Genomic DNA, 461,373 nt, shown 5'->3' with positions numbered 1-461,373 from the left:
AAGGATGATAAGATGGTTCACAAGCTCGGACGCCCCCTCTTTCTGATCGCTATCATAGTGGCCATACCCCTGCTACTCCTGCAAGCAGTTTGGTTGGCCCTTCAGAGCACACCGCTTACCATGGCCATTATTCTGGCAACCACACTGCTCGGCATGATCTTGCTGCTGATGCTGGCCATTCGCACCATGGATGGCATGCTCCAACATCAGGAGCTGAGCTGGGTCAAGGCGATCAGAGCGCGGGACCCGTCACAGCTCGGCGAACCTTCCTCGCAAGAGGTGCTGCAACAGCTGCTGGAGCAGTTTGACAGTGCCGAACAGAGTGCCCATCGCCAACTGACCGAACTGAGCAATCTGGCTACCACCGACGAACTGACCCAGCTACTCAACCGTCACGCATTTCGCCGTGACATGACCGAGCTGCTGCAGCGGGATCAGGATACCCAGACCGCCACCCTGGTGCTGATCCGTGCTACCGAGCTTGGCAAGATCAATGCCCAGCGTGGCTTCCAATCCGGTGATGCCTACATCAAGGACATGGCAACCCTGATCAAACGAGTCGTGAGCCGCTTCCCGGGCAATCAGGTCTATCGCATCTCGGGAGCCGATTTCGCCGTGCTGGTCCAGCCGGTCGCCAATATCCCGCCCCACTTGCTGGGGCAGGATTTGAAGATGGCCTTCGATCACTATCAGGATCAACATGAACTGGAGAGCACCGCCTACTCGGGGCTGACCAAACTCAACAGCGGCCAGAAAATCGAAGCGGTACTGGCCAGAGCAGATCTGGCGCTGGCCCGCGCCCAGACCGAAACCATCAATGGTTGGGCGATTCAGCAAGATGACAACGTCTCTGACCTGCAGGGACAGCATCACTGGCGCGAAGTGCTGACCGAGGTACTGGCACAAGAGCGCCTCAGCTTTACCTACCAGCCGATCCAGCCACTGCATCGCAGCATGCTGGCCTACAACGAGATCTACACCCGCTTCAGCGGCAACGATGGTACTGCCCTGCCCACTGACACCCTGTTTGCCATGGCACAGCGGCTCGATCTGGTGATGCGACTGGAACAACTGGTCATTACCCACATCATGCGTCAGTACCGGGCCTTTGGTGCGAATCAGAGCCGTTGGGGGATCAACCTCTCCCCCAACCTGCTGCAAAACAGTGCCTTTTTGATCTGGCTCGACCGCCAGTTGATCAAGGATCCCAACACCAGTGCCAATCTGGTATTCGAACTGGATGAAGAAAACCTTGAGCGCAACCTGACCGGTGCCAAGCGGGTGTTTGAGCTACTGCGCCGCAACGGCAGTCGCTCGGCCATCGCCAACTTCGGCAAGGGGATCGGCTCCTTCACTCTGTTTCGCGAACTCAAACCTGACTATATCAAGCTGGATCCGGCCCTGATCACCGGGCTGGAGCAAGATCAAACCAATCAGCAGTTCGTGCGGATGATCGTTGATGTGTCTCACCGGATGGGATGCCAGGTGATTGCAGAAGGAGTAGAGCAGCTTGGCCAGAAACAGCTGCTGCAGGGGATGTATGTGGATGGCTTGCAAGGCTATCTGATCGCCCGGCCGCAACCGTTGCGACCGGATATCAGCCAGATCGGACTGTTTACTGAGGATGTTTCAACTTCAACAGGGTCAGAATGATGTCGTTGAGCTGGCGGTAACGTTCCAGCTCCTTCTGATCGTAGCGGGTCGCCAGCGTGGTGGGGTTATGGCGATTTTTGAGGTAACGGTTGATCTGCAACCGGTTGAACCCCGCCACCTGATAGACCTGCCCCAACAGGGTATTGAGCTCATCATGCGCCAGACCTGCTCGGGCCAGATATTGGCTATCGGCCGGACTCTCGGTCTGGTGGCTCCACTTGCCGATACGACCGCTCTCCTGCAAATAGCTCAGCCACTGCTCAAGATACACCGGCTTGCAGCCCGCCAGCAGACTGAAAAATCCCACCGCATCGCAACGGCAGCCGCTCAAGAGTATCACCGCCAATTCATCGTCGTCACACTGGAAGGTCACAGGCCCAGCTTGCGCCCAGTCAAGCGCCTGCAGCCGGATCTCGGCTCGTCCTCCCGCCACTCCTGTTACGTCGAATACAAACATGGCGCGCCCCCTTTGGCAAAAGGTTGATGATGGACCATCCCCCAGGCAGGTGCAAAGGCAAATCGTCGTTTAACGCATCATTGGGCCCAATCGACCATAAAAAAGACCGGTATCTTCGCAGATACCGGTCTTTAACCAAGGATGGGCCGATCTTGTCAGGCCATCAATGGAGGTGCTTTCAGGCGTTCAGTTCAACCAGTGCCTTGGCCAGCTCGATCGGTTCGAGCTCCTGACCTTCCAGATCGGCGTTCCAGTTCGGGCCGACCAGCACATCATCTTCATCCAGATCGTTGATCCAGATATCGAGGAACTCTTCCAGCTCGATCACTTCCGGCTCATAGTCAGCCCACTCGTCCACGCAGTGCAGACGGGCATCTTCTTCGGCAGACCAGAGCGGCATCACGTCGGCATCTTCAAATTCGGCGGAACGGCAGACGACCCAGTCTTCCCCATAGCGCAAACCCCACACCTGACCCGACTCGCGGACTTGTTCGATAAACAGTTGGAAATTGGCGTCAAGGTTGTCGTTAAGCATGCTCATGGGGCTCTCTCTTTCTTTCGGGTGCTGCGGCATTGTCGGGCGACAATACGATGGCCAAATGGTGTCGTAAAAGTGACATGGACTCAAGCATATTGGGGTTATTGATGGAAAAAAGCCGGGATAACCGCCATTTGCCTGCAAAAGCGCCTCCCGGGGGAGGCGCGTGATAACAACCTGGGATCAACGCTCCCAGTAAACCTCTTCCAGGCTGTCCTCTTTTTCCGGCAAGCCGCGCGAAAGACGCGGGCTGCTCTGGGCCAGCACTTCATAGCTGACTCGGTTGGCGTACTTGCACACCTGAGCCAAAGAGGAATAGGTGAGGAACTCGGAGATATGCTTGGCCGAGTTGGGCACATTCATCCGGTGATAGGAGTTGGCTACCATGTCGTGCAGCACGGCAGAGAGGGCGCCATCCCCTGCCCCGTTGGTGTTCTTGATCTTCTCCGGGCCACCCATGTACGGGGAGATGTGGGAGTAGATCCGGGCAGGCTTGCGGCACTTGGCGCGGGCCATCGGGCGGCTGAACTCATACATGTTGAACTCGGGGATAACGCCAGGCAACAGGGTATGGGTGGTTTCGCGCTTGTAATCTTCGTCGGTGTAGCTCGCCATATAGAGGCCAATGGGGCCGGCAGTGCAGAGCACCATGTCGGCCCAGTCGAGCGCCTTGTCGGCAGCACCGAGTGGATCTTTGATCCCGGTAAGGGCCTCACCTTCATCTTCGTTCATCGCCAGCACGGTCACGTTCTCGGCAATGAAGTCACGCCACCACTGGGGGTTTTCGTCGATGACAAAGCGGGTACCCAGGGTCAAGATGACCGGCACCCCGGCCTCGCGAGCATGACGAACGGCAGCCATCGCCGCCTCTTTCATCGGGTCACCATCATCACCACGTACCAGATAGGCAGTGATCACCAGGGCCGAAGCACCTTTGATCACCTCTGCCGGGATATGATTGACATCCAGCTGATTCATCTTGCCCGCGTTGATACCAAAGCTGCGCTCACCGCACTCGGTAATGAAGGTAAAGCAACGACCGATGGGGCCATCGACCGGCTGCAAATAGTCGAGATTGACGCGGGAAGAGGTGTTGCACAGATAGCGGTAGGCGTAGCAGCCGATGCGAATATCCTGACTCATCACACCCAGCAGGATGGAGTGAGAATCCGCCAGCACCGAGTAGTTGTGAACCGTGTTGCCGATGGTGCCACCGGCAAACTCGCTCACCACCATATTGTTGGCTTTGAGCTCATCATAAATCCGTTCAGCCACGTCATCCTTGATCACCACAGAATGACCTTTGCTCAAACCATAACGGGTCAGAAAGTCTTCATCCACATGGGCTTCGATATCTACCAGGGTCTGATCGATCCCGACCACATAGGCTTTGCCCAATTCGGTCAACAGCGGATTGTGCGATACCAGCGGATCACGTCTGTCGACAGGGAAATAGTGTTTGGACTTGCGCTGACCGGGAAATTTCATGGCAATGTTCTGTGCTCTGGGGGAAAGAGGGGCGGGATTTTAACACAATCCGCCGCCCCGAAAAGTCGCCCTGATTAAATTATGGGGTCAGTATAGCCAAGGGCTACCAGAGAAAACGTTTGTCTTTTCACCATAAAAAAACCACCCCGCCCGGGGTGGTTCTCAAGCACAACAAAGCATCAGTTTTCAGGCTGCCGCAACGCCCTGCAACAGGGCCAGCACCGAGAACAGCCCGAGGGCAAGCCAGAACAGCAAGGTCCCCAGAAAACGGGGCACATTGGGCGCTTTCGGGATCTGGATGCCGATGGCATGGAGGATGCGACCGACCAGCAACATGGCACCACCGACATGTAACCAGAGCGCATCGGCACCGGCAAGCTCACACAGCGCCATCAGCAGCAGGGTCAGCGGCACATACTCGGCGAAGTTGCCGTGAGCCCGGATCGCCGCCAGCAGCTCGGGAGCCTGCCCCTGCCCTATCATCACCCCGAACTGGGCGCGGCGTCTGACCACCCAAAAAGAGAGCCCCAAAAACAGCAACCCCAGCAGGCCTGCATAAATCAGCGTGATATGGATCATCTTGTCACTCCTGCTATTGCAAGGTTCACTCAGGCCAGCTCGCGGCAGATAAGAGAGACCATCATCCTGATATGGGCCTGATCGCTGTTGAGTGCCGGAATATATTCAAATTGTTCGCCACCGGCTTCCATGAAGATCTCCCGGTTCTGCACCTGGATCTCTTCCAAGGTTTCCAGGCAATCAGCGGAAAACGCCGGACAGATCACATCGAGCCGCTTGATCCCGCTCGCTGGCAGCCCTGCGATGGTCACGTCGGTGTAAGGCTTGAGCCACTCCTCCTTGCCAAAGCGGGACTGGAAGCTGGCTGTCCATTGCCCCGCCGCCAGCCCGAGCGCCTCGGCCAGCAGGGCTGCGGTACTGCGGCACTGGTGGCCATAGGGATCCCCTTCGTTCTCATAACGCTCGGGAATACCGTGGAATGACATCAGCAGATGCTCGCCCTGGCCGTGTTGCTCCCAGTGACGGCGCACGCTCATGGCCAGCGCCTGAATGTATTCAGGATGGGCGTGATAATCACGGATCAGCCGCACCACCGGCAGATTGCGCTCTTGCTTCATCGCCCGCCCCCAGGCATCAAACACCGACGCCGTGGTGCTGACCGAATATTGCGGATAGAGCGGCAACAGGATCACCCGGTTGACCCCTTTAGCCTTGAGTGCTTGCCAGCCATCGCTCACCGAGGGGGCACCATAGGTCATGGCCAGCTCCACCGGCACCTCGAGCCCTTCCCGCTTGAGCTCCTGCTCCAGCGCGGCGCGCTGCTGCTTGCTGATCACCATCAGCGGTGAGCCCTGCTCGGTCCACACCTGCTGATAGAGCTTGGCCACTTTGGGGGAACGCGTCGGCAAGATGATGAAGTGCAGCAGCGGGCACCAGAGGTAACGGGGCAAGTCCACCACCCGGGGATCGTGCAGGAACTGGCTGAGGAACGCTTTGACGGCGGCAGTGGTCGGCGCGGCTGGGGTACCCAGATTGACCAGCAATATTCCGGTTTTCGTGGTCACATTGGCTTCCTGTCTATCTGTCATGAACCAAAAAAAGGCCCCTAGGGGGCCTTTTCTTCATTTACCTGATGGCACAGAGGCGCTGTACCGACAGCAAAGATCAGCCCAGAATGGTGGCAAGCTGCTTGCTGACCAGATCAACCGGCTGGGTGCCGTCGATCTTGACGTAACGGGTGTGGCCCGCTTCCGCCTCTTTGCCGTAGAAACCGATCAGCGGCGCGGTCTGCTGATGGTATACATCCAGACGCTTGCGTACTGTGGTCTCTTCGTCGTCGGCGCGGATCACCAGATCTTCGCCGGTCACGTCATCCTTGCCTTCCACTTTCGGCGGGTTGAACACCACGTGGTAGGTACGGCCGGAGCCGGAGTGAACGCGACGGCCGCTCATCCGCTTGACGATCTCTTCGTCCGGCACCGCAAACTCCAGCACGAAATCAACCACAACACCGGCATCCTTCATGGCTTGCGCCTGGGGAATGGTGCGCGGGAAACCGTCCAACAGGAAGCCTTTCACGCAATCTGCTTGAGCAATACGCTCTTTGACCAGACCAATGATAATGTCGTCAGAGACCAGCTGACCTGCGTCCATCACAGCTTTGGCTTTCAGACCCAGCTCGGTGCCCGCCTTGATTGCTGCACGCAGCATGTCGCCGGTGGAGATCTGGGGAATACCGTGGTTTTCCATGATGAACTGAGCCTGAGTACCTTTGCCGGCGCCCGGAGCCCCCAACAGAACAATGCGCATACACGCTCCTATTGATTGGTTATTCAAATATTGCGAAGGCAAAAAAGTACACGGTTTCGCCCGTTTCTACAAGCTCGAGCCGCCTGAGTGAGCAGTTTCTCACCATTATTGCCCGCTGACCGAACAGGATTTCACCGTAAGGAAGATGCGCAAAAATAATGAGGGTTTAGGCAGAGTGCGCCAATTGGCTGTCAGCAGGCTAGCGATAAAAAAATCCCGGCTCAGGGCCGGGAATTGCGCTCAAAAATAACTACTTGTCGCTCGTAGTAGGAACAGGGCAATCGTAGTTTGCCCCCTGTGCGTCAACAACTGTCAGATGTGACAGGGAGGCCGCTATGGAACCGGAACTGCGGATCCGGCGAGCAGATAAGCTCGGCTTCCAGTTTGCCAAAGAAGGCCACCCGCTCGCTGATATCCTCCCCTGCATACTGTTCAGCCAGGTTCAGGTAATCCTGATAGTGGCGGGCCTCGGAGCGCAGTAAAGAGACATAGAAGCGGCTCAGCTCTTCGTCCAGATGGGGCGCCAGCTTGGCAAACCGCTCGCAGGAGCGCGCCTCGATGTAGGCGCCGATGATCATCTTGTCGACTATGGTGGCCGGTTCATGGGTGCGCACATGCTGCATCAGTTGGCGAGCGTAACGGGAGGCTGTCACCGGCCCGTATTCGATGCCGCGGGCCTGCATGATCGCCAGCACCTGCTCGAAGTGGTGCAACTCCTCCTGAATGAGCCGCACCATGGGAAACAGCAACGGGTTGCGCTCCAGCTCGGCAAACACGGTGCGATCAGACTCCCCCATGCTGCGCTTGCCAAGGATCTCGGCCTTCTCCGGAATGGCATCCAGCTCGCGATAGAACTCCAGTTTGGGCAGCAGATGACGCTTGCCCTTGGGCAGGCAGTAGCGGCGCACCAGACTGTGGGCGGTGAGCGCGGCCTTGGTCTCGCAGTTGGCGTGATCGATAAGCAGGGTCGGCAAACGGGCAGGATCCCGCGCCATTTCGACCCACTCATCCGGGGTCTCGCACTGCAGAAACTGGCGCACAGGGGCTAGCAGATCGTCCATCACAACTCTCGTCGGTTAAAAGCGTATCGGTCATACAGGTTGGCCCCTATGCTAACGGATCCTGCCAGACATGCCCATATCCAGCAAAATAAGTGCTTAATTTTCAATCTGATGCGCACTACTTTTGCCATCTCCCCCGAGCAGACATAACAATGGGGGCCTTAGCCCCCATCTCATCTCAAGCACCGCCAGCGAAAACGTTTAACTTCCTTCGTTAAAAATTTCCAGATTGCTGGTGCCTTCCTGCCACTCACGCACCGCTTTGGTGTCATCGTTGCGCAGGGCATTGAGGTGATCCAGATAGGATTGGTCCACGTCGGAGGTCACGTAGTGGCCGTTGAACACCGATGTCTCAAAGTGGCGCAGATCCGGGTTGAGCTCCCGCACCGCCTCTTCCAGATCTTCCAGATCCTGGAAAATCAGGCCGTCGGCACCAATCAGCGCACACACCTCTTCCACTTCACGGCCATGGGCGATCAGCTCGTTGGCGGTGGGCATGTCGATACCGTAGACGTTGGGGAAACGGATCTCCGGCGCTGCCGAGGCGAAGTAGACCTTGGCGGCACCCGCTTCACGGGCCATCTGGATGATCTGCTCGGACGTGGTACCACGGACGATGGAGTCATCCACCAGCAATACCTTCTTGCCCTTGAATTCGGAACCAATGGCATTGAGCTTGCGACGTACTGACTTCTTGCGCTGGGTCTGGCCCGGCATGATGAAGGTACGGCCGATGTAGCGGTTCTTCACGAAGCCCTGACGGTATGGCAGGTTGAGGGTGTGGGCTATTTCCAGCGCCACGTCACAGGAGGTCTCGGGGATGGGGATAACCACATCGACGTCGAGATCTTCCCATTCGCGGGCAATCTTCTGACCCAGCTTGCGACCCATGTTGAGACGAGCGGCATACACTGACACCTTGTCGATGCACGAGTCAGGACGGGCAAAGTAGACATATTCGAAGATGCAGGTACTCATCTGCGGATTCTCCGCACACTGCTCGGAGAAGAGCTGGCCCTGCTCGGTGATGTAGATGGCTTCACCCGGTGCAATATCCCGCACCGTCTCGAAACCGATGGCATCGAGTGCCACGCTCTCGGAGGCCAGCATGTACTCCAGATGTCCTTGCTCGTCCTGACGACGACCGAGGATCAGCGGGCGGATGCCGTTGGGATCGCGAAAGCCAATCAGGCCATGACCAATCACCAGCGAGACCACTGCATAAGCGCCGCGGATCTGCTGATGGGTTCGGCGCACCGCAGCGAAGATATCTTCGGGACGCAGGGCCATCTTGTCGCAGAGATCCAGCTCGTGAGCCAGCACATTCAACAACACTTCCGAATCAGAGGTGGTATTGATGTGACGGCGGGCGACCTTGAACTGCTGCTCTTTGAGCTCCTTGGCGTTGGTGAGGTTGCCATTATGGGCCAGCACCATGCCGTAGGGAGAGTTCACATAAAAAGGTTGGGCTTCCGCGGCACTGGAGCTGCCTGCGGTGGGGTATCTGACATGACCTATGCCGATGTTCCCCTGCAGACGCTGCATGTGGCGCACTTCAAACACATCCTTCACCAGGCCATTGGCCTTGCGTTGCCGGAAGTTTCCACTATCAATGGTCACGATCCCGGCGGCATCCTGTCCCCTGTGCTGCAACACCGTCAAGGCGTCGTAGAGGGCCTGATTGACGGGGGTGGTGCCAACTATACCGACAATACCGCACATGTCTTTGCTACCTCGAAGTCACTGTACCTGTTGAAGAAAGCTTGATGAGTTCAACATGAACCCGAAAAACCACTGGATCACCGGTTTGAACTCGGGCACCAGCTTGGACGCCACCCACCAGTCGCTCTGGGAGAGGCTGGTGAAGGTATCCATAAAAAACAACAGGGCACTGACAATCAGTACCCCGCGAATTGCACCGAAGCAGACCCCCAACACCCGATCGGTGCCAGAGAGCCCGGTTTTTTCAACCAGCAACCCCACTACGTAGTTCACCACTCCCCCCAGGATCAGGGTCGCCACGAACAAGGCTGCAATAGCCAGCCCATTGCGCACCATGGCATCGGAGAACGAAGTGAAGTAGACGGCGAGATCGGGATAAAAATGGCTGGCAATAAAGAAGGCGATAAACCAGGTGACAAGAGACATGGCCTCCTTGACGAAGCCGCGCACCAGGCTGATGAGAGCAGAAAAACCGACGATGCCGATGATGGTGTAATCAATCCAGACCATAGAAAAAGATGTCCTGCGAAATTGCGGCGCAGTCTAACAAAAACGATTGCGCATTGCTTGATAAAATTGTGTTAACTGTTCAAAGCAGTGCCGAACAGCCGATTTTCTTGACCACTCAAACAGGTGGCCGGCGCCAAAATGCACAACGCCATGGCAATGCCATGGCGTTGTGGTCAGCAGCGTGAGCTTACCCGATGTGGGTCAGGCCACCCATGTAGGATTGCAGCGCAGCCGGGATGGCGATGCGGCCATCTTCCTGCTGGTAGTTCTCCATCACGGCAACCAGGGTACGACCCACAGCCAGACCGGAACCGTTCAGGGTGTGCAGCAACTGCGGCTTGCCGTCGATGCGCACGCGAGCCTGCATGCGGCGCGCCTGGAAGTCGGTGCAGTTGGAGACAGAGGAGATCTCGCGGTAGGTGTTCTGGGCTGGCAGCCACACTTCCAGATCGTAGGTCTTGGACGCGCAGAAGCCCATGTCACCGGTAGAGAGCGCCATCACGCGATACGGCAGCTCCAGCAGTTGCAGTACCTTCTCGGCGTGACCCACCATCTCTTCCAGCGCTTCCCAGGATTGCTCCGGGTGAACCAGCTGAACCATCTCGACCTTGTCGAACTGGTGCATACGGATGAGGCCACGGGTATCACGACCGTAGGAACCCGCTTCAGAACGGAAGCAGGGGCTGTGGGCGGTCATCTTGATCGGCAGCTCTTGCGCGTCAAAAATCTCGTCACGGGCCATGTTGGTGAGTGGCACTTCAGAGGTCGGGATCAGCGAGAACTTGCGCACCTTGCCCTCTTCTTCCCCTTCGCCCTCGATACCGGTGTTAAACAGGTCTTGAGCAAATTTTGGCAACTGACCGGTACCATAGAGGCTGTCCGGGTTCACCAGATAAGGCACGTAGCACTCGGTGTAGCCGTGCTGCAGGGTGTGCAGGTCCAGCATGAACTGGGCCAGGGCGCGGTGCAGACGGGCAATCTGACCCTTCATCACCACGAAACGGGTACCGGAGAGCTTGACGCCGTTCTTGAAGTCAACGCCCTTGGCCGCTTCGCCCAGATCGATATGGTCGCGTACCGGGAAGCTGAACTCGCGCGGGGTACCCCAGCGACGTGCTTCCACGTTGTCATTCTCGTCACGGCCAACCGGGGTGGTCTCGCTCGGCAGGTTCGGGATCGCATCGGCAATGGCTTTCAGCTGGGCCAGCAGGGCATCCAGCTCGACTTTGCTGGTCTCCAGCTCGTCGTTGATCTTGGTCACGTCGGCCTTGAGCGGGGCAACATCTTCACCACGACGGGCAGCTTCACCGATGGATTTGGAGCGGGCGTTGCGCTCGGCCTGCAGCTCCTGAGTGCGGGACTGCAGATCCTTGCGTTTCTCTTCCAGAGCGTTGACAGCCGCTACGTCCAGAACGTAGCCACGTGTCGCCAGACGAGCGGCAGCCTCTTCGATATCGCTGCGCAGATATTTGGGATCCAGCATGGTTTACCTACTTTTTTTAAAATGGGATCTGGGCCTGAGTCATCATGACGGGCTGGGAAACAGATCCGGAAGTTAACATCGGTTGGCGCACCCCAATCGTCTTCAGGATCGGGCCTTAACAATCAGGCCTTCGAAATCAGGAAGATGGCGCAAGGCCAAGACAAACGGGGTCGGATGGGCAGTGTAGCAGACCGCCCCCCCGCCCGAACAGGGACTATTTGTGTCGTTTTTACCGACGTTGGCACACATACCGTCCTGCATATTCAAACAGCTGACCAATTTTCAGCCACAAGGGGTGACAAAGGGGCTATTGACCCCGTTGCTGCGGACTCTGCCTGTCCAGCTCATGAAGATAATCGAGCTTCTGGCCGATCTGCTTTTCAAGGCCGCGATCGGTGGGCTGGTAGTACTGCTTGCCAGCCAGTTCCGGTGGGAGATACTCCTCGCCCGCGGCATAGGCCCCCGGCTCGTCGTGGGCATAGCGATACTCGGCGCCATAGCCCAGCTCGCTCATCAGCTTGGTGGGCGCATTGCGAAGATGGGGCGGCACCTCGAAGTCCGGCAGGTTTTTGGCATCATAAAGCGCCGCCTTCCAGGCGGTATAGACCGCATTGCTTTTCGGGGCGCAGGCGAGATAGACGATCGCCTGGGCAATGGCACGTTCCCCTTCCGCCGGACCGATCCGATGGAAGCAATCCCAGGCAGACAGGGCGACCTGCATGGCGCGCGGATCGGCATTGCCCACATCTTCCGAGGCAATCGCCAGCAGGCGGCGGGCGATATAGAGCGGATCGCAACCGGCACTCACCATGCGGGCATACCAGTAGAGCGCCGCATCCGGCGCCGAACCACGAATGGATTTGTGCACCGCCGAGATGAGGTCATAGAAGTGATCCCCCCCTTTGTCGAAGCGGGCCACGTGCTCCCCCACCACGGCGGCGAGCAGGGCGCTGTCAATTTGTTTGTGACCGCAGCTATCTTGCTCGGCCATGTCGGCCAACAGCTCCAGATAGTTGAGGGATTTGCGCCCGTCTCCATCCACCGCCTTGGCCAACGCCTCTTTGACGCCGGGGGCAAAGGTGAGCGCCTGATCATTGAGGCCACGGGGGTCCTGCATCGCCTGATCGATCATGGCGAGAATGTCGCGCTCTTCCAGCCGCTTGAGCAGATAGACCCGTGCCCGCGAGAGCAGTGCGTTATTGAGTTCGAACGAGGGATTTTCGGTAGTGGCACCGATAAAGGTGATGGTGCCATCTTCGATGTGGGGCAGGAACACATCCTGCTGGCTCTTGTTGAAGCGGTGCACTTCATCCACGAACAGTATGGTACGCACCCCGCGCCAGCTGTTCTCCTTCGCCTTGTCGATGGCGGCGCGGATCTCCTTGATGCCGGAGGTCACCGCAGAGAGCCGCTCCACTTCCGCCTGGCAGTAGTGCGCCATCAGCTCCGCCAGGGTGGTCTTGCCGGTACCGGGCGGCCCCCACAGGATCATCGAGTGGCAGTGCCCCGCCAGGATCGCTTTGCGCAGGGGCTTGTCAGCCCCCAGAATATGCTGCTGACCTATATACTGGTCGAGGTTTTGCGGCCGCATTCGGGCCGCCAGCGGACGAAAGTCCGATGAGAAATCCAACGACAAGTTGCTCATCTGTATTGACCGTTCAGTATCACGGATACCGCCATGGAAAAACGGTCCGACGAGAAATCCAACAAGAGGTTGCTCATCTGTATTGACCACCCAGCGTCACGCCACTCGCCTTTGACTGGCGCAGTGGCGAGCAATCCAACGACCGGGTGCGCATTAGCGCTGGTCGTCCAGCTCGACCCCCTTCGGGATCTTGAACACAAACTCGTTGCCCTTGAGCAGCGGCTTGCGGTTAAAGCTGCTCAGGGTGAATTCGCTCCACTGCCCCTGCGCCTCTTTTACATCGAAGCGACTGATGTTGTTGGCCCGATCGAAGGTGACGCGGAAGGAGGCGATCAGCTCATCCTTGTTACGGCTGGTGACGGTATAGACATCCCCTTGCTGGGTCACGTCATAGTTCTTCCAGAACTTGTCGTCATTACCGGCAATCAGAATGAAGGGGGTGTTGAGCACCGCATCCTTCAGCTTGAGGGCGGTCACCTGCTCGACGAAGGGATCATAGACCCACACATCCTGACCATCGGCCACGATCAGGCTCTCGTCCGGTGAGGTGGTGTGCCAGTTGAAACGATTGGGGCGCTGCACCAGCAGATCACCGCTGGCCTTTTGCAGCTCCTTGCCCTTGCTGTCATAGACGGTCTGGGCAAACTTGGCGGAGAAGAGGCTGACATCTGCCAGCTTTTGCTTGAGATCGCTGGCCGCATCGGCCCACACCTGGCTGCTGGCCATCAGCAACACGGTACCCATCAACAGTTGTTTTTTCATCACGCTCTTCATAAAGACGCTCTCGATAAAAGGCCACGCCCGTGGAGGGCATGGCCAGGGATTGTATGAAACGGTGAGGCTTAGTCCCGCACCGGCGGCGGTGCCAGCACGTCGCGCTGACCATTGCCACCCGGTGAGCTGACGATGCCCTGATTCTCCATCTGTTCGATGAGACGGGCCGCCCGGTTGTAACCTATTTTGAACTTGCGCTGGACGCTGGAGGTCGAGCCACGGCGGGACTCCACCACAAAGGCGACCGCTTCGTCGAACAAGGGGTCGAGCTCTTCATCGCCACCGCCGCCAAACTCGCTGCTGCCACCCTCGCTGCTTTCACCGGCGAGGATCTCCTCGATATAATTTGGCTCGCCGCGCAGTTTCCAGTCTGCCACCACCTTGTGCACCTCGTGGTCATCGACAAAGGCGCCGTGCACTCGGGTCGGGTTGGAGGTACCGGCCGGCATGTAGAGCATGTCGCCCATACCGAGCAGGGATTCAGCACCACCCTGATCGATAATGGTGCGGGAATCGATCTTGCTCGATACCTGGAACGAGATGCGGGTCGGGATGTTGGCCTTAATAAGACCGGTAATGACATCCACCGACGGGCGCTGGGTCGCCAGAATGAGGTGAATACCGGCCGCTCGTGCCTTCTGGGCGATCCGGGCGATCAGCTCTTCCACCTTCTTGCCGACGATCATCATCATGTCGGCAAATTCGTCCACCACCACCACGATGTGGGGCAGCTTCTCCAGCTCCGGCGCTATCTGATCCATGGAGTCACCCGGACGCCACAGCGGATCACGCAAAGGCTCACCTGCGGCGGCCGCTGCCAACACCTTGTCGTTGTAGCCCTTGAGGTTACGCACCCCGACTGCCGACATCAGCTTGTAACGACGCTCCATCTCGCCCACGCACCAGCGCAGGGCGTTGGCAGCGTCCTTCATATCAGTCACCACCTCGGTCAGCAGATGGGGGATCCCTTCGTAGACCGAGAGTTCCAGCATCTTGGGGTCGATCATGATAAAGCGCAGATCATCGGGGGATGACTTGTAGAGCATCGAGATGATCATGGTGTTGACCCCCACCGACTTACCGGAACCTGTGGTACCGGCCACCAGCAGGTGGGGCATCTTGGCCAGGTTCACCACCACCGGCTCCCCTGCGATGTCCTGACCCAAGCCCATGGAAAGAGGGTGATGGCTATCGCGAAATGCATCGCAGTCGAGGGTTTCCCGCAGATAAACCGTCTGGCGCACCCGGTTGGGCAGTTCGATGCCGACGAAGGTCTTGCCCGGGATCACTTCCACCACCCGCACACTGCTGGCCGAGAGGGAACGGGCAAGATCCCGCGACAGGTTGGTGATCTTGCTCGCCTTCATGCCCGGCGCCAAGTCCAGCTCGAAACGGGTGATGACCGGGCCTGGATAGACGCCGACCACCTTGGCCTGCACGTTGTAATCCGCCAGCTTGGCCTCAACCAGACGAGCCATACGATCCAGCTCGTCCTTGCTCATCATCTGGGTCTTGGCAGGCGGGCGGTCGAGCAGCTCAATGCTTGGCAAAGGAGCCATGGCAGGCTGAGGCCGGCGCTTGGGTTTGCCCGGTGTGACGGCGACGGGTGCCGGGGCATCTTCGTTCCCCTCCGCCCAGGGCAGATCCAGCTCATCCTCATCGTCATCATCGGCCACAGCCAGTACCGGCTGACGGCGCCCATTGGCGGCAGCTACCGCTCGTTTGGGCTTGGCAGCAGGGGCTGGCTCGTCATCTTCATCATCAAATTGCGGATCAAATTCGAAGGTGTCGTCGTCCAGCTCCGGCAGCCACTCTTCACCGGCTGCCTTCTGATCCTTGGCCTTGGGTCGACGAGTCCAGCTGGTGTGAGGCTCATCTTCCTCGTCATCAAACTCAATAGTCCCTACCCCGCCTTCCAGCAAGGGATCTGGCCCCTCGTTGCGAGGTTGACGCCAGCCGCCAGTCAACCAGCGGCCGAGGGTGGTCGGGAAGTGGTAAATTGCGCTGACCGAACCGGTGCAAGTGGCACCGATCCGTTCGACAATGGTGAGCCAGGACCAGCCGGTAAACAGGGTAATGCCGGTTGCCACGAAGCAGAGCAGCATCAGGTTGGCTCCGACGCCGCCAAACAGCGGCACTACCGCAGAGGCGATCACATCCCCCACCAGACCACCCGCGGAGAAGTTCTGCATATCGTTGAAGTTCATGCTGGCAATGGCCGACATGCCAAGCACCGTCAGGATAAAACCGATAATCCGCACCCCCAGGGTGAGGTAATCCACTTCAAGCAAGCGGCTGGGGCGCCAGAACAAGCTCCAGCCCAGCAATACCACCAGCGGCGGCACCAGATAGGAAAAAGCACCGAAGGTGAACATGGTGATGTCGGCGAGCCAGGCTCCGGCGCTGCCGGAGAGGTTCTTCACCTCCCCCTGCCAGGAGGTCTGGGACCAGCCGGGATCGGCAGGATGATAGGACAACAGGGCAAGCAGAAGATACGCGGCCATCAGGGTGATGGCGATCAAGACGGCTTCGAAGATCCGTTGTGTACCTGATAAAGGAGTAAACAGCTTTTTATCGGCCAAACTCCGGCTCCTTTCTGAAAACATGTAATGCAGGAAATAGGGGGCCTAGTATCCCCGAAAAGCCCACCGATTGTCAGCCAATGCCTGATGGGACGGGGCTATATTTGCACTTCTCTTTACAAGAAGAAACGAGCGGACCGGCCGCTCGTTTCTGACTGTCATGGTGCCTCATATGGACAATACACCACGGCATAACCTGCTTTATCGGGTGCTGATCACCAGACGACAGCTCTGCTTGACCTCTTCCATCACCACATAGGTGCGGGTGTCGTTGACACCGGGCAGACGCAGCAGGGTTTCACCCAACAGGCGGCGGTAAGCCGACATGTCGCTGACTCGGGTCTTGAGCAGATAGTCGAAATCACCGGAGACCAGATGACACTCCTGGATCTCTTCGAGCACCTGAACAGCTTTGTTGAACTGTTCAAATACATCGGGCGCCCCACGATTAAGGGTTATCTCGACAAACACCAGCAGAGATGCATCCAGATAATGAGGGTTCAGAATAGCGGCATATCCTTCGATATAACCTTGTCGCTCAAGGCGACGAACCCGTTCCAGACACGGTGTAGGACTTAGGCCAACTCGTTTGGACAACTCAACATTCGAAATCCTGCCATCCTTTTGCAGTTCATTAAGAATGTTGCGGTCAATCCTGTCCAAATCCTTTAGCCGACTCTTAGCTTCCATCATTTTATTCCATCCTTTGGCTATTTTTTGGTAAGAATCACCAGTCATTTTATAATTATGGTCACAAATCCTGTCAATACCTGAATATACTAGGCGCAAATGTTGGTTAACATTTTGGCAACATGAAACACCAATCGATAGACGAGGGATAGCATGATTATCGGTGTACCTAAAGAGATAAAAAACCATGAATACCGCGTAGGCATGGTTCCGGCCAGTGTACGTGAACTGACAGCACGAAACCATACTGTTTTCGTCCAAAGCGGTGCCGGAAACGGCATTGGCTTCAGCGATACAGATTATATTGCTGTTGGTGCCGAAATTTTGGCCTCTGCCACAGAGGTTTTCGCCAAAGCCGAGATGATCGTCAAGGTCAAGGAACCTCAGCCGGTCGAATGTGCCATGCTGCGCCCAGGTCAAACCCTGTTCACCTACCTGCATCTGGCGCCAGACTTGCCCCAGACCGAAGCCCTGCTGCAAAGCGGCGCTATCTGTATCGCCTATGAAACCGTCACCGACAGCCGTGGCGGCCTGCCCCTGCTGGCCCCGATGTCAGAAGTCGCTGGGCGCATGTCTATTCAGGCTGGCGCCCAGGCACTGGAAAAATCCCGCGGCGGAAGCGGCGTGTTACTCGGCGGCGTGCCAGGGGTCGAACCGGCCAAGGTGGTGATCATCGGCGGCGGGGTGGTCGGCTCCAATGCAGCCCGCATGGCCATCGGCCTGCGCGCGGATGTCACCATCCTCGACAACAACATCGATACCCTGCGTCGCCTCGACAACGAGTTTCAGGGGGCCGCCAAGGTGGTCTACTCCAATAGCGAGACCCTGGAGCGCCATCTGCTAGCAGCGGATCTGGTCATCGGCGGCGTGCTGGTACCGGGTGCCACTGCGCCAAAACTTGTCAGCCGTGACCACATTGCGCGCATGAAGCCGGGATCTGCCATCGTCGATGTGGCCATCGATCAGGGCGGCTGTGTGGAGACCTCCCACGCCACCACTCATCAGGATCCCACTTATATCGTCGATGAGGTGGTGCACTACTGTGTGGCGAACATGCCGGGGGCGGTTGCCCGTACCTCGACCGTGGCTCTCAACAATGCCACCCTCCCCTTCATCATTAAACTGGCTCAGCAAGGCTACCGCGATGCGCTGCTGTCAGACGAACATTTGCGCCATGGTCTCAACGTGATGGATGGCAAGCTGACCTGCAAGGAGGTTGCCCTGGCCCATGGCCTTGCCTATACGGATCCCCTGACCCTGCTGAACTGATCTGCTCTGGCCTGTGCCAGTTGGAGATGAGTGAAAATCCGCCCGCGATGGGCGGTTTTTTATCCCTTGAATTTGCCCCTCCTCCCTTCATGTACACGATTAATGCAATCGACTCGCCAGCCTTTGACCCCGGATCACGAATTACCTACAATCGCGCAAACTCATCACATCCCGGAAATTACATCATGAGCCAAGTCACTCACAGCAAATTGCTGATCTTAGGGTCAGGCCCGGCCGGTTACACCGCAGCCGTCTACGCCGCCCGCGCCAACCTCAACCCCCTGCTCATCACCGGCATGCAGCAAGGCGGTCAGCTGACCACCACCACCGAAGTGGAAAACTGGCCCGGCGATCCGGAAGGCCTGACCGGCCCGGCACTGATGGAGCGCATGAAAGCTCATGCAGAGAAGTTCGACACCCGCATTCTGTTTGATCACATCAACAGTGTCGAACTGACCCAGCGCCCGTTTCGCCTCAAAGGGGACAACGGCGAATACACCTGCGATGCCCTGATCATCGCCACCGGCGCCTCCGCCAAGTATTTGGGCCTGCCCTCCGAAGAGGCCTTCAAGGGCCGTGGTGTTTCTGCCTGCGCTACCTGTGACGGTTTCTTCTACCGCAATCAGGAAGTGGCGGTGATCGGCGGTGGCAACACCGCTGTTGAAGAGGCGCTGTATCTGGCCAACATCGCCAAGAAGGTGCACCTCATTCACCGCCGCGACGAGTTCCGCGCCGAGAAGATCCTGATCAAGCGTCTGCACGACAAGGTCGAGAGCGGCAACATAGTGCTGCACACCCACCAGACCCTGGACGAAGTGCTGGGCGATCAGATGGGCGTCACCGGGGTGCGTCTGCGCAGCACTCAGGACAACAGCACCAGCGAGTTACCATTGATGGGGATCTTCATCGCCATCGGCCATCAGCCCAACACCCAGATCTTCGACGGTCAGCTGGAGATGAAAAACGGCTATCTGATCGTTCGTGGCGGACTGGATGGTTTTGCCACCCAGACCAGCATCGAAGGGGTGTTCGCTGCCGGTGATGTGGCCGATCACAACTACCGTCAGGCCATCACCTCTGCCGGTACTGGCTGCATGGCGGCACTCGATGCCGAACGCTACCTCGACGCACAATAACGCACTGTCACAACACGTTAATGACTACACAAAAGGTATACTCTGGTATACCTTTTGCTCTAATTGGCGATTAAGTAACACCTAACCATCGCAGGGAATAAGCGCAATGACCAAGATCCTCCTGGTGGAAGATAGCCAGACCATCAGCCGCATGCTGGCTCAGGCAATTCGAAAGAGCCTTAATCTGGAGCTTGATGCTGTCTATACCCTGGCAGAGTGCTTGGCCAAACCCCATCAAGACTATTTTATTGCGCTCGTCGATTTGACCCTGCCAGATGCCCCCAACGGAGAAGCTGCCAGAGAATTGCTGGCCCGCCATGTTCCGGTCATTATTCTCACCGCCAACCTCAACGAAGAGTCACGCAAGTACTGGTTAGAACAGGGGGCTCTGGATTACATCATCAAGGACTCACGATTCAGCGCGCAATACACTGTTAGTATGGTGCGCCGCCTCTCCAATAACCGTCACCTCGAAGTCATGGTGGTGGATGATTCCATACTCTCCCGCCATTACATTGCAAACCATTTGCGCCGTCAGTTACTCACCGTATGGGAAGCCGAATCGGGTCAACAGGCCCTTGATCTGCTCAAAGAGCACCCGGCCATTCGTCTGATTGTCACCGACTACCTGATGCCACATATGGATGGTATTGAGTTGGTACGCAGGCTGCGAGACCAGTTTGACAAGCAGTCGCTGGCCATTCTTGGTCTCTCCAGTTCAGAAGATAAAACCCTCTCGGCCCGCTTTATTAAACTGGGGGCTAACGACTTTTTAAGTAAACCTTTTACGCCAGAAGAGCTCTACTGCCGTGTTGGGCATAATCTCGAAACCCTGGAGCTGATGGATACCATCCGCGACACCGCCAACCGTGATTACCTGACCAACCTCTACAACCGTCGCTTTCTGTTTGAGAATGGCAATAAATGGTTGCAAGAACAGCCGAAGCTAACGGCATGTCTGCTCGATATTGATCATTTCAAGCGGGTGAACGATCACTATGGTCACCATGTCGGTGACAACGTCCTGAAGCTGGTCGCCCAACAACTCGGCGAGTTCTTTAAAGGGGAGCTGGTTGCCCGCCTGGGGGGGGAAGAGTTCTGTATTTTGAGCAAGCGCCCCGACTTTTATGGCCTCATTAACCAACTAGAACAATTCAGGCTAGCGATATCAGAATTAGCCATCGCATTCGAAGATACCTTTTTTTCCATCACCATCAGCTTTGGTGTCACCAATATGGAGTCGGACGAGCTGGGCGTCTTGCTGAGCCATGCTGACCAGCTGCTCTATAAAGCCAAACATGCTGGCCGTAACTGTATCATGCAATACGAGCATCAGTAGCTCTTGTCGACCCGTACCCCATCATCGAAATAGAGAATACGTACCTTATCGCCATTACTGAAGACCATGGCGGGATCATAATCCTGGATGACGTTGATAAGGGCATTTTGCTCATTGCGGATCAGCAGTTCCACCAGCTTGTTTTCCACGACAGTTCCCCCTGACTGATACTGCTGTGCCGCTGCAGCACCCGCCAGCGCCCCGACTGCGGTGGCGATTTCACGGCCATGACCGCCGCCAAACTGGTTGCCCAGCAGGCCGCCCAACACGGCACCACCCAGCGTCTTCCAGCCAGAGTGCTCGGACTCCAGTATCTGACGCTGGGTAATATTGCGCACCGTTTCGACCTGGCCAAATACCACCTGATTGACCGGCCGCGCGGTATTGCGCTGGTAAACTTCCGCCCCGGCGGGCGCAGTGACAAAGCAGAGCAAGCTGGATATTATCAGGATAATGGCCTTCATCTATGAACCTCGTTGCCTTATGTCTCGCTATCTTACCCAACTGGATGATGAGCTTTGCTGGTTTCCCGACCCCTGCCACGCGCTGGAAGAGCCCAACGGTTTGCTGGCGATCGGCGGTGATCTCTCCCCTGCCAGATTGCTGGCAGCTTACCACAAGGGGATCTTCCCGTGGAATGAACCCCACCAGCCTACCTTGTGGTGGTCGCCGGATCCCCGCGGGGTGATCCGCCCCGACAAATTGCACATGGGGCGCACTCTGCAGAAGATTATCCGCCGCACCCCATTCGATATTTCCGTCAATCGTGCCTTTAATGAGGTGATCACCGCCTGCGCCGCCCCTCGTCGCACCGCTGATGGCACCTGGATCAGCTCACCGATGATCGAGGCCTATCAACAATTGCACCGGCTGGGCCATGCCCACTCCATCGAAATCTGGCAAGAGGGAGTGCTGCAAGCGGGGCTCTATGGCCTCTCTATTGGTCGGCTGTTCTGCGGGGAATCCATGTTCAGCCGGATCGATAACGGTGCCAAGCTGGCGATGGTAGCACTCTGCCGCCACTTTTCCCGTCACCACGGGGCCCTCATCGATTGCCAGATGCAGAATGCGTTTCTGGCCACCCTGGGTATCGAGGAGTGGCCAAGATCGCGCTTTCTGGCCGAACTGACGCGCCTGGGTCGCCAACCATTGTTGGATTCATGCTGGCAAGAGGGAGAGATCAGCTTATGACCGAAGAAGTGATCCTCAAGGTTGGGCTCACCCCCAAGCACCCCTGCAGTTATCTGGATCATGAGCAGGAGCAACTGCTGGTGCTGATGGATCACGAGCTGCTCAACGCCACCGGCTATGAGCGCTTGTTGACCGCGGGCTTTCGCCGCAGTGGCAATGACATCTATCGCCCCCACTGTTCCGCATGTCACGCATGCCAATCTCTGCGCATTCACAGCGAACAATTTCGTCCGAGCCGGGGCCAGAAGCGGATCCGCCAGCTCAACAAGGATATCGAACTGGTCCTGAGCTACGATGACAAGCCCGAGTATTACCAGCTCTACGAACGCTATATCCGCGAACGCCACCATGATGGCAGTATGTATCCCCCCAACCGCAACCAGTACCGCGGTTTTCTCCATTGTGACTGGATGCCACCACTCTATCTGGAGATGCGCACCGAGGGCCGTCTCATTGGCGTTGCCACCACAGATTTGCTGCCCCACTCCATGAGTGCCATGTACACCTTCTTCGATCCGGACTACGCCGATCGTTCGCTGGGCACCTTTGCCATCCTCTGTCAGATCGATCTGGCCAAGCGCACCGGACGGAGCTGGCTCTATCTCGGCTATCTGGTGGAAGCGTGCCGTAAGATGAATTACAAGCGTAATTACCTCCCGCACGAGCTGTTAATTCAGGGGGAATGGAAAAATATCGGCAGCAAGCCCGAGTAAACTTTACACATAGCCTTAAATCCGGCATGATCCAGCGGTTTTTTGTTGTGGCTTATCAAGAGGATTCAATGGCTAAAGAAGACAGTATTGAGATGCAGGGCACTATTCTCGAAACCCTGCCCAATACCATGTTCCGTGTGGAACTGGAGAATGGTCACGTGGTTATCGCTCATATTTCAGGCAAGATGCGCAAAAACTACATTCGTATCCTGACTGGAGACAAAGTAACGGTAGCACTGACACCCTACGATCTCTCCAAGGGACGTATTGTTTTCCGCTCTCGCTAAGCCAGGAATTCAGCAAAAAACCCCAACCTGATCGGTTGGGGTTTTTTGTCGTTTTCTGATCACTGACGCTTAGTGGGAAACAGCTTCAACATTGACCTGAAAATCAAAGCTGAGGCTGTCATTTACCAACTCAACCTTCACAATCCCCCCGTCAACTAATGAACCGAACAGGATCTCGTTGGCCAGGGGTTTTTTGAGGTGCTCCTGGATAACCCGCCCCATCGGTCTGGCGCCCATGGCTCTGTCATATCCCTTCTCTGCCAACCAATGACGGGCTCGCTCAGACACCTCGAGAGATACCCCCTTCGCATCCAGCTGCACCTGCAACTCAACAATGAACTTGTCGACCACTTGGTGGATCACCGCCATATCCAGGTGGTTAAACCAGATAGTGTGATCAAGTCGGTTACGAAACTCCGGACTGAATGTCTTGTTGATCACCGCCATGGCATCGTGGCTCAAATCCTGTTGCTGGAAGCCTATCGATTTGCGCTGGGTCTCCTGCACACCGGCGTTAGTGGTCATCACCAGAATGACGTTACGGAAATCCGCCTTGCGCCCGTTGTTATCGGTCAGGGTACCGTTGTCCATCACCTGCAACAGCAGGTTGAACACATCGGGGTGTGCTTTCTCAATCTCGTCGAGTAACACCACCGAGTGGGGATGCTTGATCACCGCATCGGTCAGCAATCCGCCCTGCTCAAAACCGACGTAGCCGGGTGGCGCACCTATCAATCGTGAAACAGTATGACGCTCCATGTACTCGGACATATCAAAGCGCAGCATCTCGACACCCAATGCCTTACCCAACTGCTGGGTTACCTCCGTTTTACCGACCCCTGTGGGACCTGCAAACAGGAAACAACCTACCGGGCGACGTTCATTGCCAAGACCCGAGCGTGACAAGCGGATCGCGTCAGCCAGCACTTCGATAGCCTTGTCCTGACCAAAGACCACCATTTTGAGGTTACGCTCCAGGTGTTTCAGCACTTCTTTGTCAGAGGAGGAGACTGATTTCTCTGGAATGCGGGCAATCTTGGCCACAATGGACTCAATCTCCTGCACATTGATCACTTTCTTGCGTTTGCTCGCTGGTAGTAACCGTTGGCCAGCACCGGCCTCATCAATCACATCGATCGCTTTGTCAGGCAGGTGGCGATCGTTGATGTACTTGGCGGATAGCTCGGCGGCCGCACGGATCGCCTTGGCGGTGTAACGCACCCCATGGTGTGCTTCATAGCGGCTTTTAAGCCCCATCAGAATGCGGGTGGTGTCATCCACTGTCGGCTCGACAACATCGATCTTCTGGAAGCGACGCGCTAATGCACGATCTTTTTCAAAGACCTGAGCATATTCCTGATAAGTGGTTGACCCCACACAGCGCAGCAAACCATTGGAGAGCAACGGCTTGATCAGGTTAGCCGCATCCAACTGCCCACCGGATGCCGCTCCGGCACCAATGATGGTATGGATCTCATCAATGAAGAGAATGGCCCCTTCCTGACGCTCAATCTGCTTGAGCAGTACCTTGAGGCGCTTCTCGAAGTCGCCGCGATACTTGGTGCCAGCCAGCAAAGAACCCATATCGAGGGAATAGATGGTGCTACCGGCAATCACCTCGGGCACATCGCCCTTGACGATCCGGTAGGCCAACCCCTCGGCAATGGCAGTCTTGCCCACGCCAGCTTCACCCACCAGCAGTGGGTTGTTCTTGCGGCGACGGCAGAGCACCTGGATAGTCCGACTGAGTTCCTGGTCACGACCAATCAGCGGATCAATGCGTCCCTCCAGCACCAGCTGGTTGAGGTTAGTGGCAAAGCTTTCTATCTGGGCAGCCGAGACATCGTCATCAGACTCGGGATTATTGTTACTGCTGATATCCGGTTTGCTATCCTTGCGCACCCCATGGGAGAGGAAATTGACCACATCAAGGCGGCTTATCTCGGATTTTTTCAGAAAATAGGCAGCTTGAGACTCTTGCTCGCTGAAGATGGCGACCAACACGTTGGCGCCGCTGACTTCGGTATTGCCAGACGATTGCACATGGAACACTGCACGTTGCAGCACACGCTGAAAGCCCAGGGTTGGCTGAGTTTCACGATCTTCGTCATCGCGAGGGATAAGCGGGGTAGTTTGGGTGATGAATGCGCGGATCTCCTTACGCATCAGCTCGAGATCGGCACCACAGGAGCTCAGCGCTTCATGAGCTGAACTGTTATCCAGAAGGGCTAACAACAGGTGCTCGACAGTCATGAATTCATGGCGCTCATCACGGGCCAGTTTGAAAGCCTCGTTCAGCGTCTTTTCTAGATCTTTATTCAACATAGGCACCTCCCCTAGTACAGCAGCAATGTGGTGTCACACTCGCCATCAACTCATCGAATTCAAGCCTTTTCCATAGTACATAGCAGTGGATGTTCGTTGTTACGTGAATAGGTGTTGACTTGGACTACCTTGGTTTCAGCTATTTCTGCAGTAAACATGCCACAGACCCCTTTACCACTATAATGCACGCTCAGCATGACCTGAGTCGCCTTGTCCAAATCCATACCAAAGAACTTTTGCAGCACCTCTACCACAAATTCCATTGGCGTATAGTCATCGTTGTTTAACACAACTTTATACATGGATGGCGGCTGCAGTTTGGTTTTCTCTGCCTCTGCTAGTTCTTCATTAGCAAAGAGTTCTTTCTGCTTGCTCATAATCGCGCTTTGGTACCTCTAGATTACTACCGTCTAACACAAGGTTGTCAATAGACTTGTTAACCAGATCACATCAGCTGTTAACAACTCCTTGACTCGCTCAAAACTTAGACTAAATTGATTACTTGCTAATCTGTGCCCGTCTGCTAAGGGCTCATGTCCTTAGTTATAAGGGGCTGGCGCAGGTTACTCAACGACTTCTGGGTAATCAATAAAAGGATGTAGAAGTATGGCAACCGGCACAGTTAAGTGGTTTAACAACGCAAAAGGATTTGGGTTTATCTGTCCGGAAGGAGGCGGTGAAGATATCTTCGCTCACTACTCCACCATTAAGATGGAGGGCTACAAGACCTTGAAAGCAGGTCAGGCCGTCAATTTTGAGCTGCAACAGGGGCCGAAAGGGAATCACGCCTCTCTTATTGTGCCAAACGAAGCACAAAATATGTAAATAACACCCGTTGGATAAATAAAAAACCGGTTCCTCTTTGAGCAACCGGTTTTTTATTGTCAGATTTCTGGCGCATCCTGCATCCTCACGGGATCACAGGGTTATCGCCAGCCATGATCAGTCGTGATATTCGCTGCAGGCAATCAGGGTGTTTTCCATCAGGCTAGCCACTGTCATGGGGCCCACGCCACCGGGTACCGGTGTGATGAAGGAGGCATGGCTGCGGGCCGTCTCAAACTCCACATCGCCAACCAAAGAACCATCCGCCAGACGGTTGATACCCACATCGATCACCAACGCCCCCGGCTTTACCCACTCACCGGGAATGAAGTTGGGCTTGCCTACCGCGACAACCAGCAGATCGGCACGGCGCACCTGATCTTCCAGATCCCGGGTAAAGCGGTGACAAGTCGTGGTGGTACAGCCCGCCAACAACAACTCAAGGGTCATGGGACGCCCAACGATATTGGAAGCGCCCACCACAACCGCATGCAGGCCATGAGTCTTCACGCCAGTCGTCTCAATGAGCGTCATGATCCCTTTCGGGGTACAGGGGCGCAGCGCTGGAATACGCTGAGCCAGCCGACCCACATTATAAGGGTGGAAACCGTCAACATCCTTGTCAGGATTGATCCGCTCCAGCACTTGAGTGGTATCGAAGTGACCCGGTAACGGCAACTGAACCAGAATGCCGTCTACCTGGCTGTCGGCATTCAGCTTATCGATCAACGCCAGCAGATCTTCCTGACTCGCGGCCGCGCTCAGATCATAAGAGCGGGAGAGAAAACCAACCTCTTCACACGCCCGGCGTTTGCTGCCGACATAGACCTGAGAGGCGGGGTCAGCCCCCACCAGAATGACTGCCAGCCCGGGAGCCCGTTTCCCTGCCGCCAGCCGCTGTTGCACTTGCGCCGCGACCTGGCTGCGAATCGTTTGCGCAACCTGTTTTCCATCTATGATTTTGGCAGACATCGTTCTCCACTCACCCTCTGTTCAACTGCCGCGCATTGTCGCATTTTTTTAGCCGGGATGTTAGCGGCAGACGCTCGTCAGGCCTGTAGCGGGCAATAAGTAGGCACTTGAATTTACTAGGGGAAAAAGTCATTGACGCTAGCCGGTACGCTTGGCTATGATGCCCGCCCGTTGTCCAGTACATCTCTTGTGGATATGCTGGTCAGGGTTTTTCGGTGATTAGCGCAGTCCGGTAGCGCATCTGGTTTGGGACCAGAGGGTCAAAGGTTCGAATCCTTTATCACCGACCATGTTCATCGACTTGCTGCTGCAGCGAGTCGATACAGAGCGCCCTTAGCTCAGTCGGATAGAGCAACGGCCTTCTAAGCCGTGGGTCGCAGGTTCGAATCCTGCAGGGCGCACCATTTGAATGGTGTTTGAAATCAGCGCAATAACGACGGATACCGTGACTTATCACGCACTCGTTATTTATTGCCACGATCTCCCTGATAAACACAAATGGTAAAAAAGTTCAGTGGTGGCTGTAGCTCAGTTGGTAGAGTCCCGGATTGTGATTCCGGTTGTCGTGGGTTCGAGCCCCATCAGCCACCCCATTATTTTCTGTTTCGCGGTTAGCCATCCCTTTTCTAACCTCGTTCAGACCGTCAGCCTGACTGACAGCGTGCAGTGATTGCACAATTTGAAACCGGCCTTGTGCCGGTTTTTCTGTATCTGCCTTTTTAACTCCTGCCCTAAATAGGCAACCGGGAGGTATCTTGGCAAATCTCGCAGCAAAAAATGGCGCCTAAGCCGCATGATGGCGCAACAACCCTCATCTGCGCTCAGGCGCCACCCGCATCAGGATGGGACGTTCTCTTCCGGCATCCAGCTCTCGGCGTTTTCCCACACTTCCTGCACCATGGCTTCAGCCAACTCTTTATCTTCTTTGCTGGCACGGCTAACGGTCAGGGCCATGGCACTGCCCGGGGCAACCCGCACGTGGATATCGGGAAACTTCTCACCAAGCTGCTTGAGCAGCTCCTGACGCAGCGCCTCCATGGTCAAGGTCGGGATCTGGTGTTTTCTATCGATGATGATTTCAAGACGCATAGGGTACTTCTCCATGATTTATAACTGTATTTTTATCCAGTATTAAAGAGAAGTAAAGGGGCATCATGATCCAATCAGAAAAGATCCAGCTGCTGGCCGCAGATCCGGTCGAATGACTCACCGATAAAGGGCAGGATGGCGTCGGCGATAGGCCGCAACTGCTTATCGATGTAGTGCTCGTAATCGATGGCGCTGCGCCGGTACTCCAGCGGTTCCGGGCCGCCCAGCGTCATTAGATAGGCGATGGTGCCCCGATGCTGATAGCGCTGGGGCAGACCGCGGCGCAGGTTCTCCTCATCGGCCAGCCGCGCCGCTCGCACATGAGGTGGCACGTTCTTCTGGTACTCTTCGAGCTTCTGGCGCAGCCGCTTGCGGTAGATGAGCAGATCGTCATGGCGACCGGCGCGGGTCTCATCCACCATGGTGCGCACATAGCCGCTGGGATCTTCATCGTGAAACACCAGCTCATAGAGGCGGGTCTGAAACTGCTTGGCCAGCATGGTCCAGTCGGTGCGCACCGTCTCCAGTCCTTTGAACACCAAATGTGCCCTTTCCCCTTCTCCTACCAGCCCGGCATAACGCTTTTTGCTGCCCTTCTCCAGCCCGCGGATGGTGGGCATCAGAAAGCGGCGGTAGTGGGTCTCGTACTCGATCTCCAGATAACAGGGCAGGCTGAACTCACCCTTGATCAACGCCGTCCAGTTGTCGTTGATCATGGCAGCCAGCTCGCGGCCAATCTGCTCGGCCTGCTGCGGGTTGGTCTCCCTGCCCAGATGGACAAAGGTGGAATCAGTATCGCCATAGATCACCTCGAATCCCTTCGCCTCAATCCACTCGCGGGTCTGCTGCATGATGCTGTGGCCGCGTAGGGTGATGGATGAGGCAAGCCTGGGATCATAGAAGCGGCAGCCCCCCGAGCCCAGCACCCCGTAAAAAGAGTTCATGATGATCTTGATGGCCTGGGAGAGCGCCTTGTTGCTGGCCGCCTTGGCCCTATCCCGCGCCGCCCACAGGGTGGCGATGAGATCCGGCAAGAAGTGCCGCTCACGGGAGAACAGGGCGCCGCGAAAGCCGGGAATGGCGTGATCCGGATGCTGCAACCCCTCCACCAGCCCCATGGGGTCGATGCAGAAGGTGCGGATGATGCTGGGATAGAGGCTCTTGAAATCGAGCACCAGCACATGGCGATAGAGGCCGGGTTTGGAGTCCATCACATAGCCGCCAGGGCTCGCCAGCCCCCCGTCAGCAGGCAGATTGGGAGCCACGTAGCCACCGCGGTGGAGCCGCGGCAGATAGAGGTTGGTAAAGGCCGCCACCGAGCCCCCCACCCGGTCGAGCTCCAGGCCGGTGAGGGAGGCGCGTTCGATGGCAAAGGGGATGAGGTGGCAGTAGTCGAAGATCTCCCACACCAGCTTGCAATCTTCCAGGTTGTAGCGGGCCAGCGCCTCCTTGTCGGAGTGGAACAGCTCGGAGATCTTCTCCCCCCGATTGGCCACATCCTCGATATCCTTGCCACGGCCAAGCAGTTCGCTTGCCACCGCATCCAGGCTGTAGCTGGCAAACTGCCAGGTGGCGCTTTTGAGGGTATCGATGCCGTCAAGCACCATGCGCCCGGGGATGATGACGTTGCCGGTCTGGGGATCGCCCCGTGACGAGCGCCAGAAACAGAGCTCGCGCCCTCGCCCGAGCCGCAGTCGCCGCTTGTTGAGTTCGGCGCGGCGCAGCAGCAGACGAAAATCAAAATTGACCACGTTCCAGCCAATCACCAGATCGGGGTCGTGCAGGCTGAACCAGCTCTCCAGCGCGCCGAGCAGGGCGCTTTCATCCGCCACCCACTCGACCTTGGTGCCCCAACTCCCGGCATCAGCTTCCTTGGAGCCGATCATTATGACCCGCGCATCCTGCTCGCTGTAAAGGCCGACCGAGAACAGCGCCCCGTCCATGGCGCACTCCACATCCAGCGACACCCAGGAGAGGGTTGGCGTCACCGCCTGCGGCGCGCAGCGTGCCTCGTTTACTTCCCAATAGCCCTGCTTGCCCCCCTTCTTCACCGCCCGGCCATCGAAGCGCACGCCAGCGGTGATGAAGCGCTCCATCAGAAAACGCTCCGGCAGCCGGATATCCGCCTCGAAGTGCTCCAGCCCGCGAATGAGCAGCAGCTCGATGGCGCGGTGAAAAGCACTCAGGGTAGCAAAATAGCAGCCCACCACAGGGCGACCGTCGAAGGTGTGCATCGGCAGGCGGCGAAATCGCCCGCTCACCCCGGCGCCTTTGAACAGCTCGGCCGCCTCCTGCATATGGCTCTGTGGCAGGAAGAACACCGGCTCCTGCCCCGGCACCACCACCCGCACCGGCCCCTGGGCACTCCAGAGCCACATCACGATTTCGGTGGCGGCGGCGTGCCCGTTGCGGCCGCGCACGTCCCGACCGTGGCGGGTCAGGATAAAACCGTCGAGCGGCGGGGTGGCGGGTACGGTGGGCTGGGTCGCAGTCATGAAGAGTAAGGGGCTGTCCGAGAATGGGACTATTGTACGTTCATACAGTGCCAGCTCGCAATCGTCACGCAGGCTGCGGGACGCGCGTCAAACTGGTAAGCTCGATGCCGTCGTCATTCCCGTCCACCCGGTTATGACCGGGCTATTTCGCTCCATTACTGCGCTTCTTACTTCACTTTTTACTTCACTTTGCCGACGATAGGAGTCTTTGTGGCAATCTATTCCCTGCTGGATCAGCTGGCCATTCCCTACCAGCGTATCGATCACGCCCCTGTATTTACCTGCGAGGAGGCGAGCAAGCTGCTGCCAGATCTGCCCGCCGCCAAGACCAAGAACCTCTTTCTGCGCGACCCGAAGAGTGAGCGGCTGTTTCTGGTGGTAAGTCCGGAAGAGAGCCGGGTCGATCTCAAGGCGCTAGCGGCAAAACTCGGGGTCAAACGGCTGAGCTTTGGCTCCCCCGAGCGGCTCGATGCGGTGCTTGGTCTCACCCCGGGCTCGGTGACCCTGCTTGCCATGGTGCGCGATAGCGAACAGGCTGTGGAGTTGGTGGTGGATGAGACTATCTGGCAAGCCGAGCAGGTGCAGTGCCACCCGCTGGTCAACACCGCCACCCTGATCATCCGCCTCGACGACGTGCGCCGTCTGCTGACCCATTTGGGCCGGGAGGCCCGCGTGATGGCGCTGCCGATCGTGGCAGCTGATTAGATGGCCGACTTCACCATCAAGGCGCCAGACCAGCCAGAGCCGACCCGTTTCGAATGCCGCCCCGCCCGACTGGCGGATGCTCCGGCCTACCATCGCTATGTGGTCGAGTGTGCCGAGGCAGGAATGCCACTCTATCAGGTGGCGCAATTTGACCCGGATGGCTGGCTACAGAGCCTGCTGGATCACGCAGCAGGGCGCAACCTGCCCAGCGGATACCTGGCCACCACCACCTATTTTGCCCTTGATGGAGAGGAGATCCTCGCCACCTTGCGCCTGCGTCACGGTGACAATGAGGCAACCCGGCAATGGCTGGGCCATATCGGTTACGAGACCCGCCCCTCACGCCGTGGCGAAGGTGCCGCCTCCGCCTTGCTGCGCGGGATACAACAAGCGCTGAGCGCGCCGGTGCTGGTCAGCTGTGGCGAAGATAATCTGGCGTCCAAAAAGGTCATTACGGCAGCAGGCGGGGTGTGGCTGGGGCGGCGCTATCATCCGGGGGATCGCCGCTGGCTGGAGATGTACCGGGTAGATCCCCCACCCCGCCCGACAGCCGCAGATCTATTGGCAACTGCAACAAGCGATCAGCTGCAGGGATGACGCTACCACCCGACCACAGCCACCACACCACCACAGCCGACATAGCAATAAAAAGAGCGCCTCGAAGGCGCTCTTTTTATGAGGGAGAGCAGCGGTTAGTAGCTGTCTTCCTGTTCGGCATTCATCCGGGCCTGACGGGCATAGGCTTCTTCTTCGGCACTCTCGATTTCGTGCAGCACGGCATCGATATCGACCGCTTCGGTGCTCTCTTCAAACAGGCCGGTCAACTCGGTTTCAGGGGTGAGATTGCCATCTTCAAACAGCGCCCACATCTCCTTGGCGTAACGGGTTTTCAGCAGCTCGGGGGCATACATGCCGTAGTAGTTGCGCATGTTGTTGACGTCCCGCTCCAGCATCGCCTTGGCCTGGTTGTTGGCGGCAGCATCCACCACCTGAGGCAGGTCGATGATGACGGGGCCATGCTCGTCCACCAGCACGTTGAACTCGGAGAGATCCCCGTGGATCAGACCGGCGCAGAGCATCCGTACCACGTAGCGGATCACCTTGTGGTGATCGATAACCGCCTGCTCGGGGGAGAGTGCCACATCGTTGAGCCGCGGCGCCACATTGCCATCCTCGTCGGTGATGAGCTCCATCAGCAGGACGCCGTCGAGGCAGACATAAGGCTGTGGCACCCGTACACCGGCCGCGGCCAGCTTGAACAGGGCATCGACCTCGGTGTTCTGCCACACCTCTTCATGCTGCTTGCGACCGTACTTGGAGCCCTTCTCCATGGCACGGGCGCTGCGGCTGTTGCGCACCTTGCGCCCCTCCTGATAGACCACCGCCTGTTTGAAGCTGCGCTTGGAGGCCTCTTTATAGACTTTGGCGCAGCGGATCGCATCGCCGCAGCGCACCACATAGACGTCGGCTTCTTTGCCGCTCATCAACCGGCTGACGACCTCATCGACCAGGCCGTCATCAACCAGAGGTTGGATTCGATTTGGAATTTTCATGGCCGCCCTTTTACCCTATTTCCGCTCCGGAAGATAGCTCCGCGCACACTCACCTGCCTATCCCTTTCATATGACACCCTTTTATCCCCTGTTTGCCCTATTTTTGTCCACCGGCGCGCCTAAAAAAACATCACATCGAGACACCTGTGCCAACCCACCATCATCCAACGATCCATCATGTCACGATCAGATTGCAGCCCCTGGCTCACGGCTCAGGAGGAAGCCCCTGGCGGATCCGCTGGATCCCCTCTTCATAGAGACCGTTATCCCCGTGTGAGTGCTCCAGCGTTTCGAAAATTTTCAAAAACCACATGTACTGCTCCGGATGGCGAGCAACCTGTCGCTCCACCATGCGGTTCATTTCATTGATATCAGCCAGCAGATCCGTGGTGGGATAAGGGTCAAATGGCGGCTCTATCTCCAGCAGGTAGCACCCCTCATCCTCATCATAACTGGCAAAAATAGGTACGGCTTTGGCACCGGTCAGCTTCACCAGTTTGGGCAAGGCAGGCAGAGTCGCTTTCGGGCGCGTAAAAAATGGCACAAACACGCTCGCCTCGCGACCATGATCCTGGTCCGGCAGGTAGAAAAAACTGGCGCCACGGCGGATCGCCTTGATCGCCGGCTTGATACCGACACTGCGCTCGTACACCTTGCCGCCCTTGGCCCGTTCGCGGTTGATGTACCAGTCAAACACCTGATCCTTGGGGCTCTTCATCATGGTGCACATCTCTATGCCCATCATGGAAAAATAACGGCCTATCATATCGACCGCCCAGGTGTGAGGCACCACCAAAATCAGGGGACGGCCCGCCTCCTGTTCTGCCTGTATATGCTCCCAGCCGCTCACCTTGATGCGGCGGGTCAGGCGCGCCTTGCTGCGCCAACTCAGCTCGCCAAAGCCCATAAAGGTCTTGAGACCGACCCGGATCGATTTGAGCAGCAATACCTGCCGATCCGCCGCATCCAGCTCGGGAAAACAGATCTTGAGATTGGTATCGATGATATAGGCCTGCTTTTTCGAAAATCGCAGCACAGTCGGTGAGACCAGATCGGCAAAGCGATCCCTTAACCGGGCTGGAGTGAATGCTAACAGGGACAAGAGGCCCAAGGCGCACCAGCTGCCCCACCATTTGGGATGCAGCAGGCGGATATGAAATGAGGTATCAAATAGCGGATCGAATGCAGACATAACGGTCATCACGTCATCAAAAAACAAACGGATATTGTAATTATTCTGACATTTTTTTCTACCCTGAGGAGGCTGGCCGCCGACCTGCAAGGCACTGATCGGATTAGTTATCATAAGAAATGGCCCGCTTGGGGCCATGTCAGATAGCACAGTGCACGGATTAGCCCTGTGGTGGCAACCCCTGGCGGATCCGCCGGATACCCTCTTCGTAACGGCCATCCGACCCCTCTTGATCTTCACGGGTATCAAAGATCTTGAGGAACCACATGTACTGACCCGGATGGCGCGTCAGCTGTTGCTGCACCATGTCATTCATCCGGCAAGTGTCTGCCATCACATCATCGGTGGGATAGTTGTCAAACGGGGGATCAATCTCCAGCCGGTAGCAGTGATGCGCTTCATCGTAGCAAGCGAGCAATGGCACCGCCTTGACACCGCTGACCTGCACCAGACGCGGCAAGGCGGGCAAGGTTGCTTTTTGGCAATCAAAGAAGGGAGCAAAGATGCTCTTCTCGCGGCCGTGGTCCTGATCCGGCAGGTAGAAGAAACTGCGGCCTCGACGGATGGTCTTGATCACCGCTTTGATCCCGGCGCTGCGCTCATAAACGCGGCAACCGTTCTTGGCCCGAGCCCGGTTGAGGTGCCAGTCAAATACCGGATTGCGTGCCCGCTTCATCATGGTGCACATGGGCACCCCGCGCTGGGTGAAGCAGTAACCGGCAGCATCCACTGGCCAGGTGTGGGGCACCACCAGGATCACCGGACGACCGGCTGCCCGCTCCACCTCAATATGTTCCCAACCGCTCACCTGCATCCGGCTCATCAGATAACGCTGGCTACGCATGGTGAACTCACCAAATCCCAGCAGACTCTTGAGGCCAACGCGGATCGAGGTCAACGCTATGGCATCCCGCTCCTCCGGACTCTTCTGTGGGAAGCAGATCTCCAGATTGGTTCTGGCGATGTAGACCTGCTTTTTCGACAGGCGAAACACCAGCGGTGCCAGCACATCTGCCAGACGGTCACGCAACCGGACCGGCACAAACGCCAGCAACATCAGCACGCCGAGGGCCAACCAGCTAAACCAGTAACGGGGATGTAAAAAGCGGGCTTCAAAGGAGGAGTCAAATACGGGGTCTTGGGCAGACATGATTCCGGATCAAGCGAAAAAAGTGGTGCTGTATTGTAGTCGTCCTGACAGGTAATACCAGTTAATTCCAGGACGAGCGACCCAACACCGGCGCCACCTCAAGAAACCACAAAAAAATGCCCCGCACTGCGGGGCATTTTGCTCGTTACACAACCAGAGTGGTGGCTCTTTGTCCATCCATCATATGACTGGTCGCTTATCCCGTCGCTCTCTGAGCGCACTGCTTAACCATTTCCCGGTTTCACCATTTCAGATTTAACGGTGAGCACCCTGGCGGGCCATGCCGTTGTTCATTGCGCTGTCGCGCTGGGGCAGAAAAAACATCAGGTAACGCAGCGCCACATAACCGACGATGACGGTAGCAACCCCCAGCTCGAAGTGAGCCAACAGTCTGATCTGCTCCACATAGTGGGCAGCTTGCTCGAAGCCTTCAACCAGATGGGCCACTTTGAACAGGGCGGTGGCACCAATCACCAGCGGGAAGGTAAAGGCGGCATAACCCGGTGAAAAGGGCAGACGCAGCAGCTTGATGAAGGCCAGATAGATAATACCGGTCATCAGCAGAGCGATCCCCAGCAGCACGGCCACCAGCAGCAGTGACGGCTCATGGCTGACGGTCAGGTAACCGGCCAGTGAGAGACTGGCAGGGGCCGCCAGAATGGCGATGGTCGGTTTGGCCGCATCCGGCACTTCATGGCTGAAGATCAGGCGATAGAGCATCAGCGGCAGCATCAGGCCGTAACAGATGATCCCGAACCAGAGCAGGCCGTTGGCCAGCGGGGCAAACTGACCGCCCGGGAAGGCAACATCAGCCACTATGATCCCCACCGGCGGTACGAACCAGCTCGGCACCATGTGGTGGATTTCAAACTCTTTGGCGCGATGCCAGATAAAGGTGGCCAGGAACAGCAGGTGAACCACCACGGCAAACAGCCAGAGGGCCTCGCCCGCTTGCGGCGCAATCATACCCAACGCTTTTGAGACCACCATGGTGCCCATGGCATAGGTCGGCACCACGCTGCCCACCACGGGGTGCGCAAGATCTTGCAGCAACAGACGGGGGTGCAGCAAAAACTTGAAGGTCAGGATCACCAGCAACACGGCAGCGACAGCGGCACCCAGTAGTTGCATCCGGCCATCGAAGTGACCGGCATTCTCCCAACACCAACCGAGACTGGCGATGCCCAGCGCCAGACCCGCCATGGGAGTCGGAGCGGCAGCCAGAGATTTACGGGTTCTTGCGATCATGATGACACCTTTCTATTGATGACTATGGCGATAGGATAATGGCCCCTTATCGTTTACGATATCTAAATGAATTAAATCAATCATTCAGGAATACCAAACACCATGAAGCTGACCCTGCAGCAGTTAAAAGTGTTCGCCACCATCGCCCGCTACGGCAACCTCGGTCTTGCCGCCAACGAGCTATTCCTGAGTAAAGGGGCCGTCTCCCAGTCATTGCAGGAGCTGGAGCGCCAGCTCGCCACCCCGCTGTTTGACCGCATCCACCCCAGATTGCAGCTCAACAACGAAGGGCGGCTGCTACAGCCTGCAGCCGAAGAGCTGCTGACCCGGATCCAGGATATCGAGAACCTGTTTAGCCCCGATGCCGAGCCAAGCGGTCAACTGCGCCTGGGGGCCAGTCAGACCATTGGCAACTATCTGCTGCCGACCCTGCTCGCCAGCAGCAAGCAGGAGCTGGGGCTGCCCCCCAAGGTGACCATCACCAACACCCACCTGCTTTGCCATGCGCTGGCCAACTTCGAACTGGATCTGGCACTGATCGAAGGGGAGAACCACCACCCCGACCTCATCAGCGAGCACTGGCTGCAAGATGAGATGCTGGTGGTGGCCCAGCCCGGCCATCCCCTCGCCAATCAGGTGGCGATCCCCCTCGCCCGACTGGGGGGCGAAACCTGGGTACTGCGTGAACCCCAATCGGGTAGCCGCGAGCAGTTTATCCAGCAGGTGCAGCCCGAGCTGCCCAACTGGCAGGCGGGGCTTGAGCTCAATACTCTGGAGGCGGTGATGCTGGCCGTGGAGAAGGGGCTGGGGATCTCCTTCATCTCCCGGCTAGCGGTCTCTGATCGGCTCAAGGATGGTCGACTGGTGGCCCTACCCCTCACCCGCCGCTTTCCGCGCCAGCTCTCCCTGATTTGGCACAAACAGAAGTACCACTCCGCCTCCCTGCGCCACTTTATTCACTTCTGCCGGGCTCAGGTGAACGATGCCGAGGTGATCAGTACGGAGTAACCTATGGCCAGAACGCCGCTGGCAGACCAACATGCCAATGGCGGAAAAGCAAAACGCAGAGAGGGAGCCATGGCTCCCTCTCTTTGACTCGCTCGCTGGCTATCACTTCGCCAGACTGCGCAACCAGCTGATCTCCTCGCCCCAGATGGACTCGTCAATGGTCTCGAGGATCAGCGGAATACGATCGAAGCGAACATCGTTCATGATGTGGTGGAATACCGCCTCCCCCAGATTGCCCTCCCGCAGGCTGTGGTGGCGATCGACCCGGCTGCCGAAGGTGCACTTGGCGCCGTTGATATGCATCCCCTTGAGATACTGGAAACCCACAGTGCGGTCGAACTCGGCAAACACGGCGGCGCAGCTCTCGGCGCTGCGCAGATCGTAGCCAGCGGCAAAGGCGTGGCAGGTATCGAAACAGATCCCGACCCGACTCTTGTCCTCCACTCCCTCGATGAGGGTGGCGAGCTGCTCGAACGACCAGCCGAGGTTGGTCCCCTGCCCGGCGGTGTTCTCGATCACCGCCGTCACCCCGGCACTGCGCTCCAGCGCCCAGTTGATCGACTCGCTCACCAGTTTGAGGCTGGCCGCTTCGGGAATTTGCTTGAGATGACTGCCAGGGTGGAAGTTGAGATAACAGAGCCCCAACTGCTCGCAGCGCTTCATCTCATCAAGGAACGCATCGCGGGATTTGGCCAGACCATCAGGGTCAGGATGGCCCAGATTGATCAGGTAACTGTCGTGGGGCAGGATCTGCTGTGGCAGAAAACCGGCCTTGTCACAGGCCGCCTTGAAGGCACTAATAGTGGCATCCGACAAAGGGGCCGCCTGCCACTGACGCTGATTTTTGGTAAAGAGGGCAAACGCGTTGGCCCCGATGGCCTGGGCGCGGGCGATGGTATTCTCCACCCCGCCGGCCGCACTGACGTGGGCTCCGATATATTTCATACAATCTCCTCAATACGGCAAGCCGCCATTATGCCGATCCTGCCCGCCCACGCCAAACCGGGATATCCGATAGCGGGTATCGACAAATAGCGGCGGCCTTCCCCGAGGTGCAGCGGGCCATGGCGCTATTTGCCCACCCGGTGGCGACAGCGACCCACAAGAGTGCGGATCAATCCCGGCAACGTCAGCAAGCCCCCCAGGGCTACAAACAGAAAACCGATGGGGATCAATCCGAAAGGTTCATGCAAGGTGCCATTCTCATCGACCGTCGAGCCAATCAGCTCGAAGGCCACAAAACAGGCCAATCCCATGGCGGCCAGCACGGCCCCGATACGCATCATCATGGTCATCATTATCGCGCACACCTTTGTTTCACCTTGAACGAGTCACCCATTCTCCACCCCGATGTGAAGAGAACATGAAGTGGATAGGTTTTCCGGCAAGGTCGCCGGTATGTGATGCAAAGCAGGCCGATCAGACAGATAACGATCCACAAATAAAAACGCAGCTGCATCGCCTGGGCGATAGCAACTGCGTTTTTTGTCTCTCTGCCATCCCTCTTAAGTTGGCCCGAACGGCCTGCATAAAGGGATCAAGAATGCGCGAAGAGAGGCGCCTTAGAACGGCATCTTGAAGCCAGGTGGCAACTGCATGCCGCCGGTCAATTCACCCATCTTGGTCTTGTTCTGCTCTTCCACACGACGTACGGCATCGTTGCAAGCGGCGGCAACCAGATCTTCCAGCAGCTCCTTGTCATCTTCCATCAGCGAAGGATCGATCTCGATACGACGGACGCTGTGGCTGCCGGTCATGGTGACCTTGACCATACCTGCGCCAGCTTCACCGGTCACTTCCATCTGAGCCAGTTGCTCTTGCGCCTTCTGCATGCGCTCTTGCATCTGTTGGGCCTGTTTCATCAGGTTCCCCATTCCACCTTTACCAAACATATGTCGTCTCTCGTCTTGAAATCCGGCATCCAGCGCCGGGCTGTGGGCTTGTCTGTCCTAGATGGGGACAGCCAAACTGCTTTTCAACCGGGAGCGAGCTCCCGGCCACGGAATTTAGCGGTTGAGGGGCTCGATGCTCTCGTGATGAAGCACGGCACCAAACCGCTGAACTAAAAACTGTACGTTAGGATCCTGATCCAGATCCCGCGCGACCTGCTCGCGCACCCCAATATAGAGGCGGTGTTCGATCTCAAGGGGGGTCTCCTGATCTGGCACCACACCGAGGGTTACCTCCACCTGCACCGGTTGCCCCAACGCTGGCCCAATGATCTCCGCCAGATCGGCCCGCGCCTTATCACTCACCAGATGGCGCTGCTCAGGTTTGAGGGTCAGCAACACCCGATCCCCTTCCTGTTTCATCACCGAATTGATGGCAAGCTGGCGCAGTCGCCCACCCACCTGGGTATGAGCAATCAGTTCGGACCAGGCATCACCACAGTTGTTGAGCAGGGATGAGGGCATCAGACGGCTCACTTCACCCTCTTGCGGTTCCTCGTCGCTCTCAATCTCATCCCAATCGATAGTCTCCAGCACCGGTTGAGATGGGAGGCTCTCCGCTACCGGGGCGCTCACCACAGCGGCTACCGGCACAGCAGCAACCGACTGCGGCGCTGACGCTGGCGCAACAGCAGGAGCCACGGCGGCGCGCTCACCGGGCCGATAGCTCGGCTGACCCTCGAGATCCCAGGGGGGCAGATCGGTTGGCTGGGCCGGTGCCGTGACCGGGGCGTGGCTCATGGCCGGAGCATGCTCCGCAAAGCCCTGATTGAGGTACTCTTCGTATTCCCCGTTGTCACCCTGCAGCTCACCACCGTCGCCATAGAGATCCAGCGGCGGCAGATCATCATAGTGACCCATCGCCGCCATCCCCTGCCCGACCGGTTGGCTGACAGGGGCAGGCGGCTGGGTGACAACCGGTGCGGCGGTGGGCGCGACAGGGCGCGCTGGCGCAACCGGTACTGCGCGCGGCGCGGGCGCCGCCGGGGCATCCTGACCACGCTGGCGGCTGCGCAGCATGTTTCGTTTGCCAAGCAGGCTCTGCATGCTCGACACCGCCGAAACGGCTTCAGCAGCGGCAACCGGCTCGGCTGTCGGTTCGGCTATCGGTTCGGCTATCGGTTCGGCTATCGGTTCGAGCGCGGGCTCGGCTGCAGACTCAAAGGCGGCGGTCAGCGGCTCGCCACCAGAATAGTCGGCATCGACTGCAGCAGGCGCGCCATCATCTGCGGCTTGCACGGCAGAGTGCGCAGGCACAGCGGGCTGCGCATTTGGCAGAGCCGGCTCGGGTTGATACCCCATGCCAGCAGCTTCACGCAGCAGCTCATCCTGCTGGCTAAACAGCTCGGCGGTTTGTACCGCCTCCTCGCTGTCGGCGGGGTTGTCGGTCTCATCCACCATCGCGGGTGCCATCGCAGGCAGGGCGGCATCAGCCGCTGGTGCAGCCGTGTTGGCAACAGGCATGTTGGCAACGGGAGGACTGGCTAGCGGTGCGGGCACGGCGCCGCTGATCGGTGCCAGTGCGGCCGATTCAGCGGCCGGGCGCTTTCCCGGCAAGGAGGCTACCGGCGTGGCGCTGCTCGCCGCACTGCTCGTCATGGACGGGGGCAGTGCGGTGAGGCTGGCCGGATGCAGGGCATCACGGCGGGGCGAGAAGGCGAGCATCCGCAGGCAGGTCATCTCCAGCGCGGTGCGGCCATCAGGGGCCCAGGGCAGATCTTTACGGCCCCCCAGCACGATCTGGTAGCAGAGCTGCACCTCTTCCGGGCTCATCGCCTTGGCCAGTTGCAGCAGGGAATCGGCATCCGCCCCCTGCTCCTGCACGCTGGCAGGCAGCAACTGCGCCATGGCGATGCGATGGAGCAACCCCTCCAACTCGGCATGGAGCTGATCAAAATCGGGGCCTAGCGTGGCAATCTCGGTGATCTTGGCCATGGTCGCGGGAGCATCCTGGCGCAAAATGGCTTCCAGCAGCTGGTGCAGGTGGCGGTGATCGAGCGTCCCCAGCATCGCCAGCACGCTCTCAAGACGCACGCTGCCGTTGCCGTGGGCCAGCGCCTGATCGGTCAGGCTCAGGGCATCGCGCATACTGCCGTCGGCGGCCTTGGCCAGTGCCAGCAGGGCGCGCGGCTCAAACGGCTGCCCCTCCTGATCCAGCACCCATTCGAGCTGCTTGGCGATCTGGGTCTGATCCAGACTCTTCAGATGAAACTGCAGGCAGCGCGAGAGGATGGTAATCGGCAGTTTCTGTGGATCCGTGGTGGCCAGCAGAAACTTCACATAGGGGGGCGGCTCTTCCAGGGTTTTCAGCAGCGCGTTGAAGCTGTGGCGCGACAACATGTGCACTTCATCGATGAGGTAGACCTTGAAGCGGCCACGGGCCGGCCGGTACTGCACGTTGTCGAGCAGTTCGCGGGTATCTTCCACCTTGGTGCGGGACGCCGCGTCAATCTCCAGCAGGTCGACAAAGTTGCCCTGATCGATCTCGCGGCAGGTATCGCAGACGCCACACGGGTGGCTGCTGATCCCCTGCTCGCAGTTGAGGCTCTTGGCCAGAATGCGGGCGATGGTGGTTTTGCCGACCCCGCGGGTACCGCTCAGCAGATAGGCGTGATGCAGCCGTCCCTGATCCAGGGCGTTGGTCAAGGCGGTCAGCACATGGTGCTGGCCTACCACTTGTTCAAACGTATGGGGGCGCCATTTACGCGCCAGAACCTGATAGCTCATAAATCCATCATGCTGGGAAGACAGGGCATTGAGGCCGGATGCTAACACAAATGGCGAGCGGGCTGTATCGGCTATCGGTCAGGGTCGGAGGGATCGCTTGATTTTCAAACCGATGCCCGCAAGGGCACCGGTTCAACGCAGGCCCGATGCAGAGGATCGGGCCGAAGAGGTATTACTCGCCAGCCAATTCGACCAGTGAGAGCACCTTGATGCCTGCAGCGGTCAAACGAGCATCACCACCCAGAGACGGCAGGGAGATAATGAACGCAGCGTCAGCCACGTCACCACCGGCACGGCGGATCAGCTTGACGGTCGCATCGACGGTGCCGCCGGTCGCCAGCAGATCGTCAACCACCAGCACCTTGTCACCGGGCACGATGGCATCGGTGTGCAGTTGCAGGGTGTCGGTGCCGTATTCGAGGGCATAGGACTCCTCGATCACTGCGCGCGGCAGCTTGCCCGGTTTGCGTACTGGCACGAAGCCCAGTCCCATGGCGAAGGCAACTGGTGCACCGAAAATGAAGCCACGGGCCTCGGTGCCGACAATTTTGGTGATCCCTTGACCACGGTAATGCTCTGCCAGCAGATCGATGGTGGCTTTGAAAGCCTCTGCATTCTCGATCAGGCTGGTGATGTCGCGAAACAAAATGCCCGGCTTCGGATAGTCGGGAATGGTCTTGATGCTCGCTTCAATAAACTTCAGGGTTTCCGGATTCATGTGTTGACCGCTTATTTTTTTGACCCAGGGGTGGCCATTTTTCTCAATTCCCTTCTGCGGGAAATAAAAAAGCCTGTCACGCAAAAATGACAGGCCGACTCCATAGCATTATTGCAGCAATAGCTTAGGGACTTCACTTCTCCATTGCAACCGGCTCCAGCACCGGCAGACGCATTAACCAGGTGAGCAGGATCACCATTATGACCACCAGCAGCCCCTTGACCCACAGCAGGGGTACCACCGCCAGCGATACCGAAAAGGTGAGCAAAATGAAGATAATGGCGCGTCGCCGGGCATGGCGCCGAATGCCGCGATATTGCTGCCAATCCACAATGGGCGGACCGAACCAGCGGTGGGTCAGCAACCAGCGATGAAAACGCGGGGATGAGCGGGCAAACAGGGCGGCAGCCAGCAACATAAAGGGGGTGGTCGGCAGTAGCGGCAACACAATACCAACGATACCGGTGGCAAATGCCAACCACCCGAGTGCCATCAAAAACCAACGCTTCACTGCCGATCCTCGCTTTATGGGTCTTCTCATAGCGTAACAGCATTTGGGTGATAGCTGACAGCGGGCATCAATCCCACTACAATCTGCGCTCTTTTTTACCCTTCTCTTCGGAAGCAGTTATGCGCGTAATTTTGGCCCCCATGCAGGGGGTGCTGGATCACCTGATGAGGGAGGTACTCACCTCCGTCAATGAGTACGATCTCTGCGTGAGCGAGTTTATTCGGGTGGTCGATCAACTGCTGCCTGCCAAGGTGTTCTACCGCCTCTGCCCCGAGCTCAAGCAGGATGGCAAGACCCGTGTAGGCACCCCGGTAAGGGTTCAACTGCTGGGTCAGCACCCCGAGTGGCTGGCCGAGAACGCGGTGCGCGCCATTGAGCTGGGCTCCCCCGGCGTCGATCTCAACTTCGGCTGCCCCGCCCCCACGGTCAATAAAAGCAAGGGGGGCGCCGTGCTGCTCAAAGAGCCCGAGACCATCTACCGCATCGTCAAAGCGGTGCGCGAGGCGGTGCCCGCCCACCTGCCGGTAAGCGCCAAAATTCGCCTCGGTTACGATGACAAGGAGCTCTATCTGGAGAACGCCCAGGCGGTCTTTCAGGGGGGCGCCAACGAGCTGGCCGTCCATGCCCGCACCAAGCGTGAAGGGTACAAGGCTCCTGCTCACTGGGAGTATGTAGACGCCATCCGCCGCGCCCTGCCCATTCCCGTCACCGCCAACGGCGAGATCTGGGATCATAAAGATGCCCTCGCCTGCGCCAGCGTCTCCGGTTGCGATGCCCTGATGGTCGGGCGTGGTGCTATCTCTTTGCCCAATCTGGCCAACGTGATGAAAACCGGCTGCCCGCACATGAGCTGGGCCGAAGTGCTGCAGCTGATGGTGAGCTACACCGAGCAAGATCTCGCCAGCGAGAAAGCGGACTATTACCCCAGCCGCATCAAGCAGTGGTTTAGCTATCTCAAACGGGAATATCCCGAAGCGGATCTGTTATTTCAGGATCTGCGGGTACTCAAAGAGACGGCGCCCATCCGTGATGCCCTGCTGCAAGCAGCCAAAAGCCATGGCTAACCACGTTTAACTTGACGCATATCATCCTGATAGAGTTATCGGATCCCTATACTGCCTCGCATCTGTGGTTTGTCTCTGGGGGATAATGTGTGTGAAATGACGCAAGCACAGTTGGCTGTCTGGCGTAATCGCCTGCTGTTCGACTGGGCACAAGTACGAGAAACGCTGATCGGTCAGCTCAAAGCCTCTCGCCGTGACGATTGGGCAGAAAAGGTGGATCACTGCGAACCCGATCAGCTGGTTGAACTCACCAGTCGGCTGGATCTGCCCAAGGTCGAGTTGAGCGTGGTACGGCTCAAGCGGATCGACGCGGCACTCTGCCAGATGGATCTCGGCCTCTATGGCCTCTGCTCCGATTGTGAAGAGCAACTGGCCATCGAACAGCTGGAGCAGGATCCAACCCTGCAACGCTGCCCACGCTGCGAAGCCCGCTATCGCAAGGGATTCCACGCCCACGAACTCTAAAGAGCGCCATGCTCTGCTGTCAGCCTTCATCGAATCTGCTGCTCTGGCAAAAAAGTGCGTCCCCCTAACGCAGGCCATGGCCGGTCACCCCGAACACCAAGAAAAAGCCCGTGTCATCACTCACATGACACGGGCCAAATTCACGCCGCCGGACCATCAGGCCTGCACGGCAATCTCGTACTTCTTTATCTTGCGATAGAGGGTGGCAATGCCAATCCCCAGCGCCTGGGCGGCCAGCTTCTTGTTGCCAAGCCGCTGCAGGGTCTCTTCAATCATCTGTTTCTCCATGCTCTCAAGGCCGCTCTCACCCGGAACAGGGTCAGGCAGCTTCTCCGGCATGGCAACTAGCGGGGCGGCAGCAGGCACATTGAATGCCGCATCCAGATTGGTTAGCGGGATCGACTGAGCGGTGACGCGATGGGGCTCCTGATTGCGGATGATATTGGGGGGCAGCAAACTGGCGTCAATCACCTCGCCCGCCTGACTGACGTTGACCAGATATTCGATGAGGTTGCTGAGTTCACGCACGTTACCCGGCCAGCGATACCCCTTGAGCAGTGCCATTACCTCGGGCGCCAAACCGGGATAAACGATGCCGATCCGGCTGGTGTGGCGGTTGAGGAAGTAGTGGGTCAGCAGCTCCACGTCCCCTTCCCGCTCCCGCAGCGGCGGCAGATTGAGAGGGATGACGTTGATGCGATAAAACAGGTCTTCGCGAAACTTCCCTTCGGCAATGCACTGCTCAAGATGCTGATGGGTGGCGGCAATGATGCGAATATCCACCGGCACCGGTCGGCTGGCCCCGATGGGGGTCACCTCCCGCAGTTCCAGCACCCGCAGCAGCTTGGCCTGCATGGTGAGCGGCATGTCGCCGATCTCGTCGAGGAACAGGGTGCCCTGATGAGCCGCCTGAATAAGGCCCTGCTTGCCGCCACTGGAGGCGCCGGTAAAGGAGCCCTTCACATAGCCAAACAGCTCGCTCTCCAGCAGTTGCTCGGGAATGGCGGCGCAGTTGATGGCGATGAACGGCTTGTCCTGACGCGGACTCAGACGATGGACCGCACGGGCCACCACCTCTTTACCGGTGCCGCTCTCACCGCAAATAAGCACGCTGGAGGGACTCTGGGCGATGCGGTGCAGCAATCGCTTGAGGGTGCGGATCGCCTTGCTTTCGCCGATGAGCTGATCAATCCGCGTGTCCGGATCAGGCTCCTGAACCAGACCGGAGTGGGACTGGTGAAACGCCATCAGAAACAGCTGCTGACCCTGCACATGGTGCAGTTGGCCGATGATCAGCTCCTGACGATCTTCAAAGGTGATGATGTGCTGCAGGTGGCCGCTCAGTCCCTGCTGGGAAAAAGTGAGTGGGCGGATCCCCAGCTCGCGCCCCTGCAGTTGCTCCTGCTGGCAACCCAGGTGATGGAGCGCCGCCTCGTTGGCGTAGAGCAGCTGACTCTTGTCATCGAGCAGCAGGCAACCCTGATCCATGTTGGTCATCAGGTTGAGGAACACCTTGTTGACCCCGTCCGACAGCCCGCGCGAATCGAGCAGCTTGGCCACAAAGATGGTGGAGATGTGGCGCACATAGTCGCACACATCCTGCAAATTATTGTTAAGGCGGGCCTGCTGCTCGGCGTTGAACGCCACCAAACTGATCACCCCGATGCAGCGCTCGTCCACCATGATCGGCACCCCGAGAAAGGCGCGCTCACGGCAGCTCTCCTTGCAGGTACAGCCGTCACACACAGGGTCATCGCTGGTGTGGGTAACGATCTTCTCCCGCTGGTTATCAATCACATAGCGCAGCAGGCGGGAATCCCCCTCCAGCTGACGCCCGAAGAACTTGCCATAGGGCCCGGTGCCAGCCACCCGCACCATATCGGCATCCACAATCTCGACCTCAAGCTGCAGCACACTCGCCAGCATCTTGGCAAAACGCAAGATGGTCGGCTGGATCTGCATCAACAGACATTGGTTGCTCACGGAGCTCATCCATCATTCCTTTTTGTTCTTGTTATCATCCCCCTAAAGGGAGTCATGCTGGCCAGATACTAAGGGATATCAGCCGCTACAACTTCGGGAAGGATCACGAAAAGAAGAAATGGAGTGCCGTTGATAGAAGCACTCTGGACTGGCTAGGTGGCGGGGAAGGATATGACGGGTTGAAATCGGCAATGGCCTGCAGGGAATTCGGCAAACCATTGCCGCCAATAGCAATTTTTCAACTGAGTGAGCCTGAGTCAGGATTGGATTGCCGCTCCTCATCTCCACGCGCCTGACGCCGCTCGATTGCTTCCTTGATGAGCTCCTCCTTTTGCTTGTCGAGATCCGCCAATAACTGCTGCTTCTTTTCATCGGACAGCTCGCTATTATGCTCAATCTCTTTCTTCTTCTGCTCGAGCTCATCGAGCTTTTCCCGGCTCAGCCCGATACGCTGTGCCAGCAAATTATCCCAGGCGATCTGGGTCAGACTTCGATCCGGATCCTTGCGAGCTAGCGCGGGGCGTTCATAGGTCGCAGAAAAATCATCACGACTCGAATTCAACGTCACCTTGTCGTCCGCAAGCTGGATACTTTTCTGCTGCGGTTCGGCATATTCGCTCGTCCGGGTCGCACCCAGCGCAGGTTGCACTAATTGATATCGGGCTGCACCAATGATCATTGTTCGCTCTCCATTCTCATCTCAACGGCGAACACAGCAATATCTGCGCCATTAATGCATTTATGGAATAGCGAAAACACGGGAGAAGGCTCCCCGAGCCAAGGTTGTTCAGCTCGGCAAATGGAGCGCTAGCCAGACCGCCAGCGGGATCACCAGCACCGAGAGAGCATTGCCGCCGAGTACGATACTGGCCACCTTGTCCGGCTGACAGTGGTACTGCTCGCAGAGCATGTAATTCAGCACGGCTGGCGGCAGCGAGACCGACAACATCAACAGCGGGATCCACTCTGTTTTGAGCGGCAACAGCCAGATCGCCAGCAGCAGCGACAATCCCCCCGCCAGCAGATAGAGCAGGTTGCATTTGAGTGCAAGACCAAGGTGATCAAGCTTCCCTTCCATCAGCCGAATGCCTAACGCAAACAGCATCAAGGGCACCGAGATCTGGCCAAGCAAGGAGGCCGTGGTCACCACATACTCCGGCAGCGCGATGTGCAGGTTGGCCACCAGCAAGCCGGCCAGCGCGGCCCACAGCACAGGGCTGCGCAACCAGAGCCAGCGGGAGGTATTGGCAGAGAGAATGAACATGCCAACCGAGAAGTGGAGCAGGTTGGAGAGCACAAACAGGATCACGATGGCCCCCAACTGCTGCTCACCAAAGGCAAGCACCATCAGGGGAATACCGAGGTTGCCGGTATTGCGGAACATGGCGGGCAGGATCAGCGCCGCCCGCGCAATCCCCTTGAACCTGAGCAGGGAAAGCAGCAGACCGGGCAACAAAATAACCAGCGCCCCCGCCGCAATCAGCGGCAGATGAGCCCCCAACGCCAGCGGATACTTGACCAGCGCCGAGAAGACCAGCGCCGGGGTAAACAGTTCGATATTGGCCAGATTGACGTAACCGAGCGCCGCCCCCGGTCGCCATCGCCCATACAGCGCCCCGAGCATCACGACACCGAACACCGGAATGACGATATTGAGCAGGGCGCTGAACATGACCAGACTCCGTTATAGCTCGTGAGCCGGCTTGCCCATCAGCACGACCGGATCCAGCGTCACATCCAGTGTGCCATTGCTGACCCACAGTTGGCCTTCAGAGATGGTGCAGGTCAGGTGCATGGTGCGCTCAACCATGGCGGTCAACGGCAAGGTCTGGCTATCTGACAGCTCGATGATGCTGAGGTTGTCGTGCTGGCTCAGTTTGCCCTGGTTCTGCTTCCACCAGACGGCGGTACCACGGCCGCCGTAGAGATAGAGCACCACGTGGCGGGCCCGGTTGCAGGCCTTTTTGAGGCGCTTCTCGTCGGGCTGCCCCAGCTCGATCCACAGTTCAATTTCGTCGGTGTAGTTCTTGTGCCAGAGCTCGGGCTCATCATCGGCACTCAGCCCTTTGGTAAACTCCAGCCGTTCGGCCGCATGCCAGGCAAAGGCAGCGAGGCGGATCATCATCCGCTCATCGGTTTCGGAAGGGTGGCGGGCCAGCGTGAGAGAAAAATCCTGATACACATTGCGGTCCATATCAGACAAGCTGATTTGGGCCTTGAATACGGTAGCCTTGAGCGCCATAGATAACCTTGAACACCTGAGTAAAAACGTGTGAATGGAAAATACGGCCGCCAGTGTAATCAAAATAGCGGTCAGGTTCGACCATCTCAGCCAAAGTTTCCCCCACGTCAGCGCAGATAAGTGCTTTAAAAGACTCAAAAAACAAATGCCAGTCCGAAGACTGGCATTTGGCGGTCATGAGAAGCGACTCACTTCTCGGCGGACTGTACCCCGAACGCATTGAGCAGCACACAGCAGGTTACTGCCACCGCCACAAATCCGCTCAGAAAGATAAAGGGCATCACCCCATATCCCAGTACTGTCCAGATGGTGTGTTCAAGAAAACTCATTTTCTGTCCTTCATCCGGTGAAAGGTGTGTTCCTTTTGGCGGATAGGGGCTCCGCTCTTGATGCCACTATTTGAACTCAATAAGCGGTTGGGTCCTATGCCACCAAAGTGATAAATGCAGGGTTCATTTGCGCTGGATCAACGTTTCGCCCTCTCTTTGCACCATTCAATCCATTACCCGCACTTGCCAAAGATGATCCGCCGTGTCCCCTTTCAGGCTAGCCGCCATCTTCACCGTCTGGCAAAGCATGTGCATCCGGGGATAGTTCGATACGCATAAAAAATCCGAAACCCATTACTGGGTTTCGGATTTTCACACATCACAAGGCTTGGTCAATGGCGCCTTACCTGCTCGGCATTAGCCGATATGGCGCCCCTTTCTGTGTTCAGGCGGCAGTGACGATCAGTTGCAGCAGCGTCCTTTCACCAGATTTCCTATGGCTACCACGGTAAACACCAACAGGTAGGCGGCAAAGATGATCACGAGCCACTGGGGCATGGAGAGCGTCATGAATTGCCAGGTCACTTCAGCGCAATCCCCTTGTGGCATAAACAACCAGGGGATCCACTGATCAAGCGGTGCCCAACTCGGAAAGTCAGCATAAGGGCTGCACACATTAAAGGGTGAGGGATTAACCTGATAATCCACATGCTGTAGCGCCAGCTGCAGGCCACGGAATGCGCTATAACCCCACAGCAGCAGGGCACTCCAGCGAACATACCACTTCTCTGGCGCCACCATGCCGAGCAGACCGGCCGCCAGCACACCCAGTGTTGCCAGCCGCTCGTACACGCACATCACGCAAGGATGCAAGCCTAATACATGCTGGAAAAAGAGGGCGCACAACTCAAGGAACAGGGCTGAGGCAGCCAGCAGCCCCCAGGCCAGTCGATTGGCTGCTAAACGGCGGAGAAACTCGATCATCTGATTGATCTCACAGAAAAAATAGTGGCTGAATTAGAGCAGAGCATGACCGAAAAGAAAAGAGCCCCAACGGGGCATCAGCTTGCTGACCCCCCTGGATCGGCGGCCAGGGGGTTGTCATCAGTAAAAAGGGCCCTGAGGGCCCTTGAGCTGTGTTGCCCGGGATTAATGGAGCGCTGACTGCACCGCTGGCAGGGCACTTTCCATCACCAGCCATCCGTGCTGATAGAACCACTCGGTGGTTGGGGCAAGCAGCAATTCTACGGCGAAGAACCCGACCAGCCCCAGTACCAAGGTGTAGGGAAGCGCCATCCAGACCATGCGACCATAGGAGAGACGTAGCAGCGGTGCCAGTGCCGAGGTGAGCATGAACAGGAACGCCGCTTGGCCATTGGGAGTGGCGACGGACGGCAAGTTGGTACCTGTATTGATGGCGACCGCCAGCAAATCGAACTGGGCACGGTCGATGGCGCCATTGAGCAGCGCTGTTTTCACTTCGTTGATATAGACGGTGCCGACGAAGACGTTGTCACTGACCATGGAGAGCAGACCGTTCGCCACATAGAAGAGCGCCAATTGTTGATCCTGCTCGGCAGACAGTACCCAGTGGATCACCGGTTTGAATAACTGCTGATCGATAATGACTGCCACTATGCTAAAAAACACCGCCAACAGTGCCGTAAAGGGGAGCGCCTCTTCAAAGGCCTTACCCAGGGCATGCTCTTCGGTAATACCGGTGAACGAGGTCGCCAGCACTATTACGGATAAGCCAATCAGGCCCACAGCAGCAAGATGGAGCGCCAGACCGACGATCAGCCAGACCGCGATCAAGGCTTGTACCATCAACTTGGCTTTGTCTTGCGGTGTGCGTTTGGCATTCTCATGGCGGTTGTACTCCTCCATGATCTTGCGTACCGAGTCAGGCAATTTGGCGCCATAGCCGAACCACTGCATCTTCTCAAGAAGTACGCAGGTCAGCAGGCCACAGATAAAGACAGGCACAGAAACGGGGGCCATGCGAATGGCAAACTCACCAAAGTGCCAGCCAGCCTGTTCGCCGATGATCAGGTTCTGCGGCTCACCGACCAGGGTGCAGACGCCACCCAGTGCGGTACCAATGGCAGCATGCATCATCAGACTGCGCAGAAACGCACGAAATTGCTCGAGGGTCTGATACTGATCCTCTGCCACCTCCTGGTCATGGCTATGGTCATGTTCATGACCAAAACCCTTGCCGGATGACACCCTGTGGTAAATGGCGTAGAAGCCGGTCGCAACGCTGATCACCACGGCAATGACCGTCAGGGCATCAAGGAAGGCTGACAGAAAGGCAGATACCAGACAAAAAGAGAGGGAGAGCAGGATTTTTGAACGCACTCCGACCAGCAGCTTGGTAAAGACATAAAGCAGCAGCTGCTTCATGAAGTAGATACCAGCCACCATGAAGACCAGCAGCAGTAGCACTTCTATGTTGGCCACCAGTTCATGTTTGACTTGCTCTGCCGAGGTCATGCCGATCAGCACGGCTTCAATCGCCAGCAGACCACCGGGTTGCAAAGGGTAACATTTCAGGGCCATGGCCAGAGTGAAGATAAATTCAACAACCAGCAGCCAGCCGGCCATGAAAGGATCGAGGTGAAAAGCGATCGGATTGATCACCAGAAATAGCAAAATGGCGTTTTTATACCACTGTGGTGCATTGCCCAAGAAGTTCTTGGCGAATGCCTGCCCTAGGCTTATTGGCATGATGATGGGTCTCAACTCTGTTGTTAGGATCTGCTTCTATGCAGTGAAGGATAGTGTCGCCTGTTCCGCTCGATATTGGCTTTTATCTATCTGATTCCTCGTGATTTTAATCAAAAAAGGGGCTGTTTATAAATAATAGTGGATGAATATTTCTTCATGTGGTTGTTTTGCGACCACCGCTGGGCGGCGTCATCTGGCTTCTTTCATGGGGTAAACAGCACGGCCATCACACTATATTTGGCATATGTGAGCAGAGGACTGACCTTATACTTGCCACACTTCCTTGCTTTGATATGATTCAGCCGCCTTTTTGCGTACTACAACAGAGTTAATCCATGGTCATAAAAGCGCAGAGCCCAGCAGGGTTTGCCGAGGAATACATCATCGAGTCCATCTGGAACAATCGCTTTCCTCCCGGATCAATTCTGCCCGCCGAGCGTGAATTATCCGAGTTGATCGGGGTGACTCGCACTACGTTGCGTGAAGTGTTGCAGCGGCTGGCCCGTGATGGCTGGTTGACCATCCAGCATGGCAAACCAACCAAGGTAAACAATTTTTGGGAAACCTCTGGTCTCAATATTCTGGAGACCCTTGCCCGTCTGGATCAAGACAAGGTACCTGAGCTGGTCGCACAGTTGCTCTCTGCCCGTACCCATATCTGCACGATCTTCATTCGGGGGGCGATCCGTCATAACCCGGAGCAGGCAGCAGAGATCCTGCGTGGTGCAGGCTCGGTTGATAAAAATGCGCAAGCCTATGCCGAGTTCGATTATCGTCTGCATCACCAGCTGGCATTTGCTTCCGGTAACCCGATCTACGCCTTGATCCTCAATGGTTTCAAGGGATTGTATAGCCGGGTCGGCAGTTACTACTTCTCTGACAAGCAGACCAGAGAAACCGCAGATGCCTATTATAAGGCGCTACTGAATCTGGCCGAGACCAAAGATCACGATGCCGTGTTCATGACGGTGCGTCAGTACGGTATCGAATCTGGCAAGCTGTGGACCCGCTTGCGGCAGGATATGCCCAGTGATTTGTGTGACAACTGATCCTGTGCTCCCCCAATCGAGTAGGAGGCGGGATCACTCCCGCCGTCCTCTCACATATTTCCCCTTGCCAGGTATGTAGAGGACTTGCTCCTCCAAGTCACCGGTTGCTCACCACAACAGCAGTACAGAGTGACAAAAGCCCATAAAAACAATGCCAGTCAGGCTTAACTGACTGGCATTGTTTTTATGGGTTAACTCTTTATGGGTTAACTCTTTATGGGTTAACTATTGCTATATCGCGGTGGTTTGGCAGGAACAGCGCCTCGAAACACGGCTCACTTGGGCCAATGTACCCCTAGCTGTTCGCCGTAGTCCGTCTGACGCTGGAATCCGTCGAGCCGTCCCTTGACCTTGTTCAGCTCGCCACTGCCCGCAACCCACGCCGCATAGCGCAGCGCCTGACAATCTGCATGGCCCGGTAACGCCGCAATCGCACCGCCCACCTGATTGGCCCCTTGCAGCACCATCTCCTTGAAGCGGGATTCGTAGTCAAACATGCTGGAAAGCAGCCGTCCCCAGCGCTGACGGGCAGGATCGTTACTGTCCGCGCTCTGACGCCAGCGGGGCAGCAACACGGTAGCGTTGGTGGTCACCGTCACCCGGTTGAGCTGGCAGCGTCCCGGCAACTGCTCGGTATCCAGCTGCCAATCCACCTGATAACTCGCCTTACCGAGCACAGGTTTGCCATTCACCTTGGGAGCACTCTGGGCAATCGCACGGGCAAGTTGATCAGGGCTGGTTGCATTGACCTCATAAAAACGGACATTGATGCGGGACTCTGGCACCACTTGCGGTCGGCTCGGCTGAGCCTGACTCATCAGGGGCAACAGCAACAACCCGACCCCCACTACTCCATAAACCTTGCTGACCATGCCAGACTACCTTCCTTGATTGCACGGGCGGAGTACCAACCTTGGTGAAACCCACCGCCACACAGATGACGGCTATAGCCTATGTGTGGCGACGAGGCGGCGCAATACCGTGATGCGCCCAGAAATCAGAGCACGCTCACAGGTTGCGTGAGCAGAGTATGGCACAAGGCCAAAACTGTATTTTTATTGAGCCTGGCGGCTGATGCGCTGCCAGTCGAGATGGTAGTTTTTCACATTGATGTCGTGACCATCTATCTGAATAAAATGATCATTTTTAAGGCGGTTGGCAAAAAAGTCCTGATCTGCCCCCTCATTGAGCCACAGCTCGCAAAGACCCCGTTTTCCCTCTTTGGCATAGAATCGCGGGGTAGCCAGCAGCGCGACCCCATCCACCCGGATGGCGTGACGGGCCAGGCAGTTTGCTGCGGTGGTTTTGGATGCCAGCGCGGCAAAACGGGGTTTGCTCCCCTCGGCGACCACCAGCACCCCGTAAGAGTGGGGCGCCATCAGACGCCGCATGGCGACCGCCTGATGGGGGCCGGTTTGATGAAAACCATCATTGGTCACCGCAAACACGCAAGTAGGTGAAAATAGCAGCGTGAGTAGGAAAAGACAGCGTTTAACGCCTATAAAATCACCAATTGCCATATAAAAGCCTCAAAAGACAACCAAGGCTGGCAAGGGTAGGTAGCCAAACCCGCTGGGTAAAGTGCCTTTACCTTTCTTTAATGCTGTTCACGGGGTTAAACGTTGATTTAGCTCACACAACATCCGGTTTCCAGTCGCCAGTCTACCCCTATCGGAATAGACTCCCTCCACTCTCATCCAATCAGAAGGCAACGTATGCTGGAACTCATCGTTGGCACCCTGGTCACCCTGGTGGTGGGCCGTGCCATTTTCAAAGGATACTCCGCGACCGGGGTGCTGCTGAGCGGCGGCTTGCTGCTGCTGGTCATCACCGCCATGATGGGCAAGCCGGTACTGCCGAGCAAGGTGGTCAGCACCGGTTACATCGCGACCGATATCTTCGAATACATCCGCTTCCTGCTCAATGACCGTGGCGGTGGACTGGGGATGCTGATCATGGTGCTGTGCGGCTTCGCCGGCTACATGAGCCATATCGGCGCCAACACCATTCTGGTCAAACTGGCCAGCAAACCGCTCGGCATCATCAAGTCTCCCTACATCCTGCTGGTGGCCGCTTATCTGGTTGCCTGCGCCATGTCGCTGGCGGTGAGCTCCGCCACCGGCCTCGGCGTCCTGTTGATGGCCACCCTGTTCCCGCTGATGGTCAACATGGGGATCTCCCGTGGCGCCGCGGCCGCCGTGTGCGCCTCGCCAGCCGCCATCATCCTGGCACCGACCTCCGGTGACGTGGTGATGGCTGCCCAGGCCGCCAACATGCCGCTGCTGGACTTCGCCTTCAAGCTGACCCTGCCCATCTCGCTGATTGCCATCGCCTGCATGGCGGTGACCCATTTCTTCTGGCAGCGCTACCTGGACCAGAAGTCTGGCGAGCACAATGAGCCGGTTGCGCCGGGTGATCTGGTCACCACAGCCCCCGCCTTCTACGCCATCCTGCCGTTCACCCCCATCATCGGGGTGCTGGTATTTGACGGTAAATGGGGCCCGCAACTGGATATCGTCACCATTATCGTGATGTGCATGGTGCTGGCCAGCCTGCTGGAGCTGGTGCGGATCCGCAACGGCAAGGAGCTGCTGGACGGGCTGCAAGTCTGCTGGCGTCACATGGCGGATGCCTTCGCCGGTGTGGTCATGCTGCTGGTCGGTGCCGGTGTCTTTGCCCAGGGTCTGATGACCATCGGCTTTATCGACACCCTGCTGACCCACGCGCAGGATCTCGGCTCGGGCGGCACGATCATGATGCTGTCTCTGGTGGTGATCACCACCCTGGCCGCCTTCACCACTGGCTCGGGCAATGCCCCCTTCTACGCCTTCGTGGAGCTGATCCCCAATCTGGCCAGCAGCCTTGGCATCAACCCGGCCTATCTGGTGATCCCGATGCTGCAAGCCTCCAACCTGGGTCGTACCATTTCGCCGGTCTCCGGGGTGGTGGTCGCCTGTGCGGGGATGGGTAAGCTCTCGCCGTTCGAAGTGGTCAAACGCACCAGTATGCCGGTCGCGGTCGGCCTGTTGGTGGTGATCATCGCCACCCAGATCATGGTGCCCGCCTGATCGTCTACCAGCCCGGCATCCTGCCGGGCTGGTATCATCCCCCCCCTTTGCAGTAGACTCGGTGCTCATTTTCCCCCTAAGGAGGACCGAGATGAGTATTACGGTTCAACTTGCCCATTTCAGTGATTGTCACTCCCATTTCGATGGCGCGCCGATGAGCTTCTCCCCTGTCGGTGAAACCCAGTGGCGCACCCAGTGCGGCGGTTATGCCCGGATCCTGACCCGACTGACCCAACTGCGCGCCCAAGCGGCGGCGGCCGGTCAGAGCTTTCTGTTTCTGCACGGTGGTGACTCCTTTCAGGGCTCGCTCTATTTCAACCGTTTCAAAGGGCGTGCCAACGCCGACCTGCTCGCCATGTTGGCACCCGATGCCATGGTGCTCGGCAACCACGAGTTCGATCTGGGCAACGGCCCGCTGGTGGAGTTTTTGCGTCAGCTCGATTTTCCGGTGCTGGCTGCCAATCTGGACAACAGCCAGGAGCCAGCCGACACGCCGCTGGGGCTGTGGGATATCCCCCATCTCTACGACGCCCATCAGCCCTGGCATCGCCGAGTGATCGACGGGGTGCCCTTTGCACTGCTCGGCATCACCCTCGCCCAGATGGCCGCCATCGCCAACCCGGATCCCCACACCCGTTTCCACGCAGTGGCCGACACCCTCACCCGAGTGCTGCGGGAGATAAAGAGCGAAGGGATCCAGCATATCGTGCTGCTGAGCCACCTCGGGCTGGATCAGGACAAGCTGCTGGCCGAGCGCTTCCCCGAGCTCAGCCTCATCATCGGCGGCCATACCCACAGCCTGCTCGGCGATCTCGCCCCCCTCGGTCTGCCAAGCGAAGGCACTTATCCCCTGATGAACAACGGGGTAGCGATTCTGCACGCAGGCCACAGTGCCCTCTGCCTCGGCGTATGCGAGCTCACCTTCGATGAGGCGGGCCGCGTAGTGCAAAGTCAGGGCCAGCTGGAGTGGCTCCCTTGGCAGCCCTGGCCGTTCGCTGCCACGCCGCCCGCCGGGCTCAGCTTCTGCGAGCCGGATGCCGGGCTGGAGCAACATCTGGCCAAACGCTACCGGCCGGAGATCGAGACCATGAGCCAGCGCATCGTCACCCGACTGGAGGCGCCACTGCCCCATCAGCGGCTGCCGGATGCCACCCTGCCCCACGGCAGCCAACTCGCCCCGCTGGTGGCACACGCCATGCTGACCGCCGCTCGTGAGCAGGTGGGCGAGGTGGACTTTGCCCTGCACAACGCCGGTGGCGTGCGCTGCTCGCTGGAGCCGGGCCCCTTGAGCGAAGCGGATATTGCCGGTCGCCTGCTGCCGTTTGCCATTCCCCTCACCCTCTATCGGGTGCACGGTCATGAGCTGGCGGAAGCAATGGAAAATGCCATCGACAACGCCACCAACAACGGCGTGGTCGGCAATGGCAACGGCAGCTTCCCCTACACCGCGGGGGTGCGCTTCACCTATCAAGCCGATCGGCCCAAGGGTCAGCGCATCACCCGACTAGAGTGGGAGTCAGCCCCCGGTCAGTGGCAGTCTGTCGATGCACAACAAATCTATCGCGGGGTATCGAGCGCCTATACTGCCTCCGGCAAGGAGGGCTACACAGCGCTGACCAGAACCCTGACCCAGCACAATCAGGAGCTCGGCATCACGCTAGCCGACGCCTTTATCCGCTGGGCTCGCCATCTGCCCACCCTGGAAGCGCAGCCACCCCTGATTGAGTACATCGGCTGATGTAGGAGGGGGATGGCGGTTACCACATGCCCCTGACGGCCAATATTGCCGCAGCAAGCGCCCGGTTCCCTTCAGGAACCGGGCTTTTTCGACAATATTTGCCCCACACGGGCCCGCCCCATTGCATCGCACTCACTAGCTCGGCAAGATAGGCCCGCTTTCAAGACCAGCTGCAGGAACAGGCGACTTCATGAATCACTCCATCCGTTTCACCCCTCCTCGCGTCAACCCGGGTATCAAGCCAGCCATCGTGCTGCTGACCGCCCTGCTGGCGCTGCTCTTCTGTCTGCGCAACCCGCTCTTCCATGCCATGGCGCCGGGCTTTGATGCCTCGCTGTTCGCGGTGATGGGCAAGATGTGGAGCGAAGGGGGTGTGCTCTATCGCGACATGATCGACATCAAGGGGCCGATGATCTTCGCCCTCGATGCGCTGGGCTATAGCCTGGGGGGATTTGTCGGGATCTGGGCGCTGGAGTGGGCGCTCTGCTGGCTCGGACTGCTGGCCAGCTGGCAAGCCTTTGCCCAACTTGGGCTCTCGTTCAAGGCCCGTCTCGGTGCCATGCTGGCGGTGCTGGCCCTCTACGGCACCCGTTACTACTACGGCAACATGACCGAGGACTGGACCTTCCACCTCGCCCTCATCGCCCAGTGGGCCTTTATCACCCTGCTGCTGGACAAGGGATTTCGCTGGTGGCCGGCGCTGGTGGCGGCCCTCACCTTCGCCATCGTCGCCTGGATGCGCGCCAACAACGGCGCCTTCTGGGGCGCCTGGTATCTGGTACTGTTCTGCCACTGGTGTCTGCACGAGAAGTGGCGCGATGCCATCTTGCTGCTCATCTCCAGCCTATTGGGGCTAGCGCTGATTGGCGGCCCGCTTTATGCCTACTTCCAGCAGCATGATCTGCTGGCGGCCTTCAAATACTACGCCTTCGACATCTTCTTCGAGGGGAGCTACGGCAACGGCTTCTCCCCCATGGTCGGCGCCGTCGGTCTGCTGCGCACCGGCCTGGTCATGCTGCTGCCCGCCTTCATCATTCTGATGCTGAGCCGCCGTCAGGAGTGGTATCTGCCCGCCCTGCTGGCGACCCTGTTTGGGGTACTGTTTACCCTGATCGCCAACTCGGTCTCCGGCCATGTGTTCGATCACTACGACGTGCTCTATCTGCAACTGGCGGTGCTGCCACTGGCGGTATTGCTGGATCGCAGCGAACAGCAGGCAGATGCCATCGGCCTGCTCTGCATCTCGCTGGTGGTGTTCACCGCCAGCTGGCTGCTGGCTCAGCAGCTCGCCTTTGGCTGGAGCACCAAGGAGTGGTCCCTCGAGCGGGTCAACGAGGTGCTTGGCACTAGCCTGCTGTGGGCGCTGCCGGTGCTGATCCTCATCCCCCTCTGGCGCGCCTGGGATGTGCGCAGTGCCACCCCCTGGCTGGCCACGCTGGCCATGCTGCTGCTGATGATCAACAACGCCTGGGAAGGGACCCTCAAGGGCCGCCCCTTCAATCCGGCGGCGCAGGTACGGGTCGATAGGATCAAGGCCGAGACCACTCCGAGCGACAAGATCTGGGTCGATGGCATCCAGCCGCAATATTATCTCTGGACCGATCGCCAGCCGGCATCCGCCTACCTCTTCTTTGCCAACGTCAATCCGCCCTATGATGTGCGCGAGCGAGTGCTGGCCGATATCCAGCGCCAGAGCCCCAAGTTCATCATCGCCAAGCCGGATCGGGTGAGCGAGGAGCTGAAAAAACCCAGCTCTCCTTCCCATCTCGCCTTCTATCAATACCTGACCAGCCACTATGAAGAGGTGGAGCCGGGTCTCTATCGCCGACGCTGAGAAGCGCGGGGATAAAGCTGGGGAACGGGCATCCTGATCAGGCAGCGAGATCAGCCACAGGATGCCAATACCCTACACGCCCAGCGGCAACGTTGGTCATACCAAGACCCCGTCATGCTGCACTTGGTACATGGTGCATCTGGGACATAGCGCACCCAGTGCATGGCCACGCACCTTAACCCCCGCCCCTGTTTCAGGTTAAGATAACGACCATTGTTTCCCCCACGGCGACCCGCCGCGGCAGACCACAGGTACGCCATTGAACCGATTTACCCCATCCAGTGCGGCAAGCGGCCGCGAGCAGCAGGTCTTTACCGTCACCCGCCTCAACAGCGCCGTGCGCATGATCCTGGAGCAGGATCTGGGGCTGGTATGGCTGACCGGCGAGCTCTCCAATCTGGCGATGCCAAGCTCCGGCCACTGGTACTTTTCGCTCAAAGATCTGGGGGCGCAGGTGCGCTGCGCCATGTTCAAGGGCAACAACCGGCGGGTGGCGTTTCGCCCGCAGGATGGCATGCAGGTATTGGTGCAGGCGCGAGTCTCCCTCTATGAGCCGCGCGGCGACTATCAGCTGATCATCGAATCGATGCAGCCCGCAGGCGATGGCGTGCTGGCCCTGCGCTTTGAAGAGCTCAAACGCCGTCTCGGCGCCGAGGGGCTGTTTGACGAGAGTCGCAAGCGGCCGCTGCCCCGCGAACCGCGTGCGGTGGGACTGGTCACCTCCTCTACCGGCGCCGCCCTGCACGACATGCTGACCGTGCTCAAACGCCGCGCGCCGGATCTGCCGGTCTTTATCTATCCGACTCAAGTGCAAGGCAGTGCCGCCATCAGCCAAATCGTCGCGGCGATCGCCAAAGCGAACCAGCGCGCCGAGGTGGATGTGCTGATCGTTGGCCGCGGTGGCGGTTCTCTCGAAGATCTCTGGTGCTTTAACGAAGAGGCGGTGGCGCGCGCCATTGCCCACTCCGCCATCCCGATTATCAGCGCGGTGGGCCACGAAGTGGATGTCACCATCAGCGACTTTGCCGCCGACTTGCGCGCTCCTACCCCGTCGGCCGCCGCCGAGCTGGTGGCGCCAGACAATCAGGCCCGCATCCAGCGCCTCGCCCACCTCCGGCAGCGACTGCTGCAGGCGATGAGTCGCCAGCAGACCGCTGCCCGCCACGATTTCATCCTGCTGCAAAAGCGGCTCGACCATCAGGATCCGCAGCGGCGACTGGAGCAGCAGTCCCAGCGCCTCGACGAGCTCTCCACCCGTTTGCAACAACTGCTGCGCCAGCGGTTGCATCAGGGTGAGCGGCGCCTCACCAATCTTGAGCTGCGCCTGCAGGGCAAGAGCCCGGAGCGCTTGCTGGCTGCCGGCAAGCGCCGCCACCAGTTGGCTGAGGAGCGGCTCTATGCCCTGATTGCCAAACGGCAAGACCTTGCTAGCCACCGCCTCGCCATGCTCACCGCCCGCCTCGACGGTGTAAGCCCGCTCGCCACCCTGGGACGGGGTTACTCCATCACCCGCACCCCGCGCGGCGAAGTCATTAGCCGCGCCGATCAGGTCAGCAGTGGCGACCAGCTCGTCACCACCCTGGCACAAGGGTGCCTGCAGGTGCGGGTCGAAGGGATCGTCAAGGAGTCCGCGCCGTAACCGATACAAGCCTTGAACGGCATCGTTTCCCAAATCGATGCCGCTTTAATGGAACTCGGAGTCGGTGATCTGATCACCACCCTCTCCTTCAAATCTGCATCATGGGCAAATCGTGTCCCCCCATCACCGAAGATGCGGTCGTAGCCAGCGCTACGCAGACCATCTGATGCTCAGAGGGATTTTTTGCCTCACTCTGCGAGCCACTACAAGCCAAGAAATATGGTCATGCTGGTGAAGCGCAAGGAAGGGAGGGAGCGAAACAGAGGGCTCCTGCATATTCCGACACGCCGAGGAAAAGGGATGCGGGGCTTATCTGGGGCTGCACGGGAAAAGCAAGATTGGAAACGCGGCTACTCCGCTGGGCAGGCACTATGGTGGCAGACAATATAGTTCGCGATTGCCCGCATCGGGTCATCTTGCGACTTGCCTCAATGTCGTTGATGTCCCTCGATACTCAGGGCGCCACGACTTGATACCTTTTGCTCACCCCCTATTTGGAGTAGATCATGGATCCCTCAAAACCGTTAAGTCTGACGACCCGCTTGCTGCACTGGTCGGTCGCCTTGCTGATGATCGCCTTGACCCTGCTGGGTTATCTGATGATGAAATTTGAAATATGGGATCTCTACGCCCTGCATAAATCTCTGGGGGTCATTGCACTGGTCTTGATCCTGCCACGCGCCATGATCCGCCTTGGCAAAGGGTGGCCAGCGCCGGTGCGCCAATACCCCGTTTACGAGGCGTTGGTAGCCAAGGCGATCCACTGGGGATTGCTTATTTCAACCCTGCTGATCCCGATTTCCGGTCTCTGTTATTCCGCGGCGGCTGGACGAGGTGTTGCGATATTTGGCTGGTTTATTATTCCGATGAATCCAGATCTCAATGATCCAGACAATGTGATCCCATACAGTGAGTCCATCAGGGATATTGCTCACACCCTTCATGTTTATTTGCCATATATCATGCTGGCATTGTTGCTGGTGCATGTTGTCGGGGCGTTAAAACATCACCTGCTGGATAGAGATAACACCTTGCTGCGAATGGTAGGTCGAAAATAATAAAAAATGGTAATCCCTGTTGCGACTGAAAATATCCATTGGTAGAGCTTCACCCCTATTGAGCCTGTAAATAATTCTGTGTAACTGCCCACTCCATTACAGGTGACCGTTCAGGCGATCACCGGACTCGATAATAAAGCGATTCAGGGCCGGCTTCCAATTCTGGATCGGCATGGTCCATTTCTTGGAGGCCTGCTGTATCGCGAGAAACGCCACTTTGAGCGCCGACTCATCGGTCGGGAAGAGCTTCCGTTGTTTGGTCGCTTTGCGCAGCACGCTGTTCAGTGACTCGATCGCATTGGTGGTGTAGATCACCTTCCGGATCGCGGGGGGATAATCGAACAGCGTGATCAGATTAACCCAGTGACTCTGCCAGGAACGCGCTATCTGCGGGTACTGGCTATCCCAGCGTTCGCCGAAGGCCGCCAGCGCCTGCTTAGCCTCACGCTCCGTCGCAGACTGGTAGATCTGCTTCAGTTCAGCCGTCACCGCCTTGTAGTCCTTCCAGGAGACGTAGCGCAACGAGTTGCGGACCATGTGGACGATACACAGTTGCACCTTGGTTTGAGGATATTCCACGGCAATGGCATCAGGGAAGCCCTTGAGACCATCCACACACGCGATCAGGATGTCTTCCAGGCCGCGGTTCTTCAGCTCGGTCAGGACCGACAGCCAGAACTTTGCCCCTTCGGTCTCGGCCAGCCACAGGCCCAACAGCTCCTTGTGCCCCTCCATATTGATGCCCAGTGCCAGATAGAGCGACTTGTTGATCACCCGCTGGTTCGCGCGGATCTTCAGCACAATGCAGTCCAGATAGACGATGGGATAGAGCGGATCCAGCGGCCGGTTTTGCCATTCGTGGACCTGCTCGATGACGCGTTCGGTCACCTTCGATACCAGCCCCGCCGAGATGTCGGCGTCATACATCTCTTTGAACGCGTCCACTATATCCCGCGTACTCAAGCCCTTGGCGTAGAGGGCGAGGATCTGGTCGTCCATCTGGGTCAGGCGTGACTGCCCCTTGCGGACAAACTGAGGCTCGAAGGAGGCGTTACGGTCACGAGGCGCCTGGATGGTGACCTCTCCATGGTGGCCTTTTAGGCGCTTGGTGGAATAGCCATTGCGATTGTTGCCGGTCCCGCGGCCTTGTGGGGCGTGTTTCTCGTAGCCCAGATGCTCGTCCATCTCGGCATTGAGCGCGGTCTCCACGGTGAGCTTGATCAGCTGTTGGGTGAGTGTGCCGAGATCTTTTTCAGATTTGATGTCTTTGGCCAGCTCAGCGGCCAGTGCTTTGAGTTTGTCTTGGTCCATTTGCTTACCCACGAAGGTATCCTTTTGAAAAAGTTACTTATTCGTGGGCGGTTACACAATTGGATTTACAGGCTCCCCCTATTTTCCAGAAATCCGAATTGGGACGCCCGCCTTTCAGACAGAGCACCCGCCATAGCTATCAATGGGCAACATATCGATTTACCTGATCGAGAGCAACGAGTCAGAGAAGGCGTTGTTGCCCAAATCAGGCAGCAAGTCATTACTTCCCCAGCCCCAGGTGACCGCTACACTCGGGGCTTTCTGACAGGCAGACCAAGGGTGTTCAGTTTGTTGATTGCACCAACATACGCCATCACTTCCCCTACCTGACCGTTGTATGTTCGCAGACTGATTTTACCCGTCATCAACTGCTTGAACCGATACATCGCCGTCTCTGCCAGCGAGCGCCGGTGATATCCCGACATCTTCTTCCAGTGCGCCAGCCCCTCCTTGCGCATCACCAGCACAGCGTCATTTCTTGGGTGTCCCTTTTTCCATAACCCCGCGTTCTTGCGAGGCTGGATACACGCCGTCGCCCCTTTACGCGCAATCAACCGATGGCTGGCTTTGCTGTCATAGGCGCCATCCGCATAAACACGCCCCAGCTTGCGCCGCAGAGGATTGAGCAAGGTCGGCAACACCTCTGCGTCATGCACATTCTCCAGCGACACTTCTGCCGCCACGATATCGTGAGTCACCGGATCTACCGCCAGATGCAACTTGCGCCAGACTCGACGTTTCTCAGCGCCGTGTTTTCTGACTTTCCACTCGCCTTCACCAAACACCTTCAGCCCGGTTGAGTCGATAACCAAGTCGGTAATGCGCCCCTTTGGGGGCTGTCGATAAGCCACCGTCACCGTGCGTGCTCGCTTGCTGACACAGCTATAGTCCGGTGCGCACAACGGCACATTCATCAACTCGAACAGGGAGTCGAGTAGTCCCTGAGTGGCCCGCAGAGTGAGGTTGAAAATCCCCTTGAGCATCAGGAAGGTACAGATGGTCTGGTCAGTGTAAAGCTGGCTGCGCCCCCGCCGCCCATGATGGTCGTGGTGAAACCAGTTGCTCATGGCCTCGGCATCAACCCAGAAGGTGAGTGAACCACGGTTAATCAAAGACTTGTTGTATTGAGGCCAGTTGGTGATGGGGTGAAGCGACGTGCCCATGATGTAGACTTGAAGAGGATGGTGGTGATCAGATCACCGCGCCCTCAGTTAGTTCCATTCAAGTTGCATCGATTTGGGCAACAACGCCGTCAGAGAAGAGATCAAGCCCTCACTGTTAAACGTAAATTTTCACGCAAACGATTGAACACAAAAAAGTGTCAGTAATGGCGTATTTTTACATTTTTTGCACAAGTGACAGCCCCTGGCGTGCGCCACGTATGTCGATTGGTGGGTTATGGGGAGATGGCTGCAACGCTGATGGCACCGGCTTGCCAGACCCTTGATCTGGTTGATGATGTGCCTGACGGCAAATGCACTGTCCGTATCACGGAACCACCACTGAACCCAAAAAATGCTATCGGTCACCGGTCAGAGGTGCTTTGGTGGTATGACCACCTGAAAGCGGTCGTTTTATGGTCAATTCACGGGTTGAAAATGTGATCTGGGCACACTCATCCAGCCACGATGGCAAGCTGTATCTGTGTGGCCCGGATCCGTGCCAACCCGGCGCAGTTGGGGCGATGGCGCCATGTCGATGGTCGGGGATGTGATGACGCAAACCTCGGGGCGAGACACGTTGAGTGGATGTCTGCTGACGATATGGATGTTGTATAAAACAGCAACTGCTTCACTCTTTTTCATCAAAACGGCCATTTCAGGAGGGATAATCTTGGGTTTTTAGCCTGTTGGCGACCTAAAGTGCGGCTAGACCATAAAAAATCAAAAAAATTTCTTTACCAACACCCGATCGGTCAGTAAACTTCGTCGGCAATATTTTACACCCCCACTTCCTCAACGGTGAGATATTGCCATGCTCAGGATTACCAAAGAAGCGTTGACCTTCGATGATGTATTGTTGGTTCCCGCCCACTCCGATGTTCTTCCCAATACTGCCGATCTGCGTACCCAGCTGACCTCCTCTATCAGCTTGAATATCCCTATGATTTCCGCTGCCATGGACACAGTAACCGATGCCCGTCTGGCTATCGCACTGGCCCAGGAAGGCGGTATCGGCTTTATCCACAAGAACATGTCCATCGAGCAGCAGGCTGCCGAAGTGCGCAAGGTCAAGAAGTACGAAAGTGGCGTGGTCTCTGACCCCGTCACCGTACGCCCTGACATGACCATCGCCCAGGTCAAGGAGCTGAGCCACAAGAACGGCTTCGCCGGTTACCCTGTGGTGACCGAAGGCAACTTGCTGGTCGGTATCATCACCGGTCGTGACGTGCGCTTCGTGATTGATCTCTCCCAGACCGTCGAACAGATCATGACCCAGAAAGATCGCCTGGTGACCGTGCGTGAAGGAGCCCCTCGCGAAGAGGTGGTCGCCCTGATGCAAAAGCACCGTATCGAAAAAGTGCTGGTAGTCAACGCGGACTTCAAACTCAAGGGCATGATCACCGTTAAAGACTTCCAAAAAGCCGAGCGCAAGCCGCACGCCTGTAAAGACGACAAGGGTCGTCTGCGGGTGGGCGCTGCTGTGGGTGCCGGTGCCGGTAACGAAGAGCGCGTTGCTGCGCTGGTGGAAGCCGGTGTGGATGTGCTGCTGATTGACTCCTCTCATGGCCACTCCCAGGGTGTACTGGATCGCATCAAGGCAACCCGCGATGCCTATCCTGAGCTGCAGATCATCGGTGGCAACGTCGCCACTGCCTCTGGCGCACTGGCGCTGGTCGCGGCTGGCGTCAATGCGGTCAAGGTCGGTATCGGCCCTGGCTCCATCTGTACTACCCGTATCGTGACCGGTGTGGGTGTGCCGCAGATCACCGCTATCTCCGACGCCGTTGAAGCGTTGGAAGGCACCGGTATTCCAGTGATTGCCGATGGTGGCATCCGTTTCTCCGGTGACGTGGCCAAGGCCATCGCAGCTGGCGCCAGCTGCGTCATGGTCGGCTCCATGTTTGCCGGTACTGAAGAAGCGCCGGGTGAAATCGAGCTCTATCAGGGTCGCTCCTTCAAATCCTACCGTGGCATGGGCTCCCTGGGCGCCATGTCCAAGGGCTCCAGCGACCGCTACTTCCAGACCGATAACGCCGCTGACAAGCTGGTGCCGGAAGGGATCGAAGGTCGCGTGCCGTACAAGGGCCGCCTCAAAGAGATCATCCACCAGCAGATGGGCGGCCTGCGCTCCTCCATGGGTTTGACCGGCTGCGCCACCATCGACGACATGCGCACCAAGGCCGAGTTCGTGCGCATCTCCGGCGCCGGGATGAAAGAGTCCCACGTCCACGATGTGACCATTACCAAAGAAGCCCCCAACTATCGGATGGGCTGATCAAGACGGGGCTACGGCCCCGTTTTGTCACCGTTTTTATCCCCGTGATTTTTGTTAAACATCCGCCTGATGCAGGAATAACATGATTAAAAATATTCACGAACACCGTATCCTTATCCTGGATTTCGGTTCTCAGTACACCCAGCTTATCGCCCGCCGTGTCCGTGAAATCGGCGTTTACTGCGAACTGTGGGCCTGGGATGTTACCGAAGCGCAGATCCGCGAATTCAATCCCAACGGCATCATCCTCTCCGGCGGTCCGGAATCCGTGACCGAAGCAGGCAGCCCGCGCGCCCCCGAGTATGTGTTCAACGCCGGTGTACCTGTATTTGGCATCTGCTACGGCATGCAGACCATGGCCGAGCAGCTGGGTGGCAAGGTGCAATCCTCCACCGAGCGTGAGTTCGGTTACGCCAAGGTGGAAGTGCTGGGCGACTCTGGCAAGACCAGCGCCCTGCTGCGCAACATCGAAGATGCCATCGCTGACAACGGCAACGCGCTGCTGGATGTGTGGATGAGCCACGGTGACAAGGTCACCGACATTCCGGCCGATTTCAGCACCATCGCCAGCACCCCGACCTGCCCCCATGCGGCCATGGCCAATGAAGCCAAGCGCTTCTACGGCGTGCAGTTCCACCCGGAAGTGACCCACACCCGTCAGGGTGCCCGCATGCTGGAGCACTTCGTCAAAGATATCTGCGGTTGTGAATGCCTCTGGACCCCGGCCACCATCATCGACGACGCCGTTGCCCGCATCCGCGAGCAGGTGGGTGACGATGAGGTGATCCTCGGCCTCTCTGGTGGTGTCGACTCCTCCGTGGTCGCTATGCTGGTGCATCGTGCCATCGGTGATCGCCTCACCTGTGTGTTCGTTGACAACGGTCTGCTGCGTCTGAACGAAGGTGAGCAAGTGATGGAGATGTTCGGTGATCACTTCGGTCTCAACATCATCAAGGTTGCCGCTGAAGAGCGCTTCCTCTCTGCCCTGGCCGGTGAAGCCGAGCCGGAAGCCAAGCGCAAGATCATCGGCCGCGTGTTCGTGGAAGTGTTCGACGACGAAGCCAAGAAGCTGAAAAACGCCCGCTGGCTGGCACAAGGCACCATCTACCCGGATGTGATCGAATCTGCCGCCAGCGCCACTGGCAAGGCCCACGTCATCAAGTCTCACCACAACGTCGGCGGCCTGCCGGCAGAGATGAAGATGGGTCTGGTCGAGCCGCTGCGCGAACTGTTCAAAGATGAAGTACGCCGCGTTGGTCTGGAGCTGGGCCTGCCCTACGACATGCTCTACCGTCATCCGTTCCCGGGCCCGGGTCTGGGTGTTCGCGTACTGGGTGAAGTGAAGAAAGAGTACTGCGATATCCTGCGCCGTGCCGATGCCGTCTTCATCGAAGAGCTGCGCAAGGCCGACCTGTACAATCAGGTCAGCCAGGCATTTGCGGTGTTCCTGCCAGTGCGCTCCGTTGGCGTGATGGGCGATGGCCGCAAATATGACTGGGTGATTGCCCTGCGCGCCGTTGAGACCATCGACTTTATGACCGCTCACTGGGCCCATCTGCCCTATGACTTCCTCGGTCACGTGTCAAACCGCATCATCAACGAGATCAGCGGTATCTCCCGGGTGGTGTACGACATCTCCGGCAAGCCGCCAGCAACCATCGAATGGGAATAAGCCTCTTACTCTGATGCAGGTCAGTTAAGAACATGTGAGTCCCCTAGCGGGATCAGGACTCAACAGGGAGGGAGGCATTATGCCTCCCTCTTTTTATTGGTAACCCGTTTACTTTTTATGGGCGCAAGCAGGATGCTACCGCCATAATGAGCCGCCACAGGCGTGATCCCTCGCTGGCTGTTCACGTCATACTCACACTATTTTCAACATCGGAGTTCTCATGCGTCGATTCAATTTCATGCTCAATGGCAGCCGGTTGATGATGTTCCCCTTCTACGTCTGCATTCTGGTGTGCGTGGCCCTGCTGATGGTGAAGTTTGCCATGCAGCTCTATCTGCTCTGCATCAACATCATCGAGATCCACTATATGGACCTCATCACCGGCGTGCTGACCCTGGTGGACTTCGTGCTGGTGGCCCAGATGCTGATCCTGGTGGCGGTCTGCGGCTATGTGCAATTTATCCAGACCCAGGAGCAGCGCGAGGCCATCGGCGACAACTGGCTCAGCAAGATCAACTTTGCCTCCCTCAAGCTCATCGTCATCAACTCGCTGGTCACCATCGCCGGGGTCGAGGTGCTCAAAGCCTTCCTCGAAGATGGCATCACCAATGAAGTGGAGATGAAGTGGTCAGTCATCGTCTTTCTCGCCTTCTCGGTCGCCGCACTCATCTATGCCGTAACCGAGCGGATGGCAGATCATAAATAGTCGGGCTTGATCACTGTGCTTGTTCAGCCTTGATTCACCAGCAATACAATTGATAACTCTTTTCATTACCCTTACTGCGTTATAAACTTGCTCCCCCCGGGCGGCACCGCCCGGGCGTTGGAGCATTTATGACAAGCCTTTCCCTCTCACCCCGACAGTTCTGGCAGTGGCTGGCCTATCACCATCAGGCCGCCGAGGGCTCCCTCTATCTGATGTTCTTCTCCGGCCTGCTGTTGTGGGAGCCACTGACCCCGATCTGGTCACTGGCGCGCTGGAGTCTGTTTCTCCATGTGATGCTCTCGCTCACCCTGTTTCCGCTGCTGTTTGGCGCCTTCTGGCTCTCCCATCGCGCATTACTGAACCGCAGCAACAAACCCTTTTTGCGCACCACGGGGCGAATTATCGAAGCCCTGCTGCTGGTCTGTCTGGCCAGCGGCCTGCTGCTGGTGCTGCACGGCACCCCGGGCGATGGCATGGGCAGCCTCGCCAGCTGGGCCCACTGGCTGAGCGCGTTAGCGTTAACTCCTCTGGTGCTGCGCCACGCCTGGCGCTGGACCATCTTGAAATGGCGCTCCTGATCCCATGTTGAAGTCATCTCTTTGTGCATGTTTGTCACCCCTGCTGGCCCTCGTCCTGCTGCTGACCAGCCCCTTTACCACTGCCCAACAGATGGGCGCCGGGATGATCGCCTATGAGGAGGGGCAAAGCCCGCACCTCGTCACCGCCAACCTGAGCGCAGGCTCGGTCACCCTGCTTGAGCGCGATAGCGGCAAGCGACTCAAAGAAGTGCAGCTGGGGGGCGATCTGCGCCAGCTTGCCCGCTCCGATGACGGCACCCTACTGGTCACCGACTACCGCGGTGATCGCCTGCTGCTGCTGGATGATGATCTCGACCTTGAGAAAGTGATTCCCACCGGCCATCGCCCATATGGCGTCATCTTCGATGCCAAGCGGCAGTGGTTCTGGGTCACGCTGTTCGAATCGGCTCGCCTGCAGGCTTACGACACCGCGGGCAACCTCCAGCTGGATGCAGAAACCGCCGAGACACCGCGCGGAGTGGCCCTGACCGACGATGATCGCCTGCTGCTGACCCACGCCATGACCGGCCAGCTCGCCATCTATGATCTCGCCAAGCTGGGGAACGGGAGCACGGGGGCCACCCTGCCCAAGCCGCGCCTGATAACCCTGGCTGAAACCCACAGCAACACGCCGAGCGACTCCCAAGGCTTGCCGCGCCTGCTCGATGGCATCGCCCTCTCCCCCGATGGCAGCGAAGCCTGGCTGCCCCACGTGCTGTGGAGCTTTGATCACCCCTTCCAGTTTCAAAGCACCGTCTTTCCGGCGGTCTCCATCATCGATCTCGATGAGGAGAGTGAGCGCATCACTGAACGAATAGACGAACGCAAGCAGCTCTTTTTGCAGATCAATCTGCCAAGCGTCGGCAACCGCAGCCAGATCGTCTCCAACCCGTTCGCGGCGCGCTTCGCCGCCGATGGCAAGCGGGTCTATCTGACCCTGGCGGGCTCGGAAGATCTGCTGGTGTTTGATCTGTCGCGCAGCGGCAAGTCCAACAACAACCGTCACCGCCGCAAGAAGTTTCAGGGGGGCGCCAAGGCGACCCAGCTCTTGCGTCACCTGCCGGGCCAGAATCCGCGGGATCTGCTGATCGATGGCTACCATATTCTGGTGCACAACGCCATGGGGCAGGATCTCACCCGCCTCAATAGCGGCGGCAGCGGTCCGTTTGCCCGGGTCACCGTCGATGTGCCCCACTTCGCCAAGCTGGTAGAGACGGATCCCCGCCCCGAACCGCTCCAGCGCGGCGAGCGGCTGTTCCATCTTGGTAACACGCTCGGCAACAACGGCGCCAATGCACGCTTCCCCATGGCGGGGGACAACTGGATGAGCTGTAACTCCTGCCATCTGGATGGGTTCAACTTCACCAACCGCTATCTGATGGCAGCCCATCGCCAGAAGAGCGGCGACAACGCCATCAACGGCCACGCCAACCTCACCAACATGGTGGCGGGGGATTTTGTCGGCGAATACCTGCGCATGACCCAGCAGACCCAGGGCGGCATGGGCCATGACACCCGCGATGGCGCCGAGGCGGTTGACCCCGCCAAGCCTCAGCCCGAGGTGAAGGCGATGATGGAGGATCTGCATGCTTTCGTGACCGCCGATGGCAACCTCCCCTATCTCGCCAACTGGCTGCGACTCGATGCCCCGCGCACGGATCCCGCCAAGGCACCGACCACCCACCCGAAAGAGTGGCTCAACTCCGCCTCCTGCCAGAACTGCCACCAACAGGCGTTTGCGGACTGGAGCGAGAGCAACCACCGGCTGATGGGCAACTCCCACCCCTACTACAAGGTGGTGCAGGCGCTGGCCCGCGAAACCGAAGGGGAAGCGTTCGGCCAGTGGTGTCAGGGCTGCCACATGCCCCAGCAGGTGATGACCGGCCAGATGGATCTGCCCAAGGGCTCCCACATGTTCGAGCAGGGCGGCGCCTCGCTGATTGCCGCCCACAAGGCTGGCGAACCTGTGGTGGAGGAAGGGACTGGCTGCGTGCTCTGCCATCGCATCACCAAAGTGGAAGACGCGGGCGGCAACAGTGCCTTTACGGTCAATTTGAAAGACCGCGAGAGCTATGTGTTCGAGGATGCCCCGGGTGGCAGCCTCCAGCACTGGCTGGCCGAGCGGCAGATCAACGCCCGTCCGGCGGCCCACAAAGCCTCCTATCAGAAGGATTTCTACCGCGACGCAGCCCTGTGCAAGTCGTGCCACAACGAGTTTGCCCCGGGCACCGGCGCCAATATTGTCAACACCTGGGACGAGTGGGAAAAATCCAGCTTTGCGAACGCGGAGGATCCTGCCAAGCGGCGCACCTGCATCGACTGCCATATGAACCCGGAGCCGGGCAATGGCGGCGCGCCGGTGGCGGGCCAATCCACCGAAAACGGCACCATGAAGGCGCGGCTCTATCGCCACAACTTTACCGGCGCCCAGCACCAGCTGGTGGGGCTGCGCAATCCCGACCTTGAGCAGGAGAGTCTGGCCCTGTTGCGCTCCAGCGCCACGCTCTCGGTCCGGATCGAACCCCTCTCTGCCCGTATCGGCCAAGCAGCCGATAGCCAGCAACTGGTGGTGCGGGTCGCCAATACCGGCGCGGGCCACGCCCTGCCCACCGGGGTGGCCGATTTTCGTGAACTCTGGCTGGAGCTGACCGTCATCGACGCTACCGGCAAGCTGGTGCTTGCCAGCGGCCAGCCGGTGGATGGTGCCGTTCCTGAGGATGCGCGACTGTTTCGCAAAGTGTTCGGCGATGCCGAGGGCAAGCCGGTGGGGCTCAAGTTCTGGCGTTACGCCAAGCTCTTGGAAGATACCCGCATTCCGGCCGATGGCTGGCGCGATGAAGCCTGGCCGCTGCCCGCGGATACCCGGGGGCCCTTCAAGACCGATATCAAACTCAATTTCCGCACCTACCCCAAGTGGGTCAATGATGCGGTGCGCGCCGCCGAGCCCAGCTTGCCGGAGCCACCCATAGTGCAGCTAAATCGGTTGCAACTTACCCTGCAACCTCTCCCCGTCACGCCCGCTACGGAGCCTCAATCCTGATGTTTGCAAGTTTTCTCATTACCCTGCGCGAGGGGCTGGAAGCCTTCCTGCTGGTCGGCATCTGCCTCTCCTACCTCGCCAAGCTGGGGGCGAGCCGCTACAACAAGTTCATCTATCTGGGGGTGGGGCTTGGCCTTATCGCTTCCCTTGTGGTCGCCTTCCTGTTCCAGGTGGTGGTGAGCCAGTTCGAGAGCGAGCGCTACAACCACCTCTTGATGGCGGGGATCCTGATCTTCGCCACCTTGGTGCTCACCTATATGGCGATCTGGATGCAAAAGCAGGCCAAATCCCAGGTGGGAGCCATGACGGCACGCATCGATGCGGCTATCGATGGCGGCAACCTGTTTGGTCTGGTGCTGCTCGCCTTCCTTGCTGTGATGCGCGAAGGGTTTGAAACCGTGCTCTTCTTCTCCGCCCTGCTCTACTCCGGGCAAGGGGTGGATCTGCAATCCGGCCTGATGGGCGCGCTGGCGGGGCTGCTGGTCTCCATCGCGCTGGTGTGGGGGCTGCTGCGCTCCACCCGCAAGGTGGCGCTGGCCCCCTTCTTCCGCTGGACCGGTCTGCTCATCATCATCATCGCCGCAGGCTTGCTCTCGTCCGCCGTCAACATGTTGCAGGCGGCAGACATCATCACCTTCTGGACCACACCGGTGTTCGACATCAGCCACATTCTCGACGATCAGGGGGTATTTGGTACCTTCCTGCGCGCCCTGTTTGGCTACAATGCCTCACCCGCTGGCTTGCAGCTGCTGACCTGGGCTCTCTATCTGGCGATCTTCGTTACCCTCTGGCAGCGCAGCTATCGACCGCAGGTGAACGCCGCATCCAGCAAGGGCTGAGCCCGCACGCCCTGTGGCAACAAGGCCACGGGGTAACAACACTATTCGGGAGCCGCGCCTTGGCGCGGTTCCCTTATCTATCAAGCAGTTTCGGAATAAGTCATGAGCGATAACAACAAGAAAAGCATTGCAGTGCTGGGCGCTGGCCCCGCCGGTTTGATGGCCGCCTGGCGCCTCTGTCAGGCCGGTTTTGCGGTCACCCTGTTCGAGCAGGAGCCGGTGGTCGGCGGCATGTGCGCCACCCAGACCTTCAAGGGGCGCGATGGGGAGTATCGCTTTGACTACGGCGGCCACCGCTTTATCACCAAGAACCCCGAGCTGCTCGCCTTTATCGACGAGCTGATGGGGGACGATCTGCTCCACGCCGAACGCAAGAGTGTGATCCGCTTTGGCGGGCGCACCTATGACTACCCCTTGAACCTGCCCAACCTGCTCAAAACGGCGCCGCTCGCCCTGATGGCCGGTGCGGTAAAAGACTTGCTGCTGTTGCCTTTTGCCAAGAAGCCCACCGATTTTGCCAAGGCGAGCTTTGCCGAGTGGATCCAGAGCCACTTTGGCCGCACCCTCTATCGCCAGTTCTTCGAGGGTTACACCGGCAAACTGTGGGGCATCAACCCGGACCAGCTCTCCGCCGACTGGGCCGGTCAGCGCATCAGCCTGATCGATCTCAAAGACGTGGCGCGCCGCCTGCTGCCAAGACGCAACGGCAGCCTCTCGGTGCGCACCTATGCCCGCAAATACCGCTACCCCAAATATGGTTTTGGCCAGATCTTTACCACTCTGGGCGAGCGGTTGGTGACAGAGGGGGTTGAGCTCAAAACCGGCGCCACCATCACCCGCCTTGAGCAGGCTGATGGCCGCATCGAACGGGTATATTGGAAACAAGATGACGTTGAGCAGAGCGAGCGTTTTGATCAGGTGATCTCCACCCTGCCGCTGCCGCTCACCTGCCAGCATCTAGGCTTGCCGTGCGATCTGCACTACCGGTCGCTTCGCTTCGTCAATATGCCCCTCAAACAGGAAAACCTGTCGGACAACACCTGGCAGTACCTCTCCGACCCTCATATTCTGGCGACCCGCCTGCAAGAGCCGCGCCGCCGCAGCCCCTTTATGGCGCCCCAGGGCCAGACCTCGGTGATGCTGGAGATCCCCTGCAACCCGGGGGATGCCACCTGGCAGGCACCGCTCGCCGATCTGCGTGGTCGGGTCACCGCTGATCTGGCGAGCCTCGGCGTCGATACCGCCAAGCTTGGCGATGAGACCTTTGAGGCCCGCAGCGAGTACGCTTATCCGCTGATGGATCTCGGCTATCAGGCCCGCCGCAACGACGCCATCAAGGCGCTGATGCCGATCAATAACCTCATCATGACTGGCCGTCAGGGGACATTCCGCTACATCTTCACCGACACCGCCATGGAGATGGGGATGATGGCCGCCGACATGGTGATCGACGGGGTGGACAGACGCCACGCCATCTTTAACCATCGCAACGAAAATACCGTGATCGAGACCCAGAGCGTGGCCTGAGGATTGTCGGTGTCCAACAGGTAGACAGACGCCGCAACACCTTCAACCATCGCAACGAGAACACCGTGATTGAAACCCAGAGCGTGGCCTGATGGCCGCGCCATTGGCATAACCTCTTGGCATAAGTAAGGAGAACAGGATGACCATACGCCCGGTTTTACTCGCCCTCACCCTGCTGTTGACGCTCAGCGGACTGACCCTCAGCGAACAAGCACAGGCATACTCCTATGCCGCCGCCGGCAAGGAGCCACTGATCGACGCCCGCGAAGCGCTGCTGGGCGCCGCCACTGATGGCAAGGATGCCAGCGCCACCTTGAGCGAGATTGCCGACGAGCTGGCCTATCTGGAACAGCACCACAAGGTGGATCTGCAAGCGCCGCTGGCGGCCGCCATCAAGGGGAAAGACGCCGCCGCCACCGCTGCCCTGCTCAACTGCGCCTACAAGGCGGAGATCGAACGCCGCCTCGAAGGGGCCAGTCAGAATCTTGGCGACTACCAGACCGCCAAGGTGCTGGTGGTCAAGAGCAAGCGCTTCCTCGATTTGATCCTCCCCTCCCTCAGTGAAGGGGATCGCAAGGCGGCCGAACAGGCGCTGGCCAAGGTGCTGGATGCCATCGGCAACCCGGGGGTATTCGGGGTGGGCGCCAAGCCTGCCGATGCCGCCGCCTTTAGCGATGCAGAAAAAGCGCTGATGGCCGTGCTGGCGCCACTTTGATGACCACCAGCCAATCACTGCGCCATCTCGCTGTGACAAACGGTGGGTTTCACTTCGCGCTACCCACCCTACGCACAGCCTGCCGATAGATGCACCCGGACGCCGGTTTGCCCCCTTCTCCCCTTGCGGTAGAAGGGTTGGGGATGAGGGGGAAGGCAAGGTCCCGGCGTTGGGCTTACCCCTGCTCAACCACCATTTTGCTGCTCATTCTGCTGCAACTGGCCTGGCTCGGCTGGCTGCTGGCCTTCCCGGTGGCGCTCGATTCCGACGATGCCCTCAATTTCGCCCACGGGGTGACGCGCTTTAGTGTGCTGGAGTTCTCCCCCCACTTTCCGGGCTACCCCGCCTTTATCTGGCTGGCGCGGCTGATCAATCTGGTGGTAGACGATCCAGCCCGCGCAGTGCAATGGGCAAGCCTGCTGGGCACAGCACTGCTGGCGCCGCTCGCCGCCTTGCTGGCGGTCAAGGTGTGGCAGCGGCCCAGCCTGCTCGCCCCCGTCTGGCTGCTGGTGCTGGCCCTGCCACTTACACCTACGCTGGCCCTCTCCGGCCTTTCGGATGGGTCCGCGCTCGCCGCCTGGCTCGGGGCGCTGCTGGCCTTGCAGCATCGCAGGATGACGCTGACAGGCCTCATGCTTGGGTTGCTGCTGGCCCTGCGCCCTTCCTATTTCGTGCTGGCGCTGCTGCCCCTTTGGCTGGGGATGGCACAGAAGGGAACGCGCGTCAGGTTTGTGCTCCCCATCGCGCTGGTGGGGCTCACCAGCCTGCTCTTTGTCTGGCAGGCCGATGGCTGGGCCTATTTCAGCGAGGGGCGACGCTTTACCGACGGCCACTTTACCCTGTGGGGCAACACGGCGGCGGCCCACGGCGATCGGCTGCTGAGCTGGGCGAGTACTTTCAACGATCAGCTCACCCCGCTTTGGCCCCTGTTGATGGGGGCCTTGCTGATGCTGCCACTTTGGCAGCGCTCAAAAGGCCACCCAGCTGCCCTCTCCACCCTTTGGTCGATCTACTGGCTCGCCCTGCAGCTCTGGACCCTGTTTGGCCAGAATCCCGATAATCCTCGCCATCTGGCCCCCATCACCCTGCTCGGTATCGTGCTGCTGGCAGGCTGGCTGCCACGCCGTGGCGAGAGACTGGCAGTGGTGGCCGGATTGCTGCTGCTCGGCGCAACCTTCACCCTGCCCCGTCCGCCCGCCATGGTGCAGGCGGCCAGAGTGGCAGAAAAAAGCTGCCCGGCGCTGGTGACCCAGTGGGGGGTGAGGCTGCTGCGGGAGACCACGGCACTGCCGGTGACGGACGGCTGGTACAAGGGGGATGCGAGCCTCGCGCTGGCACAAGGGGCCTGCCGCCTCAGTCGCCGCCCGATAGCCGCGAGCGAGATGCCCACTGCGGTGCGCCAGCACTGGTTTGCCCCGCGCTTTGCCGCCGAGCCCGGACTCTGGCTCGCCATCCCTTCGCAGCAAGCAATAGCACCAATGACAAACAACATAAAAAGAGCACAAAACGCACTCAAATGACTCAAAAAGAGAGTTGCAACTCGGTTACACTCACTGCGCATCCATAACAAGTGAGTCTCCTTATGCGTATGACCAGAGAGTGGCTATGGGTTCCACTGGCACTGATGACAGCAACCGCCCTGCTATTGCTGCCGTTTTGGCTACGTGGGGGCAGTCAGGGCCATGACCTGTTTCACCACCTGCTCTCCGGTCACTTCTTTGCGGTGCAACTGTGGCAAGGGGAGCTCTATCCCCGCTGGCTGATGGAGATGAACGGCGCCTTCGGCAGCCCGGCATTCTTCTTTTATCCCCCACTCCCCTACTATGTGAGTGCCCTGTTCGCTGGCCCCGAGCCCCTCGCCCATCACGCCATGATCCCCCTGCTCTGGAGCAACACTCTGGCACTCGGTTTATCCGGGCTGTTTGCTTATCTCTGGCTGCGCCCCTTTGCCACGCCGGGGCGCGCGCTGGCCGCCAGCCTGCTCTACATGGCACTGCCCTATCATCTGGCGATCGACATCTATGCCCGCTTTGCGCTGGCCGAGAGCTGGGCCTTTGTCTGGGCACCGCTGGCGCTGCTGGCCCAGGATCGCCTCTGCCGCCGAGCCCCTTTTGCTCTGCTGCTGCTCGCACTGGCTGTCGCCTTGCTGACCCTCTCCCATCTGCCGAGCACCCTGCTCATTCTGGGGTTGCTCACCGTGCGCAGCCTGCTGTTGGCCTGGCGTAGCAAGATAACCCTGCACCTCTGGCCCACCCTGCTGGGCCAACTCTGGGGATTGGCAATGGCCAGCCTGTTGCTGCTGCCAGCCTTGTTGGATCAGGGGGGGATCTCCATGGATCAGATGCGCATTGGCATGTTCGAGTTTCACCGCAACTTCCTTGACCGTCTGCCCGAAACCAGTAGTGACTGGCGTTTTCGCGGCCATCTGGCCTGGCTGACCCTGCTCACCCTCGTCCTGCTACTGGTGGCATGGGCTGCCGCCCGCGAACCACGCCATCCGGAACTGCTGATCTGGGGCACCCTGGGCACCCTCAGCTTTTTAATGATGCTCCCCTTGAGCGAGCCACTCTGGCACCTGCTACCTCCACTACAGCTGGTGCAGTTTCCCTGGCGGCTCAATCTGCTGCTGGTGATCGCTACCGTGGCGGTGGTGGCGCTGGGTGTCCCCGCCTATCGACCATGGCAATGGCTCTGGTGGACGGTGCTGGCCCTCACCCTGCTTTCGCAGGCGGTCTATGTGCATGAATCGCCGCTCACCCAGGCGCCGCAAAAGAGCGCGCTGGACGGGGAGTTTGACAGCAAACGCAGCGCCCGCGAATACCGGCCAAAGCAGGTGCCAAAAGGCATGTTTGCCCCGACCCTGCTGGCCTGGAAAGATGAATTTCAACCCGCGGTCACCACAGAGCAGCAAGGGATCTCATGGCAGATCCTCAACTGGCAGCCACGGCAGATCGTCCTGACCGTCGATGCGCCAGCCCCTGCCAAACTGATCCTGCACCAATTTGACTACCCGGGCTGGCAAGCCAAGCTAGATGACACCTTGCCACTGACCATCAGCAGCACCCGCAATGGGCTGATACAGGTGTGGGTGCCTGCAGGTCGCCATCAGGTTACTTTCACCCTGACCGCCCGCTGGCCGGAGCGGCTCGGTTACGGCCTCTCTCTCATCGCCTGGTTGATCTGGAGCCTGCTGCTGGCCAGTCAGATCCGCACCCTGCGGCGCCAGCGCCAAGGCTAACACCTGCCCCCTCCGGTGAGGGGGCAGGAACGCCATGCCCGACGACGCTAAAGCTGATAGAATTCCCGCTCTTCTTCTGCCGCCATAGTTCACGACCGGATAACTTATGCCCCACAGACATACCCTCCCTCTCTCACCCCGCTTTCTCTTTATTCTGCTTGGCGCGTTGGCAGGCCTGACTCCGCTGGCGGTGGACATGTACCTGCCCGCCATTCCGGCCATTGCCCGGGACTTGGCTACCAGCATTGATGGGGCCCAGCTCACCATCAGCGCCTTTTTGGGCGGCTTTGCCATCGGCCAACTCTTTTACGGCCCGCTGGCCGACAGCTATGGCCGCAAGCCGGTGATCCTGATCGGGCTCACCATGTTTGCCATCGCGTCTGTGGGTTGCGCCATGGCAGACTCCCTGCCGGAACTGCTGGCTTATCGGATGTTGCAGGCGGCTGGCGGCGCAGCAGGATCTGTGGTGGTGAATGCCTTGCTGCGCGACCTTTTCGAGAAGGATGCGTTTTCCCGCGCCATGTCATTCGTCATTCTGGTGATGACGCTGGCACCGCTGGTGGCCCCCGTGATTGGCGGCTATATCAGCGCCCATACCAGCTGGCGAGTGATCTTCTGGCTGCTGGTGGGGATCAGCCTGTTGGTGTCCTTGGTGATGCAGTGGAAAATTCAGGAGACCCTCAAACCGGAACACCGCCAACCCCTTAATCTCGGCCAGATCCTCAAGAACTACTGGGGGGTGCTCTCCCATCGCGGCGCCATGGGTTACGTGCTGTGCGGTGCCCTCTCCAGCTCCGGCATGTTCGCTTTTCTCAGCGCCTCACCCTACGTCTATATCGAGTATTTCAAGGTGCCGACCGAGCACTACGGCTGGCTGTTTGGCCTCAATATCCTGCTGATGATGGTGGTCACCTTCGTCAATAGCCGACTGGTGAAAGGGGTGGGCTCAGAGCGGATGCTACAATACGGCCTGCTGGTGCTGCCCTGTGCGGGCGCCCTGCTGATCTACAACGCCTGGAGCCAGACCGGCGGCCTGTGGGGCATAGTGATTCCGGTGGTGCTCTTTATCGGCCACATCAGTCTGGTGGGGGCCAATGCCATGACCGGCCTGATGGGGCAGTTCCCCCAGTCAGCGGGCACAGCGTCCGCACTGGCGGGCACCTTGCGCTTTGGCATCGGCGCCCTGGTCGGCATTCTGGTTAACCTCAATCCCCCCCAATCGCCACTGCCCATGGCCATCGCCATCGCCTGCTGTGGCGTGGGATCGGCCCTGAGCTACTGGGTATTGAAAACGCCCAGTGAATAACCCGACTGGCCCGGAACATCTCCGGGCCAACCTCCCAATTACTTAGACCCCTCCCTGATTGATCCACACATGGGCACCGATACTGCTCAGGTAACCTAGCGTGATAGCTGGCATCCATGTCAGCTGCCCCACAAAGGTATGGATGCCGTGCGCTTGCCCCACCCCGTCAAAGGAGGGTTGCCGAGCTGTCGAACTCCTGCCCTCGTTGGGGGTGAAAGCATCTTTAATGTGATTGGTATTATCCCCCCCTTCTTGCCGTGGGGAGTGCTCCTGCGGGTTGGCTACGGCTCCCCGTTGCGACTCACGCGGCATGCTGTTGTCTAACAGACAGCATGGCCACACAATTTCGAATTCAATCCCGAATTCAATTTCGAATTTTGTATATAACTAAGAATAATTTGTTGTTTCCGTCTTTCTAAACCGCACAGTAGCATCCCCCTCATCCAAATGGCGCAATCACCTGGGCTCACTATGCCACGCTGTCGCGCCACCCCGTTTGCCGCTCATCCGTCCTGCCAACCGTGGTGGCAGGGCAAGAGATGGCGCCAGAGATAACGAAAGAGTGAGGAGGTGCACATGGAACATTCACCACTGCCGATCATCGATCTGGCCGCCCTCAAGGGGGCGCCCGACACGCGTCTCAGGATGCTGGCCAAGTTGGCCACAGCTGCCCGCGAGGTGGGCTTTTTCTATCTGACAGGACATGGTCTGAGTAACGCCGAGCAGCGGGAAACCCTGGCGCTGGCAGAGCGCTTCTTTGCCCTGCCGGAGCAGGAGAAGCTGGCGGTGCAGATGGTCAACAGCCCCCAGTTTCGCGGCTACAACCGGGTCGGTGCCGAGCTGACCCGCCAACGGCCTGATCTGCGGGAGCAGTTCGATATCATGAACGAAGCACAGGCCCTGCCTTCGGCGCAGATCCGTGCACCCTGGCAGCGGCTGATCGGCCCCAACCAGTGGCCGACCGCCCTGCCAGAAATGAAAACCCACCTACTGGCGCGGCAGGAGCGGCTGAGCAAGATCACCCTCACCCTGCTCGCCGCCTTTGCCGAGGTACTGGAGCAACAGGCCGGAGTGTTCGACGGAAGCATTCGCGGCGCCCCCTACCAGCACATGAAGCTCATTCACTACCCGGGGCAAGAGGCTGGCAGCAGCAGTCAGGGGGTCGGCGCCCACAAGGATCCCGGTTACCTGACCCTGGTAATGCAAGATGAACAATCCGGGCTTGAGGTAGAAACAGCCGACGGCTGGATCTCGGCGCCGCCCCTGCCGGGGGCGCTGGTGGTCAATATCGGCGAGCTGCTGGAGCTTGCCTCCAACGGTTATCTCAAGGCGACCCTGCATCGGGTGATGAGCCCGCCACCCGGCATCTCGCGCCTCTCTTGCGCCCTCTTTATGGCGGCGCGGCTCGATGCCACCGTGCCGCTGCTCACCCTCTCCCCCGCGCTGGCGGCGCAGGCACAAGGGCCCGAGAGCGACCCGGCCAACCAGCTCTTTTATCAGGTGGGGGAGAATGTGCTCAAGGGGCGGCTGCGCTCCCACCCGGATGTGGCGGCGCGTCACTATACCGCTCAGGATGCCAGCAACTATGCTGCGCCATCGCAGCCGAGGGAGCGGTCGAAGGAGCAGCGGGAGCGGGAACTGGCCTGATCCAGCGGAATGATGGCAATCATCCGAGCGAATATGTCACCAGAAGGGACGCCAGTTGCGCCCCTTCATATCGATTTTAAACGCGGAACATCAGGGCCAGCAGCTGGCCCGAACGGAGTAATACGATGAAATTCAAGACCATGAGCGTACACAGCGGCCAACGGATCGATCCCCAGACCGGCGCCCTCACTACCCCGCTCTACCAGAGCAGCACCTTCAGCTACTTCAATGCGCAGGCGGGCAAGGAGCGTTTCGCCGGTCAAGCACCCGGCTTTATCTACAGTCGCTTTGGCAACCCCACCACCGCCGAGCTGGAGCAGAAACTGGCCGCCCTCGAAGGGGCCGACGAGGCGCTGGTAGTGGCGAGCGGCATGGCGGCGGTGAGCGCCATTATGTATGCGCTGGCCGACAGCGGCGATGAAGTGGCCTATATCGGCCCGCTCTACGGCGGCACCGATGCCTTCCTCAAGCAGACCTTCAGCCGCGCCGGTATCAAGGTCACCGCCTACGAGAGCGATCGGGATCTGCTGGCCAATATCCGCCCCGCCACCAAGGTGGTACTGTTCGAAACCCTGACCAACCCCACCCTCAAGGTGGTGGATCCGCGAGTAGTGGTGGAAGCGGCCCGCAAGGTGGGCGCCATTACGGTGTGTGACAACACCTTCCTTACCCCCTACCTGCTGCGCCCGCTGGAGCTTGGCATCGACATCGTGATGCACAGCGGCACCAAGTATCTGGGCGGCCACGGCGACATCATTGCCGGGGTGGTTGCGGGCTCCCACGCGCTGATGAAATCTATCCGCACCGTGGCCCTCAAGCATATCGGCTCTCCCATAGGCCCACAGGAGGCCTACCTGCTGCAGCGCGGGGTCAAGACCCTGCCGCTGCGGATGGATGCCCACCTGCACAATGCGCAAAAGGTAGCCGAGTTTCTGGCAGCCCAGCCGGCGGTGAAGAAGGTGATCTATCCGGGGCTTGCCAACCATCCGGGCCACGATGCCCTCGGCGCCTTCGCCAGCGGCTTTGGCGGCATGGTAAGCATCGAGCTGGAAGGCGGCTTTGCCCGCTGCGCGACCCTGCTCGACAACCTGCAGCTGTTCGTGCAGGCGGTGAGTCTGGGTGATCTCGAGAGTCTGGCTTGCCATCCGGCCAGCACCACTCACGCCGCCATGGACGAGGCGAGCCGTCTCGCCGCCGGGGTCAATGACGATCTGATCCGCTTCAGTATCGGGGTGGAAGATGCCGACGATCTGATCGCCGATCTGGCCGCCGCGCTGGCACTGATCTAGCCCAAGGGGCACTTTTCACACGCCCGCAAAACAGGGGCGAGTGACAATCCCCAAAAACAACCGCGGCTCATAACGGGCCGCGGTTGTTTGATGCTGTGATGGGCAATAAAGGAAGCCTTACTCCTCCCAGACCACCGAGTGGGAGGATGACCAGTCATCCCCCAGTCGAGCATATTTATGCTCCAGCAGGTGACGCTTGATCTTCATGGTGGGAGTCAGCACACCATTCTCGATATTCCACGGGGTCTTCACCACCAGGATTCCGCGAATTTTGGCATGGGATTCCAGCTGATCGTTGACCCGTACCCGCGCCGCCTCCAACTTGGCATTCACCTCTTCCCGATTGCCCTTCATGGCGCTCTCGGCCAGCTGCACCAGTGCGATGGGCTGGGGCATGCCATAACCAATCACGCAAAGCTGTTCGATGATGGGCTCTTGCCCCAGCAGTCCCTCAATGGGTACCGGCGCCACATATTTGCCCTTGGCTGTCTTGAACACATCCTTCATCCGGCCAGTGATGGTGAGGTAACCCTCCCGGTCCAGCTTGCCCATGTCACCGGTGTGCAGCCACCCCTCGGCATCGATGGCCTCGGCGCTGTGCTCGGGATCCTTGTAGTAACCCAGCATCATCCCTTCACAGCGACAGAGGATCTCCCCCTCGTCGGAGATCTTGATGGTCACCCCCGGGCCCGCCTTGCCGACGGTGCCGATCTTGTCGGCGCGGAACGGGTAGTTAATGGTGGAGTAAGCGTGGTTCTCGGTCATGCCCCAAGCTTCGGTCACCTTGAGGCCGATGCTCAGATACCACTGCAACAGCGCAGGGGAGACCGGTGCAGAACCGCAGCCGAGCACCCGGGCCTGATCCAGCCCCAACCCCTTCTGCAGCTTGCGTTTGATGAGGCCCGAAATGAACGGGATCTTGAGCAGCAACTCCAGTTTCTGCTGGGGCAGCTTCTCGTGGATCTTGATGCGAAACATCGCCCACAGCCGCGGCACCGAGATAAAGACGGTGGGACGGCAGCGTTTAACGTCTTCGATAAAGGTGTCGAGGGATTCGGGGAAGGCGATTTCGGCGCAACCATACAAGCTGCCGCCGTAGACATAGACCCGCTCGGTAATGTGGGCCAGCGGCAGGTAGGAGAAGCCGCGATCAGTGGCGCACAATCCCACCGTTTCCACCAGCTTCTCGCAAGACCAGGCGTAGCGCTCGACGCTCAGCATGGCCCCTTTCGGCTTGCCGGTACTGCCGGAGGTGTAGACCAGACTCAGCAGGGAGTCAGGGGCCTGTACCGGGCTGTCAGAAATTGGTTCGTGCGCTTCCAGCAGGTCATCCCACTGATGGCTGGCTGGCATGGTGTCGTAGGGGAAAGCGATGCGCAGCAGATCGGCGGGGACGCCTGCCTCCTGACTCTTCCAGTCGTCCAGCTTGCCAATGAAAATGGCCTTGGCCTCGCTGTGGCGCAGCACGTACTCGATGGTGTCGACGTTGGCGGTCGGATAGATGGGCACGCTCACATACTGCCCCATCTGCATCGCCAGATCGGCGATAAACCACTGGGCGCAGTTTTTGGAGAGCAGCGCCACCTTGTCACCGGCCACCAGACCTAAATGACGCAAGGCCGTCACCATCCGCCGCGCTTCATCGGCCACTTCACCCCAGGTGAAGTCGACGTATTCGCGGTTGATAGTTTGACGCAGATAGGTTCGATCAGGACACTGCCGCTCCCAGTGATAGAGCATCTCGAGCGGCAGTTTTTGAGCAATACGGGGGGTGGAAGCCATAGTTTAATCCCTGAAACAAAAGGCGAAACTTATTATTAACCTTTCACTAACTTCAGGGAAGAATAAACTCAAACTTCAGTTTGAAATGTGTATCTGATCAAGCTTCTGCATCTTGTTGCAAACGAATCCACATTGCTTGCACCAATTTCTCATCCTCTTCGGATAGCTCCCCTTGCAAAATCGCCTCGTTGAGGCTGCGCAATACATAGCTTTTGATATCTCGTACCAGCGTCTTGCCTTCCAGTTCGGCCCGGGCAACCGCCAACGAGATATGACCTCGCAAGTAACCACCGGCAAACAGCTCATCTTCGGTTGCGGTGGCAACCATGCTGTCGATCAGTCCCAACAACTTGTGCTCAAAATCGTGAATTGTCATGTAACGCAGCCTCATTTCCAGAGTGGCTGGCAAAAAATTGCCGGCAAATAATTCGGGGAGTGGAACCGCAATTCGGGTGACTGCGGCTCTCTGGCGCCAGGCCAGCAGCGTCCTTGGCGTCCTATTCCGGGTTGGCCACCGGGTAGATGACCTGATCCTTGTATCCCGTGGTTATTTGCAGATAACCACGCAACGCCCGGTTCAATTGCGGATCATCGGTGTCCACCAGCAACGGCCTGCCCGCGAGGGCGGTCAGCTTGGCTTTGGTTGCCAGCACCTGGATATTCTCCAGCCCGACACACCGAATCACCTCAGGACTCAATTGCTGATTTCCGCGCCCGAACAGATGTCCCTGTCCGCCGATCAGGGTCATGATCAGTCGGCAACGACGGCCACGGATCCGGGTCAGGATCTCGACGGCGCTGAGATCCTGCCCGATAAGTCGGCCATTTTCCACCAGATCCACACCGAGCAAGCTATTTTCCAGACCCAGCTCGGCCATACAGGCCGCCACCGTGCTGCCGGAGCCCATCAGATAGAGGGTATCGGGCTCCATCTGCTCCACCACACCGGCGGCCAAGTCAGCCAGCACCAGCTCTTCGGACTCCCTACCCCCCTGTTTGACCGCCTGCACATAGCGCAGATCGCCGGGCACCTTCAGCTGGCCGTAGTGGCGGGCCCGCACCTTGCCAGCGCGAAACGCCTCCTCGTCGATATCCCGCACCTCACCATCCACCAGGCTGAGCAATTCACCGGCGATCATCCGTGCCACCACCCGCCCGCTGGCGGCCGGGGTCACCCCGTAGACCCCGGAGTGGATCTTGCAGCCAGCCGGAATACCAAGCACATGGCAGGACTCCCCGACCGCCGCGCAGATATCCCGCGCAGTGCCATCGCCACCGGCAAACAACAGCAGGTCGACCCCGGCTTCGCGCATCAGCTCAGCCGCATGGCGGGTATCGTCGGCAGAGGTACTCTCCCCTTCGGGGTGATAGATAACCCGACAGGGCAAGTCGAGGGCACGCGCAACAGCCTCCCCCATCGCCCCTGCCACCGTCAGCAGTTCAAACGGGGTGGTCAACTCACACAGCGGCAATAACGCTTGCCGCGCCCGCTCCTGCGCTTTGGGCACAGCGCCACGGGCCAGCGCCTCGGCGACCATGCCATCACTGCCCTTGAGGCCCACTGCGCCGCCGATCCCGGCGACCGGATTAATGATGAACCCTAATCGAAACATGCCAGCCTCCCTTGCGATAGCGCCCATTTTTATCTTTTCCCCACGCGGGGACAAGCACTGGTTCCTCCTGCTAAAATGCCCCGTTTCACTTTCTTCAACCAAGGTTCAATCATGCTGGAATGGGTTCTTGATCCCTCTGCCTGGGTCGCACTCGCCACCCTTACCCTGCTCGAAATCGTGCTGGGCATCGACAACATCATCTTTATCTCCATCCTGGTGGGTCGCCTGCCGGAGGCACAGCGCCAAAAAGCGCGGGTCCTGGGTCTGGGGCTCGCCATGGGTACCCGGATCCTGCTGCTGCTCTCGCTGGCCTGGGTGATGCGCCTCACCGCGCCGCTCTTCACCGTACTGGGTGAAGCCATCTCCGGCCGCGACCTGATCCTGCTGCTGGGGGGCCTGTTCCTCATCGGCAAGAGCGCCCACGAGATCCACGTCACCCTGGAAGGGGCTGCCGAGCCGGAGAGTGTCAATAAAGCGGCCTCAGGCTTTATCAGCACCCTGATCCAGATCGCCATTCTGGATATCGTATTCAGCCTCGACTCGGTGATCACCGCCGTCGGCATGGCCGATCACGTCCCCGTCATGGTGCTGGCCATCATGATCGCCGTCTTCATCATGATGTTTGCCGCCAAGTCCATCGGCGATTTTGTGGATACTCACCCCACCATCAAGATGCTGGCCCTCTCATTCCTGACGCTGGTGGGCTTTGCCCTGATGGCTGAGGGGATGGATCTGCATATTCCGAAGGGCTACATCTACTTCGCCATGGCCTTCTCACTGCTGGTGGAGATGATCAACATCCGTCTGCGCAGCCATCACGACAATAACGGGCAAAATAGCGCGCAGTGATCTCGCGCCGGATGCCCCGCGACCCCAGCTGTCACGATCAAAAAGAGCGCCTATTCAGGCGCTCTTTTGTCATGGTTGATTGCATAGCACTGTGTTTATTGATCGCTGATCACGATAGCAACCCGGCGATTGGCAGCGCGGCCATCTCTGGTGTGGTTATCGGCGATCGGCATGGTCGCCCCGCGGCCATGGATCTCCAGATTGGCGGGCTTCATGCCCACAGAAATCAGCACATCCGCCACTGACTGAGCCCGCGTCAGGGAGAGCTGCTGGTTGTAGCTGCTCTCGCCGGTGTTGTCGGTGTGGCCATCCACTCTTGCCTTGTCCAGTCCCACCCCCAGCAGGGTGTTGCCCAACTTCTCGACCACCTGACGAGTCTGAGGGGTCAGCTCACCCATGTTGTTGGCAAACAGCACCCGGTTGGCCAGATCCAGCGTCCAGCCAGCATCGCTCAGATAAAAACCTTGCTCCTTCAAAACCGCCACCTGCTCCGGGGTCAATCCCTTGGGAGGGCTCTGGCACGCCGCCAGCATAGTCAGCACCAAGCCCGTCAGTATGACTTTCAGGGAGAGAGACATGTTCATTGTTATTACTCCTGTAACACCGATTGCTGCACCCCGGCAGGGGTTGCCTGAACGTCACCACGACGATCTCGTTTTGCCAGATACATGGCTTGATCTGCCTGCGCGCACAACGCGCTGGCACTGATCCCGGCTTGATAAAGCGCAAAGCCTATGCTGACTCCCGCTATCAATGTCTGACCATCTTGTAGCACCACAGGATCACTCATCGCCTGTTGAATACGCTTAATCACCTCTTCGACATCCTGTTGCGCAAAAACCGGACTCAGCAAGATGGCAAACTCATCGCCCCCAGGCGACACACCAGATCGAGCGGACGCAACTGATGTTCTACCCGCCTGGAGAGGGTCACCAATACCTCGTCACCGGCGTTATGCCCCAGATTGTCATTAATTTGCTTGAACCGGTCGCAATCGAGGTAGAGCAAGGCGAATCCCTCCCCCGCGGTTTCGGCAAGCATGATCGCCTGACCTAACCGCGCATCAAACAGCGCCCGATTGGGTAAGCCGGTCAGGTTATCGTGGGTCGCCTGATGCAGCAGGCTGGCATTTTCGCGGGCCTGCTGAGCTTGCCAGGCTTGCAACTCATCGAGCAGGGCGTTGAAGTCATCCCCCAACTCATTGAGCTCGACGATATCGGCCGGTGCCAAGGTGCGCTGACGGCGCACCGAGTGTGCCACTTGCGCCAGTTGCCGCAACGGTGAGGTGATGGTGAACTGCATCCGCCCGGCCACATGGAGTGCCAACATGGCACTCAGGGCAAGACAGACCGCCATCACCAGCACCACCGAGAGCAAGAACAGCAACAGATACTCGCCATGACCGCGCAACTCGATGGTGGCGATCTGCTCGCCCCCTCGCAACATGGGGATCTTGACCGGCCCCGGCATCAGCAGTTGGGCCAGATAGTCCTCCAGTGTCACCAACGGGTTGCTTCTCGGGCGCGCCCAGTTGGCAAACGGCTGACCATTGTTCAGAAAGATGGTGGCCTCGGCCACCTCTTCATGGGCAACAATGCCGATCAGCGCCTCGCTCGCCGCCTCCTCATCGCGGAACACGACCGCCGCTTCGGCGCTGTAGCTGATGGCGCGAGCCACCAGTTCCAGGTTGTGATCGGCGTACAAACGCACCACCAGCAAGGTAACAAGAGTCAAAAACAGTCCCGCTACGCTGACGGCGGTGATGGCCGCCACCAGATGGGTACGCCCCAGGCTTTGACGCAGGGTCAGACGGCGGGGAGCCACATTCGGCGGTCGACTCATGGGGTCTCCTTGTCGGCATGGGCCAACTTGAGCACAGCCGGGTGCACCTTCACACCACTTAACGCCAACGCATCAAGATTAACTTTAAAACGTATCCGCTCGTGGTCCTGAGCGGTCTGCAGGCAGAACACCGAACTGCTGGTGCAGTCGTGGTTGTATTCGCTGATGCTGAGCACGGGGTGACCCTGCAGGCGGGCAAACAGCGCAATCCGGGTTGGCTCATCGAGCACGCCAAGATAGAGCACATCGCAGTTACCGCTGATGGCCGGATCGGTCGCCTCGTAGCGATTGACCTGTACCCGGCGGCCATTAGCCTGATGAGTGATGGTAAAGAGGTGGCCAGCATATTCGGTCGGGGCCGCCACGCACATGCGCAGCACCGCAGGCTCAGTGGGCCAGCGGGTGTAGCTCAGCAGATCGAGCACTAACCCCCTGACCGCCATTGCCCGGCTCTCCGCTGCGGTTTCCGACTGCACTGTTTCCGGCCGCACTGTTTCCGCCAACCCGCCACGGGGCAGCAGCAGCCCGAGTGCGACCAGCACGGGCACCAGACGGGCAATGATTCGGGGGAAAGAGCGCAACAACATGATCAGAAACTGGCCGCCTTAACAACACCGCTGCAGCTGCACTGCGGTTCGGATATATAGACGCTGATAGTAAGTGGGCCAGTGATAGTCTGACAAGGCTTCCTCTGTGGTCATTGCTCACCGCCGTATAAATAAACCAAAGAGCCCGTCTGGCGACGGGCTCTTTGGTGGCGGGCATCAAGGCACAGATCACTTCTTGCTGATACCGTATTCTCGCAGTTTATTGGCGATGGCGGTGTGCGACACACCCAGGCGCTTGGCCAGCTGACGGGTTGACGGAAAGGAGGGGTAGAGTCTTGCCAGCAACTGGCTCTCGAAGCGCTTGACCGCATCATCCAGGTCCCCCTCGAACCACTCGTCAATCAGCGGCACCGAGTCGGCGGTGACCGGCAGGTCAATCTGCTCCGGCCCCAGCTCATCCCCTTCCAGCAGCGTCATGGCGCGATAGAGACAGTTGCGCAGCTGGCGCACGTTGCCCGGCCAGCGGTAGGCGCTCAGGTAGTCGGCCATGTTGCGGGTAAAGCGCGGACGAGGCCGCTGCAATTCACTGGCAAAGCGGGAGACAAACTGCTGGGCCAGCACCATGATGTCCGCCTTGCGCTCGCGCAGGGGAGGCAGCGCCAGACTCAGCACGTTGAGGCGGTAGTAGAGATCCTCGCGGAAGGTCCCCTCGTGCACCAGATCCAGCAACTGCTTCTGGGTGGTACAAATGAAACGCACGTTGACCTTCACCTCCTGCTCGTCACCGACCCGGCGGAATACACCATCCTGCAACACCCGCAAAAACTTGGTCTGCAGATGAGGGGACATGTCGCCGATCTCGTCCAGCATCAGGGTGCCGCCACTGGCCAGCTCCAGCACGCCGCGCTTGCCCTCGGTGTTGTTGCCAAAGGCGCCGGGGGCATAGCCAAACAACTCACTCTCGGCCACGTTATCCGGCATAGCTGCGCAGTTAAGGGCCATAAAGGGGTGACTGGAACGCAGACTGGCAGCATGGCAGGCGCGGGCCAGCAGCTCCTTGCCGGTGCCGGTCTCGCCGACGATCAGCAGCGGCGCGTCCTGCATCGCCAGTTTGCGAGCCTGACCTAGCACCTCTTTCATCTTGGGACTCTCGGCCTGCAGGTGCTCGAAGCCCTCCACTTCCACCGCATGGAGCGCGCTGAAGTGCATGCCAACCCGGCGAGCCGACTTGAGTACCACCACGGCACCCGCCAGTGCCTGTTTGCCGCGCGCTTCCGCCACGAACAGCGGCATCAGATCTGCCAGATACTCTTCGCCATTGAAGCTGAGCTTGCAGGTCTGCGGCTTGATCTCGCTCGCTTCCAGCCAGCGGGCGAAAGAGAAGCCCTTGACCAGCGAACCGAGCGCCACGCCGCGCACCTCCTCCACCGGCAAGCCGAGGGTGGTAAGGGCCGACTGGTTGGCCTGAGTCACCTTGCCTTTGCTGTCGAGGGAGAAGACCAGATCCGGCAGCGCCTTGAGCAGCGCCTCGATTTCATGGTGCTCTCGCTCGGAGGGCATGTAGGGGATGGTCTTGACGTCGTAGACACCGGGAATGCGGCGGATCTCCGGCATCAGGTGCTGAAAATCGCTGAACTCCAGCTCGGGAAAGTTGAGATAGATGATGCCTGAGGTATCGATTTCGATGCCGCGCAGATCGATATTGTGCTCCACCAGACGGTCGAGCAGTTCCCGGGTCAGGCCCAGGCGGTCTTCACAGCTGACTTCAAGACGCATTCGGGACACACTTCCTAGCTAACTCTATGAATGAGCGGATAATACAGTCTCGATCCCCCCAGTGCGAGTGCCAGCCCATAAAAATGCGGGCCTACGCTGCTTTCGCAGGCAGGCCCGAGCCAGTATGTGTCACGGTTTGCGCACACCGTCAGTTGATTAATTGATCGGTACGGGCCGCCATAATGAAGTCGTTACGATGTAACCCGCCGATCTTGTGGGTCCACCAGCTGACGGTCACCTTTCCCCACTCGGTCAGAGATGCAGGAAGGGGGATACTCAGCCTCAACCTGCTCTCAACTTATCTGGACAATTGGTCGGTACGGGCAGCCATGATGAAGTCGTTGCGGTGCAAGCCGCCGATCTTGTGGGTCCACCAGCTGACGGTCACTATATCGCCCACTCGGTGCGTGGTGGCGTCTTCACTTCAGCAGCTCATCCGTACGCGCCGCCATGATGAAGTCGTTGCGATGCAAGCCGCCGATCTTGTGTGTCCACCAGCTGACGGTCACCTTACCCCACTCGGTCAAAATGGCGGGATGGTGAAACTCCGCCTCCGCCAGTTCGCCGAGACGGTTGGTAAAGGCCAGCGCCTCCTTGAAGTTGCGAAAAGTAAATTCCCGCCGCAGTTGCAGCGCCCCCTCCACCACCAGCGGCTGCCAGTCGGGGATACGCTGCATCAGCTCGCGCAGCTCCTCATCGCTCACCTTGGGGGCATCGGCGCGGCACGCTTCACACTGCTGACTGGCCAGTTCGGACATGGGTTACTCCTGCTTGGATTAATGCATATGAAATAGGGTTGTTTGCTTTTGGTTAGCTCGCCTGCTTGCCGCTGGCAACCTCAAAGCGCGGCGGATAGAGACCAAGCCGACTGGCCTCGGCCAGAGCAGCCATGATCTCCTCTCCGGTCAGCTGGTAGAGATGATCGAGACTCGGCAGCACAAAATAGGTGGGCTGCATGATGTCGATACGATACGGGGTGCGCAGCACGGTCAGCAGATCGAAGGGTTGCAGCAGCGGCTTGCCGGAAAGGGCATAGGCGGTCTCACCGATGGAGGAGAGTATGCCGCCGCCGTAGATGCGCAGCCCATCCGGCGTTGCCAACAAGCCAAACTCCACGGTGAACCAGTAGAGCCGCGCCAGAAAGACCCGTTGCTCCTTGCTCGCCTGCAGCCCCAACTGACCGTAGAGGTGGGTAAAGTGGGCAAAGGCCGGATTGGTCAACATGGCGCAGTGGCCGAAGATCTCGTGAAAGATATCGGGCTCTTGCAGGTAGTCGAGCTCGTCCCGCCGCCGGATAAAGGTCGCCACCGGAAACTGGCGATTGGCCAGCAGGGCGAAGAAGCGATCGAACGAAATCAGCGCCGGCACCGCCGCCACCGACCAGCCGGTGGCAGGCAGCAAGACGGCGTTGATCTCGGCCTGCTGGGGGATGCGATCACGGGGCAGCCCCAGCCTGTCAAGACCGGCCAGATACTCATCACACCCCTTGCCCTCAAGCGCCGCCAACTGGCGCTCGATCAGGATCTGCCAGGTGCCGTGCTCTTCGCTGCTGTAGTGGATCACCCCGTCAACATCCGGCTGGTGAGCGGTGTAAAAGGTTGCCATAGCGGTTCCATCCTCTGGCGCCACATCAAGGCGCCTTGCCGTTTCATCACGGCTTCACTGTAACGAAATGGCAACAAAAAAAGCAGCCGACCCATGAGTCGGCTGCCTGAAACAGTTGTAAACAAATTGTGACAACCAGCTATTGATGTGGAACAACCATCAAGGCTTGTTGAGATACCCCGCCAGCTGGCCGATCAGCCGCTTGCGCAGCTCCCCGAGTTTGGGTTTCTCGTCCGCACACCAGGGTAGCGGGCGGCATGCCTCTATGGTACGCAGACCCAGGCGGGCGGTGAGCAGGCCAGCTCCCACCCCCTGTGCGGCGCGGGCAGAGAGCTTGGCGGCAAACTCGGCCCCCAGCAGATCCATCCCCACCTCGGTCACCAGCTCGGTGGCACCGGCGTAGAGCATGTTGCGAAACACCTGACGGATGAGGCGTATGCGGCTCCAGTAGCCAAGCTCGATGGCGTAGACATCGGCGATGTCCTCGATCATCCGCAGGTTGCGCCACAGCATCAGCATCATGTCGACGGTGGCGAGCGGGCTGAGCGCCACCAGAACAGCGGCCTCCCCCGACCATTTGGCCACCCGCGCCTGGGCCAGCTTGTCGCGCTCGCTCAGTACCAGCTGACTATAGAGGGTGAGCACTTCCCGATCGCTGTGGCTCTCGTCGAGCTGGGCCAACCAGGTTTGATACCCCTCGCGCCCCTTGTCGCCACTTTTGACCGCCAACCCTTCGCAAAAGGTCTGCCCCTGCCCAACTCCCTGATGGGCCAGCAGATCTTCTGCCCGCGAGCGCACATCCTGGCGCCGCTTGAGGGTGCGCAGGCGCAGCCACTCGCGCCCCACTACGCTGGCGGTACCCGCCGCCACCAGCGCCGAGGCCGCCAGCCAGGCACTACCCCAGAGCGGAGTGGTGAGAAATTGCTCGTAAAGAAAGGCGCCGTACTGGCCCAAGGAGAGCAGACCGACTGCCCCCAGCCCCCACGCCAACAGCCGATGGCGGCGGTGCGGTTTGATGACGAGGGCGCTCTCCACCTCGGTGAAATCGTCCAGCTCGTCGAGGCGCTCGAAACTCGCCTCCTCCAACCGCTGGGCGGGTGCGGGTGGTCGCTCGTCACTGGCCACCGTCAAGGCAGGCTCAAGGATCACCTTGCCCTGCAGCGGCGGCCGCTCTTTTATCTGATCGTTCATCGCCTTGTTCTCCTGAAAACAGTCTCCTGCGGGCGGCGCCGGAAACAACCCCGGGCCGCACGCCACTATTCGAGGTGATCCCCGAGCAGAAACTCCAGCGCCGCATCGAGCCGGATATGGGGCAGCGCCTGATGGGCGCTCATCGCTAAGGGGCGAAACGCCTGAAAATCAAAGCCCTGATTGTTCCCCCCCTGTTTATTCCACCATTGCGCAGGGGGAATATGGGGCGGCACTTCCCCCGGGAACAGCAGCAACGGCTCACCCGCGAGGCTGGTGCCACGGATGGCGGGGAACTCACGGCCATTGGCCACCCCCTTGCCCACTTCGGTCGCCTTGATGGCAGCGAGCGCCAGACACTCGGTGGTGATCCCCTCAAAACGAGCCTGCCCGCGGCCGCTGCGCACCAGATGCTGGAGCAGGGAAACCATGGGCGCGTGCTGTTCGGGGGTGACGTGATCGGCCTTGCTCGCCACAAACAGCAGCTTGTCGATACGGGGCGAGAAGAGTCGCCGCCACCAGTTGCTCTTGCCGTAGGCAAAGCTCTCCATGATGCGGGCGATGGCCTGCTGCATGTCGCCAAAGCTGGCCGCCCCGGCGTTGAGGGGCTGCAGACAGTCCACCAGCACTATCTGGCGATCAAAACCAGCAAAGTGCTGCTCATAAAAACCCTGCACCAGATGCTGTTTGTACTGCTCGAAACGCTGTTTGAGGGTGGCGTAGAGGGTGCCATCGGCAGGCTCGCCAGCGGGCATCTCCCACACCCAGGGGACAAATTGCAGCATGGGGGCACCGGCATACTCCCCCGGCAAGACGAAGCGGCCGGGCTGGATCAGATGCAATCCCAACTCTTGTTTGCAGGCGTGCAGGTAGGCGGTGTAGCGCTCGGCAAGCTCAGCCACCGGCCGCTCTGCAAAAGGTTGCGTCGCTTGCCATTCGGGTGTCAGCCAGCTGGCGGCGAGCGCTTGCAGCTCGGGGCGACGCAGCTGATCGCGCACCTGTTCGCTCCACTGCTCGTAACTCATCTCAAGCAGCGGCAAGTCAAGCAGCCACTCCCCGGGATAGTCCACCAGATCCACGTAGAGGGTGGAGATCTCCCCCAGATGCTTGCGCAGAGGATGGCGGGTGCGATAGCGAATTTCGAGACGCACCTCGGCCACGCCGCGGGTGGGTTCGGGCCAGGCCGGTGGATCGCCAAACAGGGAGTCGAGGCCGCGCTCGTAGGCAAAGGTGGGAATGTGAGCATTGAGCTGCGGCACCCGGCGCGCACCGAGAATGCGCCCCTGACGCAGGGCATCCCACAACGGCAAACGGCCATCGATGGCCGCGTGTTCCAGCTGGTTGACCAGCGCTGTGATAAAAGCGGTTTTGCCGCTGCGAGAGAGGCCGGTCACCGCCAGCCGGATATGGCGATCCCGCACCCGGTTCACCACGTCGTTCGCCTTGTGTTGCAGGCGAGTCAACTTCTGTTCCAGTTTATTGAGTATCAAGGCTTGACCCGTTCTCCCTTGGTGTTGCATCTGGCGTGATCTGCCGTGCGATAAGGCAAACTGGCTATCCGCAGCCGGATGGTCAATCTGCCTGAGTGGCGTCGATGATGGAGTATCACAGGAGGCTCCATCATCGACATTGGGTGCTTCAGCAGGCACTACAGCTTGCTAAATTCCCGCTGCAGGGTGAACTCCCTGGAGGTCACCAACTTCTCGATCCGCTGAACTCTGGGCTCCAGCGCGTCAAGTTCCTGCGCAATACGGCCCAGCGCCTGATGAGGGGTGACCCCCGCCTGCCAGCTGCGAGCCTTCATCCGCACCTCGGCAAAATCAGCCTCCTCGCGCTGATAAAGCGTGACCGGCTTCTTGTCGAGCAGCAGCCAGGCCGCAATATAAGCGGTGAAGGTGATGAAACCGGCGAAGATCAGGCCACTGATGGCCAGGAGCCGCACGATCCAGGTCTCCACCCCGAAGTACTCTGCCAAACCGGCACAAACCCCGGCTATCTTGCCGCGCTGGGGATCCCGATACAGGTTACGCCCATCACGATTGATGCTGCTCATACCTTGTTCCTCCAACCGGGCACTTCCGCATCCAGAATCGACTCCAGCGCGCCGACTCGCTCCTGCATTTTCTCGGCACGGCCGAGCAACCCTTGCAGTTGTTCGCGTTCGCTATCGGCGAGACCGGCGCCGATGCGCCCCTTGGCTCGGTAGTGCAGCACCAGCCAGATGGGGGCCACCACCACCATGAAGACCACCATGGGAACCATCAATACACCCAGCAGATCTTCCATCTGTTACTCCCCCTGTTTGCCTTCACTTTTGCCTTCACTTTTGTGTTCACTCTGACCCAGCTTCTGGCGCATCGCTTCCAGCTCGCGGCTGATCTGATCGTCCACTTCCAGCTCGGCGAACTGCTGCGCCAACGCCTTGTCGGATTGTCCCAGATCGGCGCGCGCTTCCATTTCGTCGATGCGACGCTCCATCCGCTCGAACTTGCTCACCACCGCCTGACTCTCGCCACGGGCCACCTGGCTCTGCACGTTGAGACGGCTGCTGGCCGCTTCGGTGCGGATCGCCATCGCCTTTTGACGGGCGCGGGCATCTTCCAGCTTGGCTTCGAGCTGGCGGATCTCCTCACCCAGCTTCTCGATGCCACTGTCGACCGCTTGCTGCTCGCGATAGAGGGTCTCTGACAACTCGGTCTGTTTCTTCTTCTCGATCAGGGCGGCGCGGGCCAGATCTTCACGACCCTTGGTCAGGGCCAGTTCGGCCTTGGCCTGCCACTCGTCGACCCGCTCCTGATGACGGGTGACCTGACGGCCAATCTCTTTCTGGCTGGCGAGGAAGCGGGCCAGATTGGAGCGCTCCTTGACCAGCTCATCTTCCATCTCCTGGATGATCAGGCGCACCATCTTCTGGGGATCTTCGGCCTTGTCGAGCAGGGATGTCAGGTTGGAATTGATGATGTCGGCCAGACGGGAAAAAATACTCATGGTTGCACTCCTGTTGTTGGCATGGCGTTGTTTCTCCATTGACAATGGCAACTTGTGTGCCAATCTGGAATGAAATTTAACTTGTTGATTTATATGGGGCTGAAAGAGCGAATTACAAGATGCCTGGTGCAAGTGATGATAAGATTCACCAACTTTTGGTAAGATTGACCAGCTTTAACAACCGACAGGGATCACTATGACCACGGCCACGGAAAGCCTGCTGGGGGAATCCAACGCATTTCTCGAGATCATTGAGCAGACCTCACGGCTCGCCCCGCTGCGCAAACCTGTGCTGATCATCGGTGAGCGGGGGACGGGCAAGGAGCTGATCGCCCACCGCCTACATTATCTCTCGGCGCGCTGGGATCAAAGCTTTGTCACCATCAACTGCGCCACCTTGAGCGAGAGCCTGCTGGAGACCGAGCTGTTTGGTCACGAGGCGGGCTCCTTTACCGGCGCAGCCAAGCGCCATCAGGGCCGCTTCGAGCGGGCCGATGGTGGCACCCTGTTCCTTGATGAGCTGGCCACCACCAGCGCCCGGGTGCAGGAGAAGCTGCTGCGGGTCATCGAGTATGGCGAGTTCGAACGGGTGGGCGGGGCCAAGCCCCTCAAGGTGGATGTGCGGCTGGTCTGCGCCACCAACGAAGATCTGCCAGCGCTGGCCGACAAGGGGCAATTTCGCCACGATCTGCTCGACCGGCTCGCGTTTGATGTGATCACCCTCCCCCCCTTGCGGGAGCGGCGGGAAGATATCCTGATGCTGGCGGAGCACTTCGCCCACAGCATGACCCGGGAGCTGGGTTATCCGCTGTTTGCCGGTTTCTCCCGCAAGGCGACCCAGCTGCTGCAGGATTACCACTGGCCGGGCAACGTGCGGGAGCTGAAAAACGTGGTGGAGCGCAGTATCTACCGTCAGGGCAACCCGCAACTGCCGCTCTCGACCCTGGTGATCAACCCGTTTGATTCCCCCTGGCGCCCCGGTGTCAAGAGTAACCCGCAGCTGCCAGAGGGGCCCGCTGAGGCGCCACTCGCCACGGCGATGAGCTTGCCGCTCGAGCTGAAACAGGCGGTGGCGGAGTTCGAGATTAATTTACTCAAGCAAGCGATGCAGCAATCCCAGTATAATCAGCGCAAAGCCGCTCAACTGCTGGCCCTAAGCTATCACCAGTTCCGTGGCATGCTACGCAAGTATCAGCTGCTCAATGATGATAACGAGGCAGAACAAGAGCAAAAGGAGTCCGATTTATGACGACTCCCGCAACACGCCAGCCTTCGCGCTGGCACATTTGTATCAAAACGTGCGTACCCACATCGTATAAGAACATGGTTCAACAATGAGAATGCTCACCCCCTTGCTACTCGGCCTGCTGGTGCTGGTCACCGGCTGCCAGAAGCAACCCGAGGCCTCCAAAACCGGACTCATCTATTGTGCTGAGGGATCTCCCCTCACCTTCAATCCCCATGTTTCCAACTCCGGGGTGACGCTGGATGCCACTGCCCGTCCGCTCTACGACCGCCTGCTGGAGGTGAACCCCAACACCCTGGCGCTGGAACCGGCACTGGCCACCGATTGGCGTATCAGCGAGGATGGGCTCACCTACACCCTGACCCTGCGCAAGGGGGTGACCTTTCACCATACCCCCTGGTTCAAGCCCACTCGCACCTTCAATGCCGATGATGTGGTCTTTACCTATGCCCGCCAGCTTGACGAGCAGCACCCCTATCACAATGTCTCCGGTGGCGATTACCCCTACTTCTACAGTCTGGGGCAGGATCTGCTGATCAAGCGGGTGAGCAAGAAGGGATCGCAGACGGTGGTGTTCGAGCTGAACCAACCGAACGCCTCCTTCCTCGCCACCCTGGCCAGCGACTATGCGGTGATCCTCTCCGCCGAATACGCCGAACAGATGCTCAAGGCCGGCACGCCAGCCCTGCTGGACACCCGCCCCATCGGCACCGGCCCGTTCAGTTTCAAGGAGTATCGCCACAACGAGCTCATTCGCTATCTGCGCCATCCGGGTTACTGGGGCGGCGATGCCAAGATTGAACAGCTGGTCTACGACATAGCCCCAAAATCCTCCAAGCGGTTGGCCAAGCTGTTGACCGGTGAGTGTGACGTGATGAGCACCCCGTCTGCCAGCCAGCTCTCGGTGATCAAGCAGCACCCGGCCCTCAGCCTCTCGGTTCAGTCGGGGATGAACGTCGCCTTTTTAGCCCTCAATACCCGCAAGCCGCCGTTCAACAACATCAAGGTGCGTCAGGCCATTGCCAGCGCCATCAATATCGACAACCTGTTGCAGGCGGTCTATTTCGATACCGGTCTACCTGCCAACAGCCTGCTGCCGCCCCTCTCATGGGGTTACAACCCCAGCCTGCCCGAGCGCAAGCCTGATCTGAAACGGGCGCGCCAGCTGCTCAAGGAGGCGGGACTGGAGAATGGGTTCGAGATGCAGGTGCTGGTGCAACCGGACGCCCGCCCCTACAACCCGGATGCGGTCAAGACCGCCCAGCTGATCCGCAGTGATCTGGCCAAGGTCGGCATCAAGCTCAAAATTGTGCAACGGGAGTGGCAGGTGATCGAAGGTCGCCTTACTCAGGGGCAGTACGACAGCCTGCTCTCCGGCTGGATTGCCGACAACGCCGATCCTGATAACTTCTTCCGCCAGCTGCTGAGCTGCTCTGCGGTAGAGCGCGGCAACAACTACAGCCGCTGGTGCAGCCCGGCCTTCGATCAGCTGCTGGATGATGCGGTCACCACGCCCCAGCTCGCCTTCCGGCTGCGCAACTACTATTACGCCCAGACCCTGCTCAACGAACAGCTGCCCCTTATTCCGCTGGCCCACGCCTTGCGCACTCAGGTCAGCCGCAGCGACATCGAGGGGCTGATGCTGATGCCCTTCGGTGGTACCTCCTTCAACCAGGCTCACAGGGAGTAAGCATGCTTTTATACACCTTGCGCCGTCTCAACCTGCTGCTCATCACCCTGCTGGCGCTGACCTTCGTCGCCTATCTGCTGGACTATCGGCTGATCGGCAATCAGCTCAGCTTCTGGAGCGGTTATCCCGACTTCCTGCGCCGTATTTTCGCCGGTGATCTGGGGCTCTCCAGCGTCTCCGGCATGCCAGTGCTGGACGAGATCCGCCACTACTTCCCGGCGACCCTGATCCTCTGTCTGGCCGCCTTTGCCATCTCGCTGCTGGTGGGCATTCCGCTCGGCACCCTGGCCGCGCTCTCGCAAGGCAAGACGCTGGATATCTCCATCATGACGGCCGGCCTCATCGGCTATGCGGTGCCGGTGTTCTGGCTGGCGCTACTGGCGGTGATGCTCTTCTCCCTCGATCTCGGCTGGTTGCCGTCCTCGGGGCAACTCAGCCTGCTCTACGATGTCCCGTCGATCACCGGTATCGCGGTGATCGATGTACTACTGAGCAACGAGCCCTGGCGGCAAGCGGCGCTGCATGATGCCCTGCGCCACCTCATTCTCCCGTCACTGGTGTTGGCGGTGGTGCCCACCACCGAGGTGATCCGCCATGTGCGCAGTTCACTCATCGATGTGATGAAGCAAAACTACATCAAGGCAGCGGCGAGCCGTGGCCTCTCCAAGTGGCAGATCGTCTGGCGCCATGGTCTCAAGAACGCCCTGCCACCGGTGCTGCCGCTGCTGGGTCTGCAACTGGGCAGCGTGCTCACCTCCGCCATGATCACCGAGGTGGTGTTCGAGTGGCACGGGATCGGCCGCTGGCTCATCAGCAGCATCGCCCTGCAGGATTACGCCGCCATTCGCGGTGCAACCCTGGTGGTCGCCAGTTTTGTGATCCTGATCAGCGTCAGTACCGAGTTGCTGACCACCCTTATCTATCCGGCACGGCGCAAAGATTTATATGCCAAACAAGATTGAACGCGCTCATGGCGTGACCAAGAGCCAGGTATCCTATGCAAGATAAATCGAACATCTATCCCGAGCTCAAGATCCTCTCACCCCTTGAGCAGACGTGGGCTTCCTACAGCCGCAACCCGCTCGCCATGGCAGGGCTCTGGTGCTTTTTACTGCTGCTGCTTATCACCCTGGTAGGGCCGCTGGTGGTCCCTTACGGTATCGATGAGCAACATACAGGGCACTTGTTGCTTGCCCCCTCCTGGGCGGCAACCGGCAATATCGACTACTTTCTCGGCACCGATGATCTCGGGCGCGACATGCTCTCCCGGCTGGTGGTCGGGGCTCGCCTCACCTTTGGCTATGCGCTGGTGGTGGTGGTGATTGCCATGGTGGTGGGCTCTGCTATCGGCATCCTCGGCGGCATGAGCAAGGGGCTCAAATCGAGCGTGCTACACCACCTGCTCGATACCCTGCTCTCCATCCCCTCCCTGCTGATGGCCATCATCATGGTCGCTATCCTGGGACCGGGCCTTGGCAATACTCTGATTGCCATTACCCTGGCGTTGATCCCGCCCTTTATTCGCGCCACCTATAATGCGGTGCACACCGAAATGCAGAAGGAGTACATCACCGCCAGCCGCCTCGATGGCTCGCCTCCCTTCAGGATCATGCGCCTGGCTATTTTGCCCAATATCGTCGAGACCCTGGTGGCCCAGACCACCCGCACCCTGTCGGCGGCCATCCTCGATATCTCGGCGGTAGGCTTTCTTGGCCTCGGCGCTCAGTCACCCCAGCCGGAATGGGGCGCCATGCTGGCCGATTCGAGTGATCTGATCTACCTCGCCCCCTGGACCGTGACTCTGCCGGGCATCGCCATCCTGTTTAGTGTGTTGGTCACCAACGTGGTGGGTGAAGGGATCCGTGAAGCACTCAAAGAGGGCAATGATTGATGAGGCCCTTGTTCGAAACCCACTCTATCGGCATCGTGCTGATGCAACCCCCTGTGCCACACCGCAATGAGGAGCGCCACTGATGCCCTTGCTCGATATTCGTAATCTCACCATCGAGATAGATACCCCGCAAGGCAAGGTCAAGGCGGTAGACAAGGTGAGCCTGACCCTGACCGAGGGGGAGATCCGTGGCCTGGTGGGTGAGTCAGGCTCAGGCAAGAGTCTGATCGCCAAGGTGATCGTCGGCATCGAGAAGGACAACTGGACGGTACGCGCCGATCGGATGCGCTTCAACGACATGGATCTGCTGACCATGGCGCCCAAGGAACGGCGCCGTATCATGGGCCGCGAAATCGCCATGATCTTTCAAGACCCCATCAGTTGCCTCGACCCTTCCGAAGAGATTGGCACCCAGCTGGAAGAGGCGATCCCGACCGATTCGTACGAAGGGAAGTTCTGGCAGCGCTTCCAGTGGCGCAAGAAAAAAGCCATCGCCCTGCTGCACCGGGTCGGGGTCAAGGATCATCGCAAAGTGATGAGCGCTTATCCCCACGAGCTCTCTGACGGTATGTGCCAAAAGGTGATGATCGCCATGGCCATTGCCAACAAACCGCGCTTGCTGGTGGCCGACGAGCCCACCAGCGCCATGGAATCGACCACTCACTCCCAGATCCTGCGACTGCTGGACAAGATGAACAAGCTGGGTAACACCACCATCCTGATCATCAGTAACGACATCGCCGCCATCGCCAACCTGACCGATACCATCAACATCATGTATTGCGGCCAAATGGTCGAGGTGGGCACCCGGGAGCAGATCCTGGAAAGCCCGCGCCACCCCTATACCGACGCCCTGCTCAAATCGATCCCGGACTTTGACAAGCTGGTGCGTCACAAGTCACGACTCGACACCCTGCCCGGGATTATTCCCCCGCTGCAACACCTGCCCATCGGCTGCCGACTGGGGCCACGTTGTCCCTATGCCCAGAAGCAGTGCGTGCAGACCCCGCTGATGCAAAAGCTCAAAGGTCATCAGTTCAGCTGCCACTTCCCGCTGAATATGGAGGAGCCGAAAAAATGATGATCGTTAACGCCCCCATGAAGGAGCCCCGCTTGTGATCGAGCCATCCCTGTTGCAGGTCAGAGGCCTTAGCAAAACCTACCAGAACCGCACCGGTCTGTTCCGTCGTCAGGCAGTGGAGGCGATCAAGCCCCTGTCATTCGATCTCGAAGTGGGCCAGACCCTCGCCATCGTCGGCGAAGCGGGCTCCGGCAAGAGCACCCTCGCCCGGATTTTGGCCGGAATGATCGAGCCCACCAGCGGTGATATCGCCATCGACGGCCAGCTGATGGTGCATGGCGACTACCAGACCCGCTGCAAACTGCTGCGGATGATTTTTCAGGACCCCAATACCTCGCTCAACCGCAAGATCCGGGTTGGCCAGATCCTGGAGACCCCGCTGCGTCTCAATACCGGGATGAGTAATGAGGAGCGCAATGAGAAAGTGATCCAGACCCTGCGCATGGTCGGCATGCTGCCGGATCACGCCCTGTTCTATCCCCAGATGCTCTCTGCGGGCCAACAGCAACGGGTGGCACTGGCTCGCGCGCTGATCCTCAATCCGAAAATTGTGGTGGCTGACGAAGCGCTCTCTACCCTCGATATCTCGGTGCGCTCCCAGATCATCAATCTGCTGCTGGAGATGCAGGAGACCATGGGGCTGAGCTATGTGCTGGTGGCCAACGATCTGGGCATCGTCAGCCATATCAGTGACGAAGTACTGGTGATGCACGAGGGGCGGATCGTCGAGCGCGGCAAAACCTTGCGGGTGTTTGCCGATCCCCAGCACGACATCACCCGCCGGCTGATCCAGAACTACAACAACGAATACCGCAGATAAGCGTGACGGCTGCGCCCAAGCGAGCGCGGGACCACCGCAGATCAAAAAAGGCCACTGCAGATGCAGTGGCCTTTTGCTGTTAGCACCACGGGTTATCAGGCTTGCAGCAGCAACCGGTTAATGCGGGAGACAAAGCTCGCCGGATCATTAAGACCACCCTGATCGGCCAGTTGAGCCTGTTCGTGCAGCAGGGTGACCCACTCGCCAAACAGCGCCTCATCCTGGATGGTGTCGAGCTTCTTCACCAGCGCATGGTCGGGGTTGAGCTCCAGAATGTACTTCTGCTCCGGTACCGGCTGGCCAGCCGCACGCATCAGCTTGATCATCTGGGTGCTCATGCCATAGGCATCAGTGACGATGCAAGAGGGTGAGTCGGTCAGACGGTGCGTCACACGCACCTCTTTCACCGCTTCGCCCAAACTCTGCTTGGCGCGCTCCACCAGACCGGCATTGGCTTTTTCAGCCTCTTCTTGCGCCTGCTTGGATGCCTCATCTTCCAGCTCACCCAGATCCAGTTCGCCACGGGTGACGGAGACCAGCTGCTTGCCGTCGAACTCGGTCAGGTGGCTCATCAGCCACTCATCGACCCGCTCGGACATCAGCAGCACTTCGACACCCTTCTTGCGGAAGATCTCGAGGTGCGGGCTGTTTTTGGCGGCAGCGAAGCTGTCGGCGGTGATGAAATAAATCTTCTGCTGGCCTTCCTTCATCCGGCCAACATAATCCTCAAGGGAGACAGTCTGGGCTTCGCCCTCGCCCGCCGTGCTGGCAAAACGCAACAGCTTGGCAATCTCTTCGCGGTTGGCGTGATCTTCCGCCGGCCCCTCTTTGAGCACGTTACCGAACTCGTTCCAGAAGGTCGCGTACTTCTCGCTGTCATCCTTGGCCAGTTTGGCCAGCATGGTCAGCACCCGCTTGGAGCATGCCTTGCGCAGGGAGACAGTCACCTTGTTGTCTTGCAAAATTTCGCGGCTGACGTTAAGCGGCAGATCGTTGGAGTCCAGCACCCCTTTGACGAAGCGCAGGTAGGTCGGCATAAACTGCTCGGCATCGTCCATGATAAAGACGCGCTGCACGTAGAGCTTCAGACCATGCTTCTGTTCGCGGTTGTAGAGATCAAACGGCGCCCGGGCCGGGATATAGAGCAGGCTGGTATACTCTTGCGCCCCTTCTACCCGGTTGTGGCCCCACAGCATGGGATCTTCAAAATCGTGGGCGACGTGCTTGTAGAACTCCTGATACTCCTCATCCTTGATCTCTTTCGGGCTGCGGGTCCACAGTGCGGTGGCACGGTTGACCTGCTCCCACTCGCCAGGGGTGCCGACTATGGTCTCACCCTCTTCTTCGCGATCCGGGGTGCCCTCTTTGTACATCTCGACCGGCACACTGATGTGGTCGGAATACTTGGCAACCACGCTGCGCAGACGCCAGTCATCGAGGAACTCGCCCTCTTCTTCACGCAGATGCAGGATCACGTCAGTACCGCGACCCTCTTTGGTCACATCAGCCACGGTGAAGGAGCCTTCACCTTGTGATTCCCACTGCACGCCCTGACCTTGTTCGGTACCCGCAGCGCGGGACACCACGGTCACCTTGTCAGCAACGATAAACGCGGAGTAGAAACCGACCCCGAACTGACCGATCAGCTGGGAGTCGCGGCCCTGATCACCGGACAAGTTTTTGAAAAAGTCGGCGGTGCCGGACTTGGCAATGGTACCCAGATGCTCAATCACCTGATCCCGGCTCATACCAATGCCGTTATCAGAGATGGTCAGGGTCCGTTGTTCTTTATCAACCACCAGGCGAACGCGCAACTGGCCGTCGTTTTCAAACAAAGAGGCATCGGAAAGCGCCTTGAAACGCAGCTTGTCTGCCGCATCGGAGGCGTTGGAGATCAGCTCGCGCAGGAACACTTCTTTGTTGGAGTAGAGGCTGTGGGCCATCAGGCTCAGCAGTTGTTTGACTTCAGTCTGAAAACCGTGGGTTTCGGCATGAACGCTTTGGGTCATCGACACTATCCTCAGGCAATTCGGGTTGAACATATTCCTGATACAAGATGGGGCCGTGACTCCCCATTTCAAGGGGGAAAAAAATCTTGGCAGTGCAGATGGCGTTTTTTGCGCCAAAAAACACCATCTGCCACCTACTTCAGTCAAAAAAAACCCGCCTTGGCGGGTTAAGTGGTGATGACGAATACCGTTCAGAGGGAGCCGAGGCGGACTCAATTCAGCGGCTGTCGCCCCATCAGCGAATGAGAAAGCGTGGTGCCATCTACCAGCTCCAGCTCGCCACCCACCGGCACGCCGTGAGCAATGCGGCTCACCTTGATACCGGCTGCGCGGGCCATATCGGCGATATACCAGGCTGTTGCATCCCCTTCGATGGTGGGGTTAGTGGCCAAAATCAGCTCACCGATCGACTCTGTTTGCAAACGTCGCTCCAGGATCTCCAGCCCCAACTCTTCCGGGCCAATGCCATCAAGGGGTGACAGGTGCCCCATCAGCACGAAGTAACGACCCGAGAACTGACCGGTATGCTCGATGGCCGCCACATCTGCCGGGCTCTCAACGACGCAGAGCAGGCCACTCTCTTCACGCTTGGGATTGGCGCAGATCTCGCAAAGATCATTCTCGGTAAAGGTGCGGCAGTGGCTGCAGTGACCAATCTCGATCAGTGCCCGGCTAAGCAACTGAGCCAGCCGCAAGCCGCCACTGCGCTCGCGCTCCAGCAGGGTAAACGCCATCCGTTGGGCAGACTTGGGCCCCACCCCAGGCAATACCTGCAGGGCTTTCATCATCTCATCGAGCAGGGGACTGAACTTCATAACACTCCTTACACCGGGCCTATCTGTCGCCCCCCTCAGGGCCGCGACAGGTCAGCTGAACTGGATCACGCTATTGGCGCAGGACTATACCCGAGCAGGCGCGTCGCTGCCATCAGCTTTCCGGCCCGCCAACACCCATCCATCAACCGGGGTGGCTGGCTTTCAAAAAAGGGCGCCCCTTATACTTGGCCACAGATGGCCATTTGCATCATTGCCGCGCCAACCGTCAGGAGAGGAGCTAACCGATGAAAACACGCCACGTGAAGCCCTTGAACCGCCGTAACGGATTGACCCTGCTCTGCTCCGGTGTGCTCATCACCAGCCTGATGTTATTGCTGATCTGGCGACTTGCCAGCGATCCCCTGATCCCGGCTTATGCGCTACTACTGACCGGCCTGATGATGACCTTTATCGGCTGGCTCAAGCTCAACGAGCCTGCGGTCAGCCTCTCCCTGTGCCGGGATTATCTGCACTACCACCACAGGTATGGTGGCTGGGCGATTAAATGGAACAACATTGTGCGAGTTGATCAACCGCGCATTCATGTGGGTTGGGATCTGCATCCCCTTCCCTACATTGGCTTCAAAATCAAACGGTATGACGAGTTTTTACCCCTGATCACCCCGCGGCTGGCGGTTCATCTGCTGACCGAGCAGCGCAGTGTGCTGTTGCACGCAATGCAAAGCGAACAGCCTGGCTGCCTGAGCGGCAGTTGCGGCGATCCCCTGCTGGGAGGCGATCTGCTGGAAGAGGGACGATTTCGCTCCCACGAAGGGCAACACTATGACGGGGCCATTGCCATGCTGGCGCAGCGGATGAGTCGTTTGCGCCAGTTGCTCGGCTATGACCTGCTGATCCCCATCGACAGCCTGGACCGGCAACCAGAGGCCTTTCTAACCCTGCTACGCCACTATCAACAAGAGGCAACAGTGCTGATGCAGAGCGAGTCGCCCCCAACCTAGCCCCCATGACCGACGCAAGTGGCCATTCGGCGCGACAAGATTGCCACAGCCGGTTATTGGCTGATTAGTATTGACCGAGGGAATTGGGATGCAGGAAGGGATATTGTTTAAATTCAGATTGTCGGCAAATAACCCGGTAAAGGGTTTCACTCTCCCGCATCCATAGCCATAGCCATAGTGCGGTTTCCGGGTTTCCAAGTTTGCCAGAAAGCAAAAAACCGACCCTGAGGTCGGTTTTTTTAATTTGGCGGTGAGGGAGGGATTCGAACCCTCATTCTCGTACATCACAGCACAAATATAACCTTCAATTTCAATAGCTTACGCATTTTTTACCGAAATAAAAGCTACATAATTGTCTCAGGTAATTGCTATGAGACTTATCGTACTTTTATATAGGAAATTAATTAAATGTCAACCACATAGGTTGTGGCAATTGACTGCGTTGTTGATCACGACCATTTAAGTTGGATACCGTGACATTGAAGTTGGAAACCGACCATTTAAGTTGGAAACTAAAAGGCCCTGCAATAGCAGGGCCTTTTTTATGCTTGGTTTGATAAAACGTAATTAAATTACAAATTAAGAATTTATTAGACCGTCGTTAGTAGATCAGTAGCATTCATATATCAAGGGCGCGGTATACTTTATACAAAAGTTTGCGTTATTACTCAAATTTCCCTATCGGGCTAAGCACCGGCATGGTGCCAAAGGATAATCTGGGTACCGAAGGAGGGCCAACGATAGGCACATGAAGGGGTAAAGCAACTCACCAACACATAATGGTAACAACATCAGCCATTCACAACACTAAGTATGCGATGTTCCGTCGTGGGCATTGCACCTAAACATTGAGCTAACGCAAGCATAGCTTAGATAATCTAAAAAATCCTAACTTGAAAATTCACTTCGATACCTCATTTTTGGTATAGTTGAAGAGTTCTTTGTTTTCCTCATATGTATTTCCTGAGTGTAATCATGATCGTAATTATCGACCCTTTTTTCAGTAAAGATGCCATATTGCGAACTTGTTACGGGTTTGCAGGTAATTTTAATTTCGAAATTCAAATGAAAAGTGGAATGTATTTCATTACTGTTGCGGCATTGGATACCACTCCGATAGCCAGCGACTTTGAGGCTGAATTTAAAAATGCGCTGATTGACCACGAGTTGCGGGTAGTGATTGAGGAAAAAACGAAGGTAGTGAAAGAGGCGTTGGTGTGTGCTGCGCTGCGTGAAGCATGGAGCGAACCGGTTGATGCGAAATAAATTTAAGAATAAAGCCTATTTTGCTGACAAAGATAAAGACTATACACTGTTTCCTTTTAACTTTGAACGCTTGAGTCAAGATGAAGTACTCATCGTCAATGCAGTTGGTGAATTTTCATTTATTCAGGATCGAGAATTGCAAGAATTGGTGGCTGGCGAACTGCCAACTGACACTGAGTTATATCAAGAGTTAAAACGAAAGAGTTTCTTGGCAGGTTCTGAGGATTCGTATGCACTGCGCTGTTTATCAGCCAAATACAGGCAGCGCAAATCTTTCCTCAGTGGCGGGCCGGGACTGCATATCTTTGTGATCACATTGCGTTGTGGAAATTCTTGCGAGTATTGTCAGGCGAGCCGCAAATCAGTGACATCGTCACAGCACGACATGTCACAAGAGACGGCCAGAAATGCGGTAGATCGGGTGTTCGAATCACCCAACCAGCGCATCACCATTGAGTTTCAGGGAGGTGAGCCTTTGCTCGCCTTCGATTTAATTAAATTTATCGTGGACTACGCTCACGAAAAAAACAGTGTGCATGGCAAGAGCCTCGTGTTTGTCATTGCCACTAGCCTGCAATACATTACCGATGAGATGCTGGATTTTATCAAGCTCCACAGTATTCAGATCTCAACGTCGCTGGATGGCCCAGAAGCGCTACACAACAAAAATCGGCCATCCTCATGTGGTAATAGCTATCAAAGTACCCTTGCGGGTATTCGAAAGGTGAGAGAGGCCATTGGCGATGAGGCCATCGCCGCCATGACCACCATCACCAAAGACAGTCTACCTTTTCACCAGGAGATCGTAGATGAGTATGTGAAGCATGGCTTCCATTCGATATTCTTGCGGCCGCTCAACATGTATGGCTTTGCCGTCAAAAGGGAAAGCAAGGTCAGCTATACCTCTGCCGAGTATTTCGCGTTTTATCAAAAGAGCCTGCAATACATCATCGATATCAATAAAGCAGGCTACTACCTAGATGAAGTCACGGCGTCCTTGGCACTGAACAACATGCTGACCGGACGTGCGGTGGGCTATGTGGATCTGCGCTCGCCCTGTGGCGATGGCACCGGGGTGCTGGTCTATCACTACAACAGCTATGTATACCCGTCCGATGAAGCCCGAATGCTCTATGACATGGGCGATAACAAATTCTGTTTGGGCTCAGTAGAGGCGCCCTATGTGGAGCTGATTTCGTCGGATGTGATGGGTGAGATATTGATGAGCGGGGTGGCCGAATCCCTTCCGGCTTGCGCCTATTGCGCCTATTTACCCTACTGTGGTGCCAACCCCATCCAGAACTATTCCCGTACTGGCGACTTGGGTGGACACAGGGCTAAGAATGACTTCTGCAATAAGCAGAAACCGTTGTATCGCCACTTGTTCAGCCTCCTTGAAGAGAACAAGGATGTATTCACTTCATGGGTCACAAGGGGTAAGTGAGCGATGAGCTTCAAACTGAAATTAAGAGCGGTCATTCATTATCCCTCTACAACTCGCCGCCCGTTGCGGGTAACGACAGTTGATAGCTACATCGCCACAGGAAGATCACCGGACGAGTTATGCCTGATCTACCCCGACGGGCAATATAGAGGCGAAACCCTGCTTTCCATCAAGTGGGGGGCTATTGTCATTTATGACCATGCAACCCCGCTTTTTGACGGTCAAATCATTCACGTCACCGAGGAAGGTGAGCGCCTTGACGATGGCGACATCATTGTGACGTTAACGGATGCCGTGTATATCGCCTACAAGCAGCGCAGTGACTCCAACTCACTGTTCTTGACAGAGCGGTGCGATAACTTCTGCATCATGTGCTCGCAGCCGCCGAAAAATGTGGATGACGCGTGGCGGGTGAATGATGCACTGGACATCATTGATTTGTTGGACGATGAGCCGCGCACTTTGGGGATCAGCGGCGGTGAACCGACGACGTTAGGGGCGGATTTTTTGAAAATTCTGACCCATTGCCACCAGAAATTGCCGCAAACCCAGCTTCATATTTTGACCAATGGAAAAAACCTGAGTAATAGGGAGCTGATCGATGAGATTCAGCAGATTGGGCATGAGCGGGTGCTATGGGGTGTCCCATTGTATGGGGCAATGGCCCGCGATCACGATTACCATGTGCAGTCTCGCGGGGCATTCAATCAGACCATCAACGGCCTCTATCACCTAAAAACGATTGAACAGTCCATCGAACTGCGGATCGTCTTGACGAAAGATGTACTCAGAAATATCGAAGCGCTGTGTGAGTTTATTGTCAGAAATTTATCGTTTGTCTCTTTTGTTGCCCTTATGGGGATCGAATTTACGGGCTTTGCCAAGCAAAATTACGCTACGGTGTACTCTCCCATTGCTGAGCATTTGCCCGCGTTAAGCTCTGCCATGAATACCCTGAAAATGAATAATGTGCAGTACTGCCTTTACAATATTCCGCATTGTCACTTGCCGCTGAGTTTGCGCGATTTTGCCGCGCAAAGTATTTCCGACTGGAAAAATGGATTCCCGCAAGGTTGTGACGATTGTGCTTCGAAGGCAGTCTGCTGTGGCTTCTTTGCGTCGAACCTTGATCACAAGTCGGGTGTTTTAACTAAATCATTATGTAGTGTTGATGATGACTCTTATATTGGAGTAATAAATTTGTTATGAAAAAACTAATGTCCACGTTGCAGCGTTGGGGTGTACTGGGTCTGGGTGTGCTAAGTGGGCATGGGGTCACGGCTAGCGAAGCGCATCTCTCCGATGACGCCTTCAATCAGTTGAACTTAGACAACTTGCCCAACATGGAAGCCTCGTTGAACATGGATGTGAACAACCTCTATGCAGGCCACCGTTCACATCGCTCGCACAGTTCACATCGCTCGCACTCCAGTCATCGTTCTCACTACTCAGGCTACGGCACCTCGACCTATTCGGCCCCTGTCGCTGTGCCTTCGCGAGCATATGGCAGCAGTGTAAACAGCCTTAACCAAAGCTTGCAGGCCCCTCTCGAAGTCACTTCACCAGCCAGACGGCTGACAGCCAATGATAGCGCCATGATGGATCTGGTCATGCGGGTGCAATTAGCACTGTTCACCAAAGGCTATGATGTAGGTATTATCGATGGCAAGATTGGCCCGAAAACCCGCGCCCAGATAAAACGCTATCAGAGTGATAACAGGTTAAGTAGTACGGGAACACTGACGACCTCCTTACTCACAAGTTTGGGTATTCAAATTCAGTGAGTCATCCGGGCATTCTTAACTTAATTTAAAAAGGATTACAGATGAAAAAAATAACAATCACTCTAGCTTTCTTTGCTGCAATAATGTCTTCTAATATTTATGCATGGGAAGGTGTTGACAATGATTCTGGGAGTGACATTGAGATTGAAAGCGGTAATTTAGTAAGAGCTGGGGAGGAAATTGAATATTATGACCATGATTATGGAGAGTATCGTTCAGCGGATGTTGAGAGCGTAGAGTCTAGTGGTAGTGGTGCAGAGGTAGAAGTATATGATCATGAATCAGGTGAATATCGGACATTTGAAATGGAATGACTTCGCAGTTTCACTTGGGTAATACCTCTAATCGGTTGAGCACCGTGCCCTGACCAGCTAAGGAGGGTGCGAATAAGTGTCCTCTACAATAAAATTGAAATTTTTAGTCCTTAAAATTCAACTTGTTATAAAGGCATGGCATTGTGTTTGGTGGCTTATTCGCATCATCCCCCTGTGGGGGCGCTGTTCCCCCCATGGCCGGATCACGCTTAACCCACACCTCGTCAAAGCGTCTCGCGAGTGTATCGATTACGTCATCCTGCACGAGCTCTGCTACATTGCCGAGCACAACCACAGCGAGTCGTTTCGGCTGATGAGCCAAGTGATGCCAGGCTGGGAAAAGACAAAAGAGCGATTGGATGGGATGGCGGCTCGATTGTTGGCGTGAGTTATCTGATCGTCAGTCACTCCCACAGCCCGGCAGGTTACCCTTGCCGGGCTGTTTCTTTGGTACTGATGCCTTCTACTGATCCTCAAAGGATCCCTCTCATGGCCGAAAAGGCCATTTTTTCTGTGCAGAACAATCGATAGCCTCAGAATCATGCTCTATATCAGTTGTCCTCTTATATCTAAATTGGAATAAAAAACTTGTACTTATTATTTATAAAAATAAATATGCACTGTTGTGTGTATTTATGCGCATATAGGTAAGTTTTTGTTTTTAAAGGGGAAATATAAAAATTCAATACGTGTGGAGTTTTCACCACAGCAGCATCATCAGTTAATATTTATAAAAATAAATAAGATAAAACAACATCTTACGTTCATTCTTGTTGTTGACGATCCCCTGCCTGCTGACTAGGTTGTATGCAAGTCAGATAGGAGCGGTCATGAAACAAAAGATGGTTAAGCAGCCAATTATCACAGATGCGGAAATCGCCAAAACGGAGCGATACAACCGAGACATCCAGGCTTGGGGGTATCGGCCCTGGGTCACAGTGCGACAGTCCCATACCCATGGGCAGGGTCAGATTGTGTATAGTCACAAGACCAAACGTGAGCATCATCTGCTCAGCCGTGGTGAGCGACGCCCATTTTTTTACTTCGAACATGACCCAACGGTTATCGATATTCTGGAGCAGTACCCGCTGCCCCTGCATAAAACTCTAGAAATTGCTGCCTCTCTGAACATTGTCCATCCAGGTAATTACAAAGAGAGGGGCAATCATGGTGGTCGTATTCCAGCCAAAACCATGACTCAGGATTTTTTAGTGTTGAGGCAATCCGATAGTGGCAACGCGCGATTGACAGCGTACAGCTATAAATATTCCGATGCTCTGGATCCTGCCATCACCAATCCTCGAGTCGTTAATCGAACACGAGCAAAAGAGAAAATTGCCCTTGAATATTGGCGTGCTGAAAATATCGATTTTGTGATGGTAACTGAGAAAGATTTTGATGCTACATTTATCTACAATGTAGAGTTCTTGCGGGAGTGTTTTGATTCAAAAAATCTTCTCCAAGTTTCAGCAGATCTTTATGATCATGTAGTTTTAAAATTTAAAAATCACATGATTATGGCACCCTTATCCACACTTAGGATGTTAGCCTTGCTGGTCGCTCAAGAGATGAACATTGATGAGAGGCATGCTGTTTGCTTATTCCAACATGCAGTATATACCGGTCGTATTGATATGGATTTGACACAGCGTATTGAGTTATACCACCCTCTTCCCGCATTGCGAGGGTCTCATGAGAATTAACCAAAAAATTGTATCTAACACAAAAAATAAATCCGAGTTGCTTATTGTTGATATCTGTCTGGATAACAGGTTAATAGCTGTATCAGATTTGTTGACTGACTCACCTAAGCGCCCATTTTTTATTTCTTTGGAACATGTCGAGTCTGATATAAATTCTGCTAGGGTTTCTATTGCAGATCATGATTTTCCAGAGATATTCTATCAACCAGATTCAGCTTTTGATCCTAGATGGATTGATAAAAGAGATCAATGTCTTGCTACTATCAAACCACTGATAGTAGATCCAGATCTTAAACATCGTTATCTATATGGTGAATCAAACGGCATATTGAAACAACTCATAATTCAGTCAGGTCGTAGTAAAAAATATGTAAGCAGTTGTTTGAATCGCTATTTCAAATGTGGAGGGATGAAAAATTCACTATTGCCACGATATTACGAGTGTGGTTTGAATCATCAACTACCAACTAAAACTATTAAGTTGGACGATGGGAAAATCTGTCTGGCCTCAAAAAGAGGACGTGAAACTAATTACGGCAATCCTTATCGAGGTATTACCCAGCAGGACATTAAAAACATTGATTTATTCTCAAAGTCGATTCGCTCTGGAGAGGAAGTCGTTCTCTCTAAATTATATTTAGACTATTGTATGACCTATGCATCTGTCGAATTGAGTCCAAAAAGTGTTGGAGATGGTGAAGTATCAGAATCAGTGAAAGTATTACTTCCAAAAGATCACTTGATTTCTCCCCGTTCATTCAAACGACAATTAATGAAATGTATCGATAAACTAACATTTATCAAAAAGCGAGTTGGTAGCATTAATTATGCGCGAGATCATGCGGCTAAACCTGGTGTGGCTAAAAAAGGGCTGCGCGGACCAACTTATCGGTATGAAATAGATAGTACCATTGCCGACATTTATATTCGTGATGAATATTCACAAGATGAATTAGTGAGTATTGGACGACCTACAATATATTTGGTTGTTGATACGTATAGTACCATGATTGTTGGAATTCATGTGGGATTTGGCAATCCCTGCTGGCATGGTGCCAGTCAGGCTCTTTTTAATGCCATGAGTAATAAAATTGATTTCTGTCGGGAGTATGGCGTTGATATAAAGGAGTCTGAATGGCCCTGCCAAGAAGTATGTCGTGAGTTAACGATGGATCGGGGATCTGAAAATTCGGATAACAATATTACTGCAATATTGCAAGGCCAAATCGGCATCAAGGCCGCAAATTTAAATGCACTCCACCGTGGCGATATGAAAGGCACGGTCGAAAAAAGCTTCCATTTACTGCAAGAAATGGCAATACCACCTCATGCAGGAAAAGTGATGAAAGTGCCGAAAAAAGAGGACCAACATCCGTCTCGTAAACCATTGTATAGTTACAGCGACTTTATGAACCGCTTGATAAATACTATTCTCTTTTTGAATAATAATCGCGCTAGTATTAATTCTCAAAACTTTGAAATGTCACGAGATGGTGTTGGTTTTACTCCTCGTGATGTCTGGAATTGGGGGCTAAAGCAAGCTGTCATAGGTTCCAGAGTGTCCGCAGATAAGCTGCGTTTTGCATTATTGCCCGAGGCTGAGGCAACGGTTATGTCACAGGGCATTTATTTTAGAGGCTTGTACTATAGTTGCAATGAAATTGTTCGTAGGAACTATCTGGATAAAGCCAGGAATCTTGGTAGGTTTAAGATTAAAATTCGCTACTCAGATGTCACCACCAATTATATATGGCTTAAAGATGCGGTATTGGGCGATGTTATCCAGTTGGATATTAATGACCGGAGTGAGGCCTATAAAAATCATAATTGGGAGAATGTCATGCGACAGCAGGAAATCACTAAGGAACGTCTCGCAAATATGAAGGAGCGCGAGTTCAGTGAGCGAGTCGCACTTGTACAAAAGTTCGATAAACAGGATAAACAAATACAGGCCAGTATCAGGCGGCATATAAAAAGCAATGCCAAAAGCATTCAAGGCGGCATGAAAGATCGCAAAATGATAGATGCTGCCATGCAACGACATCGGGAGGGGCAGTCCATTGTTGCCGAATTGGTTCCTGTCGCTCAGCTAGATACAAATCCTCGACCATTATCGGCGATAGGCCAGCAAGATCTCACTGATCCAACAATATTCACAGTTCAGGAAAAGTAACCATGGCGGAACCGAAATATTTTGCACACCCCAATGTGAGTTATCGTGGTAATCCCTATATTGAGGGGTTAGGTATGCCACTCTCTTCGGCACAGTTTTATGCGAACTGTGAGATTCCTTTTCACTATGAATTAGATCTTAGCGGGGTAGATGAATCGCTACATTCATATTTTATCCGTACTGCCATTGACCAACTGGCGGCGGTTTATACATCTCCAGATGAGGCGTACCGTTTATACGACCAGATGCGACGGATGATCGAGGCCGGGTATGTTCGACGCAACCCAGTTGGGGCTGATGTACGTCGGATATTAGCTGCGATTGATCGTGATAAGGCTGAACCGTGGAAGGCTGCACATGTATTGGAACTGGAGTTGTCGGTTCAATACAGCCTGTTACTGCTGGGACTGAGTGGACGTGGAAAGTCCACGATGGTAAAGCAGATTTGCAGGCAGATCCCACAGACGATAGAGCATGGTGATTATACGGATCACCATGGCAACGAGTTTGTTATTAACAGAATACAGGTGACCTATCTGTATATCGAGGTACATGATCGCCGTGGCCAAAAGGCATTACTACTGAACTTGTTGGAATCGCTGGATGCAGTCACTGGCGAGGATTACAGTCATGCGCATCGAGGTAGATCTGTCAATGAATTGATTTCGGTGGTGCAAAAGGCGTTTATCAGCCATGGGGTTGGTTTGTTGATCCTCGACGAAGCACAGAATCTGGCCAAGTCGGCCAAGAGTGAGGTGATCAGCAACAACGAAAAAACCACCATGAAATTTCTGGAGGAATTATTCAATCGAGTTGGTATACCACTGATGTTTGTCGGGACGCTGGCCACGATGAAATTATTTGAAAGCGAGATGACGCTCACTCGCCGAGCGACCAAAAATGGTTCTATGCAATTGGTGAGTTGTGACCTCGAAAGCTCATTTTGGCACCGCTTTATTCGCCTGATCTGCCAGACTAGATTGCTGAAAAACCAGACAACCTCGGAAGACGTGTTGCGCCAGCACATTCATTATTTAAGCGCAGGTATTCCAGCTATTGCGACTAGCCTAGTGCGGGTCACGCTTTCGTATCTGACCCATTTGAAACCTCAAGATCAAGATCTCTCGATAGCTGCATTGGATCGCTGCTTTAATCGCGATTTTAGAATACTCAATCCTGCGCTGACCGCATTGCGTAATGGTGCCTATTACCAATTTGAGGATCTCTCACCGATGCTCATACTGGAATCGGTGGCGAGTGGTCATGAGGTCGCTCAGCAGGTGCAACCACAGTCTGGAACTCATCTGCTGCAAGGTGATGTTAAGCTCAGCAATAAGTCGCAGAAAATAGATGTAAAACAACAGAAAACATTGGAACAGTTATCGCCGGAATTATTGTTAGGCCAGCTTGGGTATCACCTGGATACAGGTAAGCCGAAATGATCCTGCATCGATTGGAGTTGCTACCGGGCGAACATCTGGGGGCGGTGGTAGGCCGGATGCATGTGTTGAGCACGCACGGAACGTTTACAGCAACGGCCCGGGCGTTGGGGCTGAGCAGCCCACAAATCCGCCCTCACCGTTTATGTCACCCCGACGATCCTACCCTCGATACCCAGTTTCGGGCACGAGACGTTCAACGTGCGTGGCAGGATCACTCTGTCGGCAATTATTTAGCCCCCTTCCTGACTCCGCACGAGCAAGGGAGCGTGGTGGCAGCGTTGGCGGGTCATACGCCGCTCCGGCTGAGGGTGACCGGCCAACATAATATACAGCACCGACACTGGCGCTGGTGCGCAGGCTGTATCGCAGAAGATCACGAGATCCATGGCATGCCGTATTACCACCGGGATCATCAGTTGCCAGGGGTGTTTCATTGTCATCGACATCAACTCGGCTTGTCCGGGTGCTGCGCAGGCTGTGGTTTTACCGCCACGCTGTTGTCGGAACAACCCATCCCTCCCTACGATAACCTCTGCTCACAGTGCGGCCACTGGGTGGGGGGATATGATGGTCATTTTACCGAGCCGATGCGCGAGATCGAGTTAGCGTCGCTGGTATTGGCCCATTCCGCCAGCGCACTTACCCTACGCTCGCTGACCCAGTTGGTGAGTGATTCGATGGGGATATCGGGCGAGGCGATGCGCACGGTCAAGAGTATTAAAGCGATCAATATGTGGTTCAAGCAGATGGATGCGCAGAGCGATCCCCAGACATTGGCTGCGTATTTCATCAACTCTGGACGGATCGGTCAGGGCTGGCAGTTACCCCCCCAACTGCGTAATGCACGGGGCTATCATGAGCAGTCAGCCCGAGATCCGTTGCATCCTCTGGCCCACCTTCTGCTATTGCAGCATGCAGGTATCGATCTGGTAGGGCTCCTGGGATCTGAGGGGTGAGCGGTGTTGACCTCAGTGAGCCCAACCTATATTCCTGGCGAATCAGCCTACAGCTGGGTTAGCCAGTGTTTCGTACATTCTGCCTACAGTGACCGAAACCGCTTCTGTGAACGATTGTTCCATCGTCCTGCCATTCGGTTGCATCCGGTATTGCCAGGCCATATTGAGGTTACTGCCCAGGCTGCTGGAGTGGATCCGCAATACCTGCTGCACTATGGCACGGGCTTCCCGCTCTATGCCTTCGCGCTGGACGAGCAATCCCAAGTCCACGCCCTAGCGGCCGCCATGCTGGGTGAGGGGAGGGGGATCATCGCCCTGTCAGGGCAGGCCGCCAGCAAACTACATTTTGGCGGTGTCTGCCTTAAATGGTGTCCCGCCTGCCTGCGGGGGGATGAACAGGTCGTGGGTTGCGGCTACTGGCATACGGCGCACCAACTGTACGGGGTCACCGCCTGTGAAACGCACCAGCTGCGTCTGCATACCCTGGTGGCCGGTGCAGGCGGCATCGACCGCCGATTGTTCCTGCCGGATCCCGCGATACCCTGTGAACCATCACGACCATCCGCACATGAAATCTATCTCTCTGCATATATCACCGCTCTGCATCGGCATCTGTGCGTCCAGTCACCAACGGAGTCGCTAGCGGAGCTGTACCAGCGATGGCTCGGGCAACAGGGCTATCTGACGGCCCGAGGCCATCTGCGCAGCCAGGCCCTGTTGCAGGCCATGACGGAGTTCTGGCAGGGGTTGTTTGCCGATATAACGCCGATAGTGCCGCCGGGACTGGCCAACTATCGATACGTCTCGGGGCTGGTGCACGGTGACCGCAGTCACCACTACCTGAAACATGTGATGCTGATGGCGTTTGTGAGTCGCAGCCCAGCGGAGTTCTTCTCCATCGAGGCGCAGCAGGTGTTGCCTGTGCCGCCAGCGCGTGACGCGCAAGCCGCCGAGCGAGCAGTGCTAAGGTGGTTGGCAGAGCCGCTCTCCATGCGCCAGATCGCCCGCCACACCGGTTACAGTGTCGGTTATATCAAGCAACTCGCGTTGCGACACAACCACCCCGTCGAACACCGAATCCAGCGCATCACTGCGGCAGTGGCGCAGGGGATATGGCGGCAGGCGTTCATGGGGGTAAGCCGACAGCAGATCGCCCATTGCCATGGCGTCTCAGTCGGTGCGGTCGAAGCCATCATTCAGAGCCATCAGGGGTTGTCTGATTGGCGGCGGCATTTGGGCAGAGTGCGCAAGCTGCGTGAGCACCGCGATACATTGACGACATATCTGGCACAGCATGTCCATGCCAGTCGCGGTGTCATCGAGCAGGCGTGCCGAACGGCATTCAGCTGGCTCTATCAGCATGATCGCGTCTGGCTGTATCAGCAGTTGCCCGCTCCCAAACGGGCTGTTCACCATCCCAGCGTGGATTGGGCACAACGGGATCTGGAACTGGCTGCACGACTTGGGCAGCTGGCCGCACAGGCAAGATCATTGTCAGCCCTGGAGCGTGCGCTTGGCAAACCGGATTGGCTCAGGAAATACAAAGCTAGATTACCGCTCAGCTATGCGCTGGCTGTGCGACTTGTCGCTGCTTACGCAGCCCAGCATGCCAAACCCTGATGGTTGCCGTCGATATAGGCACGGCTGTCAGGGGTCAACACGAGGAGTATTGCCATGAAAGTCGAAGCCATCGTCCCCACCACGCAGGTCGTCGATATTCTCTGCGATGTCTGTGGCAGTAGCACGACAACCACCATTGGTACGCAGGAGTTCGGCACGCTGGCAGCGCGCTGGGGGTATGGTTCGCAGCACGATGGTGCGCAATATCAGGTGCATCTTTGCGAAACCTGTTTTTTCGAAGCGTTGGCAAACCTGAGGCAGGCTCATCGGTTGCAAAACCTGTTCGCGGAAGACTATCAACCCGCCGATCCGGACCACTTTGGGCGAGTTGAAGGAAATCAGGAGCTTATCTAACGATGAAGCGATTGAGACCCGTCGGCTCACGCAGGAGCGTGCCAGCCTGCGCCCAACGGCAATCAGACAACAGATACTCTCGTGTTGCATGGGAATAATTGCATTCTGCCCGTCACAGCAGGTTGTCCAAGAACCTAATTTATCCTGCGCTATGAAAGGAGCCGTGGTATGAAAGTTACACCAGAGGGGTGGGTGGTATTGCGTATCCCACCAGATGAAAAGGAGGAGCGAGTTGGCGTATTCAAAATATTTGCATCTTGGCGACAAGATGACAGATGGCGACTTTCCAGCGGAACTGGAACCCTATCAACGATAGCAAGACAGGGTGACTTTCTAGTATGGAAACAGTCATCTGGTAATGATTACTGGCTGCCATTTGATGGGGAAAATGGCATGACTTTTTATACCTGCGGGGTCCTTGAGAACATGTTAAATGCGCTTGAACTAGATCAAGGCGAGGTCATCATTCATCTCCTCAGGGATGGGCAGTTTGACTACGAAGAGCTTCGTCACCTTGAGTTTTGATTGCGTCAAAATAGCTTCGGAAATACTGGCCATTCATGTTAATGGATTCGTTTGGGCTTAAGCGGGCGATTCGACACGCTGCAAGCGGTTGAAAGGGGTCGTTCTGGTATAAACGATGACATGTACGGGTGAATCAATAAGGGACGCCGTGTTCAATTCCTCCTGCAAGGTCGATAACCGCCTGAGCGCCCATCGGTGAGGTGAGCACCTCAGCGGGCCTTTCACCCCCAAATCCCCAGGCTGGTCGAGTGAGCCATCGTAATGACTTGGTAATATCGCCGTTGTACAGGGATATGACAGCCTCCAGCGCTAGTACAACCCAGTAGAGGCGATCTCCCTGAGCGGGAGATAGGTGAACTCCCCGCCTGATTTGGCGACTCAACTCATCACGGTGAATGCCGATCATCGCACAAACAGTACGAGTGTCCGACCCTAGCAGGGCAACCAACTTGATGACGACCTCAGGGGAGACTCCGGCAACAATGTGCTGATGAGCCGCCAGCCTATTGCGAGGCATATCGAGGGATGCAAGAACATCGGTCACAGATGAACTGCTAGCGGTGAGAGCGTGGTTAGCACGATTCATGTAGCCAGTTGTCTCCATATGGGCTCTGTTGATGATGGTCGTGAACGTTGTCGGGCCCAATGTAATCCATCACTCAAGAGTTCATTGGGATCTCACCTAGTTTGGCGCACTTCGTTGGCCGTCGACGAAAGCGTTGGCGCTTTTGTGACGAATCAGGACCTGATTTGGCGATGAGCCGATTAGTGACGTTAATCGGCTCATTATCTAGGCCTTTTTGAGCCGATTAGGTTCTGGCATCGGCAACGCAGGCGTGTGTCAACCGGTGAGAGGTGTCATCTGATGACGAAAGCTTTCGCTCAGTCTCCGCTTTGCCGTCTGGCATCTCGCCCGAGCAGGGCTATCAACTGGCGTTCGCGTCTGCCGGTAGCGGGTGGGTCATTGAGTTAAACCGATCAAAATACCCGCTTGATGGCTTTTCTTGGAGTAAATCAGAGTGGCCTCCTCGCTGAGTCAAACTCACCAGCGATTTGTCATAAACTTTCACGCTAATCAGGCCCAGACTAGCTTCGGCTGAGGGTGTAAAACTGGCGCTAATTTACTATTTGGCTGCGAAGTGACCATTTTGCTAAGCAAACACTGCAATTAAACATAATGGGCATTATGCGCTGACAGATTGGCATGGTGGCTTGCAATTGTGGAGGACAGTTCTTTATTCTGTTTACCATACTTTCAGTATGGCGACAGTCGTTATGGAGTAGCGTTAATACTACTCAAATAATATGGCTTGCATTGTAGGTTCTCGTAGTAGTCCAATGTGTTACATTCACAATTTCTGATGCTGTGCAACGGTCGGTTTCACGTCTAGGAATTGGGGGCATTCAGTTACCATTACCATTTAAAGAAATGGCTGTGAATTGCTCTGATTTTTCGGGTGGACTGCCCTGCCGGGATAGAAAAACCTCAGTATAGTCAGTGCAACTACATACAATCCGCATCCAACTATCCACACCCAACCATTCCAAGATTCGTGGGTTGCACTATACAAAAATGCAAAAATAAGTGGACCGATTACACCCGTGAGGTGTGTCAAACTGGTCAGCAACCCTTGCAATTGTCCCTGTGCTACCTGACCGACACGAACAGATATAATTCCCTGCAAAGCGGGAAGAGTTATGCCACCACAAGCGAGTAACAGCACAACTGGCCAAACCATCCAGCTTTGCGTAATGACTGCCAATAAAAGTAGGCCACAGCCATCAGCCAAGATGCCAACCACGATAGCTCTCTGTTCTCCCAAATGTTTAGCGATAAAACCAGCAGCAAGTCCTTGAAACAGAGCGTGTGTAAGCCCAAACACAGCCAATGAAACACCGACCATTACGCCATCCCATGCGAAGCGCTCTTCTCCGAATAAAACCCATAATGTTGCAGGGATTTGGCCAATCAATTGAATGATGAAAAAGACAACTAGCAATCCCGATAATGGGGAGATCATCTCGCGTATGGAGGATGTGGTTTCATTGATTGTTTCATTCTTTATCTCGTCACTAACCTGATTAGCATTATGGGTCTCATGTAAAATGAATAGGGAGACCAGAAATGCCAGCCCGTTAATGGCAGCAGCGAACATAAACGGTGCCTGTACCGAAAGTTGACCTGCAAAACCACCAATGACTGGTCCAGCAATCATACCGCCACCAAAACAGGCACCCATCATACCAAACCAATGTGTCCTGGATTCCTCAGGTGTGACATCGGCAATTGTTGAGGCTGCAACAGCTCCAGTCGCACCGGTAATACCAGCAATTAAGCGTCCCAGATACAACACCCACACTACGCTGGCTGTTGCCATTAATGCGTAGTCCAGTGTTGCACCTAAAAGTGAAAGTAATAATACAGGGCGACGACCTATGCGATCTGACCAGCGGCCGAGAAGAGGGGCAAAAATCACTTGCATCATTGCATACAGCGCCAATAAAACACCGTAGTTCTCCGCAACATTAGCCTTTCCAACAAACTCCCGTAATAACGCCGGTAAGACAGGCATAATTATGCCAATCCCTATGGCATCTAAAAAAATGATGACCAGTGCCATCATCACAGTGCGGTTCATAGTTAACGCTCTCTATCGGTGATAGGGTTTGAAAAGTAACTCTATCAGTGATAGATTGTCAACAGCGAAAGGAGATAGTGATGGCACGACTAAGCTTGGACGACGTAATTTCAATGGCGCTCACCCTGCTGGACAGAGAAGGGCTAGAGGGCCTGACTACGCGTAAGCTGGCGCAGTCCCTCAAAATTGAGCAACCGACTCTGTATTGGCACGTGCGCAACAAGCAGACCCTTATGAACATGCTTTCAGAGGCAATACTGGCGAAGCATCACACCCGTTCAGTACCGTTACCGACTGAGAGTTGGCAGCAGTTTCTCCAGGAAAATGCTCTGAGTTTCCGTAAAGCATTATTGGTCCATCGTGATGGAGCCCGATTGCACATAGGGACCTCTCCTACGCCCCCCCAGTTTGAACAAGCAGAGGCGCAACTACGCTGTCTATGCGATGCAGGGTTTTCGGTCGAGGAGGCTCTTTTCATTCTGCAATCTATCAGCCATTTTACGCTGGGTGCAGTATTGGAAGAGCAAGCCACAAACCCGACAGAATACAATACAGTGATGGACGCTGTGCCACCATTATTACAGGAGGCATTTAATGTTCAGACGAGAACCACTGCTGAAACGGCCTTCCATTTCGGGCTGAAATCATTAATAGTTGGATTCTCTGCACAATTAGATGAAAAATATATGTCCATCCAGGGTAATAATAAATGATGCTGTCTATGGGGCAGTGCTAACGGTAGTAATTTTAAATCTATCGCCAGTGATTTTTATTTTTCACGCGACAAGTATTCTTGAAAATGTGTATGTGCATAGCCTTTGATAAATTAGGGAGATCCGAACAAAAGGGGGATTTCTTTGCGGGTCTGGCGGTGTTTGCCATTGAACTCGTAGTCAGCGAAGGTCAGTTGATGGCTCACGTTGGTTCTCATCCATGGTACTAAGAAAATCTGATGATCTCGTGTCAAGGATTTGTTCGCACCCTCCCCATCACGTCAAATAGAGCCTGTTTTCCAACTTAAATGTCCTGTTTGCTCACGGAGCAGATGTAGTATTACTTTTGAGTTTCCAACTTAAATGTCACATTTGGTATCGTTAACTCATTGAATACTTTGATCTGCCAGTTTCCAACTTAAATGGTTGTGATCAGTTGTAGCTCCTATCTGACCGATGCAAAGGCACTTGGAGAAACTGCTTAACACAAAAATCTGTCTTGTATGGGGTCAGATAAGCTCTAAATAGCTGTTCCGAATAGTAGATCACCGGAGGAAGGGAACTCAGTCCAGTTTGTGCGATCTGATTAGTCGCTAAACAAAACAAGCCACACCCAAAGGACTGAGTTGATGCCTATCCTACCACCTCTGCCACGACCACAACGGCGCCGCATTCACAAAGCTCTCGCACAAGCCAACATGGAGCGCGACATCATAAAAAAGGCCGCCGCGTACTTTGCTCAGGAGTCACTGCCAAGTACGCGTGGATAGCCAACCAACAGGACATCTATCCCATTTCCGTTATCTGTCGTGTGCTGGAGGTCTCTCGTGCGGGCTTCTACCACTGGCGCCAGCGTCCACCGTCACAGCGCCAACAAGAAGATGAACGACTCAAGGTCGCCATTCGGGCTGCTCACAGCAAGACGCGCCAGACCTATGGCGCATCGCGTTTACAAGCTGAGTTGGCCGCCGAAGGATTTTACGCTGGGCGGGACCGGATTGGGCGATTGCGCCGTGAAATGGGGTTGTCTTGCAAACAAAAGCGCAAATTCAAGGCGACAACCCATTCTGCTCATTCCCTGCCCGTGGCGGAGAATCTCCTTGGTCAGGTCTTTGCGCCGACGAAGCCCAACGAAGTCTGGACCGGTGATATCACCTATATCGCCACCGACGAAGGCTGGCTTTATCTGGCTGGTCTCAAGGATGTGTTTACCTGTGAGATAGTGGGTTATGCGATGGGAGAGCGAATGACCACCGGGTTGGTCAGTCAGGCGCTGTTTCAGGCTGTGCAGCAGAAGAGGCCACCCGTTGGGCTTATTCATCACACAGACCGGGGCAGTCAGTACTGTGCCAAGGCTTACCGGGCTCTCCAGGTACAATTTGGCATGCAGACCTCCATGTCACGCAAGGGGAACTGCTTCGACAATGCCCCGATAGAAAGCTTCTGGGGGTCTCTTAAAAATGAACTGGTTCACCACCATAGATTCGAGACGAGAGCGGAGGCCAAGGCAGCGATTCAGGAATACATAGAGATTTTTTACAACCGCCAGCGTCGGCATTCACGACTTGGCAATGTCAGCCCGGCGGAGTTTAACAAGAGGTATTGGAGAACTGCTCAGGCTGCTTGATCCGGGACTGTCCGATCTTGTCAGGACACCTCAGAACAGCTATTTAGTATTCGGCAGACAGATACTGCCGCTCGCCTTGGCGGGGATGAATTCACTGTAATATTGGAAAACATTAAGCACGGTATTCCCGATGCCAATATGTTGGCACAAAAAATACTGGAGACCCTTCAGCACCCGATACAACTCGATTCAGTAACCGCCACCATCAGCGCGAGTATCGGAATTTCGATGCATCACCCTTATGATGAAAGATCTGCCGACCAACTGGTAAATACCGCTGATTCGGCGATGTATACCGCCAAGCATGCGGGTAAAAATCAGGTTTGTGTCCATAAGTAACTAGATGATCACAGATCAATCCTCCACGGACCAACGGCACCTCGCTCCCCAGTGAGATGCCGATTCTCACTATTCAAGCCAAATTAAATCTTTTTATGCGATACATACACGATTTCTACCTTCGTTTTTTGCATGATATAAAGCACTATCCGCTTCTAGTAGTAATGTTTCTTCAGTCTTTATATGTGAGGTATTATCTGAACAGGCAATACCAAAGCTCATGGTGACAGAAAAATTGCCTTCATTCCTTTCAAACTTTAGATCAGAAATTGCTTGACGGATACGCTCTATAATTAACAGAGCATCTGTGGCATTGGTTTCACCCAGTATAATTAAAAACTCCTCACCACCATAACGCCCAACACAATCATGACTCCTTAAGTGGTTAGTTAAACTTTTACTGACCTCCTTCAGCGCTGTATCACCAGCAACATGACCATATGTGTCGTTGACATGTTTGAAATGATCTATATCAGCAAGTATTACAGTAGTAGGCTGTTTTTTTCTTGTGTCTTTTTCGATGGTGTTTTTTAGGAATTCCATTATAGCGCCCCGATGAAAAACACCAGTAAGTGCATCCCGAGAAGACTGCTCTTTGAGTTGCGCCAATGCATTTACCAACTGATTGTTTATGTCATAGATGCGTTGATAAAGACGGCTTTTTTCGACTAAAAATGATATTTGCCTTGCAAGGTTAATAAATATTTTTTGGTGGGCATCAATGTATGTGTTTTTTTCTTTGCTAGAGAAGAAAATGAAACCGATAGGCTTACCATCTGCAATGAGCGGGCAGGTTAAACTTGATTGAATGCCTTCAGCAACTATTAATTTAGTTGATAATGAGTTAGGGTTTTCAGCTAAATATAGTTGCAGGTCGTTAAGAATGCGGGGTTGTTGCGTGGTTAGTATCCCCTCTAAACTACTACCACTTAAAAAAGCAGTATATCCCTTTTTGATCATTACTTTTTCTGGGTAATTGCTTTTTGTCCAATGAGCGAAAACCCGCTCATAATCATCAGATATTAATGCGCAGCCGATCCTATCGTAAGGTATTATTTCATGAAATGTGTCATATATGCGATTTAAAACCTCATCAAGAACACTGCCTTTACTGATTTCAGTGGATATTTCTTGAATTTTATTAAACCCATCAAGTCGGGCATCAAGCCAGGCAGCCAACTGAACAAAATCAGATTCAAAATCGAGAATGGATTCTATGTTGGTATCCTGCGGGAAAGATAAGGAACATTTGCCTTGTTTAATTTTTTTTATGGCTTCTCTGTATGAAGCTAACCGTTGAACTGATAGTGTTACATCGTTCATATCTTGTCCTTATCGGTACTGCGTTGACTTTTTGTAGCATAACATCTGTTTAATCGATGATGCGAATAATACCTTGAGATCGTGATCTCCATCTAGATCTCTATCGCAGCGTGACATAATGGGTCATCAAATCATCTTCGCCGACAGTAAATTCAGCAGCAAGCGCCATCAGACCCGTAAAGCGATTTTTGCCCCTTCATGATCCCAGAAAAAGATCGTGAATTTAATCAATTAGCTACCTGATTACCCATGACCCTCAGCCAGCTTCAAGAGCCGATATGGCATCGGAGGGCTTGCCACGACTGCATGCCCCAATTCAACCAACATGCTCTTGAGGTCAAAACGATGATTAAACCGGAAGCAGTATTCCGCAAGATGCCTTGGTAAATGCTTCGCTCCGAGCGTATGGCAACTGCCCCGCAGCGAGTTTTTCACATTTCCTATCATCGTGTTTACCCAGTTGAATGCCGGATGATCCAGCCAGTCCAGGTTGCCCCCGGTGACAACACCCAGGTGCTCACAATTGGCCTCCTTGACCGCTTTGAAACAGGCCAATCCATCGGATATCACCGCGCTACCACTGGCAATATGCCGTTTTGCCCAATCAGCAACGGACTTGGTTTTGAAACCATCGACCACCGTCATCCGCATCTTGATTGGATGTCCTTCCTTGTGCAGGGCCACTGCTGCCACAAACGGCGTCTTGCCTGCCGCGCCCCGACCCCGTTTGCCACCACGGCGCTCGCCACCCCAGTAGACATCATCGAGCTGAATGATGCCGCTGATGGGCTGCTTGTCATCGGACTCTTTCATGGCTTGCAGCAGCTTGTGCTTGAGCATCCAGGCGGTGTCATATTTGACGCCCAACTGGCGCTTTAGCTCCATCGCTGACAAGCCTGTTTTGGTTTGTGACAACAGGTGCATTGCCAGAAACCACTTGGTCAGTGGGAGCTTGGTGTTTGCGAAAATCGTGTTTCCAGTCAATGACATCTGGTGACGGCAGTGATTGCATTGCCACACACGTGGCCGCCTTCTCAGGCGACAACAGGTCTTGTTGGCACATTCAGGGCAGACAAAGCCGTTAGGAAAACGCCAAGTGAACAGCGCGTTTTCGCACTGAGCCTCAGTGCCATAGTCCTTGAGAAACTCAAACAGGCTGTAGCCTTTCTGGAATTGGGCTTTGCTTTTGGCCATGATCTCGCACCTCGATAACTGTACGTAAGATCAGTATAGTTCGTGGTGACTGCTAATCATGGATAATCAGGTCTACATATGATATATAAAAACAAGTTCTGTAAGAAGAGCTATACTTAAGCCATACAACAAAAATAAGTATTTTATGATGAAAATGACACTATCAGGAAATATAATCATCATACTAACATTATTAGTTGGCATGTTAAAATCTGCCAATGCCAATGCCAATGCCAATGCCAATGCCAATGCCAATGCCAATGCCAATGCCAATGCCAATGCCAATGCCAATGCCAATGCCAATGCCAATGCCAATGCCAATAATATTACTCTCGTTAGTTCTGAGGATACGTATAACTCGATGTATGGATGTTGGCTTCATCGAATATATAGCGAAGCATTTTCAAGGCTTGGATATAAATTATCATATCTAGCAGTCCCTGGTGGAAGAGCGCCACTAATGGCTGAACGTGGTGAAGTAGACGGAGAAATTCATAGATCGTCTGAATACCAATCACAAACAACAAATTTAATCCGAGTTAATGAACCACATTTTTTAGTAACTTATGAAACATACGTTACTAAAAAAACGCTAAAGTTTCATCATTGGAATGAACTTGGTTTATATGGCCTGAGAGTTGAATTTAGACGTGGAGCGAAGAGGGCTGAAAAAGAACTAACTAAAGTAGTACCCTCCTCATTGCTAAGTGACATAACATCCACTGAACAAGGATTAAAAAAATTAATTCGAGGCCGTACTGATGTGTTCGTAGAGCAAACTTTAGTTTTCAAAGGAGTATATGAGACTTTACAAAAAAACAACAAAGAATTCGGTTTGGTTTATTCTGCCGGAATAGTCGACACATTGCAAAATTATGTATATTTAAACAAGCGCCACAAAACTTTAGGAGAAAAACTGGCGCTAATAATAAAAGACATGAAAAGTGATGGTTCCATTAGCACCTATATGAGCGAAGACTGTACTATGAACAAATAAACATTGTGGGTGTATAGCTCTAGTTATCACCTGACACCGACCTCAAATCGGTGTCTTGTTTACGCTACTTTCGTGCGCCCTTCCTTTGGTATCAATTTCAGAGCCTTCCACCATACTGTATCCATCACCCCTCCCTGATTACCAGCCCATTCCCACGCATCCTCTAAAGCCCAATGAGCTCACCTGGGGAGTGGTCATACGTCTAAATCCAATTGGAATTTGATGAAGTTCAAAACAATTAAATGTAAGTGTATGATTTTTCATGGAAGTGTTGTAAGTACTTATGTAGTTAAAGCATCCAATTTAACTGAATAAACTGATGCGCTTTTATACATAGATCCACTTGTGGGTAGGATAGAGATGGCAAGAATCCTGATGACTCGCGCCCTTGATGACAAAGGTCATATTGTTGATGTCAAAGACGTTGTTAGTGGTAAAGGATGCAATTGCACATGCATCGGTTGTCAGGGCGCTGTCTGGGCAATGAAAGGGCAAATTAAAGCCCATTATTTTGCTCATGAGCCTAATTCAATCGAACAGAACTCCTGTACCTGGAAGCCGGAAACGGAAATACATATCCTAGCTAAAGAGGTTTTAGCAACTGACAGGCAGTTGCTACTGCCTATTGGAACTATAAATCCAATACATCAAAATATATCCTTTGATGAGATGGCATGTGAGGTTTATGAGGGTAGAGTAATCCCTGATGTAATTGGGTTCATCGAGGGAGAGAAGGTTCTCATCGAAGTTGCAGTTACGCACTTTTGTGATCGAGGGAAAATTAAAGAATTAAAAAGGATTAATGCAACCTGCGTTGAACTTGACCTTAGTGGATTTCGTGTGAAAGGAGAGATAATCTCAAAAGAAGAGATAAGAGATTATCTAAAAAAATGCCCAAAAAAATGGGTGTCTGTGGCCCCTGTTGGCAGCTTCTCCGAAATTATGTATACGCACAATAGACAGCAGTTACTATCTTTACAGAATCAGTATTCATCTTTGAGTGCAAAGCATCATGCAGAGGTTAAAAGGCTTAATGCAGAATACAACGCGATAAAAAATACGAGTCAATCTGAGCTAAGTGATATGCAGCGAGTAATTCAACAGTCTCGGCATGCAGAAGGCAAGGCTAACGCAATTTTAAAAAGATGGGAGAGAGTATTAAAAGAAAAAGAGTCGTCCATTTTAGAGGCGCAGGAAAAGATAATCCTATTGGAAGACCAATACAGAATCTTTGAAATGGAATTGAAAGACCGTCTCTATCATATACAAGATGAAATTGATAAAAAGCAAGCTTTACTAAGCGACCTTCTTAATTTAGATGAACTTAAGGCTGAGTTTTATTTACAGGTTGATGATATAAATAGAACAATTAAAGCCAAAGAGGCTCAACTTGATGCTGGTGAAGCCGAAATATGCAGGCGTTCATCTTCCTTAGATCTAATACAGAAAAATCTAAATGATAGCCTCATCTCATTACAAGAACGAGAAGATGCTCTAACAGAAAGATCTAAAGACTTGGCAAACATCGTGGATATTAAATCAAGAGAGTAGGCTAAAGTAATGTTTGAGCAGTTGTTGAAAGAAAAATCAAATGAGATAAAAGCACTAGAGGAAAAAGAAAGGAAAGCAAAAAAAGATATTGATGATTTAAGGCGAAAATATAGTTCATATATCAAAATTCCATGATTTTCAAATACTGATTGTGTAGGTGTGGTTCTCACCTGAAAACCATTTTTTATCTAACCATTGACTGACAGCACTTGATCTCAAGAGCACGCCACATAGCGTACAAGCTCTATGGGCTCTATGGGCTCTATGGGCTCTATGGGCTCTATGGGACAGCAACAATCAAGCCTCATGCTGCCGTGTATGGCGACAAGCGGGAGAGTTCGGCGTATCAACGTTCAGCACCATCCTTGACGATACAGAAAACCAGAAATTTCTGCGTTATTAGTAGGTTTACAAAAGCGCATACGTATGTCAATATTTTCTTGTGAAGATGTTAGTGTTGCTGACTAATCGCCGCACTATGGTTTATATCAATATAATAGAGAGGTGAAATTGCCATGAAAAGGATTCTTCTAATACTCATCTCTTTTATTATATCTGTCGATGTAACTGCAAAAGAGACCATACATTGGGCTCAGTATGACATTCCTCCACTTTATATAAAAGATGGCAGCTATTCAGGTAGAGGTGTGGTTGATGTTACTGACGCAATGATAAGAGCTGAATTACCTCAGTATAACCATGTAATAATATGGTCGAATATTGCCAGAATTCAACGGATGATGCAGCAAGGGAAAAAAGTTGTCTGTGGCAACATGCTAAAAACGCCTGAAAGAGAGAAGTATCAAACATTTTCTACTTTTCATAAAACACTATCAACTGCACCACATGTAATCATACCATCCAGTGAGCTTAACACTTATAAGCAGTATATAATTGATGGAGACGGTGTTGATTTGCTTCGGTTGATTCAATCGAAGGATAAACTTGGCTATTTCATAGCATCTCGTTCTTATGGAAGTAAATTTGACCTCGCAATTAAAGATAAAACAAATAAGAGAGTTAACTACTCGCTCAATGCTCCGATGGGTAATGTCCTGGATATGCTATTAAAAGATGTAAATGGTTTTACCATTGCATACCCAGAGGAAATTATCTATTACACAGAACGTAAGTTTGGGTATGGCTCATCAACAGTATCTGATTTAAATAAAAAGGCTTATCTAGGGAAGTTCAAAGTTCTTCCGATAGCTGGACAGCCAAAAGAAATATCAACTTATGTTGCCGCACCGAAAACCGAGTGGGGTGATAAAGTCATATCTGATATCAATGAAGCACTATCAAAACTAAAATCAAATCCAGCATATATTAACGAGAACTATATGTGGCGTAACTTACCTAACCATGATATGCGTTAGGTATATAGTGATTCTATCCATTGAATACATATACCCTAACGCTATCTAAGTTCATATACCAACTATCGCAACCTAACCTGGATACACCTTATTTCATCAATGTTGATTATTTATGCTTTTGTGAGATAAGACATCAACTCTAATGTGAAAGACTCGGCAGAATATCCAATAGATAACGGCGTTGTTCTAATGGTGTGTTGCTTGTCCAAAAATCGAAAACAATATGAGCAAACAATGGCATTAAGAGAAGTAAAACACACAACATTGTAAGCAGATTTTTTGCTGAAACCATTTTATTCGCAGTACCAAAATGAATCGCATTAGCTTGTTTTGGGCATGCAGAGATACAAGTTAAACAGTTTGTACACTCAATATTTCTGACTGATATAAGTTCATGAACCTGTATCCTTGATGGACATGCTCTACTGCATTTATCACAATCGTATCCCTTGCTTCGTAAACAGCTGCTGGAAGACCTGCGAATACGTAATGGTGTCAGAAGCCCCAACAAGGAAAGCCATCCACCATAAGGGCATAGGTATCTACAGAAACCTTGCTTGAAAAGCATCGTGACACTTAATACCCAGACAACAAAAATACCTGATATGAAGTTCAAGTTGAAAAAGAAGGCTCCCATTTTCATGTCAGCAGCTTGGTGAAACTGACTCATCAAGTACCCTGGCAGTGCGACATTTGGAACAGCAAGAATAACTATGAACATCAGAAATGATAGAACTAGAAATTTCTGAGACTTGAGCAGTAGGTCTAACCATTTTGGCGGAGTCCACTCACCAGGTAGCAGCAAATTTCGAAAATGATGCAGCCATTCACCGACAACCCCAAGAGGGCAAAACCATGAGCAGAAGGCACGACCTAAAATGAGTCCAGATAAGGAAATAACCAAGACTGTGATTGTTGCCGCTGGGTGGTGGTAATCAGTAATGCCCAAACTCAACAACGCCCGCAAGCCAAGACCGCCCGCTATAGGTAGAAAGCCATCTACGATATCAGGTCTAGACAGCCAAGGTAGGTCACCCTGGTGGAGTTGAAAAATATAAACACCATACTGTATTGTTACAAATCCCCACGATATAACTAAGAAATATCTAACTAAACTACGAAGTTGTTGATCACTTGAATCATAAAATGCGGATATTAATTTATATCTATAAAGCATGCCAATAGCGACAGCAAGCACGATTAAACTACTTAGTGGTGGCTTGGCTGCTACCGTCAACCATACAGCAGCGGTTAGCATCATGAACAGCTGCCAAGACCAGCCTGAACGCTCATGCCACTGGAACAACAACAGATACACCAAGCCACTCAGCATGGTTATGGTTTCAATCCCACTCATCTAGCCAACCCCCATCGAAAAAACAGCCAATCATAAACAACATTCCAGTTGTTTATTTTGATCTGGATGGGCAGTTGGCCTGGTTTGTGGCGATGACCAGATTGTAGTCTATTCTCTCGTCTTAATGAGCGGGCTATCTGAGCTTACGTTTTCAGCCCAAAAGTGGATATTGAATCTAGCATCTTCAGATAGTTCAACCCTGTGCCAATACTGAGGTGGGCTGGTTGCAAACTCTCCGGCTCGGATTACAAGCGTAATTTCAGGTGTCTCTGCTGTTTCATCAGCAAAACCGTAATATGTTACCGTCCCTTCCATTACACATAACTGACCGAATACGCCAGCAGCTGTATTGTGATGGGTTAATAGAGCCTGTGGTACGTTTTCATTTGTAAAAAATGGGGTTGAACGGCGAACAACCCAATGAGCGGGTATACTATGCAGTAGCGACATGTTTTATCCTTAATAACCTATGAAATTAAGTAAGGCTGAGCATATGCTCAGCCAGCAATTATTCATCTAGAAAGAAGGCGTAAAAGTGGGAATGCAGCGCCCATTTGGTCTCCACCTACGACAAAGCCGCACATTTCACCATCCTCGCTGCGAGCTTCTGCGACCATTCCATTTTTATTCCACTTAAACTGCCATGAAAGGTCTGCACCTTTGGTTCTACCAGCTAACTGCAAAGGATATTGAAGTGTTTTTACCTTCACTAGCATTGGAGGAAGCGTTAGTGGTGTTGGCTTACCAATCAGAGTTTTAGATAATGCATTGGCACCGAGAACAATTGGCTGCAAAAAGGGTCGCAATTCACCTTTCCACTCAACGCAATCACCAAGAGCATAAATGTGCTCACTCGATGTTCTCAGGTAATCATCTACTACAATTCCGCGTTTAACAGCCAGTCCTGCATTCATCGCTAAGGATAGATTCGGTTGTAGACCTATAGCTGAAATGACAAGATCCTGTTCACTGAAACTGCTGTCAGTGAGCTCTATCATAAAGGATTCGTTGGCATCTCTTCTTTGTATCGACTTGATACCTCGGGAAGGTGCGAATAAGTACCCTATGTGCCAAAACTAAAAAGTTTAGCCATTTAATATCAATAATTTAGAATGGTGTGTTTTTGTGCCAAGTGACTTGTTAGCACCTTCCCTAACTGTGTATAAAAGTATCGATCCATGTGACTATCATTAATGGGTAATCAGGATCCTCACTCAGTCGATAAAACCGAGAGCACGTAGCTTATCAAGGGCCCGGTCCTGGTCGGCATTGGAGAAATCGGGCTCCTGAGCAATCCGAACCAGGCGGTCAAACACCTCTTTACTCTGAGAATCCAAAACTGCACAGACCGACGCTAATGAGACAGTGTAGCGATCGCTGCAAGCAGATGCCATCGCTTGAGCAAGCAAAGCGCTTGAACGAGTGCCGTTGTGCTTTTCAATACTCCTAAAAAGATCGTCAAAAATTTTCATTATTTACTCCATTTCCCTTCAAGGGAAGATGTGAATAGGCTCCAGACGTAAAAATAGAAACGCCTGTGTGTTTAATTAAATAAATTAAAACTTCGTGTGTGGCAGGTGACACTTATTCCCTGTTAGCACCTCCTTTGAGCTGGGTTAGTTTTATGTTCTTGCGGCGATTAATTTTCCTAAACTCACTCTCAAAATCAATTAACTCAATACGAAATAGGGCTGCTATGTGTCTTTTTGAGCAGGCATGCTTCTTTGAGCTCAACGAGAACCGCTGGTTTCCAGGCACTATGTCACGGCAGCAGGCTCGCCGTTCTGTAGGGCTAAGGATAAATATCCTGTCTGAATTCATTTCACCATCCGGCAGTGCTTTCCCTGATGCCCTATCTTTAAATGATTGAGTGGCCATCATTAGTTTTTTATTATATCCCTCATCCATAAAACACCCTGCAATCTATTTCAGCAACAGGCTATCAGGCTTATTGAGATGATTCAACAGATAATTGAAGATGAACCTAATAATAATTTTTCTAATATTTTCATATATACCTGCACGCGGTATTAATCTCCGCATTATGGACTACTCTCTTGCCGACTGACGTTGATGTTATTGCAATGAAATAGGTAGGTAGGCTTGAACTAATGGAATAGATGCCGCATGCAATTGCATGCGGCAACGCACGCTGGCTAACCTTTAACTTAAGGTGCTACCGACTATGCTGTGCCTGCATAAAGTCGATTATTGAGCCACCTGCGGCGCTATAACAACACCTCAACGGGTAGGTCCGCAAAATGCATAGGAGAAAGATATTTGTGCGCTTGACGATTGCTGCTGACAAAATAGCTTTTATCGAGCATGCTTGATGACGCTACATGAAGTAGTTGAAATGAAACTTAGAATAGTCAATCTCTCTTAAATACCTTATAAAATCCTTTCACATCAAATAATTCGCTATAATATAAAAGCTCCCACTCAGGGTTGTTTTGTAGTTTCTGTGAGAATACCTCGTTAGTCACGCATGAGATACAGACGCACTCAACACTAGGCTCAGCACCTAGTGCATTAACTAATTTTGTGAAAAATCCACACCCCTGCCATTCATATGGTATTCCGATCAACTCTATTGATGGACACGCCCTGAATCCATCCCTAAACCGTGGGTATTTTTTCATTATAAAATCAGGGAGTGTTGGTGGCACTCGGATCTCCAAGGTGATCCCCCCTTCTGAGTAATACAACGGTCTGACTGGATAGCCGACCGAACGAAACATCACAATAAAAGCATTGACAAGTGCATCAACGGCTTTATCCATGAGTTCTTCATCCGTCATTTGAACATCCATAAGATTTCTCCGCAGTAGGACGCTAGTGAATTACGAGGAATGAGCCCACGGTAAACCGAGAGATTGCCACTGTCAAGGCGGACATCAAGATCATGTCATTGATTTCTAAGGGATTATTTATTGAAAAAATAATTGTACAAATTTTGCCCTTGGTTGCTTTTTGCTCTTTTTGAGTGTTGGCTGAACGACATTTAACCTATAACATGCCCATAAACAGAATGGATGTGGATGGGATGGTAAATATCGCTAATGCGGTAGTCATTACATGTGGATAATATGCTCGCAGAGCAATATAAATAAAAACATTTTTGCCGTTCGATTTAATAGACACGAGGCTTAAACAGAACATAAACAGACGAATTCCTGCATATAGAATGACATCAATGCTTGAATGACATGTTCTAGTTGTTTTCAATGTGATTCATATTTTATTTTGAAAACAAAGGCTCAATTGTTTATTTTAGCATCATAATGCATTTTAAATGCAATGTCTAAAATCAGCACTAGGCGCTCTTGTGCATGAAAGGGGGATATGTAAGGGGGGTAATTCTGGATGCAATCTATTTATAGATAGAGGTTCATTGCATGCTTGCATCCAGATGGTAGATATTGTGTGCTTAGGCTGACACATCAGTGAGTAAATCTGTGGCGATATACTCATACGTTTTATCCGGCCTCCTCTCCCGCCGAACCCAAGCATTTGCGACGCATTTTCTGATATAGTTTTTTGCCTGCCGTTCCTGTATGGAAAATTCCGCACAAAAGGAGTTCACTAACTCGGCTGCTGATACTGAGGTATGCCCACTCAGAGCTTTTTTCAGGGAAGTTAATAATGTGTTGTTATCACTATCATTCGCGCTGACGAATATCAGATGTTCTGTTCGGTTTAATAAAATCTCATCAGGAGTTTCAACCGCTCTCGAACTAAACCTGAGGCTGAATCTAGCCCCCTGCCCATCCCGTAATGCTAGTGACATAACGCCATCAGCCTCACCATGAATGGATGATGCCCCCCTGATACCAGCAGCGCCTGCGTTGTAACCCTCCGCTCCTGGCGAGGATTTTCTTGCATGATGCACAACAATGTGGGCTGCGGGCTGACTTATTTTTCTGATGGACCGCATCACCTGGCCCATCATGCTATTATCATTTTCCGCCGCCGTATGCATCCTGGCTAGTACATCCCAAATAATCAGGTCAGGCTGGATCTCATTCACGATGGAGATCATTTTTTTCGCCTCTACAGGATCCAATACATCCGTTGTCTGGAAATCACCACACCGGAAAAAATTCCGCTCAATTGTTTGGTCAGTCACATTATTATGTGCTGTCATGGTTAAAAAGCGTTTCCAAAACAACCGATCTTTTAGCTCAAAATCCATATACAACACTCGTGCTGGATTTCGATTCCTCCAGTTGAGGAACTGTCCTCCACTGGCGATAGCCAATGCGAGCTGCGTTGCGACCAGCGATTTACCAGATTTGGGGGCGCCATTGATGATCCACTGATCACCCTGCTCAATCAGTTCGTCCAACAACCAAATCGGTTTTTGCTCACTGGCAATCCGCCCCTCACTAACCCCCCAAGCTAACATTCTATTCTGGAGCATACATACTCCTCCCAAAAAAAGTTATTATTATTTGTTGTTTTTATAAATCAATGGTAGATATTCATTATTGCTATTTATAAAGATAAACATTGCAAGTAATCTTGTATTGATGATGTTCCGCAAATATAAAAAACAAACGCCATTCAGAATATTTTACAAAGAAAGATCTGAATCCATTTCATGACGTGCAGTCCTCTGGCCAGAGTGCTCGTGCTGAGATTTTAATGCATACGCTCCAGGCCTCATCCTGAAACGTGCAATTTTTTTGGCTGCTAATATAGGGTTATCCATTATGATTCTAAGACCTCGAGTAGCAATCTCACCGACCTCTGCGTACTCTCTACGGAGCCGCTCAAGGTCTGAACCTGCTCCTGCAACTGTTCGAGCGAAACGCTCATCTGATGAATGGAGTTCTCGGCAGAGACGTTGCTGTCGCTGGTATGCGTGTTCAAATGCTGCACCATGGTCAGCAAGACCTGATGGTCGTTCATTATCTGCTGCTGTGTGACATGCAGCGATTGAACCTGCTCCCTGAGTGTTGCTATCGAGCTCATCTGCTCGGTGTTGATAAAACTGAGCAACTCTAATAATTGTTTCTCTAAATTCATGATTCACTCCTAATAATGCTAAAATAGCGCTCAAAATTTTCATCAGCAGTTGAATTAATGCCTTTTCGGTGTCTACTGTTAGGGTTCCCTCAGGGTTAATTGGGGTCAGTGTGTAACCTGCATATAGCTGCATCTGCTGTTGCCAAAAAAGAGCATTTGTTGGCTGTTTGCGATGTCTCTGGGTTATCACTGCGGCCATACCTGTCGGTCGTCTCACAGGCCTCGGAGAGGGCATTGGGTGCAGCGTCTCAGTGACGTTATAGCGGCTCTGATTGAAGGCCCGGCGTTTGGCTATCCGCTCCTCAATCTGCTGCCAGAGTGCATCCAACGACGGTTGTGGAGGCGTTGTTATCGTCAACGTCGGTCTCACCACATCAATACTGGTAAACGCACGGCTAAATAAAGGTCCTTTCAGCCGAAAAGCCTTGATCTTTCCCTCTGGCACAATCCGTATGTAATCCTTTTTAGCCTCGACTTCGCTAATACCATACATTTGTCGAGTCTGAGGTTGCTCCAGCCAATCAATCACAGCTTGTCGGTTACATAACTGACCCTGAGTTACCCGTAACTGCACCGCATCAGATAACGCTGCAATCAAGTCCGCATTTTTACTGTACCGTGGTATTGTTCCTGTCAGCCTCTGGCGTCGCGGATCATCTGGACGTGCGAGGTTATATTTCAGGTTGAGGTAATCACGGATCGCATTAAAATCACCTTCCGCACCTGGTGGGTGAGGGTTGAAATATTTTCCAGTGCGCAGATTAATCCGTGGGATTAAAAAATGATTCTCCAGATTTTGTTCATGCGTATGTTGTACCCACAAGATCATCCTGTCCTCTATGGGTAATCCCGCAAAAACCAGCTCCTCCATCAATGCACGAAATTCCTGAGCAATATCAGGATTGGAACTCAGCGTCTGGTTGTCCTCAATTGCATGTGCAATGACACCGCTGGTGTATTTATATTTATGTGGCGATATCTCGATTGCATAAGCAATGTCTCGTGGATTTCCAGCCAACAGCTCAGGTGGTGGAGTCCGTTGTACACCATGGATCAGTCTCAGTTGTTGGTTCAACCGATGAACCAATGGAGCGTCATTTTTATCACGAGCAACCCTAATCGCATCAGCGATTGTACTACGCTCATTTTTTTGTTGCGGCGTCAGAGCGCTGTAGATACCCAGTAGGTAATCTATTGGGGCGCTGGACTTAGTCTGGCGATGCCCATTGGTTGCAAAAAATCTAATCACCGCCATAGCTCATGCTCCTCATACTCACTCTCGATTAATGCTGGATTTACCTCCACTGCATCCTCGTCATCCTCACCTGAGTGTGACCATGTAGTGTCTGGGGTCGCAGTATCGCTTTTGTCATGGCGTATAACCCGAGATGGCTGTGTTAATTGTGGTGATAACATCTCGTTGATTTTATCAACCTGCTCTTTATGTTGTTTTTCTAGTTCCCTGAGTTCGCATAAAATAAAAAGTAGATTTACATCGCCCTTATGGGAATTACACCATTTTACCAGCTGATTGAAATTGTTATAAAACCCGGTCTGTTGCGCAATAAGATTATTTATTGTGTCGCGTAATGTTTCTGCTGGAGAAATGACGATTTTCAATTTTGTGAGAGATTGAGATGCTAACCTCGATACAGTGATGCTTGCATTTTTAGCCTTTTTCTCCCAACGACGTTTTTCCTCATATGTGCAGCGTAGCTCGATTCGATGATCACGGATCTCTGTAAAACTCGGCAGCATTTGTCGAACGATGTCTGTATCCATATTTACATCTCTAGCTATACCGTTAATAGTGACAGCGACATCGTCATTGATGCACCTGATAACGGCCCTTTCAATGAGCAGCATGAGATCAGGATCTCTTGTAAGCTCCTCACGTAAAGTGTTATTTTTGCTATTCCTTAATTTTTTATTTTCTTTTCCCACGTATTGTCTCCTGGCTGCTGAACAGCTCTAATTTATATATTTATTTAGCGGGTCTGGGCGGCAGCCCAGGTAGGTCCAGGGCGACAGCCATGGCAAGGCTCCGTACACCGTACATTGCGGAACGCAATTTGTACGGTGTAGGAGTGACCTTGCTCTTATTACTTTTCGCCAAAAAACGATTTGTCAAAAACACACTTTTTATCCATGTGCTTTTGCCTGATACGATGCCGTACAAATTCTGCCTACAACTATCCGTACAACCAATATTCTGGCTGCTGGAAATTCTGTTTATTTTGCTAAATTCTGTTGCCCGTCACTACCGTATTGCTCAGTGCCTGTTGTAGCCACGTCATTAATTGCTGGTGCATCTGTGGGTTAGCCATCAGTGCATTCAAATCAACAGGTGGTAATATGGCTGGCACGGATTTGGATGCCTCAACCAGTCCGGGATCATCACCATGAATACAATCGTGTAGGGCCACTTCTGCTTTGGCACCAAAGTCAGCCGCATCCTCGGTCAACCATCGACCATAGTGGCGCTCGATCATCGCAGTCCCGTTGTGCCCCATTTGCCGGGCAATCCACTCTACGTTCACGCCAGCAGACAACAGTTGGCTCGCGTAGGTGTGGCGCAGCTGAGATGGTCCACGGTAATTGACACCCACCAGGTCACAATGCGGCTGAAAAAATGTTTCCCTGTACTCGTCAACCGAGGCGTAGGGTCGCCTTGCTGGGCGGTTATAGGCTACCAAGGTACGGCTAATTATCTTTTTAGTGCGATTATCTGTCTGGGTTACCGTGATCGATCTGGGCCTACGATGGCTAGCCTGTGCTATCAAGATACGTGCGGCTATTATTCCCTGTTCAGTCAGCTCAATCTTCCGCAGCGATCCTTTGGTTTTTGGCGTCTTATAAGCACCATCAACCAACGCGAGATCTACCGTCAAGATCCGTTTGTCTAGATCAAATGCTTCAACGCTCACAGCCAGTAATTCACTGATCCGCAATCCGGTTGCAAGCCCTAATTGGATTAATGCCACTTCAATCGGATTGCTTTCTTGCCGTTGCAGCAAGAGTTTTATCTCTTTTTTTAGAAAGGGTTGCGGCTCTTCAATCTCAAACCGGCATTTCTTGATGCTATCCATCGGGCTCAATGCTATCAGGCCATCACTCTTGGCTCTGGCAAACACCTGCCTGAGAATATCGAGGTAATGATTAACGGTATTACCCTTATACCTCTTAAGGAGTTTGGCAATCATTAACTCTAATTTGGTCGTGGTGACCGTAACCAATAGCTCTTTTCCAATCAGCGTCTGAAGTTGCTTTGTCTTTCGATAATAGGCCTTAAATGTTGATTGGGCGTACTGGTTTTTCTTGATCGTCAGGTTTTCAGTCAATGCATCTGCAACAGTTTTTCGATCTAGTTCTGTGGCCTGCGGGTTCTTGTCATAGGTCATTTGCTCTCATTCCAGCTAACTCTTGCCAGCAGGTTACGAGCGTTCAAGCACCATGTCAACACCTTTCGATCACACATATTTATGGATGTCAATATTTATATTTACAAATATTTATAGGGGCTAATATTGACATGGGCGCATGATATTGATTGGCACTGCAACGACCCACCGTATTGAGATGGGTTGGCTCCTGCGCCCTGGCTATGGCACCAGATGTCATGCTGTCTGGGAGGGGCGCTAACCGCTACATACAGCGCTTAGCGACATATCCAGAGCTCAGGTGGCCTCTCTTCAAATGACGGTCACTAGATCCGCCGGTATCAACTCGATCTTCGCTTTCAACAGGGCAATGCTCACCCGTTTGCCGTAGCGGCCAAAGGTCAGCCCCTCCTTGCTGTGTCCTACCAGCTCCGCCACGATGTGCTCTGCCACATCCGCCTGCTGCAACTCATCAACAAAGGTGTGGCGCATGCCATAGATCGTCGGCCGCCCCTTACCGACAATGCCTGCATTGGTGAGATGGCGCTGGAACCGACACACCAGGTTGTGTGACCAGTCGGCGTCCTGGCCCGAGGGTTTATCGTCAAACAGGTACTGGTTGCCCTGGCTACGGCAGTGGCCGACATACTCTAAGAAGTGATGTCCGATCAGTGCACTGTGCAGCGGAACATCACGGTAGGCGTTGGCCGTCTTGAGCTGCTGATCTTCTTCGCCCGCCTCGACCACCAGACACCAGATCCCCTCGATCTGTTTGACGTTCCGGGTCTTGAGTTGACATGCCTCAGACGGGCGCAGTCCGGCGTAGAGGCAGAGCAGCGGCACCCAGAAGTCCTGGGGCTTGAGTTTTTTGCCTTTTTGGGATTGTTTGGCTCGCAGGCTCGCAAACAGGGTGTCCAGTTGCGGGCGATGCCAGCGTACCCTGGCTTCATCTGCCCGCTTTTTCACTGGCTTCTTGCCCGCCGTTAAGCTGTCGAACGGGTTGCGGCTGCAATAGCCCAGGATCATGCACCAGCGGAAGAACTGCTTGGTGGCGGCAAGGTAATCTGATTTGGTTTTGAAGCTGATACTGTCGTTACGGAGCAGAGTGTTACGGAAGGCTTGAGCTAGGGCAGGCGTTATCTCATCGACCTTGTGCCCCTTGGCCCAAGTGACGAACGCCTGAACCCGCAGTTGGAGTTGTCCGACGGATTTATGCTGGATCCCCTCACTGGCCTTACTCTCAATAAACTTCGTCAGCGCCTGTCTGAGGGGGACCCCTGTAGTAGGTGGAGAGGTATCGACGGGTTGCTTGATGGTCTGGGGAACGGACGAAAGCGCAACAGAAAGAGCATGATATTGCGGTACGGTAAAGCCCGCCGCTTTGAATGCATCGATCTCAGCTCTGATCCAGGCATGAAAACTATGGGTCGTGGCATCGGCAGGTGTCGCCGCAATGAGGGTGCGGACACGCGCCGCCAGCACCAGATTACGGTCTACGGCAACTTGACGTTCTTTGGTAAGGAGGGAAGTGCGGATAGCAAACGGCAAGCCTCGGTCACGCAAATTCTTGGGCAAGGGAAGCCGAGTGTAGTAGGTGCCGGAGGCATTTTTACTCAGATACATGATTGTTCCACCCAGTTGATCCAGGAAAAAAATCACGTAAGTCTAGAAATGAAAAAACCCGTTGAAATTCAACGGGTTATATTTGGCGGTGAGGGAGGGATTCGAACCCTCGATACGTTGCCGTATACACACTTTCCAGGCGTGCTCCTTCAGCCACTCGGACACCTCACCAAATTTTCACTTCTTTGAAGTGGCTTTCGGATCACGCTACGCGTGCTTTCTTGCCGACTTCGTCGGTGGGCAGCCACTGGAGCCGCTCACCAAATTTTGGTCTGTAGTTTTACGTGTTCAGCCAACACGGAGTTCACTGCGCTGTTGCGCTGGAACGGGGCGTAATGTAGGAGAAAGCCCCTCCTTCGTCAACGGCTTTTTTCAATTACCGGTTCGTTTGCACGCTTAATGCACAGATTCCGGTGATACCTGAATGTCTGCGAGGTTGAGGAAACCTGAGCGCTCGCACTCTGCAACCAGTTCATGGGTCGCGGCTATGGTGCTCTGCACGAACAGCAGGAACTGTTCAACCGTCAGTCCGGCATTGGTAAAGATGGTATGACCAACCACCAGTCGCGGCAGGTTGTCATCGATAATGTCGAGGAACACCTTGAGCGAGGGGTACTGCATATTGAGTCGACCCAGATCCGCCACCAGCGGCAGCATAGCGGAAGGGCGTACTTCCAGCTCGGAGGAGAACAGCAGTCCCTCCTCTTCGACAAAAATTCGACTCTCCTGAATACCATCTACCGATTGCAAAGAGACAATGTGGATACCATGACACTGGTCGCAGACATAGTGTTCGATACGAGCCTGTTGTAACCAACGCATTACCATTTCGGAGCTGGGGATATTCATCATTTCCACGACAAGATTTGGATCAAGGGGCGCAGTCTAAACCAATTCTCTATCAACCAAAAGCACACCAGCCCGATAACCCTGCCGCCTGCTTCTTTTTGGCAAGCACTATGCATATACTCAGCCCAATCCACGGCTACGCTTGCCCCACAGGGGGCCCCATGACCATCCAAGAAAAGTACCGCCTGCATCTGAAGTCTCTCTCGGATGAGCTGCTTGCCCTGCAAAAACCGATCCGCATTCTGGATGCCATCAAGTGGCCACGCCACCTGCAGGCTGATTTTCTGGCCAAAGGGGGGCGAGAACTACCCGCTATTGATCACCATTTCTACGATACCCTCTCCCTTGGTTTCGACCCGCGCAACAAGTATCTGGAGCTAAAGGAACTGCGCGACAGGATCCGCAGAAAGCTGGGGCCACAGGATGATTTGGGTCGCATTTTGCAAGAAACCGTCGACCAGTACATGGTGGTGAGCGAGATGCTGCGCCAGCGCGGGCAACCGGATTTTTTGCGCTATAGCCAACTACTGTATGGCTCTGCCAGCGATCACCTGCGCGGGGATCGCAAAACCCTCAAGGAGTTGGGCTCCCGCCTGTGCGATATCTTCTCCCTGCCTGGCGCCCGTCATCTGGTGCGCCCCTACCCCAAGGCATTTTCAGGGGACGCGGCCGTTGCCAAGTTGCAAAACAAGCTATCGACCTATTTCAGCGATGGCACAGTGCAGGTGAAGCTGAGCGACGGGATTGTCTCAGATGCGGCTGCCGGTGGGGATTACATCAAGCTCAACTCCCACGCCAGCTTCTCCGAGCTGGATCTACAGGTGCTGGAGGTACACGAGGGGTGGGTGCATGTCGGCACCACCCTCAATGGCCGTCAGCAGCCCTATGCCACCTGGCTGAGCGCTGGCTCGCCGCGCATCACCGCCTGTCAGGAAGGGCTGGCGGTATTGATTGAGACGCTCACCTTCAGCTCCTTTCCGGACCGGGCCAAGCGCATCTCCGATCGGGTGATGGCCATCGACATGGCCGAGCGCGGTGCCAACTTTATCGAGGTGTTTCGCCACTTCGTCGAGCAAGGCACCAGCGAGCACGATGCCTACAAGATCACCCAACGGGTGTTTCGGGGTGGCATGGTGGGCGGCGGCGCCTGCTTTACCAAGGATCTCTCCTACGTGCGTGGCTATGTGGAGACGGTCAACTTCATCCGCAGCGCGGTGCTGGAGGGAGTACCGGAGATCCTGCCGATGCTGTTTGTCGGTAAGGTGACGCTGGATGACATTCCAGTGCTCTATCAGCACTATCTGGAAGGACTGATTGCGGCCCCCCGCTACCTGCCGCCGATGTTTCGCGATCTCACCGGGCTCTACGTCTGGTTCGGTTTTTCGTCCGGCATGTCGCTGATCGACATAGGGCGAGTTCAGCGCCATTTCCGTCAACTGTTTCACCACCTGCCGGTCGCAAATCCCATCATAGCGCCAGTGGATATCGAGATAGACTGAGCAACAGATAAAGAAGGGGCACCCTAATCGGTGCCCCTGCAGATAACGAAAGCCCCCTAGTGCAACGAGGGGGCTTTTTTGGCAACGCTTTAGCTCAGACCAACCATCACGGATTGTAAGCGACCACTGAACCGCTCAGCCCGGTCATCTGGGAAACCCGACCCTGTATGCCTTGCAGCTTGTCCTTGGAGACATCAGGACCGATAAAGACCCGGTTGATCTGCCCCTGCACCGGCGTGCGTGGCGAGGTGTGGGCCGAATAACCGGCTGCCCGCAGCTTGCCCACCAGCGCATTGACGCTGTCGACGTTCTTGAACGCACCGAGCTGCAGGATCCAGCTGCCCTGAGCTGGCGCTGCAGCAGCTGGCGCAGGCTTGGTCGGCTGCGTCATCTTGCTCTCAATCAGATCGTCGAGGGATTTGATCTGACCCGCCTGCGACTTGGCTGGCGCAGGTGCTTTGGCGACCTCAACCGGTTTGGCTGGCACAGGCTTGGGCACCGGCTTAGGAGCAGGCTTCGGTTGCTCAACCGGTTTCTTGGCAACCACGTCCGGTTTGGGCTGGGGCTTGACCGTTGGGGTAACCAGCTGCGCGGCAGAATTGCCCTGCCCTTGACCCGCCAGAGTCATGGGATCGGCCACCTCTTCCACTTGCCACTGTTGGGCCGCCGAGGCCTGTTGCTGACTAGCCAGATGCTCGGCGGGCAAGCTGGTCGCCGCCGACACCTGCAATGCAGGCTTGGCAGGCTCCAGATCAGGGCGCAGCGGGATCTTGGCAAAGGCCTCCTCCTTTTGCGCCAGCTTGTGACCATCCAGCAAGTCCGGCAGGAAAATAACAACCAGGGCCACCAGGATGACGGTGCCCACCAGACGGTTTTGAAACTTCGAGGCCAAGTTGAATCCTACCTTTACTTAACTCAATACGCGGTTTAACTCCCCTGCAGTGGGCAGGAAAGCGGCAGTGTGGCCTAGGAGGCGACACCCGCCAGAATGTCGGCGACAGTGTAAAACGAACCAAACACAATGACCATATCGTCCGGACTCGAGGCGGCCAACGCGGCCTGATAAGCGCCGCTCACCTCATCAAAGCAGTGCACTGGCCCCTTGCCTGCCCCCAGCGCCGCAGCAAGCTGCTCGGCAGTGGCGGCGCGCGGGCCGGTGAGGCTGGCCAGATACCACTGGCCAATCAGGCCATCGAGCTCGGCCAGCGACCCCGCCATGTCCTTGTCTTTGAGCATGCCGACCACGGCGCGGCGCACACCTGCACAGGGCATTTGGCGCAGCTGGGTGGCAAGGTAAGCGGCCGAATGGGGATTGTGGGCCACATCAACGATGACCAACGGCGCGCTTTGCAGCCGCTGCATCCGGCCAGCCAGCTGGGCATTGGCCAGCCCGTCACGAATGGCGGACTCCGGCAGCGGCAAGCCCAGCGACTCCAGCGCTGCCAGCACAGTCACCGCGTTCATCAGCGGCAACACCGGCTTGGGCAGATCCCGCCACCGGTTGAGGCCGTGGTAATCCCAGCAGCTCTCATGCTCTTTACCAGAGAAGTCGACCCCGACCTGACGCAGGGAGGCACCGAGGCGCAGCGCCTCGCTGGCGATGGTCGCTGGCGGGTTGGGCTCGCCGCTAATGGCGGGTTTGCCAGCGCGATAGACGCCTGCTTTCTCCACCGCCACGGCTTCACGGGTATCCCCCAGCCAGTCGCAGTGATCGAGGGCAATGGAGGTGATCATCGCCACATCGGACTCCACCACATTGGTGGCGTCGAGCCGACCGCCCAACCCCACTTCCAGCAGCAGCACGTCCGGTGCGGCGCGGCGAAAGAGCCACAAGCCAGCCAGGGTGGCGAACTCGAAGAAGGTAAGGGCGATCTCGCCACGAGCGGCTTCCACTTCGGCAAACGCCGCGCAGTGCTCGTTATCGGCCAGCTCTTGCCCATTGACCCGCACCCGCTCGGTAAAACGCAGCAAATGGGGGGAGGAGTAGACCCCGACCTGGTAGCCAGCCGCCATCAGAATGCTGGCCGCCATGGCACAGCTGGAGCCCTTGCCGTTAGTGCCGGCCACAGTGATCACCTTGAACGGCAGCTGGGTGAGACCCATACGCCGGGCAACGGCACCGACCCGATCCAGCCCCATGTCGATATTGACCGGGTGGATCTGCTCCAAATAAGAAAGCCAGTCGACAAGCGACCGGCTTTGGGATTGTTGCATGTTTGAACTCATCTTCACTCTTCGATGATGTGAGTATTCAGCATTTTGGCGAGCAAGCTGGCCAGACGATTACGCATCTCGCGGCGATCGATAATCAGATCGATAGCGCCCTTCTCCAGCAAGAACTCGGAGCGCTGGAAGCCTTCTGGCAGCTTCTCGCGCACGGTCTGCTCGATGACGCGCGGGCCGGCAAAGCCGATCAGCGCCTTGGGCTCGCCCACGTTGATGTCACCCAGCATCGCCAGGCTGGCGGAAACACCACCCATGGTGGGGTCGGTCAGCACAGAGATATAGGGCAGACCCGCCTTGGTAAGGCGATCCAGCGCGGCGCTGGTCTTGGCCATCTGCATCAGGGAGAACAAGGCTTCCTGCATGCGGGCACCACCGGAGGTGGAGAAGCAGACCAGACCGCGGCCATCCTTGATGCACTCCTCGACGGCGCGCACGAAACGGGCACCGACCACGGAGGCCATAGAGCCACCCATGAAGGAGAATTCGAACGAACAGGCGACGACTGGCACCCCTTTGAGGGTCCCTTTCATCACCACCAGCGCATCTTTTTCAGCCGTCTCTTTCTGAGCGGCAGACAAACGATCCTTGTAGCGCTTGGAATCCTTGAATTTCAATACATCCTGCGGCTCCAGCTCGGCACCGATCTCGGTACGACCCTGCTCATCGAGGAAACTCTCGAGACGGGCACGGGCGCTGATGCGCATATGATGATCACACTTGGGGCACACTTCGAGATTGCGCTCCAACTCTGCCCGGTAGAGCACCTGTTCACAAGCACTGCATTTGGTCCACACTCCTTCCGGAATGTTGTGACGACGGGGCGCAGTGATCTTGCTCTTGGGAAGAATCTTCTCAAGCCAGCTCATGGAATTCCTTAATGCTTTTGTGCCTGACAACACGCATCGAGACTAGATTGTTCAATGACTTACTAGCTCGATGGCAACAAATGACGGGTCATTAAACCACAATTTTTTGGGCGCAGTTACTAAAAACTGGTCGTACCCGGTGCCGAGTCCGGCAGCCACAGCGGGCCAAGCGGCAGCTGGGGCAGGGCAAACTCGGCCGGGTAATCGACATCCACCAGATAGAGGCCACCGGCCTTGGCAGTCGGCCCGGCCAGGTTGCGATCCTTGGCCGCCAGCACCTCGGCAATCCACTCCACCGGTTTGAGCCCCTGCCCCACCAGCAGCAGGGAGCCGGTGATGTTGCGCACCATGTGGTGCAAAAAGGCGTTGGCACAGATATCCAGCACGATATAGGGCCCCTGACGACTGACGCAGAGGTGAGTCACATTGCGCCACGGGGTGTTGGACTGACAGGCAATGGCCCTGAATGTGGTGAAGTCATGCTCCCCAATCAGGCTCTGGCCCGCCTGATGCATCAATTCAGCATCGATGGTCTCATGGTAGTGGCTAACCCCACTGCCGAGGATCGCCGGACGGTAGTTATGGTTGTAGATGACATAACGGTAGCGACGGGCGGTGGCGCTGAAACGGGCGTGGAACGACTCATCCACCTCCTTGACCCAGCGCACCGCGATATCCGGTGGCAGGTTAGAGTTCAGCCCCAGGGTCCAGGCCCCTTCGGCGCGGTTTGCATCGGTATCAAAGTGGATCACCTGACCGGTTGCATGGACCCCGGCATCGGTGCGTCCGGCGCACTGGATGGAGACAGGGTGGTTGGCAATCCGGCTCAGGGCCTTTTCCAGTTCAGCCTGTACGCTGATCACTTCTCGTTGACGCTGCCAACCGAAATACCGGCTGCCGTCATATTCAATGCCAAGGGCAATTCGCATGGATAAACTTGTCTTGTAGTGAAAGTAAGCGATGAAAGAAACGGGGCGGATTATACGCGCTCAGCCCGAAAAGTCCCACAAACCGCGAAATGGGTTCAAATGCTCGCCTTGCATTGTCGGGCACCATCGCAATAAGGCATCACCATAAACAAGGGCAGCCTGCTGGCTGCCCTCATGGTGTTAATCGGTGACTGGAAAGTGACTCACGCCAAGCGCTTGAGCAGCTTCTCCGCCTCAGCGCGCTGGTGATCACTACCCTGCTCTGCCGCCTCCTGCAGCAGCTCGCGGGCACTATCCTTGTCATCGATTTCCAGGTAAGCCCGGGCCAGATCCAGCTTGGCCCCCACGCCACCGTCATCGGCATCGACGTCAAAGCCGGTGGATTCGGGCAGCACCTCGGGGAAGCCATCCAGCCCCACATCCAGCGAGAAGCCCTGATAAGGCTCCGGCTCCGACGCAGTGGCATCCGCTTCAGCCAGCAGCTTGTCGATCTCGACATAACCGCCTTCGTTAGCCTGTGCACGCGGCTTCACATCCCCCTGATGGGACTCCACCTCAGCAAAGGCATCCTCAAAATCAGAGAGCGCCAACTCGTTAGGATCCCACTCCAGATCCAGCTCGGCCTCCTTGACCTTGGTGGGCTCGAGACCCAGCTCGGCCAGCATCGCATCCGCGCTCTCGTCCGCGGCACTGAGATCAATGGCGTGATCATCGCCTTTTTTGCCAGTGGTCGGCTCATCGAGGGCATTTTCGAAATCGCTGAGATCGAAGCTGGCCAGATCGTCGTCAGCAACGCCAACCTCGTCAATGGAGCTCAAATCGGGGTCGAGATCGGCAGAGAGGTCCGCATCAAGCTCGGCAAACAGGGCCGCCTGTAGCTCCTCTTCGCTCATTACCTCATTGCTCGCCTTGGGCTTGTACTCGCTGGCCAAGTCCATGGCCGGTTGCTTGAGCTGCACCTTGGGTTCGTCATGGATAAGATCCAGATCAGGCACCAAATCCGGATCCCGGCTGGCGGACTGGGCGGGCATCCGCTCGGGCTCGAAACCCTCCAGCTCCACCTCACCATCATCGCTGAACACCAGATCCACATCTGGCCGCTGCGGTGCATCAGGCTCAATCGGCATAAAGCCATCAGGGGTATTGAGATCCGCGACCGGACGCACAGGCTCGTTATCGGTCACATCGATGCTGAGCAGATCATCAAACTCGCTCTGCTCCTGATCCATCATCATGGCGGTGGATTCGGAGAGACTCTTCTCTTGCTCTTCCAGCTCGCGACGGGCACGGGCACGCAACCACAGGGTCACCAGTGCCAATACCAGCAGCACTGGCAGCAAGATGATCATGGCGAGGTTGAGCGGTGAGGCGAGCAGATCCATCAACCAGTTTTTTTCTGGTTCAGGCGCGGCCGCCACCGGCGCGACTGGCTGTGTTTTGAGCTCGGCAATCTCTTTTTGCAGCGAGGTTTGGTCCTGCAGTTGGGCCTTGAGGGTTTCCACCTCTTCGGTCAGGGATTGCAGACGCAGCTTGAGCCTGTGGTTCATCTCGGTGACCTGACCGAGCTGGGCATTGGCATCTTCCAGCGCCAGCGCCATCTCTGTGGCCGGTTTGCCAATCGGCTTATCCAGGTCAGATGGCAGCGGTGCTGGCGTGGTGCTCTGCGCTGCACTGGGCACAGCTGCGGGAGCCACCGCCTCTTTTGGCGCCGGTTCGCTGACCTTGGCCACTTCTTTGGTTTCAGCTGCCGGTTGCGGTGTCACCACCGGGGCTGGAATGGGTGCAGCTTTCGCCACTGGCAGCGGTGCCGGGGCGGCTTTCACCGGCTCGGTCTTGGCAGCTTCAACCTTCGCCGGTTTGGCGGCAACCGGTTTGGCGGTGTGGGCCTGCTTGTCAGCCAGATATTTGGGGCTCAGCCCCTTCCAGCTGGCGTTGTCACTGTTGAAACGCTGACGGGCCTGAGCATCGGTTATCACACTCGCTTCTGCTGCACTGGGCAGCAAAATCCGAGATCCCACCAGAATGTGGTTGATATTGCCATCGGCAAAACTGCGGGGATTTTTCTCGTAAATCGCCACCATGGTCTGGTAAACGCTGACACCGCTGGCGGGGCGATATTTGCTCGCCAGACTCCAGAGAGTGTCGGTAGGACGAACAGGGCCATAGCTACCGGCATTGGCAGTGGCCTGACGCACCACCGGCTGGGCGGTTGCGCGCACCGGTTGCGCCACGGGTCTTGCTTGTGGCTGGACCAGCGGCTGACGATTAACGGCAGGAGGTGCCGGCTCGTCAGGGCCTTTTAGCTCGACAAAAAAAGGCTCTCGCGCCGAGTCTTCAGCCTGGACGGTGCCCAGCAGACCCAATGCGAGTAGTGTTGCCAATGTTATGCGGGAATGTCCCATATTCGTTCCTTCGTATGACGGCCCTATCACATTGAAAAATCTGGATAGTTACCCCAAAACAGTCGGTTCAATATAAATCAGGCTCGCCTGGCAAGCCAGCTGTCCGACACATTTAGCACCCAATGTGTCACTGAATGTGCCACTGAGTGTAGGAAAAAACTTAATCAGTTGATATCCCAACAGAATCTGGATGCAGTAGAGTGCGGCTCAGGTCACAGACGCCCCGCTGTTACTGTGAGAGCGCAGCACTCCTTGCTGCGCCTTTGCCAAGGCTATCTGGCCTTACAGATAGTCGCGAACCAGCAACTCGGCAATCTGCACGCTGTTGGTTGCCGCGCCCTTACGAACGTTATCGGCCACGATCCACATATTGATACCACTCGGGTGAGAAATATCCTGACGCACCCGTCCCACCAGCACCTCATCCTTGCCAGTCCCATCGCGTACCGGGGTCGGATAATCCCCTTCGTCATCAAACAGGGTCACACCTGGCGCATTGCGCAGCAGATCTTTGGCCTGTTCGGCATCAAGCGGCTGGTGCAACTCGACGTGTACCGCCTCGGCGTGACCATAAAAGACCGGCACCCGCACACAGGTAGGATTCACGGCAATGCTGGCATCCCCCAGAATCTTCTGGGTTTCCCACACCATCTTCATCTCTTCACGGGTGTAACCGTTGTCGGTAAAGCTGTCGATCTGCGGGATCAGGTTGAAGGCAATCTGATGCGGATAGATGGTCGGCTCTACCGGACGGCCGTTGAGCAGATGGGCGGTCTGGCCTGCCAGCTCGCTGACCCCCTCTTTACCGGAGCCTGACACGGACTGATAAGTCGCCACGTTGATGCGGGCAATACCCACCTCGTCGTGCAGCGGCTTCAGGGCCACCAGCATCTGGATGGTGGAGCAGTTCGGGTTGGCGATGATGTTGCGATTGCGAAAATCGGCCAGGGCGCCCGGGTTCACTTCCGGGATCACCAGCGGGATATCTTCGTCGTAACGGAAGCAGGAGGTGTTGTCGATGACGATGCAGCCGTGCTCGGCAGCAATCGGCGCCCACTTGGCAGAGACCTCGGCACCGGCGGAGAACAGCGCGATCTGCACCTGGCTCCAGTCAAACTCCTCGACATCGAGGATCTCGAGGTTCTTGCCGCCAAAACGCACGGTATCACCGGCGCTGCGGCTGGAAGCCAGCGGATAGAGGGTCGCTACCGGAAATTCGCGCTCTTCCAGGATCTCGATCATCGCCTGACCCACGGCGCCGCTGGCACCCAATACCGCTACGTTAAACTGCTGGCTCATTCTGTTCTCCTCTGATAATGCTGCAATGGCACCGGCTGGCGCCATAGTCGGCAGGGCCTCCTGGATCGAGACGCCCTCGCCTGAGATGGCTGTTCCGGCGCAGAAGACGCTGCGCCGGAACAGTAAAAATGGCGGCGATGTGGCACGAACGGCTCACACCTGCCGGTTATCTTTCAAATCATAAGAGCCCCGACTCAGGGGCGTGACAGCGCAAATCCCAGTGCACCCAGCGCCTTGTCGGCAAACGCCCCCTCAACCTGCAGGGAGGATAGTTCACGGCGCTCGGGATAGTGTTTGCGCTGCTCATCAAAGCTGCCAGGCAGGCCGAGTCGGGCCCGAAAACGGGCATCATCGCGGCGCACGTCATAGACCAGATGCACCAGCTGCTTGATCAGCGCCTGATCCGGCGCGCGGCCCGGCACCACCGCCTGCACATCGGGGGCAGGCAACAGCTGACCCAGATCCTGACGCGGCAGGCGCCCCAACTGCTGGCAGAGCGCCTGATAGAGCATCCAGGTGCCACGTGCCTTCCCCTCCAGGCTGTAACCGGCGATATGGGGGGTGGCAAGCTCGGTATGGGGCACCAGATCTACCAATGGCTCGGGCTCGTTCTCCCACACATCCATCACCAGTCGAAGTGGCTTATCGTCTAACTGCCGCGCCAGCAGAGCGCTGTTATCCCATACCTCGCCTCGTGAGGCGTTGATCAGGATCTGCCCGGCAGGACGGGCGGCAATCTGTTCGGCATCCAGCAGATGGTAGGTGGCATCCGCCCCTTCACGGGTGATGGGCACATGAAAGCTGACGATATGGGCCTTAAGCGCGGTGTGATAGTCGACAAAGCCGCCGGCGGGATTATCCCGCGCCTTGGGCGGATCGCAGCGCAGTACCCGCATGCCGAGCGCTTGGGCCTTGCTCGCCACGCACTCGCCGGTATTGCCCGCGCCAATCACCGCCAGGGACATGGCCGAGAGGTCGAGTTCGTAGCGCTCCGCCAGCACCAGCAGGGCGGAGAGCACATAATCCCCTACCGAATACTTGTTGCAACCGGGGGCGCTGAAGAAGGGAATATTGCGGCTCGCCAGCAAAGCCTTGTCCACATGGTCGGTCCCTATGGTGGCGGTGCCGACAAACCCGAGTTTAGGGCTGGTCGCCAGCAAATCGCCGTTGACGCAGGTGACCGAACGCACCAGCAGCACATCGGCATCCTGCAGATCGCTGGCCTGCATCTGCCGTCCGGGCAAGGCAACCACCTCGCCAAATTCGGCAAACAGCTCCACAGCATGGGGCATATTCTCATCAACGACTATCTTCATCGGGCTCTCTTTGGTCACAACCGCCACGGGGGCGCCATTCTAGCGCAAAGCCGCCCGAGATTTCAGCCTGTGATGCAATCTGGTGCGAAAGGGCGCGACATTCCCTTATCGCAGAGCCACAAGCCGCAGATAACCCGCTCAGGGCGCGGGATCGGGTCGCAAATATGTAAGCAGAGGTAACAAATCATCCGCCCGACTTTGCCCGCAGATCGGCTAATGGCACAATGCGCCACTTTCTCACTACCGCCCAACGACCATGCCTCCTTGCACCACGTCACTCTCTCGCAGCCAGGTCCTCGGCTTCACTGCCCTACTAACCCTGCCCCTGCTGCTGCTCGCCACGCTACCCTGGCAGCCCTTTCTGACCGGCTCCCTGCAATCTGGCTGGCTATGGTGGTCATACGCCCTGACCCGCATGGTCGATATTCCCGGGATCGGGGTCAGTGGCGCCCTCTTGCTGCTGCTGACCCGCTACAAACTCAAACTGGAGCTGGCGCCCTTTATTGCGCTGGGGTGCGCACTGGCGGCCCTGCTTGCCAGCGACTGGGTGCTCAAGAGCCTGATCAAGCACCTGACCGAAGAGCCCAGACCCTACCTGCTCTGGCTGGAGAGTCAGGCGCTGATCCCGGCAATCAAGAGCTTCTACGCTAGTAGCGTCGATGTGCGCAGCGAACAGGTTCACGCCGCCAGCCAGTTGCTGGCCCTGCCCGAGTGGCTCGGCCACCATTGGCAAAAGGAGGTGAATTACGCCTTCCCCTCTGGCCACAGCATCGCCGCCATCAGCCTGGCCCAGTTTTTCGGCCTGATCTGGCTGGCCCGCGCCCCCACCGGTGTCTGGCTGTTGCCACTGTGGGCCTTAGGGGTTGGCATGTCGCGCATGGTGATGGGGATGCACTGGCCGGTGGATGTGCTGGCCAGCGCTCTGCTGGGCACGCTCACGGCGCTGATCGCCGCCCGCTGGTGGCTGCACAGATATTAAATCCTGCGGCATGTTGCCGCGGTCTCCTGCATGGGATGGGGGGACAAGCCTGTGCTTTTTTGCCATAATGCCGCCTCATTTTATCCCGACCGAGATCCCATGACCGACGCAGTTCATACCCTCAAGGGCCGTTTCCGTGGTTTTTACCCCGTCGTCATCGATGTTGAAACAGCCGGGTTCAATGCCAAGACCGATGCCCTGCTCGAAATCGCCGCTTACACCCTGAAAATGGATGAGCAGGGCTGGCTCGTTCCCGATCAGGTGTTCCACTTTCATGTCGAGCCCTTCGAAGGGGCCAACCTGGAAAAGGCCGCGCTGGAGTTCACCGGCATCGATCCCTACAACCCGTTGCGTGGCGCAGTCTCGGAAAAAGAGGCCCTGACCGAGATCTTCAAGGGGATCCGCAAAGGGATGAAGGAGCAGGATTGCGGTCGCGCCATCATAGTGGCCCACAACGCCACCTTCGATCACGGCTTTGTGATAGCCGCTGCCGAACGGGCTGGCCTCAAGCGCAATCCGTTCCACCCGTTTGCCACCTTCGACACCGCCGCCCTCTCCGGGCTGGCACTGGGTCAGACCGTGCTGGCCAAGGCGTGCCAGAGCGCTCGCATCCCGTTTGACAATAAAGAGGCCCACTCTGCCCTCTATGACACCGAGCGCACCACCGAGCTGTTCTGTCATATCGTCAACCGCTGGAAGAGCATGGGGGGCTGGCCGCCCGCCCATCCGGATGACAACACGCCGGATACCCCTGCCGACCATGAAGGGCAGGAATAAGCGCAAGAAGGCTGCCACTGGCAGCCTTCGTTTTTTGGGAAGTGATTGATTGCACGGCGCACCAGAAATCACCATCACCTCACTATCAACCGCTGTGCGCGCGATGCACGGAGACAAACAGGTCACAAACCCTCATGTTGATCACCCTTGTGCTACCTGCTGCTGTGATATGAGGGGTTTGACTGATTTTTTTCTCGACATTTGTCACATTTTTCGCAAACTAACTCCCCTTCACATGACAGACAGCAATAACAAACTATAAGGAAATCAAATGAATCCAGTTGTTATCGCAGTCGGACTGATGCTGGTGCTCAGTCTGCTGCGGATCAATGTGGTGGTCTCACTGGCGCTGGGCGCCATTGCGGGCGGCCTGGTCGGTGGGCTGTCGTTGACAGAGACCCTCACCACCTTCAGCGGTGGCCTGGGCGGTGGCGCCGAGATTGCGCTCTCCTACGCCATGCTGGGTGCCTTTGCGGTTGCCATCTCCCGCTCCGGGATCACCGACCTGCTGGCCCGCAAGGTGATCAGCCAATTGGGCAAAGATGCCAGCTCGACCCGCATCATGTGGGTCAAAACCCTGCTGCTCTCTTCCGTGCTAGCCGTGGCGATCTCGTCCCAAAACCTGATCCCGGTTCATATCGCCTTTATCCCCATTCTGATCCCGCCGCTGTTGCATGTGATGGCACAGATGCAGATCGACCGTCGTCAGGTCGCCTGTGTCCTCACCTTTGGCCTGACCGCCACCTATATGGTGTTGCCGGTCGGCTTTGGCGGCATCTTCCTGAACAATATTCTGGCCAAAAACCTGATCGATAACGGCGTGCCGATCACCTCCGGTCAGATCCCGCTGGCCATGGCCATTCCGGTCTGTGGCATGGTGCTGGGTCTGCTCATCGCGGTGTTCATCAGCTATCGCAAACCGCGCCAATATGATCTGGCCAAGATCCTGGAAGCCGAACCAGAGACAGTTGAACTCAATCTCACCCATATCTGGGTGGCCCTGCTGGCCATTGGCGTTGCACTCGGGTTGCAGCTGATGACCAACAGCATCGTACTGGGTGCGCTGGCCGGTTTTGTCATCTTCACCTGTGGCGGTGTCATCAAGTTTCGCGAAAGCCAGGATGCCTTCACCCAGGGGGTGCGCATGATGTCGCTGATCGGCTTCATCATGATCTCCGCCGCCGGTTTTGCTGCCGTGATGAAGGCGACCCACGGGGTCGATAGTCTGGTCGAGGTGGTCGCCTCCGGCATCGGCCAGCACAAGGGCATCGCCGCCTTCCTGATGCTGCTGGTGGGCCTGCTGATCACCATGGGGATCGGTTCTTCCTTCTCCACCGTGCCCATCATCGCCACCATCTATGTGCCGCTCTGTCTGCAGCTCGGCTTCTCCCCGATGGCAATCATCGCACTGGTCGGCACCGCAGGCGCGCTGGGGGATGCCGGTTCACCGGCCTCCGACTCGACCCTGGGCCCTACCTCCGGCCTCAACGCCGATGGTCAGCACGACCATATCTGGGACAGCGTGGTGCCCACCTTTATTCACTACAATATCCCGCTCATCCTGTTCGGCTGGGTGGCAGCCATGGTGCTCTGACCCACATATCTGGCTAAGGCACTATGCATAAAACGAAGGCGACCTCAGGGTCGCCTTCTTCATTCGCGCTAACAATGGCCAAGCTCAACCCTGCTCAGAGCCGTCAGTCAGATATGACATCGAAGCCATCAGCGCACCGCCACGTATCCCGGTATCCTAAGTTACCCTGCGCCCTGTTCGGCAATCGCTTGAACAAGGAATGCCACAGCCTGAGCTGAAAACCATAGATATTGCACATCTCTTCTCTTTCTTCTCTTCTGACTGCCCACACGACAGATATCGCAGCTCTTCGCACACATGGCTCCCGCCACTCTCAGGACTCTCGGTAATAAGCACAACCGCAGCCCAGCGGCCTCGGTAGCAGAGCGACGGTTGACGTCAGATAGCACCATAACCGCCCTGGAACAGGGTTATATAGAGCGACACAACACCTCCGAACGCTGTCGCCATGTGATCAAGCCATGGCCCGCTTGATGGTGTTGTGCTGACCGGGGGCAAACTGCAGCCATAAAAAAAAGCCGCTCGATGAGCGGCCTTTTTATCACTGGGTCAGCAATTAACCTTCGCGGCGCTTGCCACCGAATTTACGCTTGTCAGCACCACCTTCACGGCGATCCCCACCCTTATTGAACGGGCGGTCACCACTCGGACGACGATCCTTGTTGAAAGGACGATCACTGCGCGGCGGACGGCTGGCAGTGTTGCTACCAGCAGGCACTTCGGTGTAGCGGCTGATCTGCAGCGGACGCTGGCAAACACGAGCTTTCTTGATCACTTCCAGCACGTCGCCGGTCATGCCCTTCGGCAGATCAACGGTGGAGAAGTCATCAGCGATGTCGATGTTACCGATGAAACGGCTCTCGATGTTCGCTTCGTTAGCGATAGCGCCAACGATCTGGCCCGGCTTGACGCCGTGGTTAGCACCCACGTCTACGCGGTAGCGCTCCATCTCTACATCCGGGTTGTCTTTCAACGGACGCGGCTCGAGGGAAGGCATACGACGGGCAGGACGATCACCACGGTCAGCGAAGTCACGACCACCGAAATCACGGCCACCATCGCGACGTTCAAAGTCACGACCACCGCGATCATTGCTGGCGTTCAGCAGCGGATCAGGGATGGAGTCATCCAGCAGCAGCGGTTGGTCACCCTGAACCAGCTTGGCCAGTGCGGCAGCCAGTTCCAGCGGATCGGCAGAATCTTCTTCGATCAGCTCGTTCACCAGGTTGTGATAGATCTCAAGCTCTTCGCCCATCATGGTTTCACGAATGCGCTCTTTGAACTTGGTCATACGGTGCTGGTTGATGTCTTCGGTGCTCGGCATCTTCATCGGCTCGATGGCCTGACGAGTTGCTTGCTCGATGGCACGCAGCATACGACGCTCACGGGGAGCCACAAACAGAATGGCCTCGCCCTTACGGCCAGCACGACCGGTACGGCCGATACGGTGAACGTAGGATTCGGTATCGTAAGGGATGTCGTAGTTCACCACGTGGGTGATACGCTCAACGTCCAGACCACGGGCAACTACGTCGGTCGCGATCAGGATGTCCAGTTGACCTTGACGCAGCTTGTCAACGGTACGCTCACGCAACTTCTGCGGGATGTCACCGTGCAGCGCTTCACAAGCGTGGCCGCGGGCGGCCAGTTTGCCAGCCAGCTCTTCGGCAGCATTCTTGGTACGCACAAAGACCAGTACTGCTTCGTACGGCTCTACTTCAAGCAGACGGGTCATGGCGTCCAGCTTGTGCAGACCGGTTACCTGCCAGTAGCGCTGACGAATGGTCGGTGCAGTGGAGGTTTTGGAGACAATCTTGATCTCTTTCGGCTGCTTCAGGTGCTTCTGGGCAACACGACGGATCTGGTCCGGCATGGTGGCAGAGAACAGGGCAACCTGACGGGTGCTAGGGCACTGATCCATGATCCAGTCAACGTCGTCGATGAAGCCCATACGCAGCATTTCATCAGCTTCGTCCAGAACCAGGGCTTTCAGGCCGGAGAGGTCCAGGTTCTTGCGACGGATCAGATCCATCACACGGCCAGGAGTACCTACAACAACCTGAGCGCCACGACGCAGTGCGCGGGTCTGGGTTTCGTAAGAGGAACCGCCGTAGATAGGCAGAACGTGGAAATCAGGCATGTGCTTGGCGTAACGTTGGCACGCCTCAGCAACTTGCAGCGCCAGTTCACGGGTAGGTGCCAACACCAAAACCTGGGTGTTGCGGTTACCAGCTTCCAGACGAGATAAAAGAGGCAAGGCAAAAGCAGCGGTCTTCCCTGTACCGGTTTGCGCCTGCCCCAGCAGATCGTGTCCCGCCATCAGGTGGGGAATTGCTGCGGCCTGGATCGGTGACGGGCGCTCATAGCCCACGTCCTGCAGCGCTTTCAATACAGGCGCGGCCAGTCCAAGCTCACTAAAAAGGGGCAGTTGTTCGGTATCAGACATAGATTCTTCCAGATTAAGGCAGGCGGCTAAACACCGCGGAATAGCAAAAAGGCGGCGATTATAGCGCCACTTTGTTCTGCTGTCTTGAAAAATGTGATAAGCCTCTCAAGACGTTGGCAATTATAGAGGGATCTGGCGACTATAGCTTGCTTATTTTGCACCCTTAGGGCGTTATTGCAGATCACTCCTCGCTGGAGTCCTTGCCCCGCTTGTGTTTGAGCACCGCCATGGTCAGTCGGCTGGTGCACAATAAACGCTCACGTTCATCCCGAATTTCAATTTGCCACACCTGAGTCGTCGCCCCCAGATGCAACGGTGAGCAACGCCCGCTGACCACCCCTTCCCGTTTGGCCCGCAGGTGATTGGCATTCACCTCCAGTCCCACGCAATAGCTATCTGGCCCCACCGCCATGTTGGCGGCAATCGATCCCAAGGTTTCCGCCAATACCACGGACGCGCCGCCATGCAGCATGCCAAGGGGCTGGTGGGTGCGATGATCCACCGGCATGGTTGCTTCCAGCCAATCGGGGCCAAAGGCGGTATAGACGATGTCGAGATGGGCCATCAGGGTGTTGCGAGAGGTGGCATTGAGCCCATCCAGACTCATGGGTTTACGCCAGATGGGGGCAATATCGTGACTCATGGCAAGCAACTCCTTAAATCAATAATGGATTGGTGCCGATGGGGTGACACACCCCGCATCGGCAAACCGGGTCAGAAAACAAGCGGCCCCGAGCAAGGGGCCGCTTGATAAGTGATAACAGCAACCGGGATGTCACCAGGGATAAGTCACCCCTGGCCACTCGTCCCAAGGCTCTTCCCGCCCCGGCAGCCGGGGTTCAGGCCACTGCCAGACGTTGGCGAGCCAGTCGCGCAGCAGCGCCTCCAGATCCTCATCGGTGATGGGCGCCTCGGCCACCTTCCAGAAGAAGAGCTCCACCTCTACCTCCGGCAACACCGAGGGGTAGAGATAAACCCCGCCCCAGAATTGCGGCTCTCGAGCTGAGCTCCATAGACCATAGGCAAAGGAGCGCTTGGCAAGAAACTCCGACTGCTGCCACTCCAGATCCCCTTGGTGCTGACTCAGGCTGAAATTGGCGGAGGGCCAGATATCGTTCGGGCGAAACAGCTGATGAAGCTGCTCGCGCTCGCGCAACATGGCGACAAACTCCACCACCGCCTGAGCGGGGGTAGCAGGCAACAACAAGAAATGCGGGTGCCGATAGGCCTTCGGCACCCTAAACCGCTTGGGAAAACGCAGCATCAGAGCAGCTCCAGCAGCGCTTGCAATGGATGTTTGAGCTTCTCCCCCTCCATCCGCTTGACCTGACTGCGGCACGAATAACCGGTGGCCAGACAGCGCCCTTTGGGCAGGCGGGCGAGCGGTTCGGCCCAGCTCAGCCCGTAGATCCCCTTGGAGTTCTCCACCTGTTTGACGTCGTGACCATAGGTGCCCGCCATGCCGCAACACCCCACAGAGACCGGCTGCAAGCTGGCCCCGAAGCGGCCAAACAGGGTGCTCCAGTCGCCGTGGGTCGAGGGTTTGGCGGTCTTCTCGGTGCAGTGGGCAAACAGATACCAAGGTTCGGATTCGCTCCCCTCCTCGTTCTTTGCCTTGTTGGCGCTAACGGGCAGTTGATCTGTCGGCAGCGAGAGCAGCCACTCCTGTGGCAGCAGCACCTGAAAATCGCCGCGGGCCGAACCCAACGCCTTGGCATACTCGTCGCGATAGCAGAGCACCATGGCCGGATCCACCCCCACCATGGGGATGCCGAGCGCCGCCACCTTGTTGAGGAACTGGGCGCTGTTGGCGGCGGTGCGGGCAAAGGCGCGCAGGAACCCCTTGATATGCTGGGGTTTGCCGTTGGGTTTGAAGGGCAGCAGGTAGGGCTGGAACCCGAGCTTGCTGGCCAGTTTCACCAGGTCGCGCACCACAGGGGCATCGTAATAGCTGGTGAAGGGATCCTGCACAATCAGCACCACCTGCTGGCGCTGCTCGGCGCTCATCCGCTCCAACCCCGGCAAATCAAAATAGCGGGCGCGGTTGTCGTGCAGGCTCTCGGCCAGGGTCGGCACCGAGAGCAGCGGCACATCAACCATGCCAATGCTCTTCTCGGTCGCCTTCTGGGCCCACTCTTTTTCCAGGAAGAAGTTGACCAGCTTCGGCGCTTTGGCGAGTAGCGGCGCATAGCTTTCGACGGTACCGACGAAGTAATCCTTGGGCGCGCGCAGGTAGCGGCCATGGTAAAGCTGCATAAAGCGGGCGCGAAAATCGGGCACATCCACCTTGATCGGACACTGGCTGGTGCACGCCTTGCAGGCCAGACAGCCAGCCATCGCCTCCATCACCTCGTGGGAGAAGTCATATTCGCCGCGCTGTTTGGCCCAGCTGTTGCGCACCTTGTCCACCAGCTGTTTGAAGCGCACGCCACCGGATTGCAGCGCCACCTCTTCCGCCAGCGGATCGAAGCCCTGCTCTGCCAGCTGGCGCAGCCATTCGCGCATCAGGCCCGCCCGTCCCTTGGGGGAGTGGCGGCGATCGCGGCTGATCTTGACCGAGGGGCACATGGGAGAATCGGTCTCGAAGGTGAAACAGAGACCGTTGCCGTTGCAATCCATGGCGCGGGTGTAGCTGGTGCGCACAGCGAGCGGGATCTGGCGGTCATACTTGCCGCGTTTGGGGCCATCCACCGACACCAGCTCGGCACCGCTGCCATAGGGGATGCAGATCTTGCCCGGGTTGATACGGTTGGCCGGATCGAACGCCCCCTTGACCCGCTGCAGCTCTTCCCACAGCTCGCCAAAGAAGGCGGGGCTGTATTCGGAGCGAAAACCCTTGCCGTGCTCCCCCCACATCAAGCCGCCATATTTGGCGGTGAGCGCCACCACCTGATCGGAGATCCGGCGCAGTAGCACCTCCTGCTCCGGGTCACAGAGATCCAGCGCCGGGCGCACGTGCAGCACACCGGCATCGACGTGGCCAAACATGCCGTAGTCGAGGCCGTGGGCGTCCAGCAGGGCGCGAAACTCCATGATGAAATCGGCCAGGGATTCTGGCGGCACCGCGGTATCTTCGGTGAAGGCCACCGGCTTCTTGCGCCCTTCGGCGTTGCCCAGCAGCCCCACCGACTTCTTGCGCATGGTGTAGATGGTCTCGATGCTCGGCAGGTGGTCACACAGCTGATAGCCGATGATCCCGGCTTCACCCTTGGCCAGCAGCGCGTCGATGCGGCGGCACAGCTCCGCCACCTTGGCGTGGTGCTCTGCTTCATCGGTATCGGCAAACTCGACGATGTTGAGCCCCTGCAGATCCTTGCCGGGCACATCCTGGATCAGGTTTTTCACCGAATGCCAGATGATGTCGGCACGGGCCAACCCCAGTACCCGGGAGTCCACGGTTTCCACCGACAGGGCCTCTGCCGCCACCATAAAGGGGGCATTGCGCAGGGCCGAGGGGAAGCTGTCGTACTTGACGTTGACCAGGGTGCGGTAGCGCGGGATGAGGGTGATGTTGAGCTTGGCTTCGGTGATGAATCCCAAGGATCCTTCCGAGCCGCACAGCACCCGGCTCACATCCAGGGTGTCGCTATCAGGTTGATAGAGGTGCTTGAGATCGTAGCCAGTCAGAAAGCGGTTGAGCTTGGGGAAGGTGGCTTCGATGTCGGCGCGCCGCTCCTTGCCGATGCGATAGAGGGTGCGATAGATCTCCCCTTCGCGATTCTCCAGCGCCAGCTTGTCCGCCAGCCGTGGGCCAGTCAGCGGCTCGGTGGCCATGATCTCGCCGTTCTCCAACACCGCTTTGAGCCCCAGCACATGATCCGAGGTTTTGCCGTAGACCAGTGACCCCTGCCCCGAGGCATCGGTGTTGATCATGCCGCCCAGGGTGGCGCGGTTGGAGGTGGAGAGATCTGGCGAGAAGAAGTAACCGTGAGGCTTGAGATAGGCGTTGAGCTGGTCTTTCACCACCCCGGCCTGGGCGCGCACCCACCCCTGTTCCAGATTAATTTCCATGATCTGGTTCATATAACGGGAGAGATCGACGATAATGCCGCCGCCCAATGACTGACCATTGGTGCCGGTACCGCCACCACGAGGGAAAAAACTCAAGGAAGCGAACGCCGGTTCCGCGGCCAGCTTGAGCATTGCTGCTATGTCGTCCGCACTGCGCGGATAGAGAACCGCCTGGGGTACTACCTGATAGACGCTGTTATCCGTCGCCATCGCCAACCGGCTTGCATAAGACTTTTCGATATCACCACGAAATGCGCTGCGCTCTAGCAACTCAAGATACTGCAGGGTTGCGGGTGACAAACTGTCCTGGTAATCGAGTCTCGGGATCATGAATCCTTGTTCCCATCCTTTGCTTGATGCCGGCACGCCGGCGACAACGACTGGCCAGCCGCCTATCAATGGCAATCAGACCAGTCCGCTCACATGTGAGCGGGCAGTATATCAGCAAGAAAACCGCTTGCCCTTGGCAATATTCACCATTTGAATGGAGGACTTTTATGGCTCACTACCGCCATGTTATCAGTACGTTTATCACCACCGAAAAGCAGGCGTTGACCCTGTCGCTGTTCGGCAGCATAGGGTTTGCCATCTTCGGCATCGGCTATGGCCTGCTGGTGGGATCCCACGCCATCATGCTCGATGGTATTTTTAGCCTGTTCAGTATGGGCATGACCGGCCTTGGCCTCATCACCGCCTACCTCGTTACCCGCCCCTCCGATGCCCGCTTCCAGTACGGCTACGCCCATTTCGAACCCATTGCCAATGTGATCAACGGGGTCATCATTCTACTGCTCTGTCTGGGGGCACTTTATAGCGGCATCACTACCCTGCTGGCGGGTGGCCGTGACATTGACCTCGGCCACGCGCTGATCTGCGCCGCCATCTCCACCTTTTTATGCTCCCTGTTTTATCTGGTCGAAACGCGGTTGGCCAAGCAGTTCAACTCCGAACTGGTGCGGGTCGATTCAGAGGAGTGGCTGGTTGATACCATACTGAGTGCCACCCTGCTGGTAGGTTTTTTGGTCGCGATGGGGCTAGATACCATCGGCTATGGCCAATACAACCGTTACATAGACCCGGTGCTGGTCTCCTTGCTGGCCCTGTGTGCCACCCTCATTCCCATCAAGGTGCTCAGTCGCAACCTGCGGGAAGTGTTGAAGATCGCCCCCAAGGGGGATGTGCCCCGCCAAGTCGAGCGGGAAATCGAGGCGCTGCGCCAACGCCACGGCATCGAGTGCTACAGCCATCTGGCCAAGAGCGGTCGGCGCTTTGATCTCGAGCTCAATATCCTGATTGCACCGGATCAAGAGTGGTCGGTGGATCGCCAGGATGCCTTGCGCCATGAGCTCTGGTCTCGCCTCGGCGATACCCTGGGCGATGCCTGGCTCTCGGTCTGTTTCACCCGCGAAAAGCGCTGGTTGTAACAACCGCACGGGGAGTGCGGCTTGGCCGCCTCCCCCAGTCTTGCTATTCGCCCATCACCTCCCGCTGACGCTGTGCTTGCCAAATTGGCGCCAACCGTTATCATCAGGGCTCATTTTTCACCCGAGGTTTTATTGCCCATCATGGACAATCCCCGAAGTTGCTCTTCGTTCATTCCCTTCACGCACTCTCTTTATCTGCTTAATCCGCGCCTCTGAATAACGCCATTGCCTTGCTGTTACTGCGGCCACCACGCGCCGTGATCACTGTTTGCTCTGTCTGTTTTTATCGAGGTCGTCATAATGGAATTGCTGCTGGATCCCCACATCTGGGTTGGTCTGTTTACCCTGATCATTCTGGAAATCGTGCTGGGGATCGACAATCTGGTCTTTATCGCCATCTTGGTGAAAAAACTGCCCCCCGCCCAACGGGACAAAGCCCGCGTCATCGGTCTCTCACTCGCCTTGCTGATGCGACTCGCGCTGCTGAGCGTCATGTCATGGCTGGTTACCCTGACCACCCCGATTTTACATCTGTGGGATCACCCCTTCTCCGGTCGGGACCTGATCCTGATGGGCGGTGGCCTGTTCCTGCTGTTCAAGGCCACCTCCGAGCTGCACGAGCGGCTGGAAGCCAAACCCCAGGATGACGGCCCAGTCGGCGCCTACGCCAGCTTTGGCGTGGTGATCGCCCAGATCCTGGTGCTCGATGCGGTCTTCTCGCTCGACTCCATCATCACCGCCGTCGGCATGGTGGAACACCTTGGCGTCATGATGGCTGCCGTGACCATCGCCATGGTGGTGATGGTACTCGCCTCCAAGCCACTGACTCGCTTCGTCAATGCCCACCCGACCGTGGTGGTGCTCTGCCTGAGCTTCCTGCTGATGATCGGTTTTAGCCTGGTGGCGGAAGGCTTCGGCTTCCACATTCCCAAGGGTTACCTCTACGCGGCCATCGGCTTCTCGGTGCTGATCGAGTTTTTCAACCAACTGTCCCAGCGCAGCGCCGAACGTCATGAATTGAAACAGCCCCTGCGCGAGCGCACTACCGCCGCCATCTTCAAGCTGATGGGCAGCAAGGCCTACCAGGATCAGCCGGACGACGATCTGGATGCGCCAGCGCCTGCGCCACTGAGCTTTGGGGAAGAGGAGCGTTATATGGTGACCGGTGTGCTGTCGCTGGCCGAGCGTTCCATTCGCACCATCATGACGCCACGTTCAGACATGGCCTGGATCGATATCAACGACTCCAACGACGAGATCCGCGCCCTGCTGCAGCGCGAACCCCACAGCCTGTTTCCTATCTGCGACGGGGATCTCGATGAGGTGATCGGGGTACTTAAAGCCCGCGATCTGCTGTTTGCCCTCAACGAGGGGCAATCCTTAAGCGAATTGGCCAAGCAGAACGACCCCATTATCGTGCCGCAGACCATCAACGTGATCCGCCTGCTGGCAGAGCTGCGCAAAGCCAAGGGGAGCCTGATCCTGGTCTCCGATGAGTTTGGCGTGATTCAGGGGCTGGTCACCACCCACGATCTGCTGGAGGCCATCGTCGGCGAACTGCCGGACGAGGACGAAACCCCGGATATAGTGCGCGATGGCGAAGGCTGGCTGATCAACGGCAGCACCAACATCCACCATGTGGAGCAGGTACTGGAGCACGAGGGTCTGGTGAGCGACAACGACGAGTATGTGACCCTGGCGGGCATGCTGCTTTCCCACTTTGGCATCCTGCCCAGCCCGGGCCAGCAGTTGCAACTGCAGCAACTCAGCTTCGAGGTGGTCGAGGTGAGCGAGCGGCGCATCGAGCGGGTGCGGGTGATCCCGCAGGCAGTGTAAGCTGCCCACTATCATGACAAGAGGGCCACACGGCCCTCTTTTTTGCCTCTGGATCCGGCACGGGTATGGCTAGCCTCCCCTGTTTAAGAGCCGGTTGGCCTGATTGCTGCATTTTTCGCAATTCAATTATGCAATTACCCCTCTTTTTCACAACAAGATGCAGGCATAGAGTGGCGTCACTCCCACATTCAGGAACTCAAGATGAGCCACGATCACCTGTTCTGCCCGCTGCGCCTCGGCCAGCTGCACCTTGCCAACCGCATCGTCATGCCCCCCATGACCCGCTCCCGTGCCAGTCAGCCCGGTGACGTGGCCAACGCCATGATGGCCAGCTACTACGCCCAGCGCGCCGACGCGGGGCTGATCATCAGCGAAGGCACCCAAATCGACCCCATGGGCAAGGGCTATGCCTGGACGCCGGGGATCTACAGCGCCGAGCAGATTGCAGGCTGGAAGTTGGTGACCGATGCCGTCCACGCCAAGGGGGGCACCATCTTCGCCCAGCTCTGGCACGTCGGCCGGGTCACCCACCCAGACAACATCGGCGGCACCCAGCCCATCTCCTCGTCAGCCATTGCTGCCGTGGGGGTCAAGGTGTTCGTCGATAACGGCAGCAGCGATGGGCCGGGTTTTGTCGAGACCGTCACCCCGCGCGCCATGACTCAAGCCGATATCGATGCGGTAGTGGGCCAGTTCCGTCAGGCGGCTCGCAACGCCATCAGCGCCGGTTTTGACGGCATCGAGCTGCACGCCGCCAACGGTTATCTGATCAACCAGTTCCTCGACTCCGAATCCAATGCCCGCACCGACAGTTACGGCGGTTCGCTGGAGAATCGGCTGCGCTTCCTCAAAGAGGTGACCGAGGCAGTCAATAGCGAAATCGGCGCCGATCGGGTTGGGGTGCGCCTCGCGCCGCTCACCACCCTCAACGGCACCGTCGATGCCAACCCGCAGCAGACCTATCTGGCGGCTGCCCGCCTGCTAGGCCAGCTCAATGTCACCTACCTGCACATTGCCGAAGCGGACTGGGATGATGCCCCCCTGATGCCGGAGAACTTCAAGCAGGGGCTGCGGGATGCCTTCCCCAACACCCTGATCTATGCCGGTAAATATGATGGGGCCCGTGCCCGCGCCGCCCTTGAGGCGGGTTGGGCCGACATGATTGGCTTTGGCCGCCCCTTCGTCGCCAACCCGGATCTGCCGAACCGGCTGCGCCACGGCTATCCGCTGGCCGCCCACGATCCAGCCACCCTGTTTGGCGGCGCGGAGAAAGGGCTGACCGACTACCCCGTCTATCAGACCGATGACGCAACCACCGACCGTTGATTACCGATGGCCAACCGGCCACTTAAAGCAGGCCCCACAGCTTGGGGCCTGCGGTATTGTTGCGCAATCGCAACAGTGATATGTCTGACCGCATCCCTGTTGCAATCATCTTGTTGTTCTCTCCCCCACAGTTTTGCAAGGAGTCCCCATGAATCACACCCAAGCCTGGTGCTGGCATGCCCCCGGTGAACCGACCCAGCTTACCCTCGCCGAGCTGCCTCTGGCGCCGCTCGCCCCAGATGAGGTACTGGTAGCCAACCGGGTCATCGCCTTCAATCCGGTGGACTGGAAGCTGATCGAATATGGCCACTCCAACTGGCAGGACGGTCAGGTGCCCGGCGTCGATGGCATGGGCACCATAGTGGCGCTCGGCGCCAACGTCAGCCATCTGCGTCTCGGCGCCCGGGTCGCCTACCACACCGACCTGCGCCACCACGGCAGCTTTGCCCGCCACACCCGGGTACCGGCGCGCGCCCTGCTGCCGGTGCCCGATGCCCTGAGTGACGAGGCGGCGGCCGCTCTGCCCTGTCCCGGCCTCACCGCCTGGCAGGCACTGGCCAAGCTGCCGCGCCTGCACGGGGAAGCGCTGCTCATCACAGGTACCGGCAGCAGCGTCGGCCGCGTTGCGGTGCAACTGGCCCTTAAACAGGGAGCGCGGGTCTTTGCCAGCGCCAGCCCACGCCACCATCAGTGGCTCAAACAGATCGGCGTGCAGGGGGTAGCCGATTATCGGGCTCCCGACTGGCTGGCCGCCCTGCAGGCCGCCAACGGCAACGAGCCGTTTGAGGGGATCATCGATCTGGTCTCCAGCCAGCAGGCAGAAAGCTTGTTGTCTACTCTGGGCTACTACGGCCATATGGTGACTGTGCTCGGGCGTATCCCGCACAACCCGCAGCCCGCCTTTAGCCATTGCCTCTCATTGCACGAGATTGCGCTGGGTGCCCAACACGCCTTTGGCACCGGCAAGCAGTGGAGCCGACTGGTCGCTGCCGGAGTGGCGATGATGGATCAAATGGCGAGCGGCGAGCTGACCCTGCCGCCGCTGGTGGTCGGCAATTTCGAGGAGCTGCCTACCCTGCTCGACCGCTTCAAGCGCGAAGGACAGGGCGAGAAGTTTCTGGTGCGAGTGGCGTAACGGTGCCCTCCCCCGACAACCACACCAGCCATTGAAACGAAACAGGCCCGCCAGTGATGGCGGGCCTCTTTTTATATCGACTGCTTTTCATATCGACGGCATTAGCGCCTGACTCAGTGCAGGATCACCCCGTGGGTCTCGGCATAACTGCGGATCTCCCGGGTCAGCCGCGCCTTGTCGGCCAAAGAGAGCCAGCTCGCCTCAACGGCATTGAGCGACAAGCGGCAGAGCTGACTCATGGTTGCGCCGAGGCCATCGGCCAGCGCCGCAAAGTTGGCCACCATGTAGCCGCCAAAATAGGCGGGATCGTCCGAGTTGATGGTGACGCAGAGCCCCTGCTCCAGCAGCCGTAACACATTGTGCTGGGCCATATTGCCAAACACCTTGAGTCGGGTGTTGGAAAGGGGGCAGACGGTGAGCGGCAACCGGGTATCGGCCAGATAGCGCAGCAGCGCGAGATCCTCTGCCGAGCGCACTCCGTGATCGATACGGCACACCTGCAGCTCGTTGATCGCCTGCCAGATGTAGTCGGCAGGCCCCTCTTCGCCGGCGTGGGCCACCACCGGCAGCCCCAGCTCGCGGCAGCGGGCAAAGACCCGGGCAAACTTGCTGGGCGGATTGCCCTGCTCCCCCGAGTCGAGGCCGATACCGTGAATGCGGGCAAGGAACGGCTCCGCCTGCGCCAGCGTAGCAAAGGCATCCTCCTCACTCAGGTGGCGCAAAAAGCTCATGATCAGCCGCCAGCTGATGCCAAACGCCTTCTCCCCGGTCTGCAGCGCCCGCTCGATGCCGCCGAGCACAGTGGCAAAGGGGACGCCGCGGGCGGTGTGGGTCTGCGGGTCGAAGAAGATCTCCACATGCACCACCTTGTCAGCGGCGCAGCGTTCCAGATAGGCCCAGGTGAGGTCGAAAAAATCCTGCTCGGTCACCAGCACGCTGGCACCGCGGTAGTAGAGGTCGAGAAAGGATTGCAGGCAGTCAAAGTCATAGGCGGCGCGCACGCTGGCCACATCGGGCCAAGGCAGTGGCACACCGTTGCGGCAGCCCAGCTCAAACATCAGCTCGGGCTCTAGGCTGCCCTCGATATGCAGGTGCAGCTCCAGCTTCGGCAGTCCGGCGATAAATTGCGCGGCGGTGAGCTGTTCGGTTGTGACTGGCTTGGGAATTGGGGTGTCCATGGTGACGGCTCCATCAGCAAAGTGATCCGGCGCCAGCCCCTCCACCAGACTGACCCGACGGCAGCTTTATTGTGCACCTAAGTGGCGCGACAGGGGAGACTTGTCATCAAACAGACTTATAATGGCGTCACAAAAATCATAAATGATTGAACATCTTAACGATTGGCGGCTCGCCTGCGCCCTGACAAGGAGTTTTCATGAAGAAGAACGTCATCTGCGATATCGACGGTGTCATCCTGCACAACAACGATCTCATCCCCGGTGCCGACCGTTTCGTCCACCGCCTGCTGGAGCAGGGTAGTAAGCTGCTGTTCCTCACCAACTACCCGGCCCAGACCCAGAAAGATCTGCAAAACCGCTTCCGCTCCGCCGGGATCGAGGTGCCGGAGGAGAGCTTCTACACCTCCGCCATGGGCACCGCCGATTTTCTCAAGCGCCAGGATGGCAAGAAGGCCTATGTGATCGGTGAAGGGGCCCTGACCCACGAGCTCTACAAGGCCGGTTTCACCATCACCGACATCGACCCCGACTTCGTGGTGGTGGGGGAGACCCGCAACTACAACTGGACCATGATGCAGCTGGGCGCCAAGTTCGTCGATCAGGGGGCCCGCTTTATCGCCACCAACCCCGATACCCACGGCCCCATGATGCACCCAGCCTGCGGCGCCCTGTGCGCTCCCATCGAGCGGATGACCGGCAAGAAGCCGTTCTATGTCGGCAAGCCGAGCGCCTGGATCATCCGTGCGGCACTGAACCGGATGGAGGCCCACTCCGACGACACCATCATCATCGGCGACAACCTGCGCACCGACATTCTGGCGGGCTTTCAGGCCGGTCTCGAGACGGTGCTGGTGCTCTCCGGGGTGAGCAAGGTGGCGGATATCGACCGCATGCCGTTCAGGCCGAACCATATTTTCGACTCCGTGGTCGACATCAATATCGTCTAATCACCACCCAAGCGTTAAACAGGGCAGGCCTCTCCTGCCCTTGCAGGATCTGTTATGGAACCCATTATGATCGCCGTGGCCTTTGGCTGCGGCATGCTGGTCAATCTCATCGGATTGCCCCCTCTGCTCGGCTTTCTGGCCGCCGGTTTTATCCTCAACGGCATGGGATATGAAAACACCCCCGCCCTGAGCGAGGTGGCCGATCTCGGCGTCACCCTGCTGCTGTTCACCATCGGCCTAAAGCTCAATATCAAGACCCTGATGCGGCGCGATGTGTGGGGCACCACCAGCCTGCACCTGCTGCTCTCCACCCTGCTTTTCACCGTGGTGTTGCTGGTCTGCAAGGGGCTGGGGCTCCACCTCGCCCTGTCGCTGGACTGGAAGCTGGCGCTGCTGCTTGGCTTTGCCCTCTCCTTCTCCAGCACCGTCTTCGCGGTCAAGGTATTGGAAGATCGCAGCGACATGAACGCCCTCTACGCCCGCATCGCCATCGGGGTACTGGTCATGCAGGATGTGTTCGCCGTGGCATTCCTGGCCTTCTCCAGTGGCAAGTGGCCCAGCATCTGGGCGCTCTGGGTGCTGGGGTTGCCACTGCTGCGCCCGCTGCTGTTCAAGCTGCTGGAGCGGGCCGGGCACGGTGAGTTGCAGGTGCTGTTCGGGGTGTTTCTGGCGCTGGTCGTCGGAGCCGCCGGTTTTGAAGTGGTTGGGCTCAAGCCAGATCTCGGGGCGCTGATCATCGGCATGCTGCTCGCCTCCCATCCGGCGGCGACGGGATTGGCCAAGGCGCTCTTTAACCTCAAAGACCTCTTTCTGGTCTGCTTCTTTCTCACCATCGGCCTCAACGGCCTGCCGACCCACGACACCATGTTGCTGGCACTGGCGCTGGTGCTGGCCCTGCCGCTGAAAAGCGCCCTCTACTATCTGGTCTACAGCGGCGCCCACCTGCGGGTGCGCACCGCCCTGCTCTCCACCCTGGCGCTCAGCAACTTCTCGGAGTTTGGCCTGATCGTCGCCGCCATCGCCGCCAAGGCGGGCTGGATCTCCCACGAGTGGCTGGTGGCGGTCTCGCTGGCGCTGGCGGCAAGCTTTATGATCTCGGCTCCGCTCAATGCCCAGAGCGAGCGGATCTACCATCGCATCGGTCACTGGCTCAAGGGACTGCAGGCGAGCAACCTCCATCCGGAAGACAGGCCCATCGAGCTTGGCGATGCGGAGGTGATCATCCTCGGCATGGGGCGGATTGGTCAGGGGGCCTACTTCGAGCTGGAGAACAAATACGGCAACGTCATCCTCGGGGTGGAGAACGACAGTGAGAAGCTACCCACCCTGCGCGATCAGGGGATGAACGTCATCGAAGGGGATGCCACCGATACCGACTTTTGGGACAAGGTGCTGCTCTCCAATCAGGTCAAGCTGGTGCTGCTGGCGATGCCCCACCACTCGGGTAACCTCTACGCCATCGAGAAGCTGCGCAGCCACGGATTCAACGGCAAGATCGCCGCCATCGTCCGCTTCGAGGATGATATCGCCTCCCTGCAGGAGCAGGGGGTGGATGCGGTGTTCAACGTCTACAATGAGGCGGGCAGCGGCTTTGCCCGCCATGTGATCCACCGCTTGCAGCCGCGCTAGCGCGCGGGCATCGGGTGCTTGGCCAGGGCTCTTGGCAAGGAGATGTGCATCGTTTAAGTTATGCACAACCTCGTTTAATAAAACGAACAAACGCGGGGCCGGGATGGCCCCGCTTTCATATCTCAACTGCCAGGGAGGCACCATGAAGACCCTCAACGACTGGATCCTGCTCGATCGCCACGAGGCGGCCCCTACCCCGCTGATGCCCGCCCCCGAGCGCATTAAAGGGGGCAACCCGACGCAAAATATCTGGAATCACTACTCCGACCCCAGCCAGCAGTTTCATGTGGGCCTCTGGGCTTGCGAACCCGGCCGCTGGGCCATCCACTACACCGAGCACGAGTATTGCCAGCTGCTGGAAGGGGATGTGGTGATCCACGACAGTCAGGGTGGCCAGCTTGCCCTCAAACCCGGCGATCAATTTGTCATTCCGGCAGGCTTTGTCGGCGAGTGGGAGACCCTCACCCCCTGTCGCAAGGTCTATGTGATCTTCGAACCCGCCTCGGCTTGACGCTCACGTCACCCTACCCCGTTGCGGCAGCCCGTATCCTGTTGATCTGCTTGACGCTTACGGCATGATTTTCTGCGGTTTTCCCGCTTGCAAAAGGTTTTTCCGCTAGGCATTGTGTCTGACGAGGAATGTAAATGGAATTTCGAGCCCGGACGTGGGGGGCTCATATAAAAATCAAGAGGATTACCGCCAATGTGTTCTATTTTCGGCATTCTGGACATCAAAACCGACCCGGCTCTATTGCGTAAATCGGCGCTGGAGATGTCCAAGCGATTGCGTCACCGCGGGCCTGACTGGTCCGGTGTCTACAGCTGTGACAAAGCGATCCTGGTGCACGAGCGCCTGGCCATCGTCGATCCGGGCAATGGCGCCCAGCCGCTCTACAACCCCGAGCGCACTCACGTCTTGGCCGTCAACGGCGAGATCTACAACCACAAAGAGCTGGAGACAAACCTCAAGGTCGACTTCCAGTTCCAGACCCAATCCGACTGTGAAGTGCTGCTGGCCCTCTACAAGGAGAAAGGCCCGGCGTTTCTCGACGATCTCAACGGCATCTTCGCCTTTATCCTCTATGACGCCGAGCAGGATGCCTACCTGATTGGTCGTGACCATATGGGGATCATCCCCCTCTATACCGGTCGCGATGAACACGGCAACTTCTATGTCGCCTCCGAGATGAAAGCGCTGGTGCCTGTGTGCAAGAGCGTTGAAACCTTCCCACCAGGACACTACCTGTGGAGCAAGGATGGCGAGCTTAAACAGTGGTACCAGCGTGACTGGATGGAGTACGGCGCGGTCGAACACAACGTCAGTGACAAAGCCGAGCTGAAAGCGGCGCTGGAAGCAGCGGTCAGACGCCAGCTGATGTGCGACGTCCCTTATGGCGTGCTGCTCTCCGGCGGGCTCGATTCATCGGTGATCTCCGCCATCACCAAGATCTACGCCGCCCGTCGGGTGGAAGACGATGGCAACAGCGAAGCCTGGTGGCCGCAGTTGCACTCCTTCGCCGTCGGCCTGGAAGGCTCGCCTGACTTGGCTGCCGCCCGTAAGGTGGCCGACCATCTGGGCACCATCCACCACCAGATCCACTTCACCGTGCAAGAGGGGCTGGATGCCCTGCGGGATGTCATCTATCACCTCGAGACCTATGACGTCACCACCATCCGCGCCTCCACGCCGATGTACCTGATGGCCCGTTATATCAAGGCGATGGGGATCAAGATGGTACTCTCCGGTGAAGGCTCCGACGAGCTGTTCGGTGGCTACCTCTACTTCCACAAGGCGCCCAACGCCCGCGAGTTCCACGAAGAGAACGTGCGCAAGCTCGCATCACTGCACCTCTATGACTGCCTGCGCGCCAACAAATCGATGGCCGCCTGGGGAGTGGAAGGTCGCGTGCCCTTCCTCGACAAAGAGTTCATGGACGTGGCGATGCGCCTGCAGCCTGCCGACAAGATGTGTGGCAACGGCAAGATCGAGAAGCATATTCTGCGCGAAGCCTTCGAGGAGCTGCTGCCCCATGAAGTGGCATGGCGCCAGAAGGAGCAGTTCTCCGATGGCGTGGGCTACTCCTGGATTGACAGCCTGAAAGCCATGGTCGAGACCGAAGTGACGGATCAGATGTTCGAGGCGGCGGCGTTCCGCTTCCCCGTCAACACCCCGCTCACCAAGGAGGCCTACTTCTATCGCGCCATCTTCGACGAGCACTTCCCGCTGGAATCTGCCGCCCGTACCGTGCCCTATGGCAAGTCGGTCGCCTGCTCCACCCCCACCGCGCTGGAGTGGGATGCCAAGTTCAAAGAGATGGCCGACCCGTCAGGTCGCGCCGTAATGGACGTCCACCAGCAAGGCTACTAAGCCCGAACGGGTTCACCCGAGCGGATAACGCCAGATAGCAAAAAGCCCTTCACCATGGTGAAGGGCTTTTTCATGTCCCCGCATCCTCGCCAGCCAAACCACATCAGACCACCGCAGATAGTTGATTTTTCATAAATATTTAATTTTTTTACCTGCTAACCATTCATTGACAGGGCGCGCTCCGATTGACTATGCCTGAAGGGTGATCAACAGGATCACCACGATGACAACAAGGATCGGGAGAAAGCATGGACGCTAACACTCTTTCAAGGATTGGCCTGCTGGCAGCACTGCTCACCAGCCCGGCGGCGATGGCCAACGACAACATCGTGGTACTGCAGCTTGGCAACGCCTTCAGCAATGAAAAGCTCGACATAAAAATTGCTGATGCCAAGTTCCACCATATGTTTTGGCGTTGGGGAGACTCAGGCTGCCAATTTGGGCTGGGGGTGCGTGGCGGCATGCTCAAGGTAGAAGAGGAAGAGACAGCCAGACTGGGGGGCGGGGGACGTATCGAATGCCAATGGGGTAACTGGGTGACCTGGCTCCCCGGCGAAATGGTCTGGCTCGATCAGCATCAATTTGGTACTCGCGGCCACGGCTACAAGGATTACGGCGGCCCTTTCCAGTTCACACTGGGTATCGGCCTCGGTTACGCCATCACCAAAAATTGGCTGATCGGCTATCAATACGAACACATGTCCAACGCCTATATGTATGACAAGAACCCGGGGCTCGACAGCCATACCCTCCATATCGAATACCGTTTTTAGCAAACCAGGCTCCGCCAATATCAATACTACGAGATGCAAAAAGCCTTCACTCTCGTGAAGGCTTTTTTGCTATTTCATCGCCTCATCACTGTGGCGGTAACTACAGATAGAAGATCCCCACGATCAGGGTATGGAAAACAAAGCCCACCATCAGCGGCACCGAGGTGCGCTTGATCACCGCAAACGGCGTCAGCTTGGCGCCGCTGGCGACGGCAATGATCACCCCGGAGACCGGCGACATGGCCCGCCCCATATGAGAGGCCTGCTGCATTGGCAGGATCATAGCGGCAGTATTGACCCCCATGCTGGCCGCGATCTGCGGGATCAGCTCGACAAAGGCGAGGAAGGGGGCATTGCCGGAGCCCATGATGATCGCTGCTGCCAGGGTCACCAGCGCAAACAAGATCGCCATGGCGAACGCGGGCAACCCCACATGCTCGGCGCCGACAATCATGATATCGATTACCCCCAGCACCTTGATGCCGTGGGCGAAGATCCCCGCGGCTACCAGCAGTCCCACCACGTTGCTGAACGCTGACCCCATGCCGTTGAGGAAGTGGCTAAAACCGCCGCACACTTCCTTCATGTCGCGGGTTCTGGCCGCCTCCACCACCATGCTGATAAACATCGAGATCATCACTATGGTGATGACATTGAGCTTGATGTGATCAACAAACAGAGAGGAGAACCCCACCGCCATGATGATCGGCAACATCGGCAAAATGGCATAAAAGCCGGGAACCCCCGCCTCTTTTGCCTTGTCATCGACCATAGCGGCGCCCTGATGTTGGTGCCCATCGAGCCGATCGCAGCGACGCTGCCAGACGATATGCATCAAGCCCACCACCAGCACGGTCGCCAACGCGGCAGGACCCTGATAGGTATAGACATACTCGATCACGTTATGCCCCATGCCCACTGCCTCGGTCGCCCGAATGGCATCGATGGCGGTTGGGGTATAGGCAACCCCTAGAGAAGTGGCAATCACCCCGGCCGACGAAGCGGCAGAGAGCCCCAGCCCCACCATGATGGGGAACAGGGTCGCCATCAACAGCACCGCCAGACCGGTCGCCGAGGGGATCGCCAGTTGCAGCGCGCTGGCCAGCAGATAGGAGAAAAAGAGCAACACATAGGGGGAGCGCAACCGGCGCAGCGGGCGGATGGCGATGCGCACCACCGCATCATTGGCCCCTATATGATCCATGTAATGGGCAAAGCCCATCAGCGCCATGATCATCAGGCCCAGATCCGCCGCCCGCGAGCTGAACAGATCCCGCATTACTTCAAAGGGATCAAACAGGGCAACCCCGGTGCTCTCGACCCCTTTGGGCAACACACTGCCCCACCCTGCCAGCTGGCTGGCCACCATCAGCACCAGACCGGCGGCAAACAGCACCGGCTCGGCCCGATAGCCCTTCAGGATCAATCTGGCCACCAGCACTATGACCAGTACTGCAATAACTACCTGAAACATGACGACTCCTTAGCGGCTGAAACGGGCGTGGGTGAGCTTGACTATCTCGATCACCACGGCACTGGCCGCTTCCAGAGATTTGACCGGTAGGTACTCGTAGATGGAGTGGAAGTTGTGGGCACCGGTGAAGAGGTTCGGACAGGGCAACCCCTTCTGGGAGAGCACGGCGCCGTCATAACCGCCGCGCATCGGGATGGGCTTGGCGGTGATCCCCAGCGTCTCGTAAGCGGCCAGCGCCAGCTCGATGGGATAGCGGTTCTCCCCCTGCAGGCTGTTGAATACATTGCTGTAGCGATCGCTTAAACTGTAACTCACGCTCTGCTCGCCCCAGAGGGCCTGACAGCTCTTGCCGAGGGTATCGAGCAAGGCCATTCGCTGCTGATAACCTTCTTGAGTGAAGTCGCGCACATCCAGCTTGAGCACTGTGTTGGCGCTGTTGCCCTGCATCTGCTTGACCCAGTAGTAACCCTCACGCCCTTCGGTATATTCAGGTGCTTCGCCCCCCGGTAGCATGGCGATGAACTTGTGGGCCATCAGCAGGGAGTTCTTCAGCTTGCCCTTGGCCGACATGGGGTGAGCCGAAGCGCCGTGAAAGACAAACTCCGCATCCCCCGCATTCCAGTTCTCATAGACCAGCTCGCCAATGCCGCAGCAGTCGAGGGTGTAGGCAAAATCGGCGCCAAAGCTCTCGGTATCAAACGCCTTGGCTCCCCGCAGCCCCTGCTCCTCATCAGGCACCAGACCAATTTTGATGGTGCCGTGGGGGATCTCCGGGTGCGCCTGCAGGTAAGCCACTGCATTGACGATGGCGGCGATGGCCGCCTTGTCATCGGCCCCCAGCAGGCTGGTGCCATCGGTCACGATGATCTGATCACCGACGTAATTGGCAAGCTCCGGGAACTCGCTCTGGCGCAAGGTGATCTGCAGCTCTGGATTGAGGCAGATATCCCCCCCTTCATAGCTCACCACCTGGGCATGGGTATCGGCGGTGTGCTCGGCACTGGTATCGAGATGGGCAAAGAAGGCCACGGTGGGCAGATCCCCTGCCACATTGGCGGGCAGAGTGGCGGTCAGGATGGCGTTATCCGCCACCGCCACGGTCAGCCCCAAGGCGATCAGCTCCTGCGCCACCTTGTCAGCCAGCACCCGCTGCCCCGGTGAAGAGGGCATCACCCCGGCGGCGCCCGCTTCACGGTTGGTGGTGGTATTGATGGCGGTGTATCCCAAAAATCGGTCGACAATATGCATTGCGGTAGTCCTGTGAGTAGTGACGGATATGATGCAGTGACGAGATCCGGCGGCGCGGTCACCTTATTCAGAAAGCAGCCGCCTTTTTCTGCAAACAGCCGTCTGATGAAGCGATAACGCCTTGGATTAACGAGAAAAAATGAGCTGGATAAAGAGAGTGCCCATCACAGTCGAATCAATGGGTAGTGATAAATAACACAGGAAAGATGCATAAAACCCACCAAATAGCCAAAAATGGGTAGCTGATCACATGACTGATATACCGAAAGGCGAAATAAAAACCTGAATGAAAGCATCCACTTTCGTATTTGGTAGCGCAATCCACTGCCCATGCCAGACACATTGACGGGATCTCATAGAGAAAAAATGCCGGAGCACAGGCTCCGGCATCGATAGAGGAAACGTGAGCAGGGGAGTCGGTCAGCCCGGCGGCTGCTCAAACCGACCATCGCCCCCCTTCTGCATCATGAGTGCGTCGCGGTTAATCCTTCTTCGCCTTGTTGGCGAAGAAGATATCGGCCTGAATATCCTGGGTGCGTACCGTAAAGATCTGGTTGGTCAGATCGTCGGTCAGCGTTTCGGCCTCCTGCATCACCCGCAGATTGAAGTCGTTGAGCATGCTGTTGGCGGCAACCTTGTCGGTCTTGACCGTTTTCAGATAGTTGGCCTCCATCTCTTTCTGCTCTTTGGCGATCTTCGCCTCCCAGCTCTGGTAAGCCTGCTTCACCATGGGGGCCAATTTGGGGTAATCGGTCATCACCAGGGTCTGCAGCTTGCGATATTTCCAGTAAATAGAGTCGCTGTCGGCCTTGTCGCTACCCATGGCATAGTGGGCCGGATAGGCTTCCAGCCCGCTGTAGTAGGGAACGAAAGCGGTCAAGTCCGCCATGCCGAGGCCCACATAGGTCACCTCCCCTACTTCGCGCGGCATCCAGGGGCGCACCTGCATCACGTGGGACTCGTAGGTGCGAAACACACTGACAGGGCGCCACGGCTCCTGACCGTTCAACCCCTTGCTGTAGGGATCGTGCTCGCTGCCGTCATAGTGATTGCGCAGCACCGCCTTGACCTCCTCCAGCGTCATCTTCTTCTCGGGGGAGAGGGTGACCGGGAACTGGCGACCGGCATCCACCGCCTGCTTGAGCGAGGGGTTGAACATCTGCTGGATGGTCCAGACTCGCGGATCGTTATAGCTGCGATCCCGCTCGTCATCGCGGGTATAGGCTTTCGAGAAGTTGAATGCCCCCTCCTTCTGCGGATGGTAAAGCCCCTTCTCGGTGGCAAATTCGATCAGATTTTTTGAGCCCATCATGTCGGCACTGGCCGGATCGTACTGCTGCAGGCGGCCCTGATTGCCGGTGGCAAAATAGTGATTTTTCGGCAGGCGCTGCGCCATCCAGTGATGACCGGTGGCTGTCTCCAGATACCAGAGCTCGTTATCATCCACCACCGCGACGCCAAATCCCTCTCCCGCGCCGATAGTCTCGATGATGTTGCCAAGCAATGCGATCGCCTCGCGGGCCGACGTAGACCGGGAGAGCAGCACATCGGGAATGTCATCCTCGGTGATCCCCTTGTCCTCGACATAAGGGTCGACGGCGAGCGCTTCGGGTGAGGCGAAAATCGACTCGGTGCCGCTCACCCCTACCCCCTTCTCATTAAACCCGGTGGCGCCGTGCAGCTGGGTCTTCCAGTTCGGCACTGTGGTATAGCGCAGGGAATTTTTCGGCAAGGGATAGCTGAAATCATTGGCGCCGTTGTGGGCCTTGGAACTGTGCACACCGCTCTGCCCCTGCTTGGCCGGATGGATCACAAAATGCTGGGCTTTCATGGCATCGCTGTCGGCGCTGCGGGCCACCATCATGGAGCCATCGGCGCTGGCCTCACTGCCAACCAGCAAGGTGGTACAGGCGAATGCCGACGAGAAGAGGGCAAGGTTGATGGAGAGCGCGACGACGCACTTTTTGAAGGAATGCATGAGATCTCCTTGTTACCAATAAACGGTGACGTGCCCGTGTGGGCAGAACGGGACAAAAAAGAGTGGATAACGCATGAAGAGAGGTGCAGGCAGCGCGGTTGAGCAGTCACGCCCCCAAACACCTGATTTGCGACCTGTTCGTATCTCCCCAGGGCGTGGCGATACTAGGCCCAATTAACTGGCACAAATGTGATTAACAACTCAAAACACCTATTAAATAGGCAGAAGCGATGCTAAATGTCAGTAAATGTGACAAATGCGGCACTTCTAACCATATCTTACAAGAGCCGTAGAGTGCAGCGCGCACCAACCCGCCAGAGTTCAGCGAACAACCGGAAAACCCGCAGCAAAATAGACCTGCAGCGCAGGGCAACGCTGAGATAACGGGAGAAGGTGATGCCATCTGCTGGCAAAGATGTGAACGAGCGGTAACAACAAAACTCGCCGGGAAGGCGGGCTGATCCACTGGGTCGAGACGGGCTTATCAGCCAGCTATAGCGTGTGTTGCAAGCGGGATGACGTGCTCATCCATCCCGTTACTGTTGATATATCAGCCGATCACTGCGCGTCTGGCTGACTGGCGGGGGCCGCCTTGATAAAGGCTTGCAACTGCTCGCAGTTGGCGACAATGCGGCGGATGGTGGGGTAATCGTCGAGGGTCATGTCGTAGCGACGGGCATTGTAGACCTGAGGCACCAGCATGCAGTCGGCCAGGGTCACTTCGTTGCCGACGCAGTAGACACCGGCGGTAGTCATCAACAGCTGCTCAAGCGCGGTGAAGGTCTCGTCAATCCAGTGGCGATACCAGTCCGCTTGCTGTGCTTTGCTGGCCCTGACCTGCTCTTCCAGATAGTTGAGCACCCGCAGATTGTTGAGGGGATGAGTATCACAGGCGATCATGTTGACGATCTGGCGCACCCGGGCCCGCGCCTCGGGGGCCGAGGGCATCAGGGAGTAGGCGGGATAGGTCTCGTCGAGGTACTCCATGATGGCAACCGACTGACCCAGCTGCACATCGCCATCCACCAGAAATGGCACCAACCCTTGCGGGTTGACTCGGCGATAGGCCTTCTCGCGCTGCTCGCCCTGTCGCAAATTGATCGGATGCTGCTCATAAGTGAGCCCCTTGAGCTGCAACACGATCCGCACCCGAAAACTTGCCGACGAACGCCAATAGCCAAACAACTGCAACATAATCTGTCCCTGCTTTTTATCTGGGCCCGAAGCCCGACAGGTGCTCGCCACCTGCCTCCTTGTGTATCCGGCACCGGTTGACGGCTTGTCGTTATCCAGAAAAATCGGGATATCCTTACCGCCAACCGGCGCTGGCCATCAACCTCCCTGACCGTTCGCTGGCACCACTTGTTGAGAGATGGTGCCAAACAGGTTTTGGCCAGAGCGATCCTCCATCGCGATCGACACTCTATCACCAAACTGCAAATAGGAGGTTGTAGCTTGATCACAATCAAGAATTTCCAACATGCGGCGCTCGGCGATGCAGGATGAACCGGCGCTGCGATCGTAGTTGGAGACGGTGCCCGAGCCGATGATGCAGCCAGCGCCAAGGGGACGGGTCTTGGCGGCGTGGGCAATCAGCTCGAAAAAGCTGAAGGTCATGTCCACCCCGGCATCCGGTGCACCGAACAGGGCGCCATTCAGATGGGTGCGCAGGGGCAGCAGCACCTTGCCATCGCGCCACTCATCCCCCAGCTCGTCCGGGGTGATGGCCACCGGCGAGAAGGTGCTGGACGGCTTGGACTGGAAGAAGCCAAAGCCCTTGGCCAGCTCCCCCGGGATCAGGTTGCGCAGGCTCACGTCGTTGACCAGCATCAGCAGCTTGACGTGGCTGGCGGCACCCTGCGGGCTCACCCCCATCGGCACGTCGTCGGTGATGATGGCCACTTCCGACTCGAAATCGATCCCCCACTCTTCCGAGCCCATCACGATGGGGCCACGGGGAGCGAGGAAGCTGTCGGAGCCCCCCTGATACATCAGGGGATCGTGCCAGAAGCTCTCGGGCATCTCGGCGCCGCGCGCCTTGCGCACCAGCTCCACATGGTTGACGTAGGCGCTGCCATCGGCCCACTGGTAGGCGCGCGGCAAGGGAGAGAGGCAAGACGCTTCGTCAAAGGGGAACGCCTCGGCGGCGTGGCCCTCGTTAAGCTGCTGATAGACAGCCTCAAGCTTGGAGGCGACCTCAACCCACTCGTCGAGGGCGGCCTGCAAGGTCGGAGCAATCTCGCTCACCCGCACCGTCCTAGTCAGATCCCGGCTCACCACCACCAAAGCGCCATCGCGCTTGCCATTGTTCAATGTTGCCAATTTCATAAGCGATTCCTTATTTGCTGGCAGCAGCGTCCGGGCGCTGCCAGCTGGAGACATAACGGGGGTTCTCGATCCCTTCGCACAGGCTGCCGACATGGAGCGCATCGCGGGTATCGAGCATCACCGCTACCTCGTCGGTGAACTTCTTGGCATAGGCCTGCCCCGCCGCAAACGCCTTGGGATGGGGGCCGTGGGTAAAACCGGCGGGGTGGAAGGTGACCATGCCCCGCTCGATATTGTCCCGACTGAAGAAGTCCCCCGCGTGGTAGAAGAGCACCTCGTCGTAATCGTCATTGCTGTGGTAGAAGGGCACCTTGAGGGCGCCGGGATCGCTCTCGATGGGGCGCGGCACGAAGGTACAAATCACGAAGCGGCTTGCCACAAAGGTGGAGTGGGCCGATGGCGGCAGATGGTAGCGGTGGCTCATCAGCGGCCGGATATCCCGCCAGTTGAGGCGCACCACGCACAAGTCCCCGTGCCACCCTTGCGCATCCAGCGGATTGAAGGGCCAGGTGATGACCGACACCTGATCGTGGCGCTTCACCTGCAGCGACCAGGGGTTCTCATCCTGCTGGGCCAGAAAGCGCGCGTTGATGGCGGGCACATCCAGCGCCGCCGGGTCGAAGATGGCGTGATTGCCCACCAGCCCCTTGTCCGGCAACTGATAGCTGTCGTTGGTTGCCTCGATCATCAGGATGAACATGGGCGAGCTAGGTTCGATGCGCCACATGGTGCCACGGGGGATCACCACGTAGTCGCCGTCCCGCAGGGTCAGGTGGCCGTAATCGCAGAAGAACTCGCCGCCCCCCTCGTGGATAAAGAGCAGCTCGTCGCCGTCGGCGTTGCGTACCAGAAACGGCATCGCCTCTTGCAGGCGCCAGATCCGGTAGCGACAGTGGGGGTTGCTGAGAATGTCGGGAGCCACCCAGGGGGAGAGTGAACTCACTTCTTCTTGCAGGGCATTTAGGTCAAACAGCCGTGGTCGCAGCGGCCCCTCCCAGTTGCTCCACTCGGTGGGGGCATGCTTGTGGTGCATGTGGGTAGCGGGGCCGAAAAAACCGCTGCGCCCCAGCTCGCGCTCATAGATGGCCTGCTCGGGCAGGTCGGCATGGGCCTGGCGGGAGTGGGTTCCCTCCCGATGGGGGAAGTTAATCCAGTTACGCATCGCTCGCTCCCTCTTTGCGGGCACCCTTCTCATCCTCGCCGCCATCCAGCACGCCACGGCGGATCTGGTCCAGCTCGATCGATTCAAACAGCGCCTTGAAATTGCCCTCGCCAAACCCTTCGTTGCCCTTGCGCTGGATGATCTCGAAGAACACCGGGCCAATCACGGTATCGGTAAAGATCTGCAGCAGGATGCCATCCTTGGTGGGGGAACCATCGATGAGGATGCGCAGATCTTTCAGGGCCGCCAGATCCTCCTGATGCCCCTCGACCCGGCTGTTCACCTGCTCATAGTAGGTATCTGGCGTCGGCATAAAGCCGGTACCGCGGCTGCGCAGGGTACGGATGGTCTGGTAGATATCGCTGGAGGCCATGGCGATGTGCTGGATCCCCTCCCCCTTGTACTGGCGCAGATACTCCTCGATCTGGGACTTGTCATCCGCCGACTCGTTGATGGGGATGCGGATCTTGCCGCAGGGAGCGGTCATGGCGCGTGAATGCAGCCCGGTCAGCTTGCCTTCGATATCGAAGTAGCGAATTTCACGGAAGTTGCCGATCCGCTCATAGAAATTGGACCAGACATCCATGTTGCCGCGATGGACGTTGTGGGTCAGGTGATCGATCTCGATAAGGCTGGCATCCACCGCGGCCATCCGAGCCTGCCAGTCGGGATAAAACACAAAATCCACGTCATAGATGGAGCCCTTGGCGCCATAGCGGTCAACAAAGGAGAGGGTGCTCTCGCCGATACCGTAGATGGCGGGAATGTTGAGCTCCATCGGGCCAATCTTGCCGACGAACGGCTTGGACCCCTTGGCGATGGCGAACTGCTGGGCCTTGCCCGCATCGCTCACCCGAAATGCCATGCCGCAAACGCTCGGCCCGTGCAGGCTGGCAAACTGCTCCGCCTGGGAGTGGGGCTCGGCATTGACCACAAAGTTGATATCCCCCTGCCGATAGAGCCAGCACTGCTTGTGTTTGTGCTTGGCGACCTCGGCAAACCCGAGCGACACGAACAGGCTCTTGAGAGCGGCAATCCCTTTGGCATCGGGGGCCGTGTACTCGACAAACTCGAAGCCGTCCGTCCCTAATGGATTAAGGCCTAGCGGATTGATGGTATGAGTGGCGGAAGAGGTGGCATTCATCGGGCGCTCCTTGCTCTAAGCAGGTTAAAACGAATTGCCGGGCGACTTGGTCGCGGCAAGTGTTAACAACTTGTTTCATTAGAGGCAGGGCGTAGCAGGAAGAGAAGAGGCGGGCTGCAGATAGTTTTTCGCAGCTGGCAGCAAAAAGATGTAAATGAATTGTGACATTCAAGCCACAACCTTGCGGATCAACCCATGACGACCCACATGGCTGTCAGCTTTGCCTTACAGCTGCCAGTTTTTGACTATCAGCTGGGGCAAGCGGGCCCGGGCTTTTTCCAGTCGAGCCGGAGTGGGATTGATCAACCATGCCTGCTCCCCCAACCCCAGCAACGGCAGATCGTGCAGACTGTCGCTCAGGGCCAACTCGGTATCGAGGGCGCAGAGCTCCGGCAGCAGCTTGTGCTGACCATGGCAATAGAAGCGCGGCATCAGGCCGCCAAAACGGTAGTGCATCTGCGAGCCAATGATCCGGTGGGGCAGCTGGCCGGGCAGTTGCTGATAAAGCTGGGCTCGCACCAGCGCGCAGGGGCTGGCGGAGATCACCCAGCAGCGCGCCCCCTCCCTTTGCAACAGATCGCGAGCCTGACGAAACAGTCCCGGCCTGGTGCGGCAATAGGCGCGCACCAGCTTGCGCCACTCCAAGGGGGAGAGCCCCAGGGTGATGGCCCACCAGATAAGGGAGATACCGCGCCGCCGCTGGCTGGGAACAAGATAGACCAAACCGCCCAACGCAATCACCGGCAGCAACAGCAGCGGCCAGATCCGGCGGCGCAGAATATAGCGCAGCAGACCGGCGTGGCTGTCGCCGGGGGCCAGGGTGTCGTCAAAGTCGGCCAGGATCCAGCGTGGAGTGCCCCCGTCAGGATCACGATCTATCAATGAATGGATCATAGTGTCAGGCGCTGGGCGCATAAGCATCAGGGCGCAAGGGTCGCGATGGCTGCCGTGAGCTCGGGGGTGACAAATTCACTCCCCACATCGGGCGGGCAGACAAAATCGAACGGCTCCCCCGCCAGCGTGAAGCTGAGCCGCCAGGCGTGCAGATAACCGCGCTCGGCTGGCGTGCCGCCATAGCGTTCATCCCCGAGAATAGGAGCGCCGATGCTTTTGAGGGCAACCCGGATCTGGTGGGTCTTGCCGGTCTGCGGCTTGATGCGATAGAGCCGCAGCCCCTCGCGCACCGACACCGAATCAAACCAGCTGATGGCGGGGTTTTCCAGCGTCCGCGCCAGCATCCAGCTGCCACCGCGCCCCTTTTGCATATCCCCTTTCACCCAGCCCTGCTTCTTCTTCGGTTTGCGATCGGAGAGCGCCAGATACTGCTTGCTCACTTCGCGGGCCGCAAAGGCCATGCTCAGCTCACGGTTCGCCTCTGTGGTGCGGGCCAGCAGCAGCAACCCGGAGGTCATCTTGTCGAGGCGGTGCACCGGATAGAGGGTCAGCCCGGTATCGGCCTTCACGCGATTAACCAGCCCCGGATTGACCGCCTCACCGTCGCCCTTCTCGTCATGCATGCCGATGCCGGGCTGCTTGTCGATAACCAGGAAAGCGGGATGCTCAAACAATATCCGGTACATAAAACCTCGGGAACTGGGGGATAAGACACGCAGCCAACGGCTGGCTGCGCTCGGGAGTGCTGCATTCTCCCTGCTCCGCCGCCATTTGGCAAACCGGGCGGACAGACGAAGAAGATGAAAAAAGCCGATAAGGATGAAAATGGCCCCGCCTGCAACAGACGGGGCCATTTTCGGTCATCTTGGCAACTCAACCCTCACACATTGCGCGGGCGCAGGTGGGCGTGCCAACGCGCCTCCCACTTCTTGAACAGCCAGACGATGACAAAGGTGAGCAGCATATAGAGCAGTCCGGCGGTCAAAAACGCCTCGAACGGACTGTAGTAGCGGGAGTTGATGATCCGCGCCGCGCCGGTCAAATCCACGATGGTGATGATGCCCGCCACCGCCGAGCCTTGCAGCATAAAGATCACCTCGTTGCTGTAAGCCGGCAGTGCCCGGCGAAACGAGTTGGGCAAAATGATCCGGGTCAGGGTCTGCCAGCGGCTCATGCCAAAGGCGTTGGCCGCTTCAATCTGGCCACGCGGCATATTCTGTACCGCCCCGCGCACAATCTCGGCAGTGTAGGCGCCGGTGTTGAGGGTAAAGGCCAGCAGGGCGCAGAACCACGCCTCCGCAAACAGCGACCAGGCAGCACTGTTCTTCAGCCACTCCCACTGGGCGGCGCCGTAGTAGATGATAAAGAGCTGCACCAGCAGCGGGGTGCCACGAAAGAAGTAGATATAAGCCCAGATCGGCCCCTTGATCAGCCAGTTGCGACTGTTGCGCAGGATGCCCATGGGCACCGCCAGCATCAGCCCAAGGATCAGCGAGACCGCCACCAGCCAGACGGTGGTATAGAGCCCCTCCCAGTAGGTGGGCCACTCTTGGATAATGATTGAGAAATCCATGGCTTACCTCATCTTCATCGTGATGTAGTGACGCTCGGCACTGGCACCGCGACGATCACTGTAAACGGATGACCGCATTGAGTACGACATGGCTTACCTCGTCTTGATGGCATAGTGACGCTCGGCCCACTTGAGCGCCGAGGTGGAGACTGCGGTGAAGATCAGGAAGATCAGCGCCACCGCCATGTAGAAGGTGAAGGGTTGCTGGGTCGAGCCCGCCGCCAAGGAGGCTTTGCGCACCATGTCATCGAGGCCGATGATGGAGACCAGCGCGGTGGTTTTCAGCAGTACCAGCCAGTTGTTGCCAAACCCCGGCAAAGCGTGGCGCATCATCTGGGGGAAGAGGATCCGCACAAACACCTGGGTTGCCCGCATGCCAAAGGCCCGTGCGGCCTCAAGTTCGCCTTTGTCCACTGCCAGAATGGCGCCGCGAAAGGTCTCGGTCATGTAGGCGCCGAAGATAAAGCCGATGGTCGCGACACCGGCCACAAAGGGGCTGATGTCGATATAGTCCGGAAGCAGGGAGACCCACTCCTGATTGGGATTACTCTCCAGTAACCAGCTGTTGTAAGTCTCGTTGACCCAACTGCAGATGCCGTTGATCAGCACCTGGCCGCCAAAGAAGAGCAGCATCATCAGCACCAGATCGGGGATGCCGCGAATGATGGTGGTGTAGCCGGTGGCGATGGCCCGGGCCCACTTGTAGGGAGAGAGTTTGGCCAGCGCCCCCAGCATCCCCAGCAGCAACGCCAGCAGCAGGGAGGCCAGCGCCACTTCCAGGGTGACCCAGGCACCCTCCAGCAGCGAGGCTTCGTATCCTTTCAAATCAAACATGGGCAGCTCCATTGCAATTAATAGGGCCCATTGCTTCACACAGAAAGCACGGGCCCCAGGACTACTGGCGAGGTGAGCCGATCGGCCTGTTACTTGTCGTTGAGCAACACGTCACAAGTCCCCTCACCCAGCCCTCTCCCAAAGGGAGAGGGCACTGCCTTTACTCGCCGTAAACGTCCTCTGGTTTTATTCGCCGTACACGTCGAACTCGAAGTACTTGTCGTTGATCGCCTTGTACTTGCCGTTGGCACGCAGCGCCAGAATGGCGGCGTTGAATTTCTCTTTCAGATCCTTGTCAGCCTTGCGCACCGCAATACCGGCACCCTCGCCAAACCACTTGGGGTCGGTCAGTTTCGGGCCGACGAATTCGAAGGCCTCACCGCCCTCTTTCTTCAGCAGACCGTCGGTGATGGCGGCAGAGTCGGCCAACACATAGTCCACACGACCGGATTTCAGATCGAGATAAGCCTCATCGGCAGTGCCGTAACGCTTGATGCTGGCGTTGGGGAAGTTGTCGGTAATAAAGGTATCCATGGAGGTCGCACGCTGCACCGCGACGGACTTGCCTTCCATAAAGGCTTTGTCGAGCTGTACGTCAGTGCCCTTCTTGGCGGCGAAACGGGCCGGAATGTGCTGGTACTTCTGGGAGAAGTCCACCTTCTTCTTGCGCTCGGCGGTGATGTCCATGGTGGCGATGATGGCGTCAAACTTGCGCGACAGCAGCGCCGGAATGATGCCGTCCCAGTCCTGTTTGACCAGGGTGCACTTCACCTTCATCTCTTCGCACAGGGCGTTGGCGATGTCGATATCAAAGCCTTTCACCTCACCACTGGGCTCGGTCCAGGAGAAGGGGGGATAGGCACCCTCAACCCCGATCCGTACCTCTTTCCACTCCTTGGCCATCAGGCTACCGGACGCGAGGGCAGTGACTACGGCAGTGGCCAGCATCAGCTTGTTCATGTATCTCTCCTTGATAAAACAGTTGATTGGATAAGTCGGCATCCCGCCATCAGTAGATGGAGGAGATAAATTGCTTGAACCGTTCAGACTTGGGATGGGCAAAAATCTCCTTGGGGTTGCCCTCCTCTTCCACTCGCCCCTGATGCAGAAACATCACCTTGTTCGATACATCACGGGCAAACGACATCTCGTGGGTCACCACCAGCATAGTGCGCCCCTCTTCGGCCAGCTCACGCATCAGGCCGAGCACCTCCCCCACCAGCTCGGGATCCAGCGCCGAGGTGGGTTCATCAAACAGCATCACCTCGGGCTCCACCGCCAGCGCACGGGCAATAGCCGCCCGCTGCTGCTGACCACCGGAAAGGTGGCCGGGATAGTAGTCGCGCCGCTCCCACAACCCGACCCGGTTGAGCAGATGCTCGGCTCTGGCGATCGCCTCGGCACGGGGCACCTTGAGCACCTGGATCGGCACTTCGATGATGTTCTGCATGATGGTCATGTGTGACCAGAGGTTGAAACTTTGAAACACCATGGCCAGCCGGCTGCGGATCCGCTCCACCTGACGCATGTCTTGTGGCTGCCGCTCACCGGCCCGGTTGGTTTTCATGGCGATCAGCTCGCCATGGAGCGAGACGGTGCCGGATGAGGGGGTTTCGAGCAGATTGATGCAGCGAAGAAAGGTCGATTTCCCCGAACCGGAGGAGCCGATAAGGGAGATCACATCCCCCTTGTGGGCGGTCATGTCGATGCCCTTGAGCACTTCGTGGGTGCCAAAATATTTGTGCAGATCACGTACTTCCAGTGCGGCAACGTCGCTCATCCATTACAACCTTGTCTGTCCCTAGACGCCGCAGGGGCGTGCCTCAACCATCGTCCATTTAACAAAAAGTTAACCGATGGCAACCTTCAGCGAAAATATCACCCGGATAGTGAAAAAACAATACAGAACGAGGGTCTGCAGGGGATTCGCTCTATTTTTATTCGCTCTTTGCGTATTTTTCAGCACTTTGTTTGCATAAACAGCCGTTTCAATGGCCGCTTCGATACCGCATTTTTATACCCCAATCATCTCAGTGGCAAGATAAAAGCGTGATGTGTGCCAAACCGCCACCAAAATGGCTTTATGCACACCCTTGCAGAGCGAAATATCAGCCCCCCAGCCGGATCAACTTGATTTCATTGGTTCACTCGGGCTCGCACAGAACCTTAACAAACAGCCGGGTTGTGGCAAAAAAGTAACAATCCCCTCAAAAAAGGGCTGTTTTCAGCCATGAAAGCGAGAGATATGTGACACAGAGCCAATAAGTAATGATAAGGTGGTATTTTTATCAGTTTTTGTGATCGAGGCCTCGATGTTGCTCAATGTGTTGCTGATCCTGTTGCCACTGGCAATCGGCTATCTGGTTCCCCTCTCCTCTGCCCGACTGATCAAGCTGGTCAACCAGAGTCTGGGCAAGATGGTCTACCTCATCCTGTTTCTGATGGGGCTCGGGCTTGCCTATGTGGAGAACCTAGGCAGCAATCTGGCGGTGATCTTCAAGGTCGCCGGGGTGATGCTGGCGGCGATCACGGTCTGCAACCTGCTGGCTCTCTGGTGGCTCGACCAGCGCACGCCGCCGACCCACGAGGCGAACGATGCCAAGATGCCGAGCAAGCTGCACCTGTTGTGGGAGTCGCTGCAGCTCTGCTTTGTGGTGCTCGGCGGCGTGCTGCTCGGGCTGCTGGTGGATCTGCGCGCCCTGCCCATCGACAAGTGGAGCGAATGGTCACTGATGCTGCTGCTGTTTCTGATCGGGGTGCAGATGCGCAACTCCGGCATGCGGCTGCGCCAGATCCTGCTCAATCCGTGGGGGATGAAGATCGCCTTCACCGTCATCATCAGCAGCTGGATCGGCAGCCTGCTGGCCGCCCAGCTATTGGGCATGCCACTGAGCCACGGGTTGGCCCTCAGTTCCAGCTTCGGCTGGTACTCCCTGTCGGGCATTCTGGTGGCCGACAAACTGGGGCCTGTGCTGGGCTCGGCCGCCTTTATCAACGATCTGGGCCGTGAGCTTATCGCCATCCTGATCATCCCGGTGTTGATGCGTCGCCACCCCTCGGCCGCCATCGGTTACGGCGGCGCCACCGCCCTCGACTTCACCCTGCCGGTCATCCAGAAATCGGGGGGTATTCAAGTGGTGCCAGTGGCCATTGTCTCCGGCTTTATCCTGAGCCTGCTCGGCCCGATCCTGATCCTCGGGTTTCTGGCGATCTAAGCGCCGCCGATACATTGAACCACCTGAAATAGAACCATCATGAAATAGAACCACCATTAAATAGAACGAACCACCATGGCATAAAACCACCATGAATTTTCTGGCTCATCTCCATTTAGCGGCCCATACCCGCAGCTCTCTCACCGGCAACCTGCTGGGGGATTTCGTCAAGGGGCCGCTGCCCACTGGTCTTGCAGCCCACTTCGATGAGGGGATCTGGCTGCACCGCAAAATCGACGCTTTCACCGACAGCCACCCCGAGCACAAGGCGGCCGTCGCCTGTTTCGAGGCTCCCTGGCGCCGCTTTGGCGGGATTGTGGTGGATATGATCTACGACCACTGGCTGAGCCAGCACTGGGGGCTGTTCAGTACAGAACCCCTGCCCCGCTTCCTGCAACACAGTTATGGCCAGCTATTGGCGGATCACCCACGCCTGCCTGACGGACTGCCGCTCCCCCTCACGCGAATGGCCGAGCAGAACTGGATCGCCTCCTACCGCCACAGGGAGGGGCTGGAGCAAGCGCTTAACGGCATCGGCCGCCGACTGCGCCGCCCGGTACTGCTGGGAGAGGCGCTGCTGACCCTCGATGAGCCGCAGTGGCAAACATGCGAAGCGGGGTTTCTGCGCTTCTATCCCGCGCTGATGGCGTTTAGCGAGCAGCAACTGGCCCACTTTCGGGCAGGACAAGAGGCCGAACAATTCCCTCCGAATAGCGCCTCTTCGCCATAAAAAACGCCCCTTGCGGGGCGTTTGCCATCAGTTGGCTTCATCTTTCTTCTTGCGAATGCTGAGGCCAAGTTCCCGGCCACGCAGTCGGGCGTAGTAGATGGTGCCGACAAAGGCGAGGGTAGTGAACAGCAGCTCCACCACCGCCAACCAGCGCTCCCCCTCATCCGTGGTAATAAGGGTGAGGGCGTGCAGGAAATAGGGCATCAACACGAAGTTGCCCCAGGCGTGGGTGTAGGGTTTGCCCTGCACAATGCCCTTGAGGGGGAACAGCAGCGGCACCGTCCAGATCACCGGCAGCAGCCAGGGATTGAGGTCCGGGTGGGGAGAGAGCCACAGGTGCCACAGCAGCACCCAACCCAGCAGACCGAAGAAGCCGACCAGAGTCAGCCAACGCGCGAAGCGGGTACTCACGGGAGGATCTCCAGCACCTGCTCAGGCGGGCGACCAATGCGAGCCTGGCCATCCTTGATGACGATGGGGCGCTCGATCAGCTTGGGATGCTGGTGCATAGCGCGAATGAGGGCATCACCGCTGACATCGGCCAATCCCAACTCCTTGTAGAGATCCTCCTTGGTGCGCATCAGCTGGCGCGGATCGCTAAAACCGAGCAGAGAGAGCAGGTTGCGGATCTCATCTTCGCTCGGGGCCTGCTCCAGATAGAGCACCACATCAGGGGCGATCCCGTGCTGTTCCAGCAGGGCCAGGGTTTCGCGACTCTTGGAGCAGCGCGGATTGTGGTAGATTTGGGTCTCGCTCATGGTAACTCCCTGATTAATCGCAAGATGGGACTAGAAACGGCGCTATTGTAGGGGAAAGTGATGGTCAGGGTAAGCGGCAGTGGAAAGGAATTGAAACGAATTTGTTGGCTGATTGTGGCTGGCCTGCTGGGTGCCTGCACACCCGCCGCCGAATTTACCGCTGCCACAGGGCAGCCGGTCAGCTTGCGCCACTTTGTCGGCAAGCCGCTGCTGGTCAACTACTTCGCCCCCTGGTGCGCCCCCTGCCTGCGGGAGATGCCCCACCTCAACGCGCTGGCGGCGCAGGGCCAGATCGCCGTGGTGGCCATCAACTACGACCCGACCACCCCGGCAGAGCTGGGCCAGCTGGCAACCCGATATCAGATCAAGGTGCCGCTGCTGATCGCCAATGCGGATGCCAGCCTCCCCTTCCCGCGCCCGGGCGCCCTGCCCACCAGCTATCTGCTCGACAGTGAGGGCAAACTCAAACAGACGCTGGTCGGTGAGCTGGACCCGTCGAAAATCGAGATGCTCAAGGCGACCGCCAGCAGCGTGAGTCACTAGCGCATCGCGCTATCAACCTCATCCAACCTCACCGCCATAAACAACAAGGGCGCACCGTGGTGCGCCCTTGTTTGCTTGGCCAATGCCCGGGGTCGTTAGCCCTTGAGGCTGTCGAGATCCTTCTTGGCCCGCTCCAGCTCGGTGATCCGTGCCTCCAGACGAGCCAGGGTCATCCGGTCGCTGGTGGTGCCGCGCGCCACGATCAGCTCGTCGATGGCCGCCTGGTAATCCCCACGCAGCGCGAGCATCTCGGCCCGCGCCATATGCAGATCGGTCATCCGGCCCGCCTTGCGATAGGCATCGGCCAGCAGGTTCCAGGCCAGATTGTTCTCTTCATTGGCACGGGCATAGGGGTCGAGGATAGCGATGGACTTCTTGTAGTTACCGCTCTCGAGATAGGCGTTGCCAAGGTTGACCACCACCACTTCGTTATCCGGCATCCGGCTGCGGAACTTCTCGAGGCGAGCGATGGCCTGAGCGCTGCGCCCCTTGGCCAGATCGATGTCGGTCAGGGCATCGACGATAAAGAGATCTTCCGGATGACGGGCAGCCAGCTCCTGCATCAGGGTGTCAGCTTCATCGGTGCGTTTGAGCTGCAGCAACGCCAACGCCTTGCCATAGATGGCCGCATCCTTGAGCGGGTAATCCCCCTTCTGGATCCGGGTATCGAAGTAGCTCAGCAACCCCTGCGGGGTATCGGTGCCGTAGCGCACCTGAATGCGCACCTTGGCCAGCCAGAAATCGAGGCTGGGCGGCAAATCGCGGCGGCCGTAGCTGCCGGCACGGGCGCGGGCCTCGCTGATCCGGGTCTCCGGCAGCGGGTGAGTCAGCAGCATTTCCGGCGGCTTGCTGGCGTAACGGTACTCGGCAGCCAGCTTCTGGAAGAAGTTGGCCATCCCCATGGGGTCGAAACCGGCATCATAGAGGGTCTTCATGCCGATGCGATCCGCTTCGTATTCGTTGTCGCGGGTGTAGTTGATGGCCGACTGCATCGACAACCCGAGGGTGGTCTGCAGCGCGGCGATACCGGCGGTCGGGTTGATCACCGCCAGTGCGATGGAGCCCACCAGACCGGCCAGTGTTATCGCCGAGCTGCTCGCCTGCGCTTCCATGTAGCGGGCAATGTGGCGCTGGGTCACGTGGGTAATTTCGTGCGCCAGTACCGACGCCAGCTCGCTCTCGCTGTCGGCGTAGAGGAACAGGCCGGTGTGTACCTTGACCCGCCCGCCGAGGAAAGCGGCCGCGTTGATGGTGGGATCGTTGATGAGGAAGAAGGTAAACGGAAAACGCACCCCATCGGCGTTGGTCAGCAGTCGCTGGCCCAGATCGTCGACGTATTGGCTCAGTACCGGATCATCGATGATCGGCAGGCCCGCCCGGGCAAAGCGCATAAAGGCGTTGCCGTAACGCACTTCCTGCTCGATAGGCAGGGCAGAGACCCCGGCCGTGCCGATATCGGGAAGCTGGTTGTTAGCCTCGGCATGAAAGGTGGCACCCATCAGGGAAGCCAGCAGGGGAAGCGATGCCATCAGGGGGGAAAAGCGTGCCACGTTATCTCTATCTCCATCAGAAAGGGCTTCGGCAGAATACCCTTGCCCATCAAGGGCTACAAGCGTTGTTTCACGCTCTTATCACGGCCATAATAGCGGCCACCTGCCTGATGGAGTCCCCATGGAAGTTCTCGACCTGACCCCCTGGCGCTGCCCCGAGCCGCTGATCCGGCTCAAGCTCTGGTTAAAGGATGCCAAAAGCGGTCAAACCGTCACCATCCGGCTGGCCGATGCGGGCTCCCGGCAGGATATTCCGGTCTATCTGCAGCGTCAGGGCCACCATGTCGAGCTGCAGCAACAATCGGACAATACCCTCTCTTTGCAGTTGGTTGTCGGGGCAAAACAGCCATCTTGAGCCCCAGTGATGTAAGGATGCAGTCATGTTAGAAGTATTGAAGCATTGGTATCAGACCCGTTTCTCCGATCCCGATGCCGTTACCCTTTTCCTGTTGCTGGTGTTCTGCTTTGCCATCATCTGGCTGTTTGGCGATCTGCTGGCCCCCCTGCTGGTGGCGCTGGTGATGGCCTATCTGCTGGAGTGGCCGGTCGCCCGGCTGCAAAAAGCGGGGTTGTCGCGCACTCCAGCCACCAGTCTGGTGCTGCTGCTCTTTATTGCGGTGGCGGTAGCCTCCTTGCTTGGTCTTATTCCGACGCTGGTCAGTCAGGGGATCAATCTGGCCAAAGAGGCGCCGGCCATGCTGACCCATGCCCAGGATTATGTGCGCACCCTGCCGGACAAATATCCCGAACTGATTGATGTCAGTCTGGTAGAGACCGTCATCGACAATATCCGCCAACGCATTCTCAGTGGTGGCGAGCATCTGGTGAGCGCCTCCCTCAGCTCGCTGGTCAATGTGGTGGCCATCATGATCTACCTGATCCTGGTGCCGCTGATGGTCTTCTTTATGCTCAAGGACAAGCGGGTACTGATGGGCAGCCTGCGCCGCTTCCTGCCACGCAACCGCACTCTGGTCAACCGGGTCTGGGTGGAGATGAACAACCAGATCATCAACTACATCCGTGGCAAGGTGATCGAGATCCTCATCGTCGGGATTGCCACTTATATCCCCTTCGCCCTGATGGGGCTGCGCTACTCAGTGCTGCTGGCAGTGGCCGTCGGCTTCTCGGTGTTGATCCCCTATATCGGCGCCGCGGTGGTGACCGTGCCGGTGGCCATGGTGGCCCTGTTCCAGTGGGGGCTCACCCCCGAGTTTGCCTGGCTGATGGTGGCCTATCTGGTGATCCAGGCCCTCGACGGCAACCTGCTGGTACCGGTGCTCTTCTCGGAAGCGGTAAACCTCCATCCGGTGGCCATCATCATCGCCGTGCTGGTGTTTGGCGGCTTGTGGGGATTCTGGGGGGTCTTCTTTGCCATCCCCCTCGCCACCCTGGTCAAGGCGGTGATCAACGCCTGGCCAAAGCGGGAAGATAGCGCCCATGCCGTTAAATGATCGACGATACAAACCACTGACTCACTACTGATACGAGATCGCTCATGACCCTTTCACGCCACATCACCCTTGGCGGGCTTATGGCCCTGCTGCTCGCCACCGTGACCCCGGCACAGGCCGAGATCAACCTCGGCTCGGTCGATATGCTGGCCAGTGACAGCCCAACCAGTCCGGTGCCGCAGGGGCTGGTGGTGGGGGCTACCGTGCTCGGGGGCCAGGCCCGCTACGAGGCGCAGGACAACGCCATCTATGCCATCCCCGGCTTTATCTACTTCGGCGACGACTTCATGTTTCTGGGAGATCGGGCCCGCTACTACTTCCACAAAGACGAGAATATCGCCCTCTATGGCTATGGCCGGGTGCGTTTTGGCAATCTAGATCCCGAGGATTCTCCCGCCTTCAGCGGTATGGAGCAGCGCAAGTGGCAGCTGGAAGGGGGGATTGGCGGCAATATCGTCACCCCTTACGCCCTGCTGACCATCCGCGCCAACAGTGACGTCACCGGCCGCAGCAAGGGGCAGGAGCTGCTGCTGTGGGCCGATTTCCCGATCCTGCGTGACAATCTGCTGATCATGCCGGGCATGGGGCTGATGCTGCGCAGCGACAAGATGGCCAACTACTACTTCGGCGGCATCTCCGGGAGCGAAGCGACCGCCCAGCGACCCGCTTGGGATACCGGCACCACCCTCTCCCCGATGGCGGCGCTCATCACCAGCTATCGCTTCAGCCCCAACTGGATTGGCATGTTTGCCATGAACTATGAATTGTATGATCGGGACATCAAAAACAGCCCCATCGTCCAGCACGATGGCGAGCTCTATGCCGGTTTTGCGCTGGGCTATATCTGGTAACGTCCTGTCAGATAACAAGCTGTGCCGATAGGTTCCGGCCTACTCACTAAACGCAAAAGAGCAAAAAGGGAGCCAATGGCTCCCTTTTTCATCCCTTGCGTCTGGCTTACTGCGCAGCCAGAAACTCAGCCAGCGCCTGATTGACGAAGGCGGGATTTTCCAGGGTCGAGATATGACCGGCCGCCGGGATCTCTTTAAACAGGCAAGCCAGCACCTCGGCCATCAGATAGCCCTCCAGCACCGGACGGGCCTTGTCCTCGCAGCCGGTCATCACCAACGCAGGCACAGTGATCTCTTCCAGCCACTCGATGCGATCCTCACGGGTGACAAAACTGCGACCCACCGCCACCATGGCGGCAATCTTCTCAGCAGGCCAGGCGGCCAGCCGCGCCTTGAAATCAGCCAGCAAGGTCGCATCGGGCTGGTTGGCAAAGAAGATCGGGGCCACCTGTTCGATGATGGGGGCCGGCACTGTGCCCTGCTGCTCGATCATCGCCAGCATAGCAAGGTAGCGTTCGCAGGTGATCTGGGGCTCGAGGCCGACAAAGCTGTCCATCAGCACCAGACCTTTGATGCGGTTTGGCGCCATTCTGGCCAGCTCCACACCCCACATGCCGCCAATGGAGAGGCCCACCAGCACGCACTCCTCAATGCCGAGGGCATCGAGCAGCGCCAGGTGATCGCGCGCCAGGGTTGCCAGGGTGCAAGCACCTTCCGGAAGCACATCGGAATCACCGTGGCCCCACAGCTCGGGCACAATACAGCGGTACTGACCTTTGAGCGCGGCAATCTGCGGCGCCCACATGGCGCTGTCCCACAGGTAACTGTGGCCAAACAGCAGCACCGGGCCCTGTCCTTCGTCCAGATAGGCCATCTGGCGGCCCGCTATCTCCATAAAATGCTTCATGTTATCTCCTGTTGCCAGCTGCTGATGATGAGACGGCAGTGCAAATTGCCATAAATGGCGTCATGTTTTTCTATTGCCAGCGGCTGATGAGGCGGCAGGATAAATCGCCATCATTGCCCCATGTTTTCTTCTGTTTCTGTTGCCAGCAGTTGATGGGGCGGCAGTGTATCACGTCCCCCTTGGCAGTGGCGCCTCCCTGGTGCAAGCTGGAAGTGACTCAAAGAAGTCACCCATGAAAGGATGCCAAAAGGAGAAGCGCATGACGAAGGAGAAGAGCAAGAAGCGGCCGCGTCTGGACAAGAAGTGTTACGAGCACCACCTCGCCCATCTGCAGGAGGAGCTGGTCAAGCTGCAGGAGTGGGTCAAGCAAGAAGGGCTAAAAGTGGTGGTGCTGTTCGAAGGTCGGGACGCAGCAGGTAAAGGGGGCGTCATCAAGGCGATCACCGAGCCCCTCAACCCCCGGGTCTGCCGGATCAGTGCGCTGCCCGCGCCGTCGGATCGGGAGCGTTCCCAGTGGTATTTTCAGCGCTATGCGGCCCAGTTACCTGCCGCTGGCGAGATGGTGCTGTTTGATCGCTCCTGGTACAACCGGGCCGGGGTCGAGCGGGTGATGGGGTTTTGCAGTGACGCGGAATATCGCGAGTTTCTGCGCGCCTGCCCCGAGTTCGAGCGGATGCTGATCCGCTCGGGCATTACGTTGATCAAATACTGGTTCTCGGTCAGTGACGAGGAGCAGGAGAAGCGCTTCAAGGAACGCATTAATACCCCGATCAAACGCTGGAAGTTCAGCCCGATGGACTTGCAATCCCGCTCGCGCTGGGTCGAGTACTCCCGTGCCAAGGATGACATGTTCACTTATACCGACACCGAGGATTGCCCCTGGTTTGTGGTGGAGGCGGACGACAAACGCCGTTCCCGCCTCAACTGCATCGCCCACCTGCTCGGCAAGGTGCCCTATCAGGCGCTCCACTATGAGCCCATCAAGCTCCCCCCCATCCATACCGAAGGCTACGAGCGACCGCCGCTGACCAGCCAGACCTTTGTGCCCGATATTACTGCCGAGCTCGAGGCCTGAACCCTGCCGGTTTTACCGCACGGCAGGCACTGAATATCAGACAATAAAAAGCCGGTCTGACGACCGGCAAAAAGGCATTGAATACTAGGAAAACCAGCACAACAAAACGATCAGGTACGGATATATTTGGCGGTACGGGGGAACGCCTGCTCCTTGGCATCGAACAGGTAGCAGGCCTCTGCCGGGATACCCACGCTGTAGGTCTGGCCGGTGACCACATCCACATCCGAGGTGGCCTTGACGGTAAAGTCGTGACCATCCACATCCATATAGACGAAGGACTCGGCGCCCAGGTGTTCTGCCACCTGCACTATGCCGCTGACCTTGCTGTGCGCATGGGGGTGATCAAGCGGGAACAGATGCTCGGGACGGATCCCCAGCTCCACCTTGTCACCCACCGCGCCGCTGCGGGCATCGACCCGGGCACGCACGGTATCACCGGAAGTCAGCTTGACCACGCACTCCTGCTCGCCAATCTCCAGCAACTCGCCGGTCAGGAAGTTCATCTTGGGTGAGCCGATGAAGCCCGCCACGAACTTGTTGTCCGGGTTGTGGTAGAGATCCAGCGGTGAACCGAACTGCTCCAGGTTAGTGGTGGCGTCGGCCTTGAGCGGGCTGAGCACCACGATCTTGTCCGCCAGGGTCATCGCTTCCACCTGATCGTGGGTCACGTAGATGATGGTGGAGTTCAGCTCTTTGTGCAGTTTGGCGATCTCGATCCGCATCTTGACCCGCAGGGCGGCATCCAGGTTGGAAAGCGGTTCGTCAAACAGGAACACCTGCGGCTGCTGCACTATGGAGCGACCGATGGCGACCCGCTGACGCTGACCACCGGAGAGCGCCTTGGGCTTGCGGTCCAGCAGCGGCTCGAGACCGAGGATCTCGGCAGCACGCATCACCCGCTTGTGGATGTTCTCTTTGTCCATCTTCTTGAGCTTGAGGCCAAAGGCCATGTTCTCGTAGATGTTCATGTGGGGATAGAGGGCGTAGGACTGGAACACCATGCCGACGTTGCGCTCTACCGGCGGCACATCGTTCATGTAACGGCCGCCGATGGTCAGCTCACCGCTGGTGATGTCTTCCAGACCGGCGATCATCCGCAGCAGGGTGGATTTACCGCAGCCGGACGGGCCGACGAAGACGATGAACTCCCCTTCCTTGATGGAGAGGTTGATATTGCGCAGGGTGTCCTTGTGAACAGCCGGATCGTAATTTTTGCGAACGTTGTTGAGTACTACTTCAGCCATGACGAGCTCCGCTCTTGAATCTTTGCAAATCGTGATAGCGGGGGGAGTCAGCTCCCCCGGCCATAAACCTTAACTTTTATATCTCACCCGCAGGGTGCCGCGAGCCAACCGCTCACGGCACGCCCATTTAGCCTTTCACCCCGCCGGCAGTGAGACCACCGACTAACCAGCCCTGTGATAGACCATCAGGAACACCTTGGTGCTGGCTGCGTGGCACCACCTAACCTTTCACCCCGCCAGCGGTGAGACCACCGACCAGCCAGCCCTGTGATAGACCATCAGGAACACCTTGGTGCTGGCTGCGTGGCACCACCTAACCTTTCACCCCGCCGGCAGTGAGACCACCGACCAGCCAGCCCTGTGATAGACCATCAGGAACACCTTGGTGCTGGCTGCGTGGTGCCACCTAACCTTTCACCCCGCCAGCGGTCAGGCCACCGACTAACCAGCGTTGCGCCATGAGGAACACCACTGTAATGGGGAAGCCGGAGAGCACGGCTGCCGCAGCAAAATCACCCCACAGGTAGTTCTGCGGATAGAGGTACTGCTGGGCCCCGACCGCCAGGGTCAGATTATTCACATCCTGCAGCAGGATGGAGGCCATGGGCACCTCGGTGATGGTGCCGATAAAGGCCAGAATGAACACCACCGCCAGAATGGGCACCGACAGGGGCAGCAGGATCAGCCGGAATGCCTGCCATGGGGTGGCTCCGTCGATGGCTGCAGCCTCCTCCAGAGAGGAGTCGATGGTCTCGAAGTAGCCCTTGATGGTCCAGACATGCAGGGCAATACCGCCCATGTACGCCAGGATCAAGCCACCGTGGGTATTGAGACCCAGCCAGGGGATGTAGTCACCAATCTTGTTAAAGAGCGCGTAGATAGCCACCAGCGCCAGTACCGCCGGGAACATCTGGAAAATCAGCATCCCTTGCAAGATGGTGGACTTGCCACGAAAACGCAGGCGGGCAAAGGCGTAGGCACAGGTGGTGGAGAGCACCACGATCATCAGGGCTGTGATGCCGGCGATCTTGATGGAGTTCCACAACCAGGTCAGCACCGGGAACGGCGGCGGCGTCAGGCTGCCATCGGCGTTGGTGACCGTCATGCCCAAGGCAAGGCGCCAGTGATCCAGGGTCGGATTGGTGGGAATGATCTCCCCGACCGAGAAATTACCGCTGCGCAGTGAAATGGCGATAACCATGATCAACGGGAAGATGATCAGCGCCAGAAAGCCCCACATGACCAGGTGGGTTGCCCACACCCGGTATTTGACTGATTTGGGTTGTACGATTGCCATAATGACGCCTCCTTACAGTTGCTTGTCGGCTTTGGACAATTTCAGGTTGAGCAGCGCCAGCGCACCGACGATGAGGAAGATGGCAGTAGCGATGGCACTGGCCAGACCGTAGTCCTGACCGCCCGATCCCTGGAACGCAATCCGGTAGGTGTAGCTCACCAGCAAGTCGGTGGTACCGGCCGGGGTGGTGGCACCTATGATGTCCGGTGCGCCGTTGGTCAACAACTGGATAAGCACGAAGTTGTTGAAGTTAAAGGCAAACGAGGCAATCAACAGCGGTGTCAGCGGCTTCATCAACAGCGGTACTGTGATCTTGAAGAAGTTCTGCACCGGACCGGCACCGTCCATGGCGGACGCTTCATAGAGATCTTCCGGAATGGCTTTGAGCAAGCCCATGCAGAGGATCAACATGTAGGGATAGCCGAGCCAGGTATTGACGATCAGGATCATCACCTTGGCCAGGAAGGGGTTGGTATACCAGTCCGGCTTGATGCCAAACGCCGCCTCCAGGAACATGTTGATCTCACCGAAGTTCTGGTTGAACAACCCCTTGAACACCAGGATGGAGATAAACGCCGGAATCGCATAGGGCAGGATCAGCATGACCCGATAGAAACCGCGCCCCTTGAGGGATTCCCACTGCACCAGACTGGCCAACACCATGCCGATTGCCAGTGTCAGCGCCACAGAGCAGCTGGAGAAGATCACGGTCCAGATGAAGATCTGCAGGAACGGCGACTGGATGCCCGGATCGTTGACGATGCGCGCGAAGTTCTTCCAGCCCACGCTCACCACAAAGCCAGGTGCAACGCCCTTGCCGACAAACTCACCCTGTTCGTCGATGTACTGATAGAAGCCGGTCTCACCGTTAGGCAGCATCAGCTCGCCATTCTGGGTATCACGCAGCAGGTTGCTGTCTTTGATCACCACGCCGGACTTGAGCACAGCGCCATCCATCAGACGGGTGTACTGCTGCTTCTGGGCGGCAAACTTGCGCAGGCTGCTCAGGGTAAGATGAGTGCCGCCATCCGGTAGCACCAGATCCAGGTCACTCAGGTGGGTACGATGCTCAACAATGGCGCGGATCGGCGCGGCCTTGCTGGCGGCTTCGCCAGTGAAGGGCTGCAGTTCGACCACTTGTTGGGTGTTCTGCACCCGGCCCTCGCGGGACGCCAGCTCACGAGCCTTGTTGGTCATCAGGGAAACAGGTTGGCTGATAAAGGAGTGATCATCCTGGGTCAGCAGCAGCTGGAACTGGCCATTGTCACCACCCAGCAGGGTAAAATCGAATTCACCGCCCGCCACCTTGTAGCTTTTCTTCAGATGGTAATCTCGCGCCTGCTCCACGGAGAGCAAGTTGGCCCCCGAATAGTTGGTGAAGGCGATACCAATCGTGTAGGCGAGAGGAAAGATGATAAATACAACCATGCCCGCAACACCCGGAAAGATGTAGCGATGGGCATAGGTCTTCTTGTTCATGAAGACATACAGACCGACGGATACCACCACCAGATCCAGCAGCGCGAATACCCACTCGCCACTGGCGTACATCATCACGGCAGCGTAGCCGTTGAGGATGGCGACCAGGGCCGCTATGGTCCACTTAAGCCAGGTGTGCTTATCCTTCGGACCGGCATAGGACTCAACAGAAGGTACTACTTCCATGCCAATTAACCTTTATAACGCCAAGAGAAATTTGAGAGAGTGGGAGGCCATGGCGGCCTCCCGGGTAGTGCGTGCTTACTGAACGATACGCTTGGCAGCGGTATCCAGTGCTTCGTCAACACCCTGACGACCAGAGGTCACGTTCTTGAGGGCAGTTTCGAAGGAAGACCAGAAACGGCTCATCTCGGGAACGGACGGCATCGGCTCACCGGCCTGGGCGTTTTGCATGGTGGCCTTGATGTTCGCATCGGATTCCAGGGTTTTCTGGAACGATTTCAGCGCAACGGCGCCCAGCGGCTTGTCGGCGTTAACCGGTGCCAGACCGGCATCGGTCAGCAGGTAGTTTTCCAGGAACTCGATGGCCAGATCCTTGTTCGGGCTGGCAGCGTTGATGGTGGCACCCAGTACGCCAACGAAGGCTTTGGCCGGCTTGCCATTCAGGGTCGGCAGCGGCGCTACGCCGTACTTGATGCCGCTCTTGTCCAGGTTGCTCCAGGCCCAGGGACCGTTGATCATCATGGCCACTTCGCCCTTGTTGAACTTGGCGTCCATCACACCGTAGTCGATGCCTTTTTCCAGGTGACCTGACTTGATCATCTCGGAGATATAGCCCACGCCCATCTTGGCACCCGCGTTGTTCACGCCGGTATCTTTGACGTCATAACCGGTCGCGGTTTTCTTGAAGGCGTAACCACCGTTGGCAGCCACCAGCGGATAGCTGAAGTAGGGAGTGTCATAAGCCCACATGATGGCGCGCTTGCCATTTTTCTTCAGAGTCTCGTCAATTTTGGCGATCTCTTCGAAGGTTTTCGGCGGCTCAGGCAACAGATCCTTGTTATAGATCAGGCTGACCGCTTCCATGGCAACCGGGTAGCCATAGGTTTTGCCATCAACAGTCATGGCATCCCATGCCAGCTGTTCAAATTTACCTTTGGTCTCGGCATTCGGACTAACCGGAACCAGCAAACCGGCTTTGACCCACTCACCGTAACGGTCGTGAGCCCAGAAGAAGATGTCCGGACCGTTGCCAGTGGCAGCGGCTTGCTGGAATTTCACTTCAACCTGATCCGGGTGAGCCACAGTTACCTTGATGCCAGTTTCTGCTTCGAATTTTTTGCCCACTTCGGCCAGACCGTTGTATCCCTTGTCACCGTTGATCCAGATGGTCAGCTGGCCTTCATCGATGGCCGCAGTAGCAGAGCAAGCGACGCCAAGAGTGGCCAGACCGATCAGGGATGACAGCAATTTCTTTTTCATGAGCCTTTCCTTGTATTAGTTCCGCGCTGTAAGAGCATTGTGTGCGAGATGGATATTATCCCAAGCGGCAAACGGCTCACATGACGCAACTCGCATTTTTGAAATGCAATTACGTATTTCCTTCCAGAAAGTTCTGAAAACATTTTCTTAAAATGGGTAATTAGCCCCAATTATTGGCTTATTTCAGTACAAGCAAGGAAATATAATTACCAAAATGAAAATTTATTACCGCAATGAAAGGGTTTTCACTTCAATGAAAACCCTTTCAGGTGATTTATTTTGTTTGATTTGTTAACAAAGTACCGCGCCAGTTTCGAGGCCTGCCGTGGCGCAATAAAAAAAGAGACTCCGCCGGGGCGGAGTCTCTTTTTGCCAGAAATCACGACTTGATCACACTACAGGCCCCACTACGACTGGCGCAGCAGCTGATCCTTGAGATTGGGCGGCACTCCCTTGATGGTCAGGGTGTCGGTCTGGGGATCGTAAAAGATCCGGCTGTTCAACAGTTTCTGTTCAAAGCTCAGGGTCAGGCCGCCGCCGGAGCCGACAAACTTGGTCAGACCGCGCAGGGTAGAACGATCGGCCGGGAAGCGCTCTTCCAGCTGATACTCCTGACCGATAAAGCTGTAAAAATCGAGGTCGCCATCCCCCGGCAATTCGGCAGAGAGCTCCTTGATTTCGATCTCTTCACCGGCACTGGCCTGTTCGGTGCAATATTTGAAGACCTGTTTTTTGTAATCGTTGCGCTCGGTCGCTTCGAGCTGCTGACTGTCGCAATAATCTTCCACCGCCTGCAGCAAGCCTTTATTTTGCACCTTGGCATCCATGCCCTCACGGGCACCGAGCAGATCCATAAAAAAGTCGCCCAGTTTACGACCGATACGCCCCTTGCTGAAGGTGATATAGCGGCGTGAATCGGCTTGGGTTTTCCATTCAGTCAAATCAATGCGGGCCACCAGATTGAGTTTGCCGATATCCAGATACTGGATATGGCGCAATTCCAGTGCTTCGCTGACGGTAACGCTCTCCTTGCCCTCCAGCAGGGCAATCAGCAGATAGTCGACCCCGACGTAGTTGTATTTGGCAAACAGCAGCACCCCTTGCTCATCGAGGGCGTGTTCCACCAGCTGCTTCACCAGCATCTGGGTCACAGTGATCGAAAAAGGGACAAATTCCGTCTGTTCGGCCAGCAGTTGCTCAAGGGCGATACGAAATGCAGGTGAAGGCTGCTTGGCAGCCTCTTCACCGTCAGCCAGCTCGGCGACGGCCGTTTCAGGGTCAGCAAAGAAGCCAAAGCCCTTGCCCCCCTTGCCGTTGTAGATACGATGCAGTTCCGCCATCAGCCCCTGTACTGCCTCATCAGCAGGGAGGGTCTGACTGCGAGTGTCGGCGTGGGGTTGACCATCGCCGCCCTGGCGCAAGGAGTGAAGAATGATCTTGTCGATATCGAGACTCATGTCACAAAGCCATAGTGTTAGCCGAAAGGGTGAAGTATTATAAGGCGCTTTGAACCGAGATGAACTGAAGATTATGCCCATCGTATCAAAGTACAAGAACGAGCAGTTTGACGCCCTGATGAACGACCTGATCACCGTGCTGGAAAAACATAAAGCACCGGTGGATCTCAGCCTGATGGTGCTTGGCAACCTGACCACCAATATCATCAACGGTATGGCCCCGGCTCAGCGCCACGCCATCACTGAAAAATTTGTCCAGGCCCTGACCGCATCGGTCGATAATCGCCACGACGCACACTGAGTCCCCGACTCTGTTGATTTGACGTTTCTCAACGCAGATGGATCACTATGGTCGAAACCGGTAACCCCTATCGTGATAATGTCTCTCGCCTGATCACCTGGGGGCATTGGTTCTCCTTCTTCAACATTATCCTGGCCATGCTTATTGCCACCCGTTATCTGGGTGCCATCAGCTGGCCATCGACCACGCTTGGCGTGATCTATCTCGTTGTAAGCTGGATTGGCCACTTCTCGTTCCTGAGTTTTGTCACCTACCTGTTGACGATCTTCCCGCTCAGCTTCGTGCTGCCCAAGGAAAAATCGTTGCGGTTCATCTCGGCCATTATCGCCACCCTGGCGCTGGTGTTGCTGCTGATCGACACCCAGGTATTCCGGCTGTTCAAGTTCCACCTCAACAGTCAGGTATGGCAGTTGCTGCTGGATCAGGCACAAACCGAGGAGGGCTCAATCTGGAGCATCATCTTCGTCGCCGTGCCTACCATCTTCCTGCTGCAACTGCTGCTGTCGGCCTATGTCTGGCGCAAGATCAACAAGCGCAAGCGCCGCCAGTACGGCAATCAGGTAGGGCTGGCCCTGCTGGTCTGCTTTATTCTGACCCACGTGGTCAACAGCTGGGCGGATGCCACCCTCTATCAGCCCATCACCATGCAGAGAGCCAACTTCCCACTCTCCTACCCGATGACGGCCCGCTCCTTCCTGGCCAAACATGGTTGGCTGGATCTGGATCAGTACCAAAAACAAGCGGCATCCCAGCACGAAAGTAGCGACAGCCGGATGATCTACCCGCTACGCCCGCTAAACGTCAATGCGCCCGCCAGCCACAATAATCTGTTGATCGTGGTACTCGACTCCCTGCGCTTTGACATGCTCAACAACATCAACATGCCCAATTTGCAGCGTTATGCCGATCAGCACATCACGTTTCGCAATCACTTGAGTGGTGGCAACGACGATCTGATGGGGATGTTCAGCCTGTTCTACGGGTTGCCGGGTCACTATTACAAGGACATCAGCAGCGACAAGCGTCCGCCGGTGCTGTTCGACGAGATGCTGCGCCAGGATTACCAGTTCGGGCTGTTTGGCGCGATGGAAGATGCCCAGAAGTATCGCAAGAGCATTCTGGCGGGCCTGCGCAAACAAGTGTTTGTCTCCGAGCAAATCGACGATGGCCAACTGCTGAGCGACTGGCAGTTGTGGCTAGAAAAACGCACAGCGGAGCGCCCCTGGTTCTCGCTGGTCTATCTCTCGAGCCCGGGTGATTATCAGTTACCAGCCTCGATGAAAGGGCCATTCCAACCGGAGCTCGCCCACTTCAATCCGGCGACCGCCTATCGGGCGGAGAATCTGCAAAAACTGGAGAACCGCTACAAAAACTCGGTCTTCTATACCGACCAGTTGCTTGAGCAGATGCTGACCAAATTGCAGTCGCAGGGGATGGATAGCAACACCATAGTCGTGATCACCGCCAACCACGGTCAGGAGTTCAACGATACCCAGAGCAACAGCTGGGGCGCCGGCAGCAACTACTCACCCTATCAGGTCCAGGTGCCACTGGTGCTGGCCTGGCCAGGCCGTGACAGTCAGCTCCTGGATCAACCCAGTAGCCATCTTGATCTGGCCCCGACTCTGATGCAAGGGATGCTGGGGGTGCGCAATCAGGCTCGGGATTACAGCATTGGTCGCAATCTGTTTGATAGCGCGCCACGCCCCTGGCGGCTGGCGGGGGATCAGAACGACTTTGCCATCTATCAGGGCGACACCATTACCCACTTCAACAAGCAGGGTGACTTCGAGCTGCTGGAGCGTAACAGTTACCGCCCGATCAAGCACGGCACCCCCGATATGGGCGCCATGATCCAGGTAATGAACGAGCTCAATCGCTTCTATCGCCACCCCTGATCAGAGCCACTCCCCTATAAAAACGCCCCCGAATTCGGGGGCGTTTTACGTTATATGAATCAACCATCTGCTGCGGGAGGTGAGTTAACTCCCCCACCCTTGGGGATACTTGTACCCGGCGAAACGCTTGGCCGCATAGGCCTTGAAGGCCGCCGAGTTGTAGGCCGCCGCCACATCTCTGGCAAACTGCTGATCCGCATCCGCGCTTTTCACCACCACCCAGTTGATGAAGTCGTAGCTGCGCTCCAGAAACAGCCCTTCGCTAAACGGGATACCGCTGGAGGCGGCAAAATTACCGTTGATCACCGAAAAGTCCACATCCTCCCGCGAGCGGGGCAGCTGCGCGGCTTCCAGCAGCACCAACTTGAGACGGTGCGGGTTGTTCACCACATCAAACTCGCTCGCCTTGAGCGGGTTGATCCCCTCCTTGAGGGTGAGCCAACCGAGATCCTGCAGCATCAACAGCGCCCGCGCCTGATTGCTGGGATCGTTGGGGATAGCCACCGTACCCCCCTCTTTCACCTGGTCGAGTGCCGCCAGCTTGCCGGAATAGAGCCCCATCGGACCGGTTGGTACCTGGGTAATCGGCGCCAGCGACAAGCCTCGGTCTTTGGCAAAACTTTCAAGATAGGGTTTGTGCTGGAAACAGTTCACATCCAGTGACCCGTCGGCCAGGGCGATATTGGGAGTCACGTAGTCGGTAAACTCCACCAGCTTGACATTGTACCCCCTGGCCTCCAGCTGCGGCTTGATGGAGTCGGTCACCATGTCGGCAAAATCCCCCACAGTAGTGCCAATCACTATCTCCTGTTTGGTGGGCAAGGGGGTATCGGCGGCAACCGCGGAAAAAGAGATACTCCCGACGGCCATCGCGGCAATAAAGGTGCTGGCGCCAGCAGTTGCGCACAAGGAAGCAGTAAAAGAAGAAGGTAAGAAGGAACGAAACGGCATAGGGACTCCCTGTCAGGTACGCATCAAGATCTGGGCCTGCGGCGGGGTTGCCCCCAGAGGCAACGCCCTTCACACTACAGCAATCTAGCCATCCAAACGGCTAATTTAATTACCATAACAGAGCCATCCACCACAGCCAAGCAATAAAGCGGTGGCACAAACCCCACCTCATCGCCCTTGCTCTGACTCCCCCACACATACCTTCGCTCATGGCTACATGCCGTGCACTTTACAGGATGCACGATGCCCCCTCGGGATTGCCCCGTATCGAGATTGATGCTGCGAAAGAGAGTAACAAGAGGGTGAATTACAGACAAAAAGATCCGTAACAAAAAATGAGATCCATTATCAATAGAACACATAATAGGCGCCATTGGAATACCTACAAAAAACCAGATCGGATTTCTTTGAACCTCGTAGATGTTTTTGAAAAAGGCTCTTTTTGAATCTCAATTACCCGAGTATAGATTTCCGTCGCACCCAGGATGGTGCGATCCAAGATGGAGTTTAAAAATAATGAAGCAAACATCGTTAGCACTGGCGATCACAGCACTGCTGTCGACCCTGCCCAGTGCGCTCGTTCAGGCAAATGAAGGTTGTGCGCCGCTCACCGGCAAGGAGAGTGGCGTGGATATCGGACGCAGCAGCACCGAACGCTGTCTGCCAGGTACCAATCCGCTGCAGGATCAGCAATGGTATCTGCTCAACAGCGGGCAGGATGGGTTCAGTGCCCGTGGCGGGGTAGCGGGCAATGATCTCAACCTCTGGTGGGCTCATCGCAGCGGGATATTGGGACAGGGAGTCAACGTCGCAGTCGTCGACGATGGCTTGGCCATCGCCCACCCGGATCTGGCGGACAACGTGCGCCCGGGCTCGAAAAACGTGGTGACCGGCAGCGATGACCCGACCCCGACCGATCCGGATACGGCGCACGGCACCTCGGTCTCCGGCATTATTGCGGCGGTGGACAACGTCATCGGCACCAAGGGGATCGCCCCGCAAGCCCAACTGCAGGGGTTCAACCTGCTGGATGACAACAGCCAACAGTTGCAGAAGGATTGGCTCTACGCCCTTGGCGACAGCGATGCCAGCCGCGACAACCGAGTGTTCAACCAGAGCTACGGCATGAGTGTGGTGGATCCCCGCCCCGCCAACGATCTCGATCAATCCCAGCTTGACCGCCTGTTCGAACAGCAGACCCTCAAGGTACAGGGCGCGGCCTATATCAAGGCGGCGGGTAACGGCTTCAACAGAATAGCGGCAGGTGGTTATATCCTGAACCGCACCGGCAACGGCCCCAAATTGCCGTTTGAGAACAGCAACCTCGACCCCTCCAACAGCAACTTCTGGAACCTGGTGGTGAGCGCCCTCAACGCCGACGGAGTCAGATCGTCTTACTCCAGCGTCGGCAGCAACGTCTTCCTGAGCGCCACCGGTGGCGAATATGGCACTGACTCACCGGCGATGGTCACCACGGATCTGCCCAGCTGCGACATGGGCTACAACCGCACCAATGATCCCAGCACCAACCGGCTGCACGGCAACCAACAACTGGATGCCAGCTGCGACTACAACGGCGTGATGAACGGCACCTCCTCCGCCACCCCCAGTACCTCCGGCGCCATGGCGCTGCTGATGTCCACCTACCCGGACTTGCCGGTGCGGGACCTGCGGGATCTGCTGGCGCGCAGCGCAACCCGGGTCGATGCCACACATAAACCTGTGATGGTCAGCTACACCAGCAGCACCGGCAAGGTGCGCGATGTGAAAGGGCTGGAAGGGTGGGAGCGCAATGCCGCTGGCATGTGGTTCAGCCCCACTTACGGCTTTGGCCTGATCGACGTCAACAAGGCCCTTGAGCTGGCAGCCAATCACCAGCCGCTGCCACCGCTGGTGCAGCTGCCGTGGCAGAAGATCAATGTCACCGGCAGTACCGCCGCCATTGCGGATGCAGGCAACAGCCCGACCAGCTCGACAACCCGCATCGCCACACCATTGACGGTGGAAGCGGTTCAGGTGATGGTGAGTCTGGATCATCAGCGCCTGCCCGATCTGCTGATCGAACTGGTCTCCCCCGCCGGCACCCGCAGCATCCTGCTGAACCCGTTCAACAGCCTGGTCGGCCAATCCCTTGATCAGCAAAAACTGGGATATGTGCGCACCAAAGGGCTGCGTGACATGCGCCTGCTCTCCCACAAGTTCTACGGTGAAGCAGCCGAGGGCGACTGGCGACTGGAAGTAACCGATGTTGCCAACGGTACCCGTCAGGTCTCGCTGCTCAATCGCGAAACCGGGGAGCGTACCACCCTGATCGAGCGCAACAATCGCCAACCGGGCAAGCTGATCTCATGGTCCCTGCGGGTCCTGGGTCACGATGCCAACCACAGCTAACACGCTAGGAGTATTACCATGAACAAACCTGTTACCTTGCTTCTGGCAACCCTGCTGGCCCCCCTCTCGGGACAGCTCTGCGCCGAGGAGTCCGTCACCATGGATGGCAAACAATACAGCACCATAGAGGTGAATGGCCAGACCTACCTCATTCCTGACAACGGCAGCAAGAAGCGGGTCGCCCGCAGCCTTGACAGCAAGGTCCCGCAACAGACCCTGCGCCGCGGTGACGTGTTGATGCAAGGGGCCGCCAGCCCGGAGCTGACTGTAAGCGGCACCCTGCTGGTGGAAGCTGACGATGCCAGCGCCAAGGCACTGGCGACTCGCTACGGCCTGAACTTCAAACAGAGCAGCGGCGGTATCGCCCTGCTGGAGGCCAAACCGGGCACCGATCTCAACGCCATCGCCACCAAGCTCAAGAGCGAAGGGGTGAAGGTGCAGATCGAGCTGTCGGGAGCCGAGCAGCAACCGAAATAAGCCACGCCACACAGATAACAAAGGGGGCCATCATGGCTAATGCCAGTCAGTTAAGCCTGACTGGCATTGTTTTTATTGGCTTTTTTAACTCCATACTTCTGTGGCCTTGGCTTCACGCAGCGGGGATAACTTCGCTCCCTTCGGGCCGGCAACACAAACTGGCCCGCCTGTTTCTCCAGCTCCGCAACGCGTCCCGGGATATTCCCCGGCGACACATACGGCATGCAGCTCAACTCATGGATGAGGTAGACCGAGGCCATGTGAAAACTCAGCTGACTCGCCGTGTATCCCTTCAGGCTCGCCGCCATCTTTACCATCTGGCTGCGCAGCAGGTTGTACGCCAGCAACACACCCCATAGCTCTTGCCGTATCCCCGCCGCCTTCTTGCTGCGCAGCGTCAGCCGGTGTTGTTGCAGGCTGTGCTTCATCTCCCGATAGCCCAACTCGATTTCCCAGCGGTGGCCATACAGTTCGACGATATCGGCGCCAGGGAAGCGCATCGGGTCGACCATTGAGGTCAGCACCTGCCGCTCTTTGCCGTTGATAGTGCGAGTCAGCAAGCGGGCTTCTAGCGTCTCTGGCAGTTGCGGCCACTTCTTCCTCGCCTGTGGGCTGGTTTTGAGACGCACCAGGGCATCCTGACGCCCCAGCTTGCGCACCACCTCGTATTGCGTGCCCTTTTTGAGTGGCAGCAACCAGTGACGCTCGCTGCCAGTGGTCTGCCATGCATGGAGCAAGCCGAGGGAGTAAAACCCCTTGTCGAACAGGGTGAGCGAGTGGTCTGGCGTACGCGCGACAAGCTGTTCGGCCAGCACCATCTCGTTGACGGCGCAGCTCTCCATGACCGCCTGAACAAGCAGGTGACTGGTCAGCTCCATCTGGCAGAGCATGCGTACCTGCGGATAAGCGGTCTCCCCATGCTGGGTACCGGGCTTGGCAAACGCGGCGGCATTGTCCGGGGTATCGGGCGTGCGCCACATCACGCCATCGACGGCGAGCAGTTGCAGCCCGGCCCAGCCGGGGTGATTGGCCTGCTGGTGCCAGCCTGCGGCGGTCTCGTGAAACAGCCGTTCGATGCTCTTGTGGCCAAGCTTTTGGCGAGCTTGCAGGAAGGCGCTGGGGGCGACGAAGGGGCGGTCACCGGGCAAGAGGATATCGAGCTGATTGACCAGCTGGGTCATGGGGACGTTGCGGAAGATGGCCATGCCGATGATGGCCCAGACCAGTCGCTCCATGGGCATGCGGCGACGGCGGAGGGTAGCAACGCCCTCTTCGCCGAGCAGGGTGGTGATGAGCTCGGTGGGAATGAGGTCGGAGAGTGACGCAAACTGAGCGGCCTTGCTGGCGTGTAGGAAGTCGAGAGCTTGAGCGATACGCATAAAAAATCCGAAACCAATCAACAGGTTTCGGATTTTCACACATCAGAAGGATCGGTCAATGGATCCTTAACTGATCGGCATTAGGCCATCACGGCCCCCTTTCTGTGCTGCTTATTGTGGCAGTGGCTTACTTGGCGCCATGCTGCTGCGCCAGATAGAGCCAGGTGTCGACCACTGTATCCGGGTTCAGCGACACCGAATCAATCCCCTGCTCTACCAGCCAGGCGGCGAAATCCGGATGATCGGATGGCCCCTGACCGCAGATCCCCACGTACTTGCCCGCCTTGCGCGCAGCCTGAATGGCCATCGACAGCAGCGCCTTGACCGCCTCGTCGCGCTCGTCGAACAGGTGGGCAATCAGCCCGGAATCCCGATCCAGCCCAAGGGTCAGCTGGGTCATGTCGTTGGAGCCGATGGAGAAGCCGTCCACGTGCTCGAGGAATTTGTCCGCCAGCAGGGCGTTGCTCGGGATCTCGCACATCATGATCACCTTGAGCCCCCGCTCGCCCCGGCGCAGGCCGTTTTCGGCCAGAATGTCGATCACCTGCTCCACCTCGCCCACGGTGCGCACGAAGGGGATCATCACCTCGACGTTGGTCAACCCCATCACATCGCGCACCCTTTTTATCGCCTCGCATTCGAGGGCAAAGCAGGGGCGGAAGCTGTCGGCTATGTAGCGGGATGCGCCACGAAAACCGATCATCGGGTTCTCCTCGTGGGGCTCGTAGCCACGACCGCCCACCAGATTGGCGTACTCGTTGGACTTGAAGTCCGACATCCGCACGATCACCCGCTCCGGCCAGAACGCCGCCCCCAGGGTGGCGATGCCCTCGGTCAGCTTGGCCACGTAGAACTCCCGCGGGCTGTCGTAACCGGCGATCATCTTGGCGATGGTGGCCTTGAGCTCTGGCGTTTGCTGGTCAAACTCCAGCAGCGCCTTGGGGTGCACCCCAATCATCCGGTTGATGATGAACTCCAGGCGCGCCAGCCCTACCCCGGCATTGGGCAACTGGGCAAAGTCGAAGGCCCGATCCGGGTTGCCGACGTTCATCATGATCTTGATGGGCAGGCGCGGCATGTTGCCCACCTCGGTCACCGCCACGTCGAAGTCCAGCTCGCCGTCATAGATAAAACCGGTATCCCCTTCTGCGCAGGAAGCGGTGATCAGCTGACCCGGCTGGATATGGTCGGTGGCGTTGCCACAGCCCACCACCGCCGGAATACCCAGCTCGCGGGCGATGATGGCGGCGTGACAGGTGCGGCCGCCACGATTGGTGACGATGGCGGAGGCCCGCTTCATGATGGGCTCCCAATCCGGGTCGGTCATGTCGGTCACCAGCACATCGCCGGGCTGCACCTCGTCCATCTGGCTGATGGAGGAGATAACCCGTGCCGGACCGGCACCAATCTTGTGGCCGATGGCCCGCCCCTCGATCAGCACCTTGCCGGCTTGTTTGAGTGCAAAACGCTCGAGGGTGTTGGCCTCCTGCCGGCTGCGCACGGTTTCCGGGCGCGCCTGCACGATATAGAGCTGGCCATCCTGACCATCCTTAGCCCACTCGATATCCATCGGGCGGCCGTAGTGTTGCTCTATGATGAGGGCCTGTTTCGCCAGCGCCATCACCTCCTCATCGGTGATGCAGAAGCGGCTGCGCTCGGCCTCATCGGTATCGACAATCTTCACCTGACGGCCGTGACCGGCATCGTCCGAGTAGGTCATCTTGATTAACTTGGAGCCAAGGGTCTTGCGCACCACCGCCGGGCGGCCGCCCCTGAGGGTCGGCTTGTGCACGTAGAACTCGTCCGGGTTGACGGCCCCCTGCACCACCATCTCCCCCAGCCCCTGACTGCCAGTGATAAAGACCACATCGTTGAAGCCGGACTCGGTATCCAGGGTAAACATCACGCCGGAGGCGGCGAGATCCGAGCGCACCATCCGCTGCACCCCGGCCGAGAGGGCAACACCTTTGTGGTCATAGCCCTGATGCACCCGATAGGAGATGGCGCGATCGTTGAACAGAGAAGCAAACACATGCTTGACCGCCGTCATGACGGCATCAATGCCACGTACGTTGAGGAAGGTCTCCTGCTGACCAGCAAAGGAGGCGTCCGGCATATCCTCGGCAGTGGCGGAGGAGCGCACCGCAAAAGACGCACTCATGCCATCACCCAAGCCCCCACTCAGCTTGTCATAGGCCACCTGAATGGCCTGCTCCAGCGCCGGCTGGAACGGGGCGTCCACCACCCAGTCGCGGATCTGCTGACCGGCCCGGTTGAGGGCGGCGATATCGTCCACATCCAGATTGTCGAGCAGATGGTGGATCTTACCGTTGAGGCCGCTTGACTCCAGAAACTCGTTAAACGCAAAGGCGGTGGTGGCAAAGCCCCCCGGCACGGATACTCCGGCGCCGGAGAGGTTGCTGATCATCTCGCCAAGGGATGCGTTCTTGCCGCCAACGCGTTCTACGTCCTGCATTCCGAGCTGTTCGTACCAGAGCACGTACTGTTGCACTTGGATGTCTCCAGGTTGGTGGACGCCGATGCCATGGCACCACGTGCGCCCGATTTTATCGATGTGGTTATGGGTAAGTCAGGTGCGTTATTGTCTGTTTTTCTGTTGCCAACGACCATGAAAACGTTTTCTACTTGTTTTCAAAAAAATCCCCGAACAAGGGTTGGGGATGGTCGAACGACCGGAACATTCTACAATGGCGACACACAAAGATAGCGATTCAGGTTTGCAAGCCACGTCACAACTTGGGCAGAGCAGACCGGTTGACAAAACTGGTATGGTTTCGAGAGATACTTATCACCCTTTACCCCATGCAGCCCCACCCGCCGGTATCACAGGAGCCCCACGTGCACACCGTATTTTATGTTTCAGACGGCACCGCCATCACCGCCGAAGTGTTCGGCCACGCGGTACTGAGCCAGTTTCCACTGGCCTTCGAGCAGATCACTATCCCCTTTGTGGAGACCCAGGAGAAGGCCCGTCAGGTACGGATGCGGATCGACGAACAGTTCCGCCAAACCGGGGTGCGCCCCATCCTGTTTCACACCATCGTCGACCCGCAGGTAAGGGAAGAGGTGCTCAAATCAGAAGCGTGCGGCCACGATTTTCTCAACACCTTCGTCAGCCCGCTGGAGCAGGAGTTGGGGGTAAAAGCCGAGCCCCGCCTCCACCGCACCCACGGTATGGAGAATCGCAAGCTCTATGACGATCGCATCGAAGCGGTCAACTTCGCGCTGGCCAACGACGATGGCATCACCACCAAAGAGTACGACGAGGCGGACATCATCCTGATCGGGGTCTCCCGCTGCGGCAAAACCCCCACCAGCCTCTATCTGGCGCTGCAGTTCGGCATTCGTGCCGCCAACTACCCCTTTATCGAACAGGATATGGGCATGCTGGAGCTGCCTGCTCCCCTCAAGGCCAACCGTCACAAGCTGTTTGGCCTCACCATAGCGCCGCAGCGGCTGCACGAGATCCGCAACCAGCGCCGCGCCAACAGCCGCTACTCCTCCATCGAGCAGTGCGAGCAGGAGCTGGCCTGCGTGGAGCGGCTGTTTCGCCAGGAGGCGATCCGCTTCCTCGATACCAGTTCCCACTCGGTGGAGGAGATCAGCGCCAAAGTCCTCGAGGCGACCGGTCTGCGCCGCCAGCTCTGTTAAGCCAGCTTGACAGCTACCGGCATCAACAGCAGATAAAAATCACACCTACACTGTAAAAGTCAGGCACTGTGAGCTGTGATTTGGATAGATGACAGTGAAAAGCGTGGATGAAAAAGGGATAAGCACCACAAATGCTTATCCCTATTCTTGCCAACCTTGTCATTGCACTCTTGTCACCTGCCGCCAGTTAGCCGTCGTTCTGTTCCGCTCTGCTCTGCTCTGCTCTGCTCTGCTCTGCTCTGCTCTACTGTGCTCTGCTCTGCGCACAGCCAGAGTTAACTAACGATTGAGCTCAGGGTTGTTCATCAACCGGGCATAGAAGGCCAGCAAGCCGTGGCGCAGACGAACCCGCTCCGCCAGCCAGCCGCCAGCAACAGCCCCCGTCACCCCGCCGACCAGCAACAGCAGCTGCCAGTAGTGCAGCAACCCCTGATCACCGAGCAACAACCAGCCCAGCAGTATGGTGGCGGCCACCAGCAACAACAGCGGACTTGCGGCTATTGCCAACCAGAGCGCTACCAGCAGACCCCGGGCCACCCCTTGTTGCAGCACGCTTTCACTCTCTCGGTACTCCAACTCCCCGCACTCTTCCCTGCACTCTTTCCTGCACTCTCGCTTGCCTGGCATCATTTGCATCCATTTATGGCCCAGCACAACAAAAGCCCACCAATCAGACAAGATGTCAACGAAATCGAATTCGATTGCACAAACATCAACCAAAAACTACCAACAAGCCTCTCCAGATCATAAAAACGCTGCCACTGGTACAAAATACGACCATTCAACATGGAAAACAGGTGCATTCATGGCGGATTATCACTATTCTGCTTCGGTTGCCAGCCAACACCAAAAATTGAAAACGGCATGGCGTAACGAAATAAATACGGCTTTCGTCAGGTTTTGGCTACGCACTGCGGCCTGCTCAGGATGAGCCCAACACCGACAAGAGACAACAGAGACGTAAGGACAGACCCATGGATTTGAAACAAGACGGTGAGGAGCTGAAGCGCGGCCTTAAAAACCGCCACATTCAGTTGATTGCTTTGGGCGGCGCCATCGGCACCGGCCTCTTTCTGGGCATTGCCCAAACCATCAAGATGGCAGGCCCCTCGGTATTGCTGGGCTACGCCATCGGCGGCTTTATCGCCTTCCTGATCATGCGCCAGCTCGGTGAAATGGTGGTGGAAGAGCCGGTAGCCGGTTCATTCAGCCACTTTGCCTACAAATACTGGGGTGAGTTTGCCGGTTTTGCGTCCGGCTGGAACTACTGGGTGCTCTACGTGCTGGTGAGCATGGCCGAGCTGACTGCGGTGGGCATCTATGTCCAGTACTGGTGGCCCGAGATCCCGACCTGGATGTCGGCGGCCGTCTTCTTCGTGCTGATCAACGCCATCAACCTCTCCAACGTCAAAGCGTTTGGCGAGATGGAGTTCTGGTTCGCCATCATCAAGGTGGTCGCCATCATCGGCATGATTGGCTTCGGTGGCTATCTGCTCATCTCTGGCACCGGCGGCCCCGAGGCGAGCGTCACCAACCTGTGGGCACAAGGGGGCTTCTTCCCCAACGGCATCAGCGGTCTGGTGATGGCGATGGCGGTGATCATGTTCTCCTTCGGCGGTCTGGAGCTGGTGGGCATTACCGCCGCCGAAGCAGACAACCCCGAGAAGAGCATTCCCAAAGCCACCAATCAGGTGATCTACCGCATCCTGATCTTCTACATCGGTGCCCTGGCTATCCTGATGTCCCTCTACCCCTGGGGTAAAGTGGTGGAAGGCGGCAGCCCGTTCGTGATGATCTTCCACGCACTGGACAGCAATCTGGTCGCCACCGTGCTCAATATCGTGGTACTGACGGCAGCACTGTCGGTCTACAACAGCTGCGTCTACTGCAACAGCCGGATGCTGTTCGGTCTGGCCAAGCAGGGCAACGGCCCGAAAGCCCTGCTCAAGACCAACAAGAGCGGCGTACCGCTGGTTGCCCTCTCGGTCTCGGCCATCGCCACCCTGCTCTGCGTGCTGATCAACTACCTGATGCCGGGCAAGGCGTTCGGTCTGCTGATGGCGCTGGTGGTCTCCGCACTGGTGATCAACTGGGCGATGATCAGCCTGGCGCACCTCAAGTTCCGCAAAGCCAAGGTCGCAGAAGGTGTCCAGCCCAAGTTCAAGGCGTTCTGGTACCCCTTCGGCAACTACCTCTGCCTCGCCTTTATGGCTGGCATCCTGGTGATCATGTATATGACCCCTGATTTTCGGATCTCGGTCGAGCTGATCCCCGCTTGGCTGGTGGTACTGGGCATTGGCTTTGTCATCAAGCGCAAAGGGCAAGCCCAAAGCAAGGTCGCCGCCAATCTGGGTTAATGCCCGCAGCTGACGACATCAATGCAAAACGCCGATCGGATGATCGGCGTTTTTTTATCTGGCGACTTCAGCTGCTCTTGCCATCACTCATAAACCACACGATAGTGCAGATCACTTGATCCGTTTTCCTTGTGCATCCACTACCGGCTCCCCATCTTCCTTGCTGAAGGCACCTTGCTGAGGGCTCGGCAGAATATCCAGCACTACTTCGGATGGACGACACAGTTTGGTGCCAAGGGGCGTCACCACTATGGGGCGGTTGATCAAAATGGGATGCGCCAGCATGGCATCGACAAGTTCATCGTCGCTGAAGCGCTCCTCCGCCAGCCCAAGTTCCTCAAAAGGCGGCACATTCTTGCGCAGCAGATCCCGCACCGGCATCCCCATGGCCGCAATCAGCGCGACCAGCGTCGCGCGGCTCGGCGGGGTTTCCAGATAGTGGATGACGGTCGGCTCAACACCGGCGTTGCGGATGATCTCCAGGGTATTGCGCGAGGTGCCACACCCCGGGTTGTGATAAATGGTGATCCGGGTGTCATTCATGATTAAGCCTCTGCGTTGAGATAGTTGCGTTTCATTCTAAGGGCTACGTTGACCAGGGCGATCAGCACCGGAACCTCCACCAGCGGGCCTATCACCCCGGCGAATGCTTGATCCGAGTTCAGGCCAAATACCGCGATAGAGACCGCAATGGCCAGCTCGAAATTATTACCGGTGGCAGTAAACGCGATAGACGCATTCTTGTCATAGGGGATCCCGAGCTTCTTGCCGACCAGAAAGCTGGTGAAAAACATCAGCACAAAGTAGACCACCAGCGGAATGGCGACCCGCACCACATCCATCGGCAGTTCGACGATCATCTCCCCCTTGAGGCTGAACATCAGCACGATAGTGGCCAGCAGGGCGATCAGGGTGATGGGGGAAATCGCCGGAATGAAGCGCTCGGTGTACCACTGCTCCCCCTTGGCCTTGACCAGATAGTGACGGCTCAAAAAGCCAGCCAGGAAGGGAATGCCCAGATAGATCAGCACGCTTTGGGCGATATCCAGCATGGTGATATCCACTGCAAACCCCTGCAAACCGAACAGGGGCGGCAGGACGGTAATAAACAACCAGGCCATAAAGCTGTAGGTGAGGATCTGAAATCCGCTATTGAGCGCCACCAGACCGGCACCGTACTCCTTGTTGCCACCGCCAAGGTCGTTCCACACCAGCACCATGGCGATGCAGCGCGCTAAACCTATCAGGATCAGGCCCACCATGTAGTCCGGGTGGTCATGCAAAAACAGCAGGGCAATAACGAACATCAGGACGGGCCCGACCAGCCAGTTCATCACCAAAGAGAGGGTGATCGCCTGCCGATCGCGGGTCATGGTGCCCATGGTGGCGTAATTCACTTTGGCCAGCGGCGGATACATCATCAGGATCAGGCCGATGGCCAGCGGGATATTGGTGGTGCCGACCGACATCGCCTCGTTCCACTGGGCCACTTGCGGGAACAGATAGCCAATCCCCACCCCGATGGCCATGGCGACAAAGATCCAGAGGGTGAGATTACGGTCGAGAAAACTCATTTTTTTGCTGACGGGCAGATCGCAGCAATCGTTGGTACTCATCAAAAGACTCCAAACGCATTGGGGGAGATGAAAGGCTCAACGCGAACAGAGGCCGCGCTTGATGGTGCCTTCCATGGAATATGGTGGGGCGCTATCTCACGCCTCCTGATGGATCGGGTGACATAACCCTTGTAATGCGGCCACTCCCACCGGCTCGACGGCCTGCAAGGGCACCACCGCATAACGCTTCGCATGGCGCTCTTTGACCGCAGCGATATGGGGCTGCTGGCAACCGGCGCGCTGGGCCAGCAGCGGGGATCGCACAGTGGCCGGAGAGAGCAGGTGATTCACCACCCAGGCCCAGGGCTCGATACCGGCACGGCGCAGATCCGCTTGCAAGTTGGCCGCCTCCTGCACCGGAGTCGGCTCTGGCAGGGTGACGATCATCACCTTGGTCTGCTTCGGGTCTTGCAACTGCATCATGGGGGTAGTGAAGTGCAGGCCTTTGTTGCCCATCTGGCGGGCAATCACCCTGTGATAGGCGCCGGTCGCATCGAGCAGCAGCAGGGTATGGCCAGTGGGGGCGGTATCCATCACCACGAAGCGCTTGCCAGCCTCGCGAATGATCCGTGAGAAGGCCTGAAACACGGCGATCTCTTCGGTGCAGGGGGAACGCAAATCTTCTTCCAACAGGGCGCGACCCTGTGCATCGAGACTCGCCCCCTTGGTGGCCAGCACCTGGGCGCGGTAACGCTCGGTCTCGGCGTGGGGATCGATGCGGCTCACCTCCAGACTGGGCAAGGCCCCGGCCAGGGTCTCCCCCAGATGGGCGGCGGGATCTGAGGTAGTGAGATGAACAGGTAGCCCGCGACTGGCGAGCTCCACCGCCACGGCCGCCGCCAGAGTCGTTTTCCCCACCCCGCCCTTGCCCATCAGCATGATGAGCCCGTGGCCATCGCTGGCCAGCTCATCGACCAGTTGCTGCAACCCCGGGTGCTGCGGGGGCGGCTCGGCGGTGGTGCGTTCGACCGCATCAGCACCATCAACGCCAGCGGCAGACACTGCGCCCAGTAACTGACGCAGGCTCTCTACCCCCACCAGATTGGTCGCCAGCAGCGGTACTCTCTCTTGTGGCAAGCGTGCCAGCAGCGCGGGCATCTGTGCCAGCGCCTGCTGCTCTCGCTGCCAGACGGCAGTCGCTAGGGGGTCATCCGACAGCTCGCTTTGGGGGAAGATGCCATTGATGACCAGTTGCTGATTGGCAAGACCTATGGTCGCCAGTTCATCATGGGTGCGCGCCACTTCCCGCAAGGTGGAGGCTTGTGGCCGGGCCACCAGAATAAGCCGGGTTTTCAACCCATCCGACAAGGCTGCGACCGCCTCGGCATATTGGCTGCGCTGTTTTTCCAGCCCGGCCAATGGCCCCAGACAAGAGGCATCGCCCTTGCCTTGCTCCAGAAACTCGCTCCATGCACCCGGCAGTTGCAGCAGACGGATGGTGTGACCGGTGGGGGCCGTGTCAAATACGATATGGTCATACTGATCCACCAGCTGGCGGTCTGTCAGCAGGGCGGTGAACTCGTCAAAGGCGGCAATCTCTGTGGTGCAGGCGCCGGAGAGCTGCTCTTCAATGCTGCGCACCACGCTCTCGGGCAACTTGCCACGCACCGGGCCGACGATCCGCTCCCGATACGCTTGCGCCGCCGCTTGCGGGTCAATCTCCAGTGCTGACAAGCCGCTGACGGCCGCGATGGCGGTGATCGTGTTGCCGATGGTTGTGTCAAATACCTGACCGACGTTTGAAGCCGGATCCGTGCTGACCAGCAGCACCCGTTTGCCACTGTCACACAAGGCGACCGCACTGGCGCAGGCTAGCGAAGTTTTACCCACGCCCCCCTTGCCGGTGAAAAAGAGAAACGGCGGGGCATCTGTTACAAACGAATAGCTCAGCAACGCGTTACTCAAAGACGAGGACATAAGCGGCTCCAATCAGGCAAAACAAGGCAATTCACCGCACAGGCGGCAGGGATGTGGTCAGCAACACTCAGGGGTTAGCAGCAACCACTGTTGCCGCAACAGCCGCCGCTCTTGGCGATCCCTTTGATGACGGATTGCGGCGCGGGCAAACCGGCATAACGGGCCAGCTCACTGCGGTCGGGATAACGGCCGGTGAGCACCACCTGACCATCCACCAACACCAGCGGCAACCCCGCCTCCCCTGCGTGCATCAAGAAAGCGCTGACCGCAGCGGTCTCGGCAAACACCATCGGCTGCTGAGCCAGATTGAAGCGCTCGATAGCAACCCCCTGCCCCTTGGCCCACGCCACATCGGCCGCAAAGTTCACCAACCGCTGCTCTACCTCGGTACCGCATACGCCGCTGGCACAGCACAGTGCCGGATCAAAAATCTGGATAACAGACATGGCATTACTCCTTATTGCAGCAAGATTGCTCGGGCAACACATGGGGCGAACAGCTCGACTCGGCGCGCATCATCCCGCACGCTTCGGGATGCCCGGCGCAACACTCTTCCGTGAGGTAGCCGATAAGATCCAGCATCAGGGGAATGTTGGCCCGATAACGTAAAAAACGACCTTCTTGCTCCACCGACAACAGGTCGGCATGCAGCATGGCTTTCAGATGAAATGACAGTGTGTTCGGGGCGATATCCAGTTCACTGGCCAACTGGCCAGCAACCCTGCCTTCCAACCCGGCCTTGACCAGCAGCCGCCAGACATCGAGACGGATCCCGGATGCAAGAGACTCGAACACTTTAGTGGCTGTATCTTTATTCATGGGAACCTCTTCATCTCATTTCATAGTTACAACTATACAAGAACTATTGAAATGATCAAACGGTAATCCCCCCATTTTTAGGGGCATTCAAAAGTAGAGGTCATGCAGCCTTTGCCAGATGCTGCTTCGGGGGGTAATCCCCCCATTTTTAGGGGCATTCAAAAGTAGAGGTCATGCAGCCTTTGCCAGATGCTGCTTCGGGGTATAACCATCCAGCGCCATATTGGGCCGCTCATGGTTATAAACCCACAGCCATTGGGTTGCAAACTCTTGGAGCTCCTCCAGCGTGCCAAACAGATGATGAGCCAACCAATCGTAACGTACCGTTCTGTTAAACCGCTCTATGTACGCGTTCTGCTGAGGATTGCCTGGTTGGATATACCCCAAGGTGATCTCCTGTTTCGCCGCCCACGCCTTGAGCACTTCGCTGATATATTCTGGTCCATTATCGCACCGGATCATCGCCGGTTTGCCACGCCACTCAATCACCTGTTCCAGTGCGCGCTTGATCCGTGAAGCGGGCAATGAAAAATCGACCTCAATGCACAGCGCCTCGCGGTTAAAATCATCGATCACATTAAACAGTCGCACTGACCGGCCATCGCTCAGTTGATCGTGCATAAAATCCATCGACCAGCAGTGGTTAGGCTGGGCAGGCACGGCCAGAGCCTGTGGCTTTTCACGTACCAGTCGCTTCTTGGGCTTGATGCGCAAGTTCAGTTCAAGCTCCCGATAGATCCGGTAGACCCGCTTGTGGTTCCAAGCAAACCCTTTGACGTTACGCAGGTAGAGGAAGCAGAGGCCAAAGCCCCAGTTCCGCTGGCTGTTGGTGATACGCAGCAACCAATCCGCAATAAGCTGGTTTTCATCGGCGAGCATGGGTTGATAGCGATAACAGCCTTCGCTGACCTTGAAGATGTTGCAGGCTAGCCGGATAGAAATGGCAAAGAGCGACACGGCTTTGATAGCCATCTCCCTGCGGGCAGATGGCGTCACCACTTTTTTGCTATGGCCTCGGCGATAATCTCGGCTTTGAGGCGCTCCTCGGCATACATCTTCTTGAGGCGGCGGTTTTCCTCCTCCAGCTCTTTGAGGCGAGCCATGAGAGAGGCATCCATGCCACCGAATTTGGCGCGCCACTTGTAAAAGGTCGCGGAACTGATGCCATGCTCGCGGCAGAGTTCAGGGACGGGTGAGCCAGACTCGGCCTGTTTGAGGATGGCGATGATTTGGGCATCGCTAAAGCGTGATGTTTTCATGTTAGAACCTCCTGCGTTCAAGATACGAGAAAATTCTACTTATGAGCACCCCAGGTTTTCGGGGGGATTACCAAACCACCGCCATTGCCTCTCTCCTCTGGTAATCCCCCACCAAAAATGACACAAGGGTAAAACGTAGACTCTTTATCCTGATTCGTTAATGCCCCAGACGATGCAGCATTGCCATCTCGCGAAAACCGCTAGGTCAACAAGCGGTTAGCCATGCCATCCAGCCGCTCTTTGGTTTTTTCCCAACCAGGCATCACCTGACTCATCAGCCGGTAAAAGTGCTCGCGGTGGTAATATGGCAGAGCCCGTGCAGGATCACCTAATCGATGCACTCGCGGGGCACTTTGACCAGATGTGGGTTAAGCGTGATCCGGCCATGGGGGGAACAACTGCCCCACTGGGTCTGCAGGGTCAGGGCCGGGATCTTGGCGCTGTACTCTTCTTGAAATTTCGGCAAGGCCTTCATAACGGGGATGCCTCAAACTGGTTGTCAATTTTTTGCTGAAAGCCGATCAACTCATGAATGGTACTCGTCGTCGGGTTATACACCCACTCATGGTCAAAGAGGCGCTTTAGCCGCTGAACCATATAAGCAGAGCCGACCACCAGAGAGTAAAAGCGGTTACCCTTACCACGCTGTTGCTCGATATTTGCCAGGGTCTCCGGTGGCAGATCCGCCATGATGAAGTCAGAAATCATCAACAGGTCGGCCTTTTGGTAGGTCTCTGCGGCCATGGTTTTCAACGCATGGCCAAGGGCTGGTGTCGCATCAGTACCACCATGAAACGACATTTTCAGAAAGTCGATTATCGACGCAAGGCCCCATTTTCCACTCAACTCCAAGGTCCTGATACCCGTAGAGAAGTTAATCAGGTAACAGGGGCGTTGCTCCTCTCTCGCTTTGGTTGCCAGAAATAGCGTCATCGCTTTGGCGATCGTCTCGGGCGCACCGCTCATTGAGCCACTGGTATCAACGCAGAGGATCATGGGGCCGCGCTTCTCCTCTTCGTTGACCTGCCTCTCCTCTTCTCGTTCAACATGCAGATGTTGAGTCTGCATACCTGCCATATCAAAGCTCATCAGTCGTGACTCGACGAACTTCAAATCAAACAGCAATGCGGTCTCGTCATCAGCCAACAGGGCTTTCTCGCTGGGCAATACATGCTCCAGATCTCGTCCCAACCGAATACCCACTATCTCCTCTCGGGAGTTGATATCGGGCAGACAGAGATCCAGAACGTGGTTGACCTTCACCCGCTCAATCTTTTCGGAGAGTTCAATCTGCCGGATCTTGCCGAGCAAGTCGCATAACGCATGCAACCCCTTGTCGTTTGCCAGATAGCTTGCCCACTTCTGGAACTGGGCCAGATCTTGGGCAGAGAGCTGGCCACTGGAGAGATCAACCAGTCGCCCCGGATCCAGCCCCAACGCTTCAAGCAGCGGTTGCAACTGCTGCAACAGCTTGAGCATGCTCTCCAATTGTTCCATTAACTGGCGACGCAGCTGCTCGATCCTGGCCAGCTCCCAACTATTGCGGGCTTTATCCAGCACCTTTTGCCATTCAGTGGCCAGCAGTTGGCAACTGACGACCTTATCCGCACTCGGCGGCTCTACGTCCTGACAGAAACTATCGGCAACCTGCTTTTGCCAAAATGGCGGGTCCACCGGGTGCTGGCTGGCTTTACAGAGCGCGAGATAATCCTTCACCGCCCCTTGAAAAGAGGCTTTGGATATATCGCCAAGCGCACTCTCTCTTCGCCAATGGTTCAGCTTGTGGGCATGCTCAGCGAATGGACACTCGTTGGTCAACGCTGCCTCAGTATCTCTCCTCCACTCCTCAATGTGCTGCCTGACCTGGCTGGTCAGCGAGCTGGAGTGAGCCAGCAATCCACCATAGCTGTCGCGGAGTTCTCTGTGAGTGAGAAGCGAAGCACTCTCCACCTGGCTTATTTGCATAAGGCTTCCAGCCGTTCACAATCTTTGATACGCAATTTGAGCCGCGCAATCTGCTCGGTAATGCCATCAATAGCCAATGCGCTCTGCTGGGCAGGAACGAAAATGGATGCCAATTTTTTCTCATAGCCTTGGCACTGTTTTTCTATCTTATTCAGAGTGGCTATAAGCTGTTCTCTGGTTTTTGCCACCGACTCAGCCAATGAGGTGATAAGCCGCTTGTTAATATTTGGTTTCTTGTCACCTTTATGGAAGAGAACTTCTGGTTTGAAATTAAAACTGCCATATCGGCTCTTCATTGATATCCGACAAGTACCCTGGCCATCAAATTGACAGACAATATAATTTAGTTCATTACCCGTTTCACTTGTCGGGTGGAATTCATGTGTGTTCTTAAGGTTATCCAATGGAATAAAAATGTAAGAACCAATCCTAGTATTATCAAAGTCGTTCTTCACTTTGAAAAAAGCGTGCCCATTAATAATCTGTGTATCGTAAATATCAGTGGCACTGAAAAGTTCATTATGGATCTCTTTCTCCAATGATTCTTTTTCGGCATCAATCTGCGCGAGATTAATACCACTGTCAAAACCGGTATCCTTGACGGCTTGCTCGACGATATCGTTAACGGCAAGACGGTTCTCTCCATGGGTCCACAAGCAGTGCCGCAATAGCAAGGCATCACTGTGATTGGTTTCGCTGCGGCCATTAAAGAGGGCGGCGGCCTTGATCAATTGGGTCGCCCGCTGCCAGCGGCGGTCGGAAACATAGACCTTCAGTTCGTCATATCTGGTAGAGAGTTCACTGCGGATCAGGCGAATAATGGTCAGGGTTTCCGGTGACAAGCTCACCTCATGCAGTTGCTCTCGCCATTTAGCCCACTCATCAGCCTTCACAATAAGCGAGTCATCAACCCTGATGGCCGCCTCAGTCGGTTTGCACGCCAGCAATCGTTCAAAATTATCAGACTGCTCAATGGGCCCGACCATCAGGCGGATGATAAAGCGATCATACAGCGCATCCAGCCCCTGATTGGCATCGGGCGTTTCATTCGATGCTGCCACCAAGGCTTTCAGTGGGGCCTGTTCGATCTGTTCGCCGTTGCGAAAGGTGTGCTCATTGATAAGTGTCAGCAGGGTATTGAGGATCGCCGGGCTCGATTTCCATATCTCGTCCAGAAACGCGAAATCGGCCTGGGGCAGATAATGCTCGGTTTTACGAACATACCTATCCTCTTTGAGTGCCTTGATCGAGATGGGGCCAAAGACCTCCTCGGGGGTACTGAACCGGTTCATCAGGTACTCGAAGTAGGCCGGATTGGCAAAGGCACAGGCGATGCGACGGGAGATCAGGCTTTTGGCCGTGCCGGGTGGGCCGTAAAGAAAGGTATTCTGACCACATAAGGCACCCAGCAGCGCCACCGAGATCACCTCCTCCCGCTCGAACATCCCCTCACATACCGCGTTTACCAGCCGTTCCATCCGTTGTTGTAATTTCATGTTTATCCCTAACTGACTGACTGTTTGTTTTATTAAATTTTTTTATGGCAATGCGGATGCTGCCAATGCTTGCCATTCGCCGCGGCCATCACCTCTCTGAGGTGACGGCCCAAGGGCCGAGCGCCTGATCAGTGCAGACAGCACTGCTTGTACTTCTTGCCGCTGCCACAGGGGCATGGCTCATTGCGCCCGACCTTGGCGGGGGTGTTGACCGGTTTCACCGATGACACCGCGACAGGCGCCCTGTTTGGCCCCCGTTGGGCGAGAAAATAGGCGTGCAGCCGCAGCGCGGCGGGGGCCACCTCGGCCACGCTCTGTTGGTATTGCGTCAGCGAGAGACGGGTCAACTGCGCCAGTTGCTCATCGCTGCCATGCAGGCGAATAAGCGCCAGCGCCTCTTGCTGTGGATGGGGGAGCACGGGCCAGTTGCCCAATGCTACGCCGCGCAGATAACCCGCACACCACCATTTAGCGATCTCGACGGGGGGTTCCATATTGGGGGCAAGGGTAAAAATGGGCTCGAACTCGTCGTGCTGCTCGGTAAGGGCATAGGAGAGGAATGCCAGCTGGATCATCACCTGTTGCATCACGCGATCCCGCTCGGCCCGATCACGCCATGCGGGCTCGACCCCGCCCCAGATGGCGGGCCACCAGCGATCAATGGGCGGCTGCTGTGGGCCGGAGATAACGGCGGTCAGAAAGCCATCCAGCTCGGAGAGGTTGCGAATGGCATTGGGGTTGCCATATTCGCGCAAGCGCGCTTCCAGCCAGAGGTTCTCCGCCTCATCGGCGGCATCGATCGTGAGTAGGTTCATCTTAAGCGGCCTCCTCGACCTTGACTTGCCGGTCAGCAGTTGTTGCATCAGGTTTTTTTTCTCTTGTTTTAGGGCTGACAGTGCCTCGGAAGGTATCGCAGGCAGACCAGAGGGCCTTGTTGATATCGTCCTGGTTTATCGAGGTAGTCATAAGTCACAATTCCTTGGGCAGTTGCCGGATAAACGGGAAAGCGCTGGCGCTTGAGCTGGGTGCAGGATGAATAGTTCAAGCCAGCGGGCCGCGCGGGAGAGGCCCGGCACTTAGGGTGGCAAGCGGCGGCACGTTCACAACATTTCGCGTTATCGCCAATGATGCGGCGGCAGTCTGTCGCAACTGGCGCAGGTGCGTCAAGCGTGCCAGCTCGCATTTTGCCTCTATCGTTATGATCGCGATAAAGATCCGACGGTGAGCGGAGCATCGACGCGGGTCACGTCACTTATATTGCTCAATCAACGCCCGGCTGTTGCGCAATTCATGCCCGCGCAAATAGAAAGACCCTGCGATGCAGGGTCTTTCAGTTTCCAACTTAAATGTCCGTGCTCACCAACCGAGATCATTTTTGTAATTTAATTACAGATAATCACCGCACAAAATAAAAAGGCCCTGCTGTTGCAGGGCCTTTGAGTTTCCAACTCAATTGTCGGTTTCCAACTTCAATGTCACGGTTTCCAACTTAAATGTCCGTGATCAGTAACCGCGCTTACTTGGCGTAATCCTCGGTGGGGATACAGGCACAGAACAGGTTGCGATCGCCGTAGACGTCGTCGATGCGGTTGACCGAGGGCCACAGTTTGGCAGCGCGCACGGCGTCGGACGGGAACACCGCCTCGGCGCGGCTGTAGCCACGGGACCACTCTGCATCCATCACGTCATCCTGGGTGTGCGGGGCGTGCACCAGCGGGTTGTCGGTCAGGCTCCACTGCCCCTCCTGCACCTTGGCAATCTCGGCGCGGATGGACGTCATCGCCTCGACGAAGCGATCCAGCTCGCGCTTGGATTCGGATTCGGTCGGTTCGACCATCAGGGTACCCGCTACCGGGAAGCTCATGGTCGGCGCGTGGAAGCCGTAATCCATCAACCGCTTGGCCACGTCCATCTCGCTGATGCCGGAGGCCTCTTTGAGCGGGCGGATATCCAGGATGCACTCGTGAGCCACCCGACCGTTGCGACCGGAGTAGAGCACCGGGAAGGATTCACCCAGCTTCTTGGCCAGATAGTTGGCGTTGAGGATGGCCACCTGAGTGGATTTTTTGAGTCCCTCGTCACCCAGCATGGCGATGTACATCCAGCTGATGGGCAGGATGCTGGCCGAACCGAACGGAGCCGCGGACACGGCGCCGTTGTTGCGGCTCTCCTTGTCGGTCTTGACTACAGCGTGACCGGCCACGAACGGTGCCAGATGTTGCTTCACGCCGATGGGGCCCATGCCCGGGCCGCCACCGCCATGAGGGATGGCGAAGGTCTTGTGCAGGTTGAGGTGAGAGACATCCGCCCCGATAAAGCCCGGCGCCGTCAACCCAACTTGCGCGTTCATATTGGCGCCGTCGAGGTAGACCTGACCACCGTGCTGGTGAACGATGTCGCACACCTCCTTGATGGTCTCCTCATACACCCCGTGGGTGGAGGGGTAGGTCACCATCAAACAGGAGAGCTGATCTCCCGCCTCGGCCGCCTTGGCGCGCAGGTCATCCAGATCCACGTTGCCGGACTTGTCACAGGCGGTGACGATCACCTTGAGCCCCGCCATCTGGGCAGAGGCCGGGTTGGTGCCGTGGGCAGAAGCAGGAATGAGGCAGATATCGCGATGCCCCTCACCGCGGAACTCGTGATACTTCTTAATGGCCAAGAGACCAGCGTACTCGCCCTGAGCACCGGAGTTAGGCTGCATGCAGACCGCATCGTAACCGGTCACCTTCACCAGCCAGTTCTCGAGGTCGGCCAGCAGCAGCTGGTAGCCCTTGGCCTGCGCCAGCGGGGCAAACGGGTGCAGCTTGCCAAACTCGGGCCAGGTCACCGGGATCATCTCGGCGGTGGCGTTGAGCTTCATGGTGCAGGAGCCCAAGGAGATCATGGCGTAGTTGAGGGCCAGATCTTTGGCTTCGAGACGGTGGATGTAACGCAGCATCTCGGTTTCGGAGTGGTACTTGTTGAACACCTCGTGGGTCAGCACAGCATCGCTGCGCAGCAGATCCTGCGGGATGGCGTGATGGGCCTGAGCCGCCTTGTCGAGGGCCTCGATATCGAGCCCATGACCTTGACCGATGAACAGCTCAAACAGCTCGGCCACATCGCCGCGAGTGGTGGTTTCAGAGAGCGACACCCCCACCGCGCCGTCAAGATCCGCACGCAGGTTGATGCCATGGGCTTCAGCCTTGGCAATCAGCGCCGCCTTGTCAGCAGTTTGCACGGTGATCGTATCGAACCAGCTGGCATGCTTGAGGGCGACCCCCTTGGCCTTGAGGCCGAGCGCCAGAATGGTGGTGAGACGGTGCACGCGGGAGGCGATGGTTTTCAGCCCCACCGGGCCGTGGTAGACGGCGTAGAAGCTCGCCATGTTGGCCAACAGCACCTGTGCGGTACAGATGTTGGAGTTGGCCTTCTCGCGGCGGATGTGCTGCTCGCGGGTCTGCATCGCCATGCGCAGGGCACTCTTGCCACGGGCATCCTTGGAGACACCGATGATGCGACCCGGCATGGAGCGCTTGTAGGCATCGCGGGTGGCAAAGAAGGCAGCGTGGGGGCCACCGTAACCCATGGGCACGCCAAAGCGCTGGGCGGAGCCCAACACCACGTCGGCGCCCAGCTCACCCGGGGATTTGAGCAGCAGCAGGGAGAGCAGATCGGCGCTGACGCAGGCCAGCCCTTTCTGGGCCTGTACCGCGGCGACAAGCGCCCGCAGATCTTTCACCTCACCTGTGGTGGTGGGGTACTGGAACAGGGCACCAAACACCTCTTCACTCACCGCATCGCTGGCGGCGCCGACTGCCACGTCGAAACCGAAGTGAACGGCGCGCTCCTTGACCACGTCGATCACCTGCGGATGCACATCATCGGCCACGAAGAAGAGGTTGGATTTGGACTTGGCCATCCGCTTGGCCAGCGCCATCGCCTCGGCAGCGGCGGTCGCTTCATCCAGCAGGGAGGCGCTCGCCAGATCCATGCCGGTGAGATCCAGCGTCAGCTGCTGGAAGTTGAGCAGGGCTTCGAGACGGCCCTGCGCCAGCTCGGGCTGGTACGGGGTGTAGGCGGTATACCAGCCCGGGTTTTCCAGCACGTTGCGCAAAATGACGTGGGGCACATGGGTATCGTGATAACCCATGCCGATATAGCTCTTGGCAATCTTGTTCTGGGCGGCATAGCCCCTGAGCTTGGCCAGCGCCTCCACTTCGGTCATGCCCGCACCGATCCCCAGCGGGCCCGGCAGGCGAATGGCGGCGGGCACGGTCTGGGCAATCAGATCGTCCAGGCTCTCGGCCCCGACGGTGGCCAGCAGCTGGCGCAGCTCTTCCTCGCCCGGGCCGATATGGCGGCGGACAAAATCGGTTTTTTGCTCGAGTTCAAACAGTGACTGGGTCATTTCCCTATTTCCTGGTAAATAAGTCCTGGTATGAAATCCTGATAACCAAGACCTGATGTTCCTGATGGTCGGCTGATACCGACTCCACTCATGTTCGCTATGCCGCAGCCAAGAGAGCACGGCACCGGATGCTCGCTGGCACCCCGGGGATCACCCTGTAAACCGCGCGCTGGCTAAACCCCAACACGCCGGATACGGGTGACTTCTCCCTGCTGTCGACCCTGTCGGCAGCCATACAAAAGGGCCCCGCACGTTGGTGCAGGGCCCGGGGCATTACTATTCGTCCACCACGTTCTGGTAGCCTTCGGCATCCAGCAGGTTGGCCAGCTCGCTTTCGTCATCGAGCTTGATGCGGAACAACCAACCGGCATCGTAAGGATCTGAGTTGACCAGCTCGGGGCTCCCTTCCAGCTCTTCGTTGACGGCGATGATCTCGCCGCTCACCGGGCTGTAGATGTCAGAGGCGGCCTTGACCGACTCGGCCACGGCGCAGTCGTCACCGGCACTGACCTGCTTGCCCACTTCCGGCAGCTCGACAAACACCATGTCACCCAGCAGCTCCTGGGCGTGCTCGGTGATACCGACCACGGCCTCGCCGTTGGCTTCAACACGGATCCACTCGTGGGAAGTGGCATATTTCAGTTCGCTCGGGATATGGCTCATTTGTGCTTCCTTTGATCTTTGAGTCGCGTTTAAAAACGAATATGAAAAGCGGCGGGGAAGGCACTGCCCTCCACCGACATTCTGTTAAACCAGCTTCTGGCCGTTACGGACGAAAGCGGGCTTGCTGACCTTCACGGTGACCAGTTTCTTGCGGATCTCCACCTCGGCCTGTTCACCGATATCACGGGGCACCCGCGCCAGGGCAATACTGTATCCCAGAGTGGGAGAGAAAGAGCCGGAGGTGATCACACCTTCCCGCTTCTCACCGTTTACCGCGGTGAAGGTGACCGGCATGCCGGCACGCAGCACTCCTTTCTCTTCCATCACCAGCCCCACCAGCTTGGGCTGATTGCCCGCCGCTTTCTGCGCTTCCAGCACGTCGCGGCCGATGAAGTTGCGATCGCTAGGCTCCCAGGCGATGGTCCAGGCCATGTTGGCGGCGAGCGGAGAGATTGACTCGTCCATGTCCTGACCGTAGAGGTTCATCCCCGCTTCGAGGCGCAGGGTATCGCGGGCACCAAGACCACACGGGGCTACGCCGTTATCCAGCAGCGCTTGCCACAGCTCGCAGGCTTTCTCTTGCGGCACCACGATCTCGTAGCCATCCTCGCCGGTGTAGCCGGTGGTGGCGATAAAGAGATCGCCAGCCTGCACGCCGAAGAAGGGCTTCATCCCTACCACGGCAGTGCGCTGGGCGGCGCTCAGCACGGCAGCCGCCTTGAGCTTGGCGTTGGGGCCTTGCACCGCGATCATCGCCAGCTCCGGACGCTCGGTGACGGCGATATCGAAATCGATGGCGTGATGGCGGATCCAGGCCAGATCTTTTTCGCGGGTGGCGGAGTTGACCACCAGCCGGTAGAAGGTATCGGTCAGGTAATAGGTGATGAGGTCATCGATCACGCCGCCGTCCGGATTGAGCATGCCGCTGTAGAGCGCCTTGCCGGAGACGGTGAGTTTGGCCACGTCGTTGGCCAGCAGGTGTTGCAAAAAGGCTTTGACCCGTTCGCCGGTCAAATCGACGATGGTCATGTGGGAGACATCGAACATACCGGCATCGCTGCGCACCGCGTGGTGCTCTTCCAACTGGGAGCCGTAGTTGATGGGCATTTCCCAACCGTGGAAGTCCACCATCTTGGCGCCGGCTTCCAGGTGTTTGGGATGCAGTACAGTAGTCTGGATCATCGCATTCTTTCCTTAGCAAAAAGCCTTTTCGCTGTAGCGACCACCCTTGCGACCCGCGCCACCGCTCTGACTGCACTGCGCGCAGCAAAAAGCGACCGGATCCCAGAGTGTGTGCTCGCTCCTGCCCTTGCCAGGCAAGAGGGATTCCTTGAACGGAGCGGATTATATGACAAGCAGGCGAGCGCGCCGCTCAAAAAAAACTAATCCCCTCCCGTAAAACTGACTCCAGACACTAAGATAAATGCAGTGATAAAAACAGCTGTAAGCCGGATCAGGCGAGATTAAATTTTGATTTTTACCGTTTCGTCACAATTTACAGAAAAACGTTTCGCGCCAGAGCAAAATTAAAGGCTGACACCCAAAACGGGTCATCAGCCTTGTCGGATTACTTTTGTTGCCAAAAACAGCGGGTAATATTAGTTTTTTTCACCCTTGGCCTGCATGGCACCGCCCTTGGTCGCCGTAACAGCCCAGTCAGGACGGGCCAGCTCGGGCAACTCCCCCTCCAGCCCCATGGCGGCGCGGATCACCCCCTCCTTGAAGGGCGTCAGCAGGTTGGCGGCCCGCAATCCGACGCCCCGCACCAGCTTCTTGAGCGGGTTGGCGCCGCTAAACAGCCGTTTGAGCCCCTCCATCGCCGCCAACATGCGGGCCGCCTCGCTCTTGCGCCAGCGCTCGTAGCTGCGCAGGTTGGCGAGCAGGCCGATATCCTTGCCCGCGGCATGATTGTGCAAAATCTGCTCCGCCAGCGCGGCGGCATCCAGCAGGCCGAGGTTGACCCCCTGCCCCGCCAGCGGGTGGATGGTATGGGCCGCATCTCCCACCAGCACCAGCCGCTCGCGGGCAAAGTCACGGGCATAGCGGGCGGTGAGTGGAATGGCGCTGCGCGCCCCCTCCACCTTGCACAGACCGAGGCGGGCATCGAAGGCGGCGGTGAGCTGGCGGTTGAACTGCTCGTCGTCGCAAGCACAGAGCGCCTCGGCACGGGCTGCTGGCAGCGACCAGACGATGGAGCAGAGGTTCTCCTGCCACAGCGGCAAAAAGGCGAGCGGGCCATCCGGGGTGAAGATCTGGCGAGCAACAGCTTCATGGGGTTCGGCGCAGCGCACCGTCGCCACCAGCGCGTGGTGGCCATAATCCCAGCTGGTGAGCGGGATATCGGCCTGACGGCGCACCCAGGAGTGGGCACCATCGGCGGCCACCACCAGTTTGGCCGAGATGGCCTGCCCATCTTCAAGCAGCAGCAGGGCACCCGCCGGGCCGCTCTGCAGGCTCTTGGCTCTGGCGGGGGTCAACAACTGGATATTGCTGGCCCCCCGTGTCCCGTCAGCGAGAATAGCTTCGAGCAGCGCCAGCTGGATCACCCGATTCTCGACGATATGGCCGAGGCTGGCCTGACGCAGGCTGGCGGCATCGAAGTCGATGTGGCCGAAACTGTCCTGCTCCCACACCGCCATCTTGTCATAGGCCTGCAGGCGGCGCGCTGCCATGCCGTCCCAGGCGCCGACATGGCGCAGGATCTGCTGGCTGGCCAGGCTCAGGGCGCTGACCCGGTTGTCGGCCACCTCCCCCAGCTGCGGATCGGGCAGTTGCCCCTCCACCACCAGCACCTTGAGGGCGCTATGTTTAAGGGCCGCAGCGAGCCCCAGCCCCACCATGCCGCCACCGACAATCACCACATCCACATTTTGCATCTGCATCATCTCATCCTTTCAGGGCTGACCGGCTGGCCAGCGAGGGGACGCCTGCTGGCATCCCCTCTTTTTCAACACGTTCTGATCAACGAATGTTGGTCAACAGGTCCCAGTCAACAAACGCTGGCTAGTTGCCGCACACATCGGCGACAAAACCCAGGGTGCGCGAGGCAAGCGGCGCCTTGAGGCACGGGAGCCGCCCCATCAGGGTAAGCGCCAGATTGCGCCCAGCCACCAACGGATCGTGACCATTGGAGAAGAGCTGGGCCAGCGAGGAGGTGAGCCAGACGGTCTGCGCCTGATCGCGCTTGCGCTGCTGCCAGTAGCCGCTCAGCACCTTGAAGCTGCCGATATCCTCCCCCTCTGCCAGCGCCTTGGCCACCGCCCCGGTGAGCAGGTCGAGATCCCGCATCCCGAGGTTGAAGCCCTGTCCGGCAATAGGGTGCAGGGCGTGGGCAGCATTGCCCACCAGCACGGTACGCTGGGCCAGCGGATAGCCGCAGGCAGTCAGGATCAAGGGATAAACGTTACGCACGCCGCATCGCTCGAAGCGGCCGAGCCGCCAACCGAAGGCCTGCTGCAGCCGGGCGAGAAACGCCCCTTCATCGAGGGCCATCAGCTCATCCACCTCATGCTGCCCGACGCTCCACACCAGCGAGGAGAGCCCATCCTGCATCGGCAGCAGCGCCAGCGGGCCCCCTTCGGTAAAGCGCTCGAAGGCACGCCCCTCAGGGTCCTGCGCCGTTTTGACCGTGGCGATGATGGCGTGCTGCTCAAAGTCGTGGCGGGTCACCGGCAACTTGAAGTGCTGACGCACAAAGGAGTTGCCCCCGTCTGCCGCCACCAGCAGGCGGGTCTCAATCTGTTCACCGCTCTCGAGGGTGAGGGTCACCTTCTCCTCATCGGGCGCAATCTGGCTCACCCGGGCCGGACAACAGACCCGGATATTGGTAGCGGCGGCCATCGCCCGTTGCAGCTCGTTACCGGCGGACGCCAGCTCGATCACCTGACCCAGCGCGGGCAGACCATATTCGGCGGCCGAGAGGCGAGCCTGACCGCAGTGGCCTCGATCCGAGACATGGATATGGGTAATGGGGGCGCAGTGGGGGGCAAACAGCGGCCAGAGTCCACGCCGCAATAATGCATCGCAGGTACCGGCCGAGAGCGCAATGGCGCGGGCGTCAAATCCTGAATGGGTATGCTGTTCGGGGACGCTCGCCTCCAGCAGCAGGATCTCGAGGGGGGAGCCATCGGATCGAAGCAGGGCCGCCAGCGAGAGCGCCAGCACGGCACCGCTCATTCCACCGCCGACCAGGGTGACATCGACCTGTCGCACATCAGATTGAGACATAAGCTGAGAAGAAGAAGTGAAAAAGGTGGCCTCATGCTATCACAAAGCCGCAAGCTGAATGCGAGGCCAGCGGCAAAAAACCGGTTGCGTCTCACAGGGTTAGCCACCACAAGGGGATAAAAAAGAGCGCCATCAGGCGCTCTTGCAGATCAGTGATGGCCGCAGTGGTCCGATCCTCAATGGAGGGTCGGCGGCGTGCTCGGGGTCTCGGGGCGCTTGCCAAACTCTTCGAAGGTCATCATCACCCCCAGCTTGACGTGTTCATAGAGCACCAGGAAAGAGGCTTCGTTCTCGTCATCTTCCTGATCGAACTCGGCAGAGACCTGAGTGATGCTGGCGATATCCTGGATCATCTCCTGCAGCTCTTCCGACGCGCGGGAGAGCTCCTGCTGCACCACGCCAAAACCGGCCAGAAATGCCTGTGACCAATCCACCAGCGAATCGATGCGCTCGTCCAGCGGCGCATCGTCACTTGGCAGCAGCAGCTCGACCCCTTTCTGGGCCATCAGGCTCTCGACCACATTGTGATAAAGATCGGTCATCACCTGGCGCACCGGGGCCGGCAGGCCGAAACCGTCGTTCACCAGGTCGTTAAAAGGAGGCAGCCAGCTCTTGTCATCCAGGGCCACACCACCACATACCAGACCACAGATCACGCCGTGGGCTTCTACTGCCGTTGCCATCAACTCATGTTGCTCCATGAGGTCAGATACGGCGGTATATTCAAGGGGGTTCGTTTTGCTCATCGAGGATCCGCTCAAAGTTCAGTCAAATTTGCAGAATTAATGGTCAGGATCCTAGCATTCTCCCTCTTCCAGAGCCAGCAAGGCCTTGAAACTTATGCATCTGCGCTATATAGTCCCGCCCAGTTGTCCACGTGGATAAAGGCGGAAATCAGCTCCGCCGTATTGAGGAAGGCATGAGCACAGAGGCCGTAGAAATCGTCATTTTGGGACGTCCCTACAAGGTATCCTGTCCCTTGGGACAGCAGGATGCCCTGCGCCAGGCCGCCGAGCAGCTGACCGACAAGCTGATCGACCTGCGTCAACGCTCCAAAGTTTCGAGCAATGAGCAATTGGCGATCATGGCGGCGCTTAACTTCTGTCATGAGCTCTGCCTTGAAAAAGATAAGAATCACCAATACTCTGAAACCATGGACAAGCGGATCAAGATGCTGCAACGCACCATCGAAGCTGCCTTGATCGAGCATGGTCAGTATGGTGATTCCAGCGAAGAGGGGCAGCAGCCCTAATCGCAAACCGTTTTAAAATTCCCTGGGATGTTTGTCAGCCGGTTCAAGTCCCCGAGCCGATAATCATACCCAACAGGGGATCGGCCTTCTGGCTATTGCGCATGCTCGGCACGACCGAGAAGCCTGCGGTCAGATTCGATTCCCGCCTTGAACCTACGGTTCAAGGGCCCAAACCGGCAACGGCATCTCGGGGTACCAATAGCAAAAAGCCCGTCACCAAGGTGACGGGCTTTTTCTTTTTCCTCGCATAAACGGTCATGGAGCCCCGCTCTATCAAGCTGCAGTAGCGCAGTGATCTGTGCTCTTTCTGGCAAACAAAAGCCCACCAGTAACGGTGGGCTTATCGAGGTTGATCCCGTAGATCAGATCGCCATCTGCTCGTGGGAGGAGCCATGGTGGCGCAACCAGGCAAAGCTCAGGGCAACCAGCAAGACCATCAGGGTCATGATAGCGCCCAAGGTCACCTGCCCTGTCATCGGGAAGCCAGCCGCCAGCAGCGTCACTATGCCCGCCCCCAGATTTTGCATCCCGCCGAGAATAGCACCGGCCGTGCCAGCCTGACCGGGGAACGGCTCAATGGCGCAGGAGGTGGCGGTCGGATAGAGAATGCCGCTACCGATGAAGTAAACCGCCGCGCCGCCAACCAGCGAGGCGGCACTCACGATACCGAACAACCCTGGCAGCAGAATGATCAGAGAACCGAGCGCCAAAAAAACAATGCCCAGACGCATCAACTTACCCTGGCTCAGGCGAAAACTGAGCTTGGCAGAGAGCCAGGCGCCAAACAGATAGCCGGGCAGTGGCAATACGAACAATACGCTCACGGTGCGGGCGCTCAGCTTGAGCACATCGCCCAGCAGCACCCCGGCGGCCGCTTCAAACACCGCCAGACCGGCGAAGGTTGCCATCAGGCAGAGCAGATTGCCCTGAAAGCGTGGATTACTCAGCACATGACGATAAGCCGCGCTAACCCGCAGTGGCTGTTGACGTGCCGCCACCGGCAGCGTTTCACCAAACCAGGCCAGCAGCGCCAGGGTCGTTACCGCACCAAAGCCGAACAGAAACCAGTAACCGGCACGCCAGTTGAACAACTCGGTCAGCCAACCACCGAGCACCGGTGCCAGCAGCGGGGAGAAGATCACCCCCATGCTCACCAGACTGTTGGCACGATTGAGCTCGGCCCCGTTATAGCGATCGCGCATTACGGTGCGGCTCATTGCGCCGCCAGAACCGGTCCCCAGCCCTTGAATGAAGCTTCCCACCAGCAGGGCGGTGAAGTGTGGAATGAGCTGAATGATCAGGGTCCCCACCAGAAACACCATCATGCCGACGATCAGCACCGGACGACGGCCAATGCGATCCGACAACGGCCCGTAGACAAATTGGGAGAGACCATAGGGGATCAGGTAACAAGCCATCACCGCCTGCAACTGACTCGAGGCAACATTAAAATCCCCCGCCATCATGGGAATCGACGGTACATACAGGGTCTGGGTCATCTGGCCCACAGCGACCATCAGTATGGTCAATAAAAACAACGGATAAAAACTGTGCCGATCCATATCAGTCCCACTAAATCGTAAAAATGCGGCCGCCCCTCCGGGGTAATATGCCCAGAGGGATCTGATCACAAACACTGTGATGCCATCATAAAAAAATGCTGGAAACAGGAGGCGGGGAGCCCGCCAGACCACCGCACAGAACGTACGGTGGGATGGGGGCATCATAGTGATTCAGCTCACAAAAAACGAGCCAATCTTTATAATCAGCTTGCCTTAGTTTTTCTAATATTATGGGGCGTAGTGCCCCGTCTGCAGTTAAAAATCAACGCGTTACCATCTGTTGAGCCTGCTTGATCAGCTCATCTGGCTGCTCTTTGCGTGGCGGTATAGTGATCCCCTTCTGGCAAGCAGGCTTCTCTGCCATGCGGGCCATCCAGGCTTGCAGATGGGTCAGCCCTTCGATGGAGATACCGCTCCAGTCATAAATACGCACCCAGGGCCAGGTGGCAATGTCGGCGATGCTGTATTCATCCGCCAGATATTCATGGTGGGCCAGATGGCTATCGAGCACCTCGAATAGACGGCGCCCTTCCTTCTGATAACGCTCGATGGCGGCGGGGATCTTCTCGGGGAAGTAACGGTAGAAGACGTTGGCCTGCCCCATCATGGGGCCCACGCCCCCCATCTGAAACATCAACCACTGGAGAGCCTGGGAGCGGCGTTTGGGATCGGCCGGCAGCAACTTGCCAGCTTTCTCCGCCAGATAGATGAGGATGGCACCTGATTCGAATACCGCGAAATCGTCGTTATCCCGGTCGACAATGGCCGGAATGCGACCATTGGGGTTGATGGCAAGAAATTCGGGCTGTTTCTGATCCAGCGCCGACAAGTCGAGGGGAATGACCCGATAGGGCAAGCCCAGCTCTTCGAGGGCTATCGCTACCTTGAAACCATTGGGGGTCGCGGCTGTGTAAAAGTCGATCATGATTTACTCCTTGTTACTCATAACCAGATTGTACGGTTCGATGTAGTTGAAAAATGGTTGCCGCTTCATCTTGCAACAAGTGGCCGGCTCCAGACCATTAAAAAGCGGCGCACCGCTGGCCAAAAAAGGCACACGGTGAGCCGCTGGTGCGCTCTGACAATGGTAAATGCTAGTTGAGCATGGCGACCGGCTTGCGCTGGCGCAGCATGATCAGGCGGGAAAGCAGCGGGAAGTAAGACTCCAGCTTGCGTAGCAACACCCGGCTGCAGGCAGGCTCGGCCAGCTCCGACTCATCCAGCACGATGCCGTTTGAGACAAAATAGAAACGGGGGTCACGCACATCCGGCCCGCAGACCGTCAGCTCTTTGTCCCCCTTGCGGATCAGCAGCGGCAAGACCGGCAAGCCGATCGTCTCGTCCTCTCCCCGGGTAAATCCGGCATCCTGCCAGGAAGCATCGCCGTCGATCAACAGGATCGCCGCCTCCGTCTTGGCCGGTTGCCACTGGGCAAGGGGGGTCACGGTGATGTGGGCAAAGTGATCACCATACTCGGGTGATGACCGCAAGATGGCCAACAGTCCCTCGCTGGCCGCTGACACGTTCTGACTCACTAATGACAAATTCATGGCTCATATCCCTATGCTCATGACAGCCTGTATCCGGCTGCTGGGATAAGACTAGCGCAGATCTGGTCTATATTGGAGCCGTCAAATCTGGCAGTGGTAATCAATTGGTCGTAGGGGGATTACAGTTGCCATCGATAAAAATACTGGTATTATACGCCGTCCTTTTATCCCCCGTTCTTTAACATCCAGTGGTGAACCTATGCATCCGATGCTGAATATCGCCGTGCGCGCTGCGCGCAACGCCGGTCAAGTTGTAGTAAAAGCCTTCTCCCAGCCCGAGAACATTGAGGCTATCCAAAAAGGCAGCAATGACTTCGTGACCAACGTTGACCGTGAAGCCGAAGCGGCCATCATTCATACCATCAAAAAATCTTACCCAGAGCACAGCATTATTGCTGAAGAATCTGGTGAGATTGCCGGTACCAATCCGGACTACCAATGGATCATTGACCCACTGGATGGCACGACCAACCTTGTTAAAGGCATTCCACACTTTGCTGTTTCCATCGCCCTGCGCGTGAAAGGCAAAACTGAACAAGCTGTCGTTTATGATCCCATCCGTGATGAGCTGTTTACCTCTACCCGTGGTAACGGCGCACAGCTGAACGGCTACCGCATCCGTGTGGGCAAAGCCCGAGAGATGGCTGGTACCGTACTGGCAACTGGTTTCCCATATAAGCAGAAGCACCACATTGCCCCCTACCTGAAAATGTTCCAGAGCATGTTTATCGAGTGTGCTGACATTCGTCGCTCTGGTTCTGTCGCGCTGGATCTGGCCTACGTTGCCGCCGGTCGCATCGACGGTTTCTGGGAAATCGGCCTTAAGCCTTGGGAAACTGCGGCAGGTGAGCTGCTGGCCAAAGAAGCCGGTGCCATCATGACCGATTTCGTGGGTGGTCATAACTACGAGAACTCAGGTAACACTGTCGTGGCTAACCCGCGCGTACTGAAAGAGATGCTCGCCAAAATTCGTGACGAACTGCCGGAGTCTCTGGCTAAATAAGCCAGCTTACTCAGCAACCAAAAAAACCGGCGCAAGCCGGTTTTTTTGTATCAGCCAAGCGAAGTTACGTTAGTCATCTACTCCCTCTATCCTGTCTCTCTATACACCCCTTTGGCCATCTCGCTCACCATCCCTCGCTTTCACGTCTACCCCTCGGCGCCGACGCCATCTTTTGTTATGATCTACAGCAACTTAAACTCAGCCATACGGCTAGCAAGACGAGGTCAGCAATGAAAGTAGGTATTATCGGCGCCATGGAGCAAGAAGTAGCCCTGCTGCGCAGCCAGATGAGCAACCCCACAACTCTGCAACTGGGCGGCTGCGAGTTCTATCAAGGGATGCTGGCAGGCAAAGAGGTGATCCTGACCCGCTCCGGCATCGGTAAAGTCGCCGCCAGCGTGGCCACCAGCCTGCTGCTGGAAAAATTCGCCCCCGACTGCGTCATCAATACCGGCTCTGCGGGCGGCTTTGCCCAGGATCTGCACATTGGTGACGTGGTGATTGCCAGCGAGATGCGCTTCCACGATGTCGACGTAACAGCCTTTGGTTACGAGATGGGCCAGATGGCACAGCAACCCGCCACCTTCCCCTGCGACGAGAAGCTCATCGCGGTAGCTCAGGATTGCATAGCCGAGCAGGGCAAGCATCAGACCAAGATCGGCCTCATCTGCACCGGTGATCAGTTCATGTGCAAACCGGACGCCATCGCCAAAGCCCGCACCGACTTCCCGCAGATGCTGGCAGTCGAGATGGAAGGTGCCGCCATCGGCCAGGTGTGCCACATGTTCAAGGTGCCCTATCTGGTAGTGCGCGCCATGTCCGACATCGCGGGCAAGGAACAGGTTGAATCCTTCGACGCCTTTATCGAAGTGGCTGGAAAGCACTCCGCCGAAATGATCATCAAGATGCTCGGCAAGCTGTGATCGAAACCGGCTCGCTCGAACTGATGGCCGACGCCCTCCTCTCGACGACGGCGGCCATTCTGGTGGGTGCTGCCCTGCTTGAGGCGGTGATCCCCTGGCCATCCCATCTGCGGCTCTCGGCCATTGCGCCTCTGCTGACCCGACTGGGTCACAAGGTGCACAGAGCCGATGGCACGCCACGCCAGCAGCTGCAAGCGGGTATGCTGGCAATGCTGGTGGTCTGGGTACCCTGCGCAGCCGGGCTCTGGTCGTTGCGCAATCTGGCTCTGAGCGAGCCGCTGTTTGACCTGCTGTTTCTGCTGCTGATGCTCGAATCCCGTCCGCTACGCGAACTTGCCCATGCCACCCGCTCGCTCGCCACGCAGGAGACCCTGCCGCTGGCAAGATTGCAGGCGGCTCCTTGGCTCAAACGTGAGACCGGCAAGCTCTCGGCCATGGGCATTGCCAAAGCGGTGACCGAAAGCTGCTCCCTGCGTCTGGTGGGCCAATGGGCTGGCCCGCTGCTGGGGTACGCTCTCGCCGGGGTACAGGGCGCCCTGCTCTGGCGGCTGACCCAGTTGATGAGTCAAGGCTGGAGCATGAAGGATCCCGCCTTTAGCTATTTTGGCCGTGCTGCCAGCGCCCTCTATCAGGGGCTCAATGCCCCCACCATCCTGCTGCTAGGGCTGCCGCTCCTGTTGCCCCGTATCAGGCAGGCTACTCAGCTGCTGCGAAGTGGTGCGATCTGGCCCTACCCTGCTATCGGGATGCTGCTGACGCTACTTGCTGACAAGTGCCGGATCCGCCTTGGCGGCCCCCGCTACTATCAGGGAGCTCTGCAACGCTGGCCGGTACTCGGCAGTGGTGATGACCCCAGTGGCGAGTCACCGCGCAAGGTACTCAATATTTTGCAAGCAATTGGCTGGGGCTGGTTGATACTGGCGCTGCTTGTCACGGTGGCGGGGTTACTTCATGGCTAGATGGCTGCGATTGCCAATCTGGCTGCCCTGCGTACTGCTGGCCTGGTTACCCGATGCGCTGCTGGCCGCGACCCCGAGCCGGGTGGTGAGCGTGGTTCCCCATCTTACCGAGCTGCTTTATGACATCGGTGCCGGTGACAAGTTAGTCGCTATCGACGATGCCTCCGACTATCCCGCCGAAGTGAAAACCAAGCCCAAGGTGGCCAATTATCGCAGCATCAATGTCGAGGCGCTGCTGGCGCAACAACCGGATCTGATCCTGGGCTGGCGATCGGCCCAGTCACGAATGCTGGCACCGCTGGAGCAGCTGGGTATCCCGGTTTTCTACTCGGAGCCTACCGATTTTGCCTCGCTGGCCAGCGAGATGCGGGCGCTCGGCAAATTGCTGGGGGTGGAGAAGAGTGCCAACGAAGCCGCCGATCGCTATCTCGCACGTCTGCATGACCTGCAACAGCATTATGGCCAGCCAACCGGCGTCAAGGTGTTCTACCAGCTCTGGTACCCACCGCTCACCAGCGTCAGTGGCCATGCTTGGCCTGCTCAAGCCATCGAACTCTGCGGGGGGATCAACATCATGGCGAATGCCAAGACCCCCTACCCTCAAGTGGACATGGAACAGGTGATCAGAGCCAACCCCGCGCTGATCCTGGCGGGGAGTCAAGATCCTGACGCCCTGCGTCACTGGCAGAAGTGGCCCAATCTGGACGCCGTGCAACATCAGCGACTCGATTTGATCAACTCGGATGAGCTGCACCGCTTCACCCCCAGAGCCCTCAATGCGGTGGAACAGGTATGCCAAGCCATTGCCCAACGCGACAGCAAGTAGCCAAAAAACAGCCATTCAGATCACACCTGCCAATATACGTCTGCAAATGGCATAAAAAGTGCTTTAGAATTCTATAGATACCAATCTTCATCATGGGACACCGTCATGTTTAATGGAAAAACAATCCTGGTTACCGGTGGCACTGGGTCATTTGGCAAGAAATTCATTGCAACCGTGCTATCCCGCTACCAACCCGCACGACTGATCGTCTACTCCCGTGATGAGCTCAAGCAGTTTGAAATGCAGCAGCGTTTCAACCATCCCTGCATGCGCTACTTTATCGGCGATGTTCGCGATGCCGAGCGCCTCGACATGGCGATGCGCGATGTTGACTTCGTGGTGCATGCTGCGGCGCTCAAGCAAGTGCCAGCAGCCGAATACAACCCGATGGAGTGCATCAAGACCAACGTCGGGGGGGCCGAAAACGTTATCAAGGCCGCCCTCAACAATGGCGTACAGAAGGTCATTGCACTCTCGACCGACAAGGCGGCCAATCCAATCAACCTTTACGGGGCTACCAAGCTCTGCTCCGACAAGCTCTTTGTCGCCGCCAACAATATGGCGGGCAAAAACCCGACCATCTTCTCGGTGGTGCGTTATGGCAACGTGGTGGGATCCCGTGGATCTGTGGTGCCCTTCTTCGATCGGCTGATCAAGGAAGGCGCCAGCCGCCTGCCCATCACCCATGGGGAGATGACCCGCTTCTGGCTCACCCTGCAACAGGGGGTGGAATTCGTGCTTACCAACTTTGTCCGCATGAAGGGGGGGGAAGTGTTCGTTCCCAAGATCCCGTCGGTGCGCATCACGGACCTCGCCAACGCCATGGCCCCCGAGCTGCCCCAGGAGATCATCGGCATCCGCCCGGGCGAGAAGCTGCACGAGGTGATGTGCCCGGCCGATGACTCCTACCATACCTATGAGTTCAAGGACTATTACGTCATCGCCCCAAGCATCACCTTCAATCACCGTAGTGATGACTTCTCTGTCAGTGCCATAGGAGAGCAAGGTTGCAGCGTGCCTATAGGATTTGAATACAACTCTCTCAATAATCCCATCTTCATGTCTCAGGTTGAGTTGCAACAGCTCAACCAGGAGGTATTGGCGGAATGATCCCCTATGGTAAACAGGACATTTCAGCGGCAGATATAGCCGCAGTCAATGCAGTGCTAAGCTCCGACTTCTTGACTCAAGGCCCGAAAGTTGCCGAATTCGAACAGGCACTTTGTGCCTACACAGGGGCTAGGTACTGTCTGGTGGTCGCAAGCGGCACAGCGGCCTTGCATCTGGCAGTCGCAGCGATGGAATTACCCGAAGGTAGCGAAGGGATCACTACACCCAATACCTTTGCTGCCACGGCCAACAGTATGGCTTACTGTGGTATCAAGCCTGTATTCGCCGATATAGACCCAATCAGCTATAACCTATCCCCCAGCTCAGTATCGGCCCGTATTACTCCAGCTACTCGGTTACTCAGCCCCGTCCATTTTGCAGGCCAACCTGCGGACATGCCGGCTCTTTCCCTCATCGCAAAAAAGCATGGTCTAAAGATCATCGAAGATGCGGCCCATGCAATTGGTTCCCGCTATTCCGACGGCAGTCCGGTGGGCAATTGCCTGTTTTCGGATGCAACAGTGTTCTCATTCCATCCAGTCAAAACGATCACCAGTGGTGAGGGAGGGGCCGTGATGACCAATGATCCTGTGTTGTATCAGCGCATGTTGTTGCTACGCAGCCATGGCATTACCAAAGATTCTGCTCTCCTCAGCCAACAATCGGGGCCCTGGTATCACGAGATGCAGAGGCTTGGCTGGCATTACCGCATGACTGACATGCAGGCGGCTTTGGGCTTAAGCCAGTTACAACGCCTAGACCTGTTCAAGGCGCGCCGTCGTACCTTGGTAGCGCAATATAACCAGGCACTGGCAGAACTTCCCTGGCTGAAGACCCCCCAGGAAATGGAGGGGTTCTCCTCTTGTTTCCATCTCTATGTGGTAGAGATAGATTATGCAGCTATTGGTAAGAGTCGCAGCCAGGTCATGGATTCATTGATGGCTGACGGCATTGGCACTCAAGTTCACTATATTCCTGTTTATCATCATCCTTGGTATCGTGAGCAATATGGAGACAAAACAGGATCATGTCCGGTAGCAGAGCGTTATTATCAGCATTGTCTCTCTTTGCCTCTCTATTTCACTCTGAGTGACGAAGAGCAGAGCCACGTGATCCAAGCTATACAACGCTTGGCCCGCTAGTCATAAAATAGTGTGTATCACTCTCGACAGCCCGACCTCGATGACATGGAAACTCCTATGACCACATCACAGATCCTGGCCATCATCCCCGCGCGGGGAGGCAGCAAACGCATTCCGGGTAAGAATATCCGTCCTTTTGCTGGTGTCCCTATGATTGTGCATTCAATTAGGGCTGCACAGGACGCGGGCTGTTTTGATCAAATCATCGTCTCAACCGATGATGAGCAGATCGCAGACGTGGCCCACAAACATGGGGCCAGTGTGCCATTTATCCGTCCTCCGGAATTGGCAGATGACCATGCTGGAACCCAAGAAGTGATCGCACACGCCATCAACTGGGCCATCTCACAAGGATGGCAACTCGGTTCTGTGTGCTGTCTTTATGCAACAGCACCTTTCGTGCGTGCAGATGATCTACGCACTGGCCTAAAGATGCTTGAGGAGAGCCATCAGCATTTTGTTTTTAGTGCCGGTACATTTGATTACTCTCCTTACAGAGGATTTGTACGATCTGGTGATGGTGTCGAAATGCTTTTCCCCGAACACTTTCCCACCCGCTCTCAGGACCTCCCCTTGGTTTTACATGACGCAGGGCAATTTTATTGGGGTACCCAATATGCTTGGCTTGAGAGTAATATTTTGTTCGGCAGTCTAGCTACACCACTGATATTACCACGTCATCTGGTTATAGATATCGATACACTTGAGGATTGGCATCAGGCTGAACTTATGTGGCAACTTCAAAAACAGCAAGGTCTTATCGTATGACAACATCCTCTCGAAAAGTGCTTGTCGTTGCCGCACACCCTGATGATGAAGTTTTGGGATGCGGAGCAACAATTGCTAACCATAGCGAGCGAGGTGACCAAGTATCGGTTCTTATCATGGCTGAAGGTGCAACTTCTAGACTCTCCAAACGGGAACGCTCGGTGGTAATGACGGAGTTAACTGAGCTAAATAGCGCTGCACAGATGGCAAATAGCATTCTAGGTGTAAAGAGACTCAACTTACTAGACTTCCCAGATAACAGGATGGATAGTGTCGATCTGCTTGATGTCATTAAAGTTGTCGAAACCGAGATAAATGAATGGCAACCAGATATTGTTTATACCCATCATGTTGGTGATGTTAACATAGATCATAGAGTAATACATGATGCCGTTATCGCAGCAACCCGCCCCTTGCCCGGAAGAAAACTCCAAACAGTTCTCTTTTTTGAAATTGCATCAAGTACAGAATGGCGCCCTGCGGCATCTGCTTATCCCTTCTCACCCAATTGGTTCGTCGACATTACGTCACACTGGCAGAAAAAAAAGCTGGCTCTCGAAGCATATGCTTCAGAGATGCGCTCCTACCCGCATCCTCGATCACTTGAAGCTGTAGAATACTTAGCAAAATGGCGAGGGGCCTCTGTAGGATATCATTATGCTGAGGCCTTCATGCTTGGCCGACACATATTAGGTGCCTAATGATTATATTTCGTACCGACGCATCAATGAGCTTAGGATATGGGCATGTTATGCGCTGCCTTGCACTTGCTGACGCATTTAAGAAATTAGGTAAAAAATCTGTCTTTATTTTTTCACCTAATGGGGATGCACTCTATAAGGAGGTGGTTAGAAAGGGGCATGAATATAGAATATTGACCTCCTCACCTCTACATCCTCTTGGTGAAAGCGAGCAAGCTGATGCTTATGCTACGCTATCTAACCTATCGACCTCCACGAAACTTGTGGTAGTCGATCATTACCAGCTGGGCATGGATTGGGAAGAAGTAATTATTTCATCCGACATTTCGTTACTGGCAATAGATGATATTTTCCGTTCCCATTGCAGCCAGTTTCTTCTAGACCAGAATGTCATTAAAAGTGAAAATTTCTATGTGGATAATATCTCTAAAGAGTGTGTCTGCTTCTTCGGACCTCGCTATGCCCTATTGTCTGAATCCTTCCAACACCTCAGACATCGTGTAAAGACAAGAAGCAAGCTGGAAAAAATAATTATTTTCTTTGGTGGCACAGATCCAGATAATGAAACGGAAAAAGCTCTGCTAGGGGTATTGGCTGCAAATAAAAACTTTAAAATAGATGTCGTTATTGGTGGCAACAATCCACATCGAAGCCGGTTATTAAAGTTATGTAGTTCAACACACTCTACTCTGCATATACAGACTCCACATATGGCTAGGCTGATGCTCGATGCAGACCTTGCTATAGGTGCTGGAGGGAGTGCGTCCTGGGAACGTTGCTGTATGGGGCTACCTGCATTAATCAGCACTCAGGCGGATAACCAGGTCCCTATTGCAGCAACACTACATGAATTGGGTGCAGTAATTAATTTAGGTATGGTAGATAACCTTACTGCCACAGATTATCGTACCGCAGTTGAGCGCCTTGACCCCAACCTAATAAATAATATGTCCATAGCGGCTATGTCGATTACCGATGGTAACGGAGCAAGCTATGTTGCGTCATCTATTATATCTACTCTGGAGAAGATGAAATGACAGTTGATATCAACACTCTATTTTCTAACAAACCGGTAGAGAATAGGGAGCCGTATATCATACTTGAGGCAGGGATTAATCATAATGGTGATATAAATATCGCAAAAAAAATGATATCTGTCGCTAAATCGGCGGGTGCCAATGCTATTAAATTTCAAACCTTCAAAGCTGATGAATTTGTCGGCGATCCGGAGTTACTCTTTACCTACAGCTCACAAGGTAAAAAAGTGACTGAGTCGATGCGGGATATGTTCCGTCGCTACGAGTTTTCAGTAGCAGAATGGCATAGCATAAAAAATTTCTGCGACGAGAAAAAGATAACTTTTTTATCTACACCGCAAAATGTTACTGATATGGAGTTGCTACTTCAACTAGGTGTTTCTGCGCTAAAAGTAGGTTCTGATGACTTTACCAATATTCCCTTACTTAAGCAGTATAGTGCCACTGGATTACCACTTCTCATCTCTTGTGGAATGGCTAATCTTGGGGAAGTTTATCAGGCTCTTGATGTTACAGGTGCAATGGAAGGTAAACCTGTCGTATTGATGCTATGTACATCTCAATACCCGACACCAGTAGCTGATGTAAATCTGAGTAAATTAAAAACTCTAGCGGCAGCGTTCCCAAATTTAGTATTGGGATTTTCAGATCATACCCAAGGGCCCTTGGCTGCAGCAATTGCATATGGTTTAGGCGCTGTGGTATTCGAGAAGCACTTCACACTCGATCATCAATTACCTGGTCCAGACCATTGGTTTTCAGAAGATCCCAACGGGGCTCGAGAATGGATATCTGCGATCAGAGACGCACACCTGATGCTTGGCTCTCCTCTTATAAGACCTACGATTGCAGAGCAAGATATGAAAGTATTGGCTCGCCGAAGTATCACTGCATTAAAAGACATTACGCCAGGTGAGATACTCAGTAATATAAACATTGGATTGCGTAGACCTGGTAATGGGCTACCACCAATTCATCTCGACGATGTGCTGGGGAGAGTGGCAAAACACAGTCTTCAGAAGGGCACATTACTTTCTTGGGAAGACATATCATGATGAAGCAAGATGAATACAAGCAGCATTTTTATGATTTGACTACTTTCAAAGAAAATCCTTACCATCCCTTAGTATGGATATTAGGCGCTCCTGATATTGGAGAAAATGTTTATATTGGTGCCTTTAGCGAAGTTAATGCTACAGGTGCTAACGTTGTCATTGGTGCTCACTGCGATATTGCATCCTTTGTTACTATTAACTGCGCAGATTCTCACTTGAAGTGCATTGAGCTAGCAAAGTCTATTGATAGAAAAGATATTATATTGGAAAATAATGTCTTTGTGGGATCCCATTGCGTAATAAAAGGTGGTGTCTATATAGGGCATCATTCTGTTATTGCTGCTGGCACTATTGTTGACGCTGGCCATATACCACCATATTCATTAGTAATTGGTAATCCCATGATTGTAAAGGAAGGCTACTATTTGGAGGAGATCATAAAAAATGATCCCACATAATAGGCCGACACTTGGTCATGAGGAGTCTCAAGCAGCCGCTAGAGTAATAGCATCCGGGTGGGTTGCACAAGGCGAAGAGGTCTTATCCCTAGAGCGTGAGTTTGGTAACCATATAAACTTACCAGCAGAAAATATTGTCGCTGTCAGTAGTGGCTCTGCAGCACTTTATATTTCATTGGCGATAGCAAGCGCAAAAAATAGATGTGTATCTGCCTCTGCCTACTCATGCCGCTCCATATTTAATGCGATACAGTTATCTGGTGGTATACCCAATTTTTTGGATATAGAAGAGGTATCAGTAAATGCCTCATTAAAAAAAAGCAATGCGGATATTTACATCATAGCCCATATGTTTGGTCTGCCAGATTTGAACGTGGAAAAAAAACGAAGCTATTTTTTAGTTGAAGATGCTGCACAAGCCCTTGGCGCTACGATAAAAAATATACAAGTAGGTCTTTTCGGAGATATCGGTGTGTTTTCTCTCAGCGCAACTAAAATAATAACAAGTGGTGGGCAAGGTGGAATTATAATATCGAGGAATAGTGATATCTCCGATATGGCAAGAAAAATGAGAGATTATGACTCAATTGTCGATGCCATACCAAGATTTAATTTTCAAATGACCGACATTCAGGCTGCAATTGCCAGAGAGCAATTAAAAAAACTACCTGAATTTATTTTTCGTCGCGCTAGTATATTTAAAAAATATCAGGAAGCAGGCCTACCTGTCATTGACAACATAAGCCAAGATGTGAAACCGGTTAGGTTTAGAGCCGTGATGTTCACTGATAGTACAAAGGTCATATCCTGTCAAAATGCTTTGCTTGAAAGTGGTATCAGATCCATAGTACCAGTCACAGAGGATGAACTGCTTACTACAAATACATTGGTACCTAATGCAGCCGATTTAAGTAAAAAAACACTCTCAATACCTATCTACCCTTCCCTTTCAGATAATGACGTCAATAAAATCATTTCTGTCTGTACGAGGGCACTAAAATTATGATCATCAGCATCCATCAACCCGCATATCTACCTTGGCTAGGATACATAGAGCGTATCAAGAAGAGCGACTTATTTATATTTCTCGACACGGTACAATTTGAAAAGAATAGTTTTACCAACCGAAATTTAATTAAGGGGGCCAATGGCCCATACTGGCTAACTATACCTGTCAAAAAAAAGGGCCACTTAAGCAAGAGTCTCTTAGAGACTGAAATCGCAAGAGATATAGACTGGCGAAAAAATCATTTAATGTCTATCAAAAGCAGCTACTCGAACACCGCTTCATTTCATGAAAAATATGAAAAGATATATAAAGTCTATGACAATAATGAGACTCTCCTTGCCGAACTGTGTTTTAACCATCTGTTATTTTGGCTAGGTGAACTAAATATTAAAACAAAAATAATCAGGTCTTCATCACTGAATATTTCATCAAAAAAGTCAGATCTTATCTTAGATATCTGCCAAGAAGTAGGTGCAACGACCTATCTTTCTGGTCCTATGGGAAAAAACTATCTGGAGGAAAATAATTTCATCTCAAATGGGGTAAAGCTGGATTACGATTACTTCGAACCAACGCCCTACCCGCAATTGTTTGGTTCGTTCATCCCTTTCATGGGCATTGTTGACTACTGGTTCAACGTTAAATAAAGGCTTGTTCAATGGAATATTCTAATGAATGGAATGAAGCATACAAAAACAACTCTCATATGAGCATCTGGCCATGGAGTGATCTTGTATCGTGCATATATAGATATGCAAATCCTAAAGATGGCTATCAACGCGTATTGGAACTAGGCTGTGGTGCCGGCGCTAATATTCCATTGTTTCTTGCACTAGATTGTAGTTATTATGGCGTTGATGGTAGTCAGATTATTACAACCAAGCTCGTTGAAACCTATCCACAGCTGAAGGGAAAAATTATAACGAGCGATTTTTCAAAAGTACATCACTCCAAATTTGATAACTATTTTGATCTTGTAATCGACAGGGCATCTATTACCCATAACGACACCTTCGCTATAAAACGAATTCTTGAATCTGTCATTATATATCTAAGACCAGGAGGAAAATTCATTGGAATAGACTGGTTTTCCACACAACATAGTGACTTTGAAAAAGGTCGTGCTATCGATAGCTACACAAAAATCGACCTTCCTCACAAGAGTCAATTTTCAGGAGTAGGTCAAGTACATTTTAGTGATAAAGAACATATAATTGAATTATTTACAGATGCTGGCTTTATTATTGAGCGACTGGAACATAAAGAAAGAGTATCTATATTGCCAGACAATGACCACCATTTTGCAAGCTGGGATATTATTGCATATAAGTCAACCTAAATTAAAAGACCCAGTTTGTATTTTTCTGGGTCATTTTTTATTGCTCTTCAAATTTTATTTCCAAAGACGATATTCTATTTCTCAAGCAAGAACCAAGTAATATCATCTTGAGGGAAATTCGTGTCCCCATGATATATAAAGCCATAATCAACCAATGACAAATCAGGAAATTTTTTCAACATTTCCCCTGCAAAATCTCTTTTAAAGAGCTTTCCGGAATGCCCTCGATAACTAACTTCAGTTGGTGTTTGATTGTAGTACTCGGCAATGAGTATATAGCGCGATGATTTCTGATACATTAACTCATACACTTTAGGTAGTTGATCTGGATTTATATGGATCAATACCCCTTTTGTAAAAATAAAATCCCAGACTTCATTAGAAGTGAAATCAACTATTGATTTTTGGTATATGTCAATATCTGGAACATTACGTTTTAATGCCAATGCAGCCTTCTCATTTATCTCAACTGCCGAAAATTCCACATTTGGTAATAAGTGCTTCAGAGCCATTAAATTAAGGCCTACATTAGCACCGAGCTCAAGAATTTTATTAACCCTCTGTGTGCGTGCTATAACTTTGCTAAAAAATGCTAAATTATCGGCCACATAATGTTCATTTTTATTACGTTCAACGTACGCATTGCCAAATTCACCGGCCCAGAAGTCTTCCTGCTCCGTACTCGGCGTGTTTATATTTTGTAAATCAGAATGATATTCCATCACGACCTCTTACCGTTAAGGCATTCTAAGTATAATTATTAAACTTCCAGAAATTAATATTGTTAGTTACAGATATAAAGAAATAAAAATTTCATTTCTTGAATAAATCCATAGTCTGATGATCATCAATCATATCTACACTGTCGAGCGCTCGTGGATACATATCCCTTACTTTTGACAAGAATTCCAGCCATAAACCGATAGCTGGCTCCATCAACGCCAGCGTTTTCTCCTCTCCTTCAAATGAATAAAGAAGGGTACTTAACAGACTGAAAACATAATTCATTGAGCCAATCATAACTTGTGCGATATGCTGCTGCTTTGTCGCAGCAATCTGCGCAAGATAACCAAAATTACGCAACATAAGCTGATTCAGTTCATTTCTAGACGAAAATGAGCACTGCCAATCATCAGTCATCTTGTCTATAAATACGTTAAAGAAATCAATATCTAATAGTGGGTATAAGTCCTGCTTTGACAAGACAATAGGTGCTCCTAACCCGGTGATTTCTTCAATCAAGGCTGACTTATTGATCAACTGAGAAAGATGTATTTCCGTACTAAGTAGAGGCCTAGCCATTTCAATTTTGGCGCCATCACTACAGTTGAAGCATTGGACATCGCTATTTGCGGCCAATACCTCCTCTGTCACACGGCGAGAAGTATCAAACATGATGTTACTGATAACTACACCACCAAAGTTTCCCTCACATGTTCTCTGGCTATCACCATAAACTTTCTCTCCAAAAACCTCGGCCTTATCATTATTATTATAATATGCACTAAATCTAGAATGATGATGCCCTCTCTGCCGGTAGCCATTATCCATACCAAATAAATATATGTTCTTAAAACCAAGATTAATGGGTAGACTTACACCAATATTGCCAACCAATGGGTTCATACCACTAAACGCGGCACAATGCTGCAAGTGAGGAAAATAATTCTTATAAAGAGTAACACCTGGCTCACCGAGTTTAAACGTGAGCATGGACTTGTTGAAAAGTGTAGAACAATCAGGATGGATAACATCACTACTCAAGAACAAAATTTCACGCTGATAATCAGGGTCGTTCAAATTGGCTAGGAAATCGTAAACTATCTTGGTTCTCTCAGTTTCAACATGGATATCCGGTTTTATGCCCACTTTGTGCAAAGCGGTCATGGCACTGCCGCAAGAAATCAAAATGGCCCTATCTTTATGTGCCTTGATAACCGCAATAGATTCATCTAATGAAGGTCCATTGGCAATAATAAAGACAGGGGTCTGTTGATATACTGATGAGATTTTTTTATTGTGCTGCAAAAATGGCACTGCACGCTCGATGTTATTGATGGTATGAGACAGTGCGATCAGATTGTCATCAAAGAAACCCCATCCCATCACCAGTAGGTAATATTCCTGCTGCACTATCTCTATCAATTTCCTGATTTTCTCGTTCTGATAGCCCCACATGATGAAGGCATTGGCAACCAAGAAGGAACCTCGGCGCTGAATGGCTGATGCGAAATCCTTAACGATAGTGTTTTCATCCTGCCCCAGCAGAATATGCAGGCCGAGGTTTTCCTGATGCAAATAGCCGAGCAGCGGCGCCCAGTCGAAGCAATACAAAGAGGCATAGAAGAGATCCAGGTCCGGCTCGAACAGAAAGAGAGTACCGATCTTGCACCTTTCATAGAGATAACCGAGGTGATACCCCAGACCCACCCCAAAGATCAGGGCACTAGGAACCTCATGGGGCACTTGGCCCAGCCTCTCTTCCCGCGCGGAAATGTCGTCAAGATAGGCATTCAGCTTGTTGAGGTACTCGACATGCATGAAGCCGAGGGGATTGGCCTCCTTGCTGAAGGAGAACCTGGACAATCCCCCCTTATCCATGAACTCCTTCACCAGCGTCTCACAGATGAGATAAGGTTCGGCACCGTACACGGCGACATCATCATCCAACCATGCCAGATTGGGTTGACCGTTTTCACTGCAGAAGAACTTGAATGGACGGGCGGGCTGATAATCCTCATAGATGTCGGCAATATGGGGAATATATTGGCGAAACGCCGCCATATTTTGTGCAAAGCGAAAGGGCAACGCCACCTTCATGGCTGCTTCCTGCTCTGCTTGTTGTTGAAGTCTCAGCATTTCCTGCTCAGCTTTTACCAGCACCGCATCTATATTGACCGACATCAGAACTCCTTGCTATTCAGGTTATAGGCCTGTCCAGCCTTGTTACCTTTCCCGACTTGAATCAGCTTTTTAAAAACAATTTTATGATGACTGATAGTTAATACTTTCAACCTTTCTTCTTGAATGGACAGCGTTGCAGCCAATTCCGCCACCGCCTGCTGTTGCAGCGGGCACTCTTTGGCCAGTTGTGTCAACTGATCTATTAAAGCCAATCGGTTATCCATGCACAGTACAGCCTCATCATATTGCTGCTGTTGCAATAGACCCTCTATCAAGTGGAGATTATCCTGTAATGCCTCATTGAGGGAGGTAAGAGTGACTCTCACAGCTCACCCAACTTTTGTCGCATCTGATAGCCACGCTGCTTTTCGGCTTCCGGCAATTGATCCCAAGCAGACTTGATCGTCACCATTAGTGCCATAACCTCGTCAAGGGGTGTGACATCTCGTGCCAGACTGGCATCCCGAATCCGCTCATCCATATATGCATAGAGTTTGTACAAATCTTCAGCAATCGCGCCCTGGCTCATATCAAGCGCATCCTGTAATCCATGTAATAGCCCTTGAGCTTTAGAAACTGCAATAGACTTTGCTTCCATGTCACCACGTTCTATCGCGCCTTTAGATTGCGCCAACCGCTCTAAAAAGCCTTGCATCATGAGTTGAATAACACGATGAGGATCTGCAACAGCAAGATCAGCTGCGATACTGGTTGCTTTATATGCTTTTAGATTACGTTGGTACATTATATGTGACCTCTAATAATAATTATCAGTTATTTTTACTGTTAATCTTTAATGACTGCAACGCTAATGCAGAGTTATTCATTTTTGCTATTAACACATCCAGGCTGCCATATTGTGCACGCAGTGATGCTTCATATTTTACCAGCTGAGCATTTGATGTTGCCTGCTTTTGATTCAAACTACGTAAGTCTGCATTCAGTGTATCGGTACGCTCAGCCAACATGCCACCTGACTTGGTATACTCTTTAAGTCCTTTATTCAACGTACCAGCAAGGCCATTCTCACCCCCGAATAGAGCCACAACCTGATCGAAATTCTTATCCACTGCTTGGCCAAATTTCTCTTTATCTAGAGATAACTTGCCCTTATTATCCATTTTTATGCCAATTTCGAAAATACTTGAATATGTTGTACTCGAACCCGTTTTTCCTGTGACGGTATTATCCATAAAGTTGCTAATTGTTCGCGTACTGGCATCACCGGCGAGAGCACCACCATCATCTTGTCTAACTCCACCGACAATACTGTTACGCTTGCCCAGCTCGTCCATCTTATCCTGAAGTGCGTTATAGCCATCGATGAACTGTTTCACCATACTTTCAATTGAAGATTTATCGGTAGATATATCCACTTTGTTAGGTTTGAGATCACCGCTGCTATCTTTATCAGATACTCGTAATACCGTAAGTTTCAAATCTTGAATAGAATCATCAAAAACATTGGTATCACTTTTTAGTGTATTGCCATCAACTATAATTTCGGCACTGCTCGCGGCATGTTTTTGATTCATCACGCTGCCAGGAGCACCGATGGAGAACATCCCAAGTTCTGACGTATTTCCAGTGATGGTCAGATCCTTGCCGTCTCCAGAGATACCCGAATCAATAATTAGTTTTGCCTTACCATCTGAAGTGTTAACAATGTTTGCACTTAACCCAAAGTTATCACTATTGCCGTTAATACTCTTGCGAATATCTTGCAGGGTATCCCCAGCTTTAACATCAACTTTGAACTCTTTAGCACCAGCTTTGAACGTCAGTTGGCCATCTTGAGTAATAAGTGCAGTCGTTGAGCTATCAAAGATACCCTCTTGGCGACTGGTGGTCGCCAATTTACTGACTGTGACGTTGTACTGGCCATTGGAACCGCCGCTTTTACTTTCTACTTTCATCACTGGGTTATCTTTATCTTGGGTGATATTGATAGCCCGTTTGTTGAAAGCGCCAGGTTTGCTCAATGTATCGAGAATATCAGTGAAGGTGGTGAGAGATGATTTTAGCTGACCAATACCAGAGATCGCGATCTGGGTACTGTTTTGTTTTTTGATGATCGGTTGTTGTAACTGTGCTTTTTTAGCCGCCACACTGGCCGCAATCACACTCTCTAGATCAAGCCCAGAACCCGCACCGGCAGAGGTAATTGCCATGTTATCGTCTCCTCATTTGTTCGATTTAAATCTCACTATCTAGCAACAGGCCAAGCTTCGGGTTAGCGCCCGCATCACCTTGACGCAGAGCCTGGATCCGCTTGTGAATTGCGAGCAGCTCTTCACTCGGAATTTGCCGTATAACGGATCGGGTATCAGAGTCCATCACCTTGATCACCACCTGCCCCAAGTCTTGCTCCATGCTGAAATTAACCGTCCAGCCTTGTTGCAAGCCAAATTCTTGCAAATTTTGTACCTGTTTTTCAATCTCTGCTTGGCTTTGTACCGGCTGGAGATCAGTTTTTGTCACATCCTGATTTTTCCGCAGTGCAACACCAGGTTCTTCCACTAAACCAGAAAGCAGTTGAGCGGCCACTTGGCCGCTCTTGTCACTTAGCTGTAAGGAAGCGCCATTGGCAGATGACAGATTACCGAGTTCAGTTGTCATCTTATCTCTCCCATTTCAATCAGCCACTGTCCATCGTTAGCCAAGCAGAGATAGAGCCGACTGAGGACGTTGATTGGCTTGTGCCAATACGCTTGAGGCCGCTTGCTGCAGAATGTTCTGCTTGGTCATATTGGCAGTCTCGGTGGCAAAGTCAGCATCACGAATACGGGAGCGGGCTGCGCTGACGTTTTCCGAAATGTTGGCTTGGTTGCGGATGGTTGAATCCAATCGGTTTTGTACCGCACCCAACTCTGCTCGCTTACCATCAACGACTTCCAACATGGAATCAACTGCACCCAACACATCTTGTGCTGTACTCTGAGTGCTGATATCGATAGCACCAGCTGAACCGCTGACAAAAATAGAGTCAGCCGTTCCCGCGGTCACCGCAGCAGAAATCCCGGAGATGCTGAAGCCACCGGACTGACTCAGGCTGAAGCCTATGGTCTGGTTGGCATCAGCACCAACTTGGAAACTACCACCAAATGTTCCATCAAGCAGCTTGGTACCGGCGAAAGTAGTATCTTTCGAGATCCGGTTTATTTCAGACCCCAGTTGATCCACTTCCTTCTGCAACGCTGCACGATCCTTGGCTGAGTTGGATCCGTTGGCAGATTGTTGAGCCAAGGTGCGCATACGTTGCAGCATGCCGGTCACTTCGTCCATAGCACCTTCCGCTGTTTGCGCTAGGGAGATGCCATCGTTGGCGTTACGGTTACCCTGATCCAGACCGTTGATTTGAGAGGTCAAACGGTTGGAGATCTGCAGACCGGCCGCATCGTCCTTTGCGCTATTGATGCGCAGGCCTGATGCTAAGCGGGTATATGAAGTATCCAAGGATTTACTGGTATTCATCAAATTACGCTGGGCGTTCAGTGATGACGTATTGGTGTTAATGAACATGGCCATAATAAATTCTCCCGAAGAACATACGACTGCGGGTTGCGCCGCCAAAGCGACGTCCCACCGTTAGAAGAGCAGGTTGAACATGCCTCTCTCTTCTGGCGGGTGGTTGTTTGAACGAACAGGCCACCCGCAGTAGTGCAAACGTTGGATTCCGAACACCCCTCGATTGCTTCACTTTATGTAACGGCCGCAGGAGGACAAGCTTTAGGAAAATCCTTGCCGAAAGCGGCAATTTTTATCCGGCTGGTGGCAAATCACAGATATCAGAAGAGCCGCCACACTATCCCAGGTCGGCAAGTGGCGTAAACGCAGGATTAAGGTAGTGTTGGCACGTTTTGTGCTATGTCATAGACGAGAGTGACGCCAATTTGGCGACACAATAAAAAATGGCCGGCGAACCGGCCTAACGTTGAGCATATGCTCAGGAGAATATGACCAAGAGTGACAGAACTGAACATCTGGACAACACTTGGCATTACTAGTAGAGAATTGATTTTCTCCCGATAGAACAGAGTGCTAACCCGAACACCCCTTTGTTCCATCTCTTGACCAGGGCGGCCTGAACAACCGCCCTGTTTTCTTTTGTTAGCCTTGCAACAGTTGGAGTGCGGCCTGCGGGCGCTGGTTGGCTTGCGACAGAACGCTGGATGCCGCCTGCTGCAAAATATTTTGTTTGGTCATATTGGCTGTCTCGGTGGCAAAGTCCGCATCGCGAATACGAGAGCGGGCTGCGCTGACGTTTTCCGAAATGTTGGCTTGGTTGCGGATGGTCGAGTCCATCCGGTTTTGTACCGCACCCAACTCTGCTCGCTTACCATCAACGACTTCCAACATGGAATCAACTGCACCCAACACAGCTTGTGCTGTACTCTGACTGCTGATATCGATAGCACCAGCTGAACCGCTGACAAAAATAGCGCCAACCCCTCCAGCGGTCACCGCAGCAGCAATCCCGGAGATGCTGAAGCCACCGGACTGACTCAGGCTGAAGCCTATGGTCTGGTTGGCATCCGCACCGACCTGGAAGGTGCCACCGAAGGAACCATCGAGCAGCTTGGTACCCGCAAAGGTGGTCGCGCTGGAGATACGATTAACCTCAGCCCCCAGTTGATCCACCTCTTTTTGCAGGGCTTGACGATCCTTGGCGGAGTTGGAGCCGTTGGCCGACTGCTGAGCCAGAGTACGCATCCGCTGCAGCATACCGGTCACTTCATCCATGGCCCCTTCGGCAGTTTGCGCCAGAGAGATACCATCGTTGGCATTACGGTTACCTTGATCCAGCCCGTTTATCTGAGAGGTCAGACGGTTGGATATTTGCAGACCCGCCGCATCATCCTTGGCGCTGTTGATGCGCAGGCCAGATGCCAAGCGAGTATACGAAGTATCCAATGATTTGGTCGAGTTTGTCATATTACGCTGAGCGTTGAGTGACGAAACGTTAGTGTTGATATACATGGCCATGACTATTCTCCTAAGCTATTAAAATTACTCTTCTATTTGCTCAGGCTTTATTATTTTCTGTGCCCGATGCGTCTTATTTAACGGCTCGTTTTTGGATGTCTTTAGCATTTTTTTCAACGCTTCATCGCATTAACGCCGCTTACCTTATGTATCGGCGGGTCAGGGGGAAACTTAAGGAAAAAAACGGGCCAAAACACACGATAGCAGCAACGTCATGAGCCCCGCCAACGGCAGGGTCAAGCAGGCGCACACGAGACTCTCCCGGTTCATGCCGCAAGAAAAAATTCGTGTCGACTCGCAATTTTGTCGAGCTCAGTTGGCGATTGGGCTCGCCAGCCCCTAAAATCGCGGCCCCATCAACAATTTGGCGTGAGTTGTTCTCCATGCAGACACTGGTTGAGCAGATTGTTTACATCAGCGACATGTTTGGTACTGCGGTATTCGCGTTTTCAGGGGTATTGGTGGCTGGCCGGCTCAGAATGGACGGGTTTGGCGTCATGGTTTTGGCGGCGGTCACCGCCATCGGCGGCGGCACCATCCGTGACATGATCCTGGGGGCAACCCCCGTGTTCTGGGTACGCGATCCGCTCTATATCTGGGTCGTCATCGCGACGGCGCTGATCGGCATGTGGATGGTTAAACTGCCCCGCAGGATGCCCTGGTATGTGCTGCCAGTAGCAGATGCCTTCGGACTGGCCCTCTTTACCGTGATTGGTGCCCAAAAGGCCCTCAACTTTGGCACCCCAGGGCTGATTGCCGTGATCATGGGCACCATGACCGGCGTTGCCGGCGGCATGATCCGCGATGTGCTAGCGCGAGAAGTGCCCATGGTGCTGCAAAAAGAGATCTATGCCACCGCCTGTATCCTCGGCGGCATTCTCTATACCCTGGCGCTGGAGGCGAACATGGACAGGGTAACCGCCATGCTCATCTGCATGACGGCGGTGTTTGGCCTGCGGGTTGCCGCTATCTACTGGCACTTGTCGCTGCCAACCTTCTCGCTGCAACGCAATTGAGAGCGGGCCCACAGCGCCATCATGTCGCTGTGGGCCTTGCGTTGAACCAAATCGGCTTTTCTGTTGTCATAGAAGCAGTCGTTGTTAGCCGGAACTTCTCATGCGCAAAATCGGTATGCTTACCACTCTCATCCTGGCGAACGTGACGGCAGCCCACGCCGAAGCACAAGCTGTATTTGGACGCCTGGCCTCGGCGCCGGTGCAGCAGTTCAACCAGCAGATACGTCAGGCAAGCCATCAACAGCAGCACTGGGTCAATGACTACCGTGAGGTAGCACTACGATTCGTTGGCCATGGCGACATACCCAGTCGCATCCACGCCCAGCAGCTGGACAATGATCTGGTGCTCTCGGTCGCCCTCAATGGCAGCAAGAGCGACATGATCTACATCCTGACCCTCTATCGCAACGACAACCTGTGGCAGATGCGGGAGGCGGAAATGGGCTGGCGTTGCCAGGGGCAAGACTCCTTCACCCCGGTTCCCTGCCCCTGATGGTCATGGCTGACTCTGTGAAATAAAAAAATCCGGCACAGTGGCCGGATTTTTTGTGGGCAGTGAAAACCGTGATTACGGGCGGTACACCTTGACGTTGTCAAAGCCCTTCTCTTTCAGATAGAGCGCCTGCAGCTTGCTCATCACGCCGCGATCGCAGTAGAGCAGATAGGTCTTCTCTTTGGGCAGATCGCCAAAGGCGGTGGCCAGCTTGAAGAAGGGAAGGTGCAGCACGTCACGGCCTTCCACCACCAGCGGCTTCTCGTCGTGCTCGTCGGCAGAGCGGATATCCAGGATCACCTCGTCAGCGCCCAGCACCTGAGTCGTTTCCACCTCTTGTACTTCAGCAGCGGTCTCTTCACCGATACGGCGAATATCAAGATAACGGGCCTCGGAGACCACCTTGTCCAGAATGGAGAAGTCGAAGTTGGCCTCTTCCGCTTCAATGCGAGAAAGCTCAGCTTTCACGGTCGGCTTCTTGGAGATGACGCCGCAATACTCCGGCATGGTCTCGGCAAACTCCAGGGTGCCGATGCGGCGCGCTTCGCTGATGATATCCGGCTTGTCCCAGGTGATGAGCGGGCGCAGGATCACCTTGTCGATCACCCGATCGATGACGTTGAGGTTGGTCAGCGTCTGGCTGGATACCTGGCCCACACACTCACCGGTCACCAGTGCCGGGATCTGGAAGTAGTCGGCAACCTGACCGGCGGCACGCATCATCATCCGCTTGAGCACCACGCCCATCTGGCCGTTGTCGACCTTTTCGAGGATCTCGGCCACCACGGGTTCAAAGTCGATGGCGGTGAAGCGCACCTTGTGGGAGGCGCCAAACTTGTTCCACAGGTAATAGGCGACCTGCTTGACCCCAATCTCGTGGGCAGCGCCACCCAGATTGAAGAAGCAGTAATGGACGCGGCAACCGCGCTTGATGAACTGGTAGGAGGCGACACCGGAGTCAAAACCACCGGAGAGCAGGCTCAGTACATCTTCCTGGGTGGCCATGGGGAAACCGCCCATGCCGTGGTGCACCGCACTGATGATATAGAGCTCGTCATTTTCCACTTCCAGATTGACCTGAATGTCCGGCTTTTTCAGGCGCACCCCAGCGGTTTCACAATGCTGGTTGAGGCCACCGCCCACATAACGCTCCAGCTCCAGCGAGCTGAAGTCGTGTTTACCGACGCGACGGGCACGGACGCAGAAGGTCTTTCCTTTCAGCCGATCGCCCCAGACGGCGCGGGTCTGTTCGAAGATGTCGTGCAGGTCGGTAAAGTTGCTCAGTTTCACTTCGAGGAAGTACTGAATGCCCGGGATACAGGCCAGGGTCTCGAGATACTGGGCGTGGAACTGATCGTTGCGGGAGCTCACTACCAGCTTGTCCCAATCCATCCGTACCCGGGCATCTTCGTCGAAGCGACGCAACACGTTGCGAATGTTGCCCTGCAACATCTTGGTGAAGCGCTGGCGAACTGATTTGCTCTTGATGGTGATTTCCGGGAACAGCTTGATAATGAACTTCATGGTTTTGACTCGGGTGGCCTTGATTTAAGGGCGCGGATTATATCAGAACTTTGTGGCAAGCGGCTACTGAATGAGCGCTTGCTCACATTACGCCATGCTATGTTTGCCGCACGCCCGCAATCTTGCGTATATTCCCGAGCCTGCGCCTCGCCAGATTTTTGACAACAGACTGATCCGATGAAGACCCACATCTACTATCCCGGCATGGAGGTACGCGACGAGCGCTGGCTCAAGTTTGCCCTGCTCTATCTGGAGCGACTCGCCTTCGTCTTCACCGTCAGTGAAAAAAGTGGCCTCACCGCCTTGTTGGACACGCTTGAAGATCAGACAGATCTGCTGGCCGCACGTCCAGACCCCGCCTTCTTCGCAACCATCACCCCGCAACTGGAGAGCCAGATCAGCGGCCTTATCGCCCCCGATTTCGTGCGCCACAAGGTGTTTGGCAACAAGGAGCTGATTGGTCGCTGGCGCCAGCCTACCAACCATGACTGCTTCTGCCCGGCTCAGGCGGGGCTGGAGCAACTGCACGGTTTTTGTCTGACTCACGGCTTTGCTACGCAAGATGAAGGGGGGATCAAAATGGCACGACGCTTTGCCAACCTGCTCTCCATGCGCCTCGCCCGTGAGTGGGCACTCGCCAATGACGGCGCCCTCATCACCGATCACGACTATCTCGACCGGCTGCTCCACCTGCTGGAATCCCGCTACCACAACCGGGGTGGGCAGGATTGCTTCCACCTCGAGATCCCGTTGCAAGTGCCCACTCACCTCGCCGACATTCCGTTTGCAGCGCTGATTGCCCTGCGCGGGCGCAGCGGCTTTCGCCAGCAGCTGGCCGAATTTCATCAGGCCCTCGACCACCTGCTCGCCATGCTGGGTAGCGGCTATGCCGACCCGGCGGTTCTGACCCGCTTTGAGCAGGCACAGCAGGGGCTCAATCAACTGCTGGGGCCCGAGACCATCAGCATGCCACTCACCACGCTAGTCAGCACCAGCCTGCCCGCCATGGCGATGATCCATCAGTTAAAGGCAAGCCATCCCGAGAGCCACCTCATCTTCCATCCCATCAAGAAGAGCCACTTTCACCAGCGCAAGAGTCAGCACTTATTCACCCGGCTCGGCCATCTGCGCCAACCGGGCTGAATCGGCGGAATGAAAAAGGGGTTGGCATCTGCCAACCCCTCTCGTTATCTGCGGCCTACCAGTCATCACCTCGGTGATTGGCCTGCTCTTGCGCCTGCCTACGGGCCTCCATCGCCCTGTCACGGCGGATATTGGAAGGGGTACAGGCAAACTGTTTCTCGTAACAGCGTACAAAGCTTTCTGAGCCAGGCTCGAAAGGTGAATAGAACCCGGTACGTTCGGGAGAAACATGGTGATCACCATGATTTGTAGTGGCACAGCCCGAACTCATCAGCACCAGCAAGGGACAAAGAACACGCAGCAAAAGAGAACTCCCGATTGGATTTGAATGAACTCGTAATTATTCATGAATTAATTTAGCCAATCAAATATTGATGCATTTCAAATGTTTAATTACATCCACCTCAATAATTGCCGACAAAACGCTCAACGGGTGATGGTGCCAGTCTCACTGTCAGGATGCACCACGCGAAACTCGATGCGATCGCTGTTGCCTGCTTCATCCACCACCACCAACTGGTAACGCCCCGCCACGCTCAGCACCTGATCCCCGTCCCAGCGCAGCCGCTGGCCGTTGAGAAACCAGAACGGCTTGCCAACGCCACCCAGCACCTTGGGTTGCAGCCGATAGCGCTGACTGCGAATGAGGTTGCCCTCCCCCAGCGCCACGATACGAATGGGGGCCTGCAGCTCGGCGCTTTGCTCCTCCCCCGCACAACTGCTGGCCAGCAGCGCCTGTCGCCGCTCGCCGGGTAACCGCCACGGCTCCAGCGACAGCGGCCACAGGGCCCGAAAACCGGACTGCGCCGCATCCTGGCAGCGGGCCAGAGTCGGCTTGCCCTCCTTGGTCAACGCCACTTGCCGCAGCGGCGAGGGCCAATCCATGGGATCCGGCAAGGTGGGAGGATCACGCCCCTCCAGCAACCAGGCGCTCTGGCGCTGCAAACAGCCCTCTGGCAGGGTCGCGCTGGCCTTGCGCCCCAGCGGCCAGCAAACTTCGGCCTCGCTCACCGTGTTGGGCTGTGCCGGCAAGGGGCTGTTGTCGGCAAGTCGCGAATAGACCGAGAGCAACAGCGGCACCGCTGCGCTCTGGCCGTAAAAACCGGGCATGGGGGTGCCGTCGGGGCGCCCCAGCCAGACGCCGATGGTCCAGCGACCGGAGACCCCCATCGCCCAGCTGTCGCGATAGCCGTAGCTGGTGCCGGTCTTCCAGGCCAGCCGGTTGACCCGACCGGTCGCCTCGCTGGCAAAGGGCTGATCCGCCCGTCCCTGGGCGCTCAGGATTTGCCAGATGATCCAGGCCGCCCCCGGGCTCAGCAAGGGGCGGGGCACCGCCTGCTGCCCAGCCAGCCAGACCGGCATCGCCACCTGTCCCTGCCGAGTGAGCGAGCTGTAGAGCGCCACCAGCTGCTCGAGCCGAATACCTGCCGCCCCCAGCGCAATGGCCGGATTGGGTTTATCGGAGAGCGCCAGCCGCACTCCAGCGTTGTCGAGGCGATTAACCAGTTTGTCAGGCCCGAGCGCCTCCAGCACCTGCACCGCCGGCACGTTGAGGGATTGCTGCAGCGCTTGAGCGAGCGTCACCGGCCCCTGAAAGGCGCCGGAAAAGTTGGCGGGTCTATAATCCGAGCCCAGCCTTGGCGCGTCGGAGAGCAGGGAGGCCGAATGAACCAGCCCCTCATCCATCGCCAGACCGTAGATAAAGGGCTTGAGGGTGGAGCCGGGGGAGCGGATCGCCTGCACCATGTCGAGATAACCGTGGCGGCGCAAATTGCCATACTCGGCGCTGCCCACATAGGCGCGCACCGCCATGGTTTTGTTGTCCACCAGCAGCAGCGCAGCAGAGGTCTGCTCGGGGAAGCGGCGAATGTAGCTTGCCACCCGCGTCTCCAGCCAGCGCTGCAGATCGCCGTCTATGGTGGTGTGCACCAGTGCCCCCGCCTGATGATCAGCGACGAGGCGGGCGAAGAGCGGCGCCTCCATCGGCGTGAAGTGACCGCGGGCCAACACAGGTTCGATGCGTCCCTCCTGCCACACCTGCTCGGGCCAGACGCCCTGCGCTACCAGTCGTAGCATCACCTTGTCGCGGGCGGCGCGGGCTCGCTCGGGATGGCGATCTGGCCGGTTGCGGCTGGGGGCCTGCGGCAGCACCGCCAACAGCGCCGCCTCGGCGTAGGTCAGCTTGGCCGCGCTCTTGCCAAGATAGGCAAAACTTGCCGCCTGCACCCCCTCCAGATTGCCGCCAAAGGGAGCACGGTTGAGGTAGACGGTGAGCAGGGTGCGCTTGTCGTAGTGCCACTCCAGCTGCAGCGCGCGGGCCATCTGGCGCAGCTTGCCGGGTATCGACCTCTGATAGGGCTCGATCAGACGCGCCACCTGCATGGTGAGGGTCGAGCCGCCCGAGACGGCCCGCCCGTAGCGTAGCCATTGCCAGACCCCGCGCACCATGGCCAGCGGATTGACCCCGGGATGGCGCCAGAAATAGCGATCCTCGTAGCCCAGCAGCGCCTCGATATAACGTGGGGAGACCTGATCCAACGTCACGGGGTAGCGCCATACGCCGCTGGTATCGGCAAAGGCGCGCAGCGGCCTCCCCTTCATGTCGAGCACTACCCGCGCATAGGCAGGATCGAGCGGCGGCGGCGGGAAGATACGATCCAGCGCGAGTAGCGACAGGCATAGGGTGATGATCCCCAATACCGAGAAACGCAGCCAGCGCGGTAACCGACCCAGCCTGCTCCAACAAGCGCGGCCACAGCGACCCAATTTCAGCCAGCCGCGCTGCCAGCGAGTGAGCGGGCGAACCCGCTCAAGGGAGGGGACGTTACTCAGAGATGCTCACCTCATGAATATCCTCCCCCACAGCCCGCAGTTCAGGCCGATACATATCCTCCACCTGGGTCGGCGGCACCTGATAGCGACCCGGCGTCACCGCCCGCATCAGGTAGACCAGCTGCTGGTTGCTCCCCTCGCTCAGGTCCAGCGCCGCCGTATAGCGGTCATCGCGAAACGCCTGATGTTTGAGGTAGTCGTTCCACTCGCTCTGCCACGCCGGTTTCCCCTCAATGGAGAGCTCTTCCAGCTTGATGCTATTGCCAAGGGCCAGGTTCTCCAGCTCGAAGCCAGCGGGCACCATCTCCACCAGCAGAGCATCGGGCACCGCCGATTCGCTGCTGACATTGAGCCGCACCACCACCAGATCGCCGACCTTTACCTTGGCGGGATCAAGCGGCTGACCGTCACTGTTGAACCAGCTACGGGCCACACTCATCCCTTTGCTGATCCGTGCTGGCGCTTGTTCGGGGTAGCCGATCAGGGTGCGCTGCACATAGAGGGATCCCTTGCCCTCGTTGCTGACGGCACTGGCAGCCAGCGCCTCGTGGGTGCCCAGCTGCAACGGGGCCGAACCGCTCAGGGATTCGCTGCCAAGGGATGAGGCGACCCTGGCCTGCCAGTCGACAGCAGGGTCAACGCGGGCGAGTCGCAACAGGGCGAGCCGCTCTTGGGTACTGAGCCACTGACGGTGGGCCAGGGTGTCGGCCACCTTGGCACTGAGAGCAGACCAGCTATCCGCAGCCAACTTGTGCCGGCGCAGCAAGGAGAGCTCAAGGGCCTGATCGCGAAGCGGCGAACCGTAATCCCCCAAATAGTCGTCACCGCGCTCGGTCGCCAATGCCCGGCTGAGGGCCTTGGCGGCGTTCTGCTCATCCCCCATGGCCGAGAGTGCCAGCGAGAGGTGCAAGAGCGGCAAGCCAGATCTTGCGTGATCGGCCTGCTGCTCCCAGATAAGGCGCAGGGTAGCGAGCGGCGCCTTGCCCACACGAGCCAGCACATAGGCGCTGTAAGCCTGATAGGCCAGCCGGCTGTGCTCGGGGGCACTGCTCCAGCGCTCGCCGTACTGGCTGTCGGTGAGATAGCTCTGCAGCCGGTTCAGGGCCTGATTGAGCATCGCCTCCGGCACCGCATCGCCTGCCTCCTTGCGGGCCAGCAGGTAGTCGGCGGCATAGGCGGTGAGCCACTGCTCCTCGTCGGAGCGGCCATCCCAGAGGCCAAAACCGCCGCTTGGCAGTTGTAACCGCTGTAGCCGTTGCAGCAGGGCGCGCTGCACATCCGCCTCGCTCGCAGGTGTCTTGCCCTCTGCGGGTTTGCTCCAGGCGATGCGCTCATCTGCCGTGGTCAGCAGATAGGGCCAGGCGCGCGACAAGGTCTGCTCCAGACAGGCGTAGGGGTAGTCAGCCAGCGCCTGCCACTGGGCTGCCGGATCCCAGGGCGGGGTGCCGGAGAGGCTGAGCAGCCCCTGCAGATTGGTGGGATCCAGCCCGGCCAGCTCACCTGGCGCAAAGCTCATCTGCTGGCCGGGAGCCAGCATCTGGTAGCGCTGGCGAGTCTGGGCAGGCCAGGGGGAGCGCAGCGGCAGAGACCAGTCGCGGCTGATGGCAAAATCCTTGCCGCTGGCCGCCAACTGCAGGCTTGCCACACCGCTCGCCCCGGTCACGGTGAGCGGCAGGGTCAGCCACTGCTCCTCGCCGTTTTTGAGGGAAAGGGTGCTAGGCAGCTCGCCGCTTGCCTTGAGCCCGCCATTGAGGGTCCACACTAGGGAGAGGGCCTGATCCTCGCCACTCATGTTGCGCAGCTGCACCAGCGCCCGGGTCTCATCCCCTCTGGCGCCAAAGCGCGGCCAGCCAATCTCGGCCACCAAGGGGGCCACCACCTTGACGGCGCGCTCGGCCTCGCCGACTTGCTGTTCGTTCCAGGCCAGCGCCATCAGTGCCAGCTCACCGTTGAAGTTGGGCAGATCGAGCGGGATCACCGCCTTGCCCTGCTCGTCAAAAGTCACCTCGCCACTCCAGAGCGCCGCTACTTCGACCCGGCTCTCCAGCGCGCCGCCCTTTTTCAGCGGCGCCCGATCGCCCCCATAGTTGAGGCGGGCCAGCTTACCATCCTGCGGCGGGATCACCTGGCCGTAGTTGTCGAACAAATCTTGGGCGAAGCGCTTGCGGCCAAAGAAGATCTCGAACGGGTCGAGGGGCTGGTAGTCGCTGATGTTGAGCACGCCCCGATCCACCGCGGCCAGCACCACGCGCCCCTGACTGTTGGGGATGGAGGTGGCGGTCACTTCCAGTCGGGTGAGTGGCACCGCTTTATCAGGCGCGCTCAGGGTCAGCGGCAGACGGCGCGCTTCTCGATCGAGGGTGAGCGGCACCAGACCGACCGAACGCAGGCTCTGCACACTCTTTTGGTTCACCGGCTTGGAGTCGCTGTCTGGCGCGGCGATCTGGGCCGAGATATGTAGATCGTGACGCTGCCACTCGGGGCTGATCGGGATCTCGAACTCGCCGCGGGCATCCTTGGCATCACCATCGGCCCCCTTGAGCTCGATACGCTGCCACCAGCGCAGACCGTCGCCATCCTCCACCAGCAACAACCCCTTGCCGGGGCGCGGGGCCACCAGCGTCACTTTGGCCTTGTCACCCGCCAGATAGGCACGCTTGTCGAGGGTGATGGCAATCTTGTCGGGCCGTGCCTGCTCGCCACCGCCGCCCCAGGCGTAACTGCCGATCTCTACCCGCAGGCTCGATTGATGGCCCTGACTGTTCTCCACCTCCAACCGATACCAGCCCGCCGCCAGCTGCAAACTGAGGGGGGTCGGCCCCTTGCCGTCCAGCATCAGGGTCTGCTCCTGTTCCAGATAGGGCTGACTGTTGAACTCGTACTTCCACCCCTCCCCATCGGCGTAGTGCCAGTAGTAGTCGCGGTACTCGTTGATGAGGCGCACCTTCACCGCCCCCGCCACCGGCTGACCTTGCTCATCGAAGTTGAGGATCTGGAAGGGGAGCGGTTTGCCTCCGTCCACCCGATCAGCAACGAAATCGGCCCTGAGCGCTGGCCACTGGCTGCCCGCGGGCCAGCCAAACTGGGTGCGACTGCGATTGACGGCACGGCCACCGGGCTCGGACAAGGAAACCCGATAGGCCACCTCCAGCGGCCCGAGGGCACGCACACCATCGAGTTCATCTTGCAGCGAGAAGGTCCCCTGCCCCTGCGCATTGAGGGTGAGACTCCGCGGCTCGAGATCCTTGGCCTGCTCGGCCAGCAGCACGTCACCCAGAGTGAACTCCTGCCATTGGGTAAAAGGCATGGTGGCGCGGCTGATTTTCACCTCCGCCTTCGCCTTGGTGGCGCTCGCTGGCGCGCCGTAGAGATAGTCCCCTTGCAGCGGCAGGGTGAGCGCCTGTTGCGGGGTCAGCAATTCCCCATCCGGCCCCTTGCCAAGCTGCAGTTTCAAGCGCTCTGGCAGAAACTCCTCCACCAGAAAGGGCCACTCGAAGCGGCTGCCAGCAGCGGTCTTGAGGTTGATGGTCCAGCGCCCCAGCGGCGCATCGTCCGGCAAGCGCAGACCGTAGTGGGCGGCGCCAAGATTGTCCGGTAGCAGTCGTTTCTGTTCGAGCAGCTGACCGTCCGGCTGTTTCACCTCCAGCTCCACCGCCATCCCCGGCAACAGCTGGCCATCTTGGCCCTTGAGCAGGATCTCGCTATCGAGCCGCTCACCGGGGCGATAGAGATCGCGCCCGCTGAACAGATAGAGCTGCTGGGCCTGCCAAGGCTGGGTGCCGAGATCGAAGGTGGAGAGATCGAGCGCAGCACCATCGAGGCGCAGCACCGCCAGATGCTTGCCCTGCTCGGCCAGCAGCAGGCGGGCCCCCTGCACCTGATCGAAACGACGATGACCCTGCAGATCCGTAGTTTGCACCTGCAGCCGGTTGCCCTTCTCGTCGAGCAGGGAGAGCTGCACATCCTTGAGCGAATCTGCGCTGGCCAGCGAGCTGACGAACACCTCCAGCTGATCGCGGTAACGGCGGGCACTGAGCCCCATGTCGCTCACCGCGAAATAGGTGGTCTCCTTGCGCCAGTCGTAGTTGCCAAGGGGCGACATCACCGCAAAGTAGACACCAGCCTCGGCCAGCTGCGGCTCCTTCACATTGATAAGGCGGGTCTCACGCCGGTTGGCATCGAGCTCAAGGGCGTAGCGGCCACTGAACACCCGCTTGGCGCGCTGGGTGATCTGCTCAAGCTCCCAGTTGCCCATGCCGGCGCCGGGGCGATACTCCGCCAGGAAACGGGGCAGGTATTCGGCATCGACCCGGAAGAAGTCGATATTGACCTCATCCACGTTGACTGCGCTGATGGGCAGGCGAAGTTCCTGCCGCAGCGGCAATACCATGCCGCTGGCGGTAAAGGAGGCCCCCGCCTCCAGCGGCCGGGTCTTGAGGGTCCAGCTCTGGGGCCCAGGGCCCAACCCCGACTTGAGGCTCACCTCGTAGCTTTTATCGGGCTGAACGTTCGGAAAATAGAGGGTGCGGCCATCGTCGGCGAGGATCCACTCCCCCTGCACCTGCTTGCCCCCTTCACTGACAGAGAGCCAGCTCTGCCAGTTTGCCTTGGGCGCCAATGGGCCGGAGAAGACCAGCGCCAGCGCCGGGGCATCCCGATATTGGCGGGCATTGGCTTGTACCACAGAATCCGGTGTGCCCGCCTCTTGCTGCGCGGCAGGTTGCGTGATCGGCCCATTAGTTGTGACATGAGTGACAGGCTTGTCAGGGCCGCAACCGGCCAGCAGCAAACCGGCCAGCCCACAGAGCAGCAGGGCCGACCAGCGCTGGCGCAGGGAGCCGGTTACAGCAGTAGATCTGTGAGAAGCAGGGGGAGAGTCGAAGAGGCGCATAGGTTCCATCCCGAGTTGGAGCGCTGCAAGCACAGCGTGGCAGGAAACAGGATAAGGCATCCTGCTCACCCGACACAAAGCTCATTACCCGGATGGGCACAATTCAGCACCCCGGCTGCACCATAACCCCCTTGCACACTCATTTAGTGCGGCAAGGGTTGTCATCTAGTCGTGGGTGGTCTGGTTTTTTGCCCCGCCTTTGAACCAGCGGAACAGGATGGCCATGACGGCAGCCAGAAACAGCACCAGCGAAGTAATCAGCAGGGCGCGGGTCAACAGCTCGCTGTGGTGGAGGAAGAAGGGGGTATTCATCGCCAGCTTGCCCACCAAACTCAGACACAGTGACCAGAGCACGGCACTGGCAAAGCTGGCCACGCACATGCGCACTATGCTCAGGCGGCTAATCCCCATCAGCATGGGGGTCAGCACCCGCACGAACGGGATAAAGCGGGAGGAGAACATCGCCAGAAAACCGTACTTTTTCAGCAGCCGGGTCGCCTTGGGCAGGCTGTCGGGGGGCAACATCCGCTCGATATGATCCATAAAGCAGGTGCGCTGCAGTGCCCGTCCCTGCCAGTACGCCAGCACGGATCCCAGACCCGCCGCCAGCGGCAGATAGATGAGCGTGACCTCAGTGCCAAATACTCCCATGCCCACCAACCCACCGGCCAGCAGTACCAGGCTGTCCCCCGGCAGGGGCAGGAAGACGAATGCGGACTCCAGCAGCAGTACCAGCATCAGGCAACTGATCAGCAGGGGTACCGCCTGCATCTGAACCAGGGCGTCAAAATCCTGATGCCAAATGGCCATCAGCATATCCAGCATGTCACTCTCCCTACTACACGGTTCATCATGAACGAGGCAGGGGTTATAACACCCATCCCCTGAACAAAACGTTAATTTTGTCCGGCACAGGAAAAAAAGTGTGTCGAAATATTGCCGCAACAAGGGGGGATGCAAGGAGGGCAAACTGCAGAGACAAAAAGCCCCTCATCTTGCACGCACAAGGGAGAGGGGCAAACAGGCACAGAAATAAAACGGTTACTCGGCGGTGGCCATCTGCCAGGTTTTGAAACCGCCGGAGAGATTCTTCACTTTAAAGCCGTGCTGGCTCAGCAGGCGGCAAGCGACGTGACCGCGCAACCCAACCTGACAGCTGATCAGCAGCTCTTTGTCCTTGGGCAGCTCATGGAGGCGACCACGCAACTCGTCGAGGGGGATATGCAGGGCACCGGGGATGCGGCCCAGCTTGTCGAGCTCGGGGCCGTTGCGCACATCCACCACCAGTTGATGGGGGTTGCGGGCCTGCACCTCGGCCACGTGGCAGAGCAGGGTGTCCCCCTTCAGGTGGTTGCTCGCCACAAAGCCCGCCATGTTGATCACATCCTTGGCCGAGCCAAAGGGCGGCGCATAGGTGAGCTCCAGATCCTGCAGGTCAAACACGGTGAGACCGGCACGCTGGGCCACCGCCAGTACGTCGATGCGCTTGTCGATGCCATCCTTGCCGATGGCCTGTGCGCCATAAATCTTGCCATCCGGGGCAAACAGCAGCTTGAGGCTGACCGGATGGGCCCCCGGGTAGTAACCGGCGTGGCTGCCCGGGTGGACATAGACCTTCTCGAACGGCAGCCCCAGCTGTACCAGTCGCTTCTCGTTGAGGCCCGTGCTGGCCACCGCCAGATCGAACAGCTTGCAGATGGCCGTGCCCTGGGTCTTCTTATAGGTTTCGCTGCGGCCCAGCATGTTGTCGGCGGCGATGCGTCCCTGCCGGTTGGCCGGGCCCGCCAGCGGGATCAGCACAGACTCGCCGGTGACAAAATCAGTCTCTTCCACCGCATCCCCCACCGCATAGATAAAGGGATCCGAGGTGCGCATCCCGGCATCCACCTTGATGCCACCACGCGGGCCCAGCTCCAGCCCCGCCTTGGCGGCGAGCAGGGTTTCCGGTTTGACGCCGATGGCGAGGATCAGCAGACCGGTATCAAGGTGTGAACCGTCATTGAGGGTCAGACGCAGGCCACCGCTGTTGGCGGTCGGCACGGCGGAGGTCTTCTCGGCAGGCAGATCCAGACTCTCGATGGCGGAGAGGCCGGTGCGCAGCCGCAGATCGATCCCCTCTTCGCGGATGCGGGCATGGAGCATGTTGGCCATCTCCTTGTCCACCGGTGCCATCACCTGATCGGCCAGCTCCAGCAGGGTGACATCCAGCTTGCGCTGGTGCAGCGCCTCCATCATCTCCAGCCCGATAAAGCCGCCTCCCACCACGGTGACGTGGCGCGGCTGATCGTGGTGCAGGCCCGCCAGAATGCGATCCATGTCCGGGATATTGCGCAGGGTATAGACATGGGGGCTGTCGATGCCGGGGAAAGGAGGACGGATCGGCGCCGCCCCCGGGCTCAACAACAGCACATCGTAATGCTCGCGCTGCTCTTCACCGGTTTGCAGGTTGCGCACCAGCAAGGTCTTGCCCGCCTTGTCGATCTCGATCACATCGTGGAACACCCGCACATCGACGTTGAAACGGCGCTTGAAACTCTGGGGAGTCTGCAGCAACAAGGCATCCCGATTGGGGATATCGCCCCCGATGTGGTAGGGCAGACCGCAGTTGGCGAAGCTGACAAATTCGCCCCGCTCGAACATTACTATCTCAGCCTCTTCACTCAAACGACGAGCGCGAGCCGCTGCCGATGCGCCCCCCGCGACACCACCGATAATCAGGATCCGTTTCATCTGCAAGACTCCTCATACGTGATAATTGGCAATAAATTAGACTTTTCTAATTTAGAATTCAATGAAATTTTGTTTCACACAATTTTGCAGTATTCTTGCAACCCCGACAGTTGTTTAACAGGATGTTGTTTGTTCATGTCGTCTACCGCACTGAGTCATCTTCCTCCTGCCCTCCAGACGCCGCTCTTTTTCCGGCTGGATCTGCGCAGTCAACGGCTGGTCGCCCTGACCGACGTGATGCAAACCCCGCTCTACTGGCTCGACGAGCCGCGCGCCCCCTGGCCTGCCCAGCTGCCCGATGCCCTGCGACTGCCCATTGAACAACTGTTGGCCAATGGCCAGGGCGGCAAGATCACAGTGCGCTTTGCCAACCAGCTGTGGCACATCGCCCTTGCCCACGAGCAGGATGGCTTTTGGCTCATCTGCCTGCAAAACCTGCGACAAGCGCCGGTTGCCGATCTGGGCTTGCAGTTGCCACGGCTCAGCCAGATGGCGAGCCAGCAGCAGTATGCGCTGCTGCTTGAGGCCCTTAAAGAGAGTTTGGGGGCCGATCGGCTCATCCTTTGGCACTATCAGGCCAATGGCGATCTGGGCTGCGAGCAGCTCACCCCGGTGTTCACCTTGGGGGTCGAGGCGCTCTACCCCATTCGCGGGGACAGCCGCTATATTCGCGCCCTGCGCACCCGCAAATCGTTGAGCTTCTCGGAAGCGGCCCACCAGCCGATGCTGAGCAACCATCTCTATCTGACCAGTGCCGGTGTTCGCTCGCGCCTCGATGGCGCCCTGCTGGAGCAGGACAAGCTGTTCGGGGTGCTGAGTCTGGAATATCTCGACCCCACGCCATTCAGTGACGATATGTTGCTGCTGGTTCGCCACTGTGCCCAGTTGCTCGGCAACTGGCAGCCCAGCCAGCAGGAGCCTGAACTGGCATTGCCTGCCGAGCTCAATCACCTGACCGGGATCCGTTATTGCGAAACCCTGGTTCACTGGGCCATGGCCACCAGCGGTGCTCGCATTGGCTGGGTCGGCGAGTTTCAGCCCCGCGGCCAGGAACTCTGGATTATTCCCCGCTACGTCTGTAACGAAGAGGCATTATGCCCCCGTAAACCTATCCAGCTAGATCCCGGTCCTGCCCTGGAGCTGTTCCAGCATGGCAAGGCTATCTATGTGGAAGATCTGCCATTGCGCTACCCCAAAGCGCCGCGCTTACTGGCCCTCAATGCCAGCGCTTATATAGGCATTCCACTACATGGCCCGGATAGTACCCCGATCGGGCAGCTCACTCTGCTGCTAGACACGCCGTTGAGCGATCCTGACACCTTGCTCGACTTGCTGAGCAGCCAGCACGAGCGGGCCGCTATCGAGCTGCAGCGTCTGGCTGCCGACGACGCCCTGCGGCTGGCGGAAGTGGCCTTCAATACCCATGATGGTCTGCTGGTGATGGATCAGAGCGGCATCGTTCTCAAGGTTAACCACTCCTTCAGCCGGATCACCGGATTCAGTGACGTTGAGGTGATCGGTCACTCCATTCGTAAACTGCGCCCCACCTACTACGGGGATAACCTGAGGGTGGATGTCACCCGCACCGTCACCGAGCAGGCATTCTGGCTCGGAGAAGAGCGCTGCCTGCACCGGGATGGCCACCTGTTGCCAATCCGGTTGATGGTCAGTGGCGTCAACAATGATCTGGGGGAGCTGAGCCATTTCATCTGCAGCTTCTACGACATCACTCAAGAGAAAGAGGCGGCCAGGCACATCGAGCAGCTTGCCTACTATGACGAGCTTTGTGGCCTGCGTAATCGGCGCAGCCTCAACACGATTTTGCAGCAAACCCTGAGCGAACCCAGTGGTCAGTGGGGCGCCCTGCTGCTGCTGGATCTCGATAACTTCAAGTCGATCAACGACTCCCTCGGCCACGCCTGTGGCGATCAACTGCTGCAGGCAGTGGTGCTGCGTTTCCAGGATCTTCCCCAGGACAATCTGGTGCAGGCGCGCATTTCAGGGGATGAGTTTGCCCTGCTCTTTACCCAGCTTGGACAGGGGGCAGTCACCGCCAAAATTTTGGCCGAGCACTTTGCCCGCGAGCTGATGGGGCTGTTTCGCACCCCGTTCGACATCGGCGATCACAAGCTGCACTGCAGCGCCTCGGTGGGGATCAGCCTCTTCTCCAGCAACGAGACGGATCATCTGATCCTGATGCAACAGGCCGACACCGCGACCCACATGGCCAAGCGAGCCGGTCAGGGCAACTATGTCTTCTTCACCGAGGCGATGGCCCAGCACGAGAAGAACCGGCTGACCCTCACCAATGAGCTGCGCGATGCCCTGCGTCATCACGAGCTGCACCTGCACTACCAGCCGCAATACCGGGTCGATAATGGCTCGCTGTCGGGCATAGAGGCGCTGCTGCGCTGGCAGCGTAGCGATGGCACCATGGTGCCGCCCGCCGAGTTTATCCCCATCGCCGAGGAGACCAGCCTGATCCTCGAGATTGGCTACTGGGTGATGAAAACCGCCTGCGCCCAATACAGCTTCTGGCTCAACCGTGGCTTGCAGATCCCCCATCTGTCGGTCAACGTCAGTGCCCGCCAGTTCCACACCCAGGGCTTCGTGCAACAGGTGGAGTACATACTGCGCGATACCGGCGTGCCCCCCTCCCGCCTGCTGCTGGAGGTGACCGAATCGGTGGTGCTGGAAAATCGGCGCGAGAGCATAGCCCGAATGCGCCAATTGAAGGAGCTGGGTATCCTCATCTCCATCGATGATTTTGGCACCGGCTACTCGTCACTGGCCTATTTGCGGGATCTGCCCGCCGATGAGGTGAAGCTGGACAGAAGCTTCATTCAGACCCTGGTGCACAGCGAACAGGACAGGGCCATCGTCAAGGCGATCCTCGACCTGGCTCAGGTATTCCGCTTTACCGTCACCGCCGAAGGGGTGGAAGAGGAGGCGCAGCTGGCCATCCTCAAAGGGCTGGGATGCCAGCATTATCAGGGATACCTCACCAGCCGCCCGCTCACCGTCAAGGCCCTTGAGCAGCTGCTCGGCAGCCGGGCGCCAGACTAAAGGTGTAGGATCAATAGGGGTTTATGTAATAAAATAACGTCCTGCTCGAATCGTTGGAGTTGTCTATGACTGTCATTAATCGGATCCCAGCCGTTGAAATCAGCCAACCGGCCGCATCTCAAGGCACCCTTGGCCGGATCCATTCCGTTGAAACCTGCGGCACTGTCGATGGTCCGGGAATACGCTTTATCGTATTCATGCAAGGCTGCCTGATGCGCTGCAAGTACTGCCATAATCGCGATACCTGGGATACCCAGGGTGGTCGTGAAGTGACAGTGCCGGAGTTGATGAAGGACATCACCAGCTATCGTCACTTCATGAACGCTTCTGGCGGCGGGGTGACCGCCTCCGGCGGTGAAGCCATGCTGCAACCGGCCTTCATCACCGAACTGTTTGCCGCCTGTAAAGAGCAGGGTATTCACACCTGCCTCGACACCAACGGCTTCGTCCGTCATCTCGATGAACAGGTCGACAAGCTGCTTGAACATACCGATCTGGTCTTGCTCGACATCAAGCAGATCAATGACGATAAACACATTCCGCTGACCCACGTCAGCAACCGCTATACCCTGGAGTTTGCCCGCTATCTGGCCGCCAAAGGCAAGACTATCTGGATCCGCTACGTGGTGGTGCCAACCTGGAGCGACGATGAAGAGAGCGCCGAAGGGCTCGGCCAGTTTATCGCCGAACTGGGCGACAGCGTCGAGAAGATCGAACTGCTCCCCTACCATGAACTGGGCAAACACAAGTGGGATGTGTTGGGCGACCCTTACGAGCTGAGCGGGATCAAGCCCCCCAGCAAAGAGGTCATGGAACGGGTCAAGGGCATCCTCGGCAAGTACCATCACAACGTCAAATATTGATGGTGAAAGCAGGCTGACTCGTCAGCCTGCTTTGCTATGGGCAGGTCAGGAAGGCCGCCCGGAGTCACCCCTTACTGCATGAATGGACGACAAGATGAGTGAAGGACAACTCGCCGCCCTCCTGATCTGGCTGGTACTACTGGCCTTTAGCCTGCGCCGCTCTTTGTGGCAAACCCTCCATGGCACCCCACTCTATCAGCACCTGTTGCTCGGCAGTGCCATCGCTCTCGTTCCTCTCTGGTATTTGCGGGCCGGTTTGCATGAGGGGCTGGAAGTGCATTTTCTCGGGCTCACCACCCTCACCCTGCTGCTGGGCTGGCGACTGGCGTTGCTCGCCCCTTGTCTGACCCTGCTGGTGCTCGGTTACTTCGGGGTCACCAATCTGGCTGACTTTGGCTGGCAAGCGCTGCTTGGTATCGCCCTGCCGGTGGCTACCAGCTGGCTGCTGTTTCTGGCCAGCTGGGCCTGGCTGCCACGCCATCTCTTTGTCTATATCTTCGTGGCGGCGTTTCTCGGCGGCGCCATCACCATCTCGGTCAAGGTGGCGGCCAGCGCGTTGCTGATGGGGCTGAGCGACAGCTACCCCTGGCACACCATCACGGCGGATTACCTCTCCATCTGGCCACTGCTGCTGTTCCCCGAAGCCCTGCTCAACGGCATGGCGATGACGGTGCTGGCCATCTACCGTCCCCACTGGGTCAACACCTTCTTCGATCGCACCTATCTGGGCCAATAGCTCCCTTTTTCCCTGACAAGCGCCGATAAAAAAGGAGAGACCATAGTCTCTCCTTTTTCCATTCTGAATTCTGCTTAGTGCAGCTTCAGGGTCGGGCGCAGTACGCGGTTGATGCGGCCCACCAGCATGATAAGGCCGGTCTTGACGTAGCCGTGCAGGGCGACCTGGTGCATCCGGTACAGCGAGATGTAGACCATACGCGCCATGTAGCCTTCCACCATCATGGAGCCACGCATCAGGTTACCCATCAGGCTGCCCACGGTGGAGAAGCGGCTCAGGGACACCAGCGAACCGTGGTCGTGGTAGAGGTAAGGCTTCATCTCGCCACCGTTCATCTTGGCCAGAATGTTCTTGAACGCCTGGCTGGCCATCTGGTGGGCAGACTGGGCACGCGGCGGCACAAACTTGCCATCCGGCTGCGGGCAGGCGGCGCAGTCACCGATCACGAAGATGTTCTCGTCACGGGTGGTCTGCAGAGTCTCTTTCACCACCAGCTGATTGATGCGGTTGCTCTCAAGGCCAGCGATATCCTTCATGAAGTCCGGCGCCTTGATACCGGCGGCCCACACCATCAGATCCGCTTCAATCAGCTCGCCATCCTTGGTGTGCAGACCTTCGCTGGTCGCTTCGGTGATCATGGTGGCGGTACGCACGTCCACCCCCAGCTTGACCAGCTCCTGATGGGCGGCGCCGCTGATACGCTCCGGCAGGGCAGGCAGGATGCGGGGGCCCGCTTCCACCAGTGTCACTTTCAAACTATCGGCCGTGAGGTTTTTGAAGCCGTAGGCATAAAGCTGCTCAACCGCGTTGTAGAGCTCGGCAGAGAGTTCAACACCGGTGGCGCCGCCGCCGACGATGGCGATCTTCACCTTGTCACCCGGCTGGTATTCAGTGGCGAACTGCAGGAAGCGGTTCATCATGCTGTTGTGGAAACGGTGCGCCTGGGAGGGGCTATCGAGGAAGATGCAGTGATCCTTGATCCCCTTGGTGTTGAAATCGTTGGAAACAGAGCCGATGGCCATCACCAGCATGTCATAAGGCACGGCGCGCTCATTGACCACGATCTCGCCATTTTCGTCATGGATCGGTGCCAGCACGATGCGCTTTTCGTCGCGCTGGATGTCGGTCAGGGTGCCGAGCTGGAAATCAAACCCGTGGTTCTTGGCATGGGACTGGTAGCTCAGGGCATCGATGCCCGCGTCCATGGAGCCGGTGGCCACTTCGTGCAGCAACGGCTTCCACAAGTGGGTACGGTTACGATCAACCAGGGTGATCTTGGCCTTGTTCTTCTTGCCCAGCTTGCGACCCAGACTGGTGGCCAGCTCCAGACCACCGGCGCCGCCGCCGACAACGACAATATTCATCATGATGATTTTTCCTTGGTTCCTCAAAACGAAAGGGAGCCAGTGGCTCCCTAAAACGAAATCGGTCGACGTGATGATTCAAGCTTCTTTGAAGGCCTTCATCCGCTGCAGATGGTGCGAGATATTCTTGAATTTATGGGTCTCGCGCTCATCCCACACAATGTCGTAATAGTTCTTCAATTCACGTTCAGTGTCCCGATTATCGCGCACTTCATCCTGAACGGAAAGGATGCACAGGCAGTTTCCTGAATTTTTCTTACGAAATTCAGTTACACACTTGGTGCCTATATCGTCATATTCCTCTGGCCGGTCGATCTTGCCCTGCATGGTCTCTGCCGGATGGAGGTTGGGGTTGAAAATCACCTGGCGAATGCCGCACAGAAAGCCGATCCGCTCACTCCAGTAGCCACCGAGCCCCACACCGCAGATCAGCGGCTTGGGATCGGTACTCATGTCGAGCTGCTTCTTCACTTCCTTGAGCAGGTGGCTCATGTCATGACGGGGATGAACCGTGCTGTAGTGCACGAAACGCACATCATCATCAATAAACTGCAACTGCAGCACTTTTTCGTGATTGCCGTGGCTGGTGGCATCAAAGCCATGCAGATAGATGATCATGGATAAGACCTCAGGATCTGTGTCGGTTTTATCGAAACTACCCCAGCGGCGGCCCCGTGCGCCACCAAAACATCGCACTTTCTTGCTTTGGATCACGCCCTGCCCCCTGATTACATCGTGGGGCAAGGGGGCGCCATCAGGCTCTTGCCCGGCCGCAGCTATCAAAGTGAGATCGCCAGACCGATAATGATAAAACGCTTACCAATCTGAGATGCCGCTGCGCACTCCCGCCCCCTGACCAGAACATTTATTAGGCCGGGATGTGGCTCACCCCACAAAAACAAGGCGTTACAGCCAAACGTTTTCGCTCATGACCGGAGTTGTGCATGTTTTGTGCACTGACCAAGGCCAGCACCAGATCCCCTCATCACACCTGCGGATGGATCGGGTACGTCAGACCATGCTCGCTATCAATGACCGGGAAAGCTGCGGCTTTCACTATCTTGCCTGTGGCGGTTGCGCGGGCTTCAAGGAGTGCTGTGTTCATGAACGAGACCAATCCCCCCTCCCCCCGACCGGGTACGCGCAAGTGCCCGGTGGATGAAGTGGAGCGCATGCTCCCCATGGGCCAGCTCTTTACCCTGGGCCTGCAACATGTGTTGGTGATGTATGCCGGTGCCGTGGCGGTGCCACTGGTGATTGGCGGCAGTCTGGGGCTGCCCAAGGATCAAATATCCTATCTGATCAGTTCTGATCTCTTCTGCTGTGGCATCGTCACCCTGCTGCAATGTGTCGGGATTGGCCGCTTTGCCGGGATCCGGCTGCCGGTCATCATGTCGGTCACCTTTGCCGCCGTGATGCCAATGCTGGCCATCGGTGCCAACCCGGATCTGGGGCTGACCGGCATCTTTGGCGCCACCATCGCCGCCGGTATCATCTCCACCCTGCTGGTGCCGCTGATCGGCCGACTGATGCCACTCTTCCCCACCGTCGTGACCGGGGTGGTCATCACCTCCATCGGGATCAGCATCATGCAGGTGGGGATCGACTGGATGGCGGGGGGCAAGGGCAATCCGGAATATGGCAGCCTGCGCTATATCGGCACCAGCTTTGCGGTGCTCGCCTTCATCTTGCTGGTGACCCGTTTCACCAAGGGTTTTTTCAGCAATATCTCGGTGCTGCTGGGGATCATCTTCGGCTTCGTGGTGGCCATCGGTATGGGCGAAGTGAGCCTTGATGGCCTTGGCGACGCGGCCTGGTTTGCTCCCATAGTGCCGTTCGCCTTTGGTTGGCCCACCTTCGACCCTATCTCCATCGCCACCCTAACGGTGATCATGCTCATCACCTTTATCGAATCGATGGGAATGTTTCTGGCCCTTGGCGACATCGTCGGCCATCCGGCCAGTCGCGGCGACATAGTGCGCGGGCTACGGGTTGATGCCATCGGCACCATTATCGGCGGGGTCTTCAACAGCTTTCCCCACACCTCCTTTTCCCAAAATATCGGGCTGGTAAGCGTGACCGGTGTGTCGAGTCGCTGGGTCTGCGTGATGTCGGGAGGGATCTTGCTCGCCTTTGGCCTGATCCCAAAAATGTCATTGATGGTTGCCTCCATCCCTCCTTTCGTACTGGGGGGCGCTGGCATAGTGATGTTTGGCATGGTGCTGGCGACCGGCATTCGCATCCTGGCCCGTGCTGATTACAACGGCAATCGCCACAACCTTTACATTGTCGCTATCAGCCTCGGTCTTGGCATGATCCCGACTGTCTCGGGGAACTTCTTCCAGCACTTTCCGGCAGCGCTGCAACCACTGGTCCATAGCGGCATCCTGCTGGCTACCATCAGCTCGGTGGTGCTCAACCTCTTCTTCAACGGCTACCAACCGGATCTGACCCACCAGACCAAGCCATTGCTGGTCGGCCCGGTCCAACCAAAGCAGGAGCAGGCATAACCAACAGGCCCCCGGACAGCAAAACTGTCCGGGGGCCTGTGACTCACATCACCACTCAGCCAATCAGGCGGGCAGCTGTGCGAAGCGCTCTACCGCCTGCGCTACCTGTGCCAGACTCCCCTGCCAGAAGGCAGCCTCACGGATATCCTGCCCCAGATGTTTGGCCACCAGATCTTCGGCGCTCATCCGGCCGGTATCGCGCAGCAAGGCGCGGTAGGCCTCTGCCACGTTCTCTTCCCCTGCCGCTTTGCGGCTCATCAACTGCTGATAGACCCCGAGGCTGAACAGATAGCCAAACAGATAGGGGTAGTTGTAAAAGCCGAGCCCCGCGATGGAGAAGTGCGCCTTGGCGGCCCAAAACATCGGGTGATAGCGGGTCAGGCTCCCCTCATACCAGCGCCCCCACGCCTCATCGGTCAATACCTTGAGCCGCTCGGCAGACACGTAGCCATCAGCACGCTCCGCTACCAGCGTCTGCTCGAAATCGAAGCGGGCCGGGATATTGACCAGGAAGGTGGCGGCGCCGTCGGCTTCCGCCCAGGCGATGGCCAGCTGCTCTTGCGGGCTTTGCGCCAGTTCAAACAGAGCGCTGCGCACCAATGTTTCGGCGAAGATGGAGGCGGTTTCGGCCAGCGTCATGGGGTAGCTGCGCTGGCTCATCGGCAGGTCGCGAATGACCCAGTTGTGCCAGGCGTGACCCAGCTCGTGTGCCAGGGTGATGACGTTATCCATGGTACCGGCATAGGTGACAAACACCCGCGGCTCCACCGGCGCGGCAAACTTGGTGCAATAGGCGCCGGTGCGGCGATTTGGCGTGGGGGCCGCATCAATCCACCCCTTCTCGGCCATCATGCGGGCAAATTCCCCCATTTCGGGATCGAAACGGCTAAAGGCATCGGCAATCAGCGCGATCGCCTCATCAAAAGGAATGTCGCGGCTGCTAGCAGCCGGAGGCGGCGCAAAGAGATCCTCCGGCCCCAGCTCGTCAAGGCCGAGCCGCGAGGCCATCAGCCCCAAGGCGCGCTGACCCAGCCCACGGGCCCGGTATGTTTCGCTCATCAGGGCATCGAGGGTGGTGCGCTCGATGTGGCTCTGGTGGCAAGAGAGATCCAGCGCATCGAGCAAACGGGTTTTGCCGCGCTGGCGGGCCAGCTCCAGCCGCCAGCCGTTGAGGGCATTGAGGATGGCGGCGACCGTCTCCTGCTCCCCTTGCCAACCGGCACTGATGGCATCAAACGCCTCAAGACGCAACGCGCGCACCGGGCTGGAGAGCTGATTGCTCGCCTCGGCCAGCCCCATCTCGCGGCCATCAATGGTTAAGCGGATCTTGCCCACCAGATCGTTGTAGAGGTTGCCCCAGCCGTGCAGGCCATCGGTGCCCAGACCAATCACCAGCTGCTCCGCCTCCACCGGCAGGCGCTGATCCTGCAAGCGACGCTCATGGCGCAAGCGGTACGCCTCCTCACCGAGCAGCGGCTCTCTCATCAGTTCGACGAATTCCTCTTCCGGCAGCGCCAGCATCAGATCTTCCACCGGCGCCAGGGTCTTGAACAGATCGGCATTGAGGGCGCGGGCACGGGACGCCAGCTGTTTGGCCTGCGGATCCCGCGCATCTTGGCTACCGCGACACGCAGCCAGAATGGCGACGTTCCAGCCGATATGGCGGATATCACGGGCGCGCAGCCGCACTTCCCGCAAAAAATCCTGTAGCGCGGCATCATCACCGCGCACCTCGTCCAGACCCGTCATATAGCTGGCAAGCTGCTCCAGCGCGCCGCGGGCGGCACTCATGTCCGCTTCCAGCTCGGGGCTGTCGAGGCCCGGGTAGATATGGTCGTTATTCCACTGTTGTTGATACATAGCTTCTCGCAAAGGCCTTTATCGGGAGGCGCAACAGGCCTGCGGGCACCGGGCCCGAGGCCCCGCGTCCCGCAGACAGAACAAGCCCGAAGGCAGAAAAATGAAAAGAGAAAAAGAGACAATGGCCTGCAAGCTCATTTATCCCTTGGCCGGGGCAAGGCGGCTCACCAGGGTCATCACCGCAACCAGCAGCAGACCAGCCACCACACCGGCCACGGCGTTGAGCAGGGTCGGTGTCACCGCTGCCAGCACGGCCCCCACGGTGGGCAGAGTGGCAACAACGGCGGCAGCGCCTTCAATCAGGTGATGGGCAAAAGGCCAGCCATGCACCAGAATGCCACCCCCCACCATAAACATGGCGATGGTGCCGACCAGTGCCAGCAGGTGCATCAGACGTGGCGCCGTCACCAGCAGCCCCTGCCCCACCGCGCGGCGCAGGGCGCTGCCATCGGGCTTTTGCAACAGATGCAGACCAATGTCGTCGAGCTTGACGATCAGCCCCACCAACCCGTAGACCCCCACCGTCATCAGCAAGGCGATGCCCGCCACCACCGAGAGTTGCAGGGCGAGGCTTGCCCCTTGTACCGTGCCAAGGGCGATGACGATGATCTCGGCAGAGAGAATAAAATCGGTGCGGATCGCCCCTTTCACCTTCTGCTGCTCAAAAGCGACCAGATCGTCGGGAATGGGGTCGGCGTGTGCCTCACCCTCGCTCGCTTCATGGGGCAGGAACTTGTGGGCCAGCTTCTCGGCCCCCTCAAAGCAGAGGTAGGCGCCCCCCAGCATCAACAGCGGGGTGATAAGCCAGGGCACCAGCGCACTGATGGCGATGGCGGCGGGCACCAGAATAAGCTTGTTGCGAAATGAGCCCTTGGCCACCGCCCACACCACCGGCAGCTCCCGCTCGGCCCGCACCCCGGAGACCTGCTCCGCGTTGAGGGCGAGATCGTCCCCCAGCACCCCTGCGGTCTTTTTGGCCGCCACCTTGGTCATCAGCGCCACGTCATCGAGCACGCTGGCGATATCATCGAGCAGGGCCAACAAACTGGTTCCGGCCATATCAAAGATTCCTTATATCAGTGGTAACCCCCCTTGGCATCGCCACCCGCCACCGTCATCCCGAACCGCAGGAGTCAGGGTGCCGGCGGGCTATCGTCACAGGCTGCGCCGATAAACGGGCGCCTGCCATCAAAGGGTCATTATTTGCGGCAAAAGATGGCACAGTGTAACGAGAAGCCGCCGCTTCGGCAGCATCCCAGAGCCATTTGATCTTGGTTTCCTCTTGATCTCGGTTCCCTCTGCATCACATCCAAGGAGTTCCCATGCAACCCTGGCAACCTCTGCTCGATCTCTGGTTTGGCGACGAGGCCAATGACGCCATCCGGGCCAAACGGCAAGCCCCCCTCTGGTGGGGAAAAAGCAGCGAAACGGATGCTCTGCTGGCCAGCCGCTTCGGCGAGCTGACACAGGCCGCAGCCGAGGGCTCCCTCGCCCACTGGGCCGATCTACCGGACGGCAGGCTGGCGCTGATCCTGCTGCTCGACCAGCTGCCCCGCAATATCCATCGCGGCACGCCAGCAGCCTTTGCCCAGGATCCGCTGGCACGGGATCTCTGCCTGAAAGGGGTGTCTATCGGGGCAGATACATCCCTCTCGCCACTGGCGCGGGTCTTCTTCTATCTGCCGCTGGAGCATGCCGAATCCCGCGAACAACAGACCAGAAGCGTGGCCCTGTTCGAGGCACTGGCGGCAGAGCAGGCCGGTACACCAGCGCAAGCGACCTTCGCAGGATTTGCCGACTTTGCCCGCCGCCATCAGGTGATCATCGAGCGCTTTGGCCGCTTCCCCCATCGCAACGACATACTGGGTCGCACCAGCACGCCGGAAGAGGCGGCATTTTTGCAGCAACCGGGCTCGGGATTCTAAAACCCGCCATATAAAAAAATCCCCGTCATGGTGATGACGGGGATTTTTCGTGCAACCAACCAACCTTGTGGTCAGCTCAAGCCATGGTTATGCCTTGGCCGGTTCACCGTCACCCAGCGCGTCGGTTTCGCCCAGACTGTCTTCGGTCTTGGCAACCACGCTGGCGGCGATGGCGTTACCCAGCACGTTGGTGGCAGAGCGGCCCATGTCGAGGAAGTGGTCGATACCCAGCAGCAGCAGGATGCCCGCTTCCGGAATATGGAACTGGTTGAGGGTGGCGGCAATCACCACCAGGGAGGCGCGCGGTACCCCGGCCATCCCCTTGGAGGTGACCATCAGCAGCAGCAGCATGGTGATCTGTTGGGCCATGGAGAGTTCGATGCCATACGCCTGGGCGATGAACATCACCGCGAAGGTGCAGTACATCATGGAGCCGTCGAGGTTGAAGGAGTAACCCATAGGCAGCACGAAGCTGGCGATGCGCTTGTCACAACCAAACTTCTCCAGACGATCCAGGGTCTTCGGATAGGCAGCTTCAGAGCTGGCGGTAGAGAAGGCCAACAGGATGGGTTCGCGGATCATCGCCAGCAGCTTGATGACGCGACCACGCAGGAAAATGCTGCCCATGGCGATCAGCAGCAGCCAGAGGCAGGCCAGCGCGATGTAGAACTGGGCCATAAAGCTGCCGTAAGTGACCAGAATACCCAGCCCCTCTTTGGCGACCATGGCGGCGATGGCACCGAATACCGCGAACGGCGCAAAGTTCATCACGTAACCGGTCACTTTCAGCATGATCTCGGCGGCGCTGGCCATCAGCACCACCACCGGCTTGGCCAGATCGCCGAGCGCGGCGGCAGCCAGACCGAAGAACAGCGAGAACACCACGATCTGCAGGATCTCGTTGGTGGCCATCGCCTCGACCACGCTCTTGGGAATGGCGTGAGTCACGAAATCTTTCAGGCTAATGGCACCGGCCGCAATCCCTGAACTGGCGGTGTCATTGGGCAGGGAGAGGGAGAGACCCACACCCGGCTGCATCCAGGTCACCATCACCAGACCCAGGCTCAGGGACATCAGGGAGGCCAGCATGAACCAGCCGAGGGTTTTTGCGCCGATACGGCCGACAGTGCGGGTATCGCCCATCTTGGCGATGCCGACCACCAGCGTGGTGAACACCAGCGGGGCGATGATCATCTTGATCAGTCGCAGGAAGATATCGGTGAGGATGGTGATGTTATTGGCAAAATCCGCAGCCTGATCTGCGGCAAACATGCGATAGCCCTGGCCGGTTAGGATGCCAAACATCATGGCGATGAGAATGGCAACCGTCAGTTTATTCATTTTCATGGGGGAGTCCCGGGTTTGATTGGTGCAAGCCGTAAACAATGGCGTGGGAGCCACTACAGTCCGTTTTTGTGATCCGGGCCGTTGATTCCTGGCGGCCGGTATGCTGGGAGAATGCCTAAAAGCAGGGGCTAAATCCAGAGGCTTGACTAGAATTTTATGCTGTCATTAGGTGTATGTGATATGGATCTTGCAAAAAGGCACTATTAATCACTGCTTGTTTTTATTTCTGCCAGATATTTAGCAGACAGACTCTGCTGATCGACAGCCTGTCGCAACAAACGGAAAGTGAGCAGCGCCGAGATACGGTGCTGCACCTGCATCTGGGCCATAAAGAGATCCGGCTCATCTTCGTCAAAACCGAAGACCGGCCGTGATGGGGTCACGCTGACGGCATCGCGGGTAATGGTCAGCTCATCGACCTTGAGCCAGGAGTAGCCCTCTGCCAGCGCCAACTCCCCTGCCCGCTTGAGCACATATTTGCGGGCGGTCTCTCTGTCCACCAGGTCGTTGCCGACAAACTCCAGCTGCCACTTGTCAGGGCTAAGCCGGGTCTGGGAGAAACCGGTCTGGCCGTTCCAGAACGACTTTTGACTCTCGTAGGGAGTGGCGCAGCCCACCAGCAGCAGGGTGAGCATCAGCAGGCAACAGGGTTTAGATACGGATGCAGACACGAGGGGCCTCTACAGGCAAATGAGCAACAGAGTTGTTACTACACCACAAAGCGCGGTGACTGCACAATCTGCTCGCGCTAACAGCGACCAGCGCGCACCACCACTGGCTTCGCACCTGTGCGTCGAATTGCGCGCAAAAGAAAAGGCCTTGTCGTTTGACAAGGCCTTTACCGGGGAATTTGGTCGGTGTGAGAGGATTCGAACCTCCGACCCTCTACACCCCATGCAGATGCGCTACCTGGCTGCGCTACACACCGACGGAGTCAGCTCGGCTGACGGGGGCAGAGTTTATGGAGATGACCCCGCCCTGTCAACAAGGAAAAGAGAGCAAAACCCCGTCTATGGTGCGTTCGCTTGCTTTACGAACGATCAGCGGTTAAAGGTCAGCCGCTTGCCCAAAATCCCGTCACTGACCTGACCGTTCTGCCAGGCGATCTGGCCGTTCACCAGAGTCATCTCCACCGTGCTATGGAAGCGGTAGCCATTGAAGGGCGACCAACCACAGTGGTAGAGAATGTTGTCATCGTTGACCACAAATGGCTTGCCCAGATCCAGCAGCACCAGATCGGCGAAGTAACCCTCGCGGATATAACCGCGATCCTCGACCTGGAAGCGCTCGGCCACCGCGTGGGAGGTTTTCTTGACGATGGTCTCCAGACTGAACACGCCGTTGTGATAGAGCTCCAGCAGTGCCTGCAGGGAGTGCTGCACCAACGGAATGCCAGACGGCGCCTTGAAGTAGCTGTTCTGCTTCTCCTCCCAGGTGTGGGGGGCGTGGTCGGTGGCGATGATATCAAGCACGTCGTTGCGCACCGCATCGAGCAGCGCATGTTGATCGGCGGTACTCTTCACCGCCGGGTTGCACTTGATCTGGCTGCCAAGGGTGTCGTAATCGGTGTCGTTAAAGAACAGATGATGGACACACACCTCGGCGGTGATGTTCTTGTCTTTCAGCTCGCTCAGATCGTGGCTGGCGGTAAACAGCGACAGCTCCTTGGCGGAGGTCAGATGCAGCACGTGCAGCTTGGCGCCGTACTGCTTGGCCAATGCCACCGCCATGCTGGAGGATTTGTAGCACGCTTCGTCACTGCGAATGCGGCCATGCTCGCCCATCGGCACATCCTCACCCCACTTGGCCCGCGCCGCCTCTTCCGCCTTGGCGATGGTCGGGGTGTCTTCGCAATGGGTGACGATCATCACCGGACAGTCGCGGAAGATAGCCGCCAGGGTCTCCTGGTTATCCACCAGCATGTTGCCGGTCGAGGAGCCCATGAACACCTTGACCCCGCAGGACTGCTTGGGATCGAGCCGTTTGATCTCTTCAAGGTTGTCGTTGGTGGCGCCGAGATAGAAGCTGTAGTTGGCCGCGGAGGAGTTGGCGGCGATCTGGTATTTGGCTTCGAGGGCATCGAGGGTAGTGGTCTGGGGATTAACGTTGGGCATTTCCATGAAACTGGTGGTGCCACCGGCGACGGCGGCCCGGGATTCACTGGCGATGGTGCCCTTGTGGGTCAACCCCGGCTCCCGGAAGTGGACCTGATCATCGATCATTCCGGGGATCAGGTGACGACCTGCGGCATCGATGACCAGTGCATCCGGCGCCTCGATATCGGGTGCAATGCGGGCAATCCGTTCCCCCTCAATCAATACGTCGGAAGCATAGATACGGCCTTCGTTGACCAGGGTGGCATTCTTGATAAGCAGTTTGTTCATGGGGGGTTCCAGTTCCTTTGCCGATAATCGCGAGTCATAATATCGCAAACTGCCCTTTCGCTATAGCAAGGCCTGACTGATGAAGTTATTTGTAAGAGATTTGACCGTGATCGACTCCAGCTACCTGTGCGAACGCCGCGGCATGGTGGGCGAGAGCTGGCTGGTAGATATCGAAATGAGCGGTGAGCTCAACGAAATGAGCATGCTGCTGGACTTTGGCCGGGTAAAGAAGCTGATCAAATCGATCATCGATGAAGAGGTGGATCACAAGCTGCTGGTGCCGACCGGCTGCCCGCTGATCCACATCGAGACCCTGGACGGTGACGAGAGCACGGTGGATCTGCTGCGCCCGGAGCGCTCCATCCACCTGCGCTGCCCGACCCAGGGCTTTGCCTTTATCCCTGCCCCCCATGTCGATAAAGAGTCGGTGACCCGCTACCTGCTGGCGGTACTGGCCAAACGGCTGCCGGACAATATCAAGGATCTCTCCCTGACCCTGCGTCAGGAGGCGATCACCGGTGCCTTCTACCACTACAGCCACGGCCTGAAAAAGCACGATGGCAACTGCCAGCGCATCGCCCACGGCCACCGCTCTCCCATCGAGATCCACGTGGATGGTGAGCGCGATGATGAACTGGAACTCAACTGGGCCGAACGCTGGGGCGATATCTACCTCGGCACCGAAGAGGACAAGGTGGCGCTGACCGAGCTCTCCTTGAGCTCTCGCGCCAATGCCCAGCTGGGTGATCACCATCTGGGTTTCAAATATGTGGCACCGCAAGGGCTGTTCCAGCTGGCCATTCCCGCCGCCGAGGTGGAGATGATCGACACCGATACCACGGTCGAGCTGCTGGCCTGCTACATCGCCCGCGAAGTGAAGCAGATGGTGGGCGATAAATTCGTCAAGATTGTCGCCTATGAAGGTGTGGGCAAGGGCGCGATCGCCTACGCCTAAGCGCTCAGCTAACCCCATTAACAACAAGGCCCCGCATCTGCAGGGCCTTGTTGTTTTAAGTGCCGACTCATCAGGCGATGAGACGGAAGCGCTTGACCAGGCTCTCCTGCTGCTCGGCAAGGGAGTCCAGCTGCTGGCTGGTCTCGGCCACCCGCTCGATCCCCTGATAGTTGAGATCCGAGATATCGGAGATGCGGTTGAGGTTGCTGGCGATATCGGCGCTGGTGGCCTGCTGCTGCTCGGCGGCAGAGGCGATCTGGCTCGACATGTCGCTGATCAGCACCACGATCCCCTGCACCTCCTCCATGGCGTTGTTGGCATGAGAGCTCTGATCGACACAGCTGTCCATCTCGCGGGAGCACTCCTGCATCACGGTCACCGCCTTGGCGACCCCCTGCTGCAGGTTCTCGATCATGGTCTGGATCTCGCTGGTGGACTGGGCGGTGCGGCCCGCCAGACTGCGCACCTCATCCGCCACCACCGCAAAGCCGCGCCCCTGCTCGCCGGCCCGCGCCGCTTCGATGGCGGCGTTGAGGGCCAGCAGATTGGTCTGCTCGGCGATGCCGCGAATAACATCGAGGATATTGCCGATCTGGCTGCTCATGGCGCTCACATCGCCAATCACCTTGCCGGTCTGTTGCAACTTGCCCGCCAGCTGGTGGGTGGTGGTGATGTTACCCGCCATCACCTTGCGCCCCATTTCGGAGGCCTTCTCCACATCCTGCACCCGCTCCAGGGTCTGGTTGGCCGCCTGCGCCACTTCACGCACCGAGGCTTCCATCTGGGTCATGGCCGCGGCGACCGAGGCGGTCTCCTGGCGCTGTTTCTCCAGATCTGCCCGCACCGCTTCGGTGGTGTGGCGGTTGCCGTGAGCGGCATCGTTAAGCTGGGTCGATGCCTGTGAAAGCTGGGCCAGCACCTCCCCCATCTGGGCGATCAGCAGGTTGATCTGGCTAGCCAACTGACCAAATTCGTTGTTGCTGCGAAAGCCGATGCGCTGGGTCATGTCGCCCCGGGTCACACAGGTCAGTACCTGCAGCAGCTCTTTGAGCGGACGGCGAATGGCCTTGCCCAGGGTGTAGGCCACCAGCATGGCGATCAGGATGGCGACCACAATGCTGGCCCCCTGGGTCAGGGTGCTCTGGCTCTGCACCGCTCTGGCGTGCGCAATGCTCTGGCCCATCAACTGCTGGCTCTGGCCGGTGATCTGCTCAAGCCGATGCTGGATCTCGACGATCAAGGCACTGGCCTGCTTGCTCTTCTCCCGCATCTGCTCTTGCTGCTTCATCAGCGCCAGATATTGGGAGAGCACCCCCTCGCTGGCGGTGGTATCACGCACAAAGCCGTGAACATAGTGGCCCATGTCGTTGTCGAAATTCTTCAGCTCCCCCTGCAGATCCTTGATGGTGCTGTTGAACCCTTCGATCTGCATCTTGTTGCGCTTGAGCGCCCCTTCGATGGGTGCCGGAATGGTCTGGTTGAGGGCATCCATGGTGGAGAGTTCGATGGCGGAGAGTTTGGTGGTCAGGGTCTCGGAGAGCATCTTGATGAAGCTATCGTCGATGGTGATCATCATGTCACCCAGACTCTTCTTGAACTGGGGCAGGCTGACCTGAAACTGCCCCTTGGCCAGATTGACCTTGTGCAGTCGGGCCAGCAACGCCTCGTGTTCACCAGGCAGGGTGTCGGTCAGTTGCAGATAGCGGTCGACCTGTTGGCCAAGGGCACCCATCTCACCCTGCAACTCAGGATGATGAGCCAGCTGCTGGCGCAGGGTGCCCAGCGTCTTGTCGACCTCGGCCTTGGCCTGCTTTAACTCCGCCACCTCGGCGGGCAACAGCTTGGGATCTTGCTCGGTGAGCACATCCCCCAGCCATTTGTTGGCGCTGAGCAGGGTGATCTGGGTCTGGCTGCTGGCGATCACCAGCGGCATCGACTGCTGGGTGACCTGATCCAGCGCATTCCCCAGGGTCTGCTGACTGCGAAATGTGAGCAGTGAACTGGCCACCATCACGGCCACTAAAATAGCGAAGCCCAGATAGACGCGCTGCAAAATGGAGAGATTTGACATTGTTTGTTTCATTATTGTCCCGCTGTATATGCAAAAGTCCCTTGCCTGAGTACCCCGTCCTTTTGATACCCTGCAGACCACCCTGAACAGGCAGTGCAGATGACGTCCCTCCGGCTATCGGTCTTTTTAACAGTAACTGAAGGGAATTGGGCATTGGCGGTGTCAAATGTCGGCTTGTGTCACACTTGCGGAGCGGCTCGCCTCCTGTCGGGAGCCTCTCGGGGCTAAAATTCAATTTTCTTTTTCATATAAGGGAGTTAGCAATGGCGAATGAAACCATTTTCAGCAAAATTATCCGCAAAGAGATCCCCGCCGACATCCTTTATCAAGACGATCTGGTCACCGCATTCCGGGATATCCAGCCCAAGGCCAAGACCCATATTCTGATCATCCCCAACATCCTGATCCCCACCGTCAACGATGTGGAAGCCGAACATGAGCTGGCCCTGGGCCGGATGTTCACCGTGGCCCGCAAGCTGGCCGCCGAGGCGGGGATCGCCGAAGATGGCTACCGCCTCATCATGAACTGCAACCGCCACGGCGGGCAGGAGGTCTACCACATCCACATGCATCTGGTCGGCGGCGAGCCGCTGGGGCCGCTGCTCAGCCTGTAATGAATCGCCACCTCGCAACCTGCCGCAGCGCCCTGCTGCTCTGCGGCTCTCTGCTGTTGCTGGGGGGCTGTGCCTCCCGCTGGCAGGATATGTTCGTCTCTTACTCCGATCAGATGGTGCCCCTGCGCAACCAGCTGCTGCTCGGCCATGCCGCCGAGGCGCTGCCCGAGGTGCGTGACTCCACCCTCGGGGATGACACCTTTGTGCTGGATCGCCTGGAACAGGGGCGCATCGCCTGGCTGGCGGGCCAGGATGCCGGCAGCAAGCAGGCGCTCGCCGCCGCCGACAGCCGCCTTCAGTGGGAAGACAATCAGGCCGAATATCGGCTGAGCCAGGGGTTGGATCAAGTGGGCAGCCTGCTTACCAACGATCAGTCAATGGCCTACCGTACTCCCGATTACGAACGCACCATGCTGCACCACTATCTGGCACTCAACTACCTGCAACGGGGTGATGCCGATGGCGCCTTGGTGGAGGTGCGCCGCGCCAATCAGGTGCAGGAGCAGGCCCTGAAACGACGAGCCGACGAGGTGCGCAAGGCGAAGGATGAGAGCGAAGAGGCCGTGACAGAAGGCGAGATGCGCCAGCTGATGTCGCGCGGCGCACCGGATCTCGACCGGTTGATCGGCAAGGTCAAGAACGGTTTTCAGAACGCCTACACCTTCTATTTTTCCGCCGTGCTCTATGAAGCGGCCGGGGATCTCAACGACGCCTGGGTCGACTATCAGCGCGGCTACCAGATAGCGCCGGACAACCGCAGCCTGCAAGATGCCTTGCTGCGACTGGCGCGGCTACGTGGCTCGCCGGACGAGATCCGCGCGACCGAAAAAAAGGTGGGCCGCAAGGCGCCGCCGCTGGCCAAGGATCAAGGCCAGCTAGTGGTGCTGTTTGAAGATGGTTTGATCCCGGCGCGGCGGGAACTGTTCCTGCCGCTGCCCATCTCCACCTCCCGCGGCGATTTTCGCACCTTTACCGTCGCCATCCCTTATTACGATAATCGGGCCAGCGACACAGGCCCGCTGACGGTAGAGGTCGGCAAGCGGGTCGAGCAGACCAGCGAGCTGGTGCGACTGGAAGCGCTGGCCGCCAAAGATCTGCAAGAGCGGCTGCCGGGCATGCTGACCCGTCAGGCGCTGCGGCTGGTGGCCAAGGAGCAGATGCGCCACACCGCCGCCAAAGAGGGGGGCGATGTGGGCAATATTCTGGTGGGGATCTTCAACACCCTCTCCGAGCGGGCCGATACCCGCAGCTGGCTGACACTGCCGGCGCAGGCCGCCAGCTGGCAGGGGATGTTGCCGGCAGGCAACGTTCAGCTCACCTTGGGCGCCGGTGCCGCCCAGCGGCAATTGCCGCTCACCATCCACAAGGGACGCACCACCCTAGTGTGGGTACAACGCCTCGGCGCCGGTCTGACCACCCGGGTGATGCCGCTTTGAACACATGTTTGAACACATGGCCAACGCAGATGAACGAGACGATTAACGGGCAGGCCCACGCGCTGCCCCACTCACCCCGATTTAAGGAGAGCAAGATGAAAGCATACGGGTTGGCCCTCGGGCTCGCGCTACTGCTCAGCGGCTGCGCCACCAATACCTCCGGCATTGCGCTCTATGGCCCGGCGGGCAGCGCACCCACGCTGGAGCAGCACCAGAATGTCAACGTCACCCTGACTGAGCTCAGCCGCCGCCAGCAAAACGGCCTGCTGCAGGTCAATGTGGCCGCCGCCAGCACCCAGCGCGGCGATAACAAGCTGCAATATATGTTCTATTGGTATGATGAGGCCGGTCAGGAGGTCGCCAGCGATGGCCGCGGCTGGACCCCCATCAAGCTGCATGGCTATCAGACCCGTACCCTCTCTGCCCTGGCACCCAGCCCAGCGGCGCAGGGTTACCGGATTTACGTACGTGAAGTGATTGAGGAATCCAACTGATGAAAATGAATCACGCCCTGCTGATCCTGACCGGCACCCTGCTGCTGGGGGGCTGCTCCAGCACCACCGTCAGTTATGGCGATCCCACTGAAACCGAAACCGTCACCGTCGATTACGGTTCAAGCGATCTGCAGGCCATCGCCGACAAAATGGCAGACTCCATGCTCGCCTCTCCGGCCACCCGCGAGATCACCGCAGGCGGTCGTCCGGTGATGTTTATGGACTCCATCCGTAACAAGACCTCCGAGCACATCGATACCGAGGCCATCACCGACACCATCCGCACCAAGTTGCTGCGCTCTGGCACCTTCCGCTTCGTCGACATGAGCAAGGTCGCAGCCGTCAAACAGCAGCTCGAATACCAGCAGAGCAGCGGCATGGTGGACCCGGCCTCCATGGTGCGGCTGGGCAAGCAGACCGGTGCCCGCTACATGGTCTATGGCAACCTCTCCAGCATCGTCAAGGACAATGGCAAGGTGAAGGATGTCTACTACCAGATGACCATGAACCTGATGGATCTGCAAAACGGCGAACTGCTGTGGGCCGATCAGAAAGAGATCCGCAAACAGGCGAAGAAATCCACCTTTGGCTGGTAACAGGCTACCGGTGAAGGGCAGCTGTGATGCGCTGCTGGCCAGCCTGCCCGCCCCCTGGCGGAACGGGCAGCTGGAACCGCTGGGCACAGGTCTCACCAACAGCAACTATCGACTGCGCCTCCCCTCGGGGCGCAGTTACTTTTTGCGCCAGGGCCACCCTGATCCGCTGCGCCTTGGCATCGATCGTGTCACCGAGTGGCAGCTTTATCAGGGGGCGATGGCCGAAGGGCTGGCGCTGCCCTGCCACTATGGTGATCCCGCTAGCGGTCTGATGCTGCTGGCGTGGTGCGATGAGCCCAACTGGGCCCACGCGGCGCCAGCGGAAGCCGAGCAGCCCCGCCTGCTGGCAGAGGTGCTGCGCAAGCTGCACCGCCTGCCGCTGCCCACGGTGGTGATGGCGGTGCGGGCTCATGCGGCGGGCTATCGCGCTCGACTGGCCCACATTCCCTCCTGGCTGCCCGGGCTGGAGCGGAGCTTGCTCGCCAGCCGTGAACCCCATGATTGCTGGCGCCCTTGCCACCACGATCTCAATCCGGCTAACTTGTTGGGAAGCAAACCCTGGGTCATCGACTGGGAGTATGGCGCGGCAGGGCATCCCGGCTTTGAGCTCGCCAGCATCCAGCGTACCCATGAGTGGCCCACCGAGCGGCGCGAAGCGCTGGAGGAGCACTATCTGCGCTCGCTCCCGCGTCATGAGCGGCCCGATTTTCAGAGCGAGGCTTTTTTACCCTGGGTTGACTACATCGGCCTGCTCTGGGCCCTGCTGATGGCCGAGCAACAGGCCTCACCCGACGATTCACCTGACTATGACACCCTGATCGCCATCAACCGGCAACGACTGGAGTAACAGATGATAAACAAGGTGCGCTGGCACAAGCCGAAAACCTGGGGTCTGCTGCTGATCGGCCTGCTGCTGACCGGCTGCTCCACCCGGGTGATCTACTACTGGCTCGATACCGCCATCATCTGGCAGCTGGATGACTACTTTGCCCTCTCCTACTCGCAAAAGGATTTGCTCAGCCGCGAAGTGAAGGGGCTGATGGCCTGGCACCGCCAGCATGAGCTGCCCCGCTACGCCAGGGATCTCGACGCGCTGGCCAAAGCCATTGCCAGCCCCATGACCCCGGCGCAGATCTCGACCAACCTCGATGCGGTGCAGCAGAGCCTGACCCGCACCCTTGAAAACACCATTCCCCGCGCGGTCAGGCTGGCGCGCACCCTGACCGACGATCAGGTGGCCCGCTTCATGACCGATCGGGTCAAGCGGCAACAAGAGCGGCAACACGACTTTGCCACCCAGCGCAAAGAGCAGATGCTGGCGGAGTTTAGCGACAAGATGAACAAACGGCTGGTGTTCTGGATTGGCGAGGTAAAACCGGCTCAGGCACCGCTGGTGGCCCAGTGGGCCGAGTGGCAATACGAGCTGATGCCCCCCTGGCTCGATTTTCAGGAGTCCTGGACCCGGGAGCTGGAGAGGTTGATGAAGCAGCGCCAGAGTCCCGACTTTACCCGTGAGCTGACTGATCTACTGGCCGAGGGGGATGGCCTGATGGATGGCCGCTTTACCGGCTATACCGAGCAGTCGCGTCAACGCACCGTCAACTGGTTGAGCGCCATGAGTCAGTCACTGGATCTCGCCCAGCGAACTCATCTTTACACTCTGCTCAAGGGCTACGCCCGCGATTTTGACCAGATGACCGGCCGCTGAACCCCCTCATCCATCAAGGACTCATCGGGCCACAACCTTGTTCTGGCCCGATGAGTGTGGTAGCTTGCCTGCTCTCTTTTTGTGGAATTCACTGCTTGCGCCTTATCGACAAAGCCAAACTGGTGCTGGTAACCCTGGTTATCGCCCTCACCCTGCTTTGTTCCATCACCCGGATGGAAGGCTCACTGCTGCCCACTTTTTCGCACAGTGAACCGCAACAAACGCTGGTGTTCAATCAGGCTAGTGATAGCGATGAGGGCATCATCAAGTTTGTCGCCAGCCATCAGAATCACCTGCTGCGGCTGGAACAATCCCTGCGCAGTGACGACCTGCCCAAAGAGGTGGTTTACGAGCTGATCCAAAGCTGGTCTACCCAGGCCATCCTGTTGCTGCTACTCGGCTGGCTGATACTGGCCGCCCAGATTTATCACCAGCGCAGCTTTCGCGATCGCTTTTGCACCATCCATCGACACCGGCTGCAACGCCAACATCTGCAATACCGCTTCAGTCAGAGCGTTCTGACCGCCTGACCCCGAGGGGTTTGGCAGCTATTTCTCGCACACCTCCTCTTCTGTTACGGGCTGCACTTCGGTGCCATCCCGCCCTGAACGCATCTATTTTTTGCGCCCGGCCGAGCCGTTATGACACTGGCCTGCGCTCCATTCTCCTGACAGAGGTTATTTGGCATGAGAAAAACCAATCGCACCGTTCTCAATCGCATGAGCAAGTGGCAGTACGCGCTGCTGCTGTTAATGCTGTTGACCTTTACCTTTTACTCCCTGCCCACCTTCTTCGGTGAGCAGCCCTCCCTCGGCCTGCACGGACAGCAGAGCCTGACGCCACAACAACAGATGCTGCTGGCCGACAAACACCTGACACCGATCAAGATGATCGAGCAATCCGAGCGAGTCGAGCTGGTCTTTGCCAGCCAGGGCGAACAACAGCGCGCCAAACAGTTACTGGAGCAGCAAGGGGTCGACAGTGCGGCCCTTACCCTGGAGTTTCACTCCAACGCCCCAGGCTGGATCACCGGTCTCGGCGCCGACCCCATCAAGCTGGGGCTGGATTTACGCGGTGGCTCCCAACTGCTGATCGGCGTCGATCTCGATTTTGTTATCGACTCCCAGACCAAGAATCTGGTGGATACCCTGCGTACCCGCTTTCGCGAAGCCAACCTGCGCGGCGCCAGCGTCCTGCGCAGCGCACAGGGCGCAGTGGCCGTGACCCTGCCGGATGTCGCCGAGCAGGAGAGCTGGCTCTCTATCATCAAGGAGAGTGCCGGTACCCGTCAGGATCAGTGGAAGCTGACCCGCTCCGGCAATGACCTGAAACTGGTGCTGAGCGACGCTGAGCGCACCCTGCTGGTCAACAACGCCGTCACCCAAAACCTGTCGATCCTCAAGAAACGGATCAACGAGCTCGGTATCGTCGAAGCCTCGGTGGTCCGTCAGGGCCAGGATGGTATCCGTATCGAACTGCCCGGGGTCCACAACCCCAAGCAGGCGAAAGAGGTGATCGGTGCCACCGCATCGCTGGCCTTCTATGAAGCCAAAGCAGACAGCCACTTCTATATCGCCGATCGCAGCGGCCAGGCCATTGGCATGGCCCGCAAGCCAGTGCTGACCGGCGAGCACATCGTCGATGCCCGCGCCAACATGGGGGAGATGGGCCAGCCTCAGGTCAATATCGTGCTCGACACCCTGGGTGGCAGCAAGATGAACCAGTTCAGCCGCCAGCATGTGGGCAAGCCGATGGCGACCGTCTTCACCGAATACAAGACCAATACCCAGGGCAAGCTGCGGGCCCAGAGCGAAGTGATCAACGTCGCCACCATCCAGACCGCCCTTGGCAACCAGTTCCGCATCACAGGTATTGGCAGTCTGCCAGAAGCACAAGAGCTGGCCATGCTGCTGCGCGCCGGCGCCCTCACTGCTCCCCTCAAGATCCTGGAGGAGCGCAGCATAGGCCCCACGTTGGGGATGCAGAATATCGAGGCGGGTTTCACCGCGCTGGCCTTTGGCATGGCGGGCATGATGCTGTTCATGATGGCCTGGTACCGCAAGTTCGGCTGGGTTGCCATCACGGCGCTGGTCGCCAACCTGTTGATGCAGGTGGGAATGCTGGCTGTGCTGCCCGGCGCCGTGCTGACCCTGCCGGGGATCGCCGGTCTGGTACTGACGGTGGGCATGGCGGTGGATACCCATGTGCTGATCTTCGAGCGGATCAAGGATCGCCTGCGTGAAGGGGGCTCACTGGCTAATGCCATCGACTTTGGCTATCGCTCGGCCTTCCACACCATCTTCGATGCCAACATCACCACCCTCATCTGCGCCGTGGTGCTCTACTCCATCGGCTCCGGTCCGCTGCAGGGCTTCTCGGTCACCCTTATTCTGGGTCTGCTCTCCAGCATGATCACCGGGATCTGGGGGACGCGCGCCATCATCAACCCCCTGTGGGGACGCAGCAGCGAACGCACCCTGAAGGTGTAACGGGACAGCTGTCCCTCTGATGAGCGGCTTTGGCAGCGCCATCGGCCATGGATATGGCCGGGGTGTGCCAAAGCAGAACCATGTTCCCCGACGTGTTGCGACACGTCGTGATAGGCCAACAGCCTCATGCTGGGTGGCCAAGGAGAGAATTATGTTGAGAATGATCGTTGCAATGGGATTGACTCGTTGGCGTTATATCGGCCTGTGGGCCTCTATCGCCCTGACTGTGGCCAGCATCGCCATCTTGCTGGTGAATGGCCTGACTCTGGGGCTCGACTTTACCGGCGGGATCCTGCTGGAGTTCAATATCCAGACCCTGAAAGAGGCCCATGATCTCAATGCCATGCTGGTCTCCCCGCTGGCGGGTGCCGTGGAACTCAGCTCTGCAGGTGTACCAGGCGAATGGCTGATCAAGTTGCCCCCCCATGAACTGCCCTGGCCCGCAGCGGATCTCGCCACCATGCTGACCCAGCAGTTGGGTATGCCAGTTGAGTTGCTGCGCACCACCATCGTCGGCCCGCAGGTGGGTGCCGAGCTGTTCCAACAGGGGATGCTGGCAGTGCTGGTGGCCTCTATCTCAATGTCAGCCTATCTGGCGTTTCGCTTCGAGTGGCGTCAGGCCATCGGCATTCTGCTCTCGGTAGTGCATGACGCCATCGTGGCGCTGGGGCTGCTCTCCCTGTGCCAGATCGAGTTTGACCTCAACATCATCGCCGGTTTGATGGCGGTGATCGGCTACTCCCTCAACGACAGCATCGTCATCTCGGACCGACTGCGGGATCTGCTGAGCTCGCGCACCCAGATGGGGATCCACGAGTGCTCCGATGTGGCGATCAAGGCAACCTTCAGTCGCACCATGATCACCTCGGGCACCACTCTGTTTACCGTGGGTGCCCTGCTGTTGTTTGGTGGTGACGCCCTCTACGGTTTCTCCTTCACCCTGTTTGCCGGCATTCTGGTGGGTACCGTCTCCTCCATCACCGTCGCCTCGACCGTGCAGGAGCTGCTGGGCCTCACCCCGCAGGCCTACCAGAAGAAGAGTGAGGAGCCACTGGCCAACGCAGCCTGATCCTGGCTAATCAGGCCCGGCTCACCGGGCCTCAACTAACAGAGCCCCTGCCAACTATTGGCAGGGGCTTTTTTCCATCTCGCCCGCCAATCTCTAGCCGCCCCTTTACCGCTCGGCTCGCCTCAATTGACAACTGACCATATTGAAAGCAATTACAGTTCAACCCGTCATTTTTAATAACAAAAAGGTCATTTTATTACGGAGAGAGCCGCAATTTTGTGACTGAAAGCACTTTCTTGAGGGCTCAAAAGAGGCAACATTGTAGTGATTTATCTACAAAGGGATATGAGATGTTGTTACAACCTGCCAATACAGCAAAATCAAGACAGTTGCTGAACGAGACCATGGCTTTGGTTCTCGCCGGAGGGCGGGGCAGTCGCCTCAAGCAATTGACCGATAACCGCGCGAAGCCTGCTGTTCATTTCGGAGGTAAATTCCGCATCATCGATTTCGTACTCTCCAATTGCATCAACTCCGGCATTCGTCGCGTTGGCGTCGTGACCCAGTACAAATCCCACAGCCTGCTGCGCCACCTGCAATCTGGCTGGTCTTTTTTGCGCTATCAGATGAACGAGTTTATTGACCTGTTGCCTGCCCAGCAGCGGGTTGACGAAGTGAGCTGGTACCGTGGTACTGCCGATGCGGTCTACCAGAATCTGGATATCATCCGCGATCACGCCCCCAAATATGTGGTAGTGCTGGCTGGCGATCACATCTACAAGATGGATTACGCCGCCATGTTGCTGGATCACGTCAACATGGGTGCCAAGGTGACCGTCGCCTGTATCGAGGTGCCACGCAGTGAAGCAAGCGCCTTCGGGGTGATGGCGGTAGACACTGATCGCAAGATCAATGCTTTCGTCGAAAAACCGGCCAACCCACCGGCAATGCCGGATAAAGCTGACACCGCGCTGGCTTCCATGGGCGTCTATATCTTCGATGCCGAGTATCTCTACCAACTGCTGGAAGAAGACATTGCCAACGCGCAATCTCATCACGATTTCGGCATGGATGTGATCCCGCGGGTAGTCAGTGAAGGCACCGCCTACGCCCATCCGTTCGGGATGTCTTGCGTTGGCTGCAGCCCGGATCGCAAACCCTACTGGCGCGATGTGGGCACCGTTGACTCCTTCTGGGAAGCCAACATGGATCTCGCTTCCGTCACCCCGGAGCTGGATATCTACGATCAGGATTGGCCCATCTGGACCAGTCAGAACATGACCCCTTCCGCCAAGTTCGTGCAGGACAAAAACGGCCAGCACGGCATGACCATCAACTCCATGTTCTCGGGCGGCACCATCGTCTGCGGCTCCTTTATCTTGAGTTCGGTGCTCTTTACCAATGTGCGGGTCGAGTCCTTCTGCACCCTGGATCAGGCGGTGATCTTCCCGGGAGTCGAGATCGGTGCCGGTTGCCGACTGCGCCGGGTGGTGATCGACAAGGGATGCAAACTGCCGGAAGGCATGGTGATCGGTGAAAATGCCGATGAAGACGCCCGTCGCTTCCACCGCTCCGAGCAGGGGATCGTGCTGGTCACTAAACCCATGCTGGATGCATTGGCTAAACAGGAGCAGGCCAGCGACAGCGTTACCGATGCCAGGCAGCCGGTATCGGCATAACGCCAACCAACCTTTCTCATCACACTGCGGGAGCCAGATGCTGGCTCCCGCATTTTTTTGCCCATAGCGCGGCCCCCCATACCGACCTCCCCCATAGCCGCTCACCGACGACGCGGCTGACACAGGCACCAATTCGTAAACAAAACAATACATAACATGTTCATAGAAAGGTAAATATCGCTCTATCTACTCTCTGAATGATGGGTAAACCCTATGGGAATGGCTGAAAATGATTACATATCAACATTTATACTTGAATATCGAGGGTGAGTTGGTATCTTGTGGCCTCATGCAACGAATTCGCACCACCGTAAACATTTAATTACAAACACTGACCAGCCGCACCGCTGGCGAGGTACCCAGCAATGCAACGAGATCCCCTGAACAACATCCATATCCAGTCTGAACAAGTGATGATCACCCCTGCCCAGCTCAAGGAGAAATTACCCATCTCCGACCAGGCGCTGGCCTTCGTGCAAGGGGCACGAGCGACGATCGCCGACATCATTCACCGCCGTGATCACCGCTTGCTGGTGATCTGTGGCCCCTGCTCGATCCACGACATGGACACCGCCAAAGAGTACGCAACCAGACTCAAAGCGCTGCATGACGCTTACCAGGACTCGCTCTACATTGTCATGCGGGTCTACTTTGAGAAGCCACGCACCACGGTCGGCTGGAAAGGCTTTATCAACGACCCGAATCTGGATGGCACCTTCGATGTCGAGCTGGGGCTGCACCGGGCCCGCGAACTGCTCTGCTGGCTGGCGGAGCTGGAGTTGCCGCTGGCGACCGAAGCGCTCGATCCCATCAGCCCGCAATACCTGGCGGAGCTCTTCTCCTGGTCTGCCATCGGCGCCCGAACCACCGAATCCCAGACCCATCGGGAGATGGCCTCCGGTCTCTCCATGCCGGTCGGTTTCAAGAACGGCACCGACGGCAACCTGAGTACCGCCATCAACGCGCTGCAATCCGCCTCTTCTCCTCACGCCTTTATGGGGATCAACCAGCAGGGTCAGGTCGCGCTGCTGCAGACCCAGGGTAACCCGGATGGCCACGTGATCCTGCGCGGCGGCAAGCACCCCAACTACGACTCGGTCAATGTGTCGCTGGCGGAAGAGGCGCTGGAAAAAGCGGGCCTGCTGCCCGGTCTGGTGGTGGATTGCAGCCACGGCAACTCCAGCAAGGATCACCGTTTGCAGCCCAAAGTGGCCGACAACGTCATCCACCAGATCCAGGAGGGCAATCGCTCCATTATCGGGGTGATGCTCGAATCCAACCTGTTCGAGGGTAGCCAGTCAAGCGAGCAGCCCAAAGCGCAGATGCGCTACGGGGTCTCCATCACCGATGCCTGCATCGACTGGGACACCACAGCCGCGCTGCTGGATCGATGCCATCGGGAGCTGGCCACCCCGCTCAACAGCAGAACTGCACGATAAGTCGTGCTATCTTGTCGTAACCTATTGAACAACCTGGGTATCACTGGCTGTAACACGCAGTGATACGCAGGTTGCATCTTGAATCACCAGGTGCCACTACCCGCGGTACCAGCAGGGACTGGATATGGCTGAAGAGTTGAATGCCCTCAGGGACAAAATTGATGTGGTGGACAAGCAGCTGATTGATCTGCTGGCCGCCCGTCTGGCGCTGGTGGGAGAAGTGGGTGAGGTGAAGAGCCGCCACGGTCTGCCCATCTATGCACCGGATCGGGAGGCGACCATGCTGGCACGCCGTCGCGCCGAGGCCGAGATGCTGGGAGTCCCCGGCGATCTCATCGAGGATGTGCTGCGCCGGGTGATGCGCGAATCCTACATTCTCGAATCGGCCAGCGAAAAAGAACACCACTTCAAATGCATGAAGCCGGACCTTGGCAAGATTGTCATCATCGGCGGTCAGGGTCAGCTTGGCCGGCTGTTCGGCCAGATGTTCGGCCTCTCCGGCTATCGGGTCGAGACGCTGGAGCAAGCCGACTGGCCGCGCGCTGACGAGATCCTCGCCGATGCCGGTCTGGTGATGGTGGCGGTGCCCATCGATATCACCTGCCAGATCATCGACCGGCTCGACAACTTGCCAGCCCACTGCCTGCTGGTGGATGTCACCAGCGTGAAGGCGGTGCCGCTCGAACACATGTTGGCGGTGCATCAAGGGCCAGTGCTGGGGCTGCACCCCATGTTCGGACCGGATGTGGCGAGCCTCGCCAAGCAGGTCATTGTCTGCTGTCAAGGTCGTGACCCCGCCGCCAGCCAGTGGTTGCTGGATCAGATGACCATCTGGGGCGCCCGGTTGCAACAGGTGGAAGCCAAGGCCCACGATGAGGCGATGACCCTTATTCAAGCACTGCGCCACTTCGCCACCTTTGCCTACGGTTGGCACCTGTCGCGGGAGCAGGCCAATCTGGATCGCCTGCTGAGCCTGAGCTCCCCCATCTACCGGCTGGAGCTGGCCATGGTTGGGCGGCTGTTTGCCCAGGATCCCCACCTCTATGCCGACATCATTTTGTCGTCACCGCAGAATCTGGCGATGATCCGCCGCTACTACCAAAACTTTGGCGAAGCACTGGGGCTGCTGGAGCGGGGGGACAGAGCCGGCTTTATCGATGCCTTCTCACAGGTCTCCGGTTTCTTTGGCGAACACGCCGACCAGTTCCTGCGTGAAAGCCGCATGCTGCTGGCCCAGGCCAACGACCGCCGCCAGCACGGCTGATCCGCCAAGAGGGGCATCGGAGCCCAAACAAACGATAAAAGGGAAGAGGCCTGAGCATCTTCCCTTTTTATTTGTTACTGATTTAAACACTGGCTGCCACCGCGCTCGGCTGCACGTCGAGTGTCCAACTCTGACTGGCTTCAATTCACTCCCCCCAGCTTTCCATACACAACCATCCAGCATGGTGCTCCCGCCAATATCAGCGCTGATAGGCTGTATCCCCTAACAAGGGGTGCCTGATCCCACGGGTCAAACCAAGCTACACATAGCCGTTCACTTCACTTCGCAAAAGAGAACAATAACCTAACCAATCACAGAGATAAGCAGGAAGCAGGAAGCAGGAAGCAGGAAGCAGGAAGCAGGAAGCAGGAAGCAGGAAGCAGGAAGCAGGAAGCAGGAAGCAGGAAGCAGGAAGCAGGAAGCAGGAAGCAGGATAGATTAGCCGGAACAAACGGTTTGCCAAATATCACCATAAAACAGCAATCCGGCAATTCACCATGGCGCCAATATGCAGCAGCGATTCCGCCAAAAAGAAAAATGGCCGAGAGATCATCTCGGCCATTCGTAGCTCGGTCAAAGACTCAAGCCAGGATATTACTCTTGTTCAACTTATTAGAAGTTGTACTGCAGAGCAACAGTCCACTCGTCGTCTTTGTCATCCAGACCAACGATTTTGTACTCGGTGTAAGCTTTCAGCTTGGAAGTGAAAGCATACTGAACACCCAGATAGGTGTAATCAGCAACGTCTGCAGGCTTGACAGTAGAGTTACTAACGCTGTCAATTTCAGAGAAGTTATAACCGGTCAGGAAAGTCCAAGCATCAACGTTATAGGTCGCTGCCAGTTCATAACCGTTGTAGTTAACTTCTTCGTTGCCACGAGTGACCTTGCTTTCGTTGTACAGACCAGCGAAGTAGAAACCGTTGATGGAGTAAGATGCAGCCAGAGCCCAATCTTCCTTATCACTGCTAACGTTAGCTACAGACTTATAGTCATTCTTGGCATAACCAGCAGCCAGACCCAGACCGAAGTCAAAATCATAACCGATGCTGGTGGCGTAGCCTTTATCCAGCTTGGAAGCCAAATCAACTGTCTTGCCACTGTTATCTGAACCGAAGGTCAGCTTGGCATTATCATCGTTGGTCTGGTAAGAAGCGTTAGCAAAGAAGCCGTTCCATTTACCCATGTAAATGATCTGACCTTCCTGACGGCCACCGTAAGCGTTGGCTTCAGAGCCCCACTCGTTGAAAATATCGGTCTTTTCAATCAAGCCGGTGTAGTAGGCAGTGTCGGTCTGGCCGAACAGCACTTTACCGTACTGGGAACCATCGAAACCAACATAGATATGACGCGGATCAATATCGCTGGTTTTGTAACCTGAATCTTCTGCAGCAACTTGCCACTCGGTTTTAGCAAAAGCAGACCAGGTGTTGTTCAGGGCGATTTTGCCTGACCAACCCAGACGGGTTTGTGCTTTCAGCTCACCATCAACATCGTTGAAGTAGCCCGCTGCAGCATCTTTCGGTTCAACCCATTTATTGGTGTCACCGTAGTAGTTAGCCTGTACACGGCCGTATACGTCGAAAGTGGTACCGTCTTTGTCATAGATCACTGCGGCGTTAGCGGCGGATGCAAACAGAGCCGGGATAGCAATAGCCAGAATTGTCTTTTTCATAGTTTCCAATGCCTACTGTAATTAAACACTAAGTTGTTGTTATTCCCTGTGTTAGCGATGTTCTTTGCATCACTATGCCGCCGAGACTAGCACCGGATTTTTTGAACCGCAATGAAAAAACTTGGAACTTTTTACGGAAACCATAGTCATGGAGGCAAAAATGTGAGCCAAGTCTCACCTGGCGGCAAGGTCAAAGGAAAACGTTTACAATGAATCCTGCTGATTATTTGGACTCAAATAGTTTGTTTTGCATGCAAATAACGCTAACCACCTGATAAACAACCAAAGTGGTCTGAGCAGCGTAAAACTGCCGTGATAATGGCAGTTGCCTCGACCTCACCAAGGGGTTGCGGGTATCCTTATCCTTCGATTAACCCCTAACTGGCCTTCTCTTCATGCTCTCGACTCGCCTCAAAGCTACCATTCGTCAAACCTATCGCCAGATTTCGGATGGACTGCCCGGTTTTGTGCCACGTAAAGAGCAGAACTTTCTGGTGGCCGAGATAGCCAAAACCCTGACTGGTGAGTACGACAAGCAGCGCCGGATCCTGGTTGCTGAAGCGGGTACCGGGATCGGCAAATCCCTCTCCTATGCTCAGGGAGCTATCCCGGTGGCCCGATTGACCCAGAAAAAGCTGGTGATCTCCACTGCCACAGTGGCCCTGCAAGAGCAGCTGATCCACAAGGACCTCCCTTTTTATCATCGCCACAGCGAGCTGCCGTTTCGCTTTATGCTGGTCAAGGGGCGCCAGCGCTATTGCTGCGAGCATCTGCTGGAGCAAGCGGCCAGTGGCGTCGAGATGGCCAACTTCGAAATCGACTTTGGTACCTTGAGCAAGCACAAGCCGTCAGATAGCGACAAGGATCGCTTTGCCCGCCTGTGGCAGGCCTACACCGATGGCAAGTGGGACGGGGATAGAGATAACTGGCCAGAACCCATATCAGACGCCTGCTGGCAGCATATCGCCGCCGACCGCCACACCTGCAACAAGGCCCTCAGCCACCATCAACACTGCCCCTTTCATCGGGCCCGCAACGACATGGACAGTGCCGATGTGCTGGTGGTCAACCATGCGCTGCTGCTCTCCGATCTCACCATGGGCGGTGGCATCATACTGCCGCCCCCCGATGAGTGTATCTATGTACTCGATGAGGCCCATCACCTGCCCACCATAGCCCGGGATCACGGCGCAGCCTCGGCCAGCGTCAAAGGCTCCCGTCGCTGGCTGGAGAAGCTGGTGCAGAGTGCAGGAAAACTGGCGCGAGCGCTCAATAAAGAGAGCCTGATCGACCCCCAACTCAAACTGCAGGATGCGCTGGCCTCCATCCAGCCTGATCTGAAGGCAGTCGAACACTGGCTCAGCGCCAACGACCAGCTGTTTGGCAGTGAGCCCCACTACCGCTTCGCCGAAGGGGTGCTGCCGGATCCCCTGCCAATGCTGGCGGAAAACCTCAAGGAGTCGAGCAAGAAGGCGTTGCGGGCACTGGATCGGATGCAGAGCGCCATCGGCGAAGCGCTGAAAGATGGCGAGATCCGTCGTAAAGAGGCCGAACCCCTGCTGGCCGAGAGTGGTTTTCACTTGCAACGGCTGGAGAGTTTCTGCACCTTGTGGGAGATGTTGGGACGCCATGTCCCGACCGGCAAGACCCCGCTCGCCCGCTGGATGGCCAAGAGTGACGATGGCGATATCTGGTTGCACGCCTCCCCCATCGAGGTGGGTTATCTGCTGGAAGAGTGGCTGTGGTCCAAGTGTCTGGGTGCCGTGCTGGTCTCCGCGACCCTCACCGCCCTCTCTTCCTTTAGCTATTTTCGCCATCAGGTGGGACTCAAGGAGCACGACGGCACCCGTTACCTGCGCCTGCGTTCCCCCTTTGAATACCAGAAGGCCGAACTCTACCTGCCCAAGATGGAACACGAACCCAACTCGCCCGCCTTTACCCAAGAGCTGATCAGCGTGCTACCTCGTATTCTGGCGGGCAAGGAGGCGAGCCTGGTGCTCTTCTCCTCCTATCGACAGATGAATGAAGTGGTGGCGGGACTGCGCGCCAAGGGGCTCTCTCTGCTGGTGCAGGGGGAAGCCTCTCGCAACGCCCTGCTCACCCTGCATAAGCAAAAATGCGATGGCGGCCAGGCCAGCATTCTGTTTGGTACCGGCAGCTTCTCGGAGGGACTGGATCTGCCGGGCCACTACCTTACCAATCTGGTGATCACCAAACTCCCCTTCGCGGTGCCCAACTCACCGGTCGAAGAGGCTACCGCCGAGTGGGTCGAGCAGCGGGGGGGCAACCCTTTCCTGCAACTGACGGTGCCGGAAGCCTCCCGCAAACTCATTCAGGCCTGTGGCCGCCTCATTCGCAAAGAGGCCGATCGGGGCCGGGTCACCATTCTCGACCGGCGGCTGTTGACCAAACGCTATGGCAAAGGATTGCTCGACGCACTCCCCCCCTTCACTCGGCGGATCGAGTGAGATCTGCCCCTCCTTTATTGATATAAAAGCAGACAACAGCGTGAACGATGCGCACCAGAAAGAGCCATTGCCGCAGTGGGCCAAACCTGCAAAAATGAGCCCCTGTTTTCAGTGGGCAATCGCCTGACTGTTCAAGGAGATGAAATGAAACTGACTGTTCTGGTACCGGCGCTGGCTGGTCTGTTGTGGGCGGGTAGCGCCCTGGCTAATGCTCAATTGGAAGTGTCCAATCCCTATGTCGTCCAGCTGATCGATGGCCAATCCATCAACCCCAAGCTGCTCGACAAAACCAGTACCTTCCCCCTCACTGCCGGCAAACACCAGTTGGTCATCGCCTTTGAAGGCAACTTCTCCAACCGCAGCGATATCAAACTGGTGACCGCCGAGCCGCTGGTGCTCAACTTCACTGCCGCCGACAACCAGAAGCTGGTGCTTGACTACAAAAAGCCCCGCAACGAAACCGAGGCCAAGCAGTTTGTCAAAGAGCAGCAAGTGGCGCTGAAAGACAAGGTCACTGGCCAGCAAGTGAGCAGCGAACAGTTTGTGATGCCGAAAGTTGAAGGCTTCCAGCTGACCCGTGACTATCAGCAAGAGCTGATCAACATGGGCAAGGCTTTCAACCAGCCGACCACAGTAGCCGTCTCTACCGCTGCCGTGATGGCTGCTGCCAGCGCGCCAGTTGCTGCTGCCCCGAGCAAGGCCCAGAGCAATCCACAAGCCCTGACCCAGCTGCAAAACTGGTACAACAAGGCCGATGCAGAGACCCGCAAAGCCTTCCAGATCTGGGTTATCCAGCAGCAATAAGCTGGGCTGATATCTCTCCACAGGGGTGTCAGTACTGAGATGTTTGTATAGCAAAAGGGGAGCCGAGCTCCCCTTTTCCATATCCAGCAGTGTGATCACGCCTCACCTTGTTTGCGCACTTTACTGTACGAATTTCATCTACAAACAGTGCTGCTTGGCGCACAAGGGCAGCGCCATCTCGCTGCACATTTTCAATCCCCCCCTCTGCTACCCGAGGCGGCGTGCCAGCGCGGTGGCAAAGACCCTTCTTGCCAGACACACCAACATGGCCACCGCGCAATACCATAAAAAAATGCCATAAAACAAATACCACAAAACAGAAGAGGCGACCCTTGGGGTCGCCTCTTCCAGTTTCGTCAATGTGCTAACGCTGACTCGTCCAGCTTTTGCCGACGGTTAGCGGGCAAAACGGGATACGGGGGCGCTCACTACTTTTGACGCTTGCGGGCGTACTTGCGACGGGCTCTGGCCTGGCGCTCCTCTTCCCGTTCTGCTTTCTCACTGGCTTTTTGCGCCGCTTCTTCCGCTGCGCTAACGATCTCGACGCTCACCATCTCCGGGGTTTCCAGCGAGATGCGGCCCAGCAGACCGGAGCGGAACTCGTTAATCAGGATCTCGGACGCCTTGTGCAGATCGGCCAGACCGCCTTTGCGCACGAAGGCCCGTTGACGGGCGATCATCTCCAGCAGTTCGATCTCGGTCTCGGGCAGATCGGTGATCTGGTAGCGCGCCTTGATCCGCTCCGGATAGGCCTTGATAAAGTAATCAGCGGCAAACATGGCAATATCGGCATAGTCGAACACCGTATCCTTGATGGCGGCGGTGATCGCCAGACGATAACCGCAGGAGGGCGGGTTGAGCTTGGGCCACAGAAACCCCGGGGTATCGGTCAGGATGACGTTGTTTTCCAGCTTGATCCGCTGTTGGGACTTGGTCACCCCCGCCTCGTTGCCGGTGCGGGCTATGATGCGCCCCGCCAGGGTATTGATCAGGGTGGATTTGCCCACGTTGGGGATCCCCATGATCATCGCCCGCACGCCACGCAGGTCGAAGTTGCGTTCCGGTAGCATCTCGTGACAGAGGCTCAGCAGTTGCTTGATCTTCTCCGGCTCTTGTTGGGTCAGCGGCAGCGCCTTGATCCCCTTCTCTTTTTCCATGTGCGCCACCCACAGTTCGGTGATCGCCGGATCGGCGAGGTCCGCCTTGTTCAGCACCTTGATCACCGGGGTATCACCACGCAGCTCGGGCACCAGCGGGTTTTCGCTGGAGAAGGGGATGCGGGCATCGAGCATCTCGATGATGACATCGACCTGGGGCATGACCTCGGCAATCTCTTTGCGGGCCTTGTGCATGTGACCGGGGAACCAGTTGATGGACATTCGCGTTACTCTCTGTGGACTATGGGGGCGCGTAAGGAACTACGGCCGCTCGGTGGCAGGCATCGAACGAAGGGGGCGCATTTTACCTGCTGCAGCCGCATTTTGACAGGTCATTCTAACCATCACGCCATCAAATCAGCAAACCGCCATGACGGGCCCCCCCCAGCCGAAAAAGAGCCGTTCAGTCAAGGCAACTGATAGATAACACATTGATATGATGTAACATTTTTATCATCTTTTCACACAACCGTCACCGATAGTCAGTAAAAGTGTCATCTGCGACCTCTAGGCTGCGCTCAGGTTTTACAAGGAGCGAACCCCAATGAGAAAAATGGCAGGACTTGCAGTGATGATCGGCGCCGCCCTGGCCGCCGGCTGCAAATCAGACAATGACACTGTGGCGACCAAGCCCGACGCCCAGCCCACCAACGTTATTTTCTTCCTCGGTGACGGCATGGGACTCAACACCCTGACCGCAGCCCGCATCTACGGTGTCGGCGAAGAGGGCGATCTGACCATAGATACCCTGCCAGAGACGGCCTTTATCAAGACCTTCTCCCACGATGCCCAGGTCACTGACTCGGCCCCCTCCATGGCGGCCTACATGACCGGGGTCAAGAGCAACAATGGCGTCATCAGCATGGATGGCGATGCCACCTACGAGAGCGACTGCAGCAAGAGTGCCGGCAAACCGGTGACCACCCTGCTGGAGCTGGCCAAGGCCGATGGTCGCGGTACCGGCGTGGTGACCAGCACCCGGGTGACCCACGCCACCCCGGCCGCCACCTATGCCCATATCTGCAACCGGGATCTGGAGGCGGATATCGCCACCCAGCTGGTACCGGGCGGCAAAGGCTACAACAGCGCCCTCAAAGAGGGGCTGGATGTGGTGCTCGGTGGTGGCAGCAGCTTCTTCCTGCCCAAAGCCGACAAGGGCAAGCGGGAGGATGGCCGCAACCTCATCAGCGAAATGCAGGCCAAAGGCTACCAGTTTGCCAGCAATCTGGACGAGCTGAACAAGGCCGACGCGGGCAAGCCGCTGCTTGGGCTGTTTGGTTCCAGCCACATGAAATATGACCTCGACCGCCCCGCCAGCGAGCCGTCGCTGAGCCAGATGACCCTGGCCGCCATCAAGCAGCTCAAGGGCAAGGAGAAGGGTTACTTCCTGATGGTGGAAGGGGGTCGCATCGATCACGCCCTGCATGACACCAACGCCAAGCGGGCACTGCAAGATACCCTCGCCTTCGACAACGCCATCAAGGCTGCCATCGACGAGGTGAAAAAGAGCGACCCCGAGCTGAAAAACACCCTGATCGTGGTCACCGCCGACCATGACCATACCCTGGTGCTGAACGGCTATGCCAAGCGCACCGGCAAAACCACGGCCAATAATCCGGGGGTTCTGGGGTTGGTGAAAAACTACGAGACAGGGGATGCCAGCAAGGATAGCGAGGGTATGCCCTACACCATCATAGGTTTTGGCAACGGCTACAACCGGGTGGATGGCCCGCGCAGCAGTGTCGCTCCGCTCGACGATGCCACCGTCTCTGCCAATGACTATCGCCAGGAAGTCGTGGTCAAGGTGGGGGAGATCGGCAACGAGACCCACGGCGGCACCGATGTTTTCCTTGGCGCCATCGGCAAGGGGGCTGACAGCTTCCATGGCTCACTCGATAACACCGCCGTGTTCGGCAAGATCAAGGCTGCGGCCAAGCTGTAAGGAGCACTTTTATGAGCAAACAGATGAACACATCCATCAAGCACACGCTGGTCTGCGCCGCCCTGTTCAGTGCGCTGGGCACAACCACCCAGGCACAGGCCGGTGACGCCAAAAACGTCATCCTCTTTATCGGTGATGGCATGGGCCCCACAGTGCTCACCGCCACCCGCCTGTTCAAGGTGGGGGAAGAGGGCAATCTGGAGATGATGAAGCTGTCGCGCAGTGCCCGCATCAAGACCTTCTCCAACGATGCCCAGACCACCGACTCGGCCCCCTCGATGGCGGCCTACACCACCGGGGTCAAGATGAACAACGAGGTGATCGCCATGAGCAGCGACACCAAGGCGGTCGCCCCCGGCAAAGACAGCAACGGCAACAAAACTGACAACAAATGCAGCAGCGATAACGGCAAGCCGGTGCCCACCATCCTCGAGCTGGCCAAGGCGGCAGGCAAATCGGTTGGCGCCGTCACCACCACCGAGCTAACCCACGCCACCCCGGCGGCTACCTACTCCCATATCTGCCATCGGGATGCCGCCTATGATATCGCCGCGCAGGCCGTCCCGGGAGGCGCTGGCTTCAACCAGGCGCTGGGGGATGGGGTCGATGTGCTGATGGGGGGCGGTGCCAACCACTGGACACCTTACAGCGCAACCAACAAGGGGGGTCGCAATGATAACCGCGACCTGACCGCCGAGATGAAGGCGCAGGGATACAGCTATGTCACCACCCAAAGTGAACTGACCAAGGTCACCAGTGGCAAGGTGCTCGGTCTGTTCAGCGCCAAGTCTCACCTCGACTACGAGCTGGATCGGGTCGCCAAAGGGGCGGCCAATACCCAGCCGTCACTCTCCGAGATGACCGCCAAGGCGATCGATCTGCTGAGCCAGAACAGCCAGGGCTACTTCCTGATGGTAGAGGGTGGCCGGATCGATCACGCCCTGCACGCAACCAATGCCAAGCGCTCCCTCACCGATGCGGTGGCGCTGGATGAAGCGGTCAAGACGGCGCTCGGTAAAGTGGACCTCAGCAATACCCTGATCGTGGTCACCGCTGACCATGACCACACCATGACCATCAACGGCTACTCCGCCAAGGGAAACCCTGTGCTGGATCTGGTGAAAAATGGCGACGGCTCGACCCAGAACGATGTGGATGGCAAGCCCTTCACTACTCTGGTGTTCGGTAACGGCCCCAACCGTGCGGCCGTGCGCCCCGACCTCACCAGCGATCAGGTGATGGCCGATGATTACCTGCAGGAGACCGGCGTCAAACTGGCATCGGAAACCCACGGCGGCGGCGATGTGATGCTGTTTGCCGATGGCGCCGGCAGCAACCGCTTCAAGGGCACGCTAGATAACACCAAGGTGTTTGGCAAACTGCGGGAGGCGCTCGGCCTGTAAGCAGCGGGGGCCCGGCTGCACCCTGAGCAATATGCTCATGGCATCCGGGCCCCGGCTCTTTCGAGCGACAGATGATGATGCGACTTTTGCTTTCGATATGGCTGCTTGGCAGCACCCTCGCCTTCCCCCTTCATGCCGACGATACTCCCCCGGATCTCGCCGCCCGGATCAGCTATCACGACCGGGTCACTGGCAGCGATGGCATCGCCAGAGAGAGCGTCTGGCAGGAGAAGTGGCTGCGCGTGGGCAATCAGGTGTGGAGCCAGCGGCTCATTCCCCTCCCCCTTGCCCGTGCCTATCACGCCACTCACGACGCCACCCCCGGCCACAAGCACTTTACCCACCAGATGGCCGCCCGCTGGGTCAGTCGCAGTGAGGAGGGTGGGCTGCAACTGCGTTATGCCGACAGCTGGCACAACCAACTGGTGGAGGTGCCGGTGGAAGAGTATGGCCAAGTGGCCTTCAAACCTGACTGGCCACGGATCCGCCATCTCGTCAACCCGGCGCTGCTGGAGGGGATGACACCGCTGGATGAGGCCGCCCCCGAGCAGGCCCGCTGGTATGAAAAACGCGAAGGTCGGCAACGAACCCGCATCCTCTGGTCGAGTCAGTGGCAGATCCCGCTGGTGGTCGAGTCGGCCAGCCTCGATGGCTATCGCAGCTACCGGATGGCGGTGACCCTGCGCAAGCTGCCTGCTCAGCTCCCCTGGCTGCAACTCGCTGATTACGAAGTGCGCGATCTGCGGGATTTCTTCGACTGAGATCCCAACCCCTCTGCAGGCGGACAGACATCGCTGACAGGAATGTTACACTCTGAACATTCAACTCTGGCTAATGACCTTGATGCGCGCTCTCTGCCTGCCCTTGCTGACCCTACTGCTAATGCTGGTGAACACCGGAGTCCAGGCTATTGTGCTGGTAGCTGCCGACCTGCCCCCCTACGTCATTCAGTCCGCCCATGGTAAGCCTGGCGGCATCGCCATCGAGATCATGGAAGAAGCCGCCCGCCGACTGGGGGAGCCGCTCACTATCGAGCTGATGCCATTGCCACGAGCCCTGACCCAAACCATTCATCGCCAGGATGTGTTGATGATACCGCCCGTTCGCAGCAGTCAACGAGAACACCTCTACCAGTGGATCACCCCCATCCTGGATGAGCAGTTTCTTATCGTCAGCGATCGCCGGTTTCACCCAACGCAGCTGAAGAGCAGCGATTTACGCACCCTTGATGTGGGTGTGCTGCGCTACTCATTTGGTCAACATCTGCTCAAGCAGCGCGTCGGGATCCAGGGAAAAACGGTGGCAGACGAGCAACTGAACGCTCATAAACTCCATCGTGGTCGCATTGATGCCTGGGTCGCCGCGTGGAATGTCATCCTGTATGCCCAACAACAGGACAAGCTATCGCCACAACAGCTGGTTCGCGGGGAAGTGCTGATGAACACCCAGCTGTATCTGGCCGCAAACAAGGCGTTCCCCTTCAAGGAGGCGCAGCGCTGGCAAGCCACCATCGAGGGGATGCGCCGTGATGGCTCGCTGGCGCGGATCATCCGCCAGTACAACTATCAGCTTCCTGAGTAGTCACTCAATCGCGGTTGCCAATGCTGGCCAGAATGGTTATGGTAGCCCCATGAAAATACTCGCTATTTCTTCGCATTTGCTCACACCCTGCTGAGCCCCCGCCTCGCTCCTTCGGCCGCGAGTCGTTTGGGGGCATGGCATTTTCACTTTATTGACCCTGTAACATCCATTTTTTGACATCCAGTGTGATGGTCAGTCTGCCCAAGTCAGCCTGGCCCTTTGCGCTATTGATAAGGAATATCTTATGAAGCAACCTCATCTGGTTATCTCCAGCCTTGATCTGGACCGTATCGAACAACTGCTCGGCAACCATCCCCAGCACCTGGCCTTGCAAGAGGAGCTGAACCGCGCCGAGATCCGCGAACCGGCCGACATGCCGCCGGACGTAGTCACCATGAACAGCAAGGTGCGTTTCAAGATGCCAAGCAGCGGCAACGAGTTCTGCCTCACCCTGGTCTACCCGCGCGATGCCAAGGGTGACGATAGCAACATCTCGGTACTGGCGCCGGTGGGCAGCGCCCTGCTTGGCCTGAAAGTGGGCGACGGCATCGCCTGGCCGGGCCCGGCCGGTCGCACCATAGAGGTGGAGATCCTGGAAGTGGTCTATCAGCCGGAGCGCGCCGGCGAGCTGCACCGCTGAATACCCAAGGCCGGTCATCCCCCTGTTGACCGGCCCGCTTGGCCGCCCTTGCCAGCTGATCCCGATCAAGCTTTGCTCACCTTGCCCCCCGGTTTTTAGCCCCTTTTCCTGCTGCTGCTTGAGCCTGACTCGGGGGGCAGGTATCTTGTTGGCCGCGTCATGGTCATGACGCACCGAATTTCAGGCTGACATCATGATAAAAATTGCCCTTATCGACGATCACCAGATCGTCCGATCCGGTTTTGCCCAACTGCTCAATCTGGAGCCCGATCTGCAGGTGGTCGCCGAATTCGGCTCCGCCAGTGACGCCCTTGCCGGTCTGCCCGGCAGCGGTGCGCGGGTTTGCGTCTGTGACATTTCGATGCCAGACCAATCGGGGCTGGAGCTGCTCAAGCTGCTCCCCTCCGGTCTGGCGGTAGTGATGCTCTCGGTTCACGACAGCCCGGCGCTGATCGAGCAGGCACTGCAAACCGGTGCCAAAGGATTTCTCTCCAAGCGCTGCAGCCCGGACGAGCTGATCGCCGCCGTGCGTACCGCGGCTCTGGGTGGCTGCTACCTGACGCCGGACATCGCCCAAAAGCTTGCCAGCAGCAGCCGGGATCCCCTCACCAATCGGGAGCGGGAGATTGCCCAGTTGCTGGCACAGGGACTGGAAGTGAAGGCCATCGCCGAGCAGCTTGGCCTCTCCCCCAAGACGGTGCATGTCCATCGCGCCAACCTGATGGACAAGCTCAAGGTCAGCAACAACGTCGAGCTGGCCCACCGCATGCTGGATAGCTGGTGATCTCCCGTCTGGCCAGCTATGTCGCCATCGCCCTGGCGGCCAGCTTCATCTTTGCCGCCGGCTGGTTTTGCCTGTGGAGCATCAGCCTGCATCTGGCGGGTGGCCCGGCGCTGGCGGTGCTGCTGTTCCCCTTTGGCCTGCGCCTCGGGTTGCTGCTGCAAAGCCCCGGCCACTACTGGCCGCCGCTGCTATTGTGCGAAGGGCTGCTGCTCTACTGGCTCAATCTGGAGGTGGGGCTGCCCCACTGGCAGTGGCTGATCGTGGGCAGTGTGCTCACTCTGCTGCCCCTGTGGATTGCCCGCCGCCAACAGGTATACAACGACTGGCAGCAACTGTTGCTGCTGCTGGCCACCGTCACGGCGGCGGCGCTGCTGCAAGCCCTGCTCTGGTATCTGGTGGGGGAAGATGGCCTCTCGGCCCTGCTGCTCACCCTCACCGGTGGCCTGACCCTCACTACGACCTGCATGTTGATCTGGCACTACCTCACCCGCGCCACCTGGGTGCCGCTGGGCCCTGCGCTGGTGGATCAGCCGGTGGACTGGCGCTTTCGCCATCTGGTCTGGTATCTGCTGCTCTTTATCCTGAGCCTTGGCTTGCAACTGGGCTTGCCCAACTCGCTGGTACGCTTCACCCCGTTTTGTCTGGCCATCCCCATCATCGCCATGGCGTGGCGCTACGGCTGGCAGGGGGCGCTGCTCGCCACCCTGATGAACACCATCGCCCTGCTGGCGAGCCAAGCCTGGCACGATCACCCCCTCGATCTGCTGCTCTCCCTGCTGGCCCAGAGCCTCACCGGCCTGCTGCTCGGCGCCGGGATCCAGCGCCAGCGCGAACTCAATCAGGCGCTAACCCGCCAGCTCGCCCACAATCGCCAGCTCACCGAGCGGCTGCTGGAGACCGAAGAGAGCATCCGCAAGGAGGTGGCCCGCGAGCTGCACGATGATATCGGCCAGACCATCACCGCCATTCGTACCCAGGCGGGCATAGTGCGCCGCCTCGCTCCCGATAACGCAGGTGTGGGCCAGAGCAGCGCCCTGATCGATACCCTGTCGCTCGGGATCTATGACGCGGTACGCGGCCTGCTCGGTCGCCTGCGCCCGCGCCAGCTCGACGACATGACCCTGGAGCAGGCGGTGCGCGCCCTGCTGCGGGAGCTGGAGCTGGAGCGCCACGGCATCGTCACCCGGCTGGAGTGGCAGCTGGCGGATGGGGATCTCTCTGATGCGCAGCGGGTCACCCTGTTTCGGGTCTGTCAGGAGGGGCTCAACAACGTGGTCAAACATGCCAATGCCAACTCGGTCACCATTCGTGCCCGGGCCAGTGGCGAGCAGTTGCAACTGGTGCTGGAAGATGATGGCCGCGGCCTGCCACAGAGTCGCCCGCAACAGGGCTATGGCCTGCTCGGCATTCGCGAGCGGGTGCAGGCGCTCGGCGGCAGCTTGCAGCTCTCCTGCATCCACGGCACCCAGCTGACGGTCAACCTGCCCAGTCGCAAACGGGAGGAGAGTCATGGCTGATCACCACCATCACCAAAGGGCAAGCCTGTGCTGAGTTTTATGAGAAGCGCACCGCCCCAGCCGCTCATTCGTGAGCAGGCCGAGATCGACGCCACCTATCGCCACTGGCGACTGCATCTGCTGCTGACCATGTATCTGGGCTACGCGGTGTTCTACTTCACCCGCAAGAGCTTCAACTTCGCCATGCCGGACATGCTGGCGAGCGGCATGCTGGACAAGTCCGACATCGGCATGCTGTGGACCCTGTTCTATCTCACCTACGGCTGCTCCAAGTTTTTCTCCGGCATCATCAGTGACCGCGCCAATCCGCGCTACTTCATGGGAATTGGCTTGATGGCGACCGGGGTCATCAATATCCTGTTCGGCCTCTCGTCAGCCCTCTGGATGTTTGCCGCTCTCTGGGTCGCCAACGCCTTCTTCCAGGGCTGGGGCTGGCCCCCCTGCTCCAAGCTGCTCACCAGCTGGTATTCGCGCACCGAGCGCGGGGTCTGGTGGTCGGCCTGGAACACCGCCCACAACGTGGGCGGGGCGCTCATCCCCCTCATCGTCAGCACCATAGCCCTGCAACATGGCTGGCGCTACGGCATGATAGTGCCCGGCCTTATCGCCATCCTTGCGGGGTTGTTCCTCTGCTGGCGGCTGCGGGATACCCCGAGCGCCATGGGGCTGCCGACAGTGGGCGTGTGGCGCAATGATGCCATGGAGCTGGCCCAGCAGACCCAGGATGCGGGGCTCTCCCACCGCCAGATCCTGCGCAAATATGTGCTGGGTAACCCCTATATCTGGCTGCTGGCCTGCTGCTACGTGCTGGTCTATGTGGTGCGCACCGCCATCAATGACTGGGGCAATCTCTACATGACCGAGCAGCGCGGCTTCAATCTGATGAGCGCCAACTCCGCCATCTCCATGTTCGAGGTGGGGGGCTTTATCGGCGCGCTGGTGGCAGGCTGGGGATCGGACAAGCTATTCAACGGCAACCGTGGCCCGATGAACCTCATTTTTGCGGTGGGGATCCTGCTGGCGGTGGGATCGCTGTGGCTGATGCCCTTCTTCAGCTACGTGATGCAGGCGGCCTGCTTCTTTACCATCGGCTTCTTCGTGTTCGGCCCCCAGATGCTGATCGGCATGGCGGCGGCGGAGTGCTCCCACAAAAACTCGGCGGGGGCAGCTACCGGTTTTGTCGGCCTGTTTGCCTACATGGGGGCGGCGCTGTCGGGCTATCCGCTGGCCAAGGTGATGGAGATCTGGCACTGGAACGGCTTCTTTGTGGTGATCTCGGTGGCGGCGGGCGTCTCGGCCCTGCTGCTGCTGCCTTTTCTCAAGGCGCAGGCACCGAGAACCGCCCAAGCGGCGTCAAAGTAACGGATGGCATCTGGCAAGCCACATCCGACAAGCGGAAACAGCCAGGGCGCGGATCACCGCGCCCTGCTTTTATCCTTGAATCCATCCCAGCATCAGGCTGCCTGACAGACTCGGTTCTTCCCTTCCCGCTTGGCCCGATAGAGGGCGTCATCCGCGCGGCGAAACAGGCGGTCAAAGTGCCACTCCCCCTGCCAGTGGGCGACCCCCATGCTGACGGTGATATGGATCCCCTCGACCTCGCTGGCCGCGAGCTGAACCAGCAGTGACTGGCACCGGGCGCTCGCCTCGTCTGCGGTGGCATGGCGAAACAGCAGCACAAACTCCTCGCCACCAAAGCGACCGGCCAACACGCCCTCCCGCTCGCGCAGCACCAGCCCGACCCGCTCCAGCACCCGATCGCCCACCTCATGACCATGCCGATCGTTGATCTGCTTGAAATCATCCAGATCGAGCACCACCAGCGCCCCCTGTGGTGCAGGCCGTCCCCGGGCCAGACGTTCCATAAAACCACGGCGATTGAACAACCCGGTCAGCAGGTCATGACTGGCCTGATAGCGCAACTCTAGCGCCCGGTGCTGGTTGCAGAGCAGCAGCACCCCGAAGGTGAGCATGGAGCTACCCACCAACATGGAGACATAGGGCAACACGTTGAACAACTGGCGCTGGAACGGGCTTTCGATCACCTCGCCCCACACGGCAAACATCCGCATCAGGGTCATGGCAATCAGCACCAGATGGAGGCCAATCAGCACCCAGACTGCCACCTGATAATCGGGTCGGCCGTGACGCCAGAGCTGCCAAATGATCAGCGTACTGAGCACGAGGAAGGTGGCGCTGCTGATCATCACCCGCACCGCAATCCGGCCATCGATGGCGACCGACCAGGTCATGATGATGGCAAACAGCAGGATGAATCCCCAGCAGGCACGCCAGCCGGGCGGTTGACGGAAGAAGCAGCGCTGGGAGACCAGCAGCAACAACACATGAAAAATCAGAAAAACATTGCCAACCCAGGAGCCATAGGGGGTGGGGGTCAGCAGCAGACTGGCGAATCCCGCCTGACCCAGCATGGCAAACAGGCTGGACCACCACCAGACCCCGATGCCGGGAATATCATGGTGAGTCACGCGAATAATGGTGAGAGTGAGGAAACCGAGACAATAGCCACATAAGGCCATGATCATCAAAGTAAAAATATCCAGCTTGAGCAGTAGTGAGGCGTCCATACCAAAGCCATGCAGAGAGGGTAACTGAGTATATGAGAAGCGTTTGCCAAGACCCAGAGGGCCCTGACCGTTTTCACAATAAAAACATCCAGTTCACCTGTTTTCGCGCTGCCATATCACTATCGCCATGCCGTCACCAGATGCTCGATGCATACCCGCTGACGAGATCCACCAGACTAAAGCTACATGCGAGCCCCTCGCTGTGTAACAAAATGTCTTAAGCATAATTTGGGCTTGAACCCACCCCATTAGATAGATATGTTGTTTTCGTGTGATTTTATGAATGAAGCCATGGGCAATAAATGTCTCTAACCTGTTGAGTCTTCTGACACAATCTGTTTTTGGTACATTTTTCACTCAACCACTATTCATAGCATCTCATATGGGGCTTTTGTCCCGCTCAAGACATTCATCCTGTCTTGCCTGTTGCCGGATGCAGCAGTCTCTTGTGCCACGGAGTCGCACGGGATCAGGTTCAAGGCCGAACACACCACCGACAGAGACGTCACTTATGATCAAAAAACTGATTCTTTCTACCCTGCTGTTTTGCGGGATCGCCACGGCGGCCCCGACCCCGGCCCCCACTTCCACCCTGGATGCCGTGCTCGAACGCGGCGTGCTGCGGGTCGGCTTCGATGCGGGCTATCAACCCTTCGAGATGACCAACAAGCAGGGCCAATACATCGGCTTTGACGTGGATCTGGCCAAGATGGTCGCCAAAGAGATGGGCGTGAAGGTCGAGTTCGTCAATACCGCCTGGGATGGCATCATTCCGGCGCTGCTGACCAACAAGTTCGACGTCATCATGGGCGGCATGACCGTCACCCCCCAGCGCAACCTACGGGTCAACTTCGCCGATCCTTACATCGTGGTCGGCCAGACCATCGTCCTGCGCAAAGAGAAGGTGGGCGAAATCAAATCCTTCACCGATCTCAACGATCCCAAGTACAAGATCGCGGTCAAGCTCGGCACCACCGGCGAGCAGGCGGTCAAGCGCCTGATCCCAAAAGCCACCCTGCTGCAGTTTGAAACCCAGGATGACGCCAAGCTGGAAGTGATCAACGGCAAGGTCGATGCCTTCGTCTATGACTTGCCCTACAACGCCATCTTCGCCTCTCAAAATCAGGGCGCCGTGGTACACCTCGACAAGCCGTTCACCTTCGAGCCGCTGGCCTGGGCCATCCGCAAAGGGGATCAGGACACCCTCAACTGGTTCAACAACTATCTGCGCCAGATCAAGGGCGATGGCAGCTACGACCGTCTCTACAAGAAGTGGTTCGAATCCAATACCTGGCTGAACCAGCTCAAATAACCTCCGAGGGGCGGCACCTTGCCGCCCCTGCACCACGCAGCTCCCCACACAATAACGAGAAGAGGTTGTGACTGTGCACACACCCAAAGCGACAAGACAGATGGAAAAACAGCCCAATCAGCTGCTCTGGCATGGGGTCTTCCTGCTGATGCTGCTGGTTGCCGTCTTCGGCATCTACAAGGCTGTCCAGTCCGTGGATTACACCTGGCGCTGGGAACGTATTCCCCAATATATCGCCTATCAGGCGGAGCAGAATAATCTGGCCGAATTTGACGGCACAGTGATTGCCGGCACCACCAGCGCAGAACAAGGCAAGCTGTTCCTGCAAGACGATCTCGACCCCAATGTGCGGCAAGCCATCGCCAGCACCGGCGTACAAGTCGCTGAAGGGGATACCATCTTTCGGGGCGATACCCTCGACACCCAGCTGAGCTGGACCGCTGGCCCCATCGCCTGGGGCGTCTGGGTCACCGTCAAGCTCTCGCTGGTGGCGGGCATCTTCGCCATCCTGCTCGGCACCCTGGCCGGGCTGGCGCGCCTCTCCCCCAACCCCGCCCTGCGCAATCTGGCGGTCACCTATGTGGAGCTGATCCGCGGCACGCCGCTGCTGGTGCAGATCTTCATCGTCTACTTCTTTATCGGCACAGTGCTGAACCTCGATCGCTTCACCGCTGGGGTCGCCGCGCTGGCGGTCTTTACCGGCGCCTATGTGGCGGAGATCGTCCGCGCCGGTATCAGCTCCATCCACAAGGGGCAGATGGAGGCGGGTCGCAGCCTTGGCCTGACCTCGGCCCAGACCATGCGCTACGTCATTCTGCCGCAGGCATTCAAGCGGGTGCTGCCGCCGCTGGCGGGCCAGTTCATCAACCTGATCAAGGACTCCTCGCTGGTCTCGGTCATCTCCATCACCGATCTGACCAAGGCAGGACGCGAGGTGGTCAGCTCCACTTTCAGCCCGTTCGAGGTGTGGTTTACCGTCGCCCTGCTCTATCTGGTGCTCACCGGCACCCTCTCTTTCCTGGTACGCCGTCTGGAGGTGAAATATGCGCGCAGCAACTGATCCAATCATAAAAGCGACCGGAGTAGAGAAATTCTACGGCACCGAAGTGCACGCCCTGAAAAACGTCAGCACCGAGGTGGCCGAAGGGGAAGTGGTGGTGATCGTCGGCCCCAGCGGCTCGGGTAAATCCACCTTCCTGCGCACCCTCAACCAGCTGGAGACCATCAACGACGGCAACATAGTGGTCGACGGCATCTGCCTGACCGAGCCGGGCGACGTCAACAAGCTGCGGGAAGAGGTGGGCATGGTGTTTCAGTCCTTCAACCTCTTCCCCCACCTCAATGTGCTGGACAACATCAGTCTCGCGCCGCAAAAGGTGCGCGGCCTGTCGCGCCGTGATGCCGAAGACAGGGCCAAGGCGCTGCTGCTGAAAGTTGGGTTGTCGGTGAAAGCTGCCAGCTATCCCTCCCAGCTCTCCGGTGGTCAGCAGCAGCGGGTGGCCATCGCCCGGGCGCTCGCCATGCAGCCGCGCATCATGCTGTTTGACGAGCCGACCAGTGCACTGGACCCCGAGATGGTGGGAGAGGTGCTGGATGTGATGAAGGGGCTGGCCCGCGAGGGGATGACCATGGTGGTGGTGACTCACGAGATGGGCTTTGCCCGGGAAGTGGCGGATCGGGTGCTCTTTATGGAGAGTGGCGAACTGCTGGTGGATGAAAAACCGGCCGACTTCTTCGACAATCCCCCCTCCCCGCGCCTGCGCCAGTTCCTGAGTCAGGTGCTGTAACAAACACTCACTGCTGGATAAATGAAGAGGGACCGCAAGGTCCCTCTTGTTATGCGTCACGCTGGAGCAGACTCAACCCAGCTGAACCCGAGTCCCCATCTCATCGGCTCAGCGCGGGGACTTTCCCAGATAGCGCTCCACGATCACTTTCACCCCGTCACGTTTTTTGAGCTGATAGAGCTCCTTGTCAAACTGTTCGATAAAGGCCTGTTTGTAGGGATACTCCCCCTTGCGGCTATAGCCGAGAAACCCCTGCTCCTTGCTGAGCACCGGCCCCTGTTTGAGCAGGGACATATCGGCCACCGCCAGCTGATCCCCCTTGATCATGTTGAGCAGTTCATAGAGCAGGGAGAGGCGATCATTGACGGTGCAATCGACCCGGCCACGGACAATCTTGAGCAGGTTCTCCCGGTTGCTTTTCACCTCCTCCACGTCGATCTGCTTCTCCTTCACCGCCTGCCAGAAGGCATCGCCGCCAATGGAAAATCCGGCGTTCATGCCAAAGCGCAAGCCGTGATAGTCGAGCGGAAATTTGGCCTGCGGGGTATTGGCCGCCACACTGGCGCCACACATCACCACCAGCTCTTCATCGAGCATCGGCTGGGAGTAGGGCCAGATATAGGGTCGAGCATCAGGCAGGTAGTAGGGCGGAAAGATGGCAAAGGCGGCCCCCTGCTCGATCATGCTGAGGCCCCGCCGCCAGGGCATGGGTTTGAGCACCACCTCATAGTCACTCATGGAGGCGGTCACTTCGCGAATGATGTCGGCATAAATGCCTTTCACATCATCCTCCTCCTGCCAGGAGTAGGGGGGATAGGCGGCATCCGCCAGGATCTCGACCCGGGTCTTGGCGTGAATGCCGCTACAAAATACCAGCAATAAACAAATCCATAAGCGCATAAGCCCGATACTCCCGCAACACAGCCTGCATCAAGCATAGCCAGCCCATGTCATTTCCTGAGCACCTGTTGCAACTTTCAGTCACGGTGAACCCGACATCAAGCGTGCCGACATGTACCAGCTCCCGCGCCGATAAAATGTTAATGAAATATTAAAGCCATCCTTTATGCTGGAGAGCAATTGCTCTGAATGGATGGCCGCTTATGGATGTGCAACTGCTCCTGCTCTATCTCTCCCCGATTTTTCTGGCCTTTATCGGCTGGGAGATGCTCTACCTGCGCAAACATGGCGCCGCCTTTCCCACTGCCACCTACCAGTGGCGAGACTTGTTCGCCAACGCCGCGCTGGCCCTGATGCATCAAGGAGGGGATGCGCTGGCGGCCATCGCCATCGTTTACCTGTATGACACCCTCTGGGGCTGGCGGCTGTTCGATATCGAGCTCACCTTCTGGAGCGTGCTACTGCTGTTCTTGCTGCAGGATCTCTGCTACTGGCTGTTCCACTTCACCAGCCACCATATGCGCTGGTTGTGGGCCTCCCACGTGGTGCATCACAGCTCCGAGCGGCTCAACCTCTCCACCGCCTTTCGCCAGAGCCTGATGTATCCGGTCTCCGGTATGTGGCTGTTCTGGATCCCGATGATTGTCATCGGCTTCCCGCCCGAAGCGGTGGTCGCCACTGTGCTGCTGAGCCTGGGCTTCCAGTTCTTTGTCCACACCCAGGTGGTGGGCAAGCTTGGCCGGCTTGAGTGGATCTTCAACACCCCCTCCCACCACAGGGTGCACCACGCCAGCAATGCCAAATACATAGACCGCAACTTCGCCGGGGTGCTGGTCATCTGGGATCGGCTGTTTGGTACCTTCGTGGAAGAAGACCCGGCCGAGCCGTGCCGCTTTGGCATCACCAAACCGATCCACAGCTTCAATCCCCTCACCCTCACCTTCCACGAGTGGCGCGACATGCTGCGCGATGCCCGTGGCCTGCCGTGGCGACAAAAACTCGCCGTGCTGTTTGGCAAACCGGCCGGGCCAGCCAGCCGTTGAGCCCTCGTCCTGAATAGCAACTCCCGGATAGCAAGTTCCTGATAACAAGCCCCTGATAACAAGCCCCTGATAACCAGTCCCTGATAACAAGAGAGCGCCACTGTGGCGCTCTCTTTTATGGTCAGTCACATCTTCGATATCAGAGATGGGTAAACGACCAGACGGCGGGGATCAGGCTCAGCAAGGTCACTCCGGCCAGCCATCGCTCGCGGCCGCTCAGGCGCAGATCCGCCCCCAGCTGACGGCGGCTGTAGAGAAACAGCAGCAGGCCCGGCCCGTAGAGCAGCAAGGAGAGCAGCAGATACTCCACCCCGGCGGCATAGAGCAGCCAGAAGCCATAACCGCTCGCCACCAGCGCCACCGCCCGCATCAGGACCCTGCCCTGCCCGCCCTCACTCTTGCCACTGAAGGAGAGCTTGAGCAGGAACAGGCCGATCAGCAGGTAGGGCACCAGGATCATCGAGGTCGAGATAAGCAGCAGGCTGGTGTAGCCCTTGCCGAGCAGCCACACCAGCAGCAGGCATACCTGCACCGTCAGACTGGTGAGCCAGAGCGATGCGATGGGGGTGCCGCTGCGGTTCTGGCGCCGGAAAATGGCGGGAAACGCACCGTGACGGGCCGCGCTGAACGGCACCTCGGCCGAGAACAGGGTCCAGCTCACGTAGGAGGCGAGCACCGAGACGATCAGGCCGACGCTGATCAGCAGCTTGCCCCAGGAGCCGGTCATCTGGGCCATCAGCCCTGCCATGGAGGGGTTGGGCAGGGCTGCCAGTTCGGGTCTGCTCAATATCCCCAGCGCCAGCACCGAGATGAGCACATAGAGTAGCAGGGCCAATACCACCCCCAGCACGGTGGCCGTGCCCACATCCCGCCGGTTTCTGGCGCGGGCCGACAGCACAGCCGCCCCCTCGATACCGGTAAAGACCCAGAGGGTGATCAGCATGGTGTTGCGCACCTGCTCGGAGACCGGCACCGCCAACGTGCTGCCCTGCTGATCCGCCGCGAAGGTGACCGGGTCGAACCAGTAGCAGGCGAACAGGATAAACAGCAGCAGCGGCAGGCTCTTGGCTAGGGTCGCCACCAGATTGAACAGCGCCGCCTGCTGCACGCCACGGGCCACCAGCAGATGTACCGCCCAAAGGATGCAGGACTCGCCGACAAAAGCCGCCAGGGTATTGCCATCACCAAACCAGATCTGTTCCGGGGTATCGATAAAGCTGCCCAGCGCCGCAAAGGCGATTACCAGATAGCCCACCACGCCGATGGTGGCACAGAGCCAATAGCCCCAGGCGGAGAAGAAGCCCACCAGATCGCCAAAACCGGCGCGCGCATAGCTGTAGATGCCGCCGTCAAGATCCGGCCTGAGCCGCGACAGATAGAGAAAACTCATGGCGAGCGCCACTATGCCCACCCCGGTCACGCCCCAGCCGATCAGCACGGCGCGCGCTCCTGCGACCTCGGCCATGTTCTGGGGCAGGCTGAAAATCCCCGCCCCCACCATGGAGCTGAACACCAGCGCGGTGAGGGACCAGAGCCCAATCTTGCTCTCTTTCATGGGGACTCCTTAGCGCAACCGGCTGCTCAGCGCCTGAATATGCTCGGGGCCGATGCCACAGCAACCGCCGATCAAATTCGCCCCGGCTGCGCGCCAGCGCTCGGCCCAGCCAAGGTAATCCAGCGGCCCCAGATCGGTGCGGATCTCGTCCAGCCCGTCGTTGGCAGTGGCCTCTTTGGGTTGTGGCGGGAAGGCGTTGGCATAGGCACCGAGGCGAATATCGGTACGACCCAGCGCCTGCAATCGGGCGCGGGCAACCTCGAGGGCCCCCTCAATCACCTCGGGCTGACAGCAGTTGAACAGGATGGCATCAACCCCGACCGCCACCAGCGCGGTAACCGCATCGGCCACCCGCTCACCGGAACGTAGTCGCGGCTCGTTGCCCGGCGCCTCATCTTCCAGGGTGAAAGAGACCCAGAACGGCTTGCCATCTTCCGGCAGCAGCGCTTTCAGGGCCAGTGGCTCGGCAATCAGGCTCATGGTCTCGGCCAGCCAGATATCCACATGAGGTGACAGCGCCCGGATAAGCGGCGTTGCCAGCTCGCTCACCTTGTCCGCCTTGAACAGGTCGGCGCGGTAAGAGCCAAACAGCGGTGGCAGGGAGCCCGCCACCTGCACGGCGCCATTCTGCGCGTCAGCCACCTCACGGGCCAGTTGGCCAGCCAGCGCTGCCAGCGCCTCCCCTTCGGCAAAAAAACGCTCATCGCCGATATGAAATGGCACCAGCGCATAGCTGTTGGTGGTGATGACCCGGGCTCCGCTCGCCACATAGGCCTGATGCACTTCGCGCACCGTCTCTGGCGCCTCCATCAAGGCCAGCGCCGACCACTCGGGCTGACGAAACGGAGCCCCCCGCCGTGCCAGCTCGCGCCCCATGCCCCCATCCAGCACCCACAATTCCCTGGTTTCCATCTGTCGTGTCTCTTTGTTATGTGCGTTGTTTATTTGCGTATTTATCTGTTTGTCTTGTTGAACTGCGGTTCCGCGCTGAATCGCTGCAGATCGTCCGGCTCCATTCTGGTGAAGCACCCTTACAATTCAGCCATAAAAACATACGGATGTTTAGATGGCCAAAATAAGATAAAACAAAGCGCCACTGGCGGCAATCTGTATCAGCAGAAATCAGCATACAAACGGCGAGACAAACGCAGAAATGCAAGAGGCCACCCGAAGGTGGCCTCATCACTATCTTGATCCGCTGGCGGCTTAACGTCCGGCCAGCACTCGCTTGATCTGTTTGACCCAGTCGGAGACCCGTCCCTGTTGCGGCAAGCCACGCCAAATCTGCTCCCACTGGGCAGGACTGAGCGGACGACCGAGACGACGCTGCACACCGGCGTAGAGGTAGTCATGAGCCGTCATGGCCGCATGCTCGGAGGTGAGGAATTTGGAGACCGGATCGGTCAACCGCACATCCCGCATACCGAGCAGCGGATAGTCGTTGTGCACCGCGGCCAGCATGGTCTCGCGCATGGCGGACTCGATGTAACCGCGGGCAAATAGCGCGGTCACTGACTCCAGCGAGCCCTGATCCGGGCCGTGGTACTCCTCGTCAAAGACCGGGCTTGGCTCTGCCATGCCGCTTTGCACCACCGCATCGGGATCCGGCTGCGGCACCACCACAGCAGGCTGGGGGGCAATCGGCTTGGCTGCTACTGTGGCTTTGCGCGGGGCACTCTGGCTACAGGCACCCAGCGCCAGGGCGAGCGCGACACAGGCCAACGCACGGGAATGAGACTGCATCTTCATGACTCTTATGTTGCTCCTTTACGATTCCTGAGCTGGCTTCTCGGCCACCACCGGCTCAACCCGGGTAACCAGCAGCTGATCAATCTTGTAGCTGTCGATATCCACTACTTCAAACTTGTAACCGGCGTAGGTGACCGAGTCGGTACGCTTGGGGATCTTGCGCAGCATAAACATAATAAAACCGGCGATGGTTTCGTAGTTCTGGCTTTCCGGGAATGCCTCTATGTCGAACGATCGCATCACATCCGAGATCGGGGTCACCCCGTCCACCAGCCAGGAGTTTTCGTCGCGCTGCACAATCTGCTCTTCCACCACGTGGGTCGCCCACTCGCCCATCACGGTGCTCATCAGGTCGTTCATGGTGACAATCCCCACCACCAGCGCGTACTCGTTCATCACCACGGCAAAATCACCTCTGTGATTTTTGAAGTACTCCATCGCCTCGTAGAGGTTCAGGGTGTCGGGGATGATGATGACGTTCTGCACCAGATTGCCGCCGATGAGATCGATGCTCTGGCCACTGATGACGCGGATCAGCAGCTCTTTGGCGTCGACAAAGCCCTTGATGCTGTCGAGGTTGTGGTCACAGACCAGAAACTTGTTGTGGGGATGCTCGGCAATCTTCGCCTTGATGCTCTCTTCGCCCTCTTGCAGGGTGAAGTAGATCAGGCTCTCGCGGGCCGTCATGGCGGAGGTCACGCCAAGGGACTGCAGCTCGAACACGTTCTCGATCAGCTGATGCTCCTCGCGCTGGATAACCCCAGCCTCGGCACCGGCATCCATCACCGCATAAATATCGTCGGAGGTGATCTCGTCGTTGCGGATCATGGAGACCCGCAGCAGGCGGAACAGCCCGTTCGCCATGCCGTTGAAGAACCACACCAGCGGCATCAGCAGGGTCACGCACAGCAGCATGGGGCGTACCACCACCACGGCAACCCGCTCCGGCATACTCATGGCAAGGCGTTTGGGCATCAGGTCGGCGATCAGGATAAACAGGCTGGTAACGACGACGAAAGAGACGATCGAGCTTATCTCGGAGAGCCAGGGGCCTTGATAGAAGCGAGCGACAAACAGCTTGATAGCGGGGTTCAGGGCAGACTCGCCCAGAATACCGCCCAAAATGGCGACAGTATTGAGGCCAATCTGTACCACGGTAAAAAAGTTGCCCGGCTGGGCTTGCAGCGCCAGCACCTTTTCGGCCTGGCGATTACCTTCGTCCGCCATTACCTGCAACTTGATCTTGCGAGAGGCGGCGAGAGAGATCTCGGAGAGGGAGAAAAACACACTACCGCCAACCAGCAGCATTAAAAAAAACACACTATCGGCAAAACTCATGATGAACCTATTGCTACACCCGCCTTAGCACAAGACGGTAAACTGGGCCTGGGAGACCAGACCGTGAGCCCATCCGGGACCCACACAGGGGCGCTATTCTACCAGAAAACAGCGTATTGGGTGCTTTATCTTACTCTGTGGACAGGTGCAACAAAAAAAGGCGCTTGGCGCTAATGCCGATCAGTTAAGGATCCATTGACCGATCCTTCTGATGTGTGAAAATCCGAAACCTGTTGATTGGTTTCGGATTTTTTATGCGTATCGCTCAAGCTCTCGACTTCCTCCACGCCAGCAATGCCGCTCAGTTTGAGTCACTCTCCGACCTCATTCCCAACGAGCTCATCACCACTCTGCTCGCCGAAGAGGATGTCGTGACCCTGCGCCGTCGCCGTATGCCCATGGAGCGACTGGTCTGGGCCATCATCGGCATGGCCATCTTCCGCCACGTCCCCATGACCCAGCTGGTCAATCAGCTCGATATCCTGTTGCCCGGTGACCGCCCCTTCGTCGCCCCCAGCGCCTTCCTGCAAGCTCGCCAAAAGCTTGGCCACAAGAGCATCGAACGGCTGTTTCACGAGACCGCCGCAGGCTGGCACCAGCAGGCCAATCACCCCGGCTGGGCCGGGCTGCAACTGCTCGCCGTCGATGGCGTGATGTGGCGCACGCCCGATACCCCGGACAATGCCGCCGCGTTTGCCAAGCCCGGTACCCAGCATGGGGAGACCGCTTATCCGCAGGTACGCATGCTCTGCCAGATGGAGCTGACCAGTCACCTGCTTGTTCAGGCGGTCATGGAGAGCTGCGCCGTCAACGAGATGGTGCTGGCCGAACAGCTTGTCGCACGCACGCCGGACCACTCGCTGACCCTGTTCGACAAGGGGTTTTACTCCCTCGGTTTGCTCCATGCCTGGCAGACCACTGGCAGCGAGCGGCACTGGTTGCTGCCACTCAAAAAGGGCACGCAATACGAGGTGGTGCGCAAGCTGGGGCGTCAGGATGTGCTGGTGCATCTCAAGACCAGTCCACAGGCGAGGAAGAAGTGGCCGCAACTTCCGGACACGCTAGAAGCCCGCTTGCTGACTCGCACTATCAACGGTAAAGAGCGGCAGGTGCTGACCTCGATGGTAGACCCGATGCGCTTCCCCGGTGCCGACATCGTCGAGCTCTACGGCCATCGCTGGGAAATCGAGTTGGGCTATCGGGAGATGAAGCACAGCTTACAGCAGCACCGGCTGACCCTGCGCAGCAAGAAGGCGGCGGGGATACGGCAAGAGCTATGGGGCGTGCTGCTGGCGTACAACCTGCTGCGCAGCCAGATGGTAAAAATGGCGGCGAGCCTGAAGGGATACACGGCGAGTCAGTTAAGTTTTCACATGGCATCGGTCTATCTCATCCATGAGTTGAGCTGCATGCCGTATGTGTCGCCGGGGAATATCCCGGGACGCGTTGCGGAGCTGGAGAAACAGGCGGGACAGTTTGTATTGCCGGCCCGAAGGGAGCGAAGTTATCCCCGCTGCGTGAAGCCAAGGCCACAGAAGTATGGAGTTAAAAAAGCCAATAAAAACAATGCCAATCAGGCTTAACTGACTGGCATTAGCGCTTGGCGCGCCTTTTTATTCACTTCAGCTTAGTCCTTACCCAACAGGGCACCCAAGTCATCCCCCTTGGTATGACGCACATCCTTGCCTTTCACGTAGTAAACGATGTATTCGCAGATATGCTGGCAACGATCGCCAACCCGCTCGATGGCCCGTGCCGCCCACAGTACGTTGAGAACCTGAGGGATGGTGCGGGGATCTTCCATCATATAGGTCATCAGTTCACGAATGATCGATTCGTACTCCCGATCAACCTTGTCATCTTCCTTGTAGACCGCCAGCGCCGCATCCAGATCCATGCGGGCGAAGGCATCCAGCACATCGTGCAGCATCTTGATGGTGCGACGGCCCATGTTCTCCAAAGAGACCAGGGGTGGCTGGGGCTTGTTGGCGTTATCGGTCAGCATGCGGGCAATTTTGTCAGCCACATCGCCGATCCGCTCCAGATCTGTGATGGTTTTGATGATCGCCATCACCAGCCGCAGATCGGAGGCGGTCGGTTGACGCTTGGCGATGATGCGGGTGCACTCCTCATCGATCGCCACTTCCATCGCATTGACCGCATGGTCTTTGGCTACGATTTTGCGCGCTGCATCCAGATCTTGGTCGTGGATGGCGGCGATGGCATCGGTGAGTTGTTGCTCTACCAGCCCTCCCATCACCAACACCTGATTGCGCACGCTCTCTAGCTCGGCATTGAACTGACCGGAGATGTGTTTATTGAGGTTCATATTGTCCATACAAATAATCCTTGATGCTCCGATTATGCCTTAGCCGTTGAACTGGCTGGTAATCTGTTTATTGATGCTCATGTTACTGATACCCCTCATTACGCCACCAGTGACTTAGCCGTAACGACCGGTAATGTAATCTTCGGTCTTTTTCTTGGCCGGGGTAGTAAAAATGGTGTTGGTATTCGAGTACTCGATAAGCTCGCCCATATACATAAAGGCGGTCTGATCCGACACCCGTGCCGCCTGCTGCATGTTGTGGGTCACGATCACCACGGTGAACTGGCTTTTCAGCTCGTTGATCAGCTCCTCGATGGTGAGGGTTGAAATCGGGTCAAGTGCCGAGGTCGGCTCATCAAGTAACAATACTTCCGGCTCGATGGCGATGGCGCGGGCAATCACCAGACGCTGCTGCTGACCACCAGAAAGACCAAAGGCGTTGTCGTGCAGACGATCCTTTACCTCCTCCCACAAGGCCGCGCCGCGCAACGAACGCTCGGCGGCTTCATCCAGCGTACGGCGATCGTTGATCCCTTGCAGGCGCAAGCCATAGACCACGTTCTCATAGATGGACTTGGGGAAGGGGTTGGGGCGCTGGAACACCATGCCCACCTGACGGCGCAGGGCGGAGACATCCACGCTCTTGTCATAGATGTTGTGACCGTGCAGTTGGATTTCCCCCTCGATGCGGCAGATATCCACCAGATCATTCATCCGGTTGATGCAGCGCAGCAGGGTCGATTTGCCACAACCGGATGGCCCGATAAAGGCGGTTACCTGGCCTTTGGGGATCTTCATGTTGACGTTGAACAGCGCCTGCTTGTTGCCGTAGTACAGGTTGAGATCCTTTACCTCCAGCGCAGTCTGCTGGGGGCTCAGGTTAAGCAAGTCCAGTGCGGTATGCTGGGTGGCCGTGGTCGTTACGTTGATCATCTGTTACCTCAAATCAGTCTGGGGTGGCTGGCACAGCTCGATGCCAACGACCTGAATACCTACTTGGTAACGATGGCGGCAGGCACATTTGCCGCCAATCGATTACCGCTATATCAATCTGGGGTGGCTGGATTAATGCTCCAGCGACCGGAATTTTTCACGCAGATGGTTACGAATACCGATAGCCGTCAAGTTCAGGCCAACGATCACCGTCACCAGCAGGAAGGAAGTGGCATACACCAGCGGCCGCGCGGCTTCGACGTTAGGGCTCTGGAATCCGACATCATAGATGTGGAAGCCAAGGTGCATGAACTTACGCTCCACATGCAGGTACGGGAAGTTGCCATCCATCGGCAGGGTCGGCGCCAATTTCACCACACCGACCAGCATCAAGGGGGCCACTTCTCCCGCCGCACGGGCAATCGCCAGGATAAGACCGGTCATGATGGCCGGGCTCGCCATCGGCAACACAATGCGCCACAGGGTCTCGGCCTGGGTGGCACCGAGCGCCAGTGACCCCTGACGAATGGTACTGGGTATACGGGACAGTCCCTCTTCAGTGGAGACAATCACCACCGGCAGGGTCAGGATCGCCAGGGTCAGTGCCGACCAGATAACACCGGGTGAACCAAAGGTCGGGCTCGGCAGCGCTTCCGGGTAGAACAGCTGATCCAGTGAACCGCCTAGCGTGTAGACAAAGAAACCCAGACCAAACACGCCGTAAACGATGGAGGGCACCCCCGCCAGGTTGATCACCGCAATCCGGATAATCTTGGTCAAACTGTTCTTGCCCGCGTACTCGTGCAGGTAGACCGCAGCAACCACTCCCAGCGGCGTGACAATGATCGCCATCAGGATCACCATGAACACGGTGCCGAAGATGGCCGGGAACACGCCACCCTCGGTATTGGCCTCACGGGGATCGTCCGAGACGAATTTACCGATCTGGTGGAACCAGTAACCCACTTTGGCTATCAGGTTCATATCGTTGGGCCAGACCACATCCAGCACCTTGGACATCGGCATGGTCACCAGCTCGCCGCGCATATCCTTGACGGTAATCGAGTCGCGGTCGGCCTGGCTGCGCAGAGAGAAGAGCTCCTTCTCGAGCACCTGATAACGGTCGTTAAGCGTCTTTCTCTCGCTGGCCAGTTCGGCTTTGAGCTGATCGGTCAGCTTGTCATCCAGCTCGGCCTTGCGCTCTTTCAACCGCAGCCGCTCCAACTGATAGTTGATACTGCCAATGTCCCCTTTTTGCAGGTCGTTGGCCTGCTCGGAAAGCGAATTGGCACGGGCCAGCATCCGCAACAACGCAGGATGGAGATCCTCGGTAAACTCGCGCCCATCTTCTTTCACTGAGGCGATGTAACCATAAAAGTTACCATTGGTAGCACGCTCCACCATGGTCAGCTCAGCGGGCTGGCTTTGGGACTTGATGTCAGTCTCCAGCACCCAGCGAAAATCGAGGTCGACGAACTCGCGGTTGCCGGTCTTGACCAGATAGCGGGTCAACACCTCACGCTCTTCCCCTTCCAGCGGCAGACCTGCGGCGCGCAGTCGCTCCACGGGTACCAGCTCGCGATCGTTGATCTCGCCGATCAATACACTTTTATTGCCACTGGCATCTTCAAGTTGCCATTCATAGATGGGGTGAGGCCAGAAGTAGACCAGACCACGCCAGCCGATTAGCAGTAGCAGACCCAGCACCGCCACCAGACTCAGGCTGACGGCACCGCCGGTCATCCAGATCCAGGGGGCCCCTGATTTAAACCACTTACCCATTGTCGATTCCTTGTCCATTACAGAGTCGCCCCTTACATCGAGCTGTATTTTTCACGCAACCGCTGACGGACAAACTCGGCCAGGGTGTTGAAGAAAAAGGTGAACACAAACAGGACGAAGGCCGCGAGGAACAGCACCCGATAGTGAGAACTGCCCACTTCCGATTCAGGCATCTCCACCGCGATGTTGGCAGCCAACGTACGCAAGCCCTGGAACATGGAGAAGTCCATGATGGGGGTGTTGCCGGTCGCCATCAGTACGATCATGGTCTCGCCCACCGCGCGGCCAAGGCCCATCATCACCGCCGAGAAGATACCGGGGCTGGCGGTGAGGATCACCACCCTGCTCAAGGTCTGCCACGGGGTCGCACCGAGGGCCAGCGAGCCCTGAGTGAGATGCTTGGGCACCGAGAAGACCGCATCTTCAGCAATCGAGAAGATGGTGGGGATGACCGCAAAGCCCATGGCGATACCGACCACCAGCGAGTTGCGCTGGTCAAACTTGATGCCCATTTCGTGGGTCAGCCAGATGCGCGAATCACCGTTCATAAAGACATTCTCGATGAGCGGGCTCAAGGCAAAGGCACCCCAGCCAATCAGCAGCAGCACCGGAATAAGCAGGATGGCGTGCCACCCTTCCGGCAGCCAGGTCTTGCCGCGCTCCGGCAGATAGTTCCAGAGAAGCGCAGTCAACAGCATTCCCATCGGCAGCAATATCAGCAACAAGATGACGCCAGGCAAAGCCCCTTCAATGATGGGGGCTAACCACAGCCCGGCCAGGAAGCCGAGAATAACGGTCGGCAGCGCCGCCATGATCTCGACGGTCGGCTTGACATACTTGCGCAATCCAGCAGACATGAAGTAAGCGGTGTAGATGGCACCGGCAACGCCGAGCGGTACCGCAAACATCATGGCGTAGAACGAGGCTTTCAGGGTGCCAAACACCAGCGGCACCAGGCTCAGCTTGGCTTCGAAGTCGTTGCTGGCAGACGTGGATTGCCACACATATTGCGGCTCCGGATACCCTTCATACCACACCTCTTGCCACAGGGCAGACCAGGTGACCTCGGGGTGATCGTTCTCGACCGCAAACACGGTGAAGGTATTGCCCTGTTGCATCAGCAGCGTGTTGTGACGAGGAGAGATCGCCAACGCAGACAGCTCACCGCCCGCCACCTTTTCACTCAGCAACTTGGTCTCGCCAGTGGCATGGAAAAAGCTGATGGCGCCATCCTTGTCGGCACTGACGAAGCCTTTGCGGTAATGCTCTGGCGTCAGCAGATCCACTGCGCCATCGCCTTTAAAGTCACGGATTTGGGTAAACTGACGTTTGCCATCTTTCGCCACTTCAAACCACTGGGAGATAATGCCATTGTCGTTGCCCACTAGCAGGGAGGAGGCGCCAGAAAGCAGCTCAACCCGGGTCACGTTGGCATTGGGGGCGTTAATCTCCATCACATTACGCAACGATATTTCGCTGAGATTATGGATGTCATAGACAGAGAGGCGATTGCCTTCGCGCACCAGCAAGATGCGAAGGTTCGGGGTCAGCAGCAGCTGATCCACATGGCGCGGCAAAGCAGGAATGCTGTAGTTTTGGGCGCTCCACTCCACCTCGCCGGAGATGAAGTTCTCCTCACCGCTCATCACCGTCATCACGCCACGACCATCTTCGGTCACGGCGGCAGTGGCCATCTTGTCCTTGGTGGCTTCAAACACCAGCAGCTGCAACGGCTTGCCTTGCGGGTCGATCACCACGGGTTCTTCGCCGAAAGGATATTGCAGGCTGGGCTCGATCACCCGAACATCGTTGGGATAAGAGACCTTGAACGCCGGTTGGACCACTTGCGCCTTGCCATCGGCAAAGCCATAGGCGATAAGCTTCTGGCCCGGCGCCGGACTGGTCACGGTGGTGATGTCGCCCGTGACCTGGCCATTACCCAGAGACTGCCCGATCTTGACCTTGCCCTCTCCCTGAAGGGCGAAGAAGTTGACCAGCCCTTTATCGCTGAAGCGATAGCCGATCTCGTTCTGCTCCTCCATTCCGAGCCAGGCGGTCTTGCCTGCAACGGGCAGCGTAAATGACGCAGTCGGTTCCATGGTGGCGCCATTGAAGATGGGTTTCACCACATAGAGCAGGTAGAAGAAGATAAGCAACAGAGCCACCAGTACCAGGGCTCCGCCTGTGGTGACGCCATATTTGGCTAATTTGTCCTTGATCCGGCGTTTTCTACTACCCGCCATAACCAAATTTAACGATTCCGATGACATGCAAAACCTCAATGTAAGCTAGGCTTGGCGGGATTATATGGCAGTAACATGACAGTTTTGTTACATGAGCGCCTGTTTGAAAGAGGTTATTGCAGGGTACAAAAAGCGGGGTTTATCTCAGGAAGGGCACACTTAACCGACTGTTTATATACAGATATTTTAAATCTCCATCAGCGGGCAGTGAACACTGCCCGCTGAGTCATTCAGGAAAGAACATCGTTTGATTGTTGCAGCACCAACTTGGCTGCCTTCTTCTCGGCCCGGCGGCGTTTGAAAAACGCAGAAAGCTGGGCCGAGCAAGCCTCGGCCAGCACCCCGCCGGTTAGCTCAATCCTGTGGTTATGGCGCGGATCCTGCAAAATCTCGAACACTGACCCCGCAGCTCCGGTCTTGAGATCCTGGGCGCCATAAACCACCCGCTTGACCCGACTATGGATCAGCGCACCGGCACACATGCAGCAAGGCTCCAGGGTCACATAGAGCACGGTGTCGAGCAGCCGGTAGTTTGCCAGCTGCTTGCCCGCCGCCCGGATCGCCATAACCTCGGCATGGGCACAGGCATCGTGTTCGCTGATGGAGCGGTTCCACCCCTCCCCCACCACCTGACCATCCAGCACCAGCACGGCGCCGACCGGGATCTCGCCAATCCCTTCAGCTTGAGCTGCCAAGGCCATGGCATGGCGCATCCACTGTTCATCCTGTGCTGTGTAACTGAGTATCTCTGTGACCGCTGCTGGTTTCACGCCCATGCCTCTCTATAGATATCGATTCGCTGATCCCTCGCCCATGCCATGCGGTTATCTGAACCGGTACATGACGCCACTATCATAGGGCGGCGACGGGTCGGCGATTATGCCAAATCTCCCCTTCATGCCCAAGCCACATCTTCTCTGCACAATAAAGTAGCAGTTGGCATCTCACTGATAAAAAAGGAGTTGCACCAACAGATTCATATCATTAGACTCCCTTCCGTCAGCTCGAACTGACTCCGTCGGTGTGTAGCGCAGCCAGGTAGCGCATCTGCATGGGGTGTAGAGGGTCGGAGGTTCGAATCCTCTCACACCGACCATTTTCCCCGAGAATAGCCCAGTCAAACGACTGGGCTATTTTTATGCCTCCGATTTCTCCTCCTGACGATGCCAGCCTACCAAGAACAAAAAACAGCCAGAACCACTTGAATCTTTTTGATAAACTCATTAAGATGCGCACCTTTCCGCCGGTAGACAAAACAGGGAGGGGGAAACACCAGTGAAAGGATCACTGACCGGCTTGCGTTCAACACAGGACCAGGCATGCACCAGACCACCGATTTCACACCCGCAACTCCGCTCTATTCCGTTCCTCACGACACCCCTTGCAACAGCGAAAACGAAGATGAATATGTCATCCAGCTGGATGTGATCGACTTGGCCGAGCCGGATGATGACTATTGAGCCCGGCCAGGTGGCCGCTCAATCTTCCACGACTCCCTCCGTTTAACGTCTCTTTTTCCACCACTTGGCGACGCCCCAGCAAAAAACGACAAACTGCTAATTCTATCAAGGATGGCAGTATTATTGACTGACATTCATCCCCCTCACCTCCCTGCCATTACCCCCGACAACTGATACAAACCTACGTTATTGCGCTTCACTTTCCATCACTGCAGCAGCTGGTGCCAACAGAGCCCATCCCACCTCTACAAGTTTAAAACAGGCGTTCATTCACCAGTATCAGTAAAGGCAGAACCCTAAATGGCATATTCAAACGCGCTTTATACGGCTGTTTTGGCAAAGCCTGGAGTAAGGTCGGGATTTGTTTTTGCATTTGTAATTTTATTACGTAATAAGTTACGAAATAAGGGGCAGGGTCACAGCCCAAATTAGCCGTTGTCCGATGGGAAAAAGCAGGAGCATAACCATCTATGTAGAGCTTTTATACCAACTACATAAGTCGATAAAAAACATCGACTTAACTATATGTCAAAAACGAGCGTTTAAAAAAAACTGTTGACGTAATCAACAATATTTCGCACCTTATCAATCGTGTTATCCCGGTGTTACGGGAAGTTTGCAAGAACAGGGATCGACTTTAGTCGTAGTTAGTAAGTTCAAAATGTAATTCTCAAAGGAGTGAACCTTATGTCGGCACCGGCTCAGACCCACTGCAGCGCCCGCCTTCGCATCCAGGGCGAAATGCTGCCCGAATACGCGCAAATTCTGACGCCGGACGCGGTGGCTCTGGTCTCCGAACTGGTGGAACGTTTTGCTCCCCAAAGAGGGGAATTACTGAAACAACGTGTGGCACGCCAGGCCCGTATCGATGGCGGCGAGCTGCCGGACTTCCTGCCAGAAACCGCCCACATCCGTGACGGTGACTGGACCATTCGCGGCATTCCCGCCGACCTGCAAGACCGCCGTGTGGAGATCACCGGCCCGGTCGAGCGCAAGATGGTGATCAACGCCCTCAACGCCAACGTCAAAGTGTTCATGGCGGACTTCGAGGATTCACTGGCCCCCGCTTGGAATAAAGTGATCGAGGGGCAAATCAACCTGCGCGATGCGGTCAACGGCACCGTCTCTTACACCAGTCCGGAAGGCAAGGCCTATACCCTGAACCCCAATCCGGCCGTGCTCATCTGCCGTGTTCGTGGTCTGCACCTGCCGGAAAAACATGTCACCTTCGATGGCCAGCCGATCCCCGGCGGCCTGTTCGATTTCGCCCTCTATTTCCTGCACAACTATCAGGCGCTGCTGGCCAAAGGCTCGGGCCCCTACTTCTACGTGCCCAAGTTGCAGAGCAATCTGGAAGGACGCTGGTGGAGCGAGGTGTTTGCCTGGACCGAGGACAAGTTCGGTCTGCCCCGTGGCACCATCAAGGCCACCGTGCTGATCGAAACCCTGCCAGCAGTGTTCGAGATGGATGAGCTGCTCTATCAGATGAAGGATCACATCGTCGCCCTCAACTGCGGCCGCTGGGACTACATCTTCAGCTACATCAAGACCTTGAAGAACCACCCGGATCGGGTACTGCCTGATCGTCAGGTGGTGACCATGGACAAACCGTTCCTCTCCGCCTACTCACGGCTGCTGATCAAGACCTGCCACAAGCGCGGCGCGCTGGCGATGGGGGGCATGGCCGCCTTTATTCCCGCCAAGGATGCCGCCGTCAACGAGCAGGTGTTTGCCAAGGTCAAAGCCGACAAGGAGCGCGAAGCCAACAACGGCCACGATGGTACTTGGGTCGCCCACCCCGGCCTCGCCGATACTGCGATGGCGGTGTTCAATGCCACCATTGCGGCTGGCACCAAGAACCAGATCGGCGTGCTGCGCGAGCAGGATGCCCCCATCACCGCCGCCGACCTGCTGGCCCCCTGTGAGGGCGAGCGCACCGAGGCGGGCATGCGCACCAATATTCGGGTCGCGCTGCAATATCTGGAGGCCTGGATCAATGGCAATGGCTGTGTGCCCATCTACGGTCTGATGGAAGATGCCGCCACCGCCGAGATCTCCCGCACCTCCATCTGGCAGTGGATCCGCCACGGCAAGAGCCTCGCCAACGGCAAGGTGGTGACCAAGGAGCTGTTCCGCCAATTGCTGGCCGAAGAGCAGGAGGTGGTCAAAGCCGAGGTGGGGACCGAGCGCTGGCAGGCAGGACGCTTTGCCGAGGCAAGCGAGCTGATGGAGCAGATCACTTGCGCTGATACCCTGATCGATTTTCTGACGCTGCCCGGTTACGAGCGGCTCTGAATCACGGGCCCCGGGCGGGGCTCGCCAATAACAAGTCAATGGAAACGTGAAATCAATGAAAGAGGGAACTGATATGGCACTGACCCGTGAACAACAGATCCAGGCTATCGAGAAAGACTGGGCAGAAAACCCCCGCTGGAAAGGGATCAAGCGCGGCTACAGCGCCGAAGATGTGGTGAACCTGCGTGGCAGCTTGCAGCCTGCACATACCCTGGCCCAACGTGGCGCCGACAAACTGTGGGAGCTGATCCACGGCAGCGCCAAAAAGGGCTACGTCAACTGTCTCGGCGCCCTGACTGGCGGCCAGGCGGTGCAGCAGGCCAAGGCTGGAATCGAGGCGATCTACCTCTCGGGCTGGCAGGTGGCGGCGGACAATAACTTGTCCTCCACCATGTACCCGGATCAGTCCCTCTACCCGGCCAACTCGGTACCGTCCGTCGTTGATCGCATCAACAACTCCTTCGCCCGTGCCGACCAGATCCAGTGGGCCAACAAGGTCGGTCCGCAAGATGCCGGCTTTATCGACTACTTCCTGCCGATCGTGGCCGATGCCGAAGCCGGTTTCGGTGGCGTGCTGAACGCCTTCGAACTGATGAAGGGGATGATTGAAGCGGGCGCCGCTGGCGTGCACTTCGAAGATCAGCTGGCGTCCGTCAAGAAGTGCGGCCATATGGGCGGCAAAGTGCTGGTGCCGACCCAGGAAGCGGTACAAAAGCTGGTTGCCGCCCGTCTGGCAGCCGATGTGTGCGGCACCACCACCCTGGTGATCGCCCGTACCGACGCTAACGCTGCGGATCTGCTGACCACCGACGCCGACCCTTATGATGCAGGCTTCCTGACCGGTGAGCGCACTGCCGAAGGCTTCTACAAGGTGCAGGCAGGCATCGAGCAAGCTATCTCCCGCGGTCTGGCTTACGCTCCTTACGCCGACATGGTGTGGTGCGAAACCGCCAAGCCGGATCTGGACGAGGCGCGCAAGTTTGCCGAAGCGATCAAGGCGCAGTACCCGGATACCATCCTGGCCTATAACTGTTCACCCAGCTTCAACTGGAAAAAGAATCTGGACGATGCCACCATCGCCCGCTTCCAACAGGCGCTCTCCGACATGGGCTACAAGTACCAGTTCATTACCTTGGCGGGTATCCACAACATGTGGTTCCACATGTATGAACTGGCCTACCAGTACGCCCGTGGCGAAGGGATGAAGCACTACGTCGAAATGGTGCAGGAGCCGGAATTTGCCGCCGCCAGCCGTGGCTACACCTTCGTGGCGCACCAGCAAGAGGTCGGTACCGGATACTTCGACAAGGTGACCACCGTCATCCAGGGTGGCCAATCCTCGGTCACCGCGCTGACCGGATCCACCGAAGAAGATCAGTTCCACTGATAGGCAGAACTCTTTGAGAGAGTCCTTGAGATAGCAAAACCCCGGCCTGAAGCCGGGGTTTCTTTTTATCTACCATTTAAACGTAGGTCAGACGCGCAACAGCACACCATCGACAGGATCAGAGCTCGAGGATCTCTTTGACAAAGGGGATTGTGAGTTTGCGCTTGGCGCGAAATGAGGCGTTGTCGAGCTGATTGAGGGTGGTGAGCAGAGTGCGCATGTCGCGGGAAAGTCGGTTGAGCAGGAAACGACCCACATCAATCGGCAATTTGAAGCCCCGCAGCTCGGCACGCAGTTGCAGGGCGCTGAGCTTGCCTTCATCATCCAGTTCGTCGAGATGAAAGCTTACCCCCCAGTCGAGACGAGAGGCGAGATCCGGCAACTGTAGTCCCAGCTTGCGCGGTGCACTGCAGCCAGTGACCACCAGCGTCCCCTCGCCCTTCTCCTGCCAGCGATTGTAGAAGTCGAACAGCGCTCGCTCCCACACCGCATTCCCGGCGATCGCTTCGAGGCTGTCGAGACAGACCAGCGGCAGGCTTTCGAGGGCATCGAGCATGCTGGGATCGAGCTGTTCGAACTGATCGAGAGAGAGATAGGCCGCCGCCGCATCGCGGGCATTGACCTCGGCACAGGTGGCATGGAGCAGATGAGAGCGCCCGGATCCCTTGGCCCCCCAAAAATAGAGGAAAGGCGATCCCTGACCGATGGCCGCATTCTTGAGGGCGGTGATCAGATGAGCATTGTTGCCGGGATAAAAACTGACGAAGGTTTCATCATCCGGTAGTTGTACGGCTAAAGACAGTTGGGCCGGTTGCTTCACTCGTTAGGCTTTGACTGTGACATTTGTGGCTAAGTGTATCATCGCAAAGGCAGATAGAGAACCGCCCGGACAAGCCGGGCGGTATGGAAAAGCCTTATAAAATCAGGGCTGCGACCATTGGTAACGCAAACCGCTGCCATTATCGTCAACCTTGCGCAGTCGACTCTCGAGTTGCAACGCTCGCCCCAGCTCTGCCGGATCGCCTTGCAGGGTGAAGTTGAAGGTCACCTGATCCCCCTCCAGCTGGCCGATCGCCACCTTGCTGACGCTGGCCATCCCCTGCAGCATTTTCTGCACCGCGATCATGCTGTCCACCTCTGAGAGCCCATCCACCACCAGAGTCTGGCTGGTTGCCGGGCCCGAGATACGGGCGCCATAATTTTTCACCAGCCAGGCTGCCAAAGTATCGGCAAACCCTTGTGCCACCTCGGCCTGGGTGCCACTGCTGTTACCACGGGTCAGTTCGGCCACTTCGCCAGCTGCTTTGGCCCCGTAGAGTCCCCAGTCGATGCTCCACTTGTCACCTTCCGGAGTCAGCTTGCCCAGCACCACCATCTCGGCGCCATAGCGCTCGCTCGCCTGCAGAATCGGATCGGCAAAACGACCCCACACATCGGTGGTACTGACCGCCATGTTGTCGTCAAGATCCATCAGCGGAATACTGATAGGCAGCCCCAAGGTCTGGGCCTGCTCACGCAAGGCTTGCGCCCAGCCATCGCTCGATTGATCCGCCAACAGGCGACGTTCACCCTGATCCATCACCAACCAAATCGCCATCTGGGGTCGCGCCGCGCCCAGCAGGGCAAACTGGCTCTCGGAGACCAGACTGTTGATCTTGTCACTGTTGAACTCGGCTTTCAGATACTTGACCGCGTCCAGATCCTGATAGCCATAGCTCTTTACATAGTCACCCGGCGCAGCCAACGCCTTGACGACCACCGGCTGGGTGAGGATATCCCGTTTACCGGTCACCTTGATCAATACCTGCCCCAGCGCCTGAGACTGAGCGGTAACCATGTCGCCGCTGGTCGGTGCCTTGCCCTGATAAAGGTCGGCGACCTGAGCGGCCGAGGCCATGAATGACAAGCCGCAGCAGAGGGCGGTCACAACACGTTTGAACATCAACAGAGTCTCGAAATGGGGGCGTGTGCTTATGGTAGCGGCAAGGCACCTCTTGCGGCAAGGCGGGCACAAGCAGCCACAAACAACAGAGCCGGCACAACGCCGGCTCAGATCACCACTCCCGATGAGGAAGCAGGTTAAAGCATCAACTTATTTGGTACCGAAGATCTTGTCGCCGGCATCGCCCAGACCCGGCACTATGTAGCCTTTCTCGTTCAGGCCCTGATCGACAGAGGCACAGTAGAGTTCTACATCGGGGTGAGCCGCTTCAAGCGCCTTGATCCCTTCCGGCGCGGCAACCAGTACCAGCACCTTTATGGATTGGCAGCCCTTCTTCTTCAACAGATCGATGGTGGCGATCATAGAGCCACCGGTGGCCAGCATGGGATCGATAACCAGTGCCAGACGCTCTTCGATATTGCTGACAATCTTCTCGAAATAGGGAACCGGTTGCAGGGTCTCTTCATCGCGATAGATACCGACCACGCTGACGCGGGCGCTCGGCATGTGCTCCAGCACGCCATCCATCATGCCAAGACCGGCACGCAGGATCGGCACGACAGTTACCTTCTTGCCCTTGATCTGGTCAACTTCCACTGGCCCGTTCCAGCCGTCGATGGTAACCTTCTCGGTTTCGAAGTCAGAGGTGGCTTCATAGGTCAACAAACTGCCCACTTCTTTGGCCAGTTCACGGAAACGCTTGGTGCTGATATCGCCTTCACGCATTAGCCCGATCTTGTGTTTGACTAGGGGGTGTTTGACTTCAACCACTTTCATTATTGTCTCCTCTAACTCGCCGCAAAAAAATCGCGGAATCATACAATAAAAGCCCGCACTTGTAGAGCCTTTCCGCGCAAAAACGCGCAAACGATTTCCTTTCTGATTTATCACTGCCGCTGGTAGTATATGCCCCGAATTTTACCCTCCACTTCGATACATGACGGGGAATACGCGTGACTGACAAAACCTCACTGAGCTACAAAGATGCTGGCGTAGATATTGATGCTGGCAATGCACTGGTTGAACGGATCAAGGGCGTCTCCAAGCGCACTCGTCGTCCTGAAGTGCTGGGTGGTCTTGGCGGCTTTGGGGCCCTGTGTCAAATCCCTGCGGGCTACAAGGAGCCGGTACTGGTCTCCGGTACCGACGGTGTGGGCACCAAGCTGCGGCTGGCCATCGACCTGAAGAAGCACGACACGGTCGGCATCGATCTGGTGGCCATGTGCGTCAATGACCTGATCGTACAGGGTGCCGAGCCGCTGTTTTTCCTCGACTACTATGCCACCGGCAAGCTGGACGTGGACACCGCGGCTGCTGTGGTCACCGGGATCGGTGTTGGTTGCGAGCAATCGGGCTGTGCCCTGGTGGGCGGTGAGACCGCCGAGATGCCGGGCATGTATGAAGGGGAAGACTACGACATCGCCGGTTTCTGCGTTGGTGTGGTTGAGAAGAGCGAAATCATTGACGGCTCCAAGGTCGGTGAAGGGGATGCCCTGATCGCGCTGGCCGCCAGCGGCCCTCACTCCAACGGCTTCTCGCTGGTGCGCAAGATCCTGGAAGTCTCCAAGGCCGACGTGCATCAGCCGCTGGGTGACACCACCCTGGCCAACGCCCTGCTGGAGCCGACCCGCATCTACGTCAAGCCGGTGCTCAAACTCATCAAGGAGTGCGAGATCCACGCCCTGTCCCACATCACTGGTGGCGGCTTCTGGGAGAACATCCCCCGCGTACTGCCCGCCAACACCCAAGCGGTGATCGACGAGCAGAGCTGGCAGTGGCCGGCAGTATTCAGCTGGCTGCAGCAGGCTGGCAACGTCACCCGCTTTGAGATGTATCGCACCTTCAACTGCGGCGTCGGCATGATCATCGCCCTGCCTGCCAACCAGCTGGAGAAGGCGCTGACCCTGCTCAAGGCGGAAGGGGAGAACGCATGGCACATCGGTCATATCGCCAAGGCCGCCGATGGTGAGGAGCAGGTCATCATCAAATGATGCGGATCATCGTCCTTATCTCCGGCAACGGCAGTAATCTGCAGGCGATCCTCGACCACTGCGCCAGCGGCAAGATTGCCGGTGAGGTGGTCGGCGTCATCAGCAACAAGGCTGACGCCTATGGTCTGGTTCGCGCCAAAGAGGCCGGGGTGGCGACCGCTATCCTGACCCAGCAGCAGTTTGCCAGCCGGGAGGAGTATGACACCGCCCTGCTGGCGCTGATGGCGGACTATCAGCCGGATCTGGTGGTGTTGGCGGGGTTTATGCGGATCCTGAGCGCCCAACTGGTGCACCACTTCGCCGGGCGGATGCTCAATATCCACCCCTCCCTGCTGCCCAAGTATCAGGGTTTGCACACCCACCAGCGCGCTATCGACGCCGGTGACAGCGAGCATGGCACCAGCGTCCACTTCGTCACCGAAGAGCTGGACGGTGGCCCGATGATCCTGCAGGCCCGCGTCCCCATCTTCGAAGGAGATGAGGCCGATGAGGTAGCAGCCCGGGTACAGGCGCAGGAGCACAGCATCTACCCACTGGTGGTGCGCTGGTTCTGCGAAGGCAGGCTGCAGATGGTGGATGGCGCCGTGCAACTGGATGGCGCCCTGCTGGGCCCCGCGGGTTATGCCAGCGAGTAACCGCTAACGACTGCATGTAAGAGGTAACAAGGGAGGCCTCGGCCTCCCTTGTCATTTCTACCTATCCGCACGATCTATCCGCACGCTATCCACGCGATGGCTGCGGTCAGGTCCGATTACGCCGCTACGCGGCCAAGCGACCCTACACCGGATTGTCGATATCGATAAAGGTGACATCCAACCCGTGCACCGTCGCCAGCCACTCTCCCAACGCCTTGACGCCGTAACGCTCGGTGGCGTGATGGCCAGCGGCGTAGAAGTGCATCCCCATCTCGCGGGCGGTGTGAATGGTCTGCTCGGAGGCTTCACCGGAGATAAAGGCATCGATACCCTGCTCCGCCGCCAGATTGATGTAGCTCTGACCGCCGCCGGTGCACCAGGCCACCGAGCGGATAAGCTCGGGGCCGCTATCACCACAGTGCAGTGGTTCACGACCAAGTCGCTCGGCAATCAGCTGGGCAAAGTCACTGCCGCTCATCGGCTGCTCCAGCTTGCCCACCATGGCGACGCTCTTGCTGTTCCAGGGCTCCAGACCGCGGCGCACCTTGATGTCGAGCAGCTTGGCGAGCTGGGCGTTGTTGCCCACCTCGGGGTGCACATCCAGCGGCAAATGGTAGGCAAACAGATTGATATCGTGGGTCAGCAGGGTCTTGAGCCGACGCTGCTTCATACCGATGATCTGGGCCGGTTCACCGCTCCAGAAATAACCGTGATGGACCAGAATGGCATCGGCCTCGGCAGCCACCGCCGCATCGATGAGTGCCTGACTGGCGGTGACACCGGTCACCACCTTGCGAATGCGCTCGCGCCCCTCTACCTGCAAGCCATTGGGGCAGTAATCCTTGATGGCGTGGGGTTCGAGCAGATGGTTCAGTACAGTTTCGAGTTTTCGATGAGAGATCATAGGGGTCCCTTTTTAAGGCTCGGTCCCCTGCTTTAGCAATAAAAACAGGGCTCAGGCGCCAAACGCCAAGAGCCCCATGATAATCGAGCGGGGCCGCCAAGACCATGACGCCCCCCACATGATGACAGTTATCCGCCACCGGATTCAGGCAGGCAGGTCGATCCCCGCTTCCCGCATCTGGGCCAGCTTGTAGCGCAAGGTGCGTGGACTGATACCAAGCCGATCCGCGACATCTTTACGGCTGCCGTTACAATCTTGCAGGGTGTCGAGGATGATCTGGTGCTCCTGCTGCTTGAGCTCACTGCCGAGGCGATCGCCACCATAGCTGCGATCCACACTGACCAACTCCATCTCCTGCTCGTCCAGCTCCTCCAAAATCAGGTGGCCACTATCAATGACCCCATCCGGGCTCAGGATCAGCGCGCGCTGCACCACGTTGTCCAGCTCCCGCACGTTGCCGGGCCAGGGGTGGGCCAGCAGTCGCTCCCGCGAGGCGTCCGTCAACTGTGGGGTCGGCAACCCCTGCTGACTGGCATGGAGCGCCAACAGGTGCTCCGCCAGCGGCAGAATGTCGCCGGGTCGCTCACACAAGGCGGACCAACGCAGCGGGAAAACATTGAGGCGATAGTAGAGATCTTCGCGAAACAGCCCATCCTGCACCGCCTTTTTCACATCCCGGTTGCTGGTGGCGATGACCCGCACATCCAGCGGGATCATCTTGCGGCTGCCGAGCCGCTCCACCTCTTTCTCCTGTAACACCCGCAGCAACTTGGCTTGCAGCCCCTGATCCATTTCGGTGATCTCGTCGAGCAGCAAAGTGCCGCCCTGCGCCTGCTCGAACTTGCCGGGGCACCCCTGCACCGCGCCGGTAAACGCCCCCTTCTCATAGCCAAACAGGGTCGCCTCCAGCATGTTTTCCGGAATGGCGGCGCAGTTGATGGCGACGAAGGTCTGCTCGGCGCGATTGGAGTTATCGTGGATATAACGAGCCAGTACCTCTTTGCCCGTCCCGCTCGGGCCGGTCACCATCACGGTCGCTTCGCTTCTGGCCACCCGGGTCGCCAGCTGGAACAGCTCGGCGGTTTTGGGATCCCCGTAGACCACGGCGCGCTTCTCCACCTTCTGGGCGGGCACGTAGCGGCTGACCTGATTGAGCAGCACCTCCGGCGAGAACGGCTTGGCCAGATAGTCGATGGCCCCTTCGCGCATGGCGCGCACCGCGCCGTCGATATTGGCGTAGGCAGTCATCAGCAGCACGGGAATTTGCGGATATTGCTGACGGATGGTGGCCAGCAAGGTGAGGCCATCCATCCCCCCCATCTGGATATCGGAGATCACCATGTCAAATGGCTGACGGGAGAGGATCAGCAGAGCCCGCTCGCCGCTGTCTGCTTCACGGCACTCATAACCGCCCAGCAACAGGGTGTCCACCAGCGCTTCGCGCAGGCCATTGTCATCCTCAACTACCAGAATTCTGGCCTGTGTCATGCTACACCTCCAAGCTGCACCGGTTGCTGATGCAGGGGGAACGACAGAGTAAAGCAGGTGCCCTCACCGGGCACCGAGGCCACGCCGACCTCCCCCTGATGGGCACGTACTACTGATTGCACCACCGCCAGACCGAGGCCAGTGCCTTGGGAACGGGTGGTAAAAAAGGGTTCGAATACCTGACCAAGCTGGTGAGAGGGGATCCCCTTGCCATTGTCGATAATACGCATCTCCACCCGGGCGCCGCTGCGCACCGCACTGACCAAGAGTGAAGTGGCCCCCGCCTGCTGGGCATTGGCGATCAGGTTGTTGATGGCGCCCGCCAGCGCGCTGCTGTTGGCCAGCAGGCAGAGATCGGGCTCCGGCGCTTCCATGTGCAGCTCGCAGCCTTGCTGGGCACAAAATGCCTCGGCACCGGCCTGCACTTCGGCCAGCAGCCCTTGTACCGAGATGGGGGTGACCACCTGATTGTCGCCGTTGCGGGCAAACAGCAGGATGTCGTTGATCTGCTTCTCCAGATCCTGCAAACGGGCCATCAGCTTTTGCTGAAACTGGCTGCGGGATTCCGGCTTGAGGGTACGGTTGGCCAGGTTGGCGGCATAGAGCATGGCGGCAGAGAGCGGGGTGCGGATCTGGTGGGCGAGCGAGGCCGCCATATTACCCAGCGCCGACAGCCGCTTCATATGGTTAATACGGTCTTGCAGCTTGCGGGTTTCGGTCAGGTCGTTGATAAAGACCAGCTGGCCCGGCTGATCCGGCAGCGGCTGGGTCGAGAGTTGCACCCGGCGCCCGTCGCGCAGGGAGATCTCGTGGCCATCATCTTCACGCGGCTCAAAGCAGCGGGCGATGATATGGCGCCAGAGCTCCCCTTCCAGCGGCTCACCCAGCAGGGAGATGGCCGCCGGATTCGCGCGGGTGACCACCCCTGCCCCATCAAGCAGCAATACCCCGGTGGGGAGCGCCTTGAAAATGGCATAGAGCTGGCTCACTTCATGGGACTGGAGTGGCATGTCCTGCTGCTGGATTGTCATAAAGCTGACCTCAAACTGGCTATTGGGTCAGGTTATTCAATTTCCATGCCACTAAAATATTCAAATTAAAACAAAGACTTACACGCTAGCGTCAAGGCTTTGACCCTTATGCGTCTTTGCTCATACCGTATTTTTTCATCTTCTCCACCAGGGTGGTACGGCGCATGCCAAGCAGGTCCGCCGCGCGGGCAACTACCCCGTCCTGCGACTCCAGCGCCTGGCGGATCAGCTCCACTTCGAGGTCGGCCAGCATCTCTTTGAGGTTGACCCCCTCCTCCGGCAACTGCATGGTGCGGGGCGAGGTCATTGCGTGATCCAGTTCGATCGGCTGTTGGAATACCGCCGCCAGCGCATCCCGTTCATCCATCTCGGTCAACCGCTCATCCCGTGGCTCGCAAGGCAGCAGCCGATAACGGCTCGGCAAGTCTGCCACATCGACAATCTGGTGCGGATAGAGGATCAGCAGCCGCTCCAGCAGGTTGGAGAGCTCGCGCACGTTGCCAGGCCAGGGGTACTGCATCAGCGACTCCATCGCCCGCTGGGTCAGCCGGATAAAACCGTGATGCTGCTCGGCATGGCGGTTGAGCAGCTCTTGCAACAACAGCGGAATATCGTTGATGCGATCCCGCAGTGGCGGCGTCTCAATGGGAAATACGTTGAGGCGATAGTAGAGATCTTCACGAAATCCCTGGGTGCGGATCATCGCCTCCAGATCCCGGTGGGTCGCCGCAATAATGCGCACATCGGCCTGAATGGGCTTGCTGCCCCCCACCCGATCGAACAGCCGCTCCTGCAGCACCCGCAGCAGTTTGACCTGCATCGGCATCGGCATGTCGCCTATTTCGTCCAGAAACAGGGTGCCGCCCTGAGCTAACTCGAAGCGGCCACGACGGGCAGCCACAGCACCGGTAAACGATCCCTTCTCATGACCAAACAGTTCGCTCTCCAGCAGCTCGGCGGGGATGGCACCGCAGTTGATGGGCACGAAAGGACCGGCACTGCGGGGAGAGAGTTCATGAATGGCACGGGCCACCACCTCTTTGCCGGTGCCGGATTCGCCGAGGATCAGCACGTTGGCATCGGTCTCGGCCACCTGGCTGATGAGGCGGCGCACCTCCTGGATCCCCTTCCCTTTGCCCACCAGCAGACGTAGCAGGGCCTGCCCCTTGTCATGGGTCTGCTGGCGAGGATGTAAGGAGACAAAAGCCTGGCAAAAATGCAGATGGCGGGTAAGGGACTCATAGGTAAAAGGAGAGAGCGCTACCCCGATGAAATTGTTGTTGGGCAGCTCCGCCGCGACCAGCGAGAGGAAGGGGGTTCGCGGGAAGGCTGTCAGCAGTTCCGGCAACTCCCGACCAGCCAGATCGCCCACCAGCACCCCTTGCAGCGGACCTGAGGATTCGATGGCCACATCCAGATCGCTTTGCGCCACCTCTTGCCACGGGATCCCCATAAACGAGAGCACAGTTCCCAATTGCTGACGTCGTTGCCCATCGGCATCAACAATCAACACGCCCATCTCCACCATATCCATCCCTCTCGATAGCCTGAACTAATTTATTGTTTTTTCTCATCAAACAGTTTTTGACTGTTTTGTTGCTGGTGCACAAAGTGCCAAAATTCCGACGCATTGTCAAAAACTGTCGCGTCAGGCTAAGTGTATCGACAGAAACGGGAGACTAGTTGAATTTTGTCGACGATTCTTCTGCGGCCAAGGCAGCCAGAGGCAGCAAGCAAACTGCCCTCGTCAGAGGGCAGCATACAGCACAGTGAGACAAACTCAGTGGGGATGACGGTGGTGGGGCGCCGCATAGCGGCAATCGGGAAAACGACTACACGCCAAAAATAGCTGACCTGCATGTGGCCCTTTCTTTGCTTCCCGCTCCAGCAGGGGCGCATCACAACGGGGGCAGTGGTGAACTTCTTGCTCTTCATCATCCTCCGTATCGATGAATAAGCCCTCAGCCAGATCCCCTTCCATCGCAGGTAATTCAGCCGTCAACTTATTGTACCTGAATGACTCGCTCGCTGATTGAACGGCGGTCGTAGCATTCGACTCGGGCTCTGAACGACCATGGGGACGGGAGCCGACATCAACTCCATCGAGCAACAATGAATTGAAGGTTGGCTCGCGGCGCTGCCCCGCTATCGGCGCATCCACCACAGGCTCGCTACGTTTGATCAGTAACGGCAAAATCAGCTCACGCAGCTCTTGCTCAAGACCGTGGCCACGGTCTGCGATCTGCAGCAGGGGCAGGCCCGCGCTATCGCAGGCGGTTTGCAGCACCGAGTCGCGAACCTTGCGTTTCTGATGACGGTGGGTGTTGTCACCGAGCTCGATGGCACAAATAAAAGAGAGGTCGGCGGGATGACACAGCAGATAGTCGAAATGCTTGCCGCTGATCTTGCCGAGGTGTTGTTGCCATTTACTTTTGCCAAGCCCCGCCTCGGGGGTCAGCACTGCCGCTACCTGCACCTTGGCAAATACCCGAACCTTGTCGCCAACCGCCATTTCTAGCACGCCGAGGAAAGCGTGCTCTTCAGGGCTGAGCAAGGTCTCCCGAAGATCGTAGGGAAGACGTTTTTTCGGCCGGAATCGCAGCCAGAAAATCGCCATCACCAGCAGTGCAAACAACAGCAATCCCGATACGACAAAGGTATTCATCAGAGCACGTTCCAGTTCACAACACGAAAGGGGCACCACTTTACCACAGCCGCAACAGGGCAAGGCAGCAGTCAAGCACCTGGAGAATGTCAAAGCACCGGATTTTTATCTATTGGTCAGTCTGCGGGGCTTCATATGACCAGCCACTGCAGGCACAATGGCAACAGGCATAACATCCCATATCAAGGAGAGCAGGATGCAAAAGCAATTGGTGGTCACCGTGATCGGTGCAGACAAACCCGGTATCGTCGAAAGTCTGGCTGCCGTCATCAGCCGCGAACAGGGCAACTGGCTGGGCAGTGCCATGAGCGAGCTGGCGGGCCAATTTGCCGGTATCCTCCATGTCTCGGTCCCCGATGATCACTATCGCAGCCTGTGCGAAGCGCTGGCCCTGTTACCTGGGCTCACCATCAGCTTTGCCGAAGGGACGCCCACCGCGGAACCGGCTCATCAGGTGATGATGACGGTGACCGGCAACGACCGCCCCGGTATCGTCCACGAAGTGGCCAGCATCCTGCGCCAGCTCGAGATCAATGTGGCCGACCTGACCACTGGCTGCGAACCGGCCCCTCACTCCGGCGCCCCACTCTTCTATGCCCACGCGCTGGTTGCCCTGCCTGACGGACTGGCAATGGAGACCCTGATCACCGCGCTGGAGTCCCTCTCCGACGATCTGGTGGTTGATATCGATGAGGCGTTGCACGAGTAACTCGCTTGTCATCAATCTGACATATTCTCACGCCATAACTGCCGCGCAGACGCGACCTGATACAGAGGCATAACATGAGCACCGACAAGCAGTATGAAGAGAAAGAGCTGAGCTGGCTCTCATTCAATGAACGGGTGTTGCAAGAGGCAATGGACAAAACAGTGCCCCTCATCGAGCGGGTCCGTTTTTTGGGGATCTTCTCCTCCAACCAGGATGAGTTTTTCAAGGTGCGGGTCTCCGACGTCAAGCGCCGCATCCTCATCAGTGAAGTTCACGGTGGCGGGGACGATGCCAAGGTGCTGCTGCGCGCCATCCAGCAGAAGGTAATGGCCCTTGGCGAAGCGTTCGACAACACCTACAAGGAGCTGTTGATCGCGCTGGCCCGTCACAACATTTTTCTGGTCAATGAGAGCCAGATCTCCGAATCGATCCAGCAGTGGCTGCGGGTCTTTTTCCGGGAGAAGGTGCTGCGCCACATCATCCCGATCCTGCTCAACAAGGAGGTCAATCCGGTCAAGTTTCTCAAGGATGAACACACTTATCTGGCCGTCGAAATGAAAAAAGATGGTCAGGTGATCCAGTACGCGCTGGTGGAAGTGCCGACCGACGATCTGCCCCGCTTCTTCCAGTTGCCGCCGGAAGGGACCCGCCGCAAGAAACAGATCATCATTCTGGATAACGTCATCCGCTTCTGTCTCGACGAGATCTTCAAGGGCTTCTTCGACTACGACGAGATTGCCGCCTATGCGGTGAAGCTGACCCGGGATGCCGAATATGATCTCTCAGACCAGCTGGACTTGAGCCTGGTAGACAAGATGAGTGACGGCTTGAAGCAGCGCCTCACCGCCATGCCGGTGCGCTTCGTCTACGAGCGGGAGATGCCCGCCGCCATGATCAGCTTCCTCAAGCTCAAGCTGCAGATCAGCTCCTACGACGCCATCATGCCGGGTGGGCGCTACCACAACTTCAAGGATTTCATCGGCTTCCCCAACGTGGGCCGAGATTATCTGGAAAACCCCAAGCTGCCAGCGCTCGATTGCCGCGATTTTGACGGCTTCGTCAACGCCTTCGATGCGATTACCAAGCAGGATATTCTGCTCTACTACCCGTACCACAAGTTCCACCACTTCACCGAGCTGGTACGCCAGGCAGCGTTCGATCCGGCGGTGAGCGCCATTCGCATCAATATCTACCGGGTAGCCAAGAAGTCGCGGATCATCCACTCCCTCATCGATGCCGCCAACAACGGCAAGAAGGTGACCGTGGTGGTCGAACTGCGCGCCCGTTTCGACGAAGCGGCCAACATCGACTGGGCCAACATTCTCACCGATGCCGGGGTCAAGGTGGTGTTTGGGGTGCCGAGCCTCAAGATCCACTCCAAGCTCTGCCTCATCACTCGCCATGAACATGGCGAGGCGGTGCGCTACGCCCATATCGGCACCGGCAACTTCAACGAGAAGACCGCCAAGATCTACACCGACTTCTCGTTGCTGACCCGCCACCCTGATATCACCGCCGAGGTGGAGGGGGTATTTGAATACATCGAATACCCCTATAAGCGTTACAAATTCAACCACCTGCTAGTCTCCCCCATCAACAGCCGCCGTCAGCTCTACCGCCTCATCGACAACGAGCTCTCCAACGCCAAGGCGGGCCAACCGAGCGGCATCATCCTCAAGATCAACAATCTGGTGGATAAGGATCTCATCAACCGCCTCTATGCCGCCGGTCAGGCGGGGGTGCCGATCCAGATGATCATCCGTGGCATGTGCGCCCTGCGTCCGGGCGTACCGGGCCTCAGTGACAACATCAAGGTGATCAGCATCATCGACCGCTTCCTCGAGCACCCGCGGGTGATGGTGTTCCACAACAAGGGCAACCCCCAGCTCTATATCTCCAGCGCCGACTGGATGAGCCGCAACATCGACGGCCGGATCGAGGTGGGTACCCCCATTTATGATGAGCGCCTCAAGCAGCGCATCATGGACATTCTCGAACTACAACTGAGTGATACCTGCAAGGCGCGGGTGATCGATGCCGACCAGCAGAACGAGTATGTGAAGCGGGGCAACCGCCGCAAGATCCGCTCTCAGGTGGCGATTTACGACTATCTCAAACGTATCGAGTCAAACAATGGACAATAGTCTCTATGCCGCCGTGGATCTCGGCTCCAACAGTTTTCACATGGTGATCGCCCACCTGAGCGAAGGGCGTTTTCGCATCGTCGATCGCATCAAGGAGCGAGTCCGTCTGGCCGAGGGGATGGATGAACAGAAGCGGATGAGCCCCGAGGCGATGGCCCGTGGCCTCGCCTGCCTGTCGCTGTTTGCCGAGCGCCTCACCAATATCAAGCCGGATCAGATCCGTATTGCCGGTACCTATACCCTGCGCCGCGCCAGCAACGCCCGCGAATTCGTGAGCGAGGCAGCCATGGTGCTCAACCACCCCATCGAAATCATCAGCGGTCAGGAGGAGGCGCGCCTCATCTATCAGGGGGTCGCCCATACCCAGCACATCGAAGGTCAGGTGCTGGTGGTGGATATCGGTGGTGGCAGCACCGAGCTCATCATCGGTGAGGGGTTTGACCACAAAGCCCTCACCAGCCGCAAGATGGGTTGCGTCAGCTTTACCCAGAGCTTCTTTGCCAGCGGCAAACTGAGCGACAAACACTTCAGCAATGCGGTGCTGGAGGCGCAGCACCAGCTCGCCCCCATCATCAACCAGTATCGCAAGCTAGGCTGGCAGAGCTGCCTTGGCAGCTCCGGCTCGATCCGCACCGTGCGCGACGTGCTGCAAGGGGAAGGGCTGACTGATGGCAGCATTACCCTGGAGGGGCTGGAGCGACTCAAGGCAATGATGATCGAGCGCAAACGGGTCGACAACCTCAAGCTGGCGGGGCTCACCGAAGAGCGACAAGAGGTGTTTGCCGCTGCCGTGGCTATCCTGCTCGGGCTGTTTACCTCGCTGCCCATCGAGCGCCTGGACTACTCTGACGGCGCCCTGCGCGAAGGGCTCCTTTACGAGTTCGAGGAGCGCTTGCAGCACCACGATATTCGCGAGCGCACCGCACAAGCCCTCGGCACTCACTACCGGATGGACCGCAAGCAGGCAGCCCGGGTGGAACAGAGCGTATTGACCCTGTTCGATGCCTTGCAAGAGCCGTGGCAGATGGCGATAGAGCCCTATCGCGCCATCCTCGGCTGGGCGGCGCGGCTACACGAGATTGGCCTTGCCATCAACTACAGCGGCATTCATCGCCACTCCGCCTATATCCTGCAACACACCGACCTGCCCGGCTTCAACCAGGACGATCAGGCGTTGCTCGCCGCGCTGGCACGCTTTCAGCGCAAGGGGCTCAAGCTCTCCGAACTGCCTGCCTTGCCCAACCACGACCTGCAGACAGTGCTGCGCTGCATCCGTATTCTGCGCCTCGCGGTCGCCGCCCATCACAAGCGGCAGGATCACTTGCTGCCTGAGTGGAAAGTCGCAGTGCAAGGCGATGAGCTGGTAGTGACCCTGCCGATCGACTGGTGCGAGGATAACCGTCTCTTGATGCAGAATCTGGAGAAGGAGCATCGCTATTGCCAGGAGCAGGGCTGGCCACTGTTGTTCCAGCTCGGCTAAACCGCGTTTTTTGGCAAAACAGCCCAAAAGCAGCTGAGGCCTGTCTCTTATAAAAAACGCCCCAAGCATCGCTTGGGGAGTTTGTTGAGCTTTGTTCCCCTTCCGGGATCTGAACCTTTCATCACCCCATCAAGGTGCTAATACCAATGGTATTAAGGATGCTCTTCACCGAGCAGGGTGATAATGAACGCGGAGGGAATGGGGTCGGATTGTAGTGGTCTAGATAGTGACTCAAACTGGGCAGCATGCGTGGCATGAAGGAAGTCGAGAGCCTGTTCGATACCCATAAAAAATCCGAAACCAGTCAACTGGTTTCGGATTTTCACGCCTAAGAAGGATCGGTCAATAGATCCTTAACTGATCGGCATTACGCCATGTGTGCCGGTTTTTTGTGAGTGAAGAGCTAGTGGGCCTTATTGCGCCTGCTCTATGTGTTGCTGGTAGCGCTGCTGCCACTTACTGGTTTCAGCTTCATCTCCCTGATCCTTCCAGAAGGCACAGATGGAGTTGGCAAGTTCGGAGGCCATGGCGTGGTCCCCGTCACGGCGACTCATTAAATAATCAGCCAGCCAGCTTTGATATTGCTTCATTACCCGATCTCCTTATCTCATGAGCTCTTGATGGTGTCGTTGCTAACAGTATCTTGTTAGCTCGCTATCCGAGGTGACATCATCAGGCATGATGGTGCAAAGTCACGACCCGTGCAGACAGCCCGATGGGCAATCTGGCGGCGAACGTGGAGTGAGATGTCAAAAAACGAGCGCTATGGTAGCACAAACTGACCAACTTGGGGGGATTGTCGCCACACTTGGCTGCTGTTCGGCCCCATCTCCTTGTTCTCAAAACAGAAAAACCGCCGTGATGACAGGATTATTTGCTGATCAAGGCGCTGAAATTGACTAGCGCTGGCCAGGCACTTGGCCATCCCATCCAGTGGCCCCTCCCCGCTGCGTGCAGCCAAGGCCATAGCTGTACAGTGTGAAAAAAACCAATAAAAATGCCAGTCAGGCTTAACTGACTGGCATCAGGGCCTCGGCCCCTCTCATGATACTAAATTGCGCTATTAGCGAATTTGCAAGATGGTCTGCTGCAGCGAACTATTGACCTCCAGGGAACGGGAGTTTGCCTGGAAGTTACGCTGGGCGGTGATCAAATCAACCAGTTCGGAGGTCAAATCCACGTTGGACTGCTCCAGCGAGGATGACTTGATGGTGCCAAAAGTTCCTGAGTTGGGCGTCCCTGGCAAGGCATCGCCAGAGAGCAGGGATTGTCGCCAGGAGGTATCGCCAACCTGAGTCAATCCTTGCGAGTTGGCAAACTTTGCCATGGCAACCATCGCCACCTTGATGGTGGTGGCGTTACTGTAAGTCGCGGACACAATGCCATCCGGGGTGATCTCCACCTTGGTCAAACGGCCGACAGTGGAACCATCCTGAGTCAACTTGTTGACTTCAAACGGTGAGGCATACTGGGTCACAGTTCCGAAGCTGATATCCACCTGCTGGGTGGGATCTGCACCGTTAGTGATAATGCCAGCGCCTGCCGGGGGCGCGGCTCCCAATTGCTCTGTCTTGATGGTCGCCGGTGTGGTCGGGGTAATCATCTTGCCATCTGCCCCGAAGGTGATTCGGGCACCAGAAGGTGCAGGGGTCAAACCTGCGGCCATGGTTGGCGTTACACCACCGACAATATCAATGGGCTTATCGCCTTGGTAGAGATACATACGCCAAGCGGTCGGATTGGCAGGCTTGGTCAAATCTGCCGGATCAGCCTCTTTGACAAAATATTGCGTGATGGTGTGGGGCTCCCCCAGTGAGTCATAAATCACCACAGAGGTAGAAGAGGAGTACGTTTTTGAATCCTTTATATTAAATGTAGAGGCATCCCCGGCACCTGTACCGGCAGGCAAAGGCGACGCTGTCGACGGCAAGTTGAAACTGGCGTCAATCTTGGAGGTCTTAATTGGTTCTCCAGCACGGTCAGGGATCTGGATCGGCTTGGTCGCATTGATACTGACCGCCTTAGGCGTACCATCGGCGTTAATTTCATACCCCTGCAGATAATGCCCCTGATTGTTGACCATATAGCTGTTTTCATTGAGCTTGAAGGCACCGGCACGGGTGTAAGTACGGTCCAGGTTGGTCAGACCGTCGGAGGTCACAAAGAAGCCATTACCCTGAATCGCCAGATCCAGTGCGTTATTGGTAAATTGCAGCGCCCCTTGATGAAACTGTTGAGCCACCGCCCCCGTTGCCACACCATTACCGACCTGGGTCTTGGCATTAACAAAGATGGAGTTGGCATACACATCCGCAAACTCCGCACGAGACTCTTTAAAGCCCATGGTGTTGACGTTGGCAATGTTGTTAGCGGTAACGTTCAAATCTTTTTGTGCCGCGTTGACACCGCTCAAGGCATTGTTAAATGACATATCCAGCTCCTTAGATCGATGCTGTCGACGTGGTTTTTGACTGAGTAGTTGGTTTGTTTTGATTAGATCCTGAAATTTGCAGGATACTGTTAAGCGTTGTGGTGCCGAGACCTCTCAGGTTGAGCTGGGTCGGATTGGTTCCATTACCGAGAACCACACTATCGACCTTGCCATACGTCAGGGCCGAGATGCTCTCAGACTTTCCATCCATGGTGCCGTTGGCTTTAATCACATATTTTCCAGACTTGGCTGGATTGCCAGACTTGTCTTTCCCATCCCAAGAGAATTCAACGTTGCCCCGCAAATCACCTTCCAGAGGGAACTCCTGAATAACCTGACCTTTTTCATCTTCCACTGTTATCTTGACGTTCGAGTACTTGTTCTCGACACCGACTGCCACAACACCGTTGACGGAGCCATCCTTTTCCAGATAACCGATATTGCTAGGTAGCAACACATTCTGTCCTACCAAAGCAGAGGCTTGCAGCGCCTGGCTAGAGGTCATCAGGGTATTGAGGTTACCCATCTGGGTCGACAAACTGTTGATCCCCTCCGAAGTTGACATTGACGTCATCTGGGAGAGCATCTGAGCGTTATCAACCGGCTTAAAGGGGTCCTGATACGACAGTTGCATAGTGAGAAGTTTCAAAAAGGAAGCCTGGTCCAGCTCTTTTTTGGGGGCTGTCGTCGTCTGAGGTGTGGTACGGCTGATACCGTTCACACTGTTGGTTGTATCGACCATATTGCATCCCTCCTATCAGGACTTGCCAAGCTGGAGCGTCTGCTGCAACATTTTCTTGGCCGAGTCAGCAACCTGAACGTTAGTCTGGTAACTGCGGGACGCGTTGATCATGTCAGCCATCTCTTCCACCATGTTGACGTTCGGTTTGAAGATGAAGCCATCTTTGTCCGCCATCGGGTGGTTCGGGTTAAATTCCTTAAGCAGAGGGGCCTTACTCTCAACAATGCCCTTCACCTCAACCCCGACTGCCCCCTGTTTATCAGACATTGCCTGGTCAAGCTGAGCGGCAAATATTGGCCGCCGGGCATGGTAAGTATTTTCCACACTGGAGCTGACACTGTCTGCGTTGGCCATATTGCTGGCAACCGTGTTGAGCCGCACAGACTGTGCACTCATAGCCGAGCCTGCTATGTCAAAGACCTTGAACAAACTCATCACTGTTCTCCTTTCAGGGCCTTGAGCAGGCCGCTGATCTTGCCATTCATAAATTCCAGGGAGGTTTGATACTCAAGACTGTTACGCAAGAAATCGCTACGTTCCTGCTGCACGTCAACGGTATTGCCATCGCCGGTGTCCGGTTGTAACGGATTGCGATATTGCACAGTACCTGAGGCGTCCATATTCAAGGCAAAGTGCTTCTCGCTGGTGGTTGCCAGTCCAAAACCCTGCTGATGTTGGGCATCCTGCAGCGCCTGAGCAAAATTGATATCCCTGGCTTTGAACCCCGGGGTATCAGCATTGGCAATATTGCTTGCAAGCACCTCAGCACGCTTGGCGCGAACGCTGATCGTGTGTTGATGCACACCAAATACCTTGTCAAATGAAAGAGCCATAGCACACCTCCTGCTTGGTATTTGTATTGCAAGAGGTATGCCAGAAGAGAGTACACGGCAGCGTGGTTCGAAATAGCGGCACCTGACATAGCAAAAAGATCACAGGATCCTGCCCATAACGGGGAGAGCCGATCCTATTTTTCCACCTGTATCGACGTGATTTTGAAGTCAAACATAAAGAAAGAGGGAAGCAGAATGCTTCCCTCGGGTATCACAGTAAGAGTCGATACAACCCTCAGATTGCGCGGTTACCGAGCCTATTTGACCTTATAAACGATCCCAGGATTACAACGGATCATCTCGAATCTGTCGGTCAGGCCGGCCAATGATTCTGACGCGCCCAGCATCAGATAACCACCAGGGTTAAGGCTGCTGGCAAACTGGTTGAGGATCTTCGACTTCACATCCGGAGCAAAGTAGATAAGCACATTACGACAAAAAATAATGTCAAATTTTCCGAGCAAGCTGTAACTTTCCAGCAGATTTATTGGCCGGAAAGTGGTCAATTTTCTGACTCGCTCAACTACGCGCATCTTGCTATCACCATAGGGCTCAAAAAACATTTTTTTGCGCTCTGGTGACAACCCCCGAGCCAAGGCCAGGCTGTCATAGACACCCTCCTTGCACTGGTTCAACATAGTTGTCGAAATATCCGTTCCCACAATCTGCACGCCACCAGGCAAGGTGCCGGGTTTTTTCATCTGTTGCTCAATGGCTGTCATGGCAATTGAGTAGGGCTCCTGCCCGGATGATGACGCAGCAGACCAGATCTTGATGGGACGACCACTTTTTCCCAACTCTGGGAAAATTTTATCGGTCAGTAACTGAAACGGATAGGTATCACGAAACCAAAGGGTCTCGTTGGTGGTCATGGCATCAACCACCGCCATTTTCAGGTCACGCTCTCGTACACTCATTGCACGAGTGACCAGATCAGACAAACTCTCGATGCCAAACTGCGCCATCAACGGTGAAAGACGGCTCTTCACCAGATACTGTTTGTTATCACCCAGCACAATCCCGCTCTGTACCGCCAGAAAGTTGCTGAACTGTTTGTATAAGTCGTCCGAAAGTGTCTTCATGCAGCGATTCTTCTTTATTAGAGTGCGTTTTGTACGGCTTTGGCCAACTCATCCGGTTGAAACTTGGCGATGAAGTTGTTCGCACCGACTTTCTGCACCATTGCCTGGTTAAATACCCCACTGAGGGATGTATGCAGAATAACATGCAAATCCTTAAGATTTGGATTATTCCGGATCTCGGCAGTAAAGGTATAGCCATCCATTTCCGGCATTTCGATATCTGAAATCACCAGCGCAATCTGATCCTTGATAGGACCATTCTTGGCCATTTCCAGCAGCATGTTTAACGCTTCTCGGCCATCTTTTGCCAGCACACACTCAACCCCAATCGCTGCAAGTGCACGTTGCACCTGTTTACGCGCGACAGACGAGTCATCTGCAACCAGCACAGGGCGCCCCAACGTCGGATGATCGGAACTGGCTTCCACCAACTCTTGGCTTACTTCAGTAGATACCGGAGAAATTTCGTTGAGGATCCGCTCAACGTCCAGGATCTCTACCAGCTCACCATCGACCTCAGTGACTGCGGTCATGTAGTTGATACGGCCAGCCCCCTTAGGAGGCGGCAAGATGGATTCCCAGTTCATATTGATGATGCGCTCGACCGAGTGCACCAGAAAACCCTGAACAGATCGGTTGTACTCGGAGATAATGATGAAGCACTTGCTCAAATCTTCAATCGGACGCTTACCCACCGCCATGCTGAGGTCGATGACAGAAATAGTCTGGCCACGAATATGGGCAACCCCGCGAATGCAGGAGTTCAACTTGGGCATCACGGTCAAATGCGGACATTGCAACACCTCACGTACTTTAAATACGTTAATGCCAAATCTTTGACGTCCATTGAGACGAAATAACAATAACTCCAGCCGGTTTTGCCCCACTAGCTGGGTACGTTGGTTGACCGAGTCCAGGATACTGGCCATAAACACTCCCTAAAAGACGCTTGGCATTAATCATGCATGTGTAATGGATTGCATCAGACTATCGATGTGACCACAAACAGATTCTGAAGCAATCATAGTTAAATATGGTGATATGCGTGAACAACTTATCGACCAACGAGCGAAAATGATTAACCGTCTTTTACTCATCAGCCTCTTTTTAGGTAGCATCTCTTCCAGCTATGCCTCGGACGTCACCACCTATCTGCAAGAAAAAGCGCAAGAGTTCGTTTATGGCCAGCTAGAAGTGCCCTTGGATGCCAGGGCTGATGTCACCTCGGCAACGCTGGATGAACGGCTCCCACTGACCCGCTGCGAAGACCGATTAACCATCAGCTTACCCGCTAAAATGGAAATTCGTCGAAATACAACTGTTTACCTTAAGTGTGAAGAAGACAAACCTTGGGATGTCTATTTGCCTGTACGGGTTAGCATTCAAAAACCCTATGTCACCGTCGCCAACCCTATTGCCAAAGGGGATCTGCTGACCGAGCCGCAACTTATACTTGCCTATCAGGATCAAACCCTGATCCGTGGCGACTATCTGACCGACCCCACCCCACTCATAGGGGTACGTAGCAAACGCGAAATCAAACCGGGGCAGCCCATCCGTTTGAGCCAGGTGTGTGTGGTATGCAAAGGGGATCAAGTCACCCTGACAGCAGAAAACAACAACTTCCAGATCAAAACCATGGCCCGAGCCTTGCAAGATGGCAGCTTCGGAGAGATCATCAAACTCGTCAATATTCGATCCGGCAAAACTGTTGAGGGTAAAGTAAGTGGTGTAGGTGCTGTATCGATCACTTTCTAATGCCAGATGTTCGATAATTTTTCTAAAGTTCTGACCTGCTGCACCGATAAACAGGTAAGCAAACCTTAAAGCAGACGAAGGTAACTAAAATGGCCATCAACAATATCAACAACTTGGCGAACAATCGGTTGCAAAATACCGGTAACAGCCAGGGGACAGGCAGCAAGTCAGTCACCTCATCGCCCGAAAACAAAGCGGCTACTGTCAAGCTGGACTCAGTCTCCTTGACCAGTGAGGCGCAACAATTGCAAAAGATGCAACAGACCCTCAATACCGCGTCTACCGGTAATGAAAGCAAGGTCGAACAGCTGAAAAAAGCCGTCGCAAGTGGCGAATATCAGGTCAATAGCGATGCAGTAGCCAAGAAGATGTTCAGTTTCGAAGCTAATCTGGACAAAGTTCTTAGATGATGGACTTACCTTCGTTACTGCACACCCAAGATGATTATCTCACCCAGATGCAAGGCATTCTGGAAGAGGAGTTCCGCTTGCTCGAGCAGCATCAGGCACTGGCCCTGCCTGCACTGACCGAGCGCAAACAGCAGTTGCTTGCTGCGATAGAAACCCTGGACAAGACGCTGGCAGAGATGCCGGAACTGGCACTACAGCTGGCAGCCTATCCCGATGAGATGGCACGGCTGAGTGCAAAACTGGATGCCTGCCAGGCACAAAATGATATCAACGGTCGGCTGCTTGAATTGAGCATCGTCTCCAACCGTCGTCTGGCAACCTTTCTGAGTCAGCTGCGCGATCGCAACAGCCTGACCTATGACGCCAAAGGCAACACGCGCTCTGGCACCCGCTCCTACGGTATCAAGGCCTGACATCTCTTATCAGGCCTTGCATTTTTTCTGTCCGTTTTTTATAGCGCCAGTCGCAGCAACTCTCGTCCATCCTCACAAGCATTCACTCGCAGCACCCCGGCCTCATAGCTACCGTAACTGGCAGGCAATTCACCGCGCGGAAAACAGATTGAGCCCGGATTCATCAATACTCGCTCCCCCTGCCATTCCAATACCGGCACATGGGTATGGCCGCTCAGGAACAGACTGCCTGGCGGCAGTTGTACCTCGTCAGGATGATAAAGATGGCCATGGCTGACAAACCAGCGCCGTTCATCGACCAGCAGCTGGTTGTAGGGGGCGGTGATGGGGAAACGCAATAACATCTGATCCACTTCAGAATCACAGTTGCCACGCACAGCGATGATCTGCGAGGCCAACTCGTTGAGCCGATCGGCCACGGCTGGCGGGTTATACCCGTCAGGCAGAGGGTTGCGCGGCCCATGATTGAGCAGATCACCGAGCAGCAGGTAGTGATCGGGCTGCCATGGCTCAAGCAGGGTCAGCACCCGCTCCAGCGCAATGATGCTGCCGTGGATATCGGAAATAATAGCAAGTTTCATGAAATGCTCCTCACTGCTGGCTGAAATAGAGATCCTTGGTGGCAATCGTCCCTCTCAAACTCTCGCTGGGCAGCCCACGCAGGGTGGGATCGACCAGCCTCATCTGATTGTAATGATACACGGGAAGGATCGGCGCCTCCTCAAGCAGCAACTGCTCGGCATGTCGATAGAGTTCGACTCGACTCGCGCTGTCCAGCGTGTTGCCAGCCTGCTCCAGCAACAGATCAAAATCGGCATTGCAGTAGCCACTCTCGTTGCGCAGATCCTGACAACGGAAACTCCCCAGCATGGCTGACGGCTCCACGTAATCGCCGAACAGGAAGCTTCTGGCTATCTGGAAATCACCACTATCCTTGGCCATCTGATAGCCCCCCCACTCCAGATGGTTGAGGGTGACCTGCACCCCCAGCTTCTGCCACATGGCCGCGATAGCCAGCGCCATCTGCTTGTGGGTCTCGGCGGTGTTGTAGGTAATGCTCAGCTTGAGTGGATTCGCGCTGTTATACCCGGCCGCTGACAGCAGTGCTGCCGCTTTGGCCTGCCGAGTCGGCATATCCTCCAGCGCAACAGGCAATACCACCTGGGGATAACCCGGCATCTCCGGCAACAGCGACCATGCCGCCGGCTCATCCTGCCCGCTCACCGCTCCAATAAGCTGCTGCCGATCAACCGCCATGGAGAGCGCCTGACGCACCCGCACATCCTGCAGTTCGGGACGTTTCAGATTGAAGGCGTAGAGATAGGTACCAAACAGCGGCAAGCCCCACAGCCGCTCCGGGGATTCGCGCTTCATCTTCTGGTAATAGCCGAGAGACACCTTGTTGGTGAGCTGTATTTCTCCGGCCTCATAGCGCAGCCGTTCTGCATGCTGCGAGGCGATAGGCAGATAGGTGACCCGGGCAATCCGGGTATGGAGATCGTCCCAGTATTGGATATTACGCTCTGCTTCAAGCCGCTCATGGGGTACCCAGTCTACTAACCGGTAAGCACCATTGCTCACCAGTTTGCCTGGCGCCGTCCACTGCTTGCCAAACTTGGCTATCGCCTTCTGGCTAACCGGCACGAAGGGGCGCTGGCTGATAAGCTGCAGGAAATAGGGGGAGGGTCGTTCCAGAGTAATTTTCAGGATCTGATCGCTTTGCGCTTCAATCCCCAGGTTGTCGAGTTCCAGTGCCCCCGCATAAATGGATTGGCCGTTGTTGATGCCAGTCGCCAGCAACAGCTCAGCGGAAGGGGAACCCATTGCCGGATCAAGCAAACGGCGCCAGGCATAGACAAAATCAGCGGCAACCAAGGGGTCGCCATTGGACCACTTCAGTTGGGGACGCAGGAAGAATCGCCACTCCAGTCCATCTTGACTCACCTCCCAGCGCTGCGCCTGCGCCGGAACGATATGCCCTTGCCCATCGTCGCTGACCAGCCCTTCAAACAGATCGACCAGTACCGCCTCCCCCGGGAAACCGGATCGCACCAGCGCAGGATCCAGCGACTCTGGCTCACCACCATTACCTTTGACCAGGGTTTGTCGATCGGCAAGCAGAGGCTGTTGCTCGACTGTGGTTGCATGGGCCAAGGGCCCTGCCAGCACGGCAAGCAATAGCGGGGAGAGCCAGCGTTGCGCCAGCTTGGGGAAGAAACCATAGCTCATGATAAAACCTCGAATAAAACCACTGCCGGAGGGGAAGGCCGAGGGCGCGCCTGATGAATGCCTGATGCCGCTCTTGTTATCCCCGAAAACGCCCCGTATTGTATCGAGCTTGCCCGAGAGATGGAGTCTTTCGGGCTATTTTTTTCAGGAGTATTTATGAGGTATGAGTGGCTGGCACTGGGTTCGGCCAGTTTATGGGCAGTTGCGGCACTAATTTCGGTCAAACCGGCCCGTCATCTGGGGGCATTTGCCTACAGCCGCTGGCGTATGTTTCTGGTCAGCCTGATGCTCGGCAGCGTGAGTCTGCTCACTGGTGGCTGGCAAACACTCACTGCCAGTGCACTGCCCTTGCTTGCCATCTCGGGGCTGATCGGCATTTTTGTTGGCGATACAGCGCTATTTGCCTGCATGAACCGGCTGGGGCCAAGACGCAGTGCCCTGCTCTTCTCCTGTCATGCGCTGTTTTCTGCCCTGCTCGGGCTCTGGCTGTTTAACGAAACACTCACTGATTGGCGACTGCTGGGGGCCATGCTGGTGTTTGCCGGCGTAATGCTGGCGATCCTGTTTGGCAGACGCAGTAGCAGTAACGAGTGGGAGCAGATCCGGGGCAATCTGGCGCTGGGGATTGGCCTTGGCCTGACCGCCGCGCTTTGTCAGAGCCTGGGGGCCATTATCGCCAAACCGGTGATGATGAGTGGTGAGGTGGATGCGGTGAGCGCATCGGGTATCCGGATGGGCAGTGCCCTGCTGGCCCACTGCGTCCTGCGACTGGGGCGCTTGCCGCTGGCCATGCCGCTCAAACCGGTCAATCGCCAGATCCTTGCCATGATCGCCACCAACGGTTTTCTGGCGATGGGGCTGGGCATGACCCTGATCCTGATGGCCTTGCGTAAGGGCGAAGTGGGCATGGTGGCCATACTCTCCTCCTCCACTCCCGTGCTACTGCTGCCGCTGTTGTGGTGGCACTCGGGGGAGCGGCCATCCGTTGCCGCTTGGGCTGGTGCCCTGATTGCCACACTCGGCACCGCACTGGTACTGGGTTTCAGCGGTCACTGAAACCGGATAAGGCAGGCGCAATCAGAACAGCGCGATCTCCTCAGCTGTGAGTTCGCGATAGTCACCCGGCGCCAGCGCATCATCCAGCACCAGGCTACCAATTTGCTCACGATGCAGGCCCACCACCTTGTTGCCGATCGAGGCAAACATTCGCTTGACCTGATGGTACTTGCCTTCATGGATGGTCAGGCGGGCCTCGCACTCGTCGAGGATTTCAAGCTGGGCAGGACGCGTTTTGTCATCCTCATTGCGCAGGAATACACCTTCGGCAAACAGCTCGATGGCATCCGGGCTTACCGGGTCGGCAAGCCAGACGTGATACGTCTTGGCACACTCGTGGCGCGGCGATGTGATGCGGTGGGACCATTTACCATCATCGGTCACCAGCACCAGACCTGTGGTATCGAGGTCAAGGCGACCCACCACATGCAGTTTGCCCATCGCAGGCTCATCCATCAGGAAAAACACTGTCGGGTGATCAGGGTCTTCGTTTGAGCAGACGTAACCGACCGGTTTGTGCAGCATGAAATAGCGGTTGCGCTGCTCTAGCATCAAGGTGACACCGTCAAATTCGATCTGGCTCTGCTCATTGATATGAAAAGCGGGTTGCTTGACCACAATGCCATCCACCATGACCTCACCCTGACGGATCAGTTTGCCGGCCAGCGAGCGGGTCAAATCAGAACAATCGCAAAGAAATTTATCAAGCCGCATTCACAACCTCAGGTCCAACAAGTAAAGGGGCGTCATTATATCGGGCGGGGGCCACAACGCCACTGTTAAGGGGCTACCAATCATGACGAGCTGGTCTTCCAATGTTACACTTATCACTAATACCTCATCCGCACGATGCTCATAATAATAAACGCCAGGAAAAATCCATGAAGTCCCAAGCATCCTATCCCGTGATCCCCGTCAACCAGCTGAAACCCGGCATGTATGTCATTGCTATCGCCAGCCAGACCGGTGGAATGGAGATCGCCCAGATGGGAATGGTGACGAATGTGGCGCAAATTGCCAATCTGGTGCGACAGGGGGTGCTGACGGTGCGTATCGATCTGGCCCGCAGCAAACTGGGCAGTGCCGAGAGCGAAGCGATAACCTCTCCCGACCTCAATGCCAATAGCGCGCAAGTGGGACGCAGGGCCAGTGCCAACGGCGAAGGACGGGAGCTGAAGATCCGCCGTCTTTATCAGGAGGCACGCGAGCTACAGAGCAAATTCATTAGCCACCTCAAGGCGGGTGAACCCATCGACATCACCCCGCTGGCCGCAGTGGCCGAGGAGATGGTGGACACCATGTTCACCCATGGCGATGCCATGCTCTGTCTGGCCCGTATCCGTGCCAAGGATGCCTACCTGATGGAGCACTCCATGAACGTGGCCATTCTGCTGGCCAACTTCGGGCGCTATCTGGGGCTGGAGCGCAGCGTGCTCAAAGAGTTGACCCTGGGAGGCCTGCTGCACGACGTGGGCAAGATCATGACCCCGGACGAGGTGCTCAACAAACCGGGCAAACTGACCGACGAGGAGTTCGTCATCATGCGCCAGCATGTGGTGCACAGTTACGAGATCCTCAGCAATACCCAGGGCATCACCCCCACCATGCTGGAGGTAGCCGCCAACCATCACGAGCGGCTCGATGGCACCGGCTACCCGCAGCGGCTCAAGGGTGATCAACTCTCCCTCTATACCCGCATGAGCGGCATCGTCGATGTCTATGATGCCATCACCGCGGATCGGGTCTACAAAGCGGGGATGCAACCCACCCAGGCATTTCGTATCTTGCTCAAGGGGGCAAACCAGCATTTTGATGCCGAACTGGTCACCAAATTCATCAAGTGCATGGGGGTCTATCCGGTAGGAACGCTGGTGCAACTTTCCAACCAGCGGTTGGCCATCGTAATGCAGCGCAACGAACAGCAGCCACTCAAGCCGCTGGTCAAGGTGATCTACCACGCAACCCAGCGCCACTACCTCGATGTGCAATGGCTGGACTTGGCAAAATCTGGCGTGCAGGAGAACATCGAAAACACCGTCGACCCCAAAGAATTTGGCATCAGCCTCGCCAACTTCGTCTAGGGGCAGCCGTCCATTTCACCACCCTATCTGCCTCGTCAACGGAACTATGTACAGCGACATGACAGCACCTGTACTCACTGCCACGATATCTCTGGCCGAGTATGGACCTTACTCGATGCTCATATATTGGGGAAGAAGGCTGGCTGGCGCCGTTGATATAGGCAACGCATTGTTTATTAACTGATTTATTCTGGCGCCCCTCTCTGGCGAGACTTGCCATCTGATTGTGGCTGGGCCGTTAGGGTAGAAGGGTTCTGGGCGTATCACCGCTGTTGCTTGAGCTGCTTGCAAGAATCAATCTGTAGGAGACGCCACTCTTTCTATCTTTCCTTACATCCGAAATCCCCCTGAACCCACTTATTACACTCCTCCCCTCATCTGTTGGCATTCTAATTGCTTTCTTCCGGTCAGAGTCATCTGTTTGACGGAGAATGCCATGGATCACCTGCTTTATATCGCCATGTCCGGGGCCAAAGAGACCATGAACAGCCTGGCTGTTCGGGGTAACAACCTCGCCAATGCCAATACCACGGGTTTCAAGTCTGACTTTGAGCAGGCCAGAAGCATGCAGGCGTTTGGCGAGGGCTTACCGACTCGTGTGTTCGCCATGGCGGAACGTCCGGGTCAGAATCTGCAGCATGGCATGCTGATGACCACCGGACGGGATCTGGACGTGGCAGTTGATGGCCCGGGCTGGATTGCGGTGCAAGACCCCAAAGGAGGCGAAGCCTATACCCGCATGGGGAATTTACAGGTCAATGCGACCGGCAATTTGCAAACGTCGACCGGGTTGAACCTGGTGGATGACGGTGGCCAGCCTATCGTGCTGCCGATGCCGATGGAAAAACTCGAGATCAATCGTGACGGTACCATCAGTGGCCGCCCAGAAGGGGCTGCCGCCAATTTGCCGGAAGATTTTCAGCGGATCAAACTGGTCAATCCGGCTGCCGATGCCGTGGAAAAGGGACAGGATGGTCTGTTTCGCCGCAAGGATGGTCAAAATGAGGCCGCCTCAGCCAATGTTGGCTTGATTGCCGGCTCTCTTGAAGGGAGCAACGTCAATGTGGTGGACGAAATGACCAACCTGATCCGGTTGCAACGCCAGTTCGAAACCCAGGTCAAAATAATGAAGACGGCCGAAGAGAATGATGAAGCCCAAACCCAGCTGCTGCGTATCAGCTAATCAAGGAGTTACACCATGAATCCTGCACTCTGGATCAGCAAGACCGGGTTGGATGCACAGCAGACCAATATTTCGGTCACCTCCAACAACCTGGCGAACGCCAGCACCGTGGGCTTCAAAAAGTCGCGGGCCATCTTCGAAGATTTGCTTTATCAGAACATCAATCAGCCCGGTGGCCGTTCCTCTGCCGATACCGAACTCCCCTCCGGCTTGATGCTGGGAGCTGGCGCCAAAGTTGTGGCGACCCAGAAAAACCACAGCCAGGGTAATGTGCAAACCACCGACAACTCGCTGGATCTGATGATCAGTGGCCGCGGCTACTTTGAAATTCAGCTGCCCGATGGCAGCGCGGCTTATACCCGTAATGGCCAGTTTACCCTCAATGATGAAGGCACCATTGTCACCCCTGGTAATGGTTACCCTCTGCAGCCGGAAATCCAGATCCCGGAAAACGCCCAGAGCGTCACTGTGGGTGAAGATGGTCAGGTCTCGGTGCAGCTCAAAGGAGACGGCGCCTCACAGGTGGTGGGGCAGGTCAATATCTCCGACTTTGTCAACGCCAGCGGCTTGCAGCCGATGGGGGAGAACATGTTTGTCGAGACCCAATCCAGTGGCGCCGCGATTCAGGGGGTTGCCGGGGCGGATGGTCTGGGGGTGATCAAGCAGGGGATGCTGGAGACCTCCAACGTCAACGTGACCGAAGAGCTGGTGAACCTGATCCAGGCCCAGCGGGTGTACGAGATGAACTCCAAGGTTCTCTCGGCAGTGGATGGCATGATGTCCTTCCTGATCCAGCGTACCTAATTAGGAGGCGCATGATGAAAGCCGTATGGATGCTGGGATTGCTGGTGCTGGGAGGGTGTAGCAGTACCCCCAATACGCCCAGGCCGGATGATCCCGAGTTCTCCCCCGTCTACGGGGAGTCGGATCCTGTCTCGGTGCGACCGACAGGGGCCATTTTTCAGCCGGATCAGGTCAATGGCATCTATTCGGATATCAAGGCGCACAAGGTAGGCGACATCATCACCATTGAACTGTCGGAATCGACCTCCGCCTCGAAAAAGGCCAATACCCAGAGTGGCAAGGACAACAAGTTCAATCTGGATCCAGTCAAGTTGGGCGGCGTGCCAGTCACCGCCAGCCCCTACGACCTCTCTGCCTCTATTGGTCAAAACAGCGCGTTCAAGGGCCAAGCCAAGGCGGATCAGAGCAATAGCCTGCAGGGTAATATTTCGGTCAGCGTGGCCAAGGTGCTGCCCAACGGCAATCTGGTGGTGCGTGGTGAGAAGTGGATCATGCTCAACAATGGTAATGAGTACATCCGTATTACCGGCCTCATCCGTCCTGGTGATGTGACCTCGGATAATAGTGTCTCGTCACAGAAGGTGGCCAATGCCCGAATTTACTATGGTGGTACCGGCGATCTGGCCAATAGCCAGGAGCAAGGGTGGCTTACCAGCTTTTTCAATGGCCCCTGGTGGCCGCTCTAGGAGATGTTATGAAGTCACTCCGTCTCGTTACCCTGCTCTGCTGTCTGCTGCCCTTGGGGGCGGCGAACGCGGCCCGGATCAAGGACATCAGTTCGGTTGATGGGGTGCGCAACAACCAGTTGATTGGCTATGGTCTGGTGGTCGGTCTGCCCGGTACTGGCGAGAAGAACAACGCCTTTACCGAACAAACGTTCCGCACCATGCTCAATAACTTTGGTATCAAGGTGCCGGATAACATCAAACCCAAGATCAAGGATGTGGCACCGGTGGCGATCCACGCTGACTTGCCCCCCTTCTCCAAGCCGGGCCAGACCATCGATGTGACGGTTTCCGCCATCGGGGAAGCCAAGAGCCTGCGCGGCGGTACCTTGCTGCAAAGCTTTTTGAAGGGGCTTGATGGGCGGGTATATGCAGTGGCACAAGGCAGTCTGGTGGTCGGTGGCTTGGGGGCGGAAGGGGCTGACGGTTCCAAGGTGGTCGTCAATACGCCGACCGTGGGACGTATCGCCAATGGCGCGACGGTAGAGCGGGAGGTGCCCAACTCCTTCAGCCAGGGCGACACCATTACCTTCAACCTCAATCGTCCCGATTTTACCACTGCCCGTCGCCTGGCTGATGTGGTCAATGACCTGGTCGGCCCCAACATGGCGCAGGCACTCGACGCCACCTCGATCAAGGTTTACGCCCCGCGCGATCCGAGCCAGCGGGTGGCTTATCTGGCCACTATCGAGAATCTGGAAGTCGATCCGGCCAATGAAGCAGCCAAGATCATCGTCAACTCCCGTACCGGCACCATCGTCATCGGCAGTCAGGTCAAGCTCAAACCGGCGGCCATCAGCCATGGTGGGCTGACGGTGACCATCGCCGAAAACCAGCAGGTCTCCCAGCCCAACCCATTGGCGGGAGGAGAGACAACGGTCACCAACAACTCGACTATCAATGTGCAACAGGAGCCGGGGCGGATGTTCAAGTTTGATACCGGTGCGACCCTGGATGATCTGGTGCGGGCGGTGAATCAGGTCGGGGTGGCCCCCGGAGATTTGATGGCGATCCTTGAGGCGTTGCAGCAGGCCGGAGCCATCGAAGGACAACTGGTCATATTGTAACAAGCGGCAAGTGATTGCCATGGGTGGCAATGAGGTAAGCAAAATGGCGGAGTTTGACACCAACAGCGGCATGAATCTCGGGATGGTGCAGGACATCAAGAACCTGGATCGTCTGCGCCAGATGAGCCAAAGCAAAGAGGGACAGGCCGAAGCACTCCAGAGTGCGTCGCGTCAGTTCGAGTCAATCTTTACCCAGATGCTGTTTCAGGGCATGCGTCAGGCCAATGCGGTACTGACCCAGGACAACCCGATGAACAGCAGTTATACCCAGTTTTATGAAGGAATGCTGGATGAACAACGGGTAGCCGACCTATCCAGCAAGGGCGGATTGGGGTTGGCCCAGATGGTCGTCAAGCAATTCTCCCCGGAGGCGTTTACTCACCAGGATGGTCGGGTGCTCAAGATGCCGCAGCGCACCGAGCGGGTCTATAAACCCTACGAACCACCCAAGGCCGCCGCAGATGAATTGATCACTGCGTCAAAAGTTGGCAAAGATTTTGCTGAGAAAGAGATGGCTGTGCCCCATGGGCTCGCCATGCCCAGTCGGCCACATCGCAGCGTACCGCCAATGGGACACCCCACCAGCGAAGCGGGCACGGCCCCTGGCAGTGGTAGCAAAGAGTTTGAAACCCCGGAAGAGTTCGTCAATCGCCTGATGCCGCTGGCCAAGAAAGCGGCCGACAAGTTGGGATTGAGCCCGGCGGTACTGGTCGCCCAAGCGGCATTAGAAAGTGGCTGGGGCAAGCGAGTGATCAAGGATGGTGACGGCCAGATGACCCATAACCTGTTTGGCATCAAGGCAGATCCTCGCTGGGAAGGGCCCAAAGCAGTGGTCAGCACCCTGGAGTATGAAGAGGGCGTCGCCTCCCGTCAGAAAGCAGCATTTCGCTCCTATGAGTCGTTTGAAGAGAGCTTCAATGACTACGTGGACTTCCTCACCTGCGGCTCTCGCTACAAGGGGGCCCTGACAAAAGTGGATAGTCCGGACCGCTACTTCGAGGCGCTGCAACAGGCGGGTTATGCCACCGACCCGCAGTACGCCAGTAAACTGAAACAGGTATTGCGCAGTGATGCCATTGCCCAATACAACGAGATGGAGCTGTAACATATGGCAAGCGACCTGCTTGGGATTGGTTCATCGGGCGTGCTGGCGCAGCAACGTCTGCTGCAGACCACCAGTAACAACATAGTGAACGTCAATAGCCAGGGCTATGTGCGTGAGCGTACGCTGGTGTTTACCAATTCCATCGGTCTTGGTACCGGTGACATCAAGACCCAGCGGGTGATCAACGACTATATGCAGGGGGAGGTGCGCCGTGATACCTCCGCCTATCACGCTTCTATGACCCATTACGAACAGCTGGCGGGTGTTGACAGCTTGCTGGGGGATACCAGCAACAGTGTGGGGGCGGCCATCACCTCCTATTTCAAGTCATTTCACTCTGCCAATGAATCGCCCGCCGAGATTGGGGGTCGCAAGGTGGCGATGACGGAGTTGAGCGGCATGGTCAACCGTTTCCATACCCTCTCGGCGCAGCTCGACAAGCAGAGCGTTACCCTCAACACCCGTATCGAAGATGAAGCCAAGCAGGTCAACAGCCTGCTCACCAGCATCAATGATCTCAATCAGGCCATACTCCGCACTCAGGGCTCTCCCGAAGAGAACCTGATGCTATTTGATCAGCGGGATGAAGCGATCCGCCAACTGTCTGAGAAGATGGATATTCGCACCGTTGCTCAACCCAACGGCAGCATGCTGGTCAATATGAGCACCGGCCATTCGTTGATCCTCGATGGTGGCGTCGCCCAGTTCAAGCTGATTGCGGGAGATCCTGACTCACGGGATCAGGAGTTGCAGCTGACGTTGGGGGATAATCAGGCCACTATCGATCACGATACATTTGGTGGGGCCATGGGCGGGCTGTTCAAGGCGCGAACCGACCTTGAGCCCACCAAGCGTGAGCTGGGGCAGTTGGCTGTCGCGATGGCTGATGCGATGAATCAGCAGAACCGCCTCGGGATGGATCTGGATAACGAGATTGGCGGCGATATCTTCACCCTACCTACCAACAAGGGATTGCCATACGGCAGTAATACCGGGACGGTCGGGGCCAATGTCAGTTTCGTGCCGGGCAAGGGGACGTCAGTCACGCCATTTGATTACGAAGTGCGCTTTAGCAGCGCAACCGGTTATGAGGTGTTTTCGCTGGACAAGTCGGGCAATCGCACCTCTGTGGCGACCGGCATAACGCCTCCGCCTCCTGCAACGTTTGAACTCACCGGTCACGGTATTTCAATCGAGCTCACCGGTAATCCGGCTGCCGGTGACAAATTGTTGTTGCAACCTACCAAGAGTGCTGCGGCGGGCCTTGGCCAGCTGATCACCCGGCCGGAAGATCTTGCTCTGGCTTCTCCGCTTAAAGCCGAGAAGACGACCAATAACATCGGCAGTGCTGATATCAAGCTGGGGGGGGTGTTCAATACAGGGGCGGGATCTGGCTTTGGCACCAATACGCTTGATCCCGCGGCTCCTCAGGTGGTCAAGATTGACGCCAACGGCAACTATCAGGTTTTTCAAGCCGATGGTACCACACTGAAAGGTACGGCGCCTGCGAGCAGCAAGGGGCAAAACCTGATGTCGGCTATCGTCGACCCCTTTCCCGGCGGGTCTCCCGTTTACGTAAATCCTAAAGAGGATCCCGGTTACGAATTCAGCATTACCGGCACAGTGCAAGCCAAGGACAGCTTCAAGCTCAGTTACAACAGCAACGGCTTTGCCGATAACAGCAATGGTCTGGCATTGGCCGAACTGCAAAACAAGGATCTGGTGCGCAAGAGCACCAATGGTGGTACCACCAATGACAAGATGACCTTTAATCAGGCTTATTCCGGATTGGTGATGGAGGTAGGCAACAATACCAGTCAGGCAAAAACCTTGCTCAAGGCCAATGAATCCAAGCTGATCCAGAGCACCGGCATCTTTGAAAGCGTGTCAGGGGTCAATCTGGAGGAGGAGGCAGCCAATCTGATCCGCTTCCAGCAATCCTATGCCGCTTCGGCGCAAATCGTCAGTACCGCCAAAACCATTTTCGATACACTGCTCTCGTCCGTGAGGTAACGTCATGCGCATTACCACCAACATGATCTACGACCGGAATATCTATTCCCTCAACAGTGCCAATGAGCGGTTGAGTACCGCCTATCAACAGCTGCAGACCGGTAATAAATTTCAGACTGCTGGCGAAGATCCCGCAGGGATGAGCCAGAAGATGGCACTGACCAAGGAGATCGACCTGTTCAAGCAGTATGGGGTCAATGGCAGCTTGCTGGAAAACAGTCTGGGGCATGAGGAGACGGTATTAACGTCGATTAATAATGCGATGCTCAGTGCCCAGACCCTGATCCAGAAGTCAAATAACGGCTCTATCAGCATGGATGATCGCAAGGCTATTGCCAGCGAGCTGGAAGGGTTACAGCAGCAGATGTTCGACCTGATGAATAGCAAAAACTCGTCCGGTGAGTTTATCTTTGGCGGCAATCAGAGCAAGACCCAGCCATATATCAAAGATGCCAACGGAAAATATATTTATCAGGGTGATCCTGGTCAGCGAAATATTCAGGTGTCACCCACAGTACAAATTGCTGCCAATGATTCTGGGCAGGATCTGTTTGAAATTGTGGCGACCAGAAGAACAGCTAGTGCGTTGACTCCTGACATCAAGGTGGATGTATCTGATCAGGATAATTTCGATAATTTTTATAGAGCAAATTACAATTCATCCTTGGCAATTAATTCATATACAGTGTCGACAACTGCCGGAACACCCGACACCTATGAGATTAAGGATGCTGCTGGTAATTCTGTTGCAAACGGTAATTATATTTCAGGTAATGGTATTCCGTTTAATGGGCTGGAGTTAACTCTTAATGTACCTGTCGGAGGCACTCCACAGCAATTTGAGCTAAAAAAACCAGAAAATGATAACATTCTCAACGGGATGTCAGATTTTATTACCGCTTTACGTAACCCCAGTATTACCGCTGATAACTTTGCGCTGGAAGTGGCTGATGCCACCGTCCATATGAAAAATGCTCGCCTGAATATCGATCATGGGTTGGGTGAGCTGGGTGGCCGGATGAACAGTCTCGAGGCGGTCATGGGCTCCAATGAAGGGCTCAGCACCCTCAACTCAGAGGCGAGAGCCAAGGTGTCAGAAGCAGACCTCTATGAGGTTATTTCGACACTGTCAAAAGAGGATGCGGCACTGAGTGCTTCGCAACTCTCTTTCAGCAAAATAAGTCGCTTGACGCTATTTGACTATATCCGCTAATAAAAGGCCCGCTTGGGGCCTTTTATTTTAGCTTCGATCTGCAAACAGGTTCTGTGCCATCACCAGCCAATTGTAACAAGCTGTTGCCATTTTCCATTTAATGGTTGCTGCGGGGTTGACCTCCCCACGGGATTGGATAATCATGCCGCCGGCACAACCCAGAGTTGTGCAGATTATTTGCAGCATCTCGTTAGGCGAGGCTCCTGTATAAACACAGGCCACTGATCTCACGACGTCCAGAGACGCCCAAGATCAGGACAGTTTTCATCGGATTAAGGTGTAAACCCAAGTGGCTTCCGGCATGCCGGATACGTTATACAGTGCTAAAGCTGGTACGTGGGGATGATGACACGCCGAACGGCGTCATTTCCTGCCTATTACTCGTCAATCAAATTGCTGTTTTCTTTCAGACTGCGATCGGATATTCGATCGTGTTCAGGCCTAGCCTGAAATCACATAAGGTCATTTGTGATGAAGAAAACACATACCATTCTTAACCGTCATCAACTGCTCGATCTGGCTGCCCTGCAGGGTTGGCTGGAACATAATCTGGATCCGGTTCAGCGCGCCGATCAACTGCTAACCCTGCGTCCGGAAGAGCTCAACTGCATCTTTGATACCCTGCCCGTTTCGCAAGGGGCCGAACTACTTGGCTCGCTCTCGGCCGAGAGTGCGGCCCGCTTGCTACAGCGACTGCATGGCAGCATTGTCAGCGTGTTGCAGGAGGCCATTCCCCGTCGCGAGATGGTGGCCATCCTGCGCAAACTGGGCCGTCAGGATCGCACTATCTTGCTGGCTCGATTCCCGACCCAAGCGCAGGCCATGTACTACTCCCTGCTGGATTGGCCCACCGAATCGGTCGGGGCCAACATGCGCCACGAGTATCTGGCAGTAAGGGAAGAGGACTCCATCGGTCATGCCAAACAGCTGATCCACGATGCCTGGGACAATGCCCAGCTGTTTCGCCACATCTATGTGATCAATGGGGATGGTCGTCTGCAGGGGAGTATCTCTCTCAAGACGCTGCTGATCGCCGATCCGCTGGCTAAAGTGGCCAACCTGATGGATCGGGAGACGGTACGGATCAACGCCCGGGCAGATCAGGAGTTGGCCGCGCGCCTGCTGATCGACCGCGACCTCTCGGTCCTGCCGGTCGAGGAGCAGGGGCGCCTGGTCGGTATTTTCCACGTCGATGACGCGGCGGATATTCTGGAGCTCGAATCCACCGAGGATGCCGAGATGCAGGGGGGCTCATCGCCGCTCGATACCCCCTACCTGCAAGCGACACCGTGGCAGCTGTGGCGCAAGCGGGTGGGCTGGCTGCTTATCCTGTTTGTGGCGGAAGCCTACACCGGCACTGTGCTGCGGGCATTTGAGGAGCAGCTGGAGGCCGCCATCGCGCTGGCCTTCTTTATCCCCCTGTTGATCGGCACCGGTGGTAACAGTGGTACCCAGATCACCACCACCATAGTCCGCGCCATGGCGGTCGGAGAGGTGAGCCTGCGCAATCTCGGCACAGTGCTGAAAAAGGAGCTTTCCACTGGCCTCTTGATCTCGGGGGCCATTGCCATGGCCGCCTGGGTGCGCGCCTGGAGCTTAGGGGTTGGCCCCGAAATAGGCATGGTGGTGACCTTTACCATCATCGCCATCGTGCTGTGGAGTGCCACGGTCGCCTCTATCATCCCCATGGTGCTGCGTCGTTTCCGCATCGATCCGGCGGTGGTCTCTGCGCCGTTTATTGCGACCCTGGTGGATGGTACCGGTCTTATCATCTACTTCGAGATGGCCAAATGGTTATTGCCTGAGTTGCAGTAACGAAAGGTGAAACCCTGTTGATGAGGCCTGGATAAATAAGCGGGGCAGTTTGTATTGCCGGAACCTTGTATTGCCGAAAAGAAGGGAGCGAAGCTATCCCCGCAGCGTGAAGCCAAGGCCACAGAAGAACAGAGTGAAAAAAGCCAATAAAAAATGCCAGTCAGGCTTAACTGACTGGCATTTTTCTCATGACACAGGTCTTCGTTTCAGACCATCAACCCATCATTACATCTGGTCGATCATGTCCTGGGCGAACTGGGAGCAGGAACGCAGAGTGGCCCCTTCCATCAGACGCTCGAAGTCATAGGTGACGGTCTTGTTGGCGATGGCCGCTTCCATCCCCTTGATGATGAGATCGGCCGCTTCGACCCAGCCCATGTGGCGCAGCATCATCTCGGCAGAGAGGATCAGGGAGCCCGGGTTGACCTTGTCCTGACCGGCATATTTCGGCGCAGTACCGTGGGTCGCTTCGAACAGCGCCACGCCGTCACCGATGTTGGCACCCGGCGCGATGCCGATACCGCCAACCTGAGCGGCCAGCGCATCGGAGATGTAGTCGCCGTTGAGGTTCATACAGGCGATGACATCATACTCGGCCGGACGCAGCAGGATCTGCTGCAGGAAGGCGTCAGCGATGACATCCTTGATAACGATGGTCTTGCCGGTTTTCGGGTTCTTGAAGGAGCACCAGGGGCCACCGTCAATCAGCTGAGCACCGTACTCGCTTTGGGCCAGAGCATAACCCCAATCCTTGAAGGCACCTTCGGTGAACTTCATGATGTTGCCCTTGTGCACCAGGGTCACGGAGTCGCGATCGTTGTCGATGGCATACTCGATGGCGGCACGCACCAGACGCTCGGTACCGGCCTTGGACATCGGCTTGATGCCGATACCGCAAGACTCGGGGAAGCGAATTTTCTTCACGCCCATCTCGTTTTGCAGGAAGGCGATCACCTTCTTGGCTTCTTCGCTATCCGCCTTCCACTCGATACCGGCGTAGATGTCTTCGGCGTTCTCGCGGAAGATCACCATGTCGGTCAGGTCAGGGCGCTTGACCGGGCTCGGGGTCCCTTCGTAGTAACGAACCGGGCGCAGGCAGATGTAGAGATCCAGCTCCTGACGCAGGGCCACGTTGAGGGAGCGAATACCGCCGCCGACCGGCGTGGTCAGCGGGCCCTTGATGGCCACGCAATATTCACGAATGAAATCCAGGGTTTCGGCCGGCAGCCAGGCACCTTCGCCATAGATATGAGTCGACTTCTCGCCGGTATAGATCTCCATCCAGGCGATCTTGCGCTCGCCCTTGTAGGCTTTCTCGACCGCAGCATTCACCACATTCAACATGGCCGGGGTTACGTCAACACCGATGCCATCCCCTTCGATAAACGGAATGATCGGATGGTTGGGAACCTGCAGCTTGCCGTTGGCATCGACTGTGATTTTCTGACCCTGGGTCGGGATTACTACTTTGCTTTCCATCGGCATCTCCTAACTTCCGTTTGTTATCAACTTGTTTGTTGCGCGCGGCCATCTTAGCCCATTCATTTTCATAATAAAATGGCGAGCAAGCATGTCAGACCAAAGAGGTAGCCACCCGCCAGTGCGCCGTCACCACCCCTTCCCGACCCCGCCCCGTTACCCCTCCTGCTCGCTGGTTACGGCCTGGGGCTGACTTAACGATCGATACTGGGAAGGGGTCAGCCCGGTCTTCAGCTTGAACACCCGACAGAAATAGTTCACATCGGTAAAACCGCAGCGATTGGCCACCTCTTCCAGACGAAAGCGATATTTTTTGAGCATGAACTTGGCCCGCTCCAGCCGTACCCAGCTGATGTAATCCGCCAGCCGCATATGCCCCTGCTGGCGGAACAAACGGGAGAGGTGGCTGGGGGAGAGATTGAAGCGGGCGGCGATGCATTCGCGGCTGATGGGGCGGTGGAAGTTTTCCTGAATGTAGATACAGATGCCGTGGAAGAGATCGGAGCCGCGAGGGCGGCCGCTCTCCGACTCCACCAGCAGTTGCCGTGAATAGCTGAGCAGCGCCTGCAGCAGGTAATTGTCCATCGGCGCCCTCACCTGCTCCTGCGCCAGAGTATTAAGAGAGAGCAGGATATGATCGAGTGCCCGTCCCGCTCCGGCCTGAATGCTGTGCTTTTGCACATCGAAAAAACCGGTGTCCCCCTTGTGCTTACTCACCAGACTGAAGCCTATCTGGCGCTTGCCAAACAACAGACTCAGAACGGAGCAGTCGTTGTCCCAATCCGGCTTGTTCCAGCCGTTAGGGGGGATGTACATCGCCTCGCGCTGACCCATCTGCACCGACTGCACATCCCCCTCCGGGGACCAGATCTGGTTGAGATAGTGGCCACTGAACACCAGCTCGAGACGCGGGAAGTTGACCTGATAACTGAAGCAGGGAGGCACCCCTTTGTCAGAGGCAAACAACACCTTCTCAAAGCCCTCTCCTTCACTTAGGAAACCGTCCAACAGTTGGGTAAAGATGATACTCATGAATGATCCTGATCAAGATGCAGAGAGCAACCGATTGCGGTGCGCTGCCCCTGCCATGCTATAGTCCGCGCCAGACTGAAATTCCCAAAAAATCGTTCTGATACAAGGAGCCATCCATGAGCTACCCACCGTTTTTTCTAATGTGCAACCCGATCCAGGATTATGTCTGGGGCAGTCATGACTCTCTGACCACGCTGTTTGGCATCAAAAATCCCGAGGGCAAACCACAAGCTGAACTGTGGATGGGCGCTCACCCCAATGGCTGCTCCGAAGTGACCCTGAGCGGCGAGAAACTGAAGCTTTCCCGCCTGATTGACGCCAACCCCGTTGCCATGTTGGGCGAAGCCACCCAGGCTCGCTTCGGCTCACTCCCCTTCCTGTTCAAGGTGCTCTGCGCCGAGCAAGCGCTCTCCATTCAGGTACACCCGAGCAAGGCACAGGCAGAGGCCGGTTTTGCCAAAGAAGAGGCCGCAGGCATCGATATCAAGGCGAGCAACCGCAACTACAGGGATCCGAACCACAAGCCGGAGCTGGTCTTTGCCCTCACCCGCTATCAGGCGATGAACGGCTTTCGCGCCATCCCGGCCATCCTGGCCCTGTTCGATCGGATGGCGCTGCCAGCGCTGGCCGACCTGACCGCGGCACTGCGCCAGTCACAGGATGAAGCTGGCCTGCAGCACTTCTTCCACCAGTTGCTGATCCTCAGCGGTGATCGCAAGGATGAGGCGCTGGCTGGCCTGCTGGCCTATGCCGCCGCCCATCAGGATGAAGAGACCTTCGCCACCATCAGTAATCTGGCCAACCAGTACCCGGGGGATGTGGGGCTCTTCTCGCCGCTGCTGCTCAACGTGGTGACGCTTGAGCCAGGTCAGGCGATGTTCCTCGATGCCCAGACCCCCCACGCCTACATTCACGGCACCGGCCTCGAGATCATGGCCAACTCCGACAACGTGCTGCGTGCCGGTCTGACCCCCAAATACATGGATGTGCCGGAGCTGCTGGCCTGTACCCGCTGCATCGCCAAGCCGGACGACCAGATCCTGCTCAGCCCGCGCATGGAAGGCACTGTACAGCACTTCGACGTACCGGTACCGGACTTCACCTTCAGCGTCTATGGCGCAGGGGAACATGCCCTGACCACCGGCAATGCCGAGATCCTGTTCGCCATCGATGGGCCCATCACCCTGATTGGCCAAAATGGCGAGCATCTGACACTGACCATCGGGCAATCTGCATTTGTACCCGCCAGCACCGGCGATTATCGCGTGACGGCTGAAGGGCGTTTTGCCCGCGCCAGCAACCGCTGATCCTTGTGCGCCATCGGCTCACCACCGTCTGTTCAAAGGGCCTTTCAGGGCCCTTTTTTCCAGCTCATCTGACCACATGGGTGCCGGTATTGCTCACAAAGTTGGTCATTAAACCCAACGCCGAAGAGTAACACGTTGACTTATAATGATTAATATCAGAGTGTCAGTTAACAAACAGTTCACACTCTCAGCCTGTGCTGAAACGCTGATAGCGCCTCCACCGTCACCAAACTCAAATCACTCCCCTTGGACACATACTGCCGCAGCAGACCATTACTGCTCCCATTCTGCCCTCGCTCCCATAAGCAACAAGAGTGAGCAAACTACACCTACCCGATCATGATCTCCCACGGTCTGGAAACGCCTTCTACGACCGGGCCATCGCCCGGATCGCCAAGGCGGCCGGCAACCATCAATGGCAAACCGCTCAAGGATGGCCTCTTCTTCGAGCACAAGGAGTTTGTACCCGGTGGCAACCTCCACTTCGTGATGGGCAATACCCCGCCACAACAGTAACGAGCCATAGCATTGAAGTGACATTCAGCACGCAACCCAAAAATGTCACTTTGTGATACCCGACGGCCCACGCCAGATGGATTGATAAAATCCAATCAGCGCCGGGCCGTTTTATTTTCCAGTGGGGAGCGTCGGTGCAGCCATAAACCCGTTATTTCTCAAATCAGCCTTAAATCGGGTAATAAACCGCAAAAAATGGCCTGAAAGCTCGTTGCAAGGGTTTTTCTGCCATACCTTGACCGCTGTCACATCCCGCCATCAATTAAACAAAAACAGCTATTGAGTTGCTACTCAACACTTTGCGAGCTGGATCACACCGGCAGCACCATGCAACAAAAATCCAGTTATTGCTACATTCATCGCCTGTCCAACCCTACCTGTGAGGGCAATAATGAGCCCAATTCGCAACGCATGACTTAGCCCTGACGGGAAAGGAGAGTGAGATGTTACCCACCATGACCAACGGCAGACTCATCTGCCTGGAGTTGAAGGCCACCAGCAAGGAGGCCCTGTTCGACGAGATGGCACAGATGCTGGCGCGCGATGGCGCTGTGTCTGATCAACAGCAATTCGTCAAAGATGTCTGGGCCCGCGAGCAGCTGGACTGCACCGGCTTCGAGCAAGGTGTCGCCCTGCCCCATGCCAAGAGCAAGGCCGTCAGCCGCCCTGCCATTGCCATCGGTGTCAGCCGCCAAGGTATCGAGTACGGCGCCGAAGATGGCAAGCCGACCCAGCTGATCTTCATGATCGCCTCCCCGGATGGCGGCGCCAACCACCACATCGAAGTGCTGGCCGAGCTCTCTACCCGCCTGCTGGAACCCGGTTTTATCGAGCAGATGAAAGCGGCCGCCACCGTTGAGCAAGCGCTGACCCTGCTCAAACAAGGCCCGAAAGTGGCAAAGCCTGCCCCTGCCGCCAAACCGGCTGCCACTGCACCGGTTGAACCCATCGATCGCACCTTCAAGGATCGCCTCAATACCATGAAGCAGCACCTGCTGTTTGGTACTTCCCACATGATCCCCTTCATCGTGGCGGGCGGTGTGTTGCTGTCCCTGTCGGTGATGATGAGCGGCAAGGGCGCCGTGCCGGAAGCGGGCTTCCTCAAAGACATGGCTACCATGGGTATCGCCGGTCTGACTCTGTTTACCGCCGTGCTGGGTGGCTATATCGCCTACTCGCTGGCTGACAAACCGGGCCTGGCTCCGGGCATGATCGGCTCCTGGATTGCCGTTCAGCACTATCAAACCGGTTTCCTCGGCGCCATTCTGGTGGGCTTTATCGCAGGTGCAGTGGTCAATCAGCTCAAGCGGATCAAGTTGCCTGACTCCATGACCTCGCTCGGTTCCATCTTCATCTATCCACTGGTCGGCACCTTCCTGGTGTGCGGCATAGTGATGTGGGGGATCGGTGCCCCGATCGCCGCCATGATGGAAGGGATGAACCACTGGCTCTCCAGCATGGCAGGCTCAGGTAAAGTGATGCTGGGTGCCATTTTGGGTGGTATGACTGCCTTCGATATGGGCGGCCCGGTCAACAAGGTTGCTACCCTGTTTGCCCAGACTCAGGTCAACACCCAGCCCTGGCTGATGGGCGGTGTCGGTATCGCCATCTGTGTGCCGCCGCTGGGCATGGCACTGGCCACCTTCATGTCTCCGAAGCGTTACAAGAAAGAAGAGCGTGAATCCGGTAAAGCGGCCGCCATCATGGGCATGATCGGTATCAGTGAAGGTGCCATCCCGTTCGCCGCAGCTGACCCCATGCGTGTTATCCCGGCCATCGTTGCTGGTGGTATCGTCGGCAACATCACCGGTTTCATGATGCACAGTATCAACCACGCCCCTTGGGGTGGCTGGATTGTACTGCCGGTGGTAGAAGGCAAGATGGGTTACATCCTGGGTACCGTACTCGGCGCCCTGACCACCGCCGTTATCGTCAACCTGCTGAAGAAGCCGGTGAGCGAAGAAGATGACGTGACCACCACCCAAACCAGCTTCGAGATCATCGAAGCCGAAGGTGAAGCAGACGTGCTGGCCATCACCGCCTGCCCGTCCGGTGTGGCCCACACCTTCCTGGCCGCCAAGAGCCTGCAGAAGGCCGCTGCCAAGCAGGGGATCAAGATCAAGGTCGAGACCCAGGGCGCCAACGGCATCATCAACCGCATCACCGCCAAGGATGTCGCCAACGCTCGCTACGTTATCTTCGCTCACGATGTGGCGATCAAATACCGCGAACGCTTCACCGATATCGAAGTCATCGATGTGAAGACCAAAGAGGCGATTCACAATCCGGAAGGTCTGCTGGCCCGCACCCAGGGCAACAAGGCCAACGCCGCCTGATAACCGCCAGACCCGACTCATCACAAGGGGCCCATCGCGGGCCCCTTTTCATTGCCTGCCGCGCAACCGCACATCATCGCACCGACCAAGCTACTGATTTAAAACATATTAACCAGTCACATCACGGATCTTGGCGAGCCGTCACAGAACGGTGACCTGTAAAAAACAGCCATTGAAGCGCTGGTCAGATCTCATGTCAAATGGCTCCGCCTACTAAACTGGAGCATCACAAAAATGATAAAAATCAATAGATTGGTTCTGGCTGTTACCCTCACTCTCACTGCTACCCCCTTGCTGGCCGCCCACTGGGCGTGCGGCGAGCACGTACGCTTCGGCCTCCCCTCCGAATCGGATCAGAAGCTCTGCCGTGAAGGGTATGCCGTCGGCTACAACTACGACTACAAGGTGGCGGACTGGGTCTCCTACCGGATGACCGCCCAGAGCGCACAGGGCACAGTGCCACGCAAGGATGCCTTCGCCGAGGACAGGGAGATCCCGGTTGCCTACCGCGCCACCCTCTCCGACTACAAGGGTTCGGGTTATGACCGTGGCCATCAGGCCCCGGCGGGGGACATGAAATCGAACAAGAACACCATGAAAGAGAGCTTCCTGCTGAGCAACATGACACCGCAGATCGGGGTGCTCAACCAGAAGGCGTGGCGTGTGCTGGAGGACAAGGTGAACAAGTGGGCGGTCTCCCGCAAGGATGTGCAGGTGATCACCGGCCCCATTTTTACCGGCTCTGAAGAGTCCATCGGTCAGGGGGTGGCAATCCCGAGCGCCTACTACAAGATCGTGATGGACCCGGCCAAACTGCAGGCCATCGCCTTTATCATGCCGCAGGAAGAGGTGCCCATCAGCCAGATCGCCGACTACCGGGTCTCGGTGCGTCAGGTGGAGGAGCAGACCCACCTCAACTTCTTCAGCGATATGCCCGAAGAGCAGCAGGAGACGCTGGAAGCCCGCGTCTCCCAGATGTGGAACTGACCGCGAACACTCACAAACCGATGGATTGACACCCCATCTATCTTGAATCGCGATAAAGAGAGGGGGAAGCCGGTTCCCCCTGCCTCTTTTAGATCCCTGCTGGCCCTTTGTTGCCACAGGGATACATCCCTGACAGTGGCAACCCTGCAACCCGCCCCGACTCACAGTTTGCCGCGCCGTTAGCTGATATATTGCCCCCTCTTTGGCACTAACAGACTGAATTGACGCACTTTTGCCTTATCCCATCGGCCCGCAAGCCGGTACATCACAGCGCGATTCAGCCCGACAGAGGACCTTTTGATGAAACAGACCCTTCTTGCCCTGACCCTCGGTGGCCTGCTGGCGCTCTCTCCCCTCGCCCTGCAGGCGGCCGAGAGCTCGATGCAGATGGAGCGCGATCTCAATACCCTGGTCAGCAAACGCCAGACGGTGGACATGCTGCTCAGCGAGGCACTGCAGATCTACAAGTCGCCAGCCAAGATCTCCCACGCCGGTTTTACCGCCAAGATGCCAAGCAATATGGAGCTGGTGACCGAGCGGCTGCTGGCCGCCTACCAGCTTGAACCCTACCGCACCGACCTGCTGATCTCGGCGGCCAACGCCCAGATCTACAACGGCAACCTGAGCCGCGCCATCACCTTGCTGGAGCAGGCGCAGGCCGTCGCCCCCGATGATCTCGACATCAACAGCTATCTCGCCATCTGGCAACTGGTGAAGGGCAACAAGGAGGCCTCCCGCAGCTATCTGGCGAAAGTGGCGGATCGCAACAGCGGCCGCGCCGCCGATCTGGAGGAGATCATCGCCCGGGTGCAGCGGATCACCGCCGCCCCGCTGCAGACCGAACTGACCGGGGATCAGCTCAAGGCCACCAAGGAGGGCAAACGCGCCATCGTCACCCTGGGCTATGCCCTTAATCCCGACGGCAGCATGGACAAGATCCTGCTGGGCCGTCTGCAAACCACTCTGGCGCTGGCCAAGGCCGACCCGGAGGCGCTGCTCATCCTGACCGGCGGCGTACCGCAGAACCGTCAGACCGAGGGCAAGCTGATGGCAGACTGGCTGGCCAACCACGGCATCGACCGCAGCCGCCTGATTGAAGAGAACTACGCCACCAGCACGGTGGATAACGCCCTCTACAGCGCCTATGCCCTCGCCCGCCACCAGATTGACTATGCGCTGCTGGTGAGCTCCGCCAGCCATGTGCGCCGTGGCCAGACGGTGCTGGAAGTAGCCTGCGACCAGATTGGTCCGGCCAACCTCAAGGTGGCGAGCGTCAGCTACCCCGACAAGCCCCTCGAGGAGCTGGCCACCCCGAGCGAAAGCGAGCTGCTCGGCATCTACCGCGACGCCCTGCGCACCTACGGCATGTGGAGCTACCGCTCCGCCCCGCTGCTGGAGCGTTGATCGAGCATCAAAATGAAAAAGAGAGGGAGGCATCATGCCTCCCTCTCTTTTTATTGGCCCAGCAGCTCCCCTTAACTGACCATAAAGCCCTGCGAGGGTAGCGCCTTGGGATCGTCACCGAAACGGTTCGGCCCCTGCTGGCCGTTGCAGACCATAAAGTAGATAAGCACCAGAGTACCGATAATGGGGATGAGCCCGAGCAGCAGCCACCAAGCGCTGCGGTCGGTGTCGTGCAGGCGACGGGCCGCCACCGCCAGCGATGGCAGCAGCACAGCCAGCGAATAGATCGAGCTGATCAGCTCCTTGTCGCCGCCAATAAGCTTGTCCACCATGCCCAGCAGCAGCATGACGATGACGTTGCACAGCACGAACATCCAGTATTCGGTGCGACGGGCCCGCCCGCTGAATACCGCATATTGCTTGAGGACCGAGATATACCAGTTCATTGCGCCTCCAGAGTGGCTATCACGCCAGTGAGTAAAAAGAGAGTCGATAAAACAAGTAGTTAAGATCTTAGCGCGATCACTCCCCCGAGTCGACAGGGATGCCCGAACGCCTCCCAAACTAATCAGCTGCGGCAATCATTGACCGGCCCAAGCCGGGAGATCTGCGCCCCTGCAACAGGGCAAATCATCCCCATCAGCGCATCACTCTCGTCACAAGCAGGAAAATGGTGCTTAATAATCCATTAGCAATCGTATGGACTCAGCGTGAGGATAACGGTAGATTCTGCGCCCAATCCTGAACAGGATCTGTGTCTCCCTCCCATAATGAATCCACTTATTCATTACTTCTCCTAACACAGGGATTGCCATGAGTATTACACGCAGAGATTTTCTCAATGGCGTTGCCATCACCATTGCGGCAGGCATCGCCCCCATCAATCTGCTCAAGGCTGCCGAAGGTGGCAGCGCGCTGGCAGATAAAACCCTGGCCTACCCGCCCGCCCTCACCGGCCTGCGCGGCAACCACCCGGGCTCTTTCGAACCGGCCCACAGCATCGCCCGCGATGGCAAGCAGTATGACTTCGCCAGTATTCCCCTTGAGGGAGAGGTCGATCTGGTGATCGTCGGCGCCGGGATCAGCGGTCTGGCCGCCGCCTGCTTCTATCAGCAGTTGCTCGGCGCGGATAAAAAGATCCTGCTGCTCGACAACCACGACGACTTTGGCGGTCACGCCAAGCGCAATGAGTTCACCACTCCCGATGGCCTGCGACTGGGTTATGGCGGCAGCGAATCCCTGCAATCGCCGCGTTCGGTCTACAGCCCGGTGGCGCTGGGGCTGCTCAAGGCGCTGGAGGTCAACATCGACGAGCTGGCCAAAGGGTTCCAGCAGACCTTCTATCCGGATCTGGGGCTCAGCCGCGGCGTCTATTTCGACGAGAAGCACTTTGGCGTCAACAAGATAGTGAACGGGGATCCGGGCCACAACGTGGCGGACGACATCCCCCGCGATCGCCTGAACGGCCGCCCGCTGGCAGAGTTTATCGGCGACTTCCCCCTCGATGATGCCGACAAGGCCGCCCTGCTGGCGCTGCACGAATCGAAGATCGACTACCTGAGCGGCATGACCCGCGAGCAGCAGGATCTGTGGGTGACCCGCAACAGCTACACCAGCTTCCTGCGCGATAAAGTGGGCCTCAGCGAGCGGGCGATCACTTACTTCCAGCAGCGCACCAACGACTTCCAGGCGGTCGGCATCGACGCCACCGCCTGCGCCGATGCGCGTCTGTGCGCCTTGCCGGGTTTCGATGGCCTCAATCTGACGCCCCTCGATGCCGAGGAGCAGGCGGAGCTGGACGACCCCTACATCTTCCACTTCCCCGATGGCAACGCCGGTCTCACCCGCCTGATGGTCCGCAAGCTCATTCCGCAAGTGGCACCGGGCCACACCATGCAGGATGTGGTGCTGGCCAAGTTTGACTACAGCAAGCTCGACCTGCCGGAGCACAAGGTGCAGCTGCGCCTTGGCAGCACGGCGCTGCAGGCCAAAAACGTGCGCCTCGCCGATGGCAAGCTGGCAGTGGATGTCACCTACATCAAGGAGGGGAAACTGCATCGGGTACGGGCCAAGCAGTCAGTCATGGCCGGCTACAACATGATGATCCCCTACATGGTGCCCGAGATGCCGGAGCCCCAGAAGGAGGCGCTGCGCCAGAACGCCAAGGCGCCGCTGGTCTACACCAAGGTGGTGATCAAGAACTGGCAAGCCTTCGTCAAGCTGGGGGTGCACGAGGTCTACTCCCCTGCCGCCCCCTACAGCCGGGTCAAGCTCGACTATCCGGTCAACCTGGGGGGCTACGAGCATCCCAAGAGCCCGGATCAGCCGATGTGCCTGCACATGGTCTATGTGCCGACCCTGCCGGGCAGCGGCCTGTCGGCCCGCGAGCAGTCCCGCAAGGGGCGCGCCATGATCCTCGGCATGCCGTTCGAGCAGCATGAGCAGATGATCCGCGAACAGCTGCAGGGGATGCTGGGCAGCGCCGGTTTCAACCATGAGCAGGATATCCTCGCCATCACGGTCAACCGCTGGTCTCACGGCTACTCCTATGTCACCAACACCCTGTTTGATGACGAAGCGCAGTGCGAAAAATGGATTGAACTGGGTCGCCAGCCAATCGGCAACATCACCATCGCCAACTCGGATGCAGGCTGGAGCCCCTACGCCCACGCCGCCATCGACGAAGCATGGCGCGCCGTCAACGAGCTGGTGGCCATCAGCAAGGGAGGTGCCCAATGAGCCGCGTCCTGTCACTGACGGCCAGCGCCCTGCTGCTGGCTCTGCCCGCCCTTGCCGCCAGCGCAGCCCCCGCCATGTCGGCCGGTGAATACGTGGCCAAGCTCGGCGATTGCGCCGCCTGTCACACCAGCGAGACCAGCAAGCCGCTGGCGGGCGGCAAAGGGTTCCCGACCCCCATCGGCACCGTATTTGCCACCAACATCACCCCCGACAAGACCCACGGCATCGGCAACTACAGCCTGCCGGAGTTCATCAAGGTGATGCGAGAAGGGGTGGCCCGCGACGGGCATCAGCTCTATCCGGCCATGCCCTACACCGCCTACGCCAAGATGAGCGATAAGGATCTCGAAGATCTCTATCACCATCTGATGAAGGAGGTGCAGCCGCTGGCCATCGCCAACAAGGAGAGCGACATCCCCTGGCCGCTCAATATGCGCTGGCCGCTGATGGGCTGGAACTGGCTCTACCACGATGACAGCCGCTTCACCCCGGTGGCTGGCAAGAGTGAAGAGTGGAATCGCGGCGCCTATCTGGTGCAGGGTGCCGGTCACTGCGGCAGCTGCCACACCCCGCGCGGGTTTGGCATGCAGGAGAAAGCGCTGACCGAGGCGGACCCCGTCTACCTGAGCGGTGCCGCCCTCGATGGCTGGTATGCCCCCGATATTCGCGGCAGCCGTTACAGCAAGCAGGCGCTGATCGACCTGCTGAAAACCGGCCGCAGCCAGCGTGAAGCAGTCGCGGGCCCCATGGCGGAAGTGATCACTCACAGCAGCCAGTATTTCAGCGACGCCGATCTGGCCAGCATCGCCACCTACCTCACCGACCTGAAAGATGAGCCGGTCACTGAGCAAGGGGCCCGCGCCTACGCCAGTGCCAGCGGCAAGGCGGACTACGCCATGTACTGCTCCACCTGTCACGGGGTCAACGGTCAGGGCAATGACCACGTCATCCCCTCGCTGGTGAACAACCGCACCGTGCTGGCGAGCGATCCGTCGAGCCTGATCAACGTGCTGCTGCACGGCGCCGAGACCCCGGTCACCCACGGCCATCTGGGTTACCACATGCCGGGTTATGGCTGGACCCTGGATAACGAGCGGCTCGCCGAGCTGGTCAACACCCTGCGCGCCTCCTGGGGCAATGAAGGCACCGCCGTCAAGGCGGCGGCGGTCAAGGCGGCGGCGGTCAAGGCGGCGGCGGTCAAGGCCCAGCGCGAGCTGCACGGCAAGGAGTAAGGGCAAGCAGCTCTCTCTTGGCCAAGCGCCATAAAAAACGGGCCTCCACTGGAGGCCCGTTTGCTATTGATGAACCGCGCTCAGCTGCTTATCCCTTGCGGGATTTGGGACCCGGCAGCGGCGCCGTTGGCTGGCGGTAATCGCCATAGGGGAAGATATTGCGAAAACGCTGAGCCACCGGCTCGGGGATGGAGCGAGAGAAGACCAGCTTCACGCCATCGCCATCGCGATGTCCCACAATGCGACCGCGCACCGTGTCGTGGCGCAGGATCTGCTTGGCATGCTCAATAAAGGCGGGCGACACCTTGCCCTGCTTGACCACCACCTTGCCGGGGGCAAGGCGGATCTCGAACAGGGCGCCACGTCCCAGCTTCATCAACCACCAGATCAGCGCAATCGCCACTATCAAGGAAATCCAGGCCATCTCCATCCCTCCCAAGGTCTTGATATCAGGCAGTATAAGCGGCGGTGCGCCCCGATTGTTTGGCGCCGATCACAGCCCCCGCGTTACCGCGATACAAGGTCACCCTCAGCAATCCTTGCCCCAGGCTACCAGCGTCTCGCGATAGAGCGCCAGCAGCGCCTCATCGCGCACCGCCACCCCGACCTGCTGGGCACGATAGTCGGCCCAGCCGTCGTGGGGGTGGGACCTGCCATCAAATTTTTGCAGGGTATGACCGATGGCGGGCCCCTCGTTGATGACCCGCACCGGCCCTTCCCGCAGAGTAAACAGGGTCGGATCTATCACGTAGGCGATGGCGGAGGGATCGTGCACGTGGCAACCATCCAGACCGATACGCTCCGAATAGAAGCGCAGGTAGAAGCGGCTGACATCCCACAGGAAGCGGCCCGGCTCCCCCGCCTTATCCTTGAGATCATCCAGATAGGCGCTGCTGAAGAAGCTCTGCTGGGTCACATCCAGCCCGATGATCACCACCGGCCAGTCTGCGGTAAAGACCCGGTCGGCGGCTTCGGGATCATCGTGAATATTGGCCTCGGCATAGGGAGTCACGTTGCCGCGATGGCCGTTGACGCCAAAGGCGCCCCCCATCACCACCACCTGTTTTACCAGCGAGACAATCTCGGGCGCCTGTTGCAGCGCCAGCGCCAGATTGGTGAGCGGGCCGATAGTGACGAGGGTGATCTCCCCCGGCGCCGCTTTCAGCGCGTCAACCATGTATTGCCAGGCGGGACGGGGATCCGGGGCTATGGTGACTGCCCCTGCCTCTATATCGCCAAAGCCGCTCATGCCGTGGACTATGGTGGTGGGGCCGACCGGTTCACGCAGCAGCGGCGCGGCCGCCCCCTTGGCCACATCCGCTTTCATACCATATTTCTGCTTGAGCCAGAGGGCGTTGTGGGTGCCATTGTCGATGGTGGCGTTGCCAAAAACGGTGGTGATGGCGAGCAGCTCGATGGCGGGGTGCGCCTCGGCAAACAGAATGGCCATGGCATCGTCGATACCCGGGTCGGTATCGAGAATAATTTTATGGGTCATGAGAAATTCCTACGGCGACAAGCCCAGCGATAAAAGGGAGAGTCTACCCGGCTGACGGCCCCGTATCCCGGCATGGGATCACAGACCGGGCCTTTGCTCCCGGCTGCGAGGGCGCGACTGGCGACAATCAGCACAAAAAACGGCGCGGCCCTGTTGCCAGCGCCGCGCCATTTATCGTTGTTCGTTATCTGCTATCTGGCACTGATCTACCTGACTGCGCCCTCAGTGCTTGCGATGCCAGCGCGGTGAGGTCGCCTTCTCCCCCCAGGGGGTAATGCAGGGCAGCAGCGCTCCTTCAATCACCACCTCGCTGCCCGCCAGCGCCTCGGCGATCTTCTGGTGCAGCACCCGCAGCACCTTGCCCTCATGCTCGGCCAGAGAGTGACCGGCAGCAAAAAACTCCGGCTGATATTGCAGTGCCAGCTTCTGGGCAAATTCATAGGTGTTGAAGCAATCCGGCATCCGCTCAACCACATCGTCAAGCCGGGTCAACAAGCTGTTCAATTCCCTGGTCATCATGATCTCTCCTTGTCGGTTAATAACCAAAACCTACCCCTTATTGGATAAGTCACCAATGAGCAAACCACAAAAATGTGGTGGGGCACACAGTTCTCTCTTGCGTCCTCCTCGTGGTGAGCGGGAAACAGCTTGCCAGCTTTACATTCTTGCAACAAAGCGCTAGATTCAGACCGACTAATCAGTCGGTTACTTTTCATGCGGAGAACAACATGGGTGCGGCGCAGCGTCAACACAATCCAGAGGATATCCTCGCCATCAAATTATCCTTACCGAACCATCTGGCTCGGCTAAAGCGGGCGAGTCTGGCCCACCCCATGCCGACACTGGCCGAGCGAAAAGCACAACTGAACAAACTCAAACAGGCGCTGCTCGCCAACAAGGGGCAGCTGTGCAAGGCCTTGGCCGAGGACTATGGCCAGCGCAGTGAATACGACAGCCTGATCGCCGATGTACTGCCCTGCATCATGCAGATCAACTACACCCAGAAGCGGCTCAAGCGCTGGATGCAACCTCACCGCCGTCATGCGGGTCTGCTGCTGGCCCCCGCCAAAGTAGAAGTACACTTTCAGCCGCTGGGGGTGGTCGGCATCATAGTGCCGTGGAATTTCCCGGTGATGCTGAGCCTAGGCCCCCTTATCACCGCCATCGCGGCCGGTAACCGGGCGATGCTGAAGCTCTCCGAGTTCACTCCCCAGACCAACACCGTATTGCGGAGCCTGCTCACCAGCGTCTTTGACGAGCACGAAATCGCCATCATCGAGGGGGATGCCCAGATGGCAGCAGCGTTCAGCTCGCTTCCGTTCGATCACCTGCTCTTTACCGGCTCCACCATGGTGGGCAAGCTGGTGATGGCTGCCGCCGCGCCCCAGCTCACCCCGCTGACCCTGGAGTTAGGTGGCAAGAGCCCCTGCCTTATCGCCCCCGACATGCCGGTGGCCACCGCGGTCGAGCGAATGATCTTCGGCAAGAGCCTCAACGCCGGGCAGATCTGCGTCGCCCCCGACTATGTGCTGCTGCCCCGCAGCGAGGTGGATAACTTTATCGCCGCTTATCGCAGCCACTTCAGCAAGCTCTACCCGCAAGGGCTCGCCAGTACCGACTACGGCGCCATCATCAACGACCGTCAGTATCAGCGCCTCGTCAGCTGGCTGGAGGAGGCCGAGCAGGCAGGGGCCCAGATCCACCCCTGTGCCAGCCCGGCCCGTGACGATCAGCGCCGCCTGCTGATCCCGCACCTGCTCACTGGAGTACCCGAGCGCTGCCAGGTGATGCAGCAGGAGATCTTCGGCCCGCTGTTGCCGCTTATTCCCTACGACACCCTGGAAGAGGCGCTCACTTATGTGGCCGAGCGGCCCCGCCCGCTGGCGCTCTATCTGATGAGTTTCGACTCCGAGCTGCAGGCACAGGTAACCCGGGAGACCCACTCCGGCGGCATGGCGATCAACGAAAGTCTGTTTCAGGTGGCTGCCGATGATGTGCCGTTTGGCGGCATCGGCGCCTCCGGCATGGGCCACTACCACGGCCACGAGGGGTTTCTCACCTTCTCCAAGGCGAAAACCGTGCTGACCCGCGGCAAGTTCACCACCGGCTCGCTGATCCACCCGCCCTACAAAGGCTGGATCCAGAAGCTGATGATGGCCTTTTTCCTGCGCTGATGGAGAACCACGCCATGAGTCAGCCCGCACAGCAGAAACCGCTGTCACCGCCGATGACCGACAAACGTCGCCAGATCCTCGATGCCGCCCTCGCCTTGTGTGCCGAGGATGGCCTGCAAGGGGCGGCCACGGCGCGGATCGCCAAGGCGGCTGGGGTCGCCAATGGCACCCTGTTCCATCACTTCCCCAGCAAGGAGGCACTGATCCTCCAGCTCTATCAGGATGTGAAAACCCGGATGGGGGCCGCTATCCATGAAGCAGACCCGGCCCTGCCGCTGTACGACCAGACCCGCCACTATTGGCAACTGGCGATGGGGTGGATGCAGGCCCACCCCAACGAGCTCAAATTTGTGTTGGGTTTCTTTCACTCCCCGCTGCTGGCCAGACCGGCTCGCAGCCAGATCTTGCACGAGGCTTTGCGTTTTCTGCCCGCCCTGCTGGCAAAAGGACAGGCCAGCGGCGAGCTGATGAACGCCCCCGCCCCACTACTGCTGGAAGTGTGTCAGGGGCAATTTCTTGCCTGTGCCTCACTGTTTGTCGATCAACCCCACCTTGGGCAGGATGCCTACTGGCAAGCCAGTGCGTTCGCCCTGTTCTGGTCAGCCATCTCAGGAGCCAATCCCTATGCAAACAAGGATGTTTGAATCTGCGGCCGCCCTTGGCCGCCGCCTCTGGATCACCACCCTGCTGTGGGTGGTGGGTCGCACCCTCTGCCGCGCCGCCCGCACCGACGCGGCGGTACGACGGGAGCTGGCGCCGCTGCAAGACGGGCAGGCAATCCGCCTTGAAGTCTGCGGTATCCCTTACGCCATGAACATGCACAAGCAGGGTGGCCGCTGGTATCCCGGTGCACCGGTCGCCCCTCATGCCACCCTCCATCCGCTGCGGGTGCGCTTCAAGCATCCCAATATCGCTTTTCGCACCCTCAGTTTTCGGCTCGGGGTCAATCAGGCATTCAGTGAAAACCGGCTGCTGGTGGAGGGGGACTTAACCGTCGCCATGCATCTGGTGCGGGGGCTGGAACAGTTGCAAGCGCTGATCCTGCCCGCCTTTATCGCGCGCACTTTGCTGCGTGACTATCCCGCCCCGACCAACAAACTCGGTCGGGCATGCAACATCTATCTGGGTCTGGTGACCGGCTAACGTGCAAGGAGCCTTTAAATGAGCCGCTACTACGATTTTTTCTGCCCGGTCAAACTGTTGGCCGGTGAACAGGCGCTGGAGCAGTTGGCCAGTGAACTGGCCAGCCTCGGGGCACGCCGCCCGCTGCTGCTGACCGACAAGGGGGTCAATGCCACCGGTCTTGCTACTCTGCTGGCCAATGTGCTGGCCGAGGGGGAGCTGCCAGTCGCCGCCATCTGGGACGAGATCCCGGCCGACTCCTCCACCGCCGTGGTGGAGCGGATCGCCAAGCGCTACCGCGAACTTGCCTGCGACAGCCTGGTGGCACTGGGGGGCGGCTCGGTCATCGACACCGCCAAAGCGGTCAATATTCTGGCATCCATGGGGGGCGAACATCTACTCGACTACTCTGGCGCAGGCTGCCTGACTCATGCACTCAAGCCGCTGGCAGTGGTGCCCACCACGGCGGGCACCGGATCAGAAGTGACACTGGTTGCCGTGATCAAGGATGAGGCCAGTGGCCGCAAGGTGCCCTTTACCTCCCCCTTCCTGCTACCCCAGCTGGCAGTGCTCGACCCGCGCCTGACCCAGGGGCTGCCGCTCAATATCACCGCCGCTACCGCCATGGATGCCATGACCCATGCCATCGAGGCCTTTCTCGGCACCGCCAAGAACCCGGTGAGCGATGCACTGGCACTGATGGCGGTGGAGAAGATAGCGAATGCCCTGCCGCAAATTCTCACCGATCCGCAGAACAAACAGCTGCGGCTGCAGCTGGCGGAAGGCTCCACCCTGGCCGGCATGGCCTTCTCCAACTCCATGGTGGGGCTGGTGCACGCCCTCGGCCACAGTCTGGGGGCCCGCTGCCATCTGCCCCACGGGCTGTGCATGAACCTCTTTTTGCCCACCGTGCTCGACTACAACCGCCCCGAGGTGGATAACGAGTTGGCCCGGCTGCTGTTGCCGCTGGTAGGGGCGGAGCGCTTTGCCGCCACCCCGGCCCACCAGCGGGCAGAGGCGACCATCACCGCCATCCGCACCCTGCGCGATACCTTGTGGCAAGCGGTCAAGCTGCCACGTACTCTCAACGAAGCAGGTGTGAGCGATCGCTCGCTGCTGGGGGAGATCCGCGATCTGGCGATCAACGACGGCGCCATGCTGTTCAATCGCAAAGATGCCGATCGTGAGCAGTTACTTACCCTGCTGGAGCGGGCCTGGGCCTGATCCCGGCACTGAACCTGTGCCCGGCGGTCAGTCGGGCACCTTTAATCAGCATCGCGATAGCAACCCTCCCGCAAACCGGATAAACCAATGCCAAACCGGATGATATTGGCCACGGGCTCTCATTATCTGTTCTATACCTTGGCTAACCGTTATCTTGTGCCAACAGACTTATCTTCATGCCAGAGGTGCCCACCATGAGCGAGATCATTCATCAGGCCAACCAGCAGCAGTTCATCTGTATGGTGGAGGGGAAAGAGTCGAGACTGCGCTACCGGCGGCTCGATGCCAAGACTATCGACGCCTACAGCACCTTCGTGCCCCCCGAGCTGCGGGTACAGGGGATTGCCGATCAGCTGGCGCGCGCCTTCTTCAACTGGACTCAGGCGGAGGGGCTCACTATAGTGCCGAGCTGCCGTTACATTGATGTCTGGTTACGCCGCAATGCCAACAACTGAACCTCTGAACACCGCCCTCGAACAGCAATTCCAAGCCAAAACCGAAGCCCTGCTGCGGACCGATCCGCAGCGGATGGCCTGCCTGCAAGCCGCCGCCGAGCTCAATCTGCCCGATTGGGCGCTGGGGGCCGGCTTTATCCGCAACCTCATCTGGGATCACCTTCACCACAAGGCGGTGCCCACCCCGCTCAACGATATCGACCTGATCTATCTCGATAACAGTGACCCGCAAGGACTGGCCGAGGTAGAGCATGAAGCCTGGCTGGCAAAGCGGCTGCCGGGCCAACTGTGGGAGGTGCGCAATCAGGCTCGCATGCACACGCGCCAACTGGTCGCGCCGTTTGCCAGCAGTCTGGAGGCGCTGAGCCACTGGGTCGAAGTGCCCACCTGCATCGGCGTGCGCCTGAACCAGGATGGTGAGTTCGAGTGGCTCGCCCCCTACGGCTTTGCCATCAACTGGTCGCTGCAAGTGAGTGCCAACCCCAGATGTCGCCAGGACAAACAGATTTTCACCCAGCGTATCAAGGAGAAACGCTGGCAGGCTATCTGGCCTGACCTTCAGGTAAACTGGCCATAACCTGATTGCAATCTTTCGATAACCTTGGGCACACTAGGGGAAAAGCTGGTTGTAACTCAATGGGTTAAATAATGCGCGACTTCTTCTCTCTCGAACGCTGGCTACCGGGCCTCGCTGCCCTGCTGCAATACCAGCGCGCCTGGTTGATGCCAGACCTTCGCGCCGGACTCTCGGTGGCGGCCGTGGCACTGCCCGTCGCCATCGCTTATGCCGAACTCGCCGGGGTGGGGGCCATCGTCGGTCTCTACTCCTGCATCCTGCCCATGTTGGTCTACGCCCTGTTTGGCACCTCCCGCCAGCTGATTGTCGGCCCCGATGCCGCCACCTGCGCGGTCATTGCCGCCGTAGTGACGCCGCTGGCCGCAGGCGACCCGACCCGTCACTGGCAGCTGGTGATGACCATGACCGCCATGACCGGCTTCTGGTGCCTGATTGCCAGCCGCTTCAAGCTGGGGGTGCTGGCGGACTTTCTCTCCCGCCCGATCCTGATGGGGCTGCTCAACGGGGTGGCCATCACCATCATGGTGGGCCAGCTCTCCAAGATCTTCGGCTTCACCTTCAGCGAGCGTTACCTCATCGAGCGGATCGCCAGCGGCGCCAGCTATATCACCCAGACCCATTTGCCGACCCTGGCCATGAGTCTGGTGGCCCTGCTCACCCTGCTGCTTGCCAAGCGCTACAAACCGGCATGGCCCTCCTCCATGGTGGCTATGGTGGTGACCGCGGCGCTGGTGTGGGGGTTCAATCTGGGCCAGTTTGATATCGCTACTCTGGGGGCGGTGGGCTCAGGTCTGCCCGCTTTCCAGATGCCGGAGTTCCCCCCAGGTCTGATGCGGGAGCTAGTGCTGCCTGCCCTTAACCTGGCCATGGTGAGCTTCGTCTCCATGATGCTGACCGCCCGCAGCTTTGCCGCCAAAAACGGTTACGAGATAGACGCGGACAAGGAGTTCCGGGCCCTCGGTATGGCCAACCTCGCCTCCGCCATCTCCCAGGGCTTTGCCATCAGCGGGGCGGATTCGCGCACCGCGGTCAACGATGCCAACGGCGGCAAGAGCCAGCTGGTCTCCATCATCGCCGCGGCGGTGATCGCCCTCATCACCTTCTACCTGACGGCGCCGCTCAAATACATTCCCACCGCCGCCCTCGGGGTGGTGCTGGTGATGGCGTCCCTATCGCTCACCGATTTTCGCGGCCTCTGGGCCCTGCGCCACTCGGATCGCTCCGCCTTCTGGCTGGCGCTGATCACCTTTATCAGCGTGCTCACCATGGGGGTGATCCCGGGGATCACCCTTGCGGTATTGCTGGGGCTGTTCCAGTTCCTGCGCAATGTGATGCGCCCCACCGATCAGCTGCTCGGCATGGATGACGAAGGGGTGGTGCGCACTCTGGGGGACAACGAGCAAGCCAAGGCAATCCCGGGCATTCTGGTCTATCGCTTCAACTCGCCGCTGACCTACTTCAACGCCCCCTACTTCAAGCGGCGGGTGCTGGCCTTGCTGGTGCAGGATCCCCGCAATCCCAAGTGTCTGGTGATCGATGCGGTGGCCTGCTTCACCCATCAGGACATCAGCGTGATGAGCATGGTGGGGGAGCTGCACAAGGATCTGAAACGGCGTGGCATCCACATGGTGATGGCGGGCCGCCACGGCCAGATGACCCACTGGCTCAAACAGGCGGGCGTGCGGGTGGGCGACGAGGGGATTATCCTCTGCCCCGATATGTATCAGGCGCTGCGCCTGACCCGCTGCTATCGCGAGCCGGTGTTCAAGGATGATGCAGTAGTGGAGAGCACCACAGATGCTATCCGCGCAAATTGGCCACAGGATGATGCCCTGCCCGACTCGGCGCGCCTCACCCTGCCGAGCGAACAGGAGGCTGGCGCTACTCCTGCCTGATCCCTTGGCCTGATCCCCGGGCCGGGCAATCCTGCACAAGGATTGCACCGGCCTCGGCCTTGGTGTTAAATGCGCCCCCAGAGGGCACTTCCCCGTGCCCGTACAGCTGTTGGACACGCCATGCAATCTCAATCCCACGCAGGCCCGGGCACGCTCTTTGCGCTGACCTGGCCGCTCTTTATCGATCTCGCCCTGCACTTTCTGACCGGCGCCCTCAACACCTTCATGGTGGGTCACGTCTCCTATCAGGGGGTAGCCGCGCTGGCGGTCGGCAATCAGGTGTTCGATCTCGCCATCACGCTGTTCAGCTTCGTCAGCATAGGTACTAGCGTGGTGATCACCCAGTATCTGGGGGCGGGCGATCGGGAGAAGAGCCGGGTGGTGATCCACACCGCCATCGGGTTCAACCTGCTGATCGGTCTGGTGGCCGCCATCGGCGTAATGGCGGGGGCCAGTACCATGCTGACACTGATGAACCTGCCCGCCCACCTGATGAGCGACGCCACGCTTTACTTACAGATCATCGGTCTCTGCCTGTTGCCTGAAGCGGCAGCCCTCTGTCTGGCCGCGACCCTGCGCGCCCACGGCCACACCCGGCAGGCGATGTATGTGACGCTCATCGTCAACCTCATCACCTTCGTCGGCAACCTGCTGCTGCTCTACGGCTGGTTCGGCCTGCCCCAGCTTGGTGTCGCCGGTGTCGCCATCAGCACGGTCGCGGGCCGACTGGTGGGCGTGGTGCTGCTGGTGTGGCTGGTGGCCCGCAAGACCGGCATTCGACTGGTGGTGCGCGATATCGTCCACCCCAGCCGGGAGATGCTGGGCAAGGTACTCCATATCGGCCTGCCGGCGGCAGGGGAGAACCTCTCCTGGATGCTGCAGTTCATGGTGGTGACCGCCTTTGTCGGACTGCTGGGTGACAAGGCGCTGGCAACCCAGTCCTACTTCTTCCAGATCTGCCTGTTTATCCTGCTGTTTGGTCTCTCCATCGGCCTTGGCAACGAGATCATCATCGGCCATCTGGCAGGCGCCCGGCGTTTCGAACAGGCCTACAAACAGCTGATGAAGAGCCTGAAGCTGGGCCTCATCGTCACCACAGTGATCGCCATCGCGGCAGCGCTCAACGGCCGCACCATCATCAGTCTGTTTACCGACGATGCGGACATCATCACCCAAGTGGCGCAGCTGTTTCTCATCAGCCTCATCCTCGAACCCGGCCGCACCTTCAATCTGGTGGTGATCAACGCCCTGCGGGCCACCGGGGATGCCCGTTTCCCCCTCTACATGGCGTTGCTCTCCATGTGGGGAATTGCCGTGCCACTCTCCTATTTCCTCGGTATCATGCAGGGCTATGGACTGGTCGGTATCTGGCTGGCGCTGGCCTGCGACGAGTGGGTGCGCGGTCTGGCCATGTTCTGGCGCTGGCGCAGTCGTCGCTGGCAAAACAAAATTCTTGTTGAAACAAAAGCGGAATCACAATGAAGAAGATAGGACTCTTGCTGGCTGCCATCCTGCTCAGCCCCCTGGCCATGGCGCAAACTGCCCCTGCCGCACCCAAGGCTCAAGCCACCCAGACCTGGTATGTGGCCCCCATCGCCATCGATGAAACCAGCGACGCCCAGAAGGCGCTGACCAAGGACTTCATGGCCCAGATGATCAAGACCATCAAGATCAACGAGTACCAGACCGGCAAGGCGGTGGGCAACACCAAGAAGCCCAAGTGGCTGATCCGTACCAAGCTGATGCCCGCCAGCAACGAGCCGCTGGTCGGCAAGAAGCACCCTCAGGGTCTCACCTACGGCAAGGGCAACCCGGCCCAGGAGATCGTCGGCGAGCTGCTGATGAACGGCACCCTGGTGGCCCACATCGGTCAGGGCTGGCGTGAGCCTATCGTCCCGGGCACCCCGGTGGCCGACAAGCTGACCATCGCCAACTATCGCTACGCCATCGGGGATCAGGCCAAGTCAGCAGATCTGGAAGAGCTGGCCGCCCAGATTGGCTTTGAAGCGGGCAAGGTGATCCACCGCGATGGCAAGCCGCTGCCCGAGAAGAAAAAGAAAAAAGAGCAGGCGGACGAAGAGAAAGAGTAACGTCGCCAGCACCCAGACAAAGGGCCATAGGGCTGTCTCTTATACAGAAATCCCCAAGCATTGCTTGGGGATTTTTTTACTTTGTCCCCCTTGCGTGATCTGAACCTGTCATAGCCCCATCCAGGTTCTAACATGCCCCTCACTCAACCGGCACAATGGGCTCGGGCTCAGTTTGGCCACGCGAACCTATAACACTCCGTACGGCTGTTCGCGCCGCGCGAGCGCAAGGTCGTTGGCATTGCCGACCAATGTATCTGGCCCCGTGATGTCAGCACCCGAGGGCTGTGCATTCGATACTGTGACTGGCTGGCGTGGCACCTGCTGACCACTGAAGTCGTGACGACATCAGAGCAGGCCAGCGAGATTATCGGCGACGACGAGCGGCGCTGGCTCATCGAGGATTATCACAAGACCTGGAAGAGTGCGGGCACCCGGGTCGAGGGGTTAAAGAGGCAGAGCAGGGAGAATCTGACTCGGATGTGCGTCATTCTGGCGTTTATCGCGGCGCGATTGCTGCCGTTGCGATGTATCAAAAAGGAACCATCCGCAGCGGTAGAAAAATGCGAAGCACTGCTTGGAACGTAAAGCTGGAAGCTGCTGTGGTTGCAGATGGATGAAGAAGCCACTGCCGGGTAAGGCTGTTTTCAGTCAATCTTCCTCCAGCCTTTATACAGCGTGGCTTGCAATAGAAAGAGGGAGGCATCATGCCTCCCTCGCTTTTTAGCCCTGATACTAGGTGGACTGGCACTCAAATTCACTTAAGTGAATAGCATTGCGCCTTTAAGCCGCCTTTTTACGGGTCACAAACAGGCTTAGCCCCATGGACGCCAGCAGGATAAGCGCAACTACACCAAGCGCAATGCCGGTCGGGATCTTGAAGATATCCAGCAGCAGCATCTTGACCCCGATAAACATCAGGATCAGCGCCAGACCATACTTGAGCAGGACGAAGCGATCAGCCACGCCAGCCAGCAGGAAGTACATGGCGCGCAGGCCCATGATGGCGAAGATGTTGGAGGTCAACACGATGAAGGGATCCGTGGTCACCGCGAAGATGGCCGGGATACTGTCCACCGCGAAGATGAGATCGCTCACCTCCACCAGCACCAGAATGAGCAGCAGCGGGGTGGCATAGCGCACACCGTCACGCCAGACGAAGAAGTTCTCCCCTTCCAGGGTCTCGGTCACCTTGAAGCGACGGCGCATCCAGCCCAGCAGCGGGTTGTTGGCCAGATCTGGCTCCTTGTCGGCCGCCCACAGCATCTTGGCACCGGTCAGCAGCAAGAAAGCGCCAAACAGATAGAGGATCCAGTGGAACTGCTCGATCAGCCAGCTGCCCGCGAACACCATACCGGCACGCATCACGATGGCACCCAGTACCCCGTAGAGCAGCACGCGACGCTGCAGCTCGGCCGGAATGGCAAAGTAGCTAAACAGCATCAGCCAGACGAAGACGTTGTCCACCGCCAGCGCTTTCTCGATAAGGTAGCCGGTGAGGAACTCCAGCCCCTTCTGGTTGGCAATTTCACGGCCTGCACTGTGATCCAGCCAGAACCAGATAGCCAGGTTGAAGAGCAGCGCCACGCTGATCCAGATCAGAGACCAGATACCGGCCTCTTTGAGAGATACCTTGTGTGACTTGCCGCCACCGACAAAGCGTATGTCTACCCATAGCAGGACCAGCACTATGCTGAAGAAACCGGTCCACATCCACCATTCACCCATGTTCACCTCTCCCAAAAACGAAAAAACCCACATCCGAGAGGCGTGGGTTTGCGTTTAGAGCAGATACACCTTGCCTCTCGGCAAGGTCTCACTTACAGCCAATTTTCATCGACTGCCCAGCTGCCGGGTTCACCTCAATGGATGCACCGTAATGACGACAAACCGGCGAGAAGTTACTCCCCTTGTTGCGCGGATATTAACAGCGGTAAAAGATAACGCCAAGGGACATCTTCATCTGTGGCCAAAATTAAGCGGGGTGCCACCTGAGCACCCCGCAAATCGGTTCAATAAATCGCCATCAGAGCGGATCAACCTTGAGGCAGGAGACCGCGTGATCGAAGTTCCCTTCCAGCTGGGGCCGGGTCTTGGCGCACTCGGGGCCTGCCACCGGGCAGCGGGTGCGGAACACGCAGCCGGATGGCGGGTTCATCGGTGAAGGCAAGTCCCCTTCCAAAATCTGAATCACCTTGTTGCGCTCCAGCTCCGGATCCGGGATCGGTACCGCTGACATCAGCGCCTTGGTATAGGGGTGTAACGGATTGGCGAAGATCTCCTTGCGGGTCCCCAGCTCAACGGCATTGCCCAGATACATCACCAGCACCCGATCGGAGATGTGTTTGACCACCGACAGATCGTGGGCGATGAAGATGAGCGACAGCCCCATCTCCTTTTGCAGGGCTTTGAGCAGGTTGACCACCTGCGCCTGAATGGAGACATCCAGCGCCGAGACCGGCTCGTCACAGATGATCATCTTGGGTTCCAGGATCAACGCACGGGCAATGCCGATCCGTTGACACTGACCGCCAGAGAACTCGTGGGGGTAACGGTTGACCAAGTTGGGCAGCAGCCCCACCTTGCTCATCATGGCGCGCACCTTCTCTTTTACCTCTTCCCGCGACAACTTGGGATAAAAGGTAATGAGCGGTTCAGCGATGATGTCACCTATGGTCATCCGCGGGTTGAGGGAAGCTAGCGGGTCCTGGAAGATCATCTGGATCTCTTTGCGTTTCTCCCGCAGCGCATTGGGGTCGAGCTTGGTCAAGTCATCCCCGAGCCACACAACCTTGCCCGCCGTAGCAGGCACCAGCCCGATGATGGCACGGGCAAAGGTAGACTTGCCGCAGCCAGACTCCCCCACTACCCCCAGGGTCTCCCCTTCGTAGAGACGCATGGTGACACCATCAACCGCTTTAAGATCAGATGGCTTGGCCCAGGGCCAAGCCTTGCCACTCTTGATACTGAAGTGGACCTTGAGATCAGACACTTCCAACAGCAATTTTTTGTCGGCACCCATTTAGTTGGCCCCCTTGTTGATGGCATCCGAAACCCAGTGACAAGCCCGCTCCCGACCGTCATTGAACGGTGTCAGGATCGGTGACTGTTGGCCGCAAATTTCGCTGACCCGGTGGCAACGCTCCTGGAAGGGGCAGCCGGTCGGCAGACGCAGCAGGTTGGGCGGATTACCCGGGATGGTGGGCAGCTCTTCTCCTTCGGTATCGAGGCGGGGAATGGCGCGCAGCAAGCCTTCGGTATAGGGGTGGCTCGGACGATAGAAGATATCGTCGACCTTGCCGTACTCCATGGTACGACCGGCATACATCACCAGTACCTTGTTGCAGATACCGGCGACCACGCCAAGGTCGTGGGTGATCATGATGATGGCGGTGTTGAACTCGCGCTTGAGCTCGTTCATCAGGGTCATGATCTGGGCCTGTACGGTCACGTCGAGGGCGGTAGTCGGCTCATCGGCGATCAGCAGCTGCGGCCTACACAGCAGTGCCATGGCGATCATCACCCGCTGGCGCATACCGCCAGAAAACTCGTGGGGATACATGGCGATCCGCTTGCGCGCTTCGGGGATCTTGACCGCGTCGAGCATCCGCACCGACTCTTCAAACGCTTCCGCCTTGCTCACCCCTTTGTGCAACATCAGCACTTCCATCAGCTGATCCTTCACCTTCATGTAGGGGTTCAGCGAGGTCATGGGGTCCTGGAAAATCATGGCGATCTTCTCGGCGCGGATCTTGTTGAGCTTGTGTTCCGGCAGGTTGAGAATTTCGTCGCCCTGAAACTTGGCAGACCCGGTGATGATGCCGTTTTTGGCCAGCAGCCCCATGATGGCAAATGCGGTCTGGGATTTGCCGGATCCCGATTCACCCACAATGCCGAGGGTCTCGCCCGCCGCGAGGGAGAAGTTGAGGTCGTTGACCGCCACCACATTGCCGTCCGGGGTCTTGAACTCGACCCGCAGATCTTTCACATCCAGTAACTTCATATAAAAACTCCTTATCGATCTTTCGTGATGCTTTCCTGTCGATCCGATGCTCGATTAACGATCCTTCGGATCGAGGGCGTCACGCAGACCATCCCCGAGGAAGTTGAAGCAAAACAGGGTCACCACCATAAAGCAGGCGGGGAACAGCAGTTGCCAGATGGCCACTTCCATCGACTTGGAGCCTTCATCCAGCAGGGCACCCCAGCTGGTCATCGGTTCCTGAACCCCAAGGCCCAGGAAACTGAGGAAGGATTCAAACATGATCATCCCCGGCACCAGCAAAGTGGCATAAACGGCCACGATACCAAGCACGTTAGGGACTATGTGACGGGTGATGATCTTCCACTTGGAGACGCCACAGACGTGGGCCGCCTCGATAAACTCCTTGCTCTTGAGGCTGAGGGTCTGACCTCGCACAATCCGCGCCATGTCGAGCCAGCTCACCGCCCCGATGGCGATAAAGATCAGCGCCAGATTACGGCCGAAGAAGGTGACCAGCATGATCACGAAGAACATGAAGGGGAAGGCGTTGAGGATCTCAAGAATGCGCATCATCAGGCTATCGACCCGCCCACCGATAAAGCCGGAAGCCGCGCCATACAAGGTGCCAATGATGACCGCCACCACAGCGCCCATGATGCCAACCATCAGCGAAATACGGCCACCGAGCAGGGTGCGCACGAACAGATCGCGCCCCAGACTGTCGGTACCGAAGTAGTGACCCGCCTCCATATCTGGCGGTGACTGCATCGCGTTCCAGTCAGGATCGTCAAAGGTGTACTGCGACAGATAGGGCCCGAAGATGACGGCCAGCCCGATGATGGTCAATATAATCAGGCTGGTCAGTGCCGCCCTGTTACGCAGAAAACGGCGGCGGGCATCCTTCCACAGGGAGCGCCCCTCCACCACTTCCACTTTTTGCGCGAACGCGTCAACGGCATCGCGTTTTTCAGTTGAAACAACCATGATGAACTCCCGAATTAGTAACGGATCTTGGGATCGATAAAGGCATAGAGAATATCGACCACAGCGTTAAAGGTGATGGTGAGGGCGCCGACCAGAATGGTCAGGCCAAGCACCATGGAGTAATCACGGTTAAGGGCACCGTTGACGAACAGCTGGCCAATCCCCGGCAAGCCGAAGATGGTCTCGATCACCACAGAGCCGGTGATGATGCCGACAAACGCCGGGCCCAGATAGGAGACCACCGGCAGCATGGCGGGACGCAGCGCGTGTTTGAGGATGATGTGACGCAGCGGCAATCCCTTGGCGCGGGCGGTGCGAATGAAGTTGGCGTTCATGGTTTCGATCATGCTGCCGCGCATGATCCGCGAGATGGCAGAGATGTAGTACATCATCATGCCGAACACCGGCAGTACCATAAACTGGATGCCGCCACCCTGCCAGCCACCGGCCGGGAACCAGCCCAGATAGATACTGAAAAACAGCACCAGCAAAGGCGCCAGCACAAAGCCCGGGATCACCACCCCGGCCATGGCCGACGACATCAACAGATAGTCGATGATGGTGTTCTGTTTCAAAGCGGCAATGGTGCCGAGGGTAACCCCCAGCAACACGGCGAAAAAGAACGCAGCCGCCCCGATCTTGGCTGAAACAGGCAGTGCCTGGCTCACCAGATCATTGACGGTGAAATCCTTGTATTTGAACGAGGGGCCCAAATCACCCTGCACCAGGTTGCCCAGGTAGGTGAGATATTGCATGCCAATGGGTTTGTCGAGCCCATATTTGGCCTCGATGTTGGCAATGACTTCGGGAGGCAGTGAACGCTCGCTGGTAAAGGGGTTACCCGGGGCGAAACGCATCATGAAAAAAGAGACGGTGATCAAGACCAGCAGAGTCGGGATCGCTTCCAATAGCCGTTTAAAAATGAATTTCAACATAGACATTACCTGTCCTGAACTGCTTCCAAATGGTCGCGGTTTTAATAAAGGCCCGCCATCTGGCGGGCCTGCTTGTTATGCGACTTGTTGCTTTAAATCAGTGAGCAATAATGTACATATCTTTGCTGTAGAGGTTATCCAGCGGGTTGGCAGGATAACCGCCCACAAAAGGCTTCACCATCCGAGCCGTCACATACTGGTAGATAGGCGCAATCGGCATGTCTTTGGCCAGGATCTCTTCACCCTGAACGTAGAGCTTGTTACGGGCAGCCACATCGACCTGATCACGGGACGAATCCATCAGCTTGTCAAACTCCGGATTGGAGTACTTACCATCGTTGTTGCCGTGGGTGGTCTGCATCAGATCCAGCATGGACGAGGCTTCGTTGTAGTCGGCGATCCAGCCGGCACGGCCCACATCAAACTGACCCTGTTTCTTGGTTTCCAGATAAGTTTTCCACTCCTGGTTAACCAGGCTCACCTGCACACCCAGCTTCTTCCACATGGAGGCAACGGCCACAGCCACTTTCTTGTGGTTGTCGTCGGTGTTGTAGAGCAGCTCGAACTTCAGCGGTTTGCTGGCATCGAAACCGGCCTCTTCCAGCAGAGCCTTGGCCTTGGCATCACGCTCGGCCTGGGTCATTTTTGACCACTCAGGCGCAACCGGTTTGAAACCATCCACAAAGTCCGGTACCAGGGTATAACCCGGGGTCTGGCCCTGACCCATCACCTTCTCGGCAATCACGTCACGGTTGATGGCGTAAGAGAGCGCGGTACGAACCCGCACGTCATCAAACGGCTTCTTCTTGACGTTGTACTGGTAGTAATAGGTGCCGACATAGCCGGTCACTTTCAGCTCGTCCGGCTTCTCTTTCTTCATCTGCTTGAAGCGCTCGATGGGCATCTGATAGGTGATGTCCACTTCGCCCGCCAGATAGCGGCTGAGATCGGCGTTGGTAGACTGGATTGGCAGATAAACCACCTTGTTGATCACTGTCTTGCCATCGTTCCAGTAGTGCTTGTTGCGCTCCACTTCGACGCGCTCGTTCACCACCCAACTCTTCAACGCATAGGCACCGTTGGATACCATGTTTTCCGGCTGGGTCCACTTGTCACCAAACTTCTCGATCACCTTCTTCGGGACCGGATAGGTCGTGGTGTGGGAAAGCATACTGACGAAATAGGGGATCGCTTTTTCAAGCTGAACTTCGAAGGTATGGTCATCTACCGCCTTCACACCCAGGGTATCAGACGGCTTCTTGCCGGCAATGATCTCGCTGGCGTTGAGGATGGTCGGGATCTCCAGATACCAGGAGTAAGGAGAGGCGGTTTTCGGATCAACGGCGCGTTTGAAGGCAAATTCGAAGTCGTGGGCGGTAACCGGATCACCGTTGGACCACTTGGCATCTTTGCGCAGGTGGAACACGTAGTGCTTGTTATCCTTGGTCTCCCAGGATTCAGCCACAGCCGGGAGAATTTCCCCTTTCGGGCCGGAAGCAACGAGACCTTCGAACAGGTCGCGCAGAATATTGGATTCGACCGTTCCTTCGGTCTTGTGCGGGTCAAGGGTGGCAGGCTCGGAGCCATTACCCTTTACCAGTTGCTGAACATCCGCCAGCTTGGTTCCCGCCGGGACATCGGCAGCCTGTGCCACATTGATGCCACCAAACAGGGCAGCCATCAGAACGGTGTTAATAATTGTTTTTTTATGAGTCATTTCCCTACTCCAACAAGAACATTCCATGCATTTACTAAAGTGACGGGGTCGAAACCCGCTCCCAGCATAATTCCCTGCCAATTGCGATAATGCAACAGATATTGTCAGGGTAATCGGCCTTTTATGGTCAAAAAATCAGCTGCAGCGGTATTTTTCAGTATTAAAATACCGCCTTAAAGCTCACTTTTTATACAAACGACCGATTCTAGAAAAAACCGGGTAAAAAGCAACCAATAAAAAGCCGGTCACCAGGACCGGCTTTGATAAAACAGAGCTGGCTCACATCAAGCTGGGGAAAACCCCCTTGATGCCGGCCACCATGATCTCGATACCGAGCGACATCATGATAAGACCCATGATACGGGTCACCACGTTGATGCCGGTATTACCCATGATCTTGAACAACAAGGGTGCGGCACGGAAGATAAGCCAGGAGCAGAAGGAGAAGACCACTACCACCACCGACATGCCAAGCAGCTGCTGCCAGTGGCTCTGGCTGGCATAGACGATGACCGAGGAGATGGCACCGGGGCCCGCCATCAATGGCAGTGCCAGCGGCACTACGGCGATGGATTCGCGCACCGCCAGTTCACCCTTCTCCTGCTTGTTGTGCTTTACCTCGCCCAGCTTGCCCTGCAGCATCGACCAGGCGATCAGGGTGATGAGCGAACCGCCAGCAATGCGAAACGACGCCAGCGAGATACCAAAACCATCGAGGATCAACTGCCCCATGTACATGGAGACCAGCAGGATCACCATTACCGCAATATTGGCGGTGGTGTTGGTCTTCATCCGCTCGGCCTGGGTATGGTGGCTGGTCAGGCTGACAAATACCGGCAACAGACCAAGCGGATTGATAATTGCGAACAAACCGACAAAAAACTTCAGATACAAAGAGACGTCAATTGCTGCCATAGGCGCCTTCCAATAGTGTTACGGGCCCGTCGGGCCAATCCATTAATTTCGTGCGTAAATTTACATCATAGCCAGAGCGGGCACCAATCAAATCATCACACTTATGCGGGTGATTGTTAGTGAGTTCACCTAATGATTGAAATCAACACGGAATAAAGTGGCAAGAAGATGCGCCTTAACCAGAGAGTTGGTAACAACAAGACAGGCCCATTGCTGACCCCCCCCGCCAGCGCCGCCAGCGCCGCCAGCGCCGCCGGTGCCTCCCGGTTCAGCGAGCCTGGTTGCACCGAGTGACACGGTTTTGCCCAACATAGGAGAGTCACAACCGTCATGATCTCGATGATACAGGGGCCATTTTGCTCTCTAACCCCCACCAGCTAAGGCCGCCACCACGCCAGTTACAATTTCATCACAATCAAAATTTACCGCGGATTAAAACAACAACCATTTACGCAACACTTGCTGTAGATTTGCGCACCACCCCGACATGGCCACCCTGTAAAAATCAAAATGGTTAACTTTAACGGGAGAAAACCGCCGTAAAACCCCCTTTAAAATGTCATTAACCACATGATTAATAGGCCCAAAAACCTTTTCATTACAACTCATATCACTTCCGCTACAATCCACTCTCCTGTAACATCCCTCGCACACGGATGATGAAATAAAATTTCTTTTGTTCTTTTGTTACACATGATCCAGATCAAGTTTTTATGGACCAACACAGCTCTATAATCGACTCGGAAAGCAATTTAGTAAGGCATGTAAATACCCCGTTATGGTCATTCGCGATTTGACTGAGGGTCTATAATTGCCGGGCATTGCCAACGTCTTACTAAACAGTTTTCAAATAATCAGGAGATAAACATGGCAGTAACCAACTTGGCTGAACTGGATGCAATGGTCGCCCGCGTTAAAGAAGCTCAGCGTGAATTCGCCAGCTTCTCGCAAGAGCAGGTAGACAAGGTTTTCCGTGCAGCCGCCCTGGCCGCCAGTAATGCTCGTATTCCCCTGGCCCAAATGGCCGTGGCTGAATCAGGCATGGGTATCATCGAAGACAAGGTTATTAAGAACCACTTCGCTTCCGAATACATCTATAACGCATACAAAGATGAGAAGACCTGCGGCATCCTGAGCCAGGATGACGAGATGGGCACCATGATCATCGCCGAGCCGGTAGGTATCATCTGCGGTATCGTTCCGACTACCAACCCGACCGCTACCGCGATCTTCAAATCTTTGATCTCCCTGAAGACTCGTAACGCCATCATCTTCTCCCCGCACCCCCGTGCCAAGAACTCCACCAATACCGCTGCCAAGCTGGTACTGGACGCAGCTGTTGCCGCTGGTGCACCGAAAGACATCATCGGCTGGATCGATCAACCGTCTGTTGAGCTGTCTAACGCACTGATGAAGCACAACGACATCAACCTGATCCTGGCCACCGGTGGCCCGGGCATGGTGAAAGCCGCTTACTCTTCCGGTAAGCCTGCTATCGGTGTGGGTGCCGGTAACGTACCCATCGTTATCGACGAAACCGCCGATGTGAAGCGCGCTGTCGCCTCTATCCTGATGTCCAAAACCTTCGACAACGGTGTGGTCTGTGCTTCCGAGCAAGCAGTTATCGTCGTTGACTCCATCTACAACCAGGTGAAAGAGCGTTTCTCCAACCACGATGGCTACATCCTGTCCAAAGATGAAGCGGACAAGGTACGTAAGGTGCTGCTGATTAACGGCGCGCTGAACGCAGATATCGTCGGTCAGCCAGCCACCAAGATCGCCGCCATGGCCGGTGTGACTGTGCCTGCCACCACCAAGATCCTGATCGGTGAAGGCCTGGAATTGTGCGCTGAAGATGAGTTCGCTCATGAGAAGCTCTCCCCGACCCTGGGTATGTTCCGCGCCAAGAATTTCGAAGACGCTGTCGAGATGGCCTGCACCATGGTCAACATCGGTGGTATCGGTCACACCTCAGGTCTGTACACCGACCAGGATCGCAATCAGGACCGCATCAGATACTTCGGCGACAAGATGAAGACCGCCCGTATCCTGATCAACACCCCTTCCACCCAAGGTGGTATCGGTGACCTGTACAACTTTGCTCTTGCTCCTTCCCTGACCCTGGGTTGCGGCTCCTGGAGTGGTAACTCCATCTCCGAGAACGTCGGTCCCAAGCACCTGATCAACAAGAAGACAGTCGCAAAACGGGCAGAAAATATGCTGTGGCACAAACTTCCGAAATCCATCTATTTCCGTCGTGGCTCCCTGCCGATCGCCCTGGGTGATCTGGAAGGTAAAAAGCGTGCAATGGTTGTTACCGACCGCTTCCTGTTCAACAACGGCTATGCCGATGACGTGGTTCGTCTGCTCAAGAAGCTGAACATGGAAGTGGAAGTATTCTACGAAGTAGAAGCTGACCCGACCCTGTCCATCGTCCGCAAGGGCGCCGAGATGGCCAACTCCTTCAAGCCGGACGTTATCCTGGCACTGGGTGGTGGTTCACCGATGGATGCGGCCAAGATCATGTGGGTCATGTACGAGCACCCGGATACTGCCTTCGAAGATCTGGCAATGCGCTTTATGGACATCCGCAAGCGTATCTACAAGTTCCCGAAAATGGGCGTGAAGGCCGAACTGGTCTGTATCACCACCACTTCCGGTACCGGTTCTGAAGTCACCCCGTTTGCGGTAGTAACCGACGACGCCACCGGCATGAAGTACCCGCTGGCTGACTACGAGCTGACCCCGAACATGGCCATCGTTGATGCCAACCTGGTCATGAACATGCCCAAGTCCCTGTGCGCCTTCGGTGGTGTGGATGCGGTCACTCATGCCATGGAAGCCTACGTTTCCGTACTGGCTAACGAATACTCCGATGGCCAGGCACTGCAAGCGCTGAAGCTGCTGAAAGAGTACCTGCCGTCCAGCTACCAGAATGGTGCCAACGATCCGGTTGCTCGCGAGAAGGTACACAATGCTGCCACCATCGCCGGTATCGCATTCGCCAACGCCTTCCTGGGTGTCTGCCACTCCATGGCGCACAAACTGGGTGCTGAATTCCACATTCCGCACGGCCTGGCTAACGCCTTGCTGATCAGCAACGTGATCCGTTACAACGCCAACGACAACCCGACCAAGCAGACTGCGTTCTCCCAGTACGACCGTCCGCAAGCTCGCCGTCGTTATGCCGAAGTGGCTGACCACCTGGGTCTGACTGCTGCTGGCGACCGTACCGCTGCCAAGATCGAGAAGCTGCTGACCTGGCTGGACGAGCTGAAAGCCACTCTGGGCATCCCTGCTTCCATCCGTGAAGCTGGCGTGAACGAAGCTGACTTCCTGGCCAAGGTTGACCAGCTGGCGTTGGAAGCCTTCGATGACCAGTGCACCGGTGCCAACCCGCGCTACCCGCTGATCACCGAGCTCAAAGCCATCCTGATGGATACCTACTACGGTCGTCCGTTCACCGAAGGCGCTGCCGCTGCTCCTGCCGCCGCTGCCCCGGTTGAAGCCAAGGTTGATACCAAGAAAAAATCCAAGGCCTGATAACCAGTCCTGAGATCACAAGCCCGCGCCATGCGCGGGCTTTTTTTTATCCGCAAGTTATCACTCCCCCTCCTCTCCCCCTGCATGTTGTAGTGCAAACCATCCCCTCTCCCGACCAACCTGCACGCCCAACGCCCAACGCCCAGCCAATTATCCGATATCAACATCCAGGCAATGGCTCAGCATTGATTGCCGTACCATGACAACAAGGCCCATCGACAATCGCCTCGGGCATCCTGTGTACGGAGCAATCTGCCTGACTGGCAGAGCGAGCCGTCAACGCCATCTAAAGAGTTGCTCGTGTGATAAACCGGATAAGAGGAGCCATACCATGATCACGTAACGCAACCCGGCTAGCGTGTCGGGCTGACCAGCCAACAGGATCCGTGAAATGGTAAGGCGCAGATGAGGCGGGAAAAGTATTGAGCGAAGAGAGCTGTTGCATTGGTGGATCAAACGACTCGTCAGAGGCTTCACCCATGCAAAGATAAAAAAATGGCAGCCATCCGGCTGCCATCTCAAGTACCTAGGTCAGCGATCAGAGGGTCGCTGCAACTTCATCAGAGATGGAGCCGTTGTGATACACCTCTTGCACATCGTCCAGATCTTCCAGCATGTCGATCAGACGCATCAGCTTGGGAGCGGTTTCCGCATCCAACTCGGCTTCGGTAGAGGGGATCATGGTCACTTCGGCGTTAGCTGCCTTGAAACCCGCCGCTTCCAGCGCATCCAGCACGGTACCAAAATCGTTCGGGCTGGTGTACACCTCGATGGAACCATCCTCTTCGGTGACCACGTCATCGGCGCCCGCTTCCAGTGCCGCATCCATCAATGCATCTTCATCGGCACCCACGAAGGTCAGCAGCCCTTTCTTGCTGAACAGATAGGCGACGGAGCCGTCGGTACCCAGGTTGCCGCCACTCTTGCTGAAGGCATGACGCACTTCGGCAACAGTCCGGTTCCGGTTGTCTGTCAGGCACTCGACCATCACGGCAGATCCAGCCGGACCGTAACCTTCATAGACGATGGTTTCCAGCTGCTCACCATCACCACCACCGGCCCCGCGCGCGATGGCGCGGTTGATGGTCTCGCGGGTCATGTTGCTGGTCAGGGCGGCAGTCACCGCCGCACGCAGGCGCGGGTTGTTGGCCGGGTCAGGATCACCGATCCGGGCGGAAGTGGTGATTTCCCGGATCAGTTTGGTGAAGATCTTGCCCCGCTTGGCATCTTGCGCAGCCTTACGGTGTTTGATGTTGGCCCATTTGCTGTGACCTGCCATAGAGATTCTCCGTTATTTTTTAAATGTCAGTAACACACTTCATTGCTCACCAAAGGGGAGAGAAAGGCCACCTGTGGCGGCCTTTGCTGCCGGTATCGGCTTACTCGTCGCCCTTGACGGTAGTTGCAATCGCCAATTCACCCAGCTGGGCTGCGTTGGCAAGGCTGGGGGCGTCAGTCATCAGACAGGCAGCCGCAGTGGTTTTCGGGAAGGCAATCACGTCCCGAATGTTTTCAGTACCGGTCAGCAGCATGCTGAGACGATCCAGACCGAAGGCCAGACCGGCGTGCGGCGGGGTACCGTACTTCAGGGCATCCAGCAGGAAGCCAAACTTCAGGCGCTGCTCGGCCGGGGTAATGCCCAGGATGTCGAACACGGTGGCCTGCATCTCGCTGTTGTGGATACGGACAGAACCGCCACCCACTTCATAGCCGTTGATCACCATGTCGTAGGCGTTGGCGTAAGCACTCAGCGGGCTGGCTTTCAGATCGCTCGGGCCCATGTTGCTCGGGGCGGTGAACGGGTGGTGCATGGCGGCCAGACCACCTTCACTGTCCTCTTCAAACATCGGGAAATCGATGACCCACAGCGGCTTCCAGCTGTTCTCCAGCAGACCCAGATCGCGGCCCACTTTCAGACGCAGGGCGCCCATGGCATCGCAGACCACTTTCTTGCTGTCAGCGCCAAAGAAGATGATGTCGCCGTCAGCGGCACCGGTACGGGCCAGGATCTCGCGCACGATCTCGTCGGAGAGGAATTTGGCAACCGGAGACTGCACGCCTTCGAGGCCATTAGCGGCTTCGTTGACCTTCATCCAGGCCAGGCCCTTGGCACCGTAGATGCCGACAAACTTGGTGTATTCGTCGATTTGCTTGCGGGACAGCTCGGCGCCGCCCGGTACTTTCAGGGCTGCTACGCGGCCTTTCGGGTCGTTGGCAGGGCCAGCGAACACCGCAAACTCAACCGCAGTCAGCAGATCCGCGACATCGACCAGCTCCATCGGCAGACGCAGATCCGGCTTGTCGGAGCCAAAGCGACGCATGGCTTCATCGAAGGTCATCACCGGGAAGTCACCGAGATCGACGGCCAGCACGTGTTGCCACAGCTTGCGGATCATCTCTTCCATCAGCTCACGCACTTGCGGCGCAGTCATGAAAGAGGTCTCCACGTCGATCTGGGTAAATTCCGGCTGACGGTCGGCACGCAGGTCTTCGTCACGGAAGCACTTGACGATCTGGTAGTAACGGTCGAAGCCGGACATCATCAGCAACTGCTTGAACAGCTGCGGTGATTGCGGCAGGGCGTAGAACTTGCCCTTGTGGACGCGGCTCGGTACCAGATAGTCACGGGCACCTTCCGGGGTCGCCTTGGTCAGCATCGGGGTCTCGATGTCGAGGAAGCCCTGCTCATCCATGAAGCGACGCACGAAAGCACTGGCCTTGGCACGGGTCTTCAGATACTTGGCCATCTCGGGGCGACGCAAGTCCAGATAACGGAACTTGAGACGTTGCTCTTCGCTGTTGACCTGATTGAAGTCCAGCGGCAACGGCTCGGCACGGTTGATGATGTTGAGCTCGTGAGCGAACACTTCGATGGCGCCGGTGGCCATGTCGCTGTTGCGCTGGGAGTCAGGGCGGGTACGCACCACGCCGGTCACCTGGATGCAGAACTCGCCGCGCAGCTCGGAAGCCAGCGCGAATGCGTCCGGCTTGTCCGGATCGAAGAACACCTGCACGATCCCTTCCCGGTCGCGCATGTCGATAAAGATCAGGCCGCCAAGATCACGACGACGATGAACCCAACCGCACAATGTAATGGTCTGCCCGGCATGGGCCTCATTGACCTGTCCGCAATAGATAGAGCGCATGGACTTCTTCCTTCGAAATTGTAGAGAGACGGTTAACCTTGGGCCGCCGGGCACGACTGGCAAGCACCGTCTGTCTCACAGCTGGCCAGATTCTTTTCTTACCCGGTTTGAAATCAGTCTCGTACCATCCGGTTCCCTTGAGCCGGAAGCCTGCCGCCGATATCAGCTTGACCCGATGTGGCTTGCTACAGGCCAGACAGTCGGTCAGGGGGGCATCGGAAAGCTTTTGCAGTTTTGCCAATTCAGGACCACAGACATCGCAACGATCTGCGTAGACAGGCATGGGCCACTAGAAATTGGTAAACAAAAGGGCTGGCATTATAGAGGAAAACCCCCTTTTGGGTAAAATGGCCAGCAGCCTCCTTTCAGCAGTTTTTTGCACTCGGTGGCAAAAAAATCGACAAAAACGGGCATGCGAGCCCCAAGACCGACGAGAATAGCCGCCATGAGCCTCTATTTGGGCCTGCCACAGTGGTCCCACCCCAGCTGGCCCGGCCAGTTGCTGGGCCTTGGCGCCAAGCCTGCCGAACACCTCGCTCACTACGCCACCGTGTTCAATTCGGTGGAGGGTAACACCACCTTCTATGCCCTGCCGACGGCGGAGACGGTACAACGCTGGGCCGATGCGGTGCCCGCCCACTTTCGCTTCAACTTCAAGTTTCCACAAACCATCAGCCACCAGAGCGATCTGGTGAGTGCAGATAAGCAGGTGGCCGACTTTATCCGCCTGCTCGCCCCGCTGCACCACAAGCTGGGGTTGCTCACCCTGCAACTGCCCGCCCGCTTCGGCCCGGAGGGGCTGCCCCGGCTTGCGGCCTTTATCGAGCGGCTGCCGGCACAGTTCACCTACGCCCTCGAAGTACGCCACCCCGACTTCTTCGCCAAAGGGGACGCCGAGCGGGCATTGAACCGGCTGCTGATGGAGAAGGGGGTAAATCGCATCATGCTCGACAGCCGGCCACTCTTCTCGGTGCAAGCAACCACGCCAGCCCTTGTCGATGCCCAGGGCAAGAAGCCGCGGCTGCCGGTGCATCTGCTGGCCACCGCCAGCGCTCCCATGGTGCGCTTTATCGGCCTGCCGGATCCGGCGGCCAACCACCCCTTCCTGCCCAGCTGGCTTCCCCACTGGCGCCAGTGGCTCGCGGAGGGGAAGGATCTCTACCTCTATATACATACTGCCGACAACGCCCAGGCACCTGAGCTGGCGCGCCAGATCACCCGCCTGCTGGAGCAGGAGATGGCCCCCTGGCCGGGGGAAAACGATCGCGCACGTCAGGGAGTGCTGCGCTTTTAGCCAACCCATTCTGCGGCCATCGAACTGCGGCAAAAAAAGCGCTTTTTTGTGGCGAGGCAAGCCCTGGCGTCAAGACAAATGGTCATCAATCCTCTACACTACCGCCCCAAGTAAGGGTCCGGAACATGACCCATACGAACAGGGTCGGTCCAAAGGATTTCATGACCAGCCACCCCGTTCGTAAACAGGTGATTAATCTACTCTGATGAGTGTCACCCAACGACTCAATTGAACAATACAGCCGGGTTATTCCCCGACTGTCAGGTTGCGCCAGCATGCAGACCAAAGACCAAATTTTTGCCGCCCCGATCGCCCGATTGGGGGATTTCTGTTTTGACGAACAGGTCGTCGACGTATTTCCCGATATGATCCAGCGCTCGGTGCCGGGCTACAGCAACATCATCTCCGCCATCGGTATGATGGCCGCCCGTTACGCCCAACCGATGAGCCGGCTCTATGATCTCGGCTGTTCGCTGGGCGCTGCGACTCAGGCCATGCGTCGCCATATCAGCCAGCCCGGTTGCCGCATCACCGCGGTGGATCTCTCCCACCCGATGATCGAACGCGCCCGCGCCCACCTCTCCGGTTTCAAATCCGAGGTACCGGTGGAACTGGTGGAAGCTGACATCTGCGACATCGAGATCGAGAACGCCTCTGTGGTGGTGCTCAACTTCACCCTGCAATTTGTCGAGCCCGAGCAGCGGGCAGCCCTGATCCAGCGCATTTTTGATGGGCTGCGTCCGGGCGGGATCCTGATCCTGAGCGAAAAGTTTCGCTTCGAGGATGAGCCGGTCAACGAACTGCTGATCGACCTGCACCTCGACTTCAAACGGGCCAATGGCTACAGCGAGCTGGAGATCAGCCAGAAGCGCACCGCCCTTGAGAATGTGATGCGCACCGACAGCCTGCAGACCCACCGTGATCGCCTGCGGGATGCCGGTTTCGTTCATCAGGACCTCTGGTTCCAGTGCTTCAATTTCGGCTCCATGATTGCCATCAAATCGAGCGAGCCCACCCAGCCATGATCGACTTTGCCAACTTCTATCAACTGATTGCCAAGAACCGGCTGAGCCACTGGCTGCATACCCTGCCCGCCCAGCTGCACACCTGGCAACATGACAACCAGCACGGCGATCTGCCGCGCTGGAACCGCGCCCTCAACAAGCTGCCGGTGGTATCCCCCGGCAACATCGAGCTGAAAAACCGGGTCGAGATAGGCTCGGCCGAGAGCCTTGGCGAAGGGGAGCGCAAAAAAGTCGAAAGCCTGCTGCGCCACTTCATGCCATGGCGCAAGGGGCCGTTCACGGTGCACGGCATCCACATCGATACCGAGTGGCGATCCGACTGGAAGTGGGATCGGGTGCTGCCCCATATCAGCCCGCTGGCAGGCCGTTACGTGCTGGATGTGGGCTGCGGCAGTGGCTATCACCTCTGGCGCATGGTGGGTGAAGGGGCCAAGCTGGCGGTCGGCATCGATCCGAGTCCGCTGTTCCTCTGCCAGTTCGAAGCCATTCGCCACTTCGCAGGCAATGATCAGCGCGCCCACCTGTTGCCGCTCGGCATTCAGGAGTTGCCTGAGCTGCGCGCCTTTGACACCGTCTTCTCCATGGGGGTGCTCTATCACCGTAAATCCCCCATCGAGCACATCGAGCAGCTGCGCAACCAACTGAAAGACGATGGTGAACTGGTACTGGAGACGCTGGTGGTTGATGGTGGCGTCAATGAAGTATTGGTGCCGACAGATCGCTACGGCAAAATGCGCAATGTCTGGTTTATTCCCTCAAGTAGCGCCCTCAAGCTGTGGGTTGAGCGTTGCGGCTTCACCGACGTGCGGATTGTAGACGAGAATATGACCAGCACCGACGAACAACGTCGTACCGACTGGATGATTAATGAATCCCTGAGTGACTATCTGGACCCAGACAATCCGGCACTCACGGTAGAAGGACACCCGGCGCCCAAACGTGCCGTGCTGATTGCCCGCAAGGCCAAAGACTAGCCGCTGGCGATTCAGAAAGTTACACTGACCCAATTCCAGGAAGCACAGTTAAATGAATGACATGAAAAGCAAATTAAAAGGAATGACCCTGCTCTCCCTGCTTAGTCTCGGCGGGTGTGTCAATATGGAAAAAACGCCTCAGGTTCCTGTACTGACCCTGGCCGAGCTCCGTAGTGAACTCGACCAGAGCGAGCAGCGCCTGCAAACCTCCATGGAACAGCAACAAAAGCACTATGTGCAGCAACAGCACCTGCTGGTTCAGCTCAACACTGATGTCACCAACATGAAAGAGTCAGTCAAAAAACTCGATACCAAGCTCACCGCAATTCCCGCTGAGCCGCCCAAACCCATGGCCCTCCCGACTGAGCAATGCGCGGCTCCCACTCAGGGCCACACCATCGATGGCAAACTGATGGTCGGTGAAGCGGAGTGGATCTGGGTTGATGCCGCCAACGACGCCTTCCAGGCGCGGGTGGATACCGGTGCCACCACCTCCTCCATCAGCGCCCAGGAGATCACCATTTTCGAGCGCAATGGCAAGAACTGGGTGCGCTTCTTCCTGAGTCATCAGGATGTTGATGACAAGATCCAGATCGAAGCGCCGCTGGTGCGCCATGTGCGGGTGCGTCAGGCCTCTGCCGATGATCTCGACCGCCGTCCGGTGGTGCGTCTGGCCGTGCGGATCGGTGACATGACCGAGAAAGCCGAATTTACCCTGAAAGACCGTAGCGACATGACCTTCCCGGTGCTGCTGGGTCGTGAATTTTTGAAAGACATCGCCGTGGTTGATGTGGCCCGCGAATATATCCAACCCAAACCCAAGCTCAAGGATGTGAAATAATCCATGGTTTCCCGTAAGCCGTTCTATTTGCTGGTAGCCCTGCTGTACATTGTCGGCCTGGGGATGACGATCTACCACCATATCGCGTTGGATGTGCCACTCACCCCCGGTGAAAAGCGCCAGATCTGGTCCATCGAAGCCAAGCTGGAGTTCGAGGCGACCGGTGATCCGGTGATCGCCTCACTGGCCATTCCGGGCACCCAGCCCGGTTTCACCCTGATGAACGAAAACGCCGCCAGCCCGGGCTACGGCCTCTCCTTTGTCGAGAAAGATGGCGATGCCCGCGCCGAGTGGTCTATTCGCACCGCTTCCGGTCGTCAAGAGCTCTACTACCGCGTCGACATGATGGCGGATGCCCATGCCAAACCGGCTGCCAATCCGCAGCCGCCCGCCATCGAGAAGCAGATCGAGAGTGAGCCCTACGCCACTGCGATGAAACAGATCGTCGAGCGGGCGCAAGAGCGCTCAGCAGATGGCTACACCTTGACTCGCGAGATCATCAAGGAGATCGAGAAGCAGGAGCAAAATGCCGAGCTGCTGAAAAAGAACAAGAGCCGCGCCAACCTGATCGCCGAACTGCTCAACAATGCTGACGTGCCGACCCGGGTGGTGCATGCCCTGAACCTGGAAGATGGCCGCCGTCGTCAGGAGCTGGTGGATTACCTGCAGGTGTTCAACAGCCCGACCGACTACAAGCTGTTCAACCCGCAAACCGGTGAACAGGGCCGCCCTGCCAACCTGCTGCTGTGGGAATACAACTCAGGCGCGCTGCTGGATGTGACCGGTGGCCACAACTCCCGTGTCAGTTTCTCGATGATCGAGCAAGAGCAGCCGGTCAGTGTGGCGCTGGCCCAGAAGTTCGAAAAATCCGAGATGATGAACTTCTCCATCCACAGCCTGCCGCTGGAAGAGCAGACCCTGTTCAAGGGCTTGCTGCTGATCCCGATCGGCGTGCTGATGGTGGTGTTCCTGCGGGTACTGGTGGGGATCAAAACGTCGGGCACCTTCATGCCGGTGCTGATCGCGGTCGCCTTTATCCAGACCTCGCTGGTCACCGGTCTCATTGGTTTCCTGCTGATTGTCGGCACAGGTCTCATCATCCGCTCCTATCTGTCGCGGCTCAACCTGCTACTGGTTGCCCGAATATCGGCCATCATCATCATGGTGATTTCGATGATCGGCATCTTCTCGGCGTTCGCCTTCAAGCTGGGGCTGACCGATGGCATGAAGATCACCTTCTTCCCGATGATCATCCTCTCCTGGACCATCGAACGTATGTCAATCCTGTGGGAAGAAGAGGGTCCGAAAGAGGTGGTACGTCAGGGCGGCGGTTCACTGCTGGTCGCCGTTATCGCCTATCTGGCCATGGATAACGAGTTGATCCGTCACCTTACCTTCAACTTCCTCGGTCTGCAGCTGGTGCTGATGGCAACCGTGCTGCTGATGGGTAACTACACCGGCTACAAGCTGAGCGAACTGAAGCGCTTCAAGCCGCTGGTGGACGAGATGAAGTCAGGCGCCACTCCGGGTAAGGACAAGTAACAGATGTGGTTCTGGGAAAAATACACCACCCCGTGGAGCCTGTCCCAATCAGGCATCCTCGGTATGAACAAGCGTAACCACTCCTACATCAGCCGCTACAATCCGCGCAGCCTCTATCCGCTGGTGGATGACAAGCTGCAGACCAAGCGCATCGCACTGGATGCCGGTGTCACCGTGCCTGAGCTGATCGGTACCATCCGTGCCCAGCACGATGTAGTGCGGATCACCAAGCTGGTCAAGGATTGGCCGGGTTTCTGCATCAAACCGGCCCGCGGCTCGGGCGGCAAGGGGATCCTGGTGATCTTGCGTCAGGAAGATGGCCTCTTCTACAAGCCCAACGGCAGTGCCTCCAACGGTCAGGATCTGGAGCGCCATGTCTCCAACATTCTGGCGGGCCTCTATTCGCTGGGCGGCAAGCCCGACGTGGCGCTGGTGGAAGGCCTCATCAACTTTGACGATGTGTTCGACGGCTACTCCTTTGAAGGGGTCCCCGATGCTCGGGTGATCATCTTCAAGGGCTTCCCGGTGATGGCGATGATGCGCCTCTCTACCGCCGCCTCGGACGGCAAGGCGAACCTGCACCAGGGCGCCGTGGGGGTAGGCCTGTGCCTGCGTACCGGTCGCGCCCTGCGGGCAGTGCAGTTTGGCAATCCGCTGCGTCACCACCCGGATACCGGCCTTGACCTCTATGACCTCAAGGTGCCCCACTGGGATACCCTGCTGACCTTGGCAGCATCCTGCTACGAGATGTCGGGTCTGGGCTATATCGGCACCGACATGGTGCTGGACAAGTTCCGTGGCCCCATGCTGCTGGAGCTCAACGCCCGACCCGGTCTTGCCATCCAGATCGCCAACGGTCGCGGCCTGGTGCCCAATCTCAAGACCATCGAGAAGCTGGACCAAGTGAAAATGAACGTCGAGCAGCGGGTCAACTTCGCCAAGGATCACTTCGGGATCTTTGACGAGTAGCCACAAGCAGATAGCAAAACGCGCCAACTGGCGCGTTTTTTTATGCCTAACCACTGGCTATCCCACTCTGATTGAGCAGCCATCACTTGGGTTCTGCTGATTACACACATAAAAAAACCGGCGCCAAGGCACCGGTTCTTCAAGCTGAGTGCGATCCGATTACAGGGAGTCAGCATTCTCGGACAGGTACTTGGCCACGCCATCCGGTGAAGCTGTCATGCCTTTTTTGCCTTTTTCCCACTGAGCCGGACACACTTCGCCGTGCTCTTCGTGGAATTGCAGGGCATCGACCATGCGCAGCATCTCGTCGATGTTGCGACCCAGCGGCAGATCGTTGACCACCTGATGACGCACAACACCGCTCTTGTCGATCAGGAAGGAGCCACGGAAAGCCACACCGGCTTCCGGGTGCTCAACGTCATAGGCTTTGCAGATCTCGTGCTTGATGTCAGCAACCAGCGGGTACTTGACCGGGCCTATGCCACCATCTTCGATCTTGGTGTTGCGCCATGCGTTGTGGGAGAACTCGGAATCGATAGAAACACCGATCACTTCCACGCCACGCTTGTTGAACTCTTCCAGACGATGATCGAAGGCAATCAGCTCGGACGGGCAGACGAAAGTGAAGTCGAGCGGATAGAAGAACAGGACGGCTGCTTTGCCTTTGATGCGGGAAGAGAGGTTGAATGAATCAACGATCTCGCCATTACCCAGAACGGCTGCGGCGGTAAAATCGGGTGCGGGACGGCCTACCAATACCATATTCAATTCCTCTTTATGTGAAGTGAACAATCCGGTCAGGATTGGGCTACCTAGAGCCAAGTCCATCTAATTCGAGCGACAAACTTTAGACCCAGTGGTAGATTAGTAAATCAAATTAAATAGATAGCATCTATCGGGTTTTTCTATGCAACGTTGGCCCAGCCTCAAACAGCTGCAATATCTGGTCGCTCTCGACGAGCACAAGAACTTCAATCGCGCCGCCAAAGCCTGCCATGTCAGTCAGTCGACCCTGAGTACCGGGATCCAGACGCTGGAGGACATGATGAGCCTGCAACTGGTGGAACGGGACCACAAGAGCTTCATTATGACCCCGGTCGGCATGGAAATCGTCGAGCGAGCTCGCAATTTACTCTCCGATGCGCGGGATCTGATGGAGCTCGGGCAACATCAGGGCGGCGTGATGCAGGGCACAGTGCGTCTTGGCTGTATTCCCACCATTGCCCCCTTTCTGCTCAGCAAACTGCTGAAAGTGTGCAGCAAGACCTATCCTGAGCTGGAATTGTTGCTGCGCGAAGACACCACCAGCAATTTGCTCAAGCAGCTGGAGCAAGGTCAGCTCGATCTGCTGATCCTGGCGTTGCCCATCGAGATCGGCGGTTTTCACTGCAAGACTGTTGGTCAGGATCCGTTCCATATGGTGATGCCCGCCAGCATGGCGGCCGGTCTGCATACCCCGTTCGACTATAAAGAGCTGCCGAATCAAAGCATCTTTCTGCTGGAGCGGGAGCACTGCCTCACCGAGCATGCAGTGAGCGCCTGTAGCTTGCGGGACAAGAGCAAGATCAACCCGTTTGCCGCGACCAGCCTGCATACCCTGGTGCAGATGGTGGAAGCAGGTCTCGGCACCACCTTCTTGCCGCAGATGGCCATCGATGCCGGCATTCTCGCCAACTCCGATCTGGTGGCCATCCCGCTTCCCGGAGAGATGCCCTATCGCGAAATCGGGCTGGTATGGCGCCCCAGCACCACCCGGGTGCAGACCTTCTACAAGCTGGCGGAACTGCTCAAACCGTTGATAACCCCAGCCTCATAACGCAGACGCCAGCCCTCGGGCTGGCTTTTTTTGAGCCCCCGCCGCATTTTTCCGTTCCGCTGCTAGGTATGGAGCCAGATCCCTGTTTATGATGGAAAAGTTGTCGCATCAGCGCCTCCAGCCCTACACCTAGGTGGTTGAACGCAGCTGTTGATGTACTTTGCTATTGGTTAAACATGTCTGTGAAGAGAGCCCCGATGTATCGCAAGCTGTCGCTATTCCTGCTGACCCTGCTGCTGGCCGCCTGCTCCAGCACGCCGGAGCCGCCTCCGCCCCCCCGGCAGAGCAGTGCCTTTGATGGCTTCTACCAGCAGTGGCGCGGTGTCCCTTACCGGATGGGCGGCGCCAGCCGCGCCGGGCTCGACTGCTCTGCCTTCACCCAACTCGCCTACAACCAGGTTCTCGGCTTCAACCTGCCAAGAACCACCGAGTCCCAGGCCAGCATAGGCAAGCCGGTGGATCGCTACCGCCTGCAGCACGGGGACCTGGTCTTTTTCAAGACCGGCTGGCAGCAATATCATGTGGGGGTCTATACCGGTGCAGGGGAGTTTATCCACGCCTCCACCAGCAAAGGCGTGATCCGCTCCCGTCTCGACAACGTCTACTGGAACAGCCGCTACTGGCAAGCCCGCCGGGTGACCCAGTAACGGCCACTGGCCTCCTCATCGCACCAGCCGCCAGCCCACTGACTCAGTCAATCCTTGACGTTGCTCTGGGCCCCCACCCTCTGCTTATAACTCAATTGGCCCCAAAACCTGTCATTCACACCATTTCGTGATAAGGTGGTAGCCAATTTTTAACACTTTCGCACTGTTTTTATACGCCAGTTATCAAAGTTGACAGTAAGGATGGCAATAGAAACAACCGCTCACCATAAGGCGTGGCGAAAGTGGCTGTGGTAGCGCGCTCCGGGAAGGACCGCCCACAGCAGCTGTATCAAGGGTTAAATGGATAAGGAGATCATGCAATGAAGCAATACCAAAGCTGGCTGGGGCAATACCTGATGAGTCGCCGTGACGGTGACCACGCCATGGCATGCGAGATGGCGAGTTCCATCTGCGAGTTCTGGCAGCAACAGGGTGATGAAAACGAACTGGACAAGTGGCAGCAGATTTACCAAAACCACCTGGAAAAGACCACCTAACCTCACTTGCCACCTTGCTGCCAGCCATCTGGTGTGGCAGCAAGGCCATAGCTCCCGTCTCGCCTTCTGACCCACTCTCCCACTGCCTTAACCCTGTTCCCAGGGGCTGTCGTCCAATGACAGAACGCTGCCGTCTTACCTCAGGATTGGCGCTGGTTGTCGAGCCAGTGCTGGATCAGAAATTCTTCATCAAGTGGCGAGAGATCAAAACGCAGGCTGGCCTCTTCAATGGCGGCGATATCGTGCAGGTGGTGTTCGCTGAGCCAACGCACCGCACGACGCAAATCTTCACCATGGGGGAGTAGCAGATGGTCGCTCATGGGATACCTCCGGTAGACTGCAAGGCGGCCAGCGAAGGTGGCCACCTGTTTCAAGTCTAGTCGGTCAATCCCCATCACCCGCGCTTCTTCACCCTCCCCCAGCTATCACTGCAATTAGCGACCGAAAGCGCGCTGCCAATCCTGATCAAACTTCACCAGCGCCGCATCCACCGCAGGCACGTTCAGCAGCTGCTCCGCCACATCGAGCGGCAATGTGATGGATTGGCAACCGGCCAGCAGGCAGTCAAGCGCCTGACGGGGAGTGCGGAATGACGCCGCCAACACCTTGCTGTTCGGTGCGTGCAGCGCAAGCAGCTGTTGCAGCTCCTGCACGGTGGCAATGCCATCACCGCCCTGAGCGTCCAGCCGGTTGACATAAGGGGCGACATATTCCGCCCCCGCCACCGCCGCCAGCCAGCCTTGCAGCGGGGTATAGACCGCCGTGCCCAGGGTCGGCACGCCGTTGGCAGTCAGGCTCTTGATCGCCGCCAGCCCCTCTGCGCATACCGGGATCTTGATCACCAGATCCGGGTCCAGCTCACGCAGGGCGAACGCCTCGCGCACCATCTCGGTTTCAGTTTTGGCCATCACCTGGGCAAACAAGCGTGCCTTGGGCCCCAGTACATCGCGCAGGGCGGGCAGCAGCTCGGAGAGCGGCAATCCCCCGGCGGCAGTAATGGAAGGATTGGTGGTAACACCGGCCAACGGCAGGATCCGTGACCAGCGACGCACTGCCGCCACATCGGCGGTATCGAGATACAGCTCCATCTCTAACTCCTTAACGGGATGTTTAATATGTCGTCATTCTAGCGATAAAACATCTGCGAAACACTTGATCGAAATCAAATCAACTTTCGAGTGAAAGCAAATAGAATGAAAAAACAAAAGGAGGCGGTATGATTTTCGACCTGCAACGATATTCGACTCACGATGGCACCGGCATTCGCACCCTGGTGTTTCTCAAGGGGTGCTCGCTAGCTTGCCTGTGGTGTCAAAACCCGGAAAGCCGCTCTCCCAAGCCGGACATACTACTCGACCGGCGCCAATGCATCGAGGGATGCCAGCTCTGCAGCCAGACCTGTCCGGCAATCTTGCGTGACAGCGAGGGCATCCAGCTCAGCCGTTCAGCTCTCAAGGCAGAAGATATGGAACGGCTGCGCGGCCTCTGCCCCAGCGAAGCGCTGCAGGTGTGCGGCCGGGATGAAACCCTGGACACCCTGATGGACACCATCTTGCGGGATCGCCCCTTCTTCGAGCGCAGCGGCGGTGGCGTCACCCTCTCCGGTGGCGAGCCGTTTATGCAGCCCGATTTTGCCGCCGCCCTGCTGGCCCGCTGCAAGGCAGAAGGGCTGCACACCGCAGTCGAGAGCTGCCTCCATGTGCCCTGGCACCAGATTGAGCCAAGCCTCCCCTCACTGGATCTGGTGCTGGCAGATCTCAAACACGTGGATAAAGATCGCTTCTTCAACTGGACCCGCGGCAAGGTGGAGCTGCCCATCGCGAACCTCAAACGCCTCGCCGAGCACGGCGTGCCGATGCAGATCCGGGTGCCACTCATTCCCGGATTCAATGCCGACCGCGCATCGATCACCGCCATCACCGACACCGCCGCCAGTCTCGGCACGGTACAGGAGATCCACTTCCTCCCCTACCACACCTTGGGGATGGGCAAATATGCCCTGCTGGATCTGCCCTATCAGGCGCCGGAGACACCACTCGACGACCCCGATTTACTCAGCTTTGCCCACGCATACGCCCAACGTCAGGGGCTGACCCCTGTGACCAGAGGATAAGATCATGACCCAGCTCGACCTCAATACCCTCAGCCCGCGGATCCGCGCCCACAAAGAGAGCCTGATCCACATCGTTCAGCCACCGGTTTGCACCGAGCGTGCCCGCCACTACACGCAGGCCTATCAGGCTCACCTCGCCCGGCCACTGCCGGTGCGCCGCGCGCTGGCGCTGGCCCATCACCTCAAGGAGCGATCCATCTGGATCAAGCACGAGGAGCTAATCGTCGGCAATCAAGCCAGTCAGGTGCGGGCGGCACCGCTGTTTCCCGAATACACGGTGAGCTGGATTGAGAAGGAGATCGACGAGCTGGCAGACAGACCCGGCGCCGGTTTTGCTGTCAGCGAAACCGACAAGGAGATCATCCACGCCCTCACCCCCTTCTGGCGCGGCCAGACGGTGCAGGATCGCTGTTTCGGCCTCTTTACCGACGAGCAGAAAGCGCTGCTGGAGAGCGGCATCATCAAGGCCGAGGGCAACATGACCTCGGGGGATGCTCACCTCGCGGTCAACTATGAGGAGTTGCTCACACTGGGTCTCGATGGCTTCAAGGCCAAGGTGGCCGAGCGGCGCAGTCGGCTGGATCTGGCGGACTGGGCCGATCTGCAGCGCGAGCAGTTCCTGCACGCCGTCGCCATCACTCTGGATGCGGTCAGCGATCACATAGCGCGCTACGCCACTCTTGCCCACAAGATGGCCAGCGACATGGCCAGTGACATGGCCGCGCAAGAGCCACGCCCCGAGCGCCGCAGCGAGCTTGAGACCATAGCGCTCAACTGCGCCCACATCGCCCACCAGCCCCCCGAGACCTTCTGGCAAGCGCTGCAGCTCTGCTACTTTATCCAGCTCATCCTGCAGATCGAATCCAACGGCCACTCGGTGTCGTTTGGCCGGATGGATCAGTACCTATACCCCTGGTATCGCCGCGAGGTGGAGCTGTCAGAATCCCTGTCACGCCCCCGCGCCATCGAACTGCTGCAAGGGTGCTGGCTCAAGTTGCTGGAGGTGAACAAGATCCGCTCCGGCACCCACTCCAAGGCCTCAGCCGGCAGCCCGCTCTACCAGAACGTCACCATTGGCGGCCAGAACTGGCGGGATGGCAGTGCCCATGACGCGGTCAACGGCCTCTCCTACGCGATTCTGGAGTCCTGCGGCCAGCTGCGCTCCACCCAGCCCAACCTCTCGGTGCGCTACCACGCCGGGATGAGCGAGGATTTCCTCGACGCCTGCATTCAGGTGATCCGCTGCGGCTTTGGCATGCCCGCCTTCAACAACGACGAGGTGGTGATCCCCGAGTTCATCAAGCTCGGGGTGAGCGTGGAGGATGCCCACCACTACGCCGCCATCGGCTGCATCGAGACCGCGGTGCCCGGCAAGTGGGGCTACCGCTGCACCGGCATGAGCTTTATCAACTTCGCCCGCATCCTGCTGGCCTCTCTCGATGGCGGCCGCGATGCCACCACAGGCCAAGTATTCCTGCCCCAGCCCCAGTCGCTGCGAGACGGGAACTTTGGCAACTTTGACGAAGTGATGGCCCGCTGGGATGAGCAGGTACGCTACTTCACCCGCAAATCCATCGAGATCGACTGCGTGGTCGACAGCGTGCTGGAAGCGCAGGCCCACGACATCCTCTGCAGCACCCTGGTGGATGACTGCATCGAGCGCGGCAAGACCGTCAAGGAGGGGGGCGCCGTCTATGACTGGGTATCCGGTCTGCAGGTGGGGATTGCCAACCTCGGCAACAGTCTGGCGGCCCTGAAGAAACTGGTGTTCGAACAGGGTGTGGTGGATCAGGCTGAACTGGCTGCCGCGCTGGAGCAGGACTTTGCCGGGCTGGCAGGGGAGCAGTTGCGCCAGCGCCTCACCAACGCCGCCCCCAAATATGGCAACGATCTGGACGAGGTTGACCTGCTGCTGGTGCAGGCTTACCAGAGCTACATCGACGAGCTCAAGGGGCTGCACAACACCCGCTTCGGCCGCGGCCCCATCGGCGGTACCTACTATGCCGGCACCTCCTCCATCTCCGCCAACGTGCCGTTTGGTGCCGCCACTCTGGCCACCCCTGATGGTCGCCACGCCCGCACCCCGCTGGCGGAGGGGGCCAGCCCTTCTTCGGGTTCGGATCGCCTCGGCCCGACGGCGGTGTTCAACTCCATCGGCAAGCTGCCCACGGCCGCCATCCTCGGCGGGGTGCTGCTCAACCAGAAGCTGAGTCCGGCCAGCCTTGAGAACGAGCGGGACAAGGCCAAGCTGATGAGCCTGCTGCGCACCTTCTTCGAGGTGCACAAGGGATGGCACGTGCAGTACAACATCGTCTCGCGCGAAACCCTGCTGGCAGCCAAGGCCAATCCGGATCAGTACCGGGATCTGGTGGTACGGGTGGCGGGCTATTCAGCCTTCTTCACCGCCTTATCCCCGGATGCGCAAGATGATATCATCGCCCGCACCGAGCACAGTCTCTGACGGGGCGCTCCCCATGGCGCCTGTGACGTCATATGATTGGCAAGCCACCCTCGGGTGGCTTGCCGCTATCTACCACCTTGCATGCGAGCGCACCATGAATCCACGCCACCAACTGATCCTCACTCTGGTCCATCAGGCTCGCAAGATGAGCGTGAGTGAGCTCTCCCAACACACCGGCGTGTCAGAGGTGACGGTGCGCAACGACCTCACCGCACTGGAGAAACAGGGACTGCTCAGACGGGTACACGGCTCGGCCATGGCGCTGGAGACCGATGACCCGGATGCCCGGATGAACATCAACTACCTGCTCAAGGAGCGCCTCGCCGAGCGGGCCGCCCAACTGGTGGAAGATGGCGAGACGGTCTTTATCGAAGGGGGCAGCGCCAACGCCATGCTGGCGCGCCATCTGGCCCTGCACAAGCGGGTCACCATCATCACCATCAGCAGCTATATCGCCCACCTGCTCAAGGACACCCCGGCTCAGGTGGTGCTGCTCGGCGGGCTGTTCCAGCATCAGAGCGAAAGCGTAGTGGGGCCGCTGACCCGCCTCTGTATCGAGCAGGTGCACTTCTCCAAGGCCTTTATCGGGGTCGACGGTTTTCACCCCGAGGTGGGCTTTACCGGCCGCGACATGATGCGGGCCGACGTGGTCAACAGCGTGCTGGCCAAGGGGATAACCAATGTGGTGATCACCGACAGCAGCAAATTTGGCGCCATCCACCCGAGCCAACTTGGCGCGCCGGGCCAGATCACCGTGCTGGTCACCGATGATGCCCTGCCCGCCCACATGCGGGCTGCCATCGCGGCCCGCGGCATAGCCCTGCATTGCGTTACCGCCTGATCTGCCCTGATCTTGCCACCAGAACCCACCACCGGCCCCTCTACCAGGAACTCCCAAACGGGTCTTTAGCCTTGACACGCACCACCTGCCCAAGGGTATGCTCTCCCTCTTGCCGATCGCGCCGGGCTGTGTAAATCCACCCGAGCGCCGCACTGCTGATGACAGGGATTTCAACCATGCAAACCAAGGACAAGTGTCTGGCCGCTCTGGTCATCCTCTGCTGGGGGCTCAACTTCGTCGCCATCAAGTGGGGGCTGGAGGGCATTCCCCCTCTGCTGCTGGGGGCACTGCGCTTCGTCGGCGTGGTCTTTCCCGCCATCTTGCTGGTGCCCAAGCCCGCCATGCCCTGGCGCTGGCTGCTGGCCTACGGCGGCGCCATCAGCCTCGGCCAGTTCGCGTTTTTGTTCAGTGCCATGAAGTTCGGTATGCCAGCGGGCATGGCCTCGCTGGTGCTGCAATCCCAGGTGGTGTTCACCCTGCTGTTTGCCATGATCTGGCTCGGGGAGCGCTGGCAACCCCACCACTGGGTAGCGTTGCCCTTGGCGGGATTCGGCCTCTATCTCATCGCCACCCACGGCGAAGGCAACCTCACCCTGATCGGCTTCGTGCTGACCCTCTGTGCCGCAGCCTGCTGGGGCTTGGGCAACGTCATCAATCGCCAGATTGGTCTGCGCTACCACACCTCCCTGCCGAGCCTGATCGCCTGGGGTGGGCTGGTGCCCATACTGCCGTTTTTCGCCTTATCCTGGCTGTTCGAAGGGCCGGCGCTGATAGCCAGCAGCCTGCTCAACTTCAGCTGGCAGGGATTGCTGTGCGTGCTCTATCTCTCGTATGTCGCGACCTGGCTGGGTTACGGCCTGTGGGGACGGCTGCTGATGCGCTATCCGGTGGCACAAGTGGCACCGCTCTCCCTGCTGATCCCCTGTGTCGGCATGGTGGCGGCCGCCCTGCTACTCGATGAACACCCGACCCCCTTGCAGTGGCTGGGTTCAGGTCTGGTGCTGCTCGGCTTTGTGGTGCATCTGCTGGGTAGCCGACTGCGCTGGTTCAAACCACAGAGTGCGACCTGATGAGCGCCAGCCAATTTGCGCTATTTCATTGACCTGACAGGATAAAATTTTCATGATGAGCCAGTCCCCATCGGGACTGACATCACCAGTGCGTGAGCTGCAGGAAGCAGACTTTCAGGAGAGCAAGGACATGCCATCGACCATCACCGCCGGGGGGCGCAGCCTCCCTCCAATCATTCGCGCCACCGCCATCACCCTAACCCTGTGCTGGAGCCCGTTTGGCTGGAGTGCCACGCTGCCCGCCGACTTGAAGTGGGAGAGCAACAACCAGGATCCTCTCTATGCCGATCCGGCCGCCAAGGGCGGCGGCACCTTTCGCACCTTTATGACCAGCTTCCCCCTGACCTTGCGCAAATATGGCCCCGACTCCAACGGCGGCTTTGCCGGTTACGTGCGAGAAAGCAACCTGCCACTGCTGAGCACCCACCCCGTCACCGGCAACCCCATGCCGATGCTGGCGAACGAGTGGGCCTTCGGCGCCGACAACAAGACTCTCTATTTTCGCATCAATCCCAAGGCGCGCTGGTCAGACGGCCAACCGGTCACCGCCGATGACTGGCTCTTTACCCTCAAGATGATGCGCAGCAAGGAGATCAACGACCCCTGGTACAACAACTACTACAGCACCCAAATAACCGATATCACCAAGTTTGATGATCACACCCTGGCCATCACCAGCGGCACCGAAAAGAGCCGCCAGGATCTGCTCGAGTCACTGCCCATCAGCCCGGAGCCGAGCCACGCCATCAAGCTCACCGCCAACTGGGTCAAGGAGTACAACTGGAAGGTGTTGCCGGTCACCGGCCCCTATCAGCTCGATCAGGTGAAAAAGGGCAAGTCGGTTACCTTCAAGCGAATTGAAAACTGGTGGGGGGATGACGAGCGTTACTTCCAGCATCGCTTCAATCCCGCGCGGATCGAGATCAAGGTGCTCAGGGATCTGAACATCGCCTGGCAGCACTTCCTGCGCGGCGATCTCGACAGCTTCCCGCTGGTGATGCCCAACTGGTGGCACGACAAGACCAAAACCGCAGAGTTCGAAAAGGGTTATATCGAGCGTACCTGGTTCTACAACCAGACCCCGCAATCGCCGATGGGGCTCTATCTCAACACCGCCGATCCACTGCTGAGCAATCTCGATGTACGGCTCGGGATCCAGCATGCCCTCAACCTCGACAAGATGCTCACCACCCTGCTGCGGGGGGACTACCAGCGCCTCAACAGTTATGGCTCCGGCCAGGGGGAGTTTACCAACAGCGAGATAAAGGCCCGTCCGTTCGATCCCAAACTGGCACGGCAATACTTTGCCAAGGCCGGTTTCAACAAGGCAGGGCCACAGGGAATTTTGCAAAACGACAAGGGGCTGTCACTGACCCTCGCCATCACCTACACCACCGCAGAGCACGCCCAGCGGCTCACTTTGCTGCGGGAAGAGGCCAAGAAGGCGGGGCTCAATCTCGAACTCAATCTGATGGATGCCTCGGCCGGTTTCAAATCGATGCTGGAGAAAAAACACCAGAGTGCCTGGATGGCCTGGAGCGGCGGTCGCTATCCCGCTTATTGGGAGTTCTTCCACAAGGTCAACGCCAACAAGCCGCAAACCAACAACATCATGAACATCGATGACGACACCATCACGGCGCTGGTGGAGCAGTACGACAAGGAGTTTGATTTTGCCAAAAAGGCGACCCTGTCGCGGCAGATCCAGCAGCGGCTCTATGAGCTGGCCAGCTTCGTCCCCGCCTATCAGGTGCCCTACACCCGGGAAGGGGCCTGGCGCTGGCTCAAACTGCCCAAGGTGCCCGCAACCCCCAAGAGCGAGTTGCTCTACTGGCCCCTCGGTGGCGACAACAGCGGTTACAGCTATGGCGGCCTGTTGTGGATCGACCAACAGGTGAAAACTGAAACAAAAGCAGCCATCAAGAGCGGCCAGACCTTCCCTGCCGATCCCATTATTGACACCACCTATCGCCAGCCCTGATAGCGCCAGTTCACTCGGCAAAAGGCCTTAAAACAAAAGACCCCGCTAGCTAGCGGGGTCTTTGTTGGCAACCGGTGTTGCGAATGCAGCGGTGATCAGGCGCGCTTGGCCTGCTTCTCGGCAATGGCGTCAGCCACGTCGCCCGGCTCCAGTACGATGCCTTCCTGATCCGGGGTCGGGAACACGGCAACACACAGCTCGTCCTGCTCCATACCGTCAACCCAGCGCTCCAGCCACACCTTGAGGGTGATGGACTGCGGCTTGCACTCAGCCCACTCCCCTTCGGCCCACGCCTGGGCGTACTCAGGGTGCGGCCATACCGGGATGCAATCTTCATCGTCGGTGGTCAGCATCATGACGCCATGCTCGTCGGTCAGCACGAACAGCTCTTCATGCTCGACCAGCTTGCTGATGAAGTGCTCGTAACGGTAGTCAGCATTCAGTTGCAGCGCGGCATTGCGCTCGGTGTCACTCAGTTCATAGCTCATTGGCCAAGTCTCTCTCTCGATAAAGGGCGTCATGTTCACATCTTGTCGGCAGCTTGTCCAGCTTGCACCCACGCCAGGCTGGCGGGATCGCACTACGAATATGCGCGAGTAACGCACTCACTTTGCGCGGCTGCCGCCCATAAGGATAGAGCAATCCCATCTGCCAGGGCGCAGCCTGCCACCCGGGCAAGCAAGGCACCAGGCTGTCCGGATGAGCCTGGTTCAACGCCCGGACACGGATATCTGGCACAATTCCGATACCTCGTCCACGGCACATGGCGCTCATCCTCATGCCGACATCATCAAACAGCAAACGGGCAGAGGTTGGCTGGCACAGATACTCTCCTTGCTGCCGATGCCGTAGTAGCACCCCCTCGCTGACACACAGCTCCCCGCCGATCCAGTCATGGGTGATCAGATCTCCGGGATGCAGCAGCGGCGGTTGCTGGGCCAGATATGCGGGACTGGCATAGAGTGACGCAGGCAGTTGCACCAACGACTCATAACGCAGATCACTCTCGGGATCGGCGCCAAACCAGCACCAGATAGCACCCTGGCTGGCACCATTGACGGGCAGCTTATCCTCGGTCTTGAGGGTGATCCGCGCCCCCGGGTAGCGATCCAGAAATGATTCCAGCGCGGCCACAAACCATGGCTCGGCACAGACGGGATGACAGCGCACCTGCAGCTCCCCGCTCACCTCTTCCCGCAGATCTTCTATCACCTGCAATCCTTGCTGCGAGAGTCGCAACATTTGCCGGGCATAGGATTCAAATAGTCGACCGGCTTCGGTTAACTGCAGCCGATTGCTCTGCCGACGTAATAACGGCTGACCAACCCGCCGTTCCAGTTGGGCCAGGCGCCGACTCATGGTCGATTTCGGCATGCCAAGGGTATCGGCGGCAGCCGTCAGCCCACGGCTATCGACCACGGCACAAAATATTTTTATCTCGATCAGATCCAGCATTCAGCGACCTTGCTCAATCTGCTGATGGGGCAAGCTGGTGACTCAACGCCTGCTGGTTTTGCGCCAACCAGACCTCGATCGATTGCCCCCCCATCCGCAGCAAGGGATCCGGTTGCCACATCCGACGCGCCTCCCCCTTGGCGGGACGGCTGGTCAACACCAGATCTGCATCCTGTTCCGCCACCAGCGGCAAACCGAGCGCCAACGCCAGTGGCATCAAGCGCTCATCAGCCACCGCCAGACTGGCCACATTGTGTTCGAGCAACAGGTTATCGATGGCCATGGCACTGCCCTGCACCGCCCGCAGCAGTCGCTGGCGATTGCGTTCAATCTGCTCGCTCTGGGCTGGCCACACCCGCGCCAGATCCCGCGCGGCCACATTGCCCATCAGGGTCAGGTTGCCAAAATCGAGCCAGAAGTAATCGCCCTCCCCGTCCGGTCGCAGGGTCACTTTGGCGCCTGCTGGCGCCAACTCCTGGGCCACATCGATCGGTACAATGCGGATCTGACGCTGGCGCAACAGGGGATACATCGCCAGCTCGGGTTGCAACGACTCCATGGTCAGCAGGGCATCCGCCTGCCCCAGGGTGGCCACATCCACCTTGTTCAGCCAGCCGGGGATCCGGTTAAGGGGCAATCTGGCGGGTGGCAGGTAACGTGCCTCGATGCCGGTATCGGCCAACAGTGACAGGTTGATCCCGTGCAGCACGGGTACGGCACTGACCACAGTCGGCGCGGCCCAGAGCGGTAATGCCAACACGCTGAGCAGCAGAGGGATAAGAAACTTCATTCAATGGTTCTCCAGCGACGATAGCCGAGGGCAAGCACAAAAAAGAGCGAGGCAAACATCACGATGGCCGCCCCGGAAGGGAGTGGCAGGGCACCAGCCATCGGTATCAAAATGCCCAATAAACAGCTGAGGGTAGAAAACAGCACCGATAGCCAGAAAAACTGGGCACCACTGCGGCTCACCAGTCGGGCTGCGGTCGCGGGGATAAGCAGCAGCGCCCCCACCAGAATGGCGCCAATCACCTTGACCGAGGCAACCGTCATCAACGCAATCAGCAATACAAACAGATAGTCATAGAGACGCACCGACACCCCGCGACTGCGGGCCAGTTCAGGGGCCAGACTCGCCAGCAGGGCGGTATTGGTGCCTCGCAGCAACATCAACAGTGCCGGGATGGCAATGACCAGCAACACCAGCAGATCGAGATCCTTGACGGTCAGAATGGAGCCAAACAGCACGTTTTCCAGAATGTGTACGTTGACCCGTTTGGCCACATAGAGCAGCAAGGCCGCCCCCAGCGCGATGGCAAACGAGAGGAACACCCCCACCAACGCATCATAGGGGATCTGGGTGCGGCTCTTGACCCAGTGCAACAGCAAGGCAAACAGGGTGCAAAAACAAAACAGCGCCACCAGCGGCGCCGTGGCGGGTTCCCCCAGCAGGATCCCCAGCGCGACGCCAGTCAGGGCACCATGCCCGACCGCTTCGGAGAAAAACGCCAGTCGTTTGACCACCACCAGCGGGCCCAGTGCCCCGAGCAAAGGCCCCATCAACAAGGCCGCCACCAGGGCATTGGTCAGGAAGGCATACTGGAACATCTCGGGCAAATAGCCGCTTTCAAAGAGGGCGAAGACCCATTGACGCAAACCCTCCATCACGCGACCTCCTGCGGGGAGTGAGCAAATATCTCATCCGGCGTGCCGACCGCAACCAGACCACCATCGATGAGCCACACCCGATCGGCATAGCGCCTCACCCAGGCCATATCATGGTGAACCACCAGCATGGTGACCCCCTGTGCACGCAGTTGTAGCAGCAAGCGGTTAACCATCTCTTGTCCTTCTTGATCGAGCCCGGTCATGGGTTCATCCAGACACCAGAGTTGACTCTGCTGATCCAGCCCCTGCGCCAACAGCAACCGCTGGCGTTCCCCCCCAGAGAGTTGACCGAGACGCAAGTGCCCCTTGCCGCTGAGCCCGACGTGCGCCAACAGGCGCTCGATCCGGCTTTTTGCCGCAGTGCTCATCGGTAACCAGAGCGGACGACGAGAGAAGGTGGCGAGCAGAAATTCGTTGATGGTAATGGGTAGGGATGGCTCAAACTGGCTCTGCTGAGGCACGTAGGCCACCGGCCCCGGCGCCCCCGGCCACTCTCTGAATACCTCGCCGCTATGGGGTCTCAGACCGAGCACACTCTTGAGCAGAGAGGATTTGCCCGCCCCGTTGGGACCGACGATGGCATGCAGTTTTCCCGCCTCGAAGGTGCCATCGATCGGCTTGAGAATAGATACCCGATTGAGTGACAAGGCCAGCCCTTGCAAGATGATTGAGGGCCCCATCAGCTCGCCTGCGCCGCCAGTGACAGCGCCTTGACCAGGGTCTTGAGGTTGTGCTCCATCTCCCGGCTCACCAGGGCCGGGTCATAGTCACCAAAGGTCATGTGGGAGAAGTGGTAAATCCGGATCCCGGTGGCGTCCTGGATCAGTTCTACGTAGCGGTTATCCATATCGAGTTCGGTAAACAGCACCTGAATATTGGCCGCTTTGATCCGCGCTATGGTCTGTTGTAACTGGGTTGCATTCGGCTCAACCCCATGGGCAGGTTCAATGACGGTGTCGATGCCGATGCCAAACTCTTGCAGCAGGTAGCCGTAGGCATTATGGGTACTGGCAATACGCACACTGGCCAGATCCAGCGCCAGCAACTCGGCCCGGTAACGATTCTTGATGGCACGCAAACTGCGGGCATAGGTCAGGGCATTTTGCTGAAAGTAATCCCGATTTTCCGGGTCGAGCCGTCCCAATTCGCGGGCAATGGTATAGACCTGACGCACCGCCGCATCAATGGAGACAAAGGTATGGGGGTTGTAACTCCCTTTGCCGGTGGCGAGCAGCGGCAAATCGGCATTGGCATAAATGCGGGTCAGGTTGGGCAACGCCAGACCATCCAGGGCATGCACCGCAAACTCATCATGGCCGATACCATTGAGTACCAGCGCATCCATGGTGGCCAGTCGCTTGAGGTCGCTCGGTTGCAGCTCATAACTGTGGGGATTGAAGCCACTCTCGATAAGCGGAATGACCTTGGCCCGATCACCGACAATATGGTGCACATAACTGTAATAAGGGTGCAGGGTGATCCCCACGGTCAGCGGTTTGCTCCACACCGTAAGGCTGGTCAGCAGCAAGGTCAGGCTCAGAAAGAAACGCATCATGGTGTCATCGAAATCCAGTGGGTAGGTGTAGTGCAATCAGGGGTACCGGATACCCCCTCGCCAGCCATAAAAATGGCGTTGGCAGGCAGCGACAATAGCCAGCGCCCATCAGCATGGCCAAGGCGAGGCCCCAGCCAGCAGCCATTGGCCAGCTCCTGCCAGTCACCCTCGTGAAAAGGCGGGATCTGTGCTTGCGCCATGGCGGCCAGCGCAGGCCAGCGCCCGTCACTGGCCATAAAGCGGGCTTCATCAAGGGCGATGGTGAGCTCGGTGAGCTGCTGACGCGCGGACAGGGTCAGTTGCGGAGTCTGCACCACTGGCGTGGCAGGCTCCTGGCGCAGCCAGATCCCCACCACGCCACACAACAAGAGTGCGATGGTGAAGATCGCCACCCAACGGTTCTCGTTGCGACCATCGTCCGGCGCCACCCGCTCCCGGTAACCGGTCATGTCAGAGCAACTCGGCATAATCAAATTCAGCTGGATCTTCATGTCCGGCATCGAAGCGGATGTAAAACTCCCCTTTCGGCTCGGTGAAACGTGCTTGGGAATGACCATTGGCCTTGACGGTAGCCAGCACTTCATCGTCATAGCTATACATGACGACCTCGGCACCGGTCGCGAACGTGCCATCGCTATAGCCCACCTTGCAGACCAGCTCGGCACCCTCGCGACCACAATCCATCACCGGATAGTGGGCTTGAGCGGCCAGCGGCGTCAGTAACGTCAAAGCTATCGCCAACTTGCTAAGCAGGGTCATTGCGGCAGCACCTCGAAGGTCAGCAGGTAGTTGATCTCCACCTTGTCAGCCAGTGGCGAACGGCTGACCTGCTCAATGTTGGCAGACAGCAGGTGTGGGCCCCGCTGGGCAGGGGTGAATGTCACCACACCATCCTGATCGCTCACCACGTCCTGCTGCTGGCGCCCATCACGCCACTGAGTGCCATGCCCCACCACTTCCACCTTGCGCTCAGCCAGTGGCTGACCATCGAAAGTCAGGCGGAAACGGGCGGCCTCACCGACCACCACATCGCTGGGATGGGTCAATGGTTGCAGCTCGAGCCCCTGGCCGCTGCTTTTGAACACGGTATCGCTTGGCGTGTTGCGGGTGACATAGAAGGCGCTGATATTTTGCATGGCATAGGTGGTCACCCCCTGCGCCTTGGCTGGCACCTGAGCGGCCGCCTCCTGCTTGTTGGCCATGATCCGCCGTTCGGTATTGCGCTTGCCAATGGTGTAGGTGGTGACATAACGAGGCGGATTACGCAGCTCGACCTTGTAGGTGCCCACCTCGCTCAATGCCAGATCAAACACACTGCGGCGTTGCCCTTTGTAATAGGGCCCGATCCTGGCGGGGTTGCCTGCGGGATCATAGACAGTGACATTGTCCAGCCCTATCGGCTTGTCAAAACTGAATACCCCGTGGGATGCCGTGCCATCCACTGTCACCCAATGGGCGGAATCACTCGACACATTGAACTCACTTGGCAGCATCCAGACCGGATGCGCGGAAGCGGAGGTGGCAACCAGGGCCAGCAGACCCCAGCCAAAGGAACGGTTAATCATGATTTAACTCCGGTGTGGATGGTGATCGCGCCCAGTTCAGCGACGGGTTCGAGGTGGTAACTGGTTGTTTGTCCAAGTTCAATCGCCTGGCTGACCAAAGATCGGCTGCCATGCTCGCGAGCGGCTTCAATATGCAAGGTGTAACGCCCCGGCGGCAGGGCGTTGCCCTGCTGGTCACGGCCGTCCCACTGCAATTGGTAAACCCCGGGTTTACGGGTCGCTCCGGAGACACCATCCGGCTGGCCATTCTCATAACGGCCACTCTTGCGCCACCAGCGCCGCATATCCTTGAGCCAGTCCGCCTCTTTGCGCCAGACGGCGAGCGTGGCCACCGCCTGTTGCTGGGGATTTTCTACCCAGACAGCTACATAAGGGCGGTATTGACTACCTTCATGGCGCGGTAATTCCAGTGACAAGGTCACCTCAGCGGCAACTGGCACACTCACCAGCACGAGTGCCAGCGTGGTGGATTTGAACATCCAGGACTCCGTTTAGTAGTAGAGGATAATGAGGTAGAACATGCCCATCAGGGTCGTGCCCGCCAGACTGAGACCAAACAGGCCAATCCGACGCTTGCGTTGCGACAACACCAACCAGAAACCGCTCAAGGTAAACAGCAACATGACCAGCGCTGACAGGTCGATGAACCATCGCCATAGCTCGCCACTGTAACGCCCCATATGAAGATCGTTGAGCTGGGCCAGCCAACCCGCTGGCTGAGTCTCGATCCTCACTTCTGCCAGCGCGGGTTCAATTTCTACCAGGCTGTAGCCACCGGGGCGCTTGATGTCGAGGGTGAGCAGTTGCTCATCGGCATTCCACTCCATGACGGCTTCCCCACCCGCCAGCACATCTTGCTGGCGGAGCCAGTGCAGTAGCTGCGCACCCGCCAACAGAGGGTCCTGTTGCCATAACCCGGTTTCCACCCACTGGGCGGGCAATACCAATCGTTGATGTACCAAAGGGGAGGCTGCGGGTAACCACTGACGATTGTTCAGCGTCAATCCGGTCACAGTGAAAAAGAGCATGATCACCAGCATCAGCATGGAGCTGTATGTATGCAGAGGGCGAACCCAGCGAGGCACATGATAGGGACGGGCAGACTTGCTCGACATGGTAAAGAAAAGCTCCCGCAGGTAGTCATCATAAACCGCGGCAAACTATTGCAAATACAAATCATTGTCAATACCGTTTAATTAGTTGGATTGACAATAAAAGCTTTTGCCATGGCGGGGCTCTCTTCGCCCTTATCTGCAGATAAAGAGTAACTAACTGATTTCCCTTAAATTAACTGTCGATTAATTGGCTACATCCCAGACGAGAAGCAACGTCACCCCGCCAGTTCCATTTTTTGGAACGACAGGTTCCATAAACATGACTCTCTGCGCGACCCGAGTTTGCATAGAATGCTGCCGCCATAAGATGATAATGATTATCAGTAGCGAACAATAGCGGAGTTGGCTCGTCAGTCGCATTCCAATAACAACAGGAGAGTTCACATGCCCATACCTCAACCGTCCCGACTTGGTTACGCCATCGCGATGGCTCTGCTGCCTGCCGGCGCAGTCTCGGCCCAGGCAGTCAATGAAACCATGGTGATCACGGCATCCGGATTTGAGCAGAAGGTAACCGATGCGCCCGCCAGCATCACTGTTATCACTCGCGAAGATCTGGAACAAAAACGCGTGGCGAGCATTGCTGATGCACTCAGCGATGTGGAAGGTGTGGATGTGGGAGGCAGCGTCGGCAAGACGGGTGGCCTGAATATCAGCATGCGGGGTATGCCCAGCGACTACACCCTGATCCTGATCGATGGTCGTCGGCAAAACAACGTGGGGAACGTGACCCCCAACGGCTTCGGTGAAACCGCCAACAGCTTTATGCCACCAGTCGCGGCGATTGAGCGTATCGAAGTGATCCGTGGCCCCATGTCCACCCTCTATGGTTCAGATGCCATGGGTGGGGTCGTCAACATCATTACCCGCAAACCGGCCAAAGAGTGGATGGGCGCCCTTACCCTGGAAAATACCCAACAGCAGCACCGGGAATTTGGCAACAGTGCAGCGGTCAGTTTCTATACCAGCGGCGCCCTGATCGAAGACAAATTGGGGCTGACCCTGCGCGGCAGTGTGTTTGACCGTAGTGCCTCTGATATTCGCTATCAGGACGCCAATGGCCTGGAAAAAACACCGATCATGGGGGCAAACCCGGTAAAATCTGATATTCAGAATCTGGGTGGAAGAGTGACGTTCACCCCCACCAGCAATCAGGATATCTGGCTGGACATTGATCGCGGCAATCAAAAATATGACAACAGCGAGGGCCAGCTTGGCACCCTGGATACACCGACCAAGATCGGTGGTTACGAGAAACAGCAACGCTACAGCCGCGATCAATATGTGCTGGCCCACGATGGCCGTTTCAGTTTTGGTAACCTCTCCAGCAGCATTACCCGCAGTGAAACCGATACCGAAGGACGGACCCTGCCCAAAGGTGTTCCGGGGAAAACGGCAGGTGCTCCCCGTACCCTTGCGCTGGAAAACACCATAGTCGACAGCAAGCTGGTCACAGTGCTGGGTGACAATACCCTCTCGGTCGGCGGCCAGTGGTGGAAAGCAGAGATGATCGACGGGGTTGCTACAGCACCGTTCGAGCATAAGCAACTGGCACTGTTTGCTGAAGATGAGTGGCGCTTCCTGACTGATTGGGCACTCACTGTTGGTGCTCGTTATGATGACCACAGTGTGTTTGGTAGCCAGCTCAGTCCACGTGGTTATCTGGTGTGGAATGCCAGCAGCAACTGGACCTTCAAGGGGGGGGTCAGCCAGGGTTACAAGACCCCTCGCCTGGATCAACTGACCAGCGGCATCGTCGGATTCGGCCGCCAAGGGGCCCTGCCGCTCATCGGTACCCCCAGCCTGACACCCGAGACCACCACCAGTTCGGAGCTGGCAGCCTACTATCAGGCCGATAATGGCTTTAACGCCAACCTCACCCTGTTCCAGAATAACTTCAACGACAAGATTGCCAGCGGCACGCCGGTAGCTAACTGCCACTACAGCAAGGCGCCCAATCAGCCGGGCTGTGTCGATATAGGAACCAGCTGGAACGATATCAAAGAGTTTGGTCAGACAGTCAATATCGACGAGGCCATTACCCGAGGGGTCGAGGTAGGATCTTACATTCCGCTGGCAGAGTATTGGGATCTCAAAGCCAACTACACCTTCACCGATAGCGAGCAAAAATCGGGCTCGCAAGCGGGCCAGCAGCTGACCGATACCCCCAAACACATGGTCAACATGAAGCTGAACTGGCAGACCACTGCCCAGCTGAATACCTGGCTGCAGGGTGAGTATCGCAGCAAGCGTTGGCGCGGGGTCGGTGCCGAGCAAGAGGCGTTTGGTGATTACAACGCATTTACGCTGTTCCACCTGGGTGCGTCATACCGGATCAGCGAGAATGTCACCGTCAATGGCACCATCTACAACTTGCTGGATGAAGACTTCTTGCAGTACCACGCCTATAACGACGCTGGCAAAACCGAGTATGCCAACGAATACAACAATAATCAGGAAGGGCGCCGCTTCTGGATCTCGACCAATATCACCTTCTGATCCTCTGATCTGCACTTAACAAAGATGGCCCGTCACGGGCCATCTTTCTCGACGTTAGCGGACGTCATCAGGTCATGGAGACACTCGTCTGCCGACCCCATCGCCTCACCCTTACTGCATCATTGGCAACGATTGCCAACAACCGTTCCCACCATCATTGCCATCAGGCAATTGAGGGCGAGCAAAGCGTGATATCGGTTTGCTCACTGAGCTTCTGGCGCAACCAATAGGCCGATTCAACCTCGACAAAACAGAGCAGATCACCGCCGTTAGCCGCCATCGCCATCAGCTGCTCAAAACGCAGTTGCTGTTGTTGCTCCCACGCGGCAGCGAGTTTCACCCCATGGGCCTCATCGACAACCTCACGGCGCAGCTCAAACAGGTTATCGGTGATCGGGCTGTTGATCTTGGCCGCACTGTGCCAATACATCAGCAGGTTATCCATCATCTCGGTGTCGTAGTTGGCCAACGCATCCAGCTCGGGTGTGTCACCGCTGTCACTGGCGGCAAAATCACACCAGCCGGAATTGAGTGACGCCAGCTCATGTGCCACCGCCCCTTTGACATGCTTGCGTAGCACCGCGATATCGGCGCCCTTGCGCGCAGGCAACCACACCTCCCCCTGATGAGCATCCAGCAGTGACGTCAATAAAGACGTGGGGTAGACCGGAAAACGGGGACAAAGTGAATGCAGCAGGGATACCAGAGTGATCTTGACCATGAGCGATACCTTGAACTAAGCGCACAGCCGCCAACGGGCCGCACTATGTAAAAAAGTGCCTTATCCTATCACGTTTACAGTGGTAAGACCCTTGGTGAAGCCAGTTGGCCAAGCATTTGATTCCGCCGAAAAAAACAGCATTTGAAACGAGCAATCCAGCCAAAGATCAATAATTTGAACCAGCGCCCACTAAAGTGGATTCGGGGATGCTAGTTTGCATACATCTTTAGCGTAAGGAGTGAATCCATGATTGGGATCGACCAGGTTTCTAACGAATTTGTCAACGATTTGAAAATACTGGCATGCTTTGATCCGGCCAACATGAGTTTGGGGATTAAATTACGCAGCGATATGTCTGACGAGCTGTGCCAGGCAGCTGCCCGTCTGCATCAGCAGGGGCTCATCAGCGCAGTAGATGGCGGCTATCTCACCCCGTTCGGCATGACCATGGTGGAACACCTGCAGCACCTGCTGGTCGCACTCAAGCCCCTTTAATCGGCTGTGGTGCCCAGAGCGAAAAGTTAAGTAGCTCCCAACGCTCGCCTTGATGAAGATGGCAAGCAAACAGCAAAGGACCTTCGGGTCCTTTCACTTTGCCATCGACCAACCACTCCCCCTCCCTTTCAGGCACAAGTCGCGCATTCACCTCATCGGGTTGTAACGCCGCGCCCATCCGAACTTGGACAAATTGCTGGCAGATCACCTGTGCTTCCATCGCGGATTGAACCGCTACCGGCGTATCGGAGATCGGGGTAAGAAGGGAGATAAGCAGCAACGATAGCGACATGATGAAAGAGTTTATGAATTAGTGCAGGGGCCAGATAAACAAAAAGCCGTGGCACCAGAGGTACCACGGCTTTCTTAAATTCTGTAAGAATTACAGAGCAGTTACGTTCTCAGCCTGCGGGCCTTTCTGACCAGTGGTCACGGAGAACTGTACGCGCTGACCTTCAGCCAGGGTGCGGAAGCCGGCACCTTGAATTGCGCTGAAGTGAACGAAAACGTCCGGGCCGTTTTCTTGCTGGATGAAGCCAAAACCTTTGGTTTCGTTGAAAAACTTAACGGTACCGGTGATCATGTTAGACATATCTTTAAACCTGTATTCAAAATAATTACTTATGCTTTTCAGCGGATAAAGCTTAAAAAACGGGATGACTATGAACAACAGGACAAGATGTAAAACATCGTATTCATTGACATAACTATCGCCCTTTCAAGCTGGAGTGAATTATACGCAGCTTTGTCGATTACGCAAACAAATTTGTGCCCTGCCAATGGCAGGGCACAACTGTCTATAGCGTGGCGGCTTCCAGTGCATCCACCAGCACCTTGAGAAAACGGGCAGCCTCCCCGCCAGTGCATGCTCTGTGGTCAAATGTCATCGACAGTGGCAAGGTTCTGACCGGACGCGCTTCACCATGAATGAACACCACTTTTTCGAACAGTTTGCCTGCTCCTATGATGGCCACCTGCGGCGGTGTGACGATAGGGCTGGCGTAGCGCCCTGCGATGGCGCCGAAGTTGGTGAGGGTAATGGTCGCCCCCTGCAACATCTCACGGGGCACCGCTCGCGCCTTCACATCGGCGATCATCCGATCCAGCCCCTGCCGGATATCAGCCCCCTCCCGCTCGGCCACGTTCTCCATCACCGGCACATAGAGACCATGTTTGGAGTCCACCGCAATGGCCACATTGACCTCGTTGAACAGCCGCCTTGACAGGGTTTCGCCATCAAACCAGGCGTTCATGGAGGGTTCGGCGCGGCACGCAACGCCAATGGCCTTGATAAGGCGCACCGTCACATCCTCATCAGGCCGCCAGTGACGCAAATCCACCTCGTCGGTGATACTGACCGGCACTACCGTCTGATGAGAGAGCTCCATCGCCTTGGCCATGGCCCGCCGTGACCCTTTGAGGAACTCGTTGCCGCTGCTCTGCTGGGCCTCGAATGCCTGTTGCACATCCAGCTCGGTCACCATGCCACCACTGCCACTCCCCTTTATTCGGTCGATATCCAGACCCAGCTTCTGCGCCAGCAACCGCACGGCTGGCATGGCTTGCACCAGCGCGCCACCCGGGGCTATGGCCCCCACCACGAAGTGATCCTCGATATGCTGTTGATGGGCACTGACCTTGCCCACCACAGTGCCATCATCCTCGCCCCCCTCGAACTCCACCAGCGGCGCACCGATATGGAGGATATCCCCCTCGGCGCCACAGAGACGGGCGATCACCCCGGCCACCGGAGAGGGCACATCCACCAGCGCCTTGGCGGTTTCCACCGACAACAGCACCTGATCGACCGCGACGGTATCCCCGGCACTCACCTTCCATTCGACGATCTCGGCTTCGGCCAATCCTTCACCCAGATCCGGTAATTTGAAAAATTTCATAGCCACTGGTTCTCCATCAGCTGGTGAGCGGCATCGGCAATATCCTGCTCGGTGATGAGGTAATACGCTTCGTTGCGATAGTAGGGAACGGCGGCATCCACGCCGGTCAGCCGCTTGGGCGGCGCCTTGAGGGAGGGAAGTGCCTGCTCGGTCACCCGCGCCACAATTTCAGCCCCGACCCCGAAGCTGCCGCACGCCTCGTGCACCACCAGCAGCCGGCCGGTCTTGCGCACCGAGGTGAGGATGGTCGCCATATCCAGCGGCTTGATGGTGGCCAGATCCAGCACTTCGCACTGGATGTCCTGCTCGGCCAGCAGGTTCGCCGCCCGCATCACCTCCTGAATGCAGGCTCCCCAGGCCACTACCGTGATATCCCGGCCCGAGCGCAGGGTGAAGCAAACATCCAGCGGCAGGCCGACACCGTCATCCACCACTTCGGATTTCATCGAGCGATAGATGCGATCGGGTTCGAAAAACATCACCGGATCCGGATCGCGGATGGCCGAGAGCAGCAAGCCATATGCGCGTCTCGGGCTGGAGGGGATCACCACCCGCAACCCAGGGATATGGGCAAACAGCGCCTCGACGCTCTCGCTGTGGTGTTCCGGCGAGTGAATGCCCGCGCCATAAGGGGAGCGATAGACAAGGGGGCAGGAGAGACGGCCACGGGTACGGTTTCGCATCCGCGCCGCCTGACAGATGATCTGCTCCATCCCGGGGAAGATGAAGCCCTGAAACTGGAACTCCGCCACCGGCTTGAGCCCCTGGGTCGCCATGCCGACCGCCACCCCGGCGATCAATCCCTCGGCCAGCGGCGTGTCAATCACTCGCTTGAAACCGAACTTGTCGCGCAGGCCCACAGTGGCGCGAAACACCCCGCCGTTGACCCCCACATCCTCGCCCAGCACCACCACATCCGGGTCGTGCTCCATCTCGTAGTGAAGGGCCATGTTGACCGCTTCCAGCAAACTGATCTCACTCATGGCCAACCTCCTGCTTCATCCCCTTGGCAATCACTCGCTCGCGCTGGGGCAACAGTTCGGCGGGCAGGCTAGCGTAGTGGTAGTCGAGCATTGCCTCCGGCGGCTGGGGGGGCATCGCCTCATAACGGGCCACCGCCTGTTCTACCTCTCGGGCGGCTTCAGCCAGCAGGCTCTGCTCCTGCTCCTCATCCCACCAGCCCTGGCTGTGCATAAACTGGCGCAGCCGCTTGACCGGCTCCTTGGCCCAGGCCGCCTCGACCTCGGCACCGTCGCGATAGCGGGTGGCATCGTCGGCCGTGGTGTGATCGCCGAGGCGATAACTGACCGCCTCGATCAAAGTCGGCCCCTTGCCGCTGCGGGCCCGTTCGACGGCACTGCGGGCGGCATCGTAGACCGCGACCACATCGTTGCCATCCACCTGCAGGCTGCGCACCCCTGCACCAATCCCCTTCTGGGCCAGCGTAGGAGCGCTTGATTGCAGCTTGCGTGGCACCGAGATGGCCCACTGGTTGTTGTTGACTATGATGACCATCGGCAGGTGCCATACCCCGGCGCAGTTGAGCCCCTCCAGAAAATCCCCCTTGGAGGTGCCGCCATCGCCGATGGTGACCACGGCAACCCGCGGTTGATTTCGCAGTTTGAAGGCAGACGCAATACCACAGGCGTGGGTGATCTGGGTGGCGATGGGGACGCAAATCGGGAGATCTTCAGAGGGAGTCCCATCGAGCTTGAGAAAAGAACTGCCCCGCTCGTCACCGCCCCAATATTGCAGGTTTTTCTCCATCGGTACGCCCCGCACATAGAGGGTGGGCATGTCCCGATAGTAGGGGACGTAGACATCCTGCGGCTGCATGGCCAGACCAATGCCAATCCCCACGGCTTCTGCGCCGAGATGGGAGGGAAAAGTACCGAGTTTGCCGGTTCGTTGCAGCGCAATCGCTTTTTTGTCATAGCTGCGCACCATCACCATATTGC

412 protein-coding genes, 6 tRNA genes, 1 other RNA gene, 7 pseudogenes and 1 riboswitch (1 of these 427 running past the window's edge) are annotated in these 461,373 nt (G+C 57.2%); of the genes and pseudogenes, 200 read left to right on the top strand and 226 right to left on the bottom strand.

The genetic code is table 11. From position 1 onward, the window contains the following. Positions 1-12: 12 nt before the first annotated feature. Positions 13-1,653, top strand: coding sequence for an EAL domain-containing protein (locus tag ACY8FN_RS12940; RefSeq protein WP_101324598.1), 1,641 nt, complete (start codon positions 13-15; stop codon positions 1,651-1,653). Here the strand turns inward: ACY8FN_RS12940 and ACY8FN_RS12935 are convergent. The 9 genes from ACY8FN_RS12935 to ACY8FN_RS12895 form a co-directional block, all read right to left on the bottom strand. Next, the gene (locus ACY8FN_RS12935; RefSeq protein WP_101324597.1) at positions 1,616-2,110 is read right to left on the bottom strand and encodes a hypothetical protein; all 495 of its coding nucleotides are present in this window, start codon (positions 2,108-2,110) and stop codon (positions 1,616-1,618) included. The two genes, ACY8FN_RS12940 and ACY8FN_RS12935, sit on opposite strands and share 38 nt — an antisense overlap. A gap of 178 nt (positions 2,111-2,288) precedes the next feature. Then, positions 2,289-2,651, bottom strand: a complete 363-nt coding sequence (locus ACY8FN_RS12930) for a DUF2750 domain-containing protein (RefSeq protein ID WP_042023959.1) — start codon at positions 2,649-2,651, stop codon at positions 2,289-2,291. A 180-nt stretch (positions 2,652-2,831) separates the two neighbouring features. Next, complete coding sequence (locus ACY8FN_RS12925) at positions 2,832-4,136, bottom strand: inosine/guanosine kinase (RefSeq protein ID WP_042023960.1); 1,305 nt, start codon at positions 4,134-4,136, stop codon at positions 2,832-2,834. 186 nt (positions 4,137-4,322) lie between these two features. Further along, entirely contained in the window at positions 4,323-4,715 is a 393-nt protein-coding gene (locus tag ACY8FN_RS12920; RefSeq protein ID WP_463100220.1) for an MAPEG family protein, read from the bottom strand. A 29-nt stretch (positions 4,716-4,744) separates the two neighbouring features. Beyond that, positions 4,745-5,719 (bottom strand): ferrochelatase, encoded by a 975-nt coding sequence (hemH, locus tag ACY8FN_RS12915; RefSeq protein ID WP_463100219.1) that lies wholly within the window; start codon positions 5,717-5,719, stop codon positions 4,745-4,747. Positions 5,720-5,819: 100 nt separating this feature from the next. Further along, positions 5,820-6,464, bottom strand: a complete 645-nt coding sequence (gene adk, locus ACY8FN_RS12910; RefSeq protein WP_042023979.1) for an adenylate kinase — start codon at positions 6,462-6,464, stop codon at positions 5,820-5,822. 302 nt (positions 6,465-6,766) lie between these two features. Beyond that, positions 6,767-7,525, bottom strand: coding sequence for a tRNA isopentenyl-2-thiomethyl-A-37 hydroxylase MiaE (gene miaE / locus ACY8FN_RS12905; protein ID WP_101347042.1), 759 nt, complete (start codon positions 7,523-7,525; stop codon positions 6,767-6,769). Between the two features lie 201 nt (positions 7,526-7,726). Continuing rightward, positions 7,727-9,247: an amidophosphoribosyltransferase gene (gene purF, locus ACY8FN_RS12900; RefSeq protein ID WP_463100218.1), complete on the bottom strand. Its 1,521-nt coding sequence runs from the start codon at positions 9,245-9,247 to the stop codon at positions 7,727-7,729. Positions 9,248-9,265: 18 nt separating this feature from the next. After that, positions 9,266-9,757, bottom strand: coding sequence for a CvpA family protein (locus ACY8FN_RS12895; protein WP_042023984.1), 492 nt, complete (start codon positions 9,755-9,757; stop codon positions 9,266-9,268). A gap of 8 nt (positions 9,758-9,765) precedes the next feature. Between ACY8FN_RS12895 and ACY8FN_RS12890 the strand changes: the two genes are divergently transcribed. Continuing rightward, the gene (locus ACY8FN_RS12890; protein WP_463100217.1) at positions 9,766-9,942 is read left to right on the top strand and encodes a hypothetical protein; all 177 of its coding nucleotides are present in this window, start codon (positions 9,766-9,768) and stop codon (positions 9,940-9,942) included. 2 nt (positions 9,943-9,944) lie between these two features. On the opposite strand, the gene serS is transcribed toward ACY8FN_RS12890, so the two are convergent. From serS to lrp, 5 genes are all read right to left on the bottom strand, one after another. Beyond that, complete coding sequence (serS, locus tag ACY8FN_RS12885) at positions 9,945-11,240, bottom strand: serine--tRNA ligase (protein WP_101324593.1); 1,296 nt, start codon at positions 11,238-11,240, stop codon at positions 9,945-9,947. A gap of 307 nt (positions 11,241-11,547) precedes the next feature. Continuing rightward, a complete protein-coding gene (locus tag ACY8FN_RS12880; protein ID WP_463100216.1) occupies positions 11,548-12,885 on the bottom strand; it encodes a replication-associated recombination protein A in 1,338 nt (445 codons plus the stop codon). Between the two features lie 153 nt (positions 12,886-13,038). Then, positions 13,039-13,647: an outer membrane lipoprotein periplasmic chaperone LolA gene (gene lolA / locus ACY8FN_RS12875; RefSeq protein ID WP_068978502.1), complete on the bottom strand. Its 609-nt coding sequence runs from the start codon at positions 13,645-13,647 to the stop codon at positions 13,039-13,041. An 80-nt stretch (positions 13,648-13,727) separates the two neighbouring features. Further along, entirely contained in the window at positions 13,728-16,241 is a 2,514-nt protein-coding gene (locus ACY8FN_RS12870; RefSeq protein ID WP_463100215.1) for a DNA translocase FtsK, read from the bottom strand. Between the two features lie 201 nt (positions 16,242-16,442). Next, a complete protein-coding gene (lrp, locus tag ACY8FN_RS12865) occupies positions 16,443-16,934 on the bottom strand; it encodes a leucine-responsive transcriptional regulator Lrp (RefSeq protein ID WP_042023989.1) in 492 nt (163 codons plus the stop codon). Between the two features lie 150 nt (positions 16,935-17,084). Between lrp and ald the strand changes: the two genes are divergently transcribed. The 3 genes from ald (at position 17,085) to ACY8FN_RS12850 (ending at position 20,675) form a co-directional block, all read left to right on the top strand. Then, positions 17,085-18,200, top strand: a complete 1,116-nt coding sequence (ald, locus tag ACY8FN_RS12860; RefSeq protein WP_463100214.1) for an alanine dehydrogenase — start codon at positions 17,085-17,087, stop codon at positions 18,198-18,200. Positions 18,201-18,385: 185 nt separating this feature from the next. Then, positions 18,386-19,336 carry a thioredoxin-disulfide reductase gene (trxB, locus tag ACY8FN_RS12855; protein ID WP_101324589.1) on the top strand — a complete coding sequence of 317 codons (951 nt, stop codon included), beginning with the start codon at positions 18,386-18,388 and terminating at the stop codon, positions 19,334-19,336. Positions 19,337-19,442: 106 nt separating this feature from the next. Continuing rightward, positions 19,443-20,675 carry a diguanylate cyclase gene (locus ACY8FN_RS12850; protein WP_139690438.1) on the top strand — a complete coding sequence of 411 codons (1,233 nt, stop codon included), beginning with the start codon at positions 19,443-19,445 and terminating at the stop codon, positions 20,673-20,675. On the opposite strand, the gene ACY8FN_RS12845 is transcribed toward ACY8FN_RS12850, so the two are convergent. Next, positions 20,669-21,139: an outer membrane lipoprotein gene (locus ACY8FN_RS12845; RefSeq protein ID WP_139690437.1), complete on the bottom strand. Its 471-nt coding sequence runs from the start codon at positions 21,137-21,139 to the stop codon at positions 20,669-20,671. The genes ACY8FN_RS12850 and ACY8FN_RS12845 overlap by 7 nt on opposite strands. Positions 21,140-21,158: 19 nt before the next feature. On the opposite strand from ACY8FN_RS12845, the gene aat reads away from it, so the two are divergent. From aat to infA, 3 genes are all read left to right on the top strand, one after another. Next, a complete protein-coding gene (aat, locus tag ACY8FN_RS12840) occupies positions 21,159-21,866 on the top strand; it encodes a leucyl/phenylalanyl-tRNA--protein transferase (RefSeq protein WP_463100213.1) in 708 nt (235 codons plus the stop codon). After that, a complete protein-coding gene (locus tag ACY8FN_RS12835; RefSeq protein ID WP_463100212.1) occupies positions 21,863-22,579 on the top strand; it encodes an arginyltransferase in 717 nt (238 codons plus the stop codon). Before aat ends, ACY8FN_RS12835 begins: the two co-directional genes overlap by 4 nt. 68 nt (positions 22,580-22,647) lie before the next feature. After that, positions 22,648-22,866, top strand: a complete 219-nt coding sequence (gene infA, locus ACY8FN_RS12830; protein WP_005300033.1) for a translation initiation factor IF-1 — start codon at positions 22,648-22,650, stop codon at positions 22,864-22,866. Positions 22,867-22,935: 69 nt separating this feature from the next. On the opposite strand, the gene clpA is transcribed toward infA, so the two are convergent. After that, positions 22,936-25,191, bottom strand: coding sequence for an ATP-dependent Clp protease ATP-binding subunit ClpA (gene clpA, locus ACY8FN_RS12825; RefSeq protein WP_463100211.1), 2,256 nt, complete (start codon positions 25,189-25,191; stop codon positions 22,936-22,938). 59 nt (positions 25,192-25,250) lie between these two features. Then, entirely contained in the window at positions 25,251-25,568 is a 318-nt protein-coding gene (gene clpS / locus ACY8FN_RS12820) for an ATP-dependent Clp protease adapter ClpS (RefSeq protein ID WP_042023997.1), read from the bottom strand. Positions 25,569-25,797: 229 nt separating this feature from the next. On the opposite strand from clpS, the gene cspD reads away from it, so the two are divergent. Further along, positions 25,798-26,016: a cold shock-like protein CspD gene (gene cspD / locus ACY8FN_RS12815; protein WP_042023999.1), complete on the top strand. Its 219-nt coding sequence runs from the start codon at positions 25,798-25,800 to the stop codon at positions 26,014-26,016. Between the two features lie 117 nt (positions 26,017-26,133). Here cspD and folD read toward each other — a convergent pair whose 3' ends face one another. Continuing rightward, on the bottom strand, positions 26,134-26,988 hold the full coding sequence (gene folD, locus ACY8FN_RS12810) for a bifunctional methylenetetrahydrofolate dehydrogenase/methenyltetrahydrofolate cyclohydrolase FolD (RefSeq protein WP_042024001.1): 855 nt from the start codon (positions 26,986-26,988) through the stop codon (positions 26,134-26,136). A 213-nt stretch (positions 26,989-27,201) separates the two neighbouring features. Between folD and ACY8FN_RS12805 the strand changes: the two genes are divergently transcribed. From ACY8FN_RS12805 to ACY8FN_RS12795, 3 genes are all read left to right on the top strand, one after another. Then, a tRNA-Pro gene (locus tag ACY8FN_RS12805) sits at positions 27,202-27,278 on the top strand. A gap of 37 nt (positions 27,279-27,315) precedes the next feature. Further along, positions 27,316-27,392 (top strand) — tRNA-Arg (locus tag ACY8FN_RS12800). Positions 27,393-27,505: 113 nt separating this feature from the next. Continuing rightward, positions 27,506-27,581: transfer RNA gene (locus ACY8FN_RS12795), tRNA-His, on the top strand. Between the two features lie 244 nt (positions 27,582-27,825). On the opposite strand, the gene ACY8FN_RS12790 is transcribed toward ACY8FN_RS12795, so the two are convergent. After that, the gene (locus ACY8FN_RS12790; RefSeq protein WP_042024004.1) at positions 27,826-28,077 is read right to left on the bottom strand and encodes a DinI family protein; all 252 of its coding nucleotides are present in this window, start codon (positions 28,075-28,077) and stop codon (positions 27,826-27,828) included. A 74-nt stretch (positions 28,078-28,151) separates the two neighbouring features. Beyond that, positions 28,152-30,572 carry a DNA polymerase II gene (locus tag ACY8FN_RS12785; protein ID WP_463100210.1) on the bottom strand — a complete coding sequence of 807 codons (2,421 nt, stop codon included), beginning with the start codon at positions 30,570-30,572 and terminating at the stop codon, positions 28,152-28,154. A gap of 210 nt (positions 30,573-30,782) precedes the next feature. On the opposite strand from ACY8FN_RS12785, the gene ACY8FN_RS12780 reads away from it, so the two are divergent. Together ACY8FN_RS12780 and ACY8FN_RS12775 are read left to right on the top strand one after the other, a co-directional pair. Further along, entirely contained in the window at positions 30,783-31,277 is a 495-nt protein-coding gene (locus ACY8FN_RS12780; RefSeq protein WP_463100209.1) for a prolyl-tRNA synthetase associated domain-containing protein, read from the top strand. Then, complete coding sequence (locus ACY8FN_RS12775) at positions 31,278-31,874, top strand: GNAT family N-acetyltransferase (RefSeq protein ID WP_463100208.1); 597 nt, start codon at positions 31,278-31,280, stop codon at positions 31,872-31,874. A gap of 95 nt (positions 31,875-31,969) precedes the next feature. Here ACY8FN_RS12775 and ACY8FN_RS12770 read toward each other — a convergent pair whose 3' ends face one another. The 4 genes from ACY8FN_RS12770 to ACY8FN_RS12755 form a co-directional block, all read right to left on the bottom strand. After that, the gene (locus ACY8FN_RS12770) at positions 31,970-32,830 is read right to left on the bottom strand and encodes a PA4780 family RIO1-like protein kinase (protein WP_042024013.1); all 861 of its coding nucleotides are present in this window, start codon (positions 32,828-32,830) and stop codon (positions 31,970-31,972) included. A 205-nt stretch (positions 32,831-33,035) separates the two neighbouring features. Beyond that, positions 33,036-34,031 carry an LpxL/LpxP family acyltransferase gene (locus ACY8FN_RS12765; protein WP_463100207.1) on the bottom strand — a complete coding sequence of 332 codons (996 nt, stop codon included), beginning with the start codon at positions 34,029-34,031 and terminating at the stop codon, positions 33,036-33,038. Between the two features lie 151 nt (positions 34,032-34,182). Further along, the gene (lpxM, locus tag ACY8FN_RS12760) at positions 34,183-35,172 is read right to left on the bottom strand and encodes a lauroyl-Kdo(2)-lipid IV(A) myristoyltransferase (protein WP_463100206.1); all 990 of its coding nucleotides are present in this window, start codon (positions 35,170-35,172) and stop codon (positions 34,183-34,185) included. 255 nt (positions 35,173-35,427) lie between these two features. Further along, complete coding sequence (locus tag ACY8FN_RS12755; protein ID WP_101324579.1) at positions 35,428-36,420, bottom strand: TDT family transporter; 993 nt, start codon at positions 36,418-36,420, stop codon at positions 35,428-35,430. 102 nt (positions 36,421-36,522) lie between these two features. Between ACY8FN_RS12755 and ACY8FN_RS12750 the strand changes: the two genes are divergently transcribed. Next, positions 36,523-37,428 (top strand): LysR substrate-binding domain-containing protein, encoded by a 906-nt coding sequence (locus ACY8FN_RS12750; protein ID WP_463100205.1) that lies wholly within the window; start codon positions 36,523-36,525, stop codon positions 37,426-37,428. A 102-nt stretch (positions 37,429-37,530) separates the two neighbouring features. Here ACY8FN_RS12750 and nfo read toward each other — a convergent pair whose 3' ends face one another. The 6 genes from nfo to ACY8FN_RS12720 all read right to left on the bottom strand — a co-directional run bounded on the left by nfo (position 37,531) and on the right by ACY8FN_RS12720 (position 43,333). Continuing rightward, positions 37,531-38,373 carry a deoxyribonuclease IV gene (gene nfo, locus ACY8FN_RS12745; protein WP_463100204.1) on the bottom strand — a complete coding sequence of 281 codons (843 nt, stop codon included), beginning with the start codon at positions 38,371-38,373 and terminating at the stop codon, positions 37,531-37,533. Positions 38,374-38,498: 125 nt separating this feature from the next. Next, the gene (locus ACY8FN_RS12740) at positions 38,499-38,726 is read right to left on the bottom strand and encodes a DUF3955 domain-containing protein (RefSeq protein ID WP_463100203.1); all 228 of its coding nucleotides are present in this window, start codon (positions 38,724-38,726) and stop codon (positions 38,499-38,501) included. Positions 38,727-38,990: 264 nt separating this feature from the next. Continuing rightward, positions 38,991-39,320, bottom strand: a complete 330-nt coding sequence (locus tag ACY8FN_RS12735) for a YbaB/EbfC family nucleoid-associated protein (RefSeq protein WP_033113565.1) — start codon at positions 39,318-39,320, stop codon at positions 38,991-38,993. A gap of 114 nt (positions 39,321-39,434) precedes the next feature. Further along, the gene (gene dnaX / locus ACY8FN_RS12730) at positions 39,435-42,104 is read right to left on the bottom strand and encodes a DNA polymerase III subunit gamma/tau (protein WP_463100202.1); all 2,670 of its coding nucleotides are present in this window, start codon (positions 42,102-42,104) and stop codon (positions 39,435-39,437) included. 172 nt (positions 42,105-42,276) lie between these two features. Beyond that, positions 42,277-42,822: an adenine phosphoribosyltransferase gene (gene apt, locus ACY8FN_RS12725; protein WP_042024033.1), complete on the bottom strand. Its 546-nt coding sequence runs from the start codon at positions 42,820-42,822 to the stop codon at positions 42,277-42,279. 133 nt (positions 42,823-42,955) lie between these two features. Further along, complete coding sequence (locus ACY8FN_RS12720; RefSeq protein WP_042024036.1) at positions 42,956-43,333, bottom strand: YbaN family protein; 378 nt, start codon at positions 43,331-43,333, stop codon at positions 42,956-42,958. Between the two features lie 119 nt (positions 43,334-43,452). Between ACY8FN_RS12720 and dusC the strand changes: the two genes are divergently transcribed. Together dusC and ACY8FN_RS12710 are read left to right on the top strand one after the other, a co-directional pair. Continuing rightward, complete coding sequence (gene dusC, locus ACY8FN_RS12715) at positions 43,453-44,397, top strand: tRNA dihydrouridine(16) synthase DusC (RefSeq protein ID WP_463100201.1); 945 nt, start codon at positions 43,453-43,455, stop codon at positions 44,395-44,397. Positions 44,398-44,493: 96 nt separating this feature from the next. Continuing rightward, entirely contained in the window at positions 44,494-44,862 is a 369-nt protein-coding gene (locus ACY8FN_RS12710; RefSeq protein ID WP_101319471.1) for a TraR/DksA family transcriptional regulator, read from the top strand. A 156-nt stretch (positions 44,863-45,018) separates the two neighbouring features. Here ACY8FN_RS12710 and ACY8FN_RS12705 read toward each other — a convergent pair whose 3' ends face one another. The 8 genes from ACY8FN_RS12705 to nhaB all read right to left on the bottom strand — a co-directional run bounded on the left by ACY8FN_RS12705 (position 45,019) and on the right by nhaB (position 52,086). Next, positions 45,019-46,854: a sigma 54-interacting transcriptional regulator gene (locus ACY8FN_RS12705; RefSeq protein WP_139727526.1), complete on the bottom strand. Its 1,836-nt coding sequence runs from the start codon at positions 46,852-46,854 to the stop codon at positions 45,019-45,021. 229 nt (positions 46,855-47,083) lie between these two features. Then, positions 47,084-47,524: a hypothetical protein gene (locus ACY8FN_RS12700; protein ID WP_463100200.1), complete on the bottom strand. Its 441-nt coding sequence runs from the start codon at positions 47,522-47,524 to the stop codon at positions 47,084-47,086. Between the two features lie 108 nt (positions 47,525-47,632). Continuing rightward, positions 47,633-48,517, bottom strand: a complete 885-nt coding sequence (locus ACY8FN_RS12695; RefSeq protein ID WP_139693194.1) for an AEC family transporter — start codon at positions 48,515-48,517, stop codon at positions 47,633-47,635. Between the two features lie 12 nt (positions 48,518-48,529). Continuing rightward, positions 48,530-49,087, bottom strand: a complete 558-nt coding sequence (locus ACY8FN_RS12690; protein ID WP_101319463.1) for a YaeQ family protein — start codon at positions 49,085-49,087, stop codon at positions 48,530-48,532. Further along, entirely contained in the window at positions 49,041-49,265 is a 225-nt protein-coding gene (locus tag ACY8FN_RS12685; RefSeq protein ID WP_139727520.1) for a hypothetical protein, read from the bottom strand. Before ACY8FN_RS12685 ends, ACY8FN_RS12690 begins: the two co-directional genes overlap by 47 nt. 10 nt (positions 49,266-49,275) lie before the next feature. After that, complete coding sequence (locus ACY8FN_RS12680; protein ID WP_068978465.1) at positions 49,276-49,416, bottom strand: TIGR02808 family protein; 141 nt, start codon at positions 49,414-49,416, stop codon at positions 49,276-49,278. A 402-nt stretch (positions 49,417-49,818) separates the two neighbouring features. Beyond that, entirely contained in the window at positions 49,819-50,340 is a 522-nt protein-coding gene (dsbB, locus tag ACY8FN_RS12675) for a disulfide bond formation protein DsbB (protein WP_463100199.1), read from the bottom strand. Between the two features lie 165 nt (positions 50,341-50,505). Next, a complete protein-coding gene (gene nhaB, locus ACY8FN_RS12670; protein ID WP_463100198.1) occupies positions 50,506-52,086 on the bottom strand; it encodes a sodium/proton antiporter NhaB in 1,581 nt (526 codons plus the stop codon). Positions 52,087-52,421: 335 nt separating this feature from the next. Between nhaB and fadR the strand changes: the two genes are divergently transcribed. Continuing rightward, a complete protein-coding gene (gene fadR / locus ACY8FN_RS12665) occupies positions 52,422-53,135 on the top strand; it encodes a fatty acid metabolism transcriptional regulator FadR (RefSeq protein ID WP_042022486.1) in 714 nt (237 codons plus the stop codon). 275 nt (positions 53,136-53,410) lie between these two features. Here the strand turns inward: fadR and ACY8FN_RS12660 are convergent, their stop codons facing one another. Both ACY8FN_RS12660 and ACY8FN_RS12655 read right to left on the bottom strand, forming a co-directional pair. Then, complete coding sequence (locus ACY8FN_RS12660) at positions 53,411-54,007, bottom strand: DUF922 domain-containing protein (RefSeq protein ID WP_463100197.1); 597 nt, start codon at positions 54,005-54,007, stop codon at positions 53,411-53,413. Between the two features lie 183 nt (positions 54,008-54,190). After that, positions 54,191-54,526 carry a hypothetical protein gene (locus ACY8FN_RS12655; RefSeq protein WP_463100196.1) on the bottom strand — a complete coding sequence of 112 codons (336 nt, stop codon included), beginning with the start codon at positions 54,524-54,526 and terminating at the stop codon, positions 54,191-54,193. A gap of 324 nt (positions 54,527-54,850) precedes the next feature. Between ACY8FN_RS12655 and dcuC (ACY8FN_RS12650) the strand changes: the two genes are divergently transcribed. From dcuC (ACY8FN_RS12650) to ACY8FN_RS12630, 5 genes are all read left to right on the top strand, one after another. Then, positions 54,851-56,203: an anaerobic C4-dicarboxylate transporter DcuC gene (dcuC, locus tag ACY8FN_RS12650; RefSeq protein WP_139693205.1), complete on the top strand. Its 1,353-nt coding sequence runs from the start codon at positions 54,851-54,853 to the stop codon at positions 56,201-56,203. A gap of 91 nt (positions 56,204-56,294) precedes the next feature. Further along, positions 56,295-57,941, top strand: a complete 1,647-nt coding sequence (locus ACY8FN_RS12645; protein ID WP_463100195.1) for a bifunctional metallophosphatase/5'-nucleotidase — start codon at positions 56,295-56,297, stop codon at positions 57,939-57,941. A 190-nt stretch (positions 57,942-58,131) separates the two neighbouring features. Further along, positions 58,132-59,775 carry a hypothetical protein gene (locus tag ACY8FN_RS12640; protein ID WP_139693209.1) on the top strand — a complete coding sequence of 548 codons (1,644 nt, stop codon included), beginning with the start codon at positions 58,132-58,134 and terminating at the stop codon, positions 59,773-59,775. 259 nt (positions 59,776-60,034) lie between these two features. Continuing rightward, on the top strand, positions 60,035-61,414 hold the full coding sequence (gene xseA, locus ACY8FN_RS12635) for an exodeoxyribonuclease VII large subunit (RefSeq protein ID WP_463100194.1): 1,380 nt from the start codon (positions 60,035-60,037) through the stop codon (positions 61,412-61,414). 506 nt (positions 61,415-61,920) lie between these two features. Further along, the gene (locus tag ACY8FN_RS12630; RefSeq protein ID WP_463100193.1) at positions 61,921-62,472 is read left to right on the top strand and encodes a cytochrome b; all 552 of its coding nucleotides are present in this window, start codon (positions 61,921-61,923) and stop codon (positions 62,470-62,472) included. A gap of 96 nt (positions 62,473-62,568) precedes the next feature. Here the strand turns inward: ACY8FN_RS12630 and ACY8FN_RS12625 are convergent, their stop codons facing one another. Together ACY8FN_RS12625 and ACY8FN_RS12620 are read right to left on the bottom strand one after the other, a co-directional pair. Next, a complete protein-coding gene (locus ACY8FN_RS12625; RefSeq protein WP_463100192.1) occupies positions 62,569-63,783 on the bottom strand; it encodes an IS256 family transposase in 1,215 nt (404 codons plus the stop codon). A 245-nt stretch (positions 63,784-64,028) separates the two neighbouring features. Further along, a complete protein-coding gene (locus ACY8FN_RS12620) occupies positions 64,029-64,946 on the bottom strand; it encodes an IS5 family transposase (protein ID WP_463100191.1) in 918 nt (305 codons plus the stop codon). 811 nt (positions 64,947-65,757) lie between these two features. Between ACY8FN_RS12620 and guaB the strand changes: the two genes are divergently transcribed. From guaB to ACY8FN_RS12555, 13 genes are all read left to right on the top strand, one after another. Continuing rightward, positions 65,758-67,221 (top strand): IMP dehydrogenase, encoded by a 1,464-nt coding sequence (gene guaB, locus ACY8FN_RS12615; RefSeq protein WP_042022475.1) that lies wholly within the window; start codon positions 65,758-65,760, stop codon positions 67,219-67,221. Positions 67,222-67,303: 82 nt separating this feature from the next. Beyond that, positions 67,304-68,893 carry a glutamine-hydrolyzing GMP synthase gene (gene guaA / locus ACY8FN_RS12610; protein WP_042022473.1) on the top strand — a complete coding sequence of 530 codons (1,590 nt, stop codon included), beginning with the start codon at positions 67,304-67,306 and terminating at the stop codon, positions 68,891-68,893. Positions 68,894-69,113: 220 nt separating this feature from the next. Next, positions 69,114-69,599, top strand: coding sequence for a YqhA family protein (locus tag ACY8FN_RS12605; protein ID WP_068978476.1), 486 nt, complete (start codon positions 69,114-69,116; stop codon positions 69,597-69,599). A 128-nt stretch (positions 69,600-69,727) separates the two neighbouring features. Continuing rightward, the gene (locus tag ACY8FN_RS12600; protein WP_463100190.1) at positions 69,728-70,177 is read left to right on the top strand and encodes a hypothetical protein; all 450 of its coding nucleotides are present in this window, start codon (positions 69,728-69,730) and stop codon (positions 70,175-70,177) included. 4 nt (positions 70,178-70,181) lie between these two features. Further along, positions 70,182-73,217 (top strand): YncE family protein, encoded by a 3,036-nt coding sequence (locus tag ACY8FN_RS12595; protein WP_463100189.1) that lies wholly within the window; start codon positions 70,182-70,184, stop codon positions 73,215-73,217. Next, positions 73,217-74,056 (top strand): FTR1 family iron permease, encoded by an 840-nt coding sequence (locus ACY8FN_RS12590; protein WP_234664070.1) that lies wholly within the window; start codon positions 73,217-73,219, stop codon positions 74,054-74,056. Before ACY8FN_RS12595 ends, ACY8FN_RS12590 begins: the two co-directional genes overlap by 1 nt. 102 nt (positions 74,057-74,158) lie before the next feature. Continuing rightward, the gene (locus ACY8FN_RS12585) at positions 74,159-75,583 is read left to right on the top strand and encodes an NAD(P)/FAD-dependent oxidoreductase (RefSeq protein WP_463100188.1); all 1,425 of its coding nucleotides are present in this window, start codon (positions 74,159-74,161) and stop codon (positions 75,581-75,583) included. 139 nt (positions 75,584-75,722) lie between these two features. Further along, entirely contained in the window at positions 75,723-76,298 is a 576-nt protein-coding gene (locus ACY8FN_RS12580) for a hypothetical protein (protein WP_463100187.1), read from the top strand. A gap of 200 nt (positions 76,299-76,498) precedes the next feature. Next, positions 76,499-77,818 (top strand): hypothetical protein, encoded by a 1,320-nt coding sequence (locus tag ACY8FN_RS12575; protein ID WP_463101168.1) that lies wholly within the window; start codon positions 76,499-76,501, stop codon positions 77,816-77,818. A gap of 62 nt (positions 77,819-77,880) precedes the next feature. Continuing rightward, positions 77,881-79,536, top strand: a complete 1,656-nt coding sequence (locus tag ACY8FN_RS12570; protein WP_463100186.1) for a hypothetical protein — start codon at positions 77,881-77,883, stop codon at positions 79,534-79,536. Positions 79,537-79,642: 106 nt separating this feature from the next. Next, positions 79,643-80,842, top strand: coding sequence for a Bcr/CflA family multidrug efflux MFS transporter (locus ACY8FN_RS12565; RefSeq protein ID WP_101325006.1), 1,200 nt, complete (start codon positions 79,643-79,645; stop codon positions 80,840-80,842). Between the two features lie 576 nt (positions 80,843-81,418). Continuing rightward, positions 81,419-82,489: an isopenicillin N synthase family dioxygenase gene (locus ACY8FN_RS12560; RefSeq protein ID WP_463100185.1), complete on the top strand. Its 1,071-nt coding sequence runs from the start codon at positions 81,419-81,421 to the stop codon at positions 82,487-82,489. Positions 82,490-82,614: 125 nt separating this feature from the next. After that, positions 82,615-83,778, top strand: coding sequence for a trans-sulfuration enzyme family protein (locus ACY8FN_RS12555; RefSeq protein WP_463100184.1), 1,164 nt, complete (start codon positions 82,615-82,617; stop codon positions 83,776-83,778). A 117-nt stretch (positions 83,779-83,895) separates the two neighbouring features. Here the strand turns inward: ACY8FN_RS12555 and ACY8FN_RS12550 are convergent, their stop codons facing one another. The 3 genes from ACY8FN_RS12550 to ACY8FN_RS12540 form a co-directional block, all read right to left on the bottom strand. Next, positions 83,896-85,560 (bottom strand): AMP-binding protein, encoded by a 1,665-nt coding sequence (locus ACY8FN_RS12550; RefSeq protein ID WP_139694208.1) that lies wholly within the window; start codon positions 85,558-85,560, stop codon positions 83,896-83,898. A 97-nt stretch (positions 85,561-85,657) separates the two neighbouring features. Then, positions 85,658-85,936, bottom strand: a complete 279-nt coding sequence (locus tag ACY8FN_RS12545) for a YfcL family protein (protein WP_042022445.1) — start codon at positions 85,934-85,936, stop codon at positions 85,658-85,660. Between the two features lie 121 nt (positions 85,937-86,057). Beyond that, positions 86,058-87,173: an ATP-NAD kinase family protein gene (locus ACY8FN_RS12540; RefSeq protein ID WP_463100183.1), complete on the bottom strand. Its 1,116-nt coding sequence runs from the start codon at positions 87,171-87,173 to the stop codon at positions 86,058-86,060. Positions 87,174-87,284: 111 nt separating this feature from the next. On the opposite strand from ACY8FN_RS12540, the gene ACY8FN_RS12535 reads away from it, so the two are divergent. After that, entirely contained in the window at positions 87,285-88,022 is a 738-nt protein-coding gene (locus ACY8FN_RS12535; RefSeq protein WP_162515670.1) for a TerC family protein, read from the top strand. A gap of 95 nt (positions 88,023-88,117) precedes the next feature. Here the strand turns inward: ACY8FN_RS12535 and ACY8FN_RS12530 are convergent, their stop codons facing one another. From ACY8FN_RS12530 to pspA, 13 genes and pseudogenes are all read right to left on the bottom strand, one after another. After that, positions 88,118-88,606, bottom strand: a complete 489-nt coding sequence (locus ACY8FN_RS12530) for an OmpA family protein (RefSeq protein WP_463100182.1) — start codon at positions 88,604-88,606, stop codon at positions 88,118-88,120. 5 nt (positions 88,607-88,611) lie between these two features. Further along, a pseudogene (locus ACY8FN_RS12525) lies at positions 88,612-89,864 on the bottom strand (diguanylate cyclase domain-containing protein). After that, positions 89,861-90,451, bottom strand: a complete 591-nt coding sequence (locus tag ACY8FN_RS12520; protein WP_303842830.1) for a regulatory sequestration protein YfiR — start codon at positions 90,449-90,451, stop codon at positions 89,861-89,863. The pseudogene ACY8FN_RS12525 and the gene ACY8FN_RS12520 overlap by 4 nt, the downstream one beginning before the upstream one ends. 189 nt (positions 90,452-90,640) lie before the next feature. Continuing rightward, positions 90,641-92,188 carry a transcriptional regulator TyrR gene (tyrR, locus tag ACY8FN_RS12515; protein WP_101325014.1) on the bottom strand — a complete coding sequence of 516 codons (1,548 nt, stop codon included), beginning with the start codon at positions 92,186-92,188 and terminating at the stop codon, positions 90,641-90,643. Positions 92,189-92,336: 148 nt separating this feature from the next. Further along, a pseudogene (locus ACY8FN_RS12510) lies at positions 92,337-92,453 on the bottom strand (4a-hydroxytetrahydrobiopterin dehydratase); the annotation flags it as partial. A 33-nt stretch (positions 92,454-92,486) separates the two neighbouring features. Further along, positions 92,487-92,576: a 4a-hydroxytetrahydrobiopterin dehydratase gene (locus ACY8FN_RS12505; protein WP_463101167.1), complete on the bottom strand. Its 90-nt coding sequence runs from the start codon at positions 92,574-92,576 to the stop codon at positions 92,487-92,489. A 31-nt stretch (positions 92,577-92,607) separates the two neighbouring features. Further along, on the bottom strand, positions 92,608-92,946 hold the full coding sequence (locus tag ACY8FN_RS12500; RefSeq protein WP_463100181.1) for a 4a-hydroxytetrahydrobiopterin dehydratase: 339 nt from the start codon (positions 92,944-92,946) through the stop codon (positions 92,608-92,610). Between the two features lie 52 nt (positions 92,947-92,998). Next, a complete protein-coding gene (gene phhA, locus ACY8FN_RS12495; RefSeq protein ID WP_463100180.1) occupies positions 92,999-93,793 on the bottom strand; it encodes a phenylalanine 4-monooxygenase in 795 nt (264 codons plus the stop codon). Positions 93,794-93,952: 159 nt separating this feature from the next. Next, positions 93,953-94,984 carry a YcjF family protein gene (locus tag ACY8FN_RS12490; RefSeq protein ID WP_463100179.1) on the bottom strand — a complete coding sequence of 344 codons (1,032 nt, stop codon included), beginning with the start codon at positions 94,982-94,984 and terminating at the stop codon, positions 93,953-93,955. A gap of 65 nt (positions 94,985-95,049) precedes the next feature. Beyond that, positions 95,050-96,471, bottom strand: coding sequence for a YcjX family GTP-binding protein (locus ACY8FN_RS12485; RefSeq protein WP_463100178.1), 1,422 nt, complete (start codon positions 96,469-96,471; stop codon positions 95,050-95,052). A 158-nt stretch (positions 96,472-96,629) separates the two neighbouring features. After that, a complete protein-coding gene (pspC, locus tag ACY8FN_RS12480) occupies positions 96,630-97,034 on the bottom strand; it encodes an envelope stress response membrane protein PspC (RefSeq protein ID WP_463100177.1) in 405 nt (134 codons plus the stop codon). After that, on the bottom strand, positions 97,031-97,267 hold the full coding sequence (gene pspB / locus ACY8FN_RS12475) for an envelope stress response membrane protein PspB (protein ID WP_042022412.1): 237 nt from the start codon (positions 97,265-97,267) through the stop codon (positions 97,031-97,033). The genes pspC and pspB overlap by 4 nt, the downstream gene beginning before the upstream one ends. A gap of 3 nt (positions 97,268-97,270) precedes the next feature. Continuing rightward, positions 97,271-97,969 carry a phage shock protein PspA gene (pspA, locus tag ACY8FN_RS12470; RefSeq protein WP_463100176.1) on the bottom strand — a complete coding sequence of 233 codons (699 nt, stop codon included), beginning with the start codon at positions 97,967-97,969 and terminating at the stop codon, positions 97,271-97,273. A gap of 196 nt (positions 97,970-98,165) precedes the next feature. Between pspA and pspF the strand changes: the two genes are divergently transcribed. The 6 genes from pspF (at position 98,166) to ACY8FN_RS12440 (ending at position 104,697) form a co-directional block, all read left to right on the top strand. Beyond that, a complete protein-coding gene (gene pspF, locus ACY8FN_RS12465) occupies positions 98,166-99,218 on the top strand; it encodes a phage shock protein operon transcriptional activator (protein ID WP_463100175.1) in 1,053 nt (350 codons plus the stop codon). A gap of 91 nt (positions 99,219-99,309) precedes the next feature. After that, positions 99,310-100,905, top strand: a complete 1,596-nt coding sequence (sapA, locus tag ACY8FN_RS12460; RefSeq protein ID WP_463101166.1) for an ABC transporter substrate-binding protein SapA — start codon at positions 99,310-99,312, stop codon at positions 100,903-100,905. 2 nt (positions 100,906-100,907) lie between these two features. Continuing rightward, positions 100,908-101,867, top strand: coding sequence for an ABC transporter permease (locus ACY8FN_RS12455; RefSeq protein WP_139718459.1), 960 nt, complete (start codon positions 100,908-100,910; stop codon positions 101,865-101,867). Positions 101,868-101,902: 35 nt separating this feature from the next. Further along, positions 101,903-102,796: an ABC transporter permease subunit gene (locus ACY8FN_RS12450; protein WP_101325024.1), complete on the top strand. Its 894-nt coding sequence runs from the start codon at positions 101,903-101,905 to the stop codon at positions 102,794-102,796. A gap of 82 nt (positions 102,797-102,878) precedes the next feature. Beyond that, positions 102,879-103,877, top strand: coding sequence for a peptide ABC transporter ATP-binding protein (locus ACY8FN_RS12445; RefSeq protein ID WP_101325025.1), 999 nt, complete (start codon positions 102,879-102,881; stop codon positions 103,875-103,877). A gap of 34 nt (positions 103,878-103,911) precedes the next feature. After that, positions 103,912-104,697 carry a peptide ABC transporter ATP-binding protein gene (locus ACY8FN_RS12440; RefSeq protein WP_101325026.1) on the top strand — a complete coding sequence of 262 codons (786 nt, stop codon included), beginning with the start codon at positions 103,912-103,914 and terminating at the stop codon, positions 104,695-104,697. A gap of 95 nt (positions 104,698-104,792) precedes the next feature. Here ACY8FN_RS12440 and htpG read toward each other — a convergent pair whose 3' ends face one another. After that, entirely contained in the window at positions 104,793-106,706 is a 1,914-nt protein-coding gene (gene htpG, locus ACY8FN_RS12435; protein WP_463100174.1) for a molecular chaperone HtpG, read from the bottom strand. A gap of 212 nt (positions 106,707-106,918) precedes the next feature. Further along, positions 106,919-107,521, bottom strand: a complete 603-nt coding sequence (recR, locus tag ACY8FN_RS12430; RefSeq protein ID WP_068978499.1) for a recombination mediator RecR — start codon at positions 107,519-107,521, stop codon at positions 106,919-106,921. A gap of 245 nt (positions 107,522-107,766) precedes the next feature. Between recR and ACY8FN_RS12425 the strand changes: the two genes are divergently transcribed. Next, entirely contained in the window at positions 107,767-108,483 is a 717-nt protein-coding gene (locus tag ACY8FN_RS12425; RefSeq protein WP_463100173.1) for a DUF2982 domain-containing protein, read from the top strand. A 245-nt stretch (positions 108,484-108,728) separates the two neighbouring features. Here the strand turns inward: ACY8FN_RS12425 and ACY8FN_RS12420 are convergent. Next, positions 108,729-108,831 (bottom strand): annotated as a pseudogene (locus tag ACY8FN_RS12420). A gap of 627 nt (positions 108,832-109,458) precedes the next feature. Here ACY8FN_RS12420 and hxsD point away from each other — a divergent pair. The 13 genes from hxsD to ACY8FN_RS12355 all read left to right on the top strand — a co-directional run bounded on the left by hxsD (position 109,459) and on the right by ACY8FN_RS12355 (position 122,064). Next, positions 109,459-109,749, top strand: a complete 291-nt coding sequence (gene hxsD, locus ACY8FN_RS12415) for a His-Xaa-Ser system protein HxsD (protein WP_157868080.1) — start codon at positions 109,459-109,461, stop codon at positions 109,747-109,749. Continuing rightward, the gene (gene hxsB, locus ACY8FN_RS12410; RefSeq protein ID WP_011899284.1) at positions 109,739-111,193 is read left to right on the top strand and encodes a His-Xaa-Ser system radical SAM maturase HxsB; all 1,455 of its coding nucleotides are present in this window, start codon (positions 109,739-109,741) and stop codon (positions 111,191-111,193) included. Before hxsD ends, hxsB begins: the two co-directional genes overlap by 11 nt. Positions 111,194-111,196: 3 nt before the next feature. Then, positions 111,197-112,402 carry a His-Xaa-Ser system radical SAM maturase HxsC gene (gene hxsC, locus ACY8FN_RS12405; protein ID WP_463100172.1) on the top strand — a complete coding sequence of 402 codons (1,206 nt, stop codon included), beginning with the start codon at positions 111,197-111,199 and terminating at the stop codon, positions 112,400-112,402. Further along, positions 112,399-112,977 carry a His-Xaa-Ser repeat protein HxsA gene (gene hxsA / locus ACY8FN_RS12400; protein WP_011899282.1) on the top strand — a complete coding sequence of 193 codons (579 nt, stop codon included), beginning with the start codon at positions 112,399-112,401 and terminating at the stop codon, positions 112,975-112,977. The genes hxsC and hxsA overlap by 4 nt, the downstream gene beginning before the upstream one ends. A 41-nt stretch (positions 112,978-113,018) precedes the next feature. Then, positions 113,019-113,291 carry a DUF5334 family protein gene (locus ACY8FN_RS12395; RefSeq protein ID WP_042657574.1) on the top strand — a complete coding sequence of 91 codons (273 nt, stop codon included), beginning with the start codon at positions 113,019-113,021 and terminating at the stop codon, positions 113,289-113,291. 76 nt (positions 113,292-113,367) lie between these two features. Continuing rightward, the gene (locus ACY8FN_RS12390; protein WP_011899280.1) at positions 113,368-113,679 is read left to right on the top strand and encodes a M48 metallopeptidase family protein; all 312 of its coding nucleotides are present in this window, start codon (positions 113,368-113,370) and stop codon (positions 113,677-113,679) included. 442 nt (positions 113,680-114,121) lie between these two features. After that, positions 114,122-114,994, top strand: coding sequence for a TnsA endonuclease N-terminal domain-containing protein (locus ACY8FN_RS12385; protein ID WP_011899279.1), 873 nt, complete (start codon positions 114,122-114,124; stop codon positions 114,992-114,994). Beyond that, positions 114,984-117,167 carry a hypothetical protein gene (locus ACY8FN_RS12380; protein WP_011899278.1) on the top strand — a complete coding sequence of 728 codons (2,184 nt, stop codon included), beginning with the start codon at positions 114,984-114,986 and terminating at the stop codon, positions 117,165-117,167. Before ACY8FN_RS12385 ends, ACY8FN_RS12380 begins: the two co-directional genes overlap by 11 nt. Positions 117,168-117,169: 2 nt before the next feature. After that, a complete protein-coding gene (locus tag ACY8FN_RS12375; RefSeq protein ID WP_011899277.1) occupies positions 117,170-118,609 on the top strand; it encodes an AAA family ATPase in 1,440 nt (479 codons plus the stop codon). Next, positions 118,606-119,565, top strand: coding sequence for a TniQ family protein (locus ACY8FN_RS12370; protein ID WP_042657575.1), 960 nt, complete (start codon positions 118,606-118,608; stop codon positions 119,563-119,565). The genes ACY8FN_RS12375 and ACY8FN_RS12370 overlap by 4 nt, the downstream gene beginning before the upstream one ends. Positions 119,566-119,568: 3 nt before the next feature. After that, positions 119,569-121,185, top strand: coding sequence for a TnsD family Tn7-like transposition protein (locus ACY8FN_RS12365; protein WP_011899274.1), 1,617 nt, complete (start codon positions 119,569-119,571; stop codon positions 121,183-121,185). Between the two features lie 54 nt (positions 121,186-121,239). After that, entirely contained in the window at positions 121,240-121,539 is a 300-nt protein-coding gene (locus tag ACY8FN_RS12360) for a hypothetical protein (protein WP_011899273.1), read from the top strand. Between the two features lie 168 nt (positions 121,540-121,707). Further along, entirely contained in the window at positions 121,708-122,064 is a 357-nt protein-coding gene (locus ACY8FN_RS12355) for a hypothetical protein (protein ID WP_011899272.1), read from the top strand. A gap of 133 nt (positions 122,065-122,197) precedes the next feature. On the opposite strand, the gene ACY8FN_RS12350 is transcribed toward ACY8FN_RS12355, so the two are convergent. Together ACY8FN_RS12350 and tet(E) are read right to left on the bottom strand one after the other, a co-directional pair. Next, positions 122,198-122,581 carry an antitoxin Xre/MbcA/ParS toxin-binding domain-containing protein gene (locus tag ACY8FN_RS12350; RefSeq protein WP_223945911.1) on the bottom strand — a complete coding sequence of 128 codons (384 nt, stop codon included), beginning with the start codon at positions 122,579-122,581 and terminating at the stop codon, positions 122,198-122,200. 904 nt (positions 122,582-123,485) lie between these two features. After that, positions 123,486-124,703, bottom strand: coding sequence for a tetracycline efflux MFS transporter Tet(E) (tet(E), locus tag ACY8FN_RS12345; RefSeq protein WP_011899270.1), 1,218 nt, complete (start codon positions 124,701-124,703; stop codon positions 123,486-123,488). Between the two features lie 80 nt (positions 124,704-124,783). Between tet(E) and ACY8FN_RS12340 the strand changes: the two genes are divergently transcribed. The 3 genes and pseudogenes from ACY8FN_RS12340 (at position 124,784) to ACY8FN_RS12330 (ending at position 127,382) form a co-directional block, all read left to right on the top strand. Beyond that, the gene (locus tag ACY8FN_RS12340) at positions 124,784-125,416 is read left to right on the top strand and encodes a tetracycline resistance transcriptional repressor TetR(E) (protein WP_011899269.1); all 633 of its coding nucleotides are present in this window, start codon (positions 124,784-124,786) and stop codon (positions 125,414-125,416) included. 668 nt (positions 125,417-126,084) lie between these two features. Continuing rightward, positions 126,085-127,043, top strand: a pseudogene (locus ACY8FN_RS12335) (IS3-like element ISAeme20 family transposase); the annotation flags it as partial. A 48-nt stretch (positions 127,044-127,091) separates the two neighbouring features. Then, on the top strand, positions 127,092-127,382 hold the full coding sequence (locus tag ACY8FN_RS12330) for a diguanylate cyclase domain-containing protein (RefSeq protein ID WP_139727460.1): 291 nt from the start codon (positions 127,092-127,094) through the stop codon (positions 127,380-127,382). A gap of 93 nt (positions 127,383-127,475) precedes the next feature. On the opposite strand, the gene ACY8FN_RS12325 is transcribed toward ACY8FN_RS12330, so the two are convergent. Both ACY8FN_RS12325 and ACY8FN_RS12320 read right to left on the bottom strand, forming a co-directional pair. After that, positions 127,476-128,705: a sensor domain-containing diguanylate cyclase gene (locus tag ACY8FN_RS12325; protein ID WP_139727458.1), complete on the bottom strand. Its 1,230-nt coding sequence runs from the start codon at positions 128,703-128,705 to the stop codon at positions 127,476-127,478. A gap of 243 nt (positions 128,706-128,948) precedes the next feature. After that, positions 128,949-129,899, bottom strand: coding sequence for an IS1595-like element ISKpn3 family transposase (locus tag ACY8FN_RS12320; RefSeq protein ID WP_463100171.1), 951 nt, complete (start codon positions 129,897-129,899; stop codon positions 128,949-128,951). A gap of 145 nt (positions 129,900-130,044) precedes the next feature. Here ACY8FN_RS12320 and ACY8FN_RS12315 point away from each other — a divergent pair, with 145 nt between their 5' ends. The 4 genes from ACY8FN_RS12315 to ACY8FN_RS12300 all read left to right on the top strand — a co-directional run bounded on the left by ACY8FN_RS12315 (position 130,045) and on the right by ACY8FN_RS12300 (position 133,823). Next, the gene (locus ACY8FN_RS12315; RefSeq protein ID WP_463100170.1) at positions 130,045-130,896 is read left to right on the top strand and encodes a hypothetical protein; all 852 of its coding nucleotides are present in this window, start codon (positions 130,045-130,047) and stop codon (positions 130,894-130,896) included. Between the two features lie 360 nt (positions 130,897-131,256). Beyond that, a complete protein-coding gene (locus tag ACY8FN_RS12310) occupies positions 131,257-132,447 on the top strand; it encodes a hypothetical protein (RefSeq protein WP_447836468.1) in 1,191 nt (396 codons plus the stop codon). A 9-nt stretch (positions 132,448-132,456) separates the two neighbouring features. Then, entirely contained in the window at positions 132,457-132,582 is a 126-nt protein-coding gene (locus ACY8FN_RS12305) for a hypothetical protein (protein WP_265324674.1), read from the top strand. 380 nt (positions 132,583-132,962) lie between these two features. Continuing rightward, positions 132,963-133,823: a TIGR02285 family protein gene (locus ACY8FN_RS12300; protein ID WP_447836469.1), complete on the top strand. Its 861-nt coding sequence runs from the start codon at positions 132,963-132,965 to the stop codon at positions 133,821-133,823. 139 nt (positions 133,824-133,962) lie between these two features. Here ACY8FN_RS12300 and ACY8FN_RS12295 read toward each other — a convergent pair whose 3' ends face one another. From ACY8FN_RS12295 to ACY8FN_RS12235, 13 genes and pseudogenes are all read right to left on the bottom strand, one after another. Continuing rightward, the gene (locus ACY8FN_RS12295) at positions 133,963-135,180 is read right to left on the bottom strand and encodes a 4Fe-4S binding protein (protein WP_463100169.1); all 1,218 of its coding nucleotides are present in this window, start codon (positions 135,178-135,180) and stop codon (positions 133,963-133,965) included. A gap of 108 nt (positions 135,181-135,288) precedes the next feature. Then, positions 135,289-135,630: a TehB-like domain-containing protein gene (locus ACY8FN_RS12290; RefSeq protein ID WP_463100168.1), complete on the bottom strand. Its 342-nt coding sequence runs from the start codon at positions 135,628-135,630 to the stop codon at positions 135,289-135,291. 62 nt (positions 135,631-135,692) lie between these two features. Then, positions 135,693-136,208, bottom strand: a pseudogene (locus ACY8FN_RS12285) (FAD-dependent oxidoreductase); the annotation flags it as partial. Positions 136,209-136,394: 186 nt separating this feature from the next. Then, a complete protein-coding gene (locus ACY8FN_RS12280) occupies positions 136,395-136,652 on the bottom strand; it encodes a hypothetical protein (protein ID WP_005346574.1) in 258 nt (85 codons plus the stop codon). Between the two features lie 112 nt (positions 136,653-136,764). After that, a complete protein-coding gene (locus ACY8FN_RS12275; protein WP_148140585.1) occupies positions 136,765-137,088 on the bottom strand; it encodes a hypothetical protein in 324 nt (107 codons plus the stop codon). Between the two features lie 464 nt (positions 137,089-137,552). Further along, a complete protein-coding gene (locus tag ACY8FN_RS12270) occupies positions 137,553-137,993 on the bottom strand; it encodes a hypothetical protein (RefSeq protein WP_139039452.1) in 441 nt (146 codons plus the stop codon). A gap of 617 nt (positions 137,994-138,610) precedes the next feature. Continuing rightward, positions 138,611-139,603, bottom strand: a complete 993-nt coding sequence (locus ACY8FN_RS12265) for an AAA family ATPase (protein ID WP_113740743.1) — start codon at positions 139,601-139,603, stop codon at positions 138,611-138,613. 153 nt (positions 139,604-139,756) lie between these two features. Next, on the bottom strand, positions 139,757-141,466 hold the full coding sequence (locus ACY8FN_RS12260) for a relaxase family protein (protein ID WP_198497570.1): 1,710 nt from the start codon (positions 141,464-141,466) through the stop codon (positions 139,757-139,759). Beyond that, positions 141,457-142,155 (bottom strand): plasmid mobilization protein, encoded by a 699-nt coding sequence (locus ACY8FN_RS12255; protein WP_109113091.1) that lies wholly within the window; start codon positions 142,153-142,155, stop codon positions 141,457-141,459. Before ACY8FN_RS12255 ends, ACY8FN_RS12260 begins: the two co-directional genes overlap by 10 nt. A gap of 296 nt (positions 142,156-142,451) precedes the next feature. Further along, positions 142,452-143,612, bottom strand: coding sequence for a tyrosine-type recombinase/integrase (locus tag ACY8FN_RS12250; protein WP_463100167.1), 1,161 nt, complete (start codon positions 143,610-143,612; stop codon positions 142,452-142,454). A 291-nt stretch (positions 143,613-143,903) separates the two neighbouring features. Beyond that, a complete protein-coding gene (locus ACY8FN_RS12245) occupies positions 143,904-145,214 on the bottom strand; it encodes a tyrosine-type recombinase/integrase (RefSeq protein ID WP_253822693.1) in 1,311 nt (436 codons plus the stop codon). An 83-nt stretch (positions 145,215-145,297) separates the two neighbouring features. Beyond that, positions 145,298-145,385 (bottom strand) — tRNA-Ser (locus ACY8FN_RS12240). Between the two features lie 225 nt (positions 145,386-145,610). After that, entirely contained in the window at positions 145,611-146,066 is a 456-nt protein-coding gene (locus ACY8FN_RS12235; RefSeq protein ID WP_082186808.1) for a type III secretion system chaperone family protein, read from the bottom strand. Between the two features lie 158 nt (positions 146,067-146,224). On the opposite strand from ACY8FN_RS12235, the gene ACY8FN_RS12230 reads away from it, so the two are divergent. Beyond that, positions 146,225-147,562 (top strand): flavohemoglobin expression-modulating QEGLA motif protein, encoded by a 1,338-nt coding sequence (locus ACY8FN_RS12230; protein ID WP_463100166.1) that lies wholly within the window; start codon positions 146,225-146,227, stop codon positions 147,560-147,562. Positions 147,563-147,668: 106 nt separating this feature from the next. Here ACY8FN_RS12230 and dedD read toward each other — a convergent pair whose 3' ends face one another. The 7 genes from dedD to ACY8FN_RS12195 form a co-directional block, all read right to left on the bottom strand. Beyond that, positions 147,669-148,454 carry a cell division protein DedD gene (gene dedD / locus ACY8FN_RS12225; RefSeq protein ID WP_463100165.1) on the bottom strand — a complete coding sequence of 262 codons (786 nt, stop codon included), beginning with the start codon at positions 148,452-148,454 and terminating at the stop codon, positions 147,669-147,671. Between the two features lie 74 nt (positions 148,455-148,528). Further along, entirely contained in the window at positions 148,529-149,788 is a 1,260-nt protein-coding gene (gene folC / locus ACY8FN_RS12220; RefSeq protein WP_463100164.1) for a bifunctional tetrahydrofolate synthase/dihydrofolate synthase, read from the bottom strand. A 2-nt stretch (positions 149,789-149,790) separates the two neighbouring features. Then, on the bottom strand, positions 149,791-150,654 hold the full coding sequence (gene accD, locus ACY8FN_RS12215) for an acetyl-CoA carboxylase, carboxyltransferase subunit beta (protein ID WP_042022381.1): 864 nt from the start codon (positions 150,652-150,654) through the stop codon (positions 149,791-149,793). A gap of 119 nt (positions 150,655-150,773) precedes the next feature. Further along, complete coding sequence (gene truA, locus ACY8FN_RS12210; RefSeq protein WP_139728816.1) at positions 150,774-151,583, bottom strand: tRNA pseudouridine(38-40) synthase TruA; 810 nt, start codon at positions 151,581-151,583, stop codon at positions 150,774-150,776. Between the two features lie 203 nt (positions 151,584-151,786). Then, a complete protein-coding gene (locus ACY8FN_RS12205; protein ID WP_463100163.1) occupies positions 151,787-153,985 on the bottom strand; it encodes a FimV/HubP family polar landmark protein in 2,199 nt (732 codons plus the stop codon). A gap of 282 nt (positions 153,986-154,267) precedes the next feature. After that, positions 154,268-155,284 (bottom strand): aspartate-semialdehyde dehydrogenase, encoded by a 1,017-nt coding sequence (locus tag ACY8FN_RS12200; protein WP_042022376.1) that lies wholly within the window; start codon positions 155,282-155,284, stop codon positions 154,268-154,270. A gap of 194 nt (positions 155,285-155,478) precedes the next feature. Beyond that, entirely contained in the window at positions 155,479-156,600 is a 1,122-nt protein-coding gene (locus ACY8FN_RS12195; protein WP_463100162.1) for a 4-phosphoerythronate dehydrogenase, read from the bottom strand. A gap of 256 nt (positions 156,601-156,856) precedes the next feature. Between ACY8FN_RS12195 and ACY8FN_RS12190 the strand changes: the two genes are divergently transcribed. The 3 genes from ACY8FN_RS12190 (at position 156,857) to ACY8FN_RS12180 (ending at position 159,950) form a co-directional block, all read left to right on the top strand. After that, positions 156,857-157,579, top strand: a complete 723-nt coding sequence (locus tag ACY8FN_RS12190) for a phosphatase PAP2 family protein (protein ID WP_068979089.1) — start codon at positions 156,857-156,859, stop codon at positions 157,577-157,579. A 99-nt stretch (positions 157,580-157,678) separates the two neighbouring features. Beyond that, positions 157,679-158,356 (top strand): ribonuclease T, encoded by a 678-nt coding sequence (gene rnt, locus ACY8FN_RS12185; protein WP_463100161.1) that lies wholly within the window; start codon positions 157,679-157,681, stop codon positions 158,354-158,356. Positions 158,357-158,627: 271 nt separating this feature from the next. Next, entirely contained in the window at positions 158,628-159,950 is a 1,323-nt protein-coding gene (locus tag ACY8FN_RS12180; protein WP_042022372.1) for a Na+/H+ antiporter family protein, read from the top strand. Positions 159,951-160,506: 556 nt separating this feature from the next. Here the strand turns inward: ACY8FN_RS12180 and ACY8FN_RS12175 are convergent. The 4 genes from ACY8FN_RS12175 to ydiJ all read right to left on the bottom strand — a co-directional run bounded on the left by ACY8FN_RS12175 (position 160,507) and on the right by ydiJ (position 166,737). Then, on the bottom strand, positions 160,507-162,396 hold the full coding sequence (locus tag ACY8FN_RS12175) for a DEAD/DEAH box helicase (RefSeq protein WP_042022369.1): 1,890 nt from the start codon (positions 162,394-162,396) through the stop codon (positions 160,507-160,509). A gap of 181 nt (positions 162,397-162,577) precedes the next feature. Next, positions 162,578-163,039: a hotdog fold thioesterase gene (locus tag ACY8FN_RS12170; RefSeq protein ID WP_042022368.1), complete on the bottom strand. Its 462-nt coding sequence runs from the start codon at positions 163,037-163,039 to the stop codon at positions 162,578-162,580. Between the two features lie 132 nt (positions 163,040-163,171). Beyond that, positions 163,172-163,660: a hypothetical protein gene (locus ACY8FN_RS12165; protein ID WP_463100160.1), complete on the bottom strand. Its 489-nt coding sequence runs from the start codon at positions 163,658-163,660 to the stop codon at positions 163,172-163,174. Then, entirely contained in the window at positions 163,660-166,737 is a 3,078-nt protein-coding gene (gene ydiJ, locus ACY8FN_RS12160) for a D-2-hydroxyglutarate dehydrogenase YdiJ (RefSeq protein ID WP_463100159.1), read from the bottom strand. The genes ACY8FN_RS12165 and ydiJ overlap by 1 nt, the downstream gene beginning before the upstream one ends. A gap of 167 nt (positions 166,738-166,904) precedes the next feature. On the opposite strand from ydiJ, the gene ACY8FN_RS12155 reads away from it, so the two are divergent. From ACY8FN_RS12155 to ACY8FN_RS12140, 4 genes are all read left to right on the top strand, one after another. Then, a complete protein-coding gene (locus ACY8FN_RS12155; RefSeq protein ID WP_463100158.1) occupies positions 166,905-167,831 on the top strand; it encodes a cation diffusion facilitator family transporter in 927 nt (308 codons plus the stop codon). Positions 167,832-168,131: 300 nt separating this feature from the next. After that, a complete protein-coding gene (locus ACY8FN_RS12150; RefSeq protein ID WP_139692852.1) occupies positions 168,132-169,667 on the top strand; it encodes a TerC family protein in 1,536 nt (511 codons plus the stop codon). Between the two features lie 201 nt (positions 169,668-169,868). Then, on the top strand, positions 169,869-170,993 hold the full coding sequence (locus ACY8FN_RS12145) for an alkene reductase (protein ID WP_463100157.1): 1,125 nt from the start codon (positions 169,869-169,871) through the stop codon (positions 170,991-170,993). Positions 170,994-171,141: 148 nt separating this feature from the next. After that, positions 171,142-172,128, top strand: coding sequence for a zinc-binding dehydrogenase (locus ACY8FN_RS12140; RefSeq protein WP_463100156.1), 987 nt, complete (start codon positions 171,142-171,144; stop codon positions 172,126-172,128). 113 nt (positions 172,129-172,241) lie between these two features. Here ACY8FN_RS12140 and ACY8FN_RS12135 read toward each other — a convergent pair whose 3' ends face one another. Beyond that, a complete protein-coding gene (locus ACY8FN_RS12135; RefSeq protein WP_463100155.1) occupies positions 172,242-173,306 on the bottom strand; it encodes an adenosine deaminase in 1,065 nt (354 codons plus the stop codon). A 197-nt stretch (positions 173,307-173,503) separates the two neighbouring features. On the opposite strand from ACY8FN_RS12135, the gene ACY8FN_RS12130 reads away from it, so the two are divergent. From ACY8FN_RS12130 to ACY8FN_RS12110, 5 genes are all read left to right on the top strand, one after another. Beyond that, the gene (locus ACY8FN_RS12130; protein WP_463100154.1) at positions 173,504-174,253 is read left to right on the top strand and encodes an HAD-IIA family hydrolase; all 750 of its coding nucleotides are present in this window, start codon (positions 173,504-173,506) and stop codon (positions 174,251-174,253) included. Positions 174,254-174,307: 54 nt separating this feature from the next. Continuing rightward, positions 174,308-175,882, top strand: coding sequence for a cation:proton antiporter domain-containing protein (locus ACY8FN_RS12125; protein ID WP_463100153.1), 1,575 nt, complete (start codon positions 174,308-174,310; stop codon positions 175,880-175,882). Positions 175,883-176,024: 142 nt separating this feature from the next. Beyond that, entirely contained in the window at positions 176,025-176,393 is a 369-nt protein-coding gene (locus ACY8FN_RS12120) for a cupin domain-containing protein (RefSeq protein WP_463100152.1), read from the top strand. A gap of 192 nt (positions 176,394-176,585) precedes the next feature. After that, positions 176,586-178,250, top strand: a complete 1,665-nt coding sequence (asnB, locus tag ACY8FN_RS12115; RefSeq protein ID WP_463100151.1) for an asparagine synthase B — start codon at positions 176,586-176,588, stop codon at positions 178,248-178,250. 248 nt (positions 178,251-178,498) lie between these two features. Continuing rightward, entirely contained in the window at positions 178,499-179,023 is a 525-nt protein-coding gene (locus ACY8FN_RS12110) for an acyloxyacyl hydrolase (RefSeq protein ID WP_463100150.1), read from the top strand. Positions 179,024-179,123: 100 nt separating this feature from the next. Here ACY8FN_RS12110 and dcuC (ACY8FN_RS12105) read toward each other — a convergent pair whose 3' ends face one another. The 13 genes from dcuC (ACY8FN_RS12105) to ACY8FN_RS12045 all read right to left on the bottom strand — a co-directional run bounded on the left by dcuC (ACY8FN_RS12105) (position 179,124) and on the right by ACY8FN_RS12045 (position 193,438). Further along, positions 179,124-180,497 carry a C4-dicarboxylate transporter DcuC gene (gene dcuC / locus ACY8FN_RS12105; RefSeq protein WP_463100149.1) on the bottom strand — a complete coding sequence of 458 codons (1,374 nt, stop codon included), beginning with the start codon at positions 180,495-180,497 and terminating at the stop codon, positions 179,124-179,126. A gap of 9 nt (positions 180,498-180,506) precedes the next feature. After that, positions 180,507-181,745 carry a peptidase T gene (pepT, locus tag ACY8FN_RS12100; RefSeq protein WP_463100148.1) on the bottom strand — a complete coding sequence of 413 codons (1,239 nt, stop codon included), beginning with the start codon at positions 181,743-181,745 and terminating at the stop codon, positions 180,507-180,509. A gap of 481 nt (positions 181,746-182,226) precedes the next feature. After that, on the bottom strand, positions 182,227-183,723 hold the full coding sequence (locus ACY8FN_RS12095) for a C69 family dipeptidase (RefSeq protein ID WP_463100147.1): 1,497 nt from the start codon (positions 183,721-183,723) through the stop codon (positions 182,227-182,229). Positions 183,724-184,281: 558 nt separating this feature from the next. After that, a complete protein-coding gene (gene maiA / locus ACY8FN_RS12090) occupies positions 184,282-184,917 on the bottom strand; it encodes a maleylacetoacetate isomerase (protein WP_463100146.1) in 636 nt (211 codons plus the stop codon). A gap of 138 nt (positions 184,918-185,055) precedes the next feature. Further along, positions 185,056-186,051 (bottom strand): fumarylacetoacetate hydrolase family protein, encoded by a 996-nt coding sequence (locus ACY8FN_RS12085; RefSeq protein ID WP_463100145.1) that lies wholly within the window; start codon positions 186,049-186,051, stop codon positions 185,056-185,058. A 10-nt stretch (positions 186,052-186,061) separates the two neighbouring features. Further along, positions 186,062-187,213, bottom strand: coding sequence for a homogentisate 1,2-dioxygenase (locus tag ACY8FN_RS12080; protein WP_463100144.1), 1,152 nt, complete (start codon positions 187,211-187,213; stop codon positions 186,062-186,064). Beyond that, the gene (hppD, locus tag ACY8FN_RS12075) at positions 187,206-188,357 is read right to left on the bottom strand and encodes a 4-hydroxyphenylpyruvate dioxygenase (RefSeq protein WP_463100143.1); all 1,152 of its coding nucleotides are present in this window, start codon (positions 188,355-188,357) and stop codon (positions 187,206-187,208) included. Before hppD ends, ACY8FN_RS12080 begins: the two co-directional genes overlap by 8 nt. A 225-nt stretch (positions 188,358-188,582) precedes the next feature. Continuing rightward, on the bottom strand, positions 188,583-189,251 hold the full coding sequence (locus tag ACY8FN_RS12070) for an HAD family hydrolase (RefSeq protein ID WP_463100142.1): 669 nt from the start codon (positions 189,249-189,251) through the stop codon (positions 188,583-188,585). Between the two features lie 26 nt (positions 189,252-189,277). After that, on the bottom strand, positions 189,278-189,937 hold the full coding sequence (locus ACY8FN_RS12065; RefSeq protein ID WP_101317576.1) for a TIGR01621 family pseudouridine synthase: 660 nt from the start codon (positions 189,935-189,937) through the stop codon (positions 189,278-189,280). A 194-nt stretch (positions 189,938-190,131) separates the two neighbouring features. Then, the gene (locus ACY8FN_RS12060; protein WP_101317495.1) at positions 190,132-190,824 is read right to left on the bottom strand and encodes an ABC transporter permease; all 693 of its coding nucleotides are present in this window, start codon (positions 190,822-190,824) and stop codon (positions 190,132-190,134) included. 93 nt (positions 190,825-190,917) lie between these two features. After that, positions 190,918-191,658, bottom strand: a complete 741-nt coding sequence (locus ACY8FN_RS12055; RefSeq protein ID WP_042022322.1) for an ABC transporter permease — start codon at positions 191,656-191,658, stop codon at positions 190,918-190,920. Between the two features lie 186 nt (positions 191,659-191,844). After that, on the bottom strand, positions 191,845-192,618 hold the full coding sequence (locus ACY8FN_RS12050; RefSeq protein ID WP_463100141.1) for an ABC transporter substrate-binding protein: 774 nt from the start codon (positions 192,616-192,618) through the stop codon (positions 191,845-191,847). A 49-nt stretch (positions 192,619-192,667) separates the two neighbouring features. Then, the gene (locus ACY8FN_RS12045; protein ID WP_033138423.1) at positions 192,668-193,438 is read right to left on the bottom strand and encodes an ABC transporter ATP-binding protein; all 771 of its coding nucleotides are present in this window, start codon (positions 193,436-193,438) and stop codon (positions 192,668-192,670) included. A gap of 532 nt (positions 193,439-193,970) precedes the next feature. On the opposite strand from ACY8FN_RS12045, the gene ACY8FN_RS12040 reads away from it, so the two are divergent. After that, positions 193,971-194,873, top strand: coding sequence for a LysO family transporter (locus ACY8FN_RS12040; protein ID WP_139718427.1), 903 nt, complete (start codon positions 193,971-193,973; stop codon positions 194,871-194,873). 91 nt (positions 194,874-194,964) lie between these two features. Further along, complete coding sequence (locus ACY8FN_RS12035) at positions 194,965-195,603, top strand: acyl carrier protein phosphodiesterase (protein ID WP_463100140.1); 639 nt, start codon at positions 194,965-194,967, stop codon at positions 195,601-195,603. 27 nt (positions 195,604-195,630) lie between these two features. Here the strand turns inward: ACY8FN_RS12035 and ACY8FN_RS12030 are convergent, their stop codons facing one another. Beyond that, positions 195,631-196,014 (bottom strand): DUF2069 domain-containing protein, encoded by a 384-nt coding sequence (locus tag ACY8FN_RS12030; protein WP_139692888.1) that lies wholly within the window; start codon positions 196,012-196,014, stop codon positions 195,631-195,633. Beyond that, positions 196,011-196,361, bottom strand: coding sequence for an arsenate reductase (glutaredoxin) (arsC, locus tag ACY8FN_RS12025; RefSeq protein WP_463100139.1), 351 nt, complete (start codon positions 196,359-196,361; stop codon positions 196,011-196,013). The genes ACY8FN_RS12030 and arsC (ACY8FN_RS12025) overlap by 4 nt, the downstream gene beginning before the upstream one ends. Positions 196,362-196,421: 60 nt before the next feature. Here arsC (ACY8FN_RS12025) and ACY8FN_RS12020 point away from each other — a divergent pair, with 60 nt between their 5' ends. Continuing rightward, positions 196,422-196,904, top strand: a complete 483-nt coding sequence (locus ACY8FN_RS12020; RefSeq protein ID WP_463100138.1) for a TlpA family protein disulfide reductase — start codon at positions 196,422-196,424, stop codon at positions 196,902-196,904. Between the two features lie 95 nt (positions 196,905-196,999). Here ACY8FN_RS12020 and bepA read toward each other — a convergent pair whose 3' ends face one another. After that, complete coding sequence (gene bepA / locus ACY8FN_RS12015; RefSeq protein WP_366622647.1) at positions 197,000-198,454, bottom strand: beta-barrel assembly-enhancing protease; 1,455 nt, start codon at positions 198,452-198,454, stop codon at positions 197,000-197,002. A gap of 121 nt (positions 198,455-198,575) precedes the next feature. Between bepA and ACY8FN_RS12010 the strand changes: the two genes are divergently transcribed. The 3 genes from ACY8FN_RS12010 to ACY8FN_RS12000 are packed head-to-tail and all read left to right on the top strand — an operon-like array spanning position 198,576 to position 200,756. Then, positions 198,576-198,809, top strand: a complete 234-nt coding sequence (locus tag ACY8FN_RS12010; protein WP_101346956.1) for a sulfurtransferase TusA family protein — start codon at positions 198,576-198,578, stop codon at positions 198,807-198,809. A gap of 25 nt (positions 198,810-198,834) precedes the next feature. Continuing rightward, complete coding sequence (locus ACY8FN_RS12005) at positions 198,835-199,905, top strand: AI-2E family transporter (protein ID WP_463100137.1); 1,071 nt, start codon at positions 198,835-198,837, stop codon at positions 199,903-199,905. A gap of 44 nt (positions 199,906-199,949) precedes the next feature. Further along, the gene (locus ACY8FN_RS12000) at positions 199,950-200,756 is read left to right on the top strand and encodes a MipA/OmpV family protein (protein ID WP_463100136.1); all 807 of its coding nucleotides are present in this window, start codon (positions 199,950-199,952) and stop codon (positions 200,754-200,756) included. 106 nt (positions 200,757-200,862) lie between these two features. Here ACY8FN_RS12000 and ACY8FN_RS11995 read toward each other — a convergent pair whose 3' ends face one another. Then, positions 200,863-201,663 (bottom strand): alpha/beta fold hydrolase, encoded by an 801-nt coding sequence (locus tag ACY8FN_RS11995; protein WP_463100135.1) that lies wholly within the window; start codon positions 201,661-201,663, stop codon positions 200,863-200,865. A 259-nt stretch (positions 201,664-201,922) separates the two neighbouring features. Between ACY8FN_RS11995 and ppk2 the strand changes: the two genes are divergently transcribed. After that, the gene (gene ppk2, locus ACY8FN_RS11990) at positions 201,923-202,738 is read left to right on the top strand and encodes a polyphosphate kinase 2 (protein WP_101325066.1); all 816 of its coding nucleotides are present in this window, start codon (positions 201,923-201,925) and stop codon (positions 202,736-202,738) included. A 110-nt stretch (positions 202,739-202,848) separates the two neighbouring features. Here ppk2 and ACY8FN_RS11985 read toward each other — a convergent pair whose 3' ends face one another. From ACY8FN_RS11985 to yejK, 5 genes are all read right to left on the bottom strand, one after another. After that, positions 202,849-203,985, bottom strand: coding sequence for an ABC transporter ATP-binding protein (locus ACY8FN_RS11985; RefSeq protein ID WP_101325067.1), 1,137 nt, complete (start codon positions 203,983-203,985; stop codon positions 202,849-202,851). Between the two features lie 406 nt (positions 203,986-204,391). After that, the gene (malG, locus tag ACY8FN_RS11980; RefSeq protein ID WP_042022290.1) at positions 204,392-205,282 is read right to left on the bottom strand and encodes a maltose ABC transporter permease MalG; all 891 of its coding nucleotides are present in this window, start codon (positions 205,280-205,282) and stop codon (positions 204,392-204,394) included. 12 nt (positions 205,283-205,294) lie between these two features. Continuing rightward, positions 205,295-206,947: a maltose ABC transporter permease MalF gene (malF, locus tag ACY8FN_RS11975; RefSeq protein WP_101325069.1), complete on the bottom strand. Its 1,653-nt coding sequence runs from the start codon at positions 206,945-206,947 to the stop codon at positions 205,295-205,297. A 75-nt stretch (positions 206,948-207,022) separates the two neighbouring features. After that, positions 207,023-208,204 (bottom strand): maltose/maltodextrin ABC transporter substrate-binding protein MalE, encoded by a 1,182-nt coding sequence (gene malE / locus ACY8FN_RS11970; RefSeq protein WP_042022285.1) that lies wholly within the window; start codon positions 208,202-208,204, stop codon positions 207,023-207,025. A 407-nt stretch (positions 208,205-208,611) separates the two neighbouring features. Beyond that, positions 208,612-209,661, bottom strand: a complete 1,050-nt coding sequence (gene yejK / locus ACY8FN_RS11965) for a nucleoid-associated protein YejK (RefSeq protein ID WP_463100134.1) — start codon at positions 209,659-209,661, stop codon at positions 208,612-208,614. Positions 209,662-209,734: 73 nt separating this feature from the next. Here yejK and ACY8FN_RS11960 point away from each other — a divergent pair, with 73 nt between their 5' ends. Both ACY8FN_RS11960 and ACY8FN_RS11955 read left to right on the top strand, forming a co-directional pair. Then, positions 209,735-209,962: a YejL family protein gene (locus ACY8FN_RS11960; protein ID WP_101325071.1), complete on the top strand. Its 228-nt coding sequence runs from the start codon at positions 209,735-209,737 to the stop codon at positions 209,960-209,962. A 47-nt stretch (positions 209,963-210,009) separates the two neighbouring features. Continuing rightward, positions 210,010-211,860 carry a DUF3413 domain-containing protein gene (locus tag ACY8FN_RS11955; RefSeq protein ID WP_463100133.1) on the top strand — a complete coding sequence of 617 codons (1,851 nt, stop codon included), beginning with the start codon at positions 210,010-210,012 and terminating at the stop codon, positions 211,858-211,860. Positions 211,861-211,944: 84 nt separating this feature from the next. On the opposite strand, the gene ACY8FN_RS11950 is transcribed toward ACY8FN_RS11955, so the two are convergent. Further along, positions 211,945-212,730, bottom strand: a complete 786-nt coding sequence (locus tag ACY8FN_RS11950; protein ID WP_463101165.1) for a MetQ/NlpA family ABC transporter substrate-binding protein — start codon at positions 212,728-212,730, stop codon at positions 211,945-211,947. Positions 212,731-213,327: 597 nt separating this feature from the next. Here ACY8FN_RS11950 and asp point away from each other — a divergent pair. Next, entirely contained in the window at positions 213,328-215,202 is a 1,875-nt protein-coding gene (gene asp / locus ACY8FN_RS11945; protein WP_463100132.1) for a serine protease Asp, read from the top strand. Positions 215,203-215,220: 18 nt separating this feature from the next. Next, positions 215,221-215,679, top strand: coding sequence for a serine protease chaperone (locus ACY8FN_RS11940; RefSeq protein ID WP_463100131.1), 459 nt, complete (start codon positions 215,221-215,223; stop codon positions 215,677-215,679). Between the two features lie 50 nt (positions 215,680-215,729). Here ACY8FN_RS11940 and ACY8FN_RS11935 read toward each other — a convergent pair whose 3' ends face one another. Both ACY8FN_RS11935 and ppsA read right to left on the bottom strand, forming a co-directional pair. Beyond that, positions 215,730-217,058 (bottom strand): IS4 family transposase, encoded by a 1,329-nt coding sequence (locus tag ACY8FN_RS11935; RefSeq protein WP_463100130.1) that lies wholly within the window; start codon positions 217,056-217,058, stop codon positions 215,730-215,732. 127 nt (positions 217,059-217,185) lie between these two features. Next, complete coding sequence (gene ppsA, locus ACY8FN_RS11930) at positions 217,186-219,570, bottom strand: phosphoenolpyruvate synthase (RefSeq protein ID WP_463100129.1); 2,385 nt, start codon at positions 219,568-219,570, stop codon at positions 217,186-217,188. A gap of 347 nt (positions 219,571-219,917) precedes the next feature. Here ppsA and ppsR point away from each other — a divergent pair, with 347 nt between their 5' ends. Then, positions 219,918-220,730 carry a posphoenolpyruvate synthetase regulatory kinase/phosphorylase PpsR gene (ppsR, locus tag ACY8FN_RS11925; protein WP_139406252.1) on the top strand — a complete coding sequence of 271 codons (813 nt, stop codon included), beginning with the start codon at positions 219,918-219,920 and terminating at the stop codon, positions 220,728-220,730. A gap of 279 nt (positions 220,731-221,009) precedes the next feature. Here ppsR and ACY8FN_RS11920 read toward each other — a convergent pair whose 3' ends face one another. Continuing rightward, on the bottom strand, positions 221,010-221,306 hold the full coding sequence (locus ACY8FN_RS11920; protein WP_463100128.1) for a hypothetical protein: 297 nt from the start codon (positions 221,304-221,306) through the stop codon (positions 221,010-221,012). Positions 221,307-221,409: 103 nt separating this feature from the next. Here ACY8FN_RS11920 and ACY8FN_RS11915 point away from each other — a divergent pair, with 103 nt between their 5' ends. Both ACY8FN_RS11915 and ACY8FN_RS11910 read left to right on the top strand, forming a co-directional pair. Beyond that, positions 221,410-221,661 (top strand): hypothetical protein, encoded by a 252-nt coding sequence (locus ACY8FN_RS11915; protein WP_463100127.1) that lies wholly within the window; start codon positions 221,410-221,412, stop codon positions 221,659-221,661. A 43-nt stretch (positions 221,662-221,704) separates the two neighbouring features. Continuing rightward, positions 221,705-223,087, top strand: coding sequence for an amino acid permease (locus ACY8FN_RS11910; protein ID WP_042022277.1), 1,383 nt, complete (start codon positions 221,705-221,707; stop codon positions 223,085-223,087). Between the two features lie 111 nt (positions 223,088-223,198). On the opposite strand, the gene arsC (ACY8FN_RS11905) is transcribed toward ACY8FN_RS11910, so the two are convergent. From arsC (ACY8FN_RS11905) to gcvT, 14 genes are all read right to left on the bottom strand, one after another. Further along, the gene (gene arsC, locus ACY8FN_RS11905) at positions 223,199-223,630 is read right to left on the bottom strand and encodes a glutaredoxin-dependent arsenate reductase (protein WP_463100126.1); all 432 of its coding nucleotides are present in this window, start codon (positions 223,628-223,630) and stop codon (positions 223,199-223,201) included. A 2-nt stretch (positions 223,631-223,632) separates the two neighbouring features. Beyond that, positions 223,633-224,703: an ACR3 family arsenite efflux transporter gene (arsB, locus tag ACY8FN_RS11900; protein WP_303846272.1), complete on the bottom strand. Its 1,071-nt coding sequence runs from the start codon at positions 224,701-224,703 to the stop codon at positions 223,633-223,635. Positions 224,704-224,799: 96 nt separating this feature from the next. After that, positions 224,800-226,620, bottom strand: a complete 1,821-nt coding sequence (arsA, locus tag ACY8FN_RS11895) for an arsenical pump-driving ATPase (RefSeq protein ID WP_463100125.1) — start codon at positions 226,618-226,620, stop codon at positions 224,800-224,802. 74 nt (positions 226,621-226,694) lie between these two features. After that, positions 226,695-227,066 (bottom strand): arsenite efflux transporter metallochaperone ArsD, encoded by a 372-nt coding sequence (arsD, locus tag ACY8FN_RS11890; RefSeq protein ID WP_463100124.1) that lies wholly within the window; start codon positions 227,064-227,066, stop codon positions 226,695-226,697. A gap of 4 nt (positions 227,067-227,070) precedes the next feature. Continuing rightward, positions 227,071-227,439: an ArsR/SmtB family transcription factor gene (locus ACY8FN_RS11885; RefSeq protein WP_042022272.1), complete on the bottom strand. Its 369-nt coding sequence runs from the start codon at positions 227,437-227,439 to the stop codon at positions 227,071-227,073. A gap of 171 nt (positions 227,440-227,610) precedes the next feature. Beyond that, positions 227,611-228,698, bottom strand: a protein-coding gene (locus ACY8FN_RS11880; RefSeq protein WP_463099321.1) for an IS3 family transposase whose coding sequence is annotated in 2 segments (ribosomal slippage) — positions 227,611-228,449 and positions 228,449-228,698 — 1,089 coding nt in all. Because the reading frame shifts where the segments join, the coding sequence is not laid out codon by codon here. 328 nt (positions 228,699-229,026) lie between these two features. Next, the gene (locus tag ACY8FN_RS11875; RefSeq protein ID WP_463100123.1) at positions 229,027-229,173 is read right to left on the bottom strand and encodes a YgjP-like metallopeptidase domain-containing protein; all 147 of its coding nucleotides are present in this window, start codon (positions 229,171-229,173) and stop codon (positions 229,027-229,029) included. After that, on the bottom strand, positions 229,170-230,414 hold the full coding sequence (locus ACY8FN_RS11870) for a VWA domain-containing protein (protein WP_463100122.1): 1,245 nt from the start codon (positions 230,412-230,414) through the stop codon (positions 229,170-229,172). Before ACY8FN_RS11870 ends, ACY8FN_RS11875 begins: the two co-directional genes overlap by 4 nt. 239 nt (positions 230,415-230,653) lie before the next feature. Beyond that, positions 230,654-232,159: an AAA family ATPase gene (locus tag ACY8FN_RS11865; protein ID WP_463100121.1), complete on the bottom strand. Its 1,506-nt coding sequence runs from the start codon at positions 232,157-232,159 to the stop codon at positions 230,654-230,656. A gap of 128 nt (positions 232,160-232,287) precedes the next feature. Further along, positions 232,288-232,974 carry a UPF0149 family protein gene (locus tag ACY8FN_RS11860; protein WP_463100120.1) on the bottom strand — a complete coding sequence of 229 codons (687 nt, stop codon included), beginning with the start codon at positions 232,972-232,974 and terminating at the stop codon, positions 232,288-232,290. Between the two features lies 1 nt (position 232,975). Further along, positions 232,976-233,125: a hypothetical protein gene (locus ACY8FN_RS11855; RefSeq protein WP_463100119.1), complete on the bottom strand. Its 150-nt coding sequence runs from the start codon at positions 233,123-233,125 to the stop codon at positions 232,976-232,978. A gap of 550 nt (positions 233,126-233,675) precedes the next feature. Next, positions 233,676-236,552 carry an aminomethyl-transferring glycine dehydrogenase gene (gene gcvP, locus ACY8FN_RS11850; RefSeq protein ID WP_463100118.1) on the bottom strand — a complete coding sequence of 959 codons (2,877 nt, stop codon included), beginning with the start codon at positions 236,550-236,552 and terminating at the stop codon, positions 233,676-233,678. A gap of 276 nt (positions 236,553-236,828) precedes the next feature. Beyond that, entirely contained in the window at positions 236,829-237,215 is a 387-nt protein-coding gene (gcvH, locus tag ACY8FN_RS11845) for a glycine cleavage system protein GcvH (protein WP_068979134.1), read from the bottom strand. Positions 237,216-237,299: 84 nt separating this feature from the next. Continuing rightward, positions 237,300-238,397 (bottom strand): glycine cleavage system aminomethyltransferase GcvT, encoded by a 1,098-nt coding sequence (gene gcvT / locus ACY8FN_RS11840; RefSeq protein WP_463100117.1) that lies wholly within the window; start codon positions 238,395-238,397, stop codon positions 237,300-237,302. Between gcvT and ACY8FN_RS11835 the strand changes: the two genes are divergently transcribed. Continuing rightward, positions 238,374-238,601, top strand: a complete 228-nt coding sequence (locus ACY8FN_RS11835; RefSeq protein ID WP_463100116.1) for a hypothetical protein — start codon at positions 238,374-238,376, stop codon at positions 238,599-238,601. The two genes, gcvT and ACY8FN_RS11835, sit on opposite strands and share 24 nt — an antisense overlap. 212 nt (positions 238,602-238,813) lie before the next feature. Here ACY8FN_RS11835 and ACY8FN_RS11830 read toward each other — a convergent pair whose 3' ends face one another. The 3 genes from ACY8FN_RS11830 to ACY8FN_RS11820 all read right to left on the bottom strand — a co-directional run bounded on the left by ACY8FN_RS11830 (position 238,814) and on the right by ACY8FN_RS11820 (position 242,188). Then, positions 238,814-240,097, bottom strand: coding sequence for an FAD-dependent 2-octaprenylphenol hydroxylase (locus ACY8FN_RS11830; RefSeq protein WP_463101164.1), 1,284 nt, complete (start codon positions 240,095-240,097; stop codon positions 238,814-238,816). Between the two features lie 121 nt (positions 240,098-240,218). After that, a complete protein-coding gene (ubiH, locus tag ACY8FN_RS11825; RefSeq protein WP_463100115.1) occupies positions 240,219-241,442 on the bottom strand; it encodes a 2-octaprenyl-6-methoxyphenyl hydroxylase in 1,224 nt (407 codons plus the stop codon). A 176-nt stretch (positions 241,443-241,618) separates the two neighbouring features. Continuing rightward, positions 241,619-242,188: a UPF0149 family protein gene (locus ACY8FN_RS11820; RefSeq protein WP_042022260.1), complete on the bottom strand. Its 570-nt coding sequence runs from the start codon at positions 242,186-242,188 to the stop codon at positions 241,619-241,621. A 173-nt stretch (positions 242,189-242,361) separates the two neighbouring features. On the opposite strand from ACY8FN_RS11820, the gene zapA reads away from it, so the two are divergent. Together zapA and ssrS are read left to right on the top strand one after the other, a co-directional pair. Beyond that, complete coding sequence (gene zapA, locus ACY8FN_RS11815; protein ID WP_042022258.1) at positions 242,362-242,694, top strand: cell division protein ZapA; 333 nt, start codon at positions 242,362-242,364, stop codon at positions 242,692-242,694. 16 nt (positions 242,695-242,710) lie between these two features. Then, a non-coding RNA gene (gene ssrS / locus ACY8FN_RS11810) (6S RNA) lies at positions 242,711-242,892 on the top strand. A 164-nt stretch (positions 242,893-243,056) separates the two neighbouring features. On the opposite strand, the gene emrD is transcribed toward ssrS, so the two are convergent. The 3 genes from emrD to ACY8FN_RS11795 all read right to left on the bottom strand — a co-directional run bounded on the left by emrD (position 243,057) and on the right by ACY8FN_RS11795 (position 245,806). Continuing rightward, complete coding sequence (gene emrD, locus ACY8FN_RS11805) at positions 243,057-244,256, bottom strand: multidrug efflux MFS transporter EmrD (RefSeq protein WP_139729833.1); 1,200 nt, start codon at positions 244,254-244,256, stop codon at positions 243,057-243,059. A gap of 262 nt (positions 244,257-244,518) precedes the next feature. After that, the gene (locus ACY8FN_RS11800; protein ID WP_101346835.1) at positions 244,519-245,181 is read right to left on the bottom strand and encodes a glutathione S-transferase family protein; all 663 of its coding nucleotides are present in this window, start codon (positions 245,179-245,181) and stop codon (positions 244,519-244,521) included. Between the two features lie 169 nt (positions 245,182-245,350). Further along, the gene (locus ACY8FN_RS11795) at positions 245,351-245,806 is read right to left on the bottom strand and encodes a hypothetical protein (RefSeq protein WP_101317560.1); all 456 of its coding nucleotides are present in this window, start codon (positions 245,804-245,806) and stop codon (positions 245,351-245,353) included. A 199-nt stretch (positions 245,807-246,005) separates the two neighbouring features. Between ACY8FN_RS11795 and suhB the strand changes: the two genes are divergently transcribed. From suhB to ACY8FN_RS11725, 14 genes are all read left to right on the top strand, one after another. Then, positions 246,006-246,809, top strand: a complete 804-nt coding sequence (gene suhB / locus ACY8FN_RS11790) for an inositol-1-monophosphatase (protein WP_042022253.1) — start codon at positions 246,006-246,008, stop codon at positions 246,807-246,809. A gap of 230 nt (positions 246,810-247,039) precedes the next feature. After that, the gene (gene mtnN / locus ACY8FN_RS11785) at positions 247,040-247,732 is read left to right on the top strand and encodes a 5'-methylthioadenosine/S-adenosylhomocysteine nucleosidase (RefSeq protein WP_463100114.1); all 693 of its coding nucleotides are present in this window, start codon (positions 247,040-247,042) and stop codon (positions 247,730-247,732) included. Beyond that, positions 247,729-248,691 carry a cobalamin biosynthesis protein CobD/CbiB gene (locus ACY8FN_RS11780; RefSeq protein ID WP_463100113.1) on the top strand — a complete coding sequence of 321 codons (963 nt, stop codon included), beginning with the start codon at positions 247,729-247,731 and terminating at the stop codon, positions 248,689-248,691. Before mtnN ends, ACY8FN_RS11780 begins: the two co-directional genes overlap by 4 nt. Next, positions 248,684-249,517: a cobalamin-binding protein gene (locus tag ACY8FN_RS11775; protein ID WP_463100112.1), complete on the top strand. Its 834-nt coding sequence runs from the start codon at positions 248,684-248,686 to the stop codon at positions 249,515-249,517. The genes ACY8FN_RS11780 and ACY8FN_RS11775 overlap by 8 nt, the downstream gene beginning before the upstream one ends. Positions 249,518-249,622: 105 nt before the next feature. Then, positions 249,623-250,627, top strand: a complete 1,005-nt coding sequence (gene pseB / locus ACY8FN_RS11770; protein WP_463100111.1) for a UDP-N-acetylglucosamine 4,6-dehydratase (inverting) — start codon at positions 249,623-249,625, stop codon at positions 250,625-250,627. Further along, a complete protein-coding gene (gene pseC, locus ACY8FN_RS11765; RefSeq protein WP_463100110.1) occupies positions 250,624-251,769 on the top strand; it encodes a UDP-4-amino-4,6-dideoxy-N-acetyl-beta-L-altrosamine transaminase in 1,146 nt (381 codons plus the stop codon). The genes pseB and pseC overlap by 4 nt, the downstream gene beginning before the upstream one ends. 57 nt (positions 251,770-251,826) lie before the next feature. Next, on the top strand, positions 251,827-252,537 hold the full coding sequence (pseF, locus tag ACY8FN_RS11760) for a pseudaminic acid cytidylyltransferase (RefSeq protein WP_463100109.1): 711 nt from the start codon (positions 251,827-251,829) through the stop codon (positions 252,535-252,537). Next, positions 252,534-253,238: a PIG-L deacetylase family protein gene (locus ACY8FN_RS11755; protein ID WP_262109525.1), complete on the top strand. Its 705-nt coding sequence runs from the start codon at positions 252,534-252,536 to the stop codon at positions 253,236-253,238. The genes pseF and ACY8FN_RS11755 overlap by 4 nt, the downstream gene beginning before the upstream one ends. Continuing rightward, positions 253,238-254,275, top strand: coding sequence for a UDP-2,4-diacetamido-2,4,6-trideoxy-beta-L-altropyranose hydrolase (gene pseG / locus ACY8FN_RS11750; RefSeq protein ID WP_463100108.1), 1,038 nt, complete (start codon positions 253,238-253,240; stop codon positions 254,273-254,275). The genes ACY8FN_RS11755 and pseG overlap by 1 nt, the downstream gene beginning before the upstream one ends. Next, on the top strand, positions 254,272-255,330 hold the full coding sequence (locus ACY8FN_RS11745) for an N-acetylneuraminate synthase family protein (RefSeq protein WP_275059292.1): 1,059 nt from the start codon (positions 254,272-254,274) through the stop codon (positions 255,328-255,330). The genes pseG and ACY8FN_RS11745 overlap by 4 nt, the downstream gene beginning before the upstream one ends. Further along, positions 255,327-255,788, top strand: a complete 462-nt coding sequence (locus ACY8FN_RS11740) for an acyltransferase (protein WP_463100107.1) — start codon at positions 255,327-255,329, stop codon at positions 255,786-255,788. The genes ACY8FN_RS11745 and ACY8FN_RS11740 overlap by 4 nt, the downstream gene beginning before the upstream one ends. Next, complete coding sequence (locus tag ACY8FN_RS11735; protein ID WP_463100106.1) at positions 255,775-256,794, top strand: DegT/DnrJ/EryC1/StrS family aminotransferase; 1,020 nt, start codon at positions 255,775-255,777, stop codon at positions 256,792-256,794. The genes ACY8FN_RS11740 and ACY8FN_RS11735 overlap by 14 nt, the downstream gene beginning before the upstream one ends. Next, a complete protein-coding gene (locus ACY8FN_RS11730; RefSeq protein ID WP_463100105.1) occupies positions 256,791-257,444 on the top strand; it encodes a WbqC family protein in 654 nt (217 codons plus the stop codon). The genes ACY8FN_RS11735 and ACY8FN_RS11730 overlap by 4 nt, the downstream gene beginning before the upstream one ends. An 11-nt stretch (positions 257,445-257,455) precedes the next feature. Further along, entirely contained in the window at positions 257,456-258,136 is a 681-nt protein-coding gene (locus ACY8FN_RS11725; RefSeq protein ID WP_463100104.1) for a class I SAM-dependent methyltransferase, read from the top strand. A 74-nt stretch (positions 258,137-258,210) separates the two neighbouring features. Here the strand turns inward: ACY8FN_RS11725 and ACY8FN_RS11720 are convergent, their stop codons facing one another. The 8 genes from ACY8FN_RS11720 to ACY8FN_RS11685 all read right to left on the bottom strand — a co-directional run bounded on the left by ACY8FN_RS11720 (position 258,211) and on the right by ACY8FN_RS11685 (position 266,026). Beyond that, entirely contained in the window at positions 258,211-258,858 is a 648-nt protein-coding gene (locus tag ACY8FN_RS11720; protein ID WP_463100103.1) for a pseudaminic acid biosynthesis-associated methylase, read from the bottom strand. 91 nt (positions 258,859-258,949) lie between these two features. Next, positions 258,950-261,040 carry a motility associated factor glycosyltransferase family protein gene (locus ACY8FN_RS11715; RefSeq protein ID WP_463100102.1) on the bottom strand — a complete coding sequence of 697 codons (2,091 nt, stop codon included), beginning with the start codon at positions 261,038-261,040 and terminating at the stop codon, positions 258,950-258,952. Next, entirely contained in the window at positions 261,040-261,300 is a 261-nt protein-coding gene (locus tag ACY8FN_RS11710; RefSeq protein ID WP_408123920.1) for a hypothetical protein, read from the bottom strand. The genes ACY8FN_RS11715 and ACY8FN_RS11710 overlap by 1 nt, the downstream gene beginning before the upstream one ends. Positions 261,301-261,362: 62 nt before the next feature. Beyond that, positions 261,363-261,785, bottom strand: a complete 423-nt coding sequence (gene fliS / locus ACY8FN_RS11705; RefSeq protein WP_463100101.1) for a flagellar export chaperone FliS — start codon at positions 261,783-261,785, stop codon at positions 261,363-261,365. A gap of 25 nt (positions 261,786-261,810) precedes the next feature. Next, the gene (gene fliD / locus ACY8FN_RS11700) at positions 261,811-263,211 is read right to left on the bottom strand and encodes a flagellar filament capping protein FliD (RefSeq protein ID WP_463100100.1); all 1,401 of its coding nucleotides are present in this window, start codon (positions 263,209-263,211) and stop codon (positions 261,811-261,813) included. A gap of 25 nt (positions 263,212-263,236) precedes the next feature. After that, positions 263,237-263,659, bottom strand: a complete 423-nt coding sequence (locus tag ACY8FN_RS11695) for a flagellar protein FlaG (RefSeq protein ID WP_139729846.1) — start codon at positions 263,657-263,659, stop codon at positions 263,237-263,239. 36 nt (positions 263,660-263,695) lie between these two features. After that, positions 263,696-264,568 (bottom strand): flagellin N-terminal helical domain-containing protein, encoded by an 873-nt coding sequence (locus ACY8FN_RS11690; RefSeq protein WP_463100099.1) that lies wholly within the window; start codon positions 264,566-264,568, stop codon positions 263,696-263,698. A 582-nt stretch (positions 264,569-265,150) separates the two neighbouring features. Next, on the bottom strand, positions 265,151-266,026 hold the full coding sequence (locus ACY8FN_RS11685; protein WP_463100098.1) for a flagellin N-terminal helical domain-containing protein: 876 nt from the start codon (positions 266,024-266,026) through the stop codon (positions 265,151-265,153). 383 nt (positions 266,027-266,409) lie between these two features. Between ACY8FN_RS11685 and ACY8FN_RS11680 the strand changes: the two genes are divergently transcribed. Together ACY8FN_RS11680 and ACY8FN_RS11675 are read left to right on the top strand one after the other, a co-directional pair. Beyond that, the gene (locus ACY8FN_RS11680; protein ID WP_005333975.1) at positions 266,410-267,042 is read left to right on the top strand and encodes a trimeric intracellular cation channel family protein; all 633 of its coding nucleotides are present in this window, start codon (positions 266,410-266,412) and stop codon (positions 267,040-267,042) included. Positions 267,043-267,142: 100 nt separating this feature from the next. Then, positions 267,143-267,535, top strand: coding sequence for a hypothetical protein (locus ACY8FN_RS11675; protein ID WP_463100097.1), 393 nt, complete (start codon positions 267,143-267,145; stop codon positions 267,533-267,535). Between the two features lie 75 nt (positions 267,536-267,610). On the opposite strand, the gene thiI is transcribed toward ACY8FN_RS11675, so the two are convergent. Next, positions 267,611-269,059, bottom strand: coding sequence for a tRNA uracil 4-sulfurtransferase ThiI (thiI, locus tag ACY8FN_RS11670; protein WP_139719527.1), 1,449 nt, complete (start codon positions 269,057-269,059; stop codon positions 267,611-267,613). A 177-nt stretch (positions 269,060-269,236) separates the two neighbouring features. Here thiI and ACY8FN_RS11665 point away from each other — a divergent pair, with 177 nt between their 5' ends. Continuing rightward, entirely contained in the window at positions 269,237-270,202 is a 966-nt protein-coding gene (locus ACY8FN_RS11665; RefSeq protein WP_463100096.1) for a hypothetical protein, read from the top strand. Between the two features lie 426 nt (positions 270,203-270,628). Here ACY8FN_RS11665 and pbpC read toward each other — a convergent pair whose 3' ends face one another. The 4 genes from pbpC to ACY8FN_RS11645 form a co-directional block, all read right to left on the bottom strand. Beyond that, positions 270,629-272,974 (bottom strand): penicillin-binding protein 1C, encoded by a 2,346-nt coding sequence (pbpC, locus tag ACY8FN_RS11660; RefSeq protein WP_463101163.1) that lies wholly within the window; start codon positions 272,972-272,974, stop codon positions 270,629-270,631. Between the two features lie 52 nt (positions 272,975-273,026). After that, positions 273,027-277,925 carry an alpha-2-macroglobulin family protein gene (locus ACY8FN_RS11655; RefSeq protein WP_463100095.1) on the bottom strand — a complete coding sequence of 1,633 codons (4,899 nt, stop codon included), beginning with the start codon at positions 277,923-277,925 and terminating at the stop codon, positions 273,027-273,029. 165 nt (positions 277,926-278,090) lie between these two features. Then, entirely contained in the window at positions 278,091-278,750 is a 660-nt protein-coding gene (locus tag ACY8FN_RS11650) for a DedA family protein (protein ID WP_463100094.1), read from the bottom strand. A 216-nt stretch (positions 278,751-278,966) separates the two neighbouring features. Beyond that, the gene (locus ACY8FN_RS11645; RefSeq protein ID WP_463100093.1) at positions 278,967-280,655 is read right to left on the bottom strand and encodes an FAD-dependent oxidoreductase; all 1,689 of its coding nucleotides are present in this window, start codon (positions 280,653-280,655) and stop codon (positions 278,967-278,969) included. 135 nt (positions 280,656-280,790) lie between these two features. Here ACY8FN_RS11645 and ACY8FN_RS11640 point away from each other — a divergent pair, with 135 nt between their 5' ends. The 3 genes from ACY8FN_RS11640 (at position 280,791) to ACY8FN_RS11630 (ending at position 285,320) form a co-directional block, all read left to right on the top strand. Continuing rightward, positions 280,791-283,721 carry a sensor domain-containing phosphodiesterase gene (locus ACY8FN_RS11640; RefSeq protein ID WP_463100092.1) on the top strand — a complete coding sequence of 977 codons (2,931 nt, stop codon included), beginning with the start codon at positions 280,791-280,793 and terminating at the stop codon, positions 283,719-283,721. 65 nt (positions 283,722-283,786) lie between these two features. Next, positions 283,787-284,584: a pyruvate formate lyase 1-activating protein gene (pflA, locus tag ACY8FN_RS11635; RefSeq protein ID WP_463100091.1), complete on the top strand. Its 798-nt coding sequence runs from the start codon at positions 283,787-283,789 to the stop codon at positions 284,582-284,584. 94 nt (positions 284,585-284,678) lie between these two features. Beyond that, positions 284,679-285,320, top strand: a complete 642-nt coding sequence (locus ACY8FN_RS11630) for an energy-coupling factor ABC transporter permease (protein WP_463100090.1) — start codon at positions 284,679-284,681, stop codon at positions 285,318-285,320. A 74-nt stretch (positions 285,321-285,394) separates the two neighbouring features. Here the strand turns inward: ACY8FN_RS11630 and ACY8FN_RS11625 are convergent, their stop codons facing one another. Both ACY8FN_RS11625 and ycfP read right to left on the bottom strand, forming a co-directional pair. Next, positions 285,395-286,687 (bottom strand): NAD(P)/FAD-dependent oxidoreductase, encoded by a 1,293-nt coding sequence (locus ACY8FN_RS11625; RefSeq protein ID WP_101324329.1) that lies wholly within the window; start codon positions 286,685-286,687, stop codon positions 285,395-285,397. Between the two features lie 75 nt (positions 286,688-286,762). Continuing rightward, positions 286,763-287,302: an alpha/beta hydrolase YcfP gene (ycfP, locus tag ACY8FN_RS11620; protein ID WP_463101162.1), complete on the bottom strand. Its 540-nt coding sequence runs from the start codon at positions 287,300-287,302 to the stop codon at positions 286,763-286,765. A gap of 485 nt (positions 287,303-287,787) precedes the next feature. Here ycfP and ACY8FN_RS11615 point away from each other — a divergent pair, with 485 nt between their 5' ends. Continuing rightward, a complete protein-coding gene (locus tag ACY8FN_RS11615) occupies positions 287,788-289,194 on the top strand; it encodes a nucleobase:cation symporter-2 family protein (RefSeq protein ID WP_101321406.1) in 1,407 nt (468 codons plus the stop codon). 63 nt (positions 289,195-289,257) lie between these two features. On the opposite strand, the gene ACY8FN_RS11610 is transcribed toward ACY8FN_RS11615, so the two are convergent. Both ACY8FN_RS11610 and ACY8FN_RS11605 read right to left on the bottom strand, forming a co-directional pair. Then, positions 289,258-291,054, bottom strand: coding sequence for a M3 family oligoendopeptidase (locus tag ACY8FN_RS11610; RefSeq protein WP_463100089.1), 1,797 nt, complete (start codon positions 291,052-291,054; stop codon positions 289,258-289,260). Between the two features lie 138 nt (positions 291,055-291,192). Continuing rightward, positions 291,193-292,113: a DUF808 domain-containing protein gene (locus ACY8FN_RS11605; protein WP_463100088.1), complete on the bottom strand. Its 921-nt coding sequence runs from the start codon at positions 292,111-292,113 to the stop codon at positions 291,193-291,195. 263 nt (positions 292,114-292,376) lie between these two features. Here ACY8FN_RS11605 and ACY8FN_RS11600 point away from each other — a divergent pair, with 263 nt between their 5' ends. Continuing rightward, the gene (locus ACY8FN_RS11600) at positions 292,377-292,979 is read left to right on the top strand and encodes a DUF924 family protein (RefSeq protein WP_463100087.1); all 603 of its coding nucleotides are present in this window, start codon (positions 292,377-292,379) and stop codon (positions 292,977-292,979) included. Between the two features lie 87 nt (positions 292,980-293,066). Here ACY8FN_RS11600 and ACY8FN_RS11595 read toward each other — a convergent pair whose 3' ends face one another. The 4 genes from ACY8FN_RS11595 to ACY8FN_RS11580 form a co-directional block, all read right to left on the bottom strand. Then, a complete protein-coding gene (locus tag ACY8FN_RS11595; RefSeq protein ID WP_101324324.1) occupies positions 293,067-294,326 on the bottom strand; it encodes a dicarboxylate/amino acid:cation symporter in 1,260 nt (419 codons plus the stop codon). Positions 294,327-294,529: 203 nt separating this feature from the next. Then, positions 294,530-294,961, bottom strand: a complete 432-nt coding sequence (locus ACY8FN_RS11590; protein ID WP_463101161.1) for a CC0125/CC1285 family lipoprotein — start codon at positions 294,959-294,961, stop codon at positions 294,530-294,532. A 216-nt stretch (positions 294,962-295,177) separates the two neighbouring features. Beyond that, positions 295,178-295,254 (bottom strand) — tRNA-Pro (locus ACY8FN_RS11585). Between the two features lie 112 nt (positions 295,255-295,366). Next, on the bottom strand, positions 295,367-296,710 hold the full coding sequence (locus ACY8FN_RS11580) for a dihydroorotase (protein WP_042022181.1): 1,344 nt from the start codon (positions 296,708-296,710) through the stop codon (positions 295,367-295,369). A 79-nt stretch (positions 296,711-296,789) separates the two neighbouring features. On the opposite strand from ACY8FN_RS11580, the gene ACY8FN_RS11575 reads away from it, so the two are divergent. Further along, positions 296,790-297,665 carry a 6-carboxytetrahydropterin synthase gene (locus ACY8FN_RS11575; protein ID WP_463100086.1) on the top strand — a complete coding sequence of 292 codons (876 nt, stop codon included), beginning with the start codon at positions 296,790-296,792 and terminating at the stop codon, positions 297,663-297,665. A 70-nt stretch (positions 297,666-297,735) separates the two neighbouring features. On the opposite strand, the gene ACY8FN_RS11570 is transcribed toward ACY8FN_RS11575, so the two are convergent. Continuing rightward, positions 297,736-299,748: a methyl-accepting chemotaxis protein gene (locus ACY8FN_RS11570; protein WP_463100085.1), complete on the bottom strand. Its 2,013-nt coding sequence runs from the start codon at positions 299,746-299,748 to the stop codon at positions 297,736-297,738. A 251-nt stretch (positions 299,749-299,999) separates the two neighbouring features. On the opposite strand from ACY8FN_RS11570, the gene hinT reads away from it, so the two are divergent. The 12 genes from hinT to tyrA all read left to right on the top strand — a co-directional run bounded on the left by hinT (position 300,000) and on the right by tyrA (position 312,464). Beyond that, complete coding sequence (gene hinT / locus ACY8FN_RS11565) at positions 300,000-300,350, top strand: purine nucleoside phosphoramidase (protein ID WP_463100084.1); 351 nt, start codon at positions 300,000-300,002, stop codon at positions 300,348-300,350. After that, positions 300,350-301,786, top strand: a complete 1,437-nt coding sequence (locus tag ACY8FN_RS11560; protein WP_463100083.1) for a COG3014 family protein — start codon at positions 300,350-300,352, stop codon at positions 301,784-301,786. Before hinT ends, ACY8FN_RS11560 begins: the two co-directional genes overlap by 1 nt. A 95-nt stretch (positions 301,787-301,881) precedes the next feature. Continuing rightward, positions 301,882-302,280, top strand: a complete 399-nt coding sequence (locus tag ACY8FN_RS11555; protein ID WP_463100082.1) for a YcfL family protein — start codon at positions 301,882-301,884, stop codon at positions 302,278-302,280. Next, positions 302,280-302,876, top strand: a complete 597-nt coding sequence (lpoB, locus tag ACY8FN_RS11550) for a penicillin-binding protein activator LpoB (protein ID WP_101347477.1) — start codon at positions 302,280-302,282, stop codon at positions 302,874-302,876. The genes ACY8FN_RS11555 and lpoB overlap by 1 nt, the downstream gene beginning before the upstream one ends. Next, positions 302,866-303,723, top strand: a complete 858-nt coding sequence (locus ACY8FN_RS11545) for a phosphotransferase (RefSeq protein WP_463100081.1) — start codon at positions 302,866-302,868, stop codon at positions 303,721-303,723. The genes lpoB and ACY8FN_RS11545 overlap by 11 nt, the downstream gene beginning before the upstream one ends. 3 nt (positions 303,724-303,726) lie before the next feature. Beyond that, a complete protein-coding gene (locus ACY8FN_RS11540; RefSeq protein ID WP_463100080.1) occupies positions 303,727-304,584 on the top strand; it encodes a DUF6279 family lipoprotein in 858 nt (285 codons plus the stop codon). A 95-nt stretch (positions 304,585-304,679) separates the two neighbouring features. Next, complete coding sequence (locus ACY8FN_RS11535) at positions 304,680-305,114, top strand: hypothetical protein (protein ID WP_101321428.1); 435 nt, start codon at positions 304,680-304,682, stop codon at positions 305,112-305,114. Positions 305,115-305,270: 156 nt separating this feature from the next. Then, on the top strand, positions 305,271-307,073 hold the full coding sequence (gene secD / locus ACY8FN_RS11530; protein WP_463100079.1) for a protein translocase subunit SecD: 1,803 nt from the start codon (positions 305,271-305,273) through the stop codon (positions 307,071-307,073). Positions 307,074-307,224: 151 nt separating this feature from the next. Further along, positions 307,225-308,142, top strand: coding sequence for a protein translocase subunit SecF (gene secF, locus ACY8FN_RS11525; protein ID WP_082186803.1), 918 nt, complete (start codon positions 307,225-307,227; stop codon positions 308,140-308,142). A 290-nt stretch (positions 308,143-308,432) separates the two neighbouring features. Further along, positions 308,433-309,761, top strand: a complete 1,329-nt coding sequence (gene glgC, locus ACY8FN_RS11520; protein WP_463100078.1) for a glucose-1-phosphate adenylyltransferase — start codon at positions 308,433-308,435, stop codon at positions 309,759-309,761. A 365-nt stretch (positions 309,762-310,126) separates the two neighbouring features. Next, entirely contained in the window at positions 310,127-311,200 is a 1,074-nt protein-coding gene (locus ACY8FN_RS11515) for a 3-deoxy-7-phosphoheptulonate synthase (RefSeq protein ID WP_463100077.1), read from the top strand. Between the two features lie 124 nt (positions 311,201-311,324). After that, positions 311,325-312,464, top strand: a complete 1,140-nt coding sequence (gene tyrA, locus ACY8FN_RS11510) for a bifunctional chorismate mutase/prephenate dehydrogenase (protein WP_463100076.1) — start codon at positions 311,325-311,327, stop codon at positions 312,462-312,464. 612 nt (positions 312,465-313,076) lie between these two features. Here the strand turns inward: tyrA and ACY8FN_RS11505 are convergent. Further along, positions 313,077-314,138, bottom strand: coding sequence for a porin (locus tag ACY8FN_RS11505; protein ID WP_287976810.1), 1,062 nt, complete (start codon positions 314,136-314,138; stop codon positions 313,077-313,079). A 395-nt stretch (positions 314,139-314,533) separates the two neighbouring features. On the opposite strand from ACY8FN_RS11505, the gene dinG reads away from it, so the two are divergent. Then, the gene (gene dinG / locus ACY8FN_RS11500; protein WP_463100075.1) at positions 314,534-316,606 is read left to right on the top strand and encodes an ATP-dependent DNA helicase DinG; all 2,073 of its coding nucleotides are present in this window, start codon (positions 314,534-314,536) and stop codon (positions 316,604-316,606) included. Between the two features lie 144 nt (positions 316,607-316,750). After that, a complete protein-coding gene (locus ACY8FN_RS11495; RefSeq protein ID WP_463100074.1) occupies positions 316,751-317,410 on the top strand; it encodes a YccT family protein in 660 nt (219 codons plus the stop codon). A 428-nt stretch (positions 317,411-317,838) separates the two neighbouring features. Here the strand turns inward: ACY8FN_RS11495 and ylqF are convergent, their stop codons facing one another. Further along, positions 317,839-318,789 (bottom strand): ribosome biogenesis GTPase YlqF, encoded by a 951-nt coding sequence (gene ylqF, locus ACY8FN_RS11490; protein ID WP_139694009.1) that lies wholly within the window; start codon positions 318,787-318,789, stop codon positions 317,839-317,841. Between the two features lie 322 nt (positions 318,790-319,111). Here ylqF and ACY8FN_RS11485 point away from each other — a divergent pair, with 322 nt between their 5' ends. From ACY8FN_RS11485 to uhpC, 8 genes are all read left to right on the top strand, one after another. Then, positions 319,112-320,509 (top strand): alkaline phosphatase, encoded by a 1,398-nt coding sequence (locus ACY8FN_RS11485; protein ID WP_463100073.1) that lies wholly within the window; start codon positions 319,112-319,114, stop codon positions 320,507-320,509. A gap of 11 nt (positions 320,510-320,520) precedes the next feature. Continuing rightward, positions 320,521-321,912: an alkaline phosphatase gene (locus ACY8FN_RS11480; RefSeq protein WP_463100072.1), complete on the top strand. Its 1,392-nt coding sequence runs from the start codon at positions 320,521-320,523 to the stop codon at positions 321,910-321,912. Between the two features lie 74 nt (positions 321,913-321,986). After that, positions 321,987-322,673 (top strand): hypothetical protein, encoded by a 687-nt coding sequence (locus ACY8FN_RS11475; RefSeq protein ID WP_463101160.1) that lies wholly within the window; start codon positions 321,987-321,989, stop codon positions 322,671-322,673. Between the two features lie 82 nt (positions 322,674-322,755). Further along, positions 322,756-323,493 (top strand): substrate-binding periplasmic protein, encoded by a 738-nt coding sequence (locus tag ACY8FN_RS11470; protein ID WP_139719576.1) that lies wholly within the window; start codon positions 322,756-322,758, stop codon positions 323,491-323,493. A 244-nt stretch (positions 323,494-323,737) separates the two neighbouring features. Further along, on the top strand, positions 323,738-324,133 hold the full coding sequence (rnk, locus tag ACY8FN_RS11465; protein WP_101347491.1) for a nucleoside diphosphate kinase regulator: 396 nt from the start codon (positions 323,738-323,740) through the stop codon (positions 324,131-324,133). 193 nt (positions 324,134-324,326) lie between these two features. Beyond that, positions 324,327-324,917, top strand: coding sequence for a transcriptional regulator UhpA (uhpA, locus tag ACY8FN_RS11460; RefSeq protein WP_101325220.1), 591 nt, complete (start codon positions 324,327-324,329; stop codon positions 324,915-324,917). Further along, positions 324,914-326,434 (top strand): signal transduction histidine-protein kinase/phosphatase UhpB, encoded by a 1,521-nt coding sequence (gene uhpB / locus ACY8FN_RS11455; protein ID WP_463100071.1) that lies wholly within the window; start codon positions 324,914-324,916, stop codon positions 326,432-326,434. The genes uhpA and uhpB overlap by 4 nt, the downstream gene beginning before the upstream one ends. A gap of 27 nt (positions 326,435-326,461) precedes the next feature. Continuing rightward, the gene (gene uhpC / locus ACY8FN_RS11450; RefSeq protein ID WP_463100070.1) at positions 326,462-327,796 is read left to right on the top strand and encodes an MFS transporter family glucose-6-phosphate receptor UhpC; all 1,335 of its coding nucleotides are present in this window, start codon (positions 326,462-326,464) and stop codon (positions 327,794-327,796) included. Between the two features lie 92 nt (positions 327,797-327,888). Here uhpC and ACY8FN_RS11445 read toward each other — a convergent pair whose 3' ends face one another. After that, entirely contained in the window at positions 327,889-329,022 is a 1,134-nt protein-coding gene (locus tag ACY8FN_RS11445; RefSeq protein ID WP_463100069.1) for a GGDEF domain-containing protein, read from the bottom strand. A 511-nt stretch (positions 329,023-329,533) separates the two neighbouring features. Between ACY8FN_RS11445 and ACY8FN_RS11440 the strand changes: the two genes are divergently transcribed. The 3 genes from ACY8FN_RS11440 to ACY8FN_RS11430 all read left to right on the top strand — a co-directional run bounded on the left by ACY8FN_RS11440 (position 329,534) and on the right by ACY8FN_RS11430 (position 332,121). Further along, a complete protein-coding gene (locus ACY8FN_RS11440) occupies positions 329,534-330,334 on the top strand; it encodes a transporter substrate-binding domain-containing protein (protein ID WP_463100068.1) in 801 nt (266 codons plus the stop codon). A 100-nt stretch (positions 330,335-330,434) separates the two neighbouring features. Continuing rightward, complete coding sequence (locus tag ACY8FN_RS11435) at positions 330,435-331,394, top strand: amino acid ABC transporter permease (RefSeq protein ID WP_101321456.1); 960 nt, start codon at positions 330,435-330,437, stop codon at positions 331,392-331,394. Beyond that, complete coding sequence (locus tag ACY8FN_RS11430) at positions 331,378-332,121, top strand: amino acid ABC transporter ATP-binding protein (protein WP_098969085.1); 744 nt, start codon at positions 331,378-331,380, stop codon at positions 332,119-332,121. Before ACY8FN_RS11435 ends, ACY8FN_RS11430 begins: the two co-directional genes overlap by 17 nt. 108 nt (positions 332,122-332,229) lie before the next feature. Here ACY8FN_RS11430 and ACY8FN_RS11425 read toward each other — a convergent pair whose 3' ends face one another. Then, on the bottom strand, positions 332,230-333,021 hold the full coding sequence (locus tag ACY8FN_RS11425; protein WP_438578148.1) for a substrate-binding periplasmic protein: 792 nt from the start codon (positions 333,019-333,021) through the stop codon (positions 332,230-332,232). A 203-nt stretch (positions 333,022-333,224) separates the two neighbouring features. Between ACY8FN_RS11425 and ACY8FN_RS11420 the strand changes: the two genes are divergently transcribed. Further along, positions 333,225-334,064, top strand: coding sequence for a sterol desaturase family protein (locus ACY8FN_RS11420; protein WP_463100067.1), 840 nt, complete (start codon positions 333,225-333,227; stop codon positions 334,062-334,064). A gap of 139 nt (positions 334,065-334,203) precedes the next feature. Here the strand turns inward: ACY8FN_RS11420 and ACY8FN_RS11415 are convergent, their stop codons facing one another. From ACY8FN_RS11415 to paeA, 4 genes are all read right to left on the bottom strand, one after another. Beyond that, positions 334,204-335,619 carry a basic amino acid/polyamine antiporter gene (locus ACY8FN_RS11415; RefSeq protein ID WP_463100066.1) on the bottom strand — a complete coding sequence of 472 codons (1,416 nt, stop codon included), beginning with the start codon at positions 335,617-335,619 and terminating at the stop codon, positions 334,204-334,206. A 9-nt stretch (positions 335,620-335,628) separates the two neighbouring features. Further along, the gene (locus ACY8FN_RS11410; protein WP_463100065.1) at positions 335,629-336,531 is read right to left on the bottom strand and encodes a homocysteine S-methyltransferase family protein; all 903 of its coding nucleotides are present in this window, start codon (positions 336,529-336,531) and stop codon (positions 335,629-335,631) included. A gap of 294 nt (positions 336,532-336,825) precedes the next feature. Then, positions 336,826-337,368, bottom strand: coding sequence for a hypothetical protein (locus tag ACY8FN_RS11405; RefSeq protein WP_303842657.1), 543 nt, complete (start codon positions 337,366-337,368; stop codon positions 336,826-336,828). 18 nt (positions 337,369-337,386) lie between these two features. Beyond that, positions 337,387-338,706: a polyamine export protein PaeA gene (paeA, locus tag ACY8FN_RS11400; protein WP_101347505.1), complete on the bottom strand. Its 1,320-nt coding sequence runs from the start codon at positions 338,704-338,706 to the stop codon at positions 337,387-337,389. 254 nt (positions 338,707-338,960) lie between these two features. Here paeA and ACY8FN_RS11395 point away from each other — a divergent pair, with 254 nt between their 5' ends. After that, complete coding sequence (locus tag ACY8FN_RS11395) at positions 338,961-340,289, top strand: IS4 family transposase (RefSeq protein ID WP_463100064.1); 1,329 nt, start codon at positions 338,961-338,963, stop codon at positions 340,287-340,289. A 44-nt stretch (positions 340,290-340,333) separates the two neighbouring features. On the opposite strand, the gene phoU is transcribed toward ACY8FN_RS11395, so the two are convergent. From phoU to tadA, 5 genes are all read right to left on the bottom strand, one after another. Next, positions 340,334-341,044 carry a phosphate signaling complex protein PhoU gene (gene phoU / locus ACY8FN_RS11390; RefSeq protein ID WP_101325231.1) on the bottom strand — a complete coding sequence of 237 codons (711 nt, stop codon included), beginning with the start codon at positions 341,042-341,044 and terminating at the stop codon, positions 340,334-340,336. A 105-nt stretch (positions 341,045-341,149) separates the two neighbouring features. Further along, positions 341,150-341,968: a phosphate ABC transporter ATP-binding protein PstB gene (gene pstB, locus ACY8FN_RS11385; protein WP_042022101.1), complete on the bottom strand. Its 819-nt coding sequence runs from the start codon at positions 341,966-341,968 to the stop codon at positions 341,150-341,152. Positions 341,969-342,100: 132 nt separating this feature from the next. Then, on the bottom strand, positions 342,101-343,750 hold the full coding sequence (gene pstA / locus ACY8FN_RS11380; RefSeq protein ID WP_101321469.1) for a phosphate ABC transporter permease PstA: 1,650 nt from the start codon (positions 343,748-343,750) through the stop codon (positions 342,101-342,103). Positions 343,751-343,782: 32 nt separating this feature from the next. Continuing rightward, on the bottom strand, positions 343,783-346,020 hold the full coding sequence (locus ACY8FN_RS11375) for a phosphate ABC transporter permease (RefSeq protein ID WP_463100063.1): 2,238 nt from the start codon (positions 346,018-346,020) through the stop codon (positions 343,783-343,785). Between the two features lie 203 nt (positions 346,021-346,223). Continuing rightward, positions 346,224-346,769 carry a tRNA adenosine(34) deaminase TadA gene (gene tadA / locus ACY8FN_RS11370; RefSeq protein ID WP_463100062.1) on the bottom strand — a complete coding sequence of 182 codons (546 nt, stop codon included), beginning with the start codon at positions 346,767-346,769 and terminating at the stop codon, positions 346,224-346,226. Between the two features lie 243 nt (positions 346,770-347,012). Between tadA and ACY8FN_RS11365 the strand changes: the two genes are divergently transcribed. The 4 genes from ACY8FN_RS11365 (at position 347,013) to aceA (ending at position 351,135) form a co-directional block, all read left to right on the top strand. Continuing rightward, a tRNA-Pro gene (locus ACY8FN_RS11365) sits at positions 347,013-347,089 on the top strand. A 223-nt stretch (positions 347,090-347,312) separates the two neighbouring features. Continuing rightward, entirely contained in the window at positions 347,313-347,453 is a 141-nt protein-coding gene (locus ACY8FN_RS11360; protein ID WP_172956306.1) for a hypothetical protein, read from the top strand. A gap of 687 nt (positions 347,454-348,140) precedes the next feature. After that, positions 348,141-349,748, top strand: a complete 1,608-nt coding sequence (gene aceB, locus ACY8FN_RS11355; RefSeq protein WP_463100061.1) for a malate synthase A — start codon at positions 348,141-348,143, stop codon at positions 349,746-349,748. Between the two features lie 73 nt (positions 349,749-349,821). Further along, on the top strand, positions 349,822-351,135 hold the full coding sequence (gene aceA / locus ACY8FN_RS11350) for an isocitrate lyase (RefSeq protein ID WP_139693517.1): 1,314 nt from the start codon (positions 349,822-349,824) through the stop codon (positions 351,133-351,135). A 118-nt stretch (positions 351,136-351,253) separates the two neighbouring features. Here the strand turns inward: aceA and hda are convergent, their stop codons facing one another. The 3 genes from hda to upp form a co-directional block, all read right to left on the bottom strand. After that, the gene (gene hda / locus ACY8FN_RS11345; protein WP_042022088.1) at positions 351,254-351,955 is read right to left on the bottom strand and encodes a DnaA inactivator Hda; all 702 of its coding nucleotides are present in this window, start codon (positions 351,953-351,955) and stop codon (positions 351,254-351,256) included. Between the two features lie 102 nt (positions 351,956-352,057). Beyond that, the gene (locus ACY8FN_RS11340) at positions 352,058-353,077 is read right to left on the bottom strand and encodes a DUF2066 domain-containing protein (RefSeq protein ID WP_463100060.1); all 1,020 of its coding nucleotides are present in this window, start codon (positions 353,075-353,077) and stop codon (positions 352,058-352,060) included. A gap of 150 nt (positions 353,078-353,227) precedes the next feature. Continuing rightward, positions 353,228-353,854 carry a uracil phosphoribosyltransferase gene (gene upp / locus ACY8FN_RS11335; RefSeq protein ID WP_005320172.1) on the bottom strand — a complete coding sequence of 209 codons (627 nt, stop codon included), beginning with the start codon at positions 353,852-353,854 and terminating at the stop codon, positions 353,228-353,230. A 176-nt stretch (positions 353,855-354,030) separates the two neighbouring features. Here upp and purM point away from each other — a divergent pair, with 176 nt between their 5' ends. Together purM and purN are read left to right on the top strand one after the other, a co-directional pair. Further along, the gene (purM, locus tag ACY8FN_RS11330; protein WP_438539049.1) at positions 354,031-355,068 is read left to right on the top strand and encodes a phosphoribosylformylglycinamidine cyclo-ligase; all 1,038 of its coding nucleotides are present in this window, start codon (positions 354,031-354,033) and stop codon (positions 355,066-355,068) included. Then, entirely contained in the window at positions 355,065-355,703 is a 639-nt protein-coding gene (purN, locus tag ACY8FN_RS11325) for a phosphoribosylglycinamide formyltransferase (RefSeq protein WP_463100059.1), read from the top strand. The genes purM and purN overlap by 4 nt, the downstream gene beginning before the upstream one ends. Before the next feature lie 142 nt (positions 355,704-355,845). Here purN and ACY8FN_RS11320 read toward each other — a convergent pair whose 3' ends face one another. The 5 genes from ACY8FN_RS11320 to ACY8FN_RS11300 all read right to left on the bottom strand — a co-directional run bounded on the left by ACY8FN_RS11320 (position 355,846) and on the right by ACY8FN_RS11300 (position 361,791). Further along, positions 355,846-356,607 carry a Nif3-like dinuclear metal center hexameric protein gene (locus ACY8FN_RS11320; RefSeq protein WP_463100058.1) on the bottom strand — a complete coding sequence of 254 codons (762 nt, stop codon included), beginning with the start codon at positions 356,605-356,607 and terminating at the stop codon, positions 355,846-355,848. A 144-nt stretch (positions 356,608-356,751) separates the two neighbouring features. Next, positions 356,752-358,095 (bottom strand): sigma-54-dependent transcriptional regulator, encoded by a 1,344-nt coding sequence (locus ACY8FN_RS11315; RefSeq protein WP_101321483.1) that lies wholly within the window; start codon positions 358,093-358,095, stop codon positions 356,752-356,754. Further along, a complete protein-coding gene (locus ACY8FN_RS11310) occupies positions 358,092-359,126 on the bottom strand; it encodes a sensor histidine kinase (RefSeq protein WP_068977196.1) in 1,035 nt (344 codons plus the stop codon). The genes ACY8FN_RS11315 and ACY8FN_RS11310 overlap by 4 nt, the downstream gene beginning before the upstream one ends. A gap of 106 nt (positions 359,127-359,232) precedes the next feature. Beyond that, positions 359,233-360,654, bottom strand: coding sequence for a sigma-54 dependent transcriptional regulator (locus ACY8FN_RS11305; RefSeq protein WP_463101159.1), 1,422 nt, complete (start codon positions 360,652-360,654; stop codon positions 359,233-359,235). A gap of 252 nt (positions 360,655-360,906) precedes the next feature. Next, positions 360,907-361,791: a DUF2726 domain-containing protein gene (locus tag ACY8FN_RS11300; RefSeq protein ID WP_463100057.1), complete on the bottom strand. Its 885-nt coding sequence runs from the start codon at positions 361,789-361,791 to the stop codon at positions 360,907-360,909. A gap of 196 nt (positions 361,792-361,987) precedes the next feature. Here ACY8FN_RS11300 and ACY8FN_RS11295 point away from each other — a divergent pair, with 196 nt between their 5' ends. The 3 genes from ACY8FN_RS11295 to ppx all read left to right on the top strand — a co-directional run bounded on the left by ACY8FN_RS11295 (position 361,988) and on the right by ppx (position 366,124). Continuing rightward, positions 361,988-362,500, top strand: coding sequence for a glycine cleavage system transcriptional repressor (locus ACY8FN_RS11295; protein ID WP_042022066.1), 513 nt, complete (start codon positions 361,988-361,990; stop codon positions 362,498-362,500). A gap of 74 nt (positions 362,501-362,574) precedes the next feature. Next, positions 362,575-364,644 (top strand): polyphosphate kinase 1, encoded by a 2,070-nt coding sequence (gene ppk1, locus ACY8FN_RS11290; protein ID WP_068977199.1) that lies wholly within the window; start codon positions 362,575-362,577, stop codon positions 364,642-364,644. After that, entirely contained in the window at positions 364,634-366,124 is a 1,491-nt protein-coding gene (gene ppx, locus ACY8FN_RS11285) for an exopolyphosphatase (RefSeq protein ID WP_463100056.1), read from the top strand. The genes ppk1 and ppx overlap by 11 nt, the downstream gene beginning before the upstream one ends. Positions 366,125-366,537: 413 nt before the next feature. On the opposite strand, the gene ACY8FN_RS11280 is transcribed toward ppx, so the two are convergent. The 7 genes from ACY8FN_RS11280 to ACY8FN_RS11250 form a co-directional block, all read right to left on the bottom strand. After that, a complete protein-coding gene (locus ACY8FN_RS11280; protein ID WP_098969069.1) occupies positions 366,538-366,714 on the bottom strand; it encodes a hypothetical protein in 177 nt (58 codons plus the stop codon). A gap of 473 nt (positions 366,715-367,187) precedes the next feature. Then, entirely contained in the window at positions 367,188-368,555 is a 1,368-nt protein-coding gene (gene flgE / locus ACY8FN_RS11275) for a flagellar hook protein FlgE (RefSeq protein WP_463100055.1), read from the bottom strand. Positions 368,556-368,565: 10 nt separating this feature from the next. Then, a complete protein-coding gene (locus ACY8FN_RS11270; RefSeq protein WP_042022050.1) occupies positions 368,566-369,297 on the bottom strand; it encodes a flagellar hook assembly protein FlgD in 732 nt (243 codons plus the stop codon). A 15-nt stretch (positions 369,298-369,312) separates the two neighbouring features. Then, complete coding sequence (gene flgC, locus ACY8FN_RS11265) at positions 369,313-369,732, bottom strand: flagellar basal body rod protein FlgC (RefSeq protein ID WP_101325244.1); 420 nt, start codon at positions 369,730-369,732, stop codon at positions 369,313-369,315. Next, positions 369,732-370,130, bottom strand: a complete 399-nt coding sequence (gene flgB / locus ACY8FN_RS11260) for a flagellar basal body rod protein FlgB (protein ID WP_463100054.1) — start codon at positions 370,128-370,130, stop codon at positions 369,732-369,734. Before flgB ends, flgC begins: the two co-directional genes overlap by 1 nt. Positions 370,131-370,387: 257 nt before the next feature. Beyond that, the gene (locus ACY8FN_RS11255; RefSeq protein WP_042022045.1) at positions 370,388-371,212 is read right to left on the bottom strand and encodes a CheR family methyltransferase; all 825 of its coding nucleotides are present in this window, start codon (positions 371,210-371,212) and stop codon (positions 370,388-370,390) included. Between the two features lie 17 nt (positions 371,213-371,229). Further along, positions 371,230-372,141 carry a chemotaxis protein CheV gene (locus ACY8FN_RS11250; protein ID WP_042022043.1) on the bottom strand — a complete coding sequence of 304 codons (912 nt, stop codon included), beginning with the start codon at positions 372,139-372,141 and terminating at the stop codon, positions 371,230-371,232. A 145-nt stretch (positions 372,142-372,286) separates the two neighbouring features. On the opposite strand from ACY8FN_RS11250, the gene flgA reads away from it, so the two are divergent. From flgA to ACY8FN_RS11235, 3 genes are all read left to right on the top strand, one after another. After that, a complete protein-coding gene (gene flgA, locus ACY8FN_RS11245) occupies positions 372,287-372,970 on the top strand; it encodes a flagellar basal body P-ring formation chaperone FlgA (protein WP_082186813.1) in 684 nt (227 codons plus the stop codon). Positions 372,971-373,059: 89 nt separating this feature from the next. Further along, positions 373,060-373,380, top strand: a complete 321-nt coding sequence (gene flgM / locus ACY8FN_RS11240) for a flagellar biosynthesis anti-sigma factor FlgM (RefSeq protein ID WP_068977204.1) — start codon at positions 373,060-373,062, stop codon at positions 373,378-373,380. Further along, complete coding sequence (locus ACY8FN_RS11235; protein ID WP_162850445.1) at positions 373,377-373,793, top strand: flagella synthesis protein FlgN; 417 nt, start codon at positions 373,377-373,379, stop codon at positions 373,791-373,793. The genes flgM and ACY8FN_RS11235 overlap by 4 nt, the downstream gene beginning before the upstream one ends. Before the next feature lie 38 nt (positions 373,794-373,831). Here ACY8FN_RS11235 and yfcE read toward each other — a convergent pair whose 3' ends face one another. Together yfcE and ACY8FN_RS11225 are read right to left on the bottom strand one after the other, a co-directional pair. Further along, positions 373,832-374,374 (bottom strand): phosphodiesterase, encoded by a 543-nt coding sequence (gene yfcE / locus ACY8FN_RS11230; protein ID WP_101346743.1) that lies wholly within the window; start codon positions 374,372-374,374, stop codon positions 373,832-373,834. 10 nt (positions 374,375-374,384) lie between these two features. Next, positions 374,385-376,022 (bottom strand): peptide ABC transporter substrate-binding protein, encoded by a 1,638-nt coding sequence (locus ACY8FN_RS11225; protein ID WP_463100053.1) that lies wholly within the window; start codon positions 376,020-376,022, stop codon positions 374,385-374,387. 156 nt (positions 376,023-376,178) lie between these two features. Between ACY8FN_RS11225 and ACY8FN_RS11220 the strand changes: the two genes are divergently transcribed. Further along, positions 376,179-377,078 (top strand): DMT family transporter, encoded by a 900-nt coding sequence (locus ACY8FN_RS11220; RefSeq protein ID WP_463100052.1) that lies wholly within the window; start codon positions 376,179-376,181, stop codon positions 377,076-377,078. A 21-nt stretch (positions 377,079-377,099) separates the two neighbouring features. On the opposite strand, the gene rsuA is transcribed toward ACY8FN_RS11220, so the two are convergent. Next, positions 377,100-377,792: a 16S rRNA pseudouridine(516) synthase RsuA gene (gene rsuA / locus ACY8FN_RS11215; RefSeq protein WP_042022029.1), complete on the bottom strand. Its 693-nt coding sequence runs from the start codon at positions 377,790-377,792 to the stop codon at positions 377,100-377,102. 167 nt (positions 377,793-377,959) lie between these two features. Here rsuA and ACY8FN_RS11210 point away from each other — a divergent pair, with 167 nt between their 5' ends. From ACY8FN_RS11210 to mgtE, 9 genes are all read left to right on the top strand, one after another. Continuing rightward, positions 377,960-379,159: an HD-GYP domain-containing protein gene (locus ACY8FN_RS11210; protein ID WP_139693548.1), complete on the top strand. Its 1,200-nt coding sequence runs from the start codon at positions 377,960-377,962 to the stop codon at positions 379,157-379,159. Between the two features lie 436 nt (positions 379,160-379,595). Continuing rightward, positions 379,596-380,342, top strand: a complete 747-nt coding sequence (flgF, locus tag ACY8FN_RS11205; RefSeq protein WP_042022025.1) for a flagellar basal-body rod protein FlgF — start codon at positions 379,596-379,598, stop codon at positions 380,340-380,342. Positions 380,343-380,357: 15 nt separating this feature from the next. Next, positions 380,358-381,146 carry a flagellar basal-body rod protein FlgG gene (gene flgG / locus ACY8FN_RS11200; RefSeq protein ID WP_042022024.1) on the top strand — a complete coding sequence of 263 codons (789 nt, stop codon included), beginning with the start codon at positions 380,358-380,360 and terminating at the stop codon, positions 381,144-381,146. 14 nt (positions 381,147-381,160) lie between these two features. Next, positions 381,161-381,832 (top strand): flagellar basal body L-ring protein FlgH, encoded by a 672-nt coding sequence (gene flgH, locus ACY8FN_RS11195; RefSeq protein WP_068977212.1) that lies wholly within the window; start codon positions 381,161-381,163, stop codon positions 381,830-381,832. An 8-nt stretch (positions 381,833-381,840) separates the two neighbouring features. Then, complete coding sequence (locus ACY8FN_RS11190; RefSeq protein ID WP_139693550.1) at positions 381,841-382,938, top strand: flagellar basal body P-ring protein FlgI; 1,098 nt, start codon at positions 381,841-381,843, stop codon at positions 382,936-382,938. A gap of 43 nt (positions 382,939-382,981) precedes the next feature. Next, entirely contained in the window at positions 382,982-384,043 is a 1,062-nt protein-coding gene (gene flgJ / locus ACY8FN_RS11185) for a flagellar assembly peptidoglycan hydrolase FlgJ (protein WP_463100051.1), read from the top strand. Between the two features lie 3 nt (positions 384,044-384,046). After that, positions 384,047-386,056: a FlgK family flagellar hook-associated protein gene (locus ACY8FN_RS11180; RefSeq protein ID WP_463100050.1), complete on the top strand. Its 2,010-nt coding sequence runs from the start codon at positions 384,047-384,049 to the stop codon at positions 386,054-386,056. Between the two features lie 4 nt (positions 386,057-386,060). Continuing rightward, positions 386,061-387,269, top strand: coding sequence for a flagellar hook-associated protein FlgL (flgL, locus tag ACY8FN_RS11175; protein WP_463100049.1), 1,209 nt, complete (start codon positions 386,061-386,063; stop codon positions 387,267-387,269). A 179-nt stretch (positions 387,270-387,448) separates the two neighbouring features. Beyond that, positions 387,449-387,618, top strand: a riboswitch (M-box (ykoK) riboswitch). Between the two features lie 122 nt (positions 387,619-387,740). Next, complete coding sequence (gene mgtE, locus ACY8FN_RS11170) at positions 387,741-389,084, top strand: magnesium transporter (RefSeq protein ID WP_463100048.1); 1,344 nt, start codon at positions 387,741-387,743, stop codon at positions 389,082-389,084. A gap of 225 nt (positions 389,085-389,309) precedes the next feature. On the opposite strand, the gene icd is transcribed toward mgtE, so the two are convergent. Together icd and ACY8FN_RS11160 are read right to left on the bottom strand one after the other, a co-directional pair. After that, positions 389,310-390,563: an NADP-dependent isocitrate dehydrogenase gene (icd, locus tag ACY8FN_RS11165; RefSeq protein WP_463100047.1), complete on the bottom strand. Its 1,254-nt coding sequence runs from the start codon at positions 390,561-390,563 to the stop codon at positions 389,310-389,312. 156 nt (positions 390,564-390,719) lie between these two features. Further along, complete coding sequence (locus ACY8FN_RS11160) at positions 390,720-391,595, bottom strand: AraC family transcriptional regulator (protein WP_068977217.1); 876 nt, start codon at positions 391,593-391,595, stop codon at positions 390,720-390,722. A 116-nt stretch (positions 391,596-391,711) separates the two neighbouring features. On the opposite strand from ACY8FN_RS11160, the gene manA reads away from it, so the two are divergent. Continuing rightward, on the top strand, positions 391,712-392,902 hold the full coding sequence (manA, locus tag ACY8FN_RS11155) for a mannose-6-phosphate isomerase, class I (RefSeq protein ID WP_463100046.1): 1,191 nt from the start codon (positions 391,712-391,714) through the stop codon (positions 392,900-392,902). Between the two features lie 188 nt (positions 392,903-393,090). Here the strand turns inward: manA and ACY8FN_RS11150 are convergent. Beyond that, positions 393,091-393,225: pseudogene (locus ACY8FN_RS11150) on the bottom strand (IS30 family transposase); the annotation flags it as partial. A 16-nt stretch (positions 393,226-393,241) separates the two neighbouring features. Here ACY8FN_RS11150 and ACY8FN_RS11145 point away from each other — a divergent pair. The 4 genes from ACY8FN_RS11145 to ACY8FN_RS11130 all read left to right on the top strand — a co-directional run bounded on the left by ACY8FN_RS11145 (position 393,242) and on the right by ACY8FN_RS11130 (position 398,145). Then, positions 393,242-393,418, top strand: coding sequence for a hypothetical protein (locus tag ACY8FN_RS11145; RefSeq protein ID WP_463100045.1), 177 nt, complete (start codon positions 393,242-393,244; stop codon positions 393,416-393,418). 443 nt (positions 393,419-393,861) lie between these two features. Then, positions 393,862-395,754 carry a PTS fructose transporter subunit EIIC gene (locus tag ACY8FN_RS11140; protein WP_463100044.1) on the top strand — a complete coding sequence of 631 codons (1,893 nt, stop codon included), beginning with the start codon at positions 393,862-393,864 and terminating at the stop codon, positions 395,752-395,754. A 234-nt stretch (positions 395,755-395,988) separates the two neighbouring features. Continuing rightward, positions 395,989-396,741, top strand: coding sequence for a DNA/RNA non-specific endonuclease (locus ACY8FN_RS11135; RefSeq protein WP_463100043.1), 753 nt, complete (start codon positions 395,989-395,991; stop codon positions 396,739-396,741). Positions 396,742-397,041: 300 nt separating this feature from the next. After that, positions 397,042-398,145 (top strand): ElyC/SanA/YdcF family protein, encoded by a 1,104-nt coding sequence (locus ACY8FN_RS11130; protein ID WP_463100042.1) that lies wholly within the window; start codon positions 397,042-397,044, stop codon positions 398,143-398,145. Positions 398,146-398,216: 71 nt separating this feature from the next. Here ACY8FN_RS11130 and ACY8FN_RS11125 read toward each other — a convergent pair whose 3' ends face one another. Continuing rightward, entirely contained in the window at positions 398,217-398,591 is a 375-nt protein-coding gene (locus ACY8FN_RS11125) for a DUF805 domain-containing protein (RefSeq protein ID WP_463100041.1), read from the bottom strand. A 367-nt stretch (positions 398,592-398,958) separates the two neighbouring features. On the opposite strand from ACY8FN_RS11125, the gene ACY8FN_RS11120 reads away from it, so the two are divergent. Together ACY8FN_RS11120 and ACY8FN_RS11115 are read left to right on the top strand one after the other, a co-directional pair. Beyond that, positions 398,959-400,884 (top strand): NAD(P)-binding protein, encoded by a 1,926-nt coding sequence (locus tag ACY8FN_RS11120; protein WP_463100040.1) that lies wholly within the window; start codon positions 398,959-398,961, stop codon positions 400,882-400,884. Beyond that, positions 400,881-402,116, top strand: a complete 1,236-nt coding sequence (locus tag ACY8FN_RS11115; RefSeq protein ID WP_463100039.1) for a c-type cytochrome — start codon at positions 400,881-400,883, stop codon at positions 402,114-402,116. The genes ACY8FN_RS11120 and ACY8FN_RS11115 overlap by 4 nt, the downstream gene beginning before the upstream one ends. A gap of 88 nt (positions 402,117-402,204) precedes the next feature. On the opposite strand, the gene ACY8FN_RS11110 is transcribed toward ACY8FN_RS11115, so the two are convergent. From ACY8FN_RS11110 to ACY8FN_RS11100, 3 genes are all read right to left on the bottom strand, one after another. Then, complete coding sequence (locus ACY8FN_RS11110; protein WP_463100038.1) at positions 402,205-402,540, bottom strand: DUF3634 family protein; 336 nt, start codon at positions 402,538-402,540, stop codon at positions 402,205-402,207. Between the two features lie 105 nt (positions 402,541-402,645). Continuing rightward, the gene (locus ACY8FN_RS11105; RefSeq protein ID WP_463100037.1) at positions 402,646-403,614 is read right to left on the bottom strand and encodes a nucleoside hydrolase; all 969 of its coding nucleotides are present in this window, start codon (positions 403,612-403,614) and stop codon (positions 402,646-402,648) included. Between the two features lie 222 nt (positions 403,615-403,836). Beyond that, a complete protein-coding gene (locus ACY8FN_RS11100; protein ID WP_463101158.1) occupies positions 403,837-404,130 on the bottom strand; it encodes a hypothetical protein in 294 nt (97 codons plus the stop codon). 212 nt (positions 404,131-404,342) lie between these two features. Between ACY8FN_RS11100 and ACY8FN_RS11095 the strand changes: the two genes are divergently transcribed. The 10 genes and pseudogenes from ACY8FN_RS11095 to ACY8FN_RS11050 form a co-directional block, all read left to right on the top strand. Continuing rightward, entirely contained in the window at positions 404,343-405,788 is a 1,446-nt protein-coding gene (locus ACY8FN_RS11095) for a coniferyl aldehyde dehydrogenase (protein WP_463100036.1), read from the top strand. A gap of 14 nt (positions 405,789-405,802) precedes the next feature. Beyond that, entirely contained in the window at positions 405,803-406,432 is a 630-nt protein-coding gene (locus ACY8FN_RS11090) for a TetR/AcrR family transcriptional regulator (protein WP_414731114.1), read from the top strand. Next, complete coding sequence (locus ACY8FN_RS11085) at positions 406,413-406,931, top strand: hypothetical protein (RefSeq protein WP_463100035.1); 519 nt, start codon at positions 406,413-406,415, stop codon at positions 406,929-406,931. Before ACY8FN_RS11090 ends, ACY8FN_RS11085 begins: the two co-directional genes overlap by 20 nt. A gap of 18 nt (positions 406,932-406,949) precedes the next feature. Next, positions 406,950-408,134: an iron-containing alcohol dehydrogenase gene (locus ACY8FN_RS11080; RefSeq protein WP_139427695.1), complete on the top strand. Its 1,185-nt coding sequence runs from the start codon at positions 406,950-406,952 to the stop codon at positions 408,132-408,134. 194 nt (positions 408,135-408,328) lie between these two features. Next, positions 408,329-408,589 (top strand): GNAT family N-acetyltransferase, encoded by a 261-nt coding sequence (locus ACY8FN_RS11075; RefSeq protein WP_005347229.1) that lies wholly within the window; start codon positions 408,329-408,331, stop codon positions 408,587-408,589. Further along, positions 408,576-409,166 carry a nucleotidyltransferase family protein gene (locus ACY8FN_RS11070; protein WP_463100034.1) on the top strand — a complete coding sequence of 197 codons (591 nt, stop codon included), beginning with the start codon at positions 408,576-408,578 and terminating at the stop codon, positions 409,164-409,166. Before ACY8FN_RS11075 ends, ACY8FN_RS11070 begins: the two co-directional genes overlap by 14 nt. A gap of 71 nt (positions 409,167-409,237) precedes the next feature. Further along, positions 409,238-411,061 carry a SulP family inorganic anion transporter gene (locus tag ACY8FN_RS11065; RefSeq protein ID WP_463100033.1) on the top strand — a complete coding sequence of 608 codons (1,824 nt, stop codon included), beginning with the start codon at positions 409,238-409,240 and terminating at the stop codon, positions 411,059-411,061. Between the two features lie 120 nt (positions 411,062-411,181). Beyond that, on the top strand, positions 411,182-412,543 hold the full coding sequence (locus ACY8FN_RS11060; RefSeq protein ID WP_463100032.1) for an MATE family efflux transporter: 1,362 nt from the start codon (positions 411,182-411,184) through the stop codon (positions 412,541-412,543). Continuing rightward, on the top strand, positions 412,540-413,151 hold the full coding sequence (locus ACY8FN_RS11055) for a hypothetical protein (protein ID WP_303842619.1): 612 nt from the start codon (positions 412,540-412,542) through the stop codon (positions 413,149-413,151). Before ACY8FN_RS11060 ends, ACY8FN_RS11055 begins: the two co-directional genes overlap by 4 nt. Positions 413,152-413,457: 306 nt before the next feature. Beyond that, a pseudogene (locus ACY8FN_RS11050) lies at positions 413,458-413,733 on the top strand (IS4 family transposase); the annotation flags it as partial. 198 nt (positions 413,734-413,931) lie between these two features. Here the strand turns inward: ACY8FN_RS11050 and ACY8FN_RS11045 are convergent. From ACY8FN_RS11045 to ACY8FN_RS11015, 7 genes are all read right to left on the bottom strand, one after another. Beyond that, entirely contained in the window at positions 413,932-414,876 is a 945-nt protein-coding gene (locus ACY8FN_RS11045) for a TerC family protein (protein WP_101324246.1), read from the bottom strand. 298 nt (positions 414,877-415,174) lie between these two features. Beyond that, on the bottom strand, positions 415,175-416,170 hold the full coding sequence (oppF, locus tag ACY8FN_RS11040; protein ID WP_068977238.1) for a murein tripeptide/oligopeptide ABC transporter ATP binding protein OppF: 996 nt from the start codon (positions 416,168-416,170) through the stop codon (positions 415,175-415,177). Continuing rightward, on the bottom strand, positions 416,171-417,151 hold the full coding sequence (gene oppD / locus ACY8FN_RS11035) for an ABC transporter ATP-binding protein (RefSeq protein ID WP_042021334.1): 981 nt from the start codon (positions 417,149-417,151) through the stop codon (positions 416,171-416,173). 54 nt (positions 417,152-417,205) lie between these two features. Continuing rightward, a complete protein-coding gene (gene oppC, locus ACY8FN_RS11030; protein WP_042021331.1) occupies positions 417,206-418,117 on the bottom strand; it encodes an oligopeptide ABC transporter permease OppC in 912 nt (303 codons plus the stop codon). Positions 418,118-418,131: 14 nt separating this feature from the next. Continuing rightward, complete coding sequence (oppB, locus tag ACY8FN_RS11025; RefSeq protein ID WP_042021329.1) at positions 418,132-419,052, bottom strand: oligopeptide ABC transporter permease OppB; 921 nt, start codon at positions 419,050-419,052, stop codon at positions 418,132-418,134. Positions 419,053-419,149: 97 nt separating this feature from the next. Next, entirely contained in the window at positions 419,150-420,769 is a 1,620-nt protein-coding gene (locus tag ACY8FN_RS11020) for an ABC transporter substrate-binding protein (RefSeq protein ID WP_463100031.1), read from the bottom strand. A 279-nt stretch (positions 420,770-421,048) separates the two neighbouring features. Continuing rightward, on the bottom strand, positions 421,049-421,684 hold the full coding sequence (locus ACY8FN_RS11015; protein WP_005337678.1) for a YchE family NAAT transporter: 636 nt from the start codon (positions 421,682-421,684) through the stop codon (positions 421,049-421,051). 867 nt (positions 421,685-422,551) lie between these two features. On the opposite strand from ACY8FN_RS11015, the gene adhE reads away from it, so the two are divergent. Then, positions 422,552-425,227 carry a bifunctional acetaldehyde-CoA/alcohol dehydrogenase gene (adhE, locus tag ACY8FN_RS11010; RefSeq protein ID WP_101324228.1) on the top strand — a complete coding sequence of 892 codons (2,676 nt, stop codon included), beginning with the start codon at positions 422,552-422,554 and terminating at the stop codon, positions 425,225-425,227. A 538-nt stretch (positions 425,228-425,765) separates the two neighbouring features. On the opposite strand, the gene ACY8FN_RS11005 is transcribed toward adhE, so the two are convergent. From ACY8FN_RS11005 to ACY8FN_RS10995, 3 genes are all read right to left on the bottom strand, one after another. Continuing rightward, positions 425,766-426,506: a YebC/PmpR family DNA-binding transcriptional regulator gene (locus tag ACY8FN_RS11005; RefSeq protein ID WP_042021324.1), complete on the bottom strand. Its 741-nt coding sequence runs from the start codon at positions 426,504-426,506 to the stop codon at positions 425,766-425,768. 100 nt (positions 426,507-426,606) lie between these two features. Then, complete coding sequence (gene aspS, locus ACY8FN_RS11000) at positions 426,607-428,373, bottom strand: aspartate--tRNA ligase (RefSeq protein WP_101319711.1); 1,767 nt, start codon at positions 428,371-428,373, stop codon at positions 426,607-426,609. Then, complete coding sequence (locus tag ACY8FN_RS10995) at positions 428,342-428,656, bottom strand: FmdB family zinc ribbon protein (RefSeq protein ID WP_206665169.1); 315 nt, start codon at positions 428,654-428,656, stop codon at positions 428,342-428,344. The genes aspS and ACY8FN_RS10995 overlap by 32 nt, the downstream gene beginning before the upstream one ends. 162 nt (positions 428,657-428,818) lie before the next feature. Here ACY8FN_RS10995 and ACY8FN_RS10990 point away from each other — a divergent pair, with 162 nt between their 5' ends. The 6 genes from ACY8FN_RS10990 to ACY8FN_RS10965 all read left to right on the top strand — a co-directional run bounded on the left by ACY8FN_RS10990 (position 428,819) and on the right by ACY8FN_RS10965 (position 435,018). Beyond that, the gene (locus ACY8FN_RS10990) at positions 428,819-429,667 is read left to right on the top strand and encodes a DUF72 domain-containing protein (RefSeq protein ID WP_463100030.1); all 849 of its coding nucleotides are present in this window, start codon (positions 428,819-428,821) and stop codon (positions 429,665-429,667) included. A gap of 275 nt (positions 429,668-429,942) precedes the next feature. Next, on the top strand, positions 429,943-430,692 hold the full coding sequence (gene cmoA, locus ACY8FN_RS10985; protein WP_101324224.1) for a carboxy-S-adenosyl-L-methionine synthase CmoA: 750 nt from the start codon (positions 429,943-429,945) through the stop codon (positions 430,690-430,692). After that, entirely contained in the window at positions 430,689-431,666 is a 978-nt protein-coding gene (cmoB, locus tag ACY8FN_RS10980; protein WP_463100029.1) for a tRNA 5-methoxyuridine(34)/uridine 5-oxyacetic acid(34) synthase CmoB, read from the top strand. Before cmoA ends, cmoB begins: the two co-directional genes overlap by 4 nt. Before the next feature lie 52 nt (positions 431,667-431,718). Beyond that, positions 431,719-432,507 carry an ATP-dependent zinc protease family protein gene (locus ACY8FN_RS10975; RefSeq protein WP_162515655.1) on the top strand — a complete coding sequence of 263 codons (789 nt, stop codon included), beginning with the start codon at positions 431,719-431,721 and terminating at the stop codon, positions 432,505-432,507. A gap of 3 nt (positions 432,508-432,510) precedes the next feature. Then, positions 432,511-434,049 (top strand): inactive transglutaminase family protein, encoded by a 1,539-nt coding sequence (locus ACY8FN_RS10970; RefSeq protein ID WP_101324222.1) that lies wholly within the window; start codon positions 432,511-432,513, stop codon positions 434,047-434,049. A gap of 3 nt (positions 434,050-434,052) precedes the next feature. After that, positions 434,053-435,018 (top strand): alpha-L-glutamate ligase-like protein, encoded by a 966-nt coding sequence (locus tag ACY8FN_RS10965; RefSeq protein WP_463100028.1) that lies wholly within the window; start codon positions 434,053-434,055, stop codon positions 435,016-435,018. 159 nt (positions 435,019-435,177) lie between these two features. Here the strand turns inward: ACY8FN_RS10965 and ACY8FN_RS10960 are convergent, their stop codons facing one another. Beyond that, the gene (locus ACY8FN_RS10960; RefSeq protein WP_139720483.1) at positions 435,178-435,780 is read right to left on the bottom strand and encodes a peroxiredoxin C; all 603 of its coding nucleotides are present in this window, start codon (positions 435,778-435,780) and stop codon (positions 435,178-435,180) included. A 145-nt stretch (positions 435,781-435,925) separates the two neighbouring features. Here ACY8FN_RS10960 and ACY8FN_RS10955 point away from each other — a divergent pair, with 145 nt between their 5' ends. The 3 genes from ACY8FN_RS10955 (at position 435,926) to ACY8FN_RS10945 (ending at position 437,978) form a co-directional block, all read left to right on the top strand. Next, on the top strand, positions 435,926-436,834 hold the full coding sequence (locus ACY8FN_RS10955) for a hydrogen peroxide-inducible genes activator (RefSeq protein WP_042021308.1): 909 nt from the start codon (positions 435,926-435,928) through the stop codon (positions 436,832-436,834). A gap of 197 nt (positions 436,835-437,031) precedes the next feature. Beyond that, positions 437,032-437,481: a C40 family peptidase gene (locus ACY8FN_RS10950; protein ID WP_098969031.1), complete on the top strand. Its 450-nt coding sequence runs from the start codon at positions 437,032-437,034 to the stop codon at positions 437,479-437,481. Between the two features lie 320 nt (positions 437,482-437,801). Beyond that, positions 437,802-437,978 carry a hypothetical protein gene (locus ACY8FN_RS10945; RefSeq protein ID WP_005337704.1) on the top strand — a complete coding sequence of 59 codons (177 nt, stop codon included), beginning with the start codon at positions 437,802-437,804 and terminating at the stop codon, positions 437,976-437,978. Between the two features lie 140 nt (positions 437,979-438,118). On the opposite strand, the gene ACY8FN_RS10940 is transcribed toward ACY8FN_RS10945, so the two are convergent. Beyond that, entirely contained in the window at positions 438,119-438,298 is a 180-nt protein-coding gene (locus tag ACY8FN_RS10940) for a hypothetical protein (protein ID WP_042021305.1), read from the bottom strand. Positions 438,299-438,412: 114 nt separating this feature from the next. Next, entirely contained in the window at positions 438,413-439,066 is a 654-nt protein-coding gene (gene fsa, locus ACY8FN_RS10935; protein WP_245095160.1) for a fructose-6-phosphate aldolase, read from the bottom strand. Between the two features lie 128 nt (positions 439,067-439,194). Between fsa and ACY8FN_RS10930 the strand changes: the two genes are divergently transcribed. From ACY8FN_RS10930 to ACY8FN_RS10910, 5 genes are all read left to right on the top strand, one after another. Beyond that, positions 439,195-440,091: a glycyl-radical enzyme activating protein gene (locus ACY8FN_RS10930; protein ID WP_463100027.1), complete on the top strand. Its 897-nt coding sequence runs from the start codon at positions 439,195-439,197 to the stop codon at positions 440,089-440,091. A gap of 4 nt (positions 440,092-440,095) precedes the next feature. Continuing rightward, a complete protein-coding gene (locus ACY8FN_RS10925; protein ID WP_463100026.1) occupies positions 440,096-442,552 on the top strand; it encodes a formate C-acetyltransferase/glycerol dehydratase family glycyl radical enzyme in 2,457 nt (818 codons plus the stop codon). Positions 442,553-442,646: 94 nt separating this feature from the next. Next, positions 442,647-443,393 (top strand): DeoR family transcriptional regulator, encoded by a 747-nt coding sequence (locus ACY8FN_RS10920; protein ID WP_463100025.1) that lies wholly within the window; start codon positions 442,647-442,649, stop codon positions 443,391-443,393. Between the two features lie 176 nt (positions 443,394-443,569). Beyond that, positions 443,570-444,463 carry an EamA family transporter gene (locus ACY8FN_RS10915; RefSeq protein WP_463100024.1) on the top strand — a complete coding sequence of 298 codons (894 nt, stop codon included), beginning with the start codon at positions 443,570-443,572 and terminating at the stop codon, positions 444,461-444,463. 130 nt (positions 444,464-444,593) lie between these two features. After that, a complete protein-coding gene (locus ACY8FN_RS10910) occupies positions 444,594-446,444 on the top strand; it encodes an extracellular solute-binding protein (protein ID WP_463101157.1) in 1,851 nt (616 codons plus the stop codon). A gap of 95 nt (positions 446,445-446,539) precedes the next feature. Here the strand turns inward: ACY8FN_RS10910 and ACY8FN_RS10905 are convergent, their stop codons facing one another. Genes ACY8FN_RS10905 through ACY8FN_RS10855 form a run of 11 tightly spaced genes read right to left on the bottom strand, consistent with a single transcriptional unit; the run spans position 446,540 to position 453,802 of the window. Next, positions 446,540-446,932 carry a DUF2750 domain-containing protein gene (locus ACY8FN_RS10905; protein WP_042021294.1) on the bottom strand — a complete coding sequence of 131 codons (393 nt, stop codon included), beginning with the start codon at positions 446,930-446,932 and terminating at the stop codon, positions 446,540-446,542. Next, on the bottom strand, positions 446,922-447,899 hold the full coding sequence (locus tag ACY8FN_RS10900) for a LysR family transcriptional regulator (protein ID WP_463100023.1): 978 nt from the start codon (positions 447,897-447,899) through the stop codon (positions 446,922-446,924). Before ACY8FN_RS10900 ends, ACY8FN_RS10905 begins: the two co-directional genes overlap by 11 nt. Positions 447,900-447,912: 13 nt before the next feature. Beyond that, positions 447,913-448,689: a hypothetical protein gene (locus tag ACY8FN_RS10895; RefSeq protein WP_463100022.1), complete on the bottom strand. Its 777-nt coding sequence runs from the start codon at positions 448,687-448,689 to the stop codon at positions 447,913-447,915. Next, on the bottom strand, positions 448,686-449,564 hold the full coding sequence (locus ACY8FN_RS10890; protein WP_101346665.1) for a metal ABC transporter permease: 879 nt from the start codon (positions 449,562-449,564) through the stop codon (positions 448,686-448,688). The genes ACY8FN_RS10895 and ACY8FN_RS10890 overlap by 4 nt, the downstream gene beginning before the upstream one ends. Continuing rightward, positions 449,564-450,247 carry a metal ABC transporter ATP-binding protein gene (locus ACY8FN_RS10885; RefSeq protein WP_463100021.1) on the bottom strand — a complete coding sequence of 228 codons (684 nt, stop codon included), beginning with the start codon at positions 450,245-450,247 and terminating at the stop codon, positions 449,564-449,566. The genes ACY8FN_RS10890 and ACY8FN_RS10885 overlap by 1 nt, the downstream gene beginning before the upstream one ends. Beyond that, a complete protein-coding gene (locus ACY8FN_RS10880) occupies positions 450,247-451,122 on the bottom strand; it encodes a metal ABC transporter solute-binding protein, Zn/Mn family (RefSeq protein ID WP_098969018.1) in 876 nt (291 codons plus the stop codon). Before ACY8FN_RS10880 ends, ACY8FN_RS10885 begins: the two co-directional genes overlap by 1 nt. Then, complete coding sequence (locus tag ACY8FN_RS10875; protein WP_463100020.1) at positions 451,119-451,589, bottom strand: hypothetical protein; 471 nt, start codon at positions 451,587-451,589, stop codon at positions 451,119-451,121. The genes ACY8FN_RS10880 and ACY8FN_RS10875 overlap by 4 nt, the downstream gene beginning before the upstream one ends. Next, entirely contained in the window at positions 451,573-451,881 is a 309-nt protein-coding gene (locus tag ACY8FN_RS10870) for a hypothetical protein (protein ID WP_098969016.1), read from the bottom strand. The genes ACY8FN_RS10875 and ACY8FN_RS10870 overlap by 17 nt, the downstream gene beginning before the upstream one ends. Continuing rightward, positions 451,878-452,687: a DUF4198 domain-containing protein gene (locus ACY8FN_RS10865; RefSeq protein WP_463100019.1), complete on the bottom strand. Its 810-nt coding sequence runs from the start codon at positions 452,685-452,687 to the stop codon at positions 451,878-451,880. Before ACY8FN_RS10865 ends, ACY8FN_RS10870 begins: the two co-directional genes overlap by 4 nt. Further along, positions 452,684-453,166 (bottom strand): DUF2271 domain-containing protein, encoded by a 483-nt coding sequence (locus tag ACY8FN_RS10860; protein WP_101318926.1) that lies wholly within the window; start codon positions 453,164-453,166, stop codon positions 452,684-452,686. The genes ACY8FN_RS10865 and ACY8FN_RS10860 overlap by 4 nt, the downstream gene beginning before the upstream one ends. A 12-nt stretch (positions 453,167-453,178) precedes the next feature. Further along, on the bottom strand, positions 453,179-453,802 hold the full coding sequence (locus tag ACY8FN_RS10855; protein WP_101318924.1) for a PepSY-associated TM helix domain-containing protein: 624 nt from the start codon (positions 453,800-453,802) through the stop codon (positions 453,179-453,181). 384 nt (positions 453,803-454,186) lie between these two features. On the opposite strand from ACY8FN_RS10855, the gene ACY8FN_RS10850 reads away from it, so the two are divergent. After that, positions 454,187-456,301: a TonB-dependent receptor domain-containing protein gene (locus ACY8FN_RS10850; RefSeq protein WP_463100018.1), complete on the top strand. Its 2,115-nt coding sequence runs from the start codon at positions 454,187-454,189 to the stop codon at positions 456,299-456,301. 163 nt (positions 456,302-456,464) lie between these two features. Here the strand turns inward: ACY8FN_RS10850 and ACY8FN_RS10845 are convergent, their stop codons facing one another. Continuing rightward, positions 456,465-457,022 carry a hypothetical protein gene (locus tag ACY8FN_RS10845; protein ID WP_139720452.1) on the bottom strand — a complete coding sequence of 186 codons (558 nt, stop codon included), beginning with the start codon at positions 457,020-457,022 and terminating at the stop codon, positions 456,465-456,467. 246 nt (positions 457,023-457,268) lie between these two features. Between ACY8FN_RS10845 and ACY8FN_RS10840 the strand changes: the two genes are divergently transcribed. Beyond that, positions 457,269-457,517, top strand: coding sequence for a TIGR02647 family protein (locus ACY8FN_RS10840; RefSeq protein WP_101318918.1), 249 nt, complete (start codon positions 457,269-457,271; stop codon positions 457,515-457,517). On the opposite strand, the gene ACY8FN_RS10835 is transcribed toward ACY8FN_RS10840, so the two are convergent. The 5 genes from ACY8FN_RS10835 to pdhA form a co-directional block, all read right to left on the bottom strand. Beyond that, entirely contained in the window at positions 457,504-457,809 is a 306-nt protein-coding gene (locus ACY8FN_RS10835; protein ID WP_463100017.1) for a hypothetical protein, read from the bottom strand. The genes ACY8FN_RS10840 and ACY8FN_RS10835 overlap by 14 nt on opposite strands. Positions 457,810-457,899: 90 nt before the next feature. Further along, positions 457,900-458,109, bottom strand: coding sequence for a cold-shock protein (locus ACY8FN_RS10830; protein ID WP_082186781.1), 210 nt, complete (start codon positions 458,107-458,109; stop codon positions 457,900-457,902). A gap of 205 nt (positions 458,110-458,314) precedes the next feature. Further along, entirely contained in the window at positions 458,315-459,415 is a 1,101-nt protein-coding gene (locus ACY8FN_RS10825) for a dihydrolipoamide acetyltransferase family protein (protein WP_463100016.1), read from the bottom strand. Next, positions 459,412-460,398 (bottom strand): alpha-ketoacid dehydrogenase subunit beta, encoded by a 987-nt coding sequence (locus tag ACY8FN_RS10820; protein WP_463100015.1) that lies wholly within the window; start codon positions 460,396-460,398, stop codon positions 459,412-459,414. The genes ACY8FN_RS10825 and ACY8FN_RS10820 overlap by 4 nt, the downstream gene beginning before the upstream one ends. Then, positions 460,391-461,373, bottom strand: partial view of a pyruvate dehydrogenase (acetyl-transferring) E1 component subunit alpha gene (gene pdhA, locus ACY8FN_RS10815; protein WP_463100014.1) — the 3' portion only. It continues 106 nt past the right edge of the window; 983 of the gene's 1,089 nt are visible here — the last part of the coding sequence; the start codon falls outside the window, past its right edge — the gene reads right to left on this strand; it ends in the stop codon at positions 460,391-460,393. The genes ACY8FN_RS10820 and pdhA overlap by 8 nt, the downstream gene beginning before the upstream one ends.

The sequence above is a fragment of the Aeromonas sp. 160P genome, from assembly GCF_055193095.1.
The sequence above is the reverse complement of the archived record's forward strand: the minus strand, read 5'-3'. Positions and strand labels throughout refer to the sequence as shown.

Excerpts from the sequence above, each read along its gene's own strand:
- ACY8FN_RS11075 (WP_005347229.1), top strand. The coding sequence starts at position 408,329 with ATGAGCGAGATCATTCATCAGGCCAACCAGCAGCAGTTCATCTGTATG.
- ACY8FN_RS11985 (WP_101325067.1), bottom strand. The coding sequence starts at position 203,985 with ATGGCTGAAGTAGTACTCAACAACGTTCGCAAAAATTACGATCCGGCT.
- rsuA (WP_042022029.1), bottom strand. The coding sequence starts at position 377,792 with ATGCGGCTTGATAAATTTCTTTGCGATTGTTCTGATTTGACCCGCTCG.
- ACY8FN_RS12765 (WP_463100207.1), bottom strand. The coding sequence starts at position 34,031 with ATGACCGTTATGTCTGCATTCGATCCGCTATTTGATACCTCATTTCAT.
- phhA (WP_463100180.1), bottom strand. The coding sequence starts at position 93,793 with ATGGCAACCTTTTACACCGCTCACCAGCCGGATGTTGACGGGGTGATC.
- ACY8FN_RS12565 (WP_101325006.1), top strand. The coding sequence starts at position 79,643 with ATGCCCCACAGACATACCCTCCCTCTCTCACCCCGCTTTCTCTTTATT.
- ACY8FN_RS12585 (WP_463100188.1), top strand. The coding sequence starts at position 74,159 with ATGAGCGATAACAACAAGAAAAGCATTGCAGTGCTGGGCGCTGGCCCC.
- ACY8FN_RS12350 (WP_223945911.1), bottom strand. The coding sequence starts at position 122,581 with ATGCCTCGCAATAGGCTGGCGGCTCATCAGCACATTGTTGCCGGAGTC.
- suhB (WP_042022253.1), top strand. The coding sequence starts at position 246,006 with ATGCATCCGATGCTGAATATCGCCGTGCGCGCTGCGCGCAACGCCGGT.
- ACY8FN_RS12450 (WP_101325024.1), top strand. The coding sequence starts at position 101,903 with ATGCAAGATAAATCGAACATCTATCCCGAGCTCAAGATCCTCTCACCC.
- ACY8FN_RS12000 (WP_463100136.1), top strand. The coding sequence starts at position 199,950 with ATGACCCTTTCACGCCACATCACCCTTGGCGGGCTTATGGCCCTGCTG.
- ACY8FN_RS11645 (WP_463100093.1), bottom strand. The coding sequence starts at position 280,655 with ATGAAACGGATCCTGATTATCGGTGGTGTCGCGGGGGGCGCATCGGCA.
- arsC (WP_463100126.1), bottom strand. The coding sequence starts at position 223,630 with ATGAATGACACCCGGATCACCATTTATCACAACCCGGGGTGTGGCACC.
- oppD (WP_042021334.1), bottom strand. The coding sequence starts at position 417,151 with ATGAAGTTACTGGATGTGAAAGATCTGCGGGTCGAGTTCAAGACCCCG.
- ACY8FN_RS11180 (WP_463100050.1), top strand. The coding sequence starts at position 384,047 with ATGGCAAGCGACCTGCTTGGGATTGGTTCATCGGGCGTGCTGGCGCAG.
- glgC (WP_463100078.1), top strand. The coding sequence starts at position 308,433 with ATGTTGTTACAACCTGCCAATACAGCAAAATCAAGACAGTTGCTGAAC.
- phoU (WP_101325231.1), bottom strand. The coding sequence starts at position 341,044 with ATGGACAATATGAACCTCAATAAACACATCTCCGGTCAGTTCAATGCC.
- ACY8FN_RS11575 (WP_463100086.1), top strand. The coding sequence starts at position 296,790 with ATGAAGTTATTTGTAAGAGATTTGACCGTGATCGACTCCAGCTACCTG.
- ACY8FN_RS12125 (WP_463100153.1), top strand. The coding sequence starts at position 174,308 with ATGGAACCCATTATGATCGCCGTGGCCTTTGGCTGCGGCATGCTGGTC.
- clpA (WP_463100211.1), bottom strand. The coding sequence starts at position 25,191 with ATGTTGAATAAAGATCTAGAAAAGACGCTGAACGAGGCTTTCAAACTG.
- ACY8FN_RS11595 (WP_101324324.1), bottom strand. The coding sequence starts at position 294,326 with ATGAAAATGAATAAACTGACGGTTGCCATTCTCATCGCCATGATGTTT.
- trxB (WP_101324589.1), top strand. The coding sequence starts at position 18,386 with ATGAGCCAAGTCACTCACAGCAAATTGCTGATCTTAGGGTCAGGCCCG.
- gcvP (WP_463100118.1), bottom strand. The coding sequence starts at position 236,552 with ATGACCCAGTCACTGTTTGAACTCGAGCAAAAAACCGATTTTGTCCGC.
- ylqF (WP_139694009.1), bottom strand. The coding sequence starts at position 318,789 with ATGTCCATCAACTGGTTCCCCGGTCACATGCACAAGGCCCGCAAAGAG.
- ACY8FN_RS10835 (WP_463100017.1), bottom strand. The coding sequence starts at position 457,809 with ATGTCGCTATCGTTGCTGCTTATCTCCCTTCTTACCCCGATCTCCGAT.
- ACY8FN_RS11090 (WP_414731114.1), top strand. The coding sequence starts at position 405,803 with ATGAGTCAGCCCGCACAGCAGAAACCGCTGTCACCGCCGATGACCGAC.
- pstB (WP_042022101.1), bottom strand. The coding sequence starts at position 341,968 with ATGATCAACGTAACGACCACGGCCACCCAGCATACCGCACTGGACTTG.
- ACY8FN_RS12620 (WP_463100191.1), bottom strand. The coding sequence starts at position 64,946 with ATGGGCACGTCGCTTCACCCCATCACCAACTGGCCTCAATACAACAAG.
- ACY8FN_RS11160 (WP_068977217.1), bottom strand. The coding sequence starts at position 391,595 with ATGAGTATCATCTTTACCCAACTGTTGGACGGTTTCCTAAGTGAAGGA.
- ACY8FN_RS11540 (WP_463100080.1), top strand. The coding sequence starts at position 303,727 with ATGATAAACAAGGTGCGCTGGCACAAGCCGAAAACCTGGGGTCTGCTG.
- ACY8FN_RS12570 (WP_463100186.1), top strand. The coding sequence starts at position 77,881 with ATGCGTATGACCAGAGAGTGGCTATGGGTTCCACTGGCACTGATGACA.
- ACY8FN_RS12700 (WP_463100200.1), bottom strand. The coding sequence starts at position 47,524 with ATGATCATTGGTGCAGCCCGATATCAATTAGTGCAACCTGCGCTGGGT.
- ACY8FN_RS11270 (WP_042022050.1), bottom strand. The coding sequence starts at position 369,297 with ATGGTCGATACAACCAACAGTGTGAACGGTATCAGCCGTACCACACCT.
- ACY8FN_RS11300 (WP_463100057.1), bottom strand. The coding sequence starts at position 361,791 with ATGAATACCTTTGTCGTATCGGGATTGCTGTTGTTTGCACTGCTGGTG.
- ubiH (WP_463100115.1), bottom strand. The coding sequence starts at position 241,442 with ATGTCTCAATCTGATGTGCGACAGGTCGATGTCACCCTGGTCGGCGGT.
- hxsA (WP_011899282.1), top strand. The coding sequence starts at position 112,399 with ATGAAAAAACTAATGTCCACGTTGCAGCGTTGGGGTGTACTGGGTCTG.
- ACY8FN_RS12625 (WP_463100192.1), bottom strand. The coding sequence starts at position 63,783 with ATGGACCAAGACAAACTCAAAGCACTGGCCGCTGAGCTGGCCAAAGAC.
- ACY8FN_RS12530 (WP_463100182.1), bottom strand. The coding sequence starts at position 88,606 with ATGAACATGTCTCTCTCCCTGAAAGTCATACTGACGGGCTTGGTGCTG.
- ACY8FN_RS12555 (WP_463100184.1), top strand. The coding sequence starts at position 82,615 with ATGAAATTCAAGACCATGAGCGTACACAGCGGCCAACGGATCGATCCC.
- ACY8FN_RS12200 (WP_042022376.1), bottom strand. The coding sequence starts at position 155,284 with ATGAGCCAGCAGTTTAACGTAGCGGTATTGGGTGCCAGCGGCGCCGTG.
- ACY8FN_RS11120 (WP_463100040.1), top strand. The coding sequence starts at position 398,959 with ATGAGTATTACACGCAGAGATTTTCTCAATGGCGTTGCCATCACCATT.
- dinG (WP_463100075.1), top strand. The coding sequence starts at position 314,534 with ATGCTCTCGACTCGCCTCAAAGCTACCATTCGTCAAACCTATCGCCAG.
- ACY8FN_RS10950 (WP_098969031.1), top strand. The coding sequence starts at position 437,032 with ATGTATCGCAAGCTGTCGCTATTCCTGCTGACCCTGCTGCTGGCCGCC.
- ACY8FN_RS12835 (WP_463100212.1), top strand. The coding sequence starts at position 21,863 with ATGACCGAAGAAGTGATCCTCAAGGTTGGGCTCACCCCCAAGCACCCC.
- hinT (WP_463100084.1), top strand. The coding sequence starts at position 300,000 with ATGGCGAATGAAACCATTTTCAGCAAAATTATCCGCAAAGAGATCCCC.
- ACY8FN_RS12775 (WP_463100208.1), top strand. The coding sequence starts at position 31,278 with ATGGCCGACTTCACCATCAAGGCGCCAGACCAGCCAGAGCCGACCCGT.
- ACY8FN_RS12195 (WP_463100162.1), bottom strand. The coding sequence starts at position 156,600 with ATGAAGATAGTCGTTGATGAGAATATGCCCCATGCTGTGGAGCTGTTT.
- gcvH (WP_068979134.1), bottom strand. The coding sequence starts at position 237,215 with ATGAGCCATATCCCGAGCGAACTGAAATATGCCACTTCCCACGAGTGG.
- secD (WP_463100079.1), top strand. The coding sequence starts at position 305,271 with ATGAGAAAAACCAATCGCACCGTTCTCAATCGCATGAGCAAGTGGCAG.
- dcuC (WP_139693205.1), top strand. The coding sequence starts at position 54,851 with ATGCTGGAACTCATCGTTGGCACCCTGGTCACCCTGGTGGTGGGCCGT.
- ACY8FN_RS12735 (WP_033113565.1), bottom strand. The coding sequence starts at position 39,320 with ATGTTTGGTAAAGGTGGAATGGGGAACCTGATGAAACAGGCCCAACAG.
- ACY8FN_RS12320 (WP_463100171.1), bottom strand. The coding sequence starts at position 129,899 with ATGGCCAAAAGCAAAGCCCAATTCCAGAAAGGCTACAGCCTGTTTGAG.
- arsB (WP_303846272.1), bottom strand. The coding sequence starts at position 224,703 with ATGAGTACCAACGATTGCTGCGATCTGCCCGTCAGCAAAAAAATGAGT.
- ACY8FN_RS11625 (WP_101324329.1), bottom strand. The coding sequence starts at position 286,687 with ATGATGAATATTGTCGTTGTCGGCGGCGGCGCCGGTGGTCTGGAGCTG.
- ACY8FN_RS12110 (WP_463100150.1), top strand. The coding sequence starts at position 178,499 with ATGGACGCTAACACTCTTTCAAGGATTGGCCTGCTGGCAGCACTGCTC.
- ACY8FN_RS11860 (WP_463100120.1), bottom strand. The coding sequence starts at position 232,974 with ATGAACCTACTCACGATCGATGCCGCCGATGAGGCGGAGAACCTCTGG.
- ACY8FN_RS12560 (WP_463100185.1), top strand. The coding sequence starts at position 81,419 with ATGGAACATTCACCACTGCCGATCATCGATCTGGCCGCCCTCAAGGGG.
- ACY8FN_RS11995 (WP_463100135.1), bottom strand. The coding sequence starts at position 201,663 with ATGAAGCATTTTATGGAGATAGCGGGCCGCCAGATGGCCTATCTGGAC.
- purN (WP_463100059.1), top strand. The coding sequence starts at position 355,065 with ATGATGCGGATCATCGTCCTTATCTCCGGCAACGGCAGTAATCTGCAG.
- ACY8FN_RS11795 (WP_101317560.1), bottom strand. The coding sequence starts at position 245,806 with ATGAATTTGTCATTAGTGAGTCAGAACGTGTCAGCGGCCAGCGAGGGA.
- ACY8FN_RS12170 (WP_042022368.1), bottom strand. The coding sequence starts at position 163,039 with ATGAGTCACGATATTGCCCCCATCTGGCGTAAACCCATGAGTCTGGAT.
- ACY8FN_RS11650 (WP_463100094.1), bottom strand. The coding sequence starts at position 278,750 with ATGCTGGATATGCTGATGGCCATTTGGCATCAGGATTTTGACGCCCTG.
- ACY8FN_RS12130 (WP_463100154.1), top strand. The coding sequence starts at position 173,504 with ATGAAGAAGAACGTCATCTGCGATATCGACGGTGTCATCCTGCACAAC.
- folC (WP_463100164.1), bottom strand. The coding sequence starts at position 149,788 with ATGAGTTCAAACATGCAACAATCCCAAAGCCGGTCGCTTGTCGACTGG.
- hxsB (WP_011899284.1), top strand. The coding sequence starts at position 109,739 with ATGCGAAATAAATTTAAGAATAAAGCCTATTTTGCTGACAAAGATAAA.
- ACY8FN_RS11375 (WP_463100063.1), bottom strand. The coding sequence starts at position 346,020 with ATGTCATCGGAATCGTTAAATTTGGTTATGGCGGGTAGTAGAAAACGC.
- ACY8FN_RS12085 (WP_463100145.1), bottom strand. The coding sequence starts at position 186,051 with ATGAAATTGGCAACATTGAACAATGGCAAGCGCGATGGCGCTTTGGTG.
- yfcE (WP_101346743.1), bottom strand. The coding sequence starts at position 374,374 with ATGAAACTTGCTATTATTTCCGATATCCACGGCAGCATCATTGCGCTG.
- serS (WP_101324593.1), bottom strand. The coding sequence starts at position 11,240 with ATGCTGGATCCCAAATATCTGCGCAGCGATATCGAAGAGGCTGCCGCT.
- ACY8FN_RS11435 (WP_101321456.1), top strand. The coding sequence starts at position 330,435 with ATGGAAAAACAGCCCAATCAGCTGCTCTGGCATGGGGTCTTCCTGCTG.
- ACY8FN_RS11055 (WP_303842619.1), top strand. The coding sequence starts at position 412,540 with ATGAAGAAGATAGGACTCTTGCTGGCTGCCATCCTGCTCAGCCCCCTG.
- ACY8FN_RS12455 (WP_139718459.1), top strand. The coding sequence starts at position 100,908 with ATGCTTTTATACACCTTGCGCCGTCTCAACCTGCTGCTCATCACCCTG.
- ACY8FN_RS11610 (WP_463100089.1), bottom strand. The coding sequence starts at position 291,054 with ATGTATCAACAACAGTGGAATAACGACCATATCTACCCGGGCCTCGAC.
- ACY8FN_RS11405 (WP_303842657.1), bottom strand. The coding sequence starts at position 337,368 with ATGAAGATGCAGTCTCATTCCCGTGCGTTGGCCTGTGTCGCGCTCGCC.
- ACY8FN_RS12920 (WP_463100220.1), bottom strand. The coding sequence starts at position 4,715 with ATGATCCATATCACGCTGATTTATGCAGGCCTGCTGGGGTTGCTGTTT.
- ACY8FN_RS12280 (WP_005346574.1), bottom strand. The coding sequence starts at position 136,652 with ATGAAAATTTTTGACGATCTTTTTAGGAGTATTGAAAAGCACAACGGC.
- ACY8FN_RS12145 (WP_463100157.1), top strand. The coding sequence starts at position 169,869 with ATGAGCCACGATCACCTGTTCTGCCCGCTGCGCCTCGGCCAGCTGCAC.
- ACY8FN_RS11865 (WP_463100121.1), bottom strand. The coding sequence starts at position 232,159 with ATGAAATTACAACAACGGATGGAACGGCTGGTAAACGCGGTATGTGAG.
- dcuC (WP_463100149.1), bottom strand. The coding sequence starts at position 180,497 with ATGTTTCAGGTAGTTATTGCAGTACTGGTCATAGTGCTGGTGGCCAGA.
- ACY8FN_RS12660 (WP_463100197.1), bottom strand. The coding sequence starts at position 54,007 with ATGGTCAGCAAGGTTTATGGAGTAGTGGGGGTCGGGTTGTTGCTGTTG.
- ACY8FN_RS11615 (WP_101321406.1), top strand. The coding sequence starts at position 287,788 with ATGAACGAGACCAATCCCCCCTCCCCCCGACCGGGTACGCGCAAGTGC.
- ACY8FN_RS11295 (WP_042022066.1), top strand. The coding sequence starts at position 361,988 with ATGCAAAAGCAATTGGTGGTCACCGTGATCGGTGCAGACAAACCCGGT.
- ACY8FN_RS11555 (WP_463100082.1), top strand. The coding sequence starts at position 301,882 with ATGAAAGCATACGGGTTGGCCCTCGGGCTCGCGCTACTGCTCAGCGGC.
- ACY8FN_RS10915 (WP_463100024.1), top strand. The coding sequence starts at position 443,570 with ATGCAAACCAAGGACAAGTGTCTGGCCGCTCTGGTCATCCTCTGCTGG.
- folD (WP_042024001.1), bottom strand. The coding sequence starts at position 26,988 with ATGTCTGCCAAAATCATAGATGGAAAACAGGTTGCGCAAACGATTCGC.
- ACY8FN_RS11110 (WP_463100038.1), bottom strand. The coding sequence starts at position 402,540 with ATGGCCTGGATTTCCTTGATAGTGGCGATTGCGCTGATCTGGTGGTTG.
- ACY8FN_RS12710 (WP_101319471.1), top strand. The coding sequence starts at position 44,494 with ATGACGCAAGCACAGTTGGCTGTCTGGCGTAATCGCCTGCTGTTCGAC.
- mtnN (WP_463100114.1), top strand. The coding sequence starts at position 247,040 with ATGAAAGTAGGTATTATCGGCGCCATGGAGCAAGAAGTAGCCCTGCTG.
- ACY8FN_RS12705 (WP_139727526.1), bottom strand. The coding sequence starts at position 46,854 with ATGAGCTCCGTGAGCAACCAATGTCTGTTGATGCAGATCCAGCCGACC.
- ACY8FN_RS11250 (WP_042022043.1), bottom strand. The coding sequence starts at position 372,141 with ATGGCCAGTATCCTGGACTCGGTCAACCAACGTACCCAGCTAGTGGGG.
- ACY8FN_RS11255 (WP_042022045.1), bottom strand. The coding sequence starts at position 371,212 with ATGAAGACACTTTCGGACGACTTATACAAACAGTTCAGCAACTTTCTG.
- ppk2 (WP_101325066.1), top strand. The coding sequence starts at position 201,923 with ATGACGAAGGAGAAGAGCAAGAAGCGGCCGCGTCTGGACAAGAAGTGT.
- flgF (WP_042022025.1), top strand. The coding sequence starts at position 379,596 with ATGGATCACCTGCTTTATATCGCCATGTCCGGGGCCAAAGAGACCATG.
- ACY8FN_RS10825 (WP_463100016.1), bottom strand. The coding sequence starts at position 459,415 with ATGAAATTTTTCAAATTACCGGATCTGGGTGAAGGATTGGCCGAAGCC.
- ACY8FN_RS10895 (WP_463100022.1), bottom strand. The coding sequence starts at position 448,689 with ATGAAGTTTCTTATCCCTCTGCTGCTCAGCGTGTTGGCATTACCGCTC.
- aat (WP_463100213.1), top strand. The coding sequence starts at position 21,159 with ATGTCTCGCTATCTTACCCAACTGGATGATGAGCTTTGCTGGTTTCCC.
- ACY8FN_RS11070 (WP_463100034.1), top strand. The coding sequence starts at position 408,576 with ATGCCAACAACTGAACCTCTGAACACCGCCCTCGAACAGCAATTCCAA.
- ACY8FN_RS11505 (WP_287976810.1), bottom strand. The coding sequence starts at position 314,138 with ATGAAAAAGACAATTCTGGCTATTGCTATCCCGGCTCTGTTTGCATCC.
- ACY8FN_RS11835 (WP_463100116.1), top strand. The coding sequence starts at position 238,374 with ATGCAGTACAGTAGTCTGGATCATCGCATTCTTTCCTTAGCAAAAAGC.
- asnB (WP_463100151.1), top strand. The coding sequence starts at position 176,586 with ATGTGTTCTATTTTCGGCATTCTGGACATCAAAACCGACCCGGCTCTA.
- flgL (WP_463100049.1), top strand. The coding sequence starts at position 386,061 with ATGCGCATTACCACCAACATGATCTACGACCGGAATATCTATTCCCTC.
- ACY8FN_RS12310 (WP_447836468.1), top strand. The coding sequence starts at position 131,257 with ATGGCAAGAATCCTGATGACTCGCGCCCTTGATGACAAAGGTCATATT.
- ACY8FN_RS11395 (WP_463100064.1), top strand. The coding sequence starts at position 338,961 with ATGCGTATCGCTCAAGCTCTCGACTTCCTCCACGCCAGCAATGCCGCT.
- ACY8FN_RS12250 (WP_463100167.1), bottom strand. The coding sequence starts at position 143,612 with ATGACCTATGACAAGAACCCGCAGGCCACAGAACTAGATCGAAAAACT.
- ACY8FN_RS12375 (WP_011899277.1), top strand. The coding sequence starts at position 117,170 with ATGGCGGAACCGAAATATTTTGCACACCCCAATGTGAGTTATCGTGGT.
- ACY8FN_RS12385 (WP_011899279.1), top strand. The coding sequence starts at position 114,122 with ATGAAACAAAAGATGGTTAAGCAGCCAATTATCACAGATGCGGAAATC.
- ACY8FN_RS12545 (WP_042022445.1), bottom strand. The coding sequence starts at position 85,936 with ATGACAATTCACGATTTTGAGCACAAGTTGTTGGGACTGATCGACAGC.
- purF (WP_463100218.1), bottom strand. The coding sequence starts at position 9,247 with ATGTGCGGTATTGTCGGTATAGTTGGCACCACCCCCGTCAATCAGGCC.
- sapA (WP_463101166.1), top strand. The coding sequence starts at position 99,310 with ATGCTCACCCCCTTGCTACTCGGCCTGCTGGTGCTGGTCACCGGCTGC.
- ACY8FN_RS11775 (WP_463100112.1), top strand. The coding sequence starts at position 248,684 with ATGGCTAGATGGCTGCGATTGCCAATCTGGCTGCCCTGCGTACTGCTG.
- ACY8FN_RS10870 (WP_098969016.1), bottom strand. The coding sequence starts at position 451,881 with ATGACCCTGCTTAGCAAGTTGGCGATAGCTTTGACGTTACTGACGCCG.
- ald (WP_463100214.1), top strand. The coding sequence starts at position 17,085 with ATGATTATCGGTGTACCTAAAGAGATAAAAAACCATGAATACCGCGTA.
- ACY8FN_RS12535 (WP_162515670.1), top strand. The coding sequence starts at position 87,285 with ATGCTGGAATGGGTTCTTGATCCCTCTGCCTGGGTCGCACTCGCCACC.
- ACY8FN_RS11020 (WP_463100031.1), bottom strand. The coding sequence starts at position 420,769 with ATGACTCATAAAAAAACAATTATTAACACCGTTCTGATGGCTGCCCTG.
- ACY8FN_RS10965 (WP_463100028.1), top strand. The coding sequence starts at position 434,053 with ATGTGGTTCTGGGAAAAATACACCACCCCGTGGAGCCTGTCCCAATCA.
- ACY8FN_RS12140 (WP_463100156.1), top strand. The coding sequence starts at position 171,142 with ATGAATCACACCCAAGCCTGGTGCTGGCATGCCCCCGGTGAACCGACC.
- ACY8FN_RS12070 (WP_463100142.1), bottom strand. The coding sequence starts at position 189,251 with ATGATCCATTCATTGATAGATCGTGATCCTGACGGGGGCACTCCACGC.
- recR (WP_068978499.1), bottom strand. The coding sequence starts at position 107,521 with ATGAAGTTCAGTCCCCTGCTCGATGAGATGATGAAAGCCCTGCAGGTA.
- ACY8FN_RS12370 (WP_042657575.1), top strand. The coding sequence starts at position 118,606 with ATGATCCTGCATCGATTGGAGTTGCTACCGGGCGAACATCTGGGGGCG.
- ACY8FN_RS12265 (WP_113740743.1), bottom strand. The coding sequence starts at position 139,603 with ATGCTCCAGAATAGAATGTTAGCTTGGGGGGTTAGTGAGGGGCGGATT.
- ACY8FN_RS11315 (WP_101321483.1), bottom strand. The coding sequence starts at position 358,095 with ATGACACAGGCCAGAATTCTGGTAGTTGAGGATGACAATGGCCTGCGC.
- ACY8FN_RS12540 (WP_463100183.1), bottom strand. The coding sequence starts at position 87,173 with ATGTTTCGATTAGGGTTCATCATTAATCCGGTCGCCGGGATCGGCGGC.
- dsbB (WP_463100199.1), bottom strand. The coding sequence starts at position 50,340 with ATGATCGAGTTTCTCCGCCGTTTAGCAGCCAATCGACTGGCCTGGGGG.
- gcvT (WP_463100117.1), bottom strand. The coding sequence starts at position 238,397 with ATGATCCAGACTACTGTACTGCATCCCAAACACCTGGAAGCCGGCGCC.
- ACY8FN_RS10910 (WP_463101157.1), top strand. The coding sequence starts at position 444,594 with ATGCCATCGACCATCACCGCCGGGGGGCGCAGCCTCCCTCCAATCATT.
- rnk (WP_101347491.1), top strand. The coding sequence starts at position 323,738 with ATGAAGCAACCTCATCTGGTTATCTCCAGCCTTGATCTGGACCGTATC.
- ACY8FN_RS11420 (WP_463100067.1), top strand. The coding sequence starts at position 333,225 with ATGGATGTGCAACTGCTCCTGCTCTATCTCTCCCCGATTTTTCTGGCC.
- ACY8FN_RS12750 (WP_463100205.1), top strand. The coding sequence starts at position 36,523 with ATGAAGCTGACCCTGCAGCAGTTAAAAGTGTTCGCCACCATCGCCCGC.
- ACY8FN_RS11590 (WP_463101161.1), bottom strand. The coding sequence starts at position 294,961 with ATGCTCACCCTGCTGCTGGTGGGCTGCGCCACTCCCTACGAGAGTCAA.
- ACY8FN_RS10840 (WP_101318918.1), top strand. The coding sequence starts at position 457,269 with ATGATTGGGATCGACCAGGTTTCTAACGAATTTGTCAACGATTTGAAA.
- ACY8FN_RS12340 (WP_011899269.1), top strand. The coding sequence starts at position 124,784 with ATGGCACGACTAAGCTTGGACGACGTAATTTCAATGGCGCTCACCCTG.
- ACY8FN_RS10905 (WP_042021294.1), bottom strand. The coding sequence starts at position 446,932 with ATGAGCTATGAACTGAGTGACACCGAGCGCAATGCCGCGCTGCAACTG.
- yejK (WP_463100134.1), bottom strand. The coding sequence starts at position 209,661 with ATGAGTCTCGATATCGACAAGATCATTCTTCACTCCTTGCGCCAGGGC.
- ACY8FN_RS12880 (WP_463100216.1), bottom strand. The coding sequence starts at position 12,885 with ATGAGCAACTTGTCGTTGGATTTCTCATCGGACTTTCGTCCGCTGGCG.
- pepT (WP_463100148.1), bottom strand. The coding sequence starts at position 181,745 with ATGCATATTGTCGACCGATTTTTGGGATACACCGCCATCAATACCACC.
- malF (WP_101325069.1), bottom strand. The coding sequence starts at position 206,947 with ATGGAAGTAGTACCTTCTGTTGAGTCCTATGCCGGTCCGAAGGATAAG.
- ACY8FN_RS12205 (WP_463100163.1), bottom strand. The coding sequence starts at position 153,985 with ATGGGACATTCCCGCATAACATTGGCAACACTACTCGCATTGGGTCTG.
- ACY8FN_RS11095 (WP_463100036.1), top strand. The coding sequence starts at position 404,343 with ATGGGTGCGGCGCAGCGTCAACACAATCCAGAGGATATCCTCGCCATC.
- ACY8FN_RS12190 (WP_068979089.1), top strand. The coding sequence starts at position 156,857 with ATGCCTCCTTGCACCACGTCACTCTCTCGCAGCCAGGTCCTCGGCTTC.
- ACY8FN_RS11220 (WP_463100052.1), top strand. The coding sequence starts at position 376,179 with ATGAGGTATGAGTGGCTGGCACTGGGTTCGGCCAGTTTATGGGCAGTT.
- ACY8FN_RS11560 (WP_463100083.1), top strand. The coding sequence starts at position 300,350 with ATGAATCGCCACCTCGCAACCTGCCGCAGCGCCCTGCTGCTCTGCGGC.
- ACY8FN_RS12785 (WP_463100210.1), bottom strand. The coding sequence starts at position 30,572 with ATGACTGCGACCCAGCCCACCGTACCCGCCACCCCGCCGCTCGACGGT.
- ACY8FN_RS12890 (WP_463100217.1), top strand. The coding sequence starts at position 9,766 with ATGTCCTGCGAAATTGCGGCGCAGTCTAACAAAAACGATTGCGCATTG.
- flgG (WP_042022024.1), top strand. The coding sequence starts at position 380,358 with ATGAATCCTGCACTCTGGATCAGCAAGACCGGGTTGGATGCACAGCAG.
- ACY8FN_RS12695 (WP_139693194.1), bottom strand. The coding sequence starts at position 48,517 with ATGTTCAGCGCCCTGCTCAATATCGTCATTCCGGTGTTCGGTGTCGTG.
- ACY8FN_RS12040 (WP_139718427.1), top strand. The coding sequence starts at position 193,971 with ATGTTGCTCAATGTGTTGCTGATCCTGTTGCCACTGGCAATCGGCTAT.
- flgC (WP_101325244.1), bottom strand. The coding sequence starts at position 369,732 with ATGAGTTTGTTCAAGGTCTTTGACATAGCAGGCTCGGCTATGAGTGCA.
- ACY8FN_RS10890 (WP_101346665.1), bottom strand. The coding sequence starts at position 449,564 with ATGGAGGGTTTGCGTCAATGGGTCTTCGCCCTCTTTGAAAGCGGCTAT.
- ACY8FN_RS12930 (WP_042023959.1), bottom strand. The coding sequence starts at position 2,651 with ATGAGCATGCTTAACGACAACCTTGACGCCAATTTCCAACTGTTTATC.
- ACY8FN_RS12490 (WP_463100179.1), bottom strand. The coding sequence starts at position 94,984 with ATGAACGATCAGATAAAAGAGCGGCCGCCGCTGCAGGGCAAGGTGATC.
- ACY8FN_RS10945 (WP_005337704.1), top strand. The coding sequence starts at position 437,802 with ATGAAGCAATACCAAAGCTGGCTGGGGCAATACCTGATGAGTCGCCGT.
- emrD (WP_139729833.1), bottom strand. The coding sequence starts at position 244,256 with ATGGATCGGCACAGTTTTTATCCGTTGTTTTTATTGACCATACTGATG.
- dnaX (WP_463100202.1), bottom strand. The coding sequence starts at position 42,104 with ATGAGCTATCAGGTTCTGGCGCGTAAATGGCGCCCCCATACGTTTGAA.
- maiA (WP_463100146.1), bottom strand. The coding sequence starts at position 184,917 with ATGTTGCAGTTGTTTGGCTATTGGCGTTCGTCGGCAAGTTTTCGGGTG.
- ACY8FN_RS11745 (WP_275059292.1), top strand. The coding sequence starts at position 254,272 with ATGACAGTTGATATCAACACTCTATTTTCTAACAAACCGGTAGAGAAT.
- ACY8FN_RS12605 (WP_068978476.1), top strand. The coding sequence starts at position 69,114 with ATGCGTCGATTCAATTTCATGCTCAATGGCAGCCGGTTGATGATGTTC.
- guaB (WP_042022475.1), top strand. The coding sequence starts at position 65,758 with ATGCTCAGGATTACCAAAGAAGCGTTGACCTTCGATGATGTATTGTTG.
- ACY8FN_RS12095 (WP_463100147.1), bottom strand. The coding sequence starts at position 183,723 with ATGCATTCCTTCAAAAAGTGCGTCGTCGCGCTCTCCATCAACCTTGCC.
- lpxM (WP_463100206.1), bottom strand. The coding sequence starts at position 35,172 with ATGTCTGCCCAAGACCCCGTATTTGACTCCTCCTTTGAAGCCCGCTTT.
- paeA (WP_101347505.1), bottom strand. The coding sequence starts at position 338,706 with ATGAGTTTTGCCGATAGTGTGTTTTTTTTAATGCTGCTGGTTGGCGGT.
- ACY8FN_RS12295 (WP_463100169.1), bottom strand. The coding sequence starts at position 135,180 with ATGAGTGGGATTGAAACCATAACCATGCTGAGTGGCTTGGTGTATCTG.
- adhE (WP_101324228.1), top strand. The coding sequence starts at position 422,552 with ATGGCAGTAACCAACTTGGCTGAACTGGATGCAATGGTCGCCCGCGTT.
- ACY8FN_RS12580 (WP_463100187.1), top strand. The coding sequence starts at position 75,723 with ATGACCATACGCCCGGTTTTACTCGCCCTCACCCTGCTGTTGACGCTC.
- tyrR (WP_101325014.1), bottom strand. The coding sequence starts at position 92,188 with ATGCGTCTTGAAGTCAGCTGTGAAGACCGCCTGGGCCTGACCCGGGAA.
- ACY8FN_RS11015 (WP_005337678.1), bottom strand. The coding sequence starts at position 421,684 with ATGGCAGCAATTGACGTCTCTTTGTATCTGAAGTTTTTTGTCGGTTTG.
- pseB (WP_463100111.1), top strand. The coding sequence starts at position 249,623 with ATGTTTAATGGAAAAACAATCCTGGTTACCGGTGGCACTGGGTCATTT.
- secF (WP_082186803.1), top strand. The coding sequence starts at position 307,225 with ATGTTGAGAATGATCGTTGCAATGGGATTGACTCGTTGGCGTTATATC.
- fsa (WP_245095160.1), bottom strand. The coding sequence starts at position 439,066 with ATGGAGCTGTATCTCGATACCGCCGATGTGGCGGCAGTGCGTCGCTGG.
- flgE (WP_463100055.1), bottom strand. The coding sequence starts at position 368,555 with ATGTCATTTAACAATGCCTTGAGCGGTGTCAACGCGGCACAAAAAGAT.
- tadA (WP_463100062.1), bottom strand. The coding sequence starts at position 346,769 with ATGGGCGTGAAACCAGCAGCGGTCACAGAGATACTCAGTTACACAGCA.
- ACY8FN_RS11685 (WP_463100098.1), bottom strand. The coding sequence starts at position 266,026 with ATGGCCATGTATATCAACACTAACGTTTCGTCACTCAACGCTCAGCGT.
- pspF (WP_463100175.1), top strand. The coding sequence starts at position 98,166 with ATGACCACGGCCACGGAAAGCCTGCTGGGGGAATCCAACGCATTTCTC.
- ACY8FN_RS11605 (WP_463100088.1), bottom strand. The coding sequence starts at position 292,113 with ATGGCCGGAACCAGTTTGTTGGCCCTGCTCGATGATATCGCCAGCGTG.
- ACY8FN_RS11730 (WP_463100105.1), top strand. The coding sequence starts at position 256,791 with ATGATCATCAGCATCCATCAACCCGCATATCTACCTTGGCTAGGATAC.
- ACY8FN_RS12050 (WP_463100141.1), bottom strand. The coding sequence starts at position 192,618 with ATGAACAAGCTGATGCTGGCCACTGCCGTAGTCACTGCCCTCGCGTCC.
- ACY8FN_RS12640 (WP_139693209.1), top strand. The coding sequence starts at position 58,132 with ATGAATCACTCCATCCGTTTCACCCCTCCTCGCGTCAACCCGGGTATC.
- ACY8FN_RS11695 (WP_139729846.1), bottom strand. The coding sequence starts at position 263,659 with ATGACAACTGAACTCGGTAATCTGTCATCTGCCAATGGCGCTTCCTTA.
- ACY8FN_RS10925 (WP_463100026.1), top strand. The coding sequence starts at position 440,096 with ATGACCCAGCTCGACCTCAATACCCTCAGCCCGCGGATCCGCGCCCAC.
- ACY8FN_RS10940 (WP_042021305.1), bottom strand. The coding sequence starts at position 438,298 with ATGAGCGACCATCTGCTACTCCCCCATGGTGAAGATTTGCGTCGTGCG.
- ACY8FN_RS12850 (WP_139690438.1), top strand. The coding sequence starts at position 19,443 with ATGACCAAGATCCTCCTGGTGGAAGATAGCCAGACCATCAGCCGCATG.
- ACY8FN_RS12135 (WP_463100155.1), bottom strand. The coding sequence starts at position 173,306 with ATGGACACCCCAATTCCCAAGCCAGTCACAACCGAACAGCTCACCGCC.
- cmoB (WP_463100029.1), top strand. The coding sequence starts at position 430,689 with ATGATCGACTTTGCCAACTTCTATCAACTGATTGCCAAGAACCGGCTG.
- ACY8FN_RS11140 (WP_463100044.1), top strand. The coding sequence starts at position 393,862 with ATGTTACCCACCATGACCAACGGCAGACTCATCTGCCTGGAGTTGAAG.
- ACY8FN_RS12520 (WP_303842830.1), bottom strand. The coding sequence starts at position 90,451 with ATGTTGTTGCGCTCTTTCCCCCGAATCATTGCCCGTCTGGTGCCCGTG.
- ACY8FN_RS10990 (WP_463100030.1), top strand. The coding sequence starts at position 428,819 with ATGAGCCTCTATTTGGGCCTGCCACAGTGGTCCCACCCCAGCTGGCCC.
- pstA (WP_101321469.1), bottom strand. The coding sequence starts at position 343,750 with ATGGGTAAGTGGTTTAAATCAGGGGCCCCCTGGATCTGGATGACCGGC.
- ACY8FN_RS10975 (WP_162515655.1), top strand. The coding sequence starts at position 431,719 with ATGAATGACATGAAAAGCAAATTAAAAGGAATGACCCTGCTCTCCCTG.
- upp (WP_005320172.1), bottom strand. The coding sequence starts at position 353,854 with ATGAAAGTGGTTGAAGTCAAACACCCCCTAGTCAAACACAAGATCGGG.
- ACY8FN_RS10900 (WP_463100023.1), bottom strand. The coding sequence starts at position 447,899 with ATGCTGGATCTGATCGAGATAAAAATATTTTGTGCCGTGGTCGATAGC.
- aspS (WP_101319711.1), bottom strand. The coding sequence starts at position 428,373 with ATGCGCTCTATCTATTGCGGACAGGTCAATGAGGCCCATGCCGGGCAG.
- ACY8FN_RS12325 (WP_139727458.1), bottom strand. The coding sequence starts at position 128,705 with ATGAACGATGTAACACTATCAGTTCAACGGTTAGCTTCATACAGAGAA.
- fliS (WP_463100101.1), bottom strand. The coding sequence starts at position 261,785 with ATGTACCAACGTAATCTAAAAGCATATAAAGCAACCAGTATCGCAGCT.
- pseC (WP_463100110.1), top strand. The coding sequence starts at position 250,624 with ATGATCCCCTATGGTAAACAGGACATTTCAGCGGCAGATATAGCCGCA.
- ACY8FN_RS11675 (WP_463100097.1), top strand. The coding sequence starts at position 267,143 with ATGCGCAAAATCGGTATGCTTACCACTCTCATCCTGGCGAACGTGACG.
- ACY8FN_RS12550 (WP_139694208.1), bottom strand. The coding sequence starts at position 85,560 with ATGGCTTCCACCCCCCGTATTGCTCAAAAACTGCCGCTCGAGATGCTC.
- ACY8FN_RS11475 (WP_463101160.1), top strand. The coding sequence starts at position 321,987 with ATGATGCGACTTTTGCTTTCGATATGGCTGCTTGGCAGCACCCTCGCC.
- ACY8FN_RS12655 (WP_463100196.1), bottom strand. The coding sequence starts at position 54,526 with ATGCGGCGTCTGATGGCGCCCCACTCTTACGGGGTGCTGGTGGTCGCC.
- infA (WP_005300033.1), top strand. The coding sequence starts at position 22,648 with ATGGCTAAAGAAGACAGTATTGAGATGCAGGGCACTATTCTCGAAACC.
- flgM (WP_068977204.1), top strand. The coding sequence starts at position 373,060 with ATGGCCATCAACAATATCAACAACTTGGCGAACAATCGGTTGCAAAAT.
- fadR (WP_042022486.1), top strand. The coding sequence starts at position 52,422 with ATGGTCATAAAAGCGCAGAGCCCAGCAGGGTTTGCCGAGGAATACATC.
- ACY8FN_RS11105 (WP_463100037.1), bottom strand. The coding sequence starts at position 403,614 with ATGACCCATAAAATTATTCTCGATACCGACCCGGGTATCGACGATGCC.
- ACY8FN_RS12155 (WP_463100158.1), top strand. The coding sequence starts at position 166,905 with ATGGCTCACTACCGCCATGTTATCAGTACGTTTATCACCACCGAAAAG.
- pspB (WP_042022412.1), bottom strand. The coding sequence starts at position 97,267 with ATGGAAGATCTGCTGGGTGTATTGATGGTTCCCATGGTGGTCTTCATG.
- ACY8FN_RS12180 (WP_042022372.1), top strand. The coding sequence starts at position 158,628 with ATGAATCCAGTTGTTATCGCAGTCGGACTGATGCTGGTGCTCAGTCTG.
- ACY8FN_RS11280 (WP_098969069.1), bottom strand. The coding sequence starts at position 366,714 with ATGAAGCAATATCAAAGCTGGCTGGCTGATTATTTAATGAGTCGCCGT.
- ACY8FN_RS11145 (WP_463100045.1), top strand. The coding sequence starts at position 393,242 with ATGATCTCCCACGGTCTGGAAACGCCTTCTACGACCGGGCCATCGCCC.
- miaE (WP_101347042.1), bottom strand. The coding sequence starts at position 7,525 with ATGGACGATCTGCTAGCCCCTGTGCGCCAGTTTCTGCAGTGCGAGACC.
- icd (WP_463100047.1), bottom strand. The coding sequence starts at position 390,563 with ATGGAAAGCAAAGTAGTAATCCCGACCCAGGGTCAGAAAATCACAGTC.
- nhaB (WP_463100198.1), bottom strand. The coding sequence starts at position 52,086 with ATGCCAATAAGCCTAGGGCAGGCATTCGCCAAGAACTTCTTGGGCAAT.
- ACY8FN_RS11820 (WP_042022260.1), bottom strand. The coding sequence starts at position 242,188 with ATGAGCAAAACGAACCCCCTTGAATATACCGCCGTATCTGACCTCATG.
- arsD (WP_463100124.1), bottom strand. The coding sequence starts at position 227,066 with ATGTCTGTTATCCAGATTTTTGATCCGGCACTGTGCTGTGCCAGCGGC.
- ACY8FN_RS12595 (WP_463100189.1), top strand. The coding sequence starts at position 70,182 with ATGTTGAAGTCATCTCTTTGTGCATGTTTGTCACCCCTGCTGGCCCTC.
- ACY8FN_RS12080 (WP_463100144.1), bottom strand. The coding sequence starts at position 187,213 with ATGCGTAACTGGATTAACTTCCCCCATCGGGAGGGAACCCACTCCCGC.
- lrp (WP_042023989.1), bottom strand. The coding sequence starts at position 16,934 with ATGATGGAAGCTAAGAGTCGGCTAAAGGATTTGGACAGGATTGACCGC.
- ACY8FN_RS11320 (WP_463100058.1), bottom strand. The coding sequence starts at position 356,607 with ATGATCTCTCATCGAAAACTCGAAACTGTACTGAACCATCTGCTCGAA.
- ACY8FN_RS11425 (WP_438578148.1), bottom strand. The coding sequence starts at position 333,021 with ATGCGCTTATGGATTTGTTTATTGCTGGTATTTTGTAGCGGCATTCAC.
- guaA (WP_042022473.1), top strand. The coding sequence starts at position 67,304 with ATGATTAAAAATATTCACGAACACCGTATCCTTATCCTGGATTTCGGT.
- ydiJ (WP_463100159.1), bottom strand. The coding sequence starts at position 166,737 with ATGATCCCGAGACTCGATTACCAGGACAGTTTGTCACCCGCAACCCTG.
- ACY8FN_RS12060 (WP_101317495.1), bottom strand. The coding sequence starts at position 190,824 with ATGGATTTCTCAATCATTATCCAAGAGTGGCCCACCTACTGGGAGGGG.
- ACY8FN_RS10970 (WP_101324222.1), top strand. The coding sequence starts at position 432,511 with ATGGTTTCCCGTAAGCCGTTCTATTTGCTGGTAGCCCTGCTGTACATT.
- asp (WP_463100132.1), top strand. The coding sequence starts at position 213,328 with ATGAAGCAAACATCGTTAGCACTGGCGATCACAGCACTGCTGTCGACC.
- ACY8FN_RS12645 (WP_463100195.1), top strand. The coding sequence starts at position 56,295 with ATGAGTATTACGGTTCAACTTGCCCATTTCAGTGATTGTCACTCCCAT.
- truA (WP_139728816.1), bottom strand. The coding sequence starts at position 151,583 with ATGCGAATTGCCCTTGGCATTGAATATGACGGCAGCCGGTATTTCGGT.
- oppF (WP_068977238.1), bottom strand. The coding sequence starts at position 416,170 with ATGGGTGCCGACAAAAAATTGCTGTTGGAAGTGTCTGATCTCAAGGTC.
- ACY8FN_RS10875 (WP_463100020.1), bottom strand. The coding sequence starts at position 451,589 with ATGCCGAGTTGCTCTGACATGACCGGTTACCGGGAGCGGGTGGCGCCG.
- fliD (WP_463100100.1), bottom strand. The coding sequence starts at position 263,211 with ATGGCAATTACCTCTGCCGGTGCGGGTTCTGGGCTTGATCTAGAGAGT.
- ACY8FN_RS11100 (WP_463101158.1), bottom strand. The coding sequence starts at position 404,130 with ATGACCAGGGAATTGAACAGCTTGTTGACCCGGCTTGACGATGTGGTT.
- ACY8FN_RS10995 (WP_206665169.1), bottom strand. The coding sequence starts at position 428,656 with ATGCCTGTCTACGCAGATCGTTGCGATGTCTGTGGTCCTGAATTGGCA.
- aceB (WP_463100061.1), top strand. The coding sequence starts at position 348,141 with ATGTCGGCACCGGCTCAGACCCACTGCAGCGCCCGCCTTCGCATCCAG.
- ACY8FN_RS11005 (WP_042021324.1), bottom strand. The coding sequence starts at position 426,506 with ATGGCAGGTCACAGCAAATGGGCCAACATCAAACACCGTAAGGCTGCG.
- ACY8FN_RS12035 (WP_463100140.1), top strand. The coding sequence starts at position 194,965 with ATGAATTTTCTGGCTCATCTCCATTTAGCGGCCCATACCCGCAGCTCT.
- ACY8FN_RS12740 (WP_463100203.1), bottom strand. The coding sequence starts at position 38,726 with ATGATGACCATGATGATGCGTATCGGGGCCGTGCTGGCCGCCATGGGA.
- ACY8FN_RS12290 (WP_463100168.1), bottom strand. The coding sequence starts at position 135,630 with ATGTCGCTACTGCATAGTATACCCGCTCATTGGGTTGTTCGCCGTTCA.
- ACY8FN_RS12165 (WP_463100160.1), bottom strand. The coding sequence starts at position 163,660 with ATGCTGCGTTTTCCCAAGCGGTTTAGGGTGCCGAAGGCCTATCGGCAC.
- ACY8FN_RS12445 (WP_101325025.1), top strand. The coding sequence starts at position 102,879 with ATGCCCTTGCTCGATATTCGTAATCTCACCATCGAGATAGATACCCCG.
- ACY8FN_RS11480 (WP_463100072.1), top strand. The coding sequence starts at position 320,521 with ATGAGCAAACAGATGAACACATCCATCAAGCACACGCTGGTCTGCGCC.
- ACY8FN_RS11690 (WP_463100099.1), bottom strand. The coding sequence starts at position 264,568 with ATGGCCATGTTCATTAACACCAATACGTCATCACTGAACGCCCAGCGT.
- ACY8FN_RS11680 (WP_005333975.1), top strand. The coding sequence starts at position 266,410 with ATGCAGACACTGGTTGAGCAGATTGTTTACATCAGCGACATGTTTGGT.
- hppD (WP_463100143.1), bottom strand. The coding sequence starts at position 188,357 with ATGAATGCCACCTCTTCCGCCACTCATACCATCAATCCGCTAGGCCTT.
- ACY8FN_RS12235 (WP_082186808.1), bottom strand. The coding sequence starts at position 146,066 with ATGATGAATATCCCCAGCTCCGAAATGGTAATGCGTTGGTTACAACAG.
- ACY8FN_RS11600 (WP_463100087.1), top strand. The coding sequence starts at position 292,377 with ATGCAACCCTGGCAACCTCTGCTCGATCTCTGGTTTGGCGACGAGGCC.
- ACY8FN_RS12925 (WP_042023960.1), bottom strand. The coding sequence starts at position 4,136 with ATGAAATTTCCCGGTCAGCGCAAGTCCAAACACTATTTCCCTGTCGAC.
- ACY8FN_RS11340 (WP_463100060.1), bottom strand. The coding sequence starts at position 353,077 with ATGTTCAAACGTGTTGTGACCGCCCTCTGCTGCGGCTTGTCATTCATG.
- ACY8FN_RS12790 (WP_042024004.1), bottom strand. The coding sequence starts at position 28,077 with ATGCGTCTTGAAATCATCATCGATAGAAAACACCAGATCCCGACCTTG.
- ACY8FN_RS11735 (WP_463100106.1), top strand. The coding sequence starts at position 255,775 with ATGATCCCACATAATAGGCCGACACTTGGTCATGAGGAGTCTCAAGCA.
- ACY8FN_RS11960 (WP_101325071.1), top strand. The coding sequence starts at position 209,735 with ATGCCCATCGTATCAAAGTACAAGAACGAGCAGTTTGACGCCCTGATG.
- ACY8FN_RS10855 (WP_101318924.1), bottom strand. The coding sequence starts at position 453,802 with ATGTCGAGCAAGTCTGCCCGTCCCTATCATGTGCCTCGCTGGGTTCGC.
- ACY8FN_RS10830 (WP_082186781.1), bottom strand. The coding sequence starts at position 458,109 with ATGTCTAACATGATCACCGGTACCGTTAAGTTTTTCAACGAAACCAAA.
- oppB (WP_042021329.1), bottom strand. The coding sequence starts at position 419,052 with ATGTTGAAATTCATTTTTAAACGGCTATTGGAAGCGATCCCGACTCTG.
- ACY8FN_RS12150 (WP_139692852.1), top strand. The coding sequence starts at position 168,132 with ATGGAATTGCTGCTGGATCCCCACATCTGGGTTGGTCTGTTTACCCTG.
- ACY8FN_RS12685 (WP_139727520.1), bottom strand. The coding sequence starts at position 49,265 with ATGACCGCCAAATGCCAGTCTTCGGACTGGCATTTGTTTTTTGAGTCT.
- ACY8FN_RS11855 (WP_463100119.1), bottom strand. The coding sequence starts at position 233,125 with ATGACTACCTCGATAAACCAGGACGATATCAACAAGGCCCTCTGGTCT.
- ACY8FN_RS11415 (WP_463100066.1), bottom strand. The coding sequence starts at position 335,619 with ATGAAAGAGAGCAAGATTGGGCTCTGGTCCCTCACCGCGCTGGTGTTC.
- ACY8FN_RS12230 (WP_463100166.1), top strand. The coding sequence starts at position 146,225 with ATGACCATCCAAGAAAAGTACCGCCTGCATCTGAAGTCTCTCTCGGAT.
- ACY8FN_RS12270 (WP_139039452.1), bottom strand. The coding sequence starts at position 137,993 with ATGGATGTTCAAATGACGGATGAAGAACTCATGGATAAAGCCGTTGAT.
- pseF (WP_463100109.1), top strand. The coding sequence starts at position 251,827 with ATGACCACATCACAGATCCTGGCCATCATCCCCGCGCGGGGAGGCAGC.
- pseG (WP_463100108.1), top strand. The coding sequence starts at position 253,238 with ATGATTATATTTCGTACCGACGCATCAATGAGCTTAGGATATGGGCAT.
- ACY8FN_RS10955 (WP_042021308.1), top strand. The coding sequence starts at position 435,926 with ATGCAACGTTGGCCCAGCCTCAAACAGCTGCAATATCTGGTCGCTCTC.
- pflA (WP_463100091.1), top strand. The coding sequence starts at position 283,787 with ATGACTGTCATTAATCGGATCCCAGCCGTTGAAATCAGCCAACCGGCC.
- lolA (WP_068978502.1), bottom strand. The coding sequence starts at position 13,647 with ATGAAAAAACAACTGTTGATGGGTACCGTGTTGCTGATGGCCAGCAGC.
- ACY8FN_RS12275 (WP_148140585.1), bottom strand. The coding sequence starts at position 137,088 with ATGGATGAGGGATATAATAAAAAACTAATGATGGCCACTCAATCATTT.
- ACY8FN_RS12690 (WP_101319463.1), bottom strand. The coding sequence starts at position 49,087 with ATGGCGCTCAAGGCTACCGTATTCAAGGCCCAAATCAGCTTGTCTGAT.
- dusC (WP_463100201.1), top strand. The coding sequence starts at position 43,453 with ATGCGCGTAATTTTGGCCCCCATGCAGGGGGTGCTGGATCACCTGATG.
- ACY8FN_RS11210 (WP_139693548.1), top strand. The coding sequence starts at position 377,960 with ATGAAGTCCCAAGCATCCTATCCCGTGATCCCCGTCAACCAGCTGAAA.
- ACY8FN_RS11655 (WP_463100095.1), bottom strand. The coding sequence starts at position 277,925 with ATGCGCCTCTTCGACTCTCCCCCTGCTTCTCACAGATCTACTGCTGTA.
- ACY8FN_RS10845 (WP_139720452.1), bottom strand. The coding sequence starts at position 457,022 with ATGGTCAAGATCACTCTGGTATCCCTGCTGCATTCACTTTGTCCCCGT.
- pspC (WP_463100177.1), bottom strand. The coding sequence starts at position 97,034 with ATGAGCAGCATCAATCGTGATGGGCGTAACCTGTATCGGGATCCCCAG.
- lpoB (WP_101347477.1), top strand. The coding sequence starts at position 302,280 with ATGAAAATGAATCACGCCCTGCTGATCCTGACCGGCACCCTGCTGCTG.
- ACY8FN_RS11515 (WP_463100077.1), top strand. The coding sequence starts at position 310,127 with ATGCAACGAGATCCCCTGAACAACATCCATATCCAGTCTGAACAAGTG.
- ACY8FN_RS11740 (WP_463100107.1), top strand. The coding sequence starts at position 255,327 with ATGATGAAGCAAGATGAATACAAGCAGCATTTTTATGATTTGACTACT.
- ACY8FN_RS11485 (WP_463100073.1), top strand. The coding sequence starts at position 319,112 with ATGAGAAAAATGGCAGGACTTGCAGTGATGATCGGCGCCGCCCTGGCC.
- ACY8FN_RS11830 (WP_463101164.1), bottom strand. The coding sequence starts at position 240,097 with ATGCAGATGCAAAATGTGGATGTGGTGATTGTCGGTGGCGGCATGGTG.
- ACY8FN_RS12395 (WP_042657574.1), top strand. The coding sequence starts at position 113,019 with ATGAAAAAAATAACAATCACTCTAGCTTTCTTTGCTGCAATAATGTCT.
- ACY8FN_RS11445 (WP_463100069.1), bottom strand. The coding sequence starts at position 329,022 with ATGGACGCCTCACTACTGCTCAAGCTGGATATTTTTACTTTGATGATC.
- ACY8FN_RS12380 (WP_011899278.1), top strand. The coding sequence starts at position 114,984 with ATGAGAATTAACCAAAAAATTGTATCTAACACAAAAAATAAATCCGAG.
- ACY8FN_RS11800 (WP_101346835.1), bottom strand. The coding sequence starts at position 245,181 with ATGATCGACTTTTACACAGCCGCGACCCCCAATGGTTTCAAGGTAGCG.
- ACY8FN_RS11045 (WP_101324246.1), bottom strand. The coding sequence starts at position 414,876 with ATGGGTGAATGGTGGATGTGGACCGGTTTCTTCAGCATAGTGCTGGTC.
- ACY8FN_RS11725 (WP_463100104.1), top strand. The coding sequence starts at position 257,456 with ATGGAATATTCTAATGAATGGAATGAAGCATACAAAAACAACTCTCAT.
- ACY8FN_RS12010 (WP_101346956.1), top strand. The coding sequence starts at position 198,576 with ATGGAAGTTCTCGACCTGACCCCCTGGCGCTGCCCCGAGCCGCTGATC.
- ACY8FN_RS12935 (WP_101324597.1), bottom strand. The coding sequence starts at position 2,110 with ATGTTTGTATTCGACGTAACAGGAGTGGCGGGAGGACGAGCCGAGATC.
- cmoA (WP_101324224.1), top strand. The coding sequence starts at position 429,943 with ATGCAGACCAAAGACCAAATTTTTGCCGCCCCGATCGCCCGATTGGGG.
- ACY8FN_RS11915 (WP_463100127.1), top strand. The coding sequence starts at position 221,410 with ATGTCAACGAAATCGAATTCGATTGCACAAACATCAACCAAAAACTAC.
- ACY8FN_RS11065 (WP_463100033.1), top strand. The coding sequence starts at position 409,238 with ATGCGCGACTTCTTCTCTCTCGAACGCTGGCTACCGGGCCTCGCTGCC.
- malE (WP_042022285.1), bottom strand. The coding sequence starts at position 208,204 with ATGAAAAAGAAATTGCTGTCATCCCTGATCGGTCTGGCCACTCTTGGC.
- arsA (WP_463100125.1), bottom strand. The coding sequence starts at position 226,620 with ATGTCCTCGTCTTTGAGTAACGCGTTGCTGAGCTATTCGTTTGTAACA.
- ACY8FN_RS12245 (WP_253822693.1), bottom strand. The coding sequence starts at position 145,214 with ATGTATCTGAGTAAAAATGCCTCCGGCACCTACTACACTCGGCTTCCC.
- ACY8FN_RS11665 (WP_463100096.1), top strand. The coding sequence starts at position 269,237 with ATGAAGACCCACATCTACTATCCCGGCATGGAGGTACGCGACGAGCGC.
- ACY8FN_RS11715 (WP_463100102.1), bottom strand. The coding sequence starts at position 261,040 with ATGTCGGTCAATATAGATGCGGTGCTGGTAAAAGCTGAGCAGGAAATG.
- ACY8FN_RS11125 (WP_463100041.1), bottom strand. The coding sequence starts at position 398,591 with ATGAACTGGTATATCTCGGTCCTCAAGCAATATGCGGTATTCAGCGGG.
- ACY8FN_RS12020 (WP_463100138.1), top strand. The coding sequence starts at position 196,422 with ATGGTCAGGGTAAGCGGCAGTGGAAAGGAATTGAAACGAATTTGTTGG.
- ACY8FN_RS12120 (WP_463100152.1), top strand. The coding sequence starts at position 176,025 with ATGAAGACCCTCAACGACTGGATCCTGCTCGATCGCCACGAGGCGGCC.
- clpS (WP_042023997.1), bottom strand. The coding sequence starts at position 25,568 with ATGAGCAAGCAGAAAGAACTCTTTGCTAATGAAGAACTAGCAGAGGCA.
- ACY8FN_RS11130 (WP_463100042.1), top strand. The coding sequence starts at position 397,042 with ATGAAACAGACCCTTCTTGCCCTGACCCTCGGTGGCCTGCTGGCGCTC.
- ACY8FN_RS11310 (WP_068977196.1), bottom strand. The coding sequence starts at position 359,126 with ATGACAATCCAGCAGCAGGACATGCCACTCCAGTCCCATGAAGTGAGC.
- zapA (WP_042022258.1), top strand. The coding sequence starts at position 242,362 with ATGAGCACAGAGGCCGTAGAAATCGTCATTTTGGGACGTCCCTACAAG.
- ACY8FN_RS12055 (WP_042022322.1), bottom strand. The coding sequence starts at position 191,658 with ATGTTTGATTTGAAAGGATACGAAGCCTCGCTGCTGGAGGGTGCCTGG.
- ACY8FN_RS11410 (WP_463100065.1), bottom strand. The coding sequence starts at position 336,531 with ATGGAAACCAGGGAATTGTGGGTGCTGGATGGGGGCATGGGGCGCGAG.
- ACY8FN_RS10880 (WP_098969018.1), bottom strand. The coding sequence starts at position 451,122 with ATGATGCGTTTCTTTCTGAGCCTGACCTTGCTGCTGACCAGCCTTACG.
- ACY8FN_RS12895 (WP_042023984.1), bottom strand. The coding sequence starts at position 9,757 with ATGGTCTGGATTGATTACACCATCATCGGCATCGTCGGTTTTTCTGCT.
- arsC (WP_463100139.1), bottom strand. The coding sequence starts at position 196,361 with ATGAGCGAGACCCAAATCTACCACAATCCGCGCTGCTCCAAGAGTCGC.
- ACY8FN_RS12355 (WP_011899272.1), top strand. The coding sequence starts at position 121,708 with ATGAAAGTTACACCAGAGGGGTGGGTGGTATTGCGTATCCCACCAGAT.
- ACY8FN_RS12600 (WP_463100190.1), top strand. The coding sequence starts at position 69,728 with ATGACAAGCCTTTCCCTCTCACCCCGACAGTTCTGGCAGTGGCTGGCC.
- ACY8FN_RS12770 (WP_042024013.1), bottom strand. The coding sequence starts at position 32,830 with ATGAAAATTCCAAATCGAATCCAACCTCTGGTTGATGACGGCCTGGTC.
- ACY8FN_RS11885 (WP_042022272.1), bottom strand. The coding sequence starts at position 227,439 with ATGAATAAAGATACAGCCACTAAAGTGTTCGAGTCTCTTGCATCCGGG.
- ACY8FN_RS11360 (WP_172956306.1), top strand. The coding sequence starts at position 347,313 with ATGCACCAGACCACCGATTTCACACCCGCAACTCCGCTCTATTCCGTT.
- ACY8FN_RS11940 (WP_463100131.1), top strand. The coding sequence starts at position 215,221 with ATGAACAAACCTGTTACCTTGCTTCTGGCAACCCTGCTGGCCCCCCTC.
- manA (WP_463100046.1), top strand. The coding sequence starts at position 391,712 with ATGAGCTACCCACCGTTTTTTCTAATGTGCAACCCGATCCAGGATTAT.
- ACY8FN_RS11430 (WP_098969085.1), top strand. The coding sequence starts at position 331,378 with ATGCGCGCAGCAACTGATCCAATCATAAAAGCGACCGGAGTAGAGAAA.
- apt (WP_042024033.1), bottom strand. The coding sequence starts at position 42,822 with ATGAATCCGGAAACCCTGAAGTTTATTGAAGCGAGCATCAAGACCATT.
- ACY8FN_RS11135 (WP_463100043.1), top strand. The coding sequence starts at position 395,989 with ATGATAAAAATCAATAGATTGGTTCTGGCTGTTACCCTCACTCTCACT.
- malG (WP_042022290.1), bottom strand. The coding sequence starts at position 205,282 with ATGGCAATCGTACAACCCAAATCAGTCAAATACCGGGTGTGGGCAACC.
- htpG (WP_463100174.1), bottom strand. The coding sequence starts at position 106,706 with ATGACCCAAAGCGTTCATGCCGAAACCCACGGTTTTCAGACTGAAGTC.
- ACY8FN_RS11305 (WP_463101159.1), bottom strand. The coding sequence starts at position 360,654 with ATGGTGGAGATGGGCGTGTTGATTGTTGATGCCGATGGGCAACGACGT.
- ppx (WP_463100056.1), top strand. The coding sequence starts at position 364,634 with ATGGACAATAGTCTCTATGCCGCCGTGGATCTCGGCTCCAACAGTTTT.
- ACY8FN_RS10820 (WP_463100015.1), bottom strand. The coding sequence starts at position 460,398 with ATGAGTGAGATCAGTTTGCTGGAAGCGGTCAACATGGCCCTTCACTAC.
- ACY8FN_RS11755 (WP_262109525.1), top strand. The coding sequence starts at position 252,534 with ATGACAACATCCTCTCGAAAAGTGCTTGTCGTTGCCGCACACCCTGAT.
- ycfP (WP_463101162.1), bottom strand. The coding sequence starts at position 287,302 with ATGATCATCTATCTGCATGGCTTTGATGCCACCAGCCACGGCAATCAC.
- ACY8FN_RS11085 (WP_463100035.1), top strand. The coding sequence starts at position 406,413 with ATGCAAACAAGGATGTTTGAATCTGCGGCCGCCCTTGGCCGCCGCCTC.
- cspD (WP_042023999.1), top strand. The coding sequence starts at position 25,798 with ATGGCAACCGGCACAGTTAAGTGGTTTAACAACGCAAAAGGATTTGGG.
- ACY8FN_RS12315 (WP_463100170.1), top strand. The coding sequence starts at position 130,045 with ATGATGAAAATGACACTATCAGGAAATATAATCATCATACTAACATTA.
- ACY8FN_RS12630 (WP_463100193.1), top strand. The coding sequence starts at position 61,921 with ATGGATCCCTCAAAACCGTTAAGTCTGACGACCCGCTTGCTGCACTGG.
- oppC (WP_042021331.1), bottom strand. The coding sequence starts at position 418,117 with ATGGTTGTTTCAACTGAAAAACGCGATGCCGTTGACGCGTTCGCGCAA.
- thiI (WP_139719527.1), bottom strand. The coding sequence starts at position 269,059 with ATGAAGTTCATTATCAAGCTGTTCCCGGAAATCACCATCAAGAGCAAA.
- aceA (WP_139693517.1), top strand. The coding sequence starts at position 349,822 with ATGGCACTGACCCGTGAACAACAGATCCAGGCTATCGAGAAAGACTGG.
- ACY8FN_RS11640 (WP_463100092.1), top strand. The coding sequence starts at position 280,791 with ATGTCGTCTACCGCACTGAGTCATCTTCCTCCTGCCCTCCAGACGCCG.
- ppk1 (WP_068977199.1), top strand. The coding sequence starts at position 362,575 with ATGAGCACCGACAAGCAGTATGAAGAGAAAGAGCTGAGCTGGCTCTCA.
- flgB (WP_463100054.1), bottom strand. The coding sequence starts at position 370,130 with ATGGCTCTTTCATTTGACAAGGTATTTGGTGTGCATCAACACACGATC.
- ACY8FN_RS12360 (WP_011899273.1), top strand. The coding sequence starts at position 121,240 with ATGAAAGTCGAAGCCATCGTCCCCACCACGCAGGTCGTCGATATTCTC.
- ACY8FN_RS12045 (WP_033138423.1), bottom strand. The coding sequence starts at position 193,438 with ATGAGCGACGTTGCCGCACTGGAAGTACGTGATCTGCACAAATATTTT.
- ACY8FN_RS11910 (WP_042022277.1), top strand. The coding sequence starts at position 221,705 with ATGGATTTGAAACAAGACGGTGAGGAGCTGAAGCGCGGCCTTAAAAAC.
- accD (WP_042022381.1), bottom strand. The coding sequence starts at position 150,654 with ATGAGCTGGCTTGAGAAGATTCTTCCCAAGAGCAAGATCACTGCGCCC.
- ACY8FN_RS10960 (WP_139720483.1), bottom strand. The coding sequence starts at position 435,780 with ATGGTATTGGTAGGCCGTCCCGCACCCGATTTTACCGCCGCAGCCGTT.
- ACY8FN_RS12590 (WP_234664070.1), top strand. The coding sequence starts at position 73,217 with ATGTTTGCAAGTTTTCTCATTACCCTGCGCGAGGGGCTGGAAGCCTTC.
- ACY8FN_RS11570 (WP_463100085.1), bottom strand. The coding sequence starts at position 299,748 with ATGAAACAAACAATGTCAAATCTCTCCATTTTGCAGCGCGTCTATCTG.
- ACY8FN_RS11875 (WP_463100123.1), bottom strand. The coding sequence starts at position 229,173 with ATGAAGGCCTTGCCGAAATTTCAAGAAGAGTACAGCGCCAAGATCCCG.
- ACY8FN_RS11115 (WP_463100039.1), top strand. The coding sequence starts at position 400,881 with ATGAGCCGCGTCCTGTCACTGACGGCCAGCGCCCTGCTGCTGGCTCTG.
- ACY8FN_RS10865 (WP_463100019.1), bottom strand. The coding sequence starts at position 452,687 with ATGATTAACCGTTCCTTTGGCTGGGGTCTGCTGGCCCTGGTTGCCACC.
- hxsD (WP_157868080.1), top strand. The coding sequence starts at position 109,459 with ATGATCGTAATTATCGACCCTTTTTTCAGTAAAGATGCCATATTGCGA.
- ACY8FN_RS11495 (WP_463100074.1), top strand. The coding sequence starts at position 316,751 with ATGAAACTGACTGTTCTGGTACCGGCGCTGGCTGGTCTGTTGTGGGCG.
- rnt (WP_463100161.1), top strand. The coding sequence starts at position 157,679 with ATGACCGACGCAGTTCATACCCTCAAGGGCCGTTTCCGTGGTTTTTAC.
- ACY8FN_RS12300 (WP_447836469.1), top strand. The coding sequence starts at position 132,963 with ATGAAAAGGATTCTTCTAATACTCATCTCTTTTATTATATCTGTCGAT.
- adk (WP_042023979.1), bottom strand. The coding sequence starts at position 6,464 with ATGCGCATTGTTCTGTTGGGGGCTCCGGGCGCCGGCAAAGGTACTCAG.
- ACY8FN_RS12305 (WP_265324674.1), top strand. The coding sequence starts at position 132,457 with ATGTTTGAGCAGTTGTTGAAAGAAAAATCAAATGAGATAAAAGCACTA.
- mgtE (WP_463100048.1), top strand. The coding sequence starts at position 387,741 with ATGAAGAAAACACATACCATTCTTAACCGTCATCAACTGCTCGATCTG.
- flgJ (WP_463100051.1), top strand. The coding sequence starts at position 382,982 with ATGGCGGAGTTTGACACCAACAGCGGCATGAATCTCGGGATGGTGCAG.
- ACY8FN_RS12680 (WP_068978465.1), bottom strand. The coding sequence starts at position 49,416 with ATGAGTTTTCTTGAACACACCATCTGGACAGTACTGGGATATGGGGTG.
- ACY8FN_RS12005 (WP_463100137.1), top strand. The coding sequence starts at position 198,835 with ATGTTAGAAGTATTGAAGCATTGGTATCAGACCCGTTTCTCCGATCCC.
- ACY8FN_RS11470 (WP_139719576.1), top strand. The coding sequence starts at position 322,756 with ATGCGCGCTCTCTGCCTGCCCTTGCTGACCCTACTGCTAATGCTGGTG.
- ACY8FN_RS12175 (WP_042022369.1), bottom strand. The coding sequence starts at position 162,396 with ATGTCTGATACCGAACAACTGCCCCTTTTTAGTGAGCTTGGACTGGCC.
- hxsC (WP_463100172.1), top strand. The coding sequence starts at position 111,197 with ATGAGCTTCAAACTGAAATTAAGAGCGGTCATTCATTATCCCTCTACA.
- ACY8FN_RS11630 (WP_463100090.1), top strand. The coding sequence starts at position 284,679 with ATGAGTGAAGGACAACTCGCCGCCCTCCTGATCTGGCTGGTACTACTG.
- ACY8FN_RS11225 (WP_463100053.1), bottom strand. The coding sequence starts at position 376,022 with ATGAGCTATGGTTTCTTCCCCAAGCTGGCGCAACGCTGGCTCTCCCCG.
- ACY8FN_RS11080 (WP_139427695.1), top strand. The coding sequence starts at position 406,950 with ATGAGCCGCTACTACGATTTTTTCTGCCCGGTCAAACTGTTGGCCGGT.
- tyrA (WP_463100076.1), top strand. The coding sequence starts at position 311,325 with ATGGCTGAAGAGTTGAATGCCCTCAGGGACAAAATTGATGTGGTGGAC.
- ACY8FN_RS12065 (WP_101317576.1), bottom strand. The coding sequence starts at position 189,937 with ATGTACCGGATATTGTTTGAGCATCCCGCTTTCCTGGTTATCGACAAG.
- uhpA (WP_101325220.1), top strand. The coding sequence starts at position 324,327 with ATGATAAAAATTGCCCTTATCGACGATCACCAGATCGTCCGATCCGGT.
- ACY8FN_RS11440 (WP_463100068.1), top strand. The coding sequence starts at position 329,534 with ATGATCAAAAAACTGATTCTTTCTACCCTGCTGTTTTGCGGGATCGCC.
- ACY8FN_RS11950 (WP_463101165.1), bottom strand. The coding sequence starts at position 212,730 with ATGGCCGTCGGGAGTATCTCTTTTTCCGCGGTTGCCGCCGATACCCCC.
- ACY8FN_RS12755 (WP_101324579.1), bottom strand. The coding sequence starts at position 36,420 with ATGATCGCAAGAACCCGTAAATCTCTGGCTGCCGCTCCGACTCCCATG.
- ACY8FN_RS10930 (WP_463100027.1), top strand. The coding sequence starts at position 439,195 with ATGATTTTCGACCTGCAACGATATTCGACTCACGATGGCACCGGCATT.
- pspA (WP_463100176.1), bottom strand. The coding sequence starts at position 97,969 with ATGAGTATTTTTTCCCGTCTGGCCGACATCATCAATTCCAACCTGACA.
- ACY8FN_RS11235 (WP_162850445.1), top strand. The coding sequence starts at position 373,377 with ATGATGGACTTACCTTCGTTACTGCACACCCAAGATGATTATCTCACC.
- ACY8FN_RS11060 (WP_463100032.1), top strand. The coding sequence starts at position 411,182 with ATGCAATCTCAATCCCACGCAGGCCCGGGCACGCTCTTTGCGCTGACC.
- ACY8FN_RS10850 (WP_463100018.1), top strand. The coding sequence starts at position 454,187 with ATGCCCATACCTCAACCGTCCCGACTTGGTTACGCCATCGCGATGGCT.
- flgH (WP_068977212.1), top strand. The coding sequence starts at position 381,161 with ATGAAAGCCGTATGGATGCTGGGATTGCTGGTGCTGGGAGGGTGTAGC.
- ACY8FN_RS12940 (WP_101324598.1), top strand. The coding sequence starts at position 13 with ATGGTTCACAAGCTCGGACGCCCCCTCTTTCTGATCGCTATCATAGTG.
- nfo (WP_463100204.1), bottom strand. The coding sequence starts at position 38,373 with ATGAAATATATCGGAGCCCACGTCAGTGCGGCCGGCGGGGTGGAGAAT.
- ACY8FN_RS10860 (WP_101318926.1), bottom strand. The coding sequence starts at position 453,166 with ATGTTCAAATCCACCACGCTGGCACTCGTGCTGGTGAGTGTGCCAGTT.
- ACY8FN_RS11720 (WP_463100103.1), bottom strand. The coding sequence starts at position 258,858 with ATGGAATATCATTCTGATTTACAAAATATAAACACGCCGAGTACGGAG.
- ACY8FN_RS12260 (WP_198497570.1), bottom strand. The coding sequence starts at position 141,466 with ATGGCGGTGATTAGATTTTTTGCAACCAATGGGCATCGCCAGACTAAG.
- ACY8FN_RS12425 (WP_463100173.1), top strand. The coding sequence starts at position 107,767 with ATGAAAACACGCCACGTGAAGCCCTTGAACCGCCGTAACGGATTGACC.
- ACY8FN_RS10885 (WP_463100021.1), bottom strand. The coding sequence starts at position 450,247 with ATGGGGCCCTCAATCATCTTGCAAGGGCTGGCCTTGTCACTCAATCGG.
- ACY8FN_RS10920 (WP_463100025.1), top strand. The coding sequence starts at position 442,647 with ATGAATCCACGCCACCAACTGATCCTCACTCTGGTCCATCAGGCTCGC.
- ACY8FN_RS12845 (WP_139690437.1), bottom strand. The coding sequence starts at position 21,139 with ATGAAGGCCATTATCCTGATAATATCCAGCTTGCTCTGCTTTGTCACT.
- flgA (WP_082186813.1), top strand. The coding sequence starts at position 372,287 with ATGATTAACCGTCTTTTACTCATCAGCCTCTTTTTAGGTAGCATCTCT.
- ACY8FN_RS12500 (WP_463100181.1), bottom strand. The coding sequence starts at position 92,946 with ATGTCCGAACTGGCCAGTCAGCAGTGTGAAGCGTGCCGCGCCGATGCC.
- ACY8FN_RS11955 (WP_463100133.1), top strand. The coding sequence starts at position 210,010 with ATGGTCGAAACCGGTAACCCCTATCGTGATAATGTCTCTCGCCTGATC.
- ACY8FN_RS11935 (WP_463100130.1), bottom strand. The coding sequence starts at position 217,058 with ATGCGTATCGCTCAAGCTCTCGACTTCCTACACGCCAGCAAGGCCGCT.
- ACY8FN_RS11580 (WP_042022181.1), bottom strand. The coding sequence starts at position 296,710 with ATGAACAAACTGCTTATCAAGAATGCCACCCTGGTCAACGAAGGCCGT.
- ACY8FN_RS11190 (WP_139693550.1), top strand. The coding sequence starts at position 381,841 with ATGAAGTCACTCCGTCTCGTTACCCTGCTCTGCTGTCTGCTGCCCTTG.